395 protein-coding genes, 6 tRNA genes, 13 pseudogenes and 1 riboswitch (2 of these 415 running past the window's edge) are annotated in these 461,373 nt (G+C 53.4%); of the genes and pseudogenes, 251 read left to right on the top strand and 163 right to left on the bottom strand.

Annotated features, from left to right (window positions below; genetic code table 11):
* Together WJU16_RS12860 and WJU16_RS12855 are read right to left on the bottom strand one after the other, a co-directional pair.
* Positions 1 to 58 carry the 5' portion of a hypothetical protein gene (locus WJU16_RS12860; protein WP_341833904.1) on the bottom strand. Its footprint begins 44 nt before the window's first position, so the window shows 58 of its 102 coding nt (coding positions 1-58); its start codon is at positions 56 to 58; the stop codon falls past the left edge of the window.
* Positions 55 to 267 (bottom strand): hypothetical protein, encoded by a 213-nt coding sequence (locus WJU16_RS12855; RefSeq protein ID WP_341833903.1) that lies wholly within the window; start codon positions 265 to 267, stop codon positions 55 to 57. The genes WJU16_RS12860 and WJU16_RS12855 overlap by 4 nt, the downstream gene beginning before the upstream one ends.
* 267 nt (positions 268 to 534) lie before the next feature.
* Here WJU16_RS12855 and aspA point away from each other — a divergent pair, with 267 nt between their 5' ends.
* The 5 genes and pseudogenes from aspA to WJU16_RS12825 all read left to right on the top strand — a co-directional run bounded on the left by aspA (position 535) and on the right by WJU16_RS12825 (position 6,196).
* The gene (gene aspA / locus WJU16_RS12850; protein ID WP_341833902.1) at positions 535 to 1,941 is read left to right on the top strand and encodes an aspartate ammonia-lyase; all 1,407 of its coding nucleotides are present in this window, start codon (positions 535 to 537) and stop codon (positions 1,939 to 1,941) included.
* Between the two features lie 13 nt (positions 1,942 to 1,954).
* On the top strand, positions 1,955 to 3,016 hold the full coding sequence (locus WJU16_RS12845) for a type II asparaginase (protein ID WP_341833901.1): 1,062 nt from the start codon (positions 1,955 to 1,957) through the stop codon (positions 3,014 to 3,016).
* Between the two features lie 36 nt (positions 3,017 to 3,052).
* Positions 3,053 to 4,392: pseudogene (locus WJU16_RS12835) on the top strand (anaerobic C4-dicarboxylate transporter family protein).
* Between the two features lie 20 nt (positions 4,393 to 4,412).
* Complete coding sequence (locus WJU16_RS12830) at positions 4,413 to 5,606, top strand: porin (RefSeq protein WP_341833898.1); 1,194 nt, start codon at positions 4,413 to 4,415, stop codon at positions 5,604 to 5,606.
* Between the two features lie 101 nt (positions 5,607 to 5,707).
* Positions 5,708 to 6,196 carry a VOC family protein gene (locus tag WJU16_RS12825; RefSeq protein WP_341833897.1) on the top strand — a complete coding sequence of 163 codons (489 nt, stop codon included), beginning with the start codon at positions 5,708 to 5,710 and terminating at the stop codon, positions 6,194 to 6,196.
* A gap of 1 nt (position 6,197) precedes the next feature.
* On the opposite strand, the gene WJU16_RS12820 is transcribed toward WJU16_RS12825, so the two are convergent.
* From WJU16_RS12820 to WJU16_RS12810, 3 genes are read right to left on the bottom strand one after another with little or no spacing between them, the layout of a single operon-like run.
* Positions 6,198 to 6,653 carry a low affinity iron permease family protein gene (locus WJU16_RS12820; RefSeq protein ID WP_341833896.1) on the bottom strand — a complete coding sequence of 152 codons (456 nt, stop codon included), beginning with the start codon at positions 6,651 to 6,653 and terminating at the stop codon, positions 6,198 to 6,200.
* Between the two features lie 10 nt (positions 6,654 to 6,663).
* A complete protein-coding gene (locus tag WJU16_RS12815) occupies positions 6,664 to 8,124 on the bottom strand; it encodes a sigma-54 dependent transcriptional regulator (protein WP_341833895.1) in 1,461 nt (486 codons plus the stop codon).
* 34 nt (positions 8,125 to 8,158) lie between these two features.
* Entirely contained in the window at positions 8,159 to 8,545 is a 387-nt protein-coding gene (locus tag WJU16_RS12810) for a response regulator (RefSeq protein WP_341833894.1), read from the bottom strand.
* Positions 8,546 to 8,819: 274 nt separating this feature from the next.
* Here WJU16_RS12810 and WJU16_RS12805 point away from each other — a divergent pair, with 274 nt between their 5' ends.
* Positions 8,820 to 9,005 carry a CsbD family protein gene (locus WJU16_RS12805; RefSeq protein ID WP_298713926.1) on the top strand — a complete coding sequence of 62 codons (186 nt, stop codon included), beginning with the start codon at positions 8,820 to 8,822 and terminating at the stop codon, positions 9,003 to 9,005.
* A 292-nt stretch (positions 9,006 to 9,297) separates the two neighbouring features.
* Here the strand turns inward: WJU16_RS12805 and WJU16_RS12800 are convergent, their stop codons facing one another.
* Positions 9,298 to 9,759 carry a PA2169 family four-helix-bundle protein gene (locus WJU16_RS12800; RefSeq protein WP_341833893.1) on the bottom strand — a complete coding sequence of 154 codons (462 nt, stop codon included), beginning with the start codon at positions 9,757 to 9,759 and terminating at the stop codon, positions 9,298 to 9,300.
* Between the two features lie 237 nt (positions 9,760 to 9,996).
* On the opposite strand from WJU16_RS12800, the gene WJU16_RS12795 reads away from it, so the two are divergent.
* Together WJU16_RS12795 and WJU16_RS12790 are read left to right on the top strand one after the other, a co-directional pair.
* Entirely contained in the window at positions 9,997 to 10,149 is a 153-nt protein-coding gene (locus tag WJU16_RS12795) for a lmo0937 family membrane protein (RefSeq protein ID WP_109695608.1), read from the top strand.
* Between the two features lie 88 nt (positions 10,150 to 10,237).
* The gene (locus WJU16_RS12790) at positions 10,238 to 11,158 is read left to right on the top strand and encodes a DUF6528 family protein (RefSeq protein WP_341833892.1); all 921 of its coding nucleotides are present in this window, start codon (positions 10,238 to 10,240) and stop codon (positions 11,156 to 11,158) included.
* Positions 11,159 to 11,161: 3 nt separating this feature from the next.
* Here WJU16_RS12790 and WJU16_RS12785 read toward each other — a convergent pair whose 3' ends face one another.
* The 3 genes from WJU16_RS12785 to WJU16_RS12775 are packed head-to-tail and all read right to left on the bottom strand — an operon-like array spanning position 11,162 to position 14,058.
* Positions 11,162 to 12,598, bottom strand: coding sequence for an ATP-binding protein (locus WJU16_RS12785; protein ID WP_341833891.1), 1,437 nt, complete (start codon positions 12,596 to 12,598; stop codon positions 11,162 to 11,164).
* 48 nt (positions 12,599 to 12,646) lie between these two features.
* Positions 12,647 to 13,237, bottom strand: coding sequence for an ATP-binding protein (locus WJU16_RS12780; RefSeq protein ID WP_341833890.1), 591 nt, complete (start codon positions 13,235 to 13,237; stop codon positions 12,647 to 12,649).
* A gap of 5 nt (positions 13,238 to 13,242) precedes the next feature.
* Entirely contained in the window at positions 13,243 to 14,058 is an 816-nt protein-coding gene (locus WJU16_RS12775; protein WP_341833889.1) for a CHASE3 domain-containing protein, read from the bottom strand.
* Positions 14,059 to 14,342: 284 nt separating this feature from the next.
* Here WJU16_RS12775 and WJU16_RS12770 point away from each other — a divergent pair, with 284 nt between their 5' ends.
* From WJU16_RS12770 to WJU16_RS12755, 4 genes are all read left to right on the top strand, one after another.
* Positions 14,343 to 14,750: a hypothetical protein gene (locus tag WJU16_RS12770; RefSeq protein ID WP_341833888.1), complete on the top strand. Its 408-nt coding sequence runs from the start codon at positions 14,343 to 14,345 to the stop codon at positions 14,748 to 14,750.
* Between the two features lie 21 nt (positions 14,751 to 14,771).
* Entirely contained in the window at positions 14,772 to 15,395 is a 624-nt protein-coding gene (locus WJU16_RS12765) for a ferritin-like domain-containing protein (protein WP_341833887.1), read from the top strand.
* 99 nt (positions 15,396 to 15,494) lie between these two features.
* Entirely contained in the window at positions 15,495 to 16,361 is an 867-nt protein-coding gene (locus WJU16_RS12760) for an SDR family oxidoreductase (protein ID WP_341833886.1), read from the top strand.
* Positions 16,336 to 17,373: a DNA topoisomerase IB gene (locus tag WJU16_RS12755; RefSeq protein WP_341833885.1), complete on the top strand. Its 1,038-nt coding sequence runs from the start codon at positions 16,336 to 16,338 to the stop codon at positions 17,371 to 17,373. Before WJU16_RS12760 ends, WJU16_RS12755 begins: the two co-directional genes overlap by 26 nt.
* Before the next feature lie 36 nt (positions 17,374 to 17,409).
* On the opposite strand, the gene WJU16_RS12750 is transcribed toward WJU16_RS12755, so the two are convergent.
* Positions 17,410 to 17,778 (bottom strand): hypothetical protein, encoded by a 369-nt coding sequence (locus WJU16_RS12750; RefSeq protein ID WP_341833884.1) that lies wholly within the window; start codon positions 17,776 to 17,778, stop codon positions 17,410 to 17,412.
* Positions 17,779 to 18,003: 225 nt separating this feature from the next.
* Between WJU16_RS12750 and WJU16_RS12745 the strand changes: the two genes are divergently transcribed.
* The 13 genes from WJU16_RS12745 (at position 18,004) to WJU16_RS12685 (ending at position 32,523) form a co-directional block, all read left to right on the top strand.
* Positions 18,004 to 18,777, top strand: coding sequence for a Ku protein (locus WJU16_RS12745; protein WP_341833883.1), 774 nt, complete (start codon positions 18,004 to 18,006; stop codon positions 18,775 to 18,777).
* Positions 18,774 to 19,508, top strand: a complete 735-nt coding sequence (locus WJU16_RS12740; protein WP_341833882.1) for a DNA polymerase ligase N-terminal domain-containing protein — start codon at positions 18,774 to 18,776, stop codon at positions 19,506 to 19,508. The genes WJU16_RS12745 and WJU16_RS12740 overlap by 4 nt, the downstream gene beginning before the upstream one ends.
* Complete coding sequence (ligD, locus tag WJU16_RS12735; protein ID WP_341833881.1) at positions 19,505 to 21,406, top strand: DNA ligase D; 1,902 nt, start codon at positions 19,505 to 19,507, stop codon at positions 21,404 to 21,406. The genes WJU16_RS12740 and ligD (WJU16_RS12735) overlap by 4 nt, the downstream gene beginning before the upstream one ends.
* Positions 21,407 to 21,533: 127 nt before the next feature.
* Positions 21,534 to 22,031 carry a hypothetical protein gene (locus WJU16_RS12730; RefSeq protein WP_341833880.1) on the top strand — a complete coding sequence of 166 codons (498 nt, stop codon included), beginning with the start codon at positions 21,534 to 21,536 and terminating at the stop codon, positions 22,029 to 22,031.
* Positions 22,032 to 22,109: 78 nt separating this feature from the next.
* Entirely contained in the window at positions 22,110 to 23,450 is a 1,341-nt protein-coding gene (locus tag WJU16_RS12725) for a sigma-54 dependent transcriptional regulator (RefSeq protein ID WP_341833879.1), read from the top strand.
* A gap of 158 nt (positions 23,451 to 23,608) precedes the next feature.
* Positions 23,609 to 23,938 carry a hypothetical protein gene (locus WJU16_RS12720; RefSeq protein ID WP_341833878.1) on the top strand — a complete coding sequence of 110 codons (330 nt, stop codon included), beginning with the start codon at positions 23,609 to 23,611 and terminating at the stop codon, positions 23,936 to 23,938.
* An 87-nt stretch (positions 23,939 to 24,025) separates the two neighbouring features.
* Positions 24,026 to 24,106 carry a potassium-transporting ATPase subunit F gene (locus tag WJU16_RS12715; protein WP_341838665.1) on the top strand — a complete coding sequence of 27 codons (81 nt, stop codon included), beginning with the start codon at positions 24,026 to 24,028 and terminating at the stop codon, positions 24,104 to 24,106.
* A 20-nt stretch (positions 24,107 to 24,126) separates the two neighbouring features.
* Positions 24,127 to 25,842: a potassium-transporting ATPase subunit KdpA gene (kdpA, locus tag WJU16_RS12710; protein ID WP_341833877.1), complete on the top strand. Its 1,716-nt coding sequence runs from the start codon at positions 24,127 to 24,129 to the stop codon at positions 25,840 to 25,842.
* A gap of 21 nt (positions 25,843 to 25,863) precedes the next feature.
* Complete coding sequence (gene kdpB, locus WJU16_RS12705) at positions 25,864 to 27,912, top strand: potassium-transporting ATPase subunit KdpB (protein WP_341833876.1); 2,049 nt, start codon at positions 25,864 to 25,866, stop codon at positions 27,910 to 27,912.
* A 12-nt stretch (positions 27,913 to 27,924) separates the two neighbouring features.
* Positions 27,925 to 28,488, top strand: a complete 564-nt coding sequence (gene kdpC, locus WJU16_RS12700; RefSeq protein WP_341833875.1) for a potassium-transporting ATPase subunit KdpC — start codon at positions 27,925 to 27,927, stop codon at positions 28,486 to 28,488.
* A 116-nt stretch (positions 28,489 to 28,604) separates the two neighbouring features.
* On the top strand, positions 28,605 to 29,690 hold the full coding sequence (locus tag WJU16_RS12695; RefSeq protein WP_341833874.1) for a porin: 1,086 nt from the start codon (positions 28,605 to 28,607) through the stop codon (positions 29,688 to 29,690).
* Positions 29,691 to 29,731: 41 nt separating this feature from the next.
* Positions 29,732 to 30,835 carry a sensor protein KdpD gene (locus tag WJU16_RS12690; RefSeq protein ID WP_341833873.1) on the top strand — a complete coding sequence of 368 codons (1,104 nt, stop codon included), beginning with the start codon at positions 29,732 to 29,734 and terminating at the stop codon, positions 30,833 to 30,835.
* Positions 30,832 to 32,523, top strand: coding sequence for an ATP-binding protein (locus WJU16_RS12685; protein ID WP_341833872.1), 1,692 nt, complete (start codon positions 30,832 to 30,834; stop codon positions 32,521 to 32,523). Before WJU16_RS12690 ends, WJU16_RS12685 begins: the two co-directional genes overlap by 4 nt.
* Here the strand turns inward: WJU16_RS12685 and WJU16_RS12680 are convergent.
* Positions 32,520 to 35,477: a PAS domain S-box protein gene (locus WJU16_RS12680; RefSeq protein WP_341833871.1), complete on the bottom strand. Its 2,958-nt coding sequence runs from the start codon at positions 35,475 to 35,477 to the stop codon at positions 32,520 to 32,522. The two genes, WJU16_RS12685 and WJU16_RS12680, sit on opposite strands and share 4 nt — an antisense overlap.
* A gap of 244 nt (positions 35,478 to 35,721) precedes the next feature.
* Here WJU16_RS12680 and WJU16_RS12675 point away from each other — a divergent pair, with 244 nt between their 5' ends.
* The gene (locus WJU16_RS12675) at positions 35,722 to 36,414 is read left to right on the top strand and encodes an outer membrane beta-barrel protein (protein WP_341833870.1); all 693 of its coding nucleotides are present in this window, start codon (positions 35,722 to 35,724) and stop codon (positions 36,412 to 36,414) included.
* 78 nt (positions 36,415 to 36,492) lie between these two features.
* On the opposite strand, the gene WJU16_RS12670 is transcribed toward WJU16_RS12675, so the two are convergent.
* Both WJU16_RS12670 and WJU16_RS12665 read right to left on the bottom strand, forming a co-directional pair.
* Positions 36,493 to 37,278 carry an enoyl-CoA hydratase-related protein gene (locus WJU16_RS12670; protein WP_341833869.1) on the bottom strand — a complete coding sequence of 262 codons (786 nt, stop codon included), beginning with the start codon at positions 37,276 to 37,278 and terminating at the stop codon, positions 36,493 to 36,495.
* A gap of 64 nt (positions 37,279 to 37,342) precedes the next feature.
* Complete coding sequence (locus WJU16_RS12665) at positions 37,343 to 39,304, bottom strand: S9 family peptidase (protein WP_341833868.1); 1,962 nt, start codon at positions 39,302 to 39,304, stop codon at positions 37,343 to 37,345.
* A gap of 149 nt (positions 39,305 to 39,453) precedes the next feature.
* Between WJU16_RS12665 and hflX the strand changes: the two genes are divergently transcribed.
* The 4 genes from hflX (at position 39,454) to WJU16_RS12645 (ending at position 42,130) form a co-directional block, all read left to right on the top strand.
* Positions 39,454 to 40,644 (top strand): GTPase HflX, encoded by a 1,191-nt coding sequence (gene hflX, locus WJU16_RS12660; protein ID WP_341833867.1) that lies wholly within the window; start codon positions 39,454 to 39,456, stop codon positions 40,642 to 40,644.
* Positions 40,644 to 40,988, top strand: coding sequence for a Rieske (2Fe-2S) protein (locus tag WJU16_RS12655; protein WP_341833866.1), 345 nt, complete (start codon positions 40,644 to 40,646; stop codon positions 40,986 to 40,988). Before hflX ends, WJU16_RS12655 begins: the two co-directional genes overlap by 1 nt.
* Before the next feature lie 110 nt (positions 40,989 to 41,098).
* Positions 41,099 to 41,521 (top strand): hypothetical protein, encoded by a 423-nt coding sequence (locus WJU16_RS12650; RefSeq protein ID WP_341833865.1) that lies wholly within the window; start codon positions 41,099 to 41,101, stop codon positions 41,519 to 41,521.
* Positions 41,522 to 41,746: 225 nt separating this feature from the next.
* Positions 41,747 to 42,130, top strand: a complete 384-nt coding sequence (locus WJU16_RS12645; RefSeq protein WP_341833864.1) for a hypothetical protein — start codon at positions 41,747 to 41,749, stop codon at positions 42,128 to 42,130.
* A 34-nt stretch (positions 42,131 to 42,164) separates the two neighbouring features.
* Here WJU16_RS12645 and WJU16_RS12640 read toward each other — a convergent pair whose 3' ends face one another.
* Together WJU16_RS12640 and WJU16_RS12635 are read right to left on the bottom strand one after the other, a co-directional pair.
* A complete protein-coding gene (locus WJU16_RS12640; protein WP_341838664.1) occupies positions 42,165 to 43,463 on the bottom strand; it encodes an alpha-L-fucosidase in 1,299 nt (432 codons plus the stop codon).
* A complete protein-coding gene (locus WJU16_RS12635) occupies positions 43,448 to 44,311 on the bottom strand; it encodes an alpha-L-fucosidase (RefSeq protein ID WP_341833863.1) in 864 nt (287 codons plus the stop codon). Before WJU16_RS12635 ends, WJU16_RS12640 begins: the two co-directional genes overlap by 16 nt.
* 47 nt (positions 44,312 to 44,358) lie before the next feature.
* Between WJU16_RS12635 and WJU16_RS12630 the strand changes: the two genes are divergently transcribed.
* Positions 44,359 to 45,159 carry an SDR family oxidoreductase gene (locus tag WJU16_RS12630; RefSeq protein ID WP_341833862.1) on the top strand — a complete coding sequence of 267 codons (801 nt, stop codon included), beginning with the start codon at positions 44,359 to 44,361 and terminating at the stop codon, positions 45,157 to 45,159.
* 506 nt (positions 45,160 to 45,665) lie between these two features.
* Positions 45,666 to 47,111 (top strand): capsule assembly Wzi family protein, encoded by a 1,446-nt coding sequence (locus WJU16_RS12625; protein WP_341833861.1) that lies wholly within the window; start codon positions 45,666 to 45,668, stop codon positions 47,109 to 47,111.
* On the opposite strand, the gene WJU16_RS12620 is transcribed toward WJU16_RS12625, so the two are convergent.
* Together WJU16_RS12620 and WJU16_RS12615 are read right to left on the bottom strand one after the other, a co-directional pair.
* On the bottom strand, positions 47,108 to 47,482 hold the full coding sequence (locus WJU16_RS12620) for a response regulator (RefSeq protein ID WP_341833860.1): 375 nt from the start codon (positions 47,480 to 47,482) through the stop codon (positions 47,108 to 47,110). The genes WJU16_RS12625 and WJU16_RS12620 overlap by 4 nt on opposite strands.
* Positions 47,483 to 47,516: 34 nt before the next feature.
* Positions 47,517 to 48,593 (bottom strand): HAMP domain-containing sensor histidine kinase, encoded by a 1,077-nt coding sequence (locus WJU16_RS12615; protein ID WP_341833859.1) that lies wholly within the window; start codon positions 48,591 to 48,593, stop codon positions 47,517 to 47,519.
* Between the two features lie 370 nt (positions 48,594 to 48,963).
* On the opposite strand from WJU16_RS12615, the gene WJU16_RS12610 reads away from it, so the two are divergent.
* From WJU16_RS12610 to WJU16_RS12505, 23 genes and pseudogenes are all read left to right on the top strand, one after another.
* On the top strand, positions 48,964 to 49,596 hold the full coding sequence (locus WJU16_RS12610; RefSeq protein WP_341833858.1) for a response regulator transcription factor: 633 nt from the start codon (positions 48,964 to 48,966) through the stop codon (positions 49,594 to 49,596).
* A 155-nt stretch (positions 49,597 to 49,751) separates the two neighbouring features.
* The gene (locus WJU16_RS12605; protein ID WP_341833857.1) at positions 49,752 to 50,555 is read left to right on the top strand and encodes a polysaccharide biosynthesis/export family protein; all 804 of its coding nucleotides are present in this window, start codon (positions 49,752 to 49,754) and stop codon (positions 50,553 to 50,555) included.
* A 79-nt stretch (positions 50,556 to 50,634) separates the two neighbouring features.
* Positions 50,635 to 52,983, top strand: a complete 2,349-nt coding sequence (locus tag WJU16_RS12600) for a polysaccharide biosynthesis tyrosine autokinase (protein WP_341833856.1) — start codon at positions 50,635 to 50,637, stop codon at positions 52,981 to 52,983.
* Between the two features lie 151 nt (positions 52,984 to 53,134).
* The gene (locus WJU16_RS12595; RefSeq protein ID WP_341833855.1) at positions 53,135 to 53,656 is read left to right on the top strand and encodes a UpxY family transcription antiterminator; all 522 of its coding nucleotides are present in this window, start codon (positions 53,135 to 53,137) and stop codon (positions 53,654 to 53,656) included.
* Positions 53,649 to 54,689 carry a sugar phosphate nucleotidyltransferase gene (locus tag WJU16_RS12590; RefSeq protein WP_341833854.1) on the top strand — a complete coding sequence of 347 codons (1,041 nt, stop codon included), beginning with the start codon at positions 53,649 to 53,651 and terminating at the stop codon, positions 54,687 to 54,689. Before WJU16_RS12595 ends, WJU16_RS12590 begins: the two co-directional genes overlap by 8 nt.
* Positions 54,670 to 55,656 (top strand): GDP-L-fucose synthase family protein, encoded by a 987-nt coding sequence (locus WJU16_RS12585; RefSeq protein ID WP_404980346.1) that lies wholly within the window; start codon positions 54,670 to 54,672, stop codon positions 55,654 to 55,656. The genes WJU16_RS12590 and WJU16_RS12585 overlap by 20 nt, the downstream gene beginning before the upstream one ends.
* A gap of 12 nt (positions 55,657 to 55,668) precedes the next feature.
* Complete coding sequence (locus tag WJU16_RS12580; protein WP_341833852.1) at positions 55,669 to 57,003, top strand: UDP-glucose/GDP-mannose dehydrogenase family protein; 1,335 nt, start codon at positions 55,669 to 55,671, stop codon at positions 57,001 to 57,003.
* Positions 57,000 to 58,097: a GDP-mannose 4,6-dehydratase gene (gmd, locus tag WJU16_RS12575; protein ID WP_341833851.1), complete on the top strand. Its 1,098-nt coding sequence runs from the start codon at positions 57,000 to 57,002 to the stop codon at positions 58,095 to 58,097. The genes WJU16_RS12580 and gmd (WJU16_RS12575) overlap by 4 nt, the downstream gene beginning before the upstream one ends.
* Positions 58,098 to 58,109: 12 nt before the next feature.
* Positions 58,110 to 58,895, top strand: a complete 786-nt coding sequence (locus tag WJU16_RS12570) for an MATE family efflux transporter (protein ID WP_341833850.1) — start codon at positions 58,110 to 58,112, stop codon at positions 58,893 to 58,895.
* Entirely contained in the window at positions 58,892 to 59,665 is a 774-nt protein-coding gene (locus tag WJU16_RS12565; RefSeq protein WP_341833849.1) for an MATE family efflux transporter, read from the top strand. The genes WJU16_RS12570 and WJU16_RS12565 overlap by 4 nt, the downstream gene beginning before the upstream one ends.
* Positions 59,665 to 60,804, top strand: a complete 1,140-nt coding sequence (locus WJU16_RS12560) for a glycosyltransferase family 4 protein (protein WP_341833848.1) — start codon at positions 59,665 to 59,667, stop codon at positions 60,802 to 60,804. The genes WJU16_RS12565 and WJU16_RS12560 overlap by 1 nt, the downstream gene beginning before the upstream one ends.
* A complete protein-coding gene (locus WJU16_RS12555; protein ID WP_341833847.1) occupies positions 60,794 to 62,023 on the top strand; it encodes a hypothetical protein in 1,230 nt (409 codons plus the stop codon). Before WJU16_RS12560 ends, WJU16_RS12555 begins: the two co-directional genes overlap by 11 nt.
* 4 nt (positions 62,024 to 62,027) lie before the next feature.
* Positions 62,028 to 62,954: a hypothetical protein gene (locus tag WJU16_RS12550; protein ID WP_341833846.1), complete on the top strand. Its 927-nt coding sequence runs from the start codon at positions 62,028 to 62,030 to the stop codon at positions 62,952 to 62,954.
* 436 nt (positions 62,955 to 63,390) lie between these two features.
* Positions 63,391 to 63,531: pseudogene (locus WJU16_RS26110) on the top strand (DapH/DapD/GlmU-related protein); the annotation flags it as partial.
* Between the two features lie 20 nt (positions 63,532 to 63,551).
* Positions 63,552 to 64,340 carry a glycosyltransferase family 2 protein gene (locus WJU16_RS12540; RefSeq protein WP_341833844.1) on the top strand — a complete coding sequence of 263 codons (789 nt, stop codon included), beginning with the start codon at positions 63,552 to 63,554 and terminating at the stop codon, positions 64,338 to 64,340.
* Positions 64,341 to 64,349: 9 nt separating this feature from the next.
* The gene (locus WJU16_RS12535) at positions 64,350 to 65,507 is read left to right on the top strand and encodes an XrtY-associated glycosyltransferase XYAG1 (protein ID WP_341833843.1); all 1,158 of its coding nucleotides are present in this window, start codon (positions 64,350 to 64,352) and stop codon (positions 65,505 to 65,507) included.
* A complete protein-coding gene (locus WJU16_RS12530; protein WP_341833842.1) occupies positions 65,504 to 66,409 on the top strand; it encodes a glycosyltransferase family 2 protein in 906 nt (301 codons plus the stop codon). Before WJU16_RS12535 ends, WJU16_RS12530 begins: the two co-directional genes overlap by 4 nt.
* Positions 66,387 to 66,962 carry a WcaF family extracellular polysaccharide biosynthesis acetyltransferase gene (locus WJU16_RS12525; RefSeq protein ID WP_341833841.1) on the top strand — a complete coding sequence of 192 codons (576 nt, stop codon included), beginning with the start codon at positions 66,387 to 66,389 and terminating at the stop codon, positions 66,960 to 66,962. The genes WJU16_RS12530 and WJU16_RS12525 overlap by 23 nt, the downstream gene beginning before the upstream one ends.
* Positions 66,963 to 66,967: 5 nt before the next feature.
* Positions 66,968 to 68,203 (top strand): WcaI family glycosyltransferase, encoded by a 1,236-nt coding sequence (locus WJU16_RS12520; protein ID WP_341833840.1) that lies wholly within the window; start codon positions 66,968 to 66,970, stop codon positions 68,201 to 68,203.
* A gap of 2 nt (positions 68,204 to 68,205) precedes the next feature.
* A pseudogene (locus tag WJU16_RS12515) lies at positions 68,206 to 69,447 on the top strand (exopolysaccharide biosynthesis polyprenyl glycosylphosphotransferase); the annotation flags it as partial.
* Positions 69,423 to 69,590 carry a sugar transferase gene (locus tag WJU16_RS26105; RefSeq protein ID WP_404980197.1) on the top strand — a complete coding sequence of 56 codons (168 nt, stop codon included), beginning with the start codon at positions 69,423 to 69,425 and terminating at the stop codon, positions 69,588 to 69,590. The pseudogene WJU16_RS12515 and the gene WJU16_RS26105, both read left to right, overlap by 25 nt.
* Positions 69,580 to 70,281 (top strand): CpsB/CapC family capsule biosynthesis tyrosine phosphatase, encoded by a 702-nt coding sequence (locus tag WJU16_RS12510; RefSeq protein ID WP_341833838.1) that lies wholly within the window; start codon positions 69,580 to 69,582, stop codon positions 70,279 to 70,281. The genes WJU16_RS26105 and WJU16_RS12510 overlap by 11 nt, the downstream gene beginning before the upstream one ends.
* A gap of 124 nt (positions 70,282 to 70,405) precedes the next feature.
* Positions 70,406 to 71,041, top strand: coding sequence for a hypothetical protein (locus WJU16_RS12505; RefSeq protein WP_341833837.1), 636 nt, complete (start codon positions 70,406 to 70,408; stop codon positions 71,039 to 71,041).
* 59 nt (positions 71,042 to 71,100) lie between these two features.
* On the opposite strand, the gene WJU16_RS12500 is transcribed toward WJU16_RS12505, so the two are convergent.
* Both WJU16_RS12500 and cobA read right to left on the bottom strand, forming a co-directional pair.
* Positions 71,101 to 71,799 (bottom strand): Crp/Fnr family transcriptional regulator, encoded by a 699-nt coding sequence (locus WJU16_RS12500; protein ID WP_341833836.1) that lies wholly within the window; start codon positions 71,797 to 71,799, stop codon positions 71,101 to 71,103.
* Positions 71,796 to 72,569 carry a uroporphyrinogen-III C-methyltransferase gene (gene cobA / locus WJU16_RS12495; RefSeq protein ID WP_341833835.1) on the bottom strand — a complete coding sequence of 258 codons (774 nt, stop codon included), beginning with the start codon at positions 72,567 to 72,569 and terminating at the stop codon, positions 71,796 to 71,798. The genes WJU16_RS12500 and cobA overlap by 4 nt, the downstream gene beginning before the upstream one ends.
* A 210-nt stretch (positions 72,570 to 72,779) precedes the next feature.
* Between cobA and nirB the strand changes: the two are divergent.
* The 5 genes and pseudogenes from nirB to WJU16_RS12470 all read left to right on the top strand — a co-directional run.
* Positions 72,780 to 74,438, top strand: a pseudogene (nirB, locus tag WJU16_RS12490) (nitrite reductase large subunit NirB); the annotation flags it as partial.
* A gap of 64 nt (positions 74,439 to 74,502) precedes the next feature.
* Positions 74,503 to 75,270 (top strand): hypothetical protein, encoded by a 768-nt coding sequence (locus WJU16_RS12485; RefSeq protein WP_341838635.1) that lies wholly within the window; start codon positions 74,503 to 74,505, stop codon positions 75,268 to 75,270.
* Positions 75,271 to 75,295: 25 nt separating this feature from the next.
* Positions 75,296 to 75,676, top strand: a complete 381-nt coding sequence (gene nirD, locus WJU16_RS12480) for a nitrite reductase small subunit NirD (protein WP_341838634.1) — start codon at positions 75,296 to 75,298, stop codon at positions 75,674 to 75,676.
* Positions 75,677 to 75,752: 76 nt separating this feature from the next.
* Positions 75,753 to 77,096 (top strand): alginate export family protein, encoded by a 1,344-nt coding sequence (locus WJU16_RS12475; protein ID WP_341838633.1) that lies wholly within the window; start codon positions 75,753 to 75,755, stop codon positions 77,094 to 77,096.
* A 27-nt stretch (positions 77,097 to 77,123) separates the two neighbouring features.
* Complete coding sequence (locus WJU16_RS12470; RefSeq protein WP_341838632.1) at positions 77,124 to 77,981, top strand: formate/nitrite transporter family protein; 858 nt, start codon at positions 77,124 to 77,126, stop codon at positions 77,979 to 77,981.
* Here WJU16_RS12470 and WJU16_RS12465 read toward each other — a convergent pair whose 3' ends face one another.
* Positions 77,982 to 80,123, bottom strand: coding sequence for a TonB-dependent receptor (locus tag WJU16_RS12465; protein ID WP_341838631.1), 2,142 nt, complete (start codon positions 80,121 to 80,123; stop codon positions 77,982 to 77,984). It abuts the gene before it with no gap.
* Positions 80,124 to 80,352: 229 nt separating this feature from the next.
* Here WJU16_RS12465 and WJU16_RS12460 point away from each other — a divergent pair, with 229 nt between their 5' ends.
* The gene (locus WJU16_RS12460; protein WP_341838630.1) at positions 80,353 to 81,339 is read left to right on the top strand and encodes an AraC family transcriptional regulator; all 987 of its coding nucleotides are present in this window, start codon (positions 80,353 to 80,355) and stop codon (positions 81,337 to 81,339) included.
* A gap of 75 nt (positions 81,340 to 81,414) precedes the next feature.
* Here the strand turns inward: WJU16_RS12460 and WJU16_RS12455 are convergent, their stop codons facing one another.
* Entirely contained in the window at positions 81,415 to 81,537 is a 123-nt protein-coding gene (locus tag WJU16_RS12455) for an alanyl-tRNA synthetase (protein WP_341838629.1), read from the bottom strand.
* A gap of 3 nt (positions 81,538 to 81,540) precedes the next feature.
* Complete coding sequence (locus WJU16_RS12450; protein WP_341838628.1) at positions 81,541 to 81,870, bottom strand: antibiotic biosynthesis monooxygenase; 330 nt, start codon at positions 81,868 to 81,870, stop codon at positions 81,541 to 81,543.
* Positions 81,871 to 82,042: 172 nt separating this feature from the next.
* Here WJU16_RS12450 and WJU16_RS12445 point away from each other — a divergent pair, with 172 nt between their 5' ends.
* The 6 genes from WJU16_RS12445 to WJU16_RS12420 all read left to right on the top strand — a co-directional run bounded on the left by WJU16_RS12445 (position 82,043) and on the right by WJU16_RS12420 (position 87,006).
* On the top strand, positions 82,043 to 82,732 hold the full coding sequence (locus WJU16_RS12445) for an HmuY family protein (RefSeq protein WP_341838627.1): 690 nt from the start codon (positions 82,043 to 82,045) through the stop codon (positions 82,730 to 82,732).
* Between the two features lie 7 nt (positions 82,733 to 82,739).
* Positions 82,740 to 83,510 carry an HmuY family protein gene (locus tag WJU16_RS12440; RefSeq protein ID WP_341838626.1) on the top strand — a complete coding sequence of 257 codons (771 nt, stop codon included), beginning with the start codon at positions 82,740 to 82,742 and terminating at the stop codon, positions 83,508 to 83,510.
* On the top strand, positions 83,507 to 84,232 hold the full coding sequence (locus WJU16_RS12435; RefSeq protein ID WP_341838625.1) for a hypothetical protein: 726 nt from the start codon (positions 83,507 to 83,509) through the stop codon (positions 84,230 to 84,232). Before WJU16_RS12440 ends, WJU16_RS12435 begins: the two co-directional genes overlap by 4 nt.
* A 2-nt stretch (positions 84,233 to 84,234) precedes the next feature.
* Positions 84,235 to 85,242 carry a hypothetical protein gene (locus WJU16_RS12430; RefSeq protein ID WP_341838624.1) on the top strand — a complete coding sequence of 336 codons (1,008 nt, stop codon included), beginning with the start codon at positions 84,235 to 84,237 and terminating at the stop codon, positions 85,240 to 85,242.
* A 60-nt stretch (positions 85,243 to 85,302) separates the two neighbouring features.
* Positions 85,303 to 86,007, top strand: coding sequence for a hypothetical protein (locus tag WJU16_RS12425; protein ID WP_341838623.1), 705 nt, complete (start codon positions 85,303 to 85,305; stop codon positions 86,005 to 86,007).
* A 171-nt stretch (positions 86,008 to 86,178) separates the two neighbouring features.
* A complete protein-coding gene (locus WJU16_RS12420; protein WP_341838622.1) occupies positions 86,179 to 87,006 on the top strand; it encodes an SGNH/GDSL hydrolase family protein in 828 nt (275 codons plus the stop codon).
* A 132-nt stretch (positions 87,007 to 87,138) separates the two neighbouring features.
* On the opposite strand, the gene WJU16_RS12415 is transcribed toward WJU16_RS12420, so the two are convergent.
* Positions 87,139 to 88,239, bottom strand: a complete 1,101-nt coding sequence (locus WJU16_RS12415) for a glycosyltransferase family 1 protein (RefSeq protein WP_341838621.1) — start codon at positions 88,237 to 88,239, stop codon at positions 87,139 to 87,141.
* A gap of 208 nt (positions 88,240 to 88,447) precedes the next feature.
* Here WJU16_RS12415 and WJU16_RS12410 point away from each other — a divergent pair.
* The 15 genes and pseudogenes from WJU16_RS12410 to WJU16_RS12345 all read left to right on the top strand — a co-directional run.
* Positions 88,448 to 88,561: pseudogene (locus WJU16_RS12410) on the top strand (DeoR family transcriptional regulator); the annotation flags it as partial.
* A gap of 157 nt (positions 88,562 to 88,718) precedes the next feature.
* Positions 88,719 to 89,195: a hypothetical protein gene (locus WJU16_RS12405; RefSeq protein ID WP_341838620.1), complete on the top strand. Its 477-nt coding sequence runs from the start codon at positions 88,719 to 88,721 to the stop codon at positions 89,193 to 89,195.
* A gap of 23 nt (positions 89,196 to 89,218) precedes the next feature.
* Positions 89,219 to 89,617, top strand: coding sequence for a hypothetical protein (locus WJU16_RS12400; protein ID WP_341838619.1), 399 nt, complete (start codon positions 89,219 to 89,221; stop codon positions 89,615 to 89,617).
* A gap of 471 nt (positions 89,618 to 90,088) precedes the next feature.
* Positions 90,089 to 90,403 (top strand): annotated as a pseudogene (locus WJU16_RS26100) (UPF0149 family protein); the annotation flags it as partial.
* Positions 90,404 to 91,302: 899 nt separating this feature from the next.
* Positions 91,303 to 92,643 carry a site-specific integrase gene (locus tag WJU16_RS12390; protein WP_341838617.1) on the top strand — a complete coding sequence of 447 codons (1,341 nt, stop codon included), beginning with the start codon at positions 91,303 to 91,305 and terminating at the stop codon, positions 92,641 to 92,643.
* 294 nt (positions 92,644 to 92,937) lie between these two features.
* Complete coding sequence (locus tag WJU16_RS12385) at positions 92,938 to 93,942, top strand: type IV toxin-antitoxin system AbiEi family antitoxin (RefSeq protein WP_341838616.1); 1,005 nt, start codon at positions 92,938 to 92,940, stop codon at positions 93,940 to 93,942.
* Entirely contained in the window at positions 93,917 to 94,771 is an 855-nt protein-coding gene (locus WJU16_RS12380; protein WP_341838615.1) for a nucleotidyl transferase AbiEii/AbiGii toxin family protein, read from the top strand. The genes WJU16_RS12385 and WJU16_RS12380 overlap by 26 nt, the downstream gene beginning before the upstream one ends.
* A 37-nt stretch (positions 94,772 to 94,808) precedes the next feature.
* Positions 94,809 to 95,459 carry a hypothetical protein gene (locus WJU16_RS12375; protein ID WP_341838614.1) on the top strand — a complete coding sequence of 217 codons (651 nt, stop codon included), beginning with the start codon at positions 94,809 to 94,811 and terminating at the stop codon, positions 95,457 to 95,459.
* Between the two features lie 72 nt (positions 95,460 to 95,531).
* Positions 95,532 to 96,395: a hypothetical protein gene (locus tag WJU16_RS12370; RefSeq protein ID WP_341838613.1), complete on the top strand. Its 864-nt coding sequence runs from the start codon at positions 95,532 to 95,534 to the stop codon at positions 96,393 to 96,395.
* A 145-nt stretch (positions 96,396 to 96,540) separates the two neighbouring features.
* Positions 96,541 to 96,846 (top strand): helix-turn-helix domain-containing protein, encoded by a 306-nt coding sequence (locus WJU16_RS12365; RefSeq protein WP_341838612.1) that lies wholly within the window; start codon positions 96,541 to 96,543, stop codon positions 96,844 to 96,846.
* Positions 96,839 to 97,831, top strand: a complete 993-nt coding sequence (locus WJU16_RS12360) for a toprim domain-containing protein (protein ID WP_341838611.1) — start codon at positions 96,839 to 96,841, stop codon at positions 97,829 to 97,831. Before WJU16_RS12365 ends, WJU16_RS12360 begins: the two co-directional genes overlap by 8 nt.
* A 55-nt stretch (positions 97,832 to 97,886) precedes the next feature.
* Entirely contained in the window at positions 97,887 to 98,195 is a 309-nt protein-coding gene (locus WJU16_RS12355) for a hypothetical protein (protein WP_341838610.1), read from the top strand.
* 284 nt (positions 98,196 to 98,479) lie between these two features.
* Positions 98,480 to 98,767, top strand: a pseudogene (locus tag WJU16_RS26095) (plasmid mobilization protein); the annotation flags it as partial.
* Positions 98,764 to 99,765, top strand: a complete 1,002-nt coding sequence (locus WJU16_RS12350) for a relaxase/mobilization nuclease domain-containing protein (RefSeq protein ID WP_341838609.1) — start codon at positions 98,764 to 98,766, stop codon at positions 99,763 to 99,765. The pseudogene WJU16_RS26095 and the gene WJU16_RS12350, both read left to right, overlap by 4 nt.
* Before the next feature lie 31 nt (positions 99,766 to 99,796).
* The gene (locus tag WJU16_RS12345; RefSeq protein ID WP_341838608.1) at positions 99,797 to 100,402 is read left to right on the top strand and encodes a DUF2730 family protein; all 606 of its coding nucleotides are present in this window, start codon (positions 99,797 to 99,799) and stop codon (positions 100,400 to 100,402) included.
* Here WJU16_RS12345 and WJU16_RS12340 read toward each other — a convergent pair.
* From WJU16_RS12340 to WJU16_RS12305, 8 genes and pseudogenes are all read right to left on the bottom strand, one after another.
* A complete protein-coding gene (locus WJU16_RS12340; protein ID WP_404980345.1) occupies positions 100,394 to 102,604 on the bottom strand; it encodes a DEAD/DEAH box helicase family protein in 2,211 nt (736 codons plus the stop codon). The two genes, WJU16_RS12345 and WJU16_RS12340, sit on opposite strands and share 9 nt — an antisense overlap.
* A gap of 132 nt (positions 102,605 to 102,736) precedes the next feature.
* Positions 102,737 to 103,380, bottom strand: a pseudogene (locus WJU16_RS12335) (TOTE conflict system archaeo-eukaryotic primase domain-containing protein); the annotation flags it as partial.
* Positions 103,381 to 103,526: 146 nt separating this feature from the next.
* Positions 103,527 to 106,451, bottom strand: coding sequence for a DEAD/DEAH box helicase family protein (locus tag WJU16_RS12330; protein WP_341838605.1), 2,925 nt, complete (start codon positions 106,449 to 106,451; stop codon positions 103,527 to 103,529).
* Between the two features lie 2 nt (positions 106,452 to 106,453).
* The gene (locus tag WJU16_RS12325) at positions 106,454 to 108,349 is read right to left on the bottom strand and encodes a site-specific DNA-methyltransferase (protein ID WP_341838604.1); all 1,896 of its coding nucleotides are present in this window, start codon (positions 108,347 to 108,349) and stop codon (positions 106,454 to 106,456) included.
* 20 nt (positions 108,350 to 108,369) lie between these two features.
* Positions 108,370 to 110,706: a hypothetical protein gene (locus WJU16_RS12320; protein WP_341838603.1), complete on the bottom strand. Its 2,337-nt coding sequence runs from the start codon at positions 110,704 to 110,706 to the stop codon at positions 108,370 to 108,372.
* The gene (locus WJU16_RS12315; RefSeq protein WP_341838602.1) at positions 110,681 to 110,890 is read right to left on the bottom strand and encodes a hypothetical protein; all 210 of its coding nucleotides are present in this window, start codon (positions 110,888 to 110,890) and stop codon (positions 110,681 to 110,683) included. The genes WJU16_RS12320 and WJU16_RS12315 overlap by 26 nt, the downstream gene beginning before the upstream one ends.
* A gap of 5 nt (positions 110,891 to 110,895) precedes the next feature.
* Complete coding sequence (locus WJU16_RS12310) at positions 110,896 to 113,772, bottom strand: SNF2-related protein (RefSeq protein ID WP_341838601.1); 2,877 nt, start codon at positions 113,770 to 113,772, stop codon at positions 110,896 to 110,898.
* Positions 113,773 to 113,797: 25 nt separating this feature from the next.
* Positions 113,798 to 114,016 carry a helix-turn-helix transcriptional regulator gene (locus WJU16_RS12305; protein ID WP_341838600.1) on the bottom strand — a complete coding sequence of 73 codons (219 nt, stop codon included), beginning with the start codon at positions 114,014 to 114,016 and terminating at the stop codon, positions 113,798 to 113,800.
* 408 nt (positions 114,017 to 114,424) lie between these two features.
* On the opposite strand from WJU16_RS12305, the gene WJU16_RS12300 reads away from it, so the two are divergent.
* The 3 genes from WJU16_RS12300 to WJU16_RS12290 all read left to right on the top strand — a co-directional run bounded on the left by WJU16_RS12300 (position 114,425) and on the right by WJU16_RS12290 (position 116,491).
* Entirely contained in the window at positions 114,425 to 114,883 is a 459-nt protein-coding gene (locus tag WJU16_RS12300; RefSeq protein WP_341838599.1) for a hypothetical protein, read from the top strand.
* An 82-nt stretch (positions 114,884 to 114,965) separates the two neighbouring features.
* Complete coding sequence (locus tag WJU16_RS12295; protein ID WP_341838598.1) at positions 114,966 to 115,877, top strand: HEPN domain-containing protein; 912 nt, start codon at positions 114,966 to 114,968, stop codon at positions 115,875 to 115,877.
* 11 nt (positions 115,878 to 115,888) lie between these two features.
* A complete protein-coding gene (locus tag WJU16_RS12290; RefSeq protein WP_341838597.1) occupies positions 115,889 to 116,491 on the top strand; it encodes a hypothetical protein in 603 nt (200 codons plus the stop codon).
* 223 nt (positions 116,492 to 116,714) lie between these two features.
* Here WJU16_RS12290 and WJU16_RS12285 read toward each other — a convergent pair.
* Positions 116,715 to 116,788 (bottom strand) — tRNA-Asn (locus tag WJU16_RS12285).
* Between the two features lie 116 nt (positions 116,789 to 116,904).
* On the opposite strand from WJU16_RS12285, the gene WJU16_RS12280 reads away from it, so the two are divergent.
* The 5 genes from WJU16_RS12280 (at position 116,905) to WJU16_RS12260 (ending at position 125,788) form a co-directional block, all read left to right on the top strand.
* Positions 116,905 to 118,497 carry a DUF6377 domain-containing protein gene (locus WJU16_RS12280; RefSeq protein WP_341838596.1) on the top strand — a complete coding sequence of 531 codons (1,593 nt, stop codon included), beginning with the start codon at positions 116,905 to 116,907 and terminating at the stop codon, positions 118,495 to 118,497.
* A gap of 226 nt (positions 118,498 to 118,723) precedes the next feature.
* Entirely contained in the window at positions 118,724 to 119,536 is an 813-nt protein-coding gene (locus WJU16_RS12275) for a carboxypeptidase-like regulatory domain-containing protein (protein ID WP_341838595.1), read from the top strand.
* Complete coding sequence (locus WJU16_RS12270; protein WP_341838594.1) at positions 119,533 to 121,674, top strand: TonB-dependent receptor domain-containing protein; 2,142 nt, start codon at positions 119,533 to 119,535, stop codon at positions 121,672 to 121,674. Before WJU16_RS12275 ends, WJU16_RS12270 begins: the two co-directional genes overlap by 4 nt.
* A gap of 30 nt (positions 121,675 to 121,704) precedes the next feature.
* Positions 121,705 to 123,255, top strand: coding sequence for a RagB/SusD family nutrient uptake outer membrane protein (locus WJU16_RS12265; protein WP_341838593.1), 1,551 nt, complete (start codon positions 121,705 to 121,707; stop codon positions 123,253 to 123,255).
* Positions 123,256 to 123,343: 88 nt separating this feature from the next.
* A complete protein-coding gene (locus WJU16_RS12260; protein WP_341838592.1) occupies positions 123,344 to 125,788 on the top strand; it encodes a TIM-barrel domain-containing protein in 2,445 nt (814 codons plus the stop codon).
* A gap of 163 nt (positions 125,789 to 125,951) precedes the next feature.
* On the opposite strand, the gene WJU16_RS12255 is transcribed toward WJU16_RS12260, so the two are convergent.
* The 3 genes from WJU16_RS12255 to WJU16_RS12245 form a co-directional block, all read right to left on the bottom strand.
* A tRNA-His gene (locus WJU16_RS12255) sits at positions 125,952 to 126,021 on the bottom strand.
* Positions 126,022 to 126,057: 36 nt separating this feature from the next.
* Positions 126,058 to 126,127, bottom strand: a tRNA-Gln gene (locus tag WJU16_RS12250).
* 58 nt (positions 126,128 to 126,185) lie between these two features.
* Positions 126,186 to 126,256 (bottom strand) — tRNA-His (locus WJU16_RS12245).
* Between the two features lie 476 nt (positions 126,257 to 126,732).
* Here WJU16_RS12245 and WJU16_RS12240 point away from each other — a divergent pair.
* Positions 126,733 to 127,899 carry a helix-turn-helix domain-containing protein gene (locus WJU16_RS12240; RefSeq protein ID WP_341838591.1) on the top strand — a complete coding sequence of 389 codons (1,167 nt, stop codon included), beginning with the start codon at positions 126,733 to 126,735 and terminating at the stop codon, positions 127,897 to 127,899.
* 19 nt (positions 127,900 to 127,918) lie between these two features.
* A complete protein-coding gene (locus tag WJU16_RS12235) occupies positions 127,919 to 129,325 on the top strand; it encodes a S41 family peptidase (protein WP_341838590.1) in 1,407 nt (468 codons plus the stop codon).
* A gap of 319 nt (positions 129,326 to 129,644) precedes the next feature.
* On the opposite strand, the gene WJU16_RS12230 is transcribed toward WJU16_RS12235, so the two are convergent.
* A complete protein-coding gene (locus WJU16_RS12230) occupies positions 129,645 to 130,064 on the bottom strand; it encodes a LytTR family DNA-binding domain-containing protein (protein WP_341838589.1) in 420 nt (139 codons plus the stop codon).
* Positions 130,065 to 130,531: 467 nt separating this feature from the next.
* Here WJU16_RS12230 and WJU16_RS12225 point away from each other — a divergent pair, with 467 nt between their 5' ends.
* Together WJU16_RS12225 and WJU16_RS12220 are read left to right on the top strand one after the other, a co-directional pair.
* Complete coding sequence (locus WJU16_RS12225) at positions 130,532 to 131,167, top strand: murein L,D-transpeptidase catalytic domain family protein (protein ID WP_341838588.1); 636 nt, start codon at positions 130,532 to 130,534, stop codon at positions 131,165 to 131,167.
* 48 nt (positions 131,168 to 131,215) lie between these two features.
* Positions 131,216 to 133,069 carry a glycoside hydrolase family 9 protein gene (locus tag WJU16_RS12220; protein ID WP_341838587.1) on the top strand — a complete coding sequence of 618 codons (1,854 nt, stop codon included), beginning with the start codon at positions 131,216 to 131,218 and terminating at the stop codon, positions 133,067 to 133,069.
* On the opposite strand, the gene WJU16_RS12215 is transcribed toward WJU16_RS12220, so the two are convergent.
* Positions 133,032 to 133,604 (bottom strand): RNA polymerase sigma-70 factor, encoded by a 573-nt coding sequence (locus WJU16_RS12215; protein ID WP_341838586.1) that lies wholly within the window; start codon positions 133,602 to 133,604, stop codon positions 133,032 to 133,034. The two genes, WJU16_RS12220 and WJU16_RS12215, sit on opposite strands and share 38 nt — an antisense overlap.
* A gap of 161 nt (positions 133,605 to 133,765) precedes the next feature.
* On the opposite strand from WJU16_RS12215, the gene WJU16_RS12210 reads away from it, so the two are divergent.
* From WJU16_RS12210 to nagA, 4 genes are all read left to right on the top strand, one after another.
* Entirely contained in the window at positions 133,766 to 134,773 is a 1,008-nt protein-coding gene (locus WJU16_RS12210) for a FecR domain-containing protein (protein WP_341838585.1), read from the top strand.
* A gap of 274 nt (positions 134,774 to 135,047) precedes the next feature.
* Entirely contained in the window at positions 135,048 to 138,587 is a 3,540-nt protein-coding gene (locus WJU16_RS12205; protein WP_341838584.1) for a TonB-dependent receptor, read from the top strand.
* Positions 138,588 to 138,607: 20 nt separating this feature from the next.
* Positions 138,608 to 140,353 carry a RagB/SusD family nutrient uptake outer membrane protein gene (locus tag WJU16_RS12200; protein WP_341838583.1) on the top strand — a complete coding sequence of 582 codons (1,746 nt, stop codon included), beginning with the start codon at positions 138,608 to 138,610 and terminating at the stop codon, positions 140,351 to 140,353.
* Between the two features lie 12 nt (positions 140,354 to 140,365).
* Entirely contained in the window at positions 140,366 to 141,466 is a 1,101-nt protein-coding gene (nagA, locus tag WJU16_RS12195; protein ID WP_341838582.1) for an N-acetylglucosamine-6-phosphate deacetylase, read from the top strand.
* 214 nt (positions 141,467 to 141,680) lie between these two features.
* Here the strand turns inward: nagA and WJU16_RS12190 are convergent, their stop codons facing one another.
* Positions 141,681 to 142,469: an RDD family protein gene (locus WJU16_RS12190; RefSeq protein WP_341838581.1), complete on the bottom strand. Its 789-nt coding sequence runs from the start codon at positions 142,467 to 142,469 to the stop codon at positions 141,681 to 141,683.
* Positions 142,470 to 142,526: 57 nt separating this feature from the next.
* Here WJU16_RS12190 and WJU16_RS12185 point away from each other — a divergent pair, with 57 nt between their 5' ends.
* The 6 genes from WJU16_RS12185 to WJU16_RS12160 are packed head-to-tail and all read left to right on the top strand — an operon-like array spanning position 142,527 to position 147,978.
* Positions 142,527 to 143,513 carry a stage II sporulation protein M gene (locus WJU16_RS12185; protein WP_341838580.1) on the top strand — a complete coding sequence of 329 codons (987 nt, stop codon included), beginning with the start codon at positions 142,527 to 142,529 and terminating at the stop codon, positions 143,511 to 143,513.
* Positions 143,510 to 144,406, top strand: coding sequence for a DUF4129 domain-containing protein (locus WJU16_RS12180; protein WP_341838579.1), 897 nt, complete (start codon positions 143,510 to 143,512; stop codon positions 144,404 to 144,406). The genes WJU16_RS12185 and WJU16_RS12180 overlap by 4 nt, the downstream gene beginning before the upstream one ends.
* Positions 144,407 to 144,410: 4 nt before the next feature.
* Complete coding sequence (locus WJU16_RS12175; RefSeq protein WP_341838578.1) at positions 144,411 to 145,661, top strand: DUF4350 domain-containing protein; 1,251 nt, start codon at positions 144,411 to 144,413, stop codon at positions 145,659 to 145,661.
* Positions 145,661 to 146,641: a MoxR family ATPase gene (locus WJU16_RS12170; protein ID WP_341838577.1), complete on the top strand. Its 981-nt coding sequence runs from the start codon at positions 145,661 to 145,663 to the stop codon at positions 146,639 to 146,641. Before WJU16_RS12175 ends, WJU16_RS12170 begins: the two co-directional genes overlap by 1 nt.
* 48 nt (positions 146,642 to 146,689) lie before the next feature.
* Complete coding sequence (locus tag WJU16_RS12165; protein WP_341838576.1) at positions 146,690 to 147,037, top strand: hypothetical protein; 348 nt, start codon at positions 146,690 to 146,692, stop codon at positions 147,035 to 147,037.
* A 32-nt stretch (positions 147,038 to 147,069) separates the two neighbouring features.
* A complete protein-coding gene (locus WJU16_RS12160) occupies positions 147,070 to 147,978 on the top strand; it encodes a DUF58 domain-containing protein (RefSeq protein WP_341838575.1) in 909 nt (302 codons plus the stop codon).
* A gap of 79 nt (positions 147,979 to 148,057) precedes the next feature.
* Here the strand turns inward: WJU16_RS12160 and WJU16_RS12155 are convergent, their stop codons facing one another.
* Together WJU16_RS12155 and WJU16_RS12150 are read right to left on the bottom strand one after the other, a co-directional pair.
* On the bottom strand, positions 148,058 to 150,700 hold the full coding sequence (locus WJU16_RS12155) for a TonB-dependent receptor (RefSeq protein WP_341838574.1): 2,643 nt from the start codon (positions 150,698 to 150,700) through the stop codon (positions 148,058 to 148,060).
* Positions 150,701 to 151,038: 338 nt separating this feature from the next.
* Positions 151,039 to 151,794, bottom strand: coding sequence for an SDR family oxidoreductase (locus tag WJU16_RS12150; RefSeq protein WP_341838573.1), 756 nt, complete (start codon positions 151,792 to 151,794; stop codon positions 151,039 to 151,041).
* A 217-nt stretch (positions 151,795 to 152,011) separates the two neighbouring features.
* Between WJU16_RS12150 and WJU16_RS12145 the strand changes: the two genes are divergently transcribed.
* Positions 152,012 to 153,493, top strand: a complete 1,482-nt coding sequence (locus WJU16_RS12145) for an OmpA family protein (RefSeq protein WP_341838572.1) — start codon at positions 152,012 to 152,014, stop codon at positions 153,491 to 153,493.
* 82 nt (positions 153,494 to 153,575) lie between these two features.
* Here the strand turns inward: WJU16_RS12145 and WJU16_RS12140 are convergent, their stop codons facing one another.
* The 3 genes from WJU16_RS12140 to WJU16_RS12130 are packed head-to-tail and all read right to left on the bottom strand — an operon-like array spanning position 153,576 to position 157,602.
* Complete coding sequence (locus WJU16_RS12140) at positions 153,576 to 154,049, bottom strand: DNA starvation/stationary phase protection protein (protein ID WP_341838571.1); 474 nt, start codon at positions 154,047 to 154,049, stop codon at positions 153,576 to 153,578.
* 30 nt (positions 154,050 to 154,079) lie between these two features.
* On the bottom strand, positions 154,080 to 154,988 hold the full coding sequence (locus WJU16_RS12135; RefSeq protein WP_341838570.1) for a transglutaminase-like domain-containing protein: 909 nt from the start codon (positions 154,986 to 154,988) through the stop codon (positions 154,080 to 154,082).
* Between the two features lie 46 nt (positions 154,989 to 155,034).
* Complete coding sequence (locus WJU16_RS12130) at positions 155,035 to 157,602, bottom strand: hypothetical protein (RefSeq protein ID WP_341838569.1); 2,568 nt, start codon at positions 157,600 to 157,602, stop codon at positions 155,035 to 155,037.
* 696 nt (positions 157,603 to 158,298) lie between these two features.
* Here WJU16_RS12130 and WJU16_RS12125 point away from each other — a divergent pair.
* The 4 genes from WJU16_RS12125 to WJU16_RS12110 all read left to right on the top strand — a co-directional run bounded on the left by WJU16_RS12125 (position 158,299) and on the right by WJU16_RS12110 (position 176,452).
* On the top strand, positions 158,299 to 159,582 hold the full coding sequence (locus WJU16_RS12125) for a hypothetical protein (RefSeq protein ID WP_341838568.1): 1,284 nt from the start codon (positions 158,299 to 158,301) through the stop codon (positions 159,580 to 159,582).
* A 167-nt stretch (positions 159,583 to 159,749) separates the two neighbouring features.
* On the top strand, positions 159,750 to 173,318 hold the full coding sequence (locus tag WJU16_RS12120) for a gliding motility-associated C-terminal domain-containing protein (protein WP_341838663.1): 13,569 nt from the start codon (positions 159,750 to 159,752) through the stop codon (positions 173,316 to 173,318).
* Positions 173,319 to 173,408: 90 nt separating this feature from the next.
* Entirely contained in the window at positions 173,409 to 174,416 is a 1,008-nt protein-coding gene (locus tag WJU16_RS12115) for a PorP/SprF family type IX secretion system membrane protein (RefSeq protein WP_341838567.1), read from the top strand.
* A 32-nt stretch (positions 174,417 to 174,448) separates the two neighbouring features.
* Positions 174,449 to 176,452 carry an OmpA family protein gene (locus WJU16_RS12110; RefSeq protein WP_341838566.1) on the top strand — a complete coding sequence of 668 codons (2,004 nt, stop codon included), beginning with the start codon at positions 174,449 to 174,451 and terminating at the stop codon, positions 176,450 to 176,452.
* Between the two features lie 179 nt (positions 176,453 to 176,631).
* On the opposite strand, the gene WJU16_RS12105 is transcribed toward WJU16_RS12110, so the two are convergent.
* Positions 176,632 to 177,126 (bottom strand): hypothetical protein, encoded by a 495-nt coding sequence (locus WJU16_RS12105; protein WP_341838565.1) that lies wholly within the window; start codon positions 177,124 to 177,126, stop codon positions 176,632 to 176,634.
* 340 nt (positions 177,127 to 177,466) lie between these two features.
* Here WJU16_RS12105 and WJU16_RS12100 point away from each other — a divergent pair, with 340 nt between their 5' ends.
* Positions 177,467 to 178,390 (top strand): PfkB family carbohydrate kinase, encoded by a 924-nt coding sequence (locus tag WJU16_RS12100; protein ID WP_341838564.1) that lies wholly within the window; start codon positions 177,467 to 177,469, stop codon positions 178,388 to 178,390.
* A gap of 70 nt (positions 178,391 to 178,460) precedes the next feature.
* Here WJU16_RS12100 and WJU16_RS12095 read toward each other — a convergent pair whose 3' ends face one another.
* A complete protein-coding gene (locus WJU16_RS12095) occupies positions 178,461 to 179,258 on the bottom strand; it encodes a S1/P1 nuclease (protein WP_341838563.1) in 798 nt (265 codons plus the stop codon).
* Positions 179,259 to 179,351: 93 nt separating this feature from the next.
* On the opposite strand from WJU16_RS12095, the gene uvrB reads away from it, so the two are divergent.
* From uvrB to WJU16_RS26090, 4 genes and pseudogenes are all read left to right on the top strand, one after another.
* Positions 179,352 to 181,400, top strand: coding sequence for an excinuclease ABC subunit UvrB (gene uvrB / locus WJU16_RS12090; protein ID WP_341838562.1), 2,049 nt, complete (start codon positions 179,352 to 179,354; stop codon positions 181,398 to 181,400).
* Positions 181,401 to 181,815: 415 nt separating this feature from the next.
* The gene (locus tag WJU16_RS12085; protein WP_341838561.1) at positions 181,816 to 183,204 is read left to right on the top strand and encodes an ammonium transporter; all 1,389 of its coding nucleotides are present in this window, start codon (positions 181,816 to 181,818) and stop codon (positions 183,202 to 183,204) included.
* A gap of 217 nt (positions 183,205 to 183,421) precedes the next feature.
* Entirely contained in the window at positions 183,422 to 184,471 is a 1,050-nt protein-coding gene (locus WJU16_RS12080) for a porin (RefSeq protein ID WP_341838560.1), read from the top strand.
* A gap of 177 nt (positions 184,472 to 184,648) precedes the next feature.
* Positions 184,649 to 185,310, top strand: a pseudogene (locus WJU16_RS26090) (DUF2461 domain-containing protein).
* 95 nt (positions 185,311 to 185,405) lie between these two features.
* Here the strand turns inward: WJU16_RS26090 and WJU16_RS12065 are convergent.
* Both WJU16_RS12065 and WJU16_RS12060 read right to left on the bottom strand, forming a co-directional pair.
* Complete coding sequence (locus WJU16_RS12065) at positions 185,406 to 185,657, bottom strand: hypothetical protein (protein ID WP_298707914.1); 252 nt, start codon at positions 185,655 to 185,657, stop codon at positions 185,406 to 185,408.
* Between the two features lie 477 nt (positions 185,658 to 186,134).
* Entirely contained in the window at positions 186,135 to 187,124 is a 990-nt protein-coding gene (locus WJU16_RS12060; RefSeq protein ID WP_341838557.1) for an aspartate-semialdehyde dehydrogenase, read from the bottom strand.
* A gap of 100 nt (positions 187,125 to 187,224) precedes the next feature.
* On the opposite strand from WJU16_RS12060, the gene WJU16_RS12055 reads away from it, so the two are divergent.
* The 3 genes from WJU16_RS12055 (at position 187,225) to WJU16_RS12045 (ending at position 191,727) form a co-directional block, all read left to right on the top strand.
* Positions 187,225 to 188,892, top strand: a complete 1,668-nt coding sequence (locus WJU16_RS12055) for a lamin tail domain-containing protein (RefSeq protein WP_341838556.1) — start codon at positions 187,225 to 187,227, stop codon at positions 188,890 to 188,892.
* 89 nt (positions 188,893 to 188,981) lie between these two features.
* The gene (locus WJU16_RS12050; protein ID WP_341838555.1) at positions 188,982 to 189,623 is read left to right on the top strand and encodes a DUF5606 domain-containing protein; all 642 of its coding nucleotides are present in this window, start codon (positions 188,982 to 188,984) and stop codon (positions 189,621 to 189,623) included.
* 379 nt (positions 189,624 to 190,002) lie between these two features.
* On the top strand, positions 190,003 to 191,727 hold the full coding sequence (locus tag WJU16_RS12045; RefSeq protein ID WP_341838554.1) for a M3 family oligoendopeptidase: 1,725 nt from the start codon (positions 190,003 to 190,005) through the stop codon (positions 191,725 to 191,727).
* A gap of 71 nt (positions 191,728 to 191,798) precedes the next feature.
* Here the strand turns inward: WJU16_RS12045 and WJU16_RS12040 are convergent, their stop codons facing one another.
* The 5 genes from WJU16_RS12040 to WJU16_RS12020 form a co-directional block, all read right to left on the bottom strand.
* Entirely contained in the window at positions 191,799 to 192,227 is a 429-nt protein-coding gene (locus WJU16_RS12040) for a Fur family transcriptional regulator (protein ID WP_298717779.1), read from the bottom strand.
* A gap of 11 nt (positions 192,228 to 192,238) precedes the next feature.
* Entirely contained in the window at positions 192,239 to 192,865 is a 627-nt protein-coding gene (locus WJU16_RS12035) for an SCO family protein (protein ID WP_341838553.1), read from the bottom strand.
* Between the two features lie 67 nt (positions 192,866 to 192,932).
* A complete protein-coding gene (locus WJU16_RS12030; RefSeq protein ID WP_341838552.1) occupies positions 192,933 to 193,499 on the bottom strand; it encodes a hypothetical protein in 567 nt (188 codons plus the stop codon).
* Positions 193,492 to 194,844 (bottom strand): FtsX-like permease family protein, encoded by a 1,353-nt coding sequence (locus WJU16_RS12025; RefSeq protein ID WP_341838551.1) that lies wholly within the window; start codon positions 194,842 to 194,844, stop codon positions 193,492 to 193,494. The genes WJU16_RS12030 and WJU16_RS12025 overlap by 8 nt, the downstream gene beginning before the upstream one ends.
* On the bottom strand, positions 194,841 to 195,482 hold the full coding sequence (locus WJU16_RS12020; protein WP_341838550.1) for an ATP-binding cassette domain-containing protein: 642 nt from the start codon (positions 195,480 to 195,482) through the stop codon (positions 194,841 to 194,843). Before WJU16_RS12020 ends, WJU16_RS12025 begins: the two co-directional genes overlap by 4 nt.
* 148 nt (positions 195,483 to 195,630) lie before the next feature.
* Between WJU16_RS12020 and WJU16_RS12015 the strand changes: the two genes are divergently transcribed.
* From WJU16_RS12015 to WJU16_RS12005, 3 genes are all read left to right on the top strand, one after another.
* A complete protein-coding gene (locus tag WJU16_RS12015) occupies positions 195,631 to 196,047 on the top strand; it encodes a MerC domain-containing protein (protein WP_341838549.1) in 417 nt (138 codons plus the stop codon).
* A 53-nt stretch (positions 196,048 to 196,100) separates the two neighbouring features.
* Entirely contained in the window at positions 196,101 to 196,487 is a 387-nt protein-coding gene (locus WJU16_RS12010; RefSeq protein ID WP_341838548.1) for a GTP-binding protein, read from the top strand.
* Between the two features lie 179 nt (positions 196,488 to 196,666).
* Positions 196,667 to 198,916 (top strand): TonB-dependent receptor, encoded by a 2,250-nt coding sequence (locus WJU16_RS12005; protein ID WP_341838547.1) that lies wholly within the window; start codon positions 196,667 to 196,669, stop codon positions 198,914 to 198,916.
* 6 nt (positions 198,917 to 198,922) lie between these two features.
* Here WJU16_RS12005 and WJU16_RS12000 read toward each other — a convergent pair whose 3' ends face one another.
* The gene (locus WJU16_RS12000) at positions 198,923 to 199,579 is read right to left on the bottom strand and encodes a hypothetical protein (RefSeq protein ID WP_341838546.1); all 657 of its coding nucleotides are present in this window, start codon (positions 199,577 to 199,579) and stop codon (positions 198,923 to 198,925) included.
* Between the two features lie 56 nt (positions 199,580 to 199,635).
* On the bottom strand, positions 199,636 to 200,199 hold the full coding sequence (gene purN / locus WJU16_RS11995; protein ID WP_341838545.1) for a phosphoribosylglycinamide formyltransferase: 564 nt from the start codon (positions 200,197 to 200,199) through the stop codon (positions 199,636 to 199,638).
* Positions 200,200 to 200,722: 523 nt separating this feature from the next.
* On the opposite strand from purN, the gene WJU16_RS11990 reads away from it, so the two are divergent.
* The 15 genes from WJU16_RS11990 (at position 200,723) to WJU16_RS11920 (ending at position 216,786) form a co-directional block, all read left to right on the top strand.
* Complete coding sequence (locus WJU16_RS11990) at positions 200,723 to 201,997, top strand: c-type cytochrome (protein ID WP_341838544.1); 1,275 nt, start codon at positions 200,723 to 200,725, stop codon at positions 201,995 to 201,997.
* Positions 201,998 to 202,060: 63 nt separating this feature from the next.
* Complete coding sequence (locus WJU16_RS11985) at positions 202,061 to 205,186, top strand: TAT-variant-translocated molybdopterin oxidoreductase (protein WP_341838543.1); 3,126 nt, start codon at positions 202,061 to 202,063, stop codon at positions 205,184 to 205,186.
* A gap of 121 nt (positions 205,187 to 205,307) precedes the next feature.
* Entirely contained in the window at positions 205,308 to 206,744 is a 1,437-nt protein-coding gene (gene nrfD / locus WJU16_RS11980; RefSeq protein WP_341838542.1) for an NrfD/PsrC family molybdoenzyme membrane anchor subunit, read from the top strand.
* Between the two features lie 41 nt (positions 206,745 to 206,785).
* The gene (locus WJU16_RS11975; RefSeq protein ID WP_341838541.1) at positions 206,786 to 207,358 is read left to right on the top strand and encodes a DUF3341 domain-containing protein; all 573 of its coding nucleotides are present in this window, start codon (positions 206,786 to 206,788) and stop codon (positions 207,356 to 207,358) included.
* Positions 207,359 to 207,459: 101 nt separating this feature from the next.
* A complete protein-coding gene (locus WJU16_RS11970) occupies positions 207,460 to 208,101 on the top strand; it encodes a c-type cytochrome (RefSeq protein WP_341838540.1) in 642 nt (213 codons plus the stop codon).
* A gap of 46 nt (positions 208,102 to 208,147) precedes the next feature.
* A complete protein-coding gene (locus WJU16_RS11965) occupies positions 208,148 to 209,347 on the top strand; it encodes a quinol:cytochrome C oxidoreductase (protein ID WP_341838539.1) in 1,200 nt (399 codons plus the stop codon).
* A gap of 65 nt (positions 209,348 to 209,412) precedes the next feature.
* Positions 209,413 to 210,456 (top strand): cytochrome c oxidase subunit II, encoded by a 1,044-nt coding sequence (locus WJU16_RS11960; protein ID WP_341838538.1) that lies wholly within the window; start codon positions 209,413 to 209,415, stop codon positions 210,454 to 210,456.
* A 97-nt stretch (positions 210,457 to 210,553) separates the two neighbouring features.
* Positions 210,554 to 212,392 carry a cbb3-type cytochrome c oxidase subunit I gene (locus WJU16_RS11955; RefSeq protein ID WP_298711164.1) on the top strand — a complete coding sequence of 613 codons (1,839 nt, stop codon included), beginning with the start codon at positions 210,554 to 210,556 and terminating at the stop codon, positions 212,390 to 212,392.
* A gap of 84 nt (positions 212,393 to 212,476) precedes the next feature.
* Positions 212,477 to 213,358, top strand: a complete 882-nt coding sequence (gene cyoE, locus WJU16_RS11950) for a heme o synthase (protein ID WP_341838537.1) — start codon at positions 212,477 to 212,479, stop codon at positions 213,356 to 213,358.
* A gap of 4 nt (positions 213,359 to 213,362) precedes the next feature.
* The gene (locus tag WJU16_RS11945; RefSeq protein WP_298711167.1) at positions 213,363 to 213,926 is read left to right on the top strand and encodes a cytochrome c oxidase subunit 3; all 564 of its coding nucleotides are present in this window, start codon (positions 213,363 to 213,365) and stop codon (positions 213,924 to 213,926) included.
* 57 nt (positions 213,927 to 213,983) lie between these two features.
* Positions 213,984 to 214,661 carry a cytochrome c oxidase subunit 3 gene (locus tag WJU16_RS11940; protein ID WP_341838536.1) on the top strand — a complete coding sequence of 226 codons (678 nt, stop codon included), beginning with the start codon at positions 213,984 to 213,986 and terminating at the stop codon, positions 214,659 to 214,661.
* Positions 214,662 to 214,719: 58 nt separating this feature from the next.
* Positions 214,720 to 215,112, top strand: a complete 393-nt coding sequence (locus WJU16_RS11935) for a cytochrome C oxidase subunit IV family protein (RefSeq protein ID WP_341838535.1) — start codon at positions 214,720 to 214,722, stop codon at positions 215,110 to 215,112.
* 166 nt (positions 215,113 to 215,278) lie between these two features.
* On the top strand, positions 215,279 to 215,932 hold the full coding sequence (locus WJU16_RS11930) for an SCO family protein (RefSeq protein WP_341838534.1): 654 nt from the start codon (positions 215,279 to 215,281) through the stop codon (positions 215,930 to 215,932).
* Between the two features lie 15 nt (positions 215,933 to 215,947).
* A complete protein-coding gene (locus tag WJU16_RS11925; RefSeq protein WP_341838533.1) occupies positions 215,948 to 216,520 on the top strand; it encodes a DUF420 domain-containing protein in 573 nt (190 codons plus the stop codon).
* A gap of 50 nt (positions 216,521 to 216,570) precedes the next feature.
* Entirely contained in the window at positions 216,571 to 216,786 is a 216-nt protein-coding gene (locus tag WJU16_RS11920) for a hypothetical protein (RefSeq protein ID WP_341838532.1), read from the top strand.
* A 13-nt stretch (positions 216,787 to 216,799) separates the two neighbouring features.
* On the opposite strand, the gene WJU16_RS11915 is transcribed toward WJU16_RS11920, so the two are convergent.
* The 3 genes from WJU16_RS11915 to meaB all read right to left on the bottom strand — a co-directional run bounded on the left by WJU16_RS11915 (position 216,800) and on the right by meaB (position 219,212).
* Complete coding sequence (locus tag WJU16_RS11915) at positions 216,800 to 217,411, bottom strand: MarR family winged helix-turn-helix transcriptional regulator (RefSeq protein WP_341838531.1); 612 nt, start codon at positions 217,409 to 217,411, stop codon at positions 216,800 to 216,802.
* Between the two features lie 398 nt (positions 217,412 to 217,809).
* Positions 217,810 to 218,136, bottom strand: a complete 327-nt coding sequence (locus WJU16_RS11910; protein WP_341838530.1) for a multidrug efflux SMR transporter — start codon at positions 218,134 to 218,136, stop codon at positions 217,810 to 217,812.
* Positions 218,137 to 218,312: 176 nt separating this feature from the next.
* Entirely contained in the window at positions 218,313 to 219,212 is a 900-nt protein-coding gene (gene meaB / locus WJU16_RS11905; RefSeq protein WP_341838529.1) for a methylmalonyl Co-A mutase-associated GTPase MeaB, read from the bottom strand.
* A gap of 117 nt (positions 219,213 to 219,329) precedes the next feature.
* Here meaB and WJU16_RS11900 point away from each other — a divergent pair, with 117 nt between their 5' ends.
* From WJU16_RS11900 to WJU16_RS11875, 6 genes are all read left to right on the top strand, one after another.
* A complete protein-coding gene (locus WJU16_RS11900; protein ID WP_341838528.1) occupies positions 219,330 to 219,965 on the top strand; it encodes an LON peptidase substrate-binding domain-containing protein in 636 nt (211 codons plus the stop codon).
* A 9-nt stretch (positions 219,966 to 219,974) separates the two neighbouring features.
* Positions 219,975 to 220,634 carry a type III pantothenate kinase gene (locus WJU16_RS11895; protein WP_341838527.1) on the top strand — a complete coding sequence of 220 codons (660 nt, stop codon included), beginning with the start codon at positions 219,975 to 219,977 and terminating at the stop codon, positions 220,632 to 220,634.
* A 215-nt stretch (positions 220,635 to 220,849) separates the two neighbouring features.
* Positions 220,850 to 222,001, top strand: coding sequence for a hypothetical protein (locus WJU16_RS11890; protein WP_341838526.1), 1,152 nt, complete (start codon positions 220,850 to 220,852; stop codon positions 221,999 to 222,001).
* 4 nt (positions 222,002 to 222,005) lie between these two features.
* Complete coding sequence (lptC, locus tag WJU16_RS11885) at positions 222,006 to 222,560, top strand: LPS export ABC transporter periplasmic protein LptC (RefSeq protein ID WP_341838525.1); 555 nt, start codon at positions 222,006 to 222,008, stop codon at positions 222,558 to 222,560.
* A gap of 195 nt (positions 222,561 to 222,755) precedes the next feature.
* A complete protein-coding gene (locus tag WJU16_RS11880) occupies positions 222,756 to 223,745 on the top strand; it encodes an aldo/keto reductase (RefSeq protein WP_341838524.1) in 990 nt (329 codons plus the stop codon).
* 249 nt (positions 223,746 to 223,994) lie between these two features.
* Positions 223,995 to 224,333: a tRNA-binding protein gene (locus WJU16_RS11875; protein WP_341838523.1), complete on the top strand. Its 339-nt coding sequence runs from the start codon at positions 223,995 to 223,997 to the stop codon at positions 224,331 to 224,333.
* 861 nt (positions 224,334 to 225,194) lie between these two features.
* Here WJU16_RS11875 and WJU16_RS11870 read toward each other — a convergent pair.
* The 3 genes from WJU16_RS11870 to lysS all read right to left on the bottom strand — a co-directional run bounded on the left by WJU16_RS11870 (position 225,195) and on the right by lysS (position 229,618).
* Positions 225,195 to 227,321 (bottom strand): S9 family peptidase, encoded by a 2,127-nt coding sequence (locus WJU16_RS11870; protein ID WP_341838522.1) that lies wholly within the window; start codon positions 227,319 to 227,321, stop codon positions 225,195 to 225,197.
* A 232-nt stretch (positions 227,322 to 227,553) separates the two neighbouring features.
* Entirely contained in the window at positions 227,554 to 227,934 is a 381-nt protein-coding gene (locus tag WJU16_RS11865; protein ID WP_341838521.1) for a hypothetical protein, read from the bottom strand.
* A gap of 145 nt (positions 227,935 to 228,079) precedes the next feature.
* Entirely contained in the window at positions 228,080 to 229,618 is a 1,539-nt protein-coding gene (gene lysS, locus WJU16_RS11860) for a lysine--tRNA ligase (protein ID WP_341838520.1), read from the bottom strand.
* A 200-nt stretch (positions 229,619 to 229,818) separates the two neighbouring features.
* Between lysS and WJU16_RS11855 the strand changes: the two genes are divergently transcribed.
* The gene (locus tag WJU16_RS11855; RefSeq protein WP_341838519.1) at positions 229,819 to 230,646 is read left to right on the top strand and encodes a universal stress protein; all 828 of its coding nucleotides are present in this window, start codon (positions 229,819 to 229,821) and stop codon (positions 230,644 to 230,646) included.
* A gap of 25 nt (positions 230,647 to 230,671) precedes the next feature.
* Positions 230,672 to 231,409, top strand: coding sequence for a DUF4197 domain-containing protein (locus WJU16_RS11850; protein WP_341838518.1), 738 nt, complete (start codon positions 230,672 to 230,674; stop codon positions 231,407 to 231,409).
* Between the two features lie 77 nt (positions 231,410 to 231,486).
* Here the strand turns inward: WJU16_RS11850 and WJU16_RS11845 are convergent, their stop codons facing one another.
* Both WJU16_RS11845 and WJU16_RS11840 read right to left on the bottom strand, forming a co-directional pair.
* Positions 231,487 to 232,374: a flavin reductase family protein gene (locus WJU16_RS11845; RefSeq protein ID WP_341838517.1), complete on the bottom strand. Its 888-nt coding sequence runs from the start codon at positions 232,372 to 232,374 to the stop codon at positions 231,487 to 231,489.
* A 9-nt stretch (positions 232,375 to 232,383) separates the two neighbouring features.
* Positions 232,384 to 233,400, bottom strand: a complete 1,017-nt coding sequence (locus tag WJU16_RS11840) for a fumarylacetoacetate hydrolase family protein (protein ID WP_341838516.1) — start codon at positions 233,398 to 233,400, stop codon at positions 232,384 to 232,386.
* A gap of 56 nt (positions 233,401 to 233,456) precedes the next feature.
* On the opposite strand from WJU16_RS11840, the gene WJU16_RS11835 reads away from it, so the two are divergent.
* Positions 233,457 to 235,394, top strand: coding sequence for a serine hydrolase (locus WJU16_RS11835; RefSeq protein ID WP_341838515.1), 1,938 nt, complete (start codon positions 233,457 to 233,459; stop codon positions 235,392 to 235,394).
* 70 nt (positions 235,395 to 235,464) lie between these two features.
* On the top strand, positions 235,465 to 236,127 hold the full coding sequence (locus WJU16_RS11830) for a sterol desaturase family protein (RefSeq protein WP_341838514.1): 663 nt from the start codon (positions 235,465 to 235,467) through the stop codon (positions 236,125 to 236,127).
* A gap of 60 nt (positions 236,128 to 236,187) precedes the next feature.
* Here WJU16_RS11830 and WJU16_RS11825 read toward each other — a convergent pair whose 3' ends face one another.
* The 6 genes and pseudogenes from WJU16_RS11825 to WJU16_RS11795 all read right to left on the bottom strand — a co-directional run bounded on the left by WJU16_RS11825 (position 236,188) and on the right by WJU16_RS11795 (position 241,149).
* A complete protein-coding gene (locus WJU16_RS11825; RefSeq protein ID WP_341838513.1) occupies positions 236,188 to 236,523 on the bottom strand; it encodes a hypothetical protein in 336 nt (111 codons plus the stop codon).
* Positions 236,523 to 237,229, bottom strand: a pseudogene (locus WJU16_RS26085) (DUF6263 family protein). The gene WJU16_RS11825 and the pseudogene WJU16_RS26085 overlap by 1 nt, the downstream one beginning before the upstream one ends.
* A gap of 245 nt (positions 237,230 to 237,474) precedes the next feature.
* Positions 237,475 to 238,257 (bottom strand): TIGR02757 family protein, encoded by a 783-nt coding sequence (locus WJU16_RS11810; protein ID WP_341838510.1) that lies wholly within the window; start codon positions 238,255 to 238,257, stop codon positions 237,475 to 237,477.
* A gap of 93 nt (positions 238,258 to 238,350) precedes the next feature.
* On the bottom strand, positions 238,351 to 239,490 hold the full coding sequence (locus tag WJU16_RS11805; protein WP_341838509.1) for a cystathionine gamma-synthase: 1,140 nt from the start codon (positions 239,488 to 239,490) through the stop codon (positions 238,351 to 238,353).
* Positions 239,491 to 239,881: 391 nt separating this feature from the next.
* Positions 239,882 to 240,502 (bottom strand): DUF2911 domain-containing protein, encoded by a 621-nt coding sequence (locus WJU16_RS11800; RefSeq protein ID WP_341838508.1) that lies wholly within the window; start codon positions 240,500 to 240,502, stop codon positions 239,882 to 239,884.
* 56 nt (positions 240,503 to 240,558) lie between these two features.
* Entirely contained in the window at positions 240,559 to 241,149 is a 591-nt protein-coding gene (locus tag WJU16_RS11795; protein ID WP_341838507.1) for an ACP phosphodiesterase, read from the bottom strand.
* A gap of 420 nt (positions 241,150 to 241,569) precedes the next feature.
* Between WJU16_RS11795 and WJU16_RS11790 the strand changes: the two genes are divergently transcribed.
* The 5 genes from WJU16_RS11790 to WJU16_RS11770 all read left to right on the top strand — a co-directional run bounded on the left by WJU16_RS11790 (position 241,570) and on the right by WJU16_RS11770 (position 245,091).
* The gene (locus tag WJU16_RS11790; RefSeq protein WP_341838506.1) at positions 241,570 to 242,013 is read left to right on the top strand and encodes a hypothetical protein; all 444 of its coding nucleotides are present in this window, start codon (positions 241,570 to 241,572) and stop codon (positions 242,011 to 242,013) included.
* Between the two features lie 144 nt (positions 242,014 to 242,157).
* A complete protein-coding gene (locus tag WJU16_RS11785) occupies positions 242,158 to 243,132 on the top strand; it encodes a deoxyhypusine synthase family protein (RefSeq protein ID WP_126245796.1) in 975 nt (324 codons plus the stop codon).
* Between the two features lie 274 nt (positions 243,133 to 243,406).
* A complete protein-coding gene (locus tag WJU16_RS11780) occupies positions 243,407 to 244,030 on the top strand; it encodes a TetR/AcrR family transcriptional regulator (protein WP_341838505.1) in 624 nt (207 codons plus the stop codon).
* A gap of 131 nt (positions 244,031 to 244,161) precedes the next feature.
* Positions 244,162 to 244,776 carry an outer membrane beta-barrel protein gene (locus WJU16_RS11775; RefSeq protein ID WP_341838504.1) on the top strand — a complete coding sequence of 205 codons (615 nt, stop codon included), beginning with the start codon at positions 244,162 to 244,164 and terminating at the stop codon, positions 244,774 to 244,776.
* A 126-nt stretch (positions 244,777 to 244,902) separates the two neighbouring features.
* The gene (locus WJU16_RS11770) at positions 244,903 to 245,091 is read left to right on the top strand and encodes a hypothetical protein (RefSeq protein ID WP_341838503.1); all 189 of its coding nucleotides are present in this window, start codon (positions 244,903 to 244,905) and stop codon (positions 245,089 to 245,091) included.
* A gap of 441 nt (positions 245,092 to 245,532) precedes the next feature.
* Here the strand turns inward: WJU16_RS11770 and rho are convergent, their stop codons facing one another.
* Complete coding sequence (gene rho / locus WJU16_RS11765) at positions 245,533 to 247,224, bottom strand: transcription termination factor Rho (protein ID WP_404980344.1); 1,692 nt, start codon at positions 247,222 to 247,224, stop codon at positions 245,533 to 245,535.
* A gap of 393 nt (positions 247,225 to 247,617) precedes the next feature.
* On the opposite strand from rho, the gene asnS reads away from it, so the two are divergent.
* The 4 genes from asnS to WJU16_RS11745 all read left to right on the top strand — a co-directional run bounded on the left by asnS (position 247,618) and on the right by WJU16_RS11745 (position 251,114).
* Positions 247,618 to 249,054 (top strand): asparagine--tRNA ligase, encoded by a 1,437-nt coding sequence (asnS, locus tag WJU16_RS11760; protein ID WP_341838502.1) that lies wholly within the window; start codon positions 247,618 to 247,620, stop codon positions 249,052 to 249,054.
* Positions 249,055 to 249,231: 177 nt separating this feature from the next.
* Positions 249,232 to 249,759 carry a biopolymer transporter ExbD gene (locus WJU16_RS11755; RefSeq protein WP_341838501.1) on the top strand — a complete coding sequence of 176 codons (528 nt, stop codon included), beginning with the start codon at positions 249,232 to 249,234 and terminating at the stop codon, positions 249,757 to 249,759.
* Between the two features lie 55 nt (positions 249,760 to 249,814).
* Positions 249,815 to 250,771 carry a 2-oxoglutarate and iron-dependent oxygenase domain-containing protein gene (locus WJU16_RS11750; RefSeq protein ID WP_341838500.1) on the top strand — a complete coding sequence of 319 codons (957 nt, stop codon included), beginning with the start codon at positions 249,815 to 249,817 and terminating at the stop codon, positions 250,769 to 250,771.
* A 130-nt stretch (positions 250,772 to 250,901) separates the two neighbouring features.
* Positions 250,902 to 251,114 (top strand): hypothetical protein, encoded by a 213-nt coding sequence (locus WJU16_RS11745; RefSeq protein WP_341838499.1) that lies wholly within the window; start codon positions 250,902 to 250,904, stop codon positions 251,112 to 251,114.
* Here the strand turns inward: WJU16_RS11745 and WJU16_RS11740 are convergent.
* Positions 251,111 to 252,157, bottom strand: a complete 1,047-nt coding sequence (locus tag WJU16_RS11740) for an alpha/beta hydrolase (RefSeq protein WP_341838498.1) — start codon at positions 252,155 to 252,157, stop codon at positions 251,111 to 251,113. The genes WJU16_RS11745 and WJU16_RS11740 overlap by 4 nt on opposite strands.
* A gap of 168 nt (positions 252,158 to 252,325) precedes the next feature.
* Here WJU16_RS11740 and chrA point away from each other — a divergent pair, with 168 nt between their 5' ends.
* The gene (chrA, locus tag WJU16_RS11735) at positions 252,326 to 253,519 is read left to right on the top strand and encodes a chromate efflux transporter (protein ID WP_341838497.1); all 1,194 of its coding nucleotides are present in this window, start codon (positions 252,326 to 252,328) and stop codon (positions 253,517 to 253,519) included.
* Between the two features lie 3 nt (positions 253,520 to 253,522).
* On the opposite strand, the gene WJU16_RS11730 is transcribed toward chrA, so the two are convergent.
* The 7 genes from WJU16_RS11730 to trmB are packed head-to-tail and all read right to left on the bottom strand — an operon-like array spanning position 253,523 to position 258,345.
* Positions 253,523 to 254,272: a response regulator gene (locus WJU16_RS11730; protein WP_341838496.1), complete on the bottom strand. Its 750-nt coding sequence runs from the start codon at positions 254,270 to 254,272 to the stop codon at positions 253,523 to 253,525.
* Between the two features lie 24 nt (positions 254,273 to 254,296).
* On the bottom strand, positions 254,297 to 256,363 hold the full coding sequence (locus WJU16_RS11725; protein WP_341838495.1) for a histidine kinase: 2,067 nt from the start codon (positions 256,361 to 256,363) through the stop codon (positions 254,297 to 254,299).
* 8 nt (positions 256,364 to 256,371) lie between these two features.
* Positions 256,372 to 256,611, bottom strand: coding sequence for a 4a-hydroxytetrahydrobiopterin dehydratase (locus WJU16_RS11720; protein WP_341838494.1), 240 nt, complete (start codon positions 256,609 to 256,611; stop codon positions 256,372 to 256,374).
* A 37-nt stretch (positions 256,612 to 256,648) separates the two neighbouring features.
* Positions 256,649 to 257,092, bottom strand: a complete 444-nt coding sequence (locus WJU16_RS11715) for an IPExxxVDY family protein (protein ID WP_298714874.1) — start codon at positions 257,090 to 257,092, stop codon at positions 256,649 to 256,651.
* 30 nt (positions 257,093 to 257,122) lie between these two features.
* Positions 257,123 to 257,536 carry an MGMT family protein gene (locus tag WJU16_RS11710; protein ID WP_341838493.1) on the bottom strand — a complete coding sequence of 138 codons (414 nt, stop codon included), beginning with the start codon at positions 257,534 to 257,536 and terminating at the stop codon, positions 257,123 to 257,125.
* Positions 257,469 to 257,666, bottom strand: a complete 198-nt coding sequence (locus WJU16_RS11705) for a DUF5522 domain-containing protein (RefSeq protein WP_341838492.1) — start codon at positions 257,664 to 257,666, stop codon at positions 257,469 to 257,471. Before WJU16_RS11705 ends, WJU16_RS11710 begins: the two co-directional genes overlap by 68 nt.
* Complete coding sequence (gene trmB / locus WJU16_RS11700; RefSeq protein ID WP_341838491.1) at positions 257,638 to 258,345, bottom strand: tRNA (guanosine(46)-N7)-methyltransferase TrmB; 708 nt, start codon at positions 258,343 to 258,345, stop codon at positions 257,638 to 257,640. The genes WJU16_RS11705 and trmB overlap by 29 nt, the downstream gene beginning before the upstream one ends.
* Positions 258,346 to 258,957: 612 nt before the next feature.
* On the opposite strand from trmB, the gene WJU16_RS11695 reads away from it, so the two are divergent.
* On the top strand, positions 258,958 to 259,425 hold the full coding sequence (locus WJU16_RS11695; RefSeq protein ID WP_109695159.1) for an Lrp/AsnC ligand binding domain-containing protein: 468 nt from the start codon (positions 258,958 to 258,960) through the stop codon (positions 259,423 to 259,425).
* A gap of 77 nt (positions 259,426 to 259,502) precedes the next feature.
* Here WJU16_RS11695 and WJU16_RS11690 read toward each other — a convergent pair whose 3' ends face one another.
* Complete coding sequence (locus tag WJU16_RS11690; RefSeq protein ID WP_341838490.1) at positions 259,503 to 260,543, bottom strand: tryptophan 2,3-dioxygenase family protein; 1,041 nt, start codon at positions 260,541 to 260,543, stop codon at positions 259,503 to 259,505.
* A gap of 125 nt (positions 260,544 to 260,668) precedes the next feature.
* A complete protein-coding gene (locus WJU16_RS11685; protein WP_341838489.1) occupies positions 260,669 to 261,454 on the bottom strand; it encodes an SDR family oxidoreductase in 786 nt (261 codons plus the stop codon).
* A 177-nt stretch (positions 261,455 to 261,631) separates the two neighbouring features.
* On the opposite strand from WJU16_RS11685, the gene WJU16_RS11680 reads away from it, so the two are divergent.
* The 11 genes from WJU16_RS11680 to WJU16_RS11630 all read left to right on the top strand — a co-directional run bounded on the left by WJU16_RS11680 (position 261,632) and on the right by WJU16_RS11630 (position 274,703).
* Complete coding sequence (locus WJU16_RS11680) at positions 261,632 to 262,327, top strand: DUF4290 domain-containing protein (RefSeq protein ID WP_341838488.1); 696 nt, start codon at positions 261,632 to 261,634, stop codon at positions 262,325 to 262,327.
* On the top strand, positions 262,324 to 263,637 hold the full coding sequence (gene murA, locus WJU16_RS11675; RefSeq protein ID WP_298714891.1) for a UDP-N-acetylglucosamine 1-carboxyvinyltransferase: 1,314 nt from the start codon (positions 262,324 to 262,326) through the stop codon (positions 263,635 to 263,637). Before WJU16_RS11680 ends, murA begins: the two co-directional genes overlap by 4 nt.
* A gap of 6 nt (positions 263,638 to 263,643) precedes the next feature.
* Entirely contained in the window at positions 263,644 to 264,213 is a 570-nt protein-coding gene (gene gmk / locus WJU16_RS11670) for a guanylate kinase (RefSeq protein ID WP_341838487.1), read from the top strand.
* A 54-nt stretch (positions 264,214 to 264,267) separates the two neighbouring features.
* Positions 264,268 to 265,539: a hemolysin family protein gene (locus WJU16_RS11665; RefSeq protein ID WP_341838486.1), complete on the top strand. Its 1,272-nt coding sequence runs from the start codon at positions 264,268 to 264,270 to the stop codon at positions 265,537 to 265,539.
* Between the two features lie 623 nt (positions 265,540 to 266,162).
* Positions 266,163 to 267,008, top strand: a complete 846-nt coding sequence (gene tatC, locus WJU16_RS11660; RefSeq protein WP_341838485.1) for a twin-arginine translocase subunit TatC — start codon at positions 266,163 to 266,165, stop codon at positions 267,006 to 267,008.
* 48 nt (positions 267,009 to 267,056) lie between these two features.
* A complete protein-coding gene (gene rpiB, locus WJU16_RS11655) occupies positions 267,057 to 267,515 on the top strand; it encodes a ribose 5-phosphate isomerase B (RefSeq protein WP_341838484.1) in 459 nt (152 codons plus the stop codon).
* Between the two features lie 124 nt (positions 267,516 to 267,639).
* The gene (locus tag WJU16_RS11650) at positions 267,640 to 269,151 is read left to right on the top strand and encodes a M28 family peptidase (protein WP_341838483.1); all 1,512 of its coding nucleotides are present in this window, start codon (positions 267,640 to 267,642) and stop codon (positions 269,149 to 269,151) included.
* Between the two features lie 117 nt (positions 269,152 to 269,268).
* Positions 269,269 to 271,602: a UvrD-helicase domain-containing protein gene (locus tag WJU16_RS11645; protein ID WP_341838482.1), complete on the top strand. Its 2,334-nt coding sequence runs from the start codon at positions 269,269 to 269,271 to the stop codon at positions 271,600 to 271,602.
* A gap of 61 nt (positions 271,603 to 271,663) precedes the next feature.
* Positions 271,664 to 272,125: a regulatory protein RecX gene (locus tag WJU16_RS11640; protein ID WP_341838481.1), complete on the top strand. Its 462-nt coding sequence runs from the start codon at positions 271,664 to 271,666 to the stop codon at positions 272,123 to 272,125.
* Between the two features lie 74 nt (positions 272,126 to 272,199).
* The gene (locus tag WJU16_RS11635) at positions 272,200 to 272,991 is read left to right on the top strand and encodes an amidohydrolase (protein WP_341838480.1); all 792 of its coding nucleotides are present in this window, start codon (positions 272,200 to 272,202) and stop codon (positions 272,989 to 272,991) included.
* Positions 272,992 to 273,026: 35 nt separating this feature from the next.
* Positions 273,027 to 274,703, top strand: coding sequence for a glycosyltransferase family 39 protein (locus WJU16_RS11630; protein ID WP_341838479.1), 1,677 nt, complete (start codon positions 273,027 to 273,029; stop codon positions 274,701 to 274,703).
* Between the two features lie 60 nt (positions 274,704 to 274,763).
* Here WJU16_RS11630 and thiL read toward each other — a convergent pair whose 3' ends face one another.
* Entirely contained in the window at positions 274,764 to 275,792 is a 1,029-nt protein-coding gene (thiL, locus tag WJU16_RS11625) for a thiamine-phosphate kinase (protein ID WP_341838478.1), read from the bottom strand.
* A 2-nt stretch (positions 275,793 to 275,794) separates the two neighbouring features.
* Positions 275,795 to 276,568 (bottom strand): inositol monophosphatase family protein, encoded by a 774-nt coding sequence (locus WJU16_RS11620; RefSeq protein WP_341838477.1) that lies wholly within the window; start codon positions 276,566 to 276,568, stop codon positions 275,795 to 275,797.
* 86 nt (positions 276,569 to 276,654) lie between these two features.
* Here WJU16_RS11620 and WJU16_RS11615 point away from each other — a divergent pair, with 86 nt between their 5' ends.
* The gene (locus WJU16_RS11615) at positions 276,655 to 278,196 is read left to right on the top strand and encodes a GH3 auxin-responsive promoter family protein (protein ID WP_341838476.1); all 1,542 of its coding nucleotides are present in this window, start codon (positions 276,655 to 276,657) and stop codon (positions 278,194 to 278,196) included.
* Between the two features lie 13 nt (positions 278,197 to 278,209).
* The gene (locus WJU16_RS11610; protein ID WP_341838475.1) at positions 278,210 to 278,923 is read left to right on the top strand and encodes a LysE family transporter; all 714 of its coding nucleotides are present in this window, start codon (positions 278,210 to 278,212) and stop codon (positions 278,921 to 278,923) included.
* Positions 278,924 to 279,123: 200 nt separating this feature from the next.
* Here WJU16_RS11610 and WJU16_RS11605 read toward each other — a convergent pair whose 3' ends face one another.
* The 6 genes from WJU16_RS11605 to WJU16_RS11580 all read right to left on the bottom strand — a co-directional run bounded on the left by WJU16_RS11605 (position 279,124) and on the right by WJU16_RS11580 (position 285,426).
* Positions 279,124 to 279,312, bottom strand: coding sequence for a hypothetical protein (locus WJU16_RS11605; RefSeq protein ID WP_341838474.1), 189 nt, complete (start codon positions 279,310 to 279,312; stop codon positions 279,124 to 279,126).
* Entirely contained in the window at positions 279,309 to 279,755 is a 447-nt protein-coding gene (locus WJU16_RS11600) for a DUF6934 family protein (RefSeq protein WP_341838473.1), read from the bottom strand. Before WJU16_RS11600 ends, WJU16_RS11605 begins: the two co-directional genes overlap by 4 nt.
* A 223-nt stretch (positions 279,756 to 279,978) precedes the next feature.
* A complete protein-coding gene (locus tag WJU16_RS11595; protein ID WP_341838472.1) occupies positions 279,979 to 281,016 on the bottom strand; it encodes a 2-oxoacid:ferredoxin oxidoreductase subunit beta in 1,038 nt (345 codons plus the stop codon).
* Positions 281,017 to 281,048: 32 nt separating this feature from the next.
* Positions 281,049 to 281,393 carry a carboxymuconolactone decarboxylase family protein gene (locus WJU16_RS11590; protein WP_341838471.1) on the bottom strand — a complete coding sequence of 115 codons (345 nt, stop codon included), beginning with the start codon at positions 281,391 to 281,393 and terminating at the stop codon, positions 281,049 to 281,051.
* Positions 281,394 to 281,782: 389 nt separating this feature from the next.
* Positions 281,783 to 283,540 (bottom strand): N-acetylmuramoyl-L-alanine amidase, encoded by a 1,758-nt coding sequence (locus tag WJU16_RS11585; protein ID WP_341838470.1) that lies wholly within the window; start codon positions 283,538 to 283,540, stop codon positions 281,783 to 281,785.
* A 92-nt stretch (positions 283,541 to 283,632) separates the two neighbouring features.
* Positions 283,633 to 285,426: an acyl-CoA dehydrogenase family protein gene (locus tag WJU16_RS11580; RefSeq protein ID WP_341838469.1), complete on the bottom strand. Its 1,794-nt coding sequence runs from the start codon at positions 285,424 to 285,426 to the stop codon at positions 283,633 to 283,635.
* Between the two features lie 106 nt (positions 285,427 to 285,532).
* On the opposite strand from WJU16_RS11580, the gene WJU16_RS11575 reads away from it, so the two are divergent.
* Both WJU16_RS11575 and WJU16_RS11570 read left to right on the top strand, forming a co-directional pair.
* Complete coding sequence (locus tag WJU16_RS11575; RefSeq protein WP_341838468.1) at positions 285,533 to 286,339, top strand: alpha/beta hydrolase; 807 nt, start codon at positions 285,533 to 285,535, stop codon at positions 286,337 to 286,339.
* 2 nt (positions 286,340 to 286,341) lie between these two features.
* Entirely contained in the window at positions 286,342 to 287,487 is a 1,146-nt protein-coding gene (locus WJU16_RS11570) for a glycosyltransferase (protein WP_341838467.1), read from the top strand.
* A gap of 22 nt (positions 287,488 to 287,509) precedes the next feature.
* On the opposite strand, the gene WJU16_RS11565 is transcribed toward WJU16_RS11570, so the two are convergent.
* On the bottom strand, positions 287,510 to 288,502 hold the full coding sequence (locus tag WJU16_RS11565; protein ID WP_341838466.1) for a terpene synthase family protein: 993 nt from the start codon (positions 288,500 to 288,502) through the stop codon (positions 287,510 to 287,512).
* A 375-nt stretch (positions 288,503 to 288,877) separates the two neighbouring features.
* On the opposite strand from WJU16_RS11565, the gene WJU16_RS11560 reads away from it, so the two are divergent.
* The 23 genes and pseudogenes from WJU16_RS11560 to WJU16_RS11445 all read left to right on the top strand — a co-directional run bounded on the left by WJU16_RS11560 (position 288,878) and on the right by WJU16_RS11445 (position 308,649).
* On the top strand, positions 288,878 to 290,008 hold the full coding sequence (locus WJU16_RS11560) for an ABC transporter permease (protein WP_341838465.1): 1,131 nt from the start codon (positions 288,878 to 288,880) through the stop codon (positions 290,006 to 290,008).
* A gap of 223 nt (positions 290,009 to 290,231) precedes the next feature.
* Positions 290,232 to 290,486, top strand: coding sequence for a hypothetical protein (locus WJU16_RS11555; RefSeq protein ID WP_341838464.1), 255 nt, complete (start codon positions 290,232 to 290,234; stop codon positions 290,484 to 290,486).
* A gap of 87 nt (positions 290,487 to 290,573) precedes the next feature.
* Positions 290,574 to 291,644, top strand: a complete 1,071-nt coding sequence (locus WJU16_RS11550; RefSeq protein ID WP_341838463.1) for a glycosyltransferase — start codon at positions 290,574 to 290,576, stop codon at positions 291,642 to 291,644.
* A 47-nt stretch (positions 291,645 to 291,691) separates the two neighbouring features.
* The gene (gene gldC / locus WJU16_RS11545; RefSeq protein ID WP_298714653.1) at positions 291,692 to 292,039 is read left to right on the top strand and encodes a gliding motility protein GldC; all 348 of its coding nucleotides are present in this window, start codon (positions 291,692 to 291,694) and stop codon (positions 292,037 to 292,039) included.
* A gap of 12 nt (positions 292,040 to 292,051) precedes the next feature.
* Entirely contained in the window at positions 292,052 to 292,504 is a 453-nt protein-coding gene (locus tag WJU16_RS11540) for a GatB/YqeY domain-containing protein (RefSeq protein ID WP_341838462.1), read from the top strand.
* A gap of 7 nt (positions 292,505 to 292,511) precedes the next feature.
* Complete coding sequence (locus WJU16_RS11535) at positions 292,512 to 293,057, top strand: CvpA family protein (RefSeq protein WP_341838461.1); 546 nt, start codon at positions 292,512 to 292,514, stop codon at positions 293,055 to 293,057.
* Between the two features lie 66 nt (positions 293,058 to 293,123).
* Complete coding sequence (locus WJU16_RS11530; RefSeq protein ID WP_341838460.1) at positions 293,124 to 293,903, top strand: alpha/beta hydrolase; 780 nt, start codon at positions 293,124 to 293,126, stop codon at positions 293,901 to 293,903.
* A 113-nt stretch (positions 293,904 to 294,016) separates the two neighbouring features.
* Positions 294,017 to 294,679 carry a CBS domain-containing protein gene (locus WJU16_RS11525; protein WP_341838459.1) on the top strand — a complete coding sequence of 221 codons (663 nt, stop codon included), beginning with the start codon at positions 294,017 to 294,019 and terminating at the stop codon, positions 294,677 to 294,679.
* A 19-nt stretch (positions 294,680 to 294,698) separates the two neighbouring features.
* On the top strand, positions 294,699 to 295,151 hold the full coding sequence (locus WJU16_RS11520) for a POTRA domain-containing protein (RefSeq protein WP_341838458.1): 453 nt from the start codon (positions 294,699 to 294,701) through the stop codon (positions 295,149 to 295,151).
* Positions 295,115 to 296,137 (top strand): hypothetical protein, encoded by a 1,023-nt coding sequence (locus tag WJU16_RS11515; protein ID WP_341838457.1) that lies wholly within the window; start codon positions 295,115 to 295,117, stop codon positions 296,135 to 296,137. Before WJU16_RS11520 ends, WJU16_RS11515 begins: the two co-directional genes overlap by 37 nt.
* Positions 296,138 to 297,028, top strand: a complete 891-nt coding sequence (locus WJU16_RS11510; protein ID WP_341838456.1) for an NAD kinase — start codon at positions 296,138 to 296,140, stop codon at positions 297,026 to 297,028.
* Between the two features lie 57 nt (positions 297,029 to 297,085).
* Entirely contained in the window at positions 297,086 to 297,949 is an 864-nt protein-coding gene (locus WJU16_RS11505; RefSeq protein ID WP_341838455.1) for a DUF6089 family protein, read from the top strand.
* 138 nt (positions 297,950 to 298,087) lie between these two features.
* Positions 298,088 to 298,848 (top strand): annotated as a pseudogene (locus WJU16_RS26080) (isoprenyl transferase).
* Positions 298,849 to 298,891: 43 nt separating this feature from the next.
* Positions 298,892 to 301,570 (top strand): POTRA domain-containing protein, encoded by a 2,679-nt coding sequence (locus WJU16_RS11490; protein ID WP_341838453.1) that lies wholly within the window; start codon positions 298,892 to 298,894, stop codon positions 301,568 to 301,570.
* 52 nt (positions 301,571 to 301,622) lie between these two features.
* Positions 301,623 to 302,138 carry an OmpH family outer membrane protein gene (locus WJU16_RS11485; RefSeq protein WP_341838452.1) on the top strand — a complete coding sequence of 172 codons (516 nt, stop codon included), beginning with the start codon at positions 301,623 to 301,625 and terminating at the stop codon, positions 302,136 to 302,138.
* A 66-nt stretch (positions 302,139 to 302,204) separates the two neighbouring features.
* Positions 302,205 to 302,741 carry an OmpH family outer membrane protein gene (locus tag WJU16_RS11480; RefSeq protein ID WP_341838451.1) on the top strand — a complete coding sequence of 179 codons (537 nt, stop codon included), beginning with the start codon at positions 302,205 to 302,207 and terminating at the stop codon, positions 302,739 to 302,741.
* Between the two features lie 242 nt (positions 302,742 to 302,983).
* Complete coding sequence (gene rpmH, locus WJU16_RS11475) at positions 302,984 to 303,139, top strand: 50S ribosomal protein L34 (RefSeq protein ID WP_012788729.1); 156 nt, start codon at positions 302,984 to 302,986, stop codon at positions 303,137 to 303,139.
* The gene (locus tag WJU16_RS11470; protein ID WP_341838660.1) at positions 303,136 to 303,564 is read left to right on the top strand and encodes a ribonuclease P protein component; all 429 of its coding nucleotides are present in this window, start codon (positions 303,136 to 303,138) and stop codon (positions 303,562 to 303,564) included. Before rpmH ends, WJU16_RS11470 begins: the two co-directional genes overlap by 4 nt.
* Positions 303,561 to 303,794 carry a membrane protein insertion efficiency factor YidD gene (yidD, locus tag WJU16_RS11465; protein ID WP_341838450.1) on the top strand — a complete coding sequence of 78 codons (234 nt, stop codon included), beginning with the start codon at positions 303,561 to 303,563 and terminating at the stop codon, positions 303,792 to 303,794. The genes WJU16_RS11470 and yidD overlap by 4 nt, the downstream gene beginning before the upstream one ends.
* 28 nt (positions 303,795 to 303,822) lie before the next feature.
* Positions 303,823 to 305,481, top strand: a complete 1,659-nt coding sequence (locus WJU16_RS11460; RefSeq protein ID WP_341838449.1) for a S41 family peptidase — start codon at positions 303,823 to 303,825, stop codon at positions 305,479 to 305,481.
* A 102-nt stretch (positions 305,482 to 305,583) separates the two neighbouring features.
* The gene (locus tag WJU16_RS11455; protein WP_341838448.1) at positions 305,584 to 306,393 is read left to right on the top strand and encodes an endonuclease/exonuclease/phosphatase family protein; all 810 of its coding nucleotides are present in this window, start codon (positions 305,584 to 305,586) and stop codon (positions 306,391 to 306,393) included.
* A gap of 83 nt (positions 306,394 to 306,476) precedes the next feature.
* Positions 306,477 to 307,865, top strand: coding sequence for a Gfo/Idh/MocA family oxidoreductase (locus tag WJU16_RS11450; protein WP_341838447.1), 1,389 nt, complete (start codon positions 306,477 to 306,479; stop codon positions 307,863 to 307,865).
* 10 nt (positions 307,866 to 307,875) lie between these two features.
* Positions 307,876 to 308,649: a DUF1080 domain-containing protein gene (locus WJU16_RS11445; protein WP_341838446.1), complete on the top strand. Its 774-nt coding sequence runs from the start codon at positions 307,876 to 307,878 to the stop codon at positions 308,647 to 308,649.
* Positions 308,650 to 308,719: 70 nt separating this feature from the next.
* Here the strand turns inward: WJU16_RS11445 and WJU16_RS11440 are convergent, their stop codons facing one another.
* A complete protein-coding gene (locus WJU16_RS11440) occupies positions 308,720 to 309,316 on the bottom strand; it encodes a superoxide dismutase (RefSeq protein WP_341838445.1) in 597 nt (198 codons plus the stop codon).
* A 250-nt stretch (positions 309,317 to 309,566) separates the two neighbouring features.
* Between WJU16_RS11440 and WJU16_RS11435 the strand changes: the two genes are divergently transcribed.
* The 3 genes from WJU16_RS11435 (at position 309,567) to WJU16_RS11425 (ending at position 311,829) form a co-directional block, all read left to right on the top strand.
* On the top strand, positions 309,567 to 310,268 hold the full coding sequence (locus WJU16_RS11435) for a LuxR C-terminal-related transcriptional regulator (RefSeq protein WP_341838444.1): 702 nt from the start codon (positions 309,567 to 309,569) through the stop codon (positions 310,266 to 310,268).
* A 224-nt stretch (positions 310,269 to 310,492) separates the two neighbouring features.
* Positions 310,493 to 310,702 (top strand): hypothetical protein, encoded by a 210-nt coding sequence (locus WJU16_RS11430; RefSeq protein WP_341838443.1) that lies wholly within the window; start codon positions 310,493 to 310,495, stop codon positions 310,700 to 310,702.
* Positions 310,703 to 310,884: 182 nt separating this feature from the next.
* On the top strand, positions 310,885 to 311,829 hold the full coding sequence (locus WJU16_RS11425; RefSeq protein ID WP_341838442.1) for an SPFH domain-containing protein: 945 nt from the start codon (positions 310,885 to 310,887) through the stop codon (positions 311,827 to 311,829).
* A 286-nt stretch (positions 311,830 to 312,115) separates the two neighbouring features.
* Here the strand turns inward: WJU16_RS11425 and WJU16_RS11420 are convergent, their stop codons facing one another.
* Positions 312,116 to 312,556, bottom strand: a complete 441-nt coding sequence (locus WJU16_RS11420; protein WP_341838441.1) for a nucleoside deaminase — start codon at positions 312,554 to 312,556, stop codon at positions 312,116 to 312,118.
* Entirely contained in the window at positions 312,556 to 314,646 is a 2,091-nt protein-coding gene (ligA, locus tag WJU16_RS11415; RefSeq protein WP_341838440.1) for an NAD-dependent DNA ligase LigA, read from the bottom strand. Before ligA ends, WJU16_RS11420 begins: the two co-directional genes overlap by 1 nt.
* 72 nt (positions 314,647 to 314,718) lie before the next feature.
* Here ligA and WJU16_RS11410 point away from each other — a divergent pair.
* Positions 314,719 to 316,352: pseudogene (locus WJU16_RS11410) on the top strand (amidohydrolase).
* Between the two features lie 41 nt (positions 316,353 to 316,393).
* A complete protein-coding gene (locus WJU16_RS11405) occupies positions 316,394 to 317,098 on the top strand; it encodes an NrtR DNA-binding winged helix domain-containing protein (protein ID WP_341838439.1) in 705 nt (234 codons plus the stop codon).
* Positions 317,099 to 317,331: 233 nt separating this feature from the next.
* Here the strand turns inward: WJU16_RS11405 and WJU16_RS11400 are convergent, their stop codons facing one another.
* Positions 317,332 to 317,493, bottom strand: a complete 162-nt coding sequence (locus WJU16_RS11400) for a hypothetical protein (protein ID WP_341838438.1) — start codon at positions 317,491 to 317,493, stop codon at positions 317,332 to 317,334.
* 493 nt (positions 317,494 to 317,986) lie between these two features.
* On the opposite strand from WJU16_RS11400, the gene WJU16_RS11395 reads away from it, so the two are divergent.
* The 3 genes from WJU16_RS11395 (at position 317,987) to WJU16_RS11385 (ending at position 324,326) form a co-directional block, all read left to right on the top strand.
* Complete coding sequence (locus WJU16_RS11395; RefSeq protein WP_341838437.1) at positions 317,987 to 321,331, top strand: methylmalonyl-CoA mutase family protein; 3,345 nt, start codon at positions 317,987 to 317,989, stop codon at positions 321,329 to 321,331.
* A gap of 80 nt (positions 321,332 to 321,411) precedes the next feature.
* Positions 321,412 to 323,193 carry a MutS-related protein gene (locus WJU16_RS11390; RefSeq protein WP_341838436.1) on the top strand — a complete coding sequence of 594 codons (1,782 nt, stop codon included), beginning with the start codon at positions 321,412 to 321,414 and terminating at the stop codon, positions 323,191 to 323,193.
* A gap of 50 nt (positions 323,194 to 323,243) precedes the next feature.
* A complete protein-coding gene (locus WJU16_RS11385; protein WP_341838435.1) occupies positions 323,244 to 324,326 on the top strand; it encodes a PA0069 family radical SAM protein in 1,083 nt (360 codons plus the stop codon).
* Here WJU16_RS11385 and WJU16_RS11380 read toward each other — a convergent pair.
* Positions 324,301 to 324,645 (bottom strand): hypothetical protein, encoded by a 345-nt coding sequence (locus WJU16_RS11380; RefSeq protein WP_341838434.1) that lies wholly within the window; start codon positions 324,643 to 324,645, stop codon positions 324,301 to 324,303. The two genes, WJU16_RS11385 and WJU16_RS11380, sit on opposite strands and share 26 nt — an antisense overlap.
* A 242-nt stretch (positions 324,646 to 324,887) precedes the next feature.
* Here WJU16_RS11380 and WJU16_RS11375 point away from each other — a divergent pair, with 242 nt between their 5' ends.
* From WJU16_RS11375 to WJU16_RS11355, 5 genes are all read left to right on the top strand, one after another.
* Complete coding sequence (locus tag WJU16_RS11375; RefSeq protein WP_341838433.1) at positions 324,888 to 326,798, top strand: transglutaminase-like domain-containing protein; 1,911 nt, start codon at positions 324,888 to 324,890, stop codon at positions 326,796 to 326,798.
* A 6-nt stretch (positions 326,799 to 326,804) separates the two neighbouring features.
* Positions 326,805 to 329,024: a DUF3857 domain-containing protein gene (locus tag WJU16_RS11370; RefSeq protein ID WP_341838432.1), complete on the top strand. Its 2,220-nt coding sequence runs from the start codon at positions 326,805 to 326,807 to the stop codon at positions 329,022 to 329,024.
* A 523-nt stretch (positions 329,025 to 329,547) separates the two neighbouring features.
* Positions 329,548 to 330,114 (top strand): DinB family protein, encoded by a 567-nt coding sequence (locus tag WJU16_RS11365; RefSeq protein WP_341838431.1) that lies wholly within the window; start codon positions 329,548 to 329,550, stop codon positions 330,112 to 330,114.
* 83 nt (positions 330,115 to 330,197) lie between these two features.
* A complete protein-coding gene (locus WJU16_RS11360) occupies positions 330,198 to 330,395 on the top strand; it encodes a hypothetical protein (RefSeq protein WP_341838430.1) in 198 nt (65 codons plus the stop codon).
* A 106-nt stretch (positions 330,396 to 330,501) separates the two neighbouring features.
* Positions 330,502 to 331,911 carry an RtcB family protein gene (locus WJU16_RS11355; RefSeq protein WP_341838429.1) on the top strand — a complete coding sequence of 470 codons (1,410 nt, stop codon included), beginning with the start codon at positions 330,502 to 330,504 and terminating at the stop codon, positions 331,909 to 331,911.
* 77 nt (positions 331,912 to 331,988) lie between these two features.
* Here WJU16_RS11355 and WJU16_RS11350 read toward each other — a convergent pair whose 3' ends face one another.
* The 21 genes from WJU16_RS11350 to WJU16_RS11255 all read right to left on the bottom strand — a co-directional run bounded on the left by WJU16_RS11350 (position 331,989) and on the right by WJU16_RS11255 (position 355,292).
* Entirely contained in the window at positions 331,989 to 332,915 is a 927-nt protein-coding gene (locus tag WJU16_RS11350) for a GDP-L-fucose synthase (RefSeq protein WP_341838428.1), read from the bottom strand.
* A 3-nt stretch (positions 332,916 to 332,918) separates the two neighbouring features.
* Positions 332,919 to 334,031, bottom strand: a complete 1,113-nt coding sequence (gene gmd, locus WJU16_RS11345) for a GDP-mannose 4,6-dehydratase (protein WP_341838427.1) — start codon at positions 334,029 to 334,031, stop codon at positions 332,919 to 332,921.
* 108 nt (positions 334,032 to 334,139) lie between these two features.
* Positions 334,140 to 335,273: a DUF5009 domain-containing protein gene (locus WJU16_RS11340; RefSeq protein WP_341838426.1), complete on the bottom strand. Its 1,134-nt coding sequence runs from the start codon at positions 335,271 to 335,273 to the stop codon at positions 334,140 to 334,142.
* A gap of 32 nt (positions 335,274 to 335,305) precedes the next feature.
* Complete coding sequence (locus WJU16_RS11335) at positions 335,306 to 337,210, bottom strand: ABC-F family ATP-binding cassette domain-containing protein (RefSeq protein WP_341838425.1); 1,905 nt, start codon at positions 337,208 to 337,210, stop codon at positions 335,306 to 335,308.
* A gap of 667 nt (positions 337,211 to 337,877) precedes the next feature.
* Positions 337,878 to 338,513, bottom strand: coding sequence for a hypothetical protein (locus WJU16_RS11330; protein WP_341838424.1), 636 nt, complete (start codon positions 338,511 to 338,513; stop codon positions 337,878 to 337,880).
* Between the two features lie 68 nt (positions 338,514 to 338,581).
* Positions 338,582 to 339,451 carry a hypothetical protein gene (locus WJU16_RS11325; protein WP_341838423.1) on the bottom strand — a complete coding sequence of 290 codons (870 nt, stop codon included), beginning with the start codon at positions 339,449 to 339,451 and terminating at the stop codon, positions 338,582 to 338,584.
* 22 nt (positions 339,452 to 339,473) lie between these two features.
* Entirely contained in the window at positions 339,474 to 340,196 is a 723-nt protein-coding gene (locus WJU16_RS11320) for a WecB/TagA/CpsF family glycosyltransferase (protein WP_341838422.1), read from the bottom strand.
* Entirely contained in the window at positions 340,186 to 341,334 is a 1,149-nt protein-coding gene (gene wecB, locus WJU16_RS11315) for a non-hydrolyzing UDP-N-acetylglucosamine 2-epimerase (protein WP_341838421.1), read from the bottom strand. The genes WJU16_RS11320 and wecB (WJU16_RS11315) overlap by 11 nt, the downstream gene beginning before the upstream one ends.
* A complete protein-coding gene (locus WJU16_RS11310) occupies positions 341,331 to 342,428 on the bottom strand; it encodes a glycosyltransferase family 4 protein (RefSeq protein ID WP_341838420.1) in 1,098 nt (365 codons plus the stop codon). The genes wecB (WJU16_RS11315) and WJU16_RS11310 overlap by 4 nt, the downstream gene beginning before the upstream one ends.
* A 13-nt stretch (positions 342,429 to 342,441) precedes the next feature.
* On the bottom strand, positions 342,442 to 343,518 hold the full coding sequence (gene wecB / locus WJU16_RS11305) for a non-hydrolyzing UDP-N-acetylglucosamine 2-epimerase (RefSeq protein ID WP_341838419.1): 1,077 nt from the start codon (positions 343,516 to 343,518) through the stop codon (positions 342,442 to 342,444).
* 49 nt (positions 343,519 to 343,567) lie between these two features.
* Positions 343,568 to 344,833 carry a glycosyltransferase gene (locus WJU16_RS11300; protein ID WP_341838418.1) on the bottom strand — a complete coding sequence of 422 codons (1,266 nt, stop codon included), beginning with the start codon at positions 344,831 to 344,833 and terminating at the stop codon, positions 343,568 to 343,570.
* Between the two features lie 81 nt (positions 344,834 to 344,914).
* Positions 344,915 to 345,955 (bottom strand): O-antigen ligase family protein, encoded by a 1,041-nt coding sequence (locus WJU16_RS11295; RefSeq protein WP_341838417.1) that lies wholly within the window; start codon positions 345,953 to 345,955, stop codon positions 344,915 to 344,917.
* A gap of 261 nt (positions 345,956 to 346,216) precedes the next feature.
* Positions 346,217 to 346,657, bottom strand: coding sequence for a polysaccharide biosynthesis C-terminal domain-containing protein (locus WJU16_RS26075; RefSeq protein ID WP_404980343.1), 441 nt, complete (start codon positions 346,655 to 346,657; stop codon positions 346,217 to 346,219).
* Between the two features lie 65 nt (positions 346,658 to 346,722).
* Positions 346,723 to 347,697: an oligosaccharide flippase family protein gene (locus WJU16_RS11290; protein WP_341838416.1), complete on the bottom strand. Its 975-nt coding sequence runs from the start codon at positions 347,695 to 347,697 to the stop codon at positions 346,723 to 346,725.
* 17 nt (positions 347,698 to 347,714) lie between these two features.
* Positions 347,715 to 348,263 carry a Gfo/Idh/MocA family oxidoreductase gene (locus WJU16_RS11285; RefSeq protein ID WP_341838415.1) on the bottom strand — a complete coding sequence of 183 codons (549 nt, stop codon included), beginning with the start codon at positions 348,261 to 348,263 and terminating at the stop codon, positions 347,715 to 347,717.
* Entirely contained in the window at positions 348,166 to 348,732 is a 567-nt protein-coding gene (locus WJU16_RS11280) for a Gfo/Idh/MocA family oxidoreductase (RefSeq protein ID WP_341838414.1), read from the bottom strand. The genes WJU16_RS11285 and WJU16_RS11280 overlap by 98 nt, the downstream gene beginning before the upstream one ends.
* Complete coding sequence (locus WJU16_RS11275) at positions 348,729 to 349,307, bottom strand: acyltransferase (protein WP_341838413.1); 579 nt, start codon at positions 349,305 to 349,307, stop codon at positions 348,729 to 348,731. The genes WJU16_RS11280 and WJU16_RS11275 overlap by 4 nt, the downstream gene beginning before the upstream one ends.
* Positions 349,307 to 350,425 carry a DegT/DnrJ/EryC1/StrS family aminotransferase gene (locus WJU16_RS11270; protein WP_341838412.1) on the bottom strand — a complete coding sequence of 373 codons (1,119 nt, stop codon included), beginning with the start codon at positions 350,423 to 350,425 and terminating at the stop codon, positions 349,307 to 349,309. The genes WJU16_RS11275 and WJU16_RS11270 overlap by 1 nt, the downstream gene beginning before the upstream one ends.
* Positions 350,426 to 350,442: 17 nt before the next feature.
* The gene (locus tag WJU16_RS11265) at positions 350,443 to 351,720 is read right to left on the bottom strand and encodes a nucleotide sugar dehydrogenase (protein ID WP_341838411.1); all 1,278 of its coding nucleotides are present in this window, start codon (positions 351,718 to 351,720) and stop codon (positions 350,443 to 350,445) included.
* A gap of 12 nt (positions 351,721 to 351,732) precedes the next feature.
* Positions 351,733 to 352,812, bottom strand: a complete 1,080-nt coding sequence (locus WJU16_RS11260; protein WP_341838410.1) for a Wzz/FepE/Etk N-terminal domain-containing protein — start codon at positions 352,810 to 352,812, stop codon at positions 351,733 to 351,735.
* Positions 352,813 to 352,847: 35 nt separating this feature from the next.
* Complete coding sequence (locus tag WJU16_RS11255; protein WP_341838409.1) at positions 352,848 to 355,292, bottom strand: SLBB domain-containing protein; 2,445 nt, start codon at positions 355,290 to 355,292, stop codon at positions 352,848 to 352,850.
* A 453-nt stretch (positions 355,293 to 355,745) separates the two neighbouring features.
* Here WJU16_RS11255 and WJU16_RS11250 point away from each other — a divergent pair, with 453 nt between their 5' ends.
* The gene (locus tag WJU16_RS11250; protein ID WP_341838408.1) at positions 355,746 to 356,246 is read left to right on the top strand and encodes an RNA polymerase sigma factor; all 501 of its coding nucleotides are present in this window, start codon (positions 355,746 to 355,748) and stop codon (positions 356,244 to 356,246) included.
* A 290-nt stretch (positions 356,247 to 356,536) separates the two neighbouring features.
* Complete coding sequence (gene idi / locus WJU16_RS11245; protein WP_341838407.1) at positions 356,537 to 357,106, top strand: isopentenyl-diphosphate Delta-isomerase; 570 nt, start codon at positions 356,537 to 356,539, stop codon at positions 357,104 to 357,106.
* On the opposite strand, the gene WJU16_RS11240 is transcribed toward idi, so the two are convergent.
* The 6 genes from WJU16_RS11240 to WJU16_RS11215 form a co-directional block, all read right to left on the bottom strand.
* Entirely contained in the window at positions 357,069 to 357,794 is a 726-nt protein-coding gene (locus WJU16_RS11240) for a carboxypeptidase-like regulatory domain-containing protein (RefSeq protein WP_341838406.1), read from the bottom strand. The two genes, idi and WJU16_RS11240, sit on opposite strands and share 38 nt — an antisense overlap.
* Before the next feature lie 53 nt (positions 357,795 to 357,847).
* Positions 357,848 to 358,360, bottom strand: a complete 513-nt coding sequence (locus WJU16_RS11235) for a YdeI/OmpD-associated family protein (protein WP_341838405.1) — start codon at positions 358,358 to 358,360, stop codon at positions 357,848 to 357,850.
* A 22-nt stretch (positions 358,361 to 358,382) separates the two neighbouring features.
* Complete coding sequence (locus tag WJU16_RS11230) at positions 358,383 to 358,907, bottom strand: hypothetical protein (protein ID WP_341838404.1); 525 nt, start codon at positions 358,905 to 358,907, stop codon at positions 358,383 to 358,385.
* Positions 358,908 to 358,965: 58 nt separating this feature from the next.
* Positions 358,966 to 360,723: a helix-turn-helix domain-containing protein gene (locus tag WJU16_RS11225; protein ID WP_341838403.1), complete on the bottom strand. Its 1,758-nt coding sequence runs from the start codon at positions 360,721 to 360,723 to the stop codon at positions 358,966 to 358,968.
* A 212-nt stretch (positions 360,724 to 360,935) separates the two neighbouring features.
* Positions 360,936 to 362,438: a Na+/H+ antiporter gene (locus WJU16_RS11220; protein WP_341838402.1), complete on the bottom strand. Its 1,503-nt coding sequence runs from the start codon at positions 362,436 to 362,438 to the stop codon at positions 360,936 to 360,938.
* A gap of 6 nt (positions 362,439 to 362,444) precedes the next feature.
* A complete protein-coding gene (locus tag WJU16_RS11215; RefSeq protein WP_341838401.1) occupies positions 362,445 to 363,005 on the bottom strand; it encodes a flavin reductase family protein in 561 nt (186 codons plus the stop codon).
* Positions 363,006 to 363,732: 727 nt separating this feature from the next.
* Between WJU16_RS11215 and WJU16_RS11210 the strand changes: the two genes are divergently transcribed.
* On the top strand, positions 363,733 to 366,984 hold the full coding sequence (locus tag WJU16_RS11210; RefSeq protein WP_341838400.1) for a TonB-dependent receptor: 3,252 nt from the start codon (positions 363,733 to 363,735) through the stop codon (positions 366,982 to 366,984).
* 18 nt (positions 366,985 to 367,002) lie between these two features.
* On the top strand, positions 367,003 to 368,751 hold the full coding sequence (locus WJU16_RS11205) for a RagB/SusD family nutrient uptake outer membrane protein (RefSeq protein ID WP_341838399.1): 1,749 nt from the start codon (positions 367,003 to 367,005) through the stop codon (positions 368,749 to 368,751).
* Between the two features lie 306 nt (positions 368,752 to 369,057).
* Here WJU16_RS11205 and WJU16_RS11200 read toward each other — a convergent pair.
* Positions 369,058 to 369,132 (bottom strand) — tRNA-Arg (locus WJU16_RS11200).
* 54 nt (positions 369,133 to 369,186) lie between these two features.
* Positions 369,187 to 369,759: a MarC family protein gene (locus WJU16_RS11195; protein ID WP_341838398.1), complete on the bottom strand. Its 573-nt coding sequence runs from the start codon at positions 369,757 to 369,759 to the stop codon at positions 369,187 to 369,189.
* 117 nt (positions 369,760 to 369,876) lie between these two features.
* Between WJU16_RS11195 and WJU16_RS11190 the strand changes: the two genes are divergently transcribed.
* From WJU16_RS11190 to phnY, 3 genes are all read left to right on the top strand, one after another.
* Complete coding sequence (locus WJU16_RS11190) at positions 369,877 to 370,461, top strand: XRE family transcriptional regulator (protein ID WP_341838397.1); 585 nt, start codon at positions 369,877 to 369,879, stop codon at positions 370,459 to 370,461.
* Between the two features lie 101 nt (positions 370,462 to 370,562).
* Positions 370,563 to 371,807, top strand: a complete 1,245-nt coding sequence (gene phnA, locus WJU16_RS11185; RefSeq protein WP_341838396.1) for a phosphonoacetate hydrolase — start codon at positions 370,563 to 370,565, stop codon at positions 371,805 to 371,807.
* 6 nt (positions 371,808 to 371,813) lie between these two features.
* Positions 371,814 to 373,256 carry a phosphonoacetaldehyde dehydrogenase gene (gene phnY, locus WJU16_RS11180; RefSeq protein WP_341838395.1) on the top strand — a complete coding sequence of 481 codons (1,443 nt, stop codon included), beginning with the start codon at positions 371,814 to 371,816 and terminating at the stop codon, positions 373,254 to 373,256.
* A 127-nt stretch (positions 373,257 to 373,383) separates the two neighbouring features.
* Here the strand turns inward: phnY and WJU16_RS11175 are convergent, their stop codons facing one another.
* The gene (locus WJU16_RS11175) at positions 373,384 to 374,487 is read right to left on the bottom strand and encodes a 2-aminoethylphosphonate--pyruvate transaminase (protein WP_341838394.1); all 1,104 of its coding nucleotides are present in this window, start codon (positions 374,485 to 374,487) and stop codon (positions 373,384 to 373,386) included.
* Complete coding sequence (locus WJU16_RS11170; protein ID WP_341838393.1) at positions 374,484 to 375,812, bottom strand: DUF5690 family protein; 1,329 nt, start codon at positions 375,810 to 375,812, stop codon at positions 374,484 to 374,486. The genes WJU16_RS11175 and WJU16_RS11170 overlap by 4 nt, the downstream gene beginning before the upstream one ends.
* A gap of 301 nt (positions 375,813 to 376,113) precedes the next feature.
* On the opposite strand from WJU16_RS11170, the gene WJU16_RS11165 reads away from it, so the two are divergent.
* Both WJU16_RS11165 and WJU16_RS11160 read left to right on the top strand, forming a co-directional pair.
* Complete coding sequence (locus tag WJU16_RS11165) at positions 376,114 to 379,242, top strand: SusC/RagA family TonB-linked outer membrane protein (RefSeq protein WP_341838392.1); 3,129 nt, start codon at positions 376,114 to 376,116, stop codon at positions 379,240 to 379,242.
* A 20-nt stretch (positions 379,243 to 379,262) separates the two neighbouring features.
* Positions 379,263 to 380,771, top strand: a complete 1,509-nt coding sequence (locus WJU16_RS11160; RefSeq protein WP_341838391.1) for a SusD/RagB family nutrient-binding outer membrane lipoprotein — start codon at positions 379,263 to 379,265, stop codon at positions 380,769 to 380,771.
* Positions 380,772 to 380,903: 132 nt separating this feature from the next.
* Here the strand turns inward: WJU16_RS11160 and WJU16_RS11155 are convergent, their stop codons facing one another.
* From WJU16_RS11155 to WJU16_RS11140, 4 genes are read right to left on the bottom strand one after another with little or no spacing between them, the layout of a single operon-like run.
* Positions 380,904 to 381,326: an ABC transporter substrate-binding protein gene (locus tag WJU16_RS11155; RefSeq protein WP_404980342.1), complete on the bottom strand. Its 423-nt coding sequence runs from the start codon at positions 381,324 to 381,326 to the stop codon at positions 380,904 to 380,906.
* A complete protein-coding gene (locus WJU16_RS11150) occupies positions 381,326 to 381,838 on the bottom strand; it encodes a hypothetical protein (protein WP_341838389.1) in 513 nt (170 codons plus the stop codon). The genes WJU16_RS11155 and WJU16_RS11150 overlap by 1 nt, the downstream gene beginning before the upstream one ends.
* Positions 381,839 to 381,898: 60 nt before the next feature.
* A complete protein-coding gene (locus tag WJU16_RS11145; protein WP_341838388.1) occupies positions 381,899 to 382,495 on the bottom strand; it encodes a DUF6580 family putative transport protein in 597 nt (198 codons plus the stop codon).
* A 15-nt stretch (positions 382,496 to 382,510) separates the two neighbouring features.
* On the bottom strand, positions 382,511 to 384,415 hold the full coding sequence (locus WJU16_RS11140; RefSeq protein ID WP_341838387.1) for a TonB-dependent receptor domain-containing protein: 1,905 nt from the start codon (positions 384,413 to 384,415) through the stop codon (positions 382,511 to 382,513).
* A 103-nt stretch (positions 384,416 to 384,518) separates the two neighbouring features.
* Positions 384,519 to 384,725: riboswitch (cobalamin riboswitch) on the bottom strand.
* A 47-nt stretch (positions 384,726 to 384,772) separates the two neighbouring features.
* Between WJU16_RS11140 and WJU16_RS11135 the strand changes: the two genes are divergently transcribed.
* Both WJU16_RS11135 and WJU16_RS11130 read left to right on the top strand, forming a co-directional pair.
* On the top strand, positions 384,773 to 386,107 hold the full coding sequence (locus WJU16_RS11135) for an amino acid permease (RefSeq protein ID WP_341838386.1): 1,335 nt from the start codon (positions 384,773 to 384,775) through the stop codon (positions 386,105 to 386,107).
* A 2-nt stretch (positions 386,108 to 386,109) separates the two neighbouring features.
* Positions 386,110 to 387,273, top strand: a complete 1,164-nt coding sequence (locus WJU16_RS11130; protein WP_341838385.1) for an aminotransferase class I/II-fold pyridoxal phosphate-dependent enzyme — start codon at positions 386,110 to 386,112, stop codon at positions 387,271 to 387,273.
* A 105-nt stretch (positions 387,274 to 387,378) separates the two neighbouring features.
* On the opposite strand, the gene WJU16_RS11125 is transcribed toward WJU16_RS11130, so the two are convergent.
* The 5 genes from WJU16_RS11125 to WJU16_RS11105 form a co-directional block, all read right to left on the bottom strand.
* Positions 387,379 to 388,029 (bottom strand): hypothetical protein, encoded by a 651-nt coding sequence (locus WJU16_RS11125; RefSeq protein WP_341838384.1) that lies wholly within the window; start codon positions 388,027 to 388,029, stop codon positions 387,379 to 387,381.
* Positions 388,030 to 388,129: 100 nt separating this feature from the next.
* Entirely contained in the window at positions 388,130 to 388,636 is a 507-nt protein-coding gene (locus tag WJU16_RS11120) for a hypothetical protein (protein ID WP_341838383.1), read from the bottom strand.
* Between the two features lie 316 nt (positions 388,637 to 388,952).
* Complete coding sequence (locus WJU16_RS11115; protein ID WP_341838382.1) at positions 388,953 to 389,585, bottom strand: response regulator transcription factor; 633 nt, start codon at positions 389,583 to 389,585, stop codon at positions 388,953 to 388,955.
* Between the two features lie 68 nt (positions 389,586 to 389,653).
* Positions 389,654 to 390,595, bottom strand: a complete 942-nt coding sequence (locus WJU16_RS11110) for a histidine kinase (RefSeq protein ID WP_341838381.1) — start codon at positions 390,593 to 390,595, stop codon at positions 389,654 to 389,656.
* A gap of 765 nt (positions 390,596 to 391,360) precedes the next feature.
* Complete coding sequence (locus tag WJU16_RS11105; protein WP_341838380.1) at positions 391,361 to 391,717, bottom strand: hypothetical protein; 357 nt, start codon at positions 391,715 to 391,717, stop codon at positions 391,361 to 391,363.
* 582 nt (positions 391,718 to 392,299) lie between these two features.
* Here WJU16_RS11105 and WJU16_RS11100 point away from each other — a divergent pair.
* From WJU16_RS11100 to WJU16_RS11085, 4 genes are read left to right on the top strand one after another with little or no spacing between them, the layout of a single operon-like run.
* Complete coding sequence (locus tag WJU16_RS11100) at positions 392,300 to 395,002, top strand: DUF1553 domain-containing protein (protein ID WP_341838379.1); 2,703 nt, start codon at positions 392,300 to 392,302, stop codon at positions 395,000 to 395,002.
* A gap of 5 nt (positions 395,003 to 395,007) precedes the next feature.
* Positions 395,008 to 396,495, top strand: a complete 1,488-nt coding sequence (locus WJU16_RS11095; protein ID WP_341838378.1) for a DUF1501 domain-containing protein — start codon at positions 395,008 to 395,010, stop codon at positions 396,493 to 396,495.
* A gap of 3 nt (positions 396,496 to 396,498) precedes the next feature.
* Positions 396,499 to 397,428 (top strand): TIM barrel protein, encoded by a 930-nt coding sequence (locus tag WJU16_RS11090; protein ID WP_341838377.1) that lies wholly within the window; start codon positions 396,499 to 396,501, stop codon positions 397,426 to 397,428.
* On the top strand, positions 397,425 to 398,834 hold the full coding sequence (locus tag WJU16_RS11085; RefSeq protein ID WP_341838376.1) for a c-type cytochrome domain-containing protein: 1,410 nt from the start codon (positions 397,425 to 397,427) through the stop codon (positions 398,832 to 398,834). Before WJU16_RS11090 ends, WJU16_RS11085 begins: the two co-directional genes overlap by 4 nt.
* A gap of 3 nt (positions 398,835 to 398,837) precedes the next feature.
* Here WJU16_RS11085 and WJU16_RS11080 read toward each other — a convergent pair whose 3' ends face one another.
* Together WJU16_RS11080 and WJU16_RS11075 are read right to left on the bottom strand one after the other, a co-directional pair.
* Entirely contained in the window at positions 398,838 to 399,737 is a 900-nt protein-coding gene (locus tag WJU16_RS11080; protein WP_341838375.1) for a helix-turn-helix transcriptional regulator, read from the bottom strand.
* A gap of 33 nt (positions 399,738 to 399,770) precedes the next feature.
* Positions 399,771 to 400,730 (bottom strand): alpha/beta fold hydrolase, encoded by a 960-nt coding sequence (locus tag WJU16_RS11075; RefSeq protein WP_341838374.1) that lies wholly within the window; start codon positions 400,728 to 400,730, stop codon positions 399,771 to 399,773.
* A gap of 95 nt (positions 400,731 to 400,825) precedes the next feature.
* On the opposite strand from WJU16_RS11075, the gene WJU16_RS11070 reads away from it, so the two are divergent.
* Both WJU16_RS11070 and WJU16_RS11065 read left to right on the top strand, forming a co-directional pair.
* Entirely contained in the window at positions 400,826 to 401,551 is a 726-nt protein-coding gene (locus tag WJU16_RS11070) for a DUF2490 domain-containing protein (RefSeq protein WP_341838373.1), read from the top strand.
* 109 nt (positions 401,552 to 401,660) lie between these two features.
* A complete protein-coding gene (locus tag WJU16_RS11065) occupies positions 401,661 to 402,365 on the top strand; it encodes a DUF2490 domain-containing protein (RefSeq protein WP_341838372.1) in 705 nt (234 codons plus the stop codon).
* A gap of 75 nt (positions 402,366 to 402,440) precedes the next feature.
* On the opposite strand, the gene WJU16_RS11060 is transcribed toward WJU16_RS11065, so the two are convergent.
* Both WJU16_RS11060 and WJU16_RS11055 read right to left on the bottom strand, forming a co-directional pair.
* Positions 402,441 to 403,670 (bottom strand): MFS transporter, encoded by a 1,230-nt coding sequence (locus WJU16_RS11060; RefSeq protein ID WP_341838371.1) that lies wholly within the window; start codon positions 403,668 to 403,670, stop codon positions 402,441 to 402,443.
* Positions 403,671 to 403,711: 41 nt separating this feature from the next.
* Positions 403,712 to 404,383, bottom strand: coding sequence for a FadR/GntR family transcriptional regulator (locus tag WJU16_RS11055; RefSeq protein ID WP_341838370.1), 672 nt, complete (start codon positions 404,381 to 404,383; stop codon positions 403,712 to 403,714).
* A gap of 159 nt (positions 404,384 to 404,542) precedes the next feature.
* On the opposite strand from WJU16_RS11055, the gene WJU16_RS11050 reads away from it, so the two are divergent.
* The 8 genes from WJU16_RS11050 (at position 404,543) to WJU16_RS11015 (ending at position 410,575) form a co-directional block, all read left to right on the top strand.
* Complete coding sequence (locus tag WJU16_RS11050) at positions 404,543 to 404,812, top strand: hypothetical protein (RefSeq protein ID WP_341838369.1); 270 nt, start codon at positions 404,543 to 404,545, stop codon at positions 404,810 to 404,812.
* Positions 404,813 to 405,012: 200 nt separating this feature from the next.
* On the top strand, positions 405,013 to 405,729 hold the full coding sequence (locus tag WJU16_RS11045) for an ion transporter (RefSeq protein ID WP_341838368.1): 717 nt from the start codon (positions 405,013 to 405,015) through the stop codon (positions 405,727 to 405,729).
* A gap of 313 nt (positions 405,730 to 406,042) precedes the next feature.
* On the top strand, positions 406,043 to 406,210 hold the full coding sequence (locus WJU16_RS11040) for a hypothetical protein (RefSeq protein ID WP_341838367.1): 168 nt from the start codon (positions 406,043 to 406,045) through the stop codon (positions 406,208 to 406,210).
* An 11-nt stretch (positions 406,211 to 406,221) separates the two neighbouring features.
* A complete protein-coding gene (locus WJU16_RS11035; protein WP_341838366.1) occupies positions 406,222 to 406,422 on the top strand; it encodes a KTSC domain-containing protein in 201 nt (66 codons plus the stop codon).
* A gap of 93 nt (positions 406,423 to 406,515) precedes the next feature.
* Complete coding sequence (locus WJU16_RS11030) at positions 406,516 to 407,799, top strand: MFS transporter (RefSeq protein WP_341838365.1); 1,284 nt, start codon at positions 406,516 to 406,518, stop codon at positions 407,797 to 407,799.
* 11 nt (positions 407,800 to 407,810) lie between these two features.
* Entirely contained in the window at positions 407,811 to 408,320 is a 510-nt protein-coding gene (locus tag WJU16_RS11025; protein WP_341838364.1) for a DinB family protein, read from the top strand.
* A 9-nt stretch (positions 408,321 to 408,329) separates the two neighbouring features.
* On the top strand, positions 408,330 to 408,878 hold the full coding sequence (locus WJU16_RS11020) for a dihydrofolate reductase family protein (RefSeq protein WP_341838363.1): 549 nt from the start codon (positions 408,330 to 408,332) through the stop codon (positions 408,876 to 408,878).
* A 722-nt stretch (positions 408,879 to 409,600) separates the two neighbouring features.
* Positions 409,601 to 410,575: a terpene synthase family protein gene (locus WJU16_RS11015; protein ID WP_341838362.1), complete on the top strand. Its 975-nt coding sequence runs from the start codon at positions 409,601 to 409,603 to the stop codon at positions 410,573 to 410,575.
* Between the two features lie 20 nt (positions 410,576 to 410,595).
* Here WJU16_RS11015 and WJU16_RS11010 read toward each other — a convergent pair whose 3' ends face one another.
* Positions 410,596 to 412,320, bottom strand: coding sequence for an ATP-binding protein (locus WJU16_RS11010; protein WP_341838361.1), 1,725 nt, complete (start codon positions 412,318 to 412,320; stop codon positions 410,596 to 410,598).
* A 543-nt stretch (positions 412,321 to 412,863) separates the two neighbouring features.
* Between WJU16_RS11010 and WJU16_RS11005 the strand changes: the two genes are divergently transcribed.
* The 6 genes from WJU16_RS11005 to WJU16_RS10980 all read left to right on the top strand — a co-directional run bounded on the left by WJU16_RS11005 (position 412,864) and on the right by WJU16_RS10980 (position 422,869).
* The gene (locus tag WJU16_RS11005) at positions 412,864 to 416,055 is read left to right on the top strand and encodes a SusC/RagA family TonB-linked outer membrane protein (RefSeq protein ID WP_341838360.1); all 3,192 of its coding nucleotides are present in this window, start codon (positions 412,864 to 412,866) and stop codon (positions 416,053 to 416,055) included.
* Positions 416,056 to 416,077: 22 nt separating this feature from the next.
* Positions 416,078 to 417,538: a SusD/RagB family nutrient-binding outer membrane lipoprotein gene (locus tag WJU16_RS11000; RefSeq protein ID WP_341838359.1), complete on the top strand. Its 1,461-nt coding sequence runs from the start codon at positions 416,078 to 416,080 to the stop codon at positions 417,536 to 417,538.
* A gap of 11 nt (positions 417,539 to 417,549) precedes the next feature.
* Positions 417,550 to 419,118, top strand: coding sequence for a calcineurin-like phosphoesterase family protein (locus WJU16_RS10995; RefSeq protein ID WP_341838358.1), 1,569 nt, complete (start codon positions 417,550 to 417,552; stop codon positions 419,116 to 419,118).
* Positions 419,119 to 419,278: 160 nt separating this feature from the next.
* Positions 419,279 to 420,130, top strand: coding sequence for an SRPBCC domain-containing protein (locus WJU16_RS10990; RefSeq protein WP_341838357.1), 852 nt, complete (start codon positions 419,279 to 419,281; stop codon positions 420,128 to 420,130).
* A gap of 60 nt (positions 420,131 to 420,190) precedes the next feature.
* On the top strand, positions 420,191 to 422,341 hold the full coding sequence (ligD, locus tag WJU16_RS10985) for a DNA ligase D (RefSeq protein ID WP_341838356.1): 2,151 nt from the start codon (positions 420,191 to 420,193) through the stop codon (positions 422,339 to 422,341).
* A gap of 33 nt (positions 422,342 to 422,374) precedes the next feature.
* Positions 422,375 to 422,869: a thioredoxin family protein gene (locus WJU16_RS10980; RefSeq protein ID WP_341838355.1), complete on the top strand. Its 495-nt coding sequence runs from the start codon at positions 422,375 to 422,377 to the stop codon at positions 422,867 to 422,869.
* On the opposite strand, the gene WJU16_RS10975 is transcribed toward WJU16_RS10980, so the two are convergent.
* Positions 422,857 to 423,342, bottom strand: coding sequence for a hypothetical protein (locus tag WJU16_RS10975; RefSeq protein ID WP_341838354.1), 486 nt, complete (start codon positions 423,340 to 423,342; stop codon positions 422,857 to 422,859). The two genes, WJU16_RS10980 and WJU16_RS10975, sit on opposite strands and share 13 nt — an antisense overlap.
* A gap of 53 nt (positions 423,343 to 423,395) precedes the next feature.
* The gene (locus WJU16_RS10970) at positions 423,396 to 423,974 is read right to left on the bottom strand and encodes a Crp/Fnr family transcriptional regulator (protein WP_341838353.1); all 579 of its coding nucleotides are present in this window, start codon (positions 423,972 to 423,974) and stop codon (positions 423,396 to 423,398) included.
* Positions 423,975 to 424,072: 98 nt separating this feature from the next.
* Here WJU16_RS10970 and WJU16_RS10965 point away from each other — a divergent pair, with 98 nt between their 5' ends.
* The 3 genes from WJU16_RS10965 (at position 424,073) to WJU16_RS10955 (ending at position 426,279) form a co-directional block, all read left to right on the top strand.
* Positions 424,073 to 425,278: a multiheme c-type cytochrome gene (locus WJU16_RS10965; protein WP_341838352.1), complete on the top strand. Its 1,206-nt coding sequence runs from the start codon at positions 424,073 to 424,075 to the stop codon at positions 425,276 to 425,278.
* A gap of 16 nt (positions 425,279 to 425,294) precedes the next feature.
* Positions 425,295 to 425,717 carry a VOC family protein gene (locus WJU16_RS10960; protein WP_341838351.1) on the top strand — a complete coding sequence of 141 codons (423 nt, stop codon included), beginning with the start codon at positions 425,295 to 425,297 and terminating at the stop codon, positions 425,715 to 425,717.
* Positions 425,718 to 425,922: 205 nt separating this feature from the next.
* A complete protein-coding gene (locus WJU16_RS10955) occupies positions 425,923 to 426,279 on the top strand; it encodes a hypothetical protein (protein WP_341838350.1) in 357 nt (118 codons plus the stop codon).
* Between the two features lie 1,249 nt (positions 426,280 to 427,528).
* Here WJU16_RS10955 and WJU16_RS10950 read toward each other — a convergent pair.
* The 13 genes from WJU16_RS10950 to WJU16_RS10895 form a co-directional block, all read right to left on the bottom strand.
* The gene (locus tag WJU16_RS10950) at positions 427,529 to 428,068 is read right to left on the bottom strand and encodes a dihydrofolate reductase family protein (RefSeq protein WP_341838349.1); all 540 of its coding nucleotides are present in this window, start codon (positions 428,066 to 428,068) and stop codon (positions 427,529 to 427,531) included.
* Positions 428,069 to 428,130: 62 nt separating this feature from the next.
* Positions 428,131 to 428,370, bottom strand: coding sequence for a helix-turn-helix transcriptional regulator (locus WJU16_RS26070; protein ID WP_404980341.1), 240 nt, complete (start codon positions 428,368 to 428,370; stop codon positions 428,131 to 428,133).
* A 74-nt stretch (positions 428,371 to 428,444) separates the two neighbouring features.
* Entirely contained in the window at positions 428,445 to 428,864 is a 420-nt protein-coding gene (locus WJU16_RS10945; protein WP_341838348.1) for a DUF6597 domain-containing transcriptional factor, read from the bottom strand.
* Positions 428,865 to 429,080: 216 nt separating this feature from the next.
* Positions 429,081 to 429,152: transfer RNA gene (locus WJU16_RS10940), tRNA-Arg, on the bottom strand.
* 64 nt (positions 429,153 to 429,216) lie between these two features.
* Positions 429,217 to 430,998 carry a long-chain fatty acid--CoA ligase gene (locus WJU16_RS10935; protein WP_341838347.1) on the bottom strand — a complete coding sequence of 594 codons (1,782 nt, stop codon included), beginning with the start codon at positions 430,996 to 430,998 and terminating at the stop codon, positions 429,217 to 429,219.
* A 14-nt stretch (positions 430,999 to 431,012) separates the two neighbouring features.
* Positions 431,013 to 431,300 (bottom strand): 2TM domain-containing protein, encoded by a 288-nt coding sequence (locus WJU16_RS10930; RefSeq protein WP_341838346.1) that lies wholly within the window; start codon positions 431,298 to 431,300, stop codon positions 431,013 to 431,015.
* A 79-nt stretch (positions 431,301 to 431,379) separates the two neighbouring features.
* The gene (locus WJU16_RS10925) at positions 431,380 to 432,042 is read right to left on the bottom strand and encodes a YceI family protein (protein WP_341838345.1); all 663 of its coding nucleotides are present in this window, start codon (positions 432,040 to 432,042) and stop codon (positions 431,380 to 431,382) included.
* 17 nt (positions 432,043 to 432,059) lie between these two features.
* Complete coding sequence (gene paaN / locus WJU16_RS10920) at positions 432,060 to 433,721, bottom strand: phenylacetic acid degradation protein PaaN (RefSeq protein ID WP_341838344.1); 1,662 nt, start codon at positions 433,719 to 433,721, stop codon at positions 432,060 to 432,062.
* 56 nt (positions 433,722 to 433,777) lie between these two features.
* Positions 433,778 to 434,851 (bottom strand): tetratricopeptide repeat protein, encoded by a 1,074-nt coding sequence (locus WJU16_RS10915; protein ID WP_341838343.1) that lies wholly within the window; start codon positions 434,849 to 434,851, stop codon positions 433,778 to 433,780.
* 81 nt (positions 434,852 to 434,932) lie between these two features.
* Positions 434,933 to 436,168: a DUF1015 family protein gene (locus tag WJU16_RS10910; protein WP_341838342.1), complete on the bottom strand. Its 1,236-nt coding sequence runs from the start codon at positions 436,166 to 436,168 to the stop codon at positions 434,933 to 434,935.
* A gap of 125 nt (positions 436,169 to 436,293) precedes the next feature.
* Complete coding sequence (serC, locus tag WJU16_RS10905) at positions 436,294 to 437,400, bottom strand: 3-phosphoserine/phosphohydroxythreonine transaminase (RefSeq protein ID WP_341838341.1); 1,107 nt, start codon at positions 437,398 to 437,400, stop codon at positions 436,294 to 436,296.
* 228 nt (positions 437,401 to 437,628) lie between these two features.
* Entirely contained in the window at positions 437,629 to 438,636 is a 1,008-nt protein-coding gene (locus tag WJU16_RS10900) for a zinc dependent phospholipase C family protein (protein WP_341838340.1), read from the bottom strand.
* 58 nt (positions 438,637 to 438,694) lie between these two features.
* Entirely contained in the window at positions 438,695 to 439,354 is a 660-nt protein-coding gene (locus WJU16_RS10895) for a DUF502 domain-containing protein (protein WP_341838339.1), read from the bottom strand.
* Positions 439,355 to 439,542: 188 nt separating this feature from the next.
* On the opposite strand from WJU16_RS10895, the gene WJU16_RS10890 reads away from it, so the two are divergent.
* The 7 genes from WJU16_RS10890 (at position 439,543) to WJU16_RS10860 (ending at position 450,307) form a co-directional block, all read left to right on the top strand.
* Entirely contained in the window at positions 439,543 to 440,154 is a 612-nt protein-coding gene (locus WJU16_RS10890; protein WP_298707723.1) for a TetR/AcrR family transcriptional regulator, read from the top strand.
* Between the two features lie 14 nt (positions 440,155 to 440,168).
* Positions 440,169 to 441,533, top strand: coding sequence for a TolC family protein (locus tag WJU16_RS10885; protein ID WP_341838338.1), 1,365 nt, complete (start codon positions 440,169 to 440,171; stop codon positions 441,531 to 441,533).
* Between the two features lie 33 nt (positions 441,534 to 441,566).
* Positions 441,567 to 442,676 (top strand): efflux RND transporter periplasmic adaptor subunit, encoded by a 1,110-nt coding sequence (locus WJU16_RS10880; protein ID WP_341838337.1) that lies wholly within the window; start codon positions 441,567 to 441,569, stop codon positions 442,674 to 442,676.
* A 26-nt stretch (positions 442,677 to 442,702) separates the two neighbouring features.
* Positions 442,703 to 446,248, top strand: coding sequence for an efflux RND transporter permease subunit (locus WJU16_RS10875; RefSeq protein WP_341838336.1), 3,546 nt, complete (start codon positions 442,703 to 442,705; stop codon positions 446,246 to 446,248).
* A 126-nt stretch (positions 446,249 to 446,374) separates the two neighbouring features.
* Positions 446,375 to 447,475 carry an SGNH/GDSL hydrolase family protein gene (locus WJU16_RS10870; protein WP_341838335.1) on the top strand — a complete coding sequence of 367 codons (1,101 nt, stop codon included), beginning with the start codon at positions 446,375 to 446,377 and terminating at the stop codon, positions 447,473 to 447,475.
* Between the two features lie 42 nt (positions 447,476 to 447,517).
* A complete protein-coding gene (locus WJU16_RS10865) occupies positions 447,518 to 448,303 on the top strand; it encodes a TIGR00266 family protein (RefSeq protein WP_404980329.1) in 786 nt (261 codons plus the stop codon).
* A 714-nt stretch (positions 448,304 to 449,017) separates the two neighbouring features.
* A complete protein-coding gene (locus tag WJU16_RS10860) occupies positions 449,018 to 450,307 on the top strand; it encodes a 2'-5' RNA ligase family protein (protein ID WP_341838334.1) in 1,290 nt (429 codons plus the stop codon).
* A gap of 368 nt (positions 450,308 to 450,675) precedes the next feature.
* Here WJU16_RS10860 and WJU16_RS10855 read toward each other — a convergent pair whose 3' ends face one another.
* From WJU16_RS10855 to WJU16_RS10840, 4 genes are all read right to left on the bottom strand, one after another.
* On the bottom strand, positions 450,676 to 451,656 hold the full coding sequence (locus WJU16_RS10855) for a FecR domain-containing protein (protein ID WP_341838333.1): 981 nt from the start codon (positions 451,654 to 451,656) through the stop codon (positions 450,676 to 450,678).
* Positions 451,657 to 451,720: 64 nt separating this feature from the next.
* Entirely contained in the window at positions 451,721 to 452,257 is a 537-nt protein-coding gene (locus tag WJU16_RS10850) for an RNA polymerase sigma-70 factor (protein WP_341838332.1), read from the bottom strand.
* A gap of 101 nt (positions 452,258 to 452,358) precedes the next feature.
* On the bottom strand, positions 452,359 to 453,120 hold the full coding sequence (locus tag WJU16_RS10845) for a head GIN domain-containing protein (protein ID WP_341838331.1): 762 nt from the start codon (positions 453,118 to 453,120) through the stop codon (positions 452,359 to 452,361).
* A gap of 152 nt (positions 453,121 to 453,272) precedes the next feature.
* Complete coding sequence (locus tag WJU16_RS10840) at positions 453,273 to 453,590, bottom strand: carboxypeptidase-like regulatory domain-containing protein (protein WP_298715192.1); 318 nt, start codon at positions 453,588 to 453,590, stop codon at positions 453,273 to 453,275.
* A 538-nt stretch (positions 453,591 to 454,128) separates the two neighbouring features.
* On the opposite strand from WJU16_RS10840, the pseudogene WJU16_RS10835 reads away from it, so the two are divergent.
* The 3 genes and pseudogenes from WJU16_RS10835 to WJU16_RS10825 form a co-directional block, all read left to right on the top strand.
* Positions 454,129 to 455,486: pseudogene (locus tag WJU16_RS10835) on the top strand (2-oxoacid:acceptor oxidoreductase family protein); the annotation flags it as partial.
* Between the two features lie 105 nt (positions 455,487 to 455,591).
* The gene (locus WJU16_RS26065; RefSeq protein WP_404980340.1) at positions 455,592 to 455,975 is read left to right on the top strand and encodes a hypothetical protein; all 384 of its coding nucleotides are present in this window, start codon (positions 455,592 to 455,594) and stop codon (positions 455,973 to 455,975) included.
* 86 nt (positions 455,976 to 456,061) lie between these two features.
* Positions 456,062 to 456,658: a DUF6134 family protein gene (locus WJU16_RS10825; protein WP_341838329.1), complete on the top strand. Its 597-nt coding sequence runs from the start codon at positions 456,062 to 456,064 to the stop codon at positions 456,656 to 456,658.
* 231 nt (positions 456,659 to 456,889) lie between these two features.
* On the opposite strand, the gene WJU16_RS10820 is transcribed toward WJU16_RS10825, so the two are convergent.
* The 6 genes from WJU16_RS10820 to eno all read right to left on the bottom strand — a co-directional run.
* Entirely contained in the window at positions 456,890 to 458,080 is a 1,191-nt protein-coding gene (locus WJU16_RS10820) for a Gfo/Idh/MocA family oxidoreductase (protein ID WP_341838328.1), read from the bottom strand.
* Positions 458,081 to 458,095: 15 nt separating this feature from the next.
* A complete protein-coding gene (locus tag WJU16_RS10815; protein ID WP_341838327.1) occupies positions 458,096 to 459,298 on the bottom strand; it encodes a nucleoside permease in 1,203 nt (400 codons plus the stop codon).
* Positions 459,299 to 459,368: 70 nt separating this feature from the next.
* Complete coding sequence (gene nth, locus WJU16_RS10810) at positions 459,369 to 460,013, bottom strand: endonuclease III (protein WP_341838326.1); 645 nt, start codon at positions 460,011 to 460,013, stop codon at positions 459,369 to 459,371.
* An 18-nt stretch (positions 460,014 to 460,031) separates the two neighbouring features.
* On the bottom strand, positions 460,032 to 460,175 hold the full coding sequence (locus tag WJU16_RS10805; RefSeq protein WP_341838325.1) for a hypothetical protein: 144 nt from the start codon (positions 460,173 to 460,175) through the stop codon (positions 460,032 to 460,034).
* Between the two features lie 240 nt (positions 460,176 to 460,415).
* On the bottom strand, positions 460,416 to 460,736 hold the full coding sequence (locus tag WJU16_RS10800) for a septum formation initiator family protein (RefSeq protein ID WP_341838324.1): 321 nt from the start codon (positions 460,734 to 460,736) through the stop codon (positions 460,416 to 460,418).
* 94 nt (positions 460,737 to 460,830) lie between these two features.
* Positions 460,831 to 461,373: the 3' portion of a phosphopyruvate hydratase gene (gene eno, locus WJU16_RS10795; protein WP_126245602.1), read on the bottom strand. The gene runs 750 nt beyond the window's last position; 543 of the gene's 1,293 nt are visible here — the last part of the coding sequence; its start codon lies beyond the right edge, outside the window — the gene reads right to left on this strand; it ends in the stop codon at positions 460,831 to 460,833.

The following is a 461,373-nucleotide window of genomic DNA, read 5'->3' as shown; positions in this document are numbered from 1 at the left end:
ACATCTGTACCCCCAGCACCGCCAGAATGAGCCCCATCATCTTGGTGATCACCGTCATGGTGTTATTCTCCAGGAATTGCCCGCGACGCTGAACACTACAATCAGGATAAACGCGCCCAGCACGGATTTAAAAGCAATCAGCCTGCGCTGCGCCGGCGTCATGTAATCGGTGAGATCCAGGAAACCGGGACGTTGGCGATGGGGTTGACGATGGAGAAGAACTCCATGAACACGGGCCGCCGCGAACCCCTGGTAGCTGCCCGTCATACTGCATCTTTTTTGGGTGGAAGGATGTTGGGTTTCACTTTCCGCCCGGTGGTTTTCCGGAGAGCACCACCGTTCCGCAGCTTACGATCGCCACGAGCCAGGCGATCCAGGGCGTGGCTTTGGTTTCATGCAGTACGCGAGATGGATGTTCCCAAGTAATGCGGAACGCCCGAAATTGTTCATTCTCCGCTCTTAAACAAATTCCGCAGCAGCACTGTTTTAATGAAAATGAAATGATTTTTGCACAACACTTATAATCCCCTGTTTATGGCACAACGCAGAGAACATGATTTTTTAGGCGAACGCGAGATCCCGGCGGACGTATATTATGGCATCCAAACCCTCCGGGCGATCGAAAATTTTCATATCACTGGTATCCCGCTGAATACGGAACCGCTGTTCGTCCAGGCGCTGGCTTATGTGAAGAAAGGCGCAGCCATGGCGAATGCTGAGCTGGGCGCCCTCGATAAGAACATCGCCGAATACATCGGGAAAGCCAGCGACAAGGTGATTGCCGGGGAATACAATTCCCAGTTCATCACCGACCTGATCCAGGGCGGCGCGGGCACCAGTGTGAACATGAACGCCAACGAAGTGATCGCTAACGTTGCACTGGAGCTTATGGGCAAAAAGAAAGGCGAATACGACTTCTGCCATCCCAATAACCATGTGAACTGCTCACAGTCTACCAACGATGCCTACCCCACCGCGTTCCGCATCGCGCTGATCAATAAGCTTTCCTCCTACAAACAAAGCCTGGCCGCGCTCGCCGAGTCGTTCGACAAGAAAGGCGATGAATTCAAACAAGTCCTAAAAATGGGCCGCACCCAGCTGCAGGACGCCGTGCCGATGAGCATGGGCGACGAGTTCAAGGCTTTTGCCACCACCATCCGCGAAGAGCTGGCACGTGTGGAAGAAAGCAAGCGCCTCATTTCCGAAATCAATATGGGCGCCACCGCCATCGGTACCGGTGTGAATGCACCGGAAGGATATGCGGAACTGGTGACGAAACATCTCGCCAAAATCACCGGCCTGCCGCTGGTGCTCGCCAGCGACCTGATCGAGGCCACGGTGGATACCGGCGCTTACGTGCAGTTGTCTGGGGTGCTGAAACGCACGGCGGTGAAGGTGTCGAAGATTTGTAATGATTTGCGGCTGCTGTCGTCCGGCCCGCGCTGCGGCCTCAACGAAATCAATTTACCGCCTATGCAGCCGGGGTCTTCCATCATGCCGGGCAAGGTAAATCCCGTGATCCCCGAAGTGGTGAACCAGACGGCGTTTTATGTGATCGGCGCGGATCTTACCCTTACCCTCGCCGCGGAAGCCGGCCAGTTGCAACTGAACGTGATGGAACCGGTGATCGCTTTCTCGCTTTTCACTTCGATTACTTATATGACAAACGCCATCCACACGCTCCGCGAAAAATGCGTGGACGGGATCACGGCGAATGCGAAACATACGCAGGAAATGGTGATGCAGAGCATCGGGATTGTAACGCAGCTCAACCCCATCATCGGTTACGAGCCCTCGGCAGCGATCGCGCGGGAGGCGCTGGAGACAGGTAAATCTGTGCACGACATCGCGGTGAAGGAGAAGAAGCTGGTTACGCAAGAGAAGTGGGATGAGATATTTACGTTCGAGAATATGATCCGCCCCAAGTTCATTAACAGCTAACGCAATTATGCTTATGAAAAATCTGTTGCTGTTATTGCTGGCAAGCACCTGCTGGATGCTGCGCCCTGCCCGCGGTCAAAACCCCAATCTGCCCAATGTTGTGATACTCGCAACGGGCGGGACGATTGCCGGGGCAGGGGAATCCAGCGTGGGAACGGCTTACACGGCCGGGAAGCTTCCGATCGATGACCTGTTGAATGCTGTGCCCGAAGCCCGGAAGATCGCCAACCTGCGCGGCGAACAAATCGCCAGCGTAGGCAGCCAGGCCATGCACGACAGCGTGTGGCTGAAGCTGGCCCACCGCATCAACGAGCTGGTGAAGCGTAGCGATGTAGACGGGATCGTGATCACGCACGGGACCGACACAGAGGGCGAAACCGGGTATTTTCTGCAACTCACCGTCAAAACCACCAAACCCGTGGTGCTGGTAGGCGCGATGCGTTCCGCAACGGCGCTCTCGGCCGACGGCCCCCTGAATCTTTACAACGGCATCGTGGTGGCGGCGAATAAAACTTCGGCAGACCGGGGCGTGCTCGTGGCGATGAATGATTACATCTATTCCGCCCGCGACGTTACCAAGACCAATACCACCAACGTTTCCACCTTCCAGGCGCCGAACACCGGGCCGCTGGGCGTGGTGATGGACGGGAAAGTGGAATTTTATCACCGCCTCATCCGCAAGCATACCCACGAAACCGTGTTCGATGTTTCCGGCGTGAATTCTTTGCCAAAAGTAGATATCTTGTACGGATATGCGAATACCAACCCCGTGCTGGTAGACGCGCTGGTAAAGGATCGTGTAGCCGGGATCGTAATCGCCGGGGTGGGTAACGGCAACCTTTATCCCACCGTGGAAGCGAAAGTGAAACAGATTACCCGGCAGGGAATTATGGTAGTGCGCTCCAACCGCACCGGCAGCGGACGTGTGTTGCTGAATGCGGAAACCGACGATTCGGCGCTGGGCACGATTGCGGCAGACGACCTCAATCCGCAGAAAGCCCGCATCCTGTTGCAACTGGCGTTATTGAAAACGAAAGATCCGAAGCAAATCCAGCAAATGTTTTTCGAGTATTAATCCTCCCCTTTATAACATTCAACGTAAAACGAAAACATGATCTGGATTCAATTTGCTATTCTCCTTGTGGCCATCCTCATCGGCGCCCGCATGAAAGGCATTGGCCTTGGCGTAATGGGCATGATGGCCCTCGCCCTGTACCTTTTCGTATTCCGCATGCGGCCCGCCGAGCCGCCCATCGACGTGATGCTGATCATCCTCGCCGTTGTTTCCACCGCCGCCACCATGCAGGCAGCAGGCGGGATGGATTACCTCGTGCGCATCGCCGAGAAAATCCTCCGCAGCAAACCTTCCATGATCACGCTGCTGGGACCGCTGGTGACTTTCTGCTTCACGCTCTTCGCCGGAACGGCGCACATCACGTATTCGCTCCTTCCGATTATTGCGGAAGTGGCGACGAAGAAGCGCATCCGGCCGGAGAGGCCCTGAGCATCTCGGTGGTGGCCTCGCACCTCGGCATTACGGCCAGTCCTATTTCCGCGGCTACCGCGGCCATGATCACGATTTTGGCAGGGCAGATCGAACTGGTGCAGATCCTGAAAGTATGTATCCCCGCGTGCCTGGTCGGTATCCTGGCCGGCGTGGCGGTGGTGTGGAAGAAAGGAAAGGAGCTGGAGAAGGATCCCGTTTTCCTGGAAAAGATGAAAGATCCTGAATTCGCGAAGGAGATCGATGCGCATTCCGCTTCGGACGACGCCCCGCTGAAGCCGGGCGCCAAAATATCCGTGATCATTTTCGCGATAGCGGTGTTGCTGATCGTACTGGTAGGTGCGTTCCCGAACCTCCTGCCATCGTTTGAGCCCGGCGCGGCCAATCTTTCCGTCAACGCCAACGGCACCATCAAAATGGCGGCGGTAATTGAACTGGTCATGCTGGGCGCCGCGGCGCTGATGCTGCTGTTCACCAAAACCGCCACAACCGACGTTGCCAAGGCCAGCCTGTTTACCGCGGGTGCACAGGCAGTGATTTCGATCTTCGGCGTGGTGTGGATGAGTGCTACTTTCATGGAAGCTAATTCCGCCACCATCGAAGGAGCCCTGGGCGATATGGTGAAAGCCGCGCCCTGGACGTTCGCCATCGCATTGTTCATCCTCAGCATGCTGCTATTCAGCCAGGCCGCCACTACCAAAGCGCTCATGCCGCTGGGGGTACTGCTGGGCATTTCGCCGCAGCATCTCGTGGCTATGTTCCCGGCTACCAACGGCGACTTCGTGCTGCCGGGATATCCCACGCTGCTGGCCGCTATCAACTTCGACCGTACCGGCAGTACCTACATCGGTAAATATCTCATCAACCATAGTTTCATGATACCGGGCCTCGTCGCGGTTTCGGTGACCGTGGCCTCGGGGTTCCTGTTTGCCCACCTATTCTGGTAGCACCCTAAAATTTCCATTGTATGACAAAAAGCTGTACCCTTCTATGGCCCCTGCTGATGGTCCCTGCCGCGCTTCTGGCGCAGGTACAGGAAAGACAGATGGACGATACCACGGTGATGAGCGAGCCGCTGATACCCGTCAGCAAGCAGTCTTTATTGTCCAATGTGGATGTAATTGCGAACATGCAGATGTCGTTCCAGAACGAATTTGAGGAAGGAACGTACCAGCGCTCCCGGTTCGTCATGAACCAGTTCAGGCTGGAAATCCGCGGTAAGGTGCACGACAAGGTCTACTTCCGCTTCCGCGACCGGTACACCCGCGGCGTGGTGCCGCAGTCGATCGATAACATCAGCCGCAGTACCGACCTCGCATTTCTCCGGTTCGACGTAAACAGTTCCTGGAGCATTTACGCCGGTAAGATGTGCGCGGACTGGGGAGGGTACGAGTTCGACGCCAACCCTATCGAGATTTACGAGTATTCCGACATTATAGAATACGCCGACAATTTCCTGGTAGGCGCGGGCGTTTCTTATATGCTGCCCGATAATGAAAATCAATTCACTTTCCAGGTGTTGAACAGCCGCACGGCGAGTTTCAATGAACTGTACGATACCCTGGTGCTGCCGGGCGTCAGGTCGGCGAGGTTTCCCTTTGCCGGGGTGCTGAACTGGAGGGGCAATTTCGGAAAATTCAATACGCTCTGGTCGTATTCCCTGTTCCGGGAAGCCGAAGACGAATACATGAACTACCTCGCGTTGGGGAACCAGTTCGCCACGAAGAAGTTCCAGATTCAATACGATTTCAAATGGAGCCGCGAAGCGCTGGACCGCAAAGGAATCATTTCGAGCATCACCGACAATGCAGGCATCAAACACGCCTACCGCGCCCGGTACATGAGCCATTGGGTACGGATGGACTGGCATTTGTCGTCCAAAGTAAATCTGTTTGTGGTGGGGATGATGGACGATGCGTACTGGAGCCCCAAGGGTACGAGCCTGCCGGATAATGCCAGCACGGTTAAAATGCGGACGGCCTGGGGATATATTCCCGGGGTGGAAGTGTATCCTTTTAAGAATTTGAATCTCAAAGTGTTCGGAACATTTATCGGTAGGAAGTACGTGTATACCGATTACGCGAAATCGAATTTCGGCAGCGTGAACACGGATAATTACCGGGCATCCATTGGTATTATCAGCCCTTTGGTCATCTTATAATTTACAAGCGGGTCCCGAGCGCGGGCGGTATTTCAGCGGACAAACACACGCCGTTTGCAGGAGGGATCCGTTTATCTTTGCCACAAAATGAACCAACTTTCATGAGCTACACTGTACCTGCGGCCACAACGATCGGCCATGTGCACCTGAAGGTTTCCGACCTTCAGCGCTCCCTCGATTTCTATTGCGGATTACTGGGATTTGAACTGATGACGAAGTTCGGCGACCAGGCGGCTTTCATTTCCGCCGGCGGCTACCATCATCATATCGGGCTCAACACCTGGCACAGTAAAGGCATGCCGCCCGCTCCGGAGCATGCCGCGGGCCTCTATCATGTGGCGATCCTATACCCGACCCGGAAAGACCTGGCGGAGATTTACAAAAGGCTCACCGGCGCAGGCGTTGCCTTCACCGGATTCGCGGACCATGGCGTGTCGGAAGCCCTGTACCTCAATGACCCGGATCTCAACGGGCTGGAACTGTACTGGGACCGCCCGCGCGATCAGTGGCCCAAAGACGAAAACGGGGAATTTACCATGTACACCCACCGCCTCAACCTCAGCGACCTGCTGCAGGAATTGAACGGATAACCTACCGCTTTTTCAATTTATCCTGCGTGTTTTCTATCGCTTCTTCGATGGAATGCGATTTTTTGATGTCGAGATGCAGCTTGGTGTCTTCCGCGAGTTTCGAGTAGAACTTGTGGAGGGTATTAAGCTCTTCTTCCGACAGTTCCTCGATGTCGATCAGGCGGTTGCTGGCTGCTTTTGTACAGGCGATGAGCTCGTTGAGCTTTAACTGGATCGATTTGGAATCCTTGTTCTGCGATTTCTGGATGATAAATACCATCAGGAACGTTATAATGGTGGTACCTGTATTGATGACGAGCTGCCAGGTATCGGAAAACGCGAACAGCGGGCCGGTTATGGCCCACATGAGGATGACGGAGAAAGCGACGGTAAAAGCCCAGGGGCTGCCGGTAGCGGATACGACTTTGCCGGCGAACCGCTCGAAAAACGGGACCTTTTTTTCTCCCTTCTCGTTCATAACCAAATGATTAGTAATTAATATTCAGCAGGCGGAGTTTATTGTAAAGGGTTTTCCTGTCAATATTGAGTAACTGCGCGGCCTTCGTTTTGTTATACTTCACTTCCTTCAGCACGTTGATGATTTTGTTGTATTCCGCCTTGAGCGCTACCGATTTAAGGTCGTTATCGTCGAGAAGGGGAAGATTGGGCTCGTCCTGCTGGTTGGCCGGCGCGGTTTCGGGCGCGGCGGCAGCGGGTTGGCGCATCATCTTGCCCGCTTTCATTTCCAGGGGCAACGCGGCCACGGAGATTTCCTTGCCCGCGGGTGTGAGCAGGCTGGCGCGGCGGATCACGTTTTTGAGCTCGCGGATGTTGCCCGGCCAATCGTAATTCCGGAAACATTCCCAGACTTCCTCGCTGAGCGCGGCTTCGGGCTTGTTCAGCTCTTTGCCGGCCTGGGATAGGAAGGCGTCCACGAAGGAGCGCAGGTCTTCGTCGCCCCGTTCGCGGAGCGGCGGGATATGGATGGTGAATTCGTTGAAACGGTGGAAAAGATCTTCCCGGAATTTGCCTTTCTGCACGGCTTCGAAGAGGTTTTCGTTGGAAGCCACAATCAGCCTGACGTCTACCGCTATTTCCTTCATGCTTCCCACGCGGCGGATTTGTTTTTCCTGGATCACGCGGAGGAGGGCGACTTGAACATCGTACGGGAGGTTGGCGATTTCGTCGAGGAAGATGGTGCCGCCATGCGCCTGTTCGAATGCGCCGATTTTGGTGCCGATAGCTCCGGTGAAGGATCCTTTTTCGTGGCCGAAAAGTTCACTGGCCGCCAGCTCGCGGGAAAGGGCCCCGCAGTCGATTGCGATGAAGGGCTGACTTTTGCGGCTGCTATGGTCATGTATGAGATGGGCCACCGATTCCTTACCGGTACCGGTTTCGCCGAAGATGATCACGCTGTAGTCGGTGGGCGCCACGAGGGTGAGCTCGCGGATCAGCTGGCGGGAGGGCTCGCTTTCGCCATAAACGTATTGTCCGCCGTTTTGGGTGCCGCCCGAGGGCTGCGGGCGGTGAGGGGCATCTGCCGCGGGGGCGGCGGGGGCCGCCTGGGCGGGCTGGGGGGCGGGGGAACCGGGGTGTTCCAGCGCCTTATTCACCAGAGCCAGGATCTCGTCGGGATATAAAGGCTTGGAAATGTAGTCGTAAGCGCCGTTTTTCACCATGTCTACCGCGATGCGGACGTCGCTGTAGCCGGTTATAATGATCACGACGGTTTGCGGGCTGAGGGCCCGGATATCGTTCAGCAACTGCGCGCCGTCAGTGTCTTTCAGGCGGTAGTCGCACAGAATCAGGTCGAAAGGAGTTTCTTTCAGCATTTTCAGCGCCTGGGCGCCGGTCATCGTACTTTCTGTCTTAAAGCCATGCTTGCCCAGGAACCGGCTGAGCAGGGTACAAATGTTTATTTCATCATCAACAATGAGGATACGCTTCATACTTGAATATGTTGGACGGATATTAAATTTACAACTAATTATGCATACTGGATTTCAAACCTGATTTCTTCATTTCAAACAGAATCTCGGTTAACTCCCCCACATTGAATGGCTTAGGCAGAAAATGAGCCGCACCGGAGGTCAGGGCTTTCTGTTTTTCCATCCCATTGTCGTAAGCACTGATCGATATCACAGGTAAATCAGGATAATCCGCTTTTATCTGCGGCAAAATGTCGAGGCCCGACCCGTCAGGGAGATGGATATCCAGAAACAGCACGTCGGGCTTTTGCTGGCGCAGGAACTGCAATCCATCTTTCAAAGCATGTACATATTTTACCTTGTACCCATGCTTCGTCAGGCTTAACTGTAAAAGTTGACAAATATCCGGTTCGTCGTCAATAATTAAAATCAAATCTCCCATGGCGTCTATTTTATTTACCGGGAAAAACATCTGCCACTAGTTCCTCCGGATGTTACTGTCATTTAACAGTAATCCTGCAAACAGTCTGCCGGATATTTTTAGTTGTTCCAACAGGTATATCTGTGGACTTTCCTCCACGAATTTAACGGGTTATTTCCACATAATGGCCAGCCTTTCTCCCGCGAAAGCCGCTTCCCCGGCCGGATGGCACGCGTGGTATAGTAATTGATCTTTTTCCATCAGAGTCATTTACTTCATCCAAAAACGCTATCGTATGAATTCTTTGCAATTGAAAGGTGCCTGGAATGAAATTAAAGGCAAATTGAAACAGCAGTACGGTGATCTGACCGACGACGATCTGACTTATGTGGAAGGAAAGGAAGACGAATTGCTGGGAAGGCTTCAACAGAAGCTCGGCAAATCGAAAGAGGAAGTGAAAAAGCTGATCGATGATTTGTAAGCCGCGCACTACGGATTATACTTTTATCATAGCTGTTGTTTTAGTTATTGGCAACTCGTGGTTTTAACATGCAGTTAAAGCATCATTAAAACCGTAAAGCTTGCCAGCTGTCCTGCATCATCTGATGCGGGACAGCTTTTTAAATCTTCAAAAAACGTATTATCATAGATTGATCCATTGTAAGTAGCATTCATCCAGTTTGTAACCGTTTTTGATCATCCTGCTCATAAAGAAAGTTCCGGCACTGAACCAGCCGGAACTTTCTGTTTTATGGATATGTTGGACAGGACCGCTATCCTTTGTTGACGGTTTCGAGGTCGCGCAGGTAGCGGATCTTATCGTGCGAACTTTTGAGCCGCATGCGTTGCTCGGAAATCATCTGGCGAACTTCCGGCGGGAGAAAGTCATGGTCGAGCGCTGTATTGTAGGATTTCTGGGCGGCGTCTTCGCCGTATTCGCAGGTGGCGAGGATCGACCGGCGGTCTGCTCCTCCGAAAGATACTTTAACGTCCATCCAGGTGCGATACAATTTACCGGCGAAAGTGGAGTCGCGCTCGCGTTCTTCGCCCAGGCTGCGGAGGTATTTATTGAGCTCGGTGGTGAAGCGTTTGCTGTCGGCCACCATATCGTCGAAGAGTTCCTTCAGGTCGAGGTCATCGGTTTGCAGGCGGGCTTTGTTATATCCCTCAATCCGGTCGTTATTGATCTTAACCAGGTCTTCCACGACTGCTGCCGTTTTTTGCAGGTGTTCCATGATTACTTGTTTTGGTGGGTGATTAAAAAATGATATGGTTTCATACGAAGTTGTCCAAAAACGTTGCCATGCGCGATTCAGCGGAGACGCGGCGGGGCTTTGCTGATGGTTCGCCCCTCATGGGGGAAGCGCATCCACATCGGTTGTGGTATAAATTTCCGGTGAACGCCTGGATACGGTTGATTCGGCGCTGGCATGCTTTTTACATGATTTATCATGAACCAAACAATCATTGATATGAATTCCTTACTGTATCTCATTGCCGTGATTCTGATCATCGGCTGGCTTCTGGGGTTTTTCGTGTATTCCGCCGGAGGCCTGATCCACGCGTTACTCGTGCTGGCCATCATCGCCATCCTGATCAATATCATCAGAGGCAGGGCTGCATAATATTCATTCATCAGCCCCACATACAAAAAGCAGGATTCATGGATGTTGAAAATTTCCATTTATCCTGCTTTTTGCGTTAATTCAGGGAATGAACGCGATCCTTTTATTCCTAGCCCTTCATTTTCAACACGCCGATTATCCGATGTTGGTGACAGATCAGGCCCGGCACCGGGTTTTGATTGTTAACGCACCTTCCGGCCAGGTGATCCGCGAATGGAACGCGGCTGATATCCGCGAAGCGCACCGCAAATGGTTCCGCAATCCCAGCGAGGTGAAATTCTCCCGCGACGGAAGATATATCCTTACCTGCGCCTCCGGCGGCGGCGCGGCCATCATCCGCTGCATCGACGCCAAATCAGTTTGGTACGACTCCGTGGGCGGCAATCCCCATTCTATCGACATCGCGCCCTACAATACCGCCGTAGTGGCTTCCAGCACGGGGAACACCTATACCGTCTTCCGTTACGACACCACTTCCGCACCTTATCAACAAGGCCGGCCACGGAAAGCGGTCTTCGCGCCCGATGCCCATGCCGTCAATTTTTACAATGGCAATTTCTACATCGCCGGCAGCAACCACATCTGGATCTGCGGTTTCCGGGAGGGTAATCCCGGCGGCGTGGCGGAAGTGGCGGCCTATAAAACCGTCAAAATTCCTGGCCGCGGCGCCCACGACATGATCTACGGCTCCCGTGACGGTGTTTTCTACCTCACAATGGTCGATACGTTACTCGAATTCCACACGAAAGACAATTCCTTCCACGCCGTTGCCGGTAAAATCCAGCGCAATATCAAGAGCTTCTCCGAAAGCCCGGATAATATTTTGCCCAATACCGTCACTGTTCCCCAGGAGCAATGGTGGACCGACGAAGTGCAGGACCAGCAAGGGAATGTCCTCCTGAAGCTTCCCGGCGCGAAAATCTACAAAGCCCGCTGGCTGCGGGGCTTCGTAAACATGGAAACGAGGATCAACGCAAAAGGGGACACGGTGATGTTCAAAAAATGGTAAAACCTAATTCGCGGGCAACGTAATAATAAATGTAGTGCCTTCGCCCAGGATGCTCTCCACCTGGATGTGGCCTTTGTGATTGATAATGATGTTTTGGGTAGAGGTGAGCCCCAGCCCGGTGCCTTTCGTTTTAGAAGTGAAGAAAGGATCGAACAGGCGGGCTTTGTTCTCTTCGGGGATGCCCATGCCATTGTCCGTAATCCGGATGGTGGCTGTTTTCCCTTCTACAGCCGTGTGGATCGTAAGCACGCCTTTGCCGGGTGTCATGGCTTCGATGGCGTTAATGAAAATGTTCAGCAGGGCGATGTTCATCTTTTCCACGTCGGCCGTAATCATCGCCTGTTGCGGCGCGAAATCTTCCTCCAGCCTGATACCGTTGAGTTTCAACCGGTCCATTGCCAGCGAAAGCGCGCTATGGATCAGGGTAGTGAGATCATGTTCGAGGAGGTGCAGCTCCATCATGCGGGTGGATTGCAGCAGTTCGGTCACCAGTTGGTTGATGCGCGTGCAATTGCGTTCGATGATATCGAGATAGAGCGTGGTGTCTTCCAGGCTGGTGGATTCTTCTCCGCGGAACTGCCCCACGGCCAGGATGATATTGGTGAGCGGATTGCGGACCTCATGCGCGATCACACGGGCGATGCGCCCCGAAATCACGAACTTTTCCTGTTGCCTTTTCTCCTGTTCCTCCCGTTTTTTGTCGGTAATATCCTCCGCTACGCACAGGAAAGTGCCCAGCTGTTCATCGAGCTTGTTGGCGTTGACGAGCACGGAAATCTTCCGGCCGGATTTTTCACGGAAAGTAAACTCCTGCTGCACGATGGCGTCTTCGGTACAAATCTCATCCATGAAACGCTTGCATTCCGATTCGAGGAAGAACAGGTCTCTCATGTTCATCGTCAGCAAATCTTCCCGGGAGTGAGCGAGCTTCTTGCGGGCGTTGGGATTGGCGTCGATGATATTCATATCGCAGTCGGCCAGGATGATGATATCGTGGCTTTTCTCGAAAATGCCGAAATATTTGCGTTCGTTTTCCGCGATGGCGCGTAGGTGTTTGAATTCCGTGATGCCATAACGGATAGCGCGCTCCAGCTCGGGCCCGGTGATGTCTCCTTTCACGAGATAGTCGGTGGCCCCGGCGATCATCGCTTCATTATCGATGGCGTAATCGCCTTTGCCGGTGAGCATAATCACGGGGGCTTCATACCCGATTTCCTGGAAATGTCGGAGAATATCGATACCGGTGTGCATGCCCAGGCGGTAATCCACGAGGTACAGTTCGTGTTCCCGCTTCCCGATGGCTTCAAGGGCTTTGTCGTAAGTGGATGCCCAGGTAAGCTCATACTGATCTGCAGCCACATCCTGTAAAACAGTGCTGACGAGGAAGAAATCATCTTCGTCATCGTCGACCATCAGGATGCGTTTACGTTTTTCTTTCATAATCTGTCAATGGTATTCCAGTTTCAGAGCAAGAAACATGCTCAAAAATCAGTCTTCCCGCATTTGTTTCAGTGGAAGGGTGATAATAAAAGCAGCGCCATTGCCCGGAGAGCCTTCTGCGGAGATGTAGCCCTGGTGGGCTTCCACGATTTTTTTGCAGATGGCCAGCCCGATGCCGGTGCCTTTGTATTCGCTGACGCCATGCAGGCGCTGAAAGATGAGGAAAATGCGGTCGGCGTACGCGGGATCGAACCCGATGCCGTTGTCCTGAACCCGGATGCGCAGGTATTTTTCCGCGGCTTTTTTCTCACTGGGTACGCCGGCCTCGTAGCCGGTGAGGGTTTCGCCGGTAATGCGGATGAGCAGCGGGCGCTCCGGCGCGGCGAATTTAATGCTGTTGGAAAGGATGTTTTGGAACAATTGGTGCAAACCGGTGTCAGAGCCTTCGATAACGGGCAGCGGATCGGTCTGGACGGCGCCTTTCTTATCCTGGAGAGGCACGTCGAGGTCGCCGAGTACGTCGCGGAGCAGCTCGTTGAGGTTTATTTCGGCGATGGTGTCGGGCGTGATGCGGCCGGCGCGGGAGAAAATCAGGAGGTCGTTGATCAGCACCCGCATGCGGCCTACGGCGGAAACCATGCGATCTACCAGTTGCCCCGCTTCGGGGGGATTTCGTCGCGGTATTTGAGCAACAGCCGGTCGGAGAAGGTGGATATTTTGCGGAGGGGCTCCTGGAGGTCGTGGGAGGCAACGTAAGCGAATTGTTCCAGCTCCTGGTTGGATTTGTTGAGCAGGTTGATGTTTTCCTGCAGCTCCCGCTGGTAGCTGCGCATCCTGGACTCGATGTGCAGCTGGAGACGGAACTCGCGGTTGAGCGTAACATATGAATAGATGCCGATGATGATGGCGATCAGGGAAATGATGAACACCACCGGGATCCAGAGGTTGGAGAAGAAGGTAAAGGCCCTTGATTTTTCAGTGAGCTGCGCTTCTTCGATGTTGATCATGTCCTGCATTTTGCGGTCGATCTGGTCCATCGACAATTCGCCTTCCTTGACCGAGATGCTGCCGCTGGACGGGCGGGCGCCGGCGAGGAGTTGTCCGTATTTGATGTCGAGGAGGCGTTTGAGGGTGTCGAGATTTTTTTGCTGGGGGGGATCATCGATGACCTGCCGGAGCTTGCGGTATTCCTTTTCGATCTTTACACTGCGTTCGGACATGCTGGGGTGGAGGAATTCCTGTTGATGGGTGATGTTGTACCCGCGGATGGCGGCCTCGGCGTCTTTCAGGTGGCGGGAAATGAGCTCCAGGCGTTTGGAGACTTCCACGGCATGCTGGAGGCGCGAAGCGTTGTGCATGAGGTTTTTGGCGATGAGGTACGACACCACGCTGGCGCCGATGATCGCGGTAAACGCGATAAAAAATCCCACCCTGATCTTTTTATGTATGCTGATGTGCATTTCCTTCAAACTGTTTATGGATGCCGGTTTTGGATGTGCAAGATTTTCTACATACTGAAAACTCCCTTCTACAGGAAACCGGTACAAAGATGTGTGAAATCCCACCGATCATTCCCCCAAATTACGAAAACCCCCGCATTCAAATAGGCGCGCCGATAATCCTAACGCATTCCTGTGGCTACTGATATTGTTGTTGCTCCTCTATCCGCAAAACATGTGCCCCGGTGTTGGAATGCTGTTTGGACATAAAAAAGAAAGAACGTTAAACCTTAAAATCATCCGGCATGAAAAACGAGAACGACAAGAACCCCCGCCCGAACCCGGCCGCGCCGGGCGTGCAGCCACCCGATGAAAACCGCGGACAGGGCGGCGGACAACCCAAACCGGGCCTGGGACAAGAACCGGATAAGCAAAACCCGGACATCCCGCAGGAAATCCCCAAACGGGAGATTGACCGCAAACCCAGCGACCCGCAATCGGAGCCTGAGCAAGGCCCCCGCCAGGACAAACCCGAAAAAGGTCCCCGGCAGGGCGGGCCTGAAAAAGGCGACAAGGTACATAAACCCGATATTCCGGAAAGCGAAGAAAACAACGACGTGCAGGAGAAATCCCCCGATATCGTCGGACAGCAACGCATGGAAGATGAAAGCATCATCGACAAACGCGACCGCTTCCCGTTTCCTAACAAATAAACCCGAAAAACCTCAAGCATTATGGCAACAAAAAACACCAGGACGACCGCTTCCCGGAACGGCGCTTCCGCAAAATCAAACGGCCGCAGCAATGGCGCGGCGAAGAAAGCTGCTGCAACCCGCAAACCTGCTGCGCGCAATGGCGATATGGAATCTTCTCCATTCCACCAGCTGTTCATGGACGAACTGAAGGACATTTACTGGGCCGAAAAGCACCTCGTGAAAGCGCTTCCTAAAATGCAGAAAGCCGCTACTACGGCCGAGCTGGTAGATGCGTTCGCCGAGCACCTGGAAGCTACTAAAGGGCATGTAAGCCGTCTTGAAGAAATATTCGACCTGATGGGCGCCCGGGCCATAGGCAAGAAATGCGATGCCATGGAAGGCCTCGTAGCCGAAGCACAGGAACTAATCAGTGAAGAAGATCCGGGCTCCGTGCTCGACGCCGGCCTTATCATCGCCGCGCAGAAAGTGGAACACTACGAAATCGCGTCTTACGGCAGTCTCAGAACCCTCGCCACGAGAATGGGGCATACCGAAGCCGCCAACATACTCGAACAAACGCTGGACGAAGAAAAGGAAACAGATTCCCTCCTCACCCAAATCGCCGAGACCAAGGTGAACGAGGAAGCGTTGGCGGAAGACTGATGCGCCAACGGTTGGAGGGCCGCTTTCATGTTTGCAAGGAACATGGAAACGGCCCTTTTAATTGTTGAACCCCGATCGATCGTGTAAAAAACATCTGGTATGCAGAAGTCGAACAAGAAGAAAACACTCCGTCCGCCACAACGGCAGCGCCGCCAACCGGGGATAGAGCATAAAATGACCCCGCTCCCCGACGCGCAGCCCCGGTCCCCTGCCGCCGGCAGGCTCCAGGATAAAGTGGCGCTCATCACCGGGGGCGACAGCGGGATCGGACGGGCCATCGCATTCGCTTTCGCCGAACAAGGCGCCCACGTCGCTATCGCTTACCTCAATGAAACGGAGGACGCCGATGCCACCGCACAAGGCGTGCTGGAACGGGGGCGCGAGGCGCTCCTCATCCCGGGAGACATCAGTAAGGAACGGCATTGCGATAAAATCGTGAAGCAAACGGTGAGGAAATTCGGGAAGATCGATATCCTGGTGAATAACGCCGCGGTGCAGTTCCCACAGAAAAAGTTCGGGGATATTACGGCAGAACAGCTTTTACGGACATTTTCCGTCAACATATTCTCCCATTTCTACCTTACGCGCTTCGCTTTGCCCCACATTCCCCGCGGCGGCAGCATCATCAACACCACTTCGGTTACCGCCTACCGCGGCAGCGCGCACCTGGTCGATTATGCCGCCACCAAAGGCGCTATCGTGTCGTTTACGCGTTCATTGTCGTCGATGCTTGCCGATAAGGGCATCCGGGTGAATGGCGTGGCCCCCGGGCCCATCTGGACGCCCCTCATTCCGGCCACATTCCCGGCGGATCATGTGGCCAACTTTGGGTCCGATGTACCGCTCAAGCGCGCTGGCGAGCCCGCCGAAGTAGCGGGCTGTTATGTTTTCCTGGCTTCCGCGGAAGCGAATTATATCACTGGTCAAATCCTGCACCCCAATGGTGGAGAAATTGTTAACGGCTGACGCGCCCGCCGTGGCACAGGCCGCCCGCTTACGGTATGTGAACCCCGCATCGCCGGGCATTGCGAGGCATCGCATGCGCGGCGGTTTTTATTACACCGACGCCCAGGGAAAGCGGATTTCGGATGAGGAAACGCTCCGCCGCATCAGGGGCCTCGTGCTCCCGCCCGCCTGGGAAGATGTTTGGATCTGCCCCCATGCCAACGGGCATCTGCAGGCTACGGGCACCGATGCACTCGGGCGACGGCAATACCGCTACCATACCCGATGGGCGGAAGTCCGTAACGAAACCAAGTTCTACCGCCTGCTCGCCTTCGGGAAAGTGCTGCCGAAAATCCGACGCCAGGTAACGAAGGATCTCCGCCGCCGCGAGCTCGATCTGCCGCGCGTGTGCGCCATCGCGATGCGCGTGATGGAAGAAACCCTCATGCGCGTGGGCAACGCGGAATATGAAAAAAAGTACAATTCCTACGGCCTCACCACCTTGCGTAATAAACACGTGCAATTCAACGGCAACGCCGCGCTGTTCCGCTTCAAAGGGAAAAAAGGCGTGGAACACAAGATTGAATTGCGCCACGCCGCCTTGTCGCGGCTCCTGCGCAAGGTGCGCGACATCCCCGGCCAGGAACTTTTTCAATACTACGAAAACAAGGAAGTGAAAAGCCTCGATTCCGGCGCGCTCAATGATTACCTGAAAAACATCACCGGCGAAGATTTTACCTGTAAAGACCTCCGCACCTGGGCGGGAACCCTCGAAGCCCTGCACCTCCTTTCCGCCTGTGAGGCGGCCGCGTCCCAGGCCGAATGCAAGCGCAAAATCGTGGAAGTACTGGACCAGGTAGCCCGGAAACTGGGGAATACCCGCGCGGTGTGTAAAAAATACTACGTCCACCCCGCGCTCACGGAACTCTACGAAAGCGGCGCATTGGGGAAATACTCAGGGCAAAATGTGGACGAAAAACTACTGTTGAAAATCCTTAAAGATCATCATACACCAAAACGGCGGCGCCTTTAGCAGGCGCCGCCGTTCTTTTCATGTGCATTTCATGCATCACAGTCCGCCGAAGATCAATTGTTCTTCACGATCCTCGACCGGTATCTTTTGCAGGAATTCGTCAAAACCCGCCTCGTCGTGCGAGGAATACGCGCCGTAAGCATCCAATACATAGCCCTTTTTGCCGTTTTTGTCTTCCAACAGGTATAATACCGAGTTGTCGGAAGGGTCAGACTCGCCCTCGAAACGGTACGTTTTAATGATCAGCAGATCGCCGGGATTGTAGATCTCATCGCCTTCTACAGGCTGCATCCTGCCGTGATCACTCATCTTGAATTCATTGTCGTATCCTTTCGAATGGAGCTTCGCCATTACTTGCGAGAGGGTATTCATCTCAGTGGGTTTATCTGATCTCAGGTTTTCCATAAAAGTCGTTTTTAGTTACTATTCAAAATCCAAATCACATGCCACTGCTGCAAAAAATGGCCTGATTGTTGGCAGAATAGGATTAGCGATCAAATTCTTACAAAGCAAATTCCCCCGATAGTTATGCATATGAAGAAACAAGGCCGTCCCGTTCCCGGGACGGTTTTTTTATGCAACACAGGTGGTATAATGATTGTTGTACAGTAAGACTAAACCCATTCCGTTATGAGAGCAATATGGTCAGGCAGTATCGGCTTCGGCCTTGTCAACATTCCCGTTAAATTGTATAGCGCCATCCAGGAAAGCCGGCTGGACCTGGATATGCTGGATAAGAAAGATCATTCCAGGATCCGGTTCCAGCGCGTTAACGAGAAAACGGGGAAGGAAGTAGCGTGGGAAAATATCGTCAAAGCGTACAATTACAACGACAAATATATTGTACTCGATGAGCATGATTACGAGGACGCGAGCCCGAAGAAGAGCAAGATCATCGAAATATCGTCATTTACCGGAACGGATGAGATCGATGCCGTGTATTTCGAGACGGCGTATTTCATAGAACCGGATAAGGGCGGCGGGAAGGCCTACCAATTGTTGTTGAAAACGTTGGAAAAGACGCGGAAAGTGGGAGTGGCGCTTTTCGTGCTGCGGACGCAGGAACACCTCGCAGTGGTGCGGGCCAATGGCGATTATCTCATGCTGCACCGGCTTCGTTTCGGGGAAGAAGTGAGAGCACCCGATGAATTGAAACTACCGGATAAAGCAACCATTCCCAAAAAGGAACTGGACATGGCCGTGAAACTGGTAGAAAGCTACACCGAAACCTTCGACATTTCCGCTTACAAGGATACTTACCACGAAGAACTGATGCGCATCATCAAAGCGAAAGCCTCCGGCAAGCGCGCCGTGGTGAAGAAGATGAAGGTAACAAGTACGAAAGGGACCGATCTTTTCGAACAGCTGAAAGCCAGCCTGGGATCTAAAAAACGCGTATCATGAGCTTAGCGAAATACAAGCAGAAAAGGGATTTTAAACAAACGCGCGAGCCCGCAGCCGGCAAAGCCGCGAAGGACGAAAAGCACATTTTCGTGATACAGCGGCATCACGCCACGCGCCTCCATTACGACTTCCGCCTGGAAATGGACGGCGTCCTGAAAAGCTGGGCGGTGCCGAAGGGGCCGTCGCTCAACCCTTCGGATAAGCGGCTGGCCATGGAAGTGGAGGATCATCCCTACGATTATAAAGACTTCCAGGGCGAAATTCCGCCGGGGAACTATGGCGCCGGCTATGTGTATATCTGGGATAAGGGAACATACGAGCTGCTCGAATCCAACGGCAAACCATTTGACAAGGAGGCGCTGCGCGAATGGAAATCCGGCAGCCTGAAAGTGGTGCTGCACGGTAAAAAGTTGAAAGGAGAATTCGCGCTGGTAAAGATGCAGAACGGCCGGGACGAGAATGCCTGGCTGCTCATCAAGCACAACGATAAATACGCCGTACACGATCCCTACGACAGCGAGGATCATACACCCAAATCGGTTATCAACAAGCTAAAAGGTCCGCAGAATACGAAGCCTGAGGCCAAAGCCGGGGCTAAGAAGGCTGCTGCACCGAAAAAGGCAGCGACAAAAAAAGCGGCTTCTCCGAAAAAGGCAGCTGCAAAAAAAGCCGTACCGAAAAAAGCCGCCGCATCAACCGGTAAAAAAAAGCCCAGGAAGGTGAACCGATGAAGGAATTCTACAAGCCGATGCTCGCTACGCTCGTAGACGCGCCTTTCGACCGCCCCGGCTGGATTTTCGAGACGAAGTGGGACGGATACCGCGCCATTGCCCAGGTAGAAGACGGGGAGGCTGCATTATATTCGCGCAATAAGTTGTCTTTCAATGAAATATATGCGCCGGTCGTTGCCGCTGTAGAGAGGATTCCCCACAACGTTGTGCTCGATGGAGAGGTAATCATCCCCGGGAAAGGTGGAAAATCCGATTTCCAGGCGCTGCAGAACTTCAAAACCACCCGCAAAGGCAAGCTCACGTACGTAGTTTTCGACCTGCTATACCTCGACGGGCATTCGCTGGAAGACCTCACCCTGCTGGAAAGGAAAACCTTGTTGAAGCAGATCGTTGATCAGCTGGGCGATCCTGCGGTGAAGTTTTCCGGGCATGTGGAAGGGAAAGGGATACAGCAGTTTGAAAAAGCACGGAAAGCCGGCTGGGAAGGAGTGATCGCCAAGAATGGCGGAAGCACCTATGCAGAGGGGGGCCGTTCTCTCAACTGGCTCAAAGTGAAAGTACTCAACCGCCAGGAAGCCGTCATCTGCGGGTTCACGGCGCCGCGCGGCAGCCGCAAGAATATCGGCGCACTCATTCTCGGCGTCTATGAAAACGGCGCGATGCGGTACATCGGTCATTGCGGAGGTGGCTTCAACGAAACAGGGCTCAAAGATCTTCACACCAAACTCCAGCCGCTGGTGACGAACACGTCTCCTTTCAAGGGAAAAATCAAAACGAACATGCCCGTTACCTGGTTGAAACCACAACTGGTGTGTGAAGTGAAATTCTCCGAATGGACCAACAACGGCCACCTGCGCCAACCGATCTTCATCGCCCTGCGCGACGATAAGCCCGCCAAATCCGTTATCCGTGAAAAGCCGCGCCACGCGCCGGCGTCAAAACCTGTAGATATGAAAGGATCCGCCAAAAAAGAAACCGCCGCGCCGGCCGAAAAGGAAAGGGTGCTCAAATTGAACGGGAAGAGCGTTACGCTTACCAATCAGCAGAAAATTTACTGGCCCAACGAAAAGATCACGAAGGGCGCGCTGGTGGATTATTACCTGTCGGTGGCGGAAGTGATCCTCCCGCATCTGAAAGACCGTGCCCTCAGCCTGAACCGCTTCCCGAACGGCATCGCCGGGCCGAATTTTTTCCAGAAGGACCTTGACCTGGAATCAGTCCCTTCGTGGCTGAAGACCGCCCAGGTATGGTCGGAATCTTCTAACCGCACGATCGATTACCTCGTTTGCAACAACGAAGCCACGCTCGCCTGGATGGTGAACCTCGGTTGCATAGAAATCAATCCCTGGCTGTCGCGGTTCCGGAAGCCCGAGTATCCTGATTTCATCGTCATCGACCTCGATCCTAACGATATCGCTTTCGAACATGTGATAACAACGGCGATCGAAGTGCGGAAGGTGCTGGAGTCCCGGGGAATTGATTCTTTTGTAAAGACTTCCGGCTCGCGGGGGATGCACATCTATATTCCCACCGGCGCCAAACACCCGTTCGATACCTGCAAGCTGTTTGCGGAGTTCGTGGCTACGGAAGTGAATGCACGGCTGCCCGAAACCACGAGCATCATTCGCACGAAATCCAAACGGAAAGAGATGGTATACATCGACTTCCTCCAGAACCGGTCGGGGCAAACCGTTGCAGCTCCCTATTCCGTCCGCCCGAAGCCTGGCGCTACCGTTTCCGCGCCGCTGGAATGGAAGGAAGTGACGAAAAAACTGCGAATGGAAGATTACCACATGGGCAACATCGGGAAAAGACTGGACAAAAAGGGCGACCTGTGGGCCAATATCCTCACCGCCAAGAACGATCTGAAGGCCATACTGAAAGTCACGGAAGGGTAATGATAAACGGCTGTGGGATTGCATTTTGTTAAAAATAGGGGTAAGAATCCGGTGCAATGGCATGCCAATTGAATTGGTAACCGTGTAAATGCCGGCAACGGCGATTCTTCACCAAATCCGCAATCCTATGGCTAGAGCCGAACAATCCTCGATACTCAGGCTGGTTTGGGTATACAGCTTCATCATCACGGCCGTGTGCGTGGCACTCGCCGGGATTTTTTACCTGACACATTGGTTCTCCGACTTATGGACGGGCTATATTATTAACGGCATTATCTTTCTTGGGGTCATGCTGTCCGTCATTCACGCCAATAGTACGCTGGGCGGAGCGGCTTCGCTGTATCAGCTCGGGCTGACCGGCCTAATCACGACTTTGCTGGCCACCATCATGGTGGCGAGCGTGACCCTGCTTTTCCATCTCATCACGGTGCCCACCGATCCGGCGACGTTGAATACAACGATGGAAGAAGCGCGCATCAACGAATACAGTGTACAAACGAGGCAGGGCTTCTGGATCTTTATGGTCACGAATATCGTGTTCGCGAATTTTACACTGGGTGTATTGGGCACGGTGATCGGTGCCATCTCCGTTAAACGGAACCAGAAAACAGAAGACGCCGGTTAGGCGGAAAGAATAGCATCAACGGGAACGGACCGGGAAGGGCATTGCCTGACCCGGTTTTTTTGCGCTACATTTGCTCCCATGACCCAACAAGGCACGATCCTCATCATCGACGATGAAGCTCAATTGCGGAAACTCCTCGCCCGCCTCCTCACGCTGGAAGGGTACACCATACTCGAAGCGCAGGACGTACGGTCTGCCCGGAAAATCCTCGACAAATCCGACATCCATGTCATCCTTTCCGACGTCAAACTGCCGGACGGAAACGGCGTGGAACTGACAGCCCAGTTGAAATCCTCCCATCCTGATATCGAAATCATCGTGCTCACCGCCTACGGCAACATTGCCGACGGGGTGCAGGCCATCAAAAACGGTGCGTTCGATTATCTCACCAAAGGCGATGACAACAACCGCATCCTGCCGCTGGTGAGCAAAGCCATGGACAAAGCGCGCCTCCAGTTCAGGGTGCGTTCGCTGGAAGAGAGGCTGGGCGGCAAGCACGACTTCTCGCAGGTGATCGGCAAATCGCCGCGTATCCTCGACGCGGTGAACCTCTCCCGCAAAGTTGCGGCCACCGATGCCACGGTGTTATTGCTCGGAGAAACGGGTTCCGGGAAGGAAGTTTTCGCCCAGGCCATCCACCGCGCCAGCGCGCGCACCGCGCAGCCGTTCGTGGCGGTGAATTGCAGCGCCTTCGGGAAGGAAATCCTCGAAAGCGAGCTTTTCGGCCATAAAGCCGGTGCGTTTACCGGCGCCGTTAAAGACAAAAAAGGTTTCCTGGAAGAAGCCAGCAACGGCACCATCTTCCTCGACGAAATCGGTGAAATGGCGCTCGATCTGCAAGCCAAGCTGCTCCGCGTACTGGAGACCCGCGAATTCTATAAAGTCGGCGACTCCAAACCGATGAAAGTGGATATCCGCATCATCGCCGCCACCAACCGCGACCTGGAGAAGGAATCCGAGAAAGGCACATTCCGCGCGGATTTATTTTACCGTCTTTGCGCCTTCCAGATTCACCTGCCTTCGCTCAACGAACGCAGGGAAGATGTGCCCCTGCTCGCACAATATTTCCTCTCCCAACTCGGCCCCAAAAACAACAAACGTATCACAGGTATGTCGGGAGCCTTCCGCCAGGCGCTGGAAAACCACCACTGGCGCGGCAATATCCGCGAACTTAGGAACGTCATCGAAAGGGCCGTGATTCTGTCCGATGGTCCCGAGCTCGGCACTGACCTGCTCCCACTTGAATTCTCCCATCCTGAAAATGACGGTCCCGCCCCACTGAGCCTCGCCGATATGGAGAGGAAGCACATCGCCCGGGTGTTGCATGCCGTGAACGGGAATAAGACCCGCGCGGCGGAAATGCTGCAGATCGGGCTCACCACTTTATATAACAAGATCAAAGAGTACAATATCCGCTGACGAAATTTCGATTTTTGCAAACAACCCTTCCGTTTTTGCATGGTGCCGACACGCCTGAAAAGGTATGCCGGCTTCTTATTTTATTGATAATGATGTGATTATGGTGGTTCTGGCGTTGTTGGCATTCCGCTGGCATACACCGGGCAAAACCTCATATCATGTTACCGGATGCTAAAATCCATCTCCTGCTGGTGCAACAAATCCCCGGACTTCGCAACGAAGGCACCGGCGCGCCAGCGAAAGTAATCCAGGCTTTTACGGCTTATACACGGCGGATGATCCGCAACGACGAACTCCCCGAGATCAGGAAGTGCTTTTCCCTGGCAGGCGTGCTGTATAAAAACGGCAGCCGCATATTGAAAGACGCGATCGAATCGGTGTTTTTGTTTGGATTGTCGCCGCTGCTGAACGCGCCGGTGAAATCGTTGCTGCCGGTTTCGCTGCAAAACGTCCGCCGTCAATTCATCTTAAACAATTCACAATGCTGACACTCGTATTACTGCTCGCCGGGCTTATTTGTTTCTGGCTGTTTTTCGCATCGGTAGACTTCTTCGACAAGATTTAAAACGCAAGCCATGATGAACGCACTTTTCATTTTATCCCTGTTGGTTTTCGGTTACATGATTTACGTGTTGCTGAAACCTGAAAAATTCTGAGTTATCAATTAAACCTGACAATGAACACCGAACTATCAGGCATTATCGCCACTTATGCCATTACGCTCCTGGTCGCCATACCGCTCGGCCGTTACATCGCGAAGGTTTTCGCGGGACAGCGGACCCTGCTGGAGTTCATGGCACCGCTGGAACAGGGGATTTACCGGTTCTGCGGCATCGATCCGAAGGAGGAGATGAACTGGAAGCAGCACCTGAAAGCCCTGCTGACCATCAATATGCTATGGTTCGTATATGCCTTTTTCCTGCTGATCTTCCAGGACAGGCTTCCCCTCAACCCCGACCACAACGCGGCGCAAACGCCAGACCTGGCTTTCAACACTGCCATCAGCTTCCTGGTTAACTGCAACCTGCAACACTACTCCGGTGAATCCGGGTTAACTTATTTTACGCAATTGTTCGTGGTTACATTCCTGCAGTTTGTGAGCGCGGCAACGGGGATCGCTGCGCTGGTGGCGGTTTTCAAAGCTCTTCGCGAGAAAACCACCACCCAGTTGGGCAACTTTTGGGACCACCTGCTGAAAACCACCACCCGCATATTGCTACCCCTTTGCATCGTGATCGCCGGCATCCTGGCTTTCCGCGGTACGCCCGCCAGCTTCGCCGGGAAAGATACCATCGTGACGGTGCAGGGCGATACCGTGCAGGTGTCACGCGGGCCAGCGGCCGGCATGATCGCCATTAAGCACCTGGGAACCAACGGCGGCGGATGGTTCGGTGCCAACAGCATCCACCCGCTCGAAAATCCGGATTACCTCACCAATATGACCGAGGCCATCGCACAGCTGATCATCCCCATCGCGATGGTGTTTGCGTTGGGTTTCTTTATCCGGCGGAGGAAATTCGCGTATGTCATTTTCGGGGTGATGACCGTCGGGATGCTCGCGCTGATGATCCCTGCTATCCTGTCCGAAACCGGCGGCAACCCCGCAATATCCCAGATGGGCATCACGCAGGCCACCGGCGCCATGGAAGGCAAGGAGGTCCGTTTCGGGCCGATGGCCACCGCCTACTGGAGCACCATTACCACCATCGTTTCCACCGGATCGGTGAACGGTTTCCACGACAGCACCATGCCCATGACCGGCATGATGGAGCTGATCGCCATGATGGCCAACTGCTTCTATGGCGGCTGCGGTGTGGGTATTCTCAACTACTTCGTATTCATCATCATTGCCGTGTTCATATCGGGCCTCATGGTAGGGCGTACGCCGGAATTCCTGGGGCATAAAGTGGAAGCGCGGGAAATGAAGATCGCGGCGATCGTAGCCTTACTGCATCCGCTGCTGATCCTCGCGGGCACGGCGCTGTCGTCCTATGCCATCGCGCACGGATGGGGCGCGGGCTGGGCCACGCAGCCGGGCGCATGGCTTAATAACCCAGGTCACCACGGTTTTTCGGAAATGATGTATGAATACACCTCCGCCGCGGCCAACAACGGTTCGGGGTTCGAAGGGCTGACGGATAATAACATTTTCTGGAACGTGACCACCGGTTTTGTACTCATCCTGTCGCGCTTCCTGCCTATTATCGGCCCGGTAGCGATCGCGGGACTCCTGGCTTCGAAGCAATACGTCCCCGAATCCGCCGGCACACTGCGGACAGACACGGCCACTTTCGGCATCATGACATTCGCCGTGATCGCGATCATCGCCGCGTTGGCCTTCTTCCCCGCGCTGGCGCTGGGCCCCATCGCCGAATATTTCTCCCTGTACTAACGCATGCAAACGCAAAAGAAAATGAAAACGAAAGACAATACACTGTTTCCGGCGGCACTGGTGAGGGAAGCGCTCGCGCAATCCTTCGTGAAGCTGAACCCGCGCCTCCTCGTCCGGAATCCCGTCATGTTCACGGTTTTGCTTGGAACGATCGTCATGCTGATCGTAACGGTTTATGCCGGCATCAGCCACGATGCCTCCCAGGGCTCTTTCGGCTATAACTTCACCGTGTTCATTGTATTACTGTTGACGGTACTATTCGGCAACTTCGCGGAAGCCATCGCAGAAGCACGCGGAAAGGCACAGGCCGAAAGCCTCCGCAGAACGCGGGAAGACACCCCGGCAAAGAGAATCCTCACGGTTGGAGAAATCTTCACCGACGAAATTAAAGTGGTACCCAGCTCCCGGCTGCAAAAAGGTGACCTGTTCGTTTGCGAAGCCGGCGACGTAATCCCCGCCGACGGTGAGATCGTGCAAGGCCTGGCGAGCATCGACGAATCCGCCATCACCGGCGAAAGCGCCCCCGTGATCCGCGAAGCCGGCGGCGACAAAAGCTCCGTGGTAGGCGGCACCAAAGTGCTGAGCGACCGCATCGTGGTGCGGGTGAGCGCGGGCGTGGGGGAATCGTTCCTCGACAAAATGATCGCACTCGTGGAAGGCGCCTCGCGGCAGAAAACCCCCAACGAAATCGCGCTCACCATCCTCCTGGCCAGCTTCACGCTTGTGTTCATCATCGTCTGCGTAACGCTGAAGCCTTTCGCCGATTACGCGCAAACGCCCATTACCATCGCGGCCTTCATCTCCCTGTTTGTTTGCCTCATTCCCACCACCATCGGCGGATTGCTCTCCGCCATCGGCATCGCGGGGATGGACCGCGCCCTGCGCGCTAATGTGATCACCAAATCCGGAAAGGCCGTGGAAACCGCCGGCGACGTGGATGTGCTGCTGCTCGATAAAACCGGCACCATCACCATCGGCAATCGTAAAGCCACGCACTTCCATCCCGCCAACGGTTACGACCGCAACGAATTCATCCGGTACAGCGTGCTGGGCTCCCTGGCCGACGAAACGCCCGAAGGCAAATCCATCGTAGAGCTGGCCGGGCGCGAAGTATCCGCGCAGCTGAGTATGAACGGTGCGCAACTCGTGCCCTTTACCGCCGAAACCCGCAGCAGCGGTATCAATATGAGCGACGGCACGCGGATTCGTAAAGGCGCGTACGACGCCATCCGCAACCTGGGTGCAAAGGCCGGAAACGATTTTCCAGCCGATACGGCCGACATGGTGAAACAGATTTCCGGGAACGGGGGAACACCGCTGGTGGTGGCCGTCAATGAGAGAATCACCGGCGTGATCGAACTGCAGGATATCATCAAACCCGGCATCAGCGAGCGTTTTGAACGGCTCCGCCGGATGGGGGTGAAAACGGTGATGGTGACGGGCGACAACCCGCTCACAGCCAAATACATCGCAGACAAAGCCGGTGTGGATGATTTCATCGCCGAAGCCCGGCCCGAGGACAAGATGTCGTACATCCGCAAGGAGCAACAGGAAGGCCGGCTGGTGGCGATGATGGGAGATGGGACCAACGACGCGCCCGCCCTGGCGCAGGCAGACGTGGGCGTGGCCATGAACAGCGGAACGCAGGCCGCCAAGGAAGCCGGCAACATGGTGGATCTCGACAACGACCCTACGAAGCTCATCGAGATCGTGGAGATCGGCAAGCAGCTGCTCATGACGCGCGGAACGCTCACGACTTTTTCCATCGCCAACGACGTGGCTAAATATTTCGCCATCGTGCCAGCATTGTTTATCCTGTCGGTGCCGGCATTGCAGGGGATCAATATCATGCGGCTGCACAGCCCGGAAACGGCGATCCTCAGCGCGGTGATTTTCAACGCCATCATCATTCCCCTGCTGATCCCGCTGGCATTACGGGGTGTGGCGTATAAGCCCATCGGAGCGAGCGCGCTGCTGCGTAGAAATCTTTTCATTTACGGGCTCGGTGGCGTGGTGGTGCCTTTCATCGGCATCAAGCTCATCGATATGGTATTGGCTTTATTCTTTTAAACTCAACAAATCATGAAACGATATTTTTTCCCGGCGCTGAAACTGACCCTCGTGCTGGTGCTCCTCACCGCCGGCATTTATCCCCTCTTCATCGCCGGACTGGCAAAAATGGCGCCCGGCAAGGGCGACGGGGTCACCGTAAAGAAAAGCGGGCTGGTAGTAGGATACGCCAACGTAGGCCAGCAATTCACCGGCGACGAATATTTCCAGACGCGGCCCAGCGCGGTGGCGTACAATGCCGCGGGATCCGGCGGATCAAACAAGGGGCCTTCCAACCCGGATTACCTCCAGGCAGTGAAGGACCGGATCGATACTTTCCTGGTGCATAACCCGGGCATACAGCGGTCAGATATTCCGGCCGAGCTGGTAACGGCTTCCGGCAGCGGGCTGGATCCGCATCTTTCCCCGGAAGGCGCGCTGGTACAGGTGTCGCGTATCGCGAAGCTGAGAGGGATATCCGAACAGCGGCTCCGCGATCTGGTGGACGCCCATACCAAAGGGCCTTTGGCGGGCATGTTTGGCCCGGCTACGGTGCACGTCCTTCAACTCAATCTGGCTTTAGACGAAATACACTAGCCTTTTTAGTCTCAACCCAACCTATGAAAACCCGAAGAAAAGAGGTACCCGCCGCGCGACCGGGAGCTGCCCGGCCGGCGCGAGCGGTACACATCAACAGCTCAAAAAGACAGCGCATGCAGAAAATGAAAAAACACATCCTTACCGCCATTGCCCTGACAGGTACGATGGCCACCATGGCGCAGGAAGCGCCGGAAAAAACGGAACCGAAACTGACGATCTCCGGTTATGCCGAAGCGTATTATGTATTTGATTTCAATAAGCCCGCCGATCACACCAGGCCCGGGTTCCTGTACAACCATACCCGTCACAATGAGCTGAACGTCAACCTCGCCTTCCTGAAAGCGAACTATGCGGCAGACAGGATCCGGGGGAACGTGGCCGTAATGGCCGGCACCTACGCCCATTACAACCTCGCGGCGGAGCAGGAACTGGTACGGCACATTTATGAGGCAAATGTGGGGGTACGGATCGGGGAGGGATTATGGGTGGATGCGGGCATCATGCCCTCGCACATCGGGTTCGAAAGCGCCATCGGGAAAGATAATTTTACGCTGACGAGGAGCCTCATGGCGGAAAATACGCCGTACTACGAAGCCGGCGCCAAAATCACCTGGACGCCGAACAACAAATGGCTCTTCTCCGCCATGTACCTCAACGGCTGGCAGCGGATCAAACGCCCCGATGCCAACCAGACGCCCGGCTTCGGTACCCAGATCACCTTCAAACCCACATCGAAAGTTACCCTCAACTGGAGCACTTTCGTTGGGAACGACAAGCCCGATTCCGTCCGGCAGATGCGTTATTTCAACGACCTTTACGGAACGTTTGCCCTCACTGGCAAGCTGAGCCTCATCGCAGGTTGCGACATCGGGGTGGAACAACCTTCGAAAGGCAACAACGATATGAATGCCTGGTTCAGCCCGATCCTCATCGCGCGGTACACCTTCAGCGAGAATATCGCCATGGCGGGGCGGTACGAATATTATAACGATAAAGACGGCGTGATCATCGCCACCGGAACACCGAACGGCTTCCGCACCAGCGGCTATTCGCTGAACCTCGACGTGTCGCCCGTGAGCCAGGTGATGTTCCGGCTGGAAGGGAAATTATACAACAGCAAGGACGAGATTTTCACGAAAGGCGAAGTGCCCCGGAAAGAGAATTTTTCCATCGCCACATCACTGGCGTTTTCATTTTAAAATTCAGGCGGGGCCTTTCGGGGCTCCGCGCTTTTGTTTTCATGGCTTCACAAATTCAACATCCCGGCCAGCCGGGAAGGGGAAAATTCAAGATCTACATCGGCATGAGCGCCGGCGTGGGGAAGTCGTACCGCATGCTGCAGGAAGCGCATGCCCTGTTGCGCAGCGGCGTCAATATCCAGATCGGGTTTATCGAAACGCATGGGCGGAAAGAAACGGAAGCCCTCGTGGCCGGGCTCCCCGTGATCCCACGGCGGCAGGCTTTCTACAAAGGGAAGCTCATGGAGGAAATGGACCTGGGCGCCATCCTGCTCCTCGCGCCGGAATGGGTGGTGGTGGACGAGCTTGCCCATTCCAACATCCCCGGCTCGCGGAACGAAAAGCGCTGGCAGGACGTTCAGGAGCTCCTCCGCGCGGGGATCAACGTCATCTCCGCCATCAACATCCAGCACATGGAAAGCATCAACGCCCAGGTGAAAACCATCACCGGCGTGGAAGTGCATGAACGGGTGCCCGACAGCATGCTCCAGCTGGCGGATGAAGTCGTGAACATCGACCTCACGGCCGACGAGCTCATCACCCGCCTCAAAGAAGGCAAGATCTACGACCGCGCCAAAGTGGAAACGGCCCTGCGGAACTTCTTCCAGTCCGAAAAAATACTCCAGCTCCGCGAACTCGCGCTGAAAGAAGTAGCTTCGCAGGTAGAAAGAAAAGTGGTGACCGAAGTGCCGAAGGACCGGCAAATGCGGCATGAGCGTTTCCTGGCCTGCATTTCGTCCAACGACGAAGTGGCGCGGAAAGTGATCCGCAAAACCGCGCGCCTCGCGGCTTATTACCACGGCGAATGGTTTGTGCTTTATGTGCAAACGCCGGAGGAAAGCACAGGCCGCATCGACCTGGCCGTGCAACGCCACCTCATCAGTAATTTCAAACTGGCGACGGAGCTGGGCGCCGAGGTATTGCAGGTACAACATGCCAATATCGCCGCCGCCATTATGGAAAAGGCGCAGGAAAAAGACATCACGACCGTATGTATCGGCAAACCCCACATCTCCCTTTTCGGTATCTTGCTAAGAACCAATATCTTTAATCAATTGTTGAAAACATTATCCGCTCACCAAACCGATATCGTCATCCTCTCATGACCAGGATCAGGCTTAAAACCAAGATTTCCGCGGGCGTTCTTTTCTTGTTCGCCATGTTGCTGCTGGTGGGTTTGATGGGATATATTTACCTGGACAAGGTGAACCGCGCGGCCGCCGCCATCCTGGAAGACAACTACGAATCCGTGGAATATGCGGGCACGATGCTACGCGCGGCAGAGCACTGGAATGGCAGCGATTCTGTGCGGCGGCAGTTTGTTTCGGCGCTGGAAAAGCAGGAGAAGAATGTCACGGAGCCCGGCGAAGCCGCATTCACCAAAGTGCTGCGGGCCGATTACGAAGCGTTTGCGGCCGGAGACGCGGCGCGGTTGCCCGCCATCAGGGAACACATTTCCGGGATCATGGACGTAAACCTCAAAGCCATCGTATCAAAACAGGAAAAAACGCGCAAAACGGCCGAAAAAGCCCTGCTCTATATTGCATTGGTCAGCGGCTTATGTTTCCTGATCGGGATCGTTTTCGTTTACAATTTCCCCGGCTATATTGCCAACCCCATCCGCGAGCTCACGGAAGGCATCCGGCAGATCGCGGATAAGAAGTATGAGCAAAGACTGCATTTCCGCTCCGGCGACGAGTTCGGCGAACTGGCCGAAGCTTTCAATACGATGGCCCGCAAGCTCGACGAATACGAACATAGCAACCTGGCGCGCATACTGTTCGAAAAACAACGCGCGGAAGCGGTGATCGGCAGCCTGAAAGACGCCACTATCGGCCTCGATAACAAGAATATCATCCTGTTCGCCAACGCCGGAGCCCTGCAGCTGCTGAACATCCCAGAAAACGGGCTCGTCGGCAAACCCGCCGATGAAGCAGCCCGGCATAACGACCTGCTTCGCTACCTGCTGCACGACCAAAATCCCGCTCCGGTTAAAATTGTTTCGGAAGGAAAGGAAAACTTCTTCCTCCGCGAATCCACCAATATCATCCACAACCATGTGGTAATTGGCCATATCATCGTATTACGCAACATCACCGCGTTCAAAGAGCAGGATCTCGCCAAAACCCATTTCATCGCCACCATTTCCCACGAACTGAAAACCCCGCTCGCCGCCACCGACCTCAGCCTGAAGCTCCTCGGCGACGAGCGCACCGGCCCGCTTTCCAGCGGGCAGCACGAACTGCTCGACAGCATCCGGGAAGACAATCGCCGTATGATCCGCATGGTGAGCGAACTACTGGATTTTTCCCGGGTGGAAAGCGGAAATATCGGACTGCAGGTGCAAGCCGTTCCGCCGGCCGACATCCTGCAATATGCCCTGCAAACCGTTGCCAGGCAGGCTGCCGGAAAGGAAGTGGACATCCGGACGGAGATCCCCGGAACTACAACGCCCGTGCTGGCCGATGCGGAGAAAAGCGCCTGGGTGCTCGTCAATTTGCTGACGAACGCCATCCGTTACTCCCCTCCCAAAAGCGAAGTGGAACTGACGGTTGAAGAGGAAGAAAAAATGTGGCGCTTCGGCGTCCGCGACCGCGGAAAAGGCATCGATGCAGGGTTCCGGGAGAAAATCTTCGAGCGGTTTTTCCGTGTGCCGGAAGCGGAAGGCGGCAAGGGAACCGGGCTGGGGCTCGCCATCGCGCGGGAATTCATCGAAGCGCAGGGCGGTAGCATCGGCGTGGAAAGCGAGCCGGGGAAAGGAAGCTACTTTTGGTTCCGGCTACCCAAAGCCTAGATTTTCCTGATCTCATCTTCTATCACCACCAACATTTCCTTGAATCTTTTTGATGTAATGTGGATATTGGCAAGTATCTCTCCCGAAGGCGCCTGGTTACGGATATCTTCCATTATCCGGAAAATATGTTCCGTCACCGGGTAAGCGCGCACCACCTGCAGGCTGGCGAACAGCACCTTGGCATGGCGGCCAGCTTCTTCCCAATTCCCGGTTCCGCCCGCTTCCAGCAACATGTTGAAGACGTGGCTGGTGTTATGCATGAAGCATTCCAATACTTCCAGCAGGTAATCCCTGTCATTTTCCGCTACGCTTTTCAAATACTTTAAATCCACCAACGGGATAACGATGGATGCTTCCCATTCGTCCGGCACAAAGGGCGCCGTATCCTGGAAACGCTCGCCGATCGCCACGAGGATGTGCTGGAAGAGGTCTTTAGGGATGAATGGCTTGGTAACATAATCGTTCATGCCCGCCAGCAGGCATTTTTCGCGGTCTCCTTTGAGCGCGCCTGCGGTGAGCGCAATAATGGGAATGCCGCTGCCAGCTTCGCGGATGATGCGCGTGGCCTCCAGTCCGTCCATTTCCGGCATCTGGATATCCATCAGGATGCAATCGTAAGGTTTTAGTGTATACATGCGCACCGCTTCGGCGCCGGTTTCCGCGAGATCCACGATGGCGCCCGCGCCGCTGAGGGTTCTGATCGCCAGTTTCTGGTTCAGCTGGTTATCTTCCGCCACCAGGATCAGCTTCCCCGCCAACGGTGGCGCCAGCAGTGTAGCCGCGCCCGGGGCCTGGTCGATGGTTTCCGGCACGTCGAGCTGGTACGGAATGGAAAATTCGACGCGCGTTCCGCCGCCGGGATTATCGTGGACGTGAAGGGTGCCGTTATGCAAAGCGATCAGCTCGCGCGTAAGCGCGAGGCCCAGACCTACGCCACCGTATTTGCGGATATCGCCTTCGTCGAGCTGGGTGAAGTCTTGCCCTACCCTGGTGCGCATTTCTTCCGGGATACCGATGCCCGTGTCGGACACGGAGAAGCGAAGGGATACCTGTTTTTCCTGGTCGGCGGTCGTAGCGCTGACGGCCAGCTTTACGGCGCCGTGGTCGGTGAATTTGATGGCGTTGTCGATCAGGTTATGGAGGATTTGCTGGAGCCGGGTGGGATCTCCCAGGAGGGAAGCGTTCAGGCTTTCCATCTCGCATTCCAGCAGCAACCCTTTTTCCGAAGCGCGGACCCGGTAGCGGTCCAGGGTTTGATGGATGAGCCCTGCCGGTTCGAACGCCGACTTTTCCAGGTGCATCCTTCCGGCGCGGATGCTGGAGAAATCCAGCAGGGAATTGACGAGCACGAGCAGGTTTTGCGCCGAAGAAAGGATGTCTTTTACATATTCCCGTTGCTCCGGGGTGTGCATCAGTTTCTCGAGTAGATGGGTGAAACCGATGATGCCATTGAGCGGCGTGCGCAGCTCGTGGCTCATGTTGGCCATGAAATTTTCCATACGGCCATGGGCTATCTCCGCTTTCCGCCTGGCTTCGATCACTTCATGCTCACGGGAGATGATCTGGGTGATGTCGGTGGCGACGCCGCAAAGCCCGTACACACGGCCACGTTCATCTCGCAGGGGGAATTTGGCGATCTGGAAGTAGCGGGTTTCGTTTCCGAGCGTGATTTCATCTTCCAGTTCCACTGTTTTTTCTGCCATGATCACTTCCCGGTCGGTTACCTGGCTTCTTTCGGCGCTCAGTTTTTCCGGGAAATCGCTGTCGGTGCGGCCGATAATCTGTTTGGATGTGATTCCGAAAGTGGTTTCAAAGCGGTTGTTGACCTGCACGTAACGGCCGGCGTTGTCTTTGATAAATACGATGTCGGGGGTATTGGCCAGGACGGATTCGAACCTTTCATTGAGTTCTTGCATTGCTTTCAGGGCCAGTTCATGCCGCTCATCTTTTTCCTTATCGGCGGTGATATCTTTCACGATGCATTGGTAGCCGGTGAAGATGCCATTTTTCCGGAGTAGCACCACATGTTGTTCTACCCATCTCCGTTCTCCGTTTTTCCGACGGATCTGGAACTTTTCAATGGTTTCGCGCTGGCCTTCAAAGGCTTGTTCCTCGTACAGCTTCCGGAGTCTTTCATGATCCGCGGGGTCAAGGAGCATGTGGTAGGGCTTATGATACAGCTCTTCGGTCGTGTAGCCGGTCAGTTCCTGGGCTTTGGCGTTGGTATAGGTGAAAAAGCCGCCGCGGTTGGAGGTGAAGAGGGTAACGCCTGCGTCTTCGATGAGCTGGCGGTATTTTTCTTCGTTTGCGCGCAATTTGGCTTCGGCTTTGGAGGCTTTGTTGACGTTGCGTATCACGCCGGACAGCCCGGCTGCGAGGACGGTTACGGCTATGGCGCCGCCGGCGATGGTGAGGATGAAGGGCAGGCGGTCGTCCCATCCCGGGCCGGTAAGGGCGTCCAGCTCGGCGTATTGGCTGGCGAGCATGCGGCTGGTCAGTTGGGTGAGCCGGTCGGGTTTTACGGGGTGGCGGGTCTGGATGAGGGCGCCGGCCATCACGGAGGATTCGTGGGCGGTGCGGATGAGGTATTGGCTGAAAACGATGCGGTCGTAAACGAGGGTGCGGAGGGAATCGATCCGGGCTGTTTCCTGCGGATCGCCGGCGGCGAGGATGGCCAGGCTTTCGACGGGTGTGTGCATACGGGCTTCGGAGAGGTCTTCCCGCATGAGGAACGCCGTGTCGCCGGTGATCAAATATCCTCTGGCGGCGGATTCCAGGGCGCGGGTTTGGTAGGCGACCTGCTCCAGGAGGCGGATTTTTTCCGTTGTCAGCCTTACTTTTGCATTCATCCGGATCGAAGCCGCGTCCGACATCCATGCGCTCCAGGTGAACCAGGCCACCGACACGGTGGCGGCCGCAAATATGAGGATGACGGGGTTACTGATTTTTTTCATGTATGGCATCTCTTTTCTTACGCGTTGGCGAAAGGTTTTCAATCTGCGGCATTAAATTGGGCGTACATGGGGTCGACATATCGATCGGTGCAAGAAGGCCGTCGATCTTTACAATTTACTAAAATTAATGGAAAAGGTGGCTCCGGGAGAGCTATGTATTTTTTTGCAATATTTTAACCATTTGGTTTATTTGCATTCTATTAAATTTGCTAGATATTCTTTTTGCCAAGCATTTAAACATATTATGAAAAAATTACTTTTAGCGCTGGGTATTCTCGGCTTCTCCGCAACTACGTTTGCGCAGGATAAAGTGGCCGGAGCGGCGATGAGCAAGGTTCGGCAGAGCAGGGACTTCCTGGTGATCGGTATTTCGTATGACGGCTGGGCATCCGCGCCGGACAATTTGAAGACGAAAGGATTGTCCCGCGGCTTTAATATCGCATTGATGTACGATATTCCCATTACAAAGGAGCATTTCAGCATTGCGCCGGGTATCGGGTTCACTGCCAGCAGCATTTTCCTGGACAAGCAGATCATGGACATGAGCAACGGCAACTCCACCGCGGTGAACTTCGTGGATTCGGATAAATTCAAAAAGTACAAGATCGCCACCAATTACCTGGAAATTCCCGTCGAATTCCGCTACCGCCAGAATTCCGAGAACGCCAATACCGGGATCAAGGCAGCCATCGGCATCCGCGCGGGCATGCTGGTAAACGCGCACACCAAGGGTAAGAACACACTGGGCGGCGAAAAGAATATCATTAAGGAGCAGAACCGCCGCTTCTTCAACCCCTGGCGCTTTGCGGGCACTGCGCGCATCGGTTACGGCAACTTCGCCCTGTTCGGTACCATGAACCTGAACCCCCTGTTCAAAGATGTTACCAACCTCGACGTAAGACCTTACTCCATCGGTATCGCCCTCAGCGGCCTATAATCCCCGACGGACCAACATATGCAAAGGGCCCCTCCGCGGAGGGGCCCTCTTTTATGCCGCAAGTTTTTCAGACCAGGTTTATTTTCCCGTAAACACCGGCTTCCGCTTCTCCAGGAAAGCCGTCACCCCTTCCTTGTTATCCGCCGTATTCCCGGCGATCTCCTGGCAGTAGGCCTCATATTCCAGCACGGCGTCCAGGTTTTCGGTCATGCCCTTGGTCAGCATTTTTTTCATGAGCCCGATGGCTTTGGTGGGTGCGTTGGCGTAAAATTCCGCCTCCGCAGCCACCGCGGCCTCCAGCTCGCCGGCGGGCACTACTTTGTTCAGCAGTCCCATTTCCTTTGCCTCGGTAGCCGTCAGCTTCGTGGCTTTCGTCGCCAGCTCGAAGGCGCGATGGTACCCCACGGCTCTCGGCAGGAAATACGACGATCCGGAATCCAGCACCAGCGCGATATTGATGAAAATTTCGATCAGGGAAGCCTGTTCGGATGCGATGATCACGTCGCAGGCCAGCGCCAGCGAGCATCCCGCACCGGCGGCCACCCCGTTCAGCTTACAAATCACCGGCTTGGGCATGTTGCGCAACGCGCGGATGATGGGATTGTACCGTTTATGCAGGGAATCGCCCAGGTTGCGGGGCTTGCCGTCGGCTCCCATCGCGGCTTTGAGATCCTGGCCGCTGCAAAAGGCCTTGCCCGCGCCCGTCAACACCACGGCGCGCACGGAAGCGTCTTTGTCCGCCTGCTTCAGGGCGTCCTGTAATTCGTAACTGAGCTCGTCGTTAAAGGCGTTGTAGACGTCCGGACGGTTAAGCGTAATCGTAGCGATGTTTTGGTGAACTTCGTAAAGAAGGGAGTTGAACATGGAATGGTTTTTTGCGATAAAATGAAAACAGCGGCCACGGGGGCCGCTGTCTATTTAAAAGATCTTATAATGTTTCCTTCAGCCAGCCGAAAAATTCACGCTGCCAGGTGATAGCGTTCTGCGCGCCCAGCACCCAGTGGTTTTCTTCCGGGAAATATACCAGCTTGCTTTTTATACCCTTCAGCTGCGCTGCCTGGAAGGCCTGCAGCCCCTGCTCGATCCCTACGCGGAAGTCGATGCCGCCCTGTACGATCATGATCGGCGTGTCCCACTTGTTCACGAGGCTGGAAGGATTAAACTGCTCGTAGGATTTGGCGTTGGCATTATCCCAATACGCGCCGATGTCCCAGTTGGCGAACCACAGCTCTTCGGTGGTACCGTACCAGCTGCGCAGGTCGAAAAGACCGTCGTGCGCGATGAAGGATTTGAACCTTTTTTCGTGTACGCCCGCCAGCATGAACACCGAATATCCGCCGTAGCTGGCGCCCACCGCGCCGAGGCGGGATTTGTCCACATACGGTTCTTTCGCCAGGTCGTCGATGGCGGAAAGATAGTCGCGGATGGGTTGGCCGCCCCAGTCTTTGCTGATATCGGCATTCCATTTCACGCCATGGCCGGGCATCCCGCGGCGGTTTGGCGCGACCACGATGTAGCCCTGCGCCGCCATCAGCTGGAAGTTCCAGCGGAAGGAGTAAAACTGGCTCAGCGCGCTTTGCGGCCCGCCCTGGCAATAGAGCAGCGTCGGGTATTTTTTGTTCGGGTCGAAGTCGGGCGGGTAAATCACCCAGGCGAGCATGTCTTTGCCGTCGGTGGTTTTGATCCAGCGCTCGGACACTTTACTCATTTTCAGGCTGCTGTAAATATCATTGTTCACCTGTGTAATGGGCGCCACAGCGCCGTCTTTCAGGCTAACGGTGAACAATTCGGCGGCATGGTTCATGTCCGTCCGGCTTACCACGAGCGTTTGCCCGTGCTGCCCAACGATCCCGTTGATGTCGAACTGGCCCTTGGTCAGCTGTTTTACCGCGCCGCCGGCTACCGGAATCGTGAATACCTGCTCGGTGCCTTTGGTAACGGCCAGGAAGAGGATGGTTTTGTTATCCGCGGCGAACCGGGCGGAGGCTACGGTGCCGTCCCATTTCGCGGTGAGGTTGTTTTTCTTGCCGGAAGCCAGTTCCAGCACGATAATATCGTTTTTGTCCGCCTCAAATCCGTCGCTGGCCATGCTGTGCCAGAGCAGTTTCTTCCCGTCGGCGCTGAATTGCGGCGCCACGTCGTAGCCGTTCATGTCTTCGGAAAGGTTTTCGGTTTGTTTGGTGGCGAGGGTGTAGCGGTAGATGTCGGTATTGGTGCTTACGGCGTATTCCTTGCCGTGTTTCTTTTTGCAGACATAGATGATCTGGCTGCCGTCGGGGCTCCAGATGAAGTCTTCCGTGCCGCCGAAGGGCATCTGTGGGCAATCGAACGGCTCGCCGGGCATGATGTCCGTCGGGGTGCCTACGTTGCCGGTGGCGGCATCGAAAGTGGCGTAGAAGATGTGGTTGTATTTTCCGTCTTCCCAGGTATCCCAGTGGCGGTAATTCAGGTTCGTGTAGATGTGCGCGTTGGCTTTGGGAAGATCTGCGTATTTGTCTTTCGCCAGCACTTTTTCCATTTCCACCTCGCGGGAGAAGAGGATATGCTTGCCGTCGGGCGAGATGCGGATATTTTGGAGCCCGCCTTCGACATTGGTTTTTTGTACCGGGTTAGCCCCGTCTTTATCCATTTCCCAGAGCTGGCCTTTGTGGCTGTAGAGGATTTTACCGCCGGGGAGGGCTTTAACGAAAGATTCGCCGCCGGGAGTGGAAGTCAGCTGCCGGGGAGCGCCGCCGGTGAGGGGGATGGTCCAGAGGTTCCGTTCGCTTTTATTTTCTTCCAGGTTGTACCGGGAAACGCCAAAAACGACGGTTCCATCCTCCAGCACTGTTTCGCCGCCAACCCTACCGAGCTTCCAGAGCAGCTCGGGCGTCATTGTTTGTTGTGCCATGCCTTGTTGAATGAATAAAATACCTGCTAACAGGAATGTTTTACGCATTGGATCAGATTTTGTTGTGGTGAGGCATAAATGTAGGAAAATTTAGCCTCATGCCGGACGCCGGTCGAATTCATTAACTTTGCACAAATTCTGTAAGCATTTTGATTGAGAAAACACAGGTAGTATCAGCGGACGAACGTGCCGTGCTGATTGGACTGATCCACAAGGAGCAAACGGAGCCCCAGGTACAGGAGTACCTGGACGAGCTGGCATTTCTGGCCGAAACGGCCGGCGCCACGGCGGTGAAGCGCTTCACCCAGCGGCTGCCGCACCCCGACAGGGCTACTTTTATCGGGAAGGGCAAGCTGGAGGAAGTACGGCAGTATGTGGCCGGGAAAGACATCCAGCTGGTGATCTTCGACGACGAGCTGACCGGCTCCCAGATATCCAATATCCAGAAAGAGCTGAAGGTGAAGGTGATCGACCGGAGCGACCTGATCCTCGACATATTCGCCCGGCGCGCCCGGACGGCCCAGGCCAAGGTGCAGGTGGAGCTGGCGCAATATCAATATATCCTGCCCCGCCTCCGCGGTATGTGGACGCACCTGGAAAGGCAAAAAGGGGGTATCGGGATGAGGGGGCCTGGTGAAACGGAGATCGAGACGGACCGCCGTATCGTGAAGGACAAGATTTCCCTGCTCCGCAAGCGCCTTGCCGAAATCGACAAGCAGGCCCTCACCCAGCGGAAAGACCGCGGGGAGCTCATCCGGGTGGCCCTGGTGGGTTATACGAATGTGGGCAAGAGCACGATCATGAACCTCCTCAGCAAAAGCGAGGTATTCGCGGAGAATAAGCTCTTCGCCACACTGGACACTACCACACGAAAGGTCGTGTTTGAGCAGACGCCCTTTTTGCTGAGCGATACGGTAGGTTTCATCCGTAAGTTGCCGCACCATTTGGTGGAGAGCTTCAAATCCACGCTGGACGAAGTCCGGGAGAGCGATATCCTTATGCATGTGGTGGATATCAGCCATCCGCAGTACGAAGACCAGATCGAGGTGGTGAACAGGACGCTGACCGAGTTGAAATCGCTGGACAAGCCGACCATACTCATCTTCAACAAGATGGATTTGTACGAAAAGCAGACTTTTGACGAATGGTTGACGGAAGATGTGAAAAACGACATCCTGAACCAGTTGAAAGAAAGCTGGCAGCATCGTTCGAACGGGAATTGCGTATTCATTTCCGCGACGGAGCGCCGGAACATCGAGGAACTGCGTAAAACGATTATGGATAAGGTGATGCAATTATACCGGGAGCGTTATCCCTATAAATCCGAATTTTTCTATTAATGGCGAAGCAATACAACTGGTACCGGATGGCCGGCGCGGATGACCTGGTGGCGGAGGAGTCCCGCATTACGGTGCAGGAAGTGAACGGGAAAAAGATTTGCGTGGCGCGCCACGGGGGCGAGTTGTATGCTTTTGCTTATAAGTGTCCGCATGCGGGGGGCGTTATGTCCGACGGTTTTTTGGATGACCGTGGGAATGTGGTGTGCCCCCTTCACCGTTACAAATTTGCGTTACGGAACGGATATAATTCCAGTGGCGAGGGTTTTTACCTCCGCACTTACCCTATTGAACGCCGCGACGACGGCCTGTATATCGGCATGGAAAAAAGCTGGCTCAGCTGGTAATTTTTCCACGTTTTTCACCCCAAACAGGTATATATACCCTCTCTAAAAATGAATAAAATGGCAAGCCGCCATTTTCATTTTCGTGCTCTTTTTTCCGCTACATTGGGAGCATGATCGTTCAGAAAATTTCAACAGGCGAGGAAAAACCAACTTATATAGAAATCGCTGGCAGCAAGGATTTCCGGCTGCTGACGAAGCACCGGTATTCTTTCAACCGGCGTGTGTACAAGCGCACTGCGGAGGCCTATATGCTGCGCCTCGAAGTGGATAATGATATCCTCGGCGCCATGAAGCTGAAGCATTTTCCAGCTGAAGAAATTATAGAAGTAGAATTGTTATCGAGCTCGAAGGAAAACATCGGGAGAAATAAAATCTATGACCGGATTCCGGGTTGTTTATTGGCCTATGCCTGTTATAAATGCTACCTGGAACATGGAAAAGACGCGATGGTGATGTTGAGACCTAAAACGGTCCTGGGTCAGCATTATATGGACAAATATGGAATGAAGGTGAAGGTATGTTTCTCGCGTTAGAAGAAGATGCGCTAAAAGAAATGATTAACCAATATCTGTTTATTTATGAGAAAGCAGCTTAAAAGATCAAAAAAATTGAAGAGAGCCGAAAGCCGCTATTGGGAACACCATGTGGTGCCTGTAAGGCGGACAAAAAAGGAGCAGTATGAGTGTTCAGATATGATTTGGAAATGGAGAATAAATGACAAGGAAAAGGAAAACTGTCCTAGACTGCTCGAGGTAAAAATGAACTACCTCCGCTGGCAGATTGACCAGTACCTCCGTAACAACGTTTTCCGGCAGCAGCTGACGTTCGGCCATTTTCTGAAGGAGTACATGGAGCGTATGGACAGGCCGGTGCAACAGATCGCGTCGGAGATCGATGAGCCGGTTGCGTTGCTGGAAGCCTTGATGAAAAACGAAATATTACCGGAGAATGGCATCTTTTATAAGCTGGAATTGCATTCCAACGCACTGATTCCGGCGGAGCAATGGAACAGGACGATCTTCGGCCGGAAGCGGATGCGTTTTATACGGGAAGGTTACCTGGAGGAAGTGGCGCGGGTATCTGTTCGGAATGCAATCGGCGTGAGGGCCTGGGGTGTAAAGAAAAAGGCCGGGCATTCATAGCGCCGGCCTTGGTTATTTGAGCGTCAGGTTCACGTTATTCGAAGGACAGTTTCAGATTGGGAAGTCCCATCTCATCATGCGGAGTGGAGGGGCGATGCAGTTGCCAGGTAACGGGGAAGTAGGCGCCTTTCTGCATGCGGGTTTCCGGCAGATTGAGGCGATATCCGATCTGGGGGATATTGAAATCGATATTGAAAGGAACGGTGTTCAGGAAATAGTTGAACAGTTTCACCGTCAGTTGGTTTTTACCGGCCTCCAAAGGCAATAATACATAGTGATCCAGACTTTCCTTGCGATAAGGATTATTTTGGATGAGGAGCTGTTTGCCATTGAGGAAAACCATGATGCCGTCGCCGCTTGTGAACTTCACCAGCACTTGCTGTGTGGATGGAGCGGTGATCTCCTGGAGGAGGTAATGGGCGGTCATGGCGCCGGCTGGGCGTTTGGTGTCGATGTAGTATGTTGTTCCGTTCTTCCATTCGGGGTGCGCGGTCCATACCTTGCCGTCTTTGTTAGGCCAGGGTTGGGAGAGTTCTACCTGCGCGAGGGAGCCGTGTGTTCCGCCGGGGCCGGAGAATAGGGGGCCCAGGATGTGGATGGGGCCACGTTGCAATGTGGCAACATCGTTCTGCAGTTGGAAGGAAGTGCCGCCTTCGAGCCGGACGGGCGTGGTGCGGTTGCCCAGTTGCAGGTTGATCGTACGGCCTTTTTCCTCTTCGGTGAAGGTCAGTATGGGGCGGAAGGCACCGCTGCGTTGGGGCTCCAGCGCCCAGGCGTTTCTGATCGTACTGGTGAAGCTGGTGTTATAATCGATGGTGGCGTTGCTGAAGTAGGGAAACGCGTTGGCGTTATCCAGGATGAGCCCTTTTGCCAGGGGGCGGATGTTGGCCGGGGGCACCGTGTAGCCGCCGGACAGTGTGATCTCCACAACCGGGAAGAGGCCGCTCATGTCGAGGCCGGCCGGTAGCTGGATGCGTAGGCCGTCTTTTCCAGTGGTGTATTTGACGGAAGTGGGTGCATTCATGATACGGGCGGAGGTTACTTTGCCTTTCAGGCCGGGTAGGAAGATGGTGTTATCCGCCGGGCGGTTCATGAGATGCAGGTACAATTTGTCCGGCCGGCTGGTGATGCTGCCCCAGGCAAAGGGGACGTGGAAGGGATCGGGTTGTGTGCCGTAAATAGCTTCGCGGTGTGCATCCAGCCACTGGCCGATCGAGAGCAGTACGTCGCGTTCGAATGCAACAACGGAGCCGTCGCCTTTGGGCCCGATGTTCAGCAGGAAGTTCCCGCCGCGGGAGGCCACTTTCACGAGGCTCGTCAGTTTTTCGCGGATCTTGGCGTTGATATCGCCGCGCTCCTGCCAGGAACGGTATCCCCAGGTTTCGTGGAAAAAGATGCCGGGCTTTGCCAGGGTACGCCGATGATGTAGTCGGGTTCCTGGTTGTCGCCCATCACGGTGAAGTCGCCCTGGTTGTTGCCGATACGGCTGCCGATCATGCAATTGGGTTGGAGCTTATGCACCAACGCCCGCATTTCCTCGCTTTGCTGCCGGGTCATCTGGCCCATGTCGAACCAAAGCTCGGAAACCGGACCGTATTTCGTGAGCAGTTCGGTGATCTGCTGCAGGTTGTAAGTATGGTGTGCGGGAGGAATAGAGTCGGAGTTGCTGCCGGAAATAGGCATCGCCGGAGGGAAGTGCCAGTCGATCAGTGAAAAGTACAGTCCAAATGCGATGCCCTGGCGGCGGCAGGCTTCCGACAGCTCTTTCAGGATATCTCTTTTGTAGGGTGTGGCATCCATGATATTGAACGTCGTGTAGGCGCAATCCCACAGGGCGAACCCATCGTGGTGTTTGGAAGTGATCACCACCGAGCCCATGCCCGCGCGTTTGGCGAGTGTGGCGATGCTGTCGGGGTTCCATTTGTCGGGATTGAATCCCTGGGCCACTTCTTCGTAGGCGTCGTTATATAATCCGGCGGCATGCGCGCGGATCTGTTCACTGAGGCCGCGGCTGATCTTCTTGTTCTCCCACACGCCGCCCAGTTTGCTATAAACACCGAAGTGGATGAACATGGAGTATTTGCGGTCGCGCCATTGTTGAAGTGCGGTTGGTTCTATCTGGGCTGATGCGGTTTGCCATAAACCGATACAGCCCATTATGATACAAAAAAGACGTTTCATGTGTCCAAAGTAGGAAAAGGAACTTAAAAAAGTATACCTTTCATCATATGATCCCTTTGGGTGAAAATAGGACCAGTTTCTGTGAAAAAGTTATCTGGATTACGGGGGCTTCGTCCGGCATCGGAGCGGCTTTGGCAGTTCAATTGTCTGCTATGGGCGCCTTGCTGATCCTGACTTCCCGGAATGAAAGCGAATTAGCGAAAGTGAAGGGCCGTTGCAGCGGGCAGGTGGTTATTCTGCCGGCGGAGCTCACCGGTGGAAGCATCGCTGCATTGGCGGCTGCAGCGTTGGCTATTCACGGGAAAATCGATATGCTGGTCAACAACGCGGGAATCGGCCAGCGCGCCACCGCGGAGGAGACTTCGGAGCATGTCTTACGCCAGATCATGGAGCTGGATTTTTTCGCACCCGTATTGTTGACGCAGGCCCTGTTGCCATATTTCCGGCGGCATGGCGGGCATGTAGTGGTGACGGGAAGCATGGCGGGGCTCATGGGGGTGCCGCGCCGCACGGCGTACGCAGCCGCCAAACATGCCGTGATGGGGTATTTCGAGTCCTTACAAGTGGAACATGGGATAGCGGGGTTTTATATCACGATTGTAAGCCCCGGCCGGATACGGACCCAATTTTCCCTGAACGCTCTCCGCGGTGCTGGCGAGCCCCACGGTCAAATGGACAAAGCCCAGGAGAAAGGCATTCCGGCAGCTGTTTGTGCCAGGAAGATCATCCGCGCCATTGAACGCAAACAACGCCATGTCGTGATCGCCCGCGCCGAAAAATGGTTATGGTGGCTCCGGAAATGGGCGCCCGCCCTCTATTACCACGCTTCCCGCAAGTTGGGAAGATAAAACCATGCAATAACACGTTAACCGGCTGCATATCATTACAACCTCCGGAATTGTGCCCCCGCCCCCTACTATAAAGCTTCCCGCAAATTCGGGGCATAGTAACCTTAAACGGTCATTTCCTGCACTGAACTATATAGATATCCTACCTATATCCCACCCATAAGCCACCCATATCTTACCCATATCTTACCTCTATCAGGATAGCTAAAAGGTAAGACATAGGTAAGATATGGGTAAGATATCTGTAGGATATGCATATCTTATCCGGACGGATAATCCGCAAAGAGGCCGGAGCAAAGCCGCTTTGAATAATGGGAATAGCCGATGAGCCGCTTTGGAAGGAACGTGATTCCTGGGAAGGGCCGCTGCCTCCGCTTTGCCGCAGTGCATGAATCTACCTCCCATAAGTACCCTTTTACCGCTGTTGACGCGGTATTATACTGATTTAAGTAGCCTCGTGCCAACCGCTTCCGCGCTAAATTGCCGAAGACAGATATTATATTTTTATGAAACCGGCAGGCATCGCACTCACCATATCTTTACTCCTGCCCTTTTCCGCCATCCGCGCGCAGTTTGCAGACTCGCTCGAAGTGCGGATTGGGACACGCGCCACCATCGCCACCAGGGACTACCAACCTTTCTGGCTCACGGCCAATAAATTCGGGACGATCTCCGATCGCAAATCCGACGTTTCTACCTACATCCGCGCTACCAACGCCCATACTTTCGGGCGGGCAGGCGACTGGCGGCTGCAATACGGCGTCAGTCTATACAATAACAACCACTTTCGCCGAAATTTCTTCGAAGAAGCCTATGTGAAATTCGCGTTCCGGAAACTGGAACTCCGGGCAGGACGATACGAAGAAATCATCGGAGACGTGGACCCCGACCTCTCCTCCGGATCCCTCGGCGTCAGCGGCAATTCGCTGCCGATCCCCAAAGTGAGCATCGGACTGAAGGAATACGCTGATGTCCCCTTCACCAACGGATGGCTCCAGGTAAAAGGGCAGTTCAGCCACGGATGGATGGGCCGCAATCAATTCATCCCCTACGCATTCCTCCACGAAAAGAATTTCTACCTCCGGATCGGTAAGAAGAAACTACGCGTCTACGGTGGCATCCAGCATTACGCCGTTTGGGGCGGCAACCGGAAAGATCTACCAAAAATCAAGAATAGTTTTAAAGATTACCTCGACGTAGTGCTGGTGAAGGAAGCAGACGACGGTACCGTGATCTCCGACGAAATCCGCCCCAACCGCCCGGGCGATCACCGCGGCGTACTGGAAGGCGGCCTGGAATGGGAAAACGAAAATGTCGCTTTCCGTGCTTACCGGCAAACGCCCTTCGAAACCGGCCAAAACGTCGATTTTCGGAATACCGACGCCCTCATGGGCATCAGCTTCCGCGACAAACGGGAAGGCGCCGTGTTGCTGAAAGCCACGCTGGAACTCATCAATACGAAAAAAATGAACGACTGGCACCCCAGGCAGGTGCGGGAAAGCTATTACAACAATGGCGTGTACCTGACCGGCTGGGAATATGAAAACCATATCATCGGAACACCATTGTTCGTCAACCGCAGCCGCGGCCAATATTATTTCGACGACACGCAGCCGTTCGACTACAGCGAGCGCTGGAACGTTATCCGGAATAAAGGTTGGAACATCGTTAATAACCGCGTGAGCGGCGTGCATCTCGGGGCGTTGTACCGTATCGGCAGCACCCTGGAAGGTAAAACCATGCTGACGTATACCAAAAACTTCGGCACCTACGATCCCGGACCAATTGATGGCCCGCTCAGCCAGTGGTACGCCATGCAGCAGGTGCGTTACAACGCGCCGGTACCCGGCCTCACCCTTACGGGAGCCGTGGGCCTCGATGGCGGCGACATGAGCAAGACGGCCGGCTTCATGCTGGGCGTGGAGTGGCTCTTCAGGCCCGCCAGGCGCTAAAGCTGTTTCTCGAAAATACCCTGGATAACGGCATGAAGATTCTTGAAAAGGAATGGCTTGGTCACATACCCGGCCGCTCCTTTTTCCATGGCCATACGCACATCGTCGTACTCCGACCGCGCGGTGAGCATCACCACGGGAATGTCGTGCAACGTAGGATCATTGCGGAATGTGTCGAGCAGGTCGAGGCCATTGAGCACCGGCATGTAAATATCGCTGATCACGAGGTCGGGCAGCAAGGCGCGTGCGGTACGGATGCCTTCTTCCCCGTTGGACGCAACGGCAACGGTGTACTGATGCAATTCCAGCAGCGATCTGAGCGCTTCGGACAAGCCGGGCTTATCCTCAATAAGCAGGATGGTGTTGTTCATTACTGTTCAGCTTTGTACCTGGCACAAAATCGATTTAGATGGCGTCTGCGAAGTCTTCGAAAACCAATGTAAAGGTAGTTCCCTCGTTCACCCCGCTACTTACTGAAATCGTGCCGCGATTGGATTCCACGAAAGTTTTGACAATAGAAAGACCGAGACCGGTGCCCTCTATACCGTCCACATTGCTGCCACGGTAAAAAGAGGTAAACAGGTACGGAAGGTCGCTTTCCGGGATGCCGATGCCGTGATCACGGAAAGTGATGACCAGTTTTTTCTTTTTGTACGACAGTTTAACGGACGGATTCTTTTGCGTGGAATATTTAAAGGCATTGCTGATAAGGTTGGTAAAGACTTTGGCCAGCTGGTCGCGGTCTGCCAGGATGGGCCTGGGCTCGCCTTCGACGCTTAGGAGCAGCGAGCGCTCGTCTTTTCGCTGCGAAAAATACTGATACCGCAGGGCTTCGATGATCTGTTCCGGCGCCACGGCTTTGCGGTCGGGCTCCCAGTTGTTGCCCGCCATCCGGCTGAGGGCCAGCACTTCGTCGAGCATGGAATTGAGCTGGAAGATTTCGTCCGCCATTTTGCGGAGTTGCAGTCGGTGGAAGGAGGACAGTTGCCCATCGAGTTCCAGGCGCGCCTCCAGGAGGTCCATCGCGGAGGAGATGGCGGTGAGCGGCGTTCTGAACTCGTGCGACGTCATGGACATGAACTGAACTTTCATCTGCTGCAAGGATTTTTCCTGTTCGAGATCCTGCAGGCGTTTCTGCAGTTCTTCCGCCTGTTCTACTTTCCGGCCGATGGCCAGCCAGTATTTTTTTCCTTCGATTTTAAGCGGGCTGACGCGGAAATTGATCAGCGCGATATTGCCGTTCTGTGAAACCGGCAACAGGAAAGCTGCGGGTAAAGGTTTGGGGAACGCTTCCAGGCGTTCGCCACCGTAGGCGGATTGAAGGGGAAGACCCCTGAGCTGCGAGGCTTTGCCGTTGGTCAGTGTGTCTATAGCCTTTCTGTTGGCGTTCAGGACGATTAGCTTGTCTGAGCTGATGATCAATACAGGGTCCTCAATGCCGCGCAGCATGTGGCTTACCCTGATAGATTGGTTAGGCTTCATGTCTTAATACTGTCTGATATGGTTCTTCGTCGTAAAAGGTTCTTCAGTTTTCCGGAAATATCCGGCCGGGTTTCACACGAGAAAGATAGTTAATTTACACCGCATAATCAGCGCACTTTTTGCAGTTTTCGCATTACACGTTGTTACAAAGCTTACATACGTTTTACTCGAATATGATTATTGTTAATTTGTTACTTGAAATAATAATACAGCAATTCCCGTTCCGTTTTGAATAGCTATCAATAAATTAATGCATCTGCTAATATTTTTTTAAAATTTGGACTTATCTTTGATAGTATACTATCCTATTTCATTATTCGAGGTGCAGCTGCATCTTTATTGCGAAAACCATATCAACGTTAACCGTAATATGATAACTATTGGCATCATTGAAGACAACCATTTTCAACTCAATAACTATAGAGAGTTTTTAGAAGATTTTCAGGAATGTAAGGTTGTATTCGCCTGCCGGTCCATGGAAGAGTTCAGGGCGCTGCCTTATAAGGCCCCGGACGTTAAAGCCATCCTGCTGGATATTTCCCTTCCGGGAGATTCAGGGATCGAGGGGATGGAAGAATTAAAACAGCATTACCCGGATGCGAAGATCATCGTGCTGTCGGGCCACGACGGCCAGCAGTACGTCATCGAATCCATCATGCATGGGGCCAGCGGCTATATCATCAAAACCAGCCGCCTCATGGAAATCTATCATTCGATCCTCGACGCCGTCACACAAGGCGGCACCCTTTCGCCCAAGGCCGCCCATCTGCTCATCAACCACATTTCCAAAGACCCGCTCGAAAGCATCCGCGACCGGCTCACCAAACGGGAGTACGAACTGCTGGGGCTTTTGAAAGACGGACATTCCTATAAAGAAATGGCCGAGCGGCTCTACGTGACCGTTCACACGATTAACCAACATCTGAAAAAAATTTATTCCAAGCTCAACGTCGCTTCAAAATCTGAGCTGATTTCCAAAATCTGGTCGAATAATCTTTTCTGAAATATCTGTTCAGCCGGCCGCTTACTGTTTTGAGTAATACGCTTTCGGCTGCTCTCTGGTTTTATACTCTACTTAGTAATATTTATGGCGCGCGGTATGCTCTAATATTGTAACTGTGCTTAAGCAGTGAACCCAGACCATATCAATTGTGCTTTATGACCCAAGAGTTGAAGAACCGGAATGCTTTATTGAACACCTTGCTGGTAGCGGCTTGTGCGCTATTTGCCTCCTGCGTGAGCACGAAGAATGCAACGTATTTCAATAACGTGAACAACGATACGGCGGTGCAACGCATCGCCGGAACTTTCGAACCGGCGATCCAGCAGAACGACATTCTGCAGATCACCGTCAGCAGCCTGAACCCGCAGGAAGCCATGCTGTACAACGTGCCCAATTCCGCCAGCAGCGGAGCCACAGCCGTATCCGGCGCCGCCCCCGGGGCAGGTTTCCTCGTGGACGCGGCCGGTAACATCCAATACCCTGTATTCGGATCCATCCGCGCCGCCGGCCTCTCCACACAGTCGCTGGCAGACACCATCCGCCGCCGCTTCGTGGACCGCCAGCTCCTCGTGGACCCCGTGGTAAACGTCCGTTTCCTGAACTTCCGCGTTACCCTGCTCGGCGAAGTATCCAAACCCGCCGTGATCACCGTCACCAGCGAAAAGATCTCCATCATGGAAGCCCTCGGCATGGCGGGCGACATCACCGTGTACGGCAAACGCGATAACGTTATGCTGATCCGCGACAAGGAAGGCGCCCGCACCGTTAAAAGGCTCAACCTCAACGATGCCAGCATCCTCTCTTCCCCTTATTACTATTTACAACCCAACGATATCGTTTACGTGGAACCGACCAAGTCGAAAGTGGCCCAGGCCGACCGCTCCCGGCAAATACTGCCCGTGGTGCTCAGCGGACTCAGCCTCCTCGTCATCATCCTCGACAGGCTCGTGATCAAGTAAACAACCGTTCCTGAAAACCCGCGGAACTGCCGCAACGAGAGACAGACCATAGTTGATAACCATATTGAATTGAAAAACCATGAAGCAGCAGACGAATGCCCATAAACGTGTGGAACCGCAAGAGTCGTCCGCCGACCTGCTGGCCATGCTCCGGTTCCGATACCTGAGCTACTGGCCGCTGTTTGTGCTGGCGGCACTCATCGCGGCGGGAGGAGCCTGGGCCTACCTGCGCTACGCCACCCCGGTCTATAAGGTTTCCGCCTCCCTCCTCGTGAAGGACGAAGCCAAAGACCTCAACGAATCGAACATCCTCAATTCACTGGACCTGTTCGGTTCCAAAAAGAATATCGAAAACGAAATCCAGATACTCACTTCCCGCACCCTCATCCGCGACGTGATCCGGAAACTCGACCTGTACGGGGAACTTTTCGTGAAAGGGCGCCTGAAAAACGTGGCCGTGTACGGCGAATCTTCACCGGTGACCTTCCATTTCATCGAGCCCTGGGCTATTAAAGACGGCCCCTCCGAATTCGTGAGCGTAGGTTTCGATCACCGGAAAAAACAAGTGTTGCTTAACAGCAAACCATATTCCATCAACGATACCACGGGCACGCCCTGGGGCCGGATGGTGATCCGCGTGCGCGATGTTTCTCAGCCTGTGGCGGAAGGGCAATACTTCCTGAAACTTACCGGCGAGCGCAACCTCACGCAGCAGATCCTCGCGAGAATGAAAATCATGCCGGTGTCCAAAATGGCTACTGTCATCAATCTCGAATACCTCGACGTGCTCCCTGCCCGCGGCGAAGCCATCGTGAACGACCTGATCCGTGTATATAATGAAGCAGCCGTAACGGATAAAAACCGGATGGCCGCCAGCACCATGTCGTTCGTGGAAGAGCGCCTGCGCATCGTAACGCGCGAACTGAGCGAAGTTGAAAAAGAAGTGGCGAGATTCAAGACGGATGAAGGGATCGTGGATATCAGCGAGCAGAGCAAAATGTTCCTGGGAAGTGTGCAGGAAAATGACTCGAAGCTGAATGAAGCCAATTTGCAGCTGTCTGTCCTCGCATCCATTGAAAAATACGTGAATGGGAAAACGGAAGGGGTGAACATGGTGCCGGCTACGCTGGGCCTGAGCGACCCCGTGCTGCTGGAGCTTGTTAATAAATTATATGAAACGGAACTGGAGAAGGAACGGTTGAAGAAAACCACCGGCGCCAACAGCCCTTCCCTCACCGCACTCAACCGGCAGGCCGAAATGCTGAAACCCGGCATCCTGGAGAACATCCAGAGCCAGCGCTCCAACCTGGAAGCGGGCAAAGCGAAACTGCTGTCGGCCAACGACCGCTTCATGGGCATGCTGCGCAGCGTTCCCGGCAAGGAAAGAGCTTTGCTGGAAGTAAGCCGTCAGCAAGCCATCAAGAACAACATTTACACATTCCTTTTGCAGAAACGGGAAGAAACGGCGCTGGCGTATGCCGCCGCCATTTCCGACAGCAGGATCGTTGACGGGGCCGAAACGGCCGGCGTGCCGGTAAGTCCCCGCAAGATGATGGTCTATGCCATCGCGGTGCTGGGGGGCATTGCGGTGGTGGCCATCTGGATCACGCTGAAAGATATGCTGAAACGCGAAATCACTTCCCGCGCGGAAATAGAGAAAGAAACGTCGGCCCCCATCGTGGCGGAACTGCTGCACGACGACAGCAAGGAGCCGCTCGTGATCACCGACGGCCGCCGGAGCCTCGTGGCGGAGCAGTTCCGCAATCTGCGGACATCGCTTTCCTACATCGGGCTGAACGGCGGTAACAAAACGCTGCTGGTGACCAGTTCGATTTCCGGGGAAGGAAAAAGCTTCGTGTCGCTGAACCTCGCATCCAGCCTATCGCTGTTGCGGAAGAAAGTAGTGCTGATGGAGTTTGACCTCCGCAAGCCGATGCTGAGCAATATGCTGGATATCAACCGAGAACCTGGCATTACGAATTACCTGGTGGGCAAGGCGCAGATCAGCGACCTGGTGCGCCCGGTGCCGGGGAACGAGCATCTGTTCCTCATCCCCGCCGGCGTGATCCCGCCGAACCCAACCGAGCTGATATTGAACGGGCGCCTGGAAGAACTGATCCAGGAGCTGCGCGAGATGTTCGATTACATCATCATCGACTCCGCGCCGGTGGGACTCGTGACCGACGCCCGGCTGCTCGCTCCTTTGTCGGACGCATGCCTGTACGTCATGCGCCACCAGGTTACGCCACGGCAGTACCTGAAGCAGATCGACGAGCTGTACCGCACCGGCGAAATGGGGCGCCTGAGCCTGGTGTACAACGGCGTGAAGCCACGCGGCGTCGCCAATCACACCTACGGTTACGGGTATGGTTATATGGAAGATCAGAAAAATGGGACCAGCAAGAAATTGAAAAACATGTTCAAATAGTATTCACGCGGCCCGGCCGCTTACACGATAGCCTTTATTGAAAACCCGGCTTCATCATGTGAATGAGGAGCGAAGCCATGCTTCTTCCCGCCTTTGTAAATTCTCCGCTATGAAAACTGATTGCGATTCGTTCACCGTAAAATGCTAGACTATGAAACAGGAATTGCACGCCTGGTATGCTGTCTATACCAAGGCAAAAATGGAAAGAAAAGTTGCTGATCTGTTAGCCCGCAAGCAACTGGAAAGTTATTGCCCTATGAATGTTATTGGGAAACCATCTGCTGACAGGCGGAAATCGTCCGAAGAACCGCTGTTTTCATCGTACGTGTTCGTCCGTATTCCGGAAGGGATGCTGGACGCCGTACGTGAAACGGAAGGGATTGTCAATTTCGTGTACTGGCTGGGCAAGCCCGCAGTGATCCACGACGGTGACATTGAAATGATCCGCCGGTTCATGCGCGAACATCGTACCGCCTCGCTGGAAAAAATCCCCATGCGCATCGCGGATACGGATCCGGTGAAGGGTTCGACGCTGCTGTATTACCGTGGCAGAACGCCGGAATCCAACCGCAACAAGGTAAGAGCGGTGCTCTCCAGCCTGGGCTATGCCCTGGTGGCGGCGGCGCCTGTTCATGATCTTAATGTCCGCAAAGCTGATTACATCTATGCATAAACCAGACAATACGCGCATGCAGCATGTGATTTTATGCGGTGGCTCCGGCACCCGGCTCTGGCCGCTTTCGAACCGGCAGACCCCCAAGCAGCTGCTCCCGCTTTTCGAAGACAAAAGCCTCCTGCAGTTGACTTACCTCCGCAACCGTCCCGCCTGTAAAGGCGTGCTCGCCATCGCAGGGGCCGCGCAGGCGGAGCTTATCGCCAGCCAGCTCATCGATGAAGGCGCGCAGGTCCGTTGCATCGCCGAGCCCGTGGGCCGGAATACAGCGGCCGCCATCGCCATTGCGGCCTTCGTGTCCGCCCCGGCCGATATCCTGCTCATCACCCCCTCCGACCACCTGATCGGTACGCCTGACCGCTACGCCGCGGCATTGGACGAAGCGAAACGGCTGGCGGAAGCGGATTTTGTGGTGACGTTCGGCTTGAAGCCCACCTACCCGGAAACCGGGTTCGGATATATCCACCACCAGGGAAACGAGGTGCTACGCTTCGTCGAAAAGCCCGATGCCGCTACGGCTTCATTCATGCTCGATAACGGCGATTATTTGTGGAACAGCGGGATTTTCTGCGCGCGGGCTTCCGTCTTCCTCGACGAATTGCTCCAACATTCTCCCGCCATCTACCACGCCGCTTCCCGCGCCGCCGCCGAACTGGTGCGCACGGGCAGCATTTCCCGCGAAGCCATGATCGCCATTCCGTCCGACAGTATCGACTATGCCGTGATGGAAAAAAGCGACCGCGTGAAAGTGGTGCCCAGCGATATGGAATGGAGCGATGTAGGCAGCTACGAAGCCCTCACCCAGGCGCTCACCCAGCAATTCCAATACTCCAACGACCAGGCTGTTTTCATTGACAGCGATCCCGGCAACAGTACCGTTATCGGGAAAAACAAGCTGGTGGCCCTGGTGGGCGTGGATAACATGGTGGTGGTCGACACGCCGGGCGCATTGCTCATCATGCAGAAAGGAAAAGGACAAGTCATTAAACAATTGCACAACTGGGTCGCCGAGAATCGCCCCGAACTGCTGTAACCCGCTAACCTACATGGAAAAGAACGCTAAAATATATATCGCCGGGCACCGCGGAATGGTGGGCGGCGCTATCAAAAGGAAACTCGAAAAAGACGGGTTTCAACGAGTTATCACCCGCACGTCTGGCGAGCTGGACCTGCGCCGGCAAGACCAGGTGCAGGCATTCTTTGAAGAAGAGCAACCCGATTACGTATTTCTCGCTGCGGCGAAAGTGGGCGGCATTCATGCCAACAACACTTACCGCGCCGAGTTTTTGTACGATAACCTGATGATCGCCGCCAACATCATCCACGCGGCGTATACGCAAAATGTCCGGAAGCTGATGTTCCTCGGCAGCTCCTGCATTTACCCGCGCATGGCGCCGCAACCGATTGTGGAAGACAGTCTGCTGACCGGCCCGCTCGAAGCCACCAACGAGCCTTACGCCATTGCGAAGATCACGGGGATCAAGTTGTGTGAGGCTTACCACGATCAGTACGGTTGCAATTTCATCAGCGTGATGCCTACGAACCTGTATGGCATCGGGGATAATTACCATCCTGAAAACTCGCATGTGCTGCCGGCGCTCATCCGCCGGTTCCACGAAGCCAAGCAGGCGAATAAGCCTTCGGTAACGGTTTGGGGGACAGGTACGCCGAAGCGCGAGTTCCTGTATGCCGATGATCTCGCCGAGGCCTGCGTCTTCCTCATGGAAAATTACGACGGCCGCGAGCTGGTGAACATCGGCGCGGGTGAGGATATGAGCATCCGGGAGCTGGCGGAAACGGTGCGCGACGTGGTGTGCTACGAAGGAGATATCATTTTCGACGCCACCAAACCGGACGGTACGCCCCGCAAGCTCATGGATGTTTCGCGGCTGCATAAACTGGGATGGAAGCACAGCACGGAGCTTCGCCAGGGTATAGCGCAGGCCTACGGCGATTTTCTCCGGAAACAATATCATCATTTGAATGCCATGCATCAATAAAAAATATTTGACATGAAAGTAGTTGTAGTAGGAACAGGATATGTGGGATTGGTGACCGGCGCCTGCCTCGCGGAAGTGGGGACCGACGTGGTGTGCGTGGATGTGGACGCCGCCAAAATTTCGCGGCTGGAAGAAGGCATCCTGCCCATTTACGAACCGGGGCTGGAAGAGATTGTGACGCGCAATTTCAAAAACGGCCGGTTGAAATTCAGTACCAGTCTTGAATTCAGCATCCCTGACGCGGCCGTGGCCTTTATCGCTGTGGGAACGCCCCCCGGTGAAGACGGCTCCGCGGACCTGCGGTACGTGCTCCAGGTAGCCAGAGAAATCGGCCACCACATGACGGCGCCGCTGGTGATCGTTACGAAGAGCACCGTGCCGGTGGGCACCGCCGTGAAAGTGAACCGCGCGGTAAAGGAAGCACTCCAGGACCGGAGCGCCTCCATCGATTACGACGTGGCCTCCAATCCTGAATTCCTGAAGGAAGGCGCCGCCGTGGCTGATTTCATGAAGCCCGACCGCATCGTGGTAGGCGTCAACAATGATCGCGCCGCCAAAGTGCTGGAAGCGCTGTACGCGCCGTTCCTCCTGAACGGGCATCCCATTTTGTTCATGGACGTGGCCTCCGCGGAAATGACGAAGTACGCCGCCAACGCCATGCTGGCCACCAAGATATCGTTCATGAACGACATCGCCGGGCTTTGCGAACTGGTAGGCGCGGATGTGAATAAAGTCCGCAAAGGCATCGGCAGCGACCCGCGCATAGGGTCGCGGTTTATTTATCCGGGCATCGGGTACGGGGGATCATGTTTTCCGAAAGACGTGAAAGCCCTCATCCGAACAGGCCTCGAATACGACCGCAGGCTTCGCATCCTCGAAGCGGTGGAAGCCGTGAACGACGATCAGAAGAAAGTCATGTTCGACAAAATATTCCGTCATTTCGACGGCCAGCTAAAAAACAAAACAATCGCCCTCTGGGGGCTTTCCTTCAAACCGAACACCGACGACATGCGTGAGGCCCCGTCGCTGGTGCTCGTTGCTTCCCTCCTGGAAGCCGGCGCCAGCGTACGGGTTTTTGACCCCGTGGCCATGCATGAAGCGCAGAAAGCCCTGGGAGACGCCGTGGAATGGTGCTCCGACCTCTACCATGCCGCCGAAGGCGCCGATGCCGTGGCGCTGGTAACGGAATGGAACGAATTCCGCCTGCCCGACTGGAAACGGATCGGCGCACGCGTGCTGTTCGACGGCAGAAACATCTACGACGACGTGACGCTGCATAAAAACGGCATCACCTATTACGGCATCGGAACCATTCAACCCTCCATCCAAAAAATGATAACCATATGAAAGTCGCATTGATTACCGGCGTAAACGGCCAGGACGGCGCATACCTCGCCGAGCTTTTACTTGAAAAAGGATACATGGTGCACGGCATCAAACGCCGCGCATCGCTCATCAATACCGAGCGGATCGACCACCTTTACCAGGACCCTCACGAGAAGAACGTCCGCTTCAAACTCCATTACGGGGATATGACGGATTCCACCAACCTGATCCGCATCATCCAGGAAACGCAGCCCGACGAGATCTACAACCTGGCGGCCATGAGCCACGTGCGCGTGAGCTTCGATACGCCGGAATATACCGCCAATGCCGACGGCATCGGCACCCTCCGCATCCTGGAAGCCCTGCGCATCCTGAAGCTGGAGCAGAAAACCCGCGTGTACCAGGCGTCCACTTCCGAACTGTACGGCCTCGTGCAGGAAGTGCCCCAGCGCGAGACAACGCCTTTCTATCCACGTTCTCCATATGCCGTTGCAAAAATGTACGCCTACTGGATCACGGTGAATTACCGCGAAGCATACGGCATGTTCGCCTGCAACGGCATTCTTTTCAACCACGAATCGCCCCTGCGCGGCGAAACCTTCGTGACCCGCAAGATCACCCGCGCCGCCGCCGCCATCGTACTTGGCCTGCAGGACAAACTCTTCCTCGGCAACCTCGACGCCAAGCGCGACTGGGGCCACGCCAAAGATTACGTGGACGCGATGTGGCGCATCCTCCAGCAGGATACGCCTGAGGATTTCGTGATCGCCACCGGCATTACGACCACGGTCCGCGATTTTGTGCGGATGGCGTTTGAAGAAGTGGGCGTGGAGCTGGCTTTCATTGGTACCGGCGTCAACGAAACGGCGGTGGTGACGGCTTGCCGCAACAAAGAATTCATCCTGCCCATCGGCAAGGAAGTAGTAGCGGTGGACGCGAAATATTTCCGTCCTACCGAAGTGGACCTCCTCATCGGCGATCCCACGAAAGCGAAAACCAAACTGAACTGGGAGCCGGCATACGATCTGCCCGCGCTGGTGAAGGAAATGATGGCCGCGGATGTGGAGCTTTTCCGGAAAAAGGACGTGGCGCAACTCGAACATCTGATCGGATAAAAATAAGAAAGCATGCAGGCAGCGAACAGAGTCGTAATGAATACGGGTTTGCTGTACGGGAAAATGCTGGTCACCATCTTCATCTCCCTGTACTCCACCCGGCTTGTGCTGAGCGCACTGGGCGCCCGCGACTACGGGATTTTCAATCTCATTGCGGGCGTGATCGCCATGTTGTCTTTTCTCAATATGGCCCTGACGCTTTCCACCCAGCGGTATATGTCCTATAATTTGGGAGGCGGGGATATGGAGCGGTTGAAGAAGGTCTTCAACGCCAGCATTCTCCTGCACCTGCTGCTGGGGATCGGGCTGGTGGTGGTGTTCGAGGTGGCGGGGTATTTCCTGTTCGGTCATGTGCTGAACATCCCGCCCGAACGGTTATCCGCCGCGAAGCTGATTTATCATTTCATGGTGGTGAGCGCATTTTTCACCATCATTTCCGTGCCTTACGATGCTACTATTAACGCACGCGAAAACATGCTGCTGGTGGCGCTCACCGGCATCGCGGAAGCGGTGATGAAACTCGCCGTGGCTTTGCTGTTGCAGAACGCCGGTTCCGACAGGCTCATACTTTTCGCCGGGCTTTCGGCTGCCACGGCCATCGCGCTGATGCTGTTCAAACGGATTTATTGCTCGGTGAAATACCCGGAAAGCCGCATCCGGATCGGGAAGTATAAAGACATGGCGTTGCTGAAGGAAATGTTCGCCTACGGCGGATGGAACATGTTTGGTGCGGTGAGCGTGGTAACACGGAACCAGGGCACCGCCATGATCCTGAACGTTTTTTTGGAACGATCGTGAATGCGGCCTATGGCATAGCCAACCAGGTGAACGCCCAGCTGAGCTTCTTTTCGGTGACGCTGATGCAGGCCCTCAATCCGCAGATTATGAAAAGCGAAGGACAAGGCAACCGGGAACGGATGTTGAAACTGGCCATGATCGCCAGCAAATTTTCGTTTTCCCTGCTGGCGTTCTTCGCCATCCCGCTGCTGCTGGAAATGCCGTTTGTGTTGGGTTTGTGGCTGAAGGAAGTGCCGGAATACACGGTCGTTTTTTGCCGGCTGATTTTACTCTGTACGATGGTGAACCAGCTTTCGGTGGGGATCCAGGTGGGGGTGCAGTCGGTGGGGAAGATACGGAAGTACCAGATCGCCGTGAGCTCGCTGCTGATGCTGAATCTGCCGGTGGCTTACGTCTTGCTGCGGATGGGCATGCCGGCATGGTCGGTATTGGCATCGGCATTAATGATCGAATTCGTGACTTGTACATACCGGATCGTGGCGGCCGAACGGTTGATCGGCCTGCCCGTCCGGGAGTTTTTAGGGAGCGTGGCGGCCAGGGCCGTGGGCAGCGTGCTGCTGGCTTTCTGCATCGCACTGCTGCCGTACAGGGCTATGGAAGAAGGCTGGGCACGGCTGATCGTGACTTGCCTGGTGAGCTCCGCCGCGCTGGCGGGAACGCTGCACTGGCTGGGCCTTTCCGCTTATGAATCCGGGAAAATCCGGGATGTGATGACGAAGGCGCTGACGCGGATACATCCGCGGCTCGCCGTGATTAAAAAAGCTGCGTGATGAACATTATATTCTTTACCAACATTAGCACCTTTCCGTACAACGGAGGCGAGAAGCTGCGGAGTTATTACCTGCTGAAAGCCCTCTCCGACCTGGGGCACACGGTCCATGCCGTGATTCGCAACGAAGAAGAGGCCGATCTCACCCGTTACCCGCTGCCAAACGTCGCTTTCCATATCCACCCGAAAAAGCCGCTCGCCGTCACGGAAAGACTCACGGGCAGCCACTATTTCACCAAATCGGCCGCCGTACTGGCATTGTTCGAACAGATTTGCCGGGAGCACAAGATCGACGCGGCCGTGCTGGACTACGGATACGTGGGCCATTACATCGGGTTTTTCCGCCGGCGCGGCATCCGGGTGGTGCTGGGCACGCACAACGCCCAGCCCGAAATCTCCAGGCAGCTGCCGGCTCGCAGCCTTCTTCAGAAGATCCGCAAGCTGCAGCTGGTAACGCTGGAACAGTGGCACGAGCGCAGCTACTTCTCCCGGGCGGACGCGGTGCTGGTGGTCAGCCACCACGACCTCGACTATCATCGCCGTTTCATCGACCAGAAGAAGCTTTTCCTCGTTCCCAATTTCCTCGACGAAACGGAATACGCGGTGAAAGCTCCCCGGCAGCAGCGCCTCCTGGTCATGACGGCCAACTTCTCCGTGTACCAAAACCTCGAAGGCCTGCGCTGGTTCGTTAACGAAGTCTGGAACCCGCAACTCGCCGGGAAATTCCGGCTCCAACTGGTAGGCCGCGGTTCCCGGGAAGCCCTGCAGCAGATCACGGGCGCCACGGAATGGGAGAATATCGTAGCCCTCGGGCGCGTCGATGACGTCAAGCAATACATCGCCAGCGCCGAAGGCGTCGTGATCCCCCTGCTCCACGGCAGCGGCACCCGCCTCAAATGCCTCGAAGCCATGGCCCTCAACACCCCCATCATCGCCACTCCGCGAGGCGTGGAAGGTGTGCTGAGCCATCACTTCATTTTGGCGGACACTGCCGCGGAATTCAGGGAAGCATTATTGCGGTTCGAAGGTTCGCCCCAGCGGGGAGACGCCCTGCGGGCCGATTTCATGAAGGAATACAGCGCGTCGGTGAACCGCCGCCGCCTGGAGGAAGCCATTCATTTCGCACGTCATGATCAATAAAATAAAAATAGCGCTCTACGCCCTGCTCAGCACGGTTAACGTCAACCTCATCGGTTCCATGAGGCTGAGCGAGATCCTGCTGCTTGGCCTCGCGCCAACCACCATCAAAAAGGACGATTTCTCCAGGTATCCTTACCTGCGGAAAATCATCCTGGCGCTGGCGCTTCTGCTCTTCTTCCAGATATTGACAGATATGGTGGTAGGCACCACGCCGCAGAATTACTTCCGCGGATGGGCGTCCATCATCATGTCGATGCTGTCTTTCCTTGTGCTGTTTAAACTCTTCAACAGCTACGAAGGCATCATGATTTACCTGTTCTTCATTATGCTCAAGAATATCTTTTATACGGACGACATCGTGACGTCCGACATGAGTTATTTCAAGTTCAAGATGGTGCCCATCCTGTCGTCCGCCGTATACCTCCTCAGCGCGTATTTCTACCGCCGGGGGAATATTAAGGCGGTGATGGCGGTGCTTTTCGGGTATTCGATCACCTGCGTTTCGTTCGACAGCCGCTCAACGGCCGTGGTTTTCTTCCTGTCTGCCATTATCATCTATTTTTTCAATTCGGGGTTGAAACTCACGAAAGCCAAGATCATCGCTTTCTCCGTCATCGCCCTGATCATATTCCAGGTTGCCTACATCTTCTACGTGGACGCGGTCAAAGCCGGTGAATTCGGCGGCGACCACGCCCGCGGGCAGATCGAACGGCTCGATAATCCTTACAACCCGCTCGAATTGCTCATGACCGGCCGCGGCGAAACCTTCGCCGCCGTTACCGCCATCGGCGACGCACCCGTGTTCGGGCACGGCTCCTGGGCCAAAGACCACACGCTGAAATACTACCAGATCCTCCTCATGTTCCATGACGAGGATTTCAATATCGAGAAAGCCTATTCCAAGGAGCAGCTTATCCCCAGCCACTCGATCCTCATGGGTGCGTGGATCAACTGCGGGATCGGCGGGTTCTTCTCGGTGTTGCTGGTGTTTTTCTTTTTGATGAAGATGGGATTGTACCTCATCAAAAACGGGCAGTCGCTGGCGCTGTATCCCGTGATTGTGCTGATGACCATTGGCCTGGTCTGGACCTTCGCGTTTTCGCCGTTCCAGCACCTCCGGTTCAGCGTGCCGGCCACGGGAGCCATCATCATGAGTGCGTATTACGATTTCGTGTACGCGGAAGAACCGGATTTTTCTGAACTCCTTTATACCAGTTAGACGAATGGAATACATTTATTATAAAGACGCAAAGGGTAATTTCGGCGACGATCTCAATGCCTGGCTGTGGCCGCAGTTTTTCGGTCCGCACGACCCCTCGTCCCCCAATGCTTTTGTGGGCATCGGGTCCATCCTCTGCCACGATTCCCCGCTCTTCCGCCACCTGGATCACCGCCGCAAGATCGTGTTCGGCACGGGCGTACGGCCGGCGTACCGTTCTTTCGCTTTCGACGGCAACTGGGATGTCCGTTTTTTGCGGGGGCCGCTTTCGGCCGGCTACTTCGGCCATGCGCACTCCTTTATCGCGGATGCGGCCTATGCGCTGGGGCTTTCCGCCGATTATGAGCGCATCGCCGCTACACCTAAGAAGCATAAAGTGAGCGTCATCCCTTACTTCCGGTCGCTGCCGTTTTTCGACTGGGAAAAAATATGTGCAGAACTGGGTTATCATTTCATCTCACCCACCGCCGAAAACGGCATCGTGCACACCCTCGAAGAAATCGCGGCTTCCGAAACGGTGATTGCCGAAGCGATGCATGGCGCCATCATCGCCGATATCCTCCGCGTGCCCTGGAGCCGCTTCGTGCTGAGCACGCCTTTTACGGAAGGTAGCGGCGTGTCGGAGTTCAAATGGATGGACTGGCTGTTTTCCATCGGTCAAACCGGGACAGATACCGCGCATGTCAAACTATACCGCAAATCTTTTCTGCATGGCTGGCTGAAAAAGGCGTCCGGGAATATCCTCAACACGGAGTTTCTCGTGAAAAGCGCCGTGCGGGAAGATCTCGTGAAGCAACTGGCGAACATCCGGAATTTCCACCTGTCAACCGACAAGGTCATAGACGATATCGACAACCGATTTTTTGAAGAAATCGCCGCCCTCAAAGCGGAGTTAAACACCGTTCATCATGGCGACAGATCCATTATTTGAAGAAAAAACCGACGCGCGCACCGGGAAGGTGAAGATGTACCGCGATAACCCGCTGTATTTCATGCGACGTTCCAACATCTCGCTGAAGAAAAGTATCCTGCTGTATCTCTATTACAGCGTGGCCGTGTGGCTGCCCGATCCGCCGCGGCCCATCGGAGGGCTTTGCCTGTCGTTCCGTACCTGGCTGGCTTCGAGGATTTTCCTCAAAGCGGGAAGAAATATCAAAGTGGGAAGAAATACCCGCTTCGGCAGCGGCATCAACGTGCAGATCGGAGATTTTTCGGGGTTGAATACCGGCGGATGGATCGGCAATGATACGATCATCGGCAACGACGTGATGTTCGGGCCGGAAGTGGTGATCCTTTCCGGCAGCCACAATTTCGAACGGACCGACATTCCCATGCGCGAGCAGGGCGCCACGCACCGCAAGCCCGTTGTGATCGGCGACGATGTCTGGATCGGGACGCGCGTCATCATCCTACCCGGCATCACCATCGGTTCGCATAGCATTATCGGCGCGGGATCGGTGGTGACGAAAGACGTTCCCGAATACGCTATTGTGGCCGGCAACCCGGCCGTCATCAAAAAATTCAGAAAATGATCGAAAAACTCATAACGGTGGTTGTGCCCGTCTACAACGGCGAAAAATATATCACCGACACGCTCGATAGCCTGCTTCGCCAGACCTGGCGGGGATTTGAGCTGATCGTAGTGGACGGTAATTCCACCGACCGCACGGTGCAGCTGGTAATGGAACATCCGCAGGCGGTGGATTTGATCATCTCCGAGAAAGACGAAGGCATGTACGACGCCCTCCGGAAAGGTATGGAGGCCGCTACGGGGAAGTATCTCTGTTACATCAACGCCGACGACCGGCTGCTGCCGCATGCATTGGAAATGGTAGTCCGCAAGTTCGAGCACGGGCAATACGATCTCGTATTCGGCGACCACAACTTCATCTCCGAAACCGGCGAAATCGCCTATTCCTACAAAGGCATCAATCTGGGCTGGAAGGCGATCAGCTATTTACAGCGGGTACCATTTGCGCAGCAAAGCGCCTTCTGGACACGCGACGCCTACCGGAAAGCCGGCGGGTTTGACAAATCGATGAAGTATTCCGCCGATTCCAAATTCCTCCTCACGCTTTGTCTCGACCCGCTCACCCGGAAAGGATATATCCCTGCCGTGCTTGGCGAATACCGCATGCACGGGGATTCTTTTTCGGTGTCGGTAACCGATAAGATGATCGCGGAGCACCAACGGATGGCGAGCAGCCTTCCCCTGAAGCATGACAAACTGCGGCGGTATTTCTATGAAATGATCACCAAGGTGGTGAACGCCCGCGGTATTTATAAAAAGATGACCTACAAAGGCACGAAATTCTAAAGGACTGACATGAACATTTTGTTTATCGTACCGAGTTACAAACCCGCTTATATCTATGGCGGTCCCATCGTGTCGGTTGCGCGGCTGGCCGAAAGCCTCGTGCAGATCGGGCACACGGTGACCGTATACACTACCACCGCCAACGGCCCGGGCGAGCTGGACATGCCGCTCGACCAGCCCGTGATGATGGACGGGGTACGCGTGCAATTTTTCCGCCGCATCACCAAAGACCACACGCATGTTTCGCCCGCGTTGTGGAAAGCGGCGTGGAAAACGGTGAGGGAATTTGACGCCGTGCACATCCATTCGTGGTGGAACTTCCTGATCATGGGCGTATCGCTCATTTGTACGATGAAAGGCGTGAAACCCGTGCTGAGCCCGCGCGGGATGCTTTGCGATTACATTTTCACGAATAAGAACCAGCTCAAAAAGAAGCTGCTGCACCATGCGGTTGGCAAGCACCTGCTGTCGAGAACCTATTTGCACGTAACCTCCGACGTTGAGTGGAACGATTGCCTGAAGCTCAATAACAACTGGCGCGGCGGCCTGATCTACAATATCGTGGACTTGCCGCATACGCGGGAACGCGTGCCTGTGGATAACGGTGCATTTACCATTGGTTTCCTTTCGCGGGTGGACCCTAAAAAAGGCCTGGATATTCTCATCAAAGCGCTGGCGGACGTGGATTTTCCTTTTGTGCTGAAGATCGCGGGCGCGGGAGAAGAGGCATATATGGCCGAACTGCGCGCGCTGATTGCGGCCGAAGGACTGGAAGGGCGTGTGGAATGGGCGGGATGGAAGAAAGGCGGAGAGAAATTCGAGTTCCTGGCGGATGTGGACCTCTTTGCGCTGACGTCCCACAACGAAAATTTCGCGGTGGTGGTGATCGAGTCGCTGTCGGTGGGCACGCCGGTGCTGGTGAGCGAAAACGTGGGGTTGTCGCGCTATGTGAAGGAGAAGAGCCTGGGCTGGGTGACCACCCTCGGGATCACTGAAGTGCGCAACCGCCTCACCGAAGCTTACCGCGCAAAGCAGGAGCGCCAGCGCATCCGGCAGGAGGCGGCGCCGATCATCCGCGCGGATTTCAATGAAGAAAAACTGGCCGCGGACTATGCCGAGATGTACCGCAACGTCAACAATTTCCCTTTAAAACGAACAGCCGTATGAGCCTCGCCGTCATCATATTAACCTATAACGAATCACTCCACCTCGCCAGGTGCCTCGAAAGCATCCGGCAGGTGGCGTCGGAAATCCATATCGTGGACTGCTTTTCCACCGACGATACCGTGGCTATTGGGGAGCGCTACGGCGCAAAGGTGCACCAGCGGAAATGGAAGAGCTACGCCGACCAGTTCCAGTGGGGAATGGATCATTGCGGCATCAACACGCCCTGGGTCATGCGAATGGATGCCGACGAATACCTGGAACCCGCGCTGGTGCAGGAAATCAACCAGCAGCTGCATACCTTTCCCGAAAGTGTCACCGGGCTGTACATCCGCCGGAAGGTGTTATTCAAGGAAAAATGGATCCGTTACGGCGGCTTCTATCCGCATACCCTGCTCCGCATCTGGCGCAACGGCAAGGCAAACGTGGAGCAACGCTGGATGGATGAGCACATCGTAGTAAGTAGCGGGGAAACCCGGATGTTGAAAGAACACCTCGTTGACCATAACCTGAATTCGATTCACTGGTGGGTGAACAAGCATAATAATTACGCCATCCGCGAGATGATCGACCTGCTGAATATCAAGTACCGCTTTATGGAATTGGATCAGCGCCTGCTGGGGTCTACCAATGTGCAGGCCCGGCGCAAGCGTCTCCTCAAGGAGAAAGTCTATTCCGCCATTCCGCCCGGCGGCCGCGCCCTGCTGTATTTCTGCTACCGCTATTTCCTGCGGTTCGGATTCCTGGACGGGTATCGCGGGTTTGTCTTCCACTTCATGCAGGGGTATTGGTACCGGTTGCTGGTGGATGTGAACGTGAAGGAATTTGAAGCCAAGCTGGCGGGCGACACCAGCGCGGCGAAACTGAAAGAAATTTTGAAAAATGATTACAACATCGCGATCTGAGCTGCTGCAAACCGACTTGTCCAAATTCTCGACGGGCAATTACGTAGCCGGGCCGAAATGGAAAGTGCTGAGCTGGTATTTCGTGAACTACTGGATCTTCAATAGCGCGCTCCCCTGGCCTTACGGTCTGAAAGTGAAGCTGCTGCGGATGTTCGGTGCAAAGGTGGGCAACGGATTGGTGATTAAGGCGAAAGTCAGGATCAAAAATCCCTGGCGCCTTTCGCTCGGCGATAACGTCTGGATTGGAGAAGATGTGTGGATCGATAACCTGGAGGATGTTTCGGTCGGCAGCAACGCCTGCATTTCACAGGGCGCGCTGTTGCTGACGGGCAACCACGACTACACCGCCTCCGATTTCCCTTACCGCCTCGGCCGCATCGATGTGGAAGAAGGCGCCTGGGTGGGCGCGAAGTCGGTAGTTTGCCCCGGCGTGCGCCTGGGCTCCCACGCCATCCTGACGGTGAATTCCGTAGCCACCCGGAGCATTGCGCCCTGGGAGATTCATTCCGGTAACCCGGCGGCTTACGTCCGCGATCGCGTCATGAAAAAATAGAAACCATGCCCAAGAGATTGTTGCTGATAGGAGGAAATTACGCGCCCGAGCCCACCGGCATCGGGAAGTTCAACGGCGAGATGATCGGCTGGCTGGTGAACAACGGGTATGAATGCACCGTAATCACCACCTATCCGTATTACCCGCAGTGGAAAGTGCAGGAGCCCTACTCCCGCAAAGCCCGCTGGTTCCGGAAAGAAGTATCGCACGACGGCCGCCTGAAAGTTTACCGCTGCCCGCAATACGTACCCGCACATCCGAGCGGGAAAAAGCGGATGATGATGGACGTCTCCTTCGCCATGGCGGCTTTTGCGCAGCTGATGCGCATCCTCCCGTCGAAAAAATATGATTACGTGATGAGCGTGGTGCCGAGCTTTCATCTCGGGTTGCTCGCCCTGCTTTACAAAAGGTTCCGCGGCGCCGAAGTGCTCTATCATATCCAGGACCTCCAGATCGACGCGGCCCGCGACCTCAATATGATCCACAGCGGCAAAATGATCAGCGCCATGTTGAAACTGGAAAAATACATCCTCCGGAAATCGGACTGCGTGAGCAGCATTTCCGACGGGATGGTCCGCCAGATCAGCGGCAAGCTCGACCGCCGCATCGAGCTGTTCCCTAACTGGGCGGATGTGGACAAGTTCCATCCCTTGCCGGGAAGAATGGCGCTGAAGGAGGCTTTCGGTTTCCAGCCCGATCATAAAGTGGTGTTGTATTCCGGCGCCATCGGCGAGAAGCAGGGACTGGAATCGATCCTGCTCGCCGCCGCTTCCCTGGGCGACCGCGAGGATGTGCAATTCGTGATCTGCGGCTCCGGCCCGTACCGTGAAAAGCTGCAAGAGAAAGCCCTCGCGATGGGGTTGCGCCGCGTCCATTTTTTGCCGCTCCAGCCCATCGAGCAGTTCAACCGTTTCCTGAACATGGCCGACCTCCACCTGGTGATCCAGAAGTCCGGCGCCTCCGACCTGGTGATGCCCTCCAAACTCACGGCGATCCTGGCGGTGGGCGGGCTGTCGCTGGTAACGGCCAATCCCGGCTCCAGCCTGCACGACCTAATTTCAGGCTACCAGCTGGGCATCGTGGTGCCGGCGGAAAACCAGGATGCCCTCAACGCGGGGATCCGTAAAGCGGTGACCGACGACCATGCCGGCATGCGCGGAAATGCGCGCTCGTATGCCGTGGAATATTTGTCCATCGATAAAGTGATGGGCCGATTTGAAGCGAACGTTTTAAAAATTTAGTCATGCTGAACCGGTATCTGAAAATATTTCTCCTCCAGATTTTTGTCCTGGATTTCATCTGCCTAAACGGCCTCTTTTTCCTCGCAGGCATGGGCCTGCGGCAATACGACCTGCAATCGCACCAGGGCGCCGATGCGTTCCTGTTGATGTCCAACATCGCGTGGGCCGTTGCGCTCTATACTTCGGGCCTGCATTCCGTTAGCAGCCAGCTGTCGTACGAGCGGATGGCACGCAAGACCGCGAAATCGGTGCTGATGTTCCTGCTTATTTTGCTGGGGTTCCTGTTTCTCTACCAGCATCTGTACAGCCGGTTTTTTGTGCTGATGTATTGTTCGCTGTTTATCGCTGCGGTGGTCGTCAACCGGTTGTTGTTTTATTGGATCACTGATCATATCCGCCGCAGGAAAGGGATTGAACGGAAAATGGTGATACTCGGGTACAATGAAATGTCGAAACGACTGGCCGATAACCTGCTGTCTGAAAAAAGCAATTTGCGATTTGAAGGATATTTCGAAGAATACAGCAAAGTGCAGGAACTGTCGTATTACCCGGTGATCGGGAATTTGCAGGATTGTGTGCCCTACGCGCGCGACAACAACATCCGCGAAATATATTCCACGCTTTCCCCCGAACAGTTCCCGTATCTCTACACGCTGGCGTATGAGGCGGAACAGCATTTCATTCATTTCAGATTTGTTCCGGATTTTAAAATGTTCGTGAACCGGCAAATCCATGTGGATTATTTCAACAATATTCCCATCATCAGCCTGCGTTCCGAACCGCTCGACGATATCGCCAACCGCATCCGCAAGCGCATCTTCGACCTGGTCTTCAGTTCGCTAGTCTGCATTTTCCTGCTTAGCTGGCTTATTCCCCTGCTGGCGCTGCTGATCCGGCTGGAGTCGAAAGGACCGGTGTTTTTCGTGCAACACCGTACCGGCCGCAATAACCGGACGTTCCGCTGTCTGAAGATGCGGAGCATGTACGTGAACAACGACGCCAATTCCAAGCAGGCCACGCGCAACGACAAGCGGTTTACCCGCATCGGCCGCATCCTCCGCAAAACGAATCTCGACGAGATGCCGCAGTTCTTCAACGTGCTGCTGGGGGATATGTCTGTAGTGGGCCCGCGCCCCCATATGCTGAAGCACACCGAGGAATATTCTTCGATCATCAAACAGTACATGGTGCGGCACTTCCTGAAACCAGGCATCACCGGATGGGCGCAGGTCAATGGTTTCAGGGGGAGATTACGGAAGATACCCATTTGCGCAAGCGTGTGGAGCACGATATTTGGTATATGGAGAACTGGTCCGTTTACCTGGATCTTCGCATCATATTTTTAACCGTGGCGAACACATTGAAAGGAGAAAAGAATGCATTTTGACGTATTGAAACATGATATCCACTCCCATTTGCTCCCCGGGCTCGACGATGGCGTTCAGGATATGGAGACCGCATTGGCGTTCATCCGCCAACTGTCGGAATTAGGGTACACGCATCTCACCACCACGCCACATATCATGTGCGGCGTATACAATAACGGGGCGGACACAATTATGCCTAAGCTCGACCAGGTCCGCGAAGCGGTACGCCATGCTGAAATAGCCGTGGAACTGAACGCCGGCGCGGAATACCTGATGGACGATTACTTCGAATCCCTGCTGGAAGACCGCAAGCCGTTGCTGACCATCGCGGGGAATCATGTATTGGTTGAATTTTCATGGGTAGGATTGCCGGCTGGTTTCCGGAGTACTTTTTTCAACATGAAGATGGCGGGATATGAACCGATACTCGCGCATCCCGAACGCTATCATTACCTGCATAAGGATTTTGACGTATACCGGGAGATTCATGCGACAGGCGTGCGTTTGCAGGCGAATCTCCTGTCTTTTACCGGATATTACGGCAGCCGCGTACAGGCAGCGGCCGTGCAGATGGCGGAAGAAGGATTGCTGGATTTCACGGGAACTGATTTGCACCACCAACGGCATATGCAAGCGCTGACGCAATTTGATTTCCGGAAATTGTTAGGGAAAATGCTGGCTGTCAACAATTTAAGAAATGCTTTGTTATAAGGTTAAAAGACGCTGACCGTTTTCTTTTCAGGAAAAATACTATTTTGTAAATGTCATGCGTATAACCGCAGCGGCGGACAGTATCCATATTTTGAAACTGACTACAAAAACCAAGGGGCTAACAATGAAATCTTCCACAGGAGTACGCGACCTCCCGGCCGATAAATGGTTAATCAACGATGTGTTTCATGAACTGCGGAGTATGCTGTCTGCGATTTTGAGCAGTGTGGAACTGATTGAGATGTACGCCGTCAAACCCGATTCCGGCGGCCGTATCAGCCGTCAGGCGGGTTCCATCAAGTTGCAGGTAATGGAGCTGGAATTCCAGTTGCAGAATGTAAAAGTGATCCAGGACATGCTGAATGCTTCGCAGGTAACCCATCGTGGGCATTTCAATATTGTGCACATGCTGGAGCAGTTGGTGGCAGATGAACGCTACACGCACATCTTCCCGTCCCGCGTCACATTCGACATGAACGACGAGCGCGAGATGGCTTTCGCCGACGAGCAATTGCTTCGCCACACGGTCTTGAACGTGGCCTGGTGTCTGAACCGTAATGCCGCGCCGGGCGCAGCGCCCGAAATCCGTTTCGCAGTGCAGGAAGATCATTTTGAAATGACGGGTGTGTTGCCCGCTCCGGTCCACGCATCGCTCGACCAGCGAATGTGCCGGCTTATTGGTTACCTTGCGGAATTACAGGGTGGCGGATTTGAGCTGAACGAGCAGGAGGGCTTGCTGGCGGTAAAAATCCCGGTTTAATTCAATTGTTTATTAGTTTGAGTTTAATAAGAAGGCGCTTCAGCAGGAGGCGCCTTTTTTCATTTGCCGGTTTCCTCCGATCGGATGAGATGGCGGAGCGTTTCGTGTTGAAGCACGGCGTAACGCTTGTCTTCCAGCGAAATCATGCCTTCTTTCGCGAGATCCTGGAGCATACGCCAGGCGGTTTCGTAAGTGGTGCCGGTGTAGGAGGCAATATCTTGCCGGGAAAGCGGGAAGTTGATAAATCCGTTTTCGGTGCCGAATTTATGCTCGAGATGCAATAATGCGGATGCAATGCGGCCTTTGACGGACATGTGCGCCAGGTTACGCATGCGGCGCTCGGAGTCGTGGAGCTCACGGGCGTAAAACATCATCAGTTCGTATAGTACGTCGGTATTTACCTGGAGGCTGTTTTGGAAGAATTCGAGGTCGAAGTAGCACACCGTGGTGGGTTCCAGGGCGGTGGCGGAAACGGGATAGATGTGCTCGGTGCCGATGCCGCGGTGGCCTACGATATCGCCGTTGCCCGCGAAGCGGAGGATGAGTTCTTTTTCGTTACCCCAGTGCTTGTGCACTTTCATCCGGCCATGATCGATAAAATAGATGCCTGTTACAGTTTCGCCTTCGGCAAAGAGCAACTCGCCTTTCTTGAGGACGAAATGCTTTTTATGCGCGATGATGGCCGGTTTCCAGGCGGGCTGGCACAGGCGGCACAGCAGGCAGGCGGTCATATCGCAGGGTTGTTTAGAAGGCTTCATGCAGGCGGCTCGTTGGTGTGGACCGTCAAGTTATAATATTCTTTCCATAATGAAGGGTGTAAGCGGACGGTTTCGCCGATAATGATGACGGCGGGAGTGCCGAGCCCTGCCGCTTCGGCGGCGTCGGCGATATCGTTGACGCAACCGGTGACACAGCGCTCTCCCGTGGTGGTGGCGGATTGGATGATGGCGGCGGGTATGGCGGCTTTACCGTTTGCGCGGAAGATGTCCATGATTTCGCGGATGTGGCACATGCCCATGAGAATCACGACGGTGGCGGTGGATTGGGCGGCGAGGGCGATGTCTGCTGAAATGGTGCCGGAGCGGGTGGTGCCGGTGGTGATCCAGCAGGATTCGTGGAGGCCGCGCGCCGTGAGCGGGATACCCTGGGAGGAAGGTGCGGCGATGGCGCTGGTGATACCGGGGATGGTGTTGACGGGGATACCGGCTTCGCGGGCGGCGCGGATTTCTTCTTCGGCGCGGCCGAAGAGAAAGGGATCTCCGCCCTTGAGGCGGACAACGTGCCCGTGGGTGGTGGCGTAATGGACGATAAGGCGGTTGATTTCGTCCTGCGGGACAGCGTGGCGGCCGGCTCTTTTGCCGACGGAGAGGCAAAGGGCGCCTGGGCGGGTGTACTGGAGGAGATCTTCGCAGGCGAGTGCGTCATATAATATGACATCTGCCGCGCGGAGGGTTTTGATGGCTTTGAGGGTGATCAGGTCCGGATCTCCGGGCCCGGCGCCCACCAGGCTAAGCATCGGCTGTAACATAGTAAAACAAATTAATAAATAAAATATCTGACCTAAATTTAAGAAATCACTATAAAAATAAGCAAGAGGATCGTAAATTCATGATATGAATCATAATTTAATTTGAAAAAATCGAGAAGATTCAGTGAGAAATTAGCATTTGGTCAGGAAAACATCTACATAGAATTAATTGTAATGTGAGTTTATTCGTTTATCATCAAATTCTTTTCCATGAAAATCGTCGTCATCGGTAACGGCATGGTCGGATTCAAATGCTGCCGCAAACTCGTCGAAAGAAAAATCCCCGGGCTCCAGCTCGTCGTATTCGGCGAAGAACGCGTCCCGGCATACGACCGCGTCCACCTCAGCAGCTACTTCGACGGCAAATCCACCGCCGACCTCCTGCTCGCGCCCCAATCCTGGTACGCCGAAAACAACGTGGCCCTCCATCTCGGAGACCCCGTCCACCACATCTCCCCAGGCCTCCAGACCGTCACCTCCAAATCCGGTATCACCGAATCATACGATTATCTCGTATTCGCCACCGGTTCCTCCGCCTTCGTGCCACCCATGCCCGGCACCGACCAAAAAGGCGTGTTCGTCTACCGCACCCTCGACGACCTCGACCTCATGAAAACAGCCGCACGCAAAGCACGCCGCGCCGCCGTCATCGGCGGTGGCCTCCTCGGCCTCGAAGCCGCCAAATCCTGCATGGACCTCGGTATCGCAGACACCACCATCGTCGAATACGCCCCCCGGCTCATGCCCCGGCAAATCGACCAGAACGGCTCCGACATCCTCCGCAAACAACTCGAATCCATCGGCCTGAAAATCCGCACCAACGCTTACACCACCTCCATCCTCGGCGACGGCGTAGCCACCGGCATCGGTTTCGAAGACGGATCTTCCATCCCCGCGGATATGATCGTCATCTCCGCCGGCATCCGCCCCCGCGACGAGATCGCCGCTTCCGCGGGGCTCGAAACTGGCTCCCGCGGCGGGATCGTGGTGAACGACAAAATGCAGGCTTCCCATCCCAACATTTACGCCATCGGCGAATGCGCGCTATACCAGCATACCATTTACGGGCTCGTAGCGCCCGGATACGAAATGGCCGACATCGCCATCGACAACATCCTCGGCGGCGAACGCACCTTCGGCGGGTTCGACATGAGCACCAAACTGAAACTCGTGGGCGTTGACGTGGCCAGCTTCGGCGATCCCTTCCCGCCGCCGGACACCTGCCGTGTGATCGTGTTCGAAGACCAGGTGGCCGGGGTATACAAACGCATCAATATGACCGACGACGGCCAGTACCTGCTCGGCGGCATCCTCATCGGCGACGCGTCTGCCTACAACATGCTGCTGCAGAAAACGAAGAATAAAATGAAGATCACCGGCAAGCCGGAAGACGAGCTCCTCGGTTCCCGCTCTACCGGCGAAGCCGCGGCCGGCGTACTGGGTCTGCCACCCGACGCCATGATCTGTTCCTGCGAAAGCGTAACCAAGCAGCAAATCTGCCAGGCGGTGGAAGAAGGGCACGAAACCTTCAACGCCGTGAAAAAATGTACCGGCGCCTCCACCTCCTGCGGCGGCTGTGCGCCCATGGTAAAGGATCTCATCACCTACACCCTGAAATCGCAGGGGAAATATGTGCGCAACGTGTTGTGCGAACACTTCGGCTATTCGCGCCAGGAGCTGTTCGACCTCATCAAAATCCGCAACCTCCACACCTACGACGACGTGCTCGACCACATCGGGAAGGGCGACGGGTGCGAGGTTTGTAAACCCGCCGTGTCTTCTATCCTGGCCAGTTTGTGGGGGGATATGATCCTCGCGAAAGGCAACGACACCGCGCAGGATTCCAACGACCGATACCTTGCCAATATTCAGAAAGGAGGCACCTATTCCGTGGTGCCCCGCATTCCCGGGGGAAATCACTCCGCAGAAGCTCATGGCCATCGGCCGCATCGCGGAGAAATACAATCTATACACCAAAATTACTGGCGGCCAGCGCATCGATATGTTCGGCGCGCACGTCGGCGACCTGCCGCTGATCTGGGAAGAGCTCATCGAAGAAGGGTTCGAAAGCGGCCACGCATACGGGAAGGCCCTGCGCACGGTGAAAAGTTGCGTAGGGTCCACCTGGTGCCGGTTTGGGCTGCACGACAGCGTGAGCTACGCCATCCGGGTTGAAGAAAGATACCGCGGGCTGCGGGCGCCGCATAAAATGAAATCCGCCGTGTCCGGATGCATACGGGAATGCGCCGAGGCGCAGTCGAAGGATTTTGGCATCATCGCTACGGAAAAAGGTTGGAACCTGTACGTCTGCGGCAACGGCGGATCGAAACCGCAACACGCGCTCCTGCTCGCTTCCGACCTCGACAGCGATACCTGCATCAAATACATCGACCGTTTCCTTATGTTTTACATCAAAACCGCCGACCCGCTCACCCGCACCGCCACCTGGCTCAATAAAATGGAAGGAGGGATCGATTACCTGCGGAATGTGGTCGTGAACGATAGCCTCGGCATCGCCGAAGATCTGGAGCGCGAAATGCAGTCGCTGGTAGACAGTTATAAATGCGAATGGAAAGAAGTGGTGGAAACGCCCGCCCTGCGCAAGCGCTTTGCCCACTTCGTGAATGCGCCGGAAGAGAAAGATCCTTCCGTGAAATTCGATCAGCTGCGCGATCAGAAGAAAGCCGTGGAATGGAAATAAATCATCAACCGAAAAATCTCATCTTATGTCACCCATCACCGAAGAAAAAATCAACTGGATTTTTGCCTGTAAAGTGGAAGACGTGCCTGCCAACGGCGGGGTTTGCGTGAAATATAAAGACGAGCAGATCGCGCTGTTTCATTTTGCCCGTCGCGGCGAATGGTACGCTTCGCAGAACTTATGCCCGCACCGCCGGCAAATGGCGCTCAGCCGCGGCATGATCGGCGCGCAACAGGGAGAACCGAAAGTGGCCTGCCCGTTTCACAAAAAAACTTTTTCCCTGTCCGACGGCCGTTGCCTTTCCGACGAGCACGAATGTTCCATTAAAGTATATCCCGTAAAGCTGGAGGATGATCGTATTTACATCGGTGTGGGCGGAAAGGAAGGGTCGGCCGTAACGGCCTGACAAAAAAGTTGAAACCCGGCGGCTTGGCGGCGAACCGGGTTTCGTGACTTCAATTGCTGGAATTAAAATCATTCAAATGTACAATAAAATGCATTCCCGCTGCGGGACGGCGCTGCTCCTTTTGATAGGCGGCCTCCCGCTGGCAGGCAAAGCCCAGCTCTCGATCGCGGCGCAATTGCGCACCCGCACGGAGTTCCGGGATGGACAGGGGGCGCCGCTCCCGCGCTCCGCAAAGCCTGCTTTCTTCACCTCGCAACGCACCCGCCTCACTGCGGGATTTACCGCAAATCGCCTCAAATTCGGGTTGTCCATCCAGGACGTCCGGGTTTGGGGCCAGGATGTTTCCACCATCAATAAAAACAGTACGGTTGATAATAACGGGCTGATGATCCATGAAGCCTGGGCGGAAGTCCGGCTGACGGACACCGCGGCGTTCCACCACCTGAGTTTTAAAGTAGGCCGGCAGGAACTGAATTATGACGACGGCCGCCTGCTGGGGAACCTCGACTGGCTCCAGCAAGCCCGCCGGCACGATGCGCTCCTGTTCCGCTACAATTCCGGCAAGTGGGCGGCGGACGCGGGTTTCGCCTGGTCCCAGAACCGGGAAGCGGGCGCGGGCACTTTATACAACAACACGCCTCCGGGCGCATATGCCGGCAATACCAACGGGGGCGTCATGTACAAAGGGTTGCAATACCTGCACGTTTCCCGCAAAAACGCCACGGGCCACGTTTCGCTGATGGCGCTGGCAGACCAGTTCCCGCGGTACCACGTGGATACGGTGGAACTGAAGCCCGTCAGAACTTACGACCCCGGGGTTCATTCCCGCTTTACAGCGGCAATTTTCACGACGCAGACTTTTGGCGGACTTTCACTTACCGGCAACATCGCCTGGCAGGGCGGGAAATATGCAGAAGGCGCGAAAGTGAACGGATGGCTGCTGTCGGGCCAGGCGCTTTACGCTTTCTCACCCCAAATAAAAGCCGGACTGGGCGCCGATTACACAACCGGTGGCAAATCCGGGACCACTTCCAGGGTCTTTGATCCATTGTACGGAACACCCCACAAATTCTGGGGGCATATGGACTATTATTACGCCGGCAGCACGTTTGGCGCCACCGGGTTGCAGGATTACTACCTCCGCTTCCTCTTCAAGCCCCATGCGAAGTGGAGCCTCCAGGCCGACGGGCACCGTTTCTTCTCCGCGAGCGACATCACCGCGCAAAACCGCAGCTTCGGCTGGGAAGCCGACCTGAACGCCGCATTCGCCCTCACGCCCGTGATCGGTTTCGAAGCAGGGTACAGTTATTACCGCAGCACAACCGCGCTGGCAACGGCCAAGCAGGTGGCGAATGCAGCGCGAAGCAACCAATGGGCGTATCTCATGATTAATATCAAGCCTTCTTTCTTGCTGAAATAAATTCTTCATCTCCTAAAATTTTCTACAATGGACTATAAAAAACCCGCGGAAGTAGCCGGCGCCATGATCCAGGCCGGCATCGACAAAACCCGCATGAGCATGACCGACATGATCGTGAAGGGCATCCTTTCCGGCGCCATCCTGGGTTTCGGTACTACGTTCGCGCTCACGGCCACGGTACAAACGAACCTCCCGCTCATCGGCGCGGCGATTTTTCCGGCGTGCTTCATCATCGTAGTGTTGCTGGGGTATGAGCTGGTAACGGGGAACTTCGCGGTGATGTCGCTGTCGTGGTTTGCCGGGCAGGTTTCCCTGAAGCAGCTGGGCAAAAACTGGGCGGTGGTGTATCTCGCCAACCTGGCCGGCGGCTTGCTGTATGCGGGGCTATTCTGGGCGTCGCTCACGCAATTCGGGAAGGTCGACGGCGGCGCCCTCGGCAAGCTGATCTCCAACATCGCCGTGGCGAAAACGACCGGGTACGGTCAGTACGGAACCACCGGCTTGCTGACGGTTTTTGTGAAAGGGATTTTGTGCAACTGGATGGTGACGCTCGGCGTTGTGATGGCCATGACTTCCACTTCCACTCTCGGAAAAATCCTCGCCGCCTGGCTACCGATATTCATCTTCTTCGCGCAGGGATTTGAACACGCCGTGGTGAATATGTTCGTGATTCCGGCGGGCATGTTCATGGGTGCGCCCGTTTCAGCAGGACAGTGGTGGTGGCTGAACCAGATCCCCGTAACGTTGGGCAACATCGTCGGGGGCGTCATCTTCACCGCGTTGACGTTGTACCTCATGCATGGCAAGCGGCGGAAAGAAACGGTGGCCACGCCCGCCGCCAATACCCGCGCGGAAATCGCAGAAAGCGCACCGGTGCTGCAATAATCAGTTTTTTTCTTTCCGGATGAAATGCCATTCCGCGCCGGCCATAAAAACACGACCGGGCTGAGACGGCATCAGATAATCGGTGTAGCCGCCGATGTTATCGACGCCCAGGTGCAGCGTAAGTCTTTTCCGCAGCAGCGTTTTCTGCACGCTCACATATAATAAGGCATATCCTTTCACAAACACATCGTAGTTGTCGATGTATCCATTGTTGTCAACATCCAAAAAGCCGTATTTGCCTCTGTATGTTCCACGGAATGAAGCCCCGAGACCCCAGCGCGGATGCGCCCAGGCGGCCTGCAGGCTGCCCATATGGCGGCTGCGGTTGGGCAGGCCGAAATAATCTTTCGTTGTAGCGGGACGAATACCATCCGGCGTGCGCACTGTGGCATAACGTGAGGATTTTTGCCGGATCGAGTCGGTGACGGCGGAATTGCGCGCGTCGAGCAGCTGGTAGCCGGCGGACAATTGCAGGTTCGGTGTGATGGCGAACTTCCATCCTGCTTCCACGCCCCGCATGATCACCCGGTCGATATTGATGTAGGAGAAAAGTTGTTGTCCGTTCCGCATGATGCCGACCTGTTCGGTGTTGATGAGATGGCGCAGGCGGTGCATGAACGCGCCGGCCTGCCATTCCATGTGGCTGCCTGTATGCAACGTAAACCCGGCGTTGATGGAAGTAGAGGTCTCGGGTTTTAATAACGCGATCTGCGCGGCATTATCCCATACCTGCGCGATGGTGCCCGCCGCTTTCAGCTCCGCGGCTTTCTCCGCGAAATTGTGCGCGCCGATCACGGTGTAACCTTGCGTGATGTTGGTGAAAACCTGGTACATCTGCGCATAGGTCGGCGGTTTGAAACCGTTACCCAGCGATGCGCGGAACGACAGCCATTGGGTGGGTTTGAAAAGCGCGCCGGCGCTAAGGTTGAGCCTTCCGCCGTAATCGGTGTTGCCGTCGTAACGGAAGCCGGCCGTCATCCGGAATTTTTCGGAATATGCATATTCACCCTGCAGGTAAGCGAAATATCCGCTCATCGCCCGGAGGATGTCGGACCCGGGATTGTTGTAAGATTGCCGGTCGGCCCCGATGCCGCCGAGGAACACCAGCGGGAGGTTATCCGGGCGGTTTTCCGCCTGCACCTCCAGCCGGTGGATCTGCTGGTAGAAATCGTTTTCCTGCAGCAGGCGGCCGTTTTCCTGTAAGATGACGGTCTGCCGGGTGTCGTAACCGGTATAATAATACCTGGCGAGCAGCGTGGTGGTGCGGGAAGCCTGGCTGCGGAGGTTCAGCCCGGCGTTGATATCCTTTTCGCGGAGGTTGTCGTGGAAAGGCTGGGCGCCGTAGGAACGGAACATTTCCGACTGGCGGCCCGCCGCGCGTACGCGCGCCTGCAGGGACGTGCGGTCGTTGAAGCGCCACTGGCCGCGCGCCTGTCCCGAAAAGCTCGTGTACGGCGGCGATGTTTTCCCTTCTTTCAGATATGCGGTGTTGGCGTTGAAGCCATCGGTTTTGTAAAAATTTCCCGACACGGAAACGAAGCCTTTGTTGTTTTTGAAGGGCATTTCGGCGCTGAGGTTAGCGTCGGTGGTCTGATACGTGCCGAAGCGGAGGCCTGCCGAAGCTTGTGCTTTGCGCACGGCTTGCCGGGTGATGATATTGATCACGCCTCCCAGGGCTTCGGAGCCGTACAGGCTGCTGGCCGCGCCTTTGATGACCTCGATACGCTCCACGTCGCCGACACCGATGCGCGACAGGTCGAAGTTGCCGGCGAGGCGCCCGGTCATGGGCTGGCCGTCGATCAGGATGAGCACATATTCGGAGCTGAAGCCCTGCAGCTGGATGCCCACGCTGCGGTTGCCGCTCCCCAGGTCGGGTACGATAGCCATGCCGGTTTGTTCGCGCAGTACTTCGTCGAGGCGCCGGCTGCCTGCCAGCTCTATGGACTTGCGGGAAATCACGAGCGTGGGGGCCGTTTGCTGGCCGATGGTAATGAGATCATCGGATTTACGAAGGGGATTGTCGGTGACTTCATGGGTACGAAGGGTGCGCACGGCCGGTGACGAGTCGGCGCGCGGCGCCTGGGCGGATGCGGCGGCGCATGCCAGGAGGCACGGAAGCAGGAGGGATCGCTGAATATGCATATCGCATGCAAAGGTCCGGCTGATGGGTGATTTCCGGCGGAGAAATGCTTACCTGAGCCGGAAGAATTTCGCTCATCTCCGGAAAAAAATTTACCATAAACGGAAAAACAAAAAAGGTAAACTGCGTAACCATGCGGGTTTTCCCGATCCGATCATTTGCCGTTCCCGATTGCGCAGTAAATTGTTGGCATGAAGGTTTAATATTGCCGGGTACAACAATTTTCTCCATTTGCCTGCGCAACCCGCACATATCATTCCTTCCTGCCGGTTCGATATCAACAATACCGGAGGGTTCCGTGAGCGCCGCCGCGAATTGTCGCAGGACGGGCACACCGGTTCCGTGTACGAAATGCTGAGCCCCGACGGGATCAATTTCGGGTATTACAATCTACGCTCCAGCAACGCAGGCGAAATCGTGATCCGCAATACCACGCCTTTTTTCCAGATGAGCTATACGGTGAGCGGCAGCAAAAGTTACTCCGCGCAAGGCGGGGCCGACAAGCTGGCATCGCTCGACCGGCATCAGTATAATTACCTGTTTTTTCCGGAAGAGGACATCCACATGCAATGGCCCGCCCATGAGCAGCTGGAGATCTTCGAGCTGGGTGTGAGCCCCGAACTCGTGCTGCAGGCCATGCCGAACGATCATCCGTTGTTCGAGATTTTCTCGGGGAGCATCTTAAGGAATGAAGCCGCAGCCATCAGCGCCGTGAACCTGCCTTTGCAGTCATCGATCAGCACGATCCTGTACGACATGCTGCATTGCCCGCTGGAAGGACGTTACAAGCAATTGTTCCTGAGAGCGAAAACCATCGAGCTGCTGGCGATCCAGCTGGCGCAATACGAGCAGATGGCCGGGCTGCGACCCAGCGAAAGCGCGCGCACGCTCAGGAAGGAAGACGTGGAACGCATGCACATGGTGCGCGACATCATCGCCAGTAATATCCACAGCCCCTGTACCCTCATCGACCTGGCGCACCAGGTGGGCACCAACGACGCCTATCTGAAAAGCCATTTCAAACAGGTGTTCGGCACCACGGTGTACGGATATTTGCAGGGGATTAAAATGGCGCATGCCAGGGAATTGCTGGGGCAAGGGAAGCAGGTATCCGAAGTGGCGTACCTGTCCGGATACAAACACACCGCACATTTTACGCGGGCGTTCAAAAAATATTTCGGCTATGCGCCGGGAAGGATAAAGGGCGGAGACGTATAAAAAGAAAAGCCGCGCAACAGGAGACATGAAATCCCCCGCCACGCGGCGTTTTGGCATTTGCGGCAAAGTACCAGGTCAGGTGGCCAGCCAGTAAAATATGGCGAGCCACACGAGGCCTTTTACGAGGAAGAATACAAATCCCCAGAAGCCTAGTCTCTTCAGCCATTTCAGGATGGCCTCCTTATTGGGTGCTTTCATTTTTTATTCGCTGATGATGCGGTAAATCTTGAAATCGCTTGACATCGGTGCGGGCCGGCCTTCCGCTTTGGCTTTCGCCAGCTCGTCGAACCCGCGCTGGTGGCCGGCGGTGAAAGCGGGCGACTTCATCCATTCCCGGAATGCGTTCTCCGATTCCCAGTAGCTGACGATCAGGTATGCGTCTCCGGGCTTCTCGGGCCGGAGCACATGCATATTGATGAAACCAGGCATGGTATCGATCGCGTGCGCACGGGTGGCAAACATCTGCTCGAAACGGTCTTTAAAGTCATCGTTGCAAGTGATGTAGTTAATGGCAACATAGTGATTTATCATAGTATTGTCTTTTTTGATGGAATAAAGGTAAGCATGTCATCGAATTGTCATCAACCTTCGGCGGAAATTCGGTTACCCGAAACGGAAACATTCCATATTTCCTGAATGGGTTGGTGATTTTCCGGAAGTGGTCAGCAGTTGCACTGAAATTTGCGATTCTAACCACAACCCAATGAAATTACGATTCCTGATCATAGCAGTAGCCGTCCTGATCGCGTCCTGCGGGAAGGATAGCAACGATCCCCCCGTCCCCACAGGCTCTCCCAGCACGTTGATCTCCGATCTCCAGGCGGACACGGGCGCTTCCGTCGGCGAGCCCGGCGAAGGCAAAGAGCAACGGCCGTTTTTCTCCCTCATATTTAGCTTCTCCACCAAACAGTCGCGCCTCATCAAAACCACCGCCGACTCCGCGCAGTATTTAAAGAACCTCGACTGGGACATCGCCTTCACGCAGGAATACAATTCCTACGTGGTCGTGAATAACGGGACCTATACCGGAACGCCCGGCGCAGGCGGCCCCGGCAAAGGCGCCATGATCATCGTCGAAAAACCGTACGACCAGGTAACAGAAGCGCCGTCCGACGCGGATTTCGAGAGTAAAGGCGTGCACGGCGTGGGGTGGGACAGCGGCAATGGGTATGGCTGGTTCTTCTATTCCCTCAGCAATCATATTTGCGTGCCGATCAAAAACAGGACGTTCGTCCTCAAAACGGCCGACGGCAAATTCGCCAAGTTGGCGTTGCTCAATATTTACAAAGGAAATCCTCCGGTGGTGACGGACCTCTTTTGGCCCGCTCCCTTCCTTACTTTCAAATATTTCGTTCAGACCGACGGAAGCCGGAAGCTGAATACATCCAACTGATTCAACCATGAAAACAAAACTGATTGGCATGCTGGCCATCGTATTGCTGGCGGCCTGTTCCAAAGACGATGCGCCGGTTACGCCGGAGCCTCCGGAAACAGGCGGCGGCAATGCCGTGAAAACAGGCACCTACCGCGTAGTGGACCTCGTGGCGGATACCAACGCCACATCCGCCGGTGACGCCGTTTCCCTGTACTACAGCCTGGAAGAAAACAAAGTGATACCCGCATCGCAGCGGCAAACGGGCAACTGGGACATCGTGTTTTACGGTATCTACAACAGCAGCATCTATCCCAACAACGGGAGCGCGGTAGGTACGCCGGGATTCGGCGGGCCGGGAAAAGCGGAGATAGCGGTGATCGTGGACCGCAAGTTCGACGCGCAATATTACGACACCTCCAATTTCAAGCCTAAGACTTTACCAATTCCCACCGCGCTTTGGAACGAAGCTTACAACAAAGTGACTACGGTGCCCCCGGGCCTCAGATTCGTAACCCGCGACATTGGGCTCGACCACTTCCTTGGCGGGTTCGACGGTTGGGGATATTATGATTTCTACGGCAGCATGTTCCCGGGGAATCCGCAGAAGTCGCACGTCGTGTACACCATGCCGCGCGTGCTGATCGTGAAAACCCACAAGGGCCGGTACGCCAAGCTGATCATGGAAAATATTTACAAAGACAGTCCGGTGAATCCGGACCGTACCAACAAGCCCGGTTACATCACATTCCGATATTCCATCCAGATGGATGGTTCCACCAATTTAAACATCCCATGAAATATATCTATTCCCTCCTCCTGACCTGCGGGCTGTTTGCCTGCACCAAAACGGAAACGATCGATGCGGCGCCTGAGCCGGCCAACCGCATCGAGTCGTTCCGCATCGTGAACGTCCAGGGCGACCCGATTGCGGCGGCCATTTCGGATAAGGAAAATACCATCACCCTATATCTTCCTTCCTATCGCCAGTTAACGATCCTGGAGCCGGAGATCACCCTGCCGGCGGGTGCTACCGTTTCGCCGGCTTCGGGAACTTTGGTGGAAGATGTTTTCGGCGCCATCCGCACCAACCGCGAAATCACCTACACCGTGACCGCCGCCGACGGCAGCAAGCGCGCGTACAAGCTCGTTCTCCGGACCCACCAGCCTGAGCTGACGCTGGATGAGCTCAGTACTGTGGACGACATCAAGGAATTCACCATCAACACGAAAGATCAATATTCCAGCTTTACCATTTACATGAAAGGAAGCGGTTTTTCGGAGAACAATGATTTGATGAAAGTAGCGCTGGTGGATGAAGGCGGTAACGAGTTGCCTGCGTTCAATTTGTCGACCACGCATTTGGGCAGTTTATACCAGGTGTCTCCTTACCTGGATATATCCGAATCGCAGCAACCCCTGCTGGACAAGCTTACCGCAACCGGCCTTTATCGCCTCCGGGTGTATGTGTACGGCCGTGTCAAGACCACGCAATATCCCATCCGCATTAACAAACTGTAAAAATGAGAATCGCATATATCCTCTTTTTCGGCCTGTTGCTGGCCGCATGCAAGAAAGAAACAGAACATGCGCCGTCGCCGCATACCCGCATCGCCAGTTTTAAAGTGGAGGCGGGGGAGGAAATGATGCTGGCCGCCATGTCGGGAGATAGCATCGTGATGTACTGGCCTTTCCACCTGGCCGCGCCGGAAACAATACAGCCGCAGATCGAGGTGTCGGAAGGCGCTACGCTGAGCCCGGCATCGGGCGCATCGGTTCCATTTAGGACGGGTACGGCTTATACAGTGAAAGCGCAGAATGGGACGGAGAAGAAGTACTTCCTGAAAGTGGTCCTGAACCAGGCGCCCATCCAGATCAGCGAAACGGGCTCCTATATCGCGGAAAGGGGCGGCGAGTTCGTGACCGACATCGGTTCATCCATGCGCTACTTCGTAGCGGATCCCGCCGTTACCAACTTTTACCTGGTGGATACGCCAGGCATTGCCACAAAAATGGAAATCGAGTTTTTTACACCGTACAATGGCATCCCGAACATCCGGGTGAAAATACCCGAAACGGGCGTGAAGCCCGGTGCGTATAAAGTGCGCATCACCTGCGGCGAACAGTCCAGAACCACAGAGAACTACGTGTTCGGCGTCCTGTACAAGAACAGCGAAAGCCCGAAAGTGACGGCAATCGCCGCGGATGTAACGGTAAAGCGCGGGCAGACCATCACCTTTTCCGGATCGAATTTCTTCGACATGAAAGACGCCGTTGCGTATACCTACGATGATAATTACTTCGAGAAGGAGATCATGCCGCTGCCCATTGTGAGCAGTACGGTCACGACGGTTACTTATCGCATTCCCGACAACTTCCCTGCGGGCACGTACCAGTTTGGCGACTGGGGGCCCGGCGCGATGGGGATCCGGCTGCGCATCACGGATTTCACCGGCTGGTGGAGCTGGAACAACAACCGGAAGAATTACCTGGAGGTATCCGGTTTTGTAAAATTCACAGTTGAACCCTAAGTATTTGACATACCAATTCAAATTGTTTCACCCACAAACCCAAATCACACTATGATTACCATGAGGAAAACCCTTCGCCCTATTGGCGGACTGCTTGCAGCCGCCCTGTTCCTGGCCGCCTGTTCGAAGAACAATGACGTGGCCGCCCCAGATCAGGCCCGTATTCCCGCGGGCGACCTTGGCATCGCCGTCACCATTCCTGACGGTACGAGCCAGGCGATTACCGGTCCGGGCGTTACTTCCGGCACTATTGCGCGCAGCGGTGCGTTGTACACGGTGACCAATTTCAAGCAAGCCTACAGCACTGGCCCGGGACAGCCTGCGGACGGCAATTTTTACTGGCGTTTCTCCGTCAACGAAGCCGGCACGCCATCGACCTTTGAGTTGAAGATGACGGGCATCGCCACCGGCGACCTGATTCCGCGCGATTCCATCAAAATCATCGACAAAGCCTTTGGGTCGGTGGTTGCGGCTGACTGGGCGGTGGCGCTCCTTCCGGGCACCTCTCCTGCTGGCCCGAACGTGATCGGGATGAACACGGTAACGGGCACCGGCATTCCTCCCGCGGTATCGGCTTATGCGAATAACCGGGGTTGGTATACGTACGCCTGGAGCACGGGTCATACCGTAACGCCTGTATCCGGCAGAACGATACTGGTGAAGGTGGGCACTACGCTCTGGAAGATGCAGGTGACGTCCATTTACCAGAATGGCGTAACCGGCGGGGCGTTCCCGTATTATAACTTTGTGTACTCGGCGCTCTAAGGCGCGGGTACCTGGTTTGGAAAGTAATATTGAGTTTTGTTTAGTTCATCGGCCGCGGGGGACCGCGGCCGATTTTTTGTGGGGTAAGCGCCTGGATATTGGAATCGTCCGGTTGCCGGGAAAAACTGTTGAAGAAATTGAATATTTTGGCAACGGTATAATTCGATAAATATGAAGTTCTTCTTCTCAGCATCGCTCGTTCTCCTCCTCTTCACCTCCTTCGTCCCACGCGAACGGGTTTGGGTAGCGATTGGCGACTCCATCACCTACATGAACGAGCACCCCGAAGAAACCCAGCTCCGCATCACTAAAGGCTACATGACGATGGTGACCGAAAAGCTCCCCCATATCAAATACCATAACCAGGGCCACAACGGCTGGACCGCCGGGCGTATCGCCGAATCATTCGACAAACTGGGAATCGGCAAAGCGGATATTTATTCGGTTTTCCTGGGAACGAATGACTGGTGGGCTGGTCGCGAGCTGGGTACCATGGCCGATTATACCACCAACAGCGGCAACGGCACTGTATATGGTTCTTTTCGCATCATCGTGGATAAATTGAAATCCCTCAACCCCAACGCCCGCCTGATCCTCATCGCCCCCCTGCAACGCGGCGACTTCGTGTACCTGAATAACGCCCGCAATAACGCCTGGGGTTCCTACAAACCTAACAAAAACGGAAGAACCCTCGCATCATTCGTGGCCGCCATCGATTCTATCGCCCGGTTCGAAAACGCCGACTTCGTGGACCTCTATCACAAAAGCGGCATCAATCTCAAGAATATGGTGAAATTCAAATGGCTGAAAAACCCCTCCACCGGTCAACCCCATGCATTTGCCTGGCCCGCCTGGAAAGATGTTCCCTGGAACCCCGAATCCGACGCATACCCATACCCGCCCGAAGCCATCGATATGACGTACGACGGCCTCCACCCCTCCGATAAAGGCTATCAGGTCATCTCAAAAATGCTTGTCAAAATCATGAAACGATACTAAGAATAAATATGCAATCCCTCATTCCATGGATAATTGAAAATGCTTCCGCGCATAAGCACGAGGTAATTCATTTTCCGTCCGGCGCCGTAGTGATAGATGTTTGGATACGTGAACGTTGGTTCGGGTGGGATATTACACCAACTTCCGGTACACCTCCATCGTCCCCTCCATACAACGTTCCATGGTAAAAAGGCCGAGGCGCTCCGTGCCTTTGGCCCGCAGCTGGCCATAGAGTTCTTTGCTGTTGATCACCGCATCGATGGCTTTCGTCATGTCTTCCACCTGGTAGGGATCGAAGTAGATGGCCGCATCGCCGCCTACTTCTTTAAAGCAACTGGTATTGCTGGTGATGATCGGGCAATTGTTCCGGAATGCTTCAAGGATGGGTAAACCGAAGCCTTCATATAGGGAGGGATAAACAAATGCGAGCGCATGTTGGTAGAGCGCATTTAACTGCGCTTCTGACGCGGAAACCTGTTTCGCCCGGTGTTGTATCCCGGCACGATAAAGCATTTCATGTTCCGCTGCGCCAAAATCCCCGCCGCCGGCACATACCAGGTGGATATCGTAACGCTCCAGCACCGGTTTTACGGCCTGTACAAACCGCCCGAAATTCTTATATCCCGCGCGATCTCCGACAAAAAGCACATAGTCCCGGAAAGGTGGCTGGAAAGAGGAAGTATCGTCCGCATTCAGCAACGCCGGATTATCCTGGTAACCATGATGCACCACACTGATCTTACTTTCCGGGATATTGTAAATACGCTGCAAGTCGTTTTCGGTAGACGCGGAAATCGCGATAAGATGATCCGCCCGGGAGATCGTTTCCCGTTTGTACCGGACATACACCTCGTTCGTCGAAAAGTATTCGGGGAACAACTCGTGTATCATGTCGTGAACGGTAATAACGAATGGCTTTTTCAATCCTTCCAAAAAATAAGGATGGTAATAGGTGGGGTGAAGGATGTCGAAATCATTCTTCCGGATATGATGGCGCGCATATTTTTCATTCCACTTCGCCAGGTTACTGTTCTTCTTCAGTAACCTTTCCCCGAGGAAAGGAGACATAGGGAATTGGCGGTCCTGGATGTATTGATTCCTGCTATAAAGCACCAGTAATTTACACTCAGCATCTTCACGCTCCTGCAGGGAATTGCAGATATTGGCGAAATACCTTGAAATACCGCCGTAGCGCTGCATGGTAAAAATCTGGTGGTCGAAGCTGACTTTCATATCTCTTAACAATTCAAAATAGCTGGCCCCAAGATACTTAAATCAGAACGCTTTGCCGGCTTTATGCGCGCCATCTGGATAAGTTTGCCTTGCAAAACGCATAATTAATGCGGCTACATGCGTGTTTTTTGACCGTTTAATGCATTTTTATGCGGGAATCCGGTGCTTTTTTCGGTAAATTCGGCATATCAACCAACCTGCCCCGCTTATGCTGAAGGAAGAGCGCCACAACGTGATCCTGCATGAAGTTAATCTCCATAACAAAGTGCTCACGACTTACCTCGTGGGCAGGCTAGGCGTGTCGGAAGACACGATCCGGCGGGATCTGAACGAACTGGCCGAAACCGGCAGGATTATCAAAGTACATGGCGGCGCGCTTTTCAAATCTTTCCATAATGCTTTTAGTCCTACCGACATATACGCTCCCACGGAGAAGAAAATAATCGCGCAGAAAGCCGCACAACTTATCCAAAAACGGTATGTTCGTGCTCACAACCGGCGGCACCACCATCCTGGAAATGGCGCGCGCCCTTCCGCCCGCGCTGCATGCGACGTTTTTCACCGGCAGCCTACCGGTGGCGTACGAATATTCCCAGCATCCCAACATCGACGTCATTCTCATCGGCGACCGCTTGCTGAAAAGCTCGAAGATTACCGTCGGCGGCGCCGCGATCGAGCAGATCCGGCAGGTGAAAGCGGATCTCTGCTTCCTGGGCAACAACGCCATCGACCTCCATGCCGGGCTTACCGACAACGACCGCGATGTGGTGCAGATCAAAAAAGCGATGATCGAATCTTCGACCAGGGTGGTTTCCCTGGCGATCTCGGAAAAGATCAATACCGCGCAGCGGCTCAAAGTGTGTAATATCAATAGCATCGATACCATAATAACAGAACTGAACCCAGGCAACGATCTCCTGAAGCGCTACCGGGCGGCGGGATTGGAAACAATCTAAACCCCGAGAGGCTTACATCAACAGTGGAACGGGAGCAACGCTCCGAGTTCCGTTTCTCCACGGCAACGCCCAACCCGGTTGGCGATTTGGCGGCCACGCGGAATGTTTTCGGCGCGATCGACTCCTCGTTGGGATTGCGTAACAGGTTGGCCCCGGTTCCCGCGGCCAGCGATCCGCGGGTGGAGTTTTATATCAGCCAGACGGCGGCAACCATCTATCCGCTGAAGGCTTTCGCATTGAACAACGTGGCATCTTACCCGGTGTACCTGCCGGGAGAGATGATGCTCATCATCGCGGAGAACTACGCGCGGCAGCAGCAGTTCCCCAATGCGATCGTGGCGTTGAATGCCATACGGACCAAAAAAGCCGCGGATGATGTTACGGTGTTGGCGCGAATCAGGCGCCCTATGCCGGTGCGGTGACCCAGGGCGCGATTCTTACGGATATTTATAAACAGCGCAGGCTGGAGATGTTCGTCAGCGGCCAGGAACTGGAGGATAGCCGCCGGTTTAACCGTCCGGGCCCGAACCAGCCCGGTGAGGAGCGGAACCGGAATTTCTATCCGTATCCGTTAAGCGAGCGGGATAATAATCCGAATACGCCGCAGGATCCGGCGATATAGGATCGTGAGAATAAAAAGAAGAGCCGGCTGCGCTGAAGGGCGTGGCCGGCTTTTTGCGCATAAAGCATGGTGGATACGCTGCGATTCCTGCTGGAGATAACCGGCGTTTCGGCCTTAGTGCCTCCAGCCAGCGGGAAGCTGGCGGAGCAGGGGTGTCAGATGACAGGGCGGAAGCCTGGAGTGGAATGCTTTTGGCAATTGCATATGGCTTTTTTAATTTGCAAAAGCTATGCAAATAAATATCCCGCCAACCGAAGACGAATACCAGTAGTTGATAAAAAACATTGAAAGTTTGAAGGGACAGGGAGCCATGAACCCGGAGATGATAGATGGATTTTTCACTGCTATGAACTGCGGTCCGGAGACGGTACTGCCCAGTGAATATATGCTGGTAATATTCGGTGAAGCCAACTTTGATTCACAACAACAAGCGGAGGTTGTATTACGAACGCTGATCCGTCATTGGAATGTGATCGTATCGATGCTATCGGAGGATATGGCGTTTTTGGCATTTTTTCAAGAGCATGCAGACGGGGTGGTATATGGGAACGATTGGGCCAAAGGCTTTCTGATGGGGATGGGAATTCGACATAAAAACGTCCCCGACCCCGCGTTACGTACTTCTTCGGCACCCAAATCGGCTGCGGATCGCGAAGAGCTGCTCGACGCAATAGAAAGCGCAGTGCCCGCTATTTATCAATATTTTGAACCTCACCGCCAGGCCTATGCTGAAAACATCATCAGGCGGGCAGCTATTATCGGCCCCGGCAAGGTCAAAATGCTCCTTGCAAATGCGGGAGTGGTAAAAAGTATAAACATTGTTGCGGTGCAAAATAATTAAAGTACCGAAGAGCCGTTCGCTGCTTCCCGCCCCGGTGGAAGGGGATGGTATTGTTGGCCTTGCGGGTAAAAATGGTGAAGAGATCGGGTTTTGTCGAATCAATTGAAAAGGGAAGAGTATATAAAGAAAATGGCTGTACACTGATTCGGGTGATGGAAGGTAGATTAAGCGAGGGAACTACGAAGAGTTATTCGCGCAAGTATAGGAAATAGGGCAGAGGAGAGTCTGGTTATTGATATTATTTAGTTTTGGCTTTGTAAAATTATTACTAGGAAATCGGAGCCTATCCGATTTAACCAACAATATCTTACAATGTGAAGAGTGTGGCTTAGAGGAGCCAGTAAACCACCACGATGCGCAGAAGAAAAGAAAAAGGACCGCTCTCGCGATCCTTTTTCTTTTCTTCCGCTCCCCCTGTTGGACTTGAACCAACGACCCTCTGATTAACAGCCCTTGAAAAGGCCTAATCAGGGCTAACCAGGGTGAACTTGATTTAACTTAACTATTTAATTATCAATCGTTTAATATTTTTTGACTAATTTGACAAAAGCCGTCCGAAGGCCCTTTAACGGGGACTTTGCTGGCAAATTGTTGGCAAATTTTGGAGGCCGGAGAGCCATTGTGAACCTGAAAATTTAGTCAAGATGTCATTGAGTATTTCGATCAGCCTGGACACCCGCCGGGCTAAAAAAACGGGAAAGTTTCCGGTGAAGCTGCTGGCAATTTTTAATCGCAAACCTCGCCGCTATCAGACGGTTTACGACTTGAGCGAGGAAGAATTCAAGGCTTTGTCCTCTAGGCAAAAATCAGAGTGCCTGAAAAAGATGCAAGAAACCCTCAAGCAATTGCAGCGAAATGCCGAGGAAGCGGCGGCAGGATTGCAGCCATTCACGTTGGAAGGTTTCGAGAAAGCGTTTATCCTAAACAATCCTTCTTTTCACCAGCGGAAGGCGATCAAAGAAGTCGCGGAACTCGATAACCACCCTTTCAACCAGGTGATGTATGATAACCGCTTCCCTATTTTCCGGTTGCCTAAGCCCGAGCCAGACACGATCTTGGCGGTATTCCTATTTTATATCAGCAAACTTTTAAACGAGCACCGCATCCGGACGGCTGTCCATTACCAGACTACGTACAATATACTGGCCCGCTTCAGCGGTAATGTACGGTTCGTTGATATTAATGTCATCTATCTGAAGCGTTTTGAGGCCTGGTTGCTGGAGCATGAATATTCTAAGACCACCGTCGGTATTTACACCCGTTGCCTGCGTGCCGCCTTTAATGAGGCCATTTTCCAAGGAATCATTAAGCGGGAGAACTGTTATCCTTTTGGCCGGAGGCTTTATCAACCGCCATCTTCTCGGAATATCAAAAAAGCGTTGACGCTGGAGGATGTGAGTAAGATATATTATTATCAGCCCGAAAATGAGCGGGAACGGAAAGCGAAGGATTTTTGGTTGTTTTCTTACTTGGCGAATGGAATCAATCCTACTGATATCATGCACCTTAAATACAAGAATATCGACGGTGATTATCTCGTTTTTGAACGGGCCAAGACAGTAAACTCTACAAGGCTTGATCCCCGACCCATTACGGTCTTTATTTCAGAGGACATGCAGCGGATTATTGACTACTGGGGGAATAAAGACAAGAGCCCGGAGAATTACATTTTTCCCTGGATGGAGCATAATGTTACACCTTTGCGCCAGGTAGAGTTATGCGAATTGTTTGTCCAGGCGATTAATGACTGGATGGCGAAGATCCGGAAGAAGCTGGGTATCGAGAAAAAAGTGACGACCTACGTGGCCAGGCACACATTCTCGACGATCTTAAAGCGGTCTGGCGTAAGTACGGAGTTTATCCAGGAATCGCTTGGTCATACCAGCATGAAGACGACTGAGAGCTACCTGGATAGTTTCGAAAAATCGGTTAAGAAGGAGTATTCGCAGCGTTTGGTGGCTTTTAAGGAGGGAATGGAAAAATGACATATTTCACGGGGGATTGGAGTGTTTGATTGTTCACTTTTTGGCGCTGTTCATTTTTAGTGAACATACGAATAATGTGAACAAAGAAGACACTGGTTACATATAATTTAAAGTAATATGCCGAATGCTAGTTGCCATAATATTGTTATTCAGATAGTTACGATTATGTTTGCATTTTATTTATGTTTACGTTACGCAAACAAGGCTTTTTTGCATGCAGATTGGTGGATTTACCTTACCTTTGTTTGCAAAATATAGATGTTTGCGTTACGTAAAACATAAAATTTTACAAACATGAGGGAAATAGCAACAATAATACACGAAGCGGTTGAACAATGGGAAGAACAAACAAAAATCCAGGCAAAGCTCACTGAGGGGCCTACGACTGAGGGTCTTGATGCCGCAATGGAATTCAAATATAATGGTAAGAAACACCGAGTTTATATAGAAGCAAAAAGAGAGCTGAGAAATTATCAATTACCAGAAATTGAAATGCTGGCTAAGAAATATCATCCTCTTATGGTGGTTGCGGATAACATTTTTCCAAAAATAAAGGAAGAACTAAAGGAAAAGGGGATTGCTTATCTGGAAACCAGCGGGAACATGTACTATAGAGTAGAAGATCTTTTCATCTGGCTGGAGGGGAAAAAGCCAATCATGAAAGAAGACGAAAAATTGGGCCGGGCCTTTGCCAAAACAGGTTTGAAGGCTGTATTTCACTTTCTACTAATGCCCGAACTGGTCAATACCACCTATAGGAATATTGCAGAGGTAACAGGAATCAGTTTTGGCAATATTAATTTCATAATGACCGATCTAAAGCAACAGGGGTACTTATTAAAAATCAATGATGACGAATATCAGTTGTACAGAAAAAGGGAGCTACTAGCCAAATGGATGGATGCTTACGAACATAAACTAAAGCCAAGCCTGCTTGTCGGAACATTTCGGTTTATCAATCAAACCGAGGCGGCAAAGTGGAATCAAATTGAACTCAATGACAGCAAAAGCTGGTGGGGAGGGGAGCCAGGAGGCGATTTGCTTACGAACTATCTGCAACCAGAGATATTCACCCTTTACACAACAGAGGCAAAACCAGAATTAATCAAGAATTATCGATTCCTTCCAGATCCCAATGGTTACATAAAAGTGTACAAAAAGTTTTGGAATAGCGATGAAACGAACAGTAACGTTGCTCCCCCATTGCTAGTCTATGTTGATCTTATAAATACCGGAGACAGAAGATGTATGGAAACCGCTGAAAAAATTTACAATGAGTTTTTACAAGATAAGTTTTGAACAATTGCGTTTAAGGCCTGAATTGGCTGATATGCTCCAGGCGTTAGAACGCGGCTTTAAGAAATTTGAAATTGATTTTTACCTGGTAGGAGCAGTAAGTCGGAATGTGTGGATGTCGGGAATCAATAACATTTCTCCCCGAAGAGCTACACGCGACATTGACTTTGCCGTTTTTATAAATGACAAAGGGATATATGAGGCAATCAAAGAATATTTTATATCTGAGGAGGACTTCGAGGCATATAAAGGCAATGCCTTTGTCCTTTTATGGAAGGATGGTACCCAGGTAGACTTATTGCCCTTTGGCAACATTGAGGACGAAAATCGACGTGTAACGGTTGAAGGAACGGGCTATACGAGCGTTAACGTAGATGGGTTCAAGGAAATTTATGATGAAGGCCTGCCTGAAATTGAAATGCAGGATGTAAGCCCATTCAAAGTTTGTACCCTCCCGGGAATTATTGTACTCAAATTAATTGCCTGGGATGATAGGCCGGAAGTGAGAAGAGATGATATCAAAGATATTAGCGATATCATTAGCCACTTCTTCTCAATGAATGACAACTTAATTTGGGATGAGCACAGTGATTTATTTGAAGGCGACGATGCAGATTTGCAATTGATCTCCGCCAGGGTAATAGGTCGGTTAATAAAGAAAATCGCTGACAGGAATGATAAACTCCAGGAAAGAATTCAGCGAATACTAGCCAATAATGCAGGCGAGCCGGCGGAAAGTCGTATGGCGGCAATTATGGTTGAATATTTTAATACTTCGGTGAAGGAATGCACCGACCTGGTAAGGGAAATCTTGAAGGGTTTTGAAGAATAATTTGGCGGCGGTGACGGATCAATAAATAATTACAAAAATGGAACGGCTATTAAGTGTCTTTGACGAATTAATGAAATGCAAAAATACTCACGAAGTAGACGGATTGTTAGTTGGTCATAACATTAGCAATAGCTTCTATTTCTCAGAGGAGACTTATCCCAAAATTCCTTTCAAAATTGCACGGGAGGAAATCATAGAGCTGAGGAGAAAAGGAGTATTGGCAGATGATTACACTGTTCTTGATATTTCCGGATTTAGTGCTATGGAAAAGCTCCTTTACTCCCTCATTTGGAAAAATGGTGACTTAAAGAAATTGAAGCACATTGTTGCGGGAGTTTTGGCTCAATCAGAGGATTCAGCTGTTCAGGGAATAGTTTTTCACCAATATGGCAAATTTCTTAGTGGAAAATCTAATGAGCCGATTATCGACCAACATGTTTTACGTGCTTTTGCCGTGTATGAATTCAGAGGGAATTCTACCGTTGTTGAGCGTTATAAAAAGTTGGAAGTAATTACAAAGAAGGAAATTGGATTAATTGCCCGATACAAGGAATGGCTCTCAGAAAAACTAACCTTCGAGTTGCGGCAAGATCCTGAATACACTTATCATGTTGATAAGGTTCTTTTTGCCCTCGGGAAATATATAAAATTCCAAAATCGGCGGAATACATTCACGGAAGACGATTGAGTTCATTTGCTCCTAACAATGATTTCCTTTGCCCCGGATTTCTTAAATTTCAGCAGAACAAATCATAGGGTCATGGGAAACTTCAGAAATTGGCTTTCCTCGAATATGCTATTCCGTAATATTTTGGCCGATTTCGGATCGAGATCTGCCTATACCGGGGAGCCGGGAGGGTTTATTGCTTATTTCCAATATAAAATAGGCCCCTACCAGCAGGACTACCACCTTTACTTTCCCAAAGAGCCTTTCGCTGTTCGATACAACAATGAGGTGTTCAACAAGCTATTCGAATACACCGGGGAGGATATCTATAAATACCTCGACTTCCATTTTGATGCCTTCCCCGAGAAAAACACCTTTATATTATACCTCGACAGGCAATTGACAGAAAGGTTAAAGAAAAGCTCCAGTAAGGAACGAAGAATCAAACTGGAATCAGCCGCCGATTGGGTGGCGGAGAAAAAGCAACTATTCCGGGCAGATGCCGAGTTAACCAGGGAGGATATTTCCCGGGATCTCCAACTGGTGATCGACAGTAAGGCGGCGGGCAAAGCCGAGGAGGCGCAACAGCGACTGGATAATCTGACAGATAAACTGGAGCACAAATTTGACGATGCGATTGCCCGATTGGAGAGCGCCACAAATCTGCTTCCGACCGGTAGCATCAGCCTGAATAATAAAAACCACGAGGATAAGCTGGTGCAATTACTATATATAATACAGCATCTCAATAACCCTAAAAATAGAACGGAAGCACTCTTCAGCGGCTTCAGCAATATTAACCTGGCGGCGATCCTCCGGCACCATTTCCAAGATTTTTCCGATAAAAAACCCAATACGGTCGAAAAAAATGCCAAAGCGAGCATCGCAAAACTTAAAAATAACGACCCCAAAGTCCAAAAGTTGATCCAGGCTCTGGAAGAATTCTTCTACGGATAAGGCATAATCTACCTTAGTTAATTCATATTCATGCCACTGAATGCCTGCGAACCTATTGACTTCCAATAGATAAAAATCCATGACCAATCCGGCATTGACTTCCCTTCCCGCTTAACCCATCTTGCGTCCATAACACAGAAAGTTTATGGACACTTTATTTATTCCCAACGAGAACGATTTCCGGCGGTGGATCAGAGAGGCGCTGAAAGAATGCCTGGAGAACCTTCCGGCAAAAGAGGGTGCGACTGCCGATCCGCAACAGGAGCCCTTGCTTACACGCAAGGAAATCGCCGGTATCTTCCGGGTATCATTGGTAACCCTCCATGAATGGATGAAGCAGGGCCTGCCCTTTCACAAACAGGGTGGCCGGGTATATTTCCTGCGCTCTGAAGTGCTGGAATACCTCAAGCAGAAACGTAAATCCCAGGGTAAAACGTACGGCCATGAATAGGGTAACCACCCAGGAAGCGAAAATGCTCGACCAGGTGGATTATCTCGCATTCCTGGGATTTTACCCGGAAAAGATCCGCGGGCAGGAATACTGGTACCGATCTCCATTACGGGAAGAGCATACCCCCTCCTTTAAGGTCGACAGGGCAAAGGGTGTATGGTACGATCATGGAACCGGCCAGGGAGGGACCATTATTGATTTCGGGATAGCGTATTTCCGATGCGATGTCCGGGAGTTTTTGGAGAGGCTGAAACCCTACATTTCTTTTAATCGTCCCCAACAACGCAGCCAGATTTCTATTCCATCAGCCGTTCAGCCCTCGACCAGCCGGGCTGGTGAAAAGAAAGGGATTGTCGTTTTGTTCGCCGGCCCGCTGGCATCGCCGGAGCTTTCCCGCTACCTGGCGGAACGCAAAATCCCTTTGTCAATCGCGGCAGTTTATTGCCAGGAAGTGCAGTTTGAGTTATCCGGTCGGCACTTTTTTGCCATCGGGTTTAAGAATGACCAGGGCGGCTTTGAACTTCGTAATGCACATTTTAAAGGCAGTAGTTCGCCCAAGGCGTCCACTTTCCTGGATCAGGGGTGCAATGATCTGGCGGTATTTGAAGGCTTCTTCGATTTCCTATCATTTCTTACCCTGGGGCAATACCGTCCCCAACCACCAAGCAATTTCCTAATCTTGAATTCCCTCGCCTATTTCCCAAAGCACAGATCTATCATGGATCGACATGCCGGGGTCACCCTCTACCTGGATCGGGACACCGCTGGGCGCCAATGTACCGGGCAGGCATTGATGTTCGGACCGCAATTTCGGGACGGAAGTCAGCTCTATACCGGGAGTAATGACCTGAACGATTGGCTGATCCAGAACTTTCAAAAGTTGGAGCAGGAACAATCGATCCTCCGACAGTCAGGGAAGATGATGCAGGATGTCCACCATCCTCCACCGGGTAGCCCCCAGAACAAGAAGGGTAAGCGCATTTAGGGTCTTCAGACGGATGATCTAGTAAACCTATTTCATAATTATTAAACCGAAACAGATGGCAGATTTGAAACGCAAAACGCTTTCTCTTTCCAGTGGGAAGCTCCTGAAACTTTACGGCAGCAGCCTCGCTATTTCCAAAAGCCTGGAGATTGGCGAAGGGTATGCACCCAATATTTATTCCTTCACCGAAAGCCAGCCTGGAGGAAAGGAGGCGGGCCAGGTAACCAATCCACACAAGCTTGACCGGGAGGATCTGATGGAATTGGCCGACTTCAACATCCAGCTTTGGATGAATTTGAAAGCGAACCTCCGGAAATATGGTGCGGACAACCCGAAAGTTTTCAACCAGGAAACCAGTAAATGAAGCCGGTAGGATTATCGGAGGCAATGCGACTTTTCCCCGCTTTGCTATTACCGAGAGCAGTAGCGATTTGCAGGGCAGTTTTTAAACCTCCGGTTTAAGGCAAGCGGTGTTGTTGTCGAACAAAAAACGGTTCGACAACAACGCTTGCCCACCGCTCCCGTTGGTCGCAGTGGGGGAACCGGCCTTGATGTCCGGTTTTGGAACAAAAAAATATGTGTTATGGAAACTGTGAATAGGAAAAAAAGAAGGCAGGCAGGCCGGTCAAACAGGTAAAAAAGGAAGTACGGGCCGCTGTCCGTTACAGCCGGGTGGAATACTTTGTTATCAAGGAGAAAGCTGCGCAGGCAGGTATAAGTATATCCAACTATATCCGGGAAATAACCATCAACGGGAGGGTAATGGCCCGGCTAACCGAAGAAGAAGGGCATTTTGTCAGGCAGTTAGTTGGTATGTCGGGCAATATCAACCAGCTTACCAAAGCCTGCCACCAGCAGGGACTTTTACAGGCAATGCTATACTTTGAACATTTCCGTGACCAGTTGGATGTAATACTTAAAAAACTAACGCCATGATCAGTAAACCGGTTCCGGCCCGTTCCTTTTATCATACCTGCAATTACATTGCTAACAAACCCGGTGCTGAAATATTGATCGCCGAAGGCGTAAGGAGCCATGATGTTAAACTGATGGCCGAAGATTTTGAACGGCAACGGCAGCTTCACCCGTCCAAAGAACTGGCCTGCTTTCATGGTATCTTGAGTTTCTACCCCGGTGAAAATCCTTCCGATGAAATCATGACCGAGATTGCCGGGAAGTATTTGCAACGGTTAGGCATTACCAACACACAATACGTAGTGAGCAAACATACCGACAAAGCCCACCTGCATTTGCATATTGTAGCCAACATGGTAAACAATGATGGCGAGGTTATTTCTGATAGCTGGATAGGATTACGGGGTAAAAAGGTAGCGCAGGCATTGACAAAAGAATATAAGCTGATTCCCGCTATAAAGAAGAACCTGCAGCTTACCCACCTGGAAGCCATGAATGAACTGGAGGCCGGTAAATATAAAATTTATACAGCGATTGCAGAAAACTTGCCCCATTGCCAAACCCTGGAAGAACTGGAAACCCGGTTACAGCAGCAGCGTATTGAAACCTTGTACAAGTATAAAGGGCAAACCCAGGAAAAGCAGGGTATTAGTTTTAAAATTGGCGAATATAGTTTTAAGGGTAGCCAGGTTGATCGCAAATTTTCACTGGCGGGTTTGCGAAAATCACTTGCCCTGCAAGAAAAGGAACATCTGCAGGAGCCGCGACCGGTACGGCAGCAACAACAGGTCCAACAACCAGAACAAAAGCTGTCCCTTACCAGGCGGCGGCGTACAGTGCCCAAAGAAGAACAGAAAAATGATCTGTCGGCGCTGACCACTGAACTAATGAAAGGTGCAGCCGGTATCATAGATGACCTGCTGAAACCGGAAGATACCCATGAACAGGTACCTTATGAATTTACTCTGGAAGGTTATCTGCGAGGGCAGCGCAAACAAAACCGGCGGCCCAAACGATAACATCATCGGTTCACTATAAAAAGTTATGAAGATGAATGAACAGGTTAATGACAGCAATGCAGCCTTTATGGAAGCGGCGCTGAAGAAAATAGAAGCCCAGGACAAAAAGATTGCCGATATGGCACAACAGATCGGCAGCATCCCGGATAACAGACAGGACATACAGCAGTTGAAAACCGGCATGAACGAACTAAAGGCAGAGATTAAAAATGTCCGTTTCCCTGTCAGAGAAATGCAGGAGTTTTCAAAACAATTAACCATCGGCGTAAAGTTGCTGAGAGAACCGGCTACTGTTAAAACCCTGCATCATATACCTAAATTGGCTTGGGTAACTGCCGGGCTATTCCTGGCTTTTTGTTTTGCAAGCACCGGTTGGTATATAACAGGTCAGAAGCTGGACGGGTACATAGCCAACGATACCAAATACCGGATGCTACGACTGGACACTGCACACCACTCTTTACAGCTTTCTCTTGACCGGGCAGACAGCTTATACCAGGTAGATCCTGATCTCAGGAAATCTATTTTGGAAACAGAAGAGCAGCGAAGGGTCAATTTTGAGCGACTGCAAAAAGCGGAACGGCTGAAGAATGAGGCTAAAAGGTTGGAAGAGGCGGCGGGTAGGAAGTCAAACTAATTTCTCACTCAGCATATCTTTCCAAATGATAAACCCTTTTTGCTCATCGGAATAATCGTGGAGAATACGGCTGAAATTTTCGGGCGGAGCCGTTAGAAATCTCTGCCGACCCTGCTTCCGGATAATATCCAAATAACTGTCTATTTCTTTTAACCTTAGAGGTAACTCGGAAATTCTCTTGGGGAAATGCCAAAGATAGCTGGCCTCCTCTGTATCGAGCGTTTCTAAAACAATGTGAAACTGTTCCGGCCCTTCCAGAAGAAACACAAAGGAAAATGGCTGTAATATAAACCTCACCTTTACCAAATGTCCTGCATGATTATCGGCTAGAAATCGCAGATGTCTATGGTGTTTGAATTGAGTATGCTTTAGCATATCTTCCAATAGTTCTTCCCCGGATTCATATAGAGGATGTTTTGTTTGAAGCTGAATATTTTCATCGCTTTTGTTATTGGGATTGATCCGCCCAAGCAACGGTTTGGTAACAAACTGAAAGCGAACTCCTTCGATAACCTGCCGGTCAATTTTTTTGATATCCTCCGATGACGCCAATTGTGATACCAATTGTCCATTTTCTACTTCTGCATATATAGACACCTTAATATGCTTCAATTTCAACGCTTTGGCAAAATATGGCTTCAAGACTTCAAATTCAGGCCGAATATCATCATGCTGAATTTCGAATTCTATCTTAAGATTCAATTCGGTGGCCGGGTATTCAAAAACAATACTGCCATATCTGAACTCCAGCGATTCAATAGCCACATTTATTCCCTTGTCAATAGTTACAATTGCTTTTTTAACAGCAGTGGTACTCTTCTCTTCAATAGGATCTTCAAATAAGTTTGACTGTCTTTCCAGTTTTCGATAATAGGTGTTTCTTTTTAGAAATATCTTATTGAGATAGTCAATCTTAATATCCCGGTAATCATATATAATTGGCGTAATTTCTGATCGCTGTACCCTTCCGATATACTGTATCAATTTTCCTTCAAAAGAAAAGGGATATGCCAGAAACAAACACGACGCATTTTGAAGGTCAGTTCCTTCTCCAAAAAATTGCCCTGTGGTGACTAAAGCCTGATAATTACCTGAATTCAATATTTTCCACTTTGTAGTTCTATTGCTTTCCGAGTCTTCACCACTTAATGTAACGACCTCATACGACTGTTTAAGATATTGATGTAGTGAATCAATATGTTCCTTTCGTTCTGTTAGAACAACCACCTTTTTACCGCTGTTCAATTCATTGGTGATGTCATTCAAAATCAGTTTGTTCCTGGAAGAATCATGTACCAGAATCTTGGACAATGTTTCAAACCTGTCTGTTTTTGTATTGAATGGAATATCCAGGCCAGTATTTCTAACAACAATTGAAGCCAGCTTATGCCTGCCGGTTTGCTGTGCTGTAATTTCGGCGATTATTTCCCCCAGGTGAATAAAAATCAGTTTCCCGTCATTGTATTTTCGAAAAGGCGTGGCTGTCAGTCCATACAAATAATGACTATTGAACTGGTGAATTGTTCTTCTATAGCTTTCAGCCGGAATATGATGGCATTCGTCAATCAATATTGTGCCGAATGTATCTTTTAATGCTGCATCTTTTTCTATTTCTTTAGCCAGACTTTGAATAGTAGCCACGGTAATGTGTTTACCAATCTTTGATTTCCCCTTTCCTAACTTCCCTATTTCGTGTTGGGGAATCCCCAAGAAGGCCTCAATTCTTTCTACCCACTGATCCATCAATTGTTTCCGATGAACCACTATTAATGCAGGTTGTTGCTTATCTACAATGATTTTTAACCCGATTACAGTTTTTCCCGATCCTGGTGGCGCAACAATCACACCCATATCCTTCTTGCTTACTGCTTCCAGAGCCGGAACCTGGTAACTCCTCAGTGCTGCCTGAAAGTTTAATGAAGTGGCAGCTTTTTTTTGTCTTTTGTCCTTAAAGGTGTAAGCAATACCGGTATCTTTACAAAATCTCAGTAACTTGCCGGCAAAGCCTCGTGGTAAAACAACTTCGTTCTCTGTTTCCTCTATAAACCTGAAATATCGTCCTGTCCCAAATGTATTTCTCCCAGCTTTCTTTTTGATGATAAATTCTGAATTGGCGAAATTCAATTCTTCTTTAAGAAAGGTGATGAGCGTAAGCGGTATTGCTGAGCGATTTAACCGTAAAGCATTATCTAATGATACCATTAGTTCGCTATTACCTCCGAGGTCATTGATTATTGCTTTACTGCTACCGACACTCCAAATAGAGTTATATATCTCCTCTAGCAGCTTGGTGTTCACCTTTTCAATCGCTGAAAGGAAATTCCATTGATCGGGGAATGGCATCAAATTTTCGGGATCAATAAAACAACTGTTTCCCTCGTCTAAAGCGCGCTTATGTAATGGCAACGCTATGAGGTTGCCAAGTCCTTTCCCGGAAAGTGTATCTTGATTTGGGAATAACCTATCAAAGCTCGAATTCTTATCAAATACCGAAGTCACTCCCGATTCAGTAAGGAGCGATAGGAATATCTTTCTGCTCTTAATGGCTGCATAAGGTTGGCTGAAAAACACCCATACATGCCCCCTTTACCCGAACGTGAACGTTCCAGATATGCAGGTATGTTTCTGGCTTTGCAGCATTTTAGAAATTTTTTGCTGTCGGCTATCCAGTTCTGCTCATCAAAATCCGCAACAATGAACCAGGAGGTATTGTCTTGCAATAGCGGGTATATCCCTATAAGATGCTCACCATTCAAATGTTTCGTAAGCTGGTCGTTCGTAAGCGGTAGATATTCTTTATCAGCGTAAGATTGAAAAGTGCCTCCTTTCATCTTATGAGTCCTGTATCGGTAAGGGTCGTAAAAATAAGCAGGCATATAGCCGCTTTTAGCTTCCCCACCTGGCGAACTGGCGGGTATTTCCCAGCGAATTGCAAATACGTCTTCGCGCCCCCTGAAAAGGGAGCGGAATATCTGCAATTTTTTATCGACGCTTAGTTCTGACAAATCAGTAGTGTATTTTTATTCTACTTTGTATGCTTGTACACTGCTTGTGTACTCCTTTTATAAGTGAATAAATAATCAGATTTTTCAAATAATGGTGTTTAAGTCTGCATCATTTCAATTCAAATTTCTTGTGAACTAGTAACAACATTGAAGTTCACATTCAGAGCTTCAAAGTGCTTACGTCCACATCGTATCTTATCAGCTTCGGAGTTGCGTAGTTTCTCAAAATCTTTAGTCCCCTTAGTTTCTCGAACTAGATAAATTGTCGTGTCTTCATGTTTAACAATAGCCCAATCGGGATTGTATTGACCAATAGGCGTTTCCACTCGGAACCAATTCGGTAATTTCACGAAAAGCTTTATGTCCGTTCGCTTATCAAGCTCTTCCGCAAATTTTCTTTCTATCTCACTATCGTAAACAACCTTATCAAACACGGACTTCTGAACTTCAAGGCATTCTTCGAAATAATCCTTTAATTCGTCATCACGGAATAATTGCATACTCCATTCTGTCTGACCAACGGTGAGTTTTTCGTATTTTATTCCGTCTATCATCAACTTGTACAATTCCCGGTTAATTACCCCGGAAACTTCATCCATAAAGCGTTGCGGGTTCACCAGAAAATCGGAAAGCCGACCGCCCCCTTTGATAATATCAACAATCGTTTTTCTTGTTAATTCCGTTTGCTTTTGCACATAGGCAATAATATCAGGCAATCCCCCCGTAAAAATGACCTTGTGATAATTTGCCCTCACTTCATTAACAACAATGCCCTTAAGTTCTACATCTACTTCTGCTTCCCGATAACTTACGGTGACTGGTTCAATCGCTTCCAGTTTTTTAATAGATTCAATGCAATTTTTTATCAATGTATCAGTGCTGTATTCTACTTGGTAAGTAGTTCTGTGTTTGATTTTACTCCAAAGCGCTTCAAATTCCGGGTCGAGAAATACCTGCTTGTTTATCTTTAAGCGTTTCGGCTCTTCGTCTTTTTTGATATGCCGCTCTAATTGGTAATTTTGCAGAACGGAGATTACTTCCGCCTCTGCCGTAATAAACTTCTCTGGAAGTTTCAGGGTAAAGCCATCTACCGAAGGCTGAAATGTAGATAAAATTTTTCCGCTCTTATCAATAAACCCATTTTCAACCAAACTACTCCAAATCTCTGTTGAATGATCTTTGGTAAAGTTTATTTCTTGCTCACCAAACCATTGAGTTATTCCTTTGAAAGCCACCTTCGGAACTTTCCCAAATGTAACACCACAATCGTCCTCATACTCAGTCTGTAATTGAGAGGCAAATTCATCATAGCTTTCATTGGCTACAATGGTGAGTTTATTGATATTGTCATCAAACACTCTCTCTCCGTTCTGATTAACGGGTAATCTTAATCCCCGGCCTATTTCCTGTCGCTTTTTGGTAGCTGATCGCGTTTCATTGAGCGTACAAATCTGAAAGACATTTGGGTTATCCCAGCCTTCACGCAAAGCCGAGTGAGAAAAAACAAACTTTAAGGGTTCATCAAGCGACAAAAGCTGCTCTTTGTTCCGCATGATTTTGGCATAGGTATCATCATCAGCCTGGGTGGTGCCGGAAGTGTCTTTTAGAATGCCTTTCTTATCTTGAGAAAAATAGCCGTCATGCACCTTTTCAATGGGGTGAAAATCGAGAGGCTTATATTGAGGCAGTTTGATAAGTTCTCTATAACTTTCCTCAAAGAGTTCGGCAAACTTCCCCCGCAGGGCCTTTCCGTCTTCTGCATAAGCACGGTAATTCGCCACCCTATCAATAAAAAACAGGCTTAGAACTTTTATTCCTTTGGCTTTAACCTGTAGCTCTTTTTCAAAATGCTTCTTTATCGTATTGCGTATCTGTACCTTACTCAAATCTTCTTTTATGCCGCCTCTTTCCTGGCCTTTGTAAAGCCTGCCGACTGTAAAATCTATGAATTCATTTCCGGGTTCCGCGTTAATATCCAACACTTCAAAGCCATTTCTATACGCTTCACGTTCATTTGATATTGCAAACAGATCGCTATTTTGAGTTACCCAAAAATCCTTTTCTGCAACTTTAGATTTACCCTGCACCTGAATTCGTACTCTTGCGCGGATACTTTTTTTGTTATCCACCTCAAGCAGTTTTACATAGGCGTCATTCTGGGCATTAGCCCCCGTTACCGACGCCACAACAATTTGCTTTACCAATCCAAGTTTATAGGCTTTAACCGGATCAAGTTTGTAAACAAGATTGTACAGGTTTTTATGTGTAGCAGAAAACCGGAAGATACAAGCAGGATTCAACGACTTTATTGCATCCTGCGCCCGAGGTGTATTATCTACGCTTTGTGGTTCGTCGATAATAACAAACGGATTGGTTGCCTGAATGAACTCGATAGGTTTTCTGCCAGATAATTTATCACTTTCTTTGAAGATAACGTTACTCTTTTTGCCTTCTTCATTATCAGAAAAATCTTTTCTGAACGCATCAATGTTGATGACCATGATCTGTAACTGATTGCTAGTGGCAAACTGTCGAAGTCTGTTTGCCCTTTTGCTGTCATATACAAAATACTCGAACTCCACATTGTTATAGAGTGCGCGGAAATGTTCTCTGGTAATCTCAAGATTTTTCAGCGTCCCTTCACGAATAGCAACACTTGGTACAACGATAATAAATTTTCTGAATCCATACTTTACGTTCAGTTCAAAAATCGTTCTGAGATAAACATAGGTTTTACCCGTTCCAGTCTCCATTTCGATGGAAAAATTCATTCCGTTCTTCTGAAACTCAGCCTTCTCAATCGTATCAAGGTCGTTTTTATCAAGTACCTTGACAAGGTTGTTGTAAATAGTGTCAGGGTTAATAACAATATTATTACCAATACCAAGTTCTGATTGAAAAAGACTGCCCTGTCCCGCTTCAATCGTCGTATTGATCGAAACGGTAAAATCCTCTTTATTTAAGGGCTGCCCATCAAACAAATCGACGATGGAAACAACCGCCTCCTTCTGATATAACTGTTCGCTATCAAATTTTATCTTCATTATTACACGGTTCTAAAACTTACAACATTCTTACTTTTCATTATCTGAACAGCATTTGTCTTGAGCTGGTCATTATTCTGGAATCCCTCATCCAGGCAAATGACCCGTGTGGGTTGTTTTTCAGCGATTGCTTTGATTAAGTCGCGTGTCAGGTTCTTTTCAAGGCAGATCAACAGTTCACCGCTTGCAACACTAAAAACAGTTTTACTTTCAATCTCCAATTTCTCAATGGAAGTGGTTAGGTCAAAACCAGACTTCAATAGAATTTCATACAAAATACTTTCTTGTTGAGCATTTGATGACAAATGGCTGACATGAAGATCAAGCGCAGCCTGAATTGACTCTTCGTTTTTCTGAATTGAAGCATCCCAAATTCTGAAATTCGATTGTTCAAGTTTGAAAACTTTAAATCCTAAGTCAATTTTTCCTGAATCAGGTTTGAATAACGAGTTATCACTCGAAATATTAAGCTTTATTTTTTTTGCAGATTTCTTAATTCGTCTCTTGCAGACATCTGCAATGGTTCGTAAGCCGTTTTGATAATTTTGCGAGGTTTCTTCAATAAGCTCAGGAAGCTGCACGCATATAAATTTCCTTTCTCCTCCATCTTCCATATTTAGTTCATATACAGCCTGTGCAGTCGAGCCTGACCCTGAAAAGAAGTCTAAGACAATACCGCCTTTATCATCGAAATCATTGATGGAAAATGAAAGGAGATATTTTAATAATGAAACAGGTTTAGGAAAAGAGAATGCCTCATATCCAAATAATTCCTTCACTTCTGACGTCCCTTCTTGATTAAAAGGCCCGTTAAATAATGAAATGGGTTTACCGCTTCTTACTTTGCCTTTTTCATCTTTTAGATACTGCTTCGACCTTACACTATATTTGCCGTTGTCTTGTTTGTTAAAAACAACTTCGTCATTTGCAATGGCCTTTAATAATCTTTCTTTTTCCCAAACCCACTGTTTTTCAGGTATAATTTCGTCTCCGTTATGAGTAATAGAATATTGCAAATTTTTTCTATCGCCCATACTGGTAGTCATTAGAGGTTGTGTGATATAGCCTCCTCTAATATTGTATTTATCGTCAATGTTTTTATACGCCTTAATCTGCTCTTCATTAAGCGGTGCTGCGATATTTGAAATTGGACTTTTTGAATAGCATAAAATATACTCATGCACTTCAATAAAGCCCTTTGTTTTTGCTCCAGCGCCATATTTATTTTTCCAAGCCACTTGCTCAACAAAGTTTTCCTCGCCAAATACTTCGTCACAAATTTTCCGAAGGTTCGAAACTTCGTTATTATCAATAGAAATAAAAATTAATCCATTTTCTTGTAGCAAGTTTCTTGCAAAGAATAATCTTGGATACATCATGTTCATCCACTTGCTATGGAAACGCCCATCTGTTTCAGTATTTGTTGAAAATTTCTTCCCTTCGCTGTCTACCTGACCGGTGTATTCCAAATAAGTGCTAAGATTTTCGGCGTAGTTATCAGGATAAATAAAATCATTGCCTGTGTTGTAGGGCGGATCAATGTAAATCATTTTGATCTTGCCCAAATAGCTTTTTTGCAAAAGCTTCAATACTTCAAGGTTGTCACCTTCAATAAAAAGATTCTGCGTATTGTCGAAGTCAATGCTTTCTTCCCTATCCGGCACTAAGGTCGCAATGCTTGGCTGCTGTATGGTCTTAAAGCAATCCGCTTTGCCCGGCCAATTCATGCCAAAGCGTTCTTTACCCGTATCAACATTTTCACCCAAAGTGAGCTTGAGCTTTTCCCAATCAATTTTATTTCCCTCAGTAAATACTTCAGGGAATAGTTCTTTCAGCTTCTCAAGTTGATGATCCTTAATATCCATTGACGTCAATGGCAACTTTTCAATATTCGACATCGTTGTATTCTTTTTTGTCATTATGGTTCTTGGAGTGGGTATAGCCTGATTGATCCGTTTTTCGTTTCCCAATATGAACCGGATTTATTCCGATCCGGGAAATTGCCGGAATCAGGGCATGTTATTAACTCAGATAGCTCCAAAGTTAGTTTGCCGAACTGCTCTACGTCGGCATCGCTCACCATTGACCCATCGTAATTGAAATGCGCCCCGACCCAATTTCGTACTATAGCTAACTGCTTTATGTTATCCAATAATGTTTTCAAGTTCGCTGTTTTGGCTATTGTTGAGCCATCATATTTACCTAATGTGTTTTTACCTAAATGCTCTACTTTCAAGAGGTTCATCAACTTGCTGGATATGGCATCCAGGAGTTCCCGTAGCTGATAGTCGTTTTTGGGTTTTCTTGGCACTCTGCATTGAAACAAAACAGACAAATAATCGAAAATATTTTCCAGTATCACACCCGCAACACTGGTAATCTTCTGCCTGTCAAAATAGTTATTGTCTGCAAGGGCCTGCCGCAATTCATCAATAGCCAGCTTTCCGTTTTGAACCCTGATCCCATTGCCTAATGACCAGGGTCTTAATTCAATGAAGTGAACTTTCTGACTGGGTGCCCGGTTGTATCTATACCGATCTTTCCACGGACGATAATGCGTGGTAATGATTATATGAGCAAAATTATCGGCCTCATCATGCAAAAGCCCTATAAACCTGTCCAAGTGATTTTCGTCCACGGACATAACAACGTCATCCAGTATCAGTATGGAATTGGCTGCCCCGTATTTCTTTGCCAATGCAATAAATACACAAATTCCTAATGTATCAAGATGGGACTCGCTATAAACGGACTGCGGGGTAATACCTGACTTGCTATAAAAGTCGGCACTAAGCTCCAGCGAATTTTTTGTGGTTTGTTTTAATGTAAGGGCAATGCCGCCCAAGCTCTCATTTGGATGAAGTTTTTGATATAGTGCGTCTACGTCCGACGATATAGATACAAGCTCGTTTTGAACAAAATCCTTTCTGGCCTTTTCAACAATTTTTAATGTACCTTCGATGGCAACAAGCAATTTTTGAGTGCTTGCTGATTTTTCACGGGACGTCACTATTGAATTGTATTGGTTCTTAATAAGATTATGCTGACCTATAGCTTTTTTTATGTTTTCCGCTTCCAGCTTCTGCGCTTCCATTTCTTTCTCAATTTCAGGAAAAACTTTACTAAAACCCAGGAGTTTCTGTTCGTTGGTCTCGGTAGATTTTATAAAGAATAATTGCTTTGCAATATCCGGAAATGGTTTAGCGGAAATGGATGAAACAGTCTGTTCAAAAATGGAAATTTTCTGAATAAATGTAGAGACGGTTGATTCCAAAATCTTCTGCTTCCCATCTTCGGCTGATCGTGCATTTTTTACTGCTAAAACGATCTCACTAAATGAGTTCATTGATTCAATTTTTGAACCAATCGACTTTAAGAGATTCTCCTTCTCGATGGTACTTTCACAAACAGGACAATTCTTAACCTCGTCTTTCCCTGATATGAATTTCTGCGCAGACTGTAATAGAGAAAGAAGATCGGTATTTGCGTCTTCATTTCCTTCCTGAGCTTTTTTCATCTTTTCTTCTGCCGCTTCTCTTGCAAACCTCGCTTTTCCAATCTCTGCAACATCATTCGTATGCTTTACTTCTGTCTCTTTTATAGAATTCCACTTAGTAGTGGCATCTTCCAATTGTTTAAGCTTTCCCTCTTCTTTCGCTATGTCCCTGACTGATTCCTTTTTTGCCCAGGTCTCCCAATCCTTTTCAGGCTTTCCTTCATTCGTCCAGGTTTCCTCAAGCGTTGCGATGGCACTGGCTAATGTACTGATAGCAATTTTCTGCGCGTCATCTGTTTCTTTATTCAGCTTCCTTAAAGCATCCTCACTCTTGGAAATATTAGTTACATCTATAAACGATTGCAGTTGTTCGTATCGTTTGTGCGGTTGTTCTTCGATAAATTGCGTGATCTGGCTTCGTCTTAAATGTCTCACAATGGGATGACCCACGGCAGGATTTTTTGCGAAGCTCTTACCTGATAAAGTTGCTTGAAAATCCCCCATATCGGTTTTCAGCTCAATCTTTAGATCAGCGGGTTTGCTTGAAATGGAGGTATAAAATGACTTATCTATTGAAGACTTGTCATCCAACGATCCATGTTCATCTGTACACAGGCAAACTAAAGAATCCGTAATCGTAGATTTCCCGTTTCCGTTTTCACCGAACACCATAGTAACGGTTTTCTCACCGTCAAATTCCAGAACAAGGGGTTTGCTTGCACCCCGGAAGGAATCAATTTTCAGTGTTTTTAGTTTCATCGGAATCCGGTTTAGGTTTATTAATAACTTCTTCTAAAAGGGTCTTCCAGTCAGCTTCTTTATAAGCTCCCTGGCTAATCCCTTTAATGAACTTTTTCTCTGAAGATTTGTCAATCAAACCTTCTTCAAGGAGTTTGCTTGCGATTTGTTCGGCAAGAATGTCGTTAGGATTGTTTTGGCTCATACGCGTTAATTTAATTTCCAACGAATAAGGAATAAAGTGTCTTCCTCTATGTTTTGTTCGAGTTTTTTCTCAATCTGATCCAAAAGTTTGTCCTTCGTTTGGTCTATTTCTTTCGCTGCTCCGTCATACTCTTTCCACGCTTCATCCCTTTTTGCTTCCAAAGTCCTTCTTGCTTTCTCAAGTTTCAATTTCTCCGGAAGATTAGGTGCAAGTCGAGCCTGCTTTTTTAACGCTCTGATTTCTTCGTCCAACTCCTTCAATGTTAGTTTCAGGGAGCTTCTTCTGTCCTCGCCCCATTTATCCAGCTTTTCAATTTCCAAATCAAAATAGTCAGCGTTTTTCACATTAATAATTCCGATGATCTCGGACTTCCTGCCTTCATATATGGATCGAAGGCGACTACCTTCTTCTTCATTTGGATTTACATCAGAGCCGTTTTCATCTGCGTAGACAGAGAAGAGCCTTACACATTGTTCTGTATCTAACTCGTGACCTTCGTCCGTAAAAGCGGAAAGAATTACATGATCTTCTGTATCAAAGGTTGTAACAGTAAGCCTTTTTGCCATCAGCCAACCCGACTTTCCTAACAAGGGGTTCAGGATTGAGATCTTAAGATTTGAATCTGAATAGTTGAACGAGAGTTCTTTTGCTGAAAGGTCAAGTCCCTTACATTTGCCAATAATTCTCTGAGCAAGTGGATGACTGATACGGTAAACATTGGATTCGTCAACATTTTTCCCTATTCGGTAAGGGCCGGGAAAAATCACTTCTCCATCGAAAGGGTTTCGTTTTAACGAAAAGGAGTGTTCATCATCGGCAAATTTAGCGTCATCGCCTAAGTAGTATTTTGTTATTCCCCAAAGCCATGATTCATATTTTGACAAATAGTCTTTACTTTCCTGAAGATTGATCCTTAGTTTTTCATGAACCTCTTCATCAAAATTTTCCAATAAATTCTGGCGTGTTTTGCTAAGACTTTCTGAAATGCTCCCTTCCAGTTCCGCTTGAAGATTATTAAATGCTTCGGAAATTTGATCTGGCGTTCGGCAATTTTGATAAATTGCGGCGATCCGCTTTTCAAAATCAATACCACTTTCAATACTTCCTAAAACTTCATCACTGGCCCCAAAAACGCCACTAAACAGGTTGAATTTTTGTTCAAGTAATTCATAAACCCGTACATCGGCTGCGTTAGCTTTATTCAAGAAGTTTACTACTACAACGTCAAATTTCTGCCCATAACGGTGGCATCTTCCTATTCGCTGTTCAATGCGTTGCGGGTTCCACGGAAGATCATAATTAATGACGAGAGAGCAAAATTGAAGGTTAATCCCTTCCGCGGCCGCCTCCGTTGCAATCATAATGGTTGCCTCATCTCGAAAATAATCCACTAATGCTGCCCGCATATCGGCAGTTCTTGATCCTGTTACTCTATCCGTGCCGATATACCTTTCAATCCAGGCCTTATATATTTCTCTGGATTTTTGATCATTATTCGTCCCATTAAAAAGAACAACCTTTCCAGAATATTCCTTCTCTTCCAGTAAGCGTCTTAGATACTCTTGAGTTCTTGTACTTTCAGTAAAAATAATAGCCTTCCGTGGAGCGCCCAATCTTTGAAGTTCATTAAATCCCTTATCCAGAGCGGTGAATACCTTTTGACCTTTTGAGTTTATTTGAATGGATTTGGCTAGAGCTTCAAATTCCTTAAGAGATGACATCTCTTCTTTAATTTTTAAAATGTCGTGTTCTGAAAAACCTGACGAAGTTTCAATATCATTCTCTTCTTCTGCCCACTCGTCCTTTAATTCGTCAAATGCCTCAAAGTTTTCCGATATTTCCGAATCAGCATCTTTTACCTCTTGGTCTTTAATGAGGTTGTCTAATTTTGCAGCTAAGGATTCAAGGGTGCCGGAAATCGCATAAGTAGACGAAGCCAAAAGCCTTCTCAGAATCAACGTCATCAATTTTCTTTGGCTTGCTGGAAGAGCGAAAAGCGTATCTCTTTGTAGATACTCCGTCACAAGGTCATATAGTCTTTGCTCTTCGTTAGTAGGATAAAACTCTTCGACTAAAGCAATTCTGTTTGTATATCGGATATATTCCAAGACCTGACGGCGAAGCGTTCTTTTGCAGATTGGCTTTAATCGTTCCTTCAACTCATCAAAAGTAGCTTCATCAGTCTGGCCGTTTACTTTGCTGTATTGTGATCTGAAACTTTTCAAATCGCCAAATGTATAATCATCAATTATACTAACTAAGCCGTACAGTTCCAAAAGACTGTTTTGTAAGGGAGTAGCTGTAAGAAGAATCTTCGGCGCTGTTTCTACAGAATCTTTTATTGATTTGGCAATTTTATTCGATTGTTTGTACACATTCCTTAGGCGGTGTGCCTCATCAATAACCACCAAATCCCAATGAATGATTTTCAAGTAAGATTCTTTTGTTCTGGCAAATTGATAAGAGCATATAATTATTTCAGGCCGATCGAAGGGATTTAAGCGACCTTGTTTTATAGAATCGTTGAAGGATTTTGCTTCTAAAATAAAAGAAGGTAGGAAAAATTTATCAAGTAGTTCCTGACTCCATTGCTTCCTTAAATTCGCAGGCGTAATAATTAAAATTCTTCTTTTTCTCTCCGCCCATTTTTGAGAAATCACAAGCCCTGCTTCAATCGTTTTACCCAAACCGACTTCATCTGCAAGAATAGCGCCCTTTGACAGTGGTGAACGAAACGCAAATAATGCTGCCTCCACCTGATGCGGATTCAAATCGACTTGAGCATCTACAAGAGTAGACGCTAACTTCTGCATAGAGTCCGACGCGCTGCGCTTTGTTAATTCATTAGCAATGTACTTTGCATGATACGCTGTTAATTTCATTATTTTATATCGTTCAAAATAGACTTTACTTCTTTTTTATCTTCAAATTCCCATATAGCGCCTCCAGCAGCTCACAAGGAGCTACATCTATGGCAAGAGCTATAAGGTAAAGTTCTTCCGCTCTTAAATGGCTCCGCTCATGTAATGTGAGTTCATTCAACCTGGCTCTGGATAAACCAGTTTTACGGGCTACCTCTGATTTATTTACAGATTTTTGAGCCAGGTATTCTCCCAGAATAGTCATTAATTGTTAGGTTTTTCTATAATAATTGATCGAATGAAAATAAAATATTATGGAATAACAGACTATTTATTTGGAAAATTGTGGGAACATGCATAAATTGTGTTGGTTATTCTATAAATTTTGACTGTTAATACATCATATCTAAATATGAAACTCAACACTTCTTAAAACAAAAAAACTAAATTGCTGCTTTAAAATATTAAGCGCATTTGCTTTATTCTCGCTCCTGAAAACTGCGACCTTTCAAAATCACGAGAAATAAGGTAAATCGCTCATGCTATGGCGTGGGCGTTCTTATTCGTGATTAGGGTGTCGCAGCCCTCAGGAGCGGTAAGGACTAACCCACGTCTCTTTTTATATACCGCCGGTTGGTCTGCTCACAAATTCTTCACTTCTAAATGTTCCCCCATGAAAAAGAATCCAACCGGCAAGCAACATCGGCGAAGGCCTAAGCCGGAACTAAAATGGCAAACCGGCGCTTATGATCGTCACGCTAAAATTAAATTCATTCTCCCTTATCAATTTCTGCTGCTATGCAAGTTAGTGGATAAAACCCCGGAGGAAATTATCCGGGATTTCACTGAAAATTTGTCCTGCGGCAGTTGGAAGCGGGAGGGAAGGGATCAGGCCAAAGAACACCTTATTAATTACTTTATCGCGCACGGCTACGGTCAGCATCATTATAATGAAGAAGACATCCAGCAAATGTTTAAGGAAATGGATGCGCTGGGCTTACTATTTCCTAAAGACGGTAAAATGAAACTAATTGATCTGTATGCGAACTGGCGGGATAAACACCACACCTATTGGTTTAAGAAATGGTTCCGGAAACCCAGGCGCAAACTATCAAAAAAGGAGGTATTATGAAATGAGCTGGCACATCTGATTTCATAACAAACAACCCGCCAGCGAATTCCATCTGACAATTTAAAACATAAAAAGACTACAGATGAAACCGTTCGCCATCTACCACCTTTGCCGGGAGGCTTTCTCCTTTCACCAGCAGCAGTTTGCGGAGGTAATTGTAAAAGCTGCTAATCCGGATATGATTTTCCTGCTGGGCGCTACGCTGCTCCGCAAAAAATGCGAAAGTATATTTAATGAATTGGCCCCCTCTTGTCAGCATATATCAGATTGCACGCTGCTGATACTCCTATCAAACCTTGCCAACAAAGAACTGCACGACTGGCAGGATAAGATTGAAAACCATTGCAGCAACATCATGCCGGTTACTACGCTTGTATTACAAACTTCCACTTTTACTGAGTGGCTGCAAGCGGGTCACCCGTTTGCAGTGGCTGCATGGCAATATGCACCTGTGCTGTACGATGCTGGCAACATTTGCCGGGAAGATATACCGGAGCCGAGGGAAACCACCAATAGCAAAGATGCCACTAAACAGTGGGAAGACGGGCTATCCAAAGCCAAAGAATTCCTGGCAGGAGCGGAACTGTACCGCGTTCGCAAACAGCACAAAATGGCGGCATTTATGCTGCACCAGTCCGCCGAACAGGCTTTGCGAACATTGTTGAAATTGGGAACCGGCTATCATGCCAATACCCACAGCATTGACCGGCTGCTCCGCTATGGCAGCTTGGTGGCTTATCAATTACCACAACTATTTCCCCGGCAGACGGAGCAGGAGAAACACCTGTTTAACCTGTTGCAAAAAGCCTATATAGATACCCGCTATAAAGAAGATTACAAGATCACCGATGAAGAGCTGTTAACCCTTACGGAAAAAATCAGATGCATCCACGAAATACTATCAGAAGCGGGAAAGGCCATTGTGACCGCGCCGCCACCACCTGTTCCTATAACCAGCGAACGGCCGGAGCTGCAGAACGTCCTTGACAAATAAATACACCCTGCATGGAAACTAATCAATCCACCCGGAAACGTTTTAACAAGCCCTGGCACTTTTTCAGCCAAGCCGGCAAGCGGCCATTTCGCGGCCTGCGGGAAGTTTTTCAAAACTACCACCTGGATGATCTAAAACAAGAAATACAGCGCTGGCAGCAGTTAGCGTTATGCAACGATCAAAGCGCCTATGACGAGGGATGCATCCGGGAAGACCTGATGGATTTTATACAGGAACTGCAACGGCTGATGGAAGCGTTTCATATGCTGAATGAAAGAAAGAACAGGCATAGGGAGCGCAAACAACTAAAGGGCTTATCAAAGCAGAGTAGGCAAATGCTGGCACAAATGAACATTCCCGTTCTACTTACCGATGAAGAAATGAAAAGCCCGGAGAATGTCATCAATCAGTTCTGTATAACATTCCGCCGCTCTTACGCTCAAATGGAACTGCTGGATTTATTAGGCGCCGTGATTACTTATGAGGGACATAAAAAAGTATATAAAGGGCAGTTAGTACTATTCTATGAACACCTGTATTTCTTGGTAAGGTTAGCTTATGTAATGCGCCAAAGAGAAGCCTCTACCCATAAAAAACGTAAGGAAGAATTTTAAATGATTGACGTGCCATTTGCATCCCCTTTTGCAGAAATATTGTCCTGCTGCGAGTGTACGAACGTGAGCGCCTCCGAATATAGCCCGTAAGAAAATTGAATAAACTAAACTAAATTTACCCCGTAATCAGCTCTTTGCTTCGCCGCCAAAAATCTTGCTGGCAAATTACTGGCAAATTTAAAAGGGCCGCATATAGCGACCCTCGTAAATGATTGAACTTCAGCTCCCCCTGTTGGACTTGAACCAACGACCCTCTGATTAACAGTCAGATGCTCTAACCAACTGAGCTAAGGAGGAGTGTTTCCCTCGATTGGGATTGCAAAAATAGACAAAATTTTATTTCTGCAAAATCTATTTTCATTTTTTTCTCAAATCTGGTTTTCTGATATCTTTATAGCCGCCAGATACAAATTATGAAGTGGATCCTGTTCAGCATTATTATCCTCTGGAGCCCCGCATCCATCGCGCAATCCGGGAAAGACAGCATTTTACGGCAACTGGACGAAACCATCCGCCTCACCCGCGATTTCGACAACAGTAAATATGCTCAACTCCAGTCGCTCAAACAGCAGCTCGCCGCCGCTCAGTCCCCCGCATCCCAATACGACGCCTGCATCAAACTCTACAACGAATACAAATCTTTCAACTACGATACCGCCTTCTCCTACGCGCTCCAACTCAAAAAAATCGCCGCGATAATGAACGACCCCCAGCGCGCAGGTTACGCCGATATCAAACTCGGTTTCATCCTCCTCTCATCCGGCATGTTCCGCGAGACCGCCGCCGTCCTCGACTCCCTCCACGCCCCCGCACTCCCCGATACCATGCGCGCCGAATACTACGTCCTCATCCGCAGATATTATTACGACCTCGCCGATTACGTCAACGACTGGTATTACTCCCCGCAATACCTCCGCCAGGCAAGTATATATACCGACTCCGCCGCTGCCTGTTGCCCCGAAAACCATTTCGAACGCCTCTCCTGCCTCGGATACAAATATTTTAAGGAGAATCGCCTCGACTCCGCCCTCCATTACCTCCACCGCACCATGGCCCTGCCCAACCTGTCCTGGCACCAGCAAGCCATGATTAAAGCGAACCTCGGCTCCATATATGTCTTCCGGAAACAATACGATTCCGCCATCGCCATGCTCGCCCAATCCGCCATGGCCGACACCCGCGGATCCGTCAAAGAAACCACGGCGGCGTTTAACCTCGCCTCCCTGCTGTTCCAGACCGGCGACATCAAAAACGCCTCCCGGTACATCGAACGCGCCGTGCAAGACGCCACCTTCTACGGCGCCCGCCAACGGAAAGTCCAGGTGAGCGCCATCCTCCCCATGATCGAAGGAGAACGGTACAACGCCGTCGAAAATGAGAAAAACCGCCTGGTGGTCTATTCCGCCATCGCCACCTTCCTCGTCCTGGCCCTCATCCTCCTCACCTTCATCATCTTCAAACAAATCCGCCGCCTCAAAGCCGCCAAAGAAATCATCACCCAGGCCCACCGCCGCCAGCAGGAAATCAACGAAAAACTCATCGAATCCAACCGGATCAAAGAAGAATACATCGGCTATTGCTTCCATATCGCCTCCGCCTACATCGAAAAAATCGAAAAACTCAAACACCAGGTCGAAACCAAACTGGCCGATCACAAACACGGCGATATCCGCTATATCGTCAATAATATAAATATCAAACAGGAACGCGAAGAACTCTTCCACAACTTCGACCGCATCTTCCTCCGCATCTTCCCCAACTTCGTCGCCGAATTCAACTCCTTCTTCCGGGAAGAAGACCAGATCCGCCTCAAAGACAACGAACTCCTCAACACCGACCTCCGGATCTACGCCCTCATCCGCATCGGTATCTCCGAAAACGAAAAAATCGCCCGCATCCTCGAATATTCCGTCAACACCATTTACGCCTATAAAACCCGCATCCGCAACAAATCCATCGTCCCGAACGACGAATTTGAAGACCGGATCCTGCAAATCAAGATATGAATCGGTTAATATTATTGATATTTATATGTTTTGTTAATCAATTGTAAACCATATTGTTAAATTTCAGAAAACCCGTTAATCCACCTTTAATTTCTATACTCGGGCGATAATAGTTTGCCACGAGGAGCGAACCCGCTTACTTTGAATCGTTCAACCAAAATTGGATTTCACGTTCGTTCCCATCCACAGGAAAAAACCATCTCTGTAATTCTTTAAACACTACGTTATGATCAAATTGCGACTGCTCAGCGCGCTACTGATTTGTCCGCTCCTGTTGCTATCCCAGGTAGCGTTAGCCCAGACAAAACCAGTTTCCGGCAAGATTAGCGACGAAAAAGGGGAACCCATTCCCGGGGCCAGCGTCCAGGCCAAAGGCACCAATATCGGTACCGTGTCCGACGCTACGGGCGCCTTTAAGCTGAACGTTCCCGAAAAAACCCAGACCCTGGTCGTGTCCTTCATCGGATTCGCCCCCCAGGACGTCAGCATCGCCAATTCCTCCCAGGTAAATGTTGTCCTCAAACTCGAAAGCTCCACCCTTACCGACGTGGTAGTGGTCGGCTACGGCACCACCCGGAAAAAAGACCTCACCGGCGCCGTTACCTCGCTGAAAGCCAAAGACTTCAATAAAGGCATCGTGGCCGCCCCCGACCAGCTCATCCAGGGCAAGGTGGCCGGCCTGATGATCGTCAACAATTCCGGCGCCCCCGGCGCCGCGGCCACCGTCCGCATCCGCGGCGTATCCTCCGTACGCTCTGGCAACCAACCGCTCTACGTAATCGACGGCGTACCCCTCGACGGCCGCGTGGCCCGCCCGGAAATCAACGCCAACGGCATCGGCCAGACGCCCACCGCCAACCCCCTCAACTTCGTCAACTCCTTCGATATCGCCTCCATGGACGTGCTGAAAGACGCCTCCGCCACCGCCATCTACGGCTCCCGCGGCTCCAACGGCGTCATCATCATCACCACCAAAAAGGACAGGAAGGCCCCGCCAAACTGGACTTCAACTACTCCGCAGGCGTCAGCAACGCCATGAAGAAACTGGAAGTGCTCAGTCCCGACGAATTCCGACAAACCATCAAAAACTACAATTTCGCGGAAGGCGACGGCGGCGGAACTGCCGAAGGACTCAATTCCATCCTCCGCACCGGCGTGACCCACAACTTCAACGTGGGCATCAGCGGTGGCTCCGAAAACGCCCGCTATCGCGCCGCTTTCGGCCTGATGGACCAACAGGGCATCGTCCTCAAATCCGGCCTGAAGAAATACACCGGCAACCTCACCGGCCAATTCAAATTCCTCGAAAGCCGCCGCCTGGGACTCGACTTCTCCCTCATGGCCGCCCAAACCGTGGAAACCATGGCCCCGATCTCCAATAACGCCGGCTTCACCGGCTCGCTCATCGGCCAGGCGCTCCAGTGGAACCCCACCCTCAACATGCGCCAGCCCGACGGCAGCTTCACCATTCTCGGCAACAACAGCGCCGTGAATCCGCTGGCCATGTCCGAAGCCTGGGACGATAAAGCCGACATCAATTACCTGCTCGGGAACATCTCGCCGTATTTTAAGATCACCGACGACCTGGAGTACCGCTTCCTATTCTCGATCAACCGCCAGAATGGTATCCGCCGCACCCAAATACAGTCGTGGATCAATATTAATGGCGTGAAAGACCTCGGACAGGCGTACTACGGCAACGCCGAGCTGCTCACCAAACTGTTCTCCCACACCTTGAATTATAACAAACAGATCACCAACGCCTTCCATCTCGGCGCGGTGGTGGGGTATGAATACCAGGACTTCCAATACCGCACGACCGACCTGGGCGCGCTGGGCTTCAGTACCGACGCCTTGCCGTATACCAGCATCCTGCAGGATCCCATCCAGAGCAACACCTTCATGTCCGCCAACGTGCAGCCGAAATCCGAACTGCAATCCGTGTTTGGACGCGTGACGGCCAACCTGCAGGACAAATACCTCCTCACCGCCACCATGCGCGCCGACGGCTCCAACAAGTTTGGGGAGAACAATCGCTACGGGTATTTCCCTTCGTTTGCGGCCAAATGGAATTTGTCGGAAGAAGATTTCCTGAAAGGCAACGGGTTCATCCAGCAGCTGGCGATCCGCGCGGGCTGGGGCATCACCGGGAACCAGGAATTTCCCGCAGGCGCTGCGCAGGAACAGTTCCTGCTGAGCGGCGGCGGTAGCTCCCGCCAGGTGAACGCGGCCAACCCCGACCTGAAATGGGAAAAATCCGCGCAGCTGAACGCCGGTGTGGACTTCTCCATTCTCCAGAACAGGATTTCCGGCAGCGTGGATTATTTCCATAAGAAAACCTCCGACCTGCTGTTCAACTTCATCGCCACCGGCCCCGGCCCGGCCGCAAACGTTTGGCGCAACATGCCCGGCGAAATCCTCAACAAAGGCGTGGAACTGGCATTGCGCGGCGAAATCATCCGCGGGAAAAATATCCTCTGGAACCTCGGCGTGAACGCCGCCTTCATGAAGAACGAACTGCAGAATTATGAAGGTCCGGATGTGTTGACCGGCGCCATCAGCGGACAGGGCGTAACCGGCGCCACCGTGCAACGCTTCGCCAACGGTTATCCCCTTAACGTGTTTTACCTGAGAAAATGGACAGGATTGAATAAAGACGGCATCAGCGAATACGAAGGCGGCGCCGACAAGATGCACTACAGCGGCGACCCCAATCCCCGCACCCTGCTGGGCATCACCACCGACCTCAACGTGAAGAAATGGTACTTCGCCGTGAACTTCAACGGCGCATTCGGGCATAAACTTTACAACAACACCGCCAATACCGTGCTGCCGGTGAACAACCTTTCGTCGCGCAACATCGCCAAGGAGCTGATGGGCAACAACGAAAGCACGGCAAACCCCATTGCCACCTCCACCCGCTATCTCGAAAACGGCAACTTCCTGAAGCTGACCAACGCCACCGTGAGCTATGCTTTCGGCGACATCGGCAAAAACTTCAAGAACCTGAACCTTTCGCTGACCGGGCAAAACCTGTTCGTGATCACGAAATACACCGGCTTCGATCCGGAAGTGAATACCGACAAAAGCGTGAACGGCGTGAACTCATTCGGTATCGAGTACATCCCGTACCCCACGGCGCGCAGCATCATGCTCAGCGTAGGCGTTTCCTTCTAATCCAGTTCCAGTTCATTAAAACAGATTATCATGCATCTTCATAAAAGAATATCCATACTCGCATTGTCCGGCATCGCCTTAGGCGCGTGCACGAAGCTGGACGAAAAACTGGGCTCCACGCTGGTGCGGTCCGAAGCTGAAAAAGTGATCAAAGTGAATTCGCTGCTGATCAACGCGTACAACGATATGCAGCTGCCTTTCCAGGACCAGTCGAACTTCTGGGCCCTGCAGGAAATGCCTTCCGACGAAGCGGTGGCGCCCACGCGCGGCGGCGACTGGGACGATAACGGCGCCTGGCGCTCCCTCAAGCTCCACACCTGGACGCCCGAGCACGGCACCATCCAGAATACCTTCACGAACCTGCTGCTGCTGCAGTTCTCCGCGACCAACGTCCTGAACTTCCAGCCTTCCAAGCAACAAGCGGCGGAAGCGCGCTTCATCCGCGCACTCAGCATGTTTGCCACGCTCGACGGATGGGGACAGGTGCCTTACCGCGAGCCGAACGAAAATCTCCTGCTGGCGCCCAAAGTGAAAACGGCGGCGGATGCCATCGCCTTCATCATCACCGAACTGAACGCCATCATCCCCGACCTGCCCGAGCGCTCCGGCACCGTAAAAGCCTGGACGGCCAACAAGGACGCGGCCAGAACGCTGCTGATGAAATGCTACCTCAACAAAGGCGCATTCCTCAACCGGCAAAATCCCACTTTCGACGCGGCGGATATGCAACAGGTGATCACACTCGCCAATGAAGTGATCGGCTCCGGCCGCTATTCCCTCGCCAATAATTATTTCGACAACCTCGCGTACAACAACGACGTGATCGGTACCGAGAATATTTTCACCCAACAGAACGGTCCGGGTTTGAGTACGATCCGCGGCGGCAATGCTGCCTTCTGCCACTGGGCGCCCACGTTGCACTACCACCAGATGCCCAGCGGATGGAACGGTTTTGCTACCACCGGCGAATTCTATGACCTCTTCGAAGCCACGGATACCCGCCGTGGTATGGCTTACGACGGCGTGACGGACGTAACCGGCACCCGCGTGGGTTTCCTGATCGGGCAGCAATTCAATAAAGACGGCGTAGCGCTGAAAGACCGTAAAGGCAACAACCTCGCCTTCACCCGCGACCTGAAGCTCCAGGAAGCCGGAACGGACCTCGAGATCAAAGGCATCCGCGTGGTGAAATATCCGCCCGACATGGTGACCGACGGCGGGCACAACAGCAACAACGCCAGCAACGACTGGGTGTTTTTCCGCCTGGCCGATGTGATGCTGATGAAAGCCGAAGCCCAGTTACGCACCAACGCCGCCGGCGCGGGATTGCTGGTGGTGAACCAGCTGCGCGTGAAACGCGGCGCCACACCCCTCGCCGTCCTCACGCTCGATAATCTGCTCGATGAGCGCGGCCGCGAATTGTATTGGGAAGGATGGCGCAGGCAGGATCTTATCCGCTTCGGGAAATTCCTGGAGCCCTGGGATCTGAAGCCCAACGACGATCCCCGGAATCTCCTGTTCCCCATACCCGTGAACGATCTGGCCGTTAACCCCAACCTGAAACAGAATCCGGGATATTAATAATTAAAGTCTGAACAGGATAATATCCAGGCAGAGGGCGGTAACGCCGCTCTCTGCTGGATTCTCTTTGCAAAAAATTCAGCAATATATGATCGGCAGATTCATTGGATGGTGCCTCCTGGTATCTACTACCACGGCGGCGCAGCAGGTAGTTACGCCCGGAAATGTAACCGGGGTGAAGATTAGCGGACAAACGATCCGCATTACCGCCGCCAACGCCCGTGTGGAAATCACGGCGTGGTCGCATAACGTGGTACGCGTGCGGATGGACAGGCAGGAACTGGCGAAAGATTTTTCCTACGCCGTTGTGGCCACGCCGAAAAACTTCGCGCCCAGCATCACGCAAACCGCCGACGAAATACGGCTGGAAACGGATTCGCTGGTGGCGCGCATCGGTAAGAAGCCGTTCTCGGTCACTTTTCTCACGAAAAACGGGGAAGTGCTCCAGTCCGACGAGCCAGGTTTGGGCACCTCGTGGATCGGTGAAGAAGTAACCGCCTACAAAACAATGCAGGATGGCGAACGCTTCATCGGGCTGGGCGAAAAAACCGGTAACCTCGACCGCCGCGGCAGCTCCTACACCAACTGGAACACCGACGCGTTTGGGTACACCGTCAACCAGGACCCTATCTACGCCACTATTCCATTTTACATCGGCGTACATCACGGGAAGAGTTACGGTTTGTTTTTCGACAACAGCTACCGCACGAATTTCAACTTCGGCGCCAGCAACAACCGCTTCGCTTCCTTCTCCGCCAACAGTGGCGAGATGAATTATTATTTCATCCATCACCCGGAAGTTGCAGGAATCATCACCGCTTACACCTGGCTCACCGGCCGCATGCAGCTGCCGCCGATGTGGAGCCTCGGGTATCAGCAGAACCGTTACAGCTATTACCCCGAAGCGGAAGTGATGCGGATTGCGCAGACGATGCGGGAAAAGCAAATCCCGGCCGACGGCATCACGCTCGATATCCACTACATGGATGCCTACAAACTCTTCACCTGGAACCAGCAACGCTTCCCCGACCCCGCCGGCATGAACGCCCGCCTGCGGAAAATGGGCTTCCGTACGACCGTGATCGTAGACCCGGGGATTAAAACCGAAGCAGGCTACCATGCCTACGAAAGCGGGAAGAAGGAAGACATCTTCATCAAATATTCCGACGGGCAATATTACACCGGCCAGGTGTGGCCAGGCTGGTGCCACTTCCCGGATTTTACCGGTCCGAAAGGCCGCAGCTGGTGGAAAGAACAGGTGAAAAGTTTTACAAACGCAGGGGTAGATGGATTGTGGAATGATATGAACGAAATCGCCACCTGGGGGCAGAACATGCCGGATAATGTGCTGTTCGATTTTGAAGGAAGAACGGCCACGCATCGCCAGGCGCATAATGTATACGGGCTCGCCATGGTGCGCGCAAGCTACGAAGGCGCGCGCGAATCCATGCAGGGCCGCCGGCCTTTCCTCCTGACCCGCGCCGGCTATGCCGGCCTGCAACGCTACACCGCCATCTGGACGGGCGACAACCGCGCGGAAGACGATCACATGCTGCTGGGCGTGCGCCTGATGAACAGCCTGGGCCTCAGCGGTGTGGCGTTTTCCGGAATGGATATCGGCGGATTTACGGGCAACGGATCTCCCGCGCTCTACGCCCGCTGGATCCAGCTGGGTTCATTTATGCCCTATTGCCGCAGCCACACGGGCATCAATACCAAATCCGCCGAGCCCTGGGCGTTCGGGGAAGAAGTGCTCGAGATCGCGCGGAACTACATCAACCTGCGGTATCGCCTGTTGCCGTATTTCTACTCCAATTTCTACGAAGCCGCGAAAACGGGCATGCCCCTGATGCGGACCCTCGCCATTAACTGGACGCACGACCCCCTCGTCTACGATCCCCGCTTCCAGAACCAGTTCCTGCTGGGAGACGGCATCATGGTAACGCCCTTCGACAGCAAGCAACCCTACGCACCGGTGTATCTCCCGCCCGGAACCTGGTACAGCCTGTACGACGACGCCACCGAACAAGGCGGCACGGAAAAAATGCTGACGCTGGGGATGCATACTTTACCGGTATTTGTCCGCGAAAGCAGCATCATCCCGATGCAGTCGCTGGTGCAGACCACGGCCGAGAAGCCTTCCGATACGCTGTTCCTCCACGTATATAAAGGTTCCCGGGAAAACCGGTTCGAATATTATGAAGATGACGGCGAAACATTTGCTTATGAAAAAGGCGCGAGCTACCGCCGTGTTGTGGAATACAAACCGGCGGAGGGCAACCTGGTGCTGGAGCAACCTGTCAGCGGAATGCCGTCGCATTTCCGGTATGTTCAGTTAGTGTTGCATGGATTTGGGAAAGATGCGGCGAAAGTAAACGGCGCGGAGCGCAGGCTGACGGCCGGAGAATGGGTGGCGGTGCAGCCGGTGTCGCGGTTCGATCCGCAGGGCGTTGCCAACCCGGTGGTGAAGTGCAAGGTGCAGACGCTGCCGCTGCCGAACGACAATCAGTCCATAACTGTTAACGTGGAATAACGTTTAAGTGTAAGGAAAGCAAACGGCCCGGTACTTATTGCCGGGCCGGTTTATTTGTACCAGATGAAAAGGCGGCCCCGCATGCAGCGAAGCAACGGGAACCGCCAGGGAAATCAGATATAGGATTACTTGTAGTCTCATGTCGTTTCATATCGTCTCATTGTGGCGCCGGGAGGAATCGAACCTCCGCGTCCGGACCATGTCCGGGATACTGCCACTATAGAACAGGCGCCTGGGGTTAACTGAAATGAAAGGCCGTGTTACGGTAGCTCGCCAGGGGGATTCGAACCCTCGACTTCCGGTCCAAAACCGGACGTTTTACCATTAAACTACTGGCGGGTAAAATAGGGTTAACAGGGATGAGCCATTCACAAGTATAGGGTCAACTGTAACTGTCGGGTGCCAGGGGGATCGAACCCTCGTCTTCCGGTCCACAACCGGGCGTTCTGCCACTGAACTACAGGCACCATAAAAAAAGCCCGGCCGCGCAATCTGCACGACCGGGCCGGAGGGCGAAGCAACCGTCGTTTCCCGGTTGCTCCGCTACGTGTGTCGTGCGGATGAAGAGTCATCCCCAAATGTCCATTGTGTATGTCCAATTTTTAAGTATAGCATTGTTTGCCGCAATTAAAAAAGCCCCGCAATTGCTTGCGGGGCTTCAGTTATATTGGATTCGTTTTATCGTTTATCCATGCATGACCTGCTCCGCAATAGGTCTCCCTGCCGCCGCGTAACGCGCTGACGCCTGAGAAATGCTATGTTGGAAATTGAGTGGCATGATGTTGTTTATTTATTTCGTGATGCAAAGATGAAACGAATTCCGCGAAATTAAAAGTCCTGCGCCGCGCTCACCGCAAAATTTCCGTGCGGAGCATGCAACTTCCCGCGCCCCTGCTCGTCTTTAGGACGAATTCATTTGATCATTTCACTCCGAAACCCCGCACATGCAGACCCTCCAAACCGGCTTGATCTTCCAATATTTCGTGGTGGCCGGCCTCATCAATACGGCCGTGGCCGCCGCGCTATTGGTGCGCCGCCGGCGCTCCGCGCCTTTCCTGTTGCTCCTGGCGCTGATGGTGCTGGTGTCTTTCCAGGCGCTCCTCAACGCTTTCGATCACCGCGAATTCTTCCTCGCCTTTCCGCACCTGAACCGTGTTTCCTGGCTGAACCTTAGCCTGGTGGGCCCGTTGGTATATCTGTTCACCCTGAAAATGACCGGCGGTGGCCCCCGGTTCCAACGTTCCGATCTCCTGCATGCGATCCCTTTCGCGGCGGCTTTCGCGGTGCTGTCGCCGTGGTTTTTCCGGTCGGCGGAAATGAAACGGCAGCTGCTCATGGACTTTGAAGGTTTATCGCGGTTGGATTTCGGTTGGGTGAACCAGGCCAATCTCCTGCTGATTACCGCGTACCTGCTGGCGGCCTGGTGGCGGTTACGCAAATGGGGGAAGTCGTTGCCGGAGCAGCCGCCTGCCGTGCAGGGTTTGCGGTGGAAGTGGCTGCGCGCGTTCCTGGGGTGCCTGCTGTTGATTTTAGGGATTTCAGCGCTGGGGTTCTTCGGCCGTAAATGGAACATCCCCGGCATTACGCATTTTTATCATTACAACTACGCCGCCATCGTGGTGCTGGTATATTGGCTGATCTGGAAATGCCAGACCGTGCCGGAACTTTTCACGGAAGAAGAGAAAACCGCAACCCGGAAATACCGCAAATCCGGCCTCGCCACTCCGGAATCCGGTTACGAACGCCTTTGCCGGCTCATGGAAGAACAGCGGCCCTTCCTAGATCCTGATTTGTCGCACGCCGCCCTGGCGGATCTGCTCGGGGTGCAGCGCCATCATCTTTCCCAGATCATCAACGAACATTCCGGCGGCAATTTTTTCGAATTTGTGAACGGCTACCGCGTGGAAGCCGTCAAAAACATGCTGGCCGACCCGCGCATGCAACACCTCAGCATCCTGGGCGTTGCCATGGAATGCGGGTTTCAAAGCAAAGCCACTTTCAACGCCGCTTTCCGGAAAATGACGGGAATTACGCCTTCCGAATGGCAAAAAGCCGGAAAAATGAAGTACGAGCCGATGGGCGCGGTCGACGGAACACGCTATGGTAGCTAGTTTTGAAGAAAAAATGAAAATGACCAGAAATTGGATCCTCGCCGCCTGCCTCCTGGCGGCCACTGTGGCAAAGGCCATCCCCTCCCTCCCCGACAGCGGCCGGAAAACCAGTCCCGCCCCCGTGTACCTGGCAGACGAACTGAAAGAAGACTACCAGGTATTCCGCAACGCCCTCCGCGAAGCACATGCCGGTCTGTACCGTTACACGCCGCAGCCTGAAATGGACATCCTGCTCGAAAAAGGGGAATCCGGCATCCGCAAAGGCATGACCGAGCAGGCGTTTTTCCGGTATCTCTACCCGATACTGGCCCGGGTAAAAGACGGACACACCAAACTCTTCCGGCAGCACAAACCGGATAATTGGTATGCTTTCCACCAAGCCGGGCTTTTCCCTTTGCAGTTGTACTTCCGGGAAGGCAGGGCTTTTGTGTTGCGCGGGAATATCGAAGCGGGCGCGGAAATTCTGAAAATCAACGGCCAGCCCATGGCATCCATCGTGAAGAAATTATCGGGAATCATCCTGGCCGACGGCGGCAGCCAAAGTGCGAAGTACCGGGAGCTGGATCAGTTCTTTCCCGGGTATTTCGCAACGTTTTTCGGGCCGCGGAATGAATTTGAAGTGCAGTATAAGGAAGTGATGGGCAAACGCGTGACCACCACCCTCGCCGCCGCAACGCATGAACTGCTGCCCAAGCCCCCGGCGCCGGATACGCCTGCTTTCAGGCTGCGCTGGCATGATGCGGAAACGGCGGTCCTCCGGATCAGCGGTTTCCACGAAATGCCGGGCTTCCCGCCGGCCGCGTTCGCGGAAATCAGAAATAAAGGCGCCAAACAGCTCATCATCGACCTCCGCGATAACGAAGGCGGCACCGATCGCCTGGGCGTGCAGTTGCTGTCGTACATCGCGCACCGCCCGTTTCATTATTATCAAAAGCTGACGGTGGCGGGCATCGGGCCGTATTCCTTCGCGGAGCACGCCACATTCCCGCCGGAACTGGAGTACCTGAAGCAGTTCATTAAAAAGGTCGGGGATGAATATCTCTTTACCTACAGCGAGGGATTGGGGTTAAAGCAACCCGCCGCGGAAAACGGTTTCCGGGGGAAGGTGTGCATCCTGCAGAACGGGCGCAGCTTTTCGGTGAGCGGGGAATTCGCCGCCGCCGCCCGGAATCTCGGCATAAAAACCGTAGGTGAAGAAAGCGGTGGTGGCCGGCATGGTAATACCAGCGGTGGTTTCGCTATCGTAACGTTGCCAAACACCAAACTTACGCTGGCCGTGCCTTTGCTCGGTTATCACATGCACCCCGGCGGACCGGGTGGCGGTGGCGTGCCTGCCGATGTAACCATCCTGCCCACGGTGCACGACGTGCTGGAGGGGCGGGATGTGGTGCTGCAAAAAGCGCTGGAAGCGTTGTCCGCTCAATAATGATGAGGACTACAAGGCCGGTTTTTAAAGGCCTGTGCAGCTAAAGTGGGTGTTGCCCACGCCGTGGCCCGTTTGAAGCGATACTGCGCTGCGGGAAGTTAATTTAATACCAGGATAGCCCTTTTTACGTCGAAAATGAGCTTTTCGTAACTATTTCACAATCAGCTGGTTGTTCGTTCATCCTTCGTTCATCCTTCGTTCAACCCCCGTTTTATCGAAGGATGAACGAAGGATGAACGAAGGATTGACGGACGATGGTAATAGGCTGAAAATCCCCTGATCGATACGATATTAACAGTATGCAGCTTAACGTAGGCAATTACTCGCCCAGCCAGGCTTTGAATTGCGCTACTTTTTCGCGGCTGATGATGATCTCGGCAGCGGGGTGTTCCGGCCGGAGATCCAGCTTCAGCTTGCCGTTCCACCAAACGTTGATCCGCGTAATGGCCGCGTAACTCACGATCAGTTGGCGTGTAGCGCGGAAGAAAGCGTCCGGGGAGATGCATTTCTCGATTTCGCCGAGCGACATGGACAGGTAATATTCCTTGCCGTCGTGCGTTTTAATGTAACTGATCTTGTCGCGGGAAAAAAAGTAGGCAATGTCCTGCACGGGAACAGAAATGATGGTTTGCCCGCGTTTGATGGCGAAGCGCTCCTTGTAGGCTTGTTTCTTTAAGAGTACTTCAAGCATTTGCGCGATGTCCCGGATGTCGGGGACTGGGGTTTGAAAAGTAAGCATGGGATTCACATTGTTTCTTACAAAGGCAAAGTAAAGGGATATAAAAATCCCGCGTACCCGGTAAACTACTTATTTTTCGTAACTACTTACATATTTTTAGGCGCCGAATTGACGGAATTGACAACCGGGGGCGGTGATTTGACGTACCCAAGCGAAACGCCTGGGTAATTGGGCGAAAAGCCTTCAGTGCAAATTGTTGATATTCACAAAGGGTTGATAATCAATGCTCTTTTTTTGACGACCTCCCGACAATTCAATGATATTAACAACAATACGGATGACGAATATTTCGTATCTTTGTCTCTAATCGACTTGAGAAACCATTTTTTGACAAACCATTAGTGAACGACATTAACATGAGGCGGATGAAAAAAAGTTTTAGCAAAAAAGTTTACGTACTTCCATTTTTAGTCCTTACTTCCTTACTGAGTCTGAAAGTCTCTTCCATCGGAAAAAAGCACACGGGGGTGGTGGCCAACGCAATCGTTCCATCGGAAACGATGACGGCGGCGATGCGCTATGATTCCCTGGGCCTGGCTGACGCGGGGCTTTCGAAAGCTGCTTTTGAGCGCGCCATGTCGGGGTATGACAAACTTGTTTCGGAAGGCAAAATCAAAAGAGAAAACATCATTTCCATTATCGATTTCAGTTTACCATCGACCAGCAAGCGCTTGTTCGTGATCGACCTGGAGCAGGGAAAAGTGTTGTATAATACGCTCGTGTCGCACGGCCGGAATTCCGGTAAAGACATGGCGACTTCATTTTCCAACCGCCCGGAAAGCTTCAAGAGCAGCCTGGGTTTCTATGTGACCGGCGAAACGTACCAGGGCCAGCATGGTTACTCGCTGCGTTTGCAGGGAACGGAACTGGGTATCAATGACAAAGCGATGGAACGCGGGATCGTGATGCACGCCGCCGATTATGTGAACGACAGGCTGGGAAAAGCGCAGGGTTATATCGGCAGAAGCCTGGGATGCCCCGCCGTACCGGTGAACATGCATAAAAAGATCATCGGCAGCATCCGCAACGGTACATGCCTGTTTATTTACAGTCCCGACCGCGGATACCTTGCTTCCAGCCGCATGGTGCACGCGGCGGCGTAACGGCTTTTACCGGCAGGATTGTCTAATATTGAGACAAACGCCGGAATCATGAAGCAGATCATCCTTTCTCTTTTAATTATTCCACAATTATTGATAGCAAGCGGATCGCGCAGCGGAAACACACCGGCGCCATCCGCTTTTTTGTTGCGCTCCGCGCCGCCCGTTGTGCGCATCAATCAAATGGGATATTTGCCTTCCGGGGTGAAGGTCGCGGTTTGGGGCGGGCCGGCTGATGTTGTTGTAAGGGAATTCAAACTGATCGATTCCGCCAGCGGGAAAACCGTATTTACCGGCTTTCCCGCCAGGGCATATGGCGCGTATGGCCCCTTCGGGCAAACGTACCGCCTCAATTTCTCCGCCGTCCGCACACCCGGCACCTATTACATCGAAACCCCCTCCGCCAGGTCCCCCGCTTTCCGCATCGCCCCCGATGTATACAAAGGCGCGGCTGACTTCTGCCTGCGATATCTCCGCCAGCAACGCTGCGGTTTCAACCCCTTCCTCAAAGATTCCTGTCATACTGCCGACGGATACACGCTTTACGGCCCCATGCCCGACAGCACCCGCATCAACGCCATCGGCGGCTGGCACGACGCGAGCGACTACCTGCAATATTCCACCACTTCCGCCAATACCGTTTACCACCTCCTCGCCGCTTACCGCGATTTCCCGAAAGTCTTCGGCGACGCGCATCAGTCCACTGGCCTCCCCGGCGCCAACGGCGCGCCCGACGTGCTCGACGAAGCCCGCTGGGGGCTAGACTGGCTGTTGCGCATGCACCCGCAGGACGATTGGCTGTTCAACCAGATCGCGGACGACCGCGACCACCGTGGGATGCGGCTGCCGAAGCTGGATTCTTTTTACGGGCGTGGGCATGAGCGGCCTGTGTATTTCTGTTCCGGCGAGCCGCAGGTGCAGGGCGTGAAGTATAAAAAGATGAACCGCAGCAACGGCGTGGCTTCCACCGCCGGCAAGTTCGCGAGCGCCTTCGCGCTGGGGCACGCGCTGCTGCGCAAAACGGACGCGGCATATGCGAAAGCACTGCTGGCGAAAGCGCAAAGCGCGTACAAGCTGGGCGTGGAGAAGCCTGGTGTGCAGCAAACGGCGTCGGTGATGTCGCCCTACATTTATGCGGAAGACAACTGGTCCGACGATATGGAACTGGCCGCTGCGGAGCTTTTCGGTTTAACCCGTGATGCCGGCTATTATCGCCAGGGCTGGCAATATGCGGCGATGGAGCCGGTGACGCCCTGGCTCGGGAAAGACACGGCGAACCACTATCAATGGTACCCGTTCATCAACCTGGGGCATTATGAACTGGCGAAACGCGCTAAGGGCAACGATCGCAACCGCCTCACCGGGTTCCTGGCAATGGGCATTGAGCGGGTGAAACCGAAAGCGGAGCAGAATGCTTTCTATCGCGGGGTGCCGTTTATCTGGTGCAGCAATAACCTCACGGCGGCTTTCGCGATCCAGTGTTACTGGTACGGCATGCTCACGGGGCGCGACCATTTCGCGGAACTGGCGCAGGCGAATGTGGACTGGCTTTTTGGCTGCAATCCCTGGGGAACGAGCATGGTGTACGGCTTGCCCGCGCATGGGGATACGCCCGTAGACCCGCATTCCGCGTTTACGCACATCGGGCATTTCCCGTTAGACGGCGGTTTGGTGGACGGGCCGGTATACGGCACGATTTACGGAAGCCTGATCGGGATCAGGCTGGCGGAAGCGGATGAGTACGCGGCTTTCCAGAGCCCGTTGGTCGTTTACCACGACGACTATGGCGATTACAGCACGAACGAACCTACGATGGATGGCACCGCGGCGTTGATCTATTTGTTGGCGTTGAAGGAAAATGAAGGGCTTACCACGGAAGCATCCAGGCGCCGGCCAGCAAGATAGTGCGTTGCAGGCCGCTGCGCAGCATGCGGAGGGCCTTGCGCATGTGTTGTTCTACGGTGTTGACGGAGATGCCGGATCTTTCGGCGATTTCTTTGTTGCTGAGCTCTTCGGCGCGGCTGAGCAGGAACACCTGCCGGCATTTTTCCGGGAGCTGCTGGATGGCGTCTGAGAGCTGGTGGGTCAGTTCTTTGTGGGAAAGATAGGATTCCACGTCGTTGCCTTGCGCGGCGGGGCGCGTTTCCTGGAAAACTTCGTATTTGTGGTGGATGGATTGGCGGTGGAGATAGTTCAATACGCGGTTCCGCAGTGCGGTAAAAACATACGCTTTGAAAGAAGTGTGGATCTCAAGGCGGTCTTTTCTTTCCAGCAATTCCAGGAACACTTCCTGCACAAATTCGCGCGCTGTTTCGCGGTCGCCCGTCTTTTCATATGCTTTCTTCAGCAACATCACCGCGTACCTTTCGTACAACGTCTCAAACGCTGACTGGTCGCCGCTCTTCCAACGGCTCAGGAGTATGGAGTCGGTATGTTGCACAGTGTGTGGAATAGATTCTGGTCGTTGTTCTTAAGATAAATGTAAGTAAAAATAAGCGCTAAATACAAAGTGAAACCCCGGAAAAATATTTTTTTAAAGCGGATAACGGCAGGTGTTTTATTGTTTGTCTTATACGGTAACCGACGCATCAAATCACGACTATGGGTGTGACAGACATCAGGCATTTATTGGAGAAATACGCATCCGGCACCTGTACGCCGGAGGAGCGGGAAGCATTGGAGGCATGGTACGAAAGTTTCCGGCACCCCCATGCGGCGGACGCTTCGTGGGAAGCGGATGCGGTGCTCACGCGTGAGCTGATGCAGGATTTCCGCGAGATGCAGCGTCGCAAGGAACGGCTGTTTCGTGGCGACAAAGGCTGGCGCAACTGGTGGAAGGCCGCGGCCGTGATTGTTCCCGTTGCGGGCATCGGTGCTGTTTTGTGGATGAGCCGCCCGTCTGCCAGTCCGGCTACTTCGGGGCCGGTGTTAACGGAAGTGCCGGCAGCGCCCGGCAGCAAGCGTTTCATCCTGTTGCCCGACAGCAGTACCGTGGTGCTGCGGGAAGGCAGCACGCTCCTGTATCCCGCGACGTTCAGCGGTAGCGAGCGGATCGTAACGCTCACGGGCGAGGGGTATTTCGATGTGCGCGAGCAACCCGGCAAACCGTTCCGGATCCGTTCCGGGAAATTGGTAACCACCGTGCTGGGGACCGCCTTCTCTATCAAAGCCTATCCGGGACAGGAACATGTTACGGTGACGGTCAGCAGCGGGAAAGTGAAGATCGAAGAGCAGGCAGGCAACAAATTGCTGGGCATCCTGGGAGAAGACCAGCAGATCGTATATGAAAACGACGCCGCGGTCGTGGAAACCCGCCCGGTAAAAGCAGAAGAGAATATCGCCTGGCTGAAAAAAGGAATGGACTTCCATTCCGTACCATTCGAAGACATCGCGCAACAAATTGGAGAACAATACCAGGTAAAAATAGCATTCGCCAACGATGCATTGCGCAAATGCAGGATACGCGCCACTTTTGAAGGCACGGAAACACTCGACCAGGTGTTGTTTGTTTTGTGCACGGTGCGCAACGCGACCTATACCCGGCAAGGCGAAACAATCATCATCAGTGGAGAAGGCTGTCCAAACGAAGAGGGCGCCGCTTCAGAATAAATCGGAATTAGATAGCTTATCATCGATCGGTAACCAAAATCACGCAACATGAATCGGATCATGACGAGGCAACCGTGCCTGCGCCATTAACGAAAAACCCCTCCGTACTGTGGCAGGTCGGGAGGGGAAGGTCTAAAACGTAAACAGCCTGTAAGGGCTGATTCTTCATCATTTTAAACTAATGCAAGTTATGCAAAAATCAGCGGTTTTTGCTAATGGTCGGCTGTTGCCGTTACTGTACAAAGCAGTTTATTCCACGCAAATGCGTTTTGTTATGAGATTTAGTCTGTCTCTGTTACTCTTCATGGTTATGGGCCTCCATTTGCTGGTGGCCTCTCCGCTCAAAGGCCAGGCGCTGGATGAGAAGAAGATCACCATGGAGGCTACCAACATCACGCTGGAGAAGGCGCTGGTGCAGCTGGAAAGGCTTTCGGGGTTCAGGGTAGCGTTTGCTACGGAAAAAGTGCTGCGGCACCAGCGGGTATTTATGCCCATGGGTACCCGCAGCGTGAGCGCCACGCTGAACTCGCTGCTCACCCAAACCGGGTTGGAATACAGGTATTCTGAAAATACCATCATGATCGTTCCCCAGCCCGAAGGCGCTCCTGCTCCCCAACCGGCGGCTCCCGCCGTGGCGGACTCGCTGCAGCCCGTCCGCGGGAAGATCGTGGATGAAGCAGGGCTCGCCCTGCCCGGCGTGTCCATCCGCGTGAAAGGAACCACCCGCGGTGTGTACTCCGACGGCAACGGGCAATTCGTACTCCAGGCCGCCAAAGGGGAAATGATCGTTTTCTCCTCCGTAGGATCCGTGCAACAGGAACACATCGTGTCCGGCAACGCCCCGCTGTCGATCATAATGGCGGCGGACAACCGTAAGCTGGAAGACGTTGTGATCGTAGGTTACGGCACCCAGCGGAAAGGGAACCTCACCGGCGCCGTGAGCACCGTTGATGTTAAGCGCACGCTCGAAGCAAGGCCCATCACCGACGTAGGGCGCGGCCTCCAGGGAGCCGTTCCCGGGCTTACCATCACCACGTCCAGCGGCGACCTCGGCCGCAACCCCAACATCCGCCTGCGCGGGATGACCGGCTCCCTTAACAACAACGGCGTTGGTACCCAACCCCTCATCCTCGTCGATAACGTGGAAGTGCCCAGCCTCCAAATGGTGAACCCGCAAGACATCGCCAACATTTCCGTGCTGAAAGACGCCGCGTCGACCGCCATCTACGGCTCCCGCGCTGCGTGGGGCGTGATCCTCATCACCACCAAAAGCGGCAAGAAAGGCGCTCCTTCCAAAATCGATTACAGCAATAACTTCTCCTGGTCCAAACCCCTCTCGCTGCCCGAAGTCATGAACGGCACCGACTGGGTGCAAACGGCAATGGAAACCCGCCGGCGTACCTCCCAGAATCCTGACCTGGTATCTTTCGGCGTGCTGGGCATGACCTACGATACCACGAGCATCCGCAAGATCAGGGAATGGGAACAGCAATACGCAGGCAAAGACCTGGGCGACGAATTGGTGGCGGGCCGCGACTTCGAAGTGCGGGGCGGGGCCTTCTATCCCTACCGTACCTGGAACGCCGCCGACCGCTGGATGAAAAAAGCCTCCTTCCAGCAGAAGCACGACGTCGCATTTTCTGGCGGTGGCGAAAAGACGGTGTACCACCTGAGCCTGGGGTATCTCAATCAAACCGGGCTCCTGAAAGTGAAGAATGACCGCTTCGACCGGTACAATGCCACGCTCAACCTCAACTCCACCGTTACCGACTGGATGGATGTGCGGGGCAAGATGATGTTCTCCCAATCTAACCTGACCACACCGTTCTCTTATTCCGCCGCTACATACGGCCCATGGTACTACCTCTACCGCTGGCCGCCTACTTATCCCTATGGTACGTACAACGGCCAGCCCATGCGGAGCATCATCATGGAAATGGAGCAAAGCCAGATGGATCGCAACCGTTCGAACTTCAACCGGATGCAGATCGGCGCCACGCTCCGCCCAGTCCGGAACCTGACGGTAGATGTGGATTACACCTATTCCACCACCAACACGCGCCTGCACCAGGTAGGCGGCAAACTGCGCGGGATCAACTTCTGGGCAGGTAACCTGAATTATTCGGAAGACTTCCAGGGCGCGAACTTCGATATGGTGCGAGACCGCTCGAGCTATAACACCATGCATTCCGGCCGCGTTTTCGCGACATATACGCTGGATCTCAACGATGTGCATCACCTCAAATTCCTCGCGGGTACCGACATCGACCAGTATACCAGCGGTTTTCATTCTTCGGAAAGAAGAAAGCTCATTGATCCCAATTTCGGGGAGATCGGCCTGGCGCTGGGCGATCAGTTCGTAGGCAGTGATGCGGGGCATTGGGCCACCAACGGTTATTTTGCGCGGGCGAACTACGATTACAAAAACAAATACCTGCTGGAAATCAACGGCCGCTACAACGGCTCGTCCTGGTTCCCGGAGAATGATAAATGGGCGTTTTTCCCCTCCGTTTCGGCGGGATATGTACTGACGGAAGAACCTTTCATGCGTTCGCTCCAGCCCGCGTTGAACTTCTTCAAAGTGAGAGGTTCCTGGGGACAGGTGGGTAACCAGAACCTCGGTGGTTACCGCTTCCTGTCGGTGATGAATTCCGCCAACAGCAACTGGATCATCGGCGCCAACAACATGCTGACCTTCACTTCTCCCGGTCTCGTTTCCAAATCCCTGACCTGGGAAACCGTTACCACCCTCGACTTCGGCGCGGAAGCCCGATTCCTCGACAACCGGTTAGGCGTTACGTTCGATTGGTATAGCCGCGTAACTTCAGACATGATCACCACCACCGTGGGCGTGCCGTCGACATTGGGGACGGGCGCACCGGTGCTGAATTACGGGGAACTGACGACGAAGGGCTGGGAATTGGCGGTGGATTATAACCACCGGTTCGACAATGGGCTGAACATCAACGTGGTGGGCGCCGTAACGGATTTCAGCGAAGTGCTGACCAAATTCGTGAGCGCCACCCGGAACATTTACGGTAACTACGAAGGCCGCAACCTCGGCGAGATCTGGGGTTATGAAACAGATCGCATGTTCCAGGAAGGCGACTTTACGCAAAGCGGCGGCGTGTATGTGCCGAAGTCGGGCATCCCCGACCAAACGGCCCTCACCCGCGGCAGCGGTTGGTTCCGGTACGGCCCCGGCGATATCAAGTACAGAGACCTCAACGGCGACGGAAAAGTGACGTTCGGCAATGAAACCCTCGACGATCACGGCGATCTCCGCATCATCGGCAATTCCACGCCGCGCTATCAGTACAGCCTGCGGCTAGGGGGCGATTGGAAAGGAATCGACCTGAGCGTTTTCTGGCAGGGCGTGGCCAAGCGCGACCTCTGGGCTTCAGGGCCCGTAGCGATTCCTGGCTTCAGGGAAACGGAAGCGTGGTATACCCACCAGATCGATTACTGGTCGCCCAGCAATACGGACGCCTTCTATCCCCGCCCCACTTACCATGACCAGGCGGAGAGCAACAAGAACTTTTACCGGCAAACGAAATACCTGCTGAACATGTCTTACCTACGCCTCAAAAACCTGACGCTCGGGTACACCTTGCCGCAGCACCTCGTGAGCCGCGCGAAATTCAAAAACGCCAGGATTTACGTTGCAGGCGAAAACCTGCTCACCTTCGACCGGTTAAACATTCCTATCGATCCCGAAATTGACTATCTGCCCGAACAATCGGACCGGAACTCCTTTGCCCGCGTATATCCTTACCGCGCAGAATATTCCGTAGGCCTGCAAATCACTTTCTAATCGATCAAATCTGACAGGATATGAAAATCAAGATATTAACACTCGTATTGGCGGCGATCATGGTTGGCGGGTGTGGGAAGGATTTCCTCACCCGGATGCCGCTCGACCAACTCACCGATGAAACTTACTGGAGCTCGGAGGAAAACGTCCGCGCGTTCGCCTACCGGTTTTATCCCGTGTTTTTCACCGGATACGGCTCCGGGTTTTCCTACGGCCCGTATACTTATCTCGGCCAGGGGCTGAATGATGATTTTTCTCCGGAAACCCCGGGTCAGTTCGCCAAACAGATCCCCACCACTTCGTCGAACTGGTCGTTCGTGCGGGTGCGCGACGCGAACCTGATGCTGGCGCGGGTGGAAAAAATGGAAATGTTGCAGCCGGAGGCCAAAAACCATTGGAGAGGCGTAGCCCGGCTTTTCCGCGCCATGGCTTACTATTCCCTGGTGAACGATTATGGCGATGTGCAATGGTATGACCGTCCGCTCGACATCGTCGAGGAATCCGAGCTGTTCAAGCCCCGTGACGCCCGCACCGTGGTGATGGACCATCTGCAGGAAGACCTGGAATTCGCCGCCGCCAACATCCGTGAGCTGGATGGCGCCAAAGGCCTGAACGTGACCAAATGGGTAGCGCTGGCGTATATGTCGCGGATCATGCTGTTTGAAGGCACCTGGCAGAAGTACCACGGCGGAAATGCCGATAAATCTAAAAAATACCTGGAAGCGGCCAAATGGGCGGCGAATGAAGTGATCACCAAAGGCGGATTCAGTTTCTCGCATAACTACCGGGAATCCTTCAACGCGCTGGACCTCGCTTCGAATAAGGAGATCATCATGTACCGCAGTTATGTGACCGGTTTGCTGACGCATTCCACCATGAGTTACGTGAATACCGACCCGCAGGTGGGCCCGTCTAAAGACCTGGTAGAAACCTACCTCTGCAACGACGGGCTGCCCATCGGATTGTCGCCGCTTTACCAGGGCGATACCACGATGGCGGCGGTGCTCACCGACCGTGATCCCCGGCTCCGGCACACCGTGGCGCCCGCTTTGCGCCCTACCGGTTCGAAAGGCCGTTTCAACAATTACGCGCCGTCATCTTCCGGCTATGCCCACCATAAATTCCTCAACGAATCCGTCGCCGCTTTGCCAAGCGGCGGAGGAAGCCTGAACGAAACGGACGCACCGGTGATCAGGCTGGGGGAAGTGATGGTGAATTATGCAGAAGCCTGCGCGGAACTGGGAACACTGTCCCAGCCCGATCTGGATAAATCGATCAATAAACTGCGGTCGCGGCCGGTGGGAAATGAAGAGCCGCTGCCGCCGCTGGAGGTGCTGGGTGGAAACCCAGCGGTAAACGGGGTTGCGTACGACGATCCCGCGCGCGATCCGCAGGTGCCGGCCATGATCTGGGAAATCCGCAGGGAGCGCCGGGTGGAGTTGAGTTTCGAAGGTTTCCGCCTCGACGATCTCCGCCGCTGGAAAAAACTGGCATATGCCGATACCCGCAATCGTCCCAATATCAACCGTGGCGCCTGGATCAGGCGGGCGGATTGGGTGCGGACCGATGGGTCGGGCGGCTCCTGGCTGGTGAACATTCACCTGACCGGCCCGGATGAAGGTTACATCATTCCGTCCAATTCCCCGGCGGCAGACAGGATTTTTGACAACGAGCGCGTATATTTGACTCCGATCCCCGCGGATCAGATCAAAATATTCTCCGACAGAGGGTTCGTGCTCAGTCAGAATCCTCTCTGGCAAAACTAAACGAAACCACATATGATGCTGGCGCTTACGCAAGCCCGGATTTTTACCGGCAAAGACATGATTACAGGCGAGGCCATTCTTTTGGACAACGGGCGAATCCTGGGACTTGTAAGCGAAAACAGCATACCATCAGACTATTATATCATCCATCATCCCGGGATGACGATCGTGCCGGGCTTGCTGGATCTGCAGATCTACGGAGGAGGCGGCGTCTTGTTTTCAGACGCTCCCTCCTCCGCTGCTTTATACCAAATGGCCGCGGGGCTGCTGAAATCGGGCACTACGGGCTTTCTCATCACGCTGGCCACCAACCGGCTGGAAGTGTTCGAGGCGGCGATGGACATCGTGCACGATAACCCGCATCCCGCCGTGCTGGGTCTTCATCTAGAGGGGCCGTACATTAATCCCGTAAAGCGCGGCGCCCACATCCTGGATTGCATCCGCAAACCGGCGCTCAAAGAAGTGGAAGCGCTCCTCAAACGCGCGAAGGGAACGGTGAAGATGATGACGCTGGCCCCGGAACTGGCTTCGCCGGATGTGATACAACTGTTGCTCGACAACGGCGTGGTGATCTCCGCGGGGCACAGCAATGCCACTTTCGCGGAAGGCATGGCCGGATTCAACGCCGGTATCCAGACGGCCACGCATCTATTCAACGCCATGAGCCCTTTCCATCACCGCGATGTGGGCTTGCCGGGTGCCGTTTATCAATCGCATGCCTTCGCCAGCATCATCCCCGATGGCATCCATGTGAGTTATGAAACACTGGCGATCAGTAAAAAAGTAATGGGGGAAAGATTATTCCTCATCACCGACGCGGTAGAGAAAAGCGAAGGCGCCTATCCGCATATCCGGCAGCAGGACCGCTTCGCATTGCCGGACGGCACCCTGTCGGGCTCGGCGATCTCCCTGGTGGAAGGGGTCCGCAATTGCGTGCAGCATGCGGGGTTGACGTTCGAGGAAGCGGTGCGCATGGCCACGGTGTACCCGGCGAAACTCATGGGCTATACCGATATCGGCGCCATCCGCTCCGGGTACCGCGCCAACTTCACCCTGATCGATGCTGACGGAAATGCCGGCGGCGTGTACATCGACGGGCAATTTCACCAATAATGTTTGAAATCAATCACTTACGCCTAACAGCCGTTTTGCAAAACTGCTGACATGCTACTGACATCCTTCAATGATCCTATAAGGGTGTTCAGCAGGGGCTTGGGTTTGAGGGTGTTTGCTTAAAGGATGACTGAAGGATGGTAGAAGGATGGCTGAAGAAAACAGGGAAGGCCGGGCACATGCATGCGCCCGGCCTTCCCTGTTTTAAACAAACTTATTTGCGTGTAACGAGGTAATTGTAGTCGTTGAGCAGGGTTTCGAGGAACTCCAGCGCCGGCAAGTCCGACTCTATATGCAGTACCTCCTTGATTTTGAAGGAAATGCGCTCAGCCATGACGAGGTCTTTGGTTCGATGGGTGCCGTCGATCACGGATTTTATCTTGCCCAGGTCGCGGTCGGAAAGGCGGAGGATCTGCGGGAATTGGGGTTCGTAATTCTCCACCGCGATCTCCCGGAAGATCGTGTCCTCCAGGCTATGCCGCTGGCGCGTGCGCACCAGGATGGTGCCCGCCGCCATATCGCCCAGCCGCTGGTTCAGGGGCGAGCGCAGGACCATGATCACCGGGATCATCCCAATTACCAAGACGATCAGTGCCGTTAAAGGCGAGGTTTCGGAGAGAATCGCGCCGATCAGCAGCATCGTCAGCAAGGGCGATTCGATCAGCCGGAACATCCAGCGGAGTAAAACCTGGCTGATGCTCGGCCCGTTCCCCATCAGGCTCACCACTTTAATATCCATGATCCGCTTGCCCAGGCTTTGCCCTTTCATCACCAGTTCCGAAATCAGGTAGTACAGCGAAACCGGTAATGCCACCACCACCATTTCGATCATGTTCTCGCTATCGAAAGGTACATTCGCCTTTTTGATGAGATACAGCGCCAACAGGATATATGCCCCCCGGATCAGCAGGTCGAGCAGGTAAGCCACGAGCCGCCTGCCCAGGTCCGCCGCTTCGAACTCCAGGTCAATATTGAATACGGTAGGGATTTTAATATTAGGCATGATCAAATTTAAAATTTATTATATTTTCACTTCGTTATTTTTTATCTCCGGTACCGCATGAGAGAATCTTCATTCATTAAACGTAACCTTCGACGGTGGACCACCATCCGGGAAGAACCCACCGAAGACCCGGATGTGATGGCCGAGCGGTTCACCTCCCTCGTCGACGATCTTGCTTACGCCAAAACGTTCTATGCCCACAGCAAAGTGACCGGTTATATCAACGGCATGGCCGCAGGCATCTTTCAACGCATTTACCGCGACCACCAGGGCGACAAGCACCGTTTCCGCAACTTTTTCCGGTACCAGCTGCCGCTGCTCATCCGTAAACATCACCGTATTTTCCTGTTTACTTTCTGCTATTTCCTGCTGTTCTGCATACTCGGGGCCTTTTCCGCCGCCAACGACGATTCCTTCGTGCGCGGCGTGCTGGGCGACGATTATGTGAACATGACGGAGGAAAACATCGCGAAAGGCGATCCTTTCGGCGTTTACAAAGACGAAAACCCCTGGATGATGTGGCTGCGGATCGGGTATAACAATATACGCGTATCGATGTATTGCTTCGTGAGCGGGATCGCTTTCTCGGCAGGCACGCTTTGGGTGCTGTTTAAAAACGGCATTATGCTGGGATCGTTCCAGTATATGTTTTTCGCGAAAGGGCTGGGATTGAAATCGGTGCTGGTGATCTGGATTCACGGCACGCTGGAGATCTCGTCTATCGTGATCGCGGGGAGCGCCGGCGTGATATTGGGCAACAGCCTGTTGTTCCCCGGCACCTTTTCCCGGAAGGAATCGCTGAAGCGCGGCGCGCTCGAAGGTGTGAAGATCATCGCCGCCCTGATCCCCATTTTCATCGTGGCCGCATTCCTCGAAAGCTTCGTGACGCGCCACACCGAAATGCCGATAGTAATCAGCGTTACGATCCTCGCACTGTCTGCGGCATTTATGATCTGGTATTTCATTTGGTACCCCATCCGTGTGGAAAAAATGGGTTATCGCCTCGATATGGACAGCAAACTGATTAAACCCGCCGCCGCATGAAGATGTTGAAGACCGCACTGCTGTTCCTGCTGCTGGCAGCCGGTGTCAACGCTTTCGCCCAGCAGGAGCCCCGGGCGGCGGATACCTCCGGCTTCCGGATGCTCGACTCGGCCGACGCGGATAATATCCCCGTCGAAACCATGGACATGTCCGAATCGGATATCGACACCTCGGCGATGACAATGACAGAAGAGGAACTGGAAGATATGTCGCAGGAAGACCGGATGCGTTACGGCTATATCGAACATTCGCTGTACGACCGGCAGCCGATCGACGGGTTCGACGAAAGCGCGCAGATGCGCCTGACGCCCCGGCACCCGGATTCCGCCGCCATGGCGAAGCTGCGTGGCGCGGAAGAATTCAAATATCCGCCCTACAAGCCTTCCAATTCCAAAACACCGGGATGGATACGGGCGATCGGGGGATGGGCGTCGCAACACCTCTTCGGCATCCGGAACCTCATGTTTATCGCATTTGGTTTATTGTTGATTGTTTCGATCGTATTGTTCATGAATAAGAACGATATCCCTGTTTTCAGGTGGCGCTCGCGGAAAGTGAAGCAGCACATCCAGGCGGAGGAAGCTGTACCGGCATCCGACCTGGAGGCACTGGCGCTCGCCGCGCGCAACGCCGGCCAGCTACGGGAGGCGGTGCGTTTGCGGTATCTGCATACTTTGCAGCTCCTGGAAAAAAGGGGGCTGATCGCCCGGTCGAAAGACAAGACGAATATGGATTACCTCCGCGAACTGGGCCGCACCACTTATCACGCGGCATTTTCCGTGATCACCTTGCAGTACGAATATGTGTGGTATGGAAAGATGCCCCTGAGCGAGGCGCAATTCTGGCGCGTGAACGAATCTTTCGACGATTTTAAAAAATCCTTATCCCAATAACGCAGTGACTAAACGCATTATCATCATAGGCTTGGCCGCGGCGGTTGTGGTACTTTTCCTGTTGTTGCTGATGGGCATCAGCCACAGGGTGGCGCCTGCTTCGCAACAGGGCGTGGATCCGCGTTACCTGCGTACTGCAGTGCATTACGGCAACAAGAACACGTCCCCCTACGGCGGAAAAGCCGCCTTCTCACTGCTGGACAAATATTTCAACGGACGCGCACCGCGCCTCACCACACGGCCTTTCACGCACACCTATCGTAAAACGAAAAGCCTGGAAGGCAGTAATTCGGTGTACATCGCAGTGGCCTCGCGGCTTTACATAACGGAACAGGACGCGGTGGATATGTCGGCATTCGTTGCCGCCGGCAACCAGTTGTTCCTGGCCGTGGAAAGCACCGATTCCCTCCTCGAAAACACTTTCGGTTTTTCCACGACGGAATCCACCTGGGAAATCCTACCCGCATCCGCCGTGCAACGCTTCGTGAACCCCGCCTTTTCGCCGGACACGGTTTTTTCGGGGAAAGGGATTCCCATGAACAGCCACCTCGTGCTGGAAGACAGCGACTCCGCGGTGATCACCGTGCTGGGCAACAACGCGAAGCATCAACCCAACTTTTTCCGCATACAACACGGCGACGGGCAGCTGTTCGTTTTACTCAATCCCATGACCTGGACCAATTCCTGGTTGCTGGAAAACGATAATGTGCAGTCGCTCACGTGGCAGATGGCCTACCTGCGGATGCACGCCGACCACGTGTATTGGGATGAGTTTTACAAGTACCAGAAGGTCCGGCGCACGTCCGACAATTTCTCCGACATGCAGGTGATGCTGAAGCATCCTCCGCTGCGGTGGGCGCTCTGGCTGGCCCTGCTGCTGGTGGCGCTGTATATTTTCAGCGAAAGCAAGCGCAGGCAGCGCATCATCCCGGCCATGCCCGTGCTCCGCAACAATTCCATCGACTTCGCGGAAACCCTCGGGCGGCTGTACTACCTGCATCACAACAACACCAACCTGGCCCAGAAGATGGCCCAGCACCTGCTCGAATACATCCGCCAGCATTATTTCCTCAACACCGCACAGATCAACGCCGAATTTATCAGCGGCCTGGCCCGCAAATCCGGCCACCCCCGGGAGTTTATCGAAGGAATGATGCAAATGGTGGTGGAAGTAAGGCTCGGGGGGGATGTGGATGACGAATATTTGCATACCTTTTACAACAGCATCTATCAATTCTACCAAAAAACGAAATAATGGATATCAACACCTTTGAGCCGCGTACCGACCTGGCGGATCTCCACGAAGCCGTAGGAGCCATCCGTAATGAGATCGCGAAAGTAATCGTAGGGCAGCACCAGATGGTGGACCTGCTGATGACGGGGCTGCTGGCCAACGGGCATATGCTGGTGGAAGGCGTGCCGGGCGTGGCCAAAACCCTCGCGGCCAAACTCCTCGCCGGCACCATCGACGCAAAGTTCTCCCGCATCCAGTTCACCCCGGACCTCATGCCGGCCGACGTGCTGGGAACTTCCATCTTCAACCCGCAAAGCAAAGAATTCGAATACAAGAAAGGCCCGATATTCGGGAATGTTATCCTGATCGACGAAATCAACCGCGCCCCGGCCAAAACGCAGGCGGCGTTGTTTGAAGTGATGGAAGAACGCCAGATCACCAACGACGGCGTTACCCACCTCCTCGACGCGCCTTTCATGGTGATCGCCACACAGAACCCCATCGAGCAGGAAGGCACTTACCGCCTGCCGGAAGCCCAGCTCGACCGTTTCCTGTTCAAAGTGGAAGTGAAGTATCCCTCGCTGGAAGACGAAGTCGCCATCCTGCAGGCCGCCAACGCCCGCGGCGGCGATCATACGGCGGTGGAGCAGGTGCGGCCCGTGGTGAGCGCTTCCACCATCATCCGGTTGCAGCAGAAAGTGCGCACCATCCTCATGGAAGAAAAGCTCCTGCAATACGTGGCCACGCTGGTGAACGAAACGCGCAACAACCCGGGCATATACCTCGGCGCATCGCCGCGCGCGTCGGTAGCGGTGATGAACTGCGCCAAAGCCGTGGCCGTAATGAACCACCGCGATTTCGTGACGCCCGACGATGTGGTGTACATCCTGCCGCACGTGTTGCGCCACCGTATCATCCTCACGCCCGAACGCGAAATGGAAGGCATCACGCCCGACGAAGTGATCGCGGAAATTCTCAAAGCCGTAGAAGTACCCAGATAACATGCTGATCCGTTTTTACCAGTCGCTTTTTTTCGTAACCGCCTGTACATGGCGCTGGGCGTGCTTGTGCTGGTCTTCGTCACCGGTTTTTTCTTCCCGGTTGCATTCACCGCCGGCATTATCGGGTTCATCGTATGGGGCGCGCTGATCCTCCTCGACCTGCTCGTGATGTACCTTCCCGGAAAGGCCATGGAGGCCGAAAGGGTGGTGGCGGAAAGATTCAGCAACGGCGACGAAAACCCCGTGCAATACAACGTGCGCAGCAAGTACGGCTTCCCGGTGCGTTGCGAGGTAATGGACGAGTTGCCCGTGCAATTCCAGCGGCGCGACTTTACCCTGCCGCTCAGGCTGAAAGCCGGGGGGAAGAAAGTGTCCGCTTCACGCTGCGGCCGGTAGAAAGGGGAGAATATGCTTTCGGGAACCTGCATGTGTACGCCTGGAGCCCCTTCGGCCTGGTATGCCGCCGTTTTACGATGCCCGTCGCGCAAACGGTGAAAGTATTCCCTTCTTTCCTGCAACTGCGCAACTACGAACTCTTTTCCATCAAGCATAAACTGAACGAGCTTGGCGTGCACCGCCGCCGCATCATCGGCCACAGCATGGAATTCGATCATATCAAGGAATACATCCGCGGCGACGATGTGCGCACCCTCAACTGGAAAGCCACCGCGCGGAGGGGCAACCTCATGGTCAACAACTACACCGAAGAACGGTCCCAGCTCGTATATTGCGTGATCGACAAAGGCCGCGCCATGAAAATGCCTTTCGGCGGCCTCACCCTGCTCGACTACGCCATCAACGCCACGCTCGTTTTCAGCAACGTGGCCATGCAGAAAGGCGATAAATCCGGGCTCATCACCTTTACCGGCAAACAAACGGAGGTGCTGCCCGCCAGCAACAAGAAAGTCCAGCTCAATAAAATCCTCGACCAGCTCTATGCCCAAACCACCGACTGGATGGAAACCGACTACGAACGCCTCGGCGTCCATCTGCGGTCGTCCCTGTCGCAGCGTTCTTTCCTCATCCTGTTCACCAACTTCGAATCACTTTCCGGTTTGCAACGGCAACTGCCCTACCTGAAGCAAATCGCCAGGTACCACATGCTGCTGGTGGTGTTCTTCGAAAACACGGAACTGCGCGAACTGAACGAAAAGAGAATGGAAGAAACGGAAGATATTTACATGCAGGTGATCGCCCAGAAATTCGCGCACGAGAAAAAGCAGATTGTCCGGGAACTGGCGCAGGCGGGCATCATGAGCCTCCTCACCGCCCCGGAACACCTGACCGTTAACGTCGTAAATAAATACCTGGAGCTCAAATCCAGGATGGTACTATAAAAGAAAGTTTATTTAAAGCAGAAGCGCCGGCCAGTTTGTATGTGCAAACGGACCGGCGCTTCGGTATTTTTATAAAGGTTTACCGGCGGCGATGTTGCTGCCCGCCTTCTTCCTCTTCGGTCCCCAGTTCAAACTCTTTCGGGCCTTTTTTGCCCAGCTTGTTGAACTTGCGGATGTTGTATGTGAGGTTAAGGCTGAGGTAGCGCACGTTGCGGCGGTTATTGGAACGTTGCTCGTAATCTTTCGTGAGCTCGTACGAATTCCGCACACTCGAACCAAAAATGTTTTCAGCGGAGAACGCTACGTTCAGTTTCCGCTGGAAGAGGTTTACCTGTCCTTTCAACCCGCTTCCGAAACGCGCTTCCTGCTTGCCCTGGGCATAGTACCGGGGGCCGTTGTAGCGGAAGTTCACGGAAACGTTGAACACCCGGATACGGTAGCTCGCCCAGGTGTTGAGGTGGCTCGTCCACCCGGAAACATGCGCGAATTTATCACTCACGGCGCCCTGTCCGTCTTCCCCGCCATCGGTTTGGGTATCGTAGTATCGCAGGCCGGCATTGATGTTCAGTTGTATCGCGCCTTTGTTGTTGTTGGTGGCGCGGAAGAAGTGGGACGTCAGCGTGATGTACGCGTTGTTGTCGCGCCTGCTGGCCAGGTTCACGAAGGTGCTGGTATTGATGATGGTAGTATCGTTGATGTATTCCACACGGGTGTACCGGGAAATGATATCATCCGCATCCTGCTTTTCCACCCCCACTTTCAGCGAATGCGATTTCACCTGGATGCTGTACTCCGCGCGGTAGTCTTTCGTGAACGCAGGGCGCAGGTTCGGGTTGCCGGTACGGATATTGAAGCTGTCGGTCGTGTTCACGAAGGGGTTTAGCTGATCGGGCGAAGGCCTGTCCATATTGCGGGAATAGCTGAATGACAGCTGCTGCTGCTTGTAGTCGTAGTTGAAATTCACACCCGGCGCGAAGTTGGTGTATTTGAACGGTACGTGGCTTCGCAGGGAGTCCAGCAGCGCCATCTGGTTGAAGAACTGGATGCCCGGGTTGAAGCGCAGGTTGGCGCGATGGTCTTTCCAGGGACTGTAATTCACGCCGGCGGAGCTGCGCACTTCATACGTTTCGTTGTTGAACTGGTTGCCGGCAAACGTTTCGCGGGATTTTGACCCGGTATACACGAAACGCCCCGTTACGCTGTACCCCAGTTTGGGATTGTTTTTCCCGGTGGTGGCGTTAACGGCGTAGTTCTGGTTGAAAGAAGTGTAATCCGTGCTGAGCCTGGGCGCGGCGAGCAGTTCTTTATCCGCCACATTTTTGCGCTGCGCGATGTTCTCATTGGCCGAGCCGCTGATATTGGCCGAACCGCTGAGGTCGTAATACTTCCCGTCGCCCAGGGGCTGCCGGAAGTGGATGTTGGTACGCATATTATAACTGCCGTTGCGGTTGTCGTTGCGCTGGAGCGAAGTGTCGTCGGTCAACGGATACAGGTAATCATTGTAACCGCTCCCCTTGGCGCCGGCTTTGGTGAAGTTGAACCCTGCCTCCAGTTTTTTATCGCGCTGCTCATATTCTTTGAAGTAGTTCCAGTCGGTAACAGCCCTGTAGCCATTCCTGCGGTTCTCGCTGTCCTGGTTTTTGATCATGGTAGGCTTGTGGGCGCCGTTGCTGTTGATGGAATTGTTTTCGTTGTTGCTGCCGTCGCCGGTCCAGCCGAGGGTAACCGCGCCGCGGAGGTATTCCTTATCGGTGAATTTCCTTTCGTAGCGGGTGTTGAGGTTGTGGTTGAAATTGTAAGACGTGCGGAAATTTTTCTGTTCGAGGAAAGAGCTGTCGCCGCCAACGGTTTTCGGGAAATAGGTACGTTGCAAATAACTCGAATCCGAGTTGTATTGCCCGTTGTTGAAATAGGTGATCTGGAAAGGTGCGAGGTTCATGTTGAACCGCATCTTGGCGTTGAGGTTGCGGCGGCTGTCGACTCCGGCGGTTATTGCGGCGGAATAGCCGCGGAACTGGATCTTCCGGGTAATGATGTTGATGTAACGGATATTGGTCCTGCCTTCCACGAGCGCCTGTTCAGCGTCTACCGCGTCTGGCGGTACTTTCAGCACTTCGATCCTTTCGATCATGAAAGAGGGCAGGTTGTTGAGGTAACTGTTGGCGTCCATGCCGGTGTGGGCAACGGGTTTGTTGTCGACGTAAAACCGCACCTGGTCTTTACCTTCCATCGTGATGTTGTTATTGGCGTCGATGGTAACGCCGGGCACATATTCGAGCAGTTCCATGCCGGTGCCGCCGGGCAGGAAGTTTTCGTCGGGCGTGAAGATGATGGAATCCTTGTTCATGGTGAACATTTTCTTCTGCCCCACCACTTCCACTTCTTTAAGGCTGCGGGCGCCGGTTTCGAGGACCACGGTGCCGAGGTCCCACTGCGGGCGTTCGTTATTGAGCTTTACTTTGAAGAATGACGGAGTGAAACCCATGGTGGCCACGCGCAGGAGGTAGCTTCCATAGGGCACGGGTTTGAGGATGAACGTACCTTTCTCATCGGCGGCAACGCCGTTGATAACGGTGGAGTCATCTTCGTTCAGCAGGGCGATGGTGGCAAAGGGGATCGGTTCTTTGTTGCCGGTCTGCTGCACTTTTCCACTGATGGCGCCGGTTTCCGAATCCTTATTTGATGGGGGCTGCTGTGCGTAGGCTTCCGATTGGACAAACATACATCCTAGCCAGCAAAGGATAGCCACAAAGGCTCCTCTGCCGCTGATTCGCTTGATTCTCATCTAAGTTATTGCGTCTATAGGTTGATGCCGAAAAATACGCATCCCCGCACCGCCCGACGGGTGTTTTACACCTGTGCAGGATTTACGGGATAAATGGTAATGCGCTTTTCCGGCGTGGGAAAACGTAGTTCGTTCTATGTGATAGACGTTTTCCCGGCGCCAAACGTTTAAATAGGATGCCGGATAATGGAGGAGCGGGGAATGGGGGAGATGGGCGGTAAGCATACAAAAAGACAGCCGCAAACCCGCGGCTGTCCTGCACTGTCCTGATAAGTTTATACGGCCAGGTACGCTCCGTCTACCGCGTAGTAGGCGCCGGTAACGAAGGATGCCTTGTCGGAACTCAGCCAGATCACGACTTCGGCTACTTCTTCCGCTTTGCCGAGTCGGCCGATGGGATGTTTGGAAACGAGCATGTCTTTGGTGGCTTTATCCATTTGCTTGAGCAGCGGCGTATCGATGAAACCGGGGCCTACGGCATTTACACGAACGCCCTGGGCCGAGTATTCCGCCGCGGCATTCTGGGTCAGCCCCACCACGCCGTGTTTGGCGGCCACGTATCCGGCCGAATGCGGGAAGCCCACCTGCCCGAGGATCGACGCCATGTTGACGATCGCCCCGCCGCCGCTTTTTAAAATGGCGGGCAGCTGGTATTTCATGCAATAGAATACGCTGGAAAGGTTCACGGCAATCACGGTGTCCCAACCTTTCACGCTCATGTCCCCGACAGGATTAGCTTCCCCGCCGATGCCGGCGTTGTTGCAGGCATAATCCAGGCGGCCATAGTGCCGGAGGGTTTCGTTCACCAGCTGCTCACAAGCTTCCGGCTTGCTGACGTCGCAGGCAACAAACTGCGCGTCGCCACCGCTTTGGCGGATCTTGTCGACCACGCCGTTGCCGTGTTCCTCGTTAATATCCGATACGATTACTTTAGCGCCCTGCGTGGCGTATAAAAGCGCCGTCGCCTCCCCAATGCCGGAGCCTGCGCCGGTTACCAATGCCACTTTTCCGGAAAATAACTGTTCCATCATGTAAAATTTAAAGATGAATAATCAGATAGGGTTACACGTGTATTGCAGTAGGTTTAACGTAAAATGGCCGGGTAATGTTTGTAGGATACAAAGGTACGGTCATGGCATGTTAGGGAAATCTTAAGATTCGGTCAGGATCACACGTTTGTGTCATATCTTCATATGCGGATAATATTTATCATGATTTTCAGTTTATAAGAATCCCATCGTGGTAAAAATGCGATTACCTGCCCTGTTCCACCTTATGACCGGGATGCTGCTGCTTCCCCCGGCTGCCCACGCGCAGAACCTGCTGGCCAACCCCAGTTTCGAGGATGTCAATGTCTGTATCGAATATTACGCGCCCTGCGCGCCGGTAGGCTGGGAAAACGTGTCGCCCGCGCTGAAAATGGCGTATAATTACCATACCTATAAGAATAAAGCAGGGCATCAATATGTAAGTCTTGTGAGCGGGAGCATCCGCGACGAGCGCAACTATGTGCAAACGCGCCTGCTCTGCCCCTTGCAAAAAGGGAAACAGTACCGGATCATGACGATCATCGGCGCCACGCAGCGGCTGGAGCCGGAAGTGGATTTCTACCTGTCGAAGGATTATGTTTTCCGGGAAAATGCACATGTCCTGAATGATCTCAAACCCACCATTACCCTGCGCAAAGCACAAATCGCGAAGCCCCTTGAAAAGAATTTCTACCGCATGGAAGCGGTTTTCACGGCGGAAGACGATTACACGCACCTGTTGGCAGGCCGCATGGAACTGCGGCAGTCCCGGGCCTCGGGCGGGCCGGAGTTCATTTTCCTCGATTACGTGGAGCTGGCGCCGGTGGAACCGGCGGACCTCTGCCCCGAGGCGGCATCCGTCATCGATTCAATCGCCCGCCGCCGGCTGCGCCACACGCTTCCCGGGCACCCCGTCAACCACCAACTGACAAATGCCGGTAATTCCCGGGCTAAAGGCTGCGTGGATGTCGAAATCCCCAACACCGATATCTTCACCGCCGTTGGCCGTTCCCGCTATCCCTTGTCGGCCTCGCGCATCGATTCGCTCGTTCAGCGTTACCAGCCCGGCGGATACGAGCTGCGGATCACCGGTTATTTCTTTGACCCGGCCTCCCAGCGCTTCGATTCCACGCGGTCGGCCAATGAGGCAAACGACGTCCGCGAAGTATTCGTCAAGGATTTTACCTTTAGTCCCCGGGATGTTAAAGTCGTTACCCTGCAATCCGCCACGCCCCGTTACGACGCTGCCTCGCCCGGCGCAAAAGTCAGGAATAACTTTGTGGGGATAGAAGTTTGCCCGGCGGGCATTTCCGTCCCGCCGGAAATGCCGGTGGCAGTTGCTGTGACGCCTCCGCCCCCCGATACCCTTATCATCCCTGACGTGCTTTTCAAATTCGACCGCCACGAACTCAACCCGGCACTCTTCTCCGCGCTGGATACACTGGTCGACAAAATCCCCCGCGCCGAAGGTACTACCCTGGCGCTGATCGGGCATACCGACAATGCCGGGGCCGACGAATACAACCTCGAGCTCTCGCTCCGCCGCGCGGAGTCGCTGGCGGCATATCTCCGGAAGAAAGGCCTGGGCGACCACATCCTTACCGTTTCCGGGGAAGGGGAGAAAAGGCCCGCCCATCAGAACGACACGCCGGAAGGCCGGCGGCGCAACCGGCGGGTGGAGATCATCATTTACAAACAGTAACCCTGGCAAGCAAGCATAAAACAGAAAGCCGGCCAACTGCATGTTGACCGGCTTTTCTTTTGCTTATGATAACGAAGTCGCGCTATTTGGTGATGTAGGACCGGAGCATCCAGGCCATTTTCTCGTGCTGGCGCATGAGGCCGGTCACGAAATCGCTGGTGCCGAGGTCTTTTTGCTTGTCCGAGAATTCCGTGATCAGCTCGCGGAGATTGCGGATGATGGTTTCGTGGTCGTCGAGCAGGTTTTTGATCTGTTGGGACTGCACGTTGGTATATTCCGGTTCGAGGAGGTTGGTGAGCTTGAGGAAATCCACGAGGCGGCCGGAGCTGTAATGGCCGATCATGCGGATACGCTCCGCCACTTCGTCCACGATTTCAGCCAGTTCGTTGTATTGCCCTTCGTAGAAGGCATGCATTTCCGCGAAATTATCGCCTACAACGTTCCAATGGTAATTCCGGGTTTTGGTATAAAGGACTTGTTCATCCGCCAATAATACCTGTAATTTTTCAGCTACTGCCTGCAGGTGGTTTTCTCCGATGCCGATGTTTGCTTTCATGATTAAAAATAATTTAATATGAGTTAATGGTTACATTTCTATCAGGGCGTAGACCTTATCGTTGAGGTAGCGCCCGCCGGGGTTTCTGGCGGTATAATCCATATTTATCCAATATTCGCCGTTCATTTCATGATAATATAACACTTTAACGGGCGGATTGTTGAATAGCAGGATAATTGCCTGTTTCATGGTCTCGAACTCCTCTTTGTTACCGCAGTAGAGCTCCGGGTAGGCATGTCCGCGGATGAGTACGATACGCATCCTGGCCCCGATGGATTCCAGGCAGGAGGCCATGAGGATGCTATGATCGTCGCAATCGCCGCCCATGCCGTTCTGGATGGTTTCCATGGGGGTGGCGAAGTATTCGTCGCGCTGGGAGTCGTTCACGTATTTGAAGTTCTCGCGAATATACCGGTATAGCGAAAGATACCGGACGATGCGACCGTACTTGGGGAAGTATTCGTCATAATATTCCAGTGAATGTTTAACAGAAAAGTTGCGGACGATGGGGTCTTTGTAGTCGGTTTTCTCCCGGATGCCGCGGACGGTTTTATCGACGTAGGTTTCCACCTTGCGGGGGTAGAAGCTGAGGATGTCGAGCTGCTTGCTGTCACGGGTGCCCCAGTTGCCCTGCACCACGCCCTGGTAGTCGTTCAGCACGTTCGTAAAGGAATACCTGCCGGTGAGCTGGTTGAAAATGAGGATACCTGCCACGAGTACGAAGGCCGGGATGATGAGGGGGCGGAAAATCCAAAGGAGGAGCCGGGTGAAGAGGAAGGAGATCAGGATGGATACGAACAGATCCACGTGCCACGGGCCCAACTGGATCACGGGCATGAACCGGTTGATGTAAGGGGCCAGGGGCAGGATGGTCAACAGGCTCAGCAGGTTCAGGAGGAAGTGCTGAATTGTCGTGTATTTGCTCTGATCAATAGGCATTGCCGGATATTACCGCAAAATTATGCCAATTCCGGCAGCTCGACTGTTAATGTTCCACCAATCCGGGCAGGGTTTGTATAAACGTGGTGCTCTGGCGGATCACGATCATTTTTTGTTGTGCGTCTTTTTTCTGTTTGTCCATTTTGAGATGGTGGTAAATCCGGTCCAGGATGCTGTAATTCAACAGGGCAAATATTTTAAAATCCAGTTTATGTGCCATTTCCATCGCGGATTCGGCTGCGCGGATGGCTTTATTGAACTCCTGGTCGTGCAGGTGGATTTGCGCGGCGACGATTTTTTGCAACGTTTCGAGGTGTTTGCCGTTGTAGAATTCGGCAGGATAATGTTTCAGTACACTGTCGACATGGCAGCTGATGCGCCTTGCGGGCTGGATGTCTCCTGTGCTGAGGTGGGCCTGGGCCTTCCAGCAGAGCGTCATGAGGCGGAAAGGGTCGGTGCGGTTGAACAGGATGCTGGGATGTTGCTCGAACAGGCGGCTGGTGAACAGCAACAGCTGGTGGTAATCTCCCAGCAGCAGGAAGATGAAGCATAAGGCGCGGTAAACGGCTTCTTCACCCGTTGTGAATGATTTCTGATGCTTGAAATTCCAGCAGGAGGCGTAGTGGTAGAGCTTTTCACGCATTTCCGCGTTCGTTTGCCCGAATTTCAGGTATTCATATATAAAGAGGAACGCTTCGTAAGGGGTGATCCACATATCCCCCGCGGGTTCGCCCGCGCAGAGCTTGCGGATATTGGTAAGCTCGATCTCGCACTGTTCCGCATCCAGTTGCATCAGCGCCATCACGAAGAGGTTGCACCGGATCTTCAGCTTGTCGTCCGCCGATTCGGCCATATTCAGCAGGGTATTCAACACTTTCCGCTTTTTGAAATGCATGAAATCGTCGGCGATGAACTGGCCGAAGGGGTTTTTGCGGAAATATCCCGGCGGGAAGATCGTGGATAACTGTTCCTGGTGCGTGCCTTCCTGTTGGTAATGCAGCACAACATACTCCAGCAGGTGCGCTTTCTCGCTGGTGGCCAGCGGCAGGCGGAAGAATTCCCGGATACCATCGGCCAGGCTGCGTGTGATGGCGTAGCGCAGTAACCATTTGAACACGGCTATACGGAACGGGCTCTGTGGGAAGCCGGCCAGCACTTGCTCCAGCAAAGGAGCGGAAACGGTTTGGCCGTGGTGGTTCACGTAATGCATGGCCGTAAAGTATTCCAGCAGGAAATTATGCGCGAAGCGCACTTTCACGTTGAACATGATTTCCTGGCTGAGGTTTTCCTCCACTAATATATTATCGGCCAGCAACTCTTTATACGCCGGGAAATAGTCGGCGTTTTGGTTGAGCAGGCTGCTTTTATCGGTATATAAACCAGCTCTCCCCATATCCAGCAATCCCAGCAGCTTTTCGATGAGCTGCATTTTGAAGGAATTGGCGGGGGATTGGAAAACGCGGTGCTGGACGAACCGGGAAATGATTTCGAAAAGGCTGAGGTTTTCGTCCACGAACGCCTGGTCGGGCGTATTGCTCAGCTGGCAGAAGAGCTGGAGGTAATACGGATGGCGGAGGCGTTGGATGAAATGATCGGAGAAGAGGCGGACGGTGGCGGGATCGAATTCGAAATTATAGAGTACGGATTTGACTTCCTGCTCGGTGAGCGCGGGCATATTGACATTGGTCTCTTCATCCATTTCCGGGCCGAGGTACCAGAATTTACGGAACGCGGGGTACTGCTGGGTTTGATGGAAAACTTCGCCCCAGGTGCTGGAGCGGATGGAGAGGATGACTTTCACCCAGGGGTGGAGGTCGTTGGAGTAGATGAAATCTTCCAGTTTATTATACAGGAGTTTCAGTTTGTCGGCGCTCATGGCGATTTCGTCGAATCCGTCAATGATGAGGATGAGCCTTCCGGATCGTTCTTCCGGGTGAGCGGAGAAGTATTCGCGGAAGTTTTCGCCGTTGCCGAGGTTGAGTTGGTTATCGAGCCAGGAGGAGAGGTTGAAGCCTTTGAGGAGGAGGCTGCCTGCGGCGTGGGCGTTGATGAACCAGCAGATATCCTGCGGGGATGCGGGGTTACGGCCGAACCAGTTATGTTCGGCGGCATGGATGAGGGAAATGGATTTGCCCCATCCTGCGGGTGCGATGAGGACGGTGGCGGAATATTTGGATTCGAGGAATTTTTCGATATGATGGAGGCAGTACTGCCGCGGGATGGTTTTTTCGAATGGCATGCCGCAGCGGTTGCGAAGGGTAAGGATGGTGTAGTGGGAGATGGCGCTGGCTTTGCGGCGCACGTCTTCCCATTTCGAATCATCCTGTACGGGTTGGCGGAATTGCTTTTTGTAGTACTGCGCCTGGAAATCATCCCAATCGCGGAAGCGGCAATACTGTGCGAGGGAGTTGAGGGTGTAGCGGGAAAAGCTGTGTTGGGTGACGGCGAAACCGAATACCCTTTTGAGGGTAGTTTCACTGACGAGTTTTCCCGTGTGGTTCATAATGGCCTGCGTGAGCTGCTTGCATTGATTGGGTTGCAGATTCTCGACGCCAAACTGCCGCAAAACTTCCGACTGTAATGTAATAATAAAGTCGTAGGACAGATCGATCATAAGGGCATACAATTAATGGATTAGGACTATGGTATGTTGGGACCCTGATTGAAATGAATAAATACGTAAAGGAATGAACGTTTGGATTTCGGTTTTTAACAAATGAACAAAATGAACAGAAGGAGTCATATAGGATAGTCGTTTAGTAATTATTGATTTTCAGTGTATTAAAAAGGTATAGGATATGCAGGATTTTTTAAAATAATCTGCTTTCCTAACTAATATAATTGAACAGAGTACAGAAGTGGCAAAAAGGATGAACGATAGTTGCAACATTTGTTCATTTTGACGACAGTGTGACGGGATTTCTGAATAGCCCCAGATACAAAATATGATTTGAATTTGTTCATGTATTTTAAAAATGAACAAAATGAACAGAAAAATCAATAATGAACAATGTCATTGTTTTCTGAATGGAATGGATAAGAATGGCCCATCGTTTCCACTCCCCGGCCAGTTAATTTAGCATCTCGATCGCTTCGAGAATCCATGAATAAACCGAAGAATGCATCCTATCAAAAACTGTAAAGCGCGGCTTTGTATCCTGAACCTTTTTGACAGACATTCCTCTTTTTCATAGCCTCTGCAGCCACCGTCGTTTGACCGGGAAACCTGTTTCAACCAAAAAACCATGCAGCGCTTCCCGCACGTGCCAGACAGATCAACACAAGCTTAATAAACCCAAACCATTGTCGTATGAGTTGTAATGTTACTCCGAATTGCTTATTGCGCTTTCTCTTCCTGCTGTCCGCAGCCCTCGTGCTAGGATGGGGCGGAAACGCGCGCGCTGCCTCCCCCGCAGCATATAATCAATATTGGTGGTATCCGGAGAAACCCCCTGCCACTTTGCCCGAAGAATGGTTCGGGCGTTCCCCCATGTTGCATGACGACGCACGCCTTTCATGGCTAAATGCGACGGCTGTACGTAGTTTCTTCGCCGCCGGACCCATCTACTCCCGCGGTGCCACAGCTACCAACATCATCTCCCTTACCTGTATCGGATGCTCCATCTCCGATGCCGGTAACGCCATCGACAATGATCCCAATACCGCTGCCCTTTATAATATGGCAGTAGGCCTTGTCGCGGATATGGGGCAACGCATTGTTTTCCCCGGAACCTACGAACCCGGCGATAGCCTCGTAGTCGAATTCGCACTCACTACCTCCGGGATCGTTGACGCTTCCGTGTTGAATAACGTGCGCGTGAGGACTTACCTCGGCGGCGGCGCTACCGCCCGCCAGGACGTGCGCCTCGGCACCGCCGTCAATGTTCAGCTCCTCGGTATTGGCGCCACCGGAAAAAGAAGGGCGGTGATTCCCATCACCAGCCAGTTCGACCAGGTGGCCATCACATTCGGCGGGCTCGTGAGCCTCGCCTACGACATGCAATTATTCCAGGCCGCCGCCGTGGTGCCTGTTACCATTACACCTGCCGCTAATCCTATTATCAGTCCCGCCGGCGCGCCCGCGACCATGACGGCCGCTCACCGACTCGGTGCGGCGACCTTCCGCTGGTACGACGCTCCCACCGGCGGAACCCTCCTCTCCGCCGGCGCCACCTATGCGCCCGTACTCACCCGCGGCGTGAACAAATACTATGTGGAAGCCACTACCACGGGCGATGGCCTTACCAGTATTCTGCGTACAGGCGTAACCGTTGACGTGGGCGGCGGCGCTGGCCTGCTCTGGTCCTACGGCGATCAGCAGGAAAGCCCCAAACTCGGCGGCATCTGTGCGCTCTGTTCGGTAAACTCCCCGAAAGCGCAGTTGACGCGGACCCGGCCACATTCAGTACCCTTTCCTCGCCCGTGGGCGCGCTTTCGACGGTGGGGCAACTCATCAAATTCCCCGGTATTTACCAACCCGGCGACAGCATCATCCTCGACCTGGAACTGCCAGGCGTATTGTATACCAAATCCCTCCTCACCAATATCAGCCTGCAGCCTTACCTCGGTGCAGCCACTGCCGGTGCGGCGGTGAGCCTTGGCACGGATCTGATCCACGTCCAGGCGCTGGGCCTCGGCCTCGGCGGAACACCCAAATTCCGCGTCAGCATTCCCGCCACCGCCGCATTTGACGGTGTGCAGGTGAACCTCAACGCCTTGCTCGCAGAGCTTGGAACCCTCCGTGTATATGAAGCAGTAGCCATGATTCCCGTGGCCGCGAGCCCCGCGGCCCCGGTTGTTCCCTACGGAACATCGACCAGCCTGAGCGCCACCGTGCGCCCGGCCGGCGCAACCTTTGCCTGGTATACCACGCCCACCGGCGGCTCGCCTGTGAGCACCAGCGCTACTTTCAACACACCCAACCTTACCCGCAGCACCACTTACTATGTAGAAGCGGTTGCCAACGGCATCACCAGCTACACCAGAACCGCAGTGCCCGTAAGGGTTGGCGGCGCCGACGGCCCGCTGTGGACGTATGGCGATACGGAAACGAGCCCCGTACTCAGCGGCGTATGCCTCGGTTGCTCCGTTTCGAACCCTGAACTCGCGGTGGACCAGGATACCACCACCGCGTCTTCCATCAATATTGCCGTCGGCGTATTGTCCAACGCCGGCCAGCTGATCCGCTTCCCCGGCAATTACCACGCGGGAGACAGCATCATTCTCAACCTCGGTATTCCTGCTGGTCAGAATCTTTCGCTGGAGCTGCTCAGCGGCATCCGGATCGAAACGTTCAACGGCAGCACCGCCAATAACGACGCGGCCACCTTCAATACCGCACTCGCCAATGCGCAGGCCCTCGGCATCAACGTAGGCCCCACCGGTAAATTCCGCGTGAGCCTCCCCGTCAACACCGACTTCGACGCGGTACAAATTTCACTGACCCCGTTGATCGGCGGTTTCACCAACCTGCAAGTGTACGAAGCCACCGCCACTATCCCCGTGACGGTGAACCCAGCTACGCAAACCGTTCCTTACAATACTTCCGCCACCATCACCGCGGCCAACCGGCTTTCCACGGCCACTTTCAACTGGTATACCACTCCTACGGGCGGTACCCCGGTATTTACGGGCGCCACTTTCAATACCCCCAACCTCACGGCAAGGGCCCGCTATTATGTGGCTGCCAGCACGCCTGACGGCAAAACGAGCTTTACCCGTACCCTCGCCACCGTGAACCTGGGCGGCGGCGCCGGACCTTTATGGTCTTACGGCTTCGAGGAAGAAAGCCCGAAGCTCGGCGGCATTTGTCTCCTTTGCTCGGTAAACGATCCGCTCAACGCGGTAGACGGCGACCCTGCGACCTTCAGCACCTTGTCGTCGCCCGTGGGTGTTGCCAGCACGGTGGGACAGCTGATCAAATTCCCCGGTATTTATCAGTCGGGCGACAGCATTATACTTGATCTGGAACTGCCCGGCGTATTATACACGAAATCCCTCCTTACCAACATTTCCCTGCAGCCTTACCTGGGTACGGCCGCCGCAGGCGCAGCTTTGAGCCTTGGCACCGACCTCATTCATGTGCAGGCGCTGGGCGTTGGGCTGGGCGGTACACCGAAGTTCCGCGTCAGCGTTCCCGTTTCCAGTTCATTCGACGCGGTGCAGGTGAATCTGAACGCCATTTTAGCCGAATTGGCGACGCTGCGTATTTATGAAGCGGTGGCGATGATCCCGGTATCTGTGACGCCGAACCCTGCGGTGATCCCATATGGTACATCAGCGAGCCTCAGCGCAACGGTTCGTCCTGCCGGCGCCACCTTCAACTGGTATACAGCGCCCACGGGCGGTACCCCGGTTGGCACGGGCGCCACTTTCAATTCACCCAACCTCTCCCGCAGTACCACTTACTATGTGGAAGCAGTGGCCGGCGGCGTAACCAGCTATGTGCGTACTGCCGTGCCGGTAACGGTTGGCGGGGCCGACGGGCCGCTGTGGTCTTACGGCGATACGGAAACCAGTCCTGTCCTGAGTGGCATTTGCCTGGGTTGCACCGTACAAAACCCGGAACTGGCGATCGACGAAGACACGACCACCGCATCTACGATCAATATCCCGTTGGGTGTGCTTTCCAACGCGGGCCAGCTGATCCGCTTCCCGGGCAATTATCATCCGGGCGACAGCATCATCCTCGACCTGGGCATCCCGGCGGGGCAGCTCCTGTCTTTGCAACTGCTCAACAGCATCCGCATCGAATCATTCAGCGGCAGCGCTTCCAACAACGATGCCGCCGCATTTAACACAGCGCTCGCCAATGCGCAGGTGCTGGGTATTCCGGTGGGCGCAACCGGGAAATTCAGGGTGACGCTTCCTGTGGGTGCGGATTTTGACGCGGTGCAGATCTCGCTGGCCCCTGTAGTTGGCGGTCTCAGCAATCTGCAAGTGTACGAAGCCACGGCCATGGTGCCTGTTACGGTAACGCCTCCGGTTCAAACCATACCCCTCAATACATCCGCCACCATTGCCGCGGCAAACCGCCTGGCTCCGGTAACTTTCAACTGGTTTACTTCGCCCACCGGCGGTACATCCGTATTTACGGGGGCTACTTTCAATACGCCGAATCTTTCCCGCCAAACCATTTATTATGTGGAAGCCAGCACGCCCGATGGCAAGAAGAGCTACGTGCGCACCATGGCAACCGTTAACGTGGGTGGCGGCCCCGGTCCGCTCTGGACATATGGCACCACGCAGGACGGCCCCGTGATCGGCGGTGTTTGTGTAGGTTGCAACATTACGGACGCGGCTAACGCAGTGGATGAGGATACCACCACTTCCTCGCTGATCGGTATGCCGCTGGGCGCACTGGGCAGTGTTTCACAGGTCATCCACTTCCCGGGTGTTTACCAATCGGGCGACAGCATCGCGCTGTTCCTGGAACTGCCGGATCAGTTGTTCAGCCTGACCGCTTTGGGCGGATTGACCGCACAAACCTATATCGGCGCCACGCCCAACGGCGACGCCATTGCGTTGAACAGCAACCTCGTAAGGCTGGAGCCCCTGGGCCTCGGTGTGGGCAGCACGGGCAAATTCCGTGTGACCTTCCCGGTGAGTCAGGCTTTCGATGGTGTAAGCATCGGCCTGTCGGCAGCGCTGGCAGGGTTGAATGGCTTGCGTGTGTATGAGGCGGTTGCTTTTATGCCGCTGACCATTACGCCTCCTGCACCGGTGATCGCTTCCGGCGCCACCGCTACCATGACCGCCAGCGTTCGCGCGCCAGGCGCCACTTACGCGTGGTTTGAGGCGATGAAAGGCGGCACGGCCGTTGGAAATGCTGCGGCATTTACGACGCCTGTTCTTACCCGTACCAAAACTTATTTTGCGGAAGCATTCACCCCGTCGGACGGTAAGCGCAGTTTTTCGCGCACTTCGGCCACGGTAACGGCGAATGCGGGCCCTGGTCCCTTGTGGACATATGGCGACGCGCAGCAGAGCCCGCTGGTTGGCGGCGTTTGCCTGGGCTGCAGCGTAGCGAACCCGAGTCTGGCGGTGGACCAGGATACGACGACTGCTTCACAAATCACGATGGCCGTTGGCGCGTTGGGATCGGTGGGACAGCTGGTTAAATTCCCCGGAACCTACCAGGCGGGCGACAGCATCGCGCTGTTCCTGGGTGTACCCAGCCAAACGCTGAGCGCGCAATTGCTTTCCGGCATCCGCGTGGAAACTTATAATGGAAGCACGCCGAATGGCAATCCCATCACGCTCGACGCCGACCTGGTGAATCTCCAGGCGCTGGGGCTGGATGTGACCGGCGCTGTGAGCAAATTCAAAGTAGTAATACCCGCAACGGCCGGATTCGACGGCGTTAGGATTGATCTGAACGGACTGGTAACCGCGTTGGGAAGCCTCAATGTGTATGAAGCAGCCGCGTTTGTACCGGTTACCGTTGTACCTCCTGCCGCCACCGTTCCTTTCGGAAACGATACAACCTTCAATGCATCGATCCGTTTCCCCGGCGCAACGTTCAGCTGGTACGAAACACCGACTGGCGGAGTGCCGGTGGCCACCACGGCTACTTTCAATACGCCGACGCTGCTGAAGGATAAAACTTATTATGTACAGGCGGCAACGCCAGACGGGTTGACGAGCTTTATCCGCACCAGCGTTCCCATTACGGTGACGGTTGGTCCGGGTAGTCCTGATCTGTCTTGCGGCCGGGGCACGGTTTCCACTTCTACCGGTACCCTGGGCCTTTGCCTGTTGTGCGGTGTGGATGATGCAGGGCTTGCGGTGGATGATAATCCTGAAACGGCTTCCTCGCTGCATCTGCCTGTTGGCTTGCTGGGCGGATCTGTTTACCAGCGTATTTCCTTTGCCCAGCCCAGCACGATCGGTGATTCGATCCGTGTGGTGGTGGGTTCGACTACGGGGCTTCTCGATCTTAACCTGCTGGCGGGAACGTCGGTACGTCCGAGAATGGGGACTACGGAGAATGCCGCGGATGTTAGGTTATTGAATAGCGGCCTGTTGAATGTACAATTACTGAACGGCGGTACCCGCAGCGTGGTGTCATTCGTTCCTTCTGCCGCGTACGATAATGTGGAAATCCGCCTGACCGGTGTGGTTTCGGCACTCAATGAAATCAATGTATTCTATGTACAGCAGATAACTGCCCGCCCGGCGATTGCGGCTGATACCGTGAACGTCTGCAGCGGTCAGACTGCCACGCTGAACGCCACTGTGGCGGCGGGTAATTTGGTGCGCTGGTACAGCACGCCAACCGGCGGAACGCCGCTGGCGACGGGCGCATCTTTTGTTACGCCTGCGATAACCGCCAATACGGTATACTATGCCGAAGCGGTATCCGGTACAACCAATTGCCCCAGCGAAACGAGGGTACCGGTAGTGGTGGAAGTGGGGCTGGCAGATGTGACGGTAACGGCTAATTCCGTGACCATCCCGCAAGGCAGCACGGCTACCTTCACGGTAGACAATCCGAATCCTGCGCTTACTTACAGCTGGTACGATGTGCCGGTGGGCGGAACGGCGTTGTTTGCCGGTCCGAGTTTCACTACACCCGCACTGCAATCCACGACCACCTATTATGTGGAAGCCATGAATGCGACGGGTTGCGCGAGCGCCCAACGTGTGGCGGTAGTAGCGAACGTAACGATCACCAACCCGGACGTTCCCTGCGATATTGCCACTACGCAGGTGAGCAATGTAAATGGTATCTGCATCGGATGCTTCGTTGATAACCAGGGCGCAGCGGTGGATGCGAGCACCACTTCAGGGTCTTCGCTGCATGTTGTGGCAGGCCTGTTGGGCGCTTATGCGCAGCAGACGCTCATCTTCCCGTCGTCCAGCGACGCGGGCGACAGCGTACGGTTGCTGATTTCTTTCCCGGCTTCATTGGCTGATGTAGGGTTGCTGGGGGGAACACAGATCGCAACTTATAATGGAACGACTTACAATAATGACCGTACGGCGCTGAACAACAGCCTGATCAGCCTTCGCCTCCTGGCGGGCAACACGCAGGCGATTGTTGCGTTTGCGCCCACAGCGGTGTTCGACCGGGTGGAAGTGCGCCTCAATTCCGGCGTGGCTACACTGATTTCCGCACTGAATGTTCATTACGCGCAGCGGCTTATCGCCGTGCCGGATGTAACGCCGGATACGGTTACGACCTGCGCAGGCGGAACGGCTACTTTCAACGTGGCGCCGAAGCCCAATACGCTCTTCCGCTGGTATACTACTGCCGCAGGCGGTACGCCGGTTGCAACGGGCACATCCTTCACTACCGGACCTGTTTCGGTTGATTCCGTGTTCTATGTGGAAGCGGTAAAAACATCCACGAATTGCGCCAATCCGGTTCGGACGCGAGCGTTCGTGAAGATGGGCGCCGCTCCTGCTGCGCCGACCGTGGAAAGTACGACGGTAACTACCTGCGAGGGTACCACGGCAACGCTGCGCGCTACCGGCCCCGCCGGCGCTACCTTCAACTGGTACACTTCGGCAACGGGTGGCGCTTCGGTATTTACCGGTGCCGCATTCACCACGCCGGTGCTTGATAGTTCGGTGATCTATTATGTGGAAGGCATTTCCGCGGGAGGTTGCGCAAGCGCATCCCGGACGGCGGTACAGGTGAACGTAACCGACCGGCCTGTTACACCGGATGTAACGCCGGCCAGCGCCGCGGTCTGCCTGGGTGGAAGCGCAACGCTCACCGCCACTTCAACTACGCCCGGCGTAGATTTCAGATGGTACAGCGATGCCGGCCTGACAAACCTGGTACACACAGGCGCCGTATTCAATACACCTGCCATTACCGCGAATACGACCTATTATGTTGTAGCCGCCAGCGGCCAATGTGCAAGCACTACTGCGCGCACGGTTAGCGTATTGGTAGAAGCCGCGCCCGCCGCGCCGATCGTGTCCATCAATCCGGCAACGGGCACGGTGGAATACGGTCAGACGGCCACGCTGTCGATCACGACTCCGCAAGCCGGCGCTACCTACAACTGGTACCTGCAGGCTAACGGCGGAAGCCCTGTTCATACGGGTAATTCCTTCACCACGCCGCAACTCACCAATACCATTACCTATTATGCCGAAACCATATCCGCTGGCGGTTGCGCCAGCGCCACACGGACGGCCGTAACGGTAAATGTGAACCGCGACTTCAACCCGGGCTGCGACTTCGCCAACCAGGCTACTTCCAGCATTAATGGCGTTTGCCTGTTGTGCGCGGTGAACAACCCCGACAACGCGGTGGATAACGATACTACCAACTTCACCAATATCTCGATCCCGGTAGGTGTTGCCGGCGATGTGACTTACAACCTGACATTCCAGTCGCTGGCCGCCGCGGGTGATACCGTGAGACTGCGATTCGCCACACCAAGTGGATTGCTGGATGCCACGGCGCTGGGCCGCATCGAGATTACTTCCTTCAATGGTGCAACATCCAACAACGATACCAGGGCGCTGAGTAGCTCGCTCCTGCGCGTCGAGCTCCTGGGCGGCGCCAACCAACAAGTGGTGCTCTTCAGACCGGGTGCCAGCTACAATCGCATCCAACTGCGGGTTCGCAGCCTGGTGGGTGCGTTGATGAATGTCAACGTTTATTATGCGAACAGATTGTTGGCTCCGCCGACAATCACCGCAAGCGACAGCACCATTTGCGCAGGCGGCACCACGATCCTGACGGCCACGGCGTCTGACAGCGCCACGGTTCGCTGGTACACCCAGGCAACGGGCGGTACTCCGGTATTCACCGGCAAGACGTTCACAACGCCTGCTCTCAGTACTACCACTACTTACTATGCCGAAAGCTATCGTGCTTCCACGAATTGCGCAAACCCCGTACGCACGGCATTTACTGTAAACGTGCTGCCGATCCCTGCATCGCCGGCCATCATCGCTGGAGATACAACGATCTGCGCCGGTAACAATGCGATCCTGATTGCACGTCCTTCCGACCCTGCCCTCACGATCCGTTGGTTTGCAGCCGCAACGGGCGGTACGCCGCTGAGCCTCGACAGCGTGTTCACCACGCCGAACCTCACGGCCAATACGACTTATTATGTTGAAGCATTCAACGGCGAATGCGGATCCGCTACCCGCACGTCGGTAATGGTAACCGTGAGCACGGCTCCGCCGGCTCCGGTTCTGGAAGCTGACAGCCTGGGTATTTGCGCGGGCGCCAATGCGACTTTCCGTATCCCTGCGCCGGTTGCCGGTGTCGTGTATCGTTGGTATACTACGCTGACAGGAGGGACGCCTGAATTTGAAGGCACCACCTTCATCACGCCAGCGTTGAACGGAACAACTATTTATTATGTGGAAGCCATCCGCTCCACCGGTGGTTGCCCGAATGCGGGTGGCAGAGTGACCGCGACGGTGACGGTAGGTGCTACGCCTGCTGCTCCGACCGTAGAGAATGCTACGGTTAATACCTGCGCGGGTACAACGGCAACGCTGAGGGCTACCGGTCCTGCGGGCGCTACCTTCCGGTGGTATACGCAGCAGAGTGGTGGAACGCCCGTGTTCACCGGTGCTGATTTCATCACGGCTGCGCTCGACAGTTCCGTATCCTATTACGTGGAGGCGGTTTCTGCGGGCGGATGCGCCAGCGCAACGAGGACGGCGGTGCAGGTAAATGTAAGCGAACGTCCGGAAGTGCCGGATGTAACGCCGGGCAATGCCACGGTCTGCCTCGGGACTTCTGCCGTACTGACGGCTTCGAGCGCAACGCCGGGTGTTACTTTCCTGTGGTACAGCGATGCCGGCCTGACGAACCTGGTGTTTACCGGTCCCGTATTCACGACGCCTGCGCTCGGTGCGAATGCGACCTATTATGTGGTGGCTTCCAGCGGTCAGTGCGTGAGTGCAACGCCCCGTTCGGTAACGATTACGGTGGAAGCACTGCCTGCGTCTCCCGCTGTAACGATCGTTCCGGCGAGCGGTATCGTGGATTACGGCTTGACGGCGACATTGGGCATCACGGCTCCGAATGCGGCCTATACCTATCGTTGGTATACGACGGCATCCGGCGGAACTGCGGTGCATACCGGTACGTCCTTCACCACGCCGCAACTGGCGAATACGACGACGTATTATGTGGAAGCCGTGTCTGCCGGAGGTTGCGCCAGCGCTAACCGGACGGCCGTAACGGTGAATGTGAACCGTGACTTCAACCCAGGTTGCGACTTCGCGAATGCCGCTACTTCGAGCATCAACGGTATTTGCGTTTTGTGCGCAGTGAATAATCCGGACAACGCGGTAGACAATGATACGACCAACTTCGCCAATATCTCCATTCCTGTAGGTGTGGCGGGCGATGTAACCTATAATCTGAACTTCGGCGGCCTTGCCGCGGCGGGCGATACGGTGAAACTCCGTTTCTCCACGCCTGGCGGACTGCTGGATGCCACGGCGCTGGGCCGCATCGAGATTACATCATTCAATGGTGCCGCGTCCAACAACGATACGAGAACGCTTAACAGCTCGTTGCTGCGTGTTGTATTGCTGGGCGGCGCCAACCAGCAAGCGGTGCTCTTTGCGCCGGGAGCGCCGTACACCAGCGTTCAGATCCGTGTCCGCAGCCTGGTGGGTGCGCTGATGAACGTGAATGTGTACTATGCGAACAGGGTGCTTTCGTCACCGGTTATCACAACCAACAACGTGACCATTTGCGCCGGCACCAGCACTACACTGACGGCAACGGCGTCAGACAGTGCAACGGTGCGTTGGTATACGCAGGCTACAGGTGGTACGCCGGTATTTGTGGGCAAGGTGTTCAATACGCCTGTCCTGAATGCCACTGCCGTTTACTACGCCGAAAGCTACCGCGCGTCTACAGATTGCGCAAACCCGATCCGTACGCAAGCCACGGTGAACGTGCTGCCTGTTCCGCCGGCTCCTGCCATCATCGCGGGCGATACCACGATCTGTATCGGTAACAACGCAGTGCTGAAGGCTCGTCCTGCCAACCCGGCCCATACGATCCGCTGGTTTGCTGCTGCTAACGGTGGCGTGCCGCTGAGCCTCGACAGTGTGTTCACCACGCCGAACCTCACGGTCAATACGACTTATTATGTAGAATCATACAACGGTACCTGCGGTACCGCCACCCGTGCGACGGTAACCGTAACGGTAGCTACATTGCCGCCGGATCCGGTACTTGAACTGGACAGCATTTCGATCTGCTCCGGCACAACCGGTACTCTCCGTGTGCAATCACCGGCAGTGGGTGTGGTGTATCGCTGGTACAACGTGGTGAGCGGCGGCACGCCAATCTTCATGGGCAATACTTTCGTGACGCCTGTACTCTCGAACAATACGATTTATTATGTGGAAGCGGTGCGTTCCGCGGGTGGATGTACTAATGCAGGTGGCCGCGTTGCCGCTACAGTGAACGTGAACCAGCCGCCGGCTGTACCGGTGGTAACTAATGCTACCACCACGGTATGTCTGAACCAGACCGCAACCATCAGCGTACGCAACCCGCAGGCAGGTATCACCTACAGATGGTATACGGCACCGACGGGTGGTGTGCCGGTGTTCACTGGTCCGGTGTTTGTAACACCGGCTATAACCGACACGGTTTCTTACTACGTAGATGCCATCGGTACGGGTGCATGTATCAGCTCAGCCAGGGCGAGAGCATTTGTCAGCTACAATAACCTGCCCTCAGTTCCGGCCGTACAGGCCACCAGTGTTGCCGTGTGTAGCGGCGGCCGCGATACGCTCCGCGTACTGACGCCTGGGGCAGGCATTACTTACAATTGGTACGATCAACCGGGCGGAACGCTCCTGTTCACGGGCGCCAACTTCCCGATCGGGCCGGTAAATGCAGCCGACACCTTCTTTGTGCAGGCTGTTAACGCAACAGGATGCGGCAGCGCCTCCCTCACAAGCGTTACCGTTTCTATTGCCGCCAACCCGGTAACGCCGGTAGTAACCGGCACGACATCGATCTGTCCGGGCGATACGATCCGGCTGTCGATCCAGAATCCGGTTGCAGGGATAACCTACAGGTGGTATAATGCACCTACAGGCGGCAGTGTCCTGGGTACCGGTAGTGCCTTCTCAGCTACAGGGCATACATCCAACGTTACTTTCTATGCAGAAGCGCTCAACGCGGGCGGATGTGTGAGCACCAGCAGAACCGCGGTGCTGGTAACGGTGAACCCGGCGCCGCCGGTTGTCACGGTGGATGCAACTTCCAAATCCATCTGCGTTGGCACCACGGCAACGCTGAATGTGCTGAACCCGCAGGCCAACCTGACCTACAGGTGGTTCGACGCCGCCACCGGCGGAGCCCTTGTGGGAACGGGCGCATCCTTCACCACACCGGTGCTGAACGCAAACAGAAACTATTACGTAGAAGCCGTGAACAGCAGCAATTGCGAAAGCGCGACCCGTACCCAGGTGAGCGTAACAGTAACGCCGCGTCCGGCAACGCCGACGGTTACCAACGCCGAAGTAACGGTGTGCGCGGGTAACCGCCCCACGGCGAGCGTAAGCAGCCCGGTGGCAGGCATTACCTATCGCTGGTACGACGCTCCGATCGGCGGTACCCTCCTGTTCACCGGCAACAGTTATACAACTGCCGCTCCGCTTACGATGCGTGATACCATTTACGTGGAAGCAGCCAATGCAGGCGATTGCGCCAGCAGCATCCGCGCCCAGGTGATCCTCGTCGCCACGGCCGCACCGGCACAACCGGTAGTGATCGGCGGTACCACGGTTTGCGCTGGCGACACGGTGCGCCTCAGCATCCAGACGCCGCAGACCGGCATCACCTACAGCTGGTACAGCACCGCAGCTGGCGGAACACCGCTGGCAACGGGCACCACCTTCACGGTGAACGCTATCAGCGCATCCACTTCCTTCTACGTGGAAGCCAATAACGGCACCTGCGCCACTACTGCCAGGACGGTGGTTGCCATCACGGTGAACCCTGTTCCGGGATCCGTAACGGTAGACGCTACCGCGAAAACCGCATGCGCAGGCAGCACGGCGATGATGAACGTAACGAACCCGCAGGCCAACCTTATTTACAGGTGGTACGACGCTGCAACCGGCGGTAACCTGCTCGGAACCGGAACGTCCTTTACTACTCCGGTGCTGACCGCAAACGCAAACTTCTATGTGGAAGCAGTGAACGCCAGCGATTGCGCCAGCAATAACCGCACGCAGGTGACAGTAACGGTAACGCCGGCTCCGGCAACGCCGACGGTCACCAACAGTGAGGTAACGGTATGCGCAGGCAATCGTCCGACCGCAAGCGTGACACCGCAACCTGGTGTGATCTACCGCTGGTACGATGTACCGACAGGCGGCACCCCGATCTTCACGGGCGCAACCTACACTGCAGCCGCTCCGCTGACCATGCGCGACACTGTTTACGTTGAAGCGATGAACACCGGCAATTGTCCGAGTGGCAGCCGCGCCCAGGTGATCTTCATCGCCACCACGGCGCCGGCACAACCGGTAGTGATCGGCGGTACCACGGTTTGCGCGGGCGACACGGTCCGCCTCAGCATCCAGACGCCGCAAACCGGCATCACTTACAACTGGTACAGCACGCTCACCGGCGGTACGCCGCTGGCTACGGGCATCAGCTACACGTTGAACGCCATCAGCGCATCAACCACACTTTATGTTGAATCCAATAACGGCACCTGCGCCAGCACTACCAGAACGGCGGTTGCCATCACGGTAAACCCTGTTCCGGGAACTGTAACGGTGGACGCCACCGCAATAACGGTTTGCGTAGGCAACATGGCTACAATGAACGTAATAAACCCGCAGGCCAGCCTTACTTACAGGTGGTACGACGCCGCCACCGGCGGATCGCTCCTGGCAACGGGCACTTCTTACACCACCCCGGCCATCACCTCCAATGACATTTTCTATGTGGAAGCGGTGAATGCGGGCAACTGCGCCAGCAGCGTTCGAACAGCAGTGAACGTAACAGTAACAGCAGGACCTGCAGTGCCACTGGTTGTTGAAGGTGAAGTAACCGTATGCCGCGGGCTGAGAGCTACCGGCAGAATCAGGAACGCGCGTACCGATTATCAATACCACTGGTACGACGCACCGAGCGGCGGCACCCGCCTCTTCACCGGATCGAGCTACACTACGCCTGCGGGCCTGACGGCGAGAGATACGGTATACGTTGAAGCTACCCTGCTCGGCGGAAGCTGCGCCAGCAATGGTCGCGCCCAGGTGATCCTCATTCCGGCAGACGCTCCGTCTACCCCGGTACTGGCTAACGGCGGCACGGTGAATATCTGCTCCGGCGCTACCGCTACCTTCACGATCCAGAACCCTGTGGCAAACGTGACCTACAACTGGTACGACGCGGCCTCCGGCGGCACCCTCCTGCAGTCCGGCACCATGCCGAGCTACACTACGGGCGCACTGACCAGCAGTTTGAATGTGTATGTAGAAGCGGTAGTGGGCGGCTCCTGCGCCAGCGCGGGCAGAGCCACGGCAAGAGCGGAAGTAGGCGGCATACCGGTAGTTCCGGTGGTGACGGCGGACGCCAACACAATTTGCCCCGACAGCACGGTAGATATCACGGCTACCTCAACGCAGGCGGGCACTATCTTCAACTGGTACACGTCTGCAACGGGCGGTACGCCGATCTTCACGGGTGCGGTGTTCACCACTCCGGCACTCACGGCGGCCACCACCTACTACGTATCGGCCAGCAATGCAAGCGGTTGCATGAGCGCCGCGCGCACGGCGATAACGATCAATGTGTACGCAGTGCTGCCGGCACCGACGATTTCAATTTCCAACAGAACGGCTACCACGGTAACCTTCAGCTGGAATGCGATCGCAGGGGCCCTGGGTTACAGGGTGTCTACCGACGGCGGTATCACCTTCACGCAGCCGAGTTCGGGCCTAACGGGCACTACGCATACGGTAAGCGGTCTCGAACCAAACCAGAACGTCACCATCCAGGTGATGTCGGTAGGGGCCACCGAATGCCAGAACAGCGCATGGTTCCAGGGCGGTGGCAGCACCGATAACCCGGCCGGTAACCTTGTATTCGTTCCGAACGCCTTCACGCCGAACAACGACGGCACCAACGATATCCTCTATGTGTACGGCACCACGATCCGCCAGATGGAATTCAGGGTGTACAACCAATGGGGTCAGCTGGTGTTCGAGTCGAAAGAACGCGCACGCGGATGGGATGGTACGATGAGCGGCAGGAAGCAGCCGGTAGGCGTATACAACTACGTGCTCCGCGCTACCCTCCAGGACGGTACGGTTGTGAATAAACGTGGAACCATCACTATTATCAGGTAATCATCCTGCACATAGGTAAAGCAAAAAAATCATCTGCCGGAACGAAGTGAATGCTTCGTTCCGGCTATCAAAAACGAAAAACACGTTCCTATGAAGAATAAAATTTTAGTGGCATTGCTCGCGGTTTGCGGAAGTTTACAGTCTGCCAGCGCCCAGGTAGACCCGCACTTTTCACAGTATTACGCCTATCCGCTGTTCCTGAATCCGGCGATGGCAGGTGTAATCGACGGAGACTACCGGTTGAGCGGCAACTACCGCAACCAATGGGCGAACTTCGGTGATCCCTTTTCCACCGGCGGTGTTTCGTTTGATGCGCCTACCGCCAAGAACGTGGGCCTGGGTATCACCGCGCTCAACATGCGGGCCGGTTCGGCGGGGTTCAATTACTTCAATGCCATGGCTACTGTTTCGTATAGTGGTGTGAAAATGGGCCGGAACAACACCACCCAGCTGGTGGCGGGCGTTCAGGCAGGCGTGATCAGCCGCAGGGTGGATCAGTCCAAATTCCAGATGGGCAGCCAGTACAACCCGGTAAGCGGCTTCGATCCCAATATTCCCACCGGCGAATCGCTACGGGCTACTTCTTCGACTGTGTTCGACGCCAACGTTGGCCTGCTGCTGTTCGATGGTAACCCCAATCACAAATTCAATCCCTTTATCGGTATAGCAGGTGCGCACCTTACCCAGCCGCAGGATCCATTTGTGGCGGAGAACGACGAAACGAAATCGTTGCCCGTCCGTTATACGGTACACGGCGGTTCGCGTATCCAGGTGAATGAAATGATCGGCCTTACGCCACACGCCCTGTACATGCGCCAGGGAAATGCGGAAGAAACCGTTGCGGGCATCTATTCCCAGATCCGCGTAAACCTCGAATTTGATCTGCTGGTAGGCGCCAACTATCGTTTCAATGACGCCGTGATCCCTTTCGCAGGGTTTCATTATAAGAACTTCACGCTGGGCCTCAGCTACGACGCCAATGCATCCAATCTTCGCAAACTCGCCAGCGGCAGCAACGCTTTTGAAGTGTCGCTTTCGTTCATCGGGCGCAAACGGAGAATCCTCGAACCGGAATATTTCATCTGCCCCAGGTTATAATACCCGGTCAGTCACACCAAATGATGCGCATTATGAAAAAATTTACCTTCATATGTATTTTGACTTTGACAGGATTGCTCACGCACCTGCAGGCACAGTACATCTATGATTACAAACGTACGGCAGATCAGTATTTCGAGCAGAAAGACTATTACTCCGCAGCACAGTACTACAGCAAGGCGCTTGGCACCTTTAGCGTGAAACCCGGGGAATACCGTCCATACCAGGTGGAACGCAGCGGTAAGAAAAAAGAACAGAAACTGAAGGATTATGAGCAGGTAGTATACCGCCTGGCGGAATCTTACCGCATGTACAACGATTTCGGCAGCGCGGAGAAGTATTACGCTGAAGCTGTGACCTTTGATACCTCACTTTTCCCTATGGCGCGGTACTGGTATGGCGTTACCATCCGCGCGAATGCGAAGAAGTCGGAAGATTATGAGCGCGCCCTCGAGCAGTTTACCGCCTTCCGGCAGGGGTACAAGGCGTACGACGATTTTTCGAAAAGAGCCGACCTGGAAATCAGGAATTGCGAATTCGCGATCGAAGAAATGAAATATCCGCCGCGGTACGAAGTCGTGAAAGTTTCAGGGAATATCAATCAGGGCGGCGCCAACTACGCCATCGTGCCGGTTTCAGATAATACGGTGTATTTCACGTCGTCGCGGCCGGATTCGGTATTGATGGCGAAGAAGTCGAACCCTTTTATTAACACGTTGTACATGGCCACGGGCAATAATGCCAGCTATGAAAGCCGGGAGAAGGTTTCCATTCCTACAGACAAAGGCATTGAACAAGGCGCCGCAGCGATCACGCCCGACGGCAATACGCTTTTCCTCACCCGCTGGAACAGTAAAGACGGCGCGAAGAAATCGACTATCTACCGTAGCATCCGCAGCGGAGCGGGGTGGACGGAGCCCCAACCCCTCGATGCCTCCATCAATGTAGCGGGCTACAGCGCCAAAGAACCTTCTATCTCCTCCGACGGTAAATACTTCCTTTTCGTGTCCGACCGCTCCGGCGGCAAAGGAGGATTCGATATCTGGTACGCCTCCATCGGCAATGGCGGCACCCTCAGCGCCCCCCAGAACATCGGCAATACGATCAACTCCGACGGCGACGAAAGCTCGCCCTTCTACGACCCCGGTAAACAAACCCTCATTTTCAGCACCAACGGCCGCGTAGGCTTTGGTGGACAAGACTTCTATTCCTCCAAATCCGCCGGCAACTTCGGCGGGTGGAGCGCCCCCGAAAACCTCGGTTACCCCATCAACTCCGCCAAAGACGATCAATATTACACCGGCCTTTCTCCGGATAAAGCCCTTAACAAAGGCTTTATCAGCTCCGACAGGGAGTCTGTTTGCTGCCTCGAAATCTTCGCCGTGAAAAGAAAAGCCAAAATGGCCGGCGGGATGGTCCTCGACTGCGAAACCAATAAACCCCTCGCAGGCGCTAAAATCACGCTGCTCGACAGCACCCAGCGAAACGTGCTGGAAACGCAAACCACGGGCATGGGCGGCAATTACATGTTCGAAATCGAAATGAACAAGAAGTATAAAGTGCTGATCGAGAAGGAAAACTACTTCTCCAAGAACTTCAATTTCAACTCGGAACAGCTGACCATGGTGGATTCCATGATGAACCCCACCGTTTGCCTGAAACGATTCGAGATTAACAAACCCATCGTACTGAACGATATCTATTACGATTACAACAAAGCCACCCTGCGGCCGGAGTCCAAAGTCATCCTGGATTCCCTCTACTTCCTGCTGCTGGATAACCCGAAAATGGAAATCGAACTGGGCGCGCATACCGACAGCAAAGGCACGGATGCTTACAACCTCAAGTTGTCGAACGCCCGCGCCAAGTCCTGTGTGGATTACCTCCTCAGCAAAGGCATTGAAGAGAAACGCATTGTGAGCAAGGGCTATGGCGAAACGCGCCCCGTTGCGCCGAATACCCTGCCCAACGGCGCCGACAACCCCGACGGCCGGCAAGCCAACCGCCGCACGGAATTTAAGGTGCTACGAAACTGACAACCATACGGTAATAAATCTGTTCTGCATGGGAAATCTTTCCCGCCTGGAACCATATCCTATTCATATACGACCTGGAGCCGGCCTTTTGGCCGGCTTTTCTTTTGGCCAACAGGGGGGAATAAAAAAAGCTGCCCCGCAAAGTGGAACAGCTTACATCCATCTATCAACTAAAAAAGTTATTTGGTGATATTGCTGCCGATGTTGGCGGTAGCGATAGCGGAATCCTGCCCCTGGGAGCCCTGCAGGGAAATCCGTGCAAACGCGTTGACGGCGATGATACTGTCGTAATTGAATTTGCGGGTGGCATTCTCGCCGGCGATCACTTCCTTGATACGCCTGTTCACCAGTACCGGAGTGCCAGTGGTTTGGCTGGTCACGGAACCGAAATTAATGAGGGTATCTGTGGGGGCAGCGGTGATGGCGCCACGGAAAAACGTAAAATTATACTTAACGCCCATCTGCGATTTGTTGATTTGCATGTAGACGTCGAAAGTGGTGTCGGTGATTTCCGCGATGGTCAGGTAGCCGTTTGTGACATTATCTTTATCTACCAGGTTGATGTTCTGAAAGCGGTAGACCTTTTTAGGCGTGTCGTCTTTCGTGCAGGAAGCCAGTGTGGTGCCGATGATCGCCATTGCAGCAATTCCTTTCCAGATATGTTTTACGAACATGTGTTGCATGATTTCCGTCAAAGATATAATAAGTTTGCTTGTTTGTGGGTGAAACGGGCGCCTCCGTCCAAAAGTTACATCCGCGCCAAAATCGCACCTTATTCAAGAGAAATCATCGGTTTTGGCCTGTTTTTAGCGGGCAACAGGGCTTTTCCGGGAATCCCGGATGTTCCGGATATCGCTGGACACGGGGCGTAACCGGGCCATCACGATCGCGGAACGGTCTATGACGTTACAGGTATGATCCTTATCCGGCCGGGGCGGTGGAAGAAAATAAAGGCTGAATAGGGCCGAATGGTTTACATTTGCTCCGTTTTCAAACCTCTAATTCAAGCATCACATGTCTCTTACCGTAGTAGGTACCATGGCGTTCGACGATATCGAAACGCCGTTCGGTAAATCAGATAAAATCGTCGGCGGTTCCGCTTCGTTCATCGCCTGGGCCGCTTCCAACTTCGTTCAGCCTGTTAACCAGGTGTCCGTTATCGGCGGGGATTTCCCGCAGGAAGAACTGGATGCCCTCACTGCCAGAGGCGTTGCCATGGACGGTGTGCAGGTGAAGAAAGACGAAAAATCATTTTACTGGGCCGGCCGTTATCATCTTGATATGAACTCCCGCGATACCCTCGTAACAGACCTGAACGTGCTGGCTGATTTCCAGCCCGTGATCCCCGACAGCTACCAGGGCAGCGAATTCCTCATTCTCGGCAACCTCACCCCGCAGGTGCAGATGAGCGTTATCAACCAGATGAAAACGCGCCCCAAACTCATCGTAATGGATACGATGAACTTCTGGATGGACGTGGCGCTGGAAGATCTCCTCAAAACCATCAAAATGGTGGATGTACTCATGATCAACGATTCTGAGGCTCGCCAGCTCACCGGTGAATATTCCCTCGTGAAAGCCGCGAAGAAAGTCCTCACCATGGGCCCCCGCTTCCTGATCATCAAGAAAGGCGAGCACGGCGCCATGCTGTTCCACGAAAACCACGTGTTCTTCGCACCCGCATTGCCGCTGGAAGATGTATACGACCCCACCGGCGCCGGCGACACCTTCGCAGGAGGTTTCATGGGCCACCTGGCTAAAACGAAAGATATCTCCTTCGAAAACATGAAAACTGCCATCATCGTAGGTTCGGCCATGGCATCGTTCTGCGTGGAGAAATTCGGCGCAGCCCGCCTCCGCGAAATCACCAAAGAAGACATCACCACCCGCCTCGAACAATTCGTGCAACTGGTGAACTTCGATATCGATCTCGTTTAGTACATTTCTTGATATGAAAAAAGCGGTCCTGGTTTTGCCGGGCCGCTTTTTTTATGCCGTTTTTACGGATTTACGCGAAGATTTCGTTGAGGATTTTTGCCAGGCGGACGCCGCCTTTTTGCAACTGGTCGTTGAGGTCTTCCACGAACAGGAAGTTGTAACGATAGCTCAGTTTGTCGCCGGGGCGGGTGCGGTCGTAGATTTTGTCGCTCAGCACATGCGATTCCCACATCCAGTCGGCGATGCTGCCGCTGCGGATCTGTTGGGTATGGGCAGGGGTGAGCACACGGTGGAGGATATGGGCGTATTCGGTATAGCTGTATTGCTGGAAATCGATCAGGTGCTCGTCCCACACGCGGTGGAGGTTGGTGGGGCGGTCGAACCAGGAAACCTGGATCTTGTTGCCGCCAATGTCTTCGTCGCGCCCGACGTGCAGCGGCATATGCATGTCGCCGATCATATGCACAAGGAAGGAGAGCGTGAACTTTTGCTGTCCAGGTGTGGTTTTGGGGTTTTTAAGCTGTGCGATCATCGCCTGCGTTTGGCTGTAGAGATTTTCGCCTTTGGCTTCGGCCATAATACGGTCGAATTCCGCGCGGGAGCAATGGCCGGGAAAGTCGAGGTAATGCCAGGGGGAAGTATGGTTGTACCGGCCGGTGGTGTCTGATTTGATGAAGTCGGGCCAGTTGGCGATCATGGCGAGGGTTTCATTGCCGATGATTTTCCGGATGCCTGCTTTCGCTTTGGCGCTGAGATGGAAGGAGGCGAGCTCCGCTACTACCCGGTGGCCGGTAGGGCCGTAAGCCTGTGCCGGTTGCAGTGGAAGAAGGGCACTCATCAGCAGTAGCATGGTTAAAACCGTTTTCATGTCCGTTTAATTTGTCGAAATTTGAAGGCGAAGTTCGGTCATTCCCCCATAATATCCGAAATTCGTTGACCCGCCAGTTAAAACGGAAAATGTATGCCTTTCAAATTACAAGCACCCTATAAGCCCTCGGGCGATCAGCCCACTGCCATTGCCCAGCTCACCGAAGGGCTGCAAGACGGTGAGCCCGCACAAACTTTGCTGGGCGTTACCGGCTCGGGAAAGACCTTCACCGTTGCCAACGTCATCCAGAACGTGCAGAAGCCCACTTTGGTGCTGACACATAATAAAACCCTCGTAGCCCAGCTCTACGGGGAATTCAAACAGTTCTTCCCCGAAAACGCGGTGGAGTACTTCGTGAGCTATTACGATTATTACCAGCCCGAGGCATATATGCCCGTGAGCGACACCTATATCGAAAAAGACCTCGCCATCAACGAAGAACTGGATAAACTCCGCCTCCGCGCTACGTCGAACCTGCTTTCCGGCCGGCGCGACATCATCGTGGTAGCCTCCGTGTCCTGTATTTACGGTATGGGTAACCCCACCGACTTCGAGAATGGTATCATCCGGATATTTAAAGGCCAGCAAATCGGGCGGAATACGATGCTGCACGGACTGGTAAACGCCCTCTACTCCCGCACCACCGGCGATTTCAACCGGGGGAACTTCCGGGTGCAGGGCGATACGGTGGATATTAACCTGCCGTATGTCGATTACGGCTACCGGATTACCTTCTTCGGCGACGAAATCGAGGAGATTGAGAGTTTCGACGTGCAGAACGGGAAGCGCATCGGCACGATGGACACCGCCGCCATCTTCCCCGCCAACCTGTACATCGCCCCGAAAGACGCCATGGTGCAGATTCTCCACGAGATCCAGGACGAACTGGCCGCACAGTTGGAATATTTCAAGCGGGAAGGGAAGCTCATCGAAGCCCAGCGCCTCGCCGAGCGTGTAAACTACGACGTGGAGATGATACGGGAACTGGGTTATTGCTCCGGCATCGAAAACTACTCCCGCTTCCTGGACCGGCGCGTGCCCGGCACACGCCCCTTCTGCCTGCTCGACTATTTCCCCAAAGACTTCCTCCTGGTGATCGACGAAAGCCATGTAACCATCCCGCAGGTGAGCGGCATGTACGGCGGCGACCGCTCCCGGAAACTGACGCTGGTGGATTACGGCTTCCGCCTGCCCTCCGCGCTCGACAACCGGCCGCTGAATTTCCATGAATTCGAAAGCCTGCTTAACCAGACCATCTACGTGAGCGCCACTCCCGGAGAATACGAGCTGCGGCAAACAGAAGGCGTTGTCGTGGAACAGATCGTGCGCCCCACCGGCCTGCTCGATCCACCGATCGAGGTGCGGCCAAGCAAGAACCAGGTAGACGATCTGCTGGACGAAATCGACAAAACCGTGAAAAAAGGCGACCGTGTGCTGGTGACGACACTCACAAAGCGGATGGCGGAGGAGATGGACAAGTACCTGCACCGTATTAATATTAAGTCGCGGTACATACATAGTGAAGTGGATACGCTGGAGCGGGTGGAGATCCTGCGGGATCTGCGCCTGGGTAATATAGACGTGCTGGTGGGGGTGAACCTGCTCCGGGAAGGCCTCGACTTGCCCGAGGTGTCGCTGGTGGCGATCCTGGATGCGGATAAAGAAGGATTCCTGCGCGACGAGCGCTCCCTGACGCAGACTTCCGGCCGCGCGGCGCGGAATGTGGACGGAAGGGTGATTTTTTACGCCGATAAGATCACGGACAGCATGCAGCGGACGATCGACGAAACCGATCGCAGGCGCGAGAAGCAGCGGAAGCACAACGAAGAGAACGGGATTGTGCCGAAAACCGTGCGGAAGTCGAAGGAGCAGATATTGGGGCAGACATCTGTGTTGGAGATCCGGCATTTCGACGAATCGTCGCCATATGCGGTGCATGATGAGATGGCAGTGGTGGCGGATGAGGGTAAAGTGTTCAATGCCAACACGGTACAAAGCATTCCGCAGATGGAGAAGAGTATTGCTAAGGTGAAGAAGGATATGGAGAAAGCGGCGAAAGACCTGGACTTTATGGAGGCGGCGCGGTTACGTGACCAGATGTTTGCGATGCAGCAGGAGCTGGAGAATATGAAGCGGAATTAGTTGCTAAAACAAATATATCAACATAGAATTAATTATAATATGACTATGGGGGTTGTACGGTTTTTCATCAAACAGTACAATCGCTTTTTATATTTAAAAATATGACCAGTAAAGCTTTGTAGCCTTTTTTTCATTTTTGCAGTAGCACATTCGTACCGGGAAATTAGAATTTCGTCATTGTACGCTAAAAATCTTTGTAATGGTTTGTAATACAGTTTGTTAACACGTGCTTTATCTTCCCTTTTCTCCCTCAAATTATCGAAAAAATAAATATTATATAGTAAAATATTTTAATGTGATTGCGGTGAAGGCCGGATAATCCGAAGATTTTTCAATGTTTTCCATTTTTAGGGCGTTCTATTTGAGGTTTTAAATCACCTGCCTACTTTTATTGAGAATTTTAAAATGAAACGCTATGAAGAAAATTTCATTTCAGGATTATCTGCCCTTTATCGTTTTGGCCGGACTTGCCATAATTGGCATTTTTTTACCGACCCCGACCACTTTTGCTGATGCCAGCAAGTATAATTTCGCAGATGTCGCCTGGATCCTGGTAGCCACCTCCCTGGTATTTTTGATGACCCCCGGTTTGTCCTTCTTCTACGGAGGCATGGTGAACCGAAAGAACGTCATCTCTACCATGATGCAAAGCTTCATCGCCACCGGCCTGATCAGCATTATCTGGGTAGTGGTAGGCTTCAGCCTGGCATTCGGTGAATCCCAGAACGGTATCATCGGAGATCCTTCGACGTTCTTTTTCTTTAAAGGCGTTCCGGACGGGCCGGCCTGGGGAACTATTCCCATGATGCTGTTCGCCCTGTTCCAACTCAAGTTTGCCGTGATCACCCCGGCGCTGGTAGTAGGCGCGGTAGCGGAGCGTATCCGTTTTACCTCCTACGTCCTCTTTATGGTGATGTTCTCCCTCCTGGTGTATGCGCCCATCGCGCACTGGACCTGGCATTCTGAAGGCATCCTCTTTAAACTCGGCGTGCTCGACTTCGCCGGTGGTACCGTAGTACACATTTCCGCGGGTTGCGCGGCCCTCGCAGGCGCCCTGGTGCTCCGCCGCCGGAAAGACCATATCGCCAAGAAAGAACTGACCCCCGCCAACGTACCTTTTGTACTGCTGGGTACCGGTCTGCTCTGGTTCGGTTGGTTCGGCTTCAATGCTGGTTCTTCCCTCGGCGCCAACGCCCTGGCCGTGACCGCTTTCGCCGCTACCAATACCGCTACCGCCGCCGCTGGTCTTTCCTGGATCTTCTTCGATGTGATCCGTGGCCGTAAACCTTCGGTACTCGGATTCTGTATCGGCGCCGTGGTTGGTCTTGTAGCCATCACTCCCGCCGCAGGTTATGTAGGCGTTCCGCAATCGCTGTTCATCGGTTTTGTTGCGGCTATCGTTTCCAACCTTGTCGTACACTTCAAAAACAAATCTTCCATCGACGATACGCTGGACGTATTCCCCTGCCATGGCGTAGGTGGTATGACCGGTATGCTGCTGACAGGCGTTTTCGCCTCCCAGGCCATCAATCCCGCCATCACGGAAAACGGTTGGGCTTACGGCAACTTCAGCCTGTTCTACAAACAAACCCTCGGCCTGTTGCTGGTAGTAGGTTACAGCTTCGCGGTATCCTGGGCCATCTTCAAGTTCATCAACTACGTTCATCCGCTCCGCGTGTCTGACGAAGAAGAAGAACTCGGCCTGGACGTTACCCAGCACAACGAAATGTACCATCCCAACATGATGAGCATTAGCAGCAACGGCACGCTCACAGAAGAAGAAACCGGTATCCAGCACGGATAATTTTATCAACCTTGATCTGATCGATCCCTTCGCAATAGTTAGTTAATATTCTCTTTTTTGAAAAACCGGACGTTGTTCGTCGTCGTGGCCCGCAGGCCATGACGACGGGCGATCCGGGTGAGTTTTGCCCCAGCAGCATCGTGTACCTGAATCAGCACCCAAACAAAGCAGCGGAACCCTTTATCATTTTATTAACCAAAATTTTAAAATTCCAATAATGAGAAAAAGTTTATTCGCGCTCCTGGCTGTCTTTTCGATTGTGCCTGCCCTCGCACAGGATTCTACACGCCTCCTCCCCGTAGGTTTTAAATTGTCCGGCTCTGCCGATGTATATTATAAATACAACTTCAACAAAAACGTTACCGACAATAAGACCAGTTTCACCGGTTCCCACAATTCCTTTGAGCTGAACATGCTTTCGCTTAAACTGGAAAGCACTTTCAAGAACGTAGGCATGGTGGCGGATATCGGCTTCGGAAAGCGTGCGGAAGATTTTTCGTACAACGACGATAAAACAAGACTGGCGATCAAGCAGCTGTTTGTTGCCTTTGCCCCTACCGACTGGCTGAAGTTCTCCATGGGTTCGTACAGCACCCACGTAGGTTACGAGCTGGTAGACGCATACGCGAACCGCAACTACAGCATGTCATATATGTTTTCCTATGGCCCTTTCTTCCACACCGGGGTAAAGGCGGATATGACGTTCGGCTCGCACAGCCTTATGGTGGGCGTGTTCAACCCGACCGACTTTAAATCCGCTACCTGGGGTGGGATCAAGTTCATCGGCGCGCAATATGGATTTGCCCCGGCGGAGGTTCCTTTCAAGTTTTACCTGAACTACATCGGCGGCCGCGATACTTTCCAGACCCGCAACGACCAGCTGGACGCGGTGATAACCTATCAGCTGACGCCCAAGTTCGGCCTGGGGTACAACGGCACCTACAGCATGTACAAAAACGGCGTGAACACCAATTGGTACGGCTCGGCGCTTTACCTGAATTACGACCCCACCGAAAGCCTGGGGCTCACTTTGCGCGGGGAGTATTTCTCCGACAAGGATAATATCAAAGTATACGGCGACAAGACCGAATATCCCGAAGGTGGCAGCATCTTCGCTGTAACGCTGTCTGGCCAGTACAAGGTAGGTGGCTTCACGCTGATCCCGGAGTTCAGGCTGGATCACGGTTCGAAGGATATATTCACCAAGGCGGACGCGCCGAAGGCCAATTCCGCCAATGTGCTGCTGGCGGCGATCTATAAGTTTTAAGGAATCCTAATCACAGGCTCATATAATAAGGTTTAACCGAACCGTTATGCTTAGGGGCCGGTTGTTTCAGCCGGCCCTATTTTATTTTCCGGCCCATTGCGGCGGGAGCGAGAAAATTTCCCCGGGTTTACCGGGGTTTTTTATATCTTTTCTCCCCCAAAAAACGGGCTATCAATTATGCTGCAACGTTCCACATTGAAATTCCTGAAAGACCTCAAGCTCAACAACAATAAGGTTTGGTTCGATGAAAACAGGGCTTCGTACCTCCAGGCGAAGGAGGATTTCGAAAGCCTGGTACAGCAGGTCATCGACGGTTTGGCCCGGATGGACCCGGGGATGGAAGGGCTTACCGTAAAGGAGTGCGTTTTCCGGATATATAAAGATGTCCGTTTCTCGAAAGACAAGACGCCCTATAAAGCGAACATGGGGGCTTCCTTTTCAAAAGGGGGCAAGAAGAGCCCGTTGGCGGGTTTTTATTTCCACCTGGAGCCCGGAGGGCATAGCTTCGCCGGTGGCGGACTTTGGATGCCGGCGCCTCCCGCATTGAAAAAGTTCGTCAGGAAATAGATTACAACTTCGCGGAATTTCAGCGAATCGTTGGCGCGAAAGATTTTATCCGCCTGTTCGGAAAAGTAAATGGCGACTCGTTGAAAACCGCGCCTCAGGGGTATCATGAAGATAATCCCGCTATCGCATATCTGAAACTGAAAAGCTGGGTAGTGACTACTCATGTCAGCGACGAGGCGGCTACCCAACCAACGCTCGTTCGCGATGTGCTCCGCATCTTTTCGGCGATGCAACCATTCATCGGATTTCTGAATGCCGCGCAGGACGAATAACCATCTTTCCCCGCCCTGCTAGTTACCGGAGAAGTCCTTGTGGGGTACAAGCGCTTCCGGCAACTAGGCTGCTGCAACAAAATAGAGACAGTAAATCAATTCTTATGTATCAAAAACTCAAATGGGCGCGATTTACGGTTCTTTAACAAATTTTCCTTGTCTATCCTCGTTTCCGCGAAGCGCTGATTATACACATTCGCCACTTCAATGATCGGAATAATTCCGTCCATTGTATCCTTTTGATCTACAATGTTCATGATGCGGGAAACCTGCGAGGAAAAGTTCGTGCTCCATTCTTCGGTAAACTTATGCATTAACAAAAGTTCACGATTTGCGTTGGTTTTCATAGGACAAAAAGGGTGTTTAATTTGATAGAATAGTTTTCATGGATAATACAGATAATGAATTTATTAGCATAGGATTGTAATGTCAAAGGTGAATTATATCCCCCACAAATCTATACTACTTCCGTGTAGTTTTTAATCCAAAGTGCATTAACAAAAAATGATGAAAGCAGGTACAGTCAACGCATTGCGCGTTTCGTTAATAGAGTCGACAGTATTCGTGTATGCCTCGTCGTAGTGTGACGGGGAAGTGAATTTAAATGAAAAAAATGCAATTTCCAAATGTTCAACCGTGTAATGAGTTGAATATAAGTGACACATGGCAGCGTTATGCGTGTAGATGAATGATAATGAATGAAAATCGGTAAAATATTATTTTTTGTTAATGACTTGAACTGCAAGATGATAGCAGTCCGGGCATAAAAAAGAACGGCGCGGAGTGTGCCGCGCCGTTGTGGATAACTATTGGAAAAGACTTGATTACAACCAGTTCTTACCGCTCAGGTATTCCGCGATTTGTACAGCGTTTGTTGCCGCACCTTTACGCAGGTTGTCTGCCACGATCCAAAGGTTCAATGTATTCGCCTGTGTTTCGTCGCGGCGGATGCGGCCTACAAATACTTCGTCTTTGTCATGTGCATCCTTCGGCATGGGATATTGCGCTTTCGCAGGATCGTCTACCACAATCAAACCCGGCGTTGCAGCAAGGATGCTGCGTACTTCCGAAAGATCGAAATCTTTGTCGAACTCGATGTTCACGCTTTCGCTATGTCCGCCCATTACCGGAATGCGCACGGTAGTAGCCGTAACTTTTACTTTCTCGTCGCCCATGATCTTCACGGTTTCTTTCACCATTTTCATTTCTTCCTTGGTGTAACCGTTTTCGGTAAACACGTCGATCTGCGGAATTACGTTCAGGTCGATGGGATAGGCATATGCCATTTCTCCTTCAATACCCTGGCGCTCGTTCATGAGCTGGGTCACGGCTTTTACGCCGGTGCCGGTTACGGATTGATAAGTGGACACCACTACGCGGTTGATACCATATTTATCGTGGAGCGGTTTCAGTACCAGCACCATTTGAATAGTCGAACAGTTAGGATTCGCGATGATTTTATCTTCCTTCGTGAGCGCGTCTGCATTCACTTCGGGAACCACCAGCTTCTTGGTGGGATCCATGCGCCAGGCGGAAGAGTTGTCGATCACGGTGATGCCTGCTTCCGCGAACCTCGGCGCCCACTCCAGAGAAGTACTGCCGCCGGCGGAGAAGATGGCTACGTTCGGTTTCATGCCAATAGCCGTATCTGCGGTTACCACTTTGTACGGCTTACCCTTATACACTACTTCCTTACCAACAGATTTTTCGGAAGCGACAGGGATCAGTTCCGTCACAGGGAAATTCCTTTCCGCGAGTACTTGCAACATTTTGGAGCCTACCAGTCCGGTGGCGCCTACTACGGCTACTTTCATGATTTTGATTAGGTTTAAAAAACGAGACCCAAAATTAATATATCAAACGACAATTTCGATATATTCCCGCCAGATTGTTGACCCATTAAAAAGTAATCATATGCAAGTCATTGTTTGTGCCTGCGCGCTTTTGTATGCGCCCTGTGGTGATACGACGTATCCTTTGCCGCACGATGTCATTATCCACGAAATCATGACGGACCCCTCGCCGCCGGTTGCCCTGCCGGAATATGAGTTCATCGAGCTGAAGAACACGTCTTCCCGCACCATTGACCTCGCGGGATGGAAGGTGCGCGGCAACGGCGGTTCCGCCACGCTCCCCGCTTTTGCGCTGGCGCCCGGCGGATATGTGGTGGTGGCTCCCCGCAGAGGCGCCGCTTTCTTTCAACCGGTCGTTGACGCGGGCAGCTTCTTCGCGCTGCATAACGACGAAGACCTTCTCTTCCTGGAAGCCCCCTCCGGCCACGTGATCCACGCCGTAGCGGTGGAGATGCGCCGCTTTTCCGGGAGCTTCAAGTCAGCGGGCGGCTGGTCCCTCGAAATGATAGATCCCGCTTTCCCCTGCGCCGGTCCTGAAAACTGGGCCTTCTCCAACGACCCTTCCGGCGGAACGCCTGGCAAGCTCAATTCGGTGGCGGCTCCGTTGCAGGACCCACCGCTCCCCGTGCTCCTCCGCTGCACCTGGCAAGACAGCCTGCACGTCCGCCTGCATTTCTCCGGCCCGGTTTCCCCGTCAGCGGATGTTGCCGCGTTTGCGTCGGAGCGCCCCATCACCAACGCCCACCCCGAGCCGCCGTTATTTAATACCGTATTGCTCCGACTGGCGGAACCCCTGCCTGAAGGCGCCCTGTTCCAACTCAGGACGCTTGCCCTGGAAAGCTGCGACGGCCGCCCTCTGCCGCCCGGCGATTTCATCCCCGCGGGGCGCCCTTCCGGACCGGCGGGCATCGTGGTCAGCGAAATCCTTCCCGACCCGATCACGGGCACCGACGATTTCATCGAGATATATAATAACGGCGCCGCGCCCATCGATCTCCAGGCCCTCCGTTTTTCCACAAAAGCCGACGATAGCAGCTGGCGGTCGCTTTCCCCGGTGATCCGCCGCCCGTATCTGCTTTTCCCCGGCCAGTTCCTCGCCCTGAGCCCCGGCCCGGAAGCCCTCTGCCGCCAATACGCATGCCTCGGCGCAATGGAGTACGTTTCCCTGCCCGCCCTGTCCGCCGAATCCGGCCAGCTGGGCCTGTTTGCGCTGTCGGGCGCGTTGCTGGATGAAGTTACCTGGGACCGGAAGCGCCATTCCCCGGAGTTGTCGGTTACCAAAGGCGTTGCTTTCGAGCGGCTGGACATGGGCATTTCGGGGCTGGAACCGGGTAACTGGCATTCCGCCGCCTCCACCGCCGGCTTCGCGACGCCGGGATACGCGAACTCCCACCGGGTTGGCAGGGATGTTGCGGGGAAATGGTGCAGTGCGGAGCCGGCGGCTTTCAGCCCGGATAACAACGGCGTCGACGACCTACTCTGGATCAGCTGGGGATTTCCTGCGCCGGGGTTTCGGCTCGATATCCGGATATTTGACGCGGCCGGCCGGCAAGTCCGCCACCTGGCCGACCAGGTTTCCGCCGCGGATAAGGGCAAAATCAGCTGGAACGGGTTGGGAGACAGTGGGTTACCGCTTCCCCGCGGAACATATGCCCTCCGGATCGCCGCCTGGAACGCCGATGGGAAGCAGTTGGTGCGCAAACTGGCCGTGGTATTGCTCCGCGACTGATTGGCCGGACCTAAAAGCCCGGGTGAAAATTTGTCAGGGTTATTTCATCTGTTAATTTTTTATATTTGCCGCTCTTTAAAAATGAATTCATGCAGTACAGAGAAATTGTTGCAGTAACCGGATTAGGCGGTTTATTCCAATTGCTGGCCAGCAAACAGGATGGCGCTATTGTAAAATCGCTCGAGGATAAAAGCACCCGCTTCGTATCTTCCCGGATACATAATTTTACCCCCTTGGAAAGCATCGAAGTGTTTACCACGGGCGATAATGTTAACCTGTCGGCTGTATTCAAGGCTATGCAGGAAAACGCGGCTTCGTTCCCCCTGGTGGATGCGAAAGCTGATAACAATACGATCAAAGGTTATTTCAAAAGCGTATTCCCCGAGTTCGATGAGGACCGTGTGTATGTAAGCGATATGAAGAAGATGGTGAAATGGTTCTCCATCCTCGAGAAAAACGACCTCCTGAAATTCGACGAAGCCGCCGCAGAAGAAGGCGCCGAAGCAACCGCTGAAGCTCCCGCCGCAGAAGCCGCTCCTGCCGAAGAAGCGAAGCCCAAGAAGAAAGCGCCCGCCAAGAAAGCGGCTGCCGAAACCGAAGGCGCGGAAGCAGAAGAAAAACCCGCAGCGAAGAAGAAAGCGCCCGCTAAAAAAGCGGCTGCCGACGCTGAAGGTGCCGAAGGCGAAGAGAAAAAGCCCAAAGCTACCCGCAAGAAGAAAACCGAAGAATAAACGGTTTACACATATTTCGCAGCAAACCAGGCTCTTCCCGCAAGCGGCCTGGTTTGCTTTTTTTATACCCCTTCGTCCAGATATCAACCTGCTTAATACCAGGTAAACAGGACGATAGCTAATAGATAAGGCAGGCTATCCCTATGGTTCAGGCATACTTCAGCTACCCTTGAGTTACCCCTTTATAGGGAGTCTCAACGATGGCTGAACCGTATCTCAAGGGTATCTCAAGGGTATCTCAACCTATCTTAAAGCCTGTATCAGCATCACTTTCGTGACAGTCCGGGTAGGGCCTGGCCCCTGGTGACGCCCGTCCTTATGGCAGGTTTGCCCCGCTTAGCCCGTTTTTTGCTATTTTTCCGCAAAATAATTGTACATCATGCCCAATGCTCATATCACAGCGCCCCCCAGGCAATTTCTCCCGCAGGATTTTACGGTAACCACCTGGGACGCGCTGCAGCCATATTTCGAAACCCTCCAGCAACGGCCCGTCAACAGCAAAGAAGAACTCTCCCAATGGCTGGCGGATATCTCCGAGCTGGAAGCCGTGATTAGTGAAGACGCCTGCTGGCGCCAGATCCGCATGACGCGCGACACCGCCAACAAGGAATACGAAGAAGCGTTTACCTACTTCTGCATGGAAATCCAGCCCAAACTGCAACCCTATGCAGACGCGCTCAATCGTAAACTGCTCGACAGCCCCTTCAGCGCCGACCTCGATCCCGCGCAGTATTTCCCCTACCTGCGCAACGTCCGCAAGCAGGTGAAGCTGTTCAACGAAAAGAATATTCCCATCCAGGCAGAACTCAGTGTTATGGCCCAGCAATACGGAGTTATCTCCGGCGCCATGACCATCGAAGTGAACGGACAGGAATTCACCCTGCAGCAAGCTGCCAAGTTCCTCGAAAATCCCGACCGCAAACTGCGCGAAGAAGTTTTCACCAAAACAGGGGAACGCCGCCTGCAGGACCGCGAAAAACTCGACGCGCTCTTCTCCTCGCTCGTTACCAAACGCCACGAAGTAGCGCAAAACGCAGGCTTCGCCAATTACCGCGATTATAAATTCGAAGAGCTCGGCCGTTTCGAATACACCAAGGAAGATTGCTTCCAGTTCCATCAGGCTATCCGCGAGCATATTTTGCCGCTGGTAGGCGGGGCGCTGGAACGCCAGCGGGCCAAACTGGGGCTGGACAAGCTCCGCCCCTGGGACGCGGACGCCGAACCAGAAGGCACCAAACCCCTCGAACCCTTTAAAGACGGGAACGAACTGATCAACAAATCCATCGCCTGCTTCAAAGAACTGCGCCCCTTCTTCGGCGAATGCCTGGAAGTGATGCGCGACATGCAGCGCCTCGACCTCGACAGCCGGAAGAACAAAGCTCCCGGCGGGTATAATTGCCCCCTCGCGGAAACCGGCGTCCCCTTCATTTTCATGAATGCGGCCGGGCAAATGAAGGACCTCACCACCATGGTGCACGAAGGCGGCCACGCCGTGCATTCCTTCCTCAGCCACAACCTCCCGCTCAGCGCTTTCAAGGAATATCCCATGGAGATCGCGGAAGTGGCAAGCATGAGCATGGAATTGTTCACGATGGACCACTGGCACCTCTTCTTCGACAATCCCGAAGAACTGCGCCGCGCCAAACTGCAGCAATTGGAACGCTCCATCGTCATCTTCCCCTGGATTGCAACAATCGATAAATTCCAGCACTGGATCTACGAAAATCCCGCGCACACGCCCGTAGAGCGCACCGCAGCCTGGACGCGCATCCTCGACGAATTCACGCCGGGAAACATAGACTGGACCGGATTCGAACATTTCCGCGCCAGCAACTGGCAGCGCCAATTGCATCTTTTCGAAGTACCTTTCTATTACATTGAATACGGCATTGCGCAGCTGGGCGCCATCGCCATGTGGAAACAATATCGCGAGCAACCCGAAACAGCGCTCGACAACTACATGAAAGCCCTCAGCCTGGGGTACACCAAAACCCTCCCAGAGCTATACGAAGCGGCCGGCATCCGGTTCGACTTCTCCCCGGCTTACGTGAAGGAACTGGCGGATTTCGTGCAACAGGAAATCGATCTGCTGACGAAAAAATAAACCCATTTGGGAAAAACGAAAAAGGGAGCGACCGTTTGGCCGCTCCCTTTTTTTATGCGTTGGAAGTTCCGTTATTGACAGGATTTGCAAACTCCGCTCACCACCACTTCCACGTTGTGCATGGCATAACCCTGCGGGAGGGCGATGGCGGGCACGTCCGTTTCGTCGAGGCATTGGGTGCTGCCGCATTCTTCGCAACGGAAATGAACGTGATGATCGTGATGCTCGTGCTCCCGGCAGTCCGATTTGCAGATGGCATAACGCACGCTGGTATCGGTGGTCGGGATTTTATGTACGATCCCCTTGTCGAGGAAAGTTTGCAGGGTACGGTAAATGGTAACCCGGTCAAAGCTTTTGCCGCTGAGCTTTTCGAAGTCGGCATGTTCGAGTGCGCCATTGCTTTTGAAAAAGAGCTCCAGGATCTTCACACGGGTGTCCGTAACGCTCAGATTGCTGGAACGTAACAAGTGCACGATGATTTCTTTTTGTTTTGCAGGCATTGTTTAAAAATTTACTCATGCATCAGCCGGTCGATGTCGGCTATCAGCTTATCAACGTCTTTCACTTTCGTGCCTTCATACAACCCGCGGATGCGGCCTTCGCCATCGACCAGCGCAAACCATTGCGTGTGGATGAAGTCGTCTTCCCCGGTAAAGGTACCATCGTCCACCAGGTAGCTTTCGCGGGCGAGCTTGTAGAGCTGCCGTTTGTCGCCGGTGAGAAAGTGCCAGTTCTTTGGATCCGCGCCATGCTTTTCAGCGTAAGCTTTCAGCACGGGGATGGAGTCGTAATCCGGGTCGGAAGTATGGGACAGGATGGCAAAATTCGGTTTGTCCTTATATGTTGCATATACTTTTTCCATGTTCTTGTTCATCACCGGGCAAATGTTGGTGCAGGTGGTGAAGAAGTATTCCGACACGTAGATCTTGCCTTTCACATGGTTTTGCGTGACACGGTTGCCGTCCTGGTCCGTAAAACTGAATCCCTGCACGGTGTGGCCCGGGGCCCCCAGAACGGGCAGTTTCTCTTTTCCTATCCAGTTACCCCGGCTTTCCTTGATCATGAACGCATAATAGGCCATGAAGCCTAAGCTCAACAGCACGAAAAACGAGGTATAAAATATTAATTTCTTGGACATAATGAATGATCTTCCTGGTCTGATACGCAAAGGTAGCACAGTTTCCCGAGACGGGCCCTGAGCCAGGTCATTTGCCGGTGATTTCAGCGTTATCAAGATTATAATACAATTCGTAGATATTTTTCTCGTTGAGCCTCAATACACCTTTTACTTTGATGTAGTCATCCGTTTCGAATTCCGGTTTCTTTCCCTTGAAACTTAATGCCATTACCGACTCCGGACCAGACCCGCCGCAGAAAAAGCAGGAGCTGTTGGGGTTGGCGCTGAGCACGTAGACGGAACCTTTCGGGTCTACCGGCACCATGTACCCGCTGATCTCCACGGTTTTACCGTTGAGGGCTTTGATGGTGCGGGAGAAGGAAGGGTACAGCATGGGCAGCTGCATCTTTTCGTCGTATTTACGGGTAAAGATGACGTCTGACAGTTGTTTCCAGGTCACTTTCTGCGGCGCTTCGTCGCGCATTGGTGCGTCTACGGTGGACATGGGCAGGTTTTCGGAATGGCTGCCGGCGGCAAAAGCTTTCTGCAGCCAGGGGGCGGCGGAAAGGTTATGGCGGCAAACCTGCGAAATGTCGGAACAGGAAACAAGGGCGAAGGCGGCGACGCCCAGTAAAATTTTCTCCACTTTAAGCATTGGCAAGCGTTTTAGCGATATTCAGCCGGAAGGCGCGTACGGCAGGCAGCAAAGCAGCCAGCATACAGGCTCCGACGATAGCTGCCGCGGTTATTCCATCGGCAGCGGTAAGCGGCATAGCGCCGGAAAAATTCAAATGATAGCCGGCAAACAGTTCCTGTTGCAGGAGCAGCAGGGCCACCCGGCTCAGCGCGATCCCCGTTGCCACGCCCAGCAGTCCCAGCAGGAAAGCTTCCGCGAAAACGAGGCCCAGCAATTTGCCCCGGGAACCGCCCATGGTCCGTATAAGGGCCAGTTCGTAGCGGCGCTCGTGCGTGCCCTGCACCAGCGTTACAAAGATACTGCATGCAGCCAGCCCGGCCAACAGCCAGCCCAGGGCGCGGAGCACTTTCGCCCCCGTTCCCAGCAAAGCCTGCAACCGGTTGATCTCGATAGCGGGCACCGCGGCCTGCATATTCGTGTATTCATTGATCATCCGCGGAAACTGCAATTGCCCCATGGGGCCGCGGAACTTGATCAGCACCGCCGTCACCTGCTGCTGCGGGTCATGCACGGGGTCCGCGGTTTCTCCCGCTTCTCCATGGTCATGGTCCTTCCCGTCACCGTGGTCATGATCGTGCGCTTCCCCTTCGGCGTGGGCGTGCGCCGTTTCCCTGCTCTTTGCGTCGTCATGATCATGATCGTGCGCTTCTCCTTCGGCATGGTCATGGTCGTGATCGTCCGCATCATGATGCGGCGCATGGATATCCCAAACGCTTTGCAGCGGCGTGAGCAGCAGCTGGTCGATCGCGAGCCCTGTGGCGGGAAGGATCCCGGTCACGGTATATTCCTCCCCTTCGTGGACATGACCCGTTTTACCCAGCCCATGCGTTCCCGCGAAGCGGCTGCCAACTTTCAGGCCGGCCTTGCGCGCAGCTTCCGCTCCTGCCACCACTTCCATGGATTTGATGAATACTTTGCCCTGCGCGGGCTTTGCGTTGTATTTATCAAGATAGGCGGTGGTAGTGCCGATAATGCGGAATCCGTGATACGAGTCCCCCAGCGAAATGGGCACCGCCGACTCCACCAGCGGATGCTGCATGAAACGGCTCGCTTCAGATAAGGGAATATTGCCGGTAGGATTGTCGAGGTGGTACACACTGCTGAGAATCAGTTGCAAGGGGCTTCCCTTGGCGCCCAGCACGAGGTCGATGCCGTCGATCTGCTGTTCGAGCTGCTGGCGCGCCTGCCGGTTGAGGGCCCACAGCACGAGGAGTACCGAAGTGCTGCACGCGAGCAGCAGCCAGCAGAGCACGGTGTAAAGCGGTTTGTGTAAAAGGTTGCGTATGGCGATGCGAAAGATCATGTCAGTTGAATGTGTTGTGGGTAAAGGGAAGTCAGCCGGTTATCGTGCGTAACGATGAGCAGGGCCGCGTTGTGCCGCGCCGCCTGTTCAGACAGCAGGCGGGCCACGGATTCGCAGTTATGGTCGTCGAGGCTGGCGGTGGGTTCGTCGGCCAGGATCACGTCGGGCGATTGCAGCACCGCCCGCGCGATGGAGGCCCGTTGCTGCTCGCCCTGGCTCAGGCGGGCAGGGAGCTTGTCCAGCAGATGGCCGATGCGGAGATCGCCGGCCACGGCTGCCAGGCGGGTACGGTCTACCGGTGCGCCCGTCAGCTGCAATGGCAAGGTAAGGTTGTCGGACACGGACAATGCGTCGATAAAATGCGACCGCTGGAAGATGATCCCGATGTGTTTGCCCCGGAAGATGTCCATTTTGCGGGTGCCCAGCGTGCTGAGCGGGGTGCCCGCCACTTGCACGCTGCCCTCGTTGGGGCGGATAAGCCCGGCGAGCAAATGGAGCAGGGTGGTTTTACCGGAACCCGAAGGCCCCGTGATCAGGAGGGTTTCGCCGGCACGGCAGGCCAGGTCGGGGAAACGGATCACCCGTCCGCCCGGGTAGGTATATGCCAGTGCATTCGTCTGGATCATCATGTCTGTCATCACTTTTGTTTTGGCAACAAGGTTGCAAAAGGTATGTTGAATTCGGCTAATATAGCGTTCCGCAGATACAAATTTCATTAATTTTTCGTTCAATTGCAACGTAGTTGCAAAATATCCCTTAGCTTTGTTGCCCACAAACCAACTGATTATGGCTTTCTCTCGACTATTCAACAAGATGAACCTGGACGCTATCGGTATTGGAGCCTCGCTGGCCTGCGCGGTGCACTGTGTGGCCCTCCCGCTCATTGCGGCGGTGCTGCCGCTGGCGGGTGCCGCCGTTCATTACGAGCCGCTCGAATATGTATTGCTCGGGGCCACGCCGGTGGTAGGATTGGCGGCTTTGTACCGGGGGTATCGCTACCAGCACCGCCGGATCCGCCCTTCTTTATTGTTCGTGATCGGGTTTGCCTTGTTAATAGCGGGCCACTTCTGGTTCCCGCATTCCCTGGAACTGACGGCCATCGCGCTGGGCGCGGGCTTGCTCGTGGCGGCGCATGTGGATAATATCCGTTTTTGCCGCAAATGCCAGGTGAAGGCCGAACCGGCCGCTGAAGTGCAGCACTAAGCAGGCCCGGGGCCGAATGTTACGCCAACCGAGTAACCATTAAACCTGACGATATGCCCGGCTCTTCTGTTTTTTCCCTGACGGCGGACCACCTCCGCCCGGTTCCCCGTAAACTACCGGTGACTGTTTTAAGCGGTTTCCTCGGCGCGGGTAAAACCACCCTGTTACAACACATTCTCCACAACCGCGAAGGTTTGCGCGTGGCGGTGATCGTCAACGATATGGCGGAAGTTAATATCGACGCGCGCCTGGTCCGCGATTCGGCGGCGCTCCACCAAACGGAGGAGAAGCTGGTGGAAATGTCGAACGGGTGCATTTGCTGCACGCTCCGGGAAGACCTCCTTGCCGAAGTGAAGCGCCTGGCCGGGGAGCGCCGCTTCGATTACCTGCTCATCGAATCCACCGGTATCTCCGAACCCTTGCCCGTGGCGCAGACTTAATAATGTTTAGGTAATTAGTTCCTGCAAAACCCCAATGCCGCCGCCCCGCTGTGTCCTCGATTAATTTCACGGGCGGCGGCTTCCTTTCTAAGCAGTATTATTTAGGTTAGCCTAAAAAATAATTTAGACAAATGTTAATTCTGTTTTTAAATTTGTCTCATTAAAATGACCTAACACGCATGTCTGGAATACTACGATCCATTTATACGATATTTTTTATTGTGGCGTCGCTGGCAGCCAGCGCCCAGGGCCGGTTGAAAGGAACCGTGACCGCCGGGGAAGCACCTGTCCCTTTCGCTACCGTCGGATTTAAAGATCTCAAAACCGGCGTGGTGACCGATGAAGCCGGTCAATTCATCATTCCGAATGTACCCGCCGGGAAACATGAGCTGATGGTGAGCGCAGTTGGCTATCTGACCGCTACCCAAAACGTTGCTATCAAATCTTCCGGCACCACTACCGTACTGATAAGGCTGGAACCTTCCGCTTCCAATCTCGGTGAAGTGGTGGTGAGCGGCACCCTGCGGCCGGTGACCAAAATGGAAAGCCCGGTGCCCGTGGAAGTCTATTCCCCCGTCTTTTTCCGTAAAAACCCCACGCCCAGCATTTTCGACGCGCTGCAGAACGTCAACGGCGTTCGTCCGCAGTTGAACTGCAACGTCTGCAACACGGGCGACATCCATATCAACGGGCTCGAAGGCCCGTACACCATGGTGATGATCGACGGAATGCCCATCGTGAGCGCCTTGTCGACCGTGTATGGCCTTTCCGGCATCCCCAACTCCCTCGTGGAGCGGGTGGAAGTAGTGAAAGGGCCGGCTTCCACGCTCTACGGTTCCGAAGCGGTGGCGGGCCTGATCAATATCATCACCAAATCGCCTGTGACTGCCCCGGTTTTTTCTGCAGACGTGATGGCGACTTCCTGGCAGGAATATAACGCGGACCTGGGCTGGCGCTTCAAAGCGGGGACGAGGGCGCAGTCGCTGCTGGGGGTGAATTATTACAATTACCAGGACCCCGCGGACCGTAACGGCGACGGTTTCACCGACGTAACCCAACAGCACCGGATCAGCGTATTTAATAAATGGTCGTTTAACCGGAAGAACGACCGCGTCGCTTCCCTGGCGGCGCGATATTTCTACGAAGACCGCTGGGGCGGGCAAACGCAATGGGAAAAGAAGTTCCGCGGGACAGACAGTGTTTACGGCGAAAGCATTTACACCAGTCGTGTGGAGGTGCTGGGGCAATACCAACTGCCGACCCGGCCGCATCTGATGTTGCAGGGCTCGTTCAATTACCATAACCAGAATTCGGTGTACGGCACCACCTGGTTCCTGGCGAAGCAGTCGATCGCCTTCGCGCAGCTGACGTATGACAAGGAAATCGGGAAGCATACGCTGCTGGCGGGGTTGCCGTTCCGGTATACTTTCTACGACGATAATACGGTGGTGACGGCAGAGAAGGATGTGAACAAGCCGCAGCGGACCTTTTTGCCGGGGATTTTCGTGCAGGACGAGATCAAGCTGGCCACGGCGCATAACCTTTTACTGGGGATGCGGTACGATTACAACTCCCTGCACGGCAATATATTCACGCCGCGGCTGGCGTACAAGTGGTCGCCCAACTATAAGAACGTGCTGCGGCTGAATGCGGGCACGGGGTACAGGGTGGTGTCGATTTTCACGGAAGACCATGCGGCGCTGAGCGGTGCGCGGGAGGTGGTGATTGAATCGGAGTTGAAGCCGGAGCGCAGCTGGAACGTCAATTTGAATTATACCAAGAAGATACCGTTGGGAAGCGCCTTTTTGGGGCTGGATGCGACAGCGTTCTATACGCACTTCTCGAACCGTATCATGCCGGATTATTCGCGGCCCGACTCCATATTGTACGACAATCTCGACGGGTATGCCGTATCGAAGGGTTTCAGCCTGAATGCCGATTTGGCGTTTGCCTTTCCCTTGAAAATCATGGCGGGGGCCACGATGATGGAGGTTTTCCAGAAGGAGAACGGGGTGCGGGCGCGGCCCATGCTGACAGAGCGGTTCACCGGTACCTGGTCGGTAAGCTATGCTTTCCGGCGGGCGGGGCTTACGGTGGATTATACCGGTAATATATATGGACCGATGTTGCTGCCGGTGCAGCCGAACGACCCGCGGCCCGATAAATCGCCGGTGTGGAGTATCCAGAACGTACAGTTAACGAAGAAGCTGGGGAAGGAATGGGAGATTTATGGCGGAGTGAAGAACATCCTGAATTTCCTGCCGCCGAAAAACAGCATCGCGCATGCGCATGACCCGTTCGACAAGCGGCCGGGTTTCAATGCGGACGGCTCGGTAGATCCTTACAACCTGACGTTCGATCCCACCTATGTGTTCGCGCCGAACCAGGGTATCCGCGGATTCCTGGGGCTGCGGTTTACGCGGCAGTAATTATTTTCAGAGCCCGAGCCCTACTTTGAGTCCGAGGTGGAGGCTGGGAAGGAACTTGGTGGCTTCGTCGGTGTGTTGCTCGATGGCGTCTGCCGGTCCTACCCGGAAGTTGTTGGCGGTGTACGTTTTGGCGCGGAACCCGACGCCCAGGTAGGGGTCGAGGATAAACCGGCCGCGGTGCATCTGCCTGCCGAGGAGGAACTGGAGGCCGTACACATTTTTATCTCCGGAATTTTCGTAGGTCGCGCCATTGAGCGTGACCTTTTCATTTGGGTAGAAGACTTTTTTGAAGAACAGGAGGGGTTCGAAGTAGGTGCCGCCGGCGCGGATGGCGGTGTTTTGGCGGACGAGGTACCATTTGAGGCCTGCTCTTACGCCGATGCCGCGGCCTTCCACGAATTGTTCGGTAGAGATGCCGGGATTTTCTTTACCGATGTTGATTCTTTTAAAGAATACGTAGTCGGGGTAATCGGTGTAGATGCCGGAGATGCCGATTTCGAGGCTGAGGGTTTCGGAAAGGTCCTGCTCGAGGTAGAGGTCGAGCTCGTTGATGATGGTGGTCGGATTGACTTTGATGTAGGTTTTTTTGCGGAATGGTTCTTCCTGCGCGAGGGCGGAATGTGCTGCTGTTGCGAGGAGAAGAATGGTAAAGATTCTTTTCATACGTCTTGCCGGGTTAGGTGTGGGGGCGGCGGGTGTAGGTCGCCCGCCTGCCGTAATCAGGTCAATAATCGTTCCACAATAACGGGGAACCATTGGTGTTCGAGAGCCTGCACCTTTTTTGCGAGGGTGTCCGGCGTATCGTCGGGGGTGATGGCGCATTTTTCCTGGAGGATGGTGGCGCCGTCATCGTATTTTTCGTTGACGAAGTGGATGGTAATGCCGCTTTCGGGGTCTTTGGCGGCGATGACGGCTTCGTGGACGAAGTGGCCGTACATGCCTTTGCCGCCGTATTTGGGCAGGAGGGCGGGGTGGATGTTAATGATTTTGTCGGGGAAGGCCTGGACGAGGTTGTCGGGCACTTTCCAGAGGAAACCGGCGAGGACGATGAGGTCGATGCGGAGGTCCTTCATCAGTTTAACATAATTATCTCCCCGGAAGAAGTTTTCTTTATCTATAATATAGGAGGGTATGTTTTCGTCGGCAGCGATTTTGAGGACGCCGGCGTCGGGTTTGTTGGAAACGATGGCGGCCACCTGGATGGTGGGGTTGCCTTTGAGGTGATCGATGATCTTTTTGGCGTTTGAGCCGGCGCCGGAGGCGAAAATGGCGATGTTTTTCACGCTTGTATATAAATTAAGGTGCAAAAATAGGCAGATAACCATTTCCGGTAACAGTAAATTTCCATAATTTTAAGGACAAGCCCGGGTCATGGGGTGAAAATGACGAGCTTCACACGGTGAGAATGCGCAAAATCATGGCCATACAACCTTCTTTATACGTATCTTGTTGTACGATGAGGCATTACTTTACCCGGTAAGGAACCAAAAAGCGAGGCACTATCCGATAGTCTGGTTGAAAACTCCATGCAAAAATAGTATTACAGTCAACAGCGTTTATCCTTCGTGAGGGAATATGATTTTTGTCAGGAATTGCGTTGGGCGTATAGCCGGCGAGGCGAGGTAAAACGGTTGAAACTAGCTACAGGAAATAATTTCGGCGGAAGGGTGTTTCGCGGATGTTATATAAAAACTGCTTTCAAAACAAGGACAATTTTTTTTCGATTGTTGGTAAATTGTCAACATTCTGTCTTATTTTTGCTGGCACTTTTAAGAAACCTTAGGTCAAATCTAAACTAAATAGGCTGTGTATCGTCGTGTTTCCATTCGTTTGCGTAAGCAATTTGTGAGTGTTCTTATCCTATGCGCAGGGTTGGTTAGTTCCATCTCCGTCGCGCAGGCAGCAGATCCTGGTGCAGGTAAGACGCTATTTCAGCAGAATTGTGCTTCATGTCACAATGTGCACAAAAAACTGACAGGTCCTGCGCTGGCAGGTGTTGAAGACAGATGGGCTGATAAGGCGCTGCTTCACAAGTGGATCCGCAACTCCGCTTCCGTAATTGCCTCCGGCGACAAGTATGCTGTTGACCTGTTCAACGCGTATAATAAACTGCCGATGACCGCTTTCCCCGCGCTGACTGATGCCGACATCGACAACATGCTGGCATACATCAAGCAGGAAGAGACTAAAGCCGCGACACCCAAGGCTGATGCCGGTGCCGCAGCAGGAGCGGCCGCAGGTAAAGATTCAGGTAACAACAGTCTGCTTTTCGGCATCATCACCCTGATCCTCGCGATCGTTGCGGTGATCCTCATGCAGATCAACAGCAACCTGAACAAGCTGGCTTCCGAGAAAGAAGGCCATGCCACCCAGGAGCCGGTTCCTTTCTACAAAAACAAAGTTTACATCGCCCTTTGCATTCTGGTGCTCTTTATCGTTGGCGGTTACTACACCATCCAGGGTGCTATCAACCTGGGCCGTCAGGATGGCTACATGCCGGAGCAACCGATCTTCTACTCCCACAAAGTGCACGCGGGCATCAATCAGATCAACTGTCTTTACTGCCACTCTTCCGCTGAAAAGAGCAAGCACGCCATGATCCCTTCGGAGAACGTGTGTATGAACTGCCACAAGGCTGTTACCGAGTATACCGGTCCGGACCTGTACACGGCTGAAGGCAAGAAAGTGAACGGTACCGCTGAGATCCAGAAACTGTTCGATCATGTAGGCTGGGATAAGGACGCCGGTCGTTACACCAAGCCGGGCCAGCCGATCGAATGGAAGAAAATCCACAGCCTGCCCGACCACGTTTACTTCAACCACTCCCAACACGTGAGCGCAGGCAAGGTACAGTGCCAGACCTGCCACGGCGATATCCAGGACATGGATGAGGTAAAACAGTTCGCCGACCTGTCTATGGGCTGGTGCGTAAACTGCCACCGTACCACGAAAGTGCAGTTTGCCGAGAATAACTACTACAGCATCTTCGAAAAGCTGCATAACGACGTGAAAGAAGGCAAAGTAGACAGCGTGACTGTAGAAATGCTGGGCGGCACCGAGTGTCAGAAATGCCACTACTAATCAACAGATCAGACAATCAGATCAGACAAATTTTTCAAATCGTAACGCGATATAAATAATCACATGGAGCAAAAAAAGTATTGGAAAGGCTTGGAGGAGTTGCACAATACCACTTCGCATCAGGAGACTGTGAAAAACGAATTCAGGGAAGATTTGCCCTTCGAAGAGAGTGAAAGTTTCCTGGGTGCATCCACCCCTCGCCGGGACTTCCTGAAATACCTCGGGTTCACCACTGCCGCGGCTACCATTGCGGCCAGCTGCGATATCCCGGTTAAAAAGGCTATCCCCTACGTAAACAAACCGGAAGACATTACCCCCGGTGTTCCCAACTATTATGCTTCCGCTTATACAGTAGACGGTGAGTACGTACCCCTGGTGGTGAAAACCCGTGAGGGCCGCCCTATCAAGGTAGAAGGCAACGAGATGTCGGCCATCACCAAAGGCTCCACCACTGCCCGCGTACAAGCTTCCGTTCTTTCTTTATATGACGTGGCCCGTCTCCGTTTCCCCGGTATCAACAACAAGAACAAGGAAACAGAACTGGCCAAGCGCATCCAGGAACTGCAATATGCCGAGCTGGACAAGCAGATCGCGGCCGCCATTTCCGGCAAATCCGTGGCACTGCTCACCTCGACCATCATCAGCCCCTCTACCAAAAAACTGATCGGCGAATTCCTGGCGAAATATCCCGGCAGCCGTCACGTAACATACGATGCCGTTTCTTACTCCGGTATGCTCCTCGCCAACGAGGCATCCTACGGTAAGCGCGCCATCCCCTCTTACCATTTCGAAAATGCGAAAGTAGTGGTGAGCCTCGGCGCCGACTTCCTCGGTACCTGGCTGAACCCTTCCGAATTCTCGGTGCAGTACGGTGAAGGTCGCAAGATCAACCCGAAGAACCCCGAGATGAGCAAGCACATCCATTTCGAGAGCATGATGAGCCTCACCGGCGCCAATGCCGACGAGCGCTTCACCCACCGCCCCTCTGAAGCAGGTGTGGTAGCCCAGGCCCTGCTGGCCGCTCTCGGCGGTGCAGTTTCCGCCCCGGCTATCGCTAACACCCGTTTGAAAGAAGGTATCGCGAAAGCCGCCAAAGCCATCCAGGCCAACCCCGGCAAATCGCTCGTGGTATCCGGCTCCAACGACGTGAACGTACAGATCCTGGTAAACGCCATCAACAACCTGGCGGGCTCCAACGGTTCTACCATCGACTGGGCTTCCACCGTTAACTACAAGCAAGGTATCGACGCCGACATGCAGCAGCTGGTATCCGATCTGAACGCAGGTTCAATCGGCGCCCTGATCGTTTACGGCGTGAACCCCGCATATGATTATTTCGACGCAGAGAAATTCAAAGCCGGTGTAGCGAAAGCTGGCGTATCGATCTCTTTCAACGACCGTTACGACGAAACCACCGAGCTCTGCAAATACATTCTGCCCGACCACCACTACCTCGAAAGCTGGGGTGATGCGGAACCGAAGAGCGGTTACTACGGCTTTATCCAGCCCACCATCGCCCCCCTGTTCAAAACCCGCGCCTTCCAGGACGCCCTGCTGACCTGGAGCGGCAACACCACCGCATGGGTAGACTACCTGAAGAACGAATGGATCACGCGCCTGGGTTCCCAGGCGGCCTGGGACAAAGCGCTCCAGGATGGTATCATCGAGCCCGCCACAGCTCCCGCTATCGGCGGTGCATCCTTCGCGGCCGACGTTGCCGCCGCTGCTTCGAAGATCGGCGCTCCCAAAGCTTCCGGCCTCGAACTGGTAGTATATGAGAAAGTGGCCATCGGTAACGGTAAGGAAGCCAATAACCCCTGGCTCCAGGAAATGCCCGACCCGATCACGCGCTCAACGTGGGACAACTACGCCTGCGTATCCAACAAGCTTGCCAAGACTTTCAATATGGAACTGGGCGACGATTACGAAATCAACGCCGAGAAAAAAGTACTGAAAATCACCGCCAAAGGCAAAACCGTTGAACTGCCCCTGCTGATCGTTCCCGGTATCCAGGAAGATACGATCGCCATCGCAGTAGGTTACGGCCGCGGCAAAAAAGAATTCATCGGCAAGGCTGCCGGCGAAGTAGGTGCAAACGCTTATCCGTTCGTATCCTTCAACGGCCAGACTTTCGACTACTTCGTTTCTGAAGCGAAAGCAGAAGCCACCGGCGCCAAATATGCTGTAGGTCTGACCCAGACGCACAACAGCTACGAAGGCCGTCCGATCATCAAAGAAACCACCCTCGAAGAGTTCATCAAGAACCCGAAAGAGGTAAACCACGACCGTCAGCACCTGTTCGAAGCCTATACCAAGGAAGGCAACATGAGCGGTGACTTCCGTAACGACGCTACCCTCTACACGGGCGGCACCAAGTTCGAATATCCCGGCATCAAGTGGGGCATGTCCATCGACCTGAACTCCTGCTTCGGTTGCGGCGCCTGCGTGGTGGCTTGTACGGCTGAAAACAACGTGTCTGTAGTAGGTAAAGAGCAAGTGGTACTGGCGCACGAAATGCACTGGCTGCGTATCGACCGCTACTTCGCCGGCGACGAGAACAACCCTGAGGTGGTGTTCCAGCCGATGCTCTGCCAGCACTGCGACAACGCGCCCTGCGAGAACGTTTGTCCGGTAGCCGCTACCAACCACTCTTCCGAAGGTATCAACCAGATGGCATACAACCGTTGCATCGGTACCCGTTACTGTGCCAACAACTGTCCGTATAAAGTTCGTCGCTTCAACTGGAGAGACTGGAACGGTGCCGACAGCTTCGAAGGCAACCTGCACGACACGGCGGATATGAACGACGCGCTGACACGTATGGTGCTGAACCCGGATGTTGTTGTTCGTTCCCGTGGTACGATGGAGAAATGCTCCTTCTGCGTGCAGCGCCTGCAGGATGCGAAACTCCATGCGAAGAAAGAAGGCCGCCCGATGCGTGACGGCGAAGCCAAAACGGCTTGTCAGCAGGCATGTTCTACCGGTGCTATCGTATTCGGTAACGTGAATGACAAGGACAGCCGCATCTCCAAGGTTCGTAACGAAGAGCAGACAGACCGCCTGTACTACGTACTCGAAGAAACGCATGTACTGCCCTCCATCAACTACCTGGCGAAGATCCGTAACAAGGATGCAGCCCCGGTAGCGGCAGGCCACGGTGCGAAAGCTGAAGAGAAAGCTCATCACTAATGATAGCGTTCCCGCCCGAAAGGGGAAGGAACAAGAAGAATAGAACTAGTTAAGAATCTGTTTTAAGTTTTGAAACATCATAGCCCCGGAGCAATCCGGGGCGAGCAAAGCTCGAAATACTATGCATTTGAAGTACGAATCCACACTGAGAGAACCTTTAGTAGATGGGGTTAAGGATTATCACCAGGTAACGGAGGACATTATCAGTCCTATTGAAGCGAAGCCTGGTAAACTGTGGTATATAGGCTTATTCATCTCCATTGCCCTGCTGCTGTTCGGTGTATTCTCCGTATTCTGGGAGGTTTACTTCGGTACAGGTGTGTGGAACCTGAACAAAACCATCGGTTGGGGTTGGGACATTACCAACTTCGTATGGTGGGTAGGTATCGGCCACGCCGGTACCCTGATCTCCGCCATTCTTCTCCTGTTCCGCCAGGGTTGGCGTACAGGCGTGAACCGTGCGGCGGAAGCGATGACCATCTTTGCGGTAATGTGCGCGGGACAGTTCCCGATCTGGCACATGGGCCGTGTATGGATGGCTTTCTTTGTACTTCCTTATCCGAACACCCGTGGCCCGCTGTGGGTGAACTTTAACTCGCCCCTGTTGTGGGACGTGTTCGCGATCTCCACTTACTTTACCGTTTCATTGCTGTTCTGGTACTCCGGCCTGCTCCCCGATTTCGCAACGGTGCGAGACCGCGCCAAAACCAAGCTCCGCAAAATGCTGTATGGTGTGGCTTCCTTCGGCTGGACCGGTTCCACCAAGCACTGGCAGCGCCACGAGTCGCTCTCCCTGGTACTCGCCGGTTTGAGCACACCGCTGGTACTTTCGGTACACACCATCGTATCTTTCGACTTTGCTACCTCCGTGATCCCTGGCTGGCACACCACGATCTTCCCGCCCTACTTCGTTGCGGGTGCGATCTTCTCCGGCTTCGCGATGGTACAAACACTGCTGATCATCACCCGTAAAATACTCGGTCTTGAAGATTACATCACCCTGGGCCACATCGAAGCGATGAACAAGGTGATCGTACTGACCGGTTCCATCGTAGGCGTCGCCTACCTGACCGAGCTCTTCATGGCATGGTACTCCGGCGTTCAATACGAATTCGACACCTTCTACAAGTTCCGCGCCGCAGGCCCGCTCGGTTGGTCTTACTGGATCATGATGACCTGCAACGTAATCTCCCCGCAGGTGTTCTGGTTCCGTAAGATGAGAAGGAACATCATGGTAACGTTTATCATGTCCATCATCGTGAACATCGGTATGTGGTTCGAACGTTTCGTGATCATCTGTACTTCGCTGTACCGCGACTACCTGCCTTCGAGCTGGAGCTACTACCGTCCGTCCTGGCCTGAAGTTGGCTTCTACCTGGGTACGTTCGGCCTGTTCTTCACTTGCTACTTCCTGTTTGCGAAATACTTCCCGGTAATTGCGGTTGCGGAGATCAAATCGATCCTGAAAACTTCGGGTAAGAACTTCAAAGACAAGATGGACGTGTACGAGGAGCAGAGTGTTGAGAAATTTGCGCACGATAACACGGCGCACCACTAAGAATTGAATCAAGATTAACGGAATACAGAATAATTATCCATATGGCTGTTAAGAAATTTGTAGTAGGCAGTTTTGATGATGAGGCGGTGTTGTTTCCGGCGGTAAAGAAAGTACGCCAGGCCGGTTACAAAATACATGATGTGTACACCCCGTTCCCGGTGCATGGTCTGGATCATGCGATGGGCCTGAGAGAGACGAGCCTGCACACGGCCGGCTTCATTTATGCCATTACCGGTACGACGACCGCGCTCTCTTTTATGAGCTGGGTATTTACGACCGACTGGCCGATGAACATCGGTGGTAAGCCGCACTTTCCTTTACCGGCATTCATTCCCATCACTTTCGAGTTGACGGTACTGTTTTCGGCGGTAGGGATGGTGATGACATTCATGTACCTGTGCCAGATGGCTCCTTTCGTGAAGAAGCACATCTTCCACCCCCGTCAGACCGATGACCTGTTCGTAATGGCGATCGAGGTGAGCGAGAAGACGAATGCGGAGGAGGTGAAAGGCTTCCTGAGCAGCGTGGGAGCGAAGGAGATCAACGAGCAGACGGCTGAAGCCGGCTGGTGGCTGGGTCGCTTCGACAGGGAAGACAAGGTTTTCGCGAAATAATTATTACCGCGAAAGGAATAGATAGATCAGTTATTGACATTATAAAGGAGGACGGAGCCGGAAGGTATCTGTCGGACAACTGAAAAGACAATAAATATCGGATGAAAAGGACTTCCAACATACTGATTGTAGCAGCCTTAGCAGGGGGCGCCTTCCTGGCATCCTGCGGGAACAAGGGGCCGCACCATAGAAATCCCGGCAAGATTTATGCGCCCGATATGTACGAATCCCGTGCATACGAGTTCTACAGCGCCCGCCTTGCGAGCATGAAGCCGGTGGAAGGTACGGTGAAGCGCGGCGCGATGCTGCCGTATCACCTCAAAGCGGAAGACACTGCGCAGGCGAACCTGGTGGCTAACCCCCTGGTGCTGGACAAAGCCGGTCTGGAAGAAGGGAAGCGCCTGTATGATATTTACTGCGGCGTTTGCCACGGCACCAAGCTGGACGGTAACGGTCCGCTGTACAAAGGCGGCGACGGGCCGTATCCTGCTGCCCCTCCGGCATTCCTGACCGGCAAGGTACTGGGATACACTGAGGGCCGTATGTTCCACGTTGCTACTTTCGGGTTCAACGTGATGGGCAGCTACGCCAGCCAGCTGGACATTGAACAGCGTTGGAAAGTGGTAGGCTATATCAAGAATATGCAGAACGGCGGCAAGGCGCCTGCGGAGGCAGCTCCGGCAGCGGCGCCTGCAGCGGATTCGGCAACAGCGGCGGCACCTGCGGTAGCAGCGGCCCATTAATAAGATTAAATCGCATTTCAACTTCGTATTTTAATATACAACAGTAATGAAGGACCAATTTGTAGTACCAGCAAGATTAAAAACGACCAGCTTCGTGCTTTTGGGCATTGGCTTGCTGACTTTGTTGATCGGAATTTTTGCACTCAACGGCGAACACGGACCCACCCGATTCTGGGCAGGGCTGTTGCAGAACAGCACCTTCTTCCTGATGGTGGCGCTGGCCAGCACCTTTTTCATCTGTGTGACCACCCTGGCGCACGGTGGCTGGCAGATGGCTTTCCGCCGGGTGCCTGAAGCCATCTCCATGACCGTGCCTGTGCTGAGCGTGATCGTGCTGGTAGTACTGGGCTTCCTCATCTTCGGTAACAAAGGGCACATTTACCACTGGCTCCACCCCGAAGGCGACCGTATACTGGAGTTCAAGTCTCCGTTCCTGAACGCAGGCTTCGTATCCACCATGACCGTTATCACCCTCGCCCTCTGGAGCATTCTCACGATCAAACTGCGGAGAATGTCCCTGGCGGAAGATACCATGCTGCTGGACCAGGATGGCCGCAAGGCGCTGATCTGGAAAGGTACGGTATGGTGCGGCCTCTTCGCTGTGGTATACGCACTGAGCATGGGTTCCACCACACCGTGGATCTGGCTCATGAGCATCGACGCACACTGGTTCTCCACCATGTATAGCTGGTACACATTCGCCAGCACCTGGGTTTCCGGCCTGTCGCTCATCGCACTGTTCGTCGTTTACCTGAAAAGCAAAGGCTACCTTGAAATGGTGAACGAAGAGCACCTGCATGACCTCGGCAAATTCATGTTCGCATTCAGCGTATTCTGGACGTACCTCTGGTTCTCCCAGTACATGCTGATCTGGTACGCCAACATGCCCGAAGAAACCGTTTACTTCCAGCCGCGCGTTTGGGGCGAGTTCAGACCCGTGTTCTTCCTGAACCTGGTTATCAACTTCCTCTGCCCGCTGCTGATCCTGATGAAACGTAGTTCCAAACGTAACTATACGCTGGTAGCTTTCATGGGCGGACTGATCATCTTCGGTCACTGGCTCGATTTCTTCCAGATGGTAATGCCGGCAACTGTGAAGCACCTGCACTTCCCCTGGTTTGAACTGGGTATCGGTCTGGGCTTCGTAGGGCTGATCATTTACCTGACGGCACAACAACTGGCAAAAGCGCCGCTGACGCCGAAGAACCATCCGTACCTGAAAGAAAGCATCGTACACCACACCTGATGCGTGGCGTAATGGTAATACAAACAACGTTTAGCATTAGATAACTTAATTATTATTCAATAGCAATGTCAGGATATTTAGCAGTTATAGTAGTTGTTCTCATATTCGTCGTGATCTTCCAGATCGCGAAAGCAAGCGAATATGTGTCCATTCTGAAAGGTGAAAAGAAATCGCGCGAGCAGTCCAACCGTATCAACGGTTTCCTGATGATCGTATTCCTGGTGCTGGGACTGATCGGCGTTTGGTGGTGCCATGATTTGCTGAAGGACCGCATGCTGGGTGATCCCGCGTCGGACCACGGTGTAGGCGTAGACAGCCTGATCAAGGTTACCTTCATCATCACCATGATCGTTTTCGTACTGACCCAGATCGGTCTGTTCGTTTTCGCCTGGAGATACCAGGAGAAGGACGGTCGTAAAGCCTTCTATTTCCCGCACAACAACAAACTGGAAGTAATCTGGACGGTAATCCCGGCCATCGTGCTGACGGTTCTCGTAGCTTTCGGTATCCGCCACTGGCTGCGCATGACTTCCGAAGCTCCCAAAGAGTCTATGGTAGTAGAAGTGACAGGCAAGCAGTTCAACTGGATCGTTCGTTACCCCGGTAAAGACGGGCAGCTGGGCCGCCGCAACTTCAAACTCACCAATGATTCCAACAACCCTGTAGGTCAGGATTGGGCGGACCCCCTGAACCATGACGATATTATCGCGCCGGAGCTCCACGTAGTGGTAGGCAAACCGGTGAAACTGATCATCGGTTCCCGCGACGTAGTGCATGACGTAGGTCTGCCTCACTTCCGCCTGAAAATGGACGCGGTTCCGGGTATCCCGACCACGCTGTGGTTCACGCCGACCATTACTACTGCCGAGTATCGTAAGAAGACCGGTAATCCCGAGTTCGTGTATGAGCTGGCTTGCGACCAGATGTGCGGCAGCGGCCACTATTCCATGAAGGCGAACATCGTCGTGGAAACACAGGCTGAATACGACGCATGGCTGGCCAAACAGGTAACGCAATTTTCCCAGGTTGAACCTGCGAAAGAAGCGGCGCCTGCAGCACCTGCTGTACCTGCTGATTCCACCAAAGCCGTAGCGGCGGTTACGAAGTAAAACATCGTAGAGCAAGAGAAATTAGGAGCGTAAAAAATTAAAGGAAATAGCCGGCAAGCCTGCCCCGTTTACCGGCTGATCATAAACAGAACTTATTATGAGTAACGAAGCAACTTTGCACAGTCAGGATTTTCTCCATCACGGCCACGAAGCGGACCATGGGCATGGTAATGGCCATGACGGTCACGGTCATGACCACCATCATGAAGAGACCTTCATCTCGAAGTACATTTTCAGCATGGACCACAAGATGATCGCGAAGCAATTCCTGATCACGGGCATTATCTGGGCCATCATTGGTGCGTTCTTTTCCGTTTTGTTCCGTCTGCAACTGGGTTATCCGGATGCTACCTTCCCCTGGCTGGAATCCATTCTGGGCCACTGGGCTGAAGGCGGCCGTATCACCGCCGAGGCATATTATGCTTTGGTGACGATGCACGGTACCATCTTGGTGTTCTTCGTATTGACTGCCGGCCTTTCGGGCACCTTCTCCAACCTGCTCATTCCCCTGCAGATTGGCGCCCGCGACATGGCTTCTCCTTTCATGAACATGCTGAGCTACTGGTTCTTCTTTATCTCCAGCATTGTAATGATGTCTTCCCTGTTCGTTCAGACAGGCCCTGCTTCCGGCGGCTGGACTTCCTATCCTCCCCTGAGCGCCCTGGGCGATGCCTCTATCGGTTCTAAAATCGGTATGGACCTCTGGCTGATCAGCATGGCATTGTTCGTAGTGTCCTCCCTGCTAGGGAGCCTCAACTATATCTCCACGATCCTGAACATGCGTACCAAAGGTATGAGCATGACGAAGATGCCCCTTACTGTATGGAGCTTCCTCTTCACCGCTATCCTGGGTGTGCTTTCATTCCCGGTTCTGCTGTCCGGTTTCGTGCTGCTGCTGTTCGACCGTCACGGTGGCACCAGCTTCTACCTGAGCGAGCTGTTTGTTGCAGGCAAGGTGCTGCCTAACGAAGGTGGTTCCGCGATCCTTTACCAGCACTTGTTCTGGTTCCTGGGTCACCCTGAAGTATATATCATCATCCTTCCCGCGATGGGTATGGTATCTGAAGTGCTGGCGGTGAATTCCCGCAAGCCGATCTTCGGTTACCTCGCGATGGTGGGTTCCATGTTCGCGATCACGCTGCTGGCGTTCCTGGTATGGGCGCACCACATGTTCGTGACTGGCCTGAACCCCTTCCTCGGCGCGTTCTTCGTACTGTTGACGCTGCTGATTGCGGTACCCTCGGCCATTAAAGTATTTAACTGGATCACGACGATCTGGCGAGGTAATATCCGCTTCACGCCGGCGTCCCTGTTCTCCATCGGTTTCGTGAGCACATTCATCTCCGGTGGTCTGACAGGTATCTGGTTGGGTAACTCCGCCATCGACATCCACCTGCACGATACTTATTTCGTAATCGCCCACTTCCACATCGTAATGGGGGTATCCGCATTCTTCGGTATGTTCGCAGGTATTTACCACTGGTTCCCGAAAATGTACGGCCGTTATATGAACCAAACCATCGGCTTTATCCACTTCTGGATTACACTGATCGGTGCTTACCTCATCTTCTGGCCGATGCACTACGAAGGTATGGCCGGTATGCCGCGTCGTTACTTCGACTACAGCAACTGGGCGTCTTTCAACCAGTTCGCTGAACTGAACACTTTCATCAGCTTTGTGGTGATCATCGTGTTCGCAACGCAGCTGCTGTTTGTATTCAACTTCTTCTACAGTATCTTCAAGGGCCGCAAGCTGACCACGCCTAACCCGTGGAACGCGACCACCCTGGAGTGGACTACACCGATCAATCCCGGTCACGGCAACTGGCCTGGTGAGATTCCGGAAGTTCACCGCTGGGCTTACGATTACAGCAAAGACGGAAAAGATTTCATTCCGCAGACGGTTCCGGTTTCGCCCGACGAGTCCGGCCACTAAGCTGCCGGCAGGGTATACCCGCCGTAACAGGATGATGGAACAGAAATAGTGTAGTTTAATATGTTGCAAGAAAATTCCATAAAGTTGTCTTTATCATACGCCATTGCAAGCAGGGTGAAAGATTACTTCATGATGATGAAGTTCACGCTCACCTTTATGGTAGTGTTCTCCTGCGTGGTCGCCTATTTGTTGGTGCCTGGTGTGGAATTTGGCCTGATTAAAGTTCTTTTATTATTTGCCGGCGGCATCCTGGTATCCGGATCCGCCAATATCATCAACCAGATCCTGGAGCGGGAGACGGACAAACTGATGGCGCGCACGGCTGTAAGGCCGCTGCCCGGCGGCAGGGTGTCTGTTCCGGAAGCCTGGGTGCTTTGCGCGCTGACCGGCGTGGGAGGCATCGCTATCATGGGCTTCGCTTTCAACTGGCTGTCGGCGGGGTTAAGCCTCTTGTCGCTGGTGCTGTACGGATTCGTATACACCCCTTGGAAGAAGTGGAACTCGCTGGCTGTACTGGTGGGCGCGGTGCCGGGGGCTTTCCCGGTGCTGATCGGTTGGGCTGCCGGAGAAAATGCGTTGTCCATCGGTGGTTGGTCGCTTTTCGCGATCCAGTTCCTCTGGCAGTTCCCGCACTTCTGGGCGATCGCCTGGGTGGCGCATAAGGATTACACGCGTGCAGGGTTCCGCCTGATGCCTACTGAGGCAGGGCCGGGAAAAATGATTGCCCTGCAGGCCGCGATGTACACCCTGTTGCTGATCCCTGCCGGCGTAGCGCCTTACCTGCTGGGACTCACGGGTTATATTTCCGCGATCGCGGCCATCATTATCGGCGCCTGGTACCTTTCCAAAGCGGTGCAGCTGTACCGTAAGGAAGACGTAGCCTCGGCCCGGAAACTGATGTTCGGTTCGTATATTTACCTGGCAGTGATATTGCTGGCACTGTTGTTCGATAAAGTAAAACTGTGAGGAGATGATTACAATGAACGCACCTAAAAATAAGATACACCCGCATAAGTACTCTATGTGGATCGCGATGGCGAGCATCACCATGATGTTCATCGGGTTCACGAGCGCCTATGTGGTGAAACGCTCGCAGGCCAACTGGCTCAGCTTCGACCTGCCGGCTATCTTTTATGTGTCAACCGTACTGATCCTGCTAAGCAGCGGCACCATTTACCTGGCCGGCCGCCAGTTCAAGGCGCGCAACATGGGCGCTTACAAGCAGCTGATCACTCTGACAGCCTTGCTGGGCATCGCCTTCACGGTATGCCAGTTCATCGGCTTCGCGGATATGAAGAACCACGGCCTCGCGCTCGACAGCACGGTGTCGGCCTCCTTCATCTACGCGATCGTAGGCGCACACGTCCTGCACGTCCTCGGCGGCGTTGCGGTGCTCCTGGTAATGTTCTTCCGGGCATTCCGCACCCGCGTACGCACGTACAGCTCCGTGCCCATCGAAGTAGCATCCACCTATTGGCATTTCGTGGACGGGCTCTGGATTTACCTGCTGATATTTTTCAGCCTGGCCCGATAATAGAAGAAGAATAGAAAAAGATACTGTTTAGAACCAATAAAATTCACAAATCGTACAATGGATAACGCAGTAACAGCGAACAAAAAATGGTGGAGCGGAGGGTCTTCTCCCTTCAACGTGAGCTATGGCAAACTGATGATGTGGTACTTCCTCATTTCCGATGCCTTCACATTCGGCGCATTGCTGATCGCTTACGGCACGCAACGTTTCATGGCCGAAGCATGGCCTGATCCCAACGTCGTATTCCACTCCTTCCCGTTCATGGGCCATGCAGACCTCCCGCTGGTATTCGTGAGCTTGATGACATTCATCCTGATCATGTCTTCCGTTACCATGGTACTGGCTGTGAATGCTGGTAAATACATGGACAAACAGTCCGTTGTGAAATGGCTGTCCTGGACCATCTTAGGCGGTATCATGTTCTTAGGCTGCCAGGCCTGGGAATGGATGCACCTGCACGAAGTAGGCGCCTGGTGGGGACAAAATCCCTTCCCGAACGCTGACGGAACGGCTGCCATCTCCACGAACTTCACCGACTTCTTCTTCACCATCACCGGCTTCCACGGCCTCCACGTAACCTCCGGCGTGATCCTGAACATTATCGTTCTCGTAAACGTCCTGAAAGGTACCTACCAGCGCCGCGGCCACTATGAAATGGTGGAAAAAGTGGGCCTCTACTGGCACTTTGTAGACCTGGTGTGGGTATTCGTATTCACCTGCTTCTATCTCCTCTAATCCGGGACAAGATTTTTGACTGAACGCATTTTTATAAAGAGAAAAGATTTTTAAGATCATGGCGCATACTCATAACGCATCCGACAGGCAGGCATCCATCAAGAGCATCTGGAGAACATTCTGGATCCTCCTGATCGTTACCATGGTGGAAGTAGGGCTCGCATTCCTGCACCTGTATACCGGCTTCCCCGGCAAACTGTTGCTGAACTCCGTATTCATCGGCCTGACCATCGTAAAGGCTTTCTATATCGTTGCTGAATTCATGCACCTTGGCCATGAAATCAAAAACCTTATCTGGACGATCCTGATGCCGCTGCTGCTGTTCATCTGGTTCATCATCGCCTTCCTCGCGGATGGCGACAGCTGGAAGCACATGCGCAGGAATTCTCCCAGCGCGCCGCTGCCTGCTGAAAAAGTAGCACCCGCGCACGGTGGTGGCAACCATCACTAACCACTGGTCGTAACTCGATACTCGAAAATGTAAAAGTGATGCCGTCATACAGCAACGCTTTTACATTTTCGCTTTTATATCACGTCTAAAATTTACGGTTATCAACAGGAAAGCAATACTCGGCGTAGCACTGGCCATCCTCGTACCCCTCACGGGTTACCTGATCGTGGACCATTACGGCAAAAATGTCGTGGAAGTGCCGCCGTTTCTCATCGCGGAAAGAGTGGACACCATTGTGAAGGACGGAAAAACCACCTACGATACCATCTACCACCAGGTACAGGATTTCACCCTCACCAACCAGCTCGGCGAACAGGTCAGCCTCCGCCAGCTCGACGGCAAGATCCTCGTCGTGAATTTCTTCTTTACGAGCTGTCCCACCATATGCCCCACCCTCATCAAAAACCTGAAGCGGGTGCAGGACTCTTACATCAACGCCAAGAACGACACCCTCATTCAGATACTCTCCCTCTCGGTAGATCCTGTGCGCGACTCCGTGCCCGTGCTCAAGCATTATGCCGACACGCGGAACATCGACCCCCGCAACTGGTGGCTCCTTACCGGTGAGAAGAAAACCATCTACGACCTGGCCCGGTACGAATTCTTCGTCAACGCCCTGGAAGGAGACGGCGGCCCGGATGATTTCATCCACACCGAGAAATTTGTAGTGATCGACAAAAACCGATTTATCCGCGGTTACTATAACGGCATGGATACCAGCGACGTTCGCCGCATGGTGAACGATATCGCCATCCTGCATATCGCCAAAGACAAAAAGAAGCCCGGCCTGCTCAAGCGCCTGTTTTCTTCCGCCCACTAACAAATACCCGTGCACATGAATCTGAAGCAAAAGAACCTGAACGTATTCATCACCATCGTATCCATCGCTATCCCCGTAGTGGTGGCGGTGCTGTTCGTTATCCCGAAGCCCAATGTGGACGCGGGTTTCGACGTGAAGGTGATGCCTTTCTTCCACGCTTGCCTCAACTCCGCCACGGCGGTGCTCCTGCTGGCGAGCCTTTATTTTATCAAGAACGGGCGCCGAAACGCGCATAAATGGGCGAACCTCAGCGCCGTGGGGCTTTCGGTGCTGTTCCTCCTGTCGTATGTAACCTACCACTTCCTCACCGATTCCACCAAATTCGGGGATATAGATCACAATGGCGTGGTAGACGCCGCGGAGATCGCGGCTGTAGGCAGCATCCGGTACATGTATTTCTTTTTGCTGCTCACGCATATCCTTCTGGCCATCGTGATCGTACCGCTGGTATTATTCACCCTGCTGCGGGGCTTCCAGTCCGACTGGCCGAAGCACCGCCGCATTGCGCGGATCACCTGGCCGATCTGGTTCTACGTAGCCGTCACCGGCGTGATCGTGTATATCATGATTTCACCTTACTACGCCTGAGCCTGATATAAATCAGGTGCGGGCGCATGAAAAATTCCTAATTTCGGATTGTGAAAAAGATATTCTTCCTGTTGATGACCGCAGCGCTCCTGCTGCCCGGAAGCCAGATGATGGCGCAATGCTCCCTTTGCACCAAAACTGCGCAGCAGCTGGGCGAAGGTCCGGCCAAAGGCCTTAATAATGGTATCCTGATGCTGGCCGCCGCGCCGCTGGCGCTGGGCCTGTTTTTGGGCTTCCGCTGGTGGAGAAGCCAGCGGGCGCAATAAGCGCGCGCTCCAATCAAATGGCTGGTTTCCTGAATTCGGGGCACTCTACCCGCAATTCCGCCGCTTTGAGAATGGCGTTCACGAGGTGACAATAATGTAATTTCCCTTTCTTTTCATAAAATCTGCAGTTGTAGCACATCCGCTGCGGCGTGATGATCAGGTTCTTGTTCAGATCCTGGATAAGGCCCAGCAATTGCTCCAGCATGCCCGCCTGCTTTTCCGCAGGCATGTCCTGCACGGATTCCTGCATCGGCTCTGCAAAACGCTCCACCCGCCGGGCAACCGTTTTTCCCTCGCGGGTCAGGTGCAGGGTATGGCTGCGGCTGTCTTCTTTGTCATCTTTCCTTCTTACAAATCCCTTGGATTCAATCGTCTTGATCGCATCGCTGATCGTCGCTTTCGTCATGTTGAAATGCGCGGCAAGATGCGTAACTGTTTTTAGTTTTTCCGGATAATGAAGGAGGTAAGTCAGGATCTGCACCTGAATGGGGCTGATCCCGTATTGTTTCGCTTCCTGCCAAAGCAACACGCGGAAAGCTTCTGAAAGTCTTTCCAGTGCGGCCACCACTTTACTGGCGGTATTGGTAGCCTGATGCTCCGGGTTGAAGGTGGATTCCTTTCGCATGGTATTGATTGTATCGCAGTAGTTTTACCTTTTACTAAATTGTTTCATCTGGCGGGTTTTCACGGGGGGCGTAATGTACGAAAGATTTATACCTCAGCTATCACACTTTCATGGTGATTCACAAGTATTTTGAGGTTAATTTTGATATGCCCTGGACGCTTTGCCTGTCAGTCAACTTGCATCTCTATATTTTGATATATCTATTCGGTTGAAATGAAACTTCTGTAATTGGCTGCTACATGTTCTGCGCCGGAGCCCTGCAGCTGATCACTCCTTTTTCCCGGCCACCGGTGTTGCTGGTGTGGGATGATGCCTGCTAATTTACAACGTATCCGCAACCTTTCCATCAGAAAACGCTCCCTGGCTGAAATAAAAAAAGAGGCCCCGAGGCCTCTTTGCTAATGCGCTTCAGAAACGAATTTCAGCCCGATGATGGACCCGATCAGCATGACCAGGAACAACAGCCGCATGGCCGTTGCCGGCTCTTTGAAAATAAGCATGCCCGCGATGGCGGTACCTGCCGCGCCGATGCCCGTCCATACCGCGTATGCGGTGCCTATCGGCAACCCGTTGTTGATCGCTTTGTTGAGCAAAAAGAAGCTCAGTGAAATGCAAACTGCGAACGATACCGAAGGCCAGAGCTTCGTGAAATTCTCGGAATACTTCAGCGAAATGGTAAAGCCGATCTCGAAAAGACCGCCCAGCACCAGGAATAACCAAGCCATAACAATGCTTTGATTTAGATGATGAGAAAAATATTACAGAAATGTGGATGTGAAAAGGAGCGTGCGCAGCATCATCCGCCGTAATTGAACACGGCGTAAGTGAAGAAAAGACGGAATACTCTGGTACGGGTAAACATGTCTGCGCTTACGTTGTTTGGCGCAAAGATAACCTTTTTTCAGCTATAGCGGTGAATGATCCGGTAGAGGTTGAACCCGGGATCGTCCATATGGCGGCGGATCTCCGCCAGCAGGCCCTGCCGGTCTACCTGCCGCATCTTTTTGTACTGGATAAGTTGCCAGGCCTTTTCGGCCAACAGCAAGGATTTGCGCCCGCGGTTCTCGTGGATGTGATCGCGGTGGTTATCCAGCGCCGCTATCAGCTCTTCGATCCCGTCGCCCCGGAAAGCCACGGTTTTGATCACGGGCGTTTCCCATCCTTCCGTCCGCCGCGAATGCGCCAGCAGGCGCAGGTTGCGCACAAACTCATCGGCCTTCGGGCGATCCGATTTGTTGACGGCGAAGATCGCGGCGATTTCCATAAGCCCGGCTTTCATGGTCTGGATTTCATCGCCTGCTTCCGGCACCACCACCACCACGGTCGTATCCGCGATGCCGGCGATCTCCACTTCACTCTGGCCCACACCCACCGTTTCGATGAACAGGTAATCGTATCCCGCGGCCTTGATGAGATCGGCCGTTTCAAGGATCTTGGGGCACAGCCCGCCCAATGCCCCGCGGCTCGCCATGGAACGGATGAAGACGTTGGGATCGGAGAAGTGCGACGACATGCGGATGCGGTCGCCCAGCAGCGCGCCGAAATTAAAGGGCGACGAAGGGTCTACCGCGATAACGGCTACACGTTGCTGCCTTTGGAGCAGTGCGGTGATGAGGGCGTTGACCAGCGTGCTTTTTCCCGCGCCGGGCGGGCCGGTAATACCCACCACGCGGGTGCCTGCGCGCGCCGGAAGCGATTCCAGCAACTGCTCATATCCGGGAGCCTCGTTCTCCACCAGGGAAATGCTCCGGGCCAGGGCTCTGGCGTCTCCCGAAAGGAGCCGGTCAAGTAATGCAGACATGCAACAAATGTATAGATGATTTTTCACTTCCGGAAAACAGCCATCGCCCGGCAACGCACCATCTTTTTTCACCGGAAAATCGTAACTTAAAACAGGTGAAAGAACTGAAACCTTACTATGACGAACTTTATTCCGATATTTCCCCTTGGCATCGTTGTTTACCCGGGCGAGATGCTCAACCTGCATATATTCGAACCGCGGTACAAGCAAATGGTCGATGAATGCATCCGCGAAGGCAAGCCTTTCGGTATCCCCGCTGTGATCAAAAAGAAAGTCAATGAATACGGCACGCTCGTGGAAATCGCACAGGTCGAGAAAACATACGACAACGGAGAGATCGATGTGCGGACGCGCGGGCTTAAAGTGTTCCGCATCCTCGAAGTTATCCGCGATGTGCCGGATAAGCTCTATGCCGGCGCCATCGTCAATTACCCCGACAATCACGACCGCACCAGCGACAAATTGCGCGAACAGGTGCTTATGGCGGTGCGTGAGCTGCATCATATTTTACAGGTCTCCAAGCAATTCCCCGTGGAGGACGATCGCCTGCGCGCCTACGATATTGCGCATCATGCGGGGCTGTCGCTGGAGGAAGAATATGAAATGCTCCGTCTTTTCCAGGAATTGCAGCGCCTGGAGTACCTCAAACGCCACCTGAGCAAGGTGATTGCCCTCATGACCGAGATGGAGCGGTTGAAGGACCGTGTGAAACTGAACGGTCACTTCCGGAATTTATCCGTGGATAATTTTTAACTTGGCGCCATGATCGGCCCGATTTTATGTTTCGACCTGGGCAATACCCGGTTGAAGTGCGGCATTATGCAAGACGGAGCGCTGTTGGAAGAGCGGTTTTTCAGCGAGGCGGCGTTATTGGCGGAAGTGGACACGTTGCTGGCGGAATATCGCCCGCAAGCCGCCGTGCTTTCTTCGGTAATTGAGCACCCGCCGGCGCTGGAGGCGTTGCTTTCCCGGGAAACGGAATTCATCCGTTTGCGGTACGATACGCCGTTGCCGGTGAAGATCGTGTACGAAAAACCTGAAACCCTGGGCGTCGACAGGATCGCGCTGGCCGCTGGGGCGGCGGATATGTTCCCCGGTTCCCACAGTCTCATTATCGGCGCGGGATCGGCCATTACCTACAATTTCGTGAACAAGAAAGGTGAATTTATGGGAGGCGGCATCAGCCCGGGTATCGAAATGCGGTTCCGGGCCCTGCACGCTTTTACCGATAAATTACCGCTCGTGCCACAGGAAGCACATTATAGTTTTGTGGGATATAATACGCGGCAAAGTATCCTCAGCGGTGTGCTGGAAGGCGCGCTGGCGGAGGTTGACGGCATGATCGGTTCCTATGCCGCGAGGTACCGGAACTTTAACGTGCTTTTAACAGGGGGGATTTGGTTTTTTTGCTTCCCGCCTTAAAAATAAGATATTTGCAAGCCCGTATTTAATGTATAAAGGTTTAAATTCAATCGCTGCACTCAATGTATTGGACAAAAGCTAGCTTTTTTTGCCTGGCAGGCGCTGCTTTGCTATCTGCAAATCGCGCATCTGCTCAGGATAACTCACCGTACTCCCGCTTCGGCTTAGGCGAAGTTTCCCGTTCGGAAAACGCCGTAAACCTTGGAATGGGAGGCGTGGCTCAGGCATATGGCGATGCCCAGTCCATCAACTTCGTCAATCCCGCCAGCTATTCCCGGCTTCAGTTAGTGACTTTCGATGTAGGCGTCCATGGCGGCTCCCGCAAGCTCACTTCCCGGGATGCCAGTTCCAGCGCCGGGTTCGGAACCCTGAGCTACCTCCAGCTGGGCATGCCGCTCAGCCCCAAGTGGGGACTCAACATCGGTATCCGCCCCCTCACCCGCGTGAATTACAACATCGCCGTTCCCGAGGAAAGAACTTTCTTCGATACCCTCAAGGTAAACACCGTTAACCAGTTCGAAGGTTCCGGCGGTATTTACCAGGCTTATGTAGGCTCCGGTATCGGATTCGGCGGATTCAGCGTGGGCGTTAACGTCGGGTACATCTTCGGCAACGTGACCAATACCACCCGCATCGTATTCCCCACGGCCGAACCGCTGGATGCCATCACCCCCTCCAGCGACATGAAGCGCACCAGCTACGGTTCCTTCTTCTACACCGTGGGCCTCCAGCAGATCGTGAAACTCGGCAACGACCTGAACCTCCAGTTCGGCGTTACCGGCAGCATGGAGCAAAAACTCTCCGCAAAACGCGAACGCCTGCAATCCACCCTCAACTACGACGCATCCTCCGACGAATTCTATACCCGCGACACCGTGAAGTACACCTCCGGCGACCGCGGCGATCTCATCTACCCCCAATCCCTGGGCGGTGGCATCATGATCACCAAAACGGATAAATTCGCCTTCGGCGCCGATTATAATACCTCCAAATGGAGCAAATTCCGCAACTTCGGCGCGGTAGACTCCACGCAGGACTCCTGGCGCATGAGCGTGGGCGGACAATTCGTCCCCAACGCGCAAGCCTTCTCCGGCTACTGGAACAAAGTCACCTATCGCCTCGGCGGTTATTTCGGTAAGGATTATATCAAACTCGACGGCCGCGAAATGAATACCCTCGGATTCTCCGTGGGCGCCGGCTTCCCCGTAAGAAGGATCATGCCCGCCATGAACCAGTTTACGATGATCAATGCCGCCTTCGAAGTAGGCTCCCGCGGAAACGTGGAGCAACTCCGCGAAACTTATTACCGCCTCACGCTGGGCTTCACCCTCAGCGACCGCTGGTTCCTCAAGGCCAAATACGACTAACCGCTTGAAACGAATCCTCGCATACGGCACCCTCGCATGCCTGGCCCTGGCCGGGTGTGAAAACGATATGAACGCCGTTGCCGCTTTCGATACCAAGAAACTGGGCGTGGAACAGGCCTTCGATGTGGAAACCATCGTCAGCCAGTCGGCCACCGTGAAGGGCGTGCTCACTTCTCCCTATATGGAAAGACATGTGACGCACCCCCCGCATACCGACTTCCCGAAAACCCTGCAGGTGATCTTCTACGACAGCGCCGCGCGCAAGGAAAGTATCCTTACCGCCAACTTCGGCCGCCTCGACGAAGGCAATAACGATATCTACCTCCGGGATTCCGTCGTATTTATCAGCCTCACTACCGCCCAGCGCCTCGACTGCAAAGACCTCCGCTGGGATTCCAAGTCGGCCCAGTTCATCACTGACCGTTTCTGCCGCCTCGCCACGCCCACGGATACACTCTACGGCCAGGGCTTCAGGGCTAACCAGGACTTCAGCCGGACCGAGTTCGTTCATGTTTACGGCACTTTCGCACCGCCGGACAGCACTTTCTCCCTCGAATAACAGATATTTCAGAAGTTACCATAGCAAAAGAACCCGGTCATGTGACCGGGTTCTTTTGCTTTAACCTAATTGTTTGTACGATCTGGAAAGATCTAACGCTATTTTTTAACCTAAAATTTCCTGCGCCTATAGTTCCAACAACCATGCCAAAGTGTTATTTTACTCCCGTCACGAAAAACCGAAAAATCATAGCTCATGGAATACAGAAGATTAGGCAAATCCGGCCTGCAGATCAGCACCCTGTCGTATGGGAGCTGGGTTACTTTCCATTCCCAGATCGACGACTCCCTGGGCGACCGCCTCATGGGGCTGGCCTACGATAACGGCATCAATTTCTTCGACAACGCGGAAATCTACGCCCTTGGCGAATCGGAGAAAATGATGGGGCGCGTGCTGAAAAACAAGAAATGGGACCGGACTTCCTATATTGTTTCCAGCAAAGCCTACTTCGGCTGGCGCGGAACGGAAAATAAACCCAACCAGACGGGCCTGAGCCGCAAGCACCTGGTAGAAGCCTGCCATGAGGCCCTTCAGCGGATGCAGCTCGACTACCTGGATCTTTATTATTGCCACCGCCCCGACCGGAATGTGCCGATCGAGGAAGTGGTGTGGACGATGACCCACCTCATCCAGCAGGGAAAAATCCTGTATTGGGGCACATCGGAGTGGACGGCCGCCGAAATTATGGAAGCGCATATGGTGGCCCGGCAATACAACCTGATCGGGCCGGTGGTGGAGCAACCGGAGTACAACCTGTTCCGCCGGGAGAAAATCGAGCTGGAATACCTGCCGGTGTTTAACAGCGTTGGGCTGGGTACCACGATTTTCAGTCCGCTGGCGTCGGGGATACTCACCGGGAAATATAACAATGGTGTGCCTGAAGGCTCCCGTCTCAGCCTGGAGGGTTATGAATGGCTCCGCAACCGTAACCTGCTGGATGCCAACATCGCCAAGGTAAAACAGCTGGAAAAGGTGGCGAAAGACCTGGGTACCACGCTGGCGGTGCTGGCCGTGGCCTGGACGATCCGCAACCCGAATGTATCCAGCACGATCCTGGGGGCTACGAAAGAAGCGCAGTTGACGGAAACGCTCAAAGCGCTGGAGGTATATCCGCAGCTTACCCCGGAAATCATGAAAGAAATCGATACCATTATGGGCAACGCACCGACGGCGATCAGGCATTAATGGGTGATCCGAACTACGTTAAATTCGTGTTAATAGACTTTATTTCTATGCGTTCACGAGGCAAAATCTTGCGTTTACGAAATGCCAGATCCTATAATGGAAGACACAAGTATATTTGTATTGGTTTTTCATAGGATATGGTTAAAAATATTGTGGGCGGTATTCTTACCGCCCAATTTTTTTCCTCTCGCCCAAAGCAATTATCTTCCGCTTTTAGTCTCTAACCCATCTTTCCCAAATCCATACAATATGGGCACAATTACCTGGCATGACTTTGAAAAGGTGCAGATGCATGTAGGCACCATCCTTTCCGCGACCGTTTTCGAGAAGGCGCGCAATCCCGCTTACCAGCTGGAAATCGACTTTGGCCCGGAGATCGGTATCCGGAAATCATCCGCGCAAATCACGCAATTATACACAACTGCTGAACTTCCCGGCAAACAAGTAGTAGCCGTCGTGAATTTTCCTGTCAAACAAATCGCTAATTTCTTCTCAGAATGCCTTGTACTGGGCGTTGTCGGGGACGGAAAGGATATTGTATTACTGCAACCCGACCGCCCTGTGAAAAACGGCCATAGGATTGCATAGTAATAAAAATATTAATATGATAAAAAACTTAATGTAATAAGAAAAAGACGGTTTTCCGCGCTTCACGAACTAAAACCATGCGTTCACGGAAATGCACTTGCGAAGGAAAATTCCCGCCTTATCTTTGACTTAGGTTTTTCATAGGATATGGTTAAAATTATTACAAGGGCGGTATTCTTACCGCCTTTTTTCTTTTATCAGCCTGCCTTTCACGGGAATTTTCCCGTTACAACATCATATATAATTTTTCACTACTGATTATTGCGCCGGTTCCGGCATTGCATTTTCCCGCTCACTGCTTCCATCGTTCAGGGGAGTTTTCTATACGTTTACTGGAAAAAATATAGCGTTCGCTAGTTTGCAGATGCGAGATGTTTCTAAATTATGGAAATTTGTAACAGGTTTTTCAATAAAGATATGGTTAAAATTTTTCGGGGCTGTATTCTTGCAGCCCTGTTTTTTTGCCCCAAACTGAAGAAACCGCTCTCACCCCACACAGTTTTCCCTGCTTTATTTCCAACAATATTTCCATTTCATCTTCCTGTAACCGGCAAGTCATGCCCGTTGGGCCGTAGGCTTACCTGTAGCCTGCCGTAATGCTAATGCCCATTTACTGTAAAGATATCCTACCCATGTCTTACCGATGTCCTACCCATATCCCACCCATAACTTACCCCATATAAGGAGGTAAGACATAGGTAAGACATGGGTGGGATGTGGGTGGGACATCCCTGCTGCATACACGCGGCTACCCGCCTTCGAACCTTGCAATGCCCCCGCATTTTACTGCCGTACCCATAAAAAAGGCCGTCTCATTGTGGTGAGACGGCCTTTTTTTGCCTGGCGGTACGGTTCCGCCAATTAGTTTGTGCCTTTGAAAAGCGCCGGCAGCGGCTTTTGCAACAGGTTTTGATAGTAGAAGCGATAATTCTCGTTGCGGGAATGGGTGGATTTCGGTCCGCCCCAGCCATGGCGCTCGCCAGGATACACCATAAACTCAAAATGCTTCCCGAGATCTTCCAGTTTATCCACCAGCTGGATGGAATTCTGCATATGCACGTTGTCGTCCATCGTGCCGTGCACGATCCGGAGGAGGCCCTTCAGCTTGTTGGCGTGCGTCATCACGGAAGTTATCTTGTAGCCTTCGGCATTGTCTTTCGGAAGGTCCATGTACCGTTCAGTGTAATGGCTGTCATACAGCGCCCAGTCGGTAACGCTGAAATTCGCGATGCCGTGGGTGAACACATCCGCGCCATAGGTCAGCGCCATGGCCGACATATACCCGCCGAAGCTGCCGCCGGTGATGCCCATCCGGGAAGCGTCCACGCCGGGTTGGGTAGCCAGCCAGCGGGCGGCGTCCATGTAATCCTCGATTTCATATTTGCCGAGCTGGCGATGGATATAGTTCATGCCCGCCTTGCCCAGGTGCCCCGCCGCGCGGTTGTCTATCACCACCTGGATGAGCCCTTCCTGCGCGAACCATTGCGCCGGCATGTTGGGTCTCCAGGTGTCATAGATCGTTCCGGCATCCGGACCGCCATAAATGGAAATCAGCACCGGGTATTTTTTCCCGGCTTCCATATCGAAGGGCCAGATGATCGTGATCGGCAGCACCAAACCGTCGCGGGTAGTGTAGGTTTTCATTTCGGTGGGGGCCAGGCGGTAGCTGTCGTAAGCCGTTCCGCGGGCATTGCCCAGCTCGCGGGCCACTTTCCCTTTGTCTGACACCAGGGCCATGCGCGGGGGCGTGTTGATGTTGCTGTAGGTGGTGATGAACCAATCGCCTTCAGGCGCGAGGATCACGTTATGGCTGAATTCACCGAAGGTGAGGCGCTGCGGCGCGCCGCCTTTCAGATCGGCTTTATAAAGGTCGTAACGGGTTGTCGCTTCCTTGCGGGCCGTGAAATAGATCGCGCCTTTCTTTTCGTTGATCTGCAGCAGTTCTTTTACGCGCCAGTTGCCGGAAGTCAGCTGCCTGTTGAGGCTGCCGTCCATGTTGTGATGATACAGATGGTCCCAGCCGGAACGGTCGCTTTTTACGATAAATCCTTTGTTGTTGGACAGGAAGTAGATATCGGTGAACCAGTCGATCCAGGTTTTCTGTTCTTCCTGGTACACCACCTTCTTGGCCCCGGTTTGGGTGTCGATGGCGTAGAGGAAGAGCTGGTTCTGGTCGCGGGGCATCCATTGGGCCCAGAGGGCGCTGCCGTCGGGCGTCCAGAAGGGTTGGCCGAAATACTGGTCGTCTTTTTCATTGAAATCGGCCCAGGTGATGTTTCCGCCGGTTACGGGCACGATGGCCAGGCGTACTTCCGGATTGGGGTCACCGGCTTTCGGATAGCGGGTGTTTTCCAGGTAACCGTGCTGGCCTTTTTCGCTGTAGATGGGGAACACGGGAACACGGGTATCGTCGAACCGCATGAAAGCGATCTTGCGGCTGTCGGGGCTCCACCAGAATGCGCGGTAGCGCGAGGGGCGGCCCAGGATTTCTTCGAAATACACCCAGGAAGCCCAGCCGTTGTAAATAACGTCCGAGCCGTCTGTCGTATACTGGATTTCTTTCTGCGTGGCCACTTCGATGGCGAACAGGTTATTGTTGCGCGTGAAAGCGACATATTTTTCGTCGGGCGAAAGCGTGGGGTTCTTTTCCTCGGCCTCCGTGGCGGTCAGGCGGATGGGCGCGCTGCCGTCGGGGCGCTGGAGATAGATGTCATTATCCTTGACGCTCACCGAATTACCGGTTGCCGGAGGAGGCGTATAGGGCGTAGCGTTGCCGGATTTTACATCTACCTGCACCTGTTTGCCGCTCCGCATTTCGATGTAATGTGTTTTGTCGGCCCAGGCTCTTACGCCAGGCAGCGGTTCAGTGATGGAAACGGGTTTGGTAAAGATCTGGTCGAAGGTGAGTGTTTTCTTCTCCTGGGCGAAAGTTGGCAAAGCGGCCAGAATACAGAGGCCGGTGGTCCATGCCGGAATGGACTTATGCATATTTCTCATAATTTTTGACAGGTTGAAAGCCGGATTTCCGGTCCGGAGCGAAAATAAAGATCAATTATCAATTATGACAATCAATTATACCGGCGGTTTACAGAAAACTACCGGATATACTGCCGGAGCGCTCGTCCGTGAAATGGAATAGCTGTACGGCAGGTGTGTCGCGTAACTTACCGCATGGTTTTTCATAGGATATGGTCCGTCAGGCAACGGGCCGGTAGTGTGTCTACAGCTGGCCCAGTTGCCTGATATGATTCCTGATGTTGCCGATGATGATGGCGGCGGCCATGAAGCCCACGTCCTTGAGGATATTGATGGGAGCGGAGAAGTCGCCCCGGATGAGCCCCGGCGCATGGATGACCACGATGAAAACGAAGAGCATGAGTGCCAGGAGGTAGCAGGCGGGCTTTGCCCATTTGTTGAGGATGATGGCGAGACCGGCCAGGAACATGGCCGCGCCGGTGAAATAGACCCAGAATACGCCCCCGGGGATCCCGGCTACCACGGGCCTGAGCGCGTCGGCGTTCACCAGGTGGGCAATACCGAAAAACATCCATACGAGCGAAAATAGAACGACGGCAGCGAATGTTGGTATGTGAATACGCATGAGCAAAAGGGTTTACATGTTAACGACGCCGCCCGGCTTTTGTTCAACGGAATCGAACCTGCTTGTAATACTGTCCCTTTTTTGGATAACCCCGAAAAAAAGCCCGGCACTGCCAGTGCCGGGCTTGCTATTGAAAATCATTCCGTTATTCTGCCGCCTGTTGCTTTTCAGGCCGCATTTGCGGGAAAAACAGCACGTCCTGGATAGAAGGCTGGTTGGTCATGAGCATGGTCAGCCGGTCGATCCCGATCCCGATCCCGGAGGTGGGGGGCATGCCATATTCCAGGGCGCGGAGGAAGTCGTAATCGATGTACATCGCCTCGTCGTCGCCGCGTTCCATGAGCGCCACCTGGTCTTCGAAGCGCTGGCGCTGGTCGATGGGGTCGTTGAGCTCGGAGTAAGCGTTGGCGATTTCCTTGCCATTGCATATCAGCTCGAAACGTTCCACCACGCCGGGTTTGCTGCGGTGCTTCTTGGTGAGGGGGCTCATCTCTACGGGATAGTCGGTGATAAAAGTGGGTTGCACGTAGTGGTGCTCGCACTTCTCGCCGAAAATCTCGTCGATCAGCTTGCCTTTGCCATGATTCGGCTCGGCGTGTATGCCGAGTTGCCTGCACACTTCGCGGATGCCGGCTTCGTCCATTTCAGACACATCGAACCCGGTGTGTTCCTTGATGGCGTCGTAGATGGGCACGCGGGGGTAGGGCGCCTTGAAGTCGATCTCCCTTTCACCCACGGTTACTTTCGTATTTCCGTTCACGTTAATGGCCACTTTTTCGAGCAGGCGCTCGGTGGTGTCCATCATCCAGTGATAATCTTTGTACGCGGCGTACATTTCCATCACGGTGAATTCGGGGTTGTGGGTACGGTCCATCCCCTCGTTACGGAAATCTTTCGCGAATTCGTACACGCCTTCGAAGCCGCCGACGATGAGCCTTTTCAGGTACAGTTCGTTGGCGATGCGCAGGTACAGCGGCATATCAAGCGCGTTGTGGTGCGTGATGAAGGGGCGCGCGGCGGCTCCGCCGGGGATCGCTTGCAGGATGGGCGTTTCCACCTCCAGGTATCCCATTTCGTTGTAGAAATCACGGATCGTCTGCATCAAACGGGTGCGCTTGATGAAAACCTCTTTCACCGACGGATTAATCACCAGGTCTACATACCGCTGGCGGTATTTGAATTCCGGATCGGTCACCTCGTCAAACATCTCCCCGTCTTTTTCCCGTACAACGGGCAGCGGCCGGAGCGCTTTAGCCAATATGGTAAGCTCCCGCACGTGGATGGAGGTTTCGCCGGTTTTGGTGACGAAAGCGTAGCCTTTCACGCCGATAAAGTCGCCAAGGTCGGTCAGTTTCTTCCATACGTTGTCGTACAGCGATTTATCTTCCCCGGGGCAGATATCGTCCCGCTTTATATACAATTGAATGCTTCCCTTACTGTCTTGCAGGAGGGCGAAGTTGGCCTTGCCCATGTCGCGGGTTCTCATGATACGGCCGGCCAGGCACACGTCCTGGTACTGGTCTTTCGTTGCTTCCGAATAACCAGCCTTGATGTCTGTGGAATACGCGTTAACCGGGTATTCTGCGGCGGGATACGGATCGATCCCCAGGTTCTGCAGCTCTTTCAGCTTGCCGCGGCGGATAATTTCCTGTTCTGACAGCTGTTGTTGGGTAGTTACGCTCATTGTCGTGAATAATACTGTTTTGAGGGGGAATGGATCTCCCCCGGCATTACGAGACCGCAAAAATAATCGATTTCGGCCGCATTTGGGGAATGTTGTCCGCGAGGCCCCGCATGGTGTGTTTTTTTAATTTATTTATGATTTCGGATCAGGCATTGGTGTGGTTATTGCGTAACTTTAAGGCGGATAAAAACAGACCCGGCATGAAAACCATCATCGTTCCAACGGATTTTTCTGAAACGGCTTACAACGCGGCCCGTTATGCCATCGGGCTTGCCCAGCAGGCAGGCGCTACCCGCATCGTGCTGTATCACGCATATGAGCTGATCGTTCCCATCCCCGACCTCCCCACGGCCGTGCCCATCGTTAATATGGACGACCTCCGGGAATCAAGCATGGAAGGCCTCCGCAATATGCAGGCCCAGCTCAGGCCCATGATGCCCGCGCACATCACCCTTGATATCCGCGCTGACAACCACCTGCTGGCGGCCAATATCGACCAGGTATGCCGGGAAGAACTGGCCGATGTGGTGGTGATGGGCATCACCGGCGGCAGCCAGCTCGAAGAAATCCTCGTCGGGTCCAATACGGTAGACGTGGTGAAATCCTCCGCCTACCCCGTGATCGTGGTGCCCACGCAGGCATCCTTCAAGCCGATCCGGAAAATCCTCTTCGCCTGCGACCTCCGCAAAGTGGCTAAAACCACCCGTAAAGCGCCGCTCATGAAATTCCTGGAACTTTTCAAACCCGAATTGCATGTCGTGAACATCCAGAAAGAAGGGCGCGAACACATCCGCCCGGAAGAAAATCAGGAGCTAGACAACATGTTGCACGACTTCAACCCGCAATACCATTTCATCGACCGGCCCAATATCCCGGAAGCGGTAACGGAATTCGCACAATCCGAAAAAGCAGACCTGCTCCTCATCATTCCGAAAAAGCACGGTCTTTTCGACAGCATATTCAAACGCAGCAATACTTCGCGGATCGCGTTCCATACGCACGTTCCGCTGTTATCCATCCATGAATGATATCCCTGTACAAACAATCAGCATCATGTTAAAACGAACCATCCTTATCGCGGCAGGCGCACTCGTGCTCCATACCACCGCCAATGCCCAGATCCTGAAGAAAGTGGGCAACGTACTCAATTCCGGCAGCACCTCCACCACCGGCGCCAACGTCACCGAAGGCGAAGCCGCCGGCGGCATCAAGGAAGCCCTGGAGAAAGGTGTCCTCAAAGGCATCGGCCTGCTTAACAAGCAAGACGGTTTCTTCGGCAATGAACTGTACAAAGTACTCCTCCCGCCGGATGCGCTGAAAGCAGAAAAGGCGCTCCGCAGCATCGGCATGGGCAGCCTGGTCGATAAAGCCATCCTCCAGATCAACCGCTCGGCCGAAAACGCCGTAGGATTTGCCGCGCCGATCTTCGTGAACGCCATCAAGCAAATGACCATCACCGACGCGATGAAACTGCTGACGGGCGGACAAAACTCCGCCACCAACTTCTTCAAAGAGAAAACTACCGCCAGCCTCGTGGCCGCCTTCTCTCCCGTAATCGACTCGGCGCTTAACCAAACCGCCGCTACCAAATACTACGGCGAAATCGTGACTAAATACAACAGCCTGCCTACTTCCTTTACCAAACTCGACCCGGACCTGAAAGGCTACGTGACCAACAAAGCCGTTGGCGCCCTGTTCGACCAGATAGGGAAGGAAGAAGCCGCCATCCGCAACAATCCCGCAGCCCGTACTTCGGAACTGCTGAAAAAAGTATTCGGCGGAAAGTCCTGATTACATGCTGTAACGCATAAACGAAAAGCGGTCCGGGTAATACCTGGACCGCTTTTCTATTTTCGGGGAAAGTCTCGTCAGTGGAGGTTTCCGGCCAGCAATACCTGCCAGGCCTCGTTCACTTTGTGGGAATCGAGGAGCTGTTTTGCGTAGCGGTGCAGTTCTTTTTCCATTTCTTCGGGATTGATGGAAAAGTACTGGATGATGTTGGTGAGGTGCTCGTCGGTAAACGCGGGGTCCACGGGCGGGAGGGCTTCCACGTTGCCCAGCTGGCCGAGGTTGTTGCCGGTGAGGATGTGACTGTTGCGGATTGTGGCCGGCAGCGCATCCACGCCGATGCCCAGTTGCGTATTGGGCTTGGCCACTTCGAAGACCGCCGTACCGGAGGCCCGGCAGTAAAAATCGCCGCCCATCCGCGCCACGAGATCTATTTTCTGCGGGTCGATCCGGCCGTTGATGTCGAGGATGTTTTCGTTGACATGCAGGAGCACGGGCTCGCAGATCACGAGGTTACCCGCGCCGCCGCCGGTGCCGGTTTCGATGATGTCCCTTACTTTGCATTCCATTTGCACGGGGCTTTCGGCCACGCGGAAAGGCTTTACTTTTTCCGAAGGCAGCGGGGTGAAACCCGCCTTCACGAACTCATCCGTGCCGCGTGGATATTCGCAGCTGGAAAGGGAGGTCTGCTGCACCATGGCGTAGCTTACGACGTTGATCACGACTTCTTTGGTGGCGTAGATATTTTCCAGCGTGTGCTTGACGGTATTGTCGCGCACGCGGCGTGATGGGGAAAATACCAGCGTGGGCGGGTTGGAGCCGAATACGTTGAAGAAGCTGAAGGGGCTCAGGTTCGGTCGCCCGTCTGCGTCCACCGTACTGGCGAAGCAAATGGGGCGCGGCGCCACCGCACCCAGGAGGTACGCGTGGAGCGCGGAGGTTTTTACTTCCGAGGGATCTACTCTCATGCCTTCCGGTTATATGTTTTTCTTGTTGGCAAGAATGGAGAAATCAGTTTCTTCCGCTACGATGGTGTTCGTCAATTTGCCCAGTCCGTCGATTTCCATTTCCACCACGTCGCCGGCCTTCAACCATTGCTCGGGGTAGTTGGGATCGTTCAGTTTGCCGGTTCCGTTCAGCTCCAGGAAGCATCCGGTGCCTACGGTGCCGGAGCCGATAACGTCGCCGGGCAGGATGTCGGCACCATATGCGCAACGTTCCACGATCTCTGCGAACGTCCAGTCCATATCCCCCATATTCCCTTCGCTCACCTGCACGCCATTGACCCAGCATTTCATTTTCAGGTTATAATTGTTGCCGGTGTGGCCTTCTTTCGCCGGGATGCGGAATGGTTCCAGTTCGTCGGCCGTTACCAGCATGGGACCGATAACGGTACTGAAATCCTTACCCTTGGCGGGGCCGAGGTTCAGTTTCATTTCTTCCATCTGGAGCGTGCGGGCGCTCATGTCGTTCATGATCATGTATCCCCCGATATATTCGTCGGCCTCCGCGGCGGTGATATTCCTGCCGCGCTTGCAGATCACGACAGCGGCTTCCAGTTCAAAGTCGAGTTTATCGAAATGGTCGGGCATGCAGAAGATATCGCCGGGGCCCTGGATGGCGTTGTGGTTGGTGAAATAGAAGATGGGATACTGATCGAATTCGGGGATCATGTCCACTTTCCGGTTTCTCCGCGCCGCCGCTACGTGCTGGCGGAAGGCGTATCCATCACGGCAGCTGGTGGGGAAAGGCACCGGCGCCAGGAGCTGCACTTCATCAAAGGGCACGCCATGCACGTTGGAACGCGGGGTGTGGCCTTCTTTCAACCTTGCATCTATCGCCTTCGCCAGATCGATCACTTCTTCCCACATCTGCAAAAACATATGCATGGTGGTAGGAAGCTCGGGATGGAGATCCTGGAGGTTATAGAGTTGTCCGTTCACGAGCATGGCCAGCTGGTCCACGTCTTCCCGGATGTAAGTAACGAGTTTCATTGGTTGGGTTTTGGTGTTCTGGCGCCAAATATATCGGATTTTTATAGCTTTAAGATATGTACAGACGGTTCCTTTTCTGCCTTTTGGTGCTGTATTCCGGCATTGCGGCCGCGCAGGCCCGTACAGACGCGCCTTTGCGGGAGCTGCTTTTCCGGAAAGCTACCCCGGCACTGCGGCATGTGCTCAGTCACCCGGATTCCTTCCAGGTCCAGCTCATCTTCACCACCATCAACCGCGACGCGAAAGGGAAGCCTTCGTTCCGAGACTGGCATTTCCAGACCGACCGGAACAAATATTTCAACCCCGCCTCCACCGTCAAAATGCCGCTGGCGTTCCTGGCGCTGGAGAAGCTCCGGCAAATGAAAATCTGGAAATGGACGCCGATGCTGACCGACAGTGCGTGGATCGGTCAAACCGCTGTGTCCGCAGATACTTCGGCGGCGAACGGGCTGCCGTCCGTAGCGCAGTACATCAAAAAGATCTTCCTTGTTTCCGATAACGATGCTTACAACCGGTTGTATGAATTTTTGGGGCAGGGGTATATCCATGACCAGCTGCGCGCCAAGGGATACAACGATGTGAAGATCGTCCGCCGCTTCGTGGCCATGAACGAAGAGCAGAACCGCCATACCAATCCCGTTCGCTTCGTGCAGAATGGGGAAACGCTGTACAGCCAGCCTGCGGCGTATAATACGGCGCCTTTCGATTACAGCAAAACCTGGCTGGTTGGCCATTCGCATTGGGACCGGAACGACAGCCTCATCCGTTCGCCCATGGATTTCACGAAGCATAATTACTATCCGCTGGAGGACCTTCACCGGTTGCTGCGCAGCGTGATTTTCCCGGAATCGGTGCCGGAGCGGGAACGGTTTGGGCTGGAAGAAGAGGATTACCGGTTTTTATACCGCTGGATGGCCGCGTTGCCTTCGGAAAGCGATCACCCGCGGTATGATACGAGCGAATTCTTCGACAGCTACACCAAATTTTTCCGGTTTAAGGATGGGCGCCGCAAGATCCCTGCAAATATTCGCGTGTTCAATAAAACGGGCTGGTCGTACGGGTATCTTACCGATATCGCGTATTTCGCGGACTTTGAAAATGAGGTGGAGTTCATGGTGTCGGGAAATATTTATGTGAACCGCGACGGCGTGCTGAACGACGGCAAATATGAATACGAAGAGATCGGATATCCGTTCTTCCGTGAGGTGGGTGATTTGTTGTATGCATACGCGTTGGAGCATGCGCCAAAGCGACGTGCGGACTTGTCGAAGTTCCGGGAGGCGGTGGAGGGTTTGGGTGAAAAGCCGGTGGTGGTAACGCGTGGCGATACGGCGCGGAAGCGGTTGGCGCTCGTATTTACGGGGCATGAATTTGCCGATGGCGGGGTGTATATCGCGGATGTGCTGAAGCGCCTGGGTGTGAAGGCGTCCTTCTTCCTGACGGGCGATTTCTATGAAAATCCGGCATTTAGGGGGCTAATCCACCGGTTGCAGCTGGAAGGGCATTACCTGGGGCCGCATTCCGGGAAGCACCTGCTTTACTGCGATTGGAAAAAGCGGGACAGCCTACTCGTTTCCCGCGGGGAATTTGAATCCGATTTGGATATGAACCTCCGCGCCATGAACCGGCTGGGCCTTCCGGAGCCGCATTATTTCCTGCCTCCGTACGAGTGGTATAACGACACGATATTGCAATGGACACACGATCTGGGGATGCAACTCATCAATTTTACCCCCGGCACGCGTTCCAACGCCGATTATACCTATCCGGAAATGATGAATTCTTATGTATCCGGCGACAGGATTTACCAGTCTGTTATTCAATACGAAAACCGCCACCCTGCCGGGTTGAATGGCTTTTTACTGCTTCTGCACATCGGTACCGACCCCAGGCGGGAGGATAAATTTTATTTTCAATTGAACAAATTGATACGATATTTGCTGCAGAAAGAATACGAATTGGTGATTGTACCCCGGTTACTGTCCAGACGGTAACCTACCCAAAACATTTAGTTCCCTACTCCTGTTACTGATTAACAAATGGTTTAATTAAAATTTGGGAGTCATGAAGTTTGAGAAGATCAAGAATAAAGGACAGGCAAGATTGTTTGAAAGCCGGTATCTGGAAATGCTGACCAAAACGCATCCACTTGTGATCTGGGGCATGTATCTGCCGTTGATTGGATATTCGCTGTATTACAGTCACAGCGCGCTGGGTTTTAGCATAGGCCGTATTGCGCTGGTATTTTTCGGCGCCATGTTTTTCTGGTCATTTTTCGAGTATATCATGCACCGTTTCATTTTCCATATGATAACGGAAAGCCCGCGGATGACGCGTTTCATCTATGTGCTGCATGGTAACCATCACGAATACCCGCGCGACAAACAGCGGCTCTTCATGCCGCCCGTGCCCAGCCTTATCCTCGCCTCGGCCATTTTCGGAGCGCAGTACATTTTCCTCGGAAAGTTCACGTTCATGTTCTTCCCTGGTTTCCTGCTTGGTTACCTTATGTACGGAAGCATGCACTACGCCATCCACGCCTGGAACCCGCCGTTCCGGTTTATGAAACCGCTCTGGCGGAACCATCACCTGCATCACTACAAAAGTGAAGACAAAGGCTTCGGCGTCAGTTCCGCTTTCTGGGACCGCGTTTTCGGCACCTTCTTCGATCTGGAGAAAGAGAAGGAAGACAAAGACAAAGTGAAATCGCTGATGTTCGACAAGTAAAAAAGACGATCCATAACAAAAGGGCCGCCAGATTTACTGGCGGCCCTTTTGTTATATGTTTTACCATTTATCCGCGTCGCCGGCGAGGTCTTCAGGCGGCTGGCGGTACTTTTCACGGGAGATGATTTTTTCCGTTTGTCTTTCGATGATCAGCCGGGCGATGGAGCGGTACACGTCCGGGTAGTTTTGCCCGGCGAGGATTTCCTTTACTTTCTTTTCCGAAACGTCCACCTGGTAGAGGAGCAAAACGAACTGCTGGAAATTTCTTTCTACGAGCATTTCAATTTGTTCCGCCAGCGTTTTCTCCAGGTCTTCCAGTGAGAAGTGCGACGGGAGGCGGATGCCCGCGTTTTCCTGCAGCCAGGTACCGGTTTCTTCCAGGTGGCGGCTTTCCATTACTTTACCTGCTTGATTTTGTAGGAAGCGTTGGTCACGATTTTTACCGGTACCGTCAGATCCTTTTTCAGTTGCTTTTTACGGTTGGCGAGGTATACGTATTTACCGTTCATTTCCGTGTTCTGCACGGCGATGCTGGGAAAACCACTTTCGCGGAGGATGAGATAATTGGTGATGAGCTTGCCTTCGATGGCGGCCGTGGCCTGGATACCATCTTCAATCGTGAAGGTTTCAACCCTGTCGGTCTTGATATTGCCTTCGGCGTTGACCTTGGCCGTTTGGCCGTCCCAGTGCTGGAGGTTCCAGTAGAGGTCTACCCGGCCTTTGAGCCCCCGCGCAGCGGAACGCTTTCTTCCCACTGGGTGCCGTTCTTGATGCCATGCACAGGGTAAATGATGAGGAGTTGCTCCAGCCATCCGCGGAATGCGTCGGTACCGAACTGGTCTTTCAGGAGTTTCTTATACGCGTCGCGCTCGTCGGATTTCAGCTTGGCGAAAGCTTCGGAGGCTTTTTCCATGAGCTGGTCGAGCCCTTCCACCTTGGTGATATTGCCCGTGCCCTGTATTTCAACGGAAAAGGGCTGGTTGAGCATGAGCTTGAGCGCGCCTTGCAGGGGCTCGTCCGGGTGGTCGGTTTTGGCGTCTACGTAAATATTCTGGTTTTTGGCGTTGAAGTTGAATTTGATGTCGGTATAGGACCACTGCATGGTGAATCTTCCGGGGGCGGCATCGGTAACTTTGATGGACATTTTGTTATTGTAATCGCGGGTTGTCCGTTGCACCACTTCCTGCACCGTCATGTAGGTTTCGCTGCGGCTTTCCTGGCTCAGGGTAAATTCACTTCCAGTCTTCAGATTGTAATTCAGCTCCACATAGTCCTGCGCGGAGAGGGATAAAGCGAGGCAGCACATCGCTACCAGTCCGGTGATTTTCTTCATTATCTCATATTTGATCAAACGTATTTCTCGATGACCCCCAGCCCGAAAAGCGCAAAATCGTATTTCACGGGATCGGCGGGATCCATCAGTCGCAGCTGGCTGGTGAGCTCGACGGCGGTTTTCCAGTTGGCGTCTGCGCTCTGGATAAGGCCGAGCCTGGCGGCCACGCGGCTGACGTGTATATCGACCGGGCAAACGAGCTGCGCGGGCGCAATTTGCCTCCATAGTCCAAAATCCACGCCATTTTTATCGGGCCTTACCATCCACCGCAGGTACATATTGAGCCTTTTGCAGGCGCTGTTGCGCACGGGTGTGGATATGTGCTTGCGGGTGCGGTCGGGGTGTTCCATGGCAAAAACCATTTTCTGGAACCCGATGAGCGCGTTTTCCACGTTAACGTCTTCCGGCTGGAGGTATCCGCTGAAGGCGAATTCCAGGGACGTCATGTTGGAATAATAGTGCTGGAGGAACTCCACGAAATAGAGGAGGTCCAGCCCGTTGAAGGTCCGGTGCCTGAAGTTCATGAGCTTCATCCGGTCTCGCGGGTCGTGGTTCACGACGAAATCATAGGGCGCGTTGTCGAAGAGCGCCATTAGCTCGGTGCACTTGTTGATGATGGTGGTACGGTTCCCCCAGGCCAGGATGGCGGCGAAAAGGCCGGCGATCTCAATGTCCTGGAGCTTCGTAAACCGGTGCGGAACGCTGATCGGGTCGCCTGCGATGAAAGCCGGCTGGTCGTAGTGCTCCGCCTTGGCATCCAAAAATTCTTTCAGTTGCTGGAACTTCATAGTGGTCATAGCATATGGAAAAAATGCCCCCGGCCTCTTGCAAGAACGGAAGGCATGTAGGTGTAATGTGCTAAAAGTAAGCAGATTGATGGAAGAATCCAATCAGCCGATGGCTTTTTTCAGGTCTTCGATCAGATCCGACACATCTTCAATACCTACACTCAACCGGATCAGGGAGTCCGTCAGCCCGTTTTTCAGCCTTTCTTCGCGGGGAATGGAGGCATGTGTCATCGACGCCGGATGGCCGATGAGGCTTTCCACGCCGCCCAGGGATTCCGCCAGGGAAAAGAGATGCGTACCGCTGAGGACCTTCAGGGCTGCGTCCATACTGTCGTCTTTCAAGGTAAAAGAGATCATGCCGCCGAAACCGCGCATCTGCTTTTTGGCGATATCGTGGTTGGGATGGTCTTCAAATCCGCACCAATATACTTTTTCCACTTTGGGATGATCGCGGAGGAAGCGGGCCACGGCCTCGCCGTTTTCGCAATGGCGCTGCATGCGTACGTGCAGGGTTTTGATACCCCGAAGCACCAGGAAGCAATCCTGCGGCCCGGGAACGGCGCCGCAGCTGTTCTGGATAAAGGCCAGTTGCTGGGCCAGCGCCTCGTCTTTCACGATCACGGCGCCATGCACCACATCGCTGTGCCCGCCGAGGTATTTGGTGGCGGAATGCACGACGATATCGGCACCCAGGTCCAGCGGGTTCTGCAGATAAGGCGAGGCAAAGGTATTGTCGACCGCCAGCAGGATGCCCTTTTCCTTCGCAATGGCCGAGCAGGCCGCGATATCAATGATATTGAGCATGGGATTGGTGGGCGTTTCCAGCCAGATGAGCTTCGTGGCCGCATTGAGGTGGCCGCGGAGCCGGGACGCGTCCTGCAGGTCGGCGAAATGGAATTTGATACCATATTTGGCGAAAACTTTAGTGAATATCCGGAAGGTACCGCCGTATAAGTCGCTGGAAGCCACTACTTCATCGCCGGGCGACAGCAGTTTTATAATAGCGTCAGTAGCCGCGAGGCCGCTGCCGAAGCAGATGCCGTGTTTTCCGTTCTCAATGGCGGCCAGGGCGTTCTGCAGCGCGTGGCGCGTAGGGTTCTGCGTCCGGGCGTATTCGTAGCCTTTATGGTCGCCCGGAGCGGCCTGTACGTAGGTGGAGGTCTGGAATATCGGCGTCATGATGGCCCCGGTGGAAGGGTCCGGTTCTACGCCCGCATGGATCAGCTTGGTACCTAACTTCATGGATTGCTAGATTTTATGGGAATTCCAAAGTTAACGAATTATCCCGCCCGGCGGCCTGGCCCGAAATATTAGGGGCAAATGACACGTATGTGCTATGCCGTTGCCCCTGAAATCGCTTCGCAGTGGGGATTTGGGGGTTTCAACCACACTTATCGGCAGTAGCCCGCCCATTTCCGCCGGTTACGAGAAAAAAAACAACGTTCACCAGAATGCCCCGGAAAGTATGGGTTATTCCTCTAATTTTGACTCAGGTTTTTCATAGGATATGGTTAAAAATTTCTGAAGGCGGTATTCTTACCGCTTTTTTCTTTTGCCCCATGTTTCAAACTGTAATCATAAAAAAAAGGCAGCGGATCCGCTGCCTTTTCGCATATCGTTGATTCCCGGAGGGTTATTTCGCTTTGGATTTCGATCCCGCGGAAGCTACAGCCTTGCTGTCGGCCCAGCGGATGGGCAGCGCTACCTGGGTTTTGTCCCAGCCCATGAGCAGGTTCGCCCCGCCGGCGGCTTTTTCGAATACCATGCTGAAGGCTTCTATTTCTTCCGGAGCGGCGTTCACGGGCACTTCGGTACGCACCACGTCGAGCTGGGGCTCGTATTTATAAGCGCCCCAAATGTCGGTTTGTTTGTTGAGGATCACCGTCCATTTGGTTTCGCTGGGGATGGCGTAGAGGGTATAGCGGCCTTTCGGGATGGTTTTACCGCCTACGGTCACGGGCCGGAAGAACTCCAGCTCGGTGGCTTCGTTCGCGCCCAGGCGCCAGATCTTGCCGTATTCCACAAGGTTGCCGAAGATGGGGCGGCCTTTTTTCTGCGGGCGGCTGAAGATGGCCCTGGCCACGAGGGCGCCGGGCTCGCCTTTCACCTTGCACACGTAAGGGAACATGACGGGGTAGTAGGCCATGTCCATGGGACTGGGGTCTACGGGCGGCATTTTCTTGTCCTGCGCAAAAGAGGCGAGGCTGCACACGGCCAGGCCGGCTATAACGATGAGTGATTTGAGCGTATTCATAATTCGTTGGATGATGTGTTTGAAATCGGACCCAAACCTACGTGTTTTTCAGAAATCTAGGAAAGCTCCTTTGTCAGAGTTTTCATAAAGTTTTCGGCGTCGCGGATGAAGGCGTTGTAGCAGTCCCGGAAATCCGTGTACCGGGCCGTAAAAACGCTGTAAGGGACGGTGGCTGGCTGCTGGAAATATTTGGACCGGCGCACGATGCCGCCGAAGCTGCGCAAGATGGCGTCGCGCTCATGATAATGGTAAAGCCAGTTCTGGCTTTGCATGAAAGCGAACATCTGCCGGAACGCGGCCGGGAGGAGGGGCAGCCGTTCGTCTACCGCGGCGTAGACTTCCTGCGCGAAGCGTTCGAGCGCCGGGCGGGTGAAGCGGGCGGGGTCGTTGGCCAGGAAGTGGTCGTAGACCACGTCGAGGAACACGCCGCCGTAAAGCCCGGAGCTGGGGCGGAAGATGTCGCGGGCGGTTTTGGAGGCGGGATGCTGATCGGTATATGCGTCGAGCGCCCGGTGGAGGAGGATCCCTTTGCGGAGGGGGGCGGGGTAATCATCCACTTTTTTCCCTTTAACGAAATCGGCGATCAGCTGCCCGGCAGTTACATCCGGATCATGAAAAGATAAATATGCGTGCGCGAGATAATTCATAGTCAGACAGGCGGCGATTCCCGGCGATGAACGGCAAAAGCACGACAACCGGGCGTTTCCGCGTTCCCTAAGATAGGTATTATTCCCCGACCCGTCCGCTTCCGGTACATGTTGTCCGTTTTCGGAAATGCTTTTCCAGCGCCTACCGCACGTCACCGCCGGATCACTTTAACAAAGTCTTAACCCGGCCGCGTGCAACATTTCTTCTTTTCGCTCAACCCCGCATCCGGCGCGGGTTCCGTACTGCGGGGATAATGCGTTTTACGTATACGTTATAACATGCATAACATTAGCTTCATACTGGCGTGCCAATCATAACTATTCCCTTGTCAACCGTTTACCGGCGGACTAATTTTACATCATCAAATCACACACCGCATTCTAAAACAAATTAAAAAACCTGATTAAAATTTTTCCGCCATGAAAAAGATGATCGCCATTCTGACCCTGGTAACCGCATTCGTCACCAGCGCATTCGCTCTCGACGAAACCATTAACAACAAAAAAGTGCTGGACGCATTTAAGGAAGAATTCGCCAAAGCGAAAGACGTATCGTGGTATACTACTACCGACAAGTACGTGGCCAAATTCACCCTGAACGCCCGGAAAGTGACGGCGCATTATGACAGGGAAGGCGTGCTGCTGGCCACCAGCCGTTATATCGACGATGCCGAACTGCCCCTGAATGTGATTACCCGCCTGATGAAGAAGTACCCTGACCAGAAGATCAACAACATCGTAGAGTATGAAGCCGACGGCCTCACCACTTACGTTGTAACCCTGGAAAGCGAGACCCACTGGACCGTGCTCAAGGCCGAATCCAACGGGAACATCACCCGCCTGAAGAAATTGCAAAAAGCATAACCGCGTTTTAGTTTTAGTTTCAGTCAGTATGCCGTCCTGGATTCGCCGGGACGGTTTTTTTATGCATGCTGGTTTCGATGGGCCTTTTGCCCATTGAAAATTGTACCTTTGCGGCTTGTACACACAAGTAAAACATGTACTGTAATGACTAAAGGACCTGTTTCACAATTTATCCAGCATCATTACCGCCACTTCAATGCGGCGGCACTGGTAGATGCAGCGAAAGGATATGAGACGCATTTGCTGGAAGGCGGCAAGATGATGGTAACCCTGGCGGGTGCGATGAGCACGGCTGAACTGGGGATTTCGTTCGCGGAAATGATCCGTGCCGGAAAGGTCGATATCATTTCCTGTACGGGCGCCAACCTCGAGGAAGATATCATGAACCTCGTGGCCCATACGCACTACAAGCGCGTTCCGAACTACCGCGACCTCAGCCCCCAGGAAGAATGGGACCTGCTGGAGCAGGGCTTCAACCGGGTAACGGATACCTGTATCCCGGAAGAAGAAGCTTTCCGCCGCATCCAACAACACATCCATAAAATCTGGAAAGACGCGGAAGCCGCCGGTGAGCGCTATTTCCCGCACGAATACATGTACAAGCTGCTGTTGAGCGGCGTGATGAAAGAGCACTACGAGATCGATCCGAAAAACAGCTGGATGCTCGCCGCGGCCGAAAAGAATATTCCCATCATCGTTCCGGGTTGGGAAGACAGCACCATGGGCAACATCTTCGCTTCCTACGTGATCAAGGGTGAGCTGAAAGCCTCCACCATGAAGAGTGGTATTGAATACATGGTGTGGCTCAGCGAATGGTACCGCAACAACTCCGCCGGCAAAGGCGTTGGCTTCTTCCAGATCGGCGGCGGCATCGCGGGTGACTTCCCCATCTGCGTGGTGCCCATGATGTACCAGGATCTCGAGTGGACCGACGTTCCGTTCTGGAGCTACTTCTGCCAGATTTCCGATTCCACCACTTCTTACGGTTCCTATTCCGGCGCTGTTCCCAACGAGAAAATCACCTGGGGCAAGCTGGATATCAATACACCGAAATTCATCGTTGAGTCGGATGCTACCATCGTGGCACCGCTCATCTTCGCCTACCTGCTCGGCTGGTAAGCATATATTTTTTACGGAGGCCGCGAATGATCAGGCGGCCTCCTTTTTAACCCTTTTACCCTTCGCCCCACGCTTCAAATTGCCTGTTACCGCTGTTTTAACAAAATCTTTCATGATACATATGTGGAATATTAAATATTTCTTTATGTTTGCGGTGCAATTGGATTACATATTGTATTTTTTATAGTTCTTACTAAATCAGGTATAAATTTTTTTTGCAGGTTCTAAAAAGTTCCTACATTTGACCCGCAAAGTCAAATAGTCAAACGCGATTTTGCATAGTCACCAAATGGCCGAACAGGATCAAAAGAGGGAAGCGATACTGGAGGCGGCGCTGAAGCGGTTCAAACGCTTTGGCCTGGCCAAAACGACTATGGACGAAATCGCGAAAGACTTGGAGATCAGCAAAGGATCTTTGTACTACTACTTTTCCGATAAGGACAGGATTTATGTAGCGGTGGTGGAGCGGATCGTGAACGGTTGCTTCATCGACATCAGCACTTTCCTGGAAACGGCCGGCTCCATGCAGGAAGTAATGGACCGGTACCTGTCGGTAAAAGAATGGATGTTATTGGAATATCATCTCCTGTTCGGCACCAACATGTGGGTGAGCGACAAACCGAGCAGCCTCATGCGGCAAATCGGCGAGATGGTCCATCAGTCCGAAATCCGGTTTATTTCTTCCTGGCTGAAAAAAGGAATCGGGCTGGGAGAATTATCGGAACAACATGATCCTGCCGTAACGGCCGACCTGCTGGTGCAAGTGATGTTTGGATTCTGGATCAACTGGTGCAAATGGCAGACCGCGGATTTTGACCTTCAAGACGCCAACAATATAAAAGAGTTCATGAACCGGGAGAGAAAGATGTTAACTATTTTCTTCAACGGTTTAAAATAAACCCGGAAAACTATATCCGAAAACCATTTTTATCGACCGAAGCCTGCGTCCCTCCAATTGCTTCCATGTATGTAGAAACATGAATTAAGCGATTCAATCATTGACATATTAAACTCAAAATTGTACGACAGATGAAAAAGATGATCGTTATGGCCGCGCTGGCCCTGTTCGGTTCCCAATTCGCTAAAGCCCAGGTGCAGAAAGGTAACTTCCTGGTTGGCGGTACCCTCGGTTTTAACTCCTACACCGAGAAAACAGACGGCGTGGACGGCAAGTATTCTGAAAGCAAAATCACCATCAGCCCTAAAGCAGGCTACGCCCTGTCCGACAAATGGATGGTTGGTGTATTCGTTGACGGCGGTTTCGGTACCAAGAAAACCGAAGCAGGCGAAGTTAGCACTAAAGACAAATCCTCGATGATCGCTCCTGGCGTTTTCGTTCGTAACTATTGCCAGATTGCTGACTCCAAAGTGTACTTCACCAGCGAAGCAAATGTTGCCTACGGTTTCGGCAGCAACGAAGTAGCGGATGTGAAAGTGAGCAAAACCAACGAAATCCGCGCTAACATCATGCCCGGTATCTCTTACCTGGTAGGTAAGCGCCTGATGCTGGAAGGTAACCTCGGTGGCCTGTCTTACAGCAACATGACTGTTAAACCTGAAAACGGTGGTGCTGAGAAAAAGTACAGCAACTTTGATTTCAACTTCATCAGAAGCTTTAACGTAGGTGCTTCCTTCCTGTTCTAATGCTGAAACATTAGCGTTTTTTATAAAGGCATTGTCCCTGACGGACAATGCCTTTTTCTTTTCCGTTGCTTGTTGATGATTTTGGCTTGCATCTTGCATTACAGGGTGTAATTAACGTAACCAACTATGAGATTTAACCGGATACACCTGCTGTTTGCATTGGCAGGAACATTGATGTTTGGAAGTTGTGTGGTGGAAAGGCATCATCACCACGGACATGGCAAACCCATGCCGCCGGGTCAGGCGAAGAAGTATTACGGCACCAAATCTGCCAAGCCCTTCGCACCCGGCCAGCAGAAAAAACACAGGCATTAAAAACTCAGGATATGAAAAGGAATTGGAGATCAGGAGGAGTGATTGCACTGGCTACGATTTTATTTGCGGCATCGTGCGCAGTGCCCCGGCCCCCACGGCCGCCGAAGCCTCCACGCCCGCATCACGGCCAACGCCCGCCCGAACCGCCAAGACCGCCGGCGCCGCCGGGAGGCCCTATGGCCGTACAATCGGCACAGGAGCCGCATACGGACCTTATCATAGCATACCCACATCGATAATCGGAAATCAGTTTACAGAAAAAGCAAGAGGCTGCCACTGGCAGTCTCTTCTTTTTAGTGCATGCTGTTAAACGAAAAAGGCAGCCTCTTCTCACTTATGCCCATGTTGTAAAACGGAAAATCACCTCTATTTACGACTTTCGTATAAAGCAAAACGCCACCGCAATAGCAGTGGCGTTTTTAATATCGTTGAAACCGGTGATTAGCGGTTCATCGTTACCAGGAATTCCTCGTTGCTGCGGGTGCCGCGCATGTGCTGGAGCATGAAGTTCATGGATTCTTCCGTGTTCATGTCGGCCAGGTGGTTGCGGAGGATGTATACTTTTTGGAGCACGTCCTTTTCCAGCAGCAGATCGTCGCGGCGGGTAGACGATGCGGTAACATCGATCGCGGGGAAGATGCGGCGGTTGGCCAGGCGGCGGTCCAGCGCGAGTTCCATGTTGCCGGTACCTTTGAATTCTTCGAAGATCACCTCATCCATTTTGGAGCCGGTGTCGATCAGCGCGGTGGCCAGGATGGTGAGGGAACCGCCGTTTTCAATTTTGCGGGCGGCGCCGAAGAACTGTTTAGGTTTCTGCATGGCATTCGCTTCCACACCGCCGGAGAGCACTTTGCCGGACGCGGGGGCCACAGTGTTGTGGGCGCGGGCGAGGCGGGTGAGGGAGTCGAGCAGGATCACCACATCGTGGCCGCATTCTACCAGTCGTTTTGCTTTCTGCAGTGCGATGGCGGATACTTTCACGTGTTTTTCGGCGGGCTCGTCGAACGTGGAGGCGATCACTTCCGCTTTTACGGAGCGCTCCATGTCGGTCACCTCCTCGGGGCGTTCATCGATCAGCACAACCATGAGATAAATCTCGGGGTGGTTGGTGGCGATGGCGTTGGCCACTTCTTTCAGCAGCATCGTTTTACCTACTTTCGGTTGCGCCACGATGAGGCCGCGCTGGCCTTTACCGATGGGCGTGAAGAGGTCGATGATACGGGTGGAGTAGTTGTTGGCGGTGGTGGTGAGGTGCAGTTTCTCGAAGGGGAACAGCGGCGTGAGGTAATCGAAGGGAACGCGGTCGCGCACTTCTTCGGGTGTTTTGCCGTTGATGGTTTCCACTTTCAGCAGGGCGAAATATTTTTCGCCTTCTTTCGGCGGGCGAACGGAGCCGCGAACGGTGTCACCGGTTTTGAGGCCGAAGAGTTTGATCTGGCTGGGAGAAACGTAAATATCGTCGGGCGAACTGAGGTAGTTATAATCGGAGGAGCGGAGGAAACCGTAGCCATCGGGCATCATTTCCAGGACGCCTTCGCTGAGGATAACGCCATCGAATTCGATATTGAATACAGGTTCTTTTTTCGGGTATTTATGTTGCTGCTGCTGCTGATTGTTGGCGGCAGGCTGCTGTTTAACGGGGGCCACGGGCTCCGTTACGGTCACGAAGTCGTCTTCCGCTTCTTCTTCCGGGATGACGGCCGCTTCTTCTTCCTCTTCGGTGAGCGCGGGCAGCACGATATCGTCGTCGTCATCGAACGTCAGCGACGGGATATCCAGATCGATATCGATCTTCCGTTTGGCCGGAGGAGCTTTGATTTCTTCTTCGTCTTCTGATTTGGAAACTTTTGTGGTGGCGGCTTTTCGGCTTTTCTTGGCGGCGGGTTTTTCTTCTTCTTCTTCGGGGCGGGGAGCTGATTTCTGTGGGGTGGAGGCCGGTGCGGGTTCGTCTTTCTTCGTTCCTACCGGCTTCCGTTTCCTCACTTTCTTTTCATCTCCGTTTCCAGGCTTATCTTCTGATGCTATCACAGCTTGTTTATCGAGTATTTTATAAATAAGTGATTGCTTGTCCAGTTTTTTTGCATTGGGAATTTCCAGCTTCTCGGCGATGTCAAGTAGTTCAGGAACGAGCATGTCGTTCAATTGTAAGATGTCGTACATCATCTGTTTTTGTCAAATTTTAGAAGTGTCATAAAGGTGGGTACCACTGCATACCAACATACACCAATTAACAAATAATTGTTTTGCGTCAATAATAAAGTCTTGATCATTAAATTGATAGGGATCACCTGTGGTGGGTGACTGCTGATGAAGATGGCAAAAAAGGAACTTAATCAGACAGATTGAGGATACAAGATTATGACTAATTTTACGATTCTCCAAAAAAATATTGAACATAGCGGCCTAACGCATAGCGATTTACCGTCATGCACCGCAGCCCCTGTAATCCCCGCCCCTTGCTAAAAAGCGGATTTTCGTCATCCGAATTTGTCTATTTTTGCAACTCAATTCAAAACACATATTGATATGAGCCAAAGAGTAAAAATCAGGCAGGTCCTCCAGGACGAAAGGACAAACTATGAAGTAACGGTTAAAGGATGGGTGCGCACCTTCCGCAATAACCAGTTTATAGCGCTGAACGATGGCTCAACCAATAATAATCTGCAGGTAGTGGTACAGGAAGCGGAAATGGACCCCGCCACCTTTAAGCGCATCACCCGCGGGGCCGCCATCAGCGTCACCGGCGAAATCATCCCCTCGCTCGGCAAAGGCCAGCGCGTGGAACTGAAAACCGCCAGCCTGGAGATCCTCGGTGACTGCGACGCCGAAGCCTACCCCATCCAGCCCCAAAAACAAAGCCTGGAATTCATGCGCGAAATCGCCCACCTGCGCTTCCGCACCAACACCTTCGGCGCCGTTTTCCGGACCCGCCACTCCCTGGCGTTCGCCGTCCACCAGTTCTTCCACCAGAAAGGTTTCGTATACCTCCACACGCCCATCATCACTGCCTCCGACGCGGAAGGCGCCGGCGAAATGTTCCGGGTTACCACCCTCGACATGAAGAACCCGCCCCGCAACGAAGCCGGTGAAATCGATTATAAAGAAGACTTCTTCGGAAAATCCACCAACCTCACCGTGTCCGGCCAGCTCGAAGGAGAACTTGGCGCCATGGCCTTCGGCGATATCTACACCTTCGGCCCCACCTTCCGCGCCGAAAACTCCAATACCGCCCGCCACCTCGCCGAATTCTGGATGATCGAACCGGAAATGGCTTTCTATGAACTGAAAGACAATATGGACCTCGCTGAAGAATTCATTAAATATGTCATCAAATTCGCGCTCGACAACAACCGCGAAGACCTCGAATTCCTCGCCCAGCGCCTGGCCGACGAAGAAAAACAAAAACCGCAGGCGGAACGCAGCGATATGGGGCTGATCGAAAAGCTCGAATTCGTCCTCAACAACGAATTCGAACGCATCACCTACACCGAAGCGATCGAAATCCTCCGCAACAGCAAACCCAATAAAAATAAGAAGTTCACCTACCCGGTAGACGCCTGGGGCACGGATCTCCAGTCCGAGCACGAACGCTACCTCGTGGAAAAACACTTCAAAAAACCCGTGATCCTCACCGATTACCCCGCCGCCATCAAATCGTTCTACATGAAACAAAACGAAGACGGCAAAACGGTTCGCGCCATGGACATCCTGTTCCCCGGCATCGGCGAGATCGTAGGCGGCTCCCAGCGCGAAGAAAGCTACGACAAGCTGGTGGCGCGCATGAACGAGCTGGGCATCCCCGTGGAAGAACTTTACTGGTACCTGGATACCCGCCGCTTCGGCACCGCTCCCCACAGCGGTTTCGGGCTCGGCTTCGAACGCCTCGTGCTGTTCGTGACCGGTATGACCAACATCCGTGACGTGATCCCCTTTCCCCGCACGCCCAAGAGCGCAGAATTCTAAAGATCACCCATCATGCACATACGAAAGCAGGCGCCACCCGCGCCTGCTTTTTTTTATGGAATTACCCGCCGCCTGCATCCTACAGTCAATTGAGCAAAACAATACAGTGTGTGTAATCACGGCGGCGGGTTTCGATCCTGCCGCCGGAATTTCTTCACCTTCAAACCCATCCCCCCTATGGCAGAAATTACCTCCTCCCCCGACAACAACCGCAAAGGCCGCCGTCGCGCTTCCAAACGCTCGACCCGGGTAGACATGACGCCCATGGTGGACCTCGGCTTCCTCCTTATCACCTTCTTCATGCTCACCACAACCATGGCCGAGCCCAAAGCCCTCCCGCTCATCATGCCGGCCGACGGGCCGCACACTGCCGTGCCCGAAAGCAAATCCATGACCCTCATCGTAAGGGCCAACAGCACCATTTCGTGGTACGAAGGCCAGGGCGAAGATCCCGCGAAGCCGCCCACGATCCATCACAGCAGCTTTTCCGCCAGCAGCGGCATCGGCGACGTGATCCGCGCCAGGCAACGCGCCGTAGCCGCGAAGTATGGAAAAGCGGATGAACTGATCGTGCTGATCAAGGCGGAAAACGGCGCCAGCTACGGCAATGTGGTAGATGCGCTCGACGAGATGAAGATCAACCAGGTGGCGCGCTACGCGCTGGCGGACATAACACCGCAGGAAGAGAAATTGTTGCAGCCCTGAGCCGTTCGGCGGCAGGGTTTTTCCCTTACCTTTAGTGTTCCAAAACACTATCGATATGGCAACCGTTCATTCCATCCCCTCCGTTGACCTGGCGGAATTCCGATCCGGTGATCCCGCAAAGAAGGCAGCCTTCGTGAAAGCGCTGGGTAAAGCATATGAAGAAGTCGGGTTCGTGGCCGTTAAAAACCATGGTATCTCCGACCAGCTCATCGCACAGTTGTATGATAACGTCAGAGCCTTCTTCCAGCTGCCCTCCAGCACCAAAAGCAAGTACGAAATACCGGAGCTGGCCGGCCAGCGCGGATATACCTCCTTCGGGAAAGAACACGCCAAAGGTTTCGATGCCCCCGACCTGAAGGAATTTTTCCAGTTCGGTCAGTCGGTGGAAGATGAAGACCCGGTGAAAGACGCCTATCCGAACAACGTGACCGTGAAAGAAGTGCCCGAATTCACACCCACACTCTATCGTGCATTCCGCGGGTTCGAAGACAGCGGCGCCGCCCTCCTACAGGCCATTGCGATCTACCTGGGACTCGATGAACATTTCTTCGACGGAAAGGTGCACAACGGCAATTCCATCCTCCGCGCCATCCACTACCCGCCTATCACCCAGGAGCCCGCTTCGGCCATCCGAGCGGAACAACACGAGGATATCAACCTCATTACCCTGCTCGTGGGCGCTTCGGCCGACGGATTGCAAATTCTTGACAAACAGGGGGATTGGGTGCCTGTTACTTCCCTGCCCGATCAGATTGTGGTGAACGTGGGCGACATGCTCCAGCGCCTCACCAACAATCGCTTGAAATCCACCACGCACCGCGTCGTTAATCCGCCGCGCGAACTGTGGAATACCTCCCGTTTTTCCATCCCGTTTTTCCTGCATCCCAAGTCAGACATGGATCTTACCTGCTTGCCGCAATGTGTGGACGCGACGCATCCCGCCGAATATCCTCCCATTACCGCCGGTGCGTACCTCGACGAGCGCCTGCGCGAAATCGGGCTCAAGAAATAAAATAGCTTTGTGTGCCCGGAGCCCCCGCTCCGGGTATTTTTTGCCTTGTAATGAACAGCCTGCGCAGCGGAATTAAAGAATGAACAAAATGAACGGAAACCGGAAGGCAAGGTGATCTGTTAGTAGCGGCATGCATACCCAACAATTCAACCCGCTGGCGATTGAAGACATGAGGCTCATCACCGGCGGTAATCAAACCGAAAGAGCGGGCGAACTGCCTACGCTCCCTCCCGTAAGAATATCGGGTACATCCGAGGCAGACGCTTTACGCACCGACGCCGCTCCCGGACCGCAGGTACAGGCGCCCGGCCTGGCCATCGCTGAAATGATGCGGAACCGTTAGTTGGAAACCGTAGCCGCGGGGGCGCTCGCCTGAAGCGCCGTCAGCTCCCCTGCGGTTACTCCCTGCCCGTTGAACAGCCTCCCGAAATAAGCCACCATGGCCGGGTTGAGCCGGTACTCGTTGTAGGGGAAATTCATGAAATAGCTATGCTGCCAGCGCGCCACTTCCAGGAAGTTGACATAATGCGCATTGGCCGCCCGCTGCCGGCGGGTTACCTTCTCGCCCAGCTGGCGCTTCATAGTAAGCAGGTGCGCACCTTTGAGCTGGAGGTCACGTTTATTGTAGTGGATATAAATGTGCTTCGCGAAATGGATCTTTTCCACCCAACGGGCATGCCGCTTCATCGGCACGCAGGCGGCGTTGATGATGAGATTGTCGACGTACGGCTTCCCATCCGCCGCAAACTCGTTTGCCACATCCCCTTTCATCATTTGTTCGAGGATGATATTGCCCATACTGTGGTAGAACGTGGAAATGGAAACGCCCTCGGTCCAGGGTTCGCCCGCCTCCCGGGCGGCTTTTATCATCCCCAGCAACTGCCGGTATTGCCCCGCTGATAATTTCGCGTTCTGCCGGGCGAATTTGAAATTCTTCGACGGCTTATAAGTGCTGTTGATGCTCGCATAATCGAACATCACCACGTTCACGCCGTATTGCGCACGCATCAGCTGGGCCCGCTCCACGTTGTTGGTGAAGATCTTGCCCATCCCTTCGGCATACACCACGATATCCCGGTGGTGCGGCAGGTGCTGCATGGCCTCCCGGAGCGTGGGCTCCTGGAACACCTTCCAGGTGCCATTTTGCTTTTCGAGGAAAAAGAATTTGAGTGAAGACGTGTCGATGAACTCGTCGACGAACCGGAGACTATCCGGGTGGATGAACCGGTTGGAGACGAAAACGAGGGAGGTATCGCCACGGGCGGGCGTTGCATGGTCCGATTGAAGGGAGAACCGCTGCCAGTTGGCCTGGCTGTTGTAGTTCGACCGTTGTGCCTGGACGGAACATGCCAGCGCAAGGAGAAAGCCAGTCAGAAGACGTTTCATGTAGACAGTTGTTATTGCTTTAACGCCTAAACGATTTCAAAAGTTTCACGGAATTATCAGTACAACTATTATGCCTTGCTAACCGACGGATTATCAGGTACATTCCTCCGCAGGATTTGAATATCTCATTATTTTACTGGAAATTGGGGGGCGAACTGATATCCGAACGTGTTTTTACGTCACATCTCATTCTTAAAAGCAGTATTGTTGCACAGCTTCACGGCATTCGGGGGCCCGCAGGGCCACCTGGCTATGATGATGAAAACCTTTGTGCAGCAACGCCGGGACGTGACGGAGAAGGAGCTGATGGAATACAACGCCTTCTGCCAGCTGTTGCCAGGAGCCTCTTCCTCGCAGACGCTGACGCTCATCGGGTACAAGCGCGGCGGGGTTCCCCTGGCCGTTGCCACCCTCGCCATCTGGATCACGCCGGCCTGCCTGCTCATGGGCTCCCTGAGTTTCCTGCTGCAATACATGGACAAGCGGGCGCTGAACGTGGATATCTTCAAGTACGTGCAACCGATGGCCGTGGGATTCCTCGCTTTCGGCGGCATCCGGGCCTACCAGATCAGCATCCGCAATACGGCCACCTTCTTTATCATGGGCGTAGCCCTGGCGGCGGCGTTCTTCTTCAAATCTCCCTGGACCTTCCCCGCCCTGATTATCCTGGGCGGCACGATTTCCAACTTCAGCGATAAGCGCATCCCCGATATCAATGAGCCCCGCAAGAAAATTCAGTGGGGGAACCTCTGGCTTTTTGCGTTGATATTCCTGCTGGCGGGCTTTATGTCCGAGCTGGCGCGTACCAACGATTGGATCACCCGCCGTCCCTTCAACCTTTTCGAAAACTTTTACCGTTTCGGTAGCCTCGTATTTGGCGGCGGCGATATCCTCATCGCGATGATGCTGGAGCAGTATGTGTTCCGTTCCAAGAGCCAGTTCATGTCGGCCGAAGAGTTGCTGACGGGTGCGGGGATCATGCGGGCGATGCCGGGTCCTACCTTCTCCGTGTCTGCCTATGTGGGTGGGATGGTGATGCGCAGCCTGGGGCCGGGGTACCAGTTCCTTGGCTGCATCCTCGCGCCGGTGGCCATCTTCCTGCCAAGCATGCTCCTGGTGCTCTTTTTCTTTCCCATCTGGAATAACCTGAAAAAACATGTGGTGATCTACCGCGCCCTCGAAGGCATCAATGCCGTGGTGGTGGGTGTGATGTGGGCGGCTACTATCTTCCTCTTCATCTCCATCCCCGTAACCTGGTACAACATCCTGATCATGGCGGTTACGCTGGGATTGCTTTGCCTGACCAAATTACCTTCTCCCGTTATCGTTATCGCCTGCATCCTGGCAGGATGGTTGATGTAGCGGTTACAATTGTTTCCATGCCGCGGTGAGTTCCCGCTTCCTGCGCTCGGTGATATCGAGCACGGATTTATTGTGCAAATGCAATTGCAGCTTATCGTGATCGATGTGCCGGATATGCGGCAGCTGCACCATCTGGTGATTGTTGATCTGGTAGAAGCGCATGCCGGCGAAAAGCTCGGTATAATACCGGAAAGGCCGCCTCGACTGGAGGAGGTCGCCGTTGGAAAGACTGAAAAGCGTGCGGTCGGTGCTGCCTTCGACGTAAGCGATGTTTTCGATGGAAGCGATGTATTCGCCGCCTTCAGCCAGTGGGATCACGATCTGGCGCACGTCTTTGGCGGATTTGCCGAAGTTGTGCAGCAATACGTCGTACCGTTCCTGTTTGCCGGGATGGTCAAGCCTTTGGCGAACAGCCTGCACGGCTTGCTGGAGGCTTTCGCGGTCGATAGGTTTGAGGATCAGCTCCACCTCGCTGAGGCGGATGGTATGGAGGTAGCGCTTCTCGAACGCGGTGACGAATACGGTTTCGAAAGTGGCGTCGTAGGCGCCGGTGAGAACGTCGAACCCAGTGCCATCGGGCATTTCGAGGTCGAGGAATACGAGTTGCGGGCGGTGCTCGCGGATGCGCGCGATGCCTTCACGGCAATTGGCTGCCTGCGCCACGGCTTCGATGTCGGGGCAATAGCGTTGCAGCATCAGGGCGATAATATCCCTGCTGTTCCGCTCGTCGTCAATAATTACTGCACGGATCATGGGTCTTCCAATTTGGTCTCCCGTTTACAACTGGGGTATGAGCACCTTCACAATGGTGCCGCTTTCCTGTGTCCCGCGGGTGGATTTGTCTATGATTTCGATCTGGATGCCGGTATTGTACATTTTGTTCAAAAGCTCTGCCCGGTTGAAGCTGATTTCCATGCCGGAAGACTGGTGATGGCCCGGAAGGGTCCGCAGCTGCCGCGAACGCGTGATGCCGAGGCCGTTGTCTTCCACGATGCATTCCAGCATATCGTGGGCGATCATGGTAAAGCGAATGGTCAATAGTCCTGTTGTGTGCTCTTCGTTCGTCATCCCATACTTGACGGCATTTTCCACATACGGCTGGAGCAGCATGGCAGGCACCTCCAGTTCGACCGTATTGAGGGTGGGGTCCATCAGAATCTCGAAACTCATCTTTTGTTCAAACCGCATCTTCTCCAGACCAAGATAAGTATTTAAATAGGTTATTTCGTCGGCCAGGGAAATAAAATTGCGGCGCGAGAAGTCCAGCGTCTTGCGGATCAGGTACGAGAAATCAGATAAATATTTCTGCGCGTGCTCGTAATCGCGCTGCATAACGAACAGCTGGATCGAGTTGAGGCAGTTGAAGATGAAGTGAGGGTTGATCTGGGCGCGGATGGCTTTCAGTTCAATTTCCGCGAATTTCTTGCTGTATTCCGCTTCCATCTGCAGTTTCCGCTGTTCTTCCAGTTCTGTTTTGCGGCGTACGATCTCGGTGGTCTGCTCCCGCACCAGCTCTTCCAGCTGCTCGTTGAGCTTGCGCTGCAGTTCCTTGTTTTTGTTCAGCTGTTTGATCAGCAGCTCCTGTGTACGGGTTTTTTCCTGGTGTACGAGCTTGTTCCGGTAACTGAGGCCCGCGGCGTAACTGAGGGATTGCACAAGCACGCCCACCACCAGCAGCGAATACGGGGTGATCAGTTCGGGCAACGGCGTGAAGGGCACCGGTTCCGTATTGCGGAAGAACGACCAGATCGCCAGCAGGTACAGCCCCAGGGAGCCGTACAGGAAAAAACGGATGAGGGGGTGATGGCGCATTCTCCGCCCCAGGGCCACGAAAGAAATCCCGAAAGGTATCAGCGAGAGGAACGTAGCCCAGGTAAAGATCTGCCCCGGCAGCGTGTAATCGCCCATCCACATCAAAACGATGCAGGCCGCGATGCAGGCGCCGTAGAAGATATTGCTGTAGAAATAATATTTGTCCATCAGCGGGAACCGCTCCCGCAGGTTCAGGAACGCCCTGCCGAAGAGCATCGACATGAAATAGAAGCAGGAGATCAGCGCCGGCACGTCCCAGTAATATTTCAGCATGGGCATGCTGTGGAAGAACGACAGCTGGTAGGGCTTCGTTTCCAGCCGCAGGCAGAAGAACAGGATCAGCCCCAGCAGATAGGCCGAAAAGTACATGCTCGGCTTGTCGGGCAGCTGGATGTAATTGATGATCGTAATGCTCAGGAGCACCAGTAGCATGCCGATGACGATCTGGATCACCAGTGCCTCTCCTTTGAACCGGTCTGCCTGCCGGTGCCGGAAATGCGCGTAATGGATGGCGTCGTAGAGCACGGGCATCAGCTCGTTTTCGCGGTAGTAAGGATTTTCGAGGTGGAGATAGAAGGTGCGCGCCTGCCCGGCGGCCACATGGAGCGGGAAGGCGTAACTATCCCAGCGGTCGGCCCCCTGCTGGTGCAGCATCATGCCCGCGGAAGTTTCGTGGCGAAGGGCGCCGGACGCGTCTTCCGAATAAAAAAATAAACGTTCCTGCCAGCCGGCAAAAAGATATAGCACGGAATCGACAGGTCCGGTATTGCGGATGGTAAGCCGGAACCAGGCGTCGTTTTCCTGGAAAAGCAGTTTTTTATGGCGGTGGAAAATGGACGTGTCATGCCGGTAATCCAGCCCCTGCGCCTGCGACGCGGTAGCGTTACCGGTATAAACCGAAAGATAATGGCGGATATCGAGCCCGTCCACGGGCCGGGAGAAGTCTGCCGACAAAGTATCCCGGTCGCCGGCGCGGACCGTCCCCGTAAGGGCGGCGCAAAGCAGGAGGCATATCAGGGATAGGCGGTACACTGTCAGTTTCAGGAATTTGGGATGAATTGATCGATAATACGGGCGAGGGCGCGGTCTTTTTCGGTAACCTTATTGCCTGCGCTATGGGTGCTCAGCCAGATTTCCACCTTGTTCCAGGTGTTGGTCCAGGTGGGGTGATGATCCATTTTTTCCGCGGCCAGCGCCACTTTGGTCATAAAGGCGAAAGCTTCGCGAAAGTCGGGGAAGGTGAAGGCGCGGTACAGGTGCCGCTCGGTTTCCTGCCACATAGTGCGTGATTTAAACGGTTGATGGGGAATATCGGTATCAGAATATCAGGTTAATCCGGTTGCGGATGTCGCGCAGGTCGAGCAGCGACGCCATTTGCACCAGTTCGGCCTTCCTGCATTGTTCTATCAGCGCTTTCACGTCGGGCTGCTGGTAATAGTTGCCTTTGATCAGCCAGAGGTAATCCACATGTTTCAGTTCGGGGAGCAGAAACTCCGCCTTGCAATGATTATTGTAGAAATAATGTCCGGCGGACTTTGTCAGCTCCTGGTGTTCGTACACAGTGAAGAAGAAGGACCGGCGGTTTTTGGCAAGATTGATTTCCAGGGAGTTGTTTACCCGGAAATCGAACCCCAGCTGTTTATTGAGCTGCCAGATAAGCTGGTAGTCTTTGGCCTGGGAAATGATCCCCGCCAGCCAGGCGTCTTCGAAAAAATCTTCCACCAGGGCGTCCTGGTCCAACTTCAGTTTGAGTACAGACATGCGGTAAAGTTATTGAAAAAGGGCCTGCACCTATTTTTTCTTTTTGGGCAACGCTGTGTTCTTTTTGGTCAACGGCGGGTTCCAGAACTTATCCGTAAAGCCGACCACCTGGTTATTGCGTATTTCTATGCCTTCCTGTTCCAATAATTCCTGCATTAAGGTGGGGGTGGCGAAGTGGATGGCGCCGGTCAGGAGGCCTTTGCTGTTCACCACCCGGTGCGCGGGAACGGGGGGATGCGCTTTCCCGGCCTGGTGCATGGCCCAGCCCACCATGCGGGCGGTAAGCCGGATGCCGGCCCTTTCGGCGATGGCGCCATAGCTCGTCACCCGCCCGCGGGGAATCTGGCGGGTGATATCGAAAACCCGGTCAATGAAGTCAGGCTCCGTCTTTCTGGCGGCGGGCTTCGAGGAGGCGGTTTCTTTTTTCGTCGGGGACTTTTTCATAATCAAACGGGCAATGCAGGCATCCGTTACCGCAGCAAAATCCCCTTTCACGGTGGAATTTTTCGGTCAACACCACATATCCCTGCTCGTTATAGTAAAAATCAATATTTTCCTGCAGCTGCTTCTTCATCCGTTGCGAGGTTCGCGGTTTTCCAGTCGATGGGCTGGTCCGGCAATGCAAATTTAAGGAACCGGATGGTACGGCCGTCGGCCAGGTGCATCCCTTCATAATACGTCTGGATCTGCAGCAGCTCCGGGATGGGCGAAAGGGCGTATACATCGGGTACGTCCGTGATAAGCCGGCACCCTACCCGGGCGATCACCATTTTGGTGAAGGCGTAGAGCTCCGGGGAATCGGTTTTCAGGTTGATGGTGCCGCCATCGGCCAGGAACTGCTGGTAGAGGGCCAGGAACCGGGGATGGGTGAGGCGTTTTTTGGATTTGGACTGCCGGAGAAAGGGGTCCGGGAAGGTGATCCAGATATCTTTTACGTCGCCCGGCGCGAAATATTCGGTAATTTGCTCGATCTGGGTACGCAAAAATGCTACATTCGCAATTTGCTCGTCGATGGCGGTTTTAGCGCCTTTCCAGATGCGGTTGCCTTTCAGATCGACCCCCATGAAGTTTTCTTCGGGGTATTTCCGGGCGAGGCCGAGGGTGTAATCACCTTTACCGCAAGCCAGTTCGAGGGTAAGAGGATGGCTGTTGCCGAAATGGCGGCTCCAGTTCCCCGGCATGTCTTTCGGATAGATGAGCACGTTGGGGAATGTCTCAATTTCCGCGAATCGCTGTAGTTTCTTGTGTCCCATGAGGGCGCAAAAGTACGAAAAGCACCGAAAACCGTACTTGCGGAAGAGAATATGGATAAAAGGGGCCGGTAATGGTACTTAACTATAGGGTAAAAGAGGGGTTACTGTATATCAAATGTATATAAAAGCAGGGTAAGCCCGCTACAGTAAAGGCTTGGATAGGCTTTTATACGGGTACATATACATTACGGCAGGTATACAGTATCCCTGGGATAACCCTGGATTAGGGAGGGGGAAGGTGCGAAGAAGATGGGAAATGGGATAAAACGGCAAACGCACCGGCGTTTACCGATGCGTTTGATGGCTGTAGGGGTAGGAGTCGAACCTACACGAGGCAGTTAGCCATAGCACAAATAAGATTAGTGGTCAACCCATTACGCTACGTTTATCCCGTGATCCTCACCCCCGAGACGAGAGGGCATGTCTGCCAATTTCATCACCCCACAAAGTTGGATAATTTCCCTGGCGGGTAAGCGTTGTTTTCAACGATTATGATGCAAATCTAAAGAGAGGGGGTATTTTTTGCAAATATTTTAATAGAAATTTTGGAAATTTCGATATTTTTTAAATATTTGCATGTAAGTTTAAAACATTCAAAAACACTTTGTCAAAATGAGCCACAATTTGAATATTGACAAACTGGACCTGCAGATCATCAGCGAGATGATGTCTAACGCTGAAATCTCCTATGCTGACCTGGGGAAGAAGCTGTTCGTATCAGGCGGTACGATCCACGTTCGGATGAAGAAATTGCAAGAACTGGGTATAGTTAAAGGTACGAGATTACATGTAGATTTAAAAATGATCGGCTATGACGTGATCGCGTTTATCGGCATTTTCCTCGAGAAAAGCTCCCTTTACGATTCAGTGGCCAAGGAATTGCGCAAAATGCCGGAAATCGTTCGCCTGAACTACACCACCGGCAGCTACAGCATGTTCGCAGAAATCATTTGTAAAGATATCACCTCCCTTCGCCGGGTGCTGCACGACGAGCTCCAGAAAATCAAAGGGATCGAACGCACCGAAACATTCATTTCGCTGGAAGAAAGCTTTACGCGCACCATCAACGTAGTTGAGTAAGGGCGCAGGTTTCACGTTATGAGCAAAGGCAAAAAGGGAGACGGTCACCGTCGCCCTTTTTGCCGTTTTGGGCGTCCTCAACGGAACCCCAGTCTCCTCCCCATCGCCTGGCTCAGTGCCGGCAGCTTCCTTCTTTCAATCAGGAAACTCGTTAACCGCGCAATGTCGGCGAAGATGTAATGCTTGTCCAGCGCGCCTTTCAGGTAATCCCTGCCCGTGCTGCCGCCCGTTCCGATGCGCGTGCCGATCACCCGCTGCACCATGCTCATGTGCCGGTAACGCCAGGTGCTCAGCTGCTCGTCGATCTCCAGCAGGCTGTTCAGTAACTGGAATGGCAGCTGCAGCAAGGGATAGCCGCGGTACAACATAATGAACAACGCCGCACGGCTCGCCCTCGGTGATAAATGCCCTGCGCCTTCGCCTTCGCCGAATACCTTGTCGAAATAAGCGCGGTTCGCCTGCTCGGCGTCTGCCAGGCCGGACATGTAAATATTCCGGTAATCGTTGAACCAGAGCGATCCTCCATCCGTGGCGGCATTGGTGGAAGGCTGGTAGTCAGACCAGTTGTCCGGCTCTTCGAAGAAGGGCATGCGCTCCAGCCAGTCGTTGAGGAGCTTCAACACGGAGGGCTCCCTTTCCGCGCGACGGATAATCTCGATTTTGTCGGGCGTGAGCTGGGAGATGTAGTATTCCTGTCCGAAACGGTTTTCGTATTGCAGGCCCAGCCTGGCTTCGAGGGTTTTGAACTGCCAGCTCTGGAAGCCGGACGCGGGGCGCAGCATGTCGCGGAAGTCGAGGAAGTCCATCGGCGTCATCGTTTCCATGATATCGATCTGCTGCACCAGCAATTTGAGAATGGTGACGCTGCGGTTCAGGCGGTGCACGACCGTCTGCAATTCGGGGGAATTATCGTTCACGGCGGGTTTGCTCATGATATCGGCTACGGATTCCACTTCGAAAAGCAGTTGTTTGAACCAGAGCTCGTAAGCCTGGTGGATGACGATGAAGAGCATTTCGTCGTGGGCGGGCATCCCGTGCTTGTCGGATTCGGGATGCTGTGCGTTCAATATAGCGTCGAGCTGCAGGTACGGGCCGTACTGCACATTGGTTTGTTGCATGTTGGTGGGTGTGGTGTGAAATGAAGGAATGGGCCGCGCCGGCGGCCGTACAGGTAAATAACGGGTCGGGAGCGGATCAGGTTGGACTTTTGATGATGTTTTTCCAGATATTCATCGGTGCGGATTTAAAGCGAGGGGGTTTTGCCGCCATCCACGGGCAAATTGATGCCGGTGATGTACGAGGCGGCGGGGGAAGCCAGGAAGGCTACTGCGGCGCCGAATTCGGAAGGGTCGCCGAAACGCTGCATGGGGATTTCGGCAAGCCATTCTTCGGACACGGTGTTTTCCGGAACGCCACGGCTTTCCGCATTGGCGCGGAAGAGGCTGCGGAGGCGGTCGGTAGACATGGAGCCGGGCAGTACGTTGTTGACGGTGATGCCAAAGGGTGCGAGCTCGCCGGCGAGGGTCTTGGCCCAGTTGGCGACGGCGGCGCGGATGGTATTGGATACCCCGAGATTGCGGAGCGGTGTTTTGACGGAGGTGGAAATGATCTGGATGATGCGGCCGTACCCGTCGGCTTTCATGCCGGGAACAACGGCCTGCGCCAGGAGCTGGTTGCAGACGAGGTGCATCTGGAACGCCTGGAGGAAGGCTCCGCCTTCGGCGGCGAGGATCGGTCCGCCCGAGGGGCCGCCGGTATTATTGACCAGGATGTGTACGATGTGCTGGTCGGTGATGGCGCTGATGACGGACTGTAATTTGTCGGGCTGGTTGAAATCCGCGGTATGCCAGCTATGTTGCTGCCCCTGCGAGGTGTCGAGGGACGCGGCGGCGGCCTTTAGGGGCGCTTCGCTCCTGGCGATGAGGATGCAATTGGCGCCCAGGAGGGCGATTTCCCTGGCGGAAGCGAGCCCCAGGCCCTGGGAGCCTCCGCATATAACGGCGTTCTTACCGGTCAACGACAAGTTCATGGGGTAAAAGTAAGGAATCGGGGCCGCTTCCCGCGCGGCGTATGATTTTTTTTCATTAGGTTTGCATATAACGCAATACTGCACTTGAGGCCGTTCCATAAAAAAGGAATATTTTTTGTTACTTCACGGTAGAACGGCTGCATTTCAAGATTTTTTACGGAATTACAATTAAGATTAATGGAATATAACACCGCACGCAACCACCTCATCATGAAGGAGTACGGCCGGAACGTACAGCGGATGATCGAATACATCATGACGTTGAAAGACCGCGAGCACCGCCAACAGCAGGTTGCCGCCGTGATAGAGCTGATGGGCATCCTGCAGCCGCACCTCCGTAACGTGGAGGATTTCCGGCATAAGCTGTGGGATCACCTTTTCCTGGTGTCCGACTTCAAGCTGGATGTGGATTCCCCATACCCCATTCCCACGAAGGAAACCCTGCGCGCCAAACCGGACCGCCTGCCTTATCCTAAAAAGCATCCCCGCCACCGCCACTTCGGGAAAAACCTCGAAAGGGTGATCGATAAAGCCCTTGAAACCGAAAACCCCGAAATGAGGGAAGGTTTCGTACAGGTTATCGGTAACTACATGAAGCTTGCCTACGGCAACTGGCACAAGGAAAACGTCCACGACGAGGCGATCCGCTCCGAGCTTTCGGGCATCACCCAGGGCAAACTGCAGTACTATCCCACTTCCGGCAACGCCAACCCGGCGCCCGTGATCAGCCTGGAACCCCAGTTCCGCGCGCCCGGCAACACAACGGCCCCGACGGCCAGCGCCAAGCGCAAACAGTTCCAGCAGAACAAGTACAAGCAGAACAATAACAACAACAAGAACAAACACAACAAATACAAAAACAGGAACAAGTGATCAACGCGTTCGAAGTACGAGGCGGCAACCGTCTGAAAGGAGAAATTATACCGCAGGGAGCCAAAAACGAAGCATTACAGATTATCAGCGCGGTACTGTTAACACCCGGAAAAGTCACCATCAGCAATATCCCGGATATCGTGGATGTTAACCTGCTGATCGAGCTGCTGGCCGACGTGGGCGTGAAAGTGAACCGTGTATCCCGCGCCGTATGCGAGTTTCAGGCCGATGCCGTGAATATCGACTACCTGGAAAGCCCTGAATTCAAAAAGAAATCCGGCCGCCTGCGCGGCTCCGTGATGATGGCCGGCCCCCTGCTGGCGCGTTTCGGTAAAGCATATATTCCCAAACCCGGTGGCGACAAGATCGGCCGGCGCAGGCTCGATACACACGTGATCGGGTTTGAACGCCTGGGCGCTTCTTTCGTGTACGACACCGGTGACAACTACTTCCGCCTTGAGTCGCCCAAAGGCGGCCTTAAAGGCACATACATGCTGCTCGATGAGCCCAGCGTAACCGGCACCGCGAACATCGTAATGGCCGCCGTGCTGGCCAATGGCACCACCACCATTTACAACGCCGCCTGCGAGCCTTACCTGCAGCAACTCTGCAAAATGCTCAACAGCATGGGCGCGAAAATCAAGGGCGTGGGTTCCAACCTCCTCGAAATCGAAGGCGTATCGTCGCTCACCGGCTGCGAGCACGCCATGCTGCCGGATATGATCGAGATCGGCTCCTTCATCGGCCTCGCCGCCATGACGCAGAGCGAAATCACCATCAAGAACGCCAGCATCAAAAACCTTGGCATCATTCCCGAAAAATTCGGTCTGCTCGGTATCAAAATGGAATACCGCGGCGACGATATCCATATCCCGGCGCAGGACAGCTATGAGATCCAGAATTTTCTGGACGGCTCCATCCTCACCATTTCCGACCATCCCTGGCCGGGCTTTACGCCCGACCTGCTGAGCATCGTGCTCGTGGTAGCCACCCAGGCCCGCGGCAGCGTGCTCATCCACCAGAAAATGTTCGAAAGCCGCCTGTTTTTTGTGGACAAGCTCATCGATATGGGCGCGCAGATCATCCTCTGCGACCCGCACCGTGCCACGGTGATCGGCCTGGGCCGTCACCATCCGCTGCGGGGCATCACCATGAGCAGTCCGGATATCCGCGCAGGCGTTTCCCTGCTCATTGCGGCGCTCAGCGCCGAGGGCAAAAGCACCATCCATAACATCGACCAGATCGACCGCGGCTACCAGTATATCGACGAGCGCCTGCGGAATCTGGGAGCAGATATCAAGCGCGTTTAGAGAATCATGGCATCCAACAAAATCATCATTATCACCGCACCGTCCGGAGCGGGTAAAACCACCATCGTTCGCAAGCTGCTGGCTGAAATGCCCCAGCTCGCCTTCTCCATTTCCGCCGCCACCCGATCGCCCCGCGAAACGGAAACGCACGGGAAGGATTACTATTTCATGTCGCCCGAAACCTTCCAGGAGCATATCGAAAAGAACGATTTCGCGGAGTATGAAATGGTATACGCCGGTAAATATTACGGCACCCTCAAGAGCGAACTGCAACGCATCTGGACGAACGGGCAAACGCCGATGGTGGACATCGACGTGAAAGGCGCGCTGAGCATCAAAGAGAAATACCACGCCTCTGCCATGACCATCTTCATCCAACCGCCGTCGCTCGACGCACTGCGGGTACGCCTGAGCGAACGGGGCACCGAATCGCAGGCGAGCCTGGAGGAAAGGTTGGGGAAAGCGCGGTACGAGCTGTCTTTTGCCAAAGAATTTGACTATATTGTTGTAAATGAAGTATTGGAAACGGCCTATGCGGAAGTGAGGAAACTGGTGGAGAACTTTTTGGCCCGTTAATCGTTATTGATTGGCGCGGCTGAAGTCGGAGGCCCCATTAAAACATATATCTGGATGGATATTTACACGATCGTTTTACTGGTTTTAGTGATACTGCTGGCGGGATTCTTCGCCGGGATGGAAACGGCGTTCGCGAATGTGAACCGGCTGAGCATCGAACTGAAGAAAAAGCAAGGGCGCGTGGCCGGGAAGATCCTGGCCGGGTTCAGTGAACATCCCGCCAAGATCCTGGCTACAAGCCTAATCGGTTTAACGATCAGCATCGTGATATACAGCATGCTGGTAGCGGGCTGGCTCGATCAGCTGTGGCTGGCGATCTGGAAATCGGAAGAGCAGGTGGCGAAGTTTGTGGCGCTGACGTTGTTCATCGAGATCTGCGCTGCTACTTTACTGGTGTTGTTCTTCGGGTTTTTCATCCCGCGGAGCATTTTCCGCAGCCGTCCGGAGGCTTTGCTGAGTTTTTTCGCCTGGCCCATTTCTTTCCTGTCGAAACCTTTTTACGTGATCGGCGCCATGCTGGAGTCGATTTCGGAGTGGATACTGAAGTACCTGTTCAACGTGCGCATCATCGAGAACAAGAGCTCGTTTTCGCGGGTGGACGTGGAATTTTTCACGCGGCAAAGCCAGCAGCACATGGGCGAGAGCCAGGAGCTGAACACGGAATTGTTCGAAAACGCCCTGAGCCTGGTGCATGTGAAGATCCGGGGCTGCCTGATCCCGCGGAAAGAGATCGAAGCGTTGGAGATTACGGCTTCGATTGAAGACTGCCGGAAGAAATTTATCGAAACGAAGCTGTCTAAAGTCATCATCTACGAGCAAAATATTGACAATATTCTCGGATACGTGCACCAGCTGGACATGTTCAAGAACCCGAAAGACATCAGTACGGTAATCCATCCGATCCTGGCGGTGCCGGAAACGATGAGCGCGATCGACCTGTTGGGGAAATTCAACAAAGAGCGGAGAAGTATCGCCTGGGTGGTGGACGAGTTCGGCGGAACGGCCGGTATTGTTACGATCGAGGACGTGCTGGAGGAAATTTTCGGGGATATCAAAGACGAGCATGACGTGGAGGAGTTCGTGGAGCAGCAGATTGCGGAGAAGGAATATATTTTCTCCGGCCGCCTGGAGCTGGATTACCTGAACGAGCGTTATGGATTTGATTTCCCGGAAGACGAGAGCGAGACGCTGTCGGGTTATATTATTTCGCATTATGAGACGATCCCGCGGTTGAAGGAGCGGATTATCATTGACAATTACGAGTTCGACGTACTGAACGTAACCGATACGCGGATCGAGATGGTGAAAATGAAGATCCTGGATTAAGGGGAAACCGGCCTGATTGTTGCTGTAAATTAGACAAATTGCTGGTTTCGCCGGCTGCCGGGGTGAGCGCGTGAAACTTTACATCCGGGTTAAGGAGCATCAGGTTTGATTGATAGTAAAGGTGTTGAAGAACGATTTCAGTAGAGTTTAATTTTATATATAATATCATCTTTGCAAAATCGTTTTTTACAAGAGTGGTAGAAAATTAACACGGGCGGGAGTGTGATAGGTGCTGTTACGTAACACAATAATTTGATTTTTGTTAAAAGGTTGTAAAAAACTTTGTTGTAACATTGATAATACGATATTTCTTTCTATTTTTGTTTTAGAAAATTGAATGCTTTAGTAACGGTTGCGACTTACATCTGAATAGCTTGCCATGAAAGGATGCAAGTTTCAATCTAACAGAAGCGAATAAAGACATTCTCGAATTCAACTTTTTTGGGGTTAACAAACAATGGATGAAAGGCCGGCTCTTGATTCTTCTCGGGCTGGCTCTTTTTTTTGCCCTAAATCCTCCTCCTCGTACTTTCTCGTATTTTTCTTATTACCTTAGCCCACATTTTTTATCACATTCAACTCTTCGGGGCATGTTATATTTGTGCTCCTGATTCTGATACCGCATGCTAAAGAAGTTATTTTCACAGAACGAGGACAAGGCAGAGATGTCGTTTTTCGACCACCTGGAAGAACTCCGGTGGCACCTGGTCCGCTCCGCCGCAGCGATTGTTATCGTGAGCATCCTTGGCTTCGTATTTACCGACTGGATCCTTACAAAAGTGATATTCGGCCCCACGCAGGCCGGGTTCCCCACCTACCGCTTGCTTTGCTCCGTCAGCCATGCACTGGACCTGGGCGACAAATTGTGCATCATGCCGCCGGAAATCGTTTTCCAGAACACGAAAATGGCCGGCCAGATCATGCTCCAATTCAAGCTGGCGATGATCATCGGTATTATCGGCGCATTCCCTTACATATGCTGGGAGTTGTGGCGCTTTATCCGTCCGGCCCTGAAGGATAATGAAGCCAAAGGTTCGAAAGGGGTTATCTTCTGGGTGAGCCTGCAGTTCCTCATGGGTATCGCCTTCAGCTATTTCCTCATCGCTCCGTTCATGATCAACTTCCTCGCCAGCTACACCGTGTCTGACGTGATCAAGAACGACTTCTTCATCGACGATTATTTCGGGCTGATGTCGCAGATCATCCTCGGGATGGGCGCGTTGTTCGAAATGCCGATACTTGTGTACTTCCTCACCAAGCTGGGCATCCTCACGCCTACCTTCATGCGGAACTACCGCCGCCACGCCATCGTGGTGATCCTCATCCTGGCGGCCATCATCACCCCGCCCGACGTACTGGACCAATTACTCGTTTTCGTACCTTTATACCTGCTGTATGAAGTGAGCATCCTCATCTCGGCCAGAACATACGCGAAGAAAGAGAAGGAAGAAGTGGAAGAGTGGTCGTAAGATAAAATAGCAACGCAATACACCAACACCAAAATAAACCCATAGGGTATGGAACAGACGACATTTGATCTTGCCTTGCCGATCGCCATCGGATCGGACCACGCAGGGTTCGAGTACAAGGAAGAAGTGATTTCCTATCTCGAAGGAAAAGGGATCACGGTAAAAGATTTCGGTACGCATTCGGCGGACTCCGTGGATTATCCGGATTTCGCGCATCCCGTTTCCAGCGCCGTGGAAGACGGAACGCATGCCTTCGGCATCCTCATCTGCGGCAGCGCCAACGGTGTAGCCATCACGGCCAACAAGCACCAGGGCATCCGCGCGGCGATCTGCTGGGGCGACGAACTGGCGCGCCTGGCCAGGAGCCATAACGATGCGAATGTGATCTGCATCCCGGCGCGCTTTGTGAGCGTGCCCACCGCCACCGAAATGGTGGATATATTTGCGGCAACGCCTTTCGAAGGCGGCCGTCACGAAAACCGTGTTAAGAAAATCGCCTGCATGTAATTCGCAGACCGGCGTTTTTTCGAAATATCTGTAAGAAAGAGGCTGTGCAAGCAGCCTCTTTTTATTTGAGTGGTAGCGGTGGCTACTGCCGTAAACCTTAATTTTAGCGCATAAAAACCTGCCAATGAAGAAACAATCCATGCTGGCCTGTCTCCTGGCCGTAGGGACCGCCGCTTGCGCACAGAAAGCCGCCACGCCGCTGAAGCGCTCCGCTGCTACGTCCTACGCCGAGACCATTACGCCCGCCAAGCTCAAGAAACACCTGTTTATCGTAGCCGGCGACGAAATGGAAGGCCGCGAAACCGGCAAAGCCGGCCAGTATAAAGCCGCCAAATATATCATCGAGCAGTTCAAGGCAGCGGGGCTCCAGCCCGGCGCCGGCAACGGGGAATGGGAACAGCCGTTCACGTTGTTGCAGGATACCCTCAACCAAAGCTCCATCCAGGCCGGCGGTAAAACCTTCACATTCGGCCAGGAATATTACGGCTCCGTGAAAGAGCTCACCAACCAGCAATTAGGCGCCACACCCGCCTTCTTCGCCGGTTTCGGCGTTGTCAACGACGCGATGGACCCCTACAAAGGCGCCGGTTCTTCTGAGAAAATCGTTGTGATCGCGGATACAGAAGGGAAGGGAACGCCCCTCACCGACCGGCTCCGCACCGCCGCCAACCACGGCGCCGTAGCCGTGTTTGTAGTGAGCGAACGTGCCAACCTGGGCGGCCGCGGTGGCTCCCGCATGCGTCGCACCGGCCTGTACTGGCCCATGATGAAAAACATGGAGTACATCCCGAACAGCTATTTCGTGTCGCCCGAGGTGGCGTCGGCTATTTTCGGCAAGCAATGGCCCGAACTGCTGGCAGCCGCCAAAGCCGGCAACACCACGCCCGCAACCGGGCAGGTATCGGCGCTTGCATTCAGCAAAGGCACCGAAGAAATCAAATCCAGCAACGTGCTCGGCATCCTGCCCGGTACCGACCTGAAAGACGAATACGTTTTCCTCACCGCGCACTACGACCACATCGGCGTGATCGACGGGAAGATCCATAACGGGGCGGACGACGATGGCTCCGGCACGGTGGCCATTATCGCTATGGCGGACGCTTTCATGAAAGCGAAGAAAGCCGGGAAAGGCCCCCGCCGGACGGTTGTGTTCATGACCGTTTCGGGCGAGGAAAAGGGGCTCCTGGGCTCGCAATACTACACCGATCATCCCATCTATCCCCTCGCGCAAACCGTTACCGACCTGAACATCGATATGATCGGGCGGATCGACGACGAGCACAGGCAGGATACCAACTATGTGTACATCATCGGCGACGACAAACTCAGTTCCGACCTCCGCCCCATCAGCGAAGCGGCCAACGCGCACACCGGGCTGAAGCTCGATTACAAGTACAACGATCCCAATGATCCGAACCGTTTCTACTACCGTTCCGACCACTACATGTTCGCGCAGCACAAAATTCCCATCATCTTCTACTTCAACGGGGTGCATGAGGATTACCACCGCGCGGGCGACAAACCGGAGAAAATCCATTACAACCTGCTCGCGAAACGCGCCAAACTGGTGTTTTACACCGCCTGGGAGGTAGCCAACCGGCAAGATCGCCTGAAGGTGGACAGGAATGAAAAATAATCACGAAGAACGGCCTCCGGGCCGTTTTTTTATGCCCTGAAACGGGCCAGAGTTATCCACTTATTTCGTGATCCGGCCGTCAATCCGTACTTTTACGCTCTGCAAATTTTTTCAGTGATGAGTGCAAACTATTTAGACGGCCTGAACGAACGGCAACGGGAAGCGGTGATCACCTTACAGGGTCCCGTGATGATCATTGCCGGCGCCGGATCGGGCAAAACCAAAGTACTGACGACGCGGATCGCCCACCTGATGCGTAACGGGGTGGACGCTTTCAATATACTTTCCCTGACGTTTACCAACAAAGCCGCCAAGGAGATGAAGGAGCGCGTGGAGAAGATCCTGGGCAGCAACGAGGCCCGCAATCTCTATATCGGCACCTTCCACTCCGTGTTTGCCCGCCTCCTGCGTTCGGATGCGCCGAAAATGGGATATCCCAGCGATTTCACCATTTACGATGCCGACGACGCCAAAAGCGTGGTGAAAACCATCATCAACGAGCTGAACCTCGACGACAAGCATTACAAACCCAATCTCGTATACAACCGCATTTCCGCGGCGAAGAACAGCCTCATCGGGCCGGAAGCGTACCAGGTGGACTACTACCTCCAGCAGGAGGACCAGCGCGCCAGCCGTCCGCTTACCGGAAAGATCTACGACTTGTACGTGAAACGCTGTTACAAGAACGGCGCCATGGACTTCGACGACCTGCTGTTCAAGATGTACCAGCTGCTGAAGGGCTTCCCCGACGTGCTCGCGAAGTACCAGCACAAGTTCAAGTACATCATGATCGATGAGTACCAGGATACCAACCCCGCCCAGTATGAGATCGTGAAACTGCTGGGTGCGGTGCATGAAAATATTTGCGTGGTGGGAGATGATGCGCAATCCATCTATTCCTTCCGCGGCGCCACCATTCAAAACATCCTCCAGTTCGAAAAGGATTATGACGATGTGAAAGTGGTGAAGCTGGAGCAGAATTACCGTTCCACCAAATCCATCCTCGGCGTCGCCAACGAAGTGATCGCGAAAAATAAGGGGCAGATCGAAAAGAACCTTTGGACCGACAATGTGGAAGGCGACAAAATCAAACTGGTAAGGACCAATACCGATAACGAGGAAGGTAAATCCGTAGCGGATACCATCGCCGAACTGAAGCTGCGCAACCACTTCGCCAACCGCGACTTCTGCATCCTCTACCGTACCAACGCCCAGAGCCGTTCTTTCGAGGAAAGCCTCCGCAGGCAGGCGATCCCTTACCGGATCTTCGGCGGCCTTTCGTTTTACCAGCGTAAAGAGATCAAGGACTTCATCGCTTACCTGCGGATCATTTCCAACTCCCGCGACGAAGAAGCCCTCAAGCGCATCATCAATTATCCTGTACGCGGTATCGGTAAAACCACGCTTGAGAAAGTCGCAATTATAGCCAACGACCAGAATATCACTTTCTGGGAAGTGCTGGAAAGGGCGAGCGAGTTTGGTTTCAAAGGCGGCACCCTCGAAGCCATCGCCAACTTTGTGATCATGATCCAGAGCTTCCGCGTGATGCTCGACAAACACAACGCCTACGAAGTGGCGGTGCAGGTGGGTAAGAGCACGGGAATTGTGAAGGAGCTTTTCAACGATAAAACCACTGAAGGCCTTGCGCGTTACGAGAACGTGCAGGAACTGTTGAACTCCATCAAAGAATTCACCGAAACGCCCACCGAAGACGGTGAGCTGCTCGACGATAAATCCCTCGGCATATACCTCCAGCAAATCACCCTGCTCACGGACGCCGATAATACCAACGATGAAAACAGCGACGTGGTGAAGCTGATGACGATCCACGCCTCCAAAGGGCTGGAATTCCCGGTGGTTTTTAACGTGGGGCTGGAAGAAGGATTGTTCCCGAGCGGGCTTTCCATCAATTCCCGCGAGGAACTGGAAGAAGAGCGCCGCCTGTTCTACGTGGCCGTGACCCGCGCCAAGAGCCGTCTTTTCATCACCTACGCCAACAGCCGCTACCGTTTCGGGCAGCTGCAGCAGAACGAACCGAGCCGTTTCCTGGAAGAAATTCCTGAAAAATACCTTGACCGCAGCTATGCCGGCGGCGGCCTCCGCAACAGCGGCGCCATGGGCGGCGGCGCTTCCTGGGGCAATATGTTCGACAAGCGCAAGGCGCCCGGCGCAGCTGCCGGTCCTTCCCGCCCTGCGCAGCAGGAGCCCCGGCCCCGGGTGATTTCTTCTCCCACAGCGGCCAACCACACGCCTTCCGCCAACTTCACGGCCGATGATCCGGCAACCATGGAAGTGGGCATGGATGTGGAGCACCAGAAATTCGGCTTCGGCAAGATCATTGGCCTGGAAGGCGCGCCCAACAACCGTATTGCCACGGTGATGTTCCCTAAGGCGGGCGGCGAAAAGAAAATCATGCTCAATTACGCCAAATTGATGATCGTCCGGCAGTAATTTCGCGGATACAATATTCACCAGGCCGGCCCGATAAACGGCCGGCCTTTTTTTGCATACCATGAGCAGCAGCGATATAGAAAAGTTGCGCCACTACTGCGCTTACCAGGAACGGTGCCACTCTGAAGTAAAGGAGAAATGCCGCGACCTGGGGCTTTACGGCGACGCCGCCGACGAAGCCATCGCGCAGCTGGTGCAGGATAATTTTTTGAATGAAGAACGATTCGCCCGCGCCTACGCCGGCGGGAAGTTCCGGATGCGGCAATGGGGCCGCAAGAAGATCAGCCTTATGCTGAAACAGAAGCAGGTGTCAGATTACTGTATCCGCAAGGGTTTGACGGAAATCGACCCGGAAGAATACGACAAGGTGCTGCGCCACCTGGCGGAGCGGAAATATGCCAGCCTGAAGGGAGAACAGCCGATGAAACGCACCTGGAAAACGTTGCAGTATCTCCTGCAAAGGGGCTTCGAGCAGGATTTGTCGCGGGAGGCTATTGAAGAAATTTCAAAAAAAGCCGAATAACGCTGCATCATTTCAAAACTTTCTAAGTTAATGCGGCGTAAATTTGAGGTCGAATTCCTGGAATCCATAATTGTATGTCAGATTTAACCGTTTCGCTCGTTCAGGCGAATTTGCATTGGGAAGATATCGCGGCCAACCTGGCCATGTTCGATGAAAAGATCGACGCGATCAAAGAAAGGACGGAAGTGATCATCCTACCGGAAATGTTTTCCACCGGTTTCAGCATGCAGCCCGAGAAGCTGGCGCAAACCATGGATGGCAGCGCCGTTCAATGGATGAAGCAGAAAGCGAAACAGAAAAACGCCATCATCACCGGGAGCCTCATCATCGAAGAAGAAGGCCAGTACTACAACCGCCTTATCTGGATGCTCCCCAACGGGCAATTCGGACAATACGACAAGCGTCACCGTTTCGGTTTCGCCGGAGAAGATAACCACTACGAAGCGGGCGGCAAACGTCTCATTGCCTCGGTGAAAGGCTGGAAAATCTGCCTGACCGTGTGCTACGACTTGCGCTTCCCCGTTTGGAGCCGCAATACCATCAAAGAAGACGGCCAGCCGGAATACGACGTGCTTGTGAACGTAGCTAACTGGCCCGAGCGCCGCAACGTTCCCTGGAAAGCCCTCCTGCAGGCGCGCGCCATCGAAAACCAGTGCTACATGATCGGCGTGAACCGCGTGGGCAACGATGGCAACGACATCTACCACAGCGGCGACACCAGCCTCATTGACCCCGTCGGCGAAATCATCTACCAGCGGGCGCACGAAGAAGACGTATTTACGTACACCCTTTCCCGTCAGCACCTCGATGAGCTGCGCGGCAAATTCCCCTTCATGAAAGACGCCGACCGGTTCATGATCCTTTAAGAAATAGCGGGGGATTTGGCTAACTTCGCCCCACTATGATCCGCTTTTTTACGAAGAACCAGTACAAAAACACGGTGCTGGCTATCTGGGCACTGCTTGCGATCGTCCAGGCTTGTTTTACCGAGCTGATGGACGATGAAGCGTATTATTGGGTATATTCGCGCCATCTCGACTGGGGCTATTTCGACCACCCGCCCATGATCGCGCTGCTGATCAAAGCCGGCTACGCGTTGTTCCATAACGAACTGGGCGTGCGGCTGGGGATGGTTGTGCTGAATGTAGGTACGCTCGTGTTGACCGACAAGCTGCTGTCCGAAAAGAACAATACCGTTTTTTACCTGCTGCTGGCGTGTTTGGGAGCGATGCAGCTCGGGGGGATCCTTGCCGTCCCGGATATTCCGCTGATCTTTTTCGCCGCTTTATATTTTTATCTCTACCGCAACTTCCTCGCCGCTCAAAACTGGAAAAACACGCTGCTGTTGGGTTTGAGCATGGCGCTGATGTTTTACAGCAAATACCACGGGGTGCTGCTGGTGTTTTTTACCGTGTTGTCGAACCTGCACCTGCTGAAACTGCCGCGATTCTGGGCAGCGGTGCTTATTACTACCGCATTGTTCTTCCCGCACCTGTACTGGCAATATGCGCACGACTTCCCCTCCGTCCAATACCATCTTTTCGAAAGGAACGCCAAAGCTTATCATTACAGTTTTACGCTGGATTATCTGGCGGGGCAGTTGCTGCTGTTCGGGCCGCTGGTAGGTTGGCTGGTGTTGTATTATGCTTTCCGGGTGCCGGTGAAGGATAGTTTCGAGCGGGCGATGAAGTTTTCGCTCGTGGGGGTGCTGGCGTTTTTCCTGTTGAGCACCTTTAAAGGGCGCGTGGAGGCCAACTGGACGGTGATGGTATTTACGCCGGCGATGGTGCTCGCGCACCAGGGGATTGTTCGGCAGGGGTATTCGCTGAAGGTATTCAAAGCGCTCTGGATCCCGACGTTGGTTTTGGTGGCGGTGGTAAGGCTGTATATGATGTGGGACTTCCTCCCGGGAGTGCGCATCCGCCCCGAAATCCACCACAACCGCGAATGGACGGCCGTAGTGAAGGAGCAGGCGGGCCAAAGGCCGGTTGTATTCCTCAACAGTTACCAAAAACCGTCGAAATACATGTTTTACCAGGGCGAATCCGCTTATAGCCTCAATACCATCAAAAACCGCCGGAGCCAGTACAATTTCTGGCCGATGGAGGAAGGTTTATGGGGGAAAACGGTTTGGTTGTCGACAGATAACGGAGATTATTTCCGGGAGAGCCAGGGGATTAAGACCTCGCAGGGAGCTTTCTTCGGGCGGGAAATACAAGATTATCATTCTTACAGCCTGCTACAGCTGGTGCCGGCGCAAAGGGAGTTCCACCGTACGGAAGCACAGCGCGGGCAACCGGTGAAATACCGGTTTGCAGTGAAGAATTACTATGGCAAGGCGGTACCGGTGGTGGGAGATGGTCCCAGGTTGCGGTATTTGATTTCGGAAGAAGGGATGCCGCCGGTGGTGTGGGATACGGATGTGTACCTGAAGGATTTGGTGGGGAGGGATTCCGTAGATATCGAGATTCCCGGTTCTAAGATGGCGGGCCGGTACAAGATTAAATTGGGATTGGATGCGGTGGAGGGACAGGACCCCACGCACAACAGTCCAGTTTTTAAAATAGTAGATTTTTAGACTAAAAAAGCCCGGTTCTCACTTCGAACCGGGCTTTTTTATATTTATAGCGATTTTACACTATTTGAAAGCGTTCCATCCCTGGGCGGTGATTTCATGTTTGTTTCCCCCTCGGGTAATGATATGCGCGCCTTCTTCCGGGCCGGTGATGTACCCGATCACGGCGATTTCTTCATTTAGTACGATTTTATCATAATCTGCCTGTTTCATAGTGAACAGGAGCTCATAATCTTCGCCGCCGCTGAGGGCGCAGGCGGTGGGATCGAGGCCGAATTGCATGGCCATCTGGCGGGCATCGTCGTGCACGGGGATTTTATCTTCGTACAGTACGCAACCAACTTCGCTCTGGCGGCAGATGTGGAGGATTTCGGAGCTGAGGCCGTCGCTCACATCCATCATCGAAGTCGGGATGATCTCTTTTTCGGCGAGGAAGGCGACTATATCCTGGCGGGCTTCCGGTTTCAGCTGCCGGCCGATGATATAAGTTTGATTTTCAAGGTCTGGCTGCACTTTCGGGTTCTCCAGGAAGATCTGTTTTTCACGTTCCAGGAGGGTAAGGCCGAGGTATGCGGCGCCGAGGTTGCCGGAAACGCAAAGGAGGTCGCCTTTTTGGGCGGTGGAGCGTTTTACGAATTGCCCGGGCGCTACTTCACCGATCGCCGTGACGCTGATAATGAATCCTTTCTGGGAGGAAGTGGTATCTCCGCCGATGAGGTCTACGTTGTAGCGTTCGCAGGCCGCGTAAACGCCATCGTAGAATTCGTCGAGCGCTTCGAGAGAGAAGCGGTTGGAGAAGGCGATGCTCATCGTGACCTGGGTGGGCACGGCGTTCATCGCGTAAATATCGGAGAGGTTGACAATCACAGATTTATACCCCAAATGTTTCAGGGGGGTATACATCAGGTCGAAATGGATGCCTTCCACGAGCATATCGGTGGAAACGACGGTTTGTTTGCCGAAGTGATCGATCACGGCGCCATCGTCGCCCACGCCGAGGATGGTGCCGGCGTTGCGGATTTCGAAATTGCGGGTGAGGCGGTCGATCAGGCCGAATTCGCCAAGGTCGTTTATTTCAGTTCTTTCTTCCATGATTATTGAATATTGTTGATCGCTTCCAGCATGCCTTCGTGAATGTGGCCGTTAGTGGCGAGGATATGCGGTTGGTAGGGGGAATAGGCGTTTCCTTTGAAATCGGTCACTTTTCCTCCCGCTTCCTGGACAATGAGATACCCGGCCGCGGAGTCCCATGGGTTGAGATGGTGTTCCCAGAAACCGTCGAACCTTCCGCAGGCAACCCAGCACAGGTCGATGGCGGCGGAGCCGAGCCGGCGGACGGGGAGGCCTTGCTGCACGAACGACTGGAGGGTGGCGAGGGGATTGGTATCTGAATTTTCGAATTTATAGGGAAAACCGGTTACGAGGCAGGCGTTGGCGAGGTGGGGTTTGGAGGAAACGGAGATTTTCTTGTCGTTGAGCGTGGCGCCGAACCCTTTCTGGGCGAAGAAAAGCTCGTTCATGATCGGGTTGTACACGGCTCCGAGGATCATTTCACCGTCCTGTTCCACGCCGATGCTTACACAGCAAAGGGGGATGCCATGCGCGAAATTGACGGTACCATCGATGGGATCGATGATCCATTTAATGGTGGACGCGGTTTCGAGGGAACCGGCTTCTTCGCTGAGGATGAAATGGTCGGGGTAATCGCCCCGGATAACATCGATGATGGCGGCTTCGGCCTTTTTGTCGGCTTCGGTCACCAGGTCGTTGACCGTACTTTTGTGAGAAATCGTGAAAGTACCGTTAAAATATTCCTGCAAAACTTTTGCCCCGGCTTCAGTAGCTTTGAGTAACGTAGTTTTCAACATGGCGCAAATGTACGAAGCTTAGCCAACTTCCCCCGAATTACAACGAATTAACTATTTTTGCTTTTCAAACTTAGAATCCGCAATTAATGGCCATTATTGGTAACCTGATATCCAGATCCCTACGAATAAGGAAACAGTTCACTTTTAAGCTGGGGACGCCGCGACAATACCAGATGCAGGTATTGCGCAGGTTGATGGAAAAAGCGAAGCATACGCAGTTCGGCGAGCACTACCATTTTGAGGACATGTTACATGCCCCCAATTGGGTAGCGCGCTTCCGGCAGACGGTTCCCGTGCATAACTACAACAAGATGCACGCGGAGTGGTGGCATAAGTGCCTGGAGGGCGTGGCGAATGTAAGCTGGCCTGAGAAGATCAAGTATTTCGCTTTGAGCTCGGGTACCTCCGAGTCTGCCAGCAAGCACATTCCCGTTACGCGCGACATGCTGCGTACCGTGAAGAAGGTGGGTGTGAAGCAGTTGTATTCCATGGCTAACTTCAACGTACCGCCGAAGTCGTTCACCAAGGGGATTCTCATGTTGGGGGGCACTACTTCCCTTTTCGAGAAGGGGGATTACTACGAGGGCGACATGAGCGGTATCCAGGCTAAAAATATTCCGAAATGGTTCCGCCGGTTTTACAAGCCCGGCAGCCAGATTTCCCGCAAGCCGAACTGGGAACAGCGTATCAAGCTGATCGTACGGAAGGCGCCGCAGTGGGATGTAGGAACGGTTTGCGGGGTACCTGCCTGGGTGCAGATTGTGCTGGAGGAGATCATCAAGTACCATAACGTCAAGCATATCCACGAAATCTGGCCGAACCTGGCCATTTATATCCACGGTGGCGTGAGCTTCGAGCCTTACCGCGAGAGTTTCCAGCGGCTGTTGGGCAAACCCATCACTTTTATCGAGACGTACATGGCCTCGGAAGGGTCTTTCGGCTTCCAGGCGCGGCCGGGGGTGAAGGGGATAAAACTGGTGTTGAACACGGGAATTTTCTACGAGTTCATCCCTTTTAATGAGGAAAATTTCGATGCGGACGGCGAAGTGAAGCCGAATCCCAAATCATATATGATCCACGAAGTGGTGGAAGACCAGGAATATGCCGTGATGCTGTCGACCTGCTCCGGCGCCTGGCGTTACCTCATCGGCGACGTGGTGAAGTTTACTTCCGTGAAGGAGCATGAGATCGTGATCGTGGGCCGTACCAAGCAGTTTTTGAGCCTGGCGGGTGAGCACATGAGCATCGATAACATGAACAAGGCGATCGACACCGTGCAGCGTAAACTGGGGATTACGATCCGTGAGTTTACGGTGGCGGGTTTCCAATATGAGAATCTTTTTGCGCACCGGTGGTATATCGGTACGGACGCCACGAATGTGGACGCCGCGAAAGTGCGGGAGATCATCGACCAAACGCTGAGTGAGGTGAACGACGACTACGCCGTTGAACGGACTTCCGCGTTGAAAGAAATTTTTGTAGAGATCATGCCTAACCAGGTTTTCCTTGATTACCTGCGTTGCAAGGGCAAAGAAGGAGCCATGAACAAGTTCCCGCGGGTGCTGAAAGGCGAAAAGCTGAAGGACTGGGAACAATTCCTCATCACCAAAGCGGGCGTGAAAGCCTAGTGTATTTTAGGGAATGACTGCCGCCATTATCGCAGGATTAGGTTTAGGCGTGTTTTTATCGGTTTCTGTAGGGCCGGTGATTTTCGCCATTATCAAGTATAGCATCAGCAACGGCTGGCGTGCTGGGATTAGTTTTGCCCTGGGCGTATCCGTGAGTGATATTATGTTTGTGTTGCTGGGGAACCTGGCTTCTTCGTTTATTGGGAGCCTGGGAGCGCATACCCGGATTATTGGAATTTGTGGGGGTATCTTATTGATCTGCATGGGTGTGTACGGGTTATTTTTCAAGAAGGTGCGGATCGTGACGGGGGATGAGCGTCCGGAGATGTTCAGGACGCGTGATTATGCGAAGATCTGGTTGGGGGGCTTTTTGATGAATACCTTGAATCCGGGGGTGATATTATTCTGGTTGGGGGTTTGTGTGGCGAATGCGCCGTTGGATGTGAGTTACCGGTTTACGATGTACACGGTTTGCTTGTTGTTTGTATTGTCTGCAGATATCCTGAAAGTTTTCGTTTCCGATAAAATCCGTCATAAGCTGACGCTCACGAATGTACTCTGGTTGAACAGGGTGGCGGGCGTTTGCATGATCATCTTCGGGCTCGCCCTGCTGTACCAGGTGCTCCTGGGCGGGGGGATTTCTCGCATTGACGGGTTAATGGCTGCGAATAATAATATCCACCCTGTTTCGAATACCTTCCAATTTTTAATGGCATCCTCGCATTAATGGCTGCGAATAATAATATCCACCCTGTTTCGAATACCTTCCAATTTTTAATGGCATCCTCGCATAAATGGGTTAATCGTGTGAATAATAAGTTCTCCTCAGTTTTGAAAATATTCAAATCTTAATGATTACTGGGCTCCAATGCAAATGAGGCATAAGTTTAACGGGGCTTTGAGAATGCCCGAGATGATGAATGCCTGTCAGTAATCGTGATATCCTGGAATTTTAGCCCGCTCCAATGCCGCCTCCAACTTGCGTTTGAAGAATGGATGATTGCTGGCATCCGGGAAGTAAGACCTGGGCTTAATCGTAATTTTGGCATTTGCACCCCATTTGTATATATCAAACGGAACCTCAGATGTTGTTGTTGTTGTTCTCTTTTTCATCATGCATATTTTTTGTGTTCGATAAAAAAAGCTGAGTAAATCATCGCTGTATTAATTACTTCCCACGCATTGCCATTGTGCCCTTTTATGATGTAGTGCTCATTGATTTTCTGCAAATTTTGGAGGATTTTCATTTGGTATAATCGAGTTCTCGATGCCGTGCTTCCTGTCATCTCTATCCTTGCCGAAGGTGACGCCGTCAGGAACAAATCCACAACCATGGCGACGGTCGACAGCACTTTCTCAAGATCTTTATTATTGCTTCTTATCGTATCATCTAATCGCTGATCCTCTTCCTTCCAATCTCCGAAAGCAAGATTGTAACAACCCGGTTTAGTATGTTGGAATTCGATCCGCTTCAATATCTTCCCATTCGGCCCATCACTCATAAATAAATGTGTTAACAAATCATCGGATGATTCAACCGGATACGTATCCAGGTTCATGCGTTCAACGTTTAATAGTGGTAATTGGATTAACTTCTCAAATGTCGCGCTTACGAAGTAATGCACCTAAAAATGCATCTCCGGTTTTCGGAGGCCGGTATCTCTTTCGAGTGGAGGAAGTGGATGGAAAGCTAAGGTGGGGCTGCGTTTGGAGAGGGTCGGAAATCCGGATATAAAAAAAGGCCGCAATGTGTGCGGCCTTGTAAAATGCGTTGATATGATACTATGCGATCGTCCAGGTTTCGTTGCCGGCCAGGAGTTTGTCCAGGCTGCCGGGGCCGCGCTTCGCATTCGCTTCTTCCAGCTGCGCCAACATGATTTCCTCGTAGGTAGGACGGAAAATCTGGTAGAATACGCCGAACGGACGCGGCAAATGCCCTTCGATCCGTGCGTCGTCGAACATGCGGGTGAGGATCTGCGCCTTGCCGAAATCCTGCTCGTCGTGAATCCACAGGTCCGACGCGCTGAACTGACCGTCGTTCAGGTCCACCACCACCGGTTTGTGACCATCCAGCCGAACCCCCAGGTTCTTCTGCGCACCAAACACCAACGGCTGCCCCTGCTCTACGAACAGCGTATTGTCTGCCTTGCTGGACTTCTCGGTGAACACCTCGAAAGCGCCGTCGTTGAAGATGTTGCAGTTCTGGTAAATCTCCAGGAACGACGCTCCTTTATGCGCGTGGCTCCGCTTCAGCATCTCCTGGAGGTGCTTCGGGTCACGGTCCATGCTCCGGGCAATGAAAGTCGCATCCGCGCCCATTGCCAGCGCCATCGGGTTGAACGGATGGTCGATACTGCCGTAGGGCGTGCTCTTCGTTACTTTATTGGTTTCGGAAGTGGGAGAATATTGTCCTTTCGTTAAACCGTAAATCTGGTTGTTGAACAACATGATGTTCACATCGAAATTACGGCGCAGCAGGTGAATGGTATGATTCCCCCCGATGGACAGCCCGTCGCCGTCGCCCGTCACGATCCATACGCTCAGCTCAGGCCGCGTGGCCTTCAGGCCGGAAGCGATGGCCGTGGCACGCCCGTGGATCGAGTGCATGCCGTACGTATTCATGTAATACGGGAAACGCGAAGAACACCCGATACCGGATACGATCACGATGTTTTCGCGGGGAACGCCCAGTCCGGGCATAATGGTTTGCACCTGTTTCAATATGGAATAATCCCCGCAACCCGGGCACCAGCGTACTTCCTGGTCGGTTGCAAAATCTTTGGCCGTTAATGGCTGCGGAGAAGCGGTAACTGTTGACATTGATTTGTATATATAAAGTTTGGAATGTAAAGTTACGAATTGATCAGTTCTTCCCAATACTCGGCTGCCCGGCGGGTGTGCGGAATCACGATCGTGCCGCCCACAATGTTGGCCACTGCAAAAACTTCATACAGTTCCTGCGTGGTCACGCCCTGCTCATGACATTTCCCGAGGTGATATTTGATGCAATCGTCGCAACGAAGCACCATCGAAGCCACCAGGCCCAGCAATTCCTTCGTTTTCACGGACAGCGCGCCTTCCGCATAGGTATTGGTATCCAGATTGAACAGCCGGTTGAGCACCAGGTTCTGTTTTCCAAGGATCACTTCATTCATCTTGCTCCGGTATGCGTCAAACTCTTCTACCAGTTGGCTCATAAGTTTATATTTATCAACGGATAACGTTAAAGATACGAAATATCCCTCAGCCGCCGTCCGCCAAAGATAATCATTAATCTACTAATATAGTAGGGTAATTATTTCCGGTAAAAATACTCACTTGTGGGTATTGGCCGCCTGCGGTCAAATGGACACCTTTGCACTATGGCGCCGGAGACAGTCCGGGCCCGGAAAAGGCCCCAGTTTCCCGGTTCCAAAATTAAAGAAGACTGAATAGACATGAGAATATAACCGCCTTAAGGCGGGGATGCATACGTGCTGGCTTCATCACCTGCTACCTCCGCTAAAGATTCGTTCTGGATATGGAAATACCTTCACCGGTATTACATGGCTCCCTCTGCGGGGGCCATTTCTATTCCATCCCCGCCTCATTCCGCTTTGGCATAGCCCTCCGCTACAAAATCCTTTATCCCGTCCACGATCTTCCCCGCCATCTCCCGCCGGAAGCCCGGATCGAGGATCCGCATTTCATCCTCGGGATGGCTCAGGAATAGGGTCTCTACCAGCACATTAGGGTATTCGGTAGGGCTGTTCAGCGCAAAATTGAAACTGCCCACATTTCCGAATTCCTTCAGGCCCAGTTCCAGCAGCCGTTTGTAAATATGCTGGCTCAGCGGCCGGAAACCGATATGCTTGTAATAAGTGCTGGTACCTTGTATCCGCACGGGGTCGGAGGAAGCGTTAAGATGGATGCTGACCAGCAGATCCGGGTCTTTATCGCGGTACGAAACCACGCGGTAACTATTATCGATGTACGAATCGTTTACGCGGGTCATGACTACGCGGGCGCCCTCGCGCTGGAGCGCCTGTTGCAGCGCCACGGCCACCGCCAGCGCCATTTCCTTCTCATATACGCCCGTAGGCCCCTGGGCGCCAAGGTTCCTGCCGCCGTGGCCCGCGTCTACCGCGATGGTGAGGTCGCCCAGGCCGGGTTTCGAAGGTGGGCGTTTCACTTTTACAGTCAGGATATTGCCGTTGTAGTATACCGAATGCCCCCAGTGCTGGGTGTGCTTCAGTTCTATCACCACGCGCAGGATATCGTCTTCCACCTGTTCGTAATACACATTTTTGATCTCCTTCGCATTTTCCAGCTGCGTGATCCAGTTGGTGTTGGCCGTGGCGCCGAAAATATCGATCACGATCCGGGAGGGATCGTTTTGCTGGGTGGTGCGGTAGGGAAGTTTCGACGTCAGGGCAACAGAGAGGTAGTCCGCCTTTTCATCGCCCCATGCGCGCCACGAACCGGTGAGGGATGTTGGCGGAAAAGTGCCCGCGGGCTGAAGTTTCACGAATTCCTGGGGGATCCAGGCGCTGAGGGTTTTGGACAGCTGTACGCGGTAATCGCCATCCGCCTTGCCCGTAATGTTGAGCACTATGCCCGTATCCAGGCTGCCCATGCGTGCGCCGCCGAGACGGTCGCCGCCGAGGCCGTATTTCAGGATGGGATCGTCGCCGCTGGTTTTGCCCACGAGCGGTTGCGCCTGCGGGTCGCGGAGGGTGAAGATATTCGGAGTGAAGCGCTTGACCTGGGTGCCTTCAAAATCCAGTGTAATGGGTAATTGCCGGCCCTGGATCAGGGGATCGGCGCATTGCACGGTATAAGAACCCTGGTAGATGCCGGGCATTTGCTGGGAACCGCCGACGGGTAGCTCCTGCAGCGTAAGCGCATCACCAAGTTTTACGGTGCCGCCGGGAATGGCTTTCACGCGAACCCGGATCACGTCGCCGGGTGCAACGGTCAGGTTGCCTTCCGGGAAAGTCTGGATCGTGGCGATGTTGATGGAAGATACCGGCTGCGGCGCCTGCGGGGCGTTATACGTAAACCAAACCGACCGCAGGATCGAATCGCCGCCGGGCCCTACGGATTTCACGAGGAATTCGTTGCCGCCTTCCCCCAGCGTTACTTCGATGGCGAATGCCCCGGTCGGATACACTTTCTGCGGTTCGGCGTTCACATACACCTGGCACGATTTGCAGGTGGAGCCAACAAGGAACTGGCGGGCGGTACTGACACTGTTGTTCTGTTTGCCGGGCTGGGTGAGGCGCAGAAAACTTTTCTCCTGGGCCATAGCGGGCGCGGCGATGCACACTGCCACCAGCAGGCTCCCGATTTTCCTTTCTAACATAGCGCATGGTTATTGTCCAAAAAAACAAGGAACAAGCATTGGCCTGTTCCTTGTAAAGTTATCTATTTCAATTGTTAATGATCAGCCGCTCCTCAAAAAGTGTATTTGCCGTCGCTGATGAGTTTGTCGGCGATGCGGCGGCGTGCGTCCTTGGTATTGAACGGCGCCGTTTTGGTGAAGCGTTTCAGGCCGAGGAGCATCATGCGTTGTTCATCGCCTTCTGCGAAGCCGTTGATTGCATCCCTGCCGGATTTATGTACGCGGTCGGCCGCGTCGTTGAGGTAGGTGCGCACCATATCGGCCTGGAGGCTCGTGGCGGATTCTCCTTTTTGTTCGGTGAGTTTGATGAGGCGGAGCAGCGCGCTTTCGCTCACGAAGGTTTCGATGGCCATATCGGCGATGTTCATGAGGATTTCCTGTTCGGATTCCAGCTTCATCATGAGTTTTTGCGCGGCGGCGCCAGCGGTGAGGAGGATGGCCTTTTTCATGTTGGCGATCAATTTCTTTTCCGCGGCGAAGGCGCTTTCGTCGTCGTTCCCGAAATCAGGGATGCTCATCAGTTCCTTCTGCACGCTCATGGCGGGCGTCATGAGGTCGATCTTCCCTTTCATGGCGCGTTTGAGGGTCATGTCGAGCGTGAGGAGGCGATTGATTTCGTTGGTGCCTTCGAAGATGCGGTTGATGCGCGAATCGCGATAGGCTTTGGAGATGACGTATTCATCGCTGAAGCCGTTGCCGCCGTGGATCTGCACGCCTTCGTCCACCACGAAATCGAGCACTTCGGAGCCGTTAACCTTGAGCATGGCACATTCTACGGCATATTCCTCTGCCGCGCCGAGCAGGGCTTCGTTGAAGGCTTTGCCGGCGGCGAGCAACTCGTGTTCCTGCTGGTCGATCAGCTGGGAAGTGCGGTAGAGGGCCGTTTCGCAGGCCCATATGCGGATGGCCATTTCGGCCAGTTTATGTTTGATGGCGCCGAAATTGGCGATGGGTTGTTTGAATTGTTCGCGCGTTTTCGCGTAGCTGATGGTGATATCCAGGCTGCCTTTGGCGCCTCCCAGCGCGGCGGCGCACAATTTGAGGCGGCCGATGTTGAGGATGTTGAAGGCGATGAGGTGGCCTTTGCCGATCTGCCCGAGTACGTTTTCTGCGGGGATCTCCGCATCCTGGAAATAGATCTGCCGGGTGGAGGAGCCTTTGATCCCCATTTTATGTTCTTCGGGCCCGAGTGTGAAGCCGGGCGTGCCTTTTTCCACGATAAAAGCGGTGAACTGCTCGCCGTCCACTTTCGCGAAAACGGTGAATACATCGGCGAAACCGGAGTTGGTGATCCAGATCTTCTGGCCGTTGAGGATATAATGTTTGCCGTCGGCCGACAGTTTAGCCGTGGTTTTGGCGCTGAGGGCATCCGAGCCGGAGTTGGGCTCGGTGAGGGCGTAAGCGCCTTTCATCTCGCCGGAGGCCAGCTTCGGAATATATTTCTGTTTTTGCGCCTCGGTGCCGAAATAAAGGATGGGCAGCGAACCAATCCCGGTGTGGGCGGCCATCGCTACAGAAAAGGAGTGCCCTGCGCCGAGGGCTTCGTTGATCAGGGTTGCGGTAATAAAATCCTTGCCAAGCCCTCCCAGCTCTTCCGGGAATGCCGCACCGAGCAATCCCTGCTCGCCGGCCTTGTCCAGCAGCGAAGGCATGAGACCTTCCTCCAGCTTGTCGAGCCGGTCCAGCACGGGCGTCACTTCACGGGCGATGAATGTTTCGGCCATTTCTTTGATCATCAGCTGTTCTTCCGAAAAATCTTCAGGGATGAAAACATCTGCAGGGGATGCGTCTTTCACCAGGAACTCCGCCCCTTTCAGGGCTGCTTTGCTATTAACCGCGGTATCCATTTTGCATGATTTTTTTAGTCTACTCGTAATTTACCGAGATTATGTCAATTGACAAATTATGATTGCGCGGCATAATGTTATAAATTCGCCTTCCCGGAAACGCCCCATGGAATTCAATCTCACATATCTCGACAGTACCTTCTCCGGTCTAAAAACCGGTGAGGGGCCGGATTTGCTGATCTGTTTTCATGGATTCGGCGAAAGTGCATCGCACTTTCGTTGTATGGAAGCGGGATTGGGCAATATATTTACTATCGTGGCGTTAGATATGCCCTTTCATGGGAAGACGGTCTGGAACGAAGGCCGGCCTATGGAAAAACAGGACCTCGCGGCTTTAACGGAGAAAATATTGGAAAGAACTGGCAAACAAACCTTCTCGCTCCTGGGTTATAGTATGGGCGGGAGGTTAAGCCTATGCATCGTTGAGCAAATGGCGGACAGGGTCAGGCACCTCATCCTGGCGGCGCCCGACGGGTTGAAGAACAACCCCTGGCATATGTTTGCCACCAGGACCATATTGGGAAACCGGATCTTTTCGTACAATACCCGTAACCCTGCTCTTTTTTTCCGTCTCCTGACTTTCTGGCGGCGAAGCGGCCTTTTGAACGAAAGCGTCTACAAATTCGCGCTCCACCGGATGGACCGCCTGGAAAAACGGCAGCTGGTTTACAATGTCTGGACTATCATGCGGCGGATGCTGCCCCGCAAGAAGCTGTGCAAACGCCGGATGGCGCAGGCGGGGATCGATACGCTGCTGATCTTCGGCAAATACGACCGCGTTATCCCTCCGGTTATCGGCGAAAATTTCGCCGACGGCTCCTTTCCCTGCAGGCTGCTGGTACTCGATAAGGGCCACCAGCTCATCACGGAACAACTAGGTTTTATCATCAGAAATAATATTTCGATTTCATAGGAATGACTGCTTTATTGATCATTACGCTCGGACTTGCTTTACTTTACGGTATTTTGATGCTGTCGTATCTCTATGGCTGGAGCCGCCTGAAGCGATTCGACCCCTCAGCCCACGCCTATACGTTCAACACCCGTGTGTCGGTCATCATCCCGGCCCGGAACGAGGAGCGCAACCTGCCGGTATTGCTGGAAGCCCTCCAGCAGCAGAGCTACCCTGCCAACCTGTTCGAAGTGATCGTGGTAGATGATTTCTCCACCGATCAAACCGCCGATGCCGTCCGCTACTTCCCCGCCACCAACGTCCGCCTCATCCGCATGGCCGACCACCTCAGCCCGGAAGAGCGCCTCAACGCGTACAAGAAAAAAGCCATCGAAACGGCCATAACCGCCGCTACCGGCGACCTCATTGTGACCACCGACGCCGACTGCGTGATGGGCTCCAAGTGGCTGGAGACGATCGTCAAATGTTATGAAACTCACCGGCCCAAGCTGATCGCGGCCCCGGTGGCGTACCATAAAGAGGACAACTTCTTCAAGAAACTCCAGTCCCTCGACTTCATGACCATGCAAGGTATCACCGGCGCCGTGGCGTACCTGGAATCGGGCACCATGTGCAACGGGGCCAACCTGGCCTACGAGAAAACGGCGTTCGAGGAAGTAGGCGGGTTCACCGGGATCGACATGATCGCATCGGGAGACGATATGCTGCTCATGTACAAGATCTACCACGCCTATCCCGGCAGCGTCCAATATCTGAAATCACCCGACGCGATCGTTCGCACCCTGCCGGTAGACACGGTGAAAGGTTTCATGAACCAGCGCATCCGCTGGTCGTCGAAGGCGGATAAGTACGAAGACAAGCGGATCACCCGCGTGCTGGTGATCGTTTATCTCTGGAACGTGATGCTCCTGCTCATGGGGATCGTGGCGATTTTTACACCGGCCCTGCGCATGTGGCTGCTCTGGCTGGCGGTGTACAAAGTGGTGCTGGAGCTGTGTTTCCTTATCCCCGTGGCCAGTTTTTTCGGCAAAGGCTCCCTGCTCCCGTGGTTCATTCCCGGGCAGCCGTTCCATATTATTTATGTTGTGCTCGCCGGATGGCTGGGCAAATTCGGATCTTACGAATGGAAAGGGCGGCAGGTTCACTAGCCGCCCTTTCTTTTTCGTTGCATCATATCCGTGAGATGAGCCAGTTGCCGCTGGCGGTTTCGCGGATGTGCATGCGGTAGCGCGCCGTATCGCCGAAGCTCCAGTCGAGGTTGGCGCGCATCCACGCTTTGAGGACGCCGATGTAGCGCTGCAGCTCGTCGTTCACTTCTTCCCCGAAATTCGGGACGTTCTCGCTCAGCGCGATGAAGCGGCGCACTTCTTCGTCGTGCATGCGCGCGGCCTCCGCCACGGCGGCTTCCAGCGTGAGGGACCGCTCTTCCTTCAATACCACTACCAGGTTATGCACATCGCCCTGGCGGCGTTCCTTGTCGAACGAAAAGAGGTCGTTAGCCCAGCAAACCACGTTGTTGCAGGCAAGCGACAGCTGTTGCACGGTTTCGTGATGGCGCACTTCGTCGGGCAGGTAAATGCTTTCGAGGATCTCGATCAGCTCGATGTCGGCATAGAGCGCGCCGGTGTAGGGGCGTTTTTCAATGTAGTCGGCTACGGACGGCGCTTTGTGAGCCACCCTGTTTTGCACTTCCCAGAGGCAGGCGTCGAGGTAATCGGTCATGCTTTTCACAAAGCGCTGCTGCCAGGCGGGGCTGCCGATGCGGCGCATGCGTTTCCAGAGGTCGGCGAAGCTTTCGGCCAGCGCCATCCCTTCTTCCGGCGCCACTACCGTGCTGTTGCGGAGGATCTGGCTAACGAACGAGTGGACCATCTGCAGGTAATCGACTTTCCCGAACATGGATTCGTCGTTTTTGTCGTCCAGCAAAAACAGCCAGGTATTGAATTCCGCGGCGATACAAAGCTCGAAACGCCCGGCTGTCGGGAACGCCCGTGACGATAGCATGGCGAATTTGGCGCGGTTAAAGCGTTCGCGCGCTTTTTCGGATTTTACCAGGCCGAACCGCGCTACCCATTCGGCGGTGTGTTTTTCAGCTTCCTTGGCGAATGGGTTGAGCATAGTGGGGAAAGGGCAGAAAATCTGCGGCAATTGGAGTGTTTCCATAAACTGTGTCGTTTAATGTTGAGTGAAAAATTGGTTACTATTGGGATGATTGATTAATTGTGTCCTGCTTCGGGCATAGATTCCTGATGGGTTTAATGTTTTGTCTCAAGCAATAAAATTCACTGTGCTGGTTCTTGTCTTAACGGATATTTTCTGTGTCTCGTCTTAAGCAATACATTGGCATCTGTGTATCAGAAATTACGAAATTTGAAAGCCTTGTTATTGTACGGATTGATGTCTGTTTGTTGATTTTCGTGTGATATAGGTTCGCTGATGGCGCCGATGTCCTTATATATGGACGATCGTCATAAATGAAAAAAAACGCGCAGGCAATTCTTCCGAAAAGTCTCGTATTTACGCTATTTTGGTAACCGCATGGATGCATTTACCCAACAGGCATGGAAGCGCTTGCGGCGCAACAAGGGCGCGGTGGCCGGACTGGCCGTCATTTTACTGGCGTTGGTGGTGGCGGTGTTTGCATATTTCCTGGCGCCCGACGGCACTTCGCATGCCAACCGGATGGTGTTGGAAATCGGTGGGCAGCGGCCCGGGTTCTCCGTGCAGATGCTCTCCCTGCGGCAAGCGCATGCGCCGCAGGACGAAGGTTTTTTCCACCGCCTTATTTACGGTGAAACACCAGCAAACGTGCTGTTACCCGTTACCGCCTGGCGTTTTTCCCATGATTCCGTCCTCGTAGAAAAATATGCCGACGAAACCTCCACCATTCCGGCAGCGTATTCGCTGGCGCAGGTATTGTACGGTAAGGATTCGGCGCTTACTGATTTGGCCGGGGCGCGGGCGATGGTGGAAAAAGAGCATCTGGAACGTAAAACCTACCGCCTGGGGACTGATAAATTCGGCCGCGACATCCTGAGCCGTTTGCTCGTGGGCACGCGGGTGAGCCTGAGTGTGGGGTGCATCGCGGTGCTGATTTCGCTGACGATCGGGATCCTGCTGGGTTCCGTGGCGGGCTATTTCCGCGGGGCGGTAGACGAAGGGGTGATGTGGCTCATCAATGTGATATGGAGCATGCCAACGCTGCTGCTGGTGTTTGCCATCACGTTGGCGTTGGGGAAAGGATTCTGGCAGGTCTTCATCGCCGTGGGGCTCACCATGTGGGTGAGCGTGGCGCGCATCATACGGGGGCAGGTGCTGGGGCTGCGGGAGCTGCAGTTCGTGGAAGCCACGCGGGCGCTGGGGTACGGGCACACCCGCACCATCGTCCGACACATCCTCCCGAACATCATGGGGCCCGTGATGGTAGTAGCCGCGGGCAACTTCGCCACCGCCATAGTGGTAGAAGCGGGTTTGAGTTTTCTGGGCGTGGGGGTGCAACCGCCGCAGCCTTCCTGGGGGCTCATGATCAAGGAAAACTACAACTTCATCATCACCCATAATCCCCTGCTGGCCCTCGCTCCCGGACTGGCGATAATGCTTTTGGTATTGGCTTTCAATCTTCTCGGCAACGGCCTCCGTGATGCGATGGACGTCCGTGGAAAAATTTGACGGGCATTATATTTATTTTTAATTTTAAGTATTTTAATAAGATTACCATGTCTCTGACGAGAACCCTTTGTATGCTTCTTTGCGCAGTCGCCCTCGTGGCTTCGGGCTGTAAAAAGAAAAAAGCGGCGATCCCGTTCCCCGTCCGGGTGAAGAATCGGAACTGCTGGCCGAAATTCCGGGTATCCACCTCAACCGCGACGATAACGCCGCCACCGGGGCTACATTGCAGGTTTCGATCAAGCTGACATCCAAGCCCCTCCCGCCCGACGGCGTCACCATCACCGTTACGGCCACCGCGCCCAACGGCGATCCGATCCCGCAGAACGCGGCCGTGATCAGCAAGGAGGGTGAAATCACCATCACGCTCATCAATCTCCCCCAACGGCAGGTTGCTGATATCGTGGTGACGGTCACATCGAATAACAAGCCCGGGAACACGAAAACCTACCGCTTCGGGGTGATGAACAAAACCGTTTAAAAACTGCTGCCATAAAGTAAAAGGGCGATTCCCGGCCGGGAACACCCTTTTTTTATTTAGGTTTGTGCACTGATTTAATAGATTTTCATGCGAATAGCCGTGAATGCGCTGCCCCTGATGCAGGATACGCCTGCCGATACAGGGAATGTGCCAACTGAAATGCTGGTCCGGATCGCCCGGCTGCACCCAGATGTGGAATTTGTGCTCATTGCCGCCGGGCCCTGGTTGCCCGCGGAGCCCCTGCCCCTGAACGTTCAGGTGGCGGTGTGCAAGCCCCTGTTCAAAGGGAAAGCAGGCCAATTTATCTGGCGGCGGTACCAGTGGCCGAAGATGGTGAAAAAGGTGCAGGCCGATCGCGTGCTGTACTTCAACGATGTGCTGCCGATTCCCTTCGATGTGGACGCTTTTCTCGTCATGACCCGCACGGGGATCCTCCCTTTCGGGGCTACCACCGACGAGAATATCCGTCGTTTCAAAGCGGTGGGGGTATTTTCCGAGTTTACGAAAGAGCAGCTCACCAACCGCTTCCCCCGCGTGAGCGACCGCATCCGCATGCTGACGCCCGGTGTGAGCGAAGTGTTTGTGGCGCTGAACTGGGAAGAAAGGGAAGAAGTGAAAAGGGAATACGCCGACGGGATGGAATATTACCTGGCCGTGGGCAGCATCGATCCTTCCAATAATATTATTCCTTTACTGAAAGCCTTTTCCATGCTGAAAAAGCGCCTCCGGTCCAGCATTAAGCTGATACTGGCCGGGCAGGCTACGGCGGAAGGGGAAGATATCGTGCAGGCTTTGCAGACGTATAAATTCCGGCAAGACGTAATCTGGATCAAAGACGCCGACGCTGAAACCCTTGCGCGCCTCATGGGCGGGGCGTACGCCATCGTGCATACCGCCGGGGCCGACGGGCTGGCGGTGCCCATCCTCGCCGGGCAGAAGTGCAAAGTGCCAGCCGTGGCGCTGTATGCCGGCGCTTCGCCCGAAGCCGGGCAGGACGCGGCGCTCAATTCCGTGCCGGACGACGTTACCGACCTTTCCGAGAAGATGAGCGCCCTGTATAAAGACGAAATGCTTCGAAGCCGGTTGCTCAACCACATCGGCCACGTTCCCAGCTGGGACGACGCGGCGGAAACCCTCGGGCAGATCGTTACCGCCTGACTTTGCCCGGTAATTGCTTATTTTTGCGACTCAAACAGAAAAAATACATGACGAAAAAATCTACCATCCAGATACAGGTTGCGCTCGACGAGCAGAAAGTGCCCGAATCCATTGAGTGGACCGCTACAGACAGTACGGCCGACCGCATGAACAAAGCCAAGGCCATGATGGTGGCATTCTGGGATGGCACCGACCGTACCGCCCTTCGTATCGATTTGTGGACCAAGGAAATGATGGTGGACGAAATGGCTGATTTCTTTTACCAGACCATGATGACCATGGCCGATACCTATCAGCGCGCCACGCCCTGGGCGGATCAGGCGAACGATATCCGTGCATTTGCCGCCGATTTCTACAAGAAATTCGAAGAGAAACTCAAAAATCAAAACCAGTAACAAACCCGGAATATGTCTTTAGAGTTAACGATCAACGCAGCTATAAAAACCGCCATGCTGGCCAAAGCGGAAGCCGAACTGCGCGCCCTGCGCGCCATCAAGGCCGCCGTGCTGGTGGCTAAGACCGCCGAAGGCGCTTCAGGAGAACTGACGGAGGCCGACGAGCAGAAACTGTTACAGAAGCTTGCCAAGCAGCGTAAAGACTCCATCGAGATCTTCCGCCAGCAGAACCGTGCGGACCTGGCCGTGAAAGAGGAAGAGGAGCTGGCGATTATCGAGCGTTACCTGCCGAAGCAGCTGACCGAAGAAGAGCTCCGCGCTGAAGTGTCGGGGATCATCGCGGCGGTGGGCGCCAGCGGCCCTGCCGATATGGGTAAAGTGATGGGAGCCGCTACCAAGCAGCTGGCCGGAAAGGCCGACGGTAAGGCGATTTCCGCCCTGGTGAAGGAATTACTGACCAAATAACCTGCCTTTGGCCATCGACGTAGTTTTCGCCATTCTCATGGCGTACGCGCTGTACCGGGGATTCGTGCGGGGATTTATCGCCGCCGTTTTCTCGCTGGTGGCGTGCGTGATCGGGTTAGCCGCCGCCCTGAAGCTGTCTGCTGTACTGGCGGCATGGCTGGGGCAGTCGGGTATGGACGGGCGGTGGTGGCCGGTAGTTTGTTTTTTTGTTATATTTCTGGCGGTAGTGGTGCTGATCCGCCTCGGCGCGGCCGCCCTGCAGAAAGTAGTGGAATGGTCGATGCTGGGATGGCTTAACCGGCTGGGTGGCATCCTTTTATACGCCACCCTGTTCACGATCGTATACAGCGTGTTGCTGTGGATGGCCAATCAACTGTACCTGCTGAATCCGGAGACCAAGCTCCAATCCGTTGTATATCCCTATATCGAGCCTGTTGGGCCCTGGGTGATGGACCGCCTGGGGACGATAATTCCCTTGTTCAGGGATGTTTTTGCCGAACTGGAGGCCTTTTTTGAAGGCGCCGCCGGGAAGATACCGGTACAAACTCCCTGATAACGGAGGTTATTTGAATTAAGAAAAAGAATTATTTTAGCGCAAAATTGACTTCAAGCAACGGTAATGAATTACGAAATCAAAACACAGGGCAAATTCAAGTTCATCGAAGAAGGAGAAGGAGAACCGATTATACTTTTGCACGGACTGTTCGGTGCCCTGAGTAATTTCAGCGGTACCATCGAATATTTCAAGCAATTCAATAAAGTGGTAATCCCCATGCTGCCCTTGTTTGACCTGAATATCCTGGAAACCTCCGTAGGCGGCCTGGCCAAATACGTGCATAAATTTATTGAAGCCCGCGACTACAACAACTTCCACCTCATGGGTAACTCCCTGGGCGGGCATGTGGCGCTCGTTTATATCCTGAAACATCCTGAAAGGGTGAAATCCCTCATCCTCACCGGCAGCTCCGGGCTGTTCGAAAACGGGATGGGCGAAACGTACCCCAAGCGCGGCGATTATGAATATATCCGGAACAAAACCGCGCTCACTTTCTATGATCCCGCGATGGCCACAAAGGAACTGGTCGACGAAGTATTCGAAATTACCAGCAACCGCCTCAAAGTCATTAAGATCATTACCCTCGCCAAATCCGCCATCCGCCACAATCTTGGCGAAGAGCTGACCACCATCACCACGCCAACCCTCCTGATCTGGGGGCTCAACGATACGGTGACGCCGCCTATGGTAGGTGAGGAGTTCAAGAAGCTGATCCCCAATTCGGAACTGCATTTCGTCGACAAATGCGGCCACGCGCCCATGATGGAAGTGCCCGACGAATTCAACCGGATTATGCACGACTATCTCCAACGTCTCAACAACAAGGCCGTAGCCGGGGCCTGACAACCGCCCGTCACCGCTGCCGCGCCATTGCTCCGCGATTCCGTAATTTAAATAGCGCACGCGCTGGCTATTGGAATATTCTTTGCTATTATTGTAAAAGAAACACGATCTCTATGTTGGTGCAGGAACTTATATCGACCGTTGTGCCCGTGCTGCTGCCGCAGGACACGGGTGCCAAAGCGCTTCGGCTCATGAATGAATTTCATCTGACGCATTTGCCGCTGGTGGTGGATAATAAGTATGCCTACCTCGTGGAGGAAGACCAGGTGCTGGACTGGGAAGACCCCGACCAGCTCCTCCAATCCTCCACCCCAGGTACCCTGAAACCCGCCGTGCCCGAAGGCGCGCACTTCTTCGAAGCGCTGAAAGTCTTCTACGACACAAAAATTTCCGCCCTCCCCGTCATCTCGCGCGAGGGTGAATATCTCGGCGTGATCACCCGCGAAAACCTGCTGGCCGCGTTCGCCCAATACAACGGCGTGAAAGAACCAGGCGGCGTGGTGGTGCTGGAAATGGAGCCGCGCGACTACAGCCTCAGCGAAATCGCGCGCATCGCCGAAAGTAACGAAGTCACTCTCCTGAGCGTAAATACCCTCACCAATCCCTCAACCGCCCGGCTGGAAGTGGTGCTCAAAACCAACCGCCAGGAAATGCATGGCCTCATCGCCACTTTCGAAAGATTCAATTATACCATCAAATACATGTTCAGTGAAGAGTTGGAAGAAGATCTCCTCAAAAAGAACTATGACCTCCTCATGAACTACATCAGCATGTAGTCTTCGAAAATGCAACTGTTTGCGCACTGTTTTTAACATATCCGGCCTGTTGCTCTGCCTGCTCGCCGCCCTGCCCGGCCGTGCCCAGGTCAGCGACTCCGCCTCCCGGCCCGCGCCGGAACAGCTCGCGATCCTGCAAGATACTTCGTACATCGTAGTGCGGGATATCGTTGTGACCGGCAACAAACGCACACGCCGGTCTATCATCCTCCGCGAAATCGGCATCAAACCCGGAGATACCCTCCGCCTCCGGAACCTCCAGGTCATCCTCGAAACCAATCGTAAACAACTCCTCAACACTTCGCTGTTCCTCAACGTGCTGACCAATGTTAAAGACTGGAACGGCAACGAAGCCAACATTGTATTCGACGTGTGGGAAAGATGGTACCTCCTCGCGTTCCCCGTTTTCAAACTGGCCGACCGGAACTTCAACCAATGGTGGGTGGAACAGAAAAAAGCCTCCGCCGCGTGAACGTGGGCGTCAAAGCCTGGCAGGATAACCTGACGGGGCGGAACGATGAGCTGTATACCGATGTTTCGTTTGGTTACACCCAGAAGTTCGTGCTCGGGTACACGCTCCCGTACATCGACCGCAAGCTGCGGCACGGGATCGGGTTTTCGGCGTCTTTCAGCCGGAACCGCGAAATCAATTATATTTCTGAAGAGAATAAGCAGCAATTCTTCCGGCAGGACGATTTTCTGCGCCGGCAGATGGCTTTCGGGGTGAGCTATACTTACCGCAAAGCCATTTCCACGCGCCATCAGGCTTTTTTGACGTATCACAGCGAGAATGTAGCCGACACGGTAGCCAGGCTGAATCCCAATTACCTGGGCGAAGGGCGGACAGCCGTTCATTATGCGGAACTCGTGTACCGGCTGGATTACATCCAGGCCGACAGCTGGCAATATCCGCTGGTGGGGCAATCGTTCCGAGGTGAGGTATCGAAAGCAGGGCTGGGGCCGTTGAACGACATCGATTTTGTGAAAATCCGGCTGAAAGGCGCCAAATACTGGCAATATGCTCCCAAAACTTACGGGGCGGTGAGCCTTCTCGGACAGGTGAAGTTCCCGAATGACCTGCCTTACGCGGCGTCGCGGGCGTTGGGATATGGCGACGATTACCTGCGCGGCCTGGAATATTATGTGGTGGACGGAACGGCGTTCTTCATCCTGAAAAACACCCTGCGGCGGGAATTGCTTAATTTCAAAGTGAGGTTGCCGATCGTGCCGAAGAAATTCAGCAACCTGCCGATCCGCGTACTGGCGAAGGCTTACGGGGATATGGGGTATGGATATTCGAAGCTCGGGCTGCGCGGCGATCTCAGCAACCGGATGCTGTATACCGCCGGACTGGGGCTGGATGTTGTGTCTTTTTACGATACCTGTATCCGGTTCGAATACAGTATCAACCAATTGGGAGAAAAAGGACTATTTTTACACGCTAAACTGGATATGTAAATGCATGTAGCCCTTTACAGCCGCGGCTTTGTTAAAGAAGACCTGGAAGATATACAACTGTTGCTGAATGAACTGGCCCGGCAGGAAATAGTGCCTGTCGTGTATGAGCCCGTTTATAAGGAGCTCTGCGCGCACATCCAGTTTTCACCGGATACCAATACTTTTTCCCGGGCCGAAGACCTCGACGGCCGCATCGAATTCCTGGTAAGTCTGGGCGGCGACGGTACCCTGCTCGACACAGTGAGTTTTATCCGCGACAAGAACATTCCCGTAATGGGCGTGAATTTCGGGCGGCTGGGCTTTTTGGCGGGCATCGGGCGGAATGCGGTGCACGAAGTGGTGGACTCCCTCGTGAGCCGGAGCTATGTGGTCGATAAGCGGACATTACTCCACCTCGACGCGAGCACCCCGCTTTTCGGGGATGTGCCTTACGCGCTCAACGAGTTCACGATCCACAAAAAAGATACTTCCGCCATGGTGAAGATCCATACTTACCTGAACGGCGAATTTTTGAATACTTATTGGGCAGACGGGCTCATCGTGGCCACGCCAACCGGTTCAACAGGGTATTCCCTGAGCTGCGGCGGACCGATCGTGTTCCCCGAAGCGGCAAGCTTCGTGATCACGCCGGTGGCGCCCCACAACCTGAACGTCCGGCCCATCGTGGTGCCCGACGATAACGTGATCTCCTTTGAAGTGGAGGGCCGATCCGACCAGTTCATCTGCACCCTGGATTCGCGGATGGAGGTGATCGACAACCGCGTGCAGCTGGCGGTGAAGAAGGAGGATTTCACGATTCAACTCTTGCGCCTGAACGAAAGTAATTTCTTACATACGTTGAGAGACAAGCTGTTGTGGGGGATCGATACGCGGAATGCAAGGGGTAAATAATGGCGTGGCATGTATTTGTCATACCAAAAAGCCCTAAATTACGTTTTACACATATTTATGCTGATCACGCGATTTTTAAGTAAAACAACCGGGATAGCGGTCCTCCTTTGCGCCGGATGGCTCCAAAAGGCCGCGGCGCAGCAGGAGCTGAGCTATGTGGGGGAACTGGGCTTTACGGCCGGGGCATCCCATTATTTCGGGGATCTTAACACCCATGGCGGTTTGAAGTCGCCCAAGCCGGCGGTCGGCATTTTTTACAGGAAATATTTCAATGACTATATCGGCGCCCGGGCCCATTTCCGTTACATGAACGTGGGATATTCGGACGTATACAGCGAGAACGACTTCCAGCGGAAACGCAACCTCAGCTTCAACTCAAACATATTTGAGTTGGCATTGCAAGGGGATTTTAACTTTTTCCGGTTTGAGCCAGGGAGCGACGACTACCGATTCTCGCCTTACCTGACGGTGGGCGCGTCGGCGTTTCATTTTAACCCTTACGCGTACTATAACGACCAGAAATTCTACCTGCAGCCTTTGGGGACGGAGGGGCAGCGTTCGGCGGCCTATCCCGACAGGAAGCCATATTCCCTCTTTAATTTCGCGTTTTTGATGGGCGGCGGGGTGAAATACAGCTTAAACCGCCGTTTGAACCTGGGACTGGAGGTGCTTTTCCGTTTTGCACAGACGGATTACCTGGACGACGTGAGCACCACTTACGCCGGGATCGGGAATTTTGTCACCAAGCCCGATGGTAGCGCCACGATGGCCGCCATTCTCCAGGACCGGTCCACCGTTACCAGCAATCCGCCCATCGGGGTGGCGGGCCGGCAGCGGGGCAACAGCCGCGACAAAGACCAATTTGCCACTATAGAGCTCACCCTGGGCATCCTTTTCACCTCCTACCACTGTAAATTTTAACCCCTAACCCTCTGCGGACGGCACTTCCCGTTAAAACTACGTTAAAACGGCCCGCCCCCTTTGCAGGAAAGGCCATAAAGTTATTTTTGTATCTTTGCACACTTTTAGTAAATCTGTATTAATACGCCTGATTTAGTCATGAGTTTGAAGGATCAATTAGACCTGCAACGACTGCCCCGACACATCGCCATTATCATGGACGGTAACGGCCGATGGGCCAAGGAGCGGGGTCAGGACCGGCTGTACGGGCATCATCAGGGAGTGGAAAGTGTGCGTGATATCGTGGAGGGTTGTGCCGAACTGGGCATCGAATACCTGACACTATACGCATTTTCTACCGAAAACTGGGACCGCCCGGTTTACGAAGTCAACGGCATTATGGAGCTGTTGGTGACCACCATCCGCAAGGAAGTGGACACCCTCAACCGCAATAATATCCGGCTGCATGTGATTGGCGACATGAACATGCTGCCCCCCATTGCCAGCGCGAACTGGAGGAAGCACGCGAAATCACGGCCCCGAACGCGGGCCTTAATCTCGTGATGGCCCTCAGCTACAGTTCCCGTTGGGAAATATTGGAAGCCGTGCGCGCAATCGCACGGGATGCGAAAGAAGGAAAAATCAATCCGGAAGATATCAACCACGAAAGCTGGTCCAAATATCTCAGCACCTCCCAACTTCCCGATCCCGAGCTGATGATCAGGACCTCAGGGGAACACCGTATCAGCAATTTCCTTTTGTACCAGATCGCCTATGCGGAACTGTATTTCACCAATACCCGCTGGCCCGACTTCCGCAAGGAAAATCTTTACGAAGCCATCCTCAATTATCAAAACAGAGAACGTAGATTCGGCAAAACAAGCGAACAAATACAGCAGAATGAAGAAATTGTTTCCTAAAAGCCTACTGGCCGTAGTTTTATGTTGCAGCGCGGGGTTAACTGTGCGTGCCCAACAAAGGGATACGGTACCGCTGCCGAGCCAACCGGCAGACATCAGCCCCTGGTCCCTGGGCAACCCACAACAGTACGAGATTGCCGATATCGCCGTTTCCGGCACCGAATTTCTCGACAAATCCCTCCTCCTGTCCCTCTCCGGCCTCAATGTGGGCGACAAGGTAGTGCTGCCCGGCGACCACTTCGCCAAGGCCATCCAGGCGCTCTGGGGACAACGACTTTTTTCCAACATCGCGATTTACATCACCAAAATTGAAGGAGAAAAAATCTGGCTGGAAATTTCCCTCGTGGAAAAACCGCGCATGTCGAACTTCTACTGGAAAGGAATCAAAAAATCCGATGGTGACGAGCTGACCACCAAAGCCGCCATCCGCAAAGGCTCCGTGGTAACCGAAGCCATGCAGCAGAACACCTACAATGTTATCCGTAAATATTACGCCGACAAGGGCTACCGCAACGTTTCCATGAAAATGGATATCCGCAAGGATCCCCCGCCGGCCATCAACTCCGCTACCGTATACTTCATCGTGGACAAAGGCCACAAGGTGAAGGTGAACGACATCAACATCGTACACAACTATAACGTAGCCGATAACACGATCAAAAAGAAAATGAAGGGTACCAAGGAGCTGAGCCGCTTCACCCTTTATCCGGACAACGCTGCCGCCTGGGTCGACAGCATGGCCACCACCGATAACTACTGGAAGGAAATGGGTTACCTTTCCGCCACCCGCACCCTCCAGAAGCTTGATCCTTACTTCCGCTTCCACCTCTTCTCTTCTGCCAAGTTCAACGACACCAAATACGAGGAAGACAAGGAAAAGATCATCGCCTACTACAACTCCAAAGGCCACCGCGATTTCCAGATCGTGGACGATACGCTGTATAATAACGCCAAAGGAAACCTGAACATCGAAATGAAGGTGGACGAAGGCAAGAAATATTACTTCGGCACCATCACCTGGCGGGGCAACTCCGTGTACAGCGACACCATCTTGTCGCGCGCGATGGGCATCCGCAAAGGCGACGTGTACAACCTGGAACTGCTGAACAAACGCCTGGGAACGCCTCCCGGCCCCGAAGGCGGCGACATCAGCTCGCTGTACATGGACGATGGTTACCTCTTCTTCCAGGTAGACCCTGTGGAGATCGGCATCCGGGGCGATACCATCGACTTTGAGATCCGTATGCAGGAAGGGCCCCAGGCCACCATTAAAGACATCCGCATCGCGGGTAACGAAAAAACCAACGAGCACGTGATCCGCCGCGAACTGCGGACCATGCCCGGCGATAAATTCAGCCGTCAGAACCTCATCCGTTCCCAACGTGAAATTTCCCAGCTCGGCTTCTTCAACCCCGAAACCATCGGCATCAACCCCGTTCCCAACGTGCAGGAAGGAACGGTAGACATCGACTATAAAGTGGAAGAAAGAGCGAACGACCAGCTGGAGCTTTCCGCAGGCTGGGGCGGGTACATCGGTCTGACCGGTACCCTCGGCGTAACGTTCAACAACTTCTCGCTGCGCAACATCTTCAGAAAAGAAACCTGGGACCCGCTGCCCTCCGGCGACGGCCAGAAGCTGAGCGTGCGTATCTCCTCCAACGGTAAGGCTTACCGCTCCTACAACTTCTCGTTCACCGAGCCCTGGCTCGGCGGAAAGAAGCGTAACCCCTTCTCCGTGAGCTTCTACAGCACTTACCAGAACCCGAACGCCTTCGCGGAATATTATAATATGCCCGTGGCCAACAAAGGCGCTTACTTCCGGGTACTCGGCGGTTCCGTTTCCATCGGTAAGCAGCTGAAATGGCCCGACGACTTCTTCTCCCTCATGTACTCCCTGAACTATCAGCGCTACCAGCTGAAAGATTTCAACTACTTCGGGATGGAAGGCTTCGACAACGGTACGGCCAATAACCTTTCGCTCCGCCTGACCCTGGCACGTTCTTCGGTTGACCAGCAGATCTTCCCCCGCAGCGGTTCCAGCTTCATGCTGTTCGGCCAGTTCACACCGCCTTACTCGGTGCTGAACCCCGACAAGGATTACAAATCCCTGCCGATCGCGGAACAGTTCAAATTCATCGAATACCAGAAATACCGCCTGAACGCCGAATGGTACGTTCCCCTTTCCCGCCCGCGCGGTACCGACAACAAGTCGCTGGTACTGAAAGTGGCTGCCAAGTTCGGTTACGTAGGCGCGTATAATAACCGCACCACGCTTTCGCCCTTCGGCCGCTTCGAGCTGGGTGGCGACGGTCTGAGCAACTTCGCGGTGTATGACCGTGATATCATCTCGCAGCGCGGTTACCCGGTGTATTACACTTCCAATCCGAAGCTCAATCCGGAAAGCGGTGCGCCGCCGGCAGGATATTCCGGCTTCTCGATGTTTAATAAATATGTCGTGGAACTGCGTTATCCCTTCAGCCTCAACCCAAGCTCCACGATCTTCGGCCTGATGTTCCTCGAAGCCGCCAACGGTTACCAGGATATCAAGGAATATGATCCGTTCCGTCTTCGCCGGTCAGTTGGTCTGGGTGCGCGGTTCTATCTCCCCATGTTCGGTCTGCTCGGCTTCGACTATGGCATAGGTTTGGATAGATTAAGGCCTGGAGGCGGTATGAAAGACGCAGCTAAATTTACGTTCATGCTGGGCTTTGAGCCGGAATAAGAAAATTATTATATATTGCGAAGCCTGTTTTTCGCTTAAAACATTACGACCGATGAAAAGAATCTTAATTACCATGATTTTAGTGCTGGGTGCCTTCGGAGGCGCTTTTGCACAGCGGTATTGTGTAATAGATACGAAATACATCCTGGAAAGCATCCCCGACTACAAAGACGCGCAGAAGAAGCTCGACGCGGTAGCGGAACAGTGGCAGAAGGAAATCGACGCCCAGTTCCAGGAAGTGGACAAGATGTATAAATCCTACCAGGCCGAATCGGTGATGCTGACCGACGATCTCAAAAGGAAGCGGGAAGATGAGATCATCGCCCGTGAGAAGGAAGCCAAAGACCTGCAGAAGAAAAGATTCGGATACGAAGGCGACCTGTTCAAGAAACGTGAAGAGCTCGTGAAGCCCATCCAGGACAAGATTTACAATGCCGTTCAGAAGCTGGCTACCAGCAGGATGTACGACTTTGTGCTTGATAAGTCCGGCGGCATCACGGTGATTTTCGCTGATCCGAAACTGGACAAGAGCGAAGAGATTCTGAAAGCGTTGGGTGTCAACAAATGATCCCTTGAGACAACAGACCTATAAAAATTAAACATTCTACATTCTTTTAAACAACTAGACAACATCATGAAGAAGTATGTAATCATCGCTATTGTTGCGTTCACCGGGTTTTTCAGCGTGAAGGCCAATGCACAGACCAAAATCGCGCACATTAACACCCAGGCCCTGATCGAAGCGATGCCGGAGTATAAAAAAGCGCAGACTGATATTGAAACTTTCGCTGGTACCCTCGAAAAAGAAAGCGGTTCACTGGTGGCTGAATACAATAAAAAAATGAAGGATTTCGAAAATTCTCCCAAAGAAGAGAGCGAAACGATGAAGGAAGTGAAGATCAAAGAAATCCAGGAACTGCAGAAAAGAATCCAGCTGTACGAAGAATCCGCCCGTGAAAAAATCGGCCAGAAACAAAACGAACTGCTGAAACCCGTTTACGATAAAGCCCGCAAAGCGATCGAAGACGTTGCCAAAGAAAAAGGCTACGCTTATGTTATCGACAACTCCGGTGGATCCCTCCTGGTTTCTCCCGCTGCCGACGACATCCTGGCGCCTGTTAAAGCCAAGCTGGGCGTACCTGCTACCGCAGCTCCCGCTGCCGCTAAATAGTGCTGAAAATCATTAAGATAGGGGCCCTGGTCAAAAGCAGGGCCCTTTTTTTATACTGAAAATCATGGGCTTAGAAAGAAAATCTTTTCAAAGTTTGAATTTTCTATCCCCTGCTTTTCATTTTTAAATTTATTTAACCTACCTTTGCCTTCCGTTTTAAACGGGGCTGATCACAGTCTGCCCGCCCGAAAAACGGATGGGTAAACAAGTTTTTAAGTACAAGTAGAAAATATTAAAAAACGATGAAACGTACTTTTCAACCGCACAACAGACGCAGAAAGAGCGTACACGGTTTCAGAAAGAGAATGGAAACTGCCAACGGACGTAAAGTATTGGCATCCCGCAGAGCTAAAGGTCGTAAAAAACTGACCGTATCTGACGAGCGCAAGCTGAAATAATTTCGTCATCAACTCATATTGCCATAAAAACTTATTCTTTTAATAAAGAAGAGAAGTTAAAGAGCAGGAAAATGATTGAAACGCTTTTTCGTGAAGGAAAAGCGTTTTCTATTTTCCCTTATCGCGTCATCTTCATGCCCGCCAGCCTCACAACGGACAAATACCCCGTTCAGGCCGGCTTCAGCGTATCGGCCCGCAAGTTCCCCCATGCGGTGGACCGTAACCGTATCAAACGCCTGGGCCGCGAAACCTATCGCCTCCAGAAACAAGTCCTGTACGACGCCCTCGCCGCCAACTCCCGCCAGATGGCCGTGTTTTTTATCTACCTCGACAAAAAAATCCCCGATTTCGCTACCCTCCAGCCTAAATTTTCGGTAATTTTAGATAAACTCGCCAGGGAAGCCGGTAGAAAAGAACAGCCATGAAGCGATTGATGCAAATTTTGAGTATCCCGTTCATTTTAATAATTAAGATCTATCAGTGGTGCATCAGCCCGCTGCTGGGCGCCAACAAGTGCAGGTACACCCCCACTTGCTCCCAGTACGGCCTCGAAGCCCTCAGGAAACACGGCCTCTTCAAAGGAGGATGGCTCGCAGCCAAAAGAATCCTCAGCTGCAACCCCTGGGGAGGTCACGGATACGACCCGGTCCCCTGAATTTTCTCATCCCGAAACACTGTTACGCATGCGGAAATCCCGTAAAATCATGTTGTTCGCGCTGATCGGCATCGCCGGTCTGGCCCTCGCCTTCCGCAACAGCGACAAATACTTCCTCATCGCCAAAAACCTCGACATCTTCGCCGCGTTTTACCGCGAGCTCAATACCTATTACGTCGAAGACCTCCCGCCCGATAAACTCATGCAGACCGGCATCGAAGCCATGCTCGAAGAAACTGATCCCTACACCGACTTCGTTCCCGAAGAAGAACTTGACGAGCTCCGCTTCATGGCCACCGGCAAATACGGCGGCGTAGGCGCCTCCATTTACACCGAAGGCGAATGGACCTCCATCACCGACGTGTACGAAGGCAGCCCCATGGACAAAGCCGGCATCAAAGCAGGCGACGTCATCGTTTCCCTCGACGGCAAGAGCGCCAAAAACATGGAGCAGGAAGAAGTGAGCAAATACCTCAAAGGCACCGCCGGCACCGCGCTCATCATCGTGCTCCGCCATCCCCTCAACAATACCGAAAAAACATACCGCATCCTGCGCGACGATATCAACGTGAAGCCCGTGAGCTATTCCGGCATCATCCGTAAAAACGTCGGGTATATCAAAATGACGCAGTTCACCGAAGGCAGCGCCGAACAGGTGCAGCTCGCTTTCGAAGCCCTCCGTAAACAACACCCCGCACTCGGCGGCGTGGTGCTCGATCTCCGGGGCAATCCCGGCGGGTTGCTGGAAGAAGCCGTGTCGCTATCCAATATTTTTATCGACAAAGGGAAGCTGATCGTCAGCACCCGCGGCAAAGTGAAAAGCTGGGACCGCGAGTACAAGACCAGCCTCCTGCCGATCGACAATCACATTCCCCTCGTGGTGCTCACCAGCCGCTCTTCCGCCTCCGCATCGGAGATTGTGGCCGGCGCGGTGCAGGACCTGGACCGGGGGCTTGTGGTGGGGCAACGCTCTTACGGCAAAGGCCTGGTGCAAACCACGCGCCCGCTTCCCTATAACGCCAAGCTGAAAGTGACGACCGCACGGTATTACACGCCCAGCGGCCGTTGCATCCAGGCGATCGATTATTCGCAGCGCAACGACGAAGGTGAAGCCGATTACGTGCCCGATTCCCTCCGCAAATCGTTTACCACCGCGGCTGGCAGGCCCGTGAAAGATGGCGGCGGCATAGAACCGGATGCGCGCGTGGAAAGCACCATCCTCAGCCAGGTAGCCATCACACTGCTGCGCAAACAATTCATCTTCGACTATGCCACCCGGTATTATTATGCCCATCCCGAAACACCCGCCACCAGCACGGCTTTTGTGACGGATGAAGTGTTCGAGGAATTCCTGAAGTTCCTGGACGGGAAGGATTACAGCTATAAAACCCGCAGCGAGGAAGCACTCGACATTTTCCGGTCGACCGCCACCCGCGAGAAATATTACGACGGCCTGCAAAAAGAATTCGACGCCCTGCAGGCGAAAATGAAACACGACAAAAAGCAGGACCTGCTCCGCAACAAAGCGGAAATCCGCCAGCTGCTGGAAGAAGAAATCGCCAACCGCTACTTCCCGCAGGCCGGGCGCATCGAGCGCTCCCTCAGCTGGGACCGCGATGTGGAAGAAGCGGTAACGCTCCTGCAAAGCCCGCAGAAATACCAGCAGCTGCTCACACGGAAAAACTGATCCAGGCCGCTTATCATGAAATTTGTTTAGCCATGCACGAATTGTTGCATGGCTAAATTGTTTTTTGTTCTTTTATAGTTTAGCAATTTGAAACGTCTACATATGAATAACCATCGCTGTTTCGCAGCATTTTTCGCATTGATTTCCCTTTCGGCCTGCACCGCCGGGAACCGGTCCGCAACCGTTACATCGCCACAGGTAAGTGTGTTAAGTTATAACATCCATCACGCCAATCCGCCGTCTGTGGAAGGTAAGATTGATATGGACGCCATCGCGAAGGTGATCGCCCAAGCGAAGCCCGACCTGGTGGCGTTGCAGGAAGTAGACGTTAACAATACGCGGTCGGGTACCACGCTGCACCAGGCGGAAGACCTGGCGAAGCGTTTGGGGATGAAAGCTTTCTTCGCGAAAGGAATTGATTATGGCGGCGGAGAATACGGCATCGCTGTGCTGTCGAAATTCCCGGTGCTGGAAACGAAGCGGTATGCGCTGACCACATTGCCCGGCACCCATGGTGAGCCGCGCGCGCTGGCGACCATGCTGGTGGAATTACCCGGAGGGAAGAAGGTGTTGATGGCCAGCACCCACCTCGACGCGCAGCGTAGCGACAGCAACCGGATCGTGCAGATGCGTGAGGTGACGAAGATTTTATCGGAACAACCTTACCCGGTGATCGTGGCGGGAGATATGAACGCCTCCGCCGGAGGGCCCGTCATCAACCAGCTGGACGCCCATTTCACCCGCACCTGCAGCGATTGCGCGCCAACGATCCCAGTGGTGAACCCGCGCCGTTGCATCGATTTTATCGCCTATACGAAAGGGAAATTCACGGTGGTAAGCCATGAAGTCATTCCAGAAACCTACGCTTCTGACCATCTTCCCGTCAAATCCATCCTGCAACCGGCCTTTTAGTTGCAATTGCAATTTTTAAAATATTTTATTAATATTGAGACTTCACTAACCGCACGTCACGTAAAATCCATAAATGCAAAGCCATGACTGACAAGAACAAAAACAATTCCCGCCGGGGCTTTATCAATAAGCTGGCAAAAGGAGTTGTGGGAGCATCACTGATCCCGAATATCATCACCGCCGCCGACCGTCAGAGAAGCCTCCAGCAATTGGCGCGTCAGAAAGACCACTACAGTGCCAACGACCATATCCAGATCGCCCTCATCGGAGCCGGCGGCATGGGTACCGAAGACACCAACACCGCCATCAAGGTGCCTGGCGTGAAGCTCGTGGCTGCCTGCGACCTCTACGACGGCCGCCTGGCGGATGCCAAGAAGAAATGGGGCAACGACATTTACACGACCCGCGACTATAAAGAAATCCTGCAACGTAAAGATATCGACGCGGTAATCATCGCCACGCCGGACTCCTGGCATAAAGACATCTCCGTTGCCGCCATGAACGCCGGCAAGAGCGTGTACTGCGAAAAACCAATGGTGCATGACGTGAGCGAAGGCGCCGCCGTGGTGGATGCGCAGAACCGTAACAAAGGCGTGGTGTACCAGGTCGGCAGCCAGGGCGTTAGCTCCCTCGGTAACGAAAAAGCCCGCGAGCTGCTGAAAGACGGCGCCATCGGCGAACTCAACTACGCGGAAGGCTTCTGGGCACGCATGTCCGCCTTCGGCGCATGGCAATATCCCATCCCGGCCGACGCTTCGCCGTCTACCGTAGGTTGGGACGCCTTCCTGTCCAATAACAAAAAACGTGACTTCGATCCCCTGCGCTTCTTCCGTTGGAGGAACTACCGCGACTATGGTACCGGCGTTTCCGGCGACCTGTTCGTGCACCTGTTCTCCAGCCTTCACCTGGTGACCGGTTCCATCGGGCCCGAGAAGATCATGGCTACCGGCGGGCTCCGTTATTGGAAAGACGGCCGCGAAGTGCCTGACGTGATGCTCGGCATGTTCGACTATCCGCAGACCGACGTGCATCCCGCCTTCAACCTTTCGCTCCGCGTAAACTTCGTGGACGGTACCGGCGGCACCAACTACCTCCGCATGGTGGGTAGCGAAGGCTCCATGACCGTTGAATGGGACCGCGTAACGGTATACCGCAATAAAAACGCATCCGATGCATCCGATCCGCTGACCGCCGGCAAACAGGCCCGCGACAACGGCAAGCAGTTCGTATATGAAAGAAAGCACATGATGAATCCGGACAAGTTGATCTACGAAGCGGAAGAAGGCTACAAAGGTGCGCATTTCGACCACTTCTACAACCTGTTCAACGCTATGCGTACCAAAGGTAAAGTAGCGGAAGACGCCCTTTTCGGTTTCCGTGCCGCTGCGCCTGCGCTGCTTTGCAACGACAGTTATTTCTCCAACAAGATCATGCATTGGGATCCGAAGCATCTCAAAGTCGTAAACAAATAATTCGTTTTGTATGAAGCAGCTGATGCTACCCGCTTTTGCGGCAGCCGCGCTGGGGATTGCCTCCTGCGGCGGCGCGTCCACCGGGGAACAAAAGGATCCCGTGACCGCAGGCACTGAAAACGTAGCCGCGGCGCCCGTTACGGAGAACGTTTTGTCTGAAGCCGAAAAGGCTGCGGGATGGAAATTGCTCTTCAACGGCCAGAACCTCGACGGATGGCGCGTTTACAAAGGAAAAGACGGTAAAACATGGAGCGCCCTTGAAGGAACGCTTCATTGCACCGGCAGCGCTACCGATAAAAGCGATATGCGCGGCGACCTCATCACAACGGACCAATACGAAAACTTCGAGCTGGAGGCAGACTGGAAGCTGGCGCCCCAGGGCAACAGCGGTATCCTTTACCTGGTGACCGAAGAATTTGAGGCGCCTTATATGAGCGGCCCCGAGTACCAGATCATCGACGACAACAACTTCCCCGAGAAGCTGGAAGACTGGCAAAAGTCCGGCGCCAATTACGCCATGAATCCGCCGTCGAAACTGGCTGCGAAGCCTATCGGCGAGTGGAACCACACCCGCATCGTGGTGAACAAGGGGCATGTGGAGCATTGGCTGAACGGCGAAAAGGTGGTGGACACGCAGATGTGGACACCGGCCTGGGAAGAAGCGAAAGCTACCGGTAAATGGAAGGAGTACAAAGGATATGGTTCCGCTCAAAAGGGCCATATCTGCCTGCAGGACCACGGCAGTGAGATCTGGTTCAAAAATTTGAAGATCAAGCCGCTGTAAGGATGGCTAACAGTCATAAAAAAGCCGGTTGTCTTAACGACGACCGGCTTTTTTTATGCGGAGGGTTCGCTTATTTGAAGCGTTTGCTCACTGCGTCCCAGTTTATTACGTTCCAGAAAGCAGCGAGGTACTCTGCGCGGCGGTTCTGGTATTTGAGGTAGTAAGCGTGTTCCCACACGTCAACGCCGAGGATGGGAGTGCCTTTCACTTCAGCCACGTCCATCAGGGGATTGTCCTGGTTGGGGGTGGAGGAAATTTCCAGCTTGCCGTCTTTCTGGGTGAGCCAGGCCCAACCGGAACCGAAGCGGGAAACGCCGGCAGCGTTGAATTTTTCTTTGAACGCGTCGAAGGAGCCGAAGGCGCTGTTGATGGCATCAGCCAGGGCGCCGGAGGGAGCACCGCCTGCGTTGGGTGCCAGTGATTCCCAGAAAAAGGAGTGGTTCCAGTGGCCGCCGCCGTTGTTGCGGACTGCGGGGGAGATGGCGCCGGCTTTGGCTACCAGCTCTTCGAGGGATTTATTTTCGTTTTCGGTACCGGCGATAGCCTTGTTCAGATTGTCTACATAAGCCTGGTGGTGCTTACCGTGATGGATTTCCATCGTCATTTTATCGAAGTGCGGTTCCAGCGCATCGGATGCATACGGTAATGCAGGAAGGGTAAAAGCCATAATCCAATTTTTATGGGTGAGAAAATTGAGTTTGAATCGAACACCAAATTTACGGCCGGATAATGGAATTGTCAAACCCTTTATCGCTCTTGTTGTTATACCCTGATTGACCATGTAGCGCAGGATTTGGATATATGGCTTTTTCTTTTATATTTACATAAAGGTGTTATAACATTTGCGTAGCGAATTTTTATATTCGTATAGTATTCATCGTTAGTTTTTCACTATTGTTTGTTTAAAACATATGTCAATGCAGGACATGGGCACAGAAAGCCGCGATTCTCATGATGCACTGTTATCGGAGAATGCGCAATTGAGGAGCCGGCTGGAACATCTGGAAGCCATCATCGAAAAGGTTCCGGCCATGCTGTATACGTCCAACAACTCCAAAAAGGCAGTTAACTGGTGCAACGTTAGGCTGACCGACACGCTGGGATACAGCCGCGAGGAGGTTTTAACGTTGGGGACGGAATTTTTTCGTCAGGTTACCCACCCTGACGATATGAACATACTGGCCATTTCTCAGCAGAAGTTTTCTGAGAGTAAGGGTATGTTCGGCGGCGTAATGCGCGTGCGGCGTAAAGACGACCAGGAGTGGTTCTGGGTGGTAGGGTTAGGACTGCCATTCACTTTTGATGCACACGGGAATGTGGTGGATGTAATCTGCGTATTTCTCGATTTTTCGAACGCGCTGGACACGGGCAATCAGATCACGGAGGCGCTGCGCGTCGTGTTGCGCAGGCGCAACGAAGATGTGCTCAACAAGCTCACTGCCAGGGAGAAAGACATCTTCATGCTGGCTGCGCGGGGCTTCAACAACAAGGAAATCGCGGAAAGGCTCAACCTCAGCCGGTATACTGTAGAAACCCACCGGAAAAATATCCGGTTAAAATTAAAAGTGAGGAATACTCCCGAACTCGTAGCCCTGGCCAGGCAGATCGGCGTGCAGTAACGGATAACCCATACATGATTATCAACTTACATGCGTTTGTTTTGTAATTTATAAAATGGCTACAACGCAAGTGTGATCCGGGGTTCAGCGGACAAAAATACCCAAGCTTGGGTATTTTCCGGCGTTTCAAACTCCACTAATTTAGTAGCCTGAAAAGAGAGAAACAGTAGATACAGATTCCGGAGTTCATTTAGATAGTTTTTTGAGAGGTAATACTTATCGCTATGATAACCGAAGAGAAGGCGTATGATATCCTGGCCCTGGACAATACCGCCACCCCCGAGGAAATAGTCGCCAGATATCAGACATTAAAGGACCAGTACAAAAAAATCAAAGAAGAGACCGCCGACCTGAAAACCCAGTTGGCGTACCAGCTTAAGCAGATTGAACTGGATGACGTGTTCATATATTTCCGTAACGTTCAAAAAATATAAACTCTTTATACATACCTGCATCGCTGAATAGCCGGTTATGCAGGAGCATTCATTGTTTGTTAGCTTCTGAAAGCCCTTGTGCCCGGTCTTGCATCCGATCGTTTGGAAACCCAGCTTATGCCCCAGGATGATGTTCCGGTAAAAGAATTTGTTTACCTTCAGGTCCTCAATTTCTTTATACTATGGATAACATTATTTTGTATGTAATTATCGCCCTCGTGGTCCTGATCGTACTGTCAGCTTTCGTGACGGTGCAGCAAGGCACGGTGGGCGTAACTACGATTTTCGGTAAATATAACCGTATCCTCACCCCGGGTCTTAATTTCAAGATCCCCATCATCGAAAAAGTCTTCAAACGGATTTCGATCCAGAACAGATCCGTGGAGCTGGAATTCCAGGCGATTACGATTGACCAGGCCAATGTGTACTTCAAGGCCATGCTCCTGTATTCGGTGTACAACCAGGAAGAAGAAACCATCAAGAACGTAGCCTTCAAATTCATGGACGAGCGCTCCTTCATGCAGGCCCTCGTACGCACGATCGAAGGTTCCATCCGCGGATTCGTTGCCACCAAACGCCAGTCTGAAGTGCTCGGCCTTCGCAGGGATATCACCGAACACGTAAAAGAACAAATCGACCTCACCCTCGAACAGTGGGGCTTCCACCTGCTGGACCTCCAGATGAACGATATCACCTTCGACGAGGCCATCATGCGCTCCATGGCGCAAGTAGTTGCCTCCAACAACCTGAAAGCCGCCGCCGAAAACGAAGGCCAGGCCCTCCTCATCACCAAAACCAAAGCCGCCGAAGCCGATGGTAACGCCATCAAAATCGCCGCGGAAGCCGAACGCCAGGCCGCGCAACTTCGCGGTAAGGGTGTGGCACTCTTCCGGGAAGAAGTGGCCAAAGGTATGAGCCTTGCCGCCCGCGAAATGCAACAAGCCAACATGGACACCTCCGTTATCCTCTTCTCCATGTGGGTGGAAGGCATCAAAAACTTCGCGGAAAACGGTAAAGGAAACGTCATCTTCCTCGACGGCTCCTCCGAAGGCATGGAAAAAACCATGAAACAACTCATGGGCCTCAACCAAATGATGGGCCCCGATAATATGCAGTTCAAGAAATAATTCGTCTTGCCATACAAGCGAAAGCGGCCTCACAAGGGCCGCTTTCGCTTTTTCATTCCATCCCCCCGCCGCCGCACTCCATTTCACCATTCCTCTGCTTCACCATTTTCCCTTTGGCGGCCTCCGTTTGCAGCGATAATTTGCCCGCAACAGGCGGTGATGACTGTTACATACCCTGTACGGAAAGGCAAGTTCCGTACAAAACTTACGTGCGGCGGTATTTTATGCTTCCGCACCTTGATGATGAACAACGGCGGCCCGAAAGGCCGCCGTTACTTTTCTGTCATTATTTCCTTCGCCGCTGGAAGAACGCTTTCACCATCCCCAGGCTCTCTTCTCCCAACAATCCGTATTCCACTTTCGTTTTCGGATGAAATGGCGATTTGCCTTCCGTCACCCGGCGGTAGCCGTTTTTTTCGTCCGCCGCCGCATATACGATCCGCCCGATCTTGCTCCAGTATAAAGCGCCGGCGCACATTACGCAAGGTTCCAGTGTTACATACAGCGTGGCTTCCATGAGGTATTTGGCGCCGAGGTAATTGAAGGCGGACGTCAGCGCGATCATTTCGGCATGCGCCGTACAGTCGTTCAACATCTCCACCTGGTTATGCCCCCGGCCGATGATCTGATCGTTCATCACCACTACCGCCCCGATGGGCACTTCTCCCTTTTCTTCCGCCAGGCGCGCTTCCCGCAGGGCCTGGCGCATGAAATGCTCATCCGTCATTATTCCAGCATTTTGATGAATTCGTCTTCCGTCAGAATTTTAACGGTATTGATTTTTTTCGCTTTCTCCAGTTTGCTGCCGGCGTCGTCGCCCACGATCAGGTAGTTGAGCTTGCTGCTCACCCCGCTGAGGATCTTGCCGCCCTGCGCTTCCACCAGCGCCTCGGCGTCGCTTCTTTTCAATTTATGGAGCGTACCGGTAAACAGGAAGGTTTGCCCGCTGAGGGTACCTTCTTCCGACCGCGACCCGCGGCTGCTTTGCAGGTTCAGGCCCAGCGATTCGAGCTTTCGCAGCATATGGATGTTATCCTCGTTCAGGAAAAACTGCCGGACGCTGCCCGCTACTTTCGGACCGATGTCTTCCAGCGCCAGGAGCTGCTCTTCCGTATAATCCTTCAGGTCGAGCAGGTGCGACACCGCGTTGGCCAGGGTTTTGGCCGTGGTTTCTCCCACATACCGGATTCCCAGCCCAAAGATCAGCCGGTGCAACGGCTGCGCCCGCGACGCCTCGATGGCCGTTCGGAGGTTGGATACCGACTTCGGCCCGAAGCCTTCCAGCTTGCCCACCGCTTCGAAATCGAGCGTGTAGATGCCCGGCACGTCGCGCAGCAATTGAAGGCCCCAGAACTTGCGGACATTGCTTTCGCCCAGGCTGCGGATGTCCATCGCGTCTTTACTCACGAAATGGATCATCCTTTCCACCACCTGCGCCTCGCAGTTGATGTTCACGCAACGCCAGACGCTTTCGCCTTCCGGCTTGAACAAAGGATCTTTGCAGACGGGGCATTCCTTCGGAAAAACAATATCTTTCTCCGTGCCGTCGCGGAGGTCGGCTACGGATTTTACAATGTAAGGGATCACATCGCCCGCTCTTTCCACCAGCACCCGGTCGCCGATTTTTAAGTCCTTTTCCCGGATCACGTCTTCATTGAACAAACTCACGGACGCTACGGTTACGCCGCCAATGGGCACCGGATCGATCTTGGCCACAGGGGTAATAGAACCCGTTCTGCCCACCTGGAATTCCACGTCGCGGAGAATGCTGGTAGCCTGGCGCGCCTTGAACTTGAAGGCCATCGCCCAGCGCGGGTGGTGCGTCGTCATGCCGAGCTTGTCCTGCAACTGGTAATCGTTCACTTTGATCACCATGCCGTCGATCTCGTAAGGAAGATCGTCGCGGTGGGCTTCGAACTGCTCACAGTAAGCGATCACGGCGTCGATGCCCTTTACGGCTTTCATTTCCTTCGCGGGACTGCGGAACCCGAGTTGCCAGAGCATATCCAGCGTATTGCTGTGCGTCCGGATCGCAGGCGGTTCTTCCATCCCGTCGTTCATCGTATGGAAGCTCATATGATAGAGGAACGCTTCCAGGCCGCGTTTCGCCACTTCCGCGGGGTCCACGATGCGCAGTGAGCCGGAAGCGGCGTTGCGCGGGTTGGCCAGCGGCGGGAGGTTTTCGGCGGCGCGTTGTTCGTTCAGCCGTGCGAAAGTTTTTTTATTGATGAGCACTTCGCCCCGCAGCTCGATCTGCTGGATGCCGAACCGGGCAAAGTTGGCCGACAGCGGGATGGAACGGATCTGCCGGATGTTAACCGTGATCTCATCGCCCTGCACGCCATCACCACGCGTGGCGCCTCGCACCAGCAGATCATTTTCATAAATCAGCGAAATGCTGGCCCCGTCAAACTTAGGTTCCACGCAATATTCGATCTCGCTCAGCCCGGAAGCCTCGCGGTTCTTGCGGTCCCAATCGCGAAGGTCGTCGGCGTTGTAAGAGTTCTCGAGGCTCAGCATGGGAACGAGGTGCTGCACCGTGGGGAAGTTTTTCGTAAGCCCCGCCGCCACGCGCTGCGTAGGGGAATCAGGGGCTTGCAGCTCCGGGTGCTCCATTTCCAGCCGCTTCAGCTGTGCAAACAGCGCGTCATACTCCTGGTCGCTCAGCACGGGGTCGTCCTGCACGTAATACCGCCAGTCGCTATGGCGGATCACCTGCCGCAACGCATCGGCCAGTTCCTGCGGAGTGCCCGTTTTACCGGACAGAAGCGCTTTCGCCTCTTGGGCGAGCGAAATTTCAATGTCTTTGGCGTACATGATGTATCTGGATAAATCAAAAGTCTGGCGTAAATTTAAACTTTAGTTACCACGCGCGTATAAATTTGTACCATGAAACACAGCTGGCTTGCCGCCTTTCTCCTCATCCTTTTTGCCTGCAAAGAAAAACGACCGGCGGACCTCCTCGTCCGTAACGCCGTTATCTATACGGTGGATACCGGTTTCCGCGTGATGGAGGCGATGGCCATTACCGATGGTAAAATCGTGGCTACGGGTACGGATAAGGAATTGACGGAAGCTTTCGCCGCAAAGGAAGATTACGACGCGCAGGGCGCTACCATCGTTCCCGGGTTCAACGACGCACACGCCCATTTCCTGGGCTATGCCGCCGCATTGCGGACGGTGGACCTGACCGGCGCCAAAAGCTGGGACGAGGCCCTGGCGCGGGTGCGCGACTTCGCCGCCAAAAATCCCCAGGGCTGGATCGTCGGCCGGGGATGGGATCAGAATGACTGGCCCACCAAAGCCTATCCGGATAAATCCGCCCTGGACCGGATGTTTCCCGATCGCCCGGTATTCCTGGAAAGGATCGACGGGCATGCCGCGATCGTCAACCAGGCCGCCATTAAACTGTCGGGTATCACGCCCGCGTCTACCGACGGCGGCGGATCGGTGGAAACACGGAATGGCGTAATGACGGGGATTTTGATCGACAATGCCATGTCCGGCGTTACGAAGGTGATCCCGGATGCGGATACGGCAACGGTAATCGCATCGCTGGTGAAGGCGGAACAGCACTGCCTGGCCGCGGGGCTTACGAGCCTGACGGACTGCGGGATGTCGCTCGCAGAAATGCGCCTGTTGGAACGGCTCGTGATGACGAACCGGTTGCAGTTGAAGATGAACGTGATGTTGAGCGATTCGGAGGAAAATATAGACTGGATTTTGAAGAACGGTCCGTACGAAAAGAAGAACCTGCTCGTGCGCAGCGTGAAGTTTTTTGGAGACGGGGCGCTGGGTTCCCGGGGGCTTGCCTGAAGCATGATTACGCCGACCGGGCGGGATGGAAGGGCTTCCTGCGGAAGGACTCCGTTTATTTCGCGGCGATGGCCGGGCTGCTGGCGGGGTCGGATATCCAGATGTGTACCCATGCGATCGGAGATTCTGCCAATAAAGTGATTTTACGGATTTATGCGAACGTGCTGAAGGGGCGCAACGACCGGCGTTGGCGGATCGAGCACGCACAGGTGGTGGATTCGGTGGACCGGCGCTGGTTTGGGGATTACAGTATTATCCCTTCCGTTCAGCCGACGCATGCCACTTCGGATATGTACTGGGCCGAGGCGCGTTTGGGCGCGAAGCGGGTGAAGAATGCTTATGCGTTCAAGGAATTGTTGGGCCAGGTGGGTTGGATGCCGCTGGGGACGGACTTCCCGGTGGAGCATATCGATCCGTTGCGGACGTTTTATGCGGCGGTAGCCAGGAAGGATACGGCGGGATATCCGGCCGGGGGATTCCAGGCGGAGAATGCGCTTACCCGGCAGGAAGCGCTCAAGGGAATGACGCTCTGGGCGGCGAAGGGCTCGTTTGAAGAAGAGCGGAAGGGAACTCTGGCGCCGGGGAAAGACGCAGACTTCGTTATCCTCAACCAGGATATTATGAAAACATCGGAAGACAAGATTCTCGCTACAAGGATTTTAGCTACTTTTATCAATGGTAAGCCACGTTATCAGGCGCCGCGTTGAGCGCCAAGCCGCAATTTTTGACTATTCCACGATTATGTAGTATGCACACCAAAAACATCAACACCCACCGCATCGAGATCAGGGATTACTTTATGGCCGCGATATCCGTCGATTGCGTCATCTTCGGTTTCGACGAAAACGAGCTGAAAGTATTGCTGATTGAATCAGATCTGAAAGAGTACAAAGGCCAGCCTTCCCTGCTGGGCGATATCGTACATCCCGACGAAGACCTGGAAACGGCCGCGTATCGCGTGTTGCGGGAGCGTACCGGGCTGGAAGATGTATTTATGGAACAGGTGCAGGCTTTCGGCGGTATCAACCGGCACCCTGCCGGCCGCGTGGTGACGATCGCTTTTTACTCGCTCGTCAACATCCAACATGCCAAGCTCAAGACACAGGACAACGAATTGCACTGGCATGCCGTGAAAGACATTACCGACATGGCATTCGACCACCGCAACATCCTCGATACCTGTTACCAGCGCCTCCAGGCCAAGGTGATCGATCAGCCGGTTGGCTTCAACCTGCTACCCCGGAAATTCTCCCTGCGCGACCTTCAGAACCTCTACGAAGCCATCCTGGACGTGAAACTGGACCGCAGGAACTTCCGGAAAAAGTTCTTCGCAATGGATTACCTGGTAGACCTGAACGAGGAGGAGAAAGACGTGCGCCACCGCCCGGCGAGGCTTTACAAGTTCAATCACGACAAGTACAATCTGCAGCACAAGAAAAGCCTCGGCTTTTGATAGGATTTTAACCTTTTTTATTATTTTTTTCAGGCAGCTCAAATCCTTTGCTATAAAGGGTTTGAAGATGGGCTTCCTTTGCCAGTAAGGGCCGCAGGAATGTATATAATTTTCAGAATTCGGTCGAAAAAATTGTTTTTTAACAAAGTTTTAATTAAGATTGTGTACGATATACACACTGTAAAAACAGGGGGTATGCATCGTAGCCAGAAACCAAATCTAGTCCAGTCGATTTAATCAACAGACGATATTTCAGGAGAACCCGAAGCGAAAGCCATATATGCCATTGATCGTCCTTCACGGGCGTTTTTATCATCTCTTTTATATTGCATTTTATCAAATTCCACGTTGTGATGCAGGACAAATATGTCTTTCATTAATACAGGCTGTTCCATCCCGGACAGCCTGTTTCCTTTGACGTCGGAAAGCCTGCCGGCACTAGCGCTTAATTTAGTATTACCCTAAGGTTGCTATATATCAAAAGAAGGTATACTGCAGGCATATAAAAGGGATAAAACGCAGTACAGATATGGCGCTATATACCTTTAATATACTTTTGATATGCTTTAAACCTTCCTTTACCCTTTAGTTCATATACAGTAATGCACCTCGGGATAATACAATATTACCCGTTTCCGGCCGGGTCGAAGATGCGTTGAAGACATGCGGCGCCCCTTCCCGGTTTCGCTGCGGGATTTCGGCGGCGGCTATCATTTTCAGGAAAATTTTCATCGGCAAGCGGTTGCAGTTGAATAATTTTTAATGAATGGATGATCTGCTGCGCAATGTTCCAAATTCCTTCTGCGCCGCAGCCTCAACGGCTATTTTCGTAACTTGCATGTTTCCTCCGGAACGATGGTGTGCCGGGCACAAGAAGCATTGTCAAACATGACTTATACACCGAACAACAAAATCAGGATTGTTACCGCGGCGGCGCTTTTCGACGGGCACGACGCGGCCATCAACATTATGCGCCGCATCATGCAAAGCACCGGCGCCGAAGTGATCCACCTCGGGCATAACCGATCCGCAGCCGAAATCGTAGACTGCGCCATCCAGGAAGATGCGCAGGGCATCGCGGTGACCTCCTACCAGGGCGGGCACATCGAGTTTTTCAAGTACATGTACGACCTGCTGAAGGAAAAAGGCTGCGGCCATATCCGCATTTTCGGCGGCGGCGGCGGAACCATCCTCCCGTCCGAAATCGAAGAGCTCCATGCTTACGGCATCGCCAGGATTTATAGTCCCGACGACGGCCGGAAGTTCGGCCTCACCGGTATGATCGAAGACGTGATCCGGCAATGTGATTATGAAACGGTGAAAAACGGCGAATGGAAGCTGGACGGTGCGAAACTCACGCAGTACGATGCTCCCGAAATTGCAAAAGCCATTACCTACGCGGAAAACTTCGCGCTGAACGGCCAGCAGGAAGACCTGAAGATCCTGGCTTCCCGCAAAGCCCCCGTGCTCGGGATCACCGGTACAGGCGGCGCGGGCAAATCCAGCGTAACGGACGAACTGGTGCGCCGCTTCCTGCGGACCTACACCGACAAAACCATTGCCGTCATCTCCGTAGACCCCTCCAAAAAGAAAACCGGCGGCGCGCTTCTGGGCGACCGCATCCGGATGAACTCCATCCAGCACCCCCGCGCTTACATGCGCTCGCTCGCCACGCGCGAAAGCGACAAAGCCATCAGCCTGCATATCCAGGAAGCGATCGATATCTGCAAAGCCGCGGCTTTCGATTTCATCATCCTCGAAACCTCCGGCATCGGCCAGAGCGATACCGCCATCGTGGATTACTGTGATGTGGCCCTCTACGTGATGACGCCCGAATATGGCGCGGCTTCCCAGCTGGAGAAAATCAACATGCTGGATTACGCCGATCTCATCGCCATCAACAAATTCGATAAAGCCGGCGCGCTCGATGCCCTGCACGACGTGCGCAAGCAATATAAACGCAACAACAACCTCTGGGACGCGAAAGACGATGACCTGCCCGTGGTAGGCACCATTGCTTCGCAATTCAACGACCCCGGCGTGAACCAGCTGTTCGGCCGCCTCATGCACCGCATCGCGGAAAAAACCGACACGCATTTCGGGGACGACCGGCCAGACAAGCCCGTTACCGCCACTTCTACCAAATCCCTCATCATCCCGCCCGCCCGCGTCCGCTACCTGTCGGAAATCGCAACGGCCAACGGCGAATACAACCAGTGGGTGCAGGAACAATGCGCGCTCGCCACGCAGTGGTACCAGCTCAGCGGCGTCCTCCAAACACCCGGACTTAAGCATGCCGCCGAACTGGAAGAAATCAGCGAGCAGGTACAGGAGAAGATCGCGCCGGAATGCAAAGCGCTGATCGACGGTTGGTCTGCGCTGGTGGCGAAATTCAAAGCCGATTACTATGAATTCCAGGTGCGGGATAAAATCATCAAACTGCCTTTGTTCAGCGAAAGCCTTTCCCACACCCGCGTGCCGAAAGTGTCGCTGCCGAATTACAAAGACTGGGGCGATATCCTCCGCTGGCAACTCACCGAAAATCTCCCCGGTGAATTCCCATATGCCGCGGGCGTATTCCCGCTCAAGCGCGAAGGCGAAGATCCCACGCGGATGTTTGCCGGAGAAGGCGGTCCGGAGCGCACCAACAAAAGGTTTCACTACGTTTCCGTGGACCAGCCGGCCAAACGTTTGTCCACCGCGTTCGACAGTGTTACCTTATATGGCGAAGATCCGGCTTACCGTCCGGACATATATGGAAAGATCGGCAACAGTGGCGTGAGCATCGCTACGGTCGACGATGCCAAGAAACTCTATTCCGGTTTCGATCTCTGCGATCCGAAAACATCGGTGTCGATGACGATCAATGGTCCGGCCCCGATCCTGCTGGCATTTTTCATGAACGCCGCCATTGACCAGGAATGCGAGAAATACATTGCGAAGGAAGGGCTGGAAAGCAAGGTGGAAGCCATCATCAAAAAGAAATTCAAAGACCATCCGCTGCCGCAGTACAATGGCGGTCTGCCGCACGGCAATAACGGCCTGGGATTGCGGTTACTGGGGCTTTCCGGGAGCGACGTGCTGGAGCCGGAAGTATATGCGAAGATCAGGGCGTATGCGCTTAGTACGGTACGCGGTACCGTGCAGGCCGATATCCTGAAAGAAGACCAGGCGCAGAACACCTGCATCTTCTCTACCGAATTCGCGCTGAAGCTCATGGGCGACGTGCAGGAGTATTTCATCCGGGAGAAGGTCCGCAACTTCTATTCGGTGAGCATTTCCGGGTACCATATCGCGGAAGCCGGCGCCAACCCGATCACGCAGCTCGCATTCACGCTCGCGAACGGTTTCACGTATGTGGAATATTACCTGAGCCGGGGCATGAACATCGACGATTTCGCGCCCAACCTTTCCTTCTTCTTCAGCAACGGCATGGATCCCGAATACGCCGTGATCGGCCGTGTAGCCCGCCGCATCTGGGCGAAAGCTATTAAATACAAGTATAAAGGAAACGACCGTTCGCAGAAACTGAAATATCACATCCAAACGTCGGGGCGCAGCCTCCACGCACAGGAGATCGACTTCAACGACATCCGCACCACGCTGCAGGCGCTGTACGCGATTTATGACAACTGCAACTCCCTTCATACCAACGCCTACGACGAAGCTATCACCACGCCCACCGAAGAAAGCGTGCGCCGTGCGATGGCCATCCAGCTGATCATCAACCGCGAACTGGGAACGGCGAAGAATGAAAACCCCAACCAGGGCAGTTTCTTTGTGGAAGAGCTGACAGACCTCGTGGAAGAGGCCGTGCTGGCGGAATTTAACCGCATTACCGAACGTGGCGGCGTACTCGGCGCGATGGAAAGGATGTACCAGCGGAATAAGATTCAGGAAGAAAGCCTGTACTACGAATCGCTGAAACATTCCGGAGAGTTCCCCATCATCGGCGTAAATACTTTCCTCAATAAAAACGGTTCGCCGACGATCGTCCCCGCGGAAGTGATCCGGTCTACCACGGAAGAAAAAGAATACCAGATCACCGCGCTCAACGCGTTCCAGGAAAGGCATGCGGCCGACAGTGAAGCGCAGTTGAAGAAGCTGCAGGAAGTAGCGGTGCAGAACGGTAATCTTTTCGGGCAGCTCATGGAAACGGTGAAATACTGCTCCCTCGGGCAGATCACGCATGCGCTGTACGAAGTGGGCGGACAATACCGCAGGAATATGTAATCTGAACATTTCATACCGGATATTAACCGGACGGTCGTTTGCCGTCCGGTTTTTTTATGCAGAATGATTAATTTCAGGCCATGCAAACCGCGCAAACTTATCAACAACGCATCGACGGATTCCGCCGCTTACTGGATGCCACCGAGGGGAGGCTGAAGCGCCTCGGCCTGGTGCGCTTATTATGTTTCCTGGCGATCGCTTTCTTTGGCTATCAATATTTTTCCACTGCTTTCGCTATTGTGTGGCTGTTGGCGATGGGGGGTATGGTAGCGGGGTTCGTGGCTTCACTGGTACAATACCAGCGGGCTAAGGACAAACAGGCGCTGTACCGCGCGCTGCTGTCACTGAACGAAAAAGAATGGAAACTGGCGACTGGGAAGGGCGCGGATTTCGAAGACGGGGAGGATTTTATCGACGACCAGCACGATTTCTCGGGCGACCTGGATGTGTTTGGGCCTTCTTCGTTGTACCAGCACATCAACCGGACCGGGACGTTGACGGGCAGGAGCCGGCTGGCAGCCTGGTTGAAGGCGCCGTTGCAGTCGGATGCGGCGATCCGGGAGATGCAGGGAGCGGTGCGGGAATTGAGTCAGCGGATAGAATTCCGGCAGAATTTTGCGGCGCATGCGCAGCTGGCGAACGAGACGGCGCACGACATGCATGAGATCCGGTTGTGGAAATCGGCTCCCATGGAGTTTTTGCACAAGAAGGGATTATTGATCGCCGCGTACGTGATGCCGGCGCTGGTGCTGGCGGGCATTGTTTATTACGCGGTAACGGGTGTGTTCGTCTGGATGATGCTGATGCTGTTCGTGAACTGGGGGATCCTGTTGTTGAACGTGAAAAAGGTGAATGGCCAGCATGTGCTGTTGTCGAATAAAGAAAAGGTGTTGGGGAAATTCGCGGTGTTGCTGCGGATGATCGGTGCGGAGGACTGGAAAGGGGTGCCCTGGCTGGAAGCGCGGAAGCGCACGGCTGCGGAAGCGGACCGTTCGTTGCATGCCCTCGCGCGGGTCAGCAACCTGCTGGATCAGCGGATGAACCTGCTGGTGGGGATCGTGTTGAATTCGCTCATGCTCTACGATATCCATTGCATTTTTAAGCTGGAGCGCTGGAAAGAGAAGCACCGCGGGGATATGGACGAGTGGCTGGAGGCGATAGCGCTGATGGAAACGGCCAACAGCTTGTCGACGTTCGCGTTCAATCATCCGGAATACATCTACCCGGAAGTAGGTGGGGGGATGAGTGGCACCGGCGGCAGGCGGATCGGGCATCCGCTGATTCCGGAAAGTGAATGTGTAAAGAACGACTGGAAGATAGACGCGCAGGAACAATGCCATATTATCACCGGTTCGAACATGAGCGGCAAGAGTACGTTTTTGCGGAGCGTGGGCGTGAACTGGTTGCTGGCGATGACGGGCGCTCCCGTTTGCGCGGAACAGTTCCGTTGCCACCCCGTGCGGATTATGACATCGATGCGGATCAAGGATTCCATCGCGCGGCATACGTCGTATTTCCAGGCGGAATTGCAGCGTTTGCAGCGGATTATTGAGGTGTTGAAAGGCGGAGAGGAGGTGTTCATCATTCTCGACGAAATATTAAAAGGCACGAATTCGGAAGATAAGCTGACGGGATCGCGGGAGCTGGTAAAGCATTTCCTGCAATACGGTTGCGCCGGGATGATTGCAACGCATGACCTGGAGCTGGGCGCGCTGGAAGCAGAGTGCCCTGGGCGGGTGCGAAATTATTGTTTCGAGAGCAGCCTGGAAAACGGGGCATTGCATTTTGATTACACGATGCGCGCGGGTATTGCGCGCAACAAGAATGCGACGTTCCTCATGCGGCAAATGGGCATCATATAAATTTTGTAATACTAATAAAATTAGTATATTTACTAAAATTATTAGTGTATATGACGCTCCCGTTCAGTGATACACCCGCTTCATTCCCATACTATAAAGGCCGCGGCGCGCAGGTGAACCCGAAAAACAAGTACCTGGCCGAGGAGTACGCCCAGGAGCATCCCGAAGGCATCGATGAATGGTGGCAGGCGGATGTTCCGACACAAATTTTTGAAGAGAACGCGAAAACCCTCGTGAATAAGGTCGACAGTCCGGATGTAGGGATGTGGTACTCCATGAATCCTTACCAGGGCTGCGAACATGGATGTATTTATTGCTACGCCCGTAATTCCCACCAGTTCTGGGGCTTCAGCGCCGGATTGGATTTCGAGCGGAAGATCGTGGCCAAAACGAATGCGCCGGAATTGCTGCGCAAGTTTCTCAACAACAAAAACTGGGTGCCCAAACCCTTGTCTCTTTCGGGGAATACGGATTGCTACCAGCCGCTGGAGCGTAAAATGTGGCTAACGCGGCAGTGCCTGGAAGTGGCCTGGGAGTATCGCCAGCCGGTGGGGATCATCACAAAGAACGCGCTGGTGTTGCGGGATAAGTACATCCTGCAGAAGATGGCGGAGCATAACCTCATATGCGTGTATGTGAGCCTGACCACGTTGCAGGAGGACCTGCGGCAGAAGATGGAACCACGGACGGCCACCGGTATACAGCGCCTGAAGGTGATCCGGGAGCTGTCGGAGCTGGGGGTTCCGGTGGGGGTGATGACGGCGCCTGTTATCCCCGGCCTGAATGATCATGAGATCCCGCGGCTGCTGGAGCAGGCAGCGGAGAACGGGGCGAAGTATGCAGGGTACACGGTGGTTCGCCTGAACGATGCCGTGAAGGTCATTTTCCAGGATTGGCTGCAAAAGAATTTCCCCGACCGGCACGACAAAGTATGGCATATGATCGAAAGCCTGCATGGCGGTGAGGTGAACGACAGTCAGTTCGGCCGCCGCATGCGTGGCGATGGCAATGTGGCGGACATCATCCGTCAGCAGTTCCGGGTGCAAACGAAGCGCCTGGGGATGAACCAGGAGAAATTCGAGTTCAATACCAGTTTATTTGCAAGGCCTACAAATCAGTTGAAGTTGTTTTGATGGAATTGATGGTCATTTTATTTTCCAGTTGCCAATAATGGCGGCTCAGGTCGCTTGAAAAGATATTCATCCTTGTATTTTTAACATGCAATGTTAAAATTGCAAGGATGTGAGGCTTTTCGAGGCACTTACCTTGTAATTTTAAAGTCTTTGAAATGGGTGTAGCCTGAATAATGCCTCTTGATGGCTGGAAATTGGGGGACTTACCTTGTAATTTTAAAGTCTTTGAAACGGGTGTAGCCTGAATAGCGTCTCTTGATGGTTTGAAATTGGAAAGAAACGATGCATTTAAATACGCGATAGAAGTCAAGAAGTCCATGGCGCCGGTGGTTTCCAAAGGGTTTCACCATGGATGTGAAGACATCGGCGCTACGAAGCGTTTTGTGGTATATCCTGGCGATGATCGCTTTCCCGGACCCGGCAATACGGAAATCCTATCCCTGCAATCCATGATGGAGGAAGTGAAATTAATGATGAGATAACCCATTGGGAAATGCAGGTGAAGGGGTAATATATAGATATTTTCGCTATCTTTAATCCCCTTTATACCTGTTGTAAGCTATGCGAACCGCGCTTAATTCCCTGTGCCTCAGTACTATATTATGCTGCCTGGTGCCCCGGCCCGCCCATGCCCTGGAGCACATGGCCGCTCATCCGGTCGTGGAACATGAACCATCCAATGTAATCATCCTGGAGAAAAAAGAACGCTTCGAGTTTGTCCGCGGGGATAAGCAAAACCCCGTCTGGGTCAGGGAAAAAACCGCCACCACTTATCGCTGCAACGAATTTCGCGAGTCCATTCCTGTCGTCACCTTTTACAACGACTACAGCCGCGTCGAAGAAGTGAAAGCCTGGGTCAACGGCGACCGCATCAAAGTAAAACCCGAACACCGCTACTATTCCATCGAAGATATCTTTTATGCCGACGCAAGGATCTGTGGATTCATGCTCCCCTTCAAAAAGAAAGACACCGAAAGCCGCACCGAAATCGAGAAAATAACCCTCGACCCCCGTTACTTCACCTCTATTTATTTCCAGGAAGAATATTTTACAGCCTCGAAAGAAATCTCTGTTGTAGTGCCCCGCTGGATGAAAGCGGAAGTCCGGGAGATGCATTTCGCCGGAGCAGGGATTCAAAGCGCCAAATCCTACGACTCCCGTCAGGATGCCGACGTGTACACTTATACCGCGCAACAGCTCAAGCCCTTCAAAAGCGAATCCGGCGCCCCGGGCCCGAGCTATCTCTATCCGCACCTGCTGGTTTCCAGCCATAGCGCAAATTCCCCGGCCGGACAAGCCACCTATTTCGGCAACCTTCAAAACCTTTACGCCTGGTACCACCGCCTCGCCAGCGAAGTCGAAAACGACCGCGACGCCGTGAAAGCCACCGCTGCCGCCATCGTCAAAGATAATATTACCGACCTCGATAAAATCAAAGCCATCTACACCTGGATGCAGGAGAACATCCGGTACATCGCTTTTGAAGACGGGATCGCAGGCTTCAAGCCCGCCAAAGCCCAGGATGTGCTTTCCAAAAAGTATGGCGATTGCAAAGGAATGGCCAACCTAACCCGTGAAATGCTCGCTTCGCTCGGCTTCGACGCCCGGCTTTGCTGGATCGGTACGCGACATATTGCTTACGATTATTCGTTGCCTACACTGGCGGTCGACAATCACATGATCTGTGCGGTATACCTCGATGGCAAAACCTGGTTCCTCGATGCTACCGAAACCTACATCGGCTTCGATCAATACGCCGAACGCATCCAGGGCCGGCAGGTGCTCATCGAGAATGGCGATCAATACCATCTTTCCCGCATACCTGAACGTACTTTCGAGCAAAACCGCCAAACGGAAAAGCGATCTCTCCGCATCGAAGGCGCCCGCCTCGCCGGAAGCGTCAGCCACCGGATGACGGGCGAGTGCACAGCATCCCTCCTGTCCAACGTCCACCAGATCCGGAAAACCAAGCTGGACGAGGCGCTGGAACAATACCTCTCGCGGGAGAACGGCCAATACCGCATCGCCAATATGCGCACCTCCGACCTCCACGACTGGAATACCGACCTGCTGATCAATTACGAGCTCACGCATAACGACGCGGTAAGCGCCTTCGGCGACGAACTGTATGTGGAAATGGATTTTCGCAAAGAGATGGAAGACGCCGTGATCGATACCGTCAATCGGCAGCACGATTTCTGGCTCCCGTATAAAAGGCAGCTCGCGCAGGAAACGGTGCTCACCCTGCCGGAGGGCTTCCAGGTAAAATCACTGCCGCCCGCACTCCTGATCGATCAACCGAAATACGCCTTCAAAGCGGAATACGAACACAAAAACGGCCAGGTCATCTACAAAAAGGAAATCATCATCCGCGATACCCGTATCCTGCGCTCCGACTTCGCCACCTGGAACGCCGACATTAAAAAACTTCGCCAATCCTATCTCGAACAAATCTCCCTTACCAAAAAATAACCACTGATGAGGACGACCATTGCCATTTTTATTTGCCTGCTGCTGCTCATCACAGGCATGATGGCCCAGGAGAAAAAAAGCTACGCCTGGGATGTGAAGGCGGAAAGGAAATATATAGAAAGACAAGAGGAGGTGAAGGAAGAAGTCTGGTCCATCAAACAGGCTGGTTTCCGCACCCGGACCGTACCGCCGGAATATGCGAATGAATCCGCCGTGGTATTGGCGCGACATATCGATATCGTAACCCCGCAGAAGGCGGTGAAACTGCATCGTACGGAAAGGAACCTGGTAGCGATCAACGATAAAGCCGCGCTGGAAAGGTATTCGGAGTTCGAGTTCAGACAATATGAGAATTACGACCAAAACGCATTGCTCGAGCCTTTCGATAAACTCACAAAAGTCGTTTTCATCGGGGTGCGCATCTATAAGAAAGACGGAACGATGAAAGAGATTTACGGCGACGAATCCGTGGTGACCGACATCGCTGTAACGCGCCATAAATCCCGCAAGCTCGCGATCCCCGATCTGCAGGTGGGCGACCTGGTGGATTATTTCATCCGGGAGGAGTCGTTCGTAATTTACGCCAACCATTTCACGCGGGAGCTTTTTGTGTTTGGAGAGGAGGAACCGGTGCTGGAATATTCGATCCACATCGGGGCGTTCAATGAGTGGTTTGCGCTGGAATACCGTTCGATGAACGGGGCGCCCAACTTCAAGGAACGGTACGAAGACCATATGATCCACCTGGACATGCTCGTGAGAAATATCCCGGCGCAGCCCGTCAGCCTCTGGATGAACGCATTCCGACAATTGCCGATGGTGCGGACGCATATGCGCCCGGGCGCCCGGACCGAAAAAGGCGGCCGCCGGAAGGAAGGGATGATTTACGCCAACCCCAGCTCCACGAAGATCCGCGACGAGGCGGTAGCTTCAATCGTAGGGCGCCGGAATACGCAATCCCCCAACATTTTGCCATCCTATGGCCTGGTCATGAACCGGGTGAAGCAGTTTAAGAAGGATAATCCAAATGCCACACAGTCCGAGCTGGCGGAATTCATTTACTATACGGTGCGGTTTGGCGTGGTGTACCACATCTCCCCCACCGATCCCATCATCGTTGACCAGCGCCGCAATTTCAATGCACTCCGGGAGGAAAACTTCCTATTGTACGTTTACTTGGTGCTGGGCAAGTTTGATGTACCGGCGGAGTTCGTTTTTACGACACCGAAGAATGGTCCGGCCATGACGGAAGTGTTTGACGCTGGAGATTTCAGCCTGATGTTGCGGATTCCGGGGAAAAAGGCGCTGTATGTGAGTGTGGACGGGCTTTTCCCGACAACGGACCATATCCCTTCCGAGTTTGAGGGCCAGAAGGCCTCTGTACTGCCGGCGCAAAGCGGGCATACGACGGATCAGTGGGATATCCCGGAAAGCGTGGCGGCGAGTAACCGGCAGGCGGAACGGATGGAGATCGGGTTTGCGAGAGATAACCTCCAGCAGTTGCAAATAAACCGGGAAACGACGGTGACGGGGCATTTCAAGAAACGCACGCAGCAGCAGCTTTTCCTTTTTGAAGATTATTATAACGCCGAAAGGGCTTTGCTGGGGATGGAAAAGTCTTTTATGGAGGATTTCCAGGGGAACCGGCACACCCGCGCGCTGCACGACGAATACCGGAATGCCTTCGACCGGGCACGGCGGGATGTGAAGGATTACTTCCTGCGGGATGTGCAGGCGCAATTCGAGGAAATGACGGTGACGCTGGACACGTTCGGGATCAGGGAGATGGGCATCCGGTCGGATAAGCCGGCATTGGTGTACCATACCCGGTTTTCGTTGGATGGATTGGTGAAGAAGGCCGGCCCCAACTACATCCTGGACGCGGGCAAGATCATCGGCGGGCAGATTTCGGTAAAGCCTTCGCAGCGGGCGCGGACGGCGGATGTATATATGTCATTCGCCCGTTCGTTTGCATATGAGATCGAGGTGGAGATTCCGGAAGGGTATGTGGCCGAGGGGGTGGAGAAGCTGGCGCGGCAGGTGGATAACGAATGCGGGAGCTTCATAGTAAAAGCGGAACAGAAAGAAGGGAAGCTGCAGTTGCAGATCACCAAGTCGTATAAAGTTGCACACGCGCAGGCCGCCAAATGGCCGCAGTTGCTGGAGATGATCGATGCGGCGGAGGCTTTCAGGGATCAGAAAATCCTGTTGAAGAAAGCGGGTTAACAAAAAATAAACACAGCGGAAACAATTTTTTAATAAAATTATTGCGAAAGAAAAAAATAATTTTCTATCTTTGTTGACGTAAACAAACTGCTAATAGACGATGTCACGCAATTATACATATAAGATGAAGGTCGCAAAACGCATGCAAAAGCAGGCGATTCGATCCTATGCGGGCAGGTTATAGCAGGTAACAAAAAAGAAAGTTATCCGAAAGATATAACAGAGGGTCCCGCAGAAAATGCGGGACCTTTTTTTATGGTGCTGATGGACATACAACTGAACAAGATAATCGCGCAAGTACGCATGGCAAAGGCGCCGGGGGAGTGCATTTCATGGCACAGCCCTGGTGGAACCGGTATGTATTGATGTGAACGTAATTTTACGAACGCTATATATAGCCCGGTCCGCCGCCCACAGCCGACCGGGCTTTTTATTTAAAGCCCCCGGAAACGGAAACATGAACATATATATAACCAGGTAAAGTGCTTTTTTGAAAAAGTGATTTGCCCCAAAAACAGACCCAATGAGAAACGTTGTACAATTCGTAAGAGAGGCCCTGATCAACAATTTCCGGGAGCTGGACCAATGGTTCCAGGAAGACGCCGTGCTACTGCACTTCAAACCCGAACGCGGGCAGTGGAATGCACGGGAAGTGCTTGAGCATATTTGCCTGACGAACTATTTCCTGTTGCTGACCATCAATAAAAGTACCCGCCGCGCGCTGGAACGTAAGATGGACGGACTCTATATAATGCCCGGTGCCGATTATGAGGCTAAATTCCGCCAGATCGAAATCGTGAGCAGCAAATCCTTCGGATGGGTGAACCCGGCGCACCTGGAGCCCTCCGGCACAAGGGACCTCGACGAGATCCGCACCCTCCTCAAGCAACAATTCGCGCAATGCATGTATAATCTCAGCATGCTCAAAAACGGGGAAGGCAGGCTCGTAAGAACAGAAATGACCGTGAATAACCTGGGGAAACTGGATATCTATCAGTATATCTTCTTCCTCACAAAACATATCGAAAGGCACATCGCGCAACTGCATGAACTGCGCGATCAGTACGAAGAAAGCGCCATTATGATATAAACTTTTTTTTATACGCAAAAGAAAAGAGTCAACCCGGCTCCCGTCTTTGGCGGGAGCTTTTTTTAACGCCAAAAATGCCAACAATGAAAAAGAATTATAAGTCCACATACAAACCCCAGTTACCGGACCGTGTAGCGGTCCTATCCGTAAACTACAACATCAGGTATGATGGACAATACGACGACGGCGGAGGAAAGCTGCTCCTTGCTCTCCTTCCGCATACGGTGCCCACGCTCCAGAAAACGCGCCGCGCGGGTAAAACGGAGAAATCCGAAGGATAATCCTGATAAATTTTAATCCCTGGTTTGGCCGGACCCCTCCGCTGGCATGAAAGATGCTGCGGTATGGCTAAACTGCCCGTGAAAGACGGGCTTACAATTCATCTATATGTCAAAGCTCAAACTTCGCGGCAAAGACCTCCGGGCCATCGGTTACCCCGAGGCGCCGGTGATCAGCGTCGCGATCGGTGTCATGGAGAAACATTATAAACATCACTCCCAGGACGCCGCACTGGCCCTGCTGACGCAGGTGCTGCAAGACCCCGCCGCTTTTTCGGCCGACGAACATCTTGGAAAAATCGCTGAAAAGCTGATCGTGGAAGAATCCGTAGAAATTCCCCTCCTGCCGGAAGCGCTGCCTTACCAGATTTTCGGGAAGGAATTCATCGAAGAAGGCGCACTCCGGCAAATGAACGGCGCCATGCGCCTGCCAGTTACGGCCGCCGGCGCCCTCATGCCCGACGCCCACCAGGGCTATGGCCTGCCTATCGGAGGCGTGCTCGCCGTCCGCAATGCCGTTATCCCTTACGCAGTTGGGGTGGATATCGGTTGCCGGATGTGCCTGTCTATCCTGGATATCCCGGCTGTAAACCTGGAAAAAAATGCCGCACAGTTCAAACGGGAACTGATCGCGCAAACGGCCTTCGGGGCAGGGATGTCCTGGAAAAAACCGGAAGACGATGCCGTGCTCGACAACCCGGCCTTCCAGGAAATCGGGCTGCTGAAACACCTGCAGGCCAAAGCCGCCGCGCAGTTGAGCACCTCCGGCTCCGGCAACCACTTCGTGGAATGGGGACTGGTAGAAATCACCGATCCCGCCAACGAATGGAACCTCGCGCCCGGCGTGTACCTTGGCCTGTTGTCGCACTCCGGCTCACGGGGCCTGGGTGCCCAGATCGCCGCGCACTACACCAAAGTGGCGCAGGAAGTCTGCCAGCTCCCCCGCGAAGTGCAACACCTCGCCTGGCTGGATATGGATTCCGATAACGGCCGGGAATACTGGACGGCGATGAACCTCGCGGGCGATTACGCTTCCGCGAACCATCACCACATCCACCGCCGGCTGATTAAAGCCATGGGCGCCACGCTGCTGGCCCGGGTCGAAAACCACCACAACTTCGCGTGGAAAGAAACCCATAACGGAGAAAACCTGATCGTTCACCGGAAAGGCGCCACGCCCGCCGGTAAAGGTGCGCTCGGCGTTATTCCCGGATCCATGACCGAACCCGGTTTTATCGTGCGGGGCCGCGGATTCGAAGGGGCGCTGGATTCCGCATCGCATGGCGCCGGCCGGCAAATGAGCCGGTCCAAAGCCACGCAAACCTTCACCGGTCACGAGCTGAACCGCATCCTGATAGAGAAAGGCGTAACACTCGTAGGCGGCGGCCTGGACGAAGCGCCCGGCGCTTACAAAGATATCCGCGCCGTGATGGCCGCGCAAAAGCCGCTGGTCGACGTCATCGGGACATTCCTGCCTAAGATCGTCCGCATGGCGGATGGCGGGCCATCGGAAGATTAAAGCCTATTCACCGGTATAAAAGACGGGGGCGACAGATTAACTGTCGCCCCCGTCGTATTTTCGGCAGGTCCGTTTTGTCAGACCTGCAGGAATTTTTCTTCATACACCTGCCGGATGCCCTGTTCCAGGGGAATCGCGGCTTTCCAGCCGAGGCTGTGGAGGCGGGAAACGTCCATCAGTTTGCGGGGCGTACCGTCGGGTTTGGTGGTGTCGAAAACGAGTTTTCCTTCATACCCCACAATTTTTTGTACGAGGCGCGCCAGGTCGGCGATGCTCAGGTCTTCCCCCACACCGATATTGATCGGCCCGGGCTCGTCATAATTTTGCATGAGGAAGAAACAGGCGTCGGCCATATCATCGGCATGCAGGAATTCGCGGAGCGGCGTTCCCGTTCCCCAGATTACCACTTCTTCCACTTTATTGGCTTTCGCGTCATGGAATTTGCGGAGCAGGGCGGGCAGCACGTGCGAGTTCTGCAGGTCGTAGTTGTCGTTGGGCCCGTAGAGATTGGTCGGCATTACGGAAATGAACTGCGCACCATACTGGCTGCGGTAAGCGTCGCACAGTTTGATACCGGCGATCTTGGCGATGGCGTACGGTTCGTTGGTAGGTTCCAGCGTGCCGGTGAGCAGGTATTCTTCCTTCAGCGGCTGCGGCGCCAGCTTGGGATAGATGCAGGACGATCCGAGGAACATGAGTTTTTTCACGCCGTTGAGATGGGCATGATGGATCACGTTGTTCTGGATCATGAGGTTGTCGTACAGGAATTCCGCGCGGTAGGTGTTGTTGGCCACGATGCCGCCTACTTTGGCTGCGGCGAGGAATACGTAATCCGGCTTTTCTTCCTGGAAGAAAGCCGCCACGGCCGCCTGGTCGCGGAGGTCGAGTGTGTCGGAGGTGCGGGTGACGAAATTGGTAAAACCTGCCTGTTGGAGCCTCCGGGTGATGGCGGAGCCCACCATGCCGCGGTGCCCTGCGATATATATTTTGCTGTTGGGTTGCATTGGTTATTCGAATTGATTGAGGACTTTGTACCCTGCGTCTTTCAGAAGCTTTTCGCGGCGGAAAAGCTCGATATCGGCGGCCATCATGTCTTTCACGAGGCTATAAAGGTCGTGCTCGGGCTTCCAGCCCAGTTGTGTTTTGGATTTGGTGGAGTCGCCGATGAGGAGGTCCACTTCGGTTGGGCGGAAATACCGCGGGTCCACGGCTACAACTTCGGTGCCGGGTGTCAGCCGGAAGTCGGGATTTGAAGCGGATTTCACATATCCTTTTTCGTCGGCGCCTTCTCCTTTGAACTCCAGTTCCACGCCGATTTCGGCGAAGCTGAGGCGGATGAAGTCGCGCACGGTATTGGTTTCGCCGGTGGCGATCACGTAATCTTCGGGTTGATCCTGCTGAAGGATGAGCCACATCGCTTTCACGTAATCTTTCGCATGGCCCCAGTCGCGCTTGGCGTCGAGGTTGCCCATGAAGAGCTTGTCCTGCATGCCGAGGCCGATTTTGGCTACGCCGCGGGTGATTTTGCGGGTCACGAAGGTTTCGCCGCGCAGGGGGGATTCGTGGTTGAAGAGGATACCGTTGCAGGCGTACATTTTATAGGCTTCGCGGTAGTTCACCGTGATCCAGTAGGCGTACATTTTCGCTACGGCGTAAGGAGAACGGGGATAGAACGGTGTTTTTTCGGACTGGGGGATTTCCTGCACCAGGCCATACAATTCCGAAGTGGAAGCCTGGTAGATGCGGGTTTTTTCCGTAAGCCCCAGCAGCCGCACGGCTTCCAGGATCCGGAGGGTACCCACGCCGTCCACGTCGGCGGTATATTCCGGCGTTTCGAAGCTCACCTGCACGTGGCTCATGGCGCCCAGGTTGTAAATCTCGTCGGGCTGTACTTCCTGGATAATACGGATGATGTTGGTCGAGTCCGTCAGGTCGCCGTAATGCAGTTTCAGGTGAACGTTCGGTTCGTGCGGGTCTTGATAAAGATGGTCAATTCGATCGGTATTGAACAGGGACGTGCGGCGTTTGATGCCATGCACTTCATAGCCTTTCTGGAGCAGCAGCTCGGTCAGATAGGCGCCATCCTGGCCGGTGATCCCTGTAATTAACGCTTTTTTCATCGGTGTGGGCAGATTTAATCCCGGCAAAAATAGCATTATCTCGGGTTCCGCAGGGGGAAAAATAAAACCGCCCGGGCAATTCTGGCCGGGCGGTTCGTTATCGCAAATTTATACGCGGACGTAGATCTTCTTTCTGTCCATCCACCAACCCACGAGCCATAACAGCAGCACGTGGAACAGTGCGAAGGCCAGCGAGCCGGGATAGTCGCCAAATACGGGCTGGAAGATGTGGTTGTACATCCAGCTGTAGAGCCCTTCGTGGTTGGGGCCGAGGCGGAAATATGAGTAAGTGTCCACCAGCATGCCCGAAAGCACGTAAATGAAGAGCGGGTTTTTACCGAAGACCTCGAAGAAATAGGTTCCTTTCCCTTGCCAGCCTTTCATTTCGATGAGGTAGATCATCACAGAAAGCAGCAGGGTAGCGAGGCCTACGGTATAGAGCACGTATGAGCTGGTCCAGATTTTTTTGTTGATGGGGAATACGGAGCTCCAGAGGAGGGCCACGGCGATGGCGAAGGAGCCGGCGATCACCAGTTTCAGGAGCATGCCGCGGGCGTGGCGGTTCTTTTGCACGTACGCGCCTACGAGGTAGCCGAATACGACGTTGCCAACGGCGGGCAGGGTGCTGAGGAGGCCCTCCGGTTCAAACGCTACGCCTTCGCCATGGTACATGTGCGATTCGCCGAGGATGGCGAGGTCGATGGCCTGGCCGGCGTGGCCCGTCATGCTATAGGGATCGCCAGGGGCGCCAAAGAAGTACATCACGGCCCAATACCCGAGCAGGAGCAGGCAGGTTACGATGGCGGTGCCGCGGGGTTTGAGGTAATGGATGAGGAGCGCCGCGATGCAGTAGCAAAGTGCGATGCGCTGCAATACACCGAGTATGCGGAGGTTGCTGAGGTCGATGAAATTAAAGTGGCCTTCCGCATCGTAGCGCCCGAACGGATACATGTTCAGGAACAGGCCGATGAAGAAGATGAGGAGCGTCCGCTTGAAGATCTTGCCCAGCACCTGCGCGTTGCTCAGGGTGTTGAATTTCTTCATGGCGAAGCTCATGGCGTTGCCGACGGCGAACAGGAAAAACGGGAACACCAGGTCGGTCGGCGTACAGCCGTCCCATTTGGCGTGGCCCAGCGGTGCGTACACGTATTGCCAGCTGCCCGGGGTATTTACGAGGATCATGCAGGCAACGGTGAGCCCGCGAAAAACATCGAGGGACAGGAAGCGTTGATTTTGGTTCATTGGCACGGGTTTATCCGCTAAAGCTAATAAAATTATCCCGCCATTTCACTTAGTTCCAGCCAGCGCATGCCTTTATCGTCGAGCAGTTGGATAACCTCGCCGATGCGCCGGGCGGCGCTTTCGAGCTGGTCGTACGGCAGCGATCCGGAAGCCATCTGGTCGTCGAGGGTTTTCTTTTCCTGTTCGAGGTCGGCGATTTCCTTTTCAAGCAGTTCCAGTTCCCGCTTTTCCTTGAACGACATCTTCTTTGCCTTCTGTTCGGCGGGCGTGGCGGCGGCAACGGTAGGCGTGGCGGTTGTCTCAACGGGCTTGGGCGCCTCTTTGAGCTTTTCCTGATCTTTTTCCCATTCGCGGTACTGGGTGTAATTGCCGGGGAAGTCTCTTACCACGCCTTCTCCTTCAAACACAAACAGGTGATCCACCAGTTTATCCATGAAGTAACGGTCGTGGCTCACGATGATGATACAGCCCTGGTAGGACATGAGGAAATCTTCCAGGATGCTGAGGGTGGGCAGGTCGAGGTCGTTGGTGGGCTCGTCGAGCACCAGGAAGTTAGGGTTGCGGAAGAGGATGGAGAGGAGGTGGAGCCTTCTTTTTTCCCCGCCGCTGAGCCGGGAAATGTAAGTGTATTGTTTTTCCGGGGGGAATAGGAAAAGCTGGAGGAACTGGGCGGCGGATACCTTGGTGCCGTCGGCCAGGGGGAAGTTTTCGGCAATATTCTTCACGAATTCGATGACGCGCATGTCTTCCTTGACGATGAGCCCTTGTTGGGAGTAATTCCCGAAAACAACCGTATCGCCCACGTTGATTTTACCGGAATCCGGTTGTTCGGAACCGAGGAGCATGTGCAGGAAGGTGGATTTGCCGACGCCGTTTTTGCCGACTACGCCGATGCGCTCGCCTTTTTTGAAGGTGTAATCGAAGCCTTTGAGGATCTGGAGCTTGCCGTATGCTTTATATACTTTCTTGAGTTCCAATATCTTACCACCAAGCCGGGTCATTTTGACGTTGAGTTCCAGCTGGGCTTGTTCGAGGCGTTTGCTGGCGCGTTCTTTTACTTCGTAGAAGGCGTCTTGCCGGGATTTGGACTTGGTGGTGCGGGCTTTGGGTTGCTTGCGCATCCATTCCAGTTCTTTCCGGTAGAGGTTGCGGGCCTTTTCGGTGCTGGACCGGTCGGATTCTTCGCGGGCGGCTTTTTTCTCAAGGTAGTTTTCGTAATTGCCTTTATATATGTAGAGCTCGCCGTTGTCGATTTCCATGATCTCGTTGCAGACGGAGTCGAGGAAGTAACGGTCGTGGGTAACGAGGAGGAGGGTAACGTTTTCCTGGTCGAGGTAGTGTTCCAGCCATTCGATCATGGATACGTCGAGGTGGTTGGTGGGCTCGTCGAGGATGAGCAGGGTGTGTTTATGTTCGAACCCGATATCGATGAGTACTTTGGCGAGGGCCACGCGTTTCTGCTGGCCGCCGGAGAGGGTGTCTACGCGCTGGTCGAGGTGATGGATATTGAGTTTGCCGAGGATTTGTTTGACTTTGGAGTCGAAGTGCCAGGCGCCGAGTTCGTCCATTTTGGCGACGGCGGCGGAGAGGATGGCGGCGTCGGGCTCGGGGCCGTCCGGGTCGGTGAGGGCTTCGTATTCCTTGATGGCGTTGAGGATGGGATGGTCGTGGTCGAAGATGTTTTCGAGCACGGTTTCGCCGGGCTCGTGGCGGCTCGACTGTTCGAGCATAACAACTGTAACGTCTTTATGGATCCAGACTTTTCCTTCGTCGGGGTGTTCGGTGCCGGTAAGGATTTTGAGGAGTGTGGATTTGCCGGATCCGTTGAGGGCTACGAGGGCGATTTTATCGCCTTCTTCGATATGGAATGAGATATTTTCGAAAAGGGGCTTCTCGCCGTATGATTTGGAGAGGCCTTCCACCGTTACGTAATGCATGGTGCGAAGTTAAATCCTTTTCAGAGAATTGGTTTTTTCAATATTTTTTTCGTATATTCATAAAGGGAATAACAGATGGGATTTTATGTAATGGGAACCTTATTATAGCCATCCAGTAACACTTTAAGAATCAACCTTCACGACGGTATTCCTTATATGCTTCCGGTGAAAATGATATAACTGGGGAGCTCAGGCAGAAGCACCTCATCCATCGCTTGCCCCAGGCACGGCCTTTTTCCATTTTTTTGTGGTATCTTTTGTTTGTCTCCCCTGGTTGAAGGAGAATAAAAAATCCTGCCTGTTTGGGTGGGATTTTTTGATTTTTGCGCAATCCGGGGCAATGGGGAGAATCTTCATGTTTCGGGAAAAGGAAAAGCCTCCCGCGGGGGAGGCTAATTTTGTTTGCTACAGAAATTAATGTTAGGTAGGGACTATTTGGCTTTTTCAACCTTTTTCATTACCCAGGCCAGGGAGAACAGGCCGAGGAAAACGATCCCTCCGGAGAGAAAATTCAGGAACAGGCTAGTCATGTCAATTAGATTAAAGTATTGTTCCTAAGTTAAGCAATAAAGGAGGTATGTTATAACACCATTTTAGTGTTATTTTTCGGCTAAAAAGAAAGCCCCTCCGCGCGGAGGGGCTTTCGAATATAAATATTTATCAATTCTTAAAAATCGTAATAGAACTGCCGGAAGGTGCTGCGGAATCCAATCTGATAAATCAATTCACGTGTTGTTATGAAATTGTTTTTCTCTTGCCTGCCGGCGACAGATAGCTCAACGCGCAGGTTGTACTTACGATTCAACAGGTACGCAACACTACCTTGAAGATATAGGAGATTGGTCTTGATGCCTTGCCGCAACTTGTTACCGAATTCGCGGCTCCGGCTTTCATATGATTTGAAAATATCTTTGCCGAAATTGCTGTTGGCAGAATCTAGTCCGTAAGAGGCATACTGCGCCTGTCCTCTAAAGAACCATCTTTTATATTGATAATCTGCAATATTAACCCATTCCACAAAATTAGCTCCCAAAGGATGCGCCAGGGACTGGTTGTAATGCCCGTAATTGAGCATAGGAGTACGTTGTGCGTAAGTAAACGGGCGTGCTGCGTTAATTTCCGTCAGGAAATTGAGTCTTGGCACATTAAGAAAATCCTTTGACCGGTAGCCCAGTTGACCGCCGAATTTATTACCCCACCACCCGTTTCCATTGGTCATTTCCTTAAATTTGAATTCGTCCAGGATAAACTGGCCATAAACCGTATTGGTGGGTGTAAAAGCATATTTGATATTCAGTCCCATCAATGCATTGTCTGGTGAGCCTACGGAAAATTCAACCGGGCGTAGGAATATTACGGGAGCCAGATAGCTTACGTCAAATCCTCTTTTTCCAGTCGAATCCGCATCCTGCCAAATAACGCTCTCGAATAATCCGATGGACAGCTTATCAGTTGCATTCCAGTCGAGATAATGGAATACCCCCATTTTTTTGGATAACCGTTATCGTGGGAGAATGGTGTTGTTTTCAAATCGATCATTTGCGCCCACATCACCATATATTTGAGGCGGCCTGCACCGGCAGTCATTTTGAGAAAGGGGTAATTGAAGTGATTGTCGGACAGCAACATGGACCGGTATCCATCTCCGATGAAGTTCCTGTCATATCCCAGTTGGACATTCAGGAATTTGCTAGGCGTGTAAGACAGCAGTGCAGACGCGTAGTTGTAATCTATGCCATTTGAACCATAAGGGCGAATGGTGCCTTGTTGCGGAACAATTTTCTGGGCTTTACCAAATTCTGTCAGGTAGTTGGGCAGTTTAGCTTGGTTTTCGAAGAAAGAAGTCTGAAATGTAAAGTTCTTACCGAGTTTACCTCCGGCAATGAAGCCGCGTGTATTGACCCAGTTTGTGCCGTTTATGGAGCTGCGCCCGCCAATGAAGTCGGGAAGAAAGCTGACGTACAGCGAGTAATCTGGATGATTATACTGTAGGAGGTGTTCATTAAAAAGTTTACGGCTGAACCATGTCCTCTTCCGGGAAGTGTCATAAGGTAGCGCGAATTCAGGCTGTATGCTGTAATCGCGGAAGGAAGTATGATAATTGGTGGTGTCGCCAGAAGGTCTTGCCTGGTAAAATCCCAGGGAGAATTGCTGGCCGGCATTCTGAGCAAGGCAGTCGGCCGGAGCGATAGCCAGGCAAAGCATGATGGCAGCAAATATTTTTTGGATGGTATTTTTCATGGATGTTATATGGCAATTAAGGTTAACCTGTTACGGTAATATTCCTTTTTTTAGCAAGAATCATGCGCGGAATTACGTTCAGGGATTTGAAAATGCGTGTAAACCGCCATGGTTCCTTGTAAAGGCGGTAAGCCCACTCTGCTCCGATCGCGATCAACAGCCTGGGAGCCCTGTTCTTTATACCCGCATATATGTCGAAGCTCCCGCCGATACATATGTACAGGGCAGGGTTCAATGCCATGAGCTCTTCTGCAAGCTTTTCCTGCCGAGGCTGGCCCAGCGCGATGAGGACGATGTCGGGTCGGAGGTCTGTGATTTCTTCGCGGAGCTGTGCCATGTCTTCGGCTGATGGGAAGAAGCCGTTCCTGTATCCGAGCAGGGGATTAGGGAAATCCCTTTTGAATTTATCAGCCACGGTGCAGATGACCTGCTCGGTGGCGCCGATCATGAAAACTTTCTTGTTGGGGAACGACCGAATAACTTCTTGCCACAACTCAACGCCGGGTATTTTCTGAAGGCTTACATGGCCTTTCAACCGAAGCGGCAGCAACAGGCCTACACCGTCAATATAACCAATATGCTGGTTTATGATCCGCGTGAATTCAGGATCTTTACTTGCCATCGCTTCTACGTTCAGAGAAATAAGAATGCCGCGATCGTTTGTGGCCAGGTATTCCGTCACGTGTTTTTTATTGCGGAACAGAAAGATCGTTTTGTTTAACAGACTAATTTTTTTAACCTCCATTACAATGTAAACTTTTCAGATGGTTGACAATGATTTTGCACGCCGTGCCGTCGCCATAAGGGTTGGTTCTGGCGCTGAATTTCTGGTAGTACTGTTCGTCACACAACAGTGCATGCGCTTCGTTGTAGATCAGCGACTGATTAGTGCCTACCAGTTTAACCGTACCGGCTTCCACCGCTTCAGGTCTTTCTGTAGTGTCCCGCATAACGAGTACCGGTTTCCCCAGGCTGGGCGCTTCTTCCTGGATGCCGCCACTGTCGGTTATGATTAATTTTGACTGGTTCATCAGCCAGAGGAAGTCGCCGTAGTTAAGGGGCGAAATCAGTAAGATATTATTAAACCCGGAAAGGCTTTCATATACAGGTTGCTGGATATTCGGATTAAGGTGAACGGGATAAATTATCAGTGTATTATCGATCTCTGCCGTTTTTTTCAGGGCTTCGCATATTTCAATAATTCCTTTCCCGTGATTTTCACGGCGATGCCCTGTGACCAGGACTACATCTTTCTGGGCAATGAGATCCCGGATACTTTCCAGTTCGGGGCTTAGCGTATGATTTTCCAAATGTTCTATCCCCCAGAACAGCGCGTCGATAACAGTGTTGCCCGTTACCACAATATCGTTTGGCCGGATGTTTTCCTGTAGGAGGTTTTCGCGGGCTTTAGCCGTGGGCGCGAAGTGAATGCCTGCGATGCGGGATGTTAGCTGCCGGTTGATCTCTTCAGGGAATGGGGATAGTTTGTTATGTGTCCGGAGGCCTGCTTCTACGTGGCAAACCACGGCTCCTGCGTAAAATGATGCGATGCTGGCAGCCATCGTGGTAGTAGTGTCTCCATGGACAAAGACATAGTCTGGCTGGAAGTCGAGCAATACTGGCTTCAGGGCAGTGATGATGGCGGCGGTGAGGTCGTACAGGCTTTGATTGCCGGTCATCACGTCGAGGCTATAATCGGCCTGGATGCCGAAGAACTGCATTACAGGTGTCAGCATTTCTTTGTGTTGTCCTGTCAGGCAGACTTTTGTATCGAAGCAGATACTTTCGTCCTGGAGTGCTTTCACCAGCGGAGCCATCTTGATGGCTTCAGGTCGTGTTCCGAAAATGAGAAGTACTTTCTTCTGGGAGCCTTGTTGCGTCATATCTTTCGAGTATTAAACCAATGTTTGAGTTGTTGAATCAGTTCGGTGCGGGCTTTGGTAGCGTCGAACTGCAGGGCTGTTGCCCGCGCATTGACCGACAAACGTTGCTTTTCCGCAGGGGATAGTTGAATAAATTGGATCAGGATATTTGTTAAAACGGCATGATCTCCTTTTTCAAAGAAATAACCGTTTTCATGGTCTTTGATAAAGTCCTGCAGCCCACCAATTCGTGTGCCGGCAACGGGTACGCCGCAGGCCATTGCTTCAAGCCCCACGAGCCCCAGGCTTTCTTCGTATTCAGTAGGGAAGACAAAAATATCCATCTGCCGGTATAAATCGGCGAGCGCCTGTTGGTTGAGCCCGCCGGCGTACAAAACGTGCTTCTCGAGGCCGAGTTCCTGCAGCATGTGTTCAAATTCGGCTACCTGCGTGCCTTTTCCCGCCACCAGCCCACGTACGGGAAAACCATTCATGGCCAACGCTTTCATTGTTTTGAGATAAGTTTCCCATCCTTTCTTTGCATCCAGGCGGGAAACAAAACCAATACAATAATCCTCACGCGCTACGCGATCTTCAGCAGGAGTAAAAAACCGTGTATCGACACCGCCGGACGGATAAATCGCTACATCTTCCTTCTTTTTGCGAAACTGCCGAATGATAATATCCCTGAAAAAACCGGAAGGGGCCACGATGTTGGCTTTGCGGATCAATGGCTTGGCCAGCTTCAGTAAAAGCGCTGTTGTCTTGCTGTTGGTAAGGATATCTTCCCCATGCGGATTGAGCACAATGTCTTTTCTTGTGAAAAGCCGGACGGCCAGCAAGGGCAGTGCGGTATGCGATACATTGTGCACATAGATGATATCGTATTTCCCGAAAAGCCCTTTGCGGAGAATATCCGCGTAAAAACGAATGTATTTGACCAGTTTCTCCATCCGCGACTTGCCCCGTCCGCGGATGAGGCTGAAACCGGTGAAAGCGATTTCGTTGCTCTGCCCGAGAGATGTAATGAAGTTCTTAACGAATACCCCGTAGTAGTCATTCGCTTCTTCCTTGGGGTACAAGTTGGAAATCAGATAAATCCTGAGTGGAGACATTTGTTTTGATTAGTTATTGTAATAAAGCCTGTGCGATTTTGTCAGACGCATCGCCCTTCCCGTAGAGATTATCATCGCTGGTAATCTGTTTATCCCGCATTTGTTGGAAAGCCTCCAATATTTTCCTGCTGTCTGCTCCTGTCAGGATATTGTATCCATGGGTAACCAGCTCCGTCCATTCCGTTTCGTTGCGGGTAGTGATACAGGGCTTGCCGAAGAAATAAGCTTCTTTCTGCAGGCCACCACTGTCGGTTATAACCAACATGGAGTTGCGAATCAGCTGCAACATATCAAAATATCCCACGGGATCAATGAGGGTGACGCCTGTAGTCGGGATATTATGCGATTGAATAAGTTTCCTCGTCCGGGGATGTAAAGGGAGCACAACTGGGCATTCGCGAGCCAGGTCTGCAAAAGCATTAAAAATTGCGGAGAGATTTTGCGCATCGTCTGTATTTTCCGCGCGGTGGATGGTAGCCAGGATAAATGGCCGGTCTTTCAATGCGAGGGTGTCAAGGATCTTAGATGTTTCCTCGCTTTTCTGCGTATAATACAGCGCTGCATCGAACATCACGTCGCCGGTGAATACGATTTTTCCTCCGAAATTATCATACCCCTCGCGCTTCAGGTTATCAATTGCCTGCGAAGTGGGACAAAACAAGAATGATGAAAGCCTGTCGGCCAGAATTCTGTTCACTTCTTCCGGCATGCGCAAATTGAAACTGCGTAATCCAGATTCCACGTGCGCGATCGGTATATGGATCTTGGACGCGGTAATAGCGCCGGCCAGCGTTGAGTTCGTATCTCCGTAAATCAGAATATAATCCGGCTTTTCCTTCAGCATGATTTCCTCGAGCCCCTCCATCATCCGGCCTGTCATCGCGCCATGGCTGCCGCTATGGATTTGCAGATTGTAATCAGGACGCGGAATGTCCATCTCCTGGAAGAAGACATCGCTCATATTATTATCGAAATGCTGGCCGGTGTGGACGATGATTTCCTTGATTTTTTCATTTTTGAGTAAAGCCCTGCTGACAGCAGCTGCTTTAACAAACTGGGGCCTTGCTCCCACTACGGTTAAAATTCGCATAATGCTTTATGGTTTGAAAGACATTCAAATGAGGACACAATATCCGTATTTAGGCAGGTTTGCTAAAATCTGAAACTGCTTCGATATGGCTAAACTCTATTGCTTGTTGTTCTTCAATAGTTTTTACAGAATTATTTTCCATAATTTGTTTTCTGAAGCCATCATAATAAGCAGGTTCTGAATACATTCGGCTAATTTCCTCAGCCAGCCTGCGGTCGAAATTCGCATCCAGATCCAGCAGGATACCGTCCTTTGAGGATTCAATGAATCCATCCAGTGAGCCATCGTTGGTCGCAATTACCGGAACTTTGTAATAAATCGCTTCCAACACGGGATTCCCAAGATTGCTTAGCTCATTGGTCATGAGTACAACATGACTGCCACGGATAAGGATATTGCTTTCCTTGTGATTAGCCCTTTCAATGAAGATGACTTGGGAAGTGAGGCCGAGATCCGCGGTGTAGGATTTCAGCATTTCCAGATCATCTGCATGATAAGTTGTAATGACCATGATATGTTGCCGGATATGAGCCGGAATATGTGTCAGGAAACGTATGCAACGGTCTGCCCTCTTCCAGTTACTGCCGCTTGCGTTGTTGAAAACGATGAATTTATCTTCGGGCACGCCCAGTCTGCTCAGGGTTGTCGTCATTTCCTCCTCGCTGAATGCATAATCCGCCACATTGATGCCATGCGGCCGGAAGAGGATGTTGGTACAACCGCGTTGCCGCGCATAATACTCACCGTCCGTACCATCATTGACCATCAGGCAAAGATCCGCCTTGTTGATTCCGAAATAAAAGAGCGGATAGTATTTACGGCACACGGATATGTCACGCTCGGATGCTTTGATGATTACCCCCTGGAATTTGTTAATGTATGGCTTGGAGAAAATTCGGGCAAGGGCTTTTGCGGCAAAGGTGTAATTCACTTCGTACCCGACAATAAGGCCTGCTTTCGCGAATTTACTGCGATGGAAAATGAGAAAGTATGGTATCAACAGCAAGTTATCCAATCTTACGAAAAGGAAATGCAGCCATTTATTGATCCTGTTAACGGAATTATGAAGGCCGAACGGAGGGATCTTGTCTTCGGATTTAATAATTGAAAAATAGTTGGCCGTAGGCGCAGCATTCCCGGTTCTCTGACGGGACTTTAAACGGTCAAAGCTCTTCCGGATGAAATGATAAATTTTTTCGCCAGGGAGCCAACCCATTTTCTGGAGCGTAAATCCGGAGTTTTCGTTGGCATTTTCTCCCCGGCTGTCCTTCCCGCTGGTAAACAGTGTCAGGCTGATGCCGTTTTTCAGGAACATGTTCGTGAACCGGATCATACTCTGATTGCCTTGTTTCCTGAAAGGAAGGGACGTAATGATTATTGCATTCTTCATTGAAGGTTAATTCTCGATTCTTAATTGTTTGTGTTGGATGGCCGGTATCGTAAAAAATCCCAGATAGAATCCAAGCATGGCGGAATAAATGATATGGCCGCTGATGAAACTGTTGACAAATAGGAGCATAAACCCCAGAAATGCCGGCGTGGAAAATTCGTTGCCGCCTTTATGCAAGAAAGCCCGGGCAAGTTTGACCAGGACGACGAACCAAAAGAGGTAGATGGCCAGCAATCCCAGAAGCCCGTTAGAGGTCAGGATATCGAGATAGTCCACTTCCGTAGTTCCCCATCCCAGTTTTTGCGTGGCAACTACCGTTTGCGGATGTTCCCAACCTGTCCCGATTATTTTCTCCGTTACCGAATAATCTTCCAAGTAAAGTTCTTTTGCATGGTCGAAGCGGTCGTTCCTGCCGCTCAGCAAAAAGCTCGATAGTTCTCCGGCTTTGGCGAAATTGTAAGCCATCCGGTCAATATTGGCCTGTACCCTTTCATAAAACACGGTGTACAATATTGACATGGTAAGAACAGGCAACAAGACGAATATGGTAAGAAATTTTTTATCATACCGGGTATAGGAAAGCATGGAACGGCTTTCCCGGTATTTTAGCAGGAACGGAGTGGCCAGCGTTATCGCCAGATACGAAATCATGGCGGTTTTGGTAACGATGAGCCCTGCCACGATCAGGCCTGCAACAAGTCCCAATATCAACAGGAAGAAATTGGACACCTTTTTGTACATGTAGTAGCAGAAAAAGGCATACACCAGGATGTAAAGCGAGCTCAGCTCATTCCCGGCAATGAAATACCCTTTATACCCGTAAGACATTCCGCCTTCCTCCACTTCTCCGTAGTTGCTGTTCCCGAAACCCAATACGGCCAGGATAAGGGCGCCCAGCAAAGTGTAAAACAGGATTTTTGTGACACTGAGAATGGTCTGGTTCAGCATATCCGGTTTTTGTCGTGCAACGGCCGTAAACAAGAGGTAGGAAAGCGGGAAAGTAATAACTTTTGAAATGAATACGATGTCTTCGTATAAGTACTTCATCCTGTCCTGATGAAAAAATACATTTACAAATACAGGAAGAAACAGCAGCAGGCTCAGGACGAAAAATATCATAAAGTTGGTTCTGCTGAAGCGATAAAGCAGCACCATCATGATGAACGTATATCCTGATTTGACAAGTTGGCTGAGCGAGAGCGTTATACCCAATTCACTTGTCATAAAGCCATTCAGCTGATCTACGAATACTGGCAGAATCAGCACGAAAATAAAAAAGCTTTTATATTTGACAACGTACTTCATGGATTATTTGAGCAGGAATCTGTATATCGATTCGCCGTATGGAATTTTTAATATCAGATGCCGGTAGGCCTGGATATTCAGCAACTTTTTCTGAATTAATACATAATAGGTCAGCAGAAAATAGGCAGCTATCAATAATAATGTCCACCAGCTATTGCCAAAAAGGATTGATAGTGATTTTACGGCGGAGCAGATTGCAACGGAATAGAGCGAGATGAGGCCAATTTTCTTAAAATCGATCAGTTGGGTGAATCGTACACCCAGATATCTGGCAGTGCTGTTTAATAGTACATATGCAAGAATATAGATGCAAATAACAGATGCAACGGCTGCGCCGATGAGTCCGAAAAGTTTTATAAAAACAAACACCAACAATGAATTTGAGGCGAAATACAGGATATATGACCGCAAGATTACAACTGATTTACCGGACCCAGTGAGCACATCTTCCCAGGAGCAGACTCTGATGAAAAGAATGAGCGTATACAGGAAGAAAATGGGGGTACTTTCTACATACTTTTCAGAGAGGTACAGCACAACCAGGTCTTTTGCAAAAAAAGAATTACAAAGATAATCGGATAGGAGATCGCAGCAACCTCTGATATGCTCAGCGTTTTCAACCTGGCAACTTCTTCCCTTTTACCTTCCGCAAGTAAATTGGCGAATTGAGGCGTTAGGATGCTGGCTACCGACGTGGCGATAATGCCGAGGAACGGAATTTCAAAGGAGCCGTTTCTGTAGATTGCAAAATCTTCCGTATTGAACATATTGCTAACAAAAAAGCCGGCAAGATATGTATAAGATGCAGCCAGGACACCCGTTACTCCCAAGGGCAGACCTATTTTTATGATAAATTTATATATGTGTTTTCTTAGGGTGCCTTCGAAAAATTCGCGCAACGGAATGCTGAAAAGGTACATTATCGTTTGAGCCAACGGAGCAATCGTTCCAATTATCCAGAAGATAAATGTAAAAGATCTCCAAATTTGAATAGACAGCAGGAGTAACCCTAGCTTCAATATATTGGAGGCGATGATAATCGTCATATCCCTGCGTATAAGTCCCTTATGAATCAGGGTGAGCTCCAGCAAGAGATTTAGTGAGTTTAAAAGGAAAAACGGTGCGTAAATAGTAAGCGGAAGCTGAATGTAGGGGTTTTTTAATAGAATTGCCCATAACGGGGAGGAAAAGAAAGACGCGATCGAACCTGCCAGGCCGAGGATAAATGCCATAAACATGATTGTTTTGAAGGCATCTTTCTTTTCAAACTCCCTTTTTTCTATAACAAGATAAAATATTCGGGAAAGACCCAATGAGAATATTGCTACAATTAAGGTTGACAATAACTGCACCTGGGAAAACGTGCCGAATTCATGTTTGGACAGTGAACGGGAAAGGTAAGGCGTCAGCAGGAACAGGAGCAGCAAATTGAACATTTGCCCCATGAACACGATTATTATTTTGCTGACCTTGTCACTTGCCATCAGATTATTGATATTTACTACTTGTTACAATAGATTCGTTCGATAATCTCTACCACTTTCAATCCTTCCAGGGCATTGGTTGTAATAGCGGCACGGCCTTTCAATACATCTATTACGTTTTCGATCACAAAATTGTGGTTTTGCGCGGAGCCTTTGTATGCGCCATAGTCGTTGCCGGGGTTGGTAGGAGCCAGTTCCGGCATGGAATAATCCCTGATATTGCAGATTTCCACTTCGTTCATGTATTGTCCGCCGATTTTCACCGAGCCGTTTTCAGCGATGATGGTCATGCTGCTTTCCAGGTTCTGGTTCCAGACAGAAGTGGAAAAGTTGATGCAGCCCATGCCGCCGTTCACGAAATCGAAGGTGACGAAGCCAGAGTCTTCGAATTCGGTCAGGTGTTGGTGATTAAAACTGTTAAGACGCGTTTGGATGTTTTCGATATCGCCAAACAGCCAGTACATGATATCAATGAAGTGGGAGAACTGGGTGAAAAGGGTACCGCCGTCGAGGTCTTTTTTCCATGCCAGCTGTCTGGCTTGTAATAGCGGTTGTCGCGGTTCCAATAGCAATTGAGCTGAACCATGAAGATTCTCCCCAGTTTTCCAGATTCAATAAGGTCTTTAATCCATTGTGAGGGGGAGAATAACGGTTTTGCATAACGGCGAACACATGTTTATGAACATGTAACGCCTTATAAATTACTTTTTCAGCGTCAAGCTTGGTCAATGCCATGGGTTTTTCCACTACGATGTGCTTGCGCGCATCCAGGGCCGCGAGGGCATGCTCGGCGTGGAATCCGTTGGGAGTGGCGATATTCACTACATCAATCTGGATGTCGGAGGAAAGTAAATCTTCAATGGACGAAAAAAGGGGGACTTCGAAGCTGTCGATGCCGAGTGCCGATTTTTCCTTTACGTCTACCATTGCAACGAGCTCGGATTCAGGATTCCTTTTGATCATTTCAGCATGTCGTTTCCCGATGTGTCCGCAACCCACTACTGCAAACTTTACTTTTTCAGCAGGCGTTATCATATGTTTTTCTTTATTACGGTTTGGTTGTCTATTAATTCGTATTGTTCGTTGCTTTCAGGGCAGGTTGCTACTTTATCGGCTCCGAAATGCAGCCTGTGGCCATATTCGCTCATCCAACCGATCTGTTTCGCCGGATTGCCTACCAACAATGCATATGCCGGCACATTTTTCGTGACTACCGCCCCGGCTCCGATAAATGCAAAATCCCCGATATCATGACCGCAAACGATGGTCGCGTTAGCCCCTATCGATGCGCCGCGGCCAACGTGCGTTTTGGCATATTGCCCGCGCCTGTTAACGGCACTCCTCGGGTTGGTGACATTGGTAAATACGCAGGATGGGCCGAGGAATACATCATCTGCACATGTTACGCCTGTATAGATCGATACGTTGTTCTGGACTTTCACATTGTTCCCAAGTATGACGTCGGGCGAAACGACAACGTTTTGTCCAAGGTTGCAATTGTTGCCGATCGTGCATCCCGACATGACATGGGAAAAATGCCAGATTTTGGTGCCGTCTCCGATCGTACAGTTGTCGTCAACAATTGCGGACGGATGTACAAAATATCCCATTAGCTGTTTTTTAAGAAATCGATGATATGACCGATGATGAAATCCTGTTCCTGCGCTTCTAGCTCTGTATGCATCGGAAGCGATAATACGCTTTGGCAAAGCGCGCGCGTAGTATCGAGGCTGCCGGCGATTTTGCCGATTTTGCTAAATGCTTCCTGCTCGTTCAGCGGAATGGGATAGTAAATCATGGCAGGTACGCCTTGGGCTTCCAGGTGTTTTTTGAGGGCGTCTCTTTTCCCATTTTCAACTATCAGGGTGTATTGGTGGAAAACGTGGGTGCTTTGTGCTGAGCGGACCGGAATTCTGACACCGTCCACGTTTTTCAATGCGGCATCATAATAATCGGCCGCGGCGCCCCTGGAAGCAGAATAAGCTTCGAGGTGAGGCAGTTTTACGCCGAGAATGGCTGCCTGGATAGAATCCAGCCGTGAATTGACGCCGATGTACTTGTGGATATATTTTTGTACCTGCCCGTGATTGGCCAGCATGGACAACTTATGCCCCAATGTATCGTCGTTCGTATATATCGCCCCACCATCACCATAGCATCCGAGATTTTTGGAAGGGAAGAAAGAGGTGCAACCGATGTGCCCGATCGTACCGGCTTTCAGCTGGCGGCCGTCTGCGGTGGTATAGGTAGCACCGATAGCCTGTGCGGTATCTTCGATAACGAAAAGGTTATGCTTGGTGGCAAGCTCCATAATGGCTTCCATGTCGGTGCATTGGCCAAACAGGTGTACTGGAACGATCGCTTTCGTTTTGGGACCGATGGCAGGCTCGATGAGGGCAGCCGTAATATTAAAAGTATGGGGATCCACATCTACCATTACAGGAACTAGGCCGAGCAGGCCCAATACTTCGGCGGTAGCCACATAGGTGAATGCGGGAACAATCACTTCGTCGCCCGGCTGGAGATCCAGCGCCATCATGGCAATCTGGAGCGCATCTGTTCCATTGGCACAGGGAATCACGTGTTTTACCTGGAGGTAGGAGGCCAGTGCCGCGCTGAAGTTCTTTACTTCCGGCCCGTTGATGAAAGCAGCGGAGCGGATACAATTCAATACCGCGGCATCGATTTCCTCTTGTATTTTGGCGTATTGACCTTTAAGGTCCACCATTTCAATCTTTTGAGATATCATAAACGAGCGTCAACTATGTTTCTGTCAATAAATGATTTGGTATCGAATAAAACCGTGTTATGTCCGTTGGCCAGTTTCTTGAAGTCGATATCCAGGAATTCGTTGTGGGCAACGGCCAGGATGATCGCATCATAGGCGTGTGAGATTTCGTCGATCAGGTCAACCCCATACTCATGTTTTACTTCAGTTTTGGAAGCATGGGGGTCATATACCTCCACATTGGTGCCAAATTGCTGTAACTCCTGGTAGATGTCAATAACACGGGAGTTACGGATGTCCGGACAGTTTTCTTTGAAGGTAATGCCCAGGATCAGCACGCGGGCGCCATCCACCTTGTGACCCTTCCTTATCATGAGTTTTACTACTTTGTTGGCCACGAACATGCCCATGTTGTCGTTGACCCTTCTGCCGGAAAGGATAACCTGGGGGTGGTACCCGAGGGCCTGAGCTTTATGGGCCAGATAATAAGGATCTACCCCGATACAATGCCCGCCAACCAAGCCGGGTTTGTATTTTAGGAAGTTCCATTTCGTACCTGCCGCTTCGATTACGTCAGTGGTATCGATACCGATGCGGTCGAAAATCAGGGCCAATTCGTTGACAAAACTGATATTGACGTCGCGTTGTGCGTTTTCGATAGCTTTTGAGGCTTCTGCTACTTTTATGCTAGGCGCTTTGTGGGTGCCGGCGGTAATAATACTTTTATACAGATTGTCCACCGTTTCCGCAACTTCAGGGGTGGAGCCGGAGGTCACTTTTTTGATTTTGGTGAGGGTATTCACCTTGTCTCCCGGATTGATCCGTTCCGGAGAGTATCCGCAAAAGAAATCGACATTGTAAGTGAGGCCGGAAAACTGTTCGAGCACCGGAGCGCAATCTTCTTCGGTACATCCCGGGTATACCGTTGATTCATAAATGACAATGTCGCCTTTCTTCAATACTTTACCCAACATGCGCGATGCGGAGATGAGCGGTCGCAGGTCCGGGGATTTAAACTGATCTATCGGGGTGGGAACGGTAACGATAAAGACGTTATACGCCTTCAGGTCGTCCTGGTTCGCCGAGAACCACAATCCTTTTTCATTGTCCCGTTCTTTGGTTACCTGTAACAGGCCTTCGGTATCTGCTTCTTTTGTATGGTCTTCTCCTTTTCTTAGTTCGTCGATCCTTTTCTCATTTATATCAAATCCGAGTACATCGTATTTTTTTCCGAATTCAATGGCTAAAGGCAAACCAACATAGCCAAGACCGATAATAGCAATTTTTGGAGGCATCAAAAATGAAATTTAGTTATTCATGATTACTTGATAAATACGTCTGAATAAAAGCGCTAAAACGGCGAGGAAAGCGAACAATATGCCTCCCAATACCGCGCCTTTAACAATTCCCGTTTTCTCTTTTATTAATGGTAATATGGGGGAATCTACAATTTGAATGATGGGCGTTTCCTGTGCCATGGCCATCCTACTTAGCTCAAGATTTTTAATGACTTCGCCGTACATGGTCTGTAATACGATCTTGTCCCTGGCCATCAATTCCGTCCGCACGCCAGCAATGTTGCGGGCGGGGTTGAGGTTCAGGTCCTGGGATTCCGCTACGGAATACGTTTTCCTGTTCAGCAGGTTTTCCAGGGAGTCGGCTTTGAACTGCAATTTATCGACCGTAGTTTTCGAACGTTGCAGCTTGGTCTGGATATAGAAATCCGTCGCTTCTTTTACAAGGCGTTCGGTAAACAATTTGGCAAACTGCTCATCAGTGGATTTACATTCCACCCAGATGAAGCTCAGTTTTTTGTCGGGTTTCGATACGGTGAGCTGGTTATCCTTGATGTGCTTATAGATTACGTAAAGGATACTGTCCTGCTGCAATGAGAAGCCCTGTCGCGATGAGTTGATTGGAAAGCGTAGTTGTTGCAGCGCCGGGTTTTTAACCCATTGTTCCCTTTGACCGGAAACGTCGAGATAATAATCCGCCAGGCTGCGGGGTTTTTCGCCCAGCAACACCGGAGTGAGCAATGCTTTTTCCACCATCAGCCGGGATTGCAAGAATTCTACGATGTTGTCGCCGCTGAATACACCACTACCCATGCTCGAGCCAAGATCTATCCCGAATTGGCTGGCCAGGCCTGCATAAGCTCCCAGGGTATTGGGTTTGCTTTCTTCTACCACAAAAGAGAGTTCTGCCTTGTATTTAATCTTCGACGTCAGGGAATAAAAAACGCCCAGACCAGCACCGACAATGGCGAACAATAGGATGATTTTCCATTTTCCCAGCAGGTAGCGGTACCATCCCTTGATTTTCAGGACGATTTCCCTGAAAGAAATCTCACCATCCTGGTACCGGGCATTGTTATTTGATGTTTCCATGAAACGATTTACAGTTTTTGACAGACTTCATCTGTTTAGTTGTTCCGGTTAAGAATGGTAAAGATGATCAGCGCAATAGAAGCCACGCCGGTGGTCAGGCCGACTGCTTCCTGCGTACTGAATCCTTTACGTGGGCCCCTTGCCGGAACATAAATCTCAGTGCCGGGCTTGATCTTCGGAAAACTGTTGAAAAAGAGCACTTTGCGGGTGCTTTTCACTTCCCCGTTGGGATATACTACATAGCTGCCTTTTTTCATGGCTTTGCTGGTAAAACCGCCTGCGCTGCGGATATATTCCCGGAAATTGGAGGCGGATGCGAACCGTACTTTCTTGGGAAAAAAGACCTCGCCGAACAATTGAACCGTTTGCAGTTGCTTCGGAATCTTGATGATATCGCCTTCTTCGAGGAACAGATCGTACCGTGACCCCGGCGCCTTGATAATCTGGTTCAGATTGATGCCCAGCAATTGCTGACGGCGAGTGGCCTCCGTTCTAACGGAAGCTTCTTCGATACCGGTGTCTACCTTATTGTAATAGATCTGCATTTTTTCATTCAGCAGGGCGCTGTCGGAGGCATTGTTGAATGTTCTGCGCATGAGATAGGCGCCTTCGGGATAAGCTTCGGTCCGCAGTCCGCCTGCCCGGCGGAGTAGGTCCGAAATTTTTTCCCGGGAAGACTGGATCGTATAATTACCCGGATAAACGACTTCACCTTCGATGCTCACGTTCGCCTGGGTTTCGTAAGACGGGGAGCGCCGTACCGATACCTCATCGAATGGTTCAAGGAAATAGCCAGACATCGCCGCCAGGTCGGAAGTGACGTCAAACTGGGCAACGATGGTAACCGCTGAGTCGCCCGGCGCATAATCCTTGCTGCGGATCCGGCGGGAGACTTCCACTCTTTTGAAGGATGCCGCGTCACGGAAGCCACCGGCCATCAGAATAAGGTCTTCCACGTGTAGCGAGTCTGAATACTTGAAAAAACCTGGATTGTTCACTTCGCCCGACACTTTCACCTGGTATTCTTCGCGTAAACTACTTTTGGAATATATCACCACGCTGTCTTCCCGGCGGAGGCTGATCACTTCTTTTCCGGAAACCACGTCTTCCAGTTTGAAGCTGCTGCTACTCGGCGTAAGGTCTTCCTGCAACCTGAAAACAATGGCCCTGTTCAGGGAGGCGTCTTCTTTCAGCCCGGCCGCTTTCTGGATCAGGTCTTTGATGGACATATTCTGCTCGAGCGCGTATTCTCCCGGATGCCGAACGGCACCGGAGATCATTACCCTGTTGGAAAAGCGGTTCAGTACGGCGTCGATGAAGAATTTGTCGCCGGAGCGGAGGGTGAAAGCAGGCACCTCGGCCGCGGTGATCGTCACGATTTCACGTTCTTTATTGTTGAGCCGGTAGGCACGGATAACGTCTTTATAAGAAATATCGGTGTAACCGCCAGCCATATCGATCACGTCTTTCAAAGTTTCGCCTTGTTTCACTTCGAAGATGGCAGGGCGTTTTATCTCGCCGGAGAGCTCGACACGGGATTGGTATGGATTTACTTTGACGATATCCTGGTCCTGGAGAACAATATTGTTTTGGAGGTCTCCTGAGCGGAGAAAGTCGTAGAGGTCAAAAGTAACAATGGGGCTGCCGTTACGGATCACCTGGATGTCGCGGAATGAGCCGTTTTCTCCGGGGCCGCCGGAAACGTATAATGCGTTGGCGATGGTGGATAGGGAAGTCAGGGTGTAGGAACCGGGACGAACCACTTCGCCTATCAGCAGCACCCGGATGCTGCGGATATTGCCGAGGGAAACCTGCACGAAAGTGTTGCCGGATTTTATACCTCCATAAATGGTGGCCAGCTGCTTGCTGATCCTGTTACGGGCTTCTTCCATGGTAAGGCCGCTGATGTAGACGGGCCCAAGGTTGGGGATACGGATATATCCTTCAGGGGTCACTTTAAGGGCGTGCTGTACCTCGGAATAACCATAGACATCGATCACTACTTCATCGCCCGCAGCCAGTTTGTAGTTAGGAGGCGTGGGTACGCGGAGGTTAGGTTCGAAAGTGAGGTTTTTATTGTTGAAGAGTTCTGCACCGTAGATCCTGGAGCGGAGACGCTCGGCTTCGGTCATGGGTTGGATGTCGCGGGCAGAGACGGTCGTACCATCATTCAGGGACCGGTCCGCAGCTACCTGAGAGGTGGGGGCTGTCTGCACCAGTTCCTTGTCCAGATTCAACGACTTGATGCGGTCTTTCAGTTTGATCACTTCTCCCGAGGGAATGCCTTTTGCAGCGGCAAATTGGTCCATTTGGTCCAGTTGTACCTTGTTTTTCTTCATTTCCTCCACTATCTGGCGTACTTGCTCGTCAGTCAGGTTTTCTACCTTCATTTGCTGGGCCTGGGCCGGCGAGGGGACTTGCGCCACTGCAACAAAGGAGCAAAAACACAGGAAAATGTGAACCAATAAGATCTTCTTCATGTAGTTTTCAGTAAAGCTTTCTCGAATTTTTGGGCATTTCTGCAAACTCCCTGCCAATAAAGGGTTTACAAAAAATGATCGGCAAATTTATTAAAAATAACATATAAATGTTAGCCGGCTGGGAATCAGGGGGCAAAATAGGCTGTAAATTTTTTTACGAAATTACAAACCATCTGGCATAGTTATGCGTATATACTTAAGCAGTGTGTGGACTTTTTGTGTTATATTTTAATTTATAAATATTTGTTTTAAACCTGACCCTTCCTTCTTTAAACAGTTGTTCCTCCCGTTAGCCATTTAAAGACGTAAATGTAATCTTCCTGTGCTTTACTAAATGCTGATTATTAAATTGTTAATGACGTGGTTTTTGTAGTCTCAACGAAAAAAAATCGCGGAAATTGTTTGGAGTAACGTCTTATTTTGTTTAAATTAGTCTAACAAAAATTAAACAATATGTCATCCGCTGAATTTAACACCCTATTGCTCAGCAATGCTGACTTCCTAAAGCCCTTCGCCATAACGTTGACCAAGGACGCCGAATCCGCCAAAGACCTTTATCAGGAAACTATGTTCAGAGCGCTTTCAAACCAGGAGAAATACCTGGCAGGCACGAACATCCGCGCGTGGCTCTACACCATCATGCGCAACATCTTTATTAATAATTACCGCCGGAAATCGAAACAACACGTTTGCTTCGACAATTCCACCAACGATTTTTTGTTGAACACCCAGCAGGTTATCATCGGCAACCAGGCCGAATCCGGTTTGAGAATCAAAGACATTCAAACCTCCGTACATAACCTGCCCGTCATTTTTAAGAAACCCTTCATTTTGTACCTCGACGGTTTTAAGTATTTCGAGATTGCTGACATTCTGGAAGAACCTTTAGGAACCATTAAAAGCCGTATCCACTTCGCCCGTAAAATGTTGAAAGCCCAGGTAGCCCGCTATTAATTTGTCTGATTTCTTCTACGATATCCGCCTGAGCCCCGGATATTATCCATCTGAACCACAATCCCTTTTATACCTCTGATATCTTTCGCCCGAAACACGGGCCAGGGAATCATTTGCCTGGACGGACAAATTCCGCCTTCGGTCCGCACATTTCCAGGCACCCGTCCCCCCAGGCGCAAATCCCCGCGTGCCCAAATCGTTTCCCCGCTGCCAAAACACCGCAGCAGGGCCAACGCATGCTACCGCTCTCCGAAAATGATGGCAAAATTCCGGGAACTTAGCCTACATTTATGGCTGAACCATTTCGCGACACAAAAATGCCTTTGCCCCCTGTCATCCTCGTCAACGAAAATGATGAACCCGTTGGCACTATGGAAAAAATGGAAGCCCACCAGAAAGGGCTCCTCCATCGCGCATTCTCCGTTTTTATCGTCAACGACAACGGCCTGATGCTCCTGCAGCAACGCGCGGCAGATAAATACCACTCCGCGGGATTATGGACCAACACCTGCTGCAGCCACCAGCTTCCCGGAGAAGACACGTACACCGCAGCCCACCGCCGCCTGTCCGAAGAAATGGGATTCGATTGCGCACTCGAAGAAATATTCAGCTTCACCTACCGCGCCGAATTTGATAACGGACTCACCGAAAATGAATTCGATCACGTGCTGCTCGGCACTTACAACGGCCCCGTTGTCCCGGACGCCACAGAAGTACAGGCGCACCGCTTCCTCTCACTCGCTGATATCCGCGCCGAGCTCGCCAGTCAACCGGGATTATACACCCATTGGTTCCATATCGCATTCCCGAAAATCGCCGCTTTTATCGAAACGCGCCGGGCCGGGGGAGCCCCCGCCTGAAACTGTCACAGGCCTGGCGGATATAAAGAATGAAATCATAATCCGGCGCCTCCAGCGCAAATTTGTACGTGGGCGGAAAACTTTTCATGAACAGGGATAGGCTGTCGGCCGGAAGTCCCGTGTGCCGCGCTACCAAAGAATCCGTAAACCGCCCGCTGGTATACTGTGCCTGCTCATATTCAATGAGCCGCCGCCGGAACGTGCTCTTCGCACGGTTGGAGGAGAAAGACAATGCCCTGTAGAGTTTATGGATATTCACGCCCACACCCACCGGCGTCACCATCACCACTTCCCGGAACCGCGGCCGGCGGAAATTGAACGCCGACCTGAATTGCTCCCGGGTTTCCAGGGAATCCTGCCGGCGGCTGCGCTGCCGGATTTCAACACCCGACAGCTGCTCCACCCGCGGACGGAGATAAACGACCAGCGGCGCCATTCCCACCACCACCACCGAAGCCGGCAAGTGTCCCAGCGCTTGCACCAAAAGCGTATCTCCCGGAACCGCCTGCAGCGAAAACCGGCCCAGGTCGTCGGTAAGCGTAGTGCTCCGGGTTCGGACATTGGCAACCGCCGTTCCCGGCAGCGCCAGTGAATCGTGGCCCAACACCGTTCCCTGCGCCAACTGGGCAAGCGCGGCGCCTGCCGGCGCCAATGAAAGTAACATCCACAGGAATAGCGATTGCTTCATCTCCTGTAAGATATTTCAGCCGGTTCTAAGAAAAAGTTAAAAACGAAGCTAGGTTAACTGCCGCGCTCCGCCTTCAGCGAACGGATCATTTCGCCGTACCCCATGCGCCGCTCCAGGGCGTTGAGCGAAGCGGCAATGCGGCGGGCGCGCGTTTCTTCGGTTTTGGCGTCGTCGATCCATTTGGAGAAATAGCGGCGGTGACTCGGCGCGAGGGATTCGAAGAACGCCTGCGCCGCAGGCAGGTCGGCCAGGCAGTCTATGAAATCAGCGTTCATGGCGAAAGCCTGCATGTCTTCTTCGAGCTCCACCTGCACGGAGGCGCCCTGCTTCTTGCCGATGCCTTTGCGCATGCCGGCGTTGACCGGCAGGATGAATACGCCGTCGCCATGCGGGAGTAAAGCGGTCTGTTGGATTGGATGCTTGTCGAGATGGCCTTTCACCCGGAAAGATTGTTTCATGCCCGGCTTGATCTTCGCCGCGATTTCAGCGGGGATTTCCAGGTATGTCCAGCCGGTTTTGTCGCCGGCGTCGGCAAATTTCTTCAGTACGGCGGTGAATCGGGTCATGCGCCAAATTACATCTTTTCCATCAGTAACCATACCGCAGCCGGCGGTATTGGCCAGCCGTATCCGGACGATACGTGTATTGTATATGCCCGCCTTTCACTTTTTTGTCGAACTGACGGTATTCTATGATACTTGAATCTTTTTTCGTGAAAATGATCCTGCCCGTAAGATCGACGCCAACAGTGGTTTCCCTGTCAATATGGGGTGTATACACCGGGTAATGCGCAAAATCGATCACCATCGAATCCAGATACTGATAGGAAATGAACAGGTAATGGAAACCGGCATCGCGCATGGATTGCATGCCTGTCCGTGTATACTCGCTATGGTATTCGAACGATTGCAGATCGAACGGGAAATGCCCTTTTTCCTTCGTATACCGTTTGACGGCGCTGGAGAAAGCGTACGTGGGATGGATTTTCCGTTTCTTTTTCTTTTGTCCCACCGGCAGATCGGCGAATGGCTTGGATGAATCGAAAGTGTGCGTGGAGCCGCAGGAAGAGAGCAGGATGCAGCAGATCGTCAGGCAGAGTAAACTTGTTCTCATGAATTGGGATTGATGCTGCAATAATACTCCTTCAACTGTTAAGCAAAATCCAAAATGGTCATTGCATATGTGCGAGATGACAAGGATCGGCGCCGAAATGTCGGATAAAGGCGCTGCGCAGTGCGGCCGTTGTTTCGAACCCGCACCGGATGGCGGTGATGATCATGGATTTGCCGTGGCGGTGCAGTAGATGGAAGGCGTGGTGCATCACCAGCATTTGCTGGTAATCTTTGGGGGATATGCCGAATTCCTGGAGAAATCCGTTCAGGAATTTATACCGGCTGATGTGGAAGTTGTCGGTCAGTAAGTGCGGGTCAGCGAGCAGGCCGACGTCGTGCCTCGCCTGGGTGAAAATTTCCTGCAGCGCAAGTTTATCGGTGGGAGTGAGTCGTATGCGCCGTTTGCTGGCGTTTATGTTGCTTTGAACTGCGGCCGTCAGCAGGAGGTCGAGGCAAATACGTCGTAAAAAACATTCCGCCACGTCGCCGATGTAAGTGCAATGCAGCACCTGGGATAAAAGCATATTTACCAGCTCGTTGGCACGGAGGGGGATGGCGGGTTGAACGCCATGCAGCCAGGCGGCTGCTTTGCCGGCGAGCGGGGAAAGCTGTGGCCAGGTGGCGGAAAGGCGGACGAGGTCTTCCGGGCCAACGTCCAACCGGAACGCGCAATAATACACCTCAGCCGGCAGCAGATGAAATTGCCCGAAAGCGTCTGATTCCTGCCGGGATCCGCATCCGAAGAAGGCCAGTTTTTCGGATGATTCACCGGGCTTTACGCGTTGCAGCACCTGCAGCGAGCAGCAGGCTTCCTGCGATGGAACGGGCGCCAGCTGCAGGGGCGCGCGGGTGACGACGTCGTGGATGCGGATGGTGAACGGAGCTACGTGGATAACCTGGCTGATGCGGTCGTGGGTGTTGTCGCGGAAAAAATGTTTCGCGGCGCAGGGGATTTGCAACGGCCAGTAATCCTGGGGGATGTGGCGGATATCTTCCGCATCGGTGTGGACCAGTTCCGGGAGGCGCTTTGTTCCGGGCGGCGGTGGCGGTGGCGCCACGGTTTTGCGGTGTGGGCGTGTTTCCAGGAGGAAGTACCGGTAGATATTCCGCATGTTGAGCCTGAAATGTTGCGCGCGGTAATGGCGGGCCTCCAGCAAGTACATCATGCTGTAGCGCTCGTGGTGGAAGAAGAGGTCTTTTAGCCGGAGGAACTCCGCGAGCGAATAACGGGGCACGGGGTCGGTGTCTCTTTCGGCGATGTAGTCCAGGAGGAAGGAGGGGGACTCTTCCAGGTATACGTATCCTGGCGGAAAAACGGGTGGCAGGTGGTGGAAGAGGAGGTCATGGATGAGAAGGGTGATGTATTGTTTGACGGGTTTGCGTTTGCGGCGGTATTTGCGGGAGCGGGGATGGCGGATCCAGCTCCAGAATTTCAGGCAGCGAAGGGTGTTGAGCCAGGCGGCGTGGTAATGTTCGCGATATTGGAGGGCCATACTTTCGAGCCAGCGCTGTTCGAATTCGGGGAGTGATCCGGTGGGGATGTAGGTGTGAAGGCTGCTCAGGCCCAGGCCCAGCGAGGTGAGCAGCGCGCTCCCTTCGACCGTGATGCGCAGGAGCCCGGCGGTTTCCTGCGCTAAATAATGCCGTTCCAATTGCATTAACACCATCAACGCTGCATCGGCGCCGAGTGCGCTCCCGGCCAGGGCTTCTTCCCGGGTGCACATGCCGCTGCGTTCCAGCCAGGTCAGTAACCGGATGTGCTCTTTAGACAACACTCCGGTGTAGCGCCCGGCGGAAGGGCTACCCAGCGATGGCATATCGGTTTTTCAGATGGTGAAAACCTGGATGCATACTTCAATTACAGGGATTGGCTGGTGAATAATTTCGGTTGATCTCTATTAATAGATGCGTCCGGCCCGTTTTCGGGGTAAAGAAGCCGGTTTTTTTATGCACTATTCACCTTCGATCGTCGCCGTTTTCAGCCGCAGCTTTTCCTCCTCCAGGTCCAGCAATCCCTGGTATTTGCGGATCACGCCGTCATCTGTACTGAACGAACCCGCCTCCAGCGCCTGCAGGTGCCGGCGCTGCGCTTCCAGCACGGCCAGCGCCGCCTTCCGGTACAGCACATGGTCCCCTCCTTCCACATCTCCCCCGCTTCCGCCTCGGCCACATAGCGGGATCGCAATTGCTGCAAGGGCGCGTTGGCCGGTAATTCCTGCCCATAATGGTTATCGATATGCCGGATCGCCACCTCCGCCAGTTGCGCCCGAACGGCATGGTCCTGCTGTTCCGGCGGCGCCGGATGATCCGCGTCTTCCATGTCCAGCCGGTTTACCAGCCACGGCAACGTCAGCCCCTGCACCACGAGCGTCAGCAGAATCACGGTGAAAGTGATAAAGAGAATCAGGTTGCGCTGCGGAAAATGCAAAGGGATCGACAAAGCCGCGGCCAGTGACACCACGCCGCGCATCCCCGCCCAGCCGAAAATGAGCGGCCCTTTCCAGCCCGGGCTCGGATCCGCCGTGGTGATAAACCGGCTGATAAAAACCGTAAACACCGACGCGAAGTACGTACACGCCAGCCGCGTCACGATCAGCACCGCCGTGATCAGTACGCCGTACCCGATCGCGCTCATGATCGAAACCGCTCCCAGCTCCCTGACGATCACCGGCATCTCGAGCCCTATCAGCAGAAATACCAGCCCGTTCAGTACGAAGGCCAGCGCGCTCCAGACCGTTGATCCCCGCAACCGGCTCGTGGCCGACAGGAACTGGTGGCGGCGGTGAGAGAGGAACAGTCCGCCGCTGACCACCGCGAGCACGCCCGAAAAGTGGAACATCTCCGCCGTCAAGTACATCACATAAGGCGCGGTGAGCGTGAGCACGATGTCCATATTCGCTGAAGTAGGCAGTTTTTTATGCAGGAAATAATAAATCACGGCCACGGCCAGACCGATCGTGATCCCCATCACGATCACCACCGCGAAGCTGATGGCGGCTTCCTGGAACACGAAGCGGCCACTGTCGACCGCAATCAGGGCAAACCGGAAAACGATGAGGCTCGACGCGTCGTTCAGCAGGCTTTCGCCTTCGATGATGGCAGACAGCCGCTTGGGGACTTTCACGTATTTCAGCACCGAGGTAGCGCTCACCGCATCCGGCGGCGACACGATGCCGCCCAGCAGGAAACCCAGCGCCATGGTGAATCCGGGGAGGAACGAACTGCTGACCCAGGCAACCACCAGCGAGGTCACGATCACCATGAGGAAGGCGAACGTGCCGATGATGCGGCGCCAGCGCCAGAGGTCTTTCCATGAAGTATACCACGCCGCTTCATACAATAATGGCGGCAGGAAAATAACGAAGATGTAGTCCGGCTCGATGGCGATGGCGGGAACGCCCGGCACGGTGCAAAGCGCCAGGCCGCCCAGCAGCAGCACGATGGGATAGGCTACGCGGATCTTTTGAGAAAGCATGACGAGCCCCTGGATGAAGATGACCAGCAGGATAAAGAGAAAAAACTGATGCTCCATAGACGATTAAAGATTTTCGGGCCTGAACTTTTCAGGCATGGCGATGTTGCGGCCCGATTCCATGAACACGCCGTTGCCGCGATAATGCACGGTGCGGGGGAACCTGGGCCAAACGGCCGCCTGTGCGCTCAGGACTTCCAAAATAAAGAAATTATATTTCGCCAGCATTTTCCTGTCGGCAACCCGGCACTCGAAATGTGCGTAACATTCTTCGATGCGGGGCGCGGAAATGGTATTTGATTCGCCGGGGGTGAGGTTGAATTTTTTGAATTTGTTGATGCGCCGACCGGAAGTGTTGCCGATGCCTATAATGGTATCGATCATGTCGGCGGTGGGAATGTTGATGACGCATTCCCCGCTTTTGTCGATCATGGTGAAGCTGTGGTTATCGGCGGTGATCATGCAACCGATGAGGGAGGGGGAGAATTCCAGGACGCAGTGCCATCCCATCGTCATGATGTTGTTCCGGTTTTGCCAGCGGGAGCTTACCAGCACGATGGGGCCGGGTTCCAGCAGGCGGCGGATGTCTGCTGCAGGCATATCCGCTTTGCGGTAGGTGCGTTTCATGAGAAAGGGTTTTGCTTAGAAAACAATACAGGCATACTCAGGGTTGGATATGGAAACTTTTTTTCCGGCGGGATGGTACTCTTTGCGCGTTGCGCCGTCGTCTTTGGTTGGGGCGGGTTTTTCCTGCATTCCACGTTTGTCACTTAACAGTTTAATCTTTAAAAATCTAACAGAAGAATTTACGTCAGTGCTTGGATTTGATTAAAAGATCATGTACTTTTAACATATACCAATATCATTTAAACGAGAAATATTCCACCGTTACTGGAAACGCATGTAAAGACATGCATTAACCCTCCGCCATTCTATCATCCCAGCAACGTGCCGGAATCAGAACAATTGTCAGGTTAGAAAATGTCCATCACTAAAAATCAGGTTATGGGAACCGGCTCAACAAGTTAGAAAACCAAAATTCGAATCGATATTATTGAACCACGTTCGTTCAATCCAAATTTTAATTGTCCATTCTAAAAACCGACGACAGGCTCGTATCTGCAGACGTATGCCTGTTTGAACCGGATGTAGACGGTTATGCCGTGTACGCGGCATTTTATTCACCTTTAAAATCCCATGTTATGACAAATAAATAGGTTTACCAAAACAAACCGGCAATATGGGAGTATTGCCGGCAGGCTAAGCTGGGAGAAGCTTTGCCGAGATACAGTTCAAAAATCTTCGCTGAACTATAACGCATCAAAAATATGAAAAAAAGAGGAATATTGCTTTTTTGACAAAAGCGATTAGCGGAACCTTTTTCCTAATTTCCACCCTTTCCGGTCCCATTTATGTTCATGCAACGGTAGCCTCCGGCCTGTATTTTCAACAGGTGCAAACGGTGAAAGGCAAAGTTATCAGTGAACAAGACCAGCAGCCTGTTCCCGGTGCTGCAGTTCAGATCAAAGGCACGACAAAAGGTACCGTTACAAACGAAAACGGTGAGTTTTCGCTGCAGGCCAATGCAGGCGATGTTATTGTGATATCCAGCATCGGTTTCACCGCCCAGGAAATCACTGTGGAAGCGGGCAAAACATATAACATTTCGCTGGCCTTTTCCAACACTTCGCTCGACGAAGTAGTGGTAACGGGTTACGGCACGCAACGGGTAAAAGACCTCACCGGGGCCGTGGCCGTGGTGAACGTTAACCAGATGAAGCAACAGCCCGTGGCCAGCCCGGTGGAGTCGCTCCAGGGTAAAGCCACCGGTGTGCAGATCATCAGCGATGGCGCCCCCGGCGCTACGCCCCAGATCCGCATTCGCGGTTTCTCCACCATCAACAACAACGATCCGCTCTTCGTTATCGACGGTGTGCCTTACGAAGGCAAGCTATCCTGGCTCGACCAGAACGATATCGAAACCATGCAGGTGCTGAAGGATGCGTCGTCTGCATCCATCTACGGTGCGCGCGCCAACAACGGCGTTGTGATCATCACGACCCGCCAGGGCGTGAAAGGGCCGCCGAGGATCAACCTGAGCTCTTATTTTGGTACGCAGGTTCCCAACAAGAACCAGTTCCCCAAAATGATGAACCCTCAACAATACGCCGAGTACGTGTATGAGGCATTCAGGAACTCGGGGCAGAACCCCGGCGAGGAGGGCACCACCGGCACCAACTATGGCACCGGCGCCACGCCCACCCTGCCGGAATACCTGGTAGCCGGTAAAGTAACGGGCCAGAAAGTAACTGCCGCCGACGCTGATCCTTCCAAATACAACTACAGCAGGTCGCTATCTAACTTCTACCAGATCACGAAAGCCAACCAGCAAGGTACCAACTGGTTTGACGAGATTACCGACAATGCCCCCATCCGCAACGTGCAGCTGGGTGTCAACGGCGGCGGCGAAAACGCCACCTACGCCATTGGAGCAGGTTACCTCGGCCAGGAAGGGACCATCAAACATACCGGCTATAAGCGGTATAACGCCCGCGCCAACACGCGGTTCAACGCCTTCAATAACCGTTTCCGCTTCGGCGAAAACATGCAGTACAGCTACGAGGAGTTTGTGGGCGTCGGCGTAAACCCCAACGTTTCCGGCGACTACCAGGGCGAAGGCAGCGCTTTGGGCTTCGCTTACCGTATCCCCGTAATTATTCCCGTGTACGACATTATGGGCAACTTCGCAGGTAGCCGCGGCGACAAGCTCGGCAACGCGCAGAATCCCCTCGCCATGCTCTATCGCGCAAAAGACAACATCCAGAAACGCAACTTCTTCTTCGGAAACGTTTTCGGAGAAGTGGACATCATCAAAGGTCTGGTCGCCAAAACTTCATTCGGTATCCGTTACGAAAACTATAGCGGCGTTTCCTACAACTATCCTAACCTCGAATTCGCCGAAGGCAGCGAGGCGAACGGTATGTCGGAAAACCAGGGCTTCAATACCGAATGGACCTGGACCAACACCCTCACCTACAAATGGGAAGTAGCAAATGTGCACGCCCTGACAGTGATGGGTGGTACAGAGGCGTTCCAGTCGCGCAACAGGTTCCTGTCTGCCGGCCGTAACGATTACTTCCTGCTGGGCCTGCCGGATTACTACTATCTGCCCGCGGGTTCTTCCAACATCAATAACAATTCCAGCGGCGGCGTAGGTTCGCTGTTTTCCATCTTCGGCCGCGCCGATTATGCATACCGCGACCGCTACCTGGTGAGCCTCACGGTGCGCCGCGACGGTTCCTCCAACTTCAGCAAGAACAACCGCTACGGTACCTTCCCAGCGGGTAGCGTTGCCTGGCGTTTGTCTGAAGAGGACTTCATGAAAGGGAGCAAAGTGTTCACTGACCTGAAGCTGCGTGCAGGTTATGGTGTGACCGGTAACCAGCGCATACCGGGTTTCCAGTACATCGACCGCTACGAAAGCCTTATCGCCAATGCTTTCTATCCTTACAACGGGAAAAATGTGACATCCGGGGTTTGGCAAAAAGCGTATAAAAACACCGAGATCAAATGGGAGGAGTTGAAATCGTTCAACATTGGTCTCGACTTCACCCTGCTGGATGGCGAGTTCGACGGTGCCATCGACTGGTATAGCCGTAAAACCACAGACATGTTGTATCCTGTTCCGCTGCCCGCCGCAGCCATCGGTCAAGGTGCGGCTCCGTTCGTGAACATTGGCGACATGAAGAACTCCGGTATCGAAGTAGGGGTGGGTTACCACTATGGCCAGCGTGAAAACAAACCTTTTAAGCTGGATGTAAACGTAAACGTTTCCCGCAACGTGAACCAGGTAGTTTCATTGGCGCCTTCCGTGAAAGAGCAAATTTATGGGAATTTCCGAAGCTTGCAGACGACGCTCCTCCGGCCGGGTGAGCCCTTCGGTTCTTTCTTCGGCTACAAATGGGATGGTGTTTATTCCAGTGCGGAAGACCTCGCCAAGAGCCCGAAATATGACGGCGCCCGCGTTGGCGGTCCGAAATACTTGGACGTAACCGGCGATGGCCAGATCACTCCCGACGACCGTACTGTTATCGGCAATCCGCACCCCGACTTCCTGTACAGCTTCGGCATCAACGCCAAGTACAAGAACTGGGACCTGTCGATGTTCTTCAACGGTTCGCAGGGCAATGACCTGTTTGAAGCCACCCGTTACTTTACGGATTTCAGCTCATTTGACGGTACCGCCAGCGTGCGGATGCTGGATCGCTGGTCGCCCACCAACACTGGTTCCCGGATCCACACGCCTAATAGGAAAGCCTCTAATAATGAGCTGGCGTCTTCCGGTTATTATGTACAGGACGGTAGTTATTTCCGCATGAAGAATCTCCAAATCGGTTACAACTTCAAAGTAGATAACTGGTTCAAAGGTAACATGCGTACACTCCGTGTATATGGTGGTGCTTCTAATCTGTTTACGCTGACTAAATACACTGGCCTCGATCCTGAAGTAAGCCAGACCAACTCCACCTTCTCGGCTTTGGGGGTTGACTTCGGCGTGTACCCGGTAGCCCGGCAGTTTATCATTGGTTTCAGTGCAGGTTTCTAATCTAAAAGAATTTTGAACATGAAAAGGATTCACAGCATCATATTAGTGGCATGCGCTACCGTATTGGGCTCCTGCGGCGCGGACTTTCTGGAGAAGAACCCGCAGGGCGAATTGACCCAGGACCAGATCACCTCCGCCAGGGGTGTTGAAGGGATGCTCACGGGCGCATATGGCCTTGTCAACGGAAATGTTAGCGGCACATGGGGCAACTATTCCTCCGCTCCCAGCCAGTGGTTATTTGGGGAGGTGGGCGCCGATAACGCGCACAAAGGTTCTAACGCCGGTGACCAGCCAAACATGAACGAGGTAGAACTACATACCGTGTCGAACGCGAATGATAATACCGACATCATGTGGAACCGGTATTATGAAGGGATCGCACGTTGCAACAATACCCTTAAGCTTCTGAAAGTGGTGCAGGGCGGTTCTGGAGATAAACTCTCCGATACACGCGCGAAAGAAGTGGAAGCGGAAGCCCGTTTCCTCCGCGCGCACTACTACTTTTTCCTCCGCAGGGTTTTCGCGAAAATACCTTACGTTGACGAGTCCATGACCCCTGAATCGGCACTCCTGGTACCCAACGATAAAGAGGTTTGGCCGATGATCCAGGCGGACCTTCAGTTTGCCATCGACAACTTGCCTCCGGCCTGGGTTAACGAATCGGACCTCGGCCGCGCCAGCAAAGTGGCTGCCCAGGCATATATGGGGAAAGTATTGTTGTATCAAAACAAACACGCCGAAGCATTGCCTTTCTTCACGACGGTGATCGCAGCCAGGGGAGCATTAGAGAACATGCCGTTTACGGACAACTTTGATGTGAACAGGGAAAACGGTCCCGAGACCATTTTCGCTGCGCAGCATGCCATCAACCCGGATGGAAGCGGCGATAACGCGAATGTGGGAGATATGCTTGGCGGATTTTATGGTAATGCCCCTGTTTCCTGCTGTGGGTTCTACCAACCCACTTTCGACCTGGTGAACTCTTTCAAGGTAACACCCGCAGGCTTGCCTATGCTCGACGGTTCGTACCGGACCGATCCGTATTTGTCGGATTACGGACTTAACGGAGCCCCAAAAACTAGATACCGCGTTGATACCATGTTGGCATTTGATCCGCGCCTTGACTACACCGTAGGCCGCAGAGGTGTTATGTACCGGGATTGGGACACCATGCCGGGTGACAGCTGGATCCGTGACCCGGCATATGCCGGTCCTTTTGTAGGCGTGAAACACATGGTAGACGCATCTGCCCGCGGAACGCAAACCGTTGCCGGTGCGCCGTACATCACCAGCCTGAACGTAAATATCATCCGTCTGGCCGACGTATACCTGATGGCTGCGGAATGCTATGTTGAAGCCAATGACCTGGACGCTGCTTTGGCGCTTGTGAACCACGTGCGCCGGCGGGCCGCCAAACTGGATGGGCGTGAAATGAGAATCCGGGAGTCCCCGACGGCTGATCCGAAAAATGATATAATCGCGAGGGCCGCTCAGTACAATGTTCAACCTTACGCTTCGTTTGCCAACCAGGATGTTGCGCGAAATGCGGTCCGGTTCGAGCGGCGGCTGGAGTTAGCGCTGGAAGGGCACCGATTCTATGACCTTGTGCGGTGGGGCATAGCCAAGCAAACGATCGAAAGCTACTCCGCTTTCGAAGGCGGTATCCTTTCATCTTTTGCAGGTATCACTTTCGAAGCAAAGGACGCCATTCTGCCGATCCCGCAGCAGCAAATCGACCGCTCCCAGGGAGCGCTCAAACAGAACTAAGCCTATATTTTCCTTTGTCATAACCCGACGGCGCCTGTTGCAGAGCAGGCGCCGTTTTTCTTTTATGTCTGCCACCAGCGAACGGCAGCGATACACGAAAAAGGGACTCCCCGGATGGCAGGGAGTTCCTTTTTTACGCCGTGGGCCAGACGGGAATATGGTGGGGAAAAGATCCTGCGGTCTGACTGGGCAAGACGCCAATTCGACTGCATCCGGAAGATCCCCTAAAATCTGACCACGAAAGTGACCACCGCTTAAAAAGAAAAACCCGCAAACGCTGGTAAAAGCTTGTTTGCGGGTATCTGGTGGTAGCCTCGACAGGAATCGAACCTGTATCTGGAGCTTCGGAAACTCTTATACTATCCATTGTACTACGAGGCCAGTACTTTTGAAGGAATGCAAATGTAATGGAAAAATGAATATTTAGGAAGAATTTTATAAAGTGCCGATGTTGCTCTTGAAAATGCGCACCGCAATAGCCAACAGGATCACGCCGAAGAACTTGCGCAGCACCATCAGCCCGGCTTTCCCTAAAATCCGCTCGATGTAGCTCAGCGACCGCAGCACCACGTAGATGATGATCAGGTTCACCACGATGCCCGCCAGGATGTTGTAATCGCCGAAGTCGGCTTTCAGTGACATGATGGTAGTGAGCGTCCCCGACCCCGCGATCAACGGAAACGCAATGGGGACGAGGCTCCCGGTCTTGGTGTCCTGGTCGCTGCTCTTGAAAAATTCAATCCCCAGGATCATTTCCAGGCCGATAATGAAAATCACGATAGAACCTGCCACCGCAAAGGATTGCAGGTCCACGCTCATCAGGTTCAGGAACGCCTTGCCGCCTAGCAGGAACGCCACCATTAATATGCCCGAAGCCAATGTGGCCTTCACCGCATTGATCTCGCCGATTTTCTCCTTCAACGACAACAAAACCGGGATAGACCCCAGGATGTCGATCACAGCAAAAAGGGTAAAGCTGACGGTAACGATTTGGTCGATACTGAACATATGATGAAATTTTGGCAAAAGTAAGGTTTTCTATCACGGGATATTGCCTTAAAATAGCTAATTTGGCGGGAATAACGCGCTAAATCAGCGAAATTCATCCAGGTAAAAAGTCAGGGTATGCAGGAAGATATCATCATTCAGATCAGCAATAAAATCAAGGAGAAGCGGAAATCAAAAGGCATCACGGTGCAGGAACTGGCCGACAAGGCCGACGTGAGCAAGGGCCTCATCTCCCAGATCGAAAACAACCGTACGGTACCTTCCCTGCTCGTGCTTGTCAACATCATCCGCGCCCTCAACCTGGATATGAACGAGTTCTTCAACGATATCAACCAGAACAAACAAGCCGCCAAAGTGCTTATAATTAAGAAAGATCAATACCAGGGTTTCGAAAAGGAGAACGCCAAGGGATTTTTCTATAAGAGAGTCCTTACCCGCAACATCAAAGGCGGCCCCACCGATATCGTCCTGCTTGAACTGAAACCCGGCGCCCGGCGCAACCAAATCGTCAAAACCGATGCGTATGAATATAAATACGTGATCCAGGGAACAGTGGAATACCTCATCAATAACGAAAAATACATCCTCGAATCCGGCGATTCCATCTTTTTCGATGGCCGCCTCGGCCACAAACCCTCCAATATCGGCGACGATACCGCCCTGCTCCTCGTAGTCTACTTCTTCCAGGAAAACGAAAAATAATCCCCCGTTGACTTTAAAATTTTCTTTAAAAATTAACAAATGACTTTGTGAAAAATGTTTACTTTTACTACTCAAAAGTTAGCATTTATAAACTCAGTCATATGTCAATCTCTACCCGCTCCTTCACCGTAAACGGCAAAACCTACACACCTCCCGCCCAGCCGGTTGTTGTTATCTGCCTCGACGGCTCGGCCGACGAATACCTGGATATTACCCTTGCGCACGACCGCATGCCGAACCTCAAAAAAATGACTTTGTCTGGTTACCGGGGCATGGTCCGCGGGGCGCTGCCGTCCTTCACCAACGTGAATAACTCCTCCATCGTAACCGGTGTTACGCCGGCCGTGCATGGCATCTGCGGGAACTTCTTTTTCGATACCGACCGACAGGCGGAAGTGATGATGAATTCCGCCGAATACCTCCGGTCGGAAACCATCCTCGCCGCCGCAGCCAACGCAGGCCGCAAAGTGGCCGTAGTGACGGCCAAAGAGAAGCTGCGCGACATCCTCAGCCATAAAATGACCGGCATCGCCTTTTCGGCTGAAAAAGCCAACCAGGCCCAGGAAGCCACCCACGGCATCGGCAATGTCGAAACCGTGCTCGGCCTCCCCACCCCCGCGATCTACAGCGCAGACGCCAGCCTTTTCGTGCTGCGCGCCGGCGTAGCCCTTATCGAAAAGGGAATGGCCGACTTCCTCTACCTTTCGCTCACCGACTATATGCAACATACGTTCGCCCCGGAAGACGGTCCATCGCTGGCCTTCTACGAAGCCATCGACCATGAGCTAGGCAGGCTCCTGGCGGCAGGCGCTGTAATTGGCGCAACAGCCGACCATGGCATGAATGCCAAGCAAAAGGCCGACGGCACGCCCAACGTGCTGTATGTGGAAACGATGCTCACAAAGCAATTCGGCGAAGGCTTCCGTGTAATCTGCCCCATCACCGACCCGTATGTGAAACACCACGGCGCCCTCGGTTCCTACGTGGCCGTCCACCTTCCGGAAAACGTCAGTGAAACGGAAGTGGCGGCGTGGCTCCAGGCGCAACCCGGCATCACGGAAGTGCATAACCGCGAGATGGCCGTTCGCCTGCTGGAACAACCGGCAGACCGTATCGCCGACCTCGTGGTGCTCTCTGCCCGCGACGTAGTGGTGGGCCGTACCCCCGCGCACCACGATCTTTCCGCCCTCGATTCCGGACTTCGCTCGCACGGCGGCCGTTACGAAGAAATGGTGCCGCTGCTCATCTCTCACCCTCTCACCCCCGCCTACCGCAGCAAAGCCGGTGGCGACCCCCGCAATTTCGACGTATTCGATTTTACCGTTAACGGTACAACGCTCAACTGATATTATATGTCAAATACCATCGCCCCAGAGGCTACCCTTTCACTAACCGGATACATCGCCGGGCAGCCCGTTCATGCTGCGCAGGTGCTGGAAGTCCGTAGTCCGTACGACGGCCGGCTGGCCGGCACCGTGGCGCTCGCGTCGCGCCGGGATACTGACGCAGCCATTGCGGCGGGGCTTTCGGCCGGGGTGCGGCAGACCCGTTACGAGCGCTTTGCGGTGCTCGATAAAGCGCGGCAATTGCTGGAAGAAAGGAAAGAGGAATTTGCGCGGCTGATCACTTCCGAGTCTGGGCTTGCCATCCGCGAAGCGCGTTACGAAGTAGGCCGCGCGCGCGACGTGCTGCATTTTGCGGCGCTGGAATCGCTGAAAGACGACGGCCAGATCTTTTCCTGCGACATTTCCCCGCAGGGCAAGGCCCGCAAGATCTTCACCACCCGCGAGCCGCTGACGCTCGCCGTGGCGATAACGCCATTCAACCACCCGCTGAACCAGGTGGCGCACAAGATCGCGCCGGCCATCGCTACCGGAACGCCCGTTATCCTGAAACCTTCGGAAAAAACGCCGCTCACCGCCATCCGGTTGGTAGAGTTGTTGTATGAAGCGGGATTGCCGCCGGCCATGCTGAGCGTACTGCTAGGCCCCACGGCCGAAGTGGCGGAAGTGTTGGTGACGGACCCGCGCGTGGAACTGGTGTCGTTTACAGGCAGCGTGGCGGTGGGTAAACATATTGCAAAACAGGCCGGGTACAAGAAAGTGATCCTTGAGCTGGGTGGCAACGATCCGCTGATCGTGCTGGAAGATGCGGACATGGACCTGGCGGTAACATTGGCGGCCGAAGGGTCGTATCGCAATTCCGGGCAGCGTTGCACGGCGGTGAAGCGCATCCTCGTGCAGGAAAGCATCCATAACCAGTTCGTGGAAAAACTGATCGAGAAAACGAAAGAATACCTGGCCGGAGATCCCCATCTGCCGGAAACCCGCGTAGGCACGGTAATCGACGAGCCAGCGGCAAAATATCTAGAAGACGTCGTGGCGAAAGCCGTAGCCCAGGGCGCGAAAGTGCGCATCGGCGGCCGCCGCAATGGTGCTTTGCTGGAGCCGACCGTTATCACCGACGTTCCCCGCAACGCGCAAATGGTGGTGCAGGAATCCTTCGGCCCCCTGGCGCCCGTGATAAAGGTCAGGGACCTGGAAGACGCGGTGCAACTGGCGAACAGCACGGCCTACGGTCTTTCCTCCGGTATCGTTACAAAAGACATGGAGAAGGCACTCTACGCAGTGAAAAACCTGCGGATGGGAACGGTCAACATCAACGAAGTGCCGGGTTACCGGATCGAAAGCTCGCCCTTCGGCGGCATCAAAGATTCAGGGTTGGGCATCAAAGAAGGTGTGATCGAAGCCATGAAGTGCTTCACCTATGTGAAAACATTTTCCCTGCCCTGGTAGGGGCGCTCTTTAGACGTTTGTATGCAGCGGCCGCGGATTTCCGTGGCCGCTTTTTTTAAAGGAAACGGCGCAAAGAAAGCGCACCGTTTTACGGGTGCGCCGGTGTAGTTGTGTTATTGGAAAGGCATCAGGCGTGAGCAGTTTGCTTTTGCATGATCTCGCTGATCGCTTGCACGAGCGCCGCCACGTCGGCGGGGAAGATCTGACCGATGTTGCCGATACGGAAAGCGTTGGTTTTGCTCAGTTTGCCGGGATAGATCACGAAGTTGCGGTCGCTGAGTTGCTGGTAGAATTGTTCGAAATGGAAGGAGGGATCGTTGGGGTAGAGGAACGACGTAATGATGTGCCCCTGTATCTCTGGCCGCAGGTATTGTTTGAATCCGAGGGCTTCCATGCCCTTGTCCAGCGTTGCTTTGTTTTTGCGGTAGCGAGCCTCGCGGGCGGGGATGCCACCTTCTTCCCGGAGCTCCTGCAGCGCCTGGCGAAACGCCATGATGCTGAGCGTGGGCGGTGTGAAACGAAATTGCCCGTTGGCTTCGAGGCCCTGCCATTGCTCGTACAAATCGAGGCTGAGGCTGCGCGCCTGACCTTTTGTTGTCAGCAACGCCTGCTTCTCCGCGATAATGAACGCGAATCCGGGAATGCCTTCAATGCACTTGTTGGAAGAAGAAACGAGATATTGGATATGCGCCTTGCGGATGTCGAGCGCAACGCCGCCGAAGCTGCTCATGGCATCCACGATGAATGTTTTGCCAAGCTCCGCGCAGATCGCGCCGATGGCTTCGATAGGATTGAAAAGTCCAGTGGTAGTTTCGCTGTGGATGCAGGCTACATGCGTGATGTGGGGCTGTTGCTCCAGTAAATGGCGCACGGCCGCGGGGTCTGTTATTTCATCTTCCTCGAAACGTAATATGGTGTGAGGGAGCTTGTGGATGGAACACATTTTGACGATGCGCTCGCCATACGCTCCGTTGCTTAATACCAAAAGATGGTCATTTTCGCCAATAACACTGCTGATCACGCTTTCTACGCCGAATGTGCCGGAACCCTGCATCAGCACGGTTTCATATCCTTCTTCTTTTGACACTTGCCCCAACGTGAGCAGTTCTTCGCGGATCTGTTTCACCGCATCAACGAAAAGCGCGTCTCGCGAGCCTATATCTTCCATGGCGGCGGCTTTTACGGTTTGCGAAGTAGAGAGCGGTCCGGGCGTGAATAACAGTTTCTTCATAAATGTATTGTAAAGTTGTGCAGTTTGGGCGCCGAAGGCTCAGGTTTTTCCCACAGCTTGCGGATGCCATGTTTGCGGTTGAAGTATACGAAAGCAGTAATGAGCAAGGCAAGACAGGCGAAGCAGAGCAGGTAACTGAATTGCATCAGCACGCGGCTCCAGCGGAGATCTTTCATGAAAAATTCGCGGTATAATAAAAGCCCCACGCTCCCCAGGTATCCGATGGCATCGCAGCCGTACACGAAAAACCCCGCATTGGCTTTCATTTTAAACAAAGCGATCAGCCTTTCGAACAGCGCCACCTGGATAGGAATATAGGCGAGGAAAAGCCCTGTGCCCAGGCTCAGCATCCAGCTGTAAGAACTGATGGCGTGGCGGTGGAAAAGCACCGTGCTGGCACCTGTCATAACGATGCCGACCGCGATCAGCCCCTTCGTAGCCCAAAGCCCGCGGATATTGTTGCGGATGAGCGACAGCGACGAAACGCATGCCACCACGATCACTGTGCTGATAAGCTCCGTTTGCGCGAGGATGCCGCTGTTCCAGTGATTGCCGCCGATCTCGTTCCAGATTTCCACGCTGAAATTGTCGCGGAAATCGCGAAGCGTTGTGAGCAGGCAGTATATCAGCAGGATGCAAAGCAGCCCCGGCCAGAAGTTCCGTATGATGGCGTTTTTGTCCGCCGGCGTCATGGGCGCGCGTTCCGCCCGGAGGAGCTTGTCGGTTTCGCCGGGCGCGGGTATGACGGACAGCATCCAGATAAAAAGGCAGGTCAGCGGCAGGAAGAGGACCCCTATGACGAAGGGCATCCAGAATTCAGAGATTGCCGGGAAAAGGGTGTGGATCTCCAGGTAAATGGTTTTAAGAATACCGGATGCCGCTATGATGGAAATGCTGAGCCCCATCGCCAGGATTTCCGTAAAGCGCCGCCCTTCCAGAAAACTGAATATCACGCCCCAAACCATTCCCAGCGGCAGGCCGTTCAGGAATAGAAAAATGAAATTGTATGGATAGGGAACCAGCGCGAACCCTAGCAATGAAGCTAGCGCAAACAGGATGAGCCCCGCCACCAGCCGGATGCGCTGGCCGGGCCGCAGTTCCGAAATAATCTTGATGCCCGCGAATTTGGAAACCATGTACCCCAGCACCTGTGCGATGATGAGCACGGTTTTGTATCCCAGGCCAAAAAGGCTCAGACCCTCGTAAAGCCCGGTGTTGAAGGGCTTGCGGAAAGCGTACATGCAAAAATAAGTGCCGAAGGAGGCCAGCAGGCACCAGGCAATGAAGAGAAGTCCCGAGGGCTGTTGCAGTCTTTTGGTGATCATAAACGAATGTTTAGTATAGCCAACCTGTCATCTTCTTTGTGTTTAATATTTGTAAATTATAAAAATTCTTTAAATTCGGTAAAGTTTCTGCCAAAGTTTTTTATAATTCTACCAAAATCAAGTATGATAGGCTATTGTATTGCTATTCAACAAAGGTCGCTCCTTTGGAATTTACCCCGGAGTGTAAGATGTTAAGGAATTATTATTTTAATATAACTATACTATTAAATTTAGTAATACTTAACATTTCGTTTATAAGCTCATCTCATTTTTGTCTTGAAAACCGCTTAATCCTTTCCTTATGCAACACGTTTTACAAACTCTCCTCCGGGTGGCGCTACTGGCGCTTGCCCTCGCGCTGCCATGCTCCCGCGCATGGGCGCAACAACAAGTCTCCGGGCTCGTTTCCGCCGAAGACCAGCAACCCGTACCAGGCGTCACCGTTAAAGTCAAAGGCGCCAACACCGGTACCGTCACCAACGGCGAAGGAAAATTCTCCATCCGCTGCGCCCCAGACGCCGTGCTCCAGTTCACATCCCTGGGGTTCGTAACGCAGGAAGTCCCCGTAAATGGACAATCATCCATCAATGTAACCCTTCTTACCGACAAAAAATCGCTTGAGGAGGTCGTGGTAACCGCCCTCGGTATCAAGAAAGAAAAGAAAGCCGTCGGTTTTTCCGTCCAGGAAGTGAAAGGCTCCGACCTGGTGAAAGCCCGTGAGCCCAATGCCATCAATTCTCTGTCAGGAAAAGTGTCGGGCCTCCTCATCGCGTCCAGTTCCAACCTGTTCGGCAACCCCGAAATCCGCCTCCGTGGCGTAAAACCACTTATTGTAGTGGATGGTGTTCCCATCAGCTCCGATTCCTGGAACCTCAGTCCGGACGACATCGAATCGTATTCCGTGCTCAAAGGCCCCACCGCATCGGCGCTGTACGGCTCCCGCGGTGTGAACGGCGCGATCCAGATCACGACGAAGCGCGGCACTGTGGGTACGCGCGTGGAATTCAATACCAGTCACCAGCTCCAGGCTGGTTACAACGCCATCCCCGAAACCCAGAACGATTATGGCCCCGGCGACTACGGCGAATACGCGTTCGGCGACGGCAAGGGCGGTGGCATCAATGACGTGGATTACAACCAATGGGGCCCAAAATTCAATGTCAAAGACCCTTCCACGGCCAGCGGCTGGAAAGAGCTTCCCCAGTTCGACAGTCCCATCGATCCCACTACCGGCGAACCCATCCCCACGCCCTGGCTCCGCCGCGGGCCCAACAACCTGAAAAACTTCCTGCGCAACGGTTTCCTGTCTACCGCCAACGTCGCATTGTCGTCGCGCAATGAAAAAACGGATATCCGCCTTTCCGCTTCGCACACTTACCAACGCGGCATGGTACCCAATACGCAGGTGAATATCACGAACGTAAACGTAGCCGGCGGCGTCAATTTAACCGACAGACTTCGTGTAGACGTTTCCGTCAATTACAACAAACAATACACGCCCAACTTTCCCAACCTGGCCTACGGTCCCAACAGTTTCATTTACTACCTCACGATCTGGGGCGGTGCCGACTTTGATGTGCGTGACCTCCGCAATTACTGGCAGCCGGGCAAGGAAGGCAGCCAGCAGTACAATTTTGAATATTTCCGGTACAATAACCCCTGGTTCATCGCCAACGAGTGGCTGCGCGGATATTACAAAGACGACGTGTATGGCTACGTTTCGGCGAATTACAAAATCGCCAGGAACTTCAATGCCATGTTGCGCACGCACATCAACGCCACCAATCTTTACGAAAACAATAAACTGCCCTATTCCGCCGGCGCCTACGAGGCCAACCTCAAAGGAAAATACCGCGAATGGTGGACGTATAACTTCGAGAACAATACAGACTTCCTGCTGACCTGGGATAAAGATTTCGGGCAGCATTTCGAGCTGTCGGCCCACGCCGGCGCCAACCTCCGTACCCTCAATAACCGAAATATCTACGGCGAAACAGCGGATTTGCTCATCCCGATGTGGTATAACTTCGAGAATACGAGCGAGCAGCGCAAGCCCACCAATTACACCGCCACCAAGCAGGTGGGGAGCGCCTATGCCGCGGTGGACCTGGCTTACAGGAATTACTTGTTCCTCGGCCTCACCGGGCGCATGGACCGTTCTTCCACGCTGCCTATCAGTAACAACACCTATTTCTATCCATCAGTTTCGCTGAGCGGCGTGGTGTCCGACATGGTGAAGCTGCCGAAAGCCATCAGCTTCTGGAAAGTCCGCGGATCCTGGGCGCGCGTGGGCGGCGATCTCGATATCTATTCCAACATCGCCAACTACACCCTCGGAACGCGCTGGAGCAATATGCCTTCCGCGTATTACGCCGACAAAATCTTCAACCAGCAGATCGAGCCGGCTTTCAGCTCGTCGGTGGAAGTGGGTATGGATATGCGTTTCCTGAAAAATCGCGTTGGGTTTGACGTGAGTTTCTACCGCAGCATAGACGGTCCGCAGGTGTTCGATAACCCGGTGTCGGAAGCATCCGGTTATACGGCCAAGAAATTGAACGGCCTGCAATACGAGCGCCGTGGCGTGGAAGTATCGGTGAGCGGAACGCCCGTTGCTTCCGGGAACTTCAAGTGGGATGTGATGGCTAACTGGTCGACATACAAACCTATCCTGAAGGAGATTTACGGCAGTCAGCAGAAGCTGGGGAACATTAAAGTCGGCGAGCGATCCGATGCATATTATACGACCGATTTCTACAGGTCGCCGGACGGGCAGGTGGTATATGGCACCAACGGTCTGCCTGTGCGCGACCCGCTGCCGAAGAAAGTGGGGTATTTCACGCCGGATTGGTTTGGCGGTCTTACCAATACATTCACCTATGGCGACTGGCGTTTCACTTTCCTGCTTGATGGCCGTGTGGGTGGAAAGACGTTGAACTATGTGAACAAGAAGCTCTGGGAAGGCGGACGCCATCCGGATGCAGGGCCTGCCGAGCGGGAGAAGGACGCGCTCCGCGATCCCAATACCGGAAAGCCCATCCCGCACTGGACGGGCCAGGGCGTGGTGGTAACGAAAGGGGAGCTAAAGCGCGACGGCGACGGCAATGTGATCTCCGATACCCGCGAATTTGCGCCCAATACCAATAAAACCACTTTCCAGGACTGGGCTTACAATCTCATGGGAGCGGATATCTCCAACATCATCGATCAAACTTTCGTGAAACTCCGTGATGTATCGCTGACGTACACCCTGCCCGCAAGCAAACTCTCGCGCACACCGTTCAAATCCGCGAACGTGTCGTTGGTGGCGCGTAACCTGCTTTATCTCACGAAACACAAGAGCATTGATCTCGACCAGTTCATCGAAGGCAACTACGGGCTGCAATCACCGTCTGTAAAAAGCTATGGCATTAACCTGAATTTCTCCTTCTGATCCCGTTAAAATCAACGAATATGAAACACATCACTCACCTCCTTATATGTGCGGGACTAGCGCTTGGCGCGACATCCTGCAAGAAGTTCGATGGCCTGCAAGACAATCCGAACAAGCCCACCGTATCGCCTCCGGCGCTTTTGCTCACGGGCGTGCTCATCGATCTGAAAGAAAACCCCTGGGATCAGGCGCAACGCGAAAACCAGTTCTGGGTCTCGAATTTCGACTATTACGCCAGCCAGGGCTACAACTGGAGTTCCACGAGCATGCGCTACAATGTGCTGCGGAATATCCAGAAGATGGAAGAAGAAGCCTCCCGCCTCGGGGGCGACGAAAACAAGCCGTATCTCATCATCGCGCAATTCCTCAAAGCCTGGTGCTACCTGGATATGACGATGAAGTTCGGTGATGTGCCCATGAGTGAAGCCATGCAATCCGCGTCCGAAAACTTCACGCCGAAATATGATCCGCAGAAAGAAGTATTCCGCCAGGTGCTCGCTTTGCTGGAATCGTCGGCCTCAGAAATGAAAGCCTTCCTCAATGCGGCCAAGCGCAACAAGATCAACGGTGACTTCATGTTCGACGGTGATCTGGATAAATGGCACAAGCTGATCAATAGCACCCGCCTTCGTGTGCTCATTAACCTAAGCAAGCATGCTGACGATGCTGATCTGAAGGTCAAAACCCAGTTCGCCGCGATCCTCGCATCTCCTGCCAACTTTCCTGTCATGGCCGGCAACGGGGATAATTACCAGGTGGTGTTCAACGGCAACATCCAGGATAACCGCTACCCGCTGGGGCCTTACAACCGCGGCTTCGACCGTGGCCGGAACAACATGGGCGCCACTTACCTCGACTCGCTCGTAGCGTATAAAGATCCGCGCACTTTTGAAATCGCAGAACCGGTGGATACGGCCAAATCCAGCAACGTCCCCGGTTATGCCGCGCGCTTTTCTTCCTACAAAGGCGGCCGCACGGGCGATGTATTAAGTGACTTGTCGTCGCAAAATGCGAACGGGTATTTGTCTTACGGCAACGAGCGCCGTTACTGGCAAACGGGCAGCGGCGAGCCTTGCATCCAGCTGGGCTATCCTGAAACCTGTTTTACTATTGCCGAGGCGATCCAGCGGGGCTGGGCGCCGGGTAGCGCGGAGGATTGGTACAAGAAGGGGATCATCGCGTCGTTCGCGTTTTACGGGTTAGGCGAAGATGTGTTCAATACATGGTACGCCGCCACGCCGAAGGCGCAGTACAAGGGCAATAATGCGGAAGGTTTAAAACAAATCCTCCTGCAAAAATACCTTGCCTTTTTCATGAACTCCGGCCGCCAGGCGTATTACCAATACCGCCGCACGGGCATTCCTCAATTCGATATCGGGCCGGCCAATGCCAATGACGGCAAAATCCCGAAGCGCTGGCTCTACCCCCAACGCGAATACCAGACCAATAACGACCAGGTGAAAGCCGCGCTGCAACGCCAGTTTGGCGGAACGGACGATATCAACGGCGATATGTGGCTGATTAAATAAGCAGTGATTTTGGATTGTAATATGCGGGATCGCCGAAAGGGTAGTCCCGGTTTTAAAAAGGGCCTCCCGCGCTGAAGTGCTCCCAAAAGTGTCCAACTTTTTGGGAGCAGTACAGAATGGAAGGCCCTTTTTTTATGCGGTTACCACCCCGGTATCGATGGAACGGAATTTATGTTTCAGGTGTTGCGGCGGAGAGAAAATCTGGGGGTGGAAAAGATGGGCGAGCACCTCCACGCCGTCGGTCAGCGTGCTGGCGCTGGGCTGCGTGAAGAGATCGTAATCCGCCAGGTGTACCTCGTTATTGCGGACGGCCTGCAGGTTGTTCCAGCCGGGAACTTTGGTCACGAGGTCCAGCTCGTCGAGCGAGCGGCTGGTGAGGAACCCGCAGGGCGCAATCACGAGCACTTCCGGGTCGTAGCGGAGGATTTTTTCCCAGGTGGTAACGATGGAGTCGCCCGCGGGGTTCGACAGCATATCTACGCCCCCGGCGTATGCCACCTGGTAAGGGATCCAGTGGCCGCAGTTGTATACCGGCGACATCCATTCCATGATCATCACGCGGCGCAGGGGGAGCGGTGTTGGCGGAGGCGGTCCACCACGGCGTCGAGCCTTTGCTGGAGGGCGGTTACGTAGCGGAACGCGGCGGCTTCTTCGCCCAGGGCGCGGCCGATGGTGATGGCGCACTGGAATACGTCGTCGAGGTTATTGGGACTGAGGCTCACCAGTTCAGGTTGCTTCTCCAGTTTGTGCACAGCTTGTTGGGTACAGTGCGTGTCAATCTGGCAAACTTCGCATACGTCCTGTGTGAAGATAACGTCGGGCGCGATGTCGGCCAGGATCGGTTCGTCTACATAATACAGGCTTTTGCCCTGGGCTTTGGATGCGGAAAATATGCGGTCGATTTCCTCGCTGCTGTATTGCTTGCCTTCAAGGACGCAGCGCACAACTTTCCGTTTTTCATCCAGCGCTTGCGGCGGGCATTCGAACGTGATGCCGTCAAGCAGATGCTGGAGGCCCATGTCGTAAATCATTTGCGTGGCGGCGGGGAGGAAGGAGGAAGCGGTCATGGTAAATACGGTTACGGGTGGAAGAAAAAAGGCCGGTTTGCAGCCGGCCTTTTCGAAGATTTATCGGGCGGAAAGCGCCGGGATCCTGTTTTCCAGCCAGCTGAACAGGCCAAAGAAGATGCCGCAATACACGACATTGGAAATCAGGGTGTTTTTGATAAAGGGAAGGCCCAGTGCGTAGCATTTCACCAGTCCGGAGAAGTCGCGGGAAAACGGCAGGCCGGTAGTGATGTCGATGCTGGTCGGGCGCATCCAGGTGCCGAAATCCACGATCAGCCAGTATAACACGGCAGACAGTACGGCACCGCCCAGTACGGGGATCACTTTCACGTCGCGGATGACCAGTTGCCCGATGAGCACCATCGCGGCGAAGCCGATATAATTCCAGTACCAGCCTTCGAACAGGAAGCCGTCCGCATATGCAGCGTACACCGTTTTCATCATGATCACATCACTGAGGAAAAGCGCCAGCAACGGAAACAGATAGCTTTTCCATTTGTCGGCGAACATGGCGCCGCCGAAGAGGGCCATGGCTCCGAGCGGGGAGAAGTTGGAGAACGGCGTGAGGTTGCCCGCGGCAGTTACGCGCAGGATGCCCCCGGCTACGATAAACAGCAGCAATACGATGAAACGCGGCTGGATTTGTTTGATGGACATGCGTCAGTTTTTAAATCAGAATGAAAAAGATACCCCGCTCTGCATGTTGAACCCAAGCACGGAGTAGCCGTAAATTTCCCAATATTTTTTGTTATTGGTGATATTATTTGCATGCAGGAAAATTTTAGCTTTCCCGAAGTTGTATTCCGCGTAGGCGTTCCAGATAGTATAGGCCTCCAGCTGGATGTTTTCCGCCGACCAGGCGTTGGGCGCGTAGTACAAATCGCCACGGGTGCCCGTGTGGCGCACGCTGGTGCCTACAAATAACCCTTTCGTAGCCTGGAAACTGATGTCGATCTGGCCGGTGTGATTGGGGCGGCGCACCAGGTTGGAATAGGTGGTGTCTTTGCCGGAGGGCGCCTGCGTCGTCACCTGCCCGTCTACATACGCATAAGACGCCTTCACGCTCAGCTTTTCAATGGGTCGCGCGCTCACTTCCACTTCCACGCCCTTGTCGCGCTGCTGGTTGAAGTTGATGTATTTATAGTTGATGTAGGAAATCTGATCCTTGATATTACGTTTAAAGCCCACCACGCGCAGGTCCAGCTTGTTCTGCAACAGGTACGTCTGGATACCGGCCTCGTAGCTGTCGGCATGTTCGGCCTTCAGGTCGGGGTTGCCGTACTGGCTGTACAGCGAAGTCAGCGTCGGCGCCTTGAAGCCGGAAGCCACCGTGGCAAAAACCTTCAGCTTATCGGAAAAAACATAGGAAGGGTTGATGGTGTAGGTGAACTTGTTGCCGTACTTGTTATGGATGGTGTAACGCCCGCCCAGCTCCAGGTTGAAGCCGTGGAAGTTCTTCAGGAACAGCGAAACGTAAGGGCTCACGGTGTTCTGGCTGTGTTTGTCCCAGGAATTGTCTTCGTCGGGTTCGGCGTTGATCATTTCCGCCTGGCGGTATTCCACGCCGGCGAGCGCCTGGAGCCAGTTGGTGATGTCGTAGTGGCTGTACACTTCTCCGAAATAGGAGCGGCCGTCGAGGTGGGTGGTGTCCCAGCCGGTTTCGTCGAAGCGGTTCACGCGCTGATAGGCGAAGTTACCGTGGATATTACCTTTGTTGCCGAGTGCGTATTGAGTGCGCACGCCGGAATGCAGGAAGTCGGATTCGTTTTTGTTGATGCGGGAATCGGCGAAGGATCCTGCATCGAAGCGGCTTTTATAGTCGCTGTAGAATAGGAACGGCTGGATACGGAAATTTTCCGTGGCCTGGATGCCCACGGTGGCGTTGAGGCCATTCTGGCGGTAGCCGTCGCGGTCGAAAACGTCTTTCACCGTATCGGGCCGCGCGGCTTCGGAGATACCGTCGGTGGTGAAATGGGTGAAGGCGATATTGTAATCGATATTGTCCTGTTTGCCGCGGAGGCCCAGGGAGCCTTTCATGGTGCGGTTGGAGCCGAACATGAGGTCGCCGAAAACGTTGACGGGTTTGTTGCCGCCTTTCTTCATGATGATGTTGATCACGCCGGCGATGGCGTCCGCGCCGTAGAGCGTGGTTTGGGTGCCGCGTAGGATCTCGATCCTTTCCACCTGGTCGATGGGCAGGAAGCGGAGGTCGATGGCGTTTCCGGTGAGGCCGGTGGCGTCGGCAACGGGGATGCCATCCATGAGGATGGTGGTGTACTGGGAGGTGGCGCCGCGGAAGTAGACTTCGCGGTTTTTGCCGGGATTGGAATAGACGCCGCCGATCACGATGCCGGTGGATTCGTTGAGCACGTCGGCCACGGAGCGGCCGAGGTTCTGCTCGATCTGGCGGTTGCCGATGATGGTAAGGACTTTCCCGGTTTCGCTGAGTTTCTTGGCGAATTTGGTGGCGGTAACGGTGTAAGTGCTGAGCTCGGAGACGCGGGTGGAATCCTGCGCCGATGCGATCTGGCTGGCGGCGAGGAAGCCGGCGGTCAGGATCAGGTGTGTTTTTTTCATGTAGGCCATAGATTGTAAATAATCAGTGGCGCCTGGGGAAATTGAAAAGTACGTATGTTGGCTATGCCGCATATGTCCTCCGCTTTTCACCCGAAAGCGCGGATAAATCAAAAAGGTATGCGGCAGGTCTTCTGGCTTCGTCCGCTTTCCAGGAGGCCTTCCCGTTCCGTTGTACCGGAATAGTGGCTGGGGATCCTGAAAATCTTGTATGCGGGCTTACAGCTACGGGGATAGCTCCGGATTTGCACCGGATTCCCTATTAATGCCAGCCCCGGGTAGGGGCAAGGCAACCGTTTACCGGCCGCAAACCTACGGATATTTTGGTAAATAAGGCGTTAATCGGTTATCTTGTACAACATGAGCATCAAACCGAAACTCGGGCCTTTCGACCTCACCATGATCGTGGTGGGGCTGGTGATCGGGATGGGAATCTTCCGGACGCCGGTGAGCGTAGCCCGGGAAACCGGTACGCCGGCGCTGTTCTATATGGTATGGGTGCTGGGAGGGCTCGTCACCTTGTGTGGGGCGCTGACCTACGCCGAGATCGGCTCGCGCTTTCCCGTCGCGGGCGGGTTTTACAAAGTGCTGTCGCACGGCTTCCACCCCGCTTATTCCTTCATGATCAACTGGACCCTCGTCATCTCCAACGCCGCTTCCATAGCGGCGGTTTGCATTGTGGGAGCGGAGTACATCGGCCCGGTGATCCTCCCAGGCTCCATGCAGCACGAGGGCGGGCGAAAGGCGATCGCCATTTCGGCGGTGCTTGTGCTCTATATCGTAAATATGCTCGGCATCCGGATGAGCGCCAGCTGGCAAAACGTGCTCACCGTATTCAAAATCACCCTGGTGCTCCTCCTCTGCCTGGCCGCCTTCAGCAGCCATGTAGCGCCCGCCGCTGAGGTAGCGGCATCCGCCACGAGCCATAGCTGGGCATATATCTTCGGCGCCGCCCTCGTCCCGGTTTTCTTCACCTATGGCGGCTACCAGCAAACGATCAATTTCGGGTCCGACGTGCGCGATCCCGTCAAAAACATGCCCCGCGCCATCGTCATGGGCATCCTCATCATCCTCGCCCTCTATCTGACTGTCAACTACGCCTACGTGAAAGTGATCGGTTTCGAACAGCTAAAAAATACTGACGCCCTCGCGGCGCGCATGGCGGAAGTGTTTTTCGGGGAATATGGCTTCAAGATAACCTCGGTATTGCTGTTTTTGTCGGTGCTGGGATACGCGAACGTCAATCTCATGTCGAATCCCCGGATGTATTACGCCATGGCGGAAGACGGTGTGCTGCCGTCCGTGTTCAGACGCATCAACGCGCGCACGCAGGTGCAGGAAGTGGCGCTTTCCGTATTCACCGCGCTCATCATCGGTATGCTGTATTTCCTCAGCAACTTCGACAATATTATCCAATATGTCATGCTTTTTGACTCAATTGGCCTTGCTTCGGCTGCAGCAACGATATTTGTGCTGCGGAAGAAAACGGCGCACCTCGACGGGCAGATCTATAAAGTTCGGTTTTATCCCCTGGTGCCGGCGTTTTTCATCACCGTGTATTTATTTGTAACTGTCAATATTTTTATCAAAGATCTGAACCAGGCACTGGGCGGTATGTTTTGGTTTGTAGCCGGACTACCCATTTATTTCATTATGCGTTACGTCGTGAACAGGCGTACCGGGAGCAATCAGTAATTATGGACCTTTCATTTATAATCAACCAGCTAGGAGAAGACAGGGAGCAGTATTTCAACGCCATTGCCCCGCCCATCATGCAAAGCAGCAATTTTGCGTTCAAAACGGTCGGCGAGATGCGGGAATTGTTGCAGGACGAATACAAGGGTTTCCTCTACACGCGGGGCAACAACCCCACTATCGAGATCCTGCGGAAGAAGCTGGCCGCGCTCGACGGGGCCGAGGATGCCCTGATCTTCGGCAGCGGCGCGGCAGCGATCTTTGCGTCGGTGCTGTCGCAGGTGCAGCAGGGTGATCATATCGTATCGGTCCGCGACCCCTACAACTGGGCGCGCCAGCTGTTCATGAACATCCTCCCGCGGTTTGGAGTGGAAACAACGTTTGTGGACGGGACAGACATCGCGCATTTCCGGAACGCCATCCGGCCCAATACCCGCCTCATCTACCTCGAATCGCCCAATTCCTTCACATTTGAATTGCAGGATATCGCTGCGGTGGCGGCGCTGGCCAAGAAGCAGGGGATTGTAACGATTATCGACAATAGTTACTGCACGCCGATTTACCAGCGCCCGCACGACCTGGGGATTGATCTCTGCCTGCAATCCGCCACCAAGTTCATCAGCGGGCATAGCGATACCATGGCCGGGGTGTTGACGGGTCGGCAGGAAATGATCCGGCGGATATTCACGTCGGAGTTGCTGAACATCGGCAGCGGCATTGCGCCGTTCAATGCGTGGTTATTGCTGCGCGGGCTGCGGACGCTGGAGATCCGGCTGGAGCGGAGCGCGCGGAGCACGGAGAAAATCTGCCGGTGGTTGAAGGAACAGCCGGGGGTGGAGAAGGTTATTTTTCCGATGGATCCTGATTTTCCGCAATACGAATTGGCCAGAAAGCAAATGACCGGCGCGGCCGGCTTGCTGACGATCCAGCTAAGGGCTACTGGCCGCGCACAGGTGGAAGCATTCTGCAACGGGTTGCAACGATTCCTGATGGCGGTTTCCTGGGGCGGGCATGAGTCGCTGGCTTTTCCGGCTTGTGCGTCGATGCACGAAAGCGACTTCGATCCTGCGGTGGAGAAGCACCGGATGGTAAGGCTGTACATTGGCCTGGAGGATCCCGAAATGCTCATCGAAGACCTTTCTCAGTCGCTCAAATCCATCGCCTGATTTTGTAACCCTTTACTATATCGATTTTGCAAGGAATGATCGAAATTATAAAAAAAGCCGGACGGGTAAATCGTCCGGCTTTTTCTGCATAAAATATGTTCGGGATCAACCGGGCATGCGGCTGATATATTTGTCCATTTCTTTGATCTGGCTAACGATCTGATCGGTCGTTGGCTTCTGCGCTTTGGCGCGGCGGAAGTAATCTTTCGCGGTTTTGAAGTCGCGGCGGCTCATGGCGATGGAGCAGAGCATCAGCAGGGCGCCGGCGGTGTTTTCTTTATCGGGAAGGCCCAGGCGAACCGCTTTTTTCAGGTTGGCGTCGGCCGATTTGATATCGTTTTTCTGGTAAGCGATGGTACCCAGCTGGAAGAACTGCATCCCTTCGTATTCCTTCATCGGGCTGCCGGATTTGATACTGGCTTTCACCGCGGCTTCGGCTTTGTCGAGATCCTGGTTTTGCATTGCCAGGTTGGACTGCATGAAGTAATAAACAGAACGAATCGGTTTGATGAGCAGTTTCGGGAACTTAACCATGTTCATGTACCGCATGGCGCCATCCACATCACCATTTTCCACCGCTTCCTGCACCAGGCGCATAGGGCCGAAAAGAAAATGGGTCACAATGCAAATCAGGGCCAGTACCAGCACGATCGAGGATTCCCACCAGCCCACGGAAACGCCCAGGGCGATACCGCCAATCAGAAGTACCAGTCCAAGCGGCAGGCGGTATTTGATAAATAAGTTAAATGCTTTCATATTTTCTAGAAACGAAGGGCAAAGATACAATAACTAAAAAGGAAAAAGCGGAGCAAATTTTGCCCCGCTTTTTCCCGTCGCTTCTCGAACAGTCAATAGATTATTGCCTGCTGAATGAATATACTACGTAAGCAGTTTTACCTTCATATGTTACCGGCGCCCTCCAGACCATGCTCGCCTGGTCGGCCTGTGCCAACTCCACGCGATAGCCGTCCAGGATGTTTTTCGCTTTCACCCCGCTCATCATTTCCTTGAACTGCAGCATGATTACGCCGTTCTGGTTAATAGTGCTCCAAACGATATCCTGCGTACCCGTCGTACAACCGGCGGCGGAACTGTTGATGGTGAAAGATCCGTTGCTGTTGGACGGTAACACCCAGCTGCTGCCCTGCAGGCAATCAGGAGGAATATTGGAAAATACGGTGGAAATCTTAGCGGTGGAAGGCAAGCCTTCGTAATTGACGCTGTTGAGCGTCCATTTGCCGGTAGCGGCCTTGCGCATGCCGCCGGCGGTTACCGCGGTACTGCCTTTCTGCGAAGCACAGGCGCTCATCAGCAGGGAGGCTGCTCCCAATACCGTAAAAAGGCGGGTCAATTGCTTTGTCATTGTTCGGATGTTTTTGTTGCTATGCTAACAAATTTCCGGCCAAAAGTGTTGAAAAGAAGGAGCACACCGGTGGTGCGCTCCTTGGGGAACAATGGGATGTTGAGGGGGAAAATCTTCCGGTGCTACCGGTTATAAGCGTATGTAACTGTCGATCTGGATATTATATGCCCGCCGGTGTTCCGCGCCGTCATCTCCAACGGCGTAAAAATGGAAAACATTCCCCCGACCCACAACCACATATCGATGTGATTCCTTGCGGGCAAGGGAATGACGGCCGGTTGGTTTACCCCGGCGAATGGAAGCTTCTGAAAGTTTTTTACACGAGTTTGTCCCGGAAAGCTTTTGCCACGGCTTCGGACTTGGAATTGACGTGCAGTTTTTCGTAGATTTTCTTGATGTGCGACCGCACCGTATCGATGGAAATGAAAATCTCTGATGCGATCATTTTGTAACTGTATCCGTTCACGAGGAGCTGCAGCACTTCCTTCTCGCGCTCGGAAAGATTGTACATCTCGTTACGGTCGGATGGCTGGCGGGCAAATAAGTGCAGCACCTGCCGCGCGATGCCCGAAGTCATGGGGGCGCCGCCTTCATACACGTCCTGGATGTATTCCAGGAGCTTGTCGGGCGGGGTTTTCTTCAGCAGGTAGCCGTCGGCGCCTGCCCTGATGGCTTCGAAAACATGCTGGTTGTCGTCGAAAACGGTGAGCATGAGGATGGGGAGCTGGGGGTAACGGGAACGTACGATGCGCAGGCCATCAATGCCGTTGGTGCCTGGCATGTCGATATCCATTAACAATACATCGGGAAGCAGTTCGTCCGTTTGCCGGAGGATGTTGTCACAATTCCGGAATGCGCCGCATACTACAAAATTTTGTGCTCCGTCGATCAGTAAAGTAAGGTTCTCTCGCAGTTTGGTGTTATCCTCGTATAACACGATACGGATCATATCCTGGGTTTGGTAGTTGATAACTGATGTAAAGGTAACGAACGCCGCGATGCACACCAATCACATGCTTATGTGGTTGGGAACATGAGGGTGACCACCGTTCCTTTTCCTATCTGGCTCTGAATGCTGAACTGCCCGTTCATGCGGTACGCCCGCCGCTGCATGTTCATGAGCCCGTCGCCGTCGCCGGCACACTTCACATCGAATCCCGCGCCATTGTCCTGCACGCGCAGCACCAGCTGGCCTTTGCGCAGCTGGATCCGGATATCGGCGAAGGTGCATTGCGCGTATTTGGCGATGTTGGTGATGGATTCCTTGTAGATCATGAAGAAATCGTGGCGGTTGTCGAGCTGCAGTTTACGATGGTAAATTTTCTCGTCGATATTGAACGCGAACCCTATGCCCCTGGCCTCCAGCATGCCGGTGGTGAACTCGCGCATGCGGGCGATGACGCGCGGTGTGCTGTCGTTCAGGGGGTTGATGCTCCATACGATGTCGTCCATGCTTTCCATCATGCGGGTAGTGCTTTCGCCGATTTTTCCGAGGAATTCCCGGGTTTTGTCATGATCGCCGCGGGCGGCGCTTTTCTGCGCCATGGTGCTCATGATGTTGATGGAGGTGAGGGTGCTGCCCATATCGTCGTGCAGGTCGCGGGCGATGCGGCTCCTGACTTTCTCGGTGGCGAGGATGTGGTTGATCCGAAGGCGGTGGATGGTATAGACGATGGCCGCCAGCAACAGCACCGCCGCAGCGTAAAACCATCCTTTCTGCCAGGCCGGTTGCTGGAACAGCCTTTTAATCTGCACGGCCGGCCGGGGGCCGGATTGCGTGAGTTGGGAGAAAAAGGGAGCGTTGGTATCGGAAATCTTGTGGATCCGGTGCGGATGGGTTTGGGGGGGAACGTCGGTTGGCGGCGTTGGCTCGTCGTGCGGCCGGTGAAATTCCGGCGCGGAGAGGCAGATGAATGCTGGCATCAGGATGGCCAGCAGGAGTTGGTGGAGCTGGGGCATGGGGGAAAACGGCTGAACGGGACAAAAATAACCGGTTTACACCATCAATATAACGTTCTGTCCGCCGAAACCGCCATTTCACATGTTTATGTGGTGGAGTTTAATGTTAAGCGGTTTACCTTTACTTCCACGAGAAACGATGCAAAGCATAACCCCAATGTACTGACTCCAAACCTGTGATTCTTCAGGTACATCGCGGATGCCCCCGGCTGCCATTTGGCCGCATGGTGGGCTGTTATGCAAACCGTCGATTTTACAACAACGCCTTATAGGAATATGCTGCTAATATAACGGGCGCGAGCTTCTGCTTGTGCCTTTTTTTTATGGCTCCCTCGCCGCCCCGTCACCGCCGCCACTGTCTCCCCCGCCGCTGTCCCTCGCCGCCCCGTCACCGCCGCCACTGTCTCCCCCGCCGCTGTAGAAAAGGCCGTCGTTCCCGGTATACCGGTGTATTCATAGGGGTTGGAGCGGGGAATGATGGTCGCCGCCGGGTGGGCGTTTATGGTTGTTCCAGGTGCCGTAGATGATGTAGCCGGAAAATAAGGGTGATGCAGATGTAGATGACCATGGATGGGAGCAGGGTATCTGGTGAAGGATTGTCATAAGTATAGGTGTTCCTTCCAAAAGTATTGAGTTTTTGGATGTGTGGCGGTATCCGGGTAAAAGGAAAAGGATAGGGGGAAGATGGCGGCGTCCATATCGAAAGGGCTGCTTCTGAAGGCAGCCCTTTAAAAATAGGGGTGTCACAGGGTGGACAATGGTTGGTTATATATTTTCTGCGATTGAAATACGGTGGGTGACATCGGGTTCTTCCATCCTGCTTTGGAGGAGGAGGGACTCGAGGGCTTCTGTACGAAGGATATTACTTGTTTGGGTAGTGCAATGGGTAGCTGTGGTATGACGGAGCATCACGCCCTCGCCGGTGAGCAGCCAGCGGATGCTCAGGTCCGGGAACCGGGCGGCGATGTCGGCTATGATATCCACGCTGGGCTTAGCACTGTCCGAGCGGAACAGCCGCGCGATCTTTTCGCAGCTTTTGTATTCCAGTAACCTGGTAAAATCAGAAGTGCCCAGCTTTTTATACTGCAGGAATTTTTTCAGTCTGCTTGCGATTGCTTCCATAAGATAAATGAGTTACGAGGTTTAGACATGTATTTTTATCTAAAGGGTGAAAATTCAAAACGAAATATTTTTTTTCGACGCTTCACCCCTCGCCCCCCAGAATTCACTCTATTAATTTATAACTGCTGTGGTCAATCGCCGGTAACCCAATAGCCGGATTTCCGGCCTGATTCACGGCAAGCCGATTCGCCGGCCTTTCAACGTCCATGTCCCCAAGTGCCAAAGCTGCGCCTCCGCGCGCCCCGGCTGCGGGTTACAGGAAAATGAAACCTCCCGGCCGCGGACAGACAAAAATAACGGTCCCGTTGTCCGTATCGGCCTCAAATAAGTCTCATGTCTAATGTATGCATATACCGGAGGGTGAATTCTTTCACCCTTCTTTTTTTGCCGTTTGTAAACTCAACTTGCAGATTGTAGCGCGTTTTTGTAGATTGGGTACGAAGTACACTTAATATAAAGGATTTTAGCAAGGATTTGTATGATATTAGCAGAAGCCCAGGTAAAACCAGGGTTCCCGCGTTATAAATTTGCGTCTACACGTCACATTCGTTCATCAAAAAAATGTTTCCACGGCCATTCATCATGACAATGACCATTCGCTCCAGACGCTGGATTCCCGCCGGCCTGGCCCTTATCCCCTTCGTCGCCGCCTGGCTCGGAGGGTGCGGCTCCGGTAAAAAGGTGGATTTCAGTACCGAAGTAAAGCCTATTCTTAACAAGCATTGCATCAGCTGCCACGGCGGTGTGAAGCAAAGCGGAGGTTTCAGCGTGCTATTCCGCGAAGAAGCCCTCGGCATCACCAAAAGCGGCAAACCCGCCATCATCCCCGGCGACGCCAGTGCTTCCGAATTCATCCGCCGCCTCCACACCAACGATCCCAAGGAGCGCATGCCCCTCAAGGCCAACAAGCTCTCCGGTGAAGAAATCGATATCCTCACCCGCTGGGTCGAACAAGGTGCCGAATGGGGCGAACACTGGGCCTACGTTGCCCCCAAAGCCCCCGCCGCCAATGCCTCCGTTGACCAGTTCATCAACGAAAAACTCGAAGCCGAAAATCTTACGCCCGCCCCGCAGGCAGATCCCCAAACCCTCCTGCGCAGGCTCTCCCTCGATATCACCGGCATCCCGCCCTCAGAAGCCCGCGCCGCCGCCTTCTCCGCCAACTTCAGCGAAGCCACCTACGCCCGGATGGTGGATTCCCTCCTCGCTTCCCCGCAATTCGGCGAAAAATGGGCCTCCATGTGGCTCGACCTCGCCCGCTACGCAGACAGCAAAGGCTATGAGAAGGATACCCGCCGCGATTTCTGGCGGTACCGCGACTGGGTCATCAAAGCCTTTAACGCCGACATGCCCTTCGATACTTTCACCATCGAACAGCTCGCCGGAGACCTCCTCCCTTCACCCACCGACGATCAACTCATCGCCACCGCCTTCCACCGCAACACCATGAGCAACGACGAAGGCGGCACGCAAGACGAGGAATTCCGCACCGCCGCCGTCATCGACCGTGTTAACACCACCATGGAAGTTTGGCAGGGCACTACCATCGCCTGCGTGCAATGCCACAGCCACCCATACGACCCCTTCCGCTTCGAGGACTACTATAAATTCATGGCCTTCCTCAACAATACCCGGGACGAAGACACCCAGGGCGAACATCCCAAACTGCGGTTCTACGACTCCCTGCAGCGCAAGGAAATAGACGCTGTTGCCCATTGGGTGAAACAATTCGGCAACGACGCCGAACTGCAGGGCACGAAGGATTTCCTCCGCTACCTCGAGCCGAAAGTCCATGCCCACGACGCCGATCAATACATCAACGGGGAACTCGCTGATACCAAGTGGATGAGCATCCGCCACGGCGGCAGTGCCCGCATGAAAAATGTTCCGCTCAATGGCGCCGACTACCTGTTCCTCCGCTACTGGGGCGGGCCGGGCGGCAGCCTGGAAATCCGGGCCGACAGCCTGAAAGGCCCTGCTATCGCCAACGTTGCGCTCAAAGAGGGGAATATCGTTTTGCCCGTCACGTTACGCCCGCTCGAAGGCCGGCACGACCTGTACTTCATCTTCCGCAACCCTTCGCTGAAGCCGACGCAATCCGTCGCCAACGTGGAATGGATGGCGTTCCGGCATAGCCTGCCGGGTAAAGGACAGGCCGGTTACCGGGAGATGCAGCAGCGATTCCATGACCTGGTGGCCGCTTACCCGCCGGATATGCCGGTGATGGTGGAAAACCATCCCGACCTGCACCGCCCGACCTGGATTTTCGAGCGGGGCAACTGGCTGGTGCATGGCGACCGGGTGCAGCCGGGCACACCCGCTTCCCTGAACGCTTTCCCGAAAGGCGCGCCAGCCAACAGGCTGGGTCTCGCGCAATGGCTCATGGCGCCGGAGAACCCGCTCACCGGCCGTGTGATGGTCAACCGGTTATGGGAGCAGCTCTTTGGTATAGGGCTCGTGGAAACGCTGGAGGATTTCGGGACGCAGGGTTTTGCCCCATCACATCCTGAGCTGCTGGATTACCTTGCTTATCAGTTCGTACATAAACATAAATGGAGTGTGAAGGCGATGCTGCGCGAAATCGTACTGTCGGCCGCGTACCGCCGCGATTCGAAGAGCACGCCGGAGTTACAGGAAAAAGATCCGGCCAACCGCCTGCTGGCGCACGGGCCCCGTTTCCGGCTGTCGGCGGAACAGGTGCGCGACCAGGCGCTCGCTGTCAGCGGGCTGCTCAACCTGAATATGGGCGGCGCGGCAGTGATGCCCTTGCAGCCGGATGGCGTGTGGATGACCGTGTATTCCGGCGACGTATGGAAAACGTCTGAGAATGGCGACCAGCACCGTCGCGGTGTTTATACGTTCCTGAAACGGACGAGCCCTTATCCTTCATCCATTACTTTCGACGGCAGCAGCCGGGAGGTGTGCCTCCAGCGCCGCATCCGTACCAATACGCCATTGCAGGCGCTGGTAACGCTCAACGACCCCGTGTACCTCGAAGCGGCGCGCACGCTGGCGCAGCAGATGCAGAAAGACGGGGGCAAGGATGCGAAAGCCTGCATCAAACGGGGTTACAAACTAGCCATGAGCAAGGATATCACCGACGCTAAAACCGCGGTGCTTGAAAAGCTCTACAATCAGGCCCTGCAACAATACAAAAAAGACCCCGCCGCCGCCGACGCTTTCAATATGCGCGCGGTACCGGACGCCGAAAAAGCACACCTGGCCGCACTCACCGTAGTCGCCAATGCATTAATGAACCTGGACGAGTTCCTGACCAAATCCTGATGATCATGGCAGAAAAAATAATTCAAGAAGCCAACGACCGGGCCGCCCGGTTTTTCTCCCGCCGCCACTTTCTCAACGACTGCGTGACGGGCCTCGGCGCCACGGCGCTGGGTTCCCTACTCGGCGGTTGCAACCTGTTTTCCGGGTCGTCCACCGCGCCGGTGCAAAGCCTCAACCCGCTGGAGCCCCGAGCGCCGCACTTCCCCGCCAGGGCTAAGAGCGTGATTTACCTGCATATGGCCGGCGCGCCCTCGCAACTGGAAATGTTCGACTATAAACCGGAACTGGAGAAACTGCATAACCAGCTCTGCCCGCAATCCATCCTCGAAGGCAAGAAGTTCGCCTTCATCCGCGGCGTGCCGCGCATGCTGGGTCCGCAGGCGGTGTTCAAGCAACACGGCGAAAGCCGCGCCTGGGTGTCGGATTATATGCCGCACTTCGCCGAGCGGGTCGATGATGTAAGCTTCCTGAAAGCGGTGCAAACCGATCAGTTCAACCACGGTCCCGCACAATTATTCATGCACACCGGCAGCGCGCGTCTCGGGCGGCCGAGCATCGGATCGTGGGTAACGTGGGGGCTGGGATCCGAGAACAGCAACCTGCCCGGCTTCGTAGTGCTGACGTCTGGCGGGAAAACGCCGGATGCGGGCAAGAGCGTCTGGGGGAGCGGGTTTCTGCCTTCTGTATACCAGGGCGTGCAATGCCGGTCGAAAGGCGAGCCTGTCCTCTATCTCAGCGATCCCGAAGGCTTGAACCGTGACCTGCGGTACCAGGGCATCCAGGCGATCAACGAAGTGAACCGGCTGGAATATGAAGCTTTCCAAGACCCTGAGATCCTGTCGCGCATATCGCAATACGAACTGGCGTACAAGATGCAGATATCCGTGCCGGGCGTGATGGATATTAATAATGAACCGCAATACATCCACGAATTATACGGCACCGAGCCGGGCAAGGAATCATTCGCTAACAATTGCCTGCTGGCCCGGAAGCTCGTGGAAAAAGGCGTCCGTTTTGTGCAGCTGTTCGACTGGGGATGGGATGCGCACGGTACCGACGAAGCCACGGCGGTAAACTACGGCATGCGCAATAAATGCCGCGAGATCGACAAGCCGATCAGCGCGCTGTTGCTCGATCTGAAGCAACGCGGGCTGCTCGATGAAACGCTCGTGGTGTGGGGCGGCGAATTCGGCCGTACGCCCATGCAGGAAAACCGCGACGGCAAAGACATGCCTTACATGGGCCGCGACCACCACGTGGACGCGTTTACCATGTGGATGGCCGGCGCTGGCGTAAAGCGCGGCGGCAGCTGGGGCGAAACCGACGAAATCGGGTTCAGCGCCGTAAAAGGACAGGTTGCCGTACACGATGTGCACGCCACCATTTTGCAACAATTGGGATTCGATCACGAAAAAATGACCTACCAGTTCCAGGGGCGGCCGTTCCGGCTGACCGATGTACATGGTCATGTTATTCAGGAAATTTTAGGATAGTTCATGCAACAAACGATCAACCGGAGGAATTTTCTCCAGCGCACCGCCGCCCTGGGCGCGGGTACTTTATTGTCGCAACTCCCGGCGGTGGCGAATATGCCGGCCGCGCAGGCAGGTTTTAAACTGGTAGTGCTGGCTACCGACTGGGGCTTCCCCGGCAACCGCGACGCTCTCTGCAAAGAAGCCAAAGAAGCAGGCTACGACGGTATTGAAGTGTGGTGGCCCGGATCACCCGAAGCGCAAAAGGAAATCTTCGACGCGGTGGAAAAGTACGGGCTGGAAGTAGGGTTCCTGGCATCCGGGGGCAGCAACGAGTTCTCCGAACATGCAAAATCATTCGAAGCCACGCTGCTGGCCGCCACAGGCAACCGGCGGAAGAAGCCCCTGTATGTGAATTGCCATTCCGGCAGGGATTATTATACCGAATTGCAGAATAACCTGCTGATCGATATCACCACGCGCATCGCGAGGTCGTCGGGCGTACCAGTATACCACGAAACCCACCGCGCGCGCATGATGTTCGCCGCGCATATCACCCGGAAATTCATCGAAGCCAAACCGGATTTGCGGCTAACGCTGGACATCTCGCACTGGTGCAACGTGCATGAATCCTTCCTGGCAGACCAAAAGGAAACCGTTACCCTCGCGCTCCAGCGCACCGGCCACATCCATGCCAGGATCGGCCACCCCGAAGGACCGCAGGTCAACGATCCCCGCGCGCCGGAATGGGACCACGCCGTGAAAGCGCACTTCGCCTGGTGGGATGAAGTGGCGAAAATGAAACGCGCCAAAGGTGAAGTGATGACCGTGCTCACCGAATTCGGGCCGGCGGATTACATGCCAACATTACCTTATACCCGGCAACCCCTGGCCGACCAATGGGCCATCAATGTACATATGAAAGATCTTTTAAAAGCACGTTACGGCGCATGATGATTTTGTTGCAAGGCGGATGGGGACTGTTTATCGGCCGGTTCCATCCCTTACTCGTTCACCTGCCGATCGGTATTCTGATCATCGCATTCGTCCTCGAATGGCTGAGCCGCTTCCGGCAGCTCGCCGTACTGGGCGCGGCGGTATTACCTACCTTGCTATTCGGCGCGATCTCCGCCGTGGCGGCTTGCGTGGCGGGATACCTGCTGTCGCTGTCGGGCGGTTACGACGAAGCCGCTTTGAACCTGCATATGTGGATGGGCATTGCCGTGGCGGTGCTTTCCATCCTGTTGTGTGTTTTCCGTAAATACAACCTGTTCCGCAAATCCTGGTTGCCGGTGTCCGCCCTCATGATCCTGGCGCTTTCGGTAGCGGGACATTACGGCGGCAACCTCACCCACGGCGAAGATTACCTGACGGCAGCCTGGCCATTTGGGAAGAATCAGGCCCCCGCCGCCGCGGCCTACAAAAACATCGACGACGCCAAAGTATATGAACACCTCGTTCAGCCCATCCTCGAGCAAAAATGTTATTCCTGCCATAACGAGCAAAAACTGAAAGGCGGCCTCCGCCTCGACGGCATGGCGCATATCCGCGAAGGGGGAGAAAACGGGCCAGTGCTGAAAGACAGCATCCCCGAAATGAGCGAACTTTACAAACGCCTTATCCTTCCTGAATCCGACGATCACCGCATGCCGCCCAAAGGCAAACCGCAACTCACCCCGCTCGACCTGGAAATCCTCTATTGGTGGATCCAGCAGGGCGCCCCGGATTCCGCGACCGTCCGCGAATTGACGAAATCCCCGCGCATACAGCTGGCTTTCGAAGGCATGAAACCCTCCGGCGACGGTACCCATCCATACATGCCGCTTACGGAAACCGCCGATCCTTCCACCGAAGCCGTCAACGCACTCGTGAGAACAGGCATGAAAGTGATGCCCGTGGCCGCCAACAGCGGATTTGTGATGGTCAGCGCCGTAAATGCTTCCGGCTTCGGCAACGCGGATGCGCCACTGCTGCAGCCGCTGGGCAAACATATCGTCTGGCTCAACCTCGCCGGCTCCGCCATGAGCGACAGCGGATTACAGGTTGTCGCGACACTTCCCGCCCTCACAAGACTCCAGCTCGAATACACGGGCGTTACCGACCAGGGCCTGCAATATCTTTCCAACGCCAAACAACTAAAATACCTCAACCTCACCGGCACCAAAATCACCGATAAAGGGCTGGGTTATCTCCGCAATCAAGCGGCCTTGCAGGAAGTTTTCCTGTACGGCACGGGCGTTACCGCCGCGGGCGTGGAGCAACTCCGCAAAGCCCTGCCGGACGCGAACATAGATACAGGTGGCTACCGCATGCCGGTACTGGCCACGGATACCGCCGTGTTCAGGAAAAATCCGTCCTGACCATCAGGCGGTACGGAAAGTGCGGGGAGTCAGCTGCGTTTTTTTCTTGAAGAAATTATTGAAGTGGGCGGGTTCCTGGAACCCAAGACTGTAGCCTATTTCGGAAACATTCCAATTGGTGTGCTTCAGCAGGGCCTTGGCTTCCTGGAGCACCCGGTCGGCAATGTGGTCCGAAGTGGATTTGCCCGTCGCGTCTTTCAACGCTTTGTTGAGGTGGTTGACGTGGATGGACAGCTGCGCCGCGAAATCGAAAGCCGTGCGCAGGTTCACCTGTTGCCGCGGCGATTCGATGGGGAATTGCCGCTCCAGGAGATCGGAAAACAGCGAAGAGATCCGTGTGGCCGCGTTGGTGGGTAAATGGGGTGCGGCGGAAGGCTGCAGCTTCATGCCCAGGTGGATCAGTTCCATCGCGTAGTTGCGCAGCAGATCGCTTTTATACGCGTAATCGGAATGCAGCTCGGCGATCATTTTCTGGAAAAGGTCGATAACCGGCTGCACCTGCGCTTCGGGAAGGCAGATCAAGGGCGTGCCGCCGGGGCGGAAAAGAGGAAAATCGCTCAGTTTCAGGGACGAATGCCCGTGGAAGAACGCCTCCGTGAAAATACAGAAAAAGCCCGCCTGCCGCTCGTCGAGGTGCTCGCATTGGTACGGCACCTGCGGGTTGGCGAAGAAGAGGCCGAACCGGTCCACATCCATCGTTTTGTCGGCGAAGAAATAACGGTTGCGGCCGCTCACGAACGCGACTTTATAAAAATCCTTACGGCTGTAAGGCATCGGAACGTCTTTGCCGATGTAGTCGGAGGAGTTGAAAACGTTGAAATGTCCCAGCTCCCGGTTCATGCCTTCCGGAAGGGGAATCTGCTTCGCATGGTAGAATTCTTCGAGGGACTGTATCCTTTCCATACTATAAAGCTACAGCATCTTTCGTTTCCGCGATCACCGGTGGTGTTGGATGAATTGCCAGGCGCGTTTTTCGGACCAGTAATATTTTTCCGAAAAAGTGACGAAACCCACGTGGCCGCCGTTTCCGGGCGTTTCCAGATGAAAGTTCGGGTTGGCTGACGCCGCGTCGAAGGGATAGCAGCCTTTCCCGAGGAAGGGATCGTCGAGGGCATTGATGAGCAGCGTGGGGATGGAAATGCCTTGCAGGTAGAACGCGGAACTGGATTGCCGCCAGTAGTCTTCCGCATCCCGGAAACCGTGCAGGGGCGCGGTGTAGCGGTCGTCGAATTCCCGGAAGGTACGGATGGCGGAGAAACCGTCCAGGGAAATATCGTTGGGATAGGCTTTGGATTTCTCGGTTAATTTTTCGCCGAGGGAGCGGATGAAGCGCATGCGGTACAGGCTGTTGTGGCGCTTTTCCAGTTCGGTGGAGCTATCAAGCAGGTCTACCGGTACGGAGATCGCGACGGCGGATTTGATGTTTTTGGGGATGGAGGGGCCCTTCTCGCCGACATATTTCAACATCACATTCCCACCCAGCGAAAAACCAATCAGGTGGATGTGGTCGTAATAAGGGGAGATGTGGTTGATGACGGTTTGGAGGTCGCCCGTTTCGCCGCTGTGGTAAAAACGGAGGGCTTTATTGCTTTCCCCGCTGCAGCCCCTGAAGTTCATAGAAACGGTATCGAAGCCGCTGTCGTTGAAAATATGCACCATCCCGGTTACATATACGCGGGTGGAATTGCCTTCCAGCCCGTGGAGGATAATCACGGCGCTGCGGCTGCCGGTACGGCTGAAATCCAGGTCGAGGAAGTCGTTATCGGGCGTGGAAATCCGTTCGCGCTGGTACAGCGCGGGGGCAATGCGGCGGAACAGTGTCGGAAATACCGTGTTCAGATGCCGGTTGCTCAGCAGGAAAGGGGCAGCGTAATCTGTAGCGGTCAATACCGGCATATTCATCATTATTTAATACGGCAAAGGTAAGATTTAACGGACAAACGGCTATTGATGGGTTGGTGGGGGGATGATCATGTGTTATTTTTGAAGATATGATCAGATCAATTCTATTGTGCGCGCTCTTCATCCAAAGCGCCTCCGTAATGGCACAAAGCCAATTCAGCGGCTGGTTTGCCAATTTTTCCACTTTCCGCATACCGGACAGCAAGTTCAGCGTCCATTTCGACGGGCAGCTGCGCAGCTCCGACAACTGGGAATCGCTGCAAACGTACATCGTGCGGCCCGGCATTAACTTTCACGCCCGGAAGAACATCATTCTCACGGCGGGTTACGCCAACGTCGGCAACCGTACCTTTGGGAGCATGTTCTCCGAGCACCGTATCTGGGAGCAGCTCATCGTGACCCACAACATCGGGAAGTTCATGCCGTTCCAGCACCGCGTTCGCGTGGAGCAGCGGTTCATTCCCGTAGTGCAAGCCCTGAACGGCTACGAACCGGAGAAAGTGGAAAGCAATGTATCGCACCGCGTGCGGTATTTCGTCCGAGGACTGCTCCCTTTCAGCGGGGAAGCCGGCTTTAAGCAAGGGTTCTTCGGCGCGGTGCAAAACGAAATCTTCATCAATTTCGCCAACACCGAGTATGCGAACAGCCACGCTTTCGACCAGAACCGCGCTTATGGCGCCATTGGTTACCGCTTCAGCTCCAAATTCGACCTGGAAGCGGGATACCTTCACCATTACACGATGCGCTTCAACGGTCAAAACACTTTCCGGGTTACCAACAACGTGATCCAGCTGGCCACGTATGTAAGGTTATAAACCGCTTTAACATTTCGTTAAAAAAGGATGGCCGCGGGCCGTCCTTTTTTGTGTATGAACTGTCGGTTTTGGCCGGCCGGGGTAGCGAAAGGCGGCTTAATTTCGGAATATGAAACGCATGCTTATACTCCTCGCCGTACTCCTGCAATCGGGAGTAATGATGGCCCAGGTCGACATCCGCGGATGGTACACCCACTTTTCCACTTTCCGTATCCCGAAAACCAAATTCAGCGTCTATGCGGAACTCCAGTACCGGTTCGGGCAGCGCCACAGCCCGAACCAGACGATCGTACTCCGTCCAGGCATCAATTACCACATCAACGAAAGCATGACCGTTTCGGCTGGCTACGCCCATATCGATTACACCGACAAATGGGCGCACGAGGAACGCCGCACCTGGCAGCAGTTCGCCTTCTCGCACCCGGTTAAAATGCTGCTGCTGGAACACCGCGCCCGGCTGGAACAGCGCTTCTTACATGAAACCGTGTATCATCCGGCTGATGAGATGGAAGTAAAACATTTCACAGGCCACCGGTTCCGTTACCAGCTCAGGGGTATGCTGCCTTTCAACGGGCAGCAAAATTTCACCAAAGGAATATACGCCGCCGTACAAAATGAGCTGTTCATCGACATCAACAACAATTCTTACTACAGCAAAGCCGGGCTCAACGAAAACCGTATGTTCGTCGGCCCCGGTTACCGTTTCAGCCGCAAGTTTGATGTGGAGCTCGGATACATGCACCATTACAAGAAACGGTACGGGTATTCAGAAAACCAGCACGCGATCCAACTGACTTCCTACCTGCGGTTGTAAAAATTATACGCCATTGCAAAAACAAAAAAGGATGACCATGACGGTCATCCTTTTTTGTTAACGGGCAACGGACGTTTATTTCTTGCGGCTGCCTTCGATGTTGGGAAGGAAACCAGTGAGCAGCCCGATCAGCGGAAGGTAAGCGCACACTTCGTACACATAGTAAATACTGGTGCGGTCGGCCAGTTCGCCCAGCAGCGCGGAGCCTACGCCCGCCATGCCGAATGCGAAACCGAAGAACAGTCCCGCGATCATGCCCACTTTGCCCGGCATCAGTTCCTGCGCATAAACCAGGATGGCGGAGAAGGCGGACGAAAGGATCACGCCGATAAAGACGCTGAGGATCACGGTCCAGAAGAGGTTGGCATGCGGCATCAGCAACGCGAACGGCGCCACGCCGAGGATCGAGATCCAGATCACGTATTTGCGGCCGATTCGGTCGCCCACAGGCCCGCCGATGAAGGTGCCCGCCGCAATGGCGAAGAGAAACACGAAGAGATACACCTGCGCAGCCTGTACCGATACATTGAACTTACCGATGAGGTAGAACGTGTAATAGCTGGTGAGGCTCGCCATGTAGAAATATTTGGAGAAGATCAGCAGCAGCAGGATCCCCAGCGCGAAGGCTACTTTCCCTTTCGACAGCTGTAAGGCGGCATGGTGGCCGGCCGCTTTTTTCGGTTTGATGCGATGGGTATTGCCCAGGTACCATTTGCTGATGCGCAGCATCACGAATATGGCCAGCATGGCGATCAGCGAAAACCAGGCGATGCTCGACTGCCCGAAAGGCACGATGATGGCCGCGGCGAGCAAGGGGCCCAGGGAGCTGCCCGTATTGCCGCCCACCTGGAAGAGCGATTGCGCCATGCCATGGCGCCCACCGGAAGCCATGTATGCCAGCCGCGATGCTTCGGGATGGAAGACCGCCGAGCCCATGCCCACGAGCGCCACCGAAATCAATACGATCACAAAGGAGTGGGCCATGGCGAGACAGAGCAGCCCCACCAGCGTGAAACCCATGCCGATGGCGAGGGAGTAAGGCTGCGGGCGCTTGTCGGTGTACAGCCCCACCAGCGGCTGCAGGATAGATGCTGAAAGCTGGAAAGTAAGTGTGATAAGGCCGATCTGCGAAAAACTAAGGTGAAGGGAATCCTTCAGCTGCGGATAAATCGCGGGGATAAGCGACTGAATAGTGTCGTTCAGCAGGTGCGTAAAGCTCAGGGCGATAAGCACCGAAAAGGCGGTCTTCTCCGCCAGTTGCCTGGCCTGTACCTGTGGGTCGTCCGTTTCAAGCGTAGTGTCCATTGTTGTCAGATCATCTGATGTTTATAGTGTAAAGAATGGTTTCAACGGTTATGGGTGCTGATGCGCGTGGCCCAGAGCAATGCGGCGGCGGGGTCCTGGTCGGCGATGGCGTCGAGGAGGGCTTTGTGCATCGACTGGGTGATGGCGAAATCGCTGGTGTCTTTATGGCGGTCTTTGAACGACTGCAGCATATGCGTGGCGATGGTTTGGTACAGCTCGAGCATGATGCTGTTCTTGGAAGCCACGGCGATGCTCGTGTGAAAGTGGACATCAGCCTGCATGGTAGCGTCCACATTGCCGGATCTGGCGAATTTTTCGCGGGCGCGGAGGTGGGCCTTCATGCGCGCGAGATCGTCGCGGGTGCGGTGGAGCGCTGCTTTTTCGGCGATTTTCACTTCGAGGAGGAGGCGGACTTCGTTGAGCTCCTGGTAATCCGCGCCGTGGAGCTTTTTGCCGAGGGGCCCGGTGAGCGGTTGGCGCGACGTTACGAAAGTGCCCTGGCCCTGTTGCACTCTTAGCATCCCGGCGTTGACGAGCAGCCGCACGGCTTCCCGCACGGTGCTGCGGCCCACGCCGAACTGCGCCATCAGCTCCGGTTCGGCGGGCAGGCGGTCGCCCACGGCATAGGTTTCGCCGGTGATCTGCGCCTGCAGGCCGGCAGCCACTTCGTCTGCCAGGCTGTTGCGCCGCAATATGGTTCCTTTGTTCATCATATCATCAGATGTTTGCAAAGGTAATATGGATTTCCGGGAAAAGAAAGATGAATATTTTTTGCAGTGCGGCTACAAACAGCATACCGGATTTAGATGTTTTTCATACCGGTTAAATCCATATTTTTGTGTTCACTGGTTTGTAACTAAAATGATTATCCAATGGCACTACCGAAGTTCATGATTGCAGATGATCCCGTAACGGACCCGGACAACGAGTATATTTTTCATACCGAGAAACCCCGGTTCTTTGCGAAGCGCGTGGAAGAAGACGAAGAAATGGCTTACATCGATATCGTGGAAGAGATCGATAACGTGGAAGATTATTTCCATGGCGAGCCGGAAAAAAAGCAGCAACTGCTGGATGAGCTGGAAGACTGGTACTATGCTTACCTGGAATGGCTCGAAGAGGAAGAAGACGAAGATGACTGATCGTGCCGCACGAATGCTGCCCGCTCAGGTATTGTATCCGCAGGGGCTGCCCCGGGCGGCAGTAATTTTGCAGTGCAATCGCCCAAAGGTTAATTGACAATGGAAGACAGGCAGCTGAAACCCTGGCAGGTACGCCTGCAAAAGATCATCTACGAATCGGATACGCCCGCCGGCAAGGCGTTCGATATCGCACTGCTGGGTTGTATCCTGACCAGTATACTCGTTGTCATGCTCGACAGCGTCGAAAGCCTGCACGTCCGCTACGGCGGCCTTTTTTTGCCCTTGAATGGCTCTTCACCATTCTATTTACCATCGAATACATCCTCCGGCTCAGTTGCATCCATAAGCCGCAACGGTTCGTTTTCAGCCTTTTCGGGATCATCGATCTCCTGGCCCTCATTCCTTCTTACCTCAGCTTCTTATTCGCCGGCGCGCAATCCCTGCTGGTACTCCGCGCCCTGCGCCTCCTCCGCATCTTCCGGATCTTCCGGCTCGTACACTTCATCTCCGAAATGCGCTTCCTGACGGTTGCGATGGGCCGCAGCATGCGCAAGATCAGCATCTTCATACTGTTCGTACTCACCTGCGTCATCATCCTCGGATCGGTAATCTACCTGGTGGAAAAAGATAATCCCGGCTTCTCCAGCATTCCCCAGTCCATTTACTGGGCTATCGTGACCATCACCACCGTAGGCTATGGAGACGTGGCGCCGGCTACCCCGCTGGGCAAGTTCATCGCCAGCTTCATCATGCTCCTCGGCTACGGTATCATCGCAGTGCCCACCGGCATCGTGACCACCGAAATGGCACATGCCTACCGCGAAAAAGGGCACTCCGCCAATGCATGCCCCGGTTGCGGGCGCGAAGGACATAATACCGACGCCAGATGCTGCAAATACTGCGGTACCAAACTCTAAACCCTAGCCGCAGTGCCCCAGCGCCCAGTAAATAATAATGAAAATCAGGATGGTGCTCAAACATCCGCCGCCCAGTTTCTTGGCGCCGTAACCCGCGATAAGTGCTCTCCAGAATTTATTCATAAAGCGATGATTTAGGGTACCCCGGCCAACAAGTGTGCCGTTCTTCCGTATTTACACTATTTCAAACAACACCGCTTCGCCGTGGAAGAAAATCCACAGCGCGGGGAATCGCTCCTGCCCCTGCAACCTGCCCCCCGCCCGGCGCCCACTCTGGCATCATTCTTCCGCTACTGAAAGAAAAACTAATATCATGTCTTCAGGTTTAATTGCATTCATCGTACTCGTAGGCGCCATCCTGTTGTATGTCATCATCCAGCAGAACCGCAAAACGCGCGACAAAGGACAGGATAAACTTATTAACCGGAACGTTCCGCCTTATAACCCCGACAACCAGAAGCCGGGCGGCTACGACGAATAAATCTCCACGCCATGCCATCCACCGTTATCCGGCATATGCGCTACAATCCCGAAACGGAGGTGCTCGTCATCACTTTCGTTTCCGGTAAAGTATATGCCTACCAGCCCGTGCCACCGGATATGTATGCCCGCATGCTGCAATCGGGCTCGAAAGGCCAGTTCTTCAACCGGTTTATCCGCCACCAGTTCGATTATCGCCAGCTTGATAACTAGGCTGGCCCGATTTCCCCTGTAAATTGTCGCTTCCTGCCGTCATCCGTTTCGCGGAATGGGCGTACCATTGCAATACCCATTTAACCTGCATGCATGAAACCGTTTTACGCAATATTGATCAATTCCATCGTTGCCGGCATTACCAACACTTTCGTATGGTTTGCCGTCACCTTTTGGGTGTACCTCGAAACCAAATCCGTTCTCACCACCTCCTGGATGGCGGGTATCTACATCGGTACGGTCGCCGTTTCCGGGTTTTACCTCGGTTCCATTGTGGACCATTACAAGAAAAAGCGCGTCATGATGCTGTCGAGCGTGGCTTCGTTGGTGTTTTTCGCACTGGCGGCCCTCGTGTATGCCATCACCCCGGCGGCGACTTTCAAAAACCCGGAAAGCGCGGTGCTATGGGTTTTTATTGTGCTCTCGCTCCTGGGCGCCCTCGCGGGCAACCTGCGCTACATCACGCTGCCTACGGTCGTAACGATCCTCGTGCCGGAAGATACCCGCGATAAAGCCAACGGGCTCGTGGGCACCGCCAACGGCACCGCTTTCCTCGTGGCCTCTGTGTTCAGCGGACTGGCCATCGGCCTGCTGGGCATCTTCTGGACGATGGCCGCGGCGGTAGCCGGTACTATGCTCTGTATCTTCCACCTCTCGTTCGTGAAAATGGAAGAAACGCTCGTGCGGGAAGCGCATAACGAAAAGCCGCGGCTCGATGTGCGGGGTACCATCCAGATCGTGCGGCAGATCCCCGGTTTGTTCGGGCTGATTTTTTTCAACACGTTCAACAACTTCCTGGGCGGGGTTTTTATGGCGCTGATGGATCCCTACGGCTTGTCGCTCGTGTCGGTGGAAGTATGGGGCGTGCTCTGGGGCGTGCTGAGCCTGGGTTTCATCGTGGGCGGCATCGCCGTATCGCGCACAGGGCTGGGCAGGCAACCCATCCGGACGCTGTTCATGTGCAATATCGTGATGTGGACCATCTGCATCTTCTTCGCGCTGCAGGCTTCCATCGTATTGCTGGCGGTTGGGATGTTCGTGTACCTCTGCCTTATCCCCGTTGTGGAAGCGGCGGAGCAGACCATCATCCAGAAAGTGATCCCGCTGGAACGGCAGGGCCGCGTGTTCGGGTTTGCGCAAAGCATCGAACAGGCGGCGTCGCCGCTAACGGCGATCATGATTGGCCCGCTGGCGCATTTCTTCTTCATTCCGTTTATGACCGACGGGGAAGGGGCCAGGCTGATCGGCCCGTGGTTCGGTACAGGGCTGGACCGCGGCATCGCACTCGTTTTCACCCTCACGGGCATACTGGGGCTCGCGGTAACGCTCATCGCGAAGCGGACCCGCGCTTATACCCATTTGTTGAAAATCGCTTAAAACCACAAACCATGAATACACAAGAAGTGGCGCAAGCAGGCAAAGTGGCGGCATGGCTGCTGCTGTACGACGGGCATACGCCCATGTTCCATTTCGTGCTGGAAGGGCTCACCGAAGCAGATGCCCGCAAACGGCTCGATACCCCGGCCAACCATCCCATCTGGCTGGCAGGAAGTTTGGTGCAGGAACGGTTTGAAATGGCCAATGTTTTGGGATTGCAGGAAAAACAACAAGCCCACGAATTGTTCGACAACCACAAAGGCATCCAGCCCGACGCGGAATATCCTTCCCTGGATACGCTTCGTGCCGATTGGGAACGCATCACACCGATGCTCCGCGAAGCCTTCGCCAAAGCCACCAGCGATCAGTTGAACGGTCCCAACCCCTGGCCCATGCCGGGTATGGATGAGATCAACCTGCTGGATATGTTGTTATATTGCATCGACCGGGAATCCTATTGCATCGGTCAGCTGGGGCTCTGGCGCCGGCTGCTCAATTACCCGCCGATGCGTTACCAGTAAAAATCAGATATGCGTAAACTTTTTGTTTCCAACCTTGCATCGCTCGACGGCTATATCGCCGGGCCCAACCGCGAAATTGACTGGCACAATGTGGACGGCGAATATGAATCCTACGGCGTAAAAATGATGAATTCATCGGGCGCCATTCTTTTCGGCCGGATCACTTATGACCTGATGGCGGGCTACTGGCCCGGGGCCACGGATAATAACCCGGAAGTAACGCGAAAGATGAACGAACTGCCCAAATACGTGTTCTCCAACAGCCTCCAATCTGTTAGCTGGAACAACGCGCACCTGGTAAAGGAGCCGATGGAAAGCTTTGTAAGAAAGCTGAAGGAAGAAGACGGCAACGATATCGTGCTCCTGGGCAGCGGTACCATCGTTGCGCAGCTGACGGCGCTCCGCCTGATCGACGAATACCGCATATTTACGGTACCCGTTCTGCTGGGCGGCGGAATTCCCGCATTCCCGCCCGGATTCGGCCGCACGGGGCTGGAACTGGTGTCTTCCCGCGAATTCAGTGAAGGGAATGTCCTGAACACCTATTGGGTGAAGTAACATTGCCGTGAAAAGAGGTTTTTGGGGCCGGCGGTTTCCTTGGGAAGCCACCGGCCTTTTACGTTTTCTCCGGAGCGAAGGCAGGGTTACTGTAGCGGTAAGGAAGGGGTACTGTATGTATATCTTATACAGGTACAATACATACTTCCCCTTTACTGTAGCGGGTTTATATGCCTTTAATATACTGTAGATACACTTTAAACCCTTAGTTACCCCTTAGTAAACCCTCTTTAAGGCAGCATTAACGCAATTTTTCTTGTGTAAGCGTGAGATCATAACCTTCAACAGGCCAACAACTTCCTCCCTTGCATTCCAATTCATTTTGCGTTCGCGCACGGGGCGTATATCGTAATGCCCCGGCTTTCCGCGGGAAGACGTTGAATGTTTAAACATCCATTGGCAAAAAACGCCCTTGTTTAACAAAATAAGACATTAGGGTTACGAAAGGGACAATCGCGGCTGTACGCATTAACTGATTGACTTATAAAACATCCGGCTAATAAGTGTAACTTTTATGCAGTTATCCATCCGGGTAACGGTAGCCATAGGACACAGAAAAGATGCACTTTCTATCGTGACACTTTTCTTTCATCAGACAGCGAACACATCGGGGATGACGTGAGACGGACAGGCGGAGGGCCTGTGACCGTGCCATCCTCCATTATCCAATTTGAGTCAGACGATTACACATTTATATTTCTTTATTTAAAAAGCACTTTACCATGAAAGAGATCCTTAATGCCAATGCACTGCAGTATTCCTTCACTCACAAACTCAACGAGAATGCCGCAGCCATGGAAGCCGTTCTCCGTACCTGGATCGAGACGGACTATAACTGGCTGCCAGATAAAATGAAGTTCAAATACGGCAAAACGGGGATGGGGCATTGCGGCGGCTGTATCTTTCCACATGCATCGATGGAGCAACTGACGGCGATCTGCCGTTTTTTTATTTGGGCTTTTACGGTGGATGATATTCATGAACGTTCCGACCCTGCCGAAATCGATCGTATCCGCAAAATTTCGCTGGACGGTTTGCGGTACGGGCGTTTCGCTTCCGAAGAGGAAATTTTTAATTCGCTTCCGAAGATGCGTGAAGAGTTGCTGTCGATCGCTTCTCCAAAATGGCTGGATCGTTTTTGCAATAGCCTCGACCGTTATTTCGACGGTTTGCAGGAGGAAGTTGCATATCGCGTTCCGCAGGTCTTTCCCGATTTCGAAACCTTCGTGAACATCCGCATGAAAGCGGTGAACGTGTATTCGATGATCCATCTCTGCGAAGCCATCACAGGTACCACGCTCCCCGATGCTGTGGTGCAGCATCCCGTTATCGACCGGCTGGAACAGTTGTCGTGCAGCATCCAGGCGTGGTCGAACGATTACTTCTCCGCTCACCTAGAGAAGGGGAACGACGTGATGAACCTGGTGTTGATCATTGAAAACGAAAGGGGTTGCTCTTTAAGCGAAGCATACCTCGAAGCATTGGCCATTCATGACGCGGACGCAGTGGAATTTGTAGCCCTTACGCAGCAGCTACCGGATTTCGGCAGATGGAACGGAGCGGTGCGGCAATACGCGGAAAACCTTCAGCTAATGATCGCCGGCAATCTTTTCTGGACATTGAACCTGACGGAACGTTACAAAAAAGGCGGTCATCCTTCTGAAGACCTGGCCAAAGTCAAGGAGCTTGCGGCTTAAATCCCTATTTGTAGAAGTCTTTAAGCCAGTGTCTGCGATTGCAGGTGCTGGCTTAATTGCTGTAAGAGGGTAAATCTGTCATAAGGTTTGCGGATAACGCCTCGCGCGCCGAGTTCCGTCCAATGCTCGGTTGGGCCGCCTTTGCCGGTGATCATGATCACGGGGATGTGTTTGAAACGCACGTCGGACTTGAGGGCGCGCAGCGTTTCGGGTCCGCTCAGGGCGTGCATGTTATCGTCAAGAATGATGCAGTCGGGCAGGGTAGGGTTGCTTTCGAGCTTTTCGAGCAGCTGGCGCCCGTCGATGCTCGACGTAATGGCGCAGCCGAAAGATTGCAGCAGGGAGGAAAGCAATTTGTTTTGCATGAGATCGTCTTCCGCGAAGCTTAGGTTCAGGCCTGCCAATTGGTGGATGGCTTGTTGTGGCGCAGCGGTTTCGGGAGACTGGCCGGCAACGAGCGGGAAGGAAATGGTGAAGGTGGTAAGGCCGTTCTGGCTCGTTACGTGGTAAGTTCCTTCGAATTGGTCCATGATGCTGCGAACGATATACAATCCGAGCCCGGAGCCTTCGATCCGTTTGTTATGTTTCGCGGTCATGAATTTATTGAACAGCAGTTTGATTTTTTCCTGCGGGATGTCAGGGCATTGGTTGGCGACGGAAATTTCCAGCGAACGGTTGTTGTTGATGCCCGAGAGGCGCACCAGGACGGGAGTTTCTTCCCGGCCGTATTTAACGGCGTTGGAGATGAGGTTGGTGATGGCGATGTTGAGCTGGAGGGGATCGCTTTCGATGTAGACGGGTAGGGCTTCGTCGTATGCCAGTTGAATGTCCAGTTTACGGGATTCCGCTTTGATCTGCTGGATTTTGATGATGCCGTCAATAAATGCGCGCAGCTCGAACGTTTCCGGGTGTATCCCGGAGGCGCTGCCATTTTCGATCTCGCCCATGTTCAGCACATTAGTGACGATATTACGCATGCCGGAATTGATGGTGGAAAGTTGTTCCACATAATGCTTCAGTTTTTCATACTCCGGGTTGTCCTTGATTTCGGCATTGAGGAGATCTATGAGGATAGAGTTGGACGCTAGGTTGTTCCGCATTTCGTGGGAGGTTTTGAAGATGAGCATGGAAACCTGGTTCAGGAGGATTTTATTTTCCCGGATATCCTGCACGAAATATCCCAGCACGAGCGCGTCAAAGAGCAGGAAACAGGGCAAAGCCACCCAGCGAAGGAGATATTGAAATTCTTCCGCCAATTGTAAAGGCGGTACGATATTGTAATAGTAATTGACTTCCAGCGCGATCAGTGTCAGGATTGCCGCGGTAATGCCCGTAATTCGCTGCCAGCGCTTCCGGTACACCAGGAAGCTGATGCCGAAGATGAAAACCAATATGAGGGAAATATTAATGATCTTCCCGAGAATAGCTGCAAAATACAAGGCGCACAGGCAATGCGCGAGCATCACTCCCAGGCTGGCAGCCTCATACTTTTTGTTCTTGTTCAGGACGATAATTCCCAAAAACAAGGCCCCTTCAAAAATAGCAGGAATCAGAATGCCGTTTTCTCCCGAATACAGGTAGAAGAAGTATCCGATGGACACGGCTAGCAATGCCGTAATCAGGCAGATACTATTAACCGTCCGTATTTTGTGCGCCTTCTCTTCGGGCAAACCCTTAGAACCTGCGGAAATAATTTGATTCACCCATCCGGCAAAGGTTGTCAGTATGTAGGCGGGGTAGCGCATAAGTGGGTTTTTGGATCGTTCAGAGCGTGGTTTTTCCAATAATTCGAGTCGGGTTTCTGGACCCAATATACCGAATAAATCTGCTGAAATTGTTAATTGTTTGCAAATAGAAAAGCCACTGTGGTTTTCGCCGCAGTCCTCCCAAAAGCCGCTGCTCCCTCCCACTGGACCAGCCCCAGCCGGCACTTTCCTGTCGGCGCCGATCCTCTATTTCGCTGCCTTGGTTCATAACATTCAGGTTTACAGCTGATTTTGTTATTGATATGTGAATAAAAATAAACAAGTGTGTAAGGTACGGATTGCGGGCAGCGCCTGCTATCCCTAACTTTTCCCGAAACCCATTTTAGAAGTTTTGCTACAACGTGCGATTTTCAATTTCCTTTCGCCGCGCTTTAAAAATTGCACAACTCTCGCTTTCAAAATATTACGGGGAATTTCAAAATGTTAACATTATCGTAAAGTTTAGTTAGTGTTCCCGTAACACACCCGCTGTTCCTTTGCGCCCTGAAACCACGATCTACAGATCACCTAATCGATCACCATATGAAGAAAAAATTACTACAGTTACTCGCCTGCATCTTTTGCTGCGCGGGATTGTTTTTGCCGGGCCAGCTTTATGCACAAGCCGAAATGCCGGTAAAAGGCACGGTTCGGACGGCGGACAACGGCTCCCTCATGCCCGGGGTCACCATCCTTGCCAACGGCAAACTGGTAGGGATGACCGACGAGAACGGTTCCTTTTCCATCAACATTACCGAAAAAGGCACCCCGCTCGTTTTCTCCATGATCGGTTATGAAAAACTTACCTACATCGTTAACGATATCCAGCCCCAGCTGAAACTCACCATGAAATCCTCGTCCAGCAGCCTGAACGAAGTAGTGGTGACCGCACTGGGCATCAAACGTGCCGAAAAGGCGCTCGGCTACGCCCAGCAAACCGTTGGATCAGAAGCCCTCACCGACGCGCGCCCCAACAACTGGTCGGAAGCCCTGCGCGGTAAAGTTGCCGGCCTCAACATCGCCGGCCTCGGCGGCCCCCTGAACTCCCAGGAAATCCGCCTCCGCGGCGAAAGCTCCCTTACTACCAACGGTAACGCTGCCCTGGTAGTGGTCGACGGTATCCCCGTTAACGGTGGCCTCACCACTTCCGGCGCCTCCAACATGTACATGGGTGGCGACGCTTCCATCGACGTACCCGTGGATTTCGGCAACGGTATCGCCGATATCAACCCCGACGATATCGAAAGCATCTCCGTGCTGAAAGGTCCCGGCGCTACCGCGCTGTACGGCAGCCGCGCGGCCAACGGAGCGGTGCTGATTACCACCAAATCCGGTAAAACCCGCAAAGGACTGGGTATCTCCCTCAACTCCAATAACAGCTGGGACGTTATCACCCGCTGGCCCGATTATCAATACGAGTACGGCCAGGGCGATGGTAAAACAAACTATAACGCCGACGGTGAAATGTTTTATTCCTACGGTGTATCCGCCGACGGCCGCAACACCGGCGGCAGCTCCAGCGCTTTCGGTCCCAAATTCAATGGACAGATGTACTACCAGTACGATCCCACCCGTTTCGGACAAGGTGCGGAAAGAACGCCCTGGGTACCTTACAAAGACAACCGCAAATCCTACTGGCAAACAGGACGTACCTCCACCAATAGTATCACCCTCGATAATTCGGGCGACCTGGGAACGGTACGCGCTTCGCTCACCCATACCGACAACAAATGGATCATGCCTTCCATGGGTTTCAAGCGGACCACCGCTTCCGTGAATGCAGGGTATAAAATTTCCAGCAAGATCAAGGTGAGCTCCGTGGTGAATTACACCAACAAAACTTCCGATAACCTGCCGGGCCTGGGTTACAATAACCACTCCATCGCTTATTTCATGATCTTCCAGAACCCGAACGTAGACCTGAACTGGTACCGTCCGCTCTGGCGCCCCGGCTTCGAGGGTATCGACATGATCCGCCCGTACAGCTCGTTCATCGACAACCCGTTTGCCATGACCGATGAGATCAAGAACGGCCTTCGCAGCAACCAGCTCACCGGTAACCTGAAAGTAGACGCGCAGATCACACCGAAGATCAGCCTGATGCTGCGCTCCGGCATCAACACTAACCAGCAGGCCCGCGACCAGCGCCGCCCCTGGGATATCAACCGCTACGGACAAGGCTTCTACCAGACGCAGCAGGTGTACAGCCAGGAGATCAACAGCGACTTCCTTTTGTCTTACCGCGACGCATTCAACAATGGCAATTTCACCCTGAACGCTTCCGTGGGCGCCAATTCCATGACCAGCCAGTACAAGCGTAACGATAATACGCTGATCGGACTGGTGGTACCGGGTGTGTATAAAATGACGAATGGTATCGGCAACCCGCTCGTGGCGACCTACGATGCCGATAAGAAAGTAAACAGCGTGTACGGGTTGATCAACATGGGATACCGTGAAAGGATCTTCCTCGATCTGACCGGCCGTAACGACTGGTCGAGCACGCTGCCGCAGGAAAACTGGTCGTTCTTCTATCCTTCCGCCAACCTCAGCGTGATCCTGAGCGAGATGATCCAGATGCCGGAAGCGGTCAGCTTTGCGAAATACCGTTTGTCTGCCGCACAGGTAGGTAACGACACCGATCCTTACAGAACGAACAAATATTACAACCGCAGCGACTTCCCCAGCTCCGCTGAAGCGCCTACGCAGTTGTACAACCTGCACTTCAAACCTGAAATCGCGACCAGCATCGAAACCGGACTTGACCTGGGTTTCTTCAAGAACAGGCTGCGTGTGGATGCATCCGTGTATCAGACCAATACCAAAAACCAGATCCTGTCTGTTCCCCTGGAACACTCATCCGGCTTTAGCTCCGCTATCCTGAATTCCGGCGAGATCCGCAACCGCGGCGTGGAACTGATCGTGACCGCCACACCGGTTAAAACCAAGCATTTCAGCTGGAATGTGATCGCTACCTGGGCCACTACCCGCAGCAAGGTGATCAGCCTTGATCCGAGATTAGGCGGCAAGCTGTCGATCATGGGCTCTTCCAGCGCCACGCTCACCGCCGTTGAAGGCGAGATTGCTTCCGCGCTGTATGGCCTGAAGTTCGAGCGCGCTCCGGATGGCCAGATCGTGTACAGCAACGGTTTGCCCGTTGTGACCCAAACTACCGAATACATCGGCGATACCAACCCCGACTGGAGAGCCGGTCTCGTGAACAACCTGACTTACAAAAACTTCCGCCTGAGCGCTACGTTCGACGGCCAGTACGGCGGCATCCTTTATTCGCACTCCCACCACAAAATGACCGAGCAGGGTAAACTGAAACATACCCTGAAAGGCCGTGAAGAAGGCTGGATCGTGGGTGAAGGCGTGGAAAAGAAGGCGGATGGTTCTTATGCACCGAATACGACGAGGGTTCGTCCTGCCGACTACTACGCGCAATATTACCGCCTGAACAACACGGAAGCAAACTCATTCAACGCTTCCTGGCTGAAGTTCCGTGAAGTGTCCGTGGAGTACTCGCTGCCGGCGAAGCTCGTGGGTAATTCCTTCCTGAAAGGCGCGAGCGTGGCGGTATATGGCCGTAACCTGGCGGTGTGGTCCGACTTCCCGATTTATGATCCTGAAGTGGCGACTCAGGCAGGCGGTACCGGTATCCTGACCGGTGTGGAAGTTGGGCAGATGCCGAACCCTGCCACCTTTGGCTTCAACCTGAAAGTAAAACTGTAATCAACCTGAAAAACAGCAACAAATGACATTCTCCCGCATAGGTAAAAATATCCGTTCCATCAGTCTGATTTCCGCGGCTGCCGCTACCCTGGCGCTTGGCGGTTGCACCAAGGACTTCATGGAAACCAACTCCGACCCGAACCGTCTTGAAAGCATTACGCCGGGCACGCTACTCAATCCTACCATCTACGGCGCAGCGACTTATGGCATGAGCCGCAGCCGGTCCTTCACTTTCGATCTGATGCAAGTGGCAGGACCTTTCCCCAACGAAAATGTGGACGACCAGATATTCCTGTATGATTTCCGGGAAGACGTAGGCAATGGTATATGGACTACAGGTTACAAATGGCTGGCCAATGCCCGCGAGATCGAATTGAGCGCCGCGAAATTGGGCAATAGCAACTATCTGGCTATCGCGCTAACCCTCAAAGCCTGGATGTATTCGGTTCTGACTGACTGCTTTGGCGACGTACCCATGAGCAACGCGCTCAGTGGTGAAGACGGCAAGTTCTTCCCGACGTTCGACAAGCAGGAAGATGTGTATAAAACCTTGCTGGCCGACCTGGAAAGAGCCGATACTATTTACGGCAAGGGTTCTACCGCAACTTATGCGGCAGACATCCTGTATGCCAACGACTTTACCAAATGGAGGAAGTTCACCAACTCCCTTCGCCTTCGCCTGCTGCTGCGTTCCGCCGGTAAAATGCCGGAGAACTATGGTAAAATGGCCGAGATCATCAATAATGCAGCCGCGCATCCTATCTTTACGGCCAACGCTGATGCCGCGGTGCTCAATATTACTGGTTCCGTGCCGAATATTTCACCGTGGAGCCGTCCGCAGGACTTCAGTACCGGCCGCGTATGGTTCGATTTCTTCATGAAAAATCTGAACGACGTGAATGATCCGCGACTTAAACTTTTCGCCAGCGTAGCCCGCGGGAAGGATAATGCCAATCTCGGATACAAAGGATTGCCCGTCAGCTATATGGAGCCGCAGACGGTGATGGACTATACACCTTCCGGCCTCCTGCAGCGCCTGGTAATCGCGCCGATGATCGTGCCGATCATGAGCTTTGCAGAAGTGGAATTTATTAAAGCCGAACTGGCGCAGAAAGGTCATATCACCACATCGGCGGAAGATCATTACAAAAGCGGTGTGAAAGCGGCGATTGAAATGTGGGGAGGTGTGATGCCGACCAATTATTTCGACGCACCCGCGGCGCAATATGATGGAACACTTTCCCGTATTATGTTACAGAAGTATTATGCGCTGTTTTTCACCGATTACCAGCAATGGTTCGAACACCGCCGCACTGGTTTCCCGGTGTTGCCGAAAACGTCGTTCATGTTCAATAACGGCAATATGCCGGCGCGCATGTACTATCCTACCACTGTCAGAATCTATAATACCGAGAACTATCTGAAAGCAGTGCAGCAGATTGGTGGCGACAGGCTGGATGTAAAAGTTTGGTGGCAACAATAAAATCAATCAGCATGAAAAGGAAATTTTTTACGGCATTCGCCGCACTCACCCTGATCGCCGCGATGGCGCAGGCACAGGTGAAAGGCAGGGTTTATGAAGATCTGAATGGAAATGGGAAGCTGGACAAGAAAGAGAAAGGTCTTTCCGGCGTGTATGTCAGCAACGGTACTGAAGTGGCCGGTACCGACGCGCAGGGGAATTATGAACTGCCGGAGCGCCCGGGCACGGTAGTTTTCGTGATCAAGCCCGCAGGCTACCAATTTGCCCTGGATGCGAATAACCTGCCGCAAAGTTATTATATCCATAAGCCGGAGGGCTCGCCCGCCGATTTCAAGTTCAAAGGTTCCACGCCTACCGGTACGCTGCCTGCGCAACTGAACTTCGGCCTGCGCAAACAGGAGGAAAACAGCAATTTCCGGGTGCTCGTATTCGGCGACCCGCAACCTTACACCCTGCAGGAAATCGAGCATTTCAGCAACGGCGTTGTAAAGGAAGTGGAAGGCGTGAAGAATGTTGCCTTCGGCCTCAGCCTTGGGGACCTTGTGGGCGATAACCTCAGCCTGCACGGCCCGTACATCCAGGCCGTGAAGAAAGTAGGCCTGCCCTGGTACAACGTAATCGGCAACCACGACATGAATTACGACGCGAAAGACGACCTCTTCGCCGACGAAACCTTCGAAGCCAACTTCGGCCCCGCCAATTACGCCTTCAACTACGGCAACGCGCACTTCATCGTACTTGACGATATCATCTACCCCGATCCCCGCGACGGAAAAGGCTACTGGGGCGGCTTGCGTGCAGACCAGCTGCAGTTCATCGAGAACGATCTCAAAACCGTTCCGAAAGATAAACTGGTGGTACTCGCGTTCCACATCCCGCTGCTGAACGAAGGCGGCGTATCATTCCGGACCGAAGACAGGAACCGCTTGTTCGAATTGCTGAAAGATTTCCCGAACACGCTGTCCATGTCAGCCCACACCCACCTGCAACGCCAGAATTTCTACGGAAAGGCAGACGGATGGATGCAGGAAAAGCCGCACCACGAATACAACGCAGGCACTACTTCCGGCGACTGGTACTCCGGCGAGATCAACGCCCAGGGCGTTCCCGCTTCCACCATGCGCGACGGCACTCCGAAAGGCTACGCTTTCCTGAACATCCACGGCAATCAATACAGCATCGATTATAAAGTGGCGGGTAAATCCGACGGTTACCAGATTGAGCTGTCGATTCCGAAGGTGATTGAGAAAGACCGGAACAGCTCGGCGGGCATTTACGCCAACTTCTTCATGGGCGCCAAAGGCGACAAGGTGGAATATTCCATCGACGGCGGCGAATGGAAGCCCATGGAATACATGGAAGCCGCGGATCCCGCGTACCTGGATGTACTCCACAAGTTCGATCACACCGAGAAACTGTTGAACGGGAAACGTCCTTCGCATGCGGTGCAGAGCACGCACCTCTGGTGGGTGAAGATTCCGTTTAAGCTGCCGGCAGGCGAACACCAGGTGAAGGTGAGAGCAACCGACCGTTACGGGAAGAATTATGAAGCACAAGGCGCTTATACCATTTTGCAATAGACTGAAACACAATCATACAAGGCCGTACGCTTTATCGCGTGCGGCTTTTTTGTTTTCAGGCGTTATGTACAGGGGCATTGTGGCCAGGATAATGGCTCAAAAAGCCCCCCAGGCGGAAGTGCAATTGTCGTAAATTCCGGGAGTTAAAAATTTCAATGCCATGTATACAAAGGGAGCATTCATCTTCGCCGACCTCACCGTGCCTGGCGCCACGGCGCTACGCGATTTTTACCAGGAAGTGATCGGTTGGGAATCGGACGGTATACCGATGAAAGACGGCGGTGAATCGTACGAGGATTACATGATGAAAGACGATGCCGGAAAGCCGGTGGGCGGCGTTTGCCATGCCAGGGGCGGGAACCTGGGCGTTCCGCAGGCGTGGATGCTGTATGTGCACGTTGATGAACCGGAGAAATGTGTGGAAGCGTGCGAGCGACTGGGTGGGGAAGTGGTGAAAATCGCGAAAAACAAGGAAGGGCGCATCCATTACGCCATGCTCCGTGATCCGTTGGGGAATGCTTTCGGCCTGGGAGATTTCAACCTGGGGAAACAGCCGGAACCGGGGCCTGCGGCCAAAGCTGCGATCCAGATCGGCAAGCCTGTGGCGGAAGTGTTTGAAGCGATCGTGAATCCGGAGATCATGCGCCACTATTTCATTTCGCAATCCACCGGCAGGATGGCTACCGGCGCTACCCTCACCTGGCGCTTCCCGGAATTCGACGGCGACGTTCCGGTGCGGGTGAAAAAAGTGGAATCGCCCTCGCTGGTGCGCTTCGGCTGGGACGTGAACGGCCATGAGCTGGAATGCGCCATCCGCCTGGAGCCTTTCGCGGAGGGTAAGGCCACCATTGTGAAAATCGAGGAATCTTCGCCTGAAGGGTATGATCCGGGGCAGGAATGGCTGGTGGGCAATACGGAAGGCTGGGCCAATTTCTGCGCATGTATGAAGGCCTGGCTGGAATATGGGGTGCACCTGCGCACGGGGGCTTTCGATTTCCGCTTCGTGAAATAGCACTGTGGCGGAAAACGGGCAATTCCAGCTGGCATAGTTTCTGCCGCATGACTGGCAGAAATGGCAAGGAAAGCTTCACATACCGCCATAGAGGAACGAGCTCCGACGCCCGGCGCGCTGGCCGGCGCCGCGGACCTTCGCAAGCAGCCCGCCGCTGCCCGGAAGAAGGCTGTCAAACCGCCGGGGAAACTCCCCGCGAAGGTGGCCGCCTTGCTGAAAAAGGCGGTCAAACGGCCGATGGACCCCAATATCCGGCCCATGCTGGCCACGCTGGTGAACGAGCCGCCCGGTTCGGACGAATGGATCTTCGAGATCAAGTGGGACGGCTACCGGTCGCTCGCCTTCATGGATAAAAAGGCGACGGACCTTCGGTCCCGCAACAACAAATCCTTTTCCCAGAAGTTCTATCCCATCCAGGAAGCGCTGCAGGCCTGGGGGATCCGCGCCGTGGTAGACGGTGAGATCGTTGCCGTGAGCGACAACGGTGCGGCGAACTTCGGCGCGCTGCAGCAATGGCGCAGCGAGGCCGACGGCGAGCTGCGGTATTATGTTTTCGATATCCTGTGGTACGACGGCCACGACCTCCGCGATCTTCCCCTTACCGACCGCAAAACCATCCTGGAAGCCCTGATCCCGGCAACCGGCGCGATACTCAGTAGCCCGGGGTACGCCACGTCCGGGAAAGAGTTCATGCAGGCGGTGAAGGAGCTCGGACTGGAGGGGATCATGGCCAAGGAGAAAAACAGCACTTACCGCTCCGGCGACCGGGCGCGCGACTGGCTGAAGATTAAATCCGGGCGCCGGCAGGAAGCCGTTATCGGCGGGTATACGAAGAATGAAGGCAGTAAAAAGCCCTTCTCGGCGTTGCTGGTAGGATTTATGGAGAACGGGAAACTGGTGTATTCCGGGAAGGTAGGGACGGGGTTTACAGTGCGGCAGCAACAGGAGATTATGGAGAAATTCAAGCCCTTGCTGCGCAAGCGGCAGCCATTCACGCAGGAACCTGACGTCAACAAGCCCAGCCGTTTCCGCCCCAATCCTCCGAAAGCGGAGGCTTTCTGGTTGAAACCGGAGCTGGTGTGCGAGGTGAACTATACGGAGATAACCTCCGACGGGGTAATGCGGCACCCGTCATTCGAAGGGCTGCGCGACGATAAGCCTGCCGGTGAAGTAAAAGCGGAAAAGGAAACAGCCGTGTCCGAAGTAACAGAAGAAAAACCTCGCAGGAAAGTAAAGATGCCGCTGACGCCCGCGGGGGCCAAATCCCGTAAAACGTTGCTGAACCCTTCGGCGGATTCGCAGGTGCGGCAAGTGAGCGGGCATGAACTGAAATTTTCCAACCTGGATAAAATCTACTGGCCGAAGGAAAGGATCACCAAGCGCGACATGCTGAACTACTACTATCAGGTGGCGCCCTTCATCCTTCCCTACCTCGCCGGCAGGCCGCAATCCATGAACCGCTACCCGAATGGCATCGCCGGGAAAAGTTTTTATCAGAAAGACGTCACCGCTACCGCTCCCGACTGGATGCGGCAATATCCGTATACAACGAGCGAAGGGGAAGACAAAAATTTTCTCGTTCCCGAAGACGCCGCCGCGATCCTCTGGATGGCAAACAGCGGTTCCATCGAGATGAATCCCTGGAACAGCACCATTCAAACGCCTGATCATCCCGACTGGTGTTGCCTCGACCTCGATCCTTCGGAGAAAAACACCTTCCGGCAGGTGATTGAAACCGCGCTGGCGGTAAAGGAAGTGATCGACGGGTTGGGCGTGAAGGGATATCCGAAGACTTCCGGCAGCACAGGCATTCACATCTACATCCCGCTGAACGCAAAATATACTTACGACGAATGCCAATTGTTCGGGAAGATCATCGCCACGAAAGTGCACGAAATGCTGCCGGGGTATACCAGTATCGAGCGGATGACACGCAACCGGAAAGGGAAATTATACATCGATTATCTCCAAAACCGTCCGAAAGCCACGCTGGCGGCGCCCTATTCTCTCCGTCCCAAGCCCGGCGCCCCGGTATCCATGCCCCTGCATTGGGAAGAAGTAAAGCCAGGCCTGAAAATCACCGATTTCAACATCCACAACGCCCTGGACCGGATCAAAAGCGAAGGCGATCTGTTCAAGCCGGTTTTGGGTAAAGGAGCGGATCTGCAGAAAATGCTCCGGCGGCTGGAGCGCGACAGCAAGAAGGCCTGAAAAACCTTATATTAGCTGTTCACTGATTCGTATATGAAACAATTCTTACTGATTATGATGGCCGTTATCGCTTTTGGTGCGGCATCGGCGCAACATAAAAGCCTCGATAGTATTTACAATCCTTCGGCAGACGCGCGTGCGGATTTGAAAGCCGCGCTGCAAAAAGCTTCGCTGGAAAAAAAGCACGTGCTGTTGCAGGTCGGCGGCAACTGGTGCATTTGGTGCAAGCGGTTGTATAAATTCGTGAACGATCACCCCGAGCTCGCCCAGGCGCAGGAAAACAACTACGTCGTGTATCACCTCAATTACAGCAAGGAGAATAAGAACCTTGATATCCTCAAAGAGCTTGGCTTTCCGCAGCGCTTCGGCTTCCCGGTGCTTGTGATCCTCGATGCCAAAGGCAACCGCCTGCATACGCAGAACACGGGCATCCTCGAATCCGCCGATTCCTATGATGAGAAGAAGATCCTCGACATGCTGCGCCAGTGGGCGCCTTCCGCCTTAAATCCCGCCCTTTACACCAAGTGACCGGCGACCCGCGGCACCGTGGAAGGCCTGATGGCTGAAAAGTATACCCATCCGATAAATACGAGCTGCAAAGGCAGGCGAAACCAGAGGTACGCTGGTCCGTTTCCGTCGTAACTGGCCGTTTCCAGGTTTACGTGGTGCAGGGCCGCGTAGATATTGGCCGGTGTGATGCAGACGAAGAACGCGATGAGCCACCATCCCGTGCGCGCCGCAAATTTCGGAATGAGCAGTCCTGTCCCGGCTGCGATTTCCAGTATGCCGGTGAAATAAACGATGCCCATTTTAAATGGGATGGCATCCGGCAGCATCATCGCCATGCCTTTCGCAAATCCGAAATGGGCGCCACCCGTAACAAAGAGCATGGCGGCCATTCCAATGCGGGCGGCTTGTGCAAACCTGAATTCCTTGTGTTTCCATTTCAGCAGCAGCAGTGCGATCAGGGAAACGGCGAGTAATGTGATTTCGGGGACCATCTTTTTTTACTGCAAATTTCCAAACCTTACACGTTGAAATCAATGAACCCAGGTTAAGAAATGCCTGCAATGCGTTTGCGGATCCTGCTGAGCGCCTGCGGCGTGATGCCGATATAAGAGGCGATGTATTTGAGCGGGATTTCGCGAATGAGCTTGGGCTGATCCGTCAGCAGCTTGACGTACCGTTGTTCCGCCGTTTCGTGGAGAAGGGAGATCTCGCGGCGCAGCAGCGTGAGATAGAGGCCTTCCCCGGCATGCCGGCCAATGATATTACCCGCGGCGGTGTTTTGGTAAATATCCTGGAGATCGGTGTAAGACACGCGCAGCAGCACAGTGTCGGTCAACGTTTCAACGTGGTAGGTGGAAGGTTGGCGGGTGAGGAATGAATCGTAGGCGGATACGAAGTCTCCGGCAAAGGAGAAGCTGAATGTGACGTCGTTTTCTTCATCGCCGGGAATGAAGAAACGCACGAGCCCTTCCGCGATAAATGAAAGGTAATTTTCGGTTTGTCCGGCGCACAGGACGAGGGATTTCTTCGGGAAGGATTCAGGTATCAGCCGCGAGGAAAAGTAAAGCCAGTCCGCATCCGACAGCGGCGTGAATTGATGGAAGTATTGTCGGATCTGTTCCATGGGAGCTAAATTCCTTCAAAAGTAAGATTAACAACTGATTTTTAATTAAATTGGAAGAATGGGCATGGATAAGGAAGCCCGCTGTTAATTTCCCCGTTATGAATAAACGCCAGATTTTGTTTATGCTATGCATCGCTGTTGCGGTGGGGCTTTTGTCGCGGTGCTCCAACCGGAGTGCTGCCGCTGCTGACCCACGGGGCAATGCGTTTGCGGATGCGGCATCGTGTGCGCAATGCCACAAGGCAGTTTATGATAGTTATGCTTCCACGGCGCATGCGCATTCGTCCGCGGTGGCGGGAGGGGGTACGGTAAAGGGGAATTTTAATGCGCCGGGCAATGTGTTTCACTTTGCGGGCAGGGCGGATGTGGTGATGGAGAAGCAGGGGGAGGAATTATTTCAGAAGGTGATGGTGGATGGGAAAGAAGCGGCGCGGTACCCGTTTGACGTGGTGTTCGGCTCTGGGCGGAAGGCGCAGACTTTTTTATACTGGCGGAATGAACAATATTTCCAGTTGCCAATATCCTGGTTCGTGCCGGCGGATGGCTGGGCGAACAGTCCGGGTTTCCCGGCGGACCATCCTAAGTTCGACCGGGTGATTCCCAGCACCTGTTTCGGTTGTCATAGTTCGATGGTGAAGGTGCGGGAAGAAGTGAAAGGAGTAACCATCACCGAGAAGTTCGCGAAGCGTGAGATGATCGCGGGGATCGATTGCCAGCGGTGTCACGGTCCCGCAGCGGCGCACGTCGATTTTCATACGGAAAACCCTGCTGCAAAGGAGCCTCATCACATCACCCTGATGGATACGCTCAGCCGTATTCAGCGCCTGGATGCCTGCGCGCTTTGCCATTCCGGCCTGAAGCCTTTATACAAACCTGCTTTCACATTCAAGCCCGGGGATAAGCTGTCCGACTTCATCATCCCGACGGTTCCTTTTCCGCAGAAGCCCACCCAGCTGGACGTTCACGGTAACCAGATGCAGTTGCTGGCCGCCAGCCAGTGTTTCCTGCAAAGCAAAACGATGAATTGCTCATCCTGCCACAACCCCCACGTGACGGAGCGCACCAATATGCAGACGTTCTCGCAGCGCTGCATGACCTGCCACGAGCCTGAATCTCCGCAATTCTGCAAGCATACGGGCAAGCCATCGGCGGTCCTGCAACAGAATTGTATCGATTGTCACATGCCTGCATTGCCATCGGGTTCCATCACGCTGCTGGCCAACAGGAAGGAAAGCCCTACCCCGGATTCGGTGCGGACGCATTTGATTGCGGTGTATGAGGAATTGGTGAAGAAGATGGATTGATTAAATATCGAAAACAATGAAACCAGGTATTTCAGTTCTTACCATTTGCGTCAGCGACCTCGAGCGGTCGTTTAGGTTTTATCATGAAGGTTTGGGGTTGCCGTCGGCGGGGATGATAGGTCAGGAGTTCGAGCATGGCGCAGTGGCGTTTTTCGATCTGCAGGGAGGTTTGAAGCTGGCGATCTGGCCCAGGAAGAGTTTGTCGGAGGATTGCGGTTTGCCGGAGCAGGCGCCATCTTCCATGGAGTTCACGATCGGGCATAATGTTAACTCACGTGAGGAGGTGGATAAAGTGATACAGCAAGCGGAGGCCGCGGGCGCGAGGGTGGTTAAGCCGGCGCAGGAAACGTTCTGGGGTGGTTATTCCGGCTACTTCATGGATTTGGATGGGCACCTGTGGGAGGTGGTGTATAATCCGGGGTTGCTGCCGGGGGAGTGATATGCGAGGCGGTGATATAGCATATTTCGAAGACTTCTAACTTTGATTATGGTTCCATTAGAGATGCTTCAATAGCAAGGCCGTCAGCATTTGCGTATTCGCAACAAGCCGTGAAGGGGCATTAGAAATGGTGCAATGCCCCGCCAGATCGGGTCGCTCTGGCTTGAGTATATTCCATAACACAAAATCTGCAATCCTGAATTCTTTGATCACTTTTATCGGCAGGTTGGGCAATGTAATTGCCTACACCCGGAACGGCAGGCATTATCTGCGCACTTGTCCGAAGCGGGTCCGGCAGACGGCGGGTAGCCGTCGTGCCGCGCAATGGTTTGGTGCGGCGAGCCGCAAAGGAGCGCTTATCCGCAGCGCCGTCACTCCCGATCTCGACAACGATTGCGACGGCAGCCTGGTAAACCGGCTGAACAGTGCTATCGTGCATGCGGGGCAGAACAACCACTCCGGATTAACGGGTTTTCGCTTCAATCCCTGCACTGATAACGGGATGTTCTTTTCCCGGCCGCCCGGGTGCTTGTTGAGGTTACAGGCAAAGGCACGCTGGTGATAACCCTGCAGGTCAGGCTATTTGTGGGGGACAAGGTGCTGCTGAACCGGCGGTGTAAGGCTGCGGATATTGTGGCAGTCGAAGAACGTAGCGCCTAAAGTGCAGGTTGCCGTACAACATGCCCGCCCGTTATGCGTGGTTCCCTGTGCAATGGTGCCTGTTCTCGCAGATCAAGTTACCGTTCAGCGGGAGTAAGGTAGTGCCGTAACGGGTAGATTCTGTAGTGAGGATTTCATTTTCAAATTATTTCATAACCCCTAATTCTCCTGCGAGCTTGCCTCCGGGGGGATTTTTATGGGCTGTAGGCGCCCTTAACTCATTTTATTACACCCTGCCTGTTGTTTTGCAATCCCTCTTCATTTCCGCATTACATCCGCATCAAGTCCACCTTCCGTCCGGCTCCGCAGTCTTTGTCACGCAGCGTCAGGGTGGTTGTTATGTAGTGATTCGGCCCTCGAAAGGAGTTTTAACTTTATGAATCCACTTGATGTGATCGCTGTTTTCGACGATAGCCAGTCCATATTGAATAGATCGTTCTAACGGGTTCCTTCCGCGTTCACTTTAATATGCCTAAGCACCCTGCCATGAATCTCATGGATGATAAAATTGCTCCAGGGCCTCCAGTATGTTGCAGGTCGTATGTTGTGATAATACCAGGTAGTACCTTCCAGTAGGGTACGTCCGTTGGGGACGTGCGGTCAATTTGAATTGCCCGCATTTGGAGATGAAGTAATCATGCAAATGCGGAGCGTCGAGATCCCAGAAGCTGATTTCCTTCATGGGGGCAGGTTGCGCCAGCACATCGGACTTCAGCAAACGTGGCGCGTCCCAGACCGTGATGGGTTCAACAAACTTCCCGTGTTGAAATTGCAATATCGGATGGCGCCGACACCCGAGCCCTGAATGTTCGCATTACCGGATACGCGATGCCTGCTTTAATTATATATTCTGTGGGTGCCTGCAACGCCGGAAACTCCACCACATTTTTCCAGACTGTCTCCGGTGTGGCATTGATTTCGATCGAAGTAACCACTGCAGTCAATTCGGGCTGGATATCCTTTTCTGCAAATGAAACGAAAGTTGGTCGGCATACCGCCAGCTGCCTGATATTTTTACCCGACTGTTCATCAAATCGGAACTATTGCAACTTAGGCAAGCGGCCTTAGTCTGCCTTTTATTGCTGCCTTTTAGTTCTTTAGCGGTGTGTAAACTTCTTAAAAAGTTAATGCCTTTAATTTTATTATGGTTTTTACTTTTTTCGTTTGTAATGCAATTGTGTCAATCCTGTTTCATACGTTTTGACTTCTACAAAGTCAAGTGTTTGTTCTGGTCTGCTGTCTTTAAAAAGTCTGGTTCCATTACCCAATAAAACGGGGATTATCGAAATGATAAAATTGTCTATCAAATCGTACTTCAATAATTCATTTATTACTTCCGCTCCTCCGTCACAATATATATTTTTACCTTTTTCGGATTTCAGCCGTCTAACTAATTCAAGCAAGCTCCCTGTATAAAAAGTTGTTCTACCTGCTTGTGGTCTTTCCGTTCTTGTAATGACATAAACATCCCGTTTTCCATTGTCGTAATGAGATAAACCGACGTTTTTAAGTACGTAATCGTAGGTTTTTCTACCAACAATCAATACGTCAATTGTATCTGTAAATTCTTCATAACCATAGTCTTCTCCTGCTTTTTCAACGAGTTTCAAGAACGAAAGGTCGTCATTAGGTTTTGCAATATAACCGTCCAGGCTCATTGCAATGAAAAGTGATATTTCTCGCATTTTCATAAAAAAGTTTCGGCAAAGTTAGCTTTAGACAAAGTTTGTATTTTTGGAAAAATGCGACAATTTTAGAATTGTGATGGCGATAGTCCTGTGTTTCGTCTGATTTCATTGGTAAGATGCGAATGGTCATAGTAGCCACATTCAAAAGCAATATCAATTAAACTCCGATTTTCATCTGAATTTTTAATTGTGGCCAAAGCATTTTGAAAGCGAATAATATTTGAATATTCCTTTGGGGATAGTCCAATGAACTTTTTAAAATTGCGCTCTAACTGTCTTACGGTCGTGAAATGGCGTTTTGCCAACTCTTGAATGTTTATCTGTCCGTTTGTAGCATGTATATCGTTAATTACGGATTGCAATGGAATATTCTTTGCTTTCAATCTGTCGAAAAAAATTGGTTAAGATAGTCAAACGGGCTGTCAAAGATTTTATCGATATTGAATGAATTGGATTTTTCAAACTCAATTGTATCGTTTGTCAATTCATTTTGCGAGGCATAAGCATAAAAATTTGCAAAAGTTGCAGGTTTTAAACATACTCCCAATAGATGCGTATCATCATTGATAAAGCTGTCTTTAAATGAATTCATCGCACCCACCACATAAGTTTTCCCGAAATCCAAAGAAAATGAACCGTTGTCGGTCACGCAGGTATTTCCTAAATTTATTAATACGCCTGCGCAACCGTCCGGAAAAACTCGTTCCCACTGTCTTTCAACTTTATTTCCTTTTAATTCCCAATAGAAATGGATGAATGGATTTAAGTCATTGTGAGGCTTTTTCTTTATGTATTCCATTATATTTTGACGGTTCTACATGAATGCTAATGTGTGCTAGACATAGTAAATTTCCAGCGTATTTCCTGCCGATCAATGTGTTCCAGACGTTACGCGGACAACAGGTACCGAACCTCCCGTATGTACACAATTGTAAACTATATATTTCAAATAATAAATGGATCACCCAAAACAAAAACAGGAGAAGTGATTGTTTTAATCATTTCTCCTGTGTAGTAGCCCGGACAAGAATCGAACTTGTATCTAAAGTTTAGGAAACTTCTATTCTATCCATTGAACTACCGGGCCAGCCTGGCTTTTCAGCCAGCGGGAGGGCAAAAATAAACGATTTTGGCAAATTTCCTTAAAAAAATCAGGCGTAGAGCCGTTCTATTGAATCCCGGTACTTTTCCTGGATGACGCGGCGCTTCAGTTTCAGGGTGGGTGTCATCTCGCCGCCGTCGATCGTCCATTCGCGGGGCATCAGCTCAAATTTCTTGATCTGCTCTATGTGATTGAAATACTGGTTGTAACGGTTCACGGCCTCCCGGTACAGGGCCTTCACCTTCGGGTCTTTCAGTCCCGTTTCATTGGAAGGGTAATCCACCCCTTGGTCTCTCGCCCATGCGCGCAAATTTTCAAAATTGGGGACAATCAATGCGCTGGTGTACTTCCTGTCGGCCCCCACCACCATGATCTGCTCTATGAAGGGTGATTCCCGGAACTTGTTCTCAATGGGTTGCGGCGCCACGAATTTGCCGCCCGAGGTCTTGAATAACTCCTTTTTGCGGTCGGTGATCTTCAGGTATTTTTGGAACAGCATCACGCCGATGTCGCCTGTGTGGAACCATCCGTCCCGGAATGCCTCTGCGGTGAGGTCGGGCCGTTTGTAATAGCCGGATGTTACGCTCGGCCCCCGGACGAGGATTTCCCCATCATCCGCCAGCTTCACTTCCACGTTGGCAATCACCGGCCCCACGGTCCCGAACATCCTGTCGCGTGGCGCTTTGCCGTTAACGCTGATCACGGGCGAGGTTTCCGTTAACCCATACCCTTCCAGCACCGGGAGCCCCGCGGCGGTGAAGAGCTTCAGTAACCGGATCTGGCAGGCGGCCGCGCCAGTCACGATACAGCGGATCTTCCCGCCCAGCGCTTCGCGCCATTTATTAAAAACAAGCCGGTTGGCCAGCGTCAGCTCCAGCCGGTACCAGGGCGATAGCGGTTTGTTAATCTCGTATTGTGAACCCACCCGCAATGCCCAAAAGAAGATCGCCCGCTGGAAACCGGAGAGCGCGTGCCCCCGCGCCATTATTTTCTCGAACAGCTTTTCCAAAACCCGCGGCACGGTAGTGAAAATACCCGGCTGCACCTCGCGGAGATTATCTGCGATGGTTTCCAGGCTTTCGGCGTAGTAAACGGATACCCCCGCCGTGAAATACACATACGTCACCATCCGCTCGAAAATATGGTTGAGCGGCAGAAAGCTCAGCGCCCGGCTGTGCTCATCCACCGGTAATATCGGCAGACAGCCCTCTACGTTGCTCATGATGTTGCCATGCGTGAGCATCACGCCCTTGGGCGTGCCCGTAGTACCGGATGTGTAAATAATCGTGGCCAGCGTATCGGGGGTAATGGTGCCGCGGACGTCGGTGAGCCGTGTTTCCGATGCGGGCGTGGCAGCGGCTGGAACGTCCATCCAGTGGCGGACGCCCGGGATGCGGTCGAAGGAGAATATTTCGGAAAGAAGGGGAACTTCGTGGCGGAGGACCTTCACCTTATCATACATCTCCGCATCGTCCACAAACAGGAGCCGCGCGCCGGAATCATTGAGGATGAATGTGAGCTCCGCCGCGCTGATGGTGGGATAGATAGGAACAAGCACGGCGCCCGCCTGCTGGCAGGCCAGATCGGTAAAAATCCACTCCGGCCGGTTGGCGCTGATGATGGCGATCTTGTGTTGCTCCTCCAGACCCGGCGGCTCGCCGCCAACGCCCATCTCCAGGAATCCCGCGGCAAACCGCGCCGTAAGCGCAGCTACCTCAGCCGTAGCGTATGTTTTCCATACGCCTTCCTCCCGCGCGGCCAGCATGTCTGGCTTGGGAAAATGTTCCAGCTGGTGCGCAAGCACATCGAAAAGGCGAATGGGTTGGTGCATGATGGAATTTTAGATCAGAGACCGCGCTGCTGCTTCTCCTGCTGCAGTTTGTCGTACTCACGCATCGTGTCGCGGAAAGGATCGGATTCAAATGCAAAGTAGTAATTGAATGCCAGGGCAAGACCCCAGCCCAACATCGGCCAGACAGGCCACGGCGTATCGTTCCCCTTGTCGGAAGTCAGGTACCAGATGGCCCATAGGAACCCGTTGACAATAAGGTATGCCGATAAATGGGTGCGGAAGGCTGCGCGGGCTTTGGCGATGCGCCAGAGACGATTGTCCCGTTGTTGCTGATTTTCCATAGAGAAAACTTTTGAGGTACTTCCAATTTACCGAAAAATCCGCGTAATAGAAAGGCCCGGAATTCACCGGGCCTTCTTATCATCGGGTAATCAATTCAAACTGAATGTTGACGACGGAATTAATCAACTTGTCCTGCAACGACTTATCGGCCCGGTAGGTCATGCCCCATTGCGTGCGGTCAATGTTGAAATTGGCCGCGGCCCTCACTTTCCCGTTCTCCATCACAATTTTGGCGGGGAAAGTGATGTTCTTCGTAGCGTTTTTCATAGTCAGATTGCCCCGGATCATGTGGGTCGCGTCTTTCAGCAATACCGAATTGTCCGTAGCCGCGGGATGATAGGGCGTCACTTCCGTTACTTCGAACTTCGCCGTGGGATATTGCCCCGCGTCGAAGAAGTTGCCGCCTTTAAGCTCGTCTTCCAGCTGCCGTTTCATATCCGGCTGGGCATGGAGGTCTAGGTTGCGGAGGCTGGTGATGTTGATGGTAAAATTGCCGCCGGTAACGGTACTGTCATTCACGAATATCTCCCCGCCCTGAAACTGGAAAGATCCTTTATGCTCGCCGGTAGGTTTGGTGCCGATCCAAATCAGCGTGCAGGCGGCCGTGTCGAGCCGGAGCGTATGCCCGTCAGAGGGTGTCATAACCGCCTGTGGCTCCGAAACGGCGGCTTTGTCCGCTTTCGGCGCCTGCTGGCAGGCCGCGGCGGCAAGGGGCAGGAGTAGCCATATCCGTGATGTCATCCGCATATTTTTTGGTTTTAAGATACGTAGGTTCTGTTCCCCACCCATACGAAACGCTTGTCCACGAACTCGGGTGTCGTGAAGCTGGCGTTGCCGGCCGGGTTGCCGCCGGTAACATGGAAATCGGAAAACGCGGCGTGCTGGTTCACCCAGATGAATCCCGTAAAATTGAAAGACACCGGCGTGAAAACGCTGTTCATGGCGTCGGCGATCTTGTCCATCACCGATTCGTCGGTCGCATATGCGCCGCAGGTGATGGCGCCGTGGCTGGAAGCCATTTGCCGGGCCAGGCGGATGGAGTCGTCGGTGTTTTTGGTTTTAACGAGCAGCACCACCGGCCCGAAAAGTTCCTGCTGGAAAATGTGGGAATCTTCCGCCGAAACTACCACTACCACCGGGCTCCACGTCCGCGCCCCGGCGAATTCCTCGCTGGTCACGGGTGCGCCTTCAAGCAATATTTTTCCACCCAGCTGTTTCGCCTCACGGGCGCGTTGCAGGGTGGTTTCGTTTTGTACGGCGCCAAGGGTCCCCGCGCCCATTTTCGGGTTGTTGACGAGCGCGGTAATGGCGTCCGTGAACTTTTGGGCGACTTCGTCGAACGAAAGCATGCCACCGGGTGTTTTAACGCCGGTTTCGGGGATGAAGAAATTCTGTGGTGCGGTACACATCTGCCCGCTGTACAGGCTCACGGAAAACGCCAGGTTCTGCATCACGGCATCGATGTCCTGCACGGAATCAATTATTACGGAGTTGACGCCGGACTTTTCAGTGAAAACGGTTTTCCCCTGCGAGGCGAGCGATTCCACGTAATTGCCAAAGGCGCTGCCGCCGGTATAGTCGATCAGGTGAACGTCCGGGTGTTCGCAAAGAGCTTTGGTGATGGGCTGCCGGGTGGAGTCCGCCGCCAGCTGGCAGGTGTAGGGATCCTGACCATTTTCTTCCAGTACCTGCTGGATAACAGCCACCACGATGGCGATGGGCAGCACGGCTTTGGCATGCGGTTTCACGATCACGGGGTTCCCCGTGATGAGGTCCGCATAAATCCCCGGCAGCGAATTCCAGACAGGGAAAGTGGAGCACCCGATCACGAGGCCTAAACCTTTGGGTACGGGCCGGAAAGATTTTTGCAGCTTCACGCTGATTTTGCCCATCGGCTTTTCCCAGGTTTGCGCGCCGGGGAAATGCTGGAGCTGCTGGTAACCCATCGCAATGGCTTCAAGGGCGCGGTCGTTCGCATGCGGACCGCTCGCCTGGAAGCTCATCATGAAGCTCTGGCCGGTGGTATGCATGGTGGCATGCGCGATCTCGAAGAAATGGTGTTGGATTTTTTCCAGGGTTTCGGTGAGGATGCCGGCGCGGTCGGCGACCGACAGCTGCGCCCAGCGCTGGCCGGCTCTTTTGCCCGCCTTAACGAGTTCTTCCGTGGAAATGACAGGGTACGAAATGCCGAGGGGCTCCAGGGTGTAGGGGGAAACTTCTTCCCCATACCAGTTTTCCACCACTTTTTGTTTCAAACGGGGAAAGGGCTGGTTGAGCAGGCTCTTGTAAGCGACTTCTCCCTGCGCGGGAGCAGCTTCGCCATAAGCCTTCGGGTGTTCGGGGTACTGCGAATAAAAGGTTCTTTCGTGGTTGGCCTTTACCGCGTTGTCGATGATGTTTTGGTGTTTTGCGATCAGCATAGCGCTATGGTTTAGATATGAGTTGTACACAGAGGTTGCTGACGGCACCGGTCGCCTTACTTGATCGAGGCGATCTTTCCGGTGTTGTAAAACTCGTCGTCCCGGAGTTTCAACGGATGGTTGCGCTGCCAGGCCGTGAACTCGTCGTAGGCCGTTTTGTTCAGCGCCGTCCAGGATTTGTATTCGGCCTGGTTGGCGGCGGGGCCAAAGAGCCATACGTTGTAAGCTTCAAACATACCGTCTCTCAGGAGCTTCCGCTGGAAATCGAACAGGGCGTAAGGATATTTCACGCCGTAGAATTTATACCAGTCGAGCACAAACCGCGTCCGCAACATTATGAGCGATTCCGGCTCGATGCCCGTGGCGATCACGCTCACCTGCTTGGCCATCACGCCTTTGAAAGCGTCGATGAAAGGGTTGGCCGCGTCGCCTTTTTTGCCTTTGGTGGTTTGACCGGGCACGCTGTTGAAAATGGCCGGGTCATCGAACAGTTTCTTATAACTTTCCAGGACCACATCGCGGATCTCGGCGGTGCGGGTGGTATAGCTTTCGAGGTTGATGAAGGTTTCGCCGTAGAGGATGGCCCAGATGGGTTCATGCGTCCACATATAACTGCGGGCGGCATGGTAATAGTTGCCCGGGAAATTCGGGTCTACTTCAATCCCTTTCACCCAATAACGCAGGGCGGCGTCGAAATTCTTCATGTTCTGCAGGAGGTCGCCGTAGTCGCAATGCAGCTCGCCGCTTTGCGGGAACTTGCGGAGCCCACGTTGGTAAACCTTCTCTGCTCCCTTCCAGTCCTGCTTGCCCTGGTAAATGTTGCCGGCGATCTGGAACAGGTGAACGTCGGCGTCTTTCTTGTCAATGAGCGGCGAAACCACGGTGTAAGCGCGGTTGTAATCACCTTTGAGATAATAGGCAAAGGCCAGGTCTTTCTTCAGCTGGATGTCGTCAGGAGCGGAGGTGATGGCCTGGTTGAGCACCAGGATCGCATTCGCATAATCCCCCGAACGCAGGAAGTTCCGCGCCGTCTGTTGCAGCTCGGCATTATCCTGGGCAAGTGCCCACTGGAAGGAAAGTACGCCCGTCAGCACCAGTGTCCATTTTTTTGCAGCCTTTTGCCATTCCATTGTTCTCTTCGTTTTCTGTAAATGTAAGAAAAAACCGTTGACCCCGGCTCAAAGCGGGGCCAACGGCGGATTTGTAGGAATTCAGATCGTATGGGTCAGCAGCCCGTCGCGCAGTTTGGGCTCAAACCAGGTCGACTTCGGAGGCATTACGTTGCCACTGTCCGCAATATCGAAAAGTTGCTGGATTGTAACGGGATAAAGGGCGAAGGCTACGGCCATCTCGCCGCTGTCCACGCGTTTCACCAGTTCTCCCAGTCCGCGGATCCCGCCCACGAAATCGATGCGCTTGTCGGTCCGGGGATCCTGGATGCCCAGGTGCTTGTCCAGCACGTTGTTCTGGAGGATGGTCACGTCCAGGATGCCGATGGGATCGGTGGTGTAGGTACCTTCGCGGGCTACCAGGCGGTACCAGGTATGGTCGAGGTACATGGAAAATTCATGGAGCATAGAGGGCTTCTGCTCGTGATGGCCGATGGCTTCCACGATGAAGTCGTATTCCAGGCGGGAAATGAAATCCGCCTTGCTGTGGCCGTTCAGGTCTTTCACGACGCGGTTGTAGTCGAGAATGGCAAGCTGGCTGGCCGGGAAGATGGTGGTGAGGAAGAAGTTGATGGGCTTATCGGCGGTTACGTCTTCCCCGCTGGCTTTCTGTACCAGGGCGGCGGAAGCGGCGCGGTGATGCCCGTCGGCGATGTAGGTGGCGGGCACCTGGGTGGCGAAGCGATGCGTGATTTCCTCCACGGCGGCGGCTTCGGCCACTACCCAGATGGTGTGGGAAATGCCGTCGTTGGCCACGAAGTCGTACACCGGCGCGTTATGCTCCTGCCAGTGGGAGATGAGGGAGTTGAGCTCGGGCACGTCGTTGTAGGCGAGGAACACATTACCGGTTTGCGCTTTGGTGGCGGTGATGTGGTTGATGCGGTCCTGTTCCTTTTCCGGACGGGTGAACTCGTGTTTCTTGATAATGCCCTTATTGTAGTCGTCGATGCTGGAGGCGCAAACGAGCCCTGTCTGGGAGCGGCCGTCCATGACGAGTTTGTAGATGTAGTAAGCGGGGGAAGCTTCGGCGAAAAGGGTCCCTTCGGCCAGCAGTCGCTGCAGGTTTTCTGCGGCTTTGGCATACACGGGGGCGGAATGGATGTCCGTCCCTTCCGGCAGATCGATCTCCGATTTGCTGACGTGGTAGAAAGAATACGGGTTGCCGGCGGCTTCTTCGGCGGCTTCTTTCGAATTGAGCACATCGTAGGGCCTGGCGGCTACCTCTTTGGCCAGCGCGGGTTGCGGACGCAGCGCCCGGAACGGTTTGATAATTGCCATGATTGTATGTTTACTGTTAGAAGGGGTAAAAATAAGAAAACAGGGTAGGAATTAAAAAAGACCGCCGCTTTATCTGCGACGGTCTTCGTATTTAAATATTTTCAATACTTCGGTAAGGGAGAAAATTATGCTTTCTTCAGGGAGAAGAACTTCATGGCTTCCACCATCACTTCCACGCTTTCGAGCGGGAGGGCGTTGTACAAGGAAGCGCGGAAGCCGCCGGACAACCGGTGCCCTTTGATCCCTACGATATCTTCTTTCTTGCAGAATTTGAGGAATTCCTCTTCCAGCTCGGGCTTGTCGATGGTGAAGGTGACGTTCATTTTGCTGCGGTCTTCCTTCGCTACGTTCCCGCGGAACAGCGGGTTGTGGTCGATTTCATCGTACAGCAGCGCCGCTTTTTTGTTATTGATCTGCTCGATGGCGGCCACACCGCCCTGGCCTTTGAGCCAGCGGAGCGTGAGCATGGTGATGTATACGGCGAAAACGGGCGGCGTGTTGAGCATGGAGCCGTTTTCGATATGATTTTTATAGTTCAGGATGGAAGGGATCTGGCGGGAAACCTTTCCGAGCATGCTCTTGCGAACGGCCACCATGGTGGCTCCTGCAGCGCCCATATTCTTCTGCACCCCGGCATAGATCAGCGCGAAGCGGTTGAAGTCCATCTCGCGGCTGAGGATATCGCTGCTCATATCGGCCACGATGGGCACCTCCGTTTCGGGAATGGAATTCCATTGCGTCCCGTAAATGGTGTTGTTGGTGGTGATATGCAGGTATTTGGATTGGGTAGCGATCGTGTATTGTTTGGGAATATGATTGTAGTTCGCCTCTTTGGAGCTGGCGGACACGTCTACAAAACCGAAGAGTTTCGCTTCCTTGATGGCTTTGTTGGACCATACGCCCGTGTCGATGTAAGACGCCGTTTCGCCGCTGTCCAGCAGGTTCATGGGCACCTGCATGAATTGCATGGTGGCCCCGCCCTGCAGGAAGAGCACTTCGAAATCATCGTCGAGCTGCATGAGCTCGCGGGTAAGGTTGCGGGCCTCCTCCATTACTGCCATAAAAGGTTCCGTTCTGTGCCCGATCTCCAGGATGGACATTCCTGATCCTTCAAAATCGATCAGCGCCTTGCTGGCTTTGTACAGCACCTCGTTGGGCAATACAGAAGGACCTGCATTAAAGTTGTGCACCTTCATGTTGCGGTCTAAATTGTATACGTTTTCTTGTTCCACTTTATATGGTTTTTCGAAGGAAAAGGTAAAAAATCTCGGTAAATGAACCGGAAGATTGGCTAGTGTAGGAGTGGTTAAAAATATCAGATGGAGAACCAAAGATAATCTTTCTTTTCAGAAAATGTATGCGCTTCCTTCAAATATTTTAACTGTCCCGCACGGGGCGGAGCTTCCGTCAGGAGCGGCTTTCGTTGCGATAACCAGATGGTTTCCAGCGGGCTGCGGGCTTCAGTGTTCCCGGCCCATGATCCTCCCGGCGGCGGCTATGCTGTCCACCCTCCGGTCTTCTTCCATTTCGAGCTCCGGGAAGGTAAGCGCCGCCAGGTGCGCCAAAGGCGGCTGTCCCGCATCGGCCCAGGCCGTATACCAGCATGCCGCCACCGCGGCAATCGCCCCACGCATCCTGCGTTCCACCATATTGCCCATACGGTCCTGGTACGCTCCGGCATATGCCTTACTGTACTGCCGCACCAGCTTCCCGTTGCGCAGCTCCCAGGCATAACGCCTGTCTGCCGGGAACTCCCGTGCCAGCTGCTTTTCCGTGGCCAGCACCACCCAGGATGCCTCGGCGCTTTCGAGCACCGTTTTCCAGAAAAAGGCCCTGCAATCCGGGAGGTACGCCGCCCGCCCCGTCCAGTAATCATACCGGTCGTCGGCGAAAAGCTCGGGAATGCGCGACTCCCACAGCCCATGGATGCCATGCTGCCCCGTTTGCTGCCCGTTGTGGTTGGAGCTGGCGTGCAACGGCACATAGGCGTCTCCTATATAATGCCCCAGCTCCGCCGCCGTGCGCAGCGCCTGCAAACCGTTGCCCAGCCGGAAAGCTTCCGTGAGCCGGTATTGCATGCGCTCGAGGTGCCAGGGCAGCACGCCGTGCTTTGCCAGCGTATCCGCTCCGTACCGCGCCACCGCCTCCCGCCAGCCGCGTGGTAAGTCCGCAAAAGGCGGAGTCCCGTACCGGTCGAGGTCGATATAATGCCTGGGCCCCTCGTCCGCCACCAGGTATCGCCGCTTATCGGGCGTGGTGGCGTGTTTTACAAGGTAGGAAAGGTGCGGTTTGAAGAAGACCAGCATCTCCGGCGGCAACGAAAACACGGCCAGCCGGTTGATCCGCTCATGGCCGAAGAACCCCAGCCCCGCGCGCTCCCGGAAACCAGGCAGCCCGCCAGCAACATCGAAATGAAAATCCTGGAATACATCGTCGGTTTTTGTTTCCTGCAATGTAATCCGCTCCATTATGTAAAGAACTTTTTTACGGTGAGACTTTCTCGCTCCCGGTGAGAATATCTCCGGTTTAGCGAGATTCGCCCGATTCTGATGGTGCAATTGGCGCGGAAGGCAGTTCCGTGATGGTCGTCACACCCCCGGAAACCGCGAACTTCATCGCCTCGCCGGCAGATACGTTCGTCAATGGCCGCACCTTCTCGCGCTTCACCATGAACACCTTGCCCGTTATCGCATAGGCGTGCGGCACATACACCGCCAGGTAACCTTCCAGCCCCAGGGCCCGCACATCTTCCTGCGTGATAAATCCCATCTCCCACACATCCACCCCGTACACATTCACCAGCACCGGATGGTCGAACTTCTTCTTCTCCCCCACAAACGCATCAAACACATCCTTCACCGACGAATAGATATACTTAATAAATGGCGTCCGCTCCAGGATATGGTCGAACATATCAATCAACCTTCCAATAATAAAAGAAGAACTCAAATACCCCACAAATACTATGATTATCAATACGATGGCGAATCCTACCCCCTTGTAGCGGAGGAAGTTCATGGGGTGGTCCTCCGGGATCAGGTCCCGCGGCAACAGGTTATCGATGGTAATAAATCCCCAGTACAGCGTAAATGCCGTGATGCCGATCGGCGCCAGGATCAGCAAACCCTGGAAAAAATAGCGCAGCAGGCGCGACAACAGCACCCGGAATTTCAGCTTTGGAGACATGTTTCTGGTTTGAAAGGGCAAAGTTACGCCATTCCCACCGCTTACCATCCCCCATAAAGCCGCTAAATCCTTTGATAAAACGCGTTCGTCATATTATGCGCAAATAATTAGATGGAAACTTTGGCGGTTTAAATAGTTTCCATAGTTTTGTCCGTGTAAATTATTTCGCCCCCTATTATCGAAAATCAATGGAAGTTCAAGAACGAATCCTGGACACGGCGTTCAACATGTTCCGGCAATACGGCACCCGTTCCATCACCATGGACGATATCGCCAACCGCATGGGCATCTCCAAAAAAACGCTGTACGCCCACTTCGCCGACAAGAGCGACCTGGTGCTCAACGTTATGAGCCGCCACCTCGCCCTCATCGAAGAGCAGTGCATCGCCAGCCGGAACGACAGCGCCGACGCCATCGGGGAATTGTTCCTGGTCATTAAGATGCTGGAAGACAAATTCCGGAACATGAACCCGGTTGTGATGATGGACCTCCAGAAATTCCATTCCAAAGCGTTCCAGCTGTTCGAACAGCATAAGAACGTTTTTATGGTCAGCACCATCCGCGAAAACCTGGAAAGGGGCATCCGGGAAGGATTGTACCGGCCCGACCTCGATGTGGAGATTCTAAGTGCTTTCCGCGCCGCTTCCTCGCTGTTTTGCTTCCAGCCGGAATTATTCCCCATGAATGGTTATGATATGACGAAGGTGCAACGCGTGCTGCTGGAACATTTCCTTTATGGCGTAGCCACCCTGAAAGGGTACAAGCAGATCGAACAGTACAAAACAAAAGATAACCAGTAATAAATCAATGATCTATGCACTTTAAATGGAAACTCGTTGCTCTCGCGGGCACGATGTTGCATGCCCTCACCTGCGCCCACGCACAGCAGCAACCGGCCGTTTCGTCGGAACCGCTGCGGTTTTCCGCGCAGGACGCCATATCTTATGCGCTTACCCATCAGTACGACATCCGTAATGCAAAGCTGGACGAGCTGAACCAGCTGGCCGTGAACCGCGAAGTGAGCGGCCTGGCCCTCCCGCAGGTCAGCGCAACCGGACTGTTCCAGCACAACCCCATCATCCAGAAACAACTGGTCGACATCAGCAACTTCGACCCCAGCGCCCCCAAAGGCACAACGGTCCCCATTGCATTCGGACTGGCCTACAATGCCCTGGGGCAGGTGGATGTGAACCAGACGCTCTTCGATCCCAGCGTGCTCGTTGCGCTCCAGGCCCGTAAAACCCTGGAAGACCTCGCCCGCAAAGGCGTGGAAAGGTCCGAAGTGGAAATTAAAGCCGCGGTGTATAAAGCCTATTTCAACGTACTGGCCGCCGATAAGGCGCTCGGCATCCTCGATTCCAACCGCGTGCGCCTGAACACCATGCTTGCCGAAACCCGCGAGATATATAAAAACGGCCTCGTCGAGAAACTCGACGTCGACCGCCTGGTGGTACAGGTAAACAACCTCGAATCACAGCTCACCCGTCTGAAACAAGTGCGCGAAACCGGGATCGCAGCCCTCAAGTTCCAGATCGGCATGCCCGTCAAGCAACCCCTGATTTTAACCGATACGCTGGGGAATAACGCCCTGAAAGCGGATATCCAGGAGCAGGACGCATTTACCTATCAGAACCGTATCGAATACCAGCTCCTCGAAACCCAACGTCAGGCGTTGGAATACGATCTGAAAAGGTACCGCCTCCAGGGATTGCCTTCGCTCTACCTCTTCGGGCAGGGCGGCGCCTCCCGCGCAACGGGCAAATTTGACTACTTCTCTTCCCAAAGCTGGTACGGTTACGTTTCCTACGGCCTCAACCTGAAAGTGCCCATCTTCACCGGCTTCCAGCGCCTCCGGAAAGTAGACCAGGCCCTGATCAAGGTGAGACAGGCCGACATTGACATGGAACAACTCCGCGGAGCGATAGACCTGGAACAAGTCAATTCCGCCACCACGCTCCGCAACAACATTTCCACCCTGGAAAATGAGGAAGAGAATATCGGGCTGGCTGAAGAAGTATGGAAAACGACCATGATCAAATACCGCGAAGGCGTGGGGTCCAGCGTAGAAGTCATCAATGCGGAAACCGCCCTCCTCATGGCCCAGAACAACTACTTCACCGCGCTGTTCAACGTGATCGTTGCCCGCGTAGATTATCTCAAAGCATACGGAAAACTGTAACCTTCAACCTTTTCAGCTATAAATTACCTTCCAATGAATAAAAGATATTTCGTTCTTCCGCTGATCTCCCTGATGATTGCCTGCGGCGGCGGAGAAGAAAAGAAAGCCGATAAACTCGCCCGTCTCAAACAGGAGAAATCCAAACTGGACGCCGAAATCAAAACCCTGGAGAAAGAACTGAAAGCCGGTGATTCCACCGCCGTAAAGACGAAGAATGTGACTATCGCCGACGTGCAAACCAGCACCTTCGAACACTTTATCGACCTGCAAGGTAACGTAGACGCCCGCGAAAACGTGGACGTGTCCGCCCAGTCGCCCGGCATCATCAAAGCCATCCTGGTGCGCGAAGGCCAGGCTGTCAGCAAAGGCCAGACGCTCGCGCAGGTCGACGACCAGGTGATGCGCGCCAACCTCGCCCAGCTGCAAACACAGCTCGACCTGGCCACCGCGCTTTTCAACAAGCAAGCAAATCTCTGGAACCAGAAAATCGGTTCCGAAGTGCAATACCTGACCGCTAAATCCCAGAAAGAAACGCTGGAAAAAAACATCGCGGCCATGAAAGAGCAGATCAACCTCACCCGCATCATTTCCCCGATCAACGGCACGGTAGACGCAGTGATCGCCAAGATCGGCGGCGCCGCTTCGCCCGGGACGCCGGCCTTCCGCGTGGTAAACAGCAAGGACCTCCGCGTGGTGGCCAACGTGGCCGAATCGTTTGCCGGGAAAGTATCGACCGGAGACGAAGTGGAAGTAACACTTCCGGATATCCAGAAAACATTCCGCACCAAAATCGGTTTTGCCTCCCGCGTAATCGATCCCCTCAGCCGAACGATCCGCGTGGAAATCCCGGTTACCGGCGATAAAGACCTGCATCCCAATATGATCGCGCTGCTCCGCATCGTGGATTACCGCGCCAAAGACGTTGTGGTGATCCCCGTGAACGTGATCCAGTATTCCCTGGGCAAACCTTATGTGATGACGGTGAAAGGCGCCGGCGACAAACTGCAGGCCGTACGCTCCCACATCGAACTGGGCCGTACCTATAACGATAAAGCCGAAGTCAAATCCGGCCTCAATCCCGGCGAAAGGATCATCACCACCGGCTTCCAGGGCCTGAACGACAACGACTTTATCAAGCTGTAACCGGCCAATCTTTAAAAAATTAACCGATGAAGGACTTAGAAAAAGAATTCCGGCCGACCAGTTGGGCGATCGACAATAAGGTGAGCATTTATGTGGTCACCCTGATCATCGCCATTGCCGGTATCATCACTTATCAGAATCTTCCCAAGGAGCAGTTTCCCGAGGTAGTTTTCCCGCAATATTATATTTCCACCATCAACGCCGGCACATCGCCGGAAGATATGGAAACCCTCGTGACCAAGCCCATCGAGAAAAAACTGAAATCCATCTCGGGCGTGCGGAAGATCACGAGCACCTCCATCCAGGACTTCTCCGCCATCATCATCGAATTCAAACCCGAAGAAGACCTGCTCGAAGCGGGGATCCAGGTGAGGGAAAAAGTGGATGCGGCCAAGAAGGACCTTCCCAACAACCTTACCGAAGATCCCATGATCACCAAAATGGAGATCTCGGAAGTGCCCATCATGAACGTGAACATGTCCGGCGACTTCGATCTGCAAACCCTGAAAAAGTATGCCGACGAAATGCAGGACCGCATTGAAAGCCTGACCGAGATTACCCGTGTAGACATCGTGGGCGCCCTGGAGCGTGAAATCCAGATCAACCTCGATAAATACAAAATGGACGCGGCCAAAATCAGTTTCGATGACGTGATGATGGCCGTGGCAAATGAAAACAGGACCATCTCCGGTGGTCTCGTGCGTGTCGACGGTATGAAGCGTTCCCTCGCGGTGAAAGGGGAATATAAAGATCCCAACCTGATCCGCGACATCGTGGTGCGCGGCGCTTCCGGCGCGGTGGTATACCTCCGCGATATCGCCGAAGTGGTGGACTCGCATAAGGAACAGGAAAGTTATGCCCGCCTCGACGGCAAGTCGGTAGTTACCCTTAACGTCATCAAGCGCAGCGGCGAAAACCTCATCAACGCCTCCGATAAAATCATGGCGTTGGTGGAAGATGCGAAAGCGAACCTCCTGCCCAAGGGCCTCGAAGTGACCATTACGGCCGACCAGAGCGATGCCACCCGCATCACCCTGCACGACCTCATCAATACCATCATCATCGGCTTCATCCTCGTAACCGTGGTGCTGATGTTCTTTATGGGCGCCGTGAACGCCTTGTTCGTGGCCGCTTCCGTGCCCATCTCCATGTTCATCGCATTCCTTTTCATGCCGGCCCTGGGCTTCACCCTCAACATGATGGTGCTGTTCTCCTTCCTGCTGGCGTTGGGGATCGTGGTGGATGATGCCATCGTGGTGATCGAGAACGTGCACCGGATTTTCTACGAACGGAAAGACCTGGGCATCGTCAAAGCCGCCAAGATCGCGGCGGGCGAGGTGTTTTTGCCGGTATTCTCCGGAACGATGACCGTACTCGCACCGTTCTTCCCGCTGCTGTTCTGGCCCGGGATCATCGGTAAATTCATGTACTTCCTGCCGATGACGCTGATCGTGACCCTGCTGGCGTCGCTGTTCGTGGCGTATATCATCAACCCCGTGTTCGCGGTGGACTTCATGGATCGTCACGAAGGCGAAGATCATCCCAAACCGACCTGGAACCGCAAGTATACCATCCTGACCATCGTGTTCGCCGTGGCGGCGCTGATCGGTTACGGCGGAAGCATGGGCGCGGGGAACCTGGTCGTGTTCATATGGCTGCTCATCACCATCGAGCGATTCTGGCTCGGCGGTGTGGCGCGGAAATTCCAATCCAACATCTGGCCGCGCGTGCAAAACCGTTACCGCAGCATCCTGGAGTGGTTCCTGGTGGGCTGGAGACCGGTATGGGCGCTCGTAGGCACCTTCGGCCTCCTCGTGTTCAGCATTGTGATCACCGGTATCCGCAGCCCGAAAGTCGTATTCTTCCCGACCGCCGATCCCAACTTCATCTACGCATATCTCGAACTGCCGAACGGTACCGACCAGGTAACGACGGATTCGATCACCAATATCATCGAGCAGCGCATCACGAAAGTGGTGGGCAAGAATAACCCGCTCGTGAAATCCATCATCTCCAACGTGGCCATCGGCGCAACCGATCCCTCGCAAATGGACCAGGGCAACTATCCCCACAAAGGCAAGGTGACCGTCGCTTTCGTGGAGTTCTCCAAACGTAACGGCCAATCCACCCTCGAATACCTCGATAAAGTGCGCGAAGCCGTGAAAGGCATTCCCGGCGCGGATATTACCGTGGAACAGGAACAGGGCGGCCCTCCCACGGGCAAACCCATCAACATCGAAATCTCCGGCGATGAATTCGAACAGCTGGCGATGACTTCCGAGAAATTGAAACGTTACCTCGACAGCCTGCAGATCGGTGGCGTGGAAGAGCTGAAAAGCGATTTCCAGAGCAACAAGCCCGAGATCGTCGTGAATATCGACCGGGAGCGCGCCAACCGGGAAGGCATTTCCACCGGTCAGATCGGTACGGCATTGCGCATCGCGCTCGCCGGCGTGGAAGCCTCCAAATTCCGCGATCCGGACGATGAATATGATATTACCGTTCGCCTGAAGGAAGACCAGCGCAACAATATCAATACGCTCATGAACCTGAACCTGACCTACCGGGATATGAACATGGGCGGCCAGATCCGCCAGGTGCCCCTGAGCGCGGTGGCTGATATCCGTTACAGCAATACCTACGCAGGTATCAAGCATAAAGACGAAAAACGGGTGGTAACGTTGTATTCCAACGTACTGACAGGTTACAACGCGAACGAAGTGGTGGCCGAAATCACCAGCGCCGTTTCAGACTTCAATCCGCCCGACGGCATCACCGTGAAAATGACAGGTGAACAGGAAGACCAGGCCGAAACGATGAACTTCCTCCTGCTGGCCATGGTAGGAGCGGTTGGCCTCATCTTCCTCATCATGGTAACGCAGTTTAACTCCGTTGGCCGCGCCCTCGTCATTTTCCTGGAGATCCTCTTCTCCATTATCGGCGTGTTCCTTGGCTTCGCCATCTTCGGGATGGACATCTCCATCGTAATGACCGGCGTGGGTATCATGGCCCTCGCGGGGATCGTGGCCAGGAACGGTATCGTACTCGTGGAATTCACCGACTTGCTGGTGCAGCAGAACGTGCCGTACAACGAAGCCGTGGTGGAAGGCGGCCGCACCCGTATGACGCCGGTAATCCTCACCGCTATCGCAGCCATCCTCGGCCTCGTTCCGCTGGCGGTGGGCCTGAATATCGACTTCTGGAAACTGTTCGACGAATTCAATCCGCACCTGTTCTTCGGTGGCGACAACGTGGCCTTCTGGGGCCCGCTCGCCTGGACGATGGTGTTCGGCCTGATCTTCGCCACCTTCCTGACGCTGATCCTGGTGCCCGTGATGTATGCGATGAACAAGCGCTGCATCGACGTGCTCGACCTTTACAACCTCCCCCGCGGACTGAAATATGTTCCCTTCCTCGTGCTCATCCTCAAACTGTTCATGAAAAAGGACACCGTGAGAAAACTGCACGACCCGAACTATGTTTCACCGCGCCCATATCATTTCTTCAACCACCCCGAAGACGCGCCGCATGACGAACACGCGAAGCATCCGGACAGGGTGTCGATGAATTAAGAAACTGTTTTTATCAGAGCAAACAGTGTAACAGTTGTAGGTTAACTAGTACCGTCCCGATTCTTCGGGACGGTTTTTTTTATGCCCGGAGCTTCCACTCCTGCGCGCTTCTTCTTATTTTTCGAAATGATGAAAAACTGGATACTTACCCTGCTGATGGCAGGAAGCAGCTGGACCGTGGCCTTAGGCCAGGACAATGCCCGTTATACCGACGCGCGCCAATTCCAGATCGTAGGCAAAGGCCTGCCCACCAGCCCCGTTTACCAGCGGCTGGATTCCACGCAGGACCGGGCGCTGACGCCTGCGGTGAAGAATCTTTCGAAGCATAGCTCAGGCATCGCGGTGCTTTTTGAGACGAACAGTACGTATATCAGTGCGAAATGGACCCTCCGCAGGGGGCTCTATCACGCCAACATTCCGCCGATCTGCCATAGCGGGCTGGATCTCTACGCCTGGAACAACGGCAAATGGCAATGGGTAGGCGTCGGCCGCCCCGGCGATAAAGACACGGTGAACGCCAATACGCTGATCAGCAATATGGACGGGCAGCTGCGGCAATACATGCTGTATCTCCCCACCTACAACGAAATCACCTCTTTACAGATCGGCGTGGCGCCGGAAGCGGAACTTAGAAGAACGGCCAGTCCGAAGATCGATACCACGCACCGCATGGTGATTTATGGCTCCAGCATATTGCAGGGCGCTTCGGCCAGCAGAGCGGGGATGTCGTACTCCTCCATCCTCCAGCGGCGGACAGGCTGGGATGTGGTGAACCTGGGCTTTAGCGGGAATGGCAAGATGGAATTCCCGGTGGCGGAGCTGCTCGCGGAAATGCCCGCATCTTTATTTGTGTTGGATTGCATTCCGAATCCTACGGTAGAGGAAGTGAAAGCCCGGGCATACCCGTTTATCAAGCATTTGCTGGACAAGCGGCCGGAGGTGCCGGTGCTGCTCGTGGAAACGGTGAAGCGGGAGAACGGATATTTCGACCAGAAGATCGGGCAGGTGACGGTGGATAAGAACCGGGCTATCAGGGAAGCATATACGAAATTGAAAACGGAAGGGTATAAACAGCTGTATTATTTGTCTGCCGATAACCTCATCGGGCAGGACCATGAGGCTACGATCGACGGGGTGCACCTGACGGACCTGGGCTTTATGCGGCAGGTGGAAGCGATGCTGCCGCAGTTGCTGAAGCTGATGAAAAAATCCAAAGCGATAAGGTAAAATGCATGTAATTTTGGGCAAGACAAAAAACGCCAACAACCTATGCTGAACAGTCACGAGATAGACTATAAAATACACGGGGAGGAGATGCAGATCGTGGAGATCGAGCTGGACCCCAACGAGAGCGCCGTTGCCGAGGCCGGCAGTTTTATGATGATGGACCAGGCAATCAAGATGGAAACCCTTTTCGGGGATGGCTCCGGCGGAAAGCAGGGCATCTTCGGGAAGATCATGTCTGCCGGCAAGCGGCTGATTACGGGGGAGAGCCTGTTTATTACCTGTTTCACGAATGTGGGGCATGGCAAGCAGCGGGTGAGTTTTGCCTCGCCATATCCCGGGAAGATTATCCCGATGGATTTGCGGTTACTGGGCGGCAAGATCATTTGCCAGAAAGACGCGTTTCTTTGTGCGGCGCGCGGGGTGAATGTCGGGATAGAGTTTCAGCGGAAGTTGGGAACGGGGATCTTCGGCGGTGAGGGTTTCATTATGCAGAAGCTGGAGGGCGATGGCCTGGCGTTCGTGCATGCGGGCGGATATGTGATCGAGAAGGAGCTGGCGCCGGGCGAAGTGTTGAAAGTGGATACCGGATGCGTGGTGGCTTACACCCAGCAGGTGGATTTCGACATTGAGTTTGTACGCGGGGTGAAGAACATGGTATTTGGGGGTGAAGGGCTCTTTTTTGCGGTGATGCGCGGGCCGGGGAAAGTGTGGCTGCAGAGCCTGCCGATCAGCCGCCTGGCGAGCAGGGTACTGGCTTACGGTACCGGGGCGCGGAAGGAAGAAGGCGGGATCCTGGGCGGAATCGGCAACTTGCTCGATGGTGATTGATAATCAATGTTTTGATATGGGCGTCTGCTGGCATGGGGGCAACCCGGGGTGGGCAGGCGCCAACTTAATTGCGCATTTCGATGCGAAAATCCTTCCGTTTATACCATTTTTGCAAAAAATTAACGATTGGATTGGTAGTATTGTGCTAATATTGCCCGGAGGCTTGACCGGATACACCGGATTTTTTTGTATATTACATGGGAACAGCGCTTGGCACTGTGTGGGTGCCAAAATCAGTGAATGTTCACTGGCGCGGTGAAAACAATTTATCCTGGTGCTATGAATAAGATTTGAAAAACTTACTCAAACAAATGATTCAGGTGTATCTCAAGGCAAAAATATTTTACCAGGTCTTATAACGGTAGCCCTATAAGCGCGGTTTGGATGTTATCCAGTTAACCATTTGCCAGAACTACCTTTAAATATTCCTGTCGAGCTGGAGGTGAGGATTAATTAGAAAATTTCCGCGAAAAAATTGTCACGCAATGCGGCGCTAAATTATCTTTGCGATTCCATTAAAAAAGTAGAGAAAGTTAAATAGCATTAAACGGAAGCCGGTCTATATTGAACATAATCAATCATCCTGACGTTATGCAGGTTACGCGCCGGCGGATGAGACATAAAATTTTAATCATTTTAGTTTAAACAAGTAGGTGAATTTCATTTTCATGAAATCATTGAAAAATTGCTTCAACAACGCTTTAATCAAGTAAGATGAATTTTGAGAGAAACGAACGCCCCCGAAAGTATTCTCCTGGCTACAGAGATCCGCAAGAACCCAACCAAGACCAGGACGGCGGTTATTCCAAGAAACCCGAATTTGGCAAAGACGGAGAACCTCCTTACAACAACCCACGACCCGAAGGCGGCTATCGCCCGCGTAGCGAAGGCGGCGGCTATACTCCCCGTGGCGAAGGCGGTGGTTACACACCCCGCAATGAAGGTGGAAATTTCAACCGTGAAGGAACATTTAACCGCGAGGGCGGCGGATACACCCCGCGCAACGAAGGCGGCGGCGGATACCGCGACTTCAACCGTGGCGACCGCGACTTCAACCGCGACCGCGGAGAAGGCGGCGGTGGTTACAATCGCGACCGTGGCGGCTATGGCGGCGGCGGTGGTTACGACCGCGGCGGCGGATACGGCGGCGGCAATCGTGGCGGCGGCGGTGGATATGACCGCGGCGGCGGTGGCGGTGGCTACGACCGTGGCGGCGGATACGATCGCGGCGGTGGTGGCGGCGGCTATGACCGTGGCGGTGGAGGCGGAGGCTTCAACCGTGGCGGTGGCGGCGGCGGATATGACCGCGGCGGCGGTGGCGGCGGCTTTAATCGCGGTGGCGGCGGTGGATTCAACCGTGGCGGCGGCGGATACGGCGGCGGCAGGCCCCAGGGCGGCGGCGGAAGACCCCAGGGCGGCTTCAGAGGCGGTCCCCGTGCTCCCAAACCCGATAACAAGATCTACTTTATCGCCTTGCTCCCTACTGCTGAAGTAGGCAAGGAGATCATCAAAATAAAACAGGAATTTGCCGAGCAATACGGCCCGATGTACGCACTGAAAGTACTCCCGCACATTACTCTGCAGGTACCCTTCACCGCCGACCCGAGCCTCGAAAGAGCCTTCTGCGAAGAACTTACAGAGTTCGCCAAAACGCAGGCGCCCTTTGAAGTTGGCCTCAACGGCTTCGGCACCTTCCCCAACAAACAAAACCGCGTCCTCTTCATTAACGTGGAGAAATCCGAATCTATGAGCGCCATGCATCGCCAGCTGATCAATTTCCTCCGGAAAGAATTCGGCTTCAGCACCATGCTCGCCCGCACCGGTTTCACGCCCCACGTTACCGTGGCTTTCAAAGACCTCGACGACGCTACTTTCGAGAAAGCATGGCCCGAGTACGAAAACAAAGAGTACCAGGCTTCCTTTAAAGTAAACAACCTGTACTTCCTCCGCCATAACGGCAAATCCTGGGAAGTACTCCAGAAATGCAAACTCGGCGGCGCCTGATCCCTCAGCGACCCCCGTCAATAAAAAGAATCCGGTTCCGAAAGGCACCGGATTTTTTTGTCCCGTACTTCCCACAAATCCGCCATCACGCCGGGGATCTTGCTTTCGCCGTAGCTTCGGAGTGGAAAGCGCTTCTTGTTTACTGGCCGCCACCACTCCTTATCGAAAGCCAGCCCGCAATGGCCCTCGCTTTCACCATATCTTTCGCACGGGAAAGCGCCAGTCGCTTCCTGGCCGCGGCCTTCTGTCGAAAGCAAGTCCGCTTTGGGCTGTAGCGCGTCATCCGCTTTTGACCGGGCATAAAAAATCCGGACCCCACGGGCCCGGATTCCATCTTTCTTCAGTTGTGTCTTAGTATAGCGGCAAGCCTATTTGCTGACTTTATACACGCCCTTGCTTTCTTCCACAATCTTCACTTCCGTGGATGCGGCGATCACTTTCATCATGGAATCGAGATTGGGATCGCTGAATGTGCCCATATACTCCATCCCGGCGATGGCGCTGTCTTCGATGTGGATCGTGATGCCGAAATACTCTTCCATGGCGGAGAACGTAGCGGCAAGACTGGCGTGGTTGAAAACCAGCTTATTGTCTTTCCAGGAAGTGAAATTAGGATCGGTGTCTGTTACTGCCTGGGGATCCTTCCCGGCCCGCACTTCCGCGGCATGGCCCGCCGTGAGTACGAGAGCGTCCGATTTGCGGGTGGCATTGGAGAAGGCGACTTTCCCCGTCACCACATTCAACCGTACAGGCTGCTCGCCATATGCCTTGATTCCGAACGAGGTTCCCAGGACTTCCGTTTGCGATGCCCCGGCATGTACGATAAACGGATGGGCGGCATTGGGCGCCACATCAAAGAAGGCTTCTCCTTCCAGGGTGATGTTGCGGTTATTTTCGGCGAAGCGCTCGTCGTATTGCAGGGTGGAATTACGGTTGAGGTACACCTTGCTGCCGTCAGGGAGGGTGAAGAGCTGCTTCTCCGCGGTGGCCGCGAGCGTGATGGTTTTGTCGGACTGGGTGAGGAAGAACGCGATTCCTGTGGCGAGGATGGCCGCTACGCCTGCGGCGGCGAGCCATCTTCCCCGCCCGCGGTGGGCCACTTGTAAAGGGGCCGGTTCTGGTACGGCGATCTTTTGGGAAAAACGCTCCCAGTTGGCGGCCGTGTCGGGCTCGGGCACCTCGGTCCAGGCGTCCGCCGCCAGGTCCCAGGTATCTTTCAGGGCCTCGTAGTAGGCCTGGTTGGCAGGGTCTTCCTGCAGCCAGTCCGCCAGTTCCCGCTGCTCGGCCCCGGAGATGGTGCCCTCGATATCGCGGGCGATGAGTGTATCCATATATTCGTTGCTCAACATGCTAGTTTTTTTCTGATAGGAAATACTTTCTTGACAATGGCGTGGATGGTGTAGGGAAGCATCGTCATTCCAGGTATTCCCTGAGCGAATGTCGCAGCTTTTTCAAGGCCGTGATCATCTGGTTTTCTACCGTTTTGATGGAAATCTGCATCGTTTGCGCGATTTCCTTATAACTCAATTCCTCGTACCGGCTCAGCATAAATACTTCCCGGCATTTTTCAGGCAGCGCGTCTACCGCCTGGCGGATGCGGGTCTGCGTGTCTGCGAGGTGAACCACCGGCGCCGTGGCCTGCTGTTCTTCCGCCGCCGGCCCTATCTCCTGGGGAGGGCCGCCCCGCCGCTTGTGCTTGTCGATATGATCGAGGGCCATGTTGACCCCGGCGCGGTGAAGATAGGCTTTGAAGTAAACTTCTCCCAGCTGGTCGCGCCGGTTCCAGACCTTGATAAATACCTCTTGCGCCAGGTCTTCGGCCGTAGCCATATCCGGCACAAGGCGGTAAATCGACTTGCACACAAGGGCAAAGTAAGCCTGGAAGAGCGCTTTCATAAACTGGTGCTCATCTTCCCGTAAGAGTTGCAATAACCGGTCGTTTTCTGACATATTGCAAAAATAACCGGTTTGGGCTTTCGCAATATGCATATCAGGACGAATGGCGGATGACAGTACAGCGGTTGCTTTCATTTGGGTCCGATCGGTAGATGCTATTGCTTGATGACTTTTCCGGATCCGGAAATATTCACGTTTACGGTGGCCGGATTGCCGTAGTAGCGCACGTTGCCGCTACCAGTGATCCTCGCGTCCAGCTTTTCGCTCACGGAGATGGACTGGTTGCCCGAACCGGTGATCTTGACGTTGGCATTCACGGTTTTTACCGCATCCGCGTGGATGTTACCGCTGCCTTCGATGTTGGCGAGGTAGTCGCGGGATTTCCCTTCCGCACGGATGTTCCCCGAGCCGGAGAGGTACAGGCGCACTTCATTGGCGTCTACTTTCAGGCGGGCGTTGCCGGAGCCGTTGAGATCCGCCGTGAATTGGGTGCTCCGGATCGTGTCCGGCGTGGTTACCTCGCCCGAGCCGGAGAACACCACTTTGCGGTAGTCTTCGCTCTGGATATGAACAATGATTTGTTTGTGCCTCCGGAGATTCAGCCCGTCGCGCATCCGGATGCGGAGCGTGGTGCCGCTGATGTAGGTTTCCACGAAGCGCATCACGTTGTCTTCCGCTTCGATGGTGAGTGGGATGGCGGGCCCTTGTTTGATGATAACATCCATCGAGCCGTCGATGGTCACTTCATCGAAGCGGCCTACAGTCCGTTCTTCGGTGATCATGCGGCCGGAGCCGATAACGTTTTCACGGCTGCAGCCGGTGAGGATGAAGCCAAAGATGGCGACCATGCAGAGGAGGAGCCAGGTGCTGAGGCCGCTGATGGCCAGGATCGATTCGTTTTTTGCCGTCATTTTCATTTTCTGAGTGATTTTAGGGGTAATCCGCAATGGCGGATAACATAATGACGGCAGATGGGGAGCCTACCCCCAGATAGGCGGGGAAAAAATAAGCCGGCCGCCTGATTCAGGCGGACCGGCTTGATTAACCCCTATGAAAACCAACTATTTACTTATTGTGCAAGTTTGATTTCGCCAAGGTCGGTTGCTTTACCGTCCTCTACTTTTACGTCGGTGATGGTAGCGTCCTTAAAGGGTTCCTTGGCGTCAACAATCACGGTGTAAGTGCCGGCTGCTGCTTCTGCGAAGGAGAAGGCGCCGTCAGCAATGGGGGCTTTCAGCGTGTCGGTGCCGGAAACTGCCCATGCTTCTGTTGCTCCGTCGGCCGGAACTACTTTACCGGAGATGGAACCGCCTGCGATACCTTTGAAGGCGAATGCGCCGAATGCAACGGCCGCAACTGCTAACAAACTTAATTTTGCTCTTTTCATAGCATACAATTTTAAAAGGTTTAATAATAAAGAATGGTTCAAGTAAATGTATTCGATAAGCAAACTAATTTGTGTTGAAATGCTTGTCGCTGTTGAGAATTTTGCAAACACCATGCCACTTGATCAAATTCCGCCGCTTTAACAAATCTTTACAAATCCTTTAACAGTATGGGTTTGCGGCGAATCGAAAAACTACTTATTTACGTAGTATCGTTGACGTTAGTTTATCACTTTCCTTGTCCGTAAAGGGTTTCAAAGGAGTGATACAGTTGTTTCACGTCAATTTCTCACGGGTCAGAAAATAACAAATACCTTGCCGGAAAAACAACTGTACGGGTTTTGGAATGGGGCATTCCATTTAGTTATGAGTAAAGTCTACTGGTTTTGTATACTTTTGGCCGATGGAAAAGGACGGTATTTTAACGCTGATTCTGTAATTTTACAGCATTCGCTGTGAAGCCTGTGAAATCCGGAAGGACTCCTGGGGCATCAGCCAACATATTTGTCCATTATATATATTATCATAAAGCAAACATCAATGTCCGATAGAACGATTCAACAGATAGAGGATGTAGTGATAAAATTTGCGGGGGACAGCGGCGACGGTATGCAGCTGACCGGTACGCAATTCTCCAATAACACGGCGCTCATCGGCAACGACCTAAGCACCTTCCCCGACTTTCCAGCGGAGATCCGCGCGCCCCAGGGCACCATCCCCGGCGTGAGCGGTTTCCAGTTGCACTTCTCTTCCAACCGCATCTTCACCCCCGGCGATGCCTGCGACGTCCTCGTTGCCATGAACGCCGCGGCCCTGAAAGCCAACCTGAAAGGACTGAAAAAAGGCGGTATCATCATCGCCAATACCGACGGCTTCGACGCCAAAAATCTCCGCCTGGCCAACTATCCCGACGGCGTGAACCCGCTGGAAGACGGCTCCCTCGTCAATTACCAGCTCCACACCATGGACGTGACCAAAATGACCCGGGAAGCCCTCAAGGAAAGCTCCCTTGGCATGAAGGAGAAAGACCGCGCCAAGAACATGTTCGTGCTCGGGTTCCTGTACTGGCTTTACGACCGCGACATGGAAAGCACCCTGAACTTCCTCAACGCCAAGTTCAGCAAGAAGCCCGAAATCCTCGAAAGCAACGTCAAAGTCCTCCACGCAGGATACCACTTCGCGGAAACCGTGGAAGCCTTCGCCTCGCGGTTCAGGGTGGAAAAGGCCCGCATGGAGCCTGGCACCTACCGCAGCATTACGGGCAATACTGCTTTGTCTTTCGGCCTCGTGGCCGCCGGCCAGCAATCGGGCCTGCCTATTTTCCTAGGCACCTATCCCATCACGCCCGCGTCAGACATCCTGCATGAGCTGAGCAAGTATAAAAACTTTGGTATCCGCACCTTCCAGGCCGAGGATGAAATAGCCGGTATCACCTCCGCCATCGGCGCGTCCTATGGCGGGCATATGGGTATCACCACCACCTCCGGCCCCGGCGTAGCCCTCAAGGGCGAGGCCATGGGCCTGGCCGTGATGCTGGAAATCCCCCTCCTGATCGTGGATATCCAACGCGGGGGCCTTCCACCGGCCTTCCCACCAAAACGGAACAATCCGACCTCCTGCAGGCATATTACGGCCGTAACGGGGAATGCCCGATGCCCGTAGTCGCCGCAGCCACGCCGTCCGACTGCTTCCAGATGGCTTTCGAAGCCTTTCGCCTCGCGGTGCAGCACATGACGCCGGTGATCCTCCTCAGCGACGGATACATCGCCAACGGCGCAGAGCCCTGGCGTTTCCCGAAACAGGCGGATCTGCCCAAAATCGACGTGAAATTCAAGAAAGGGTTGGCCGAAGACGAAGATGCCTTCCTGCCCTACCAACGCGACGAGAACCTGGTGCGCCCCTGGGCCGTGCCCGGCACGCCCGGACTGGAGCACCGCATCGGCGGCCTGGAAAAGCAGAACATCACCGGCAACGTGAGCTACGACCCGGAAAACCACCAGCTGATGGTGAAGATCCGCCAGGAAAAAGTTGACAAGATCGCCGATCATATTCCCTTGCAGGACATCGAGGTAGGCCCCGAGAAAGGCAAAGTGCTCGTGCTGGGCTGGGGTTCCACCTTCGGCGCCATCAAGAGCGCGGTGCTGGAGCTGCTGGCCGAAGGGCATGAAGTGGCCCACGCCCATATCCGCTACCTGCGCCCCTTCCCCCGCAACCTGGATGAGATACTGCACAGTTATGACCACGTGCTGATCCCCGAGATCAATAACGGCCAGCTTATCAAGATCATCCGCGAACAATTCCTCATCCCCGCCAAAGGCTATAATAAAGTAATGGGCGTGCCCATCACCAAAGGCGAACTGGTGGAAAAGATCCGCGAGCTCCTGTAATAAGCGCTTCAAGATAAAAAGGGCGGTTGCTGCGAAAAGCGGTAACCGCCTTTTTCGTATATTGTTTTACGTAACCCTTTCCGCCCATGAACCTGATGCGTCCATTCAACATCCTCCCGGGAATCGTGCTGGCCCTGGTTTTCTTCGGGACCACGGCCTTCCAGGAACCACATGTCTTCATTTATGACATCTACCTCGGCGGTAACAACCCCGTCGGTACCGTCACCGTCAGGCAGGTAAAAACTGCTGAAGGACGGAAGATTTCCATGCAAAGCCGGGTACAGTCCAAGTTGATGTCGAGGATGGAGGTGGATATCACGGCGGAATACCGGCACCACGTGCTCCAGGAGGCAATGGCGGTGCGCAGGGGCGGGGAGCCGCTCACGTCGGTGAGGAAGGGTGGCAAAGGCTATACGGTGGTTCATAAGGGGGAAACCAGGCAGCTCGCTTCCGACGGAATCCGTTTTTGCGTGGGCGATCTCTATTTCTCCGAGCCGGAAGCCGTGCACCAGGTTTTCAGCGAAACCCTCGGCAAGGCGCTTCCGCTCCGCCACCTCGGCAATCACAACTACGAACTGCAGCTCCCCGAAGGGAAGCGCAACATCTACCATTACGAAAAAGGAAAATGCACCGAAGTGGAAGTCAACCATGCCCTCGGGAAAGCCCGGTTTGTTTTACGCTGATTATCAATGTTTTTTTTGGTGTTAATGCTATGTAAAGTAAGGGTAACTGAAGGGTTAAAGAGGGGTAACAGTATATATAACGTATATCAAAGAGTCATAGATCCCCTACAGTAAAGGGTTTGAAGCCTTTTTATACACTACAGGTATATATACATCAGCTATAACGTTACTACACATTAAAAAAGCCATCCTGGCGATACCGGGATGGCTTTTCGTTGATATGCAGGCGGATCAGAGCGTTTTTTCGATGATCTGGCCGGTTTTTTTGTCTTTCAGGATGAGCTTCTGCGTGCCAAAGTGCGTCATTTCTTCTTTGATGAGGTAGAACTGCTCATTGTAGCTGGTGAGCGCTTTTTCTTTCTGCACCCCTTCCTGGCCGCGCCAAACAGGCAGCTGCACGGGTTCCCATTGCTTGGAAGCGGCGGAGCGGTAGGCGGCGTCGAGGATGGCATTTACCACGTACCCGTCGTAGAACGTTTCCTGCGGGGCCTTGCCGGCTTCCACGGCGTTGAACATATCGGCGAACATATGGTTGTAACCCAGTTCGTTCAGTTCGTCACCCACGGGGAAGAGCCAGCCGGAGTTGCTTTCCGCTTTCTCGGCCACATAATCCGCGCCTTTGCCGGTGGTGAACATGTCGAAGCCAGTACGGAGGAAACTGTTGAGCCAGATGGTGCCTTCGGAGCCCATCACCTCATCGCGGAGGTCGAGGCCGCCGCGGAAGGTCCAGCTCACTTCGAACTGGCCGATGGCACCGTTTTCGTATTTCACGAGGCCGATAGCGTGGTCTTCAGCGTCGATGGGTTTCACCTGGGTATCTGCCCAGCACATTACTTCGATGGGTTTAATGTCTTTGCCGATGAAGCTGCGGGCGATTTCCACGCAGTGGCAACCGAGGTCGAGCATGCAACCGCCGCCAGCCTGTTCTTTATCCCAGAACCATTCGGAGTGGGGGCCGGGGTGCGTTTCCCGGGATTTGGCCCAGAGTATCTTGCCCAGCGCGCCGGCTTTTACGGACTGGAGGGCTTTGAGGAATTTAGGCGTATACACCAGGTCTTCCAGGTAGCCGTTGAAGATACCGGCTTTTTCCACCGCTTCCATCATGCGTTGGGCTTCCTCGGCGTTGCGGCCCAGGGGCTTGGTGCACATCACGGCCTTTTTCGCCTTGCAGCACGCCAGCACGGCGGCTTCGTGCAGGTTGTTGGGAAGGGAAATGCAGACCATGTCCACATCGGGATGGTTGATCGCCTCTTCCATATCCGTGGTCCAGTGGTCGCAATTGTAATCTGCCGCGAACTTCTTCGCGCTTTCTTCGCGGCGCGAGTAGATGCTCACGATCTTGTCGCGGCTGCGCTGCCCCTGTAAAGAATCTGCATAGAACCGTCCGATGAATCCGGACCCAAGCATTGCAATTTTCGCCATAGTGATATTAAATTTTTATGCGTTTACGTCTGTTTGTTTGCGGTCGCGGAAAGCCAGGATGAAGTACACCAGTACCGCCGCGGCGATGTATACCGGCACCATCCAGATGCTGGACCATACGCGTTGGCCGTTGGCCGTGAAGTGATCGGCCACCATGCCGGAGAAGAGCGTACCGATCACCATGCCGAGACCGTAAGTGGCAAAGGTGAAGAGCCCCTGCGCGGCGGACTTGATCTTCTCTCCCGCCTTCCTTTCGGTATAAAGATAACCGGTCACGAAGAAGAAATCATAACAGATGCCATGCAGGATAATGCCGCCGTATAGCATCCAGAGGTTGTCGCCGCTGTTGCCGTATGCGAAGAGGATATACCGGATCACCCAGGCGCCCATCCCCAGTATCAGCATCTTTTTCACCCCGATTCTGTTCAGCAGTAAAGGAATCGCCAGGATAAAGAGCCCTTCGGATATCTGCCCGTAAATCATCTTCCCGGCCGCATTTTCCATCCCCGCTTCGTTCAGGAAGAGGTTGGCGAAACCGTAATAGAAGCTCAGCGGGATGCAGATCAGCACCGCTGCAACGAAAAACACGGTATACGGCCGGTCCTTGAATAATACGAGCGCATCAGCCCCCAGCGCCTGCGAAGCGGACATGGACGTGTCTTTCGCCGGCGGCGGCGTATTGGGCAGCAGAAAGCTGTACATCCCCAGGATGGTGGAGGCGGCGGCCGCGATGATAAATATGAAGTGTGTTTTTTCGACTTCCAGGAGATTGCTGATGAGGATACCCGAAAAGATCCAGCCCACGGTCCCGAACATACGGATGAGCGGGAACTGCTTGGTGGGATCCTGCATTTGCGTGAACGCTACCGAGTTGCTCAGCGCGATGGTGGGCATGTACAGCAGCGAATAGAACAGCACGATCCCAATGAAAACCGTGTTGGAAGTGGTGGTGGTGGCCAGCAGCAACGTGCCCGCGCCCACGAGGTGCAACACACCCATGATTTTCTGGGCGGCAAAGTATTTGTCGGCCACCATCCCCACGAAAATCGGGGAAATCATGGTGGCGATGGCCAGCGCCATATAGGCGTAGCTGATTTGCTGACCGGTGGATTGCAGGTTGGTAGCCATGTAGGAGTTCATGGAAACGTACCAGGCCCCCCAGATAAAATACTGGAGGAACATCATGAAGGATAGTTGGGCGCCTTTGCTGGTATTCACGTGGAGAATTTTTAAATTTTTTTAATTTCTCCAATATAGTGAAAAACGGTTCGTCCCGCAAAGTGATTTTTTAAGATTTTACCAGCTGCTGGTAATATTTGCACACCTTTCGCAAGCCGCATTCTCCGCACTTCGGGTTCCGGGCGATGCAGATGTACCGACCATGCAGGATGAGCCAGTGGTGGGCGATGTGGACCTTTTCTTTGGGAATGTATTTCAGGAGTTGTTGTTCTGTTTGCAGCGGCGTTTTGGCGTTGGTGGTAAGACCCAGCCGTGCGGATACACGAAAAACGTGGGTGTCTACGGCCATGTTGGGTTGCTGGTAAATAACGCTGGTGATCACGTTCGCGGTTTTGCGGCCCACACCGGGGAGCTTGACGAGCTCGGGCACGGTAGACGGGATCTCGCCATTGAATTCATCCATGACCATATTGGCCATGCCGATGAGGTGCCTGGTCTTGTTGTTGGGATAGCTGATGCTGCGGATGAGCGGGAACAGCTCGTCGAACGTGGCGTGGCTGAGGGAAGGAATATCCGGGTACTGGCTGAAGATGGCCGGCGTGGTCATGTTCACGCGCTTGTCCGTACACTGGGCGGACAAGATAACGGCAACGAGTAATTGATACGGATTATCGTACAGCAGTTCCGTTTCGGCATCCGGCGCATGATGTTCAAAATAATCGATCACATATTGGAATCGCTCTTTTTTCGTCATGCGCGCAAAATACTAAAACTAACGCGCTTTGCCGGCTTCCTGGGCGTGGTCGAAGATAGCCACAAGCGTAGCCTGCCGGGGGCTGTACCGAATGGAATCCAGCGCCTGGTTGGTTTGCAGATGCAACTGCTGCTCTTCACGCATCAATTCTTGCTCTGGCATATGCTTGGTTTTTTGTGCAGGATCGGTTAAAGCGCCCTTGAGGACGGAGAAAGGCAGGGTAGAATTAGGCATGCGTTTGATGGTTATTAGTTGTTAAATGGATTCAAACAAATTACCCGGTCACGAAAATTCTGGATAACGATAAAATAACGGAGAATGGCTCGACAGTATTGTTAAACTAGGCTATTTTTTTGAATTTAGCAAGTTTTTAACAAATAAAGGGATGTGATTGTCAGGCGGTTAACGTTTTGCGTCGGGAGGAGTCGGCACGATGTAGATGTCTTCATCATCCTTTTTCATCATGTATTGTTCGCGCGCGAACTTTTCGAGTTTATCGGGACTGGAAAAGAGTTCCTGGTGGGTTTGGCGGTCGCGGCTGATCTCTTTCTGGTAGAAGTCTTTCTGGTTTTCGAGCTGGTTGACTTCGCGGTAGAGCTGGAACTGGTAGAGGATGTTGTTACGGTCGAGGAAGAGGAGCCATGCGCCGAAAAGGATACAACTGATGATGTATTTGTTCCGGGCCCATGCGGGGATTCTGAATCTCGGCTTCTTCTGTTCCATAATCACACCGTTTGCTTATAAAATCCGGGCACTGAAGACAGTGCCCGGATGAGTTTTGTATTTGACCACTAATTAAACGCGGTAAGAAGAGAAATTATTTCTTACCAAATTTAATGGAATTTTTCGGATAAATGGCGCTGCTGTCCAGCAGTTCCTCGATGCGGAGCAGCTGGTTGTATTTCGCCATACGGTCGGTGCGGGAAGCGGAACCGGTTTTGATCTGACCGCAGTTCAACGCCACAGCCAGGTCGGCGATGGTGGTGTCTTCGGTTTCGCCGGAACGGTGGCTCATGATGGAGGTGTAACCTGCCTTCTGCGCCATGGATACGGCGTTGATGGTTTCGGTGATGGTGCCGATCTGGTTAACCTTGATGAGGATAGAGTTCGCGATATCCTGGTCGATTCCTTGTTTCAGTCGCTTCACGTTGGTCACGAACAGGTCGTCGCCAACGAGCTGTACATTGGCGCCGATGGCCTGGGTTTGTTTTTTCCAGCCGTTCCAGTCGTCTTCGGCCATGCCGTCTTCAATGGAAACGATGGGGTATTTCTTGCACCATTCTGCCCAGAAGGCTACCATTTCGTCGGAGGAGATGATTTTCTGGGAGGATTTGTAGAATTTATAGGTGTTGTCGGCCTC

Origin of the sequence: Chitinophaga pollutisoli (genome assembly GCF_038396755.1) — a bacterium.
Taxonomy (GTDB): Bacteria; Bacteroidota; Bacteroidia; order Chitinophagales; family Chitinophagaceae; genus Chitinophaga; species Chitinophaga pollutisoli.
This window is presented reverse-complemented; position numbering and strand designations above follow the sequence as displayed.

What these genes read in the sequence shown, in the direction of transcription:
- WJU16_RS12855 (WP_341833903.1), bottom strand. Translation starts at nt 267, where the DNA reads ATGACGGGCAGCTACCAGGGGTTCGCGGCGGCCCGTGTTCATGGAGTT.
- aspA (WP_341833902.1), top strand. Translation starts at nt 535, where the DNA reads ATGGCACAACGCAGAGAACATGATTTTTTAGGCGAACGCGAGATCCCG.
- WJU16_RS12845 (WP_341833901.1), top strand. Translation starts at nt 1,955, where the DNA reads ATGAAAAATCTGTTGCTGTTATTGCTGGCAAGCACCTGCTGGATGCTG.
- WJU16_RS12830 (WP_341833898.1), top strand. Translation starts at nt 4,413, where the DNA reads ATGACAAAAAGCTGTACCCTTCTATGGCCCCTGCTGATGGTCCCTGCC.
- WJU16_RS12825 (WP_341833897.1), top strand. Translation starts at nt 5,708, where the DNA reads ATGAGCTACACTGTACCTGCGGCCACAACGATCGGCCATGTGCACCTG.
- WJU16_RS12820 (WP_341833896.1), bottom strand. Translation starts at nt 6,653, where the DNA reads ATGAACGAGAAGGGAGAAAAAAAGGTCCCGTTTTTCGAGCGGTTCGCC.
- WJU16_RS12815 (WP_341833895.1), bottom strand. Translation starts at nt 8,124, where the DNA reads ATGAAGCGTATCCTCATTGTTGATGATGAAATAAACATTTGTACCCTG.
- WJU16_RS12810 (WP_341833894.1), bottom strand. Translation starts at nt 8,545, where the DNA reads ATGGGAGATTTGATTTTAATTATTGACGACGAACCGGATATTTGTCAA.
- WJU16_RS12805 (WP_298713926.1), top strand. Translation starts at nt 8,820, where the DNA reads ATGAATTCTTTGCAATTGAAAGGTGCCTGGAATGAAATTAAAGGCAAA.
- WJU16_RS12800 (WP_341833893.1), bottom strand. Translation starts at nt 9,759, where the DNA reads ATGGAACACCTGCAAAAAACGGCAGCAGTCGTGGAAGACCTGGTTAAG.
- WJU16_RS12795 (WP_109695608.1), top strand. Translation starts at nt 9,997, where the DNA reads ATGAATTCCTTACTGTATCTCATTGCCGTGATTCTGATCATCGGCTGG.
- WJU16_RS12790 (WP_341833892.1), top strand. Translation starts at nt 10,238, where the DNA reads ATGAACGCGATCCTTTTATTCCTAGCCCTTCATTTTCAACACGCCGAT.
- WJU16_RS12785 (WP_341833891.1), bottom strand. Translation starts at nt 12,598, where the DNA reads ATGAAAGAAAAACGTAAACGCATCCTGATGGTCGACGATGACGAAGAT.
- WJU16_RS12780 (WP_341833890.1), bottom strand. Translation starts at nt 13,237, where the DNA reads ATGGTTTCCGCCGTAGGCCGCATGCGGGTGCTGATCAACGACCTCCTG.
- WJU16_RS12775 (WP_341833889.1), bottom strand. Translation starts at nt 14,058, where the DNA reads ATGCACATCAGCATACATAAAAAGATCAGGGTGGGATTTTTTATCGCG.
- WJU16_RS12770 (WP_341833888.1), top strand. Translation starts at nt 14,343, where the DNA reads ATGAAAAACGAGAACGACAAGAACCCCCGCCCGAACCCGGCCGCGCCG.
- WJU16_RS12765 (WP_341833887.1), top strand. Translation starts at nt 14,772, where the DNA reads ATGGCAACAAAAAACACCAGGACGACCGCTTCCCGGAACGGCGCTTCC.
- WJU16_RS12760 (WP_341833886.1), top strand. Translation starts at nt 15,495, where the DNA reads ATGCAGAAGTCGAACAAGAAGAAAACACTCCGTCCGCCACAACGGCAG.
- WJU16_RS12755 (WP_341833885.1), top strand. Translation starts at nt 16,336, where the DNA reads ATGGTGGAGAAATTGTTAACGGCTGACGCGCCCGCCGTGGCACAGGCC.
- WJU16_RS12750 (WP_341833884.1), bottom strand. Translation starts at nt 17,778, where the DNA reads ATGGAAAACCTGAGATCAGATAAACCCACTGAGATGAATACCCTCTCG.
- WJU16_RS12745 (WP_341833883.1), top strand. Translation starts at nt 18,004, where the DNA reads ATGAGAGCAATATGGTCAGGCAGTATCGGCTTCGGCCTTGTCAACATT.
- WJU16_RS12740 (WP_341833882.1), top strand. Translation starts at nt 18,774, where the DNA reads ATGAGCTTAGCGAAATACAAGCAGAAAAGGGATTTTAAACAAACGCGC.
- ligD (WP_341833881.1), top strand. Translation starts at nt 19,505, where the DNA reads ATGAAGGAATTCTACAAGCCGATGCTCGCTACGCTCGTAGACGCGCCT.
- WJU16_RS12730 (WP_341833880.1), top strand. Translation starts at nt 21,534, where the DNA reads ATGGCTAGAGCCGAACAATCCTCGATACTCAGGCTGGTTTGGGTATAC.
- WJU16_RS12725 (WP_341833879.1), top strand. Translation starts at nt 22,110, where the DNA reads ATGACCCAACAAGGCACGATCCTCATCATCGACGATGAAGCTCAATTG.
- WJU16_RS12720 (WP_341833878.1), top strand. Translation starts at nt 23,609, where the DNA reads ATGTTACCGGATGCTAAAATCCATCTCCTGCTGGTGCAACAAATCCCC.
- WJU16_RS12715 (WP_341838665.1), top strand. Translation starts at nt 24,026, where the DNA reads ATGATGAACGCACTTTTCATTTTATCCCTGTTGGTTTTCGGTTACATG.
- kdpA (WP_341833877.1), top strand. Translation starts at nt 24,127, where the DNA reads ATGAACACCGAACTATCAGGCATTATCGCCACTTATGCCATTACGCTC.
- kdpB (WP_341833876.1), top strand. Translation starts at nt 25,864, where the DNA reads ATGAAAACGAAAGACAATACACTGTTTCCGGCGGCACTGGTGAGGGAA.
- kdpC (WP_341833875.1), top strand. Translation starts at nt 27,925, where the DNA reads ATGAAACGATATTTTTTCCCGGCGCTGAAACTGACCCTCGTGCTGGTG.
- WJU16_RS12695 (WP_341833874.1), top strand. Translation starts at nt 28,605, where the DNA reads ATGCAGAAAATGAAAAAACACATCCTTACCGCCATTGCCCTGACAGGT.
- WJU16_RS12690 (WP_341833873.1), top strand. Translation starts at nt 29,732, where the DNA reads ATGGCTTCACAAATTCAACATCCCGGCCAGCCGGGAAGGGGAAAATTC.
- WJU16_RS12685 (WP_341833872.1), top strand. Translation starts at nt 30,832, where the DNA reads ATGACCAGGATCAGGCTTAAAACCAAGATTTCCGCGGGCGTTCTTTTC.
- WJU16_RS12680 (WP_341833871.1), bottom strand. Translation starts at nt 35,477, where the DNA reads ATGAAAAAAATCAGTAACCCCGTCATCCTCATATTTGCGGCCGCCACC.
- WJU16_RS12675 (WP_341833870.1), top strand. Translation starts at nt 35,722, where the DNA reads ATGAAAAAATTACTTTTAGCGCTGGGTATTCTCGGCTTCTCCGCAACT.
- WJU16_RS12670 (WP_341833869.1), bottom strand. Translation starts at nt 37,278, where the DNA reads ATGTTCAACTCCCTTCTTTACGAAGTTCACCAAAACATCGCTACGATT.
- WJU16_RS12665 (WP_341833868.1), bottom strand. Translation starts at nt 39,304, where the DNA reads ATGGCACAACAAACAATGACGCCCGAGCTGCTCTGGAAGCTCGGTAGG.
- WJU16_RS12655 (WP_341833866.1), top strand. Translation starts at nt 40,644, where the DNA reads ATGGCGAAGCAATACAACTGGTACCGGATGGCCGGCGCGGATGACCTG.
- WJU16_RS12650 (WP_341833865.1), top strand. Translation starts at nt 41,099, where the DNA reads ATGATCGTTCAGAAAATTTCAACAGGCGAGGAAAAACCAACTTATATA.
- WJU16_RS12645 (WP_341833864.1), top strand. Translation starts at nt 41,747, where the DNA reads ATGAACTACCTCCGCTGGCAGATTGACCAGTACCTCCGTAACAACGTT.
- WJU16_RS12635 (WP_341833863.1), bottom strand. Translation starts at nt 44,311, where the DNA reads ATGAAACGTCTTTTTTGTATCATAATGGGCTGTATCGGTTTATGGCAA.
- WJU16_RS12630 (WP_341833862.1), top strand. Translation starts at nt 44,359, where the DNA reads ATGATCCCTTTGGGTGAAAATAGGACCAGTTTCTGTGAAAAAGTTATC.
- WJU16_RS12625 (WP_341833861.1), top strand. Translation starts at nt 45,666, where the DNA reads ATGAAACCGGCAGGCATCGCACTCACCATATCTTTACTCCTGCCCTTT.
- WJU16_RS12620 (WP_341833860.1), bottom strand. Translation starts at nt 47,482, where the DNA reads ATGAACAACACCATCCTGCTTATTGAGGATAAGCCCGGCTTGTCCGAA.
- WJU16_RS12615 (WP_341833859.1), bottom strand. Translation starts at nt 48,593, where the DNA reads ATGAAGCCTAACCAATCTATCAGGGTAAGCCACATGCTGCGCGGCATT.
- WJU16_RS12610 (WP_341833858.1), top strand. Translation starts at nt 48,964, where the DNA reads ATGATAACTATTGGCATCATTGAAGACAACCATTTTCAACTCAATAAC.
- WJU16_RS12605 (WP_341833857.1), top strand. Translation starts at nt 49,752, where the DNA reads ATGACCCAAGAGTTGAAGAACCGGAATGCTTTATTGAACACCTTGCTG.
- WJU16_RS12600 (WP_341833856.1), top strand. Translation starts at nt 50,635, where the DNA reads ATGAAGCAGCAGACGAATGCCCATAAACGTGTGGAACCGCAAGAGTCG.
- WJU16_RS12595 (WP_341833855.1), top strand. Translation starts at nt 53,135, where the DNA reads ATGAAACAGGAATTGCACGCCTGGTATGCTGTCTATACCAAGGCAAAA.
- WJU16_RS12590 (WP_341833854.1), top strand. Translation starts at nt 53,649, where the DNA reads ATGCATAAACCAGACAATACGCGCATGCAGCATGTGATTTTATGCGGT.
- WJU16_RS12580 (WP_341833852.1), top strand. Translation starts at nt 55,669, where the DNA reads ATGAAAGTAGTTGTAGTAGGAACAGGATATGTGGGATTGGTGACCGGC.
- gmd (WP_341833851.1), top strand. Translation starts at nt 57,000, where the DNA reads ATGAAAGTCGCATTGATTACCGGCGTAAACGGCCAGGACGGCGCATAC.
- WJU16_RS12570 (WP_341833850.1), top strand. Translation starts at nt 58,110, where the DNA reads ATGCAGGCAGCGAACAGAGTCGTAATGAATACGGGTTTGCTGTACGGG.
- WJU16_RS12560 (WP_341833848.1), top strand. Translation starts at nt 59,665, where the DNA reads ATGAACATTATATTCTTTACCAACATTAGCACCTTTCCGTACAACGGA.
- WJU16_RS12555 (WP_341833847.1), top strand. Translation starts at nt 60,794, where the DNA reads ATGATCAATAAAATAAAAATAGCGCTCTACGCCCTGCTCAGCACGGTT.
- WJU16_RS12550 (WP_341833846.1), top strand. Translation starts at nt 62,028, where the DNA reads ATGGAATACATTTATTATAAAGACGCAAAGGGTAATTTCGGCGACGAT.
- WJU16_RS12540 (WP_341833844.1), top strand. Translation starts at nt 63,552, where the DNA reads ATGATCGAAAAACTCATAACGGTGGTTGTGCCCGTCTACAACGGCGAA.
- WJU16_RS12535 (WP_341833843.1), top strand. Translation starts at nt 64,350, where the DNA reads ATGAACATTTTGTTTATCGTACCGAGTTACAAACCCGCTTATATCTAT.
- WJU16_RS12530 (WP_341833842.1), top strand. Translation starts at nt 65,504, where the DNA reads ATGAGCCTCGCCGTCATCATATTAACCTATAACGAATCACTCCACCTC.
- WJU16_RS12525 (WP_341833841.1), top strand. Translation starts at nt 66,387, where the DNA reads ATGATTACAACATCGCGATCTGAGCTGCTGCAAACCGACTTGTCCAAA.
- WJU16_RS12520 (WP_341833840.1), top strand. Translation starts at nt 66,968, where the DNA reads ATGCCCAAGAGATTGTTGCTGATAGGAGGAAATTACGCGCCCGAGCCC.
- WJU16_RS26105 (WP_404980197.1), top strand. Translation starts at nt 69,423, where the DNA reads ATGGGCGCAGGTCAATGGTTTCAGGGGGAGATTACGGAAGATACCCAT.
- WJU16_RS12510 (WP_341833838.1), top strand. Translation starts at nt 69,580, where the DNA reads ATGCATTTTGACGTATTGAAACATGATATCCACTCCCATTTGCTCCCC.
- WJU16_RS12505 (WP_341833837.1), top strand. Translation starts at nt 70,406, where the DNA reads ATGAAATCTTCCACAGGAGTACGCGACCTCCCGGCCGATAAATGGTTA.
- WJU16_RS12500 (WP_341833836.1), bottom strand. Translation starts at nt 71,799, where the DNA reads ATGAAGCCTTCTAAACAACCCTGCGATATGACCGCCTGCCTGCTGTGC.
- cobA (WP_341833835.1), bottom strand. Translation starts at nt 72,569, where the DNA reads ATGTTACAGCCGATGCTTAGCCTGGTGGGCGCCGGGCCCGGAGATCCG.
- WJU16_RS12485 (WP_341838635.1), top strand. Translation starts at nt 74,503, where the DNA reads ATGGCCATCGGCCGCATCGCGGAGAAATACAATCTATACACCAAAATT.
- nirD (WP_341838634.1), top strand. Translation starts at nt 75,296, where the DNA reads ATGTCACCCATCACCGAAGAAAAAATCAACTGGATTTTTGCCTGTAAA.
- WJU16_RS12475 (WP_341838633.1), top strand. Translation starts at nt 75,753, where the DNA reads ATGTACAATAAAATGCATTCCCGCTGCGGGACGGCGCTGCTCCTTTTG.
- WJU16_RS12470 (WP_341838632.1), top strand. Translation starts at nt 77,124, where the DNA reads ATGGACTATAAAAAACCCGCGGAAGTAGCCGGCGCCATGATCCAGGCC.
- WJU16_RS12465 (WP_341838631.1), bottom strand. Translation starts at nt 80,123, where the DNA reads ATGCATATTCAGCGATCCCTCCTGCTTCCGTGCCTCCTGGCATGCGCC.
- WJU16_RS12455 (WP_341838629.1), bottom strand. Translation starts at nt 81,537, where the DNA reads ATGAAAGCACCCAATAAGGAGGCCATCCTGAAATGGCTGAAGAGACTA.
- WJU16_RS12450 (WP_341838628.1), bottom strand. Translation starts at nt 81,870, where the DNA reads ATGATAAATCACTATGTTGCCATTAACTACATCACTTGCAACGATGAC.
- WJU16_RS12445 (WP_341838627.1), top strand. Translation starts at nt 82,043, where the DNA reads ATGAAATTACGATTCCTGATCATAGCAGTAGCCGTCCTGATCGCGTCC.
- WJU16_RS12440 (WP_341838626.1), top strand. Translation starts at nt 82,740, where the DNA reads ATGAAAACAAAACTGATTGGCATGCTGGCCATCGTATTGCTGGCGGCC.
- WJU16_RS12435 (WP_341838625.1), top strand. Translation starts at nt 83,507, where the DNA reads ATGAAATATATCTATTCCCTCCTCCTGACCTGCGGGCTGTTTGCCTGC.
- WJU16_RS12430 (WP_341838624.1), top strand. Translation starts at nt 84,235, where the DNA reads ATGAGAATCGCATATATCCTCTTTTTCGGCCTGTTGCTGGCCGCATGC.
- WJU16_RS12425 (WP_341838623.1), top strand. Translation starts at nt 85,303, where the DNA reads ATGAGGAAAACCCTTCGCCCTATTGGCGGACTGCTTGCAGCCGCCCTG.
- WJU16_RS12420 (WP_341838622.1), top strand. Translation starts at nt 86,179, where the DNA reads ATGAAGTTCTTCTTCTCAGCATCGCTCGTTCTCCTCCTCTTCACCTCC.
- WJU16_RS12415 (WP_341838621.1), bottom strand. Translation starts at nt 88,239, where the DNA reads ATGAAAGTCAGCTTCGACCACCAGATTTTTACCATGCAGCGCTACGGC.
- WJU16_RS12405 (WP_341838620.1), top strand. Translation starts at nt 88,719, where the DNA reads ATGTTCGTGCTCACAACCGGCGGCACCACCATCCTGGAAATGGCGCGC.
- WJU16_RS12390 (WP_341838617.1), top strand. Translation starts at nt 91,303, where the DNA reads ATGTCATTGAGTATTTCGATCAGCCTGGACACCCGCCGGGCTAAAAAA.
- WJU16_RS12385 (WP_341838616.1), top strand. Translation starts at nt 92,938, where the DNA reads ATGAGGGAAATAGCAACAATAATACACGAAGCGGTTGAACAATGGGAA.
- WJU16_RS12380 (WP_341838615.1), top strand. Translation starts at nt 93,917, where the DNA reads ATGAGTTTTTACAAGATAAGTTTTGAACAATTGCGTTTAAGGCCTGAA.
- WJU16_RS12375 (WP_341838614.1), top strand. Translation starts at nt 94,809, where the DNA reads ATGGAACGGCTATTAAGTGTCTTTGACGAATTAATGAAATGCAAAAAT.
- WJU16_RS12370 (WP_341838613.1), top strand. Translation starts at nt 95,532, where the DNA reads ATGGGAAACTTCAGAAATTGGCTTTCCTCGAATATGCTATTCCGTAAT.
- WJU16_RS12365 (WP_341838612.1), top strand. Translation starts at nt 96,541, where the DNA reads ATGGACACTTTATTTATTCCCAACGAGAACGATTTCCGGCGGTGGATC.
- WJU16_RS12360 (WP_341838611.1), top strand. Translation starts at nt 96,839, where the DNA reads ATGAATAGGGTAACCACCCAGGAAGCGAAAATGCTCGACCAGGTGGAT.
- WJU16_RS12355 (WP_341838610.1), top strand. Translation starts at nt 97,887, where the DNA reads ATGGCAGATTTGAAACGCAAAACGCTTTCTCTTTCCAGTGGGAAGCTC.
- WJU16_RS12350 (WP_341838609.1), top strand. Translation starts at nt 98,764, where the DNA reads ATGATCAGTAAACCGGTTCCGGCCCGTTCCTTTTATCATACCTGCAAT.
- WJU16_RS12345 (WP_341838608.1), top strand. Translation starts at nt 99,797, where the DNA reads ATGAATGAACAGGTTAATGACAGCAATGCAGCCTTTATGGAAGCGGCG.
- WJU16_RS12340 (WP_404980345.1), bottom strand. Translation starts at nt 102,604, where the DNA reads ATGGTATCATTAGATAATGCTTTACGGTTAAATCGCTCAGCAATACCG.
- WJU16_RS12330 (WP_341838605.1), bottom strand. Translation starts at nt 106,451, where the DNA reads ATGAAGATAAAATTTGATAGCGAACAGTTATATCAGAAGGAGGCGGTT.
- WJU16_RS12325 (WP_341838604.1), bottom strand. Translation starts at nt 108,349, where the DNA reads ATGTCGAATATTGAAAAGTTGCCATTGACGTCAATGGATATTAAGGAT.
- WJU16_RS12320 (WP_341838603.1), bottom strand. Translation starts at nt 110,706, where the DNA reads ATGAAACTAAAAACACTGAAAATTGATTCCTTCCGGGGTGCAAGCAAA.
- WJU16_RS12315 (WP_341838602.1), bottom strand. Translation starts at nt 110,890, where the DNA reads ATGAGCCAAAACAATCCTAACGACATTCTTGCCGAACAAATCGCAAGC.
- WJU16_RS12310 (WP_341838601.1), bottom strand. Translation starts at nt 113,772, where the DNA reads ATGAAATTAACAGCGTATCATGCAAAGTACATTGCTAATGAATTAACA.
- WJU16_RS12305 (WP_341838600.1), bottom strand. Translation starts at nt 114,016, where the DNA reads ATGACTATTCTGGGAGAATACCTGGCTCAAAAATCTGTAAATAAATCA.
- WJU16_RS12300 (WP_341838599.1), top strand. Translation starts at nt 114,425, where the DNA reads ATGAAAAAGAATCCAACCGGCAAGCAACATCGGCGAAGGCCTAAGCCG.
- WJU16_RS12295 (WP_341838598.1), top strand. Translation starts at nt 114,966, where the DNA reads ATGAAACCGTTCGCCATCTACCACCTTTGCCGGGAGGCTTTCTCCTTT.
- WJU16_RS12290 (WP_341838597.1), top strand. Translation starts at nt 115,889, where the DNA reads ATGGAAACTAATCAATCCACCCGGAAACGTTTTAACAAGCCCTGGCAC.
- WJU16_RS12280 (WP_341838596.1), top strand. Translation starts at nt 116,905, where the DNA reads ATGAAGTGGATCCTGTTCAGCATTATTATCCTCTGGAGCCCCGCATCC.
- WJU16_RS12275 (WP_341838595.1), top strand. Translation starts at nt 118,724, where the DNA reads ATGATCAAATTGCGACTGCTCAGCGCGCTACTGATTTGTCCGCTCCTG.
- WJU16_RS12270 (WP_341838594.1), top strand. Translation starts at nt 119,533, where the DNA reads ATGAAGAAACTGGAAGTGCTCAGTCCCGACGAATTCCGACAAACCATC.
- WJU16_RS12265 (WP_341838593.1), top strand. Translation starts at nt 121,705, where the DNA reads ATGCATCTTCATAAAAGAATATCCATACTCGCATTGTCCGGCATCGCC.
- WJU16_RS12260 (WP_341838592.1), top strand. Translation starts at nt 123,344, where the DNA reads ATGATCGGCAGATTCATTGGATGGTGCCTCCTGGTATCTACTACCACG.
- WJU16_RS12240 (WP_341838591.1), top strand. Translation starts at nt 126,733, where the DNA reads ATGCAGACCCTCCAAACCGGCTTGATCTTCCAATATTTCGTGGTGGCC.
- WJU16_RS12235 (WP_341838590.1), top strand. Translation starts at nt 127,919, where the DNA reads ATGACCAGAAATTGGATCCTCGCCGCCTGCCTCCTGGCGGCCACTGTG.
- WJU16_RS12230 (WP_341838589.1), bottom strand. Translation starts at nt 130,064, where the DNA reads ATGCTTACTTTTCAAACCCCAGTCCCCGACATCCGGGACATCGCGCAA.
- WJU16_RS12220 (WP_341838587.1), top strand. Translation starts at nt 131,216, where the DNA reads ATGAAGCAGATCATCCTTTCTCTTTTAATTATTCCACAATTATTGATA.
- WJU16_RS12210 (WP_341838585.1), top strand. Translation starts at nt 133,766, where the DNA reads ATGGGTGTGACAGACATCAGGCATTTATTGGAGAAATACGCATCCGGC.
- WJU16_RS12205 (WP_341838584.1), top strand. Translation starts at nt 135,048, where the DNA reads ATGAGATTTAGTCTGTCTCTGTTACTCTTCATGGTTATGGGCCTCCAT.
- WJU16_RS12200 (WP_341838583.1), top strand. Translation starts at nt 138,608, where the DNA reads ATGAAAATCAAGATATTAACACTCGTATTGGCGGCGATCATGGTTGGC.
- nagA (WP_341838582.1), top strand. Translation starts at nt 140,366, where the DNA reads ATGATGCTGGCGCTTACGCAAGCCCGGATTTTTACCGGCAAAGACATG.
- WJU16_RS12190 (WP_341838581.1), bottom strand. Translation starts at nt 142,469, where the DNA reads ATGCCTAATATTAAAATCCCTACCGTATTCAATATTGACCTGGAGTTC.
- WJU16_RS12185 (WP_341838580.1), top strand. Translation starts at nt 142,527, where the DNA reads ATGAGAGAATCTTCATTCATTAAACGTAACCTTCGACGGTGGACCACC.
- WJU16_RS12180 (WP_341838579.1), top strand. Translation starts at nt 143,510, where the DNA reads ATGAAGATGTTGAAGACCGCACTGCTGTTCCTGCTGCTGGCAGCCGGT.
- WJU16_RS12170 (WP_341838577.1), top strand. Translation starts at nt 145,661, where the DNA reads ATGGATATCAACACCTTTGAGCCGCGTACCGACCTGGCGGATCTCCAC.
- WJU16_RS12165 (WP_341838576.1), top strand. Translation starts at nt 146,690, where the DNA reads ATGGCGCTGGGCGTGCTTGTGCTGGTCTTCGTCACCGGTTTTTTCTTC.
- WJU16_RS12155 (WP_341838574.1), bottom strand. Translation starts at nt 150,700, where the DNA reads ATGTTTGTCCAATCGGAAGCCTACGCACAGCAGCCCCCATCAAATAAG.
- WJU16_RS12150 (WP_341838573.1), bottom strand. Translation starts at nt 151,794, where the DNA reads ATGATGGAACAGTTATTTTCCGGAAAAGTGGCATTGGTAACCGGCGCA.
- WJU16_RS12145 (WP_341838572.1), top strand. Translation starts at nt 152,012, where the DNA reads ATGCGATTACCTGCCCTGTTCCACCTTATGACCGGGATGCTGCTGCTT.
- WJU16_RS12140 (WP_341838571.1), bottom strand. Translation starts at nt 154,049, where the DNA reads ATGAAAGCAAACATCGGCATCGGAGAAAACCACCTGCAGGCAGTAGCT.
- WJU16_RS12135 (WP_341838570.1), bottom strand. Translation starts at nt 154,988, where the DNA reads ATGCCTATTGATCAGAGCAAATACACGACAATTCAGCACTTCCTCCTG.
- WJU16_RS12130 (WP_341838569.1), bottom strand. Translation starts at nt 157,602, where the DNA reads ATGATCGATCTGTCCTACGACTTTATTATTACATTACAGTCGGAAGTT.
- WJU16_RS12125 (WP_341838568.1), top strand. Translation starts at nt 158,299, where the DNA reads ATGAGTTGTAATGTTACTCCGAATTGCTTATTGCGCTTTCTCTTCCTG.
- WJU16_RS12120 (WP_341838663.1), top strand. Translation starts at nt 159,750, where the DNA reads ATGATTCCCGTGGCCGCGAGCCCCGCGGCCCCGGTTGTTCCCTACGGA.
- WJU16_RS12115 (WP_341838567.1), top strand. Translation starts at nt 173,409, where the DNA reads ATGAAGAATAAAATTTTAGTGGCATTGCTCGCGGTTTGCGGAAGTTTA.
- WJU16_RS12110 (WP_341838566.1), top strand. Translation starts at nt 174,449, where the DNA reads ATGAAAAAATTTACCTTCATATGTATTTTGACTTTGACAGGATTGCTC.
- WJU16_RS12105 (WP_341838565.1), bottom strand. Translation starts at nt 177,126, where the DNA reads ATGTTCGTAAAACATATCTGGAAAGGAATTGCTGCAATGGCGATCATC.
- WJU16_RS12100 (WP_341838564.1), top strand. Translation starts at nt 177,467, where the DNA reads ATGTCTCTTACCGTAGTAGGTACCATGGCGTTCGACGATATCGAAACG.
- WJU16_RS12095 (WP_341838563.1), bottom strand. Translation starts at nt 179,258, where the DNA reads ATGAAAACGGTTTTAACCATGCTACTGCTGATGAGTGCCCTTCTTCCA.
- uvrB (WP_341838562.1), top strand. Translation starts at nt 179,352, where the DNA reads ATGCCTTTCAAATTACAAGCACCCTATAAGCCCTCGGGCGATCAGCCC.
- WJU16_RS12085 (WP_341838561.1), top strand. Translation starts at nt 181,816, where the DNA reads ATGAAGAAAATTTCATTTCAGGATTATCTGCCCTTTATCGTTTTGGCC.
- WJU16_RS12080 (WP_341838560.1), top strand. Translation starts at nt 183,422, where the DNA reads ATGAGAAAAAGTTTATTCGCGCTCCTGGCTGTCTTTTCGATTGTGCCT.
- WJU16_RS12065 (WP_298707914.1), bottom strand. Translation starts at nt 185,657, where the DNA reads ATGAAAACCAACGCAAATCGTGAACTTTTGTTAATGCATAAGTTTACC.
- WJU16_RS12060 (WP_341838557.1), bottom strand. Translation starts at nt 187,124, where the DNA reads ATGAAAGTAGCCGTAGTAGGCGCCACCGGACTGGTAGGCTCCAAAATG.
- WJU16_RS12055 (WP_341838556.1), top strand. Translation starts at nt 187,225, where the DNA reads ATGCAAGTCATTGTTTGTGCCTGCGCGCTTTTGTATGCGCCCTGTGGT.
- WJU16_RS12050 (WP_341838555.1), top strand. Translation starts at nt 188,982, where the DNA reads ATGCAGTACAGAGAAATTGTTGCAGTAACCGGATTAGGCGGTTTATTC.
- WJU16_RS12045 (WP_341838554.1), top strand. Translation starts at nt 190,003, where the DNA reads ATGCCCAATGCTCATATCACAGCGCCCCCCAGGCAATTTCTCCCGCAG.
- WJU16_RS12040 (WP_298717779.1), bottom strand. Translation starts at nt 192,227, where the DNA reads ATGCCTGCAAAACAAAAAGAAATCATCGTGCACTTGTTACGTTCCAGC.
- WJU16_RS12035 (WP_341838553.1), bottom strand. Translation starts at nt 192,865, where the DNA reads ATGTCCAAGAAATTAATATTTTATACCTCGTTTTTCGTGCTGTTGAGC.
- WJU16_RS12030 (WP_341838552.1), bottom strand. Translation starts at nt 193,499, where the DNA reads ATGCTTAAAGTGGAGAAAATTTTACTGGGCGTCGCCGCCTTCGCCCTT.
- WJU16_RS12025 (WP_341838551.1), bottom strand. Translation starts at nt 194,844, where the DNA reads ATGATCTTTCGCATCGCCATACGCAACCTTTTACACAAACCGCTTTAC.
- WJU16_RS12020 (WP_341838550.1), bottom strand. Translation starts at nt 195,482, where the DNA reads ATGACAGACATGATGATCCAGACGAATGCACTGGCATATACCTACCCG.
- WJU16_RS12015 (WP_341838549.1), top strand. Translation starts at nt 195,631, where the DNA reads ATGGCTTTCTCTCGACTATTCAACAAGATGAACCTGGACGCTATCGGT.
- WJU16_RS12010 (WP_341838548.1), top strand. Translation starts at nt 196,101, where the DNA reads ATGCCCGGCTCTTCTGTTTTTTCCCTGACGGCGGACCACCTCCGCCCG.
- WJU16_RS12005 (WP_341838547.1), top strand. Translation starts at nt 196,667, where the DNA reads ATGTCTGGAATACTACGATCCATTTATACGATATTTTTTATTGTGGCG.
- WJU16_RS12000 (WP_341838546.1), bottom strand. Translation starts at nt 199,579, where the DNA reads ATGAAAAGAATCTTTACCATTCTTCTCCTCGCAACAGCAGCACATTCC.
- WJU16_RS11985 (WP_341838543.1), top strand. Translation starts at nt 202,061, where the DNA reads ATGGAGCAAAAAAAGTATTGGAAAGGCTTGGAGGAGTTGCACAATACC.
- nrfD (WP_341838542.1), top strand. Translation starts at nt 205,308, where the DNA reads ATGCATTTGAAGTACGAATCCACACTGAGAGAACCTTTAGTAGATGGG.
- WJU16_RS11975 (WP_341838541.1), top strand. Translation starts at nt 206,786, where the DNA reads ATGGCTGTTAAGAAATTTGTAGTAGGCAGTTTTGATGATGAGGCGGTG.
- WJU16_RS11970 (WP_341838540.1), top strand. Translation starts at nt 207,460, where the DNA reads ATGAAAAGGACTTCCAACATACTGATTGTAGCAGCCTTAGCAGGGGGC.
- WJU16_RS11965 (WP_341838539.1), top strand. Translation starts at nt 208,148, where the DNA reads ATGAAGGACCAATTTGTAGTACCAGCAAGATTAAAAACGACCAGCTTC.
- WJU16_RS11960 (WP_341838538.1), top strand. Translation starts at nt 209,413, where the DNA reads ATGTCAGGATATTTAGCAGTTATAGTAGTTGTTCTCATATTCGTCGTG.
- WJU16_RS11955 (WP_298711164.1), top strand. Translation starts at nt 210,554, where the DNA reads ATGAGTAACGAAGCAACTTTGCACAGTCAGGATTTTCTCCATCACGGC.
- WJU16_RS11945 (WP_298711167.1), top strand. Translation starts at nt 213,363, where the DNA reads ATGATTACAATGAACGCACCTAAAAATAAGATACACCCGCATAAGTAC.
- WJU16_RS11940 (WP_341838536.1), top strand. Translation starts at nt 213,984, where the DNA reads ATGGATAACGCAGTAACAGCGAACAAAAAATGGTGGAGCGGAGGGTCT.
- WJU16_RS11935 (WP_341838535.1), top strand. Translation starts at nt 214,720, where the DNA reads ATGGCGCATACTCATAACGCATCCGACAGGCAGGCATCCATCAAGAGC.
- WJU16_RS11925 (WP_341838533.1), top strand. Translation starts at nt 215,948, where the DNA reads ATGAATCTGAAGCAAAAGAACCTGAACGTATTCATCACCATCGTATCC.
- WJU16_RS11915 (WP_341838531.1), bottom strand. Translation starts at nt 217,411, where the DNA reads ATGCGAAAGGAATCCACCTTCAACCCGGAGCATCAGGCTACCAATACC.
- WJU16_RS11910 (WP_341838530.1), bottom strand. Translation starts at nt 218,136, where the DNA reads ATGGCTTGGTTATTCCTGGTGCTGGGCGGTCTTTTCGAGATCGGCTTT.
- meaB (WP_341838529.1), bottom strand. Translation starts at nt 219,212, where the DNA reads ATGTCTGCATTACTTGACCGGCTCCTTTCGGGAGACGCCAGAGCCCTG.
- WJU16_RS11900 (WP_341838528.1), top strand. Translation starts at nt 219,330, where the DNA reads ATGACGAACTTTATTCCGATATTTCCCCTTGGCATCGTTGTTTACCCG.
- WJU16_RS11895 (WP_341838527.1), top strand. Translation starts at nt 219,975, where the DNA reads ATGATCGGCCCGATTTTATGTTTCGACCTGGGCAATACCCGGTTGAAG.
- WJU16_RS11880 (WP_341838524.1), top strand. Translation starts at nt 222,756, where the DNA reads ATGGAATACAGAAGATTAGGCAAATCCGGCCTGCAGATCAGCACCCTG.
- WJU16_RS11875 (WP_341838523.1), top strand. Translation starts at nt 223,995, where the DNA reads ATGGGCACAATTACCTGGCATGACTTTGAAAAGGTGCAGATGCATGTA.
- WJU16_RS11870 (WP_341838522.1), bottom strand. Translation starts at nt 227,321, where the DNA reads ATGCATAAGTCCATTCCGGCATGGACCACCGGCCTCTGTATTCTGGCC.
- WJU16_RS11865 (WP_341838521.1), bottom strand. Translation starts at nt 227,934, where the DNA reads ATGCGTATTCACATACCAACATTCGCTGCCGTCGTTCTATTTTCGCTC.
- lysS (WP_341838520.1), bottom strand. Translation starts at nt 229,618, where the DNA reads ATGAGCGTAACTACCCAACAACAGCTGTCAGAACAGGAAATTATCCGC.
- WJU16_RS11855 (WP_341838519.1), top strand. Translation starts at nt 229,819, where the DNA reads ATGAAAACCATCATCGTTCCAACGGATTTTTCTGAAACGGCTTACAAC.
- WJU16_RS11850 (WP_341838518.1), top strand. Translation starts at nt 230,672, where the DNA reads ATGTTAAAACGAACCATCCTTATCGCGGCAGGCGCACTCGTGCTCCAT.
- WJU16_RS11845 (WP_341838517.1), bottom strand. Translation starts at nt 232,374, where the DNA reads ATGAGAGTAGATCCCTCGGAAGTAAAAACCTCCGCGCTCCACGCGTAC.
- WJU16_RS11840 (WP_341838516.1), bottom strand. Translation starts at nt 233,400, where the DNA reads ATGAAACTCGTTACTTACATCCGGGAAGACGTGGACCAGCTGGCCATG.
- WJU16_RS11835 (WP_341838515.1), top strand. Translation starts at nt 233,457, where the DNA reads ATGTACAGACGGTTCCTTTTCTGCCTTTTGGTGCTGTATTCCGGCATT.
- WJU16_RS11830 (WP_341838514.1), top strand. Translation starts at nt 235,465, where the DNA reads ATGAAGTTTGAGAAGATCAAGAATAAAGGACAGGCAAGATTGTTTGAA.
- WJU16_RS11825 (WP_341838513.1), bottom strand. Translation starts at nt 236,523, where the DNA reads ATGGAAAGCCGCCACCTGGAAGAAACCGGTACCTGGCTGCAGGAAAAC.
- WJU16_RS11810 (WP_341838510.1), bottom strand. Translation starts at nt 238,257, where the DNA reads ATGACCACTATGAAGTTCCAGCAACTGAAAGAATTTTTGGATGCCAAG.
- WJU16_RS11805 (WP_341838509.1), bottom strand. Translation starts at nt 239,490, where the DNA reads ATGAAGTTAGGTACCAAGCTGATCCATGCGGGCGTAGAACCGGACCCT.
- WJU16_RS11800 (WP_341838508.1), bottom strand. Translation starts at nt 240,502, where the DNA reads ATGAATACGCTCAAATCACTCATCGTTATAGCCGGCCTGGCCGTGTGC.
- WJU16_RS11795 (WP_341838507.1), bottom strand. Translation starts at nt 241,149, where the DNA reads ATGAATTATCTCGCGCACGCATATTTATCTTTTCATGATCCGGATGTA.
- WJU16_RS11790 (WP_341838506.1), top strand. Translation starts at nt 241,570, where the DNA reads ATGAAAAAGATGATCGCCATTCTGACCCTGGTAACCGCATTCGTCACC.
- WJU16_RS11785 (WP_126245796.1), top strand. Translation starts at nt 242,158, where the DNA reads ATGACTAAAGGACCTGTTTCACAATTTATCCAGCATCATTACCGCCAC.
- WJU16_RS11775 (WP_341838504.1), top strand. Translation starts at nt 244,162, where the DNA reads ATGAAAAAGATGATCGTTATGGCCGCGCTGGCCCTGTTCGGTTCCCAA.
- WJU16_RS11770 (WP_341838503.1), top strand. Translation starts at nt 244,903, where the DNA reads ATGAGATTTAACCGGATACACCTGCTGTTTGCATTGGCAGGAACATTG.
- rho (WP_404980344.1), bottom strand. Translation starts at nt 247,224, where the DNA reads ATGCTCGTTCCTGAACTACTTGACATCGCCGAGAAGCTGGAAATTCCC.
- asnS (WP_341838502.1), top strand. Translation starts at nt 247,618, where the DNA reads ATGAGCCAAAGAGTAAAAATCAGGCAGGTCCTCCAGGACGAAAGGACA.
- WJU16_RS11755 (WP_341838501.1), top strand. Translation starts at nt 249,232, where the DNA reads ATGGCAGAAATTACCTCCTCCCCCGACAACAACCGCAAAGGCCGCCGT.
- WJU16_RS11750 (WP_341838500.1), top strand. Translation starts at nt 249,815, where the DNA reads ATGGCAACCGTTCATTCCATCCCCTCCGTTGACCTGGCGGAATTCCGA.
- WJU16_RS11745 (WP_341838499.1), top strand. Translation starts at nt 250,902, where the DNA reads ATGCATACCCAACAATTCAACCCGCTGGCGATTGAAGACATGAGGCTC.
- WJU16_RS11740 (WP_341838498.1), bottom strand. Translation starts at nt 252,157, where the DNA reads ATGAAACGTCTTCTGACTGGCTTTCTCCTTGCGCTGGCATGTTCCGTC.
- WJU16_RS11730 (WP_341838496.1), bottom strand. Translation starts at nt 254,272, where the DNA reads ATGATCCGTGCAGTAATTATTGACGACGAGCGGAACAGCAGGGATATT.
- WJU16_RS11720 (WP_341838494.1), bottom strand. Translation starts at nt 256,611, where the DNA reads ATGTGGCAGGAAACCGAGCGGCACCTGTACCGCGCCTTCACCTTCCCC.
- WJU16_RS11715 (WP_298714874.1), bottom strand. Translation starts at nt 257,092, where the DNA reads ATGTCTGTACTCAAACTGAAGTTGGACCAGGACGCCCTGGTGGAAGAT.
- WJU16_RS11710 (WP_341838493.1), bottom strand. Translation starts at nt 257,536, where the DNA reads ATGAAAAAGTCCCCGACGAAAAAAGAAACCGCCTCCTCGAAGCCCGCC.
- WJU16_RS11705 (WP_341838492.1), bottom strand. Translation starts at nt 257,666, where the DNA reads ATGAAGAAGCAGCTGCAGGAAAATATTGATTTTTACTATAACGAGCAG.
- trmB (WP_341838491.1), bottom strand. Translation starts at nt 258,345, where the DNA reads ATGGGACACAAGAAACTACAGCGATTCGCGGAAATTGAGACATTCCCC.
- WJU16_RS11695 (WP_109695159.1), top strand. Translation starts at nt 258,958, where the DNA reads ATGAGCCACAATTTGAATATTGACAAACTGGACCTGCAGATCATCAGC.
- WJU16_RS11690 (WP_341838490.1), bottom strand. Translation starts at nt 260,543, where the DNA reads ATGCAACAAACCAATGTGCAGTACGGCCCGTACCTGCAGCTCGACGCT.
- WJU16_RS11685 (WP_341838489.1), bottom strand. Translation starts at nt 261,454, where the DNA reads ATGAACTTGTCGTTGACCGGTAAGAACGCCGTTATATGCGGAGGCTCC.
- WJU16_RS11680 (WP_341838488.1), top strand. Translation starts at nt 261,632, where the DNA reads ATGGAATATAACACCGCACGCAACCACCTCATCATGAAGGAGTACGGC.
- gmk (WP_341838487.1), top strand. Translation starts at nt 263,644, where the DNA reads ATGGCATCCAACAAAATCATCATTATCACCGCACCGTCCGGAGCGGGT.
- WJU16_RS11665 (WP_341838486.1), top strand. Translation starts at nt 264,268, where the DNA reads ATGGATATTTACACGATCGTTTTACTGGTTTTAGTGATACTGCTGGCG.
- tatC (WP_341838485.1), top strand. Translation starts at nt 266,163, where the DNA reads ATGCTAAAGAAGTTATTTTCACAGAACGAGGACAAGGCAGAGATGTCG.
- rpiB (WP_341838484.1), top strand. Translation starts at nt 267,057, where the DNA reads ATGGAACAGACGACATTTGATCTTGCCTTGCCGATCGCCATCGGATCG.
- WJU16_RS11650 (WP_341838483.1), top strand. Translation starts at nt 267,640, where the DNA reads ATGAAGAAACAATCCATGCTGGCCTGTCTCCTGGCCGTAGGGACCGCC.
- WJU16_RS11645 (WP_341838482.1), top strand. Translation starts at nt 269,269, where the DNA reads ATGAGTGCAAACTATTTAGACGGCCTGAACGAACGGCAACGGGAAGCG.
- WJU16_RS11640 (WP_341838481.1), top strand. Translation starts at nt 271,664, where the DNA reads ATGAGCAGCAGCGATATAGAAAAGTTGCGCCACTACTGCGCTTACCAG.
- WJU16_RS11635 (WP_341838480.1), top strand. Translation starts at nt 272,200, where the DNA reads ATGTCAGATTTAACCGTTTCGCTCGTTCAGGCGAATTTGCATTGGGAA.
- WJU16_RS11630 (WP_341838479.1), top strand. Translation starts at nt 273,027, where the DNA reads ATGATCCGCTTTTTTACGAAGAACCAGTACAAAAACACGGTGCTGGCT.
- thiL (WP_341838478.1), bottom strand. Translation starts at nt 275,792, where the DNA reads ATGGAAGAAAGAACTGAAATAAACGACCTTGGCGAATTCGGCCTGATC.
- WJU16_RS11620 (WP_341838477.1), bottom strand. Translation starts at nt 276,568, where the DNA reads ATGTTGAAAACTACGTTACTCAAAGCTACTGAAGCCGGGGCAAAAGTT.
- WJU16_RS11615 (WP_341838476.1), top strand. Translation starts at nt 276,655, where the DNA reads ATGGCCATTATTGGTAACCTGATATCCAGATCCCTACGAATAAGGAAA.
- WJU16_RS11610 (WP_341838475.1), top strand. Translation starts at nt 278,210, where the DNA reads ATGACTGCCGCCATTATCGCAGGATTAGGTTTAGGCGTGTTTTTATCG.
- WJU16_RS11605 (WP_341838474.1), bottom strand. Translation starts at nt 279,312, where the DNA reads ATGATGAAAAAGAGAACAACAACAACAACATCTGAGGTTCCGTTTGAT.
- WJU16_RS11600 (WP_341838473.1), bottom strand. Translation starts at nt 279,755, where the DNA reads ATGAACCTGGATACGTATCCGGTTGAATCATCCGATGATTTGTTAACA.
- WJU16_RS11595 (WP_341838472.1), bottom strand. Translation starts at nt 281,016, where the DNA reads ATGTCAACAGTTACCGCTTCTCCGCAGCCATTAACGGCCAAAGATTTT.
- WJU16_RS11590 (WP_341838471.1), bottom strand. Translation starts at nt 281,393, where the DNA reads ATGAGCCAACTGGTAGAAGAGTTTGACGCATACCGGAGCAAGATGAAT.
- WJU16_RS11585 (WP_341838470.1), bottom strand. Translation starts at nt 283,540, where the DNA reads ATGTTAGAAAGGAAAATCGGGAGCCTGCTGGTGGCAGTGTGCATCGCC.
- WJU16_RS11580 (WP_341838469.1), bottom strand. Translation starts at nt 285,426, where the DNA reads ATGGATACCGCGGTTAATAGCAAAGCAGCCCTGAAAGGGGCGGAGTTC.
- WJU16_RS11575 (WP_341838468.1), top strand. Translation starts at nt 285,533, where the DNA reads ATGGAATTCAATCTCACATATCTCGACAGTACCTTCTCCGGTCTAAAA.
- WJU16_RS11570 (WP_341838467.1), top strand. Translation starts at nt 286,342, where the DNA reads ATGACTGCTTTATTGATCATTACGCTCGGACTTGCTTTACTTTACGGT.
- WJU16_RS11565 (WP_341838466.1), bottom strand. Translation starts at nt 288,502, where the DNA reads ATGGAAACACTCCAATTGCCGCAGATTTTCTGCCCTTTCCCCACTATG.
- WJU16_RS11560 (WP_341838465.1), top strand. Translation starts at nt 288,878, where the DNA reads ATGGATGCATTTACCCAACAGGCATGGAAGCGCTTGCGGCGCAACAAG.
- WJU16_RS11550 (WP_341838463.1), top strand. Translation starts at nt 290,574, where the DNA reads ATGCGAATAGCCGTGAATGCGCTGCCCCTGATGCAGGATACGCCTGCC.
- gldC (WP_298714653.1), top strand. Translation starts at nt 291,692, where the DNA reads ATGACGAAAAAATCTACCATCCAGATACAGGTTGCGCTCGACGAGCAG.
- WJU16_RS11540 (WP_341838462.1), top strand. Translation starts at nt 292,052, where the DNA reads ATGTCTTTAGAGTTAACGATCAACGCAGCTATAAAAACCGCCATGCTG.
- WJU16_RS11530 (WP_341838460.1), top strand. Translation starts at nt 293,124, where the DNA reads ATGAATTACGAAATCAAAACACAGGGCAAATTCAAGTTCATCGAAGAA.
- WJU16_RS11525 (WP_341838459.1), top strand. Translation starts at nt 294,017, where the DNA reads ATGTTGGTGCAGGAACTTATATCGACCGTTGTGCCCGTGCTGCTGCCG.
- WJU16_RS11515 (WP_341838457.1), top strand. Translation starts at nt 295,115, where the DNA reads ATGGTGGGTGGAACAGAAAAAAGCCTCCGCCGCGTGAACGTGGGCGTC.
- WJU16_RS11510 (WP_341838456.1), top strand. Translation starts at nt 296,138, where the DNA reads ATGCATGTAGCCCTTTACAGCCGCGGCTTTGTTAAAGAAGACCTGGAA.
- WJU16_RS11505 (WP_341838455.1), top strand. Translation starts at nt 297,086, where the DNA reads ATGCTGATCACGCGATTTTTAAGTAAAACAACCGGGATAGCGGTCCTC.
- WJU16_RS11485 (WP_341838452.1), top strand. Translation starts at nt 301,623, where the DNA reads ATGAAAAGAATCTTAATTACCATGATTTTAGTGCTGGGTGCCTTCGGA.
- WJU16_RS11480 (WP_341838451.1), top strand. Translation starts at nt 302,205, where the DNA reads ATGAAGAAGTATGTAATCATCGCTATTGTTGCGTTCACCGGGTTTTTC.
- rpmH (WP_012788729.1), top strand. Translation starts at nt 302,984, where the DNA reads ATGAAACGTACTTTTCAACCGCACAACAGACGCAGAAAGAGCGTACAC.
- yidD (WP_341838450.1), top strand. Translation starts at nt 303,561, where the DNA reads ATGAAGCGATTGATGCAAATTTTGAGTATCCCGTTCATTTTAATAATT.
- WJU16_RS11460 (WP_341838449.1), top strand. Translation starts at nt 303,823, where the DNA reads ATGCGGAAATCCCGTAAAATCATGTTGTTCGCGCTGATCGGCATCGCC.
- WJU16_RS11455 (WP_341838448.1), top strand. Translation starts at nt 305,584, where the DNA reads ATGAATAACCATCGCTGTTTCGCAGCATTTTTCGCATTGATTTCCCTT.
- WJU16_RS11450 (WP_341838447.1), top strand. Translation starts at nt 306,477, where the DNA reads ATGACTGACAAGAACAAAAACAATTCCCGCCGGGGCTTTATCAATAAG.
- WJU16_RS11445 (WP_341838446.1), top strand. Translation starts at nt 307,876, where the DNA reads ATGAAGCAGCTGATGCTACCCGCTTTTGCGGCAGCCGCGCTGGGGATT.
- WJU16_RS11440 (WP_341838445.1), bottom strand. Translation starts at nt 309,316, where the DNA reads ATGGCTTTTACCCTTCCTGCATTACCGTATGCATCCGATGCGCTGGAA.
- WJU16_RS11435 (WP_341838444.1), top strand. Translation starts at nt 309,567, where the DNA reads ATGCAGGACATGGGCACAGAAAGCCGCGATTCTCATGATGCACTGTTA.
- WJU16_RS11430 (WP_341838443.1), top strand. Translation starts at nt 310,493, where the DNA reads ATGATAACCGAAGAGAAGGCGTATGATATCCTGGCCCTGGACAATACC.
- WJU16_RS11425 (WP_341838442.1), top strand. Translation starts at nt 310,885, where the DNA reads ATGGATAACATTATTTTGTATGTAATTATCGCCCTCGTGGTCCTGATC.
- WJU16_RS11420 (WP_341838441.1), bottom strand. Translation starts at nt 312,556, where the DNA reads ATGACGGATGAGCATTTCATGCGCCAGGCCCTGCGGGAAGCGCGCCTG.
- ligA (WP_341838440.1), bottom strand. Translation starts at nt 314,646, where the DNA reads ATGTACGCCAAAGACATTGAAATTTCGCTCGCCCAAGAGGCGAAAGCG.
- WJU16_RS11405 (WP_341838439.1), top strand. Translation starts at nt 316,394, where the DNA reads ATGCACACCAAAAACATCAACACCCACCGCATCGAGATCAGGGATTAC.
- WJU16_RS11400 (WP_341838438.1), bottom strand. Translation starts at nt 317,493, where the DNA reads ATGGAACAGCCTGTATTAATGAAAGACATATTTGTCCTGCATCACAAC.
- WJU16_RS11395 (WP_341838437.1), top strand. Translation starts at nt 317,987, where the DNA reads ATGACTTATACACCGAACAACAAAATCAGGATTGTTACCGCGGCGGCG.
- WJU16_RS11390 (WP_341838436.1), top strand. Translation starts at nt 321,412, where the DNA reads ATGCAAACCGCGCAAACTTATCAACAACGCATCGACGGATTCCGCCGC.
- WJU16_RS11385 (WP_341838435.1), top strand. Translation starts at nt 323,244, where the DNA reads ATGACGCTCCCGTTCAGTGATACACCCGCTTCATTCCCATACTATAAA.
- WJU16_RS11380 (WP_341838434.1), bottom strand. Translation starts at nt 324,645, where the DNA reads ATGGACTTCTTGACTTCTATCGCGTATTTAAATGCATCGTTTCTTTCC.
- WJU16_RS11375 (WP_341838433.1), top strand. Translation starts at nt 324,888, where the DNA reads ATGCGAACCGCGCTTAATTCCCTGTGCCTCAGTACTATATTATGCTGC.
- WJU16_RS11370 (WP_341838432.1), top strand. Translation starts at nt 326,805, where the DNA reads ATGAGGACGACCATTGCCATTTTTATTTGCCTGCTGCTGCTCATCACA.
- WJU16_RS11365 (WP_341838431.1), top strand. Translation starts at nt 329,548, where the DNA reads ATGAGAAACGTTGTACAATTCGTAAGAGAGGCCCTGATCAACAATTTC.
- WJU16_RS11360 (WP_341838430.1), top strand. Translation starts at nt 330,198, where the DNA reads ATGAAAAAGAATTATAAGTCCACATACAAACCCCAGTTACCGGACCGT.
- WJU16_RS11355 (WP_341838429.1), top strand. Translation starts at nt 330,502, where the DNA reads ATGTCAAAGCTCAAACTTCGCGGCAAAGACCTCCGGGCCATCGGTTAC.
- WJU16_RS11350 (WP_341838428.1), bottom strand. Translation starts at nt 332,915, where the DNA reads ATGCAACCCAACAGCAAAATATATATCGCAGGGCACCGCGGCATGGTG.
- gmd (WP_341838427.1), bottom strand. Translation starts at nt 334,031, where the DNA reads ATGAAAAAAGCGTTAATTACAGGGATCACCGGCCAGGATGGCGCCTAT.
- WJU16_RS11340 (WP_341838426.1), bottom strand. Translation starts at nt 335,273, where the DNA reads ATGAACCAAAATCAACGCTTCCTGTCCCTCGATGTTTTTCGCGGGCTC.
- WJU16_RS11335 (WP_341838425.1), bottom strand. Translation starts at nt 337,210, where the DNA reads ATGCATTACGTAACGGTGGAAGGCCTCTCCAAATCATACGGCGAGAAG.
- WJU16_RS11330 (WP_341838424.1), bottom strand. Translation starts at nt 338,513, where the DNA reads ATGGGACTGAATATCAAATATGCTTTTACACCCACCAATACGGTTTAT.
- WJU16_RS11325 (WP_341838423.1), bottom strand. Translation starts at nt 339,451, where the DNA reads ATGAAAAATACCATCCAAAAAATATTTGCTGCCATCATGCTTTGCCTG.
- WJU16_RS11320 (WP_341838422.1), bottom strand. Translation starts at nt 340,196, where the DNA reads ATGGAGGTTAAAAAAATTAGTCTGTTAAACAAAACGATCTTTCTGTTC.
- wecB (WP_341838421.1), bottom strand. Translation starts at nt 341,334, where the DNA reads ATGACGCAACAAGGCTCCCAGAAGAAAGTACTTCTCATTTTCGGAACA.
- WJU16_RS11310 (WP_341838420.1), bottom strand. Translation starts at nt 342,428, where the DNA reads ATGTCTCCACTCAGGATTTATCTGATTTCCAACTTGTACCCCAAGGAA.
- wecB (WP_341838419.1), bottom strand. Translation starts at nt 343,518, where the DNA reads ATGCGAATTTTAACCGTAGTGGGAGCAAGGCCCCAGTTTGTTAAAGCA.
- WJU16_RS11300 (WP_341838418.1), bottom strand. Translation starts at nt 344,833, where the DNA reads ATGTTCCTGAAAAACGGCATCAGCCTGACACTGTTTACCAGCGGGAAG.
- WJU16_RS11295 (WP_341838417.1), bottom strand. Translation starts at nt 345,955, where the DNA reads ATGAAGTACTTATACGAAGACATCGTATTCATTTCAAAAGTTATTACT.
- WJU16_RS11290 (WP_341838416.1), bottom strand. Translation starts at nt 347,697, where the DNA reads ATGGCAAGTGACAAGGTCAGCAAAATAATAATCGTGTTCATGGGGCAA.
- WJU16_RS11280 (WP_341838414.1), bottom strand. Translation starts at nt 348,732, where the DNA reads ATGATAACGCCTGCTGAAAAAGTAAAGTTTGCAGTAGTGGGTTGCGGA.
- WJU16_RS11275 (WP_341838413.1), bottom strand. Translation starts at nt 349,307, where the DNA reads ATGGGATATTTTGTACATCCGTCCGCAATTGTTGACGACAACTGTACG.
- WJU16_RS11270 (WP_341838412.1), bottom strand. Translation starts at nt 350,425, where the DNA reads ATGGTGGACCTTAAAGGTCAATACGCCAAAATACAAGAGGAAATCGAT.
- WJU16_RS11265 (WP_341838411.1), bottom strand. Translation starts at nt 351,720, where the DNA reads ATGCCTCCAAAAATTGCTATTATCGGTCTTGGCTATGTTGGTTTGCCT.
- WJU16_RS11260 (WP_341838410.1), bottom strand. Translation starts at nt 352,812, where the DNA reads ATGGAAACATCAAATAACAATGCCCGGTACCAGGATGGTGAGATTTCT.
- WJU16_RS11255 (WP_341838409.1), bottom strand. Translation starts at nt 355,292, where the DNA reads ATGAAGAAGATCTTATTGGTTCACATTTTCCTGTGTTTTTGCTCCTTT.
- WJU16_RS11250 (WP_341838408.1), top strand. Translation starts at nt 355,746, where the DNA reads ATGTCATCCGCTGAATTTAACACCCTATTGCTCAGCAATGCTGACTTC.
- idi (WP_341838407.1), top strand. Translation starts at nt 356,537, where the DNA reads ATGGCTGAACCATTTCGCGACACAAAAATGCCTTTGCCCCCTGTCATC.
- WJU16_RS11240 (WP_341838406.1), bottom strand. Translation starts at nt 357,794, where the DNA reads ATGAAGCAATCGCTATTCCTGTGGATGTTACTTTCATTGGCGCCGGCA.
- WJU16_RS11235 (WP_341838405.1), bottom strand. Translation starts at nt 358,360, where the DNA reads ATGACCCGATTCACCGCCGTACTGAAGAAATTTGCCGACGCCGGCGAC.
- WJU16_RS11230 (WP_341838404.1), bottom strand. Translation starts at nt 358,907, where the DNA reads ATGAGAACAAGTTTACTCTGCCTGACGATCTGCTGCATCCTGCTCTCT.
- WJU16_RS11225 (WP_341838403.1), bottom strand. Translation starts at nt 360,723, where the DNA reads ATGCCATCGCTGGGTAGCCCTTCCGCCGGGCGCTACACCGGAGTGTTG.
- WJU16_RS11220 (WP_341838402.1), bottom strand. Translation starts at nt 362,438, where the DNA reads ATGGAGCATCAGTTTTTTCTCTTTATCCTGCTGGTCATCTTCATCCAG.
- WJU16_RS11215 (WP_341838401.1), bottom strand. Translation starts at nt 363,005, where the DNA reads ATGAAACGCACCTACCGCAAAGCGGATATGCCTGCAGCAGACATCCGC.
- WJU16_RS11205 (WP_341838399.1), top strand. Translation starts at nt 367,003, where the DNA reads ATGAAAAGGATTCACAGCATCATATTAGTGGCATGCGCTACCGTATTG.
- WJU16_RS11195 (WP_341838398.1), bottom strand. Translation starts at nt 369,759, where the DNA reads ATGTTCAGTATCGACCAAATCGTTACCGTCAGCTTTACCCTTTTTGCT.
- WJU16_RS11190 (WP_341838397.1), top strand. Translation starts at nt 369,877, where the DNA reads ATGCAGGAAGATATCATCATTCAGATCAGCAATAAAATCAAGGAGAAG.
- phnA (WP_341838396.1), top strand. Translation starts at nt 370,563, where the DNA reads ATGTCAATCTCTACCCGCTCCTTCACCGTAAACGGCAAAACCTACACA.
- phnY (WP_341838395.1), top strand. Translation starts at nt 371,814, where the DNA reads ATGTCAAATACCATCGCCCCAGAGGCTACCCTTTCACTAACCGGATAC.
- WJU16_RS11175 (WP_341838394.1), bottom strand. Translation starts at nt 374,487, where the DNA reads ATGAAGAAACTGTTATTCACGCCCGGACCGCTCTCTACTTCGCAAACC.
- WJU16_RS11170 (WP_341838393.1), bottom strand. Translation starts at nt 375,812, where the DNA reads ATGATCACCAAAAGACTGCAACAGCCCTCGGGACTTCTCTTCATTGCC.
- WJU16_RS11165 (WP_341838392.1), top strand. Translation starts at nt 376,114, where the DNA reads ATGCAACACGTTTTACAAACTCTCCTCCGGGTGGCGCTACTGGCGCTT.
- WJU16_RS11160 (WP_341838391.1), top strand. Translation starts at nt 379,263, where the DNA reads ATGAAACACATCACTCACCTCCTTATATGTGCGGGACTAGCGCTTGGC.
- WJU16_RS11155 (WP_404980342.1), bottom strand. Translation starts at nt 381,326, where the DNA reads ATGATCATGGAATGGATGTCGCCGGTATACAACTGCGGCCACTGGATC.
- WJU16_RS11150 (WP_341838389.1), bottom strand. Translation starts at nt 381,838, where the DNA reads ATGACCGCTTCCTCCTTCCTCCCCGCCGCCACGCAAATGATTTACGAC.
- WJU16_RS11145 (WP_341838388.1), bottom strand. Translation starts at nt 382,495, where the DNA reads ATGTCCATCAAACAAATCCAGCCGCGTTTCATCGTATTGCTGCTGTTT.
- WJU16_RS11140 (WP_341838387.1), bottom strand. Translation starts at nt 384,415, where the DNA reads ATGAAAAAAACACACCTGATCCTGACCGCCGGCTTCCTCGCCGCCAGC.
- WJU16_RS11135 (WP_341838386.1), top strand. Translation starts at nt 384,773, where the DNA reads ATGAGCATCAAACCGAAACTCGGGCCTTTCGACCTCACCATGATCGTG.
- WJU16_RS11130 (WP_341838385.1), top strand. Translation starts at nt 386,110, where the DNA reads ATGGACCTTTCATTTATAATCAACCAGCTAGGAGAAGACAGGGAGCAG.
- WJU16_RS11125 (WP_341838384.1), bottom strand. Translation starts at nt 388,029, where the DNA reads ATGAAAGCATTTAACTTATTTATCAAATACCGCCTGCCGCTTGGACTG.
- WJU16_RS11120 (WP_341838383.1), bottom strand. Translation starts at nt 388,636, where the DNA reads ATGACAAAGCAATTGACCCGCCTTTTTACGGTATTGGGAGCAGCCTCC.
- WJU16_RS11115 (WP_341838382.1), bottom strand. Translation starts at nt 389,585, where the DNA reads ATGATCCGTATCGTGTTATACGAGGATAACACCAAACTGCGAGAGAAC.
- WJU16_RS11110 (WP_341838381.1), bottom strand. Translation starts at nt 390,595, where the DNA reads ATGCCCCAGCTCCACCAACTCCTGCTGGCCATCCTGATGCCAGCATTC.
- WJU16_RS11105 (WP_341838380.1), bottom strand. Translation starts at nt 391,717, where the DNA reads ATGGAAGCAATCGCAAGCAGACTGAAAAAATTCCTGCAGTATAAAAAG.
- WJU16_RS11100 (WP_341838379.1), top strand. Translation starts at nt 392,300, where the DNA reads ATGACAATGACCATTCGCTCCAGACGCTGGATTCCCGCCGGCCTGGCC.
- WJU16_RS11095 (WP_341838378.1), top strand. Translation starts at nt 395,008, where the DNA reads ATGGCAGAAAAAATAATTCAAGAAGCCAACGACCGGGCCGCCCGGTTT.
- WJU16_RS11090 (WP_341838377.1), top strand. Translation starts at nt 396,499, where the DNA reads ATGCAACAAACGATCAACCGGAGGAATTTTCTCCAGCGCACCGCCGCC.
- WJU16_RS11085 (WP_341838376.1), top strand. Translation starts at nt 397,425, where the DNA reads ATGATGATTTTGTTGCAAGGCGGATGGGGACTGTTTATCGGCCGGTTC.
- WJU16_RS11080 (WP_341838375.1), bottom strand. Translation starts at nt 399,737, where the DNA reads ATGGAAAGGATACAGTCCCTCGAAGAATTCTACCATGCGAAGCAGATT.
- WJU16_RS11075 (WP_341838374.1), bottom strand. Translation starts at nt 400,730, where the DNA reads ATGCCGGTATTGACCGCTACAGATTACGCTGCCCCTTTCCTGCTGAGC.
- WJU16_RS11070 (WP_341838373.1), top strand. Translation starts at nt 400,826, where the DNA reads ATGATCAGATCAATTCTATTGTGCGCGCTCTTCATCCAAAGCGCCTCC.
- WJU16_RS11065 (WP_341838372.1), top strand. Translation starts at nt 401,661, where the DNA reads ATGAAACGCATGCTTATACTCCTCGCCGTACTCCTGCAATCGGGAGTA.
- WJU16_RS11060 (WP_341838371.1), bottom strand. Translation starts at nt 403,670, where the DNA reads ATGGACACTACGCTTGAAACGGACGACCCACAGGTACAGGCCAGGCAA.
- WJU16_RS11055 (WP_341838370.1), bottom strand. Translation starts at nt 404,383, where the DNA reads ATGATGAACAAAGGAACCATATTGCGGCGCAACAGCCTGGCAGACGAA.
- WJU16_RS11050 (WP_341838369.1), top strand. Translation starts at nt 404,543, where the DNA reads ATGGCACTACCGAAGTTCATGATTGCAGATGATCCCGTAACGGACCCG.
- WJU16_RS11040 (WP_341838367.1), top strand. Translation starts at nt 406,043, where the DNA reads ATGTCTTCAGGTTTAATTGCATTCATCGTACTCGTAGGCGCCATCCTG.
- WJU16_RS11035 (WP_341838366.1), top strand. Translation starts at nt 406,222, where the DNA reads ATGCCATCCACCGTTATCCGGCATATGCGCTACAATCCCGAAACGGAG.
- WJU16_RS11030 (WP_341838365.1), top strand. Translation starts at nt 406,516, where the DNA reads ATGAAACCGTTTTACGCAATATTGATCAATTCCATCGTTGCCGGCATT.
- WJU16_RS11025 (WP_341838364.1), top strand. Translation starts at nt 407,811, where the DNA reads ATGAATACACAAGAAGTGGCGCAAGCAGGCAAAGTGGCGGCATGGCTG.
- WJU16_RS11020 (WP_341838363.1), top strand. Translation starts at nt 408,330, where the DNA reads ATGCGTAAACTTTTTGTTTCCAACCTTGCATCGCTCGACGGCTATATC.
- WJU16_RS11015 (WP_341838362.1), top strand. Translation starts at nt 409,601, where the DNA reads ATGAAAGAGATCCTTAATGCCAATGCACTGCAGTATTCCTTCACTCAC.
- WJU16_RS11010 (WP_341838361.1), bottom strand. Translation starts at nt 412,320, where the DNA reads ATGCGCTACCCCGCCTACATACTGACAACCTTTGCCGGATGGGTGAAT.
- WJU16_RS11005 (WP_341838360.1), top strand. Translation starts at nt 412,864, where the DNA reads ATGAAGAAAAAATTACTACAGTTACTCGCCTGCATCTTTTGCTGCGCG.
- WJU16_RS11000 (WP_341838359.1), top strand. Translation starts at nt 416,078, where the DNA reads ATGACATTCTCCCGCATAGGTAAAAATATCCGTTCCATCAGTCTGATT.
- WJU16_RS10995 (WP_341838358.1), top strand. Translation starts at nt 417,550, where the DNA reads ATGAAAAGGAAATTTTTTACGGCATTCGCCGCACTCACCCTGATCGCC.
- WJU16_RS10990 (WP_341838357.1), top strand. Translation starts at nt 419,279, where the DNA reads ATGTATACAAAGGGAGCATTCATCTTCGCCGACCTCACCGTGCCTGGC.
- ligD (WP_341838356.1), top strand. Translation starts at nt 420,191, where the DNA reads ATGGCAAGGAAAGCTTCACATACCGCCATAGAGGAACGAGCTCCGACG.
- WJU16_RS10980 (WP_341838355.1), top strand. Translation starts at nt 422,375, where the DNA reads ATGAAACAATTCTTACTGATTATGATGGCCGTTATCGCTTTTGGTGCG.
- WJU16_RS10975 (WP_341838354.1), bottom strand. Translation starts at nt 423,342, where the DNA reads ATGGTCCCCGAAATCACATTACTCGCCGTTTCCCTGATCGCACTGCTG.
- WJU16_RS10970 (WP_341838353.1), bottom strand. Translation starts at nt 423,974, where the DNA reads ATGGAACAGATCCGACAATACTTCCATCAATTCACGCCGCTGTCGGAT.
- WJU16_RS10965 (WP_341838352.1), top strand. Translation starts at nt 424,073, where the DNA reads ATGAATAAACGCCAGATTTTGTTTATGCTATGCATCGCTGTTGCGGTG.
- WJU16_RS10960 (WP_341838351.1), top strand. Translation starts at nt 425,295, where the DNA reads ATGAAACCAGGTATTTCAGTTCTTACCATTTGCGTCAGCGACCTCGAG.
- WJU16_RS10950 (WP_341838349.1), bottom strand. Translation starts at nt 428,068, where the DNA reads ATGAAAATGCGAGAAATATCACTTTTCATTGCAATGAGCCTGGACGGT.
- WJU16_RS10945 (WP_341838348.1), bottom strand. Translation starts at nt 428,864, where the DNA reads ATGGAATACATAAAGAAAAAGCCTCACAATGACTTAAATCCATTCATC.
- WJU16_RS10935 (WP_341838347.1), bottom strand. Translation starts at nt 430,998, where the DNA reads ATGCACCAACCCATTCGCCTTTTCGATGTGCTTGCGCACCAGCTGGAA.
- WJU16_RS10930 (WP_341838346.1), bottom strand. Translation starts at nt 431,300, where the DNA reads ATGGAAAATCAGCAACAACGGGACAATCGTCTCTGGCGCATCGCCAAA.
- WJU16_RS10925 (WP_341838345.1), bottom strand. Translation starts at nt 432,042, where the DNA reads ATGACATCACGGATATGGCTACTCCTGCCCCTTGCCGCCGCGGCCTGC.
- paaN (WP_341838344.1), bottom strand. Translation starts at nt 433,721, where the DNA reads ATGCTGATCGCAAAACACCAAAACATCATCGACAACGCGGTAAAGGCC.
- WJU16_RS10915 (WP_341838343.1), bottom strand. Translation starts at nt 434,851, where the DNA reads ATGGAATGGCAAAAGGCTGCAAAAAAATGGACACTGGTGCTGACGGGC.
- WJU16_RS10910 (WP_341838342.1), bottom strand. Translation starts at nt 436,168, where the DNA reads ATGGCAATTATCAAACCGTTCCGGGCGCTGCGTCCGCAACCCGCGCTG.
- WJU16_RS10900 (WP_341838340.1), bottom strand. Translation starts at nt 438,636, where the DNA reads ATGGAGCGGATTACATTGCAGGAAACAAAAACCGACGATGTATTCCAG.
- WJU16_RS10895 (WP_341838339.1), bottom strand. Translation starts at nt 439,354, where the DNA reads ATGTCTCCAAAGCTGAAATTCCGGGTGCTGTTGTCGCGCCTGCTGCGC.
- WJU16_RS10890 (WP_298707723.1), top strand. Translation starts at nt 439,543, where the DNA reads ATGGAAGTTCAAGAACGAATCCTGGACACGGCGTTCAACATGTTCCGG.
- WJU16_RS10885 (WP_341838338.1), top strand. Translation starts at nt 440,169, where the DNA reads ATGCACTTTAAATGGAAACTCGTTGCTCTCGCGGGCACGATGTTGCAT.
- WJU16_RS10880 (WP_341838337.1), top strand. Translation starts at nt 441,567, where the DNA reads ATGAATAAAAGATATTTCGTTCTTCCGCTGATCTCCCTGATGATTGCC.
- WJU16_RS10875 (WP_341838336.1), top strand. Translation starts at nt 442,703, where the DNA reads ATGAAGGACTTAGAAAAAGAATTCCGGCCGACCAGTTGGGCGATCGAC.
- WJU16_RS10870 (WP_341838335.1), top strand. Translation starts at nt 446,375, where the DNA reads ATGATGAAAAACTGGATACTTACCCTGCTGATGGCAGGAAGCAGCTGG.
- WJU16_RS10865 (WP_404980329.1), top strand. Translation starts at nt 447,518, where the DNA reads ATGCTGAACAGTCACGAGATAGACTATAAAATACACGGGGAGGAGATG.
- WJU16_RS10860 (WP_341838334.1), top strand. Translation starts at nt 449,018, where the DNA reads ATGAATTTTGAGAGAAACGAACGCCCCCGAAAGTATTCTCCTGGCTAC.
- WJU16_RS10855 (WP_341838333.1), bottom strand. Translation starts at nt 451,656, where the DNA reads ATGTTGAGCAACGAATATATGGATACACTCATCGCCCGCGATATCGAG.
- WJU16_RS10850 (WP_341838332.1), bottom strand. Translation starts at nt 452,257, where the DNA reads ATGTCAGAAAACGACCGGTTATTGCAACTCTTACGGGAAGATGAGCAC.
- WJU16_RS10845 (WP_341838331.1), bottom strand. Translation starts at nt 453,120, where the DNA reads ATGAAAATGACGGCAAAAAACGAATCGATCCTGGCCATCAGCGGCCTC.
- WJU16_RS10840 (WP_298715192.1), bottom strand. Translation starts at nt 453,590, where the DNA reads ATGAAAAGAGCAAAATTAAGTTTGTTAGCAGTTGCGGCCGTTGCATTC.
- WJU16_RS26065 (WP_404980340.1), top strand. Translation starts at nt 455,592, where the DNA reads ATGGTGAAGATCCGCCAGGAAAAAGTTGACAAGATCGCCGATCATATT.
- WJU16_RS10825 (WP_341838329.1), top strand. Translation starts at nt 456,062, where the DNA reads ATGAACCTGATGCGTCCATTCAACATCCTCCCGGGAATCGTGCTGGCC.
- WJU16_RS10820 (WP_341838328.1), bottom strand. Translation starts at nt 458,080, where the DNA reads ATGGCGAAAATTGCAATGCTTGGGTCCGGATTCATCGGACGGTTCTAT.
- nth (WP_341838326.1), bottom strand. Translation starts at nt 460,013, where the DNA reads ATGACGAAAAAAGAGCGATTCCAATATGTGATCGATTATTTTGAACAT.
- WJU16_RS10805 (WP_341838325.1), bottom strand. Translation starts at nt 460,175, where the DNA reads ATGCCAGAGCAAGAATTGATGCGTGAAGAGCAGCAGTTGCATCTGCAA.
- WJU16_RS10800 (WP_341838324.1), bottom strand. Translation starts at nt 460,736, where the DNA reads ATGGAACAGAAGAAGCCGAGATTCAGAATCCCCGCATGGGCCCGGAAC.